Source organism: Rouxiella sp. T17 (assembly GCF_036663475.1).
In the GTDB taxonomy this organism is placed as follows: domain Bacteria; phylum Pseudomonadota; class Gammaproteobacteria; order Enterobacterales; family Enterobacteriaceae; genus Rouxiella.
In genome coordinates this window covers 1-370,392 of the sequence record NZ_JAWUEA010000035.1, presented here as the reverse complement: position 1 = coordinate 370,392, position 370,392 = coordinate 1, and the positions used below count along the sequence as shown (strand labels likewise).

Sequence of the window (370,392 nt, the reverse complement as noted above, 5' to 3'; positions counted from 1 at the left end):
GTGGTGGGCCGTGCGGGATTCGAACCTGCGACCAATTGATTAAAAGTCAACTGCTCTACCAACTGAGCTAACGGCCCTCTGTTTACTGCTTGCTACTTTTACTTCTTAAAATCTTAATGCTAATTAAACAGTGGTGGGTCGTGCGGGATTGACTCGTCCTATGGACTCGCCCTTCGGGCAACGCTATCGCGTTGTCGTCTCGCTCCGCTCGGCTCGAACCTGCTGCAGGTTCTCAACCCTTACGACTTAACACTTTACTTCCAATTAAACAGTGGTGGGTCGTGCGGGATTCGAACCTGCGACCAATTGATTAAAAGTCAACTGCTCTACCAACTGAGCTAACGACCCACTAATCTGCTTAATTTGTTGACCGATTTAAGCTTTAACACTTTGTCTGGGCAACGGCGGCATATATTACTGATTTATCTGAGCAGCGCAACCCTAATTTCGAGATAACTTACTGACTGCTCGTTCTTCATACATTCGAGCCCGAAAAACAGACGATGTGGTCATTTTTCGGGCCTGAATAACGCTTATTTTGCAGATAAACGTTTTTGCGCCAATTTGCCAGATTCACTGTTCGGGTATTGTTTAACCACCTGCTGGAACACGGCTTTTGCTTTTTCGCTCTGGCCTTTTTCCTGCATGATGATCCCGACCTTATACATTGCATCAGGGCTTTTTGGTGACTTCGGATAGTTTTTAACCACGACCGCGTAATAATAGGCCGCATCGTCTTTCTTACCTTTGTTGTAATACAACTGGCCCAACCAATAGTTGGCGTTAGGCAGGTAAGTCGACGTTGGATACTGCTTGATAAAAGCCTGGAAGGCAGATATCGCCTGATCGTACTGTTTTTTCTCCAACGCGAGTGACACAGCCGCGTTGTAGTCAGTATCAGGGTTACCTGTCATCGCCGAGCTGCTGCTTTCAGAAGGCTGAGACGACGCGCCCTCGTCGGAAGCGGCTGCACCGGCCGATGCGCTTGCTGCAGGCGCAGGGGCGCTGCCAGCGCTCTGCATCGAAGCAATCTGCTGCAGGATCTGGTTTTGGCGATCGGTTATCTGTTTCAGCTGATATTGGTTATCTTGAATCTGACCACGAAGATTGGCGATATCGTTTTGATTGTCAGAGACTTGTTGCTGAAGTTGATTTAAAAGCTGGCCTTGACCGTTAGAAATACGTTCAAGAGTGGTAACTCGATCGTCGATCGAGCCTGAGCCGACATTACTGATTGGTGCCGAGGCAGTAGCGACCCAGGGGGCCGCTACGCCAATCAGTAACGACAGACTCAACAGGTGAGTTCTGAAGTTACTGCTCATGCGATTCTCTTAGTATACCAGTACGGCACGACGGTTTTTGGCGTAAGCCGATTCGTCGTGGCCCAGTACAGCTGGCTTCTCTTTACCGTAAGAAACGATAGAGATCTGGTCAGCAGAAACGCCTTTGCCCTGCAGGTACATTTTAACTGCAGTTGCACGACGCTCACCCAAAGCGATGTTGTATTCAGGCGTGCCACGTTCATCGGCGTTACCTTCAACAGTCACTTTGTAAGACGGGTTGCTACGCAGGAATGCAGCGTGTGCATCCAGCATCTGAGCATAGTCGGAAGAAACATCGTATTTATCCAGACCGAAGTAAACGATGTTGTTCTTCTGCAGCTCTTGCATCTGCGCACGCGCTTGCTCTTCTGAAGACATATTGCCGTTTTCAGAACCAGAAGTCATACCAGTGCCAGCGCCGTAACCAGCCTGACCGTTATCTGCGCTCTTGTGTGAAGAACAAGCAGCGATTGCCATTACAGGCACGGCCAGCAGCAGCCCTTTCAGCACTTTGTTAAGTTGCATCTCGTTGATCCTTTTTATAATTTGCCATACATATCTAAACATGCATCACAGGTACGGCGACCAGGCAGGAAATGAGACCTGTCCATCGGTAGCCGGAAGACGCGCTTTGAAACGCCCATCAGTCGAGACCAACTGTAACACCTTGCCCAGTCCCTGTGAGGAGCTGTAAATAATCATGGTGCCGTTCGGCGCGATACTAGGCGTTTCATCCAGGAACGTGTCCGTTAATACTTGAACGGCTCCCGTTTCCAGATCTTGTTTGGCGATGTGCTGACTTCCACTGTTGGAACTCACCATAGCGAGGAATTTCCCATCGGAGCTCACGTCTGAGTCTTGGTTCTGAGAACCTTCCCACGTCAGACGCTGTGGCGCACCGCCATTAATACTTACTTTATACAACTGAGGACGACCGCCCTGATCCGAGGTAAACGCCAGATTCTGGCTGTCTGGATACCATGCTGGTTCAGTGCTGTTGCTACGTCCATCAGTCACCTGGCTGATTTGGCCAGAAGATAAATTCATGACATAGAGGTTCAGGCTGCCTGATTTAGACAGGGCCATCGCCAATTTAGTGCCGTCTGGCGAGAATGCAGGCGCACCGTTGTGACGCGGGAAGTCGGCAATCTGACGCACAGCGCCGTTAGCCAAAGTCTGCACCACCAACGCGGAACGGCCGCTTTCAAAGGTAACGTACGCCAGCTTGCTGCCGTCTGGCGACCAGGCCGGAGACATCAGAGGTTCTGGAGAACGATGTACCACAAACTGGTTGAAACCGTCGTAATCGGCGACGCGCAGTTCATACGGGAATTTACCGCCGTTGGTCTGCACGACATAGGCAATACGGGTACGGAATGCGCCCTTGATGCCGGTCAGTTTCTGGAATACTTCATCACTCGCCGTGTGCGCCGCGTAACGCAGCCACTCTTTGGTGATTTTATACTGGTTCTGCGCCAATACGGTGCCGGTTGCGCCAGAGGTGTCTACCAGCTGGTAGGAAACCATGTAGCTACCGTCGCCTGCAGGCTGAATCTGACCAACAACCACGTCATTGATGCCCAGCGCGCTCCAGGCGGCAGGCGTCACTTCGGCCGCGGTGCCCGGCTGCTGTGGCATACGTGCGTTTTCAATAGGATTGAATTTGCCGCTGTTACGCAAGTCAGCGCCAACAATGTTGCCCAGATCCTGTGGAGGAGTTCCCGGACCTGCCCATTTAAAAGGTACTACTGCAATCGGACGGGCGGAATCAACACCCTGGGTAATCTCGATGCGAACTTCCGCATGCAATACCGACGCCCACATAACCAATAGGCCGAACGCTACTCGAATTGCCTGTTTCATTGTATCTCCCTTATCTGGACTCAGAGCCCGAAAGAAATCTTGCGCCTCGCAGGGCCTCATTACAAGCAGCCGAATAACCGCGCATGAGACTCCCCGATTCCATGTTGGGGATGCACGGTTTACCGCTACTTTTTACTGCCCTGATGCCTGCGAGTCGCGACGCCTGACCGGCCTATTCATTCCGCGATAAACTAGCAGAATTTTAACAAACCAATACACACAAAACTACATAAACACAGCACAAGCCATCGTAAATATCCTAAAGTGAGATATTTTCGGCTGAGGCCCTGAATATCATCACTTTAGTCTGTTCTTACAATAGCTCTAATCAGTTCTTAACGTGGTTTAAAGTCTAACGGTACATTTTTAAACACTTCATACACAGCTTGCGATGGCGGTGCAGGGAATCTCGCCTGACGAGCTGCGGCAATCGCAGCCTGGCAAAGCGCAGGATCGCCCCCTTCAGACTGAATATCCAGCAGTGTACCGTTTGGCGCCATCTTCACCCGTAATGTACAGGTTTTGCCGATGTATGATTGATAATCATAGAAACGACTTTTGATTGCTGCCTGAATTTTACTGCCATAATCGGCAATATCTGCACCAGAAGCTCCTGCCTGCTTGTTCTTGCCCTGCCCTGCCGGCGCACCTGAACCGCCTTTAGGCGCGTTCTTCGACGAGGCAAGTCCACCAAATAAGTCATCGACGTCGGCAGAATCTTTCGCTGCAGCAGCGGCGGCTTTCTTCTTGGCATCGGCGGCAGCTTTGGCAGCAGCAGCTTTCTCGGCGGCCGCTTCTTTGGCTGCGGCGGCTTTCGCTTCGGCAGCCTCTTTGGCAGCGGCTTCTTTCGCAGCCGTAGCTTTAGCCTGTGCTGCTTCTTTAGCGGCCGTTGCCTTGGCTTCGGCGGCTTCTTTGGCAGCAGCGGCTTTAGCATCGGCGGCGGCCTGCTTGGCTTCTTCGGCAGCAGCCTTCTTCTCGGCATCGGCAGCGGCTTTCTTCGCCTCGGCCTGTGCCTGTTTCTTGGCGGCGGTGGCCGCAGCGGCCGTTTCAGCTTCGGCCTGCTTTTTCGCTTCGGCTTCGGCTTTCTTCTGCGCGTCGGCCTGCGCTTTCACCACTTTATCGGCTTCAGCCTTGGCTTTGGCGGCAGCATCGGCGGCCTGCTTTTGCTGCTCCTTCGCGGCGGCAGCTTTCGCATCGGCAGCGGCCTTTTTAGCATCTTCAGCGGCTTCTTTAACTGCTTCGGCAGCCGCTTCTTTTTGCTGCTGGGCAGCCTGCTTTGCGGCTTCGGCGGCGGCCTGTTTCTGCTGTTGAGCCGCTTCTTTCGCGGCTTCGGCAGCGGCTTCTTTCTGCTGCTGAGCGGATTCTTTCGCCGCTTCTGCTGCCTGCTTCTGCTGCTCGGCTTTCTGCTGCTGTGCCTCAAGGCGCTCTTTTTCGAGCTCTTTCAGCTTTTGTTGCTGTTCAGCCTGCTTCTGTTGTAACTCTTCCGCCTGCTGTTCGGATTTTTTCTGTCGCGATTGCTGAGCACGATTGGCATCAGCCTGCTGCTGTTGTTCACGATTATACTGGTCAACGACGGCACCGGAATCTACCATCACGGCCGAAATGTCACTGCCGCCACCGCCGCCGCTCATGGTGGTTTCCTCTTCGAGAGAACTCCAGACCAACAGGGCTATCAAGATGATATGCAGAACGACCGAAACAATAACGGCGCGTTTGAGCTTATCGTTTTGTTCAGTTGCAGTTGCCTTTACCAAAATAGGTTTCCCAACACAGGATTGCTAAAGCCTGGTCGGTACACGTGCTTTTATAACGTACACCCACCAGGTTTAAATTAAATGTCACTTTTCGCCAGGGATCAGATTGGCTGTGTCATCAGACCTACTGATTTCACGCCAGCCTGATGCAGCAAGTTCAATGCCTTGATGATTTCATCGTAAGGCACCTCTTTTGCTCCACCAATCAGGAATACGGTCTTCGGATTGGCCTGAATGCGTTTGGTCGCTTCTGCTACGACCTGCTGCTCCGGCAGTTGTTCCATTCTTTCGTGATCGATGACGATGGTATATTGACCGACGCCAGAGACTTCGACGATAACCGGTGGGTTGTCATCGGTAGAAACGGTTTTAGAGTCTGTCGCGTCAGGCAGGTCAACCTCTACGCTCTGCGTGATGATAGGAGCCGTTGCCATAAAGATAAGCAGCAGCACCAGCAACACGTCGAGCAGTGGAACAATGTTGATCTCAGACTTTAGTTCGCGACGACGACGACCTCGTACTCGAGCCATGCTGTTCTCCCTTAATGACTGCTTTCGCGAGAGAAAGCCTGACGGTGCAGGATAGCCGTGAACTCTTCCATGAAGTTATCGTAATTTTGTTCGAGTTTGTTGACGCGCTGGTTAAGGCGGTTGTAAGCCATAACCGCAGGGATCGCGGCAAACAGGCCGATTGCCGTGGCGATCAGCGCTTCGGCAATACCGGGTGCAACCATCTGCAGGGTCGCCTGCTTGACCGAACCTAAACCAATAAAGGCGTGCATAATCCCCCAGACAGTACCGAACAGGCCGATATACGGGCTGATGGAACCTACGGTGCCGAGGAATGGAATATGCATTTCCAGCGTTTCGAGTTCACGGTTGAAGGAGATACGCATCGCGCGCGACGAGCCTTCAATAACGGATTCGGGGGCGTGGCTGTTTGCGCGATGCAAACGGGCAAACTCTTTGAATCCGGAGTGGAAGATCTGCTCGGCGCCGCTGAGGCTGTCACGGCGGCCCTGGCTTTCCTGATAAAGACGTGAAAGCTCGATTCCGGACCAGAATTTATCTTCAAACGCTTCGGCTTCGCGGGTGGCGGCATTCAGCACTTTGGTGCGCTGGATGATGATTGCCCAGGAAGCAATGGAAAAACAGATCAGGATAAGCATGATCAGCTTAACCAGGATGCTGGCCTTTAAAAATAAATCAAAAATGTTCATGTCAGTCACTGCTTAAACTCCGCGACAATAGACTTAGGAAGCGCTCGTGGCTTCATTTGATGTTGATCGATGCATGCAATAAGAACTTCTGCGCTACACAGAAGATTGCCATGCGAATCTAGAATTCGTTGTGCAAAGGTAAGTGAAGCCCCCCTAATGGCGGTTATTTCGCTCTGGACGTCCAACAGGTCATCAAGACGTGCCGGTGCCAGATAATCAACCGTCATGCGGCGAACAGCAAAAGCGACATGTTCTTCCAGCAACTGGTGCTGATGAAAGTTGCGTTGACGCAACATTTCTGTGCGAGCCCTTTCAAAAAAGGCGACGTAACGGGCGTGGTAGACCACACCGCCTGCATCGGTGTCTTCGTAATAAACACGGACAGGCCATCGGAACAACGAATTACTCACTCTACATCCCGTATTGCAATTTGACGGGCCTACTATACGCAAGAGATTTGGCGTTTGGAATGGGTTGCTACTCTGGAATGAAAATAATTATAAACGGTTTACCCCGATTGAAACGGCAGTGTCAGGGCTTTGTAAAGCTTGTAAAAAAAAGCAGCACATTGACCTGCTCACGTAGCCGAGTCTGTGCGGACCTATTAATGGAGACGGCGTCAGAGTGAGACGCCGTCTTGCAGACTATTTCGCGCCTTTCGCCGCGTTGTTCTCTTCACAATGCTCAAACGCCAGCGCGGTGATAATTCCGAACGAACAGGCCAGCAGAGTTCCGAGGATCCAGGCAAAATACCACATAACGTTACACTCCCCTTCCGTTGAAATTAATAAAGCGAATGCGTGTTGTTTTCGATGAAGTTTTTATCGAGACGACCAAACATTTTGTAATACGCCCAGCTAGTATAAAGCAGCACGATGGGCACGAAGATACAGGCCACGACGGTCATGACTTTTAGGGTCAGTAAACTCGAGGTAGCATCCCACATGGTGAGACTGGCCTCGGGCATCGTGCTGGAAGGCATGACAAACGGGAACATCGTCACGCCAGCAGTCAGGATCACGCAGGCGATAGTCAAGGACGAGGTCAGAAACGCCCACGCCCCTTTATTTAGCCGTGAAAGCAATACGGTAAATAAAGGTAAAATCAGACCCAGTAGCGGAATGGCCCAGAGAATCGGCAGGCGATTAAAGTTGAGCAACCAGGCACCAGCCTGATGCACGACGGTCTTGCGCAATGGATTTGATTCGGCCGCCGTGTTGATGGCCGAGGTAATAACATAACCGTCGATACCTTTTACCAGCCAGATACCGGCAATCAGGAAACACGCCGCCATCACCAGCGCAGAGATTTCCGTCGCCCTGCGGCTGCGCAAATGCAGCTCGCCCGTCGTACGCATTTGCAGATAAGTAGCCCCCTGCGTCAGCAGCATGGTCAGGCTGACAATACCGGCCAGCAGGCCAAACGGGTTAAGCAGCTGCAACAGATTGCCGGTGTAATAAAGGCGCAGATATTCGTCGACGTGGAATGGCACGCCCAGCAGCAGATTGCCGAAGGCGACGCCGAATACCAGCGCTGGCACAAAGCTGCCGACAAAAATGCCCCAGTCCCACATATTGCGCCAGCGCTTGTCGTCGACTTTGGCGCGATAATCGAACCCCAAAGGTCGGAAGAACAGCGCGCACAGCACCAGAATCATGGCGGCATAGAAGCCGGAAAACGCGGCCGCATAAACCATCGGCCAGGCGGCAAACAGCGCGCCACCGGCGGTGATTAGCCACACTTGATTACCGTCCCAGTGCGGCGCGATAGCGTTAATCATCACGCGGCGATCGGTATCCGTTTTGCCAATAATACGCAGCAAGATACCCACGCCCATGTCAAAACCGTCGGTGACTGCGAAGCCGATAAACAGCACGCCAATCAGCACCCACCAGATAAACCTCAACACTTCATAGTCAAACATCACGGGCCCTCCCTCTATTTATGGCTGAATTGGCTGAACGGGTTTAAGAGGCTGAACGGACTGCACAGCGTCGTCGCCGTCAGAACGTTCGAAGTGATAACGACCGGTTTTCAGACTGCTTGGCCCAAGGCGCGCAAACTTGATCATCAAATACATTTCGGCAATCAGGAACAGCGTGTACAGCCCCAAGATGAGCAGCATCGAAGTCAGAACGTCGGCGGCGGTCAGTGAAGAACTTGCCACCGCCGTCGGCAGAATTTCGCCGATAGCCCACGGTTGGCGGCCATACTCGGCCACAAACCAGCCGGCTTCGATGGCTATCCACGGCAGTGGCAGACCATATAAAGCCAGCTTATGCAGCCAGCGGCGTTTGCCGATTTCGCCACGCAACACGGTGAAAAATGACAGGCCGATAATCAGCAGAATAAGGAAGCCGCCCGCGACCATAATGCGGAAAGCAAAGTACAGCGGCAGCACGCGCGGAATAGAGTCTTTCGCGGCCTGCTGAATTTGCGCCTCGCTGGCATCGCTGACTTTGGAGGTATAGCGTTTGAGCAGCATGCCGTACCCGAGATCAACCTTGCTCTTCTCGAAGGCGCTGCGCACTTCTGCACTGCTGTTTCCGGCGCGTAATTCTTCAAGCAGGCCATAGGCTTTCATGCCGTTTCTGATACGCACTTCATGCTGGGTCATCAGCTCTTTCAGGCCGGTAACCTGCTCGTCGGTCGAGCGGGTAGCGATTAGGCCGAGCAGGTACGGGATTTGGATGGAATAGCTGTTTTCCATCTTGTCCTGATTGGGTAACCCGATCAGCGTAAAATTGGCGGGTGCAGGCTGGGTTTCCCATTCGGCTTCGATGGCCGCGAGCTTGGTTTTTTGCACGTCGCCCATTTCATAGCCGGATTCGTCACCGAGCACGATCACGGAAAGCGTGGCGGCAAGGCCGAAGCTGGCGGCAATCGCGAACGAACGTTTGGCAAAGGCGGTATCGCGGCCTCTCAGCAGGTAATAAGAGCTAATCGCGAGGATAAACATCGCGCCTGTGACATACCCTGCCGCCACCGTGTGTACAAATTTGACCTGCGCGACGGGGTTAAATACCAGCTCGGAGAAGCTGGTCATCTCCATGCGCATGGTTTCGTAATTGAATTCGGAGGCGACCGGATTTTGCATCCAGCCGTTGGCGACCAGAATCCATAACGCCGACAGGTTGGAGCCCAGCGCCACCAGCCAGGTAACGGTCATGTGCTGTACTTTGGAGAGGCGATCCCAGCCGAAGAAGAATAGCCCGACCAGCGTCGATTCGAGGAAGAAGGCCATCAGTCCTTCGATGGCGAGCGGCGCGCCAAAGATGTCACCGACATAGTGCGAAAAATAGGACCAGTTGGTGCCGAACTGGAACTCCATGGTCAGGCCCGTCGCTACGCCCAACGCAAAGTTGACGGCAAATAACTTGCCCCAGAACTTGGTCATGTCTTTATAAATTTGTTTGCCGGAAAGCACGTAGACCGTTTCCATAATGGCCAATAAAAACGCCATACCCAGCGTTAATGGCACAAATAGAAAATGGTACATAGCGGTTAAAGCAAACTGTAAACGAGACAGCTCAACGATATCAAACATTTTAGCCCCTAGCTCCTCGGAGGAAGACTCCAAATAGCAACTCACAAACGCATTAACGTTAATGCGTCACTTAACAGCAGTTGTTTAACAACAAATTGCGAACGGTTAATTGTTAATGAAATTCAGTTAACGATATGTTGTCAGCAATCAATAGTTAATCCGCTGTTATCAGTACTTCTTAGATTTAATAGGTAGTGTAGAGAGGTATTTAAAACTTATTAATTAATAGCGTGTTTAATAAGTAATTCGATTTAACGAACGCACTATTTAAAGGAAAACTTTTATTTTTGAAAAATCCAACGTTAAATTTTGCTGACAATAGAATTTAACTACATAAGACAGAATTTAACTACAGACAGCATCGCTCACTTATCATTAAAAGATAAGACTAAAGGTTACAGGTAAAGCCTGTCGCGGGAGGCCTAGCGCTTAACAGTGAGTGTCAATAACAAGCCTCGACAACGATTTTCAAGCGTACTCAAAGGTGCCGTTGGATAGGTGATTGTCAAAGCCCGCTAATGTTACGCCACTCTGCCCCGACAATAAACAGGTGATTTTGTGTACCGCGCTTTATTTTTGGAATGCAGATCAAATCTTCTCATTATTATCAACCCACGCCATTCTTGATTTAGAGCAATTTAATCCTTTCCTGAGTTTATTTCTAGATGATTAAGAAAATATTTAATGAAGCAATCGCCGAGATGTTAATAATAGGTCTTATTGTTTTTAATTATCATCTACTCTGTTAATTTATTGTGCCAATTAAAAAATAAAAAAGGCCAATTAAATAACACCAAAAATATAAGTTTAATTAAATAAAATATGTCATTGATCCAGATCAATAATAACTGGGAATTATAATTAATCTTGAAAACATTGATGAGCTAAATAATGTTAATCAATGAAAACCCAATAAACAGTGGGCTGAGGCAAAAAAAATGCCGCCTCGGAGGCGGCATTTCAGGCTTTCCGTAGGCATTACGCCCTTGGAAAACGGCTTACGTCAGCACACTTACTGTGGCAAGACAGCCTTCACGGCATTGCCGATTTCAGCCAGGCTGCGCACAGTTTTCACGCCTGCGGCTTCGAGAGCTGCAAACTTGTCGTCAGCCGTGCCTTTACCACCGGCAATGATCGCACCGGCGTGGCCCATACGTTTGCCTTTCGGCGCAGTCACGCCCGCAATGTAGCCTACAACCGGCTTGGTCACGTGCTCTTTGATGTAGGCAGCCGCTTCTTCTTCTGCGTTACCGCCAATCTCGCCGATCATCACGATCACTTCAGTCTGTGGATCTTCCTGGAACAGTTTCAGGATATCGATGAAGTTTGAGCCTGGGATCGGGTCGCCGCCGATACCGACACAGCTTGACTGACCATAACCGTAATCAGTGGTCTGCTTAACGGCTTCATAGGTCAGCGTACCAGAACGGGAAACGATACCGACTTTGCCTGGCTTGTGAATGTGACCCGGCATGATGCCGATTTTGCATTCACCCGGCGTGATCACACCCGGACAGTTAGGGCCGATCATGCGTGCGTCACTTTGCTCAAGCTTGGCTTTAACCACCAGCATATCCAGCGTCGGGATGCCTTCGGTGATACAGATAATCAGCTTGATGCCCGCGTCGATCGCTTCAAGAATCGAGTCTTTACAGAAAGGTGCCGGCACGTAAATAACGGAGGCAGTAGCGCCCGTGGTTTCTACGGCTTCGCGCACGGTGTTGAACACCGGCAGGCCCAGATGTTCAGTGCCGCCCTTGCCCGGCGTTACGCCGCCAACCATTTGGGTTCCGTAGGCAATCGCCTGCTCGGAGTGGAAAGTCCCCTGGCTACCGGTGAAGCCCTGGCAGATAACTTTGGTGTTCTTATTGATTAAAATCGACATTATTTACCCTCCACTGCAGCAACAACTTGCTCTGCGCCGTTGGTCAGGCTGGTCGCTGCAATGATGTTCAAGCCGCTGTCTGCCAGTTTTTTGGCACCCAGTTCAGCGTTATTCCCTTCAAGACGCACCACAACCGGCACGCTGACGCCCACTTCAGCCACTGCGCCAATGATGCCGTCGGCAATCAGGTCACAGCGCACGATACCGCCGAAGATGTTAACGAAAACGGCTTTCACCTTGTCGTCGGACAGGATGATTTTGAACGCTTCGGTCACGCGCTCTTTGGTCGCGCCGCCGCCCACATCAAGGAAGTTGGCCGGTTCGCCGCCGTGCAGTTTAACGATGTCCATGGTGCCCATCGCCAGACCCGCGCCGTTAACCATGCAACCGATGTTGCCGTCGAGCGCAACATAGTTCAGTTCCCACTGCGCAGCCTGAGATTCACGCGCATCTTCCTGACTGTGGTCGCGCATTTCGCGCAGTTCAGGCTGACGGAACAGGGCATTGCCGTCGGCACCCAGTTTGCCATCGAGGCAGATCAGGTCGCCTTCTTTGGTCACAACCAGCGGGTTGATTTCAATCAGCGCAAGGTCACGCTCAAGGAAGATGTTCGCCAGGCCCATGAAAATCTTGGTGAATTGTGCAACCTGCTTGCCACTCAGACCCAGTTTGAACGCCAGTTCACGGCCTTGATAAGGCTGTGGACCAGTCAACGGATCAAGGGCAACTTTGTGGATCAGGTGTGGCGTCTCTTCTGCCACTTTCTCGATTTCCACGCCGCCTTCGGTAGAGGCCATAAACACAACGCGACGCGAGCTGCGGTCAACTACCGCACCGAGGTAAAGTTCTTTGTCAATGTCAGTCGCGGCTTCAACCAGAATCTGGTTAACCGGTTGGCCGTGCGCGTCAGTCTGATAGGTCACCAGACGTTTACCCAGCCAGTGTTCAGCAAAAGCACGAATCTCTTCTTTGCTGTGAACCACTTTCACGCCGCCCGCTTTACCGCGACCGCCTGCGTGAACCTGACATTTTACTACCCACGGACCCGCACCGATTTTCGATGCAGCCTCTTCCGCTTCACGCGGGGTGGAACAAGCAAAACCTGAAGGTGCAGGAAGGCCATAGCGCAGAAACAGCTGTTTCGCCTGGTACTCGTGTAGATTCATGATGTTCTATCCATTGATTTCAGAAGTTTGCAGAGCAGACTTTCCTGCCCTGCACTTGTTTTAAATCACGCCTAACCGTTTATTTGGTAGACAAAAAGCACTAGACGTCCAGCAGCAGACGCGTTGGATCTTCCAACAGCTCTTTAATCGTTACCAGGAAACCAACGGACTCACGGCCGTCGATCAAACGGTGGTCGTAGGAGAGCGCCAGATACATCATCGGCTGGATGACAACCTGACCATTTACGGCCATCGGGCGATCTTTAATGGCGTGCATACCCAAAATCGCACTCTGCGGTGGATTAATGATTGGCGTAGACATGAGAGAGCCGAACACGCCGCCGTTGGTGACGGTGAAGTTACCACCGGTCATCTCTTGAACGGTCAGTTTGCCATCGCGACCTTTGATAGCCAGCTCTTTGATTTTCTTCTCAATGTCTGCCATGCCAAGCGTATCAACATCTTGCAGAACCGGGGTGACCAGTCCGCGCGGCGTCGATACGGCAATGCTCACATCGAAATAGTTGTGGTAAACCACGTCGTCGCCGTCGATTGAGGCGTTGACTTCAGGGAAGCGTTTCAGCGCTTCAACCACGGCTTTCAGATAGAAGGACATAAAGCCCAGACGCACGCCGTGACGTTTCTCGAAAGATTCGCCGTACTGCTTGCGCAGATCCATGATGGGCTTCATGTTGATTTCGTTAAACGTCGTCAACATTGCGGTGCTGTTTTTCGCTTCCAGCAGACGCTCGGCGACGCGTTTACGCAGGCGGCTCATCGGCACGCGTTTTTCACTGCGTGAAGCCAGTGATGGCGCTTGTGCCGCAGCAGGCTGTGGCGCCGCTGCCGGAGCAGGTGCGGCCGCAGGCTTATCAGTGTTGCCGCCTTTGGCGATGTGCTGCTCAATGTCTTCACGGGTCAGACGTCCGCCGACACCGCTGCCTTTAATGGCGCTGGCATCGAGAGAATGTTCGGCGATCAGGCGGCGAATGGCCGGGCTGAGCGCGTCGTTGCTTTCGTCGTCGAGTGCCGCAGTGTGGCGATCGGCAGGCGTAGATTCTTTCGCTGAACTCTTCTCCTGGCTAGGTTTGCCAGAGCTGTTGCCCGGACGCAGGCGAGCCAGAATCTGTTTGGAGAGCACGGTTGCGCCCTCTTCTTCCAGAATGCTGTCGAGAATACCGGCTTCGCTTGCCGGCACTTCCAGCACAACTTTGTCGGTTTCGATTTCAACCAGCACTTCATCACGCTCAACGCTATCGCCCGGTTTTTTGTGCCAGGTTGCAACCGTCGCATCCGCAACGGATTCAGGTAGGTCAGGGACCAAAATATCTACGCTACTCATATCAATCCTTAAAATTTATCATCTATACGACTATTGAATATTCAGCGCGTCGTTAACCAGATCTTGCTGCTGCTTCTGGTGAACCGACATATAGCCCACGGCAGGCGAGGCTGACGCCGGACGTCCCGCGTAGCGTAAAGAGGCACCGTAAGGTACAACTTCACGGAAATTGTGCTGACTGCAATACCATGCGCCCTGATTGAGCGGCTCTTCCTGACACCAAACGAAATCCTGCACGTGCGCGTACTGCTCGATCACACCCTGTACCGCCTTGTGCGGGAACGGATAAAGCTGCTCGATACGGATAATCGCCACGTCGGTCTGCTCGTTTTTGCGACGCTGTTCCAGCAGATCATAATAGACCTTACCGGAGCACATCACGACGCGCTTGACGCCTTTAGGGTCCAGTTCGTCGACTTCGCCAATCGCCGGCAGGAAGCTGCCGTTGGCCATTTCATCGAGCGACGAGACCGCCAGCGGATGACGCAGCAGAGATTTTGGTGACATGACAATCAGCGGACGGCGCATACCGCGCAGCGCCTGACGACGGATCATGTGGTAAACCTGCGCTGGCGTTGACGGCACGCAAACCTGCATGTTTTGCTCGGCGCAAAGTTGCAGATAACGCTCGAGGCGCGCGGAGGAGTGCTCCGGACCCTGACCTTCATAGCCGTGCGGCAGCAGCATGACCAGACCACACATGCGGCCCCATTTCTGCTCGCCAGAGCTAATGAACTGGTCGATAACGACCTGCGCGCCGTTGGCGAAGTCGCCGAACTGCGCTTCCCAGATGGTCAGCGTGCGAGGTTCGGCCGTCGCATAACCGTATTCAAATGCCAGCACCGCTTCTTCCGACAACACGGAGTCCCAGACGTTAAACACGCCCTGACTGTTGTGAATGTTGGACAACGGCACATAAACAGAACCGTTTTTCTGGTTGTGGATCACGGCGTGGCGGTGGAAGAAGGTGCCGCGACCGGTATCTTCACCGGACAGGCGGATAGGAATGCCTTCATCAACTAACGTCGCGTAAGCCAGATTTTCGGCGCCGCCCCAGTCAAACATCTTCTTGCCTTCGGCCATGTCGGCACGATCGGCGTAGATTTTTGACACGCGCGACTGCATTTCAATAGCTTCCGGCACGCTGCTCACACGACGCGCCAGCTCTTGCAGGCGTTTCGGCTCAACGGTGGCTGGATAAGCTTCGTCCCATTCGTGGTTCAGATACGGCGACCACGTAAAGGTGTGCATGTCGTTTGGACGCCATTCGGCAACCACGCACTCGCCCGCATCCAGCGCATCGCGATACAGATTCACCATTTCGGTGGCATCTTCCAGACTCGCAACGCCCTGTTCGGTCAGGATGTCAGCATAGAGTTTGCGCGGCGTAGGGTGTTTCTTGATTTTCTGGTACATCAGCGGCTGGGTTGCACTCGGCTCGTCGGCTTCGTTGTGGCCGTGACGGCGATAGCAAACCAGATCGATCATTACATCGCGCTTGAAGGTGTTGCGGAAATCCAGCGCCAGTCGAGTGACGAAAGCCACGGCTTCCGGGTCATCGGCATTCACGTGGAAAATCGGCGCCTGCACCATTTTTGCGATGTCGGTACAGTATTCGGTAGAACGCGCATCTTTCGGGTTCGAAGTGGTGAAACCAACCTGATTGTTGATAACGATACGCACGGTACCGCCCACTTCATAGCCGCGAGCCAGCGACATGTTCAGCGTTTCCTGAACCACGCCTTGTCCGGTGATCGCCGCATCGCCGTGAATGGTGATAGGCAGAACCATGTTGCTGCGTGCTTCATCGAGACGGTCACGACGTGCGCGAACCGAGCCGATCACTACCGGGCTGACGATTTCCAGGTGCGACGGGTTAAACGCCAGCGCCAGGTGAACCATGCCGCCTTCAGTTTCGACGTCGGAAGAGTAACCCATGTGATATTTCACATCACCGGTACCCAGATGCTCTTTATGTTTACCTGAGAATTCGTCAAACAGGTCTTGGGGTTTTTTACCCAGCACGTTGATGAGAACGTTCAAACGACCACGGTGCGCCATGCCCAGCACCACTTCACGCGTGCCGTTTTTACCGGCGTGGCGGATCAGGTCTTTCAACATTGGCACCAGCGCATCGCCACCTTCAAGGGAGAAGCGTTTTGCACCCGGGAATTTAGCACCGAGGTAGCGTTCAAGCCCTTCTGCCGCCGTCAGTTCGCTCAGGAAAGTCTTCTTCTCCTGCTCGCTGAATTTTGGACGACCCACCACGGATTCGATACGCTGCTGGATCCAGCGCTTCTCGTCGGTGTTGGTGATGTGCATGTACTCTGCACCAACTGATCCGCAGTACGTCTGCTTCAGCGCGGCATAAAGTTCGCCCAGCTGCATGGTCTCTTTGCCGATAGCAAACGAGCCCACGTTGAAGGTTTCCTGAAAATCTGCGTCGGACAGGTTGTGGTACGCCGGATCGAGGTCAGCCACGGTTTCGCCACGCCATAATCCCAGCGGGTCGAGGTTGGCATTCTGGTGACCACGGAAACGGAAGGCGTTGATAAGCTGCAACACCTTGACCTGCTTCGCATCGGTTTGCGGATCGCTGATCGCGGAATTATAACGCGAGGCGTCTTTCGCCAGACGGCGGAAGTAGTCGCGGATTTGAGAATGGATTTGTTCCGATTGTCCTTCGGAAGACCGTACTCCGACTGTCGGTAGCTGTTTAAAAATTGAACGCCAGCTATCGTCAACGGAACCAGGATCGGTTAAATAATCTTCATAGAGTTGCTCTATGTAAGACTGGTTCGCGCCCGCCAGATAGGAGGAATCCAGCCAGGCCTTCATTGCGCCGTTCTGCATCGTGATCCCTTAAGCTTTAAAAGCTTTAGTTTTCGCCGTGGTTAATAAAATCACCGTGTCACCTTGATGTTTTTTCACGCCCATCGAGTAAGACGGTTTTCCATACAACAGTTCACCTGATTGACAGGGTTTCTTTCCTGTCGTCCCTTCAAGGAACCTCCAAAAGCAGGCGCGTGCCCGGTATGACTTGAATCAATTAACAGCATGGCGCGATTAATTGATGACTAGCTCATTACCTACAAGTGCATCGGCTTTTGGCGCTTCCCTGTACTGCTCGCTTTGCGTTTTGTTACATAACAAAATTATCACGCTTTAACCGGCAATTTCATCAGGTTATTCAATAAGCTGCGAACTATTTTGTTGCAAAAATGTTACTACCTTTCACCTTAAGACTAGCGGGAACCTGAGTTCCCGCTGATTAATCATTTTTCGCTTAGGCACTGCGTTGAAGCAGCATCGATTTGATGTGCCCAATCGCCTTGGTCGGGTTCAACCCTTTAGGGCATACGCTGACACAGTTCATGATGCTGTGGCAGCGGAATACGCTGAAAGCATCGTCAAGATTATCAAGACGTGATTGCGTTTCTGTGTCACGGCTGTCAATCAGGAAGCGATAAGCAGCAAGCAGACCGGCAGGACCGACGAATTTATCCGGATTCCACCAGAATGACGGGCACGACGTTGAACAGCAGGCGCAGAGAATACACTCGTACAGGCCGTCCAGTTTTTCACGTGCTTCAGGCATTTGCAGGTGCTCGCGCGCCGGCGGATTCTTGCCGTCATTGATCAGGTAAGGCTTGATCTTCTCGTACTGCTTGTAGAATTGGCCCATGTCGACCACGAGGTCACGCACGACAGGCAGGCCCGGCAGCGGACGAATGACAATTTTCTTTTTGCCATTGCGCAGCGCCGAAACCGGCGTAATGCATGCCAGACCGTTTTTGCCGTTCATGTTCAGACCGTCGGAGCCACACACGCCCTCACGGCAGGAGCGACGAAACGCCAGCGTCGGATCTTGCTCTTTCAGCTGGATAAGCGCGTCCAGCAGCATCATGTCACGGCCTTCTTCGGATTCCAGCACATAGTCTTTCATGTATGGAACGTCGTCGACGTCCGGGTTATAGCGATAAATCGAAAATTCGAGTTTCATTTATATGCTCCTGCTCACCGGCCTAGTAGGTACGTGCTTTCGGCGGGAATGCCGCGCGTAGCTTAGGCTGCATGTTCACTTCACGGCGAGTCATGCTTTCAGTTTCCGGTTGGTACAGCGTGTGACATAACCATTGTTCGTCATCGCGATCGGGGAAGTCGAAGCGACTGTGCGCGCCACGGCTTTCGGTGCGATAGTTAGCCGAAACCGCCGTCGAGAATGCCACTTCCATCAGGTTATCCAGCTCAAGACATTCGATACGCTGGGTATTGAATTCGGTGGAGGTGTCGTCCAGACGGGCATTTTTCAGGCGTTCACGGATAAGTTTCAAATCTTCCAGACCCTGTGCCATCGCATCACCTTCGCGGAATACCGAGAAGTTGTTTTGCATGCATCTTTGCAGGTCTTTACGAATTTGCACCGGATCTTCACCATTACGGTTGTTGTTCCAGCGATTCAAACGCTCGAGCGCAGCATCGATGTCAGCCTGCGTTGCGTCGCGGCTTGGGCCCTGCTCCAGCAGAGATTCCTGAAGATGCATTCCCGCTGCACGACCAAACACCACCAGGTCAAGCAGTGAGTTGCCGCCCAGACGGTTGGCGCCGTGAACCGATACGCAGGCGATTTCGCCCACGGCAAACAGGCCCGCGATCACTTCGTCTTCGCCCTGCGCATTCACACGTACGGCCTGACCGGTAACCTTGGTCGGAATGCCGCCCATCATGTAGTGACAGGTTGGAATTACTGGAATCGGTTCTTTAATCGGGTCGGCGTGCGCGAAGGTACGCGACAGTTCGAGGATGCCCGGCAGGCGCGATTCGAGCACTTCTTTACCGAGGTGATCGAGCTTCAGCTTGACGTGCGGGCCCAGCGGACCATCGCAGCCGCGACCTTCACGAATTTCGATCATAATAGAACGCGCGACCACGTCACGACCGGCCAAATCTTTGGCATTCGGTGCATAACGCTCCATGAAGCGTTCGCCGTCTTTATTAAGCAGATAACCACCTTCACCACGGCAGCCTTCTGTGACCAGCACGCCCGCGCCGGCGATGCCGGTTGGGTGGAACTGCCACATTTCCATGTCTTGAACCGGCACGCCTGCACGCAGCGCCATGCCGACACCGTCGCCGGTATTAATGTGCGCATTGGTGGTGGACTGATAAATACGGCCCGCGCCGCCGGTCGCCAACACGGTGGCTTTCGCCTTGAAGTAAACGACTTCGCCGGTCTCGATACAGATTGCGGTACAGCCGACGATAGCGCCGTCCTGATTTTTCACTAAATCCAGTGAATACCATTCGGAGAAAATCGTGGTGCCGTTTTTCAGGTTCTGCTGATAAAGCGTGTGCAGCAACGCGTGACCCGTACGGTCAGCCGCTGCCGCAGTACGTGCCGCCTGCTCGCCGCCGAAGTTTTTCGACTGGCCACCAAACGGACGCTGATAAATTTTGCCGTTATCTAAACGGGAGAAAGGCAGCCCCATGTGCTCGAGCTCCAGAATCGCTTCCGGGCCGGTATTACACATATATTCAATGGCGTCCTGGTCGCCGATGTAATCGGAACCTTTTACGGTGTCGTACATGTGCCATTCCCAGTCATCATCATGGGTATTGCCCAGAGCAACGGTGATACCGCCCTGCGCAGATACCGTATGGGAACGGGTTGGGAAGACTTTTGAAATCAGGGCGCAAGAGAGGCCCATCTGGGTAATCTGTAATGCAGCTCGCATACCGGCGCCACCTGCACCGATAACTACGGCATCAAACTCTCTGACTGGCAGATTCATTTACTACGCTCCCCACACAACTAATGTTCCATAAAGTAGATAAACAATCAGGGCAACCACGATGGCAATCTGGAGCACCAGACGCAGCGCTGAATGTTTTACATAATCCGTTAACACCTGCCACATACCGATCCAGGCGTGAACCAGAATCGACATCAGGGTAAGCAAGGTGAATACTTTAGTGATGGATGAGGCAAAAAAGCCGTGCCAGACTTCGAAGTTTATATCTTGAGCCATAACCACGAAGCCCAGAATATAGAGGATGTACAGGGTGATAACGATAGCTGAAACACGGATCAGCAACCAGTCATGAACGCCATTACGTCCCAGTGCAGAAACATTGTTAACCATTCTATTTTTACCCTACAAAGACGCCAGCCAGTACAGACAACACAACGGTAAGCCCGATGGTAATGTATGCCGACATTTTACCGGCAGCCAAACTCTCTTCGATCACGCCGAAATCCATCAGCAGGTGGCGAATGCCGCCGCAGGTGTGATAGGCGAGCGCAGTGAGTATTCCCCAGAATATGAACTTGACGAAGAAACTGTCCATGATGGCGGCAGCATGGGCAAATCCTTCCGGAGAGGAAAGAGAGATACCAAGCAACCAAAGGAGGATACCAACAGCAACGAAGGTTATTACGCCGGAGACGCGGTGTAAGATGGACGCTATCGCAGTTACGGGAAACTGGATCGTTTGGAGATCCAAGTTGACAGGTCTTTGTTTTTTCACGGTTTCGCTCACACAGCCCTTAGAGCCTGTTCATTAACATCCTGCGGCGGGTACCAACAAGGCAAAATAAGCGATAAAGCCGGTTTACGGAGTACAAATTGACCAAGTACAGGGCAAAAGGGCGTTTGGTGCTTCTTTTAACACATCAGGCCGAGCGCAGTACGTCTTGAATGGCGCTTATTATTTTCCATCCTCCGGCCTGGGCAGAAATCAGACAGCGTTAAGAACCAAGGGCCCTTCACGTCACGCGCTCAAACATCGACATCCACTGTGCTTAAACGGCGCGTTCTATTTAACGCTGGGTGCTCCTACTACAGGGTATCCCGGAGACCTTTCGGAAGTATAGGATGATCACATTCCTATTACAATTCCCCTACAAAATGTTTGGTCACTTTTCTGCGAAACAGTGATTTGCGTCGCATTTTCCATATTATACACAAAATAAATTATCTTGTTTGACACCGCGCTAACATTTCTATTACAAATGGGTCATAATTCGTACCTATGACTTTACTTCAAATCAACACATACACTTCCCTGCGACGCTGACTTGTGCAAAAGTGTAGCACGTGTATGCCCTCATACTTGTCGTAGGTATTGAGCAAAGATATCTGATCAACAACAACAATGAAATACCGCCTGTCCGCCAAAAGCTGTGCAATGTAACAGCAAGACGGCTTTGCCCTACGCTAACTCGCCAGCGCGGTGAAGACCCATATTATAGCGGCGGAGTTTCCACCCTCAGGCAGTACCGGGTTCTGCAACTAGACCAAGGACAGAGTTGTTGGAGATTATTAAAATAAGGCGCTAAGGAGACTGTAAATGGCTGATAAGAAAGCGACACTTACCCTACAGGGTCATGACCCGATCGAACTTGACTTGCTATCCGGCACGTTGGGTCAGGACGAGATTGATATTCGCCCGCTCGGTGCAAAAGGTTTTTTCACCTTTGACCCAGGCTTTACCTCTACCGCATCCTGCGAATCTAAAATCACCTTTATCGATGGCGATGAAGGCGTTCTGCTGCACCGTGGTTTCCCGATTGACCAACTGGCAACAGCATCCAACTACCTTGAAGTCTGTTATCTGCTGCTGCACGGCGAGCCGCCAACGCAGGCGCAGTACGAAGAGTTCAAAACGACGGTAACCCGTCACAGCATGATCCACGAGCAGATCACCCGTCTGTTCCACGGTTTCCGTCGCGACTCACACCCGATGGCCGTACTTTGCGGCGTAACCGGCGCGCTGGCGGCGTTTTATCACGACTCTATCGACGTAGAAAACGAGCGTCACCGTGAAATTGCCGCCTTCCGTCTGCTGTCAAAAATGCCGACCGTTGCAGCAATGTGTTACAAATATTCTATCGGCCAGCCGTTCGTTTATCCGCGCAACGACCTCTCCTATGCCGGTAATTTCCTGCATATGATGTTTGCGACCCCTTGCGAAGAGTACAAAGTTAATCCAGTGCTTGAAAAAGCCATGGACCGTATTCTGATTTTGCATGCCGATCACGAGCAGAACGCGTCGACCTCAACCGTGCGTACTGCGGGCTCTTCGGGTGCCAACCCGTTTGCCTGTATCGCAGCGGGTATCGCTTCACTTTGGGGACCTGCGCACGGCGGCGCCAACGAAGCCTGCCTGAAAATGCTGGAAGAAATCAGCACCGTTGAACATATTCCAGAATTTGTGCGCCGCGCGAAGGACAAAAATGACTCCTTCCGCCTGATGGGCTTTGGTCACCGCGTTTACAAAAACTATGACCCGCGCGCGACCGTCATGCGTGAAACCTGTCACGCCGTGCTCGAAGAGCTGAACATGAAAGATGACCTGCTGGAAGTGGCGATGCAGCTGGAACACATCGCGCTCAACGACCCGTATTTCATCGAGCGTAAACTCTATCCAAACGTCGATTTCTATTCAGGTATCATCTTGAAAGCAATGGGAATTCCGTCGTCAATGTTTACCGTTATCTTCGCGATGGCGCGTACCGTTGGCTGGATTGCCCACTGGAACGAAATGCACGACGACGGCATCAAGATTGCTCGTCCGCGCCAGCTCTATACCGGCTACGCGAAGCGTGATTTCAAGTCAGAGGTTGATGATAAATAATCGCCTTGATTGTTGATTTTTAGCTGTTAATTCGCAGCCAATAAACAGCAATTAATACGAAACATAAAAGGCTCCTGTAACACGATGCGTTAACGTGTTCAGGGGCTTTTTTATGGCCTTTTTAGCTTATCTATCAATGTGTTTTACAAACCCAAGCCATCGATTTTTTTCATCGACCTGCCGCAGTAAATAAGCGATCCTTGCTACTTTGTTTCTCGGGTTCAGCCTCATAATTGGCTGTTATCACCAACCTGGGGAAATAAAAATGGTTCCAATAAATAATAATACGACTGCCACCAAGACAAAATTCGATTTGGCGGCGGTAGAACCAAAAAAATCTAATGATGTTTTTGCAAACTATATGGATGCTTGTCGTGTAGGTCCTTCATCAGGAACGATAAAATCTAATGATCCGCTCGGTGCCACGCAAAAGAACTTAACTGATAAGGCGGGCGTAAAACCTCTCTCGGCGCTCGTTATCACTAATGAGATAAAAACTGCGACCGTGTACTCAGAGTCCTTGTCACCTCAGTCACCTCAGTCACCAGATAGCGGTATTGAGAGCCCACCAACTGCACCCGCTACTGTTAAGGGTCAACCGGCGCAAACGTCAGAAATTGACAGGAAGTTAGTAAAATCTCTCTTAGCCGAATTTATCACCAATTCATTACCCCAAGATAATCCGCCCATCTTAGACAGCTACAAGCATCAGCCCGTTAAAACTCATATCAGTAAATTTGAAGCACTTATAAAAAAAGCGCAAGCAGACGCTGCGTTACTGGAAGCACAAAAAAATAGAAAACCGGGTAGTAAAACTATAGCTAATGCTCCTCCTAAAACGGTTAAGAAACCAGAAGGTTCTGATGAGCGGACGGTTGTAAAAAAAGTTGAACCAGAAATTAAAGTCGAGCAAGGACCTATTATTGATCAAGAAATTAAAACTGAACCAGAACCTATTACTAAACCAGAAATCCAAAAAGAAAAAAAACCTATCGTTAACCCTGATAATAAAGGCTTGGGGGAAATCACTCTTCCTGAAACTGCCGCTAAAGCTGATATTGTTAAAGATACTTTCGATCCTGATCTAAATAAATTAATCGATAATCCCATTTACTCCCCATTTGGCAGTACTAAGGGCGAAAATATTTATGAGACCATAGATACCAGAAACATCGAAACACTCATTAAAGACTTCAATGAACTAGATCCTCATGGAAATGAAGAAGAATGGCATAAACTGGTAGACAGTATGTTTACTATTGCCTGTGGCGGCAGAAAGGCAACCAAAGCTGAAGCTAAACAAGCTGAAGTTTTCCTGTTGGGATTACACAGCAGTGGCAGCACTAGAAAATATGCAGTTTTAGAAAAAATGCTTGTAGAAGAAAAATGTCTGGAGTTATTTGAGCTAGTACAGCAACAAAATAAAACGGTTACCGAAGAAAATAATAACAATCCGCACAATGCGCCTGAAATTCTCTGGAAAACCCCCAATAGCTTTTCAATTATTGCCGGTTTCCAACCACCAAGAGTGGCTGCTGAAGGCGATTGGGATTGGGATCCAGAAACAGAAAATGCCGATACTCCTCGCATCGTAGACAATCGAGTTAATATCGCAAATAGATTAAATGATAATCTTAGCCTTGTTAACTATGTTTATGAAGGTCCCGAAACAATTGGCAGATCTTTATTTACCGCTAATCGGCTTATTAGCGCGTCAGAGCTTGATTCTTTCGCCTACAAAATTAACCAAGGCAACAGTGACATTGAAAACAAACCTTATTTTTATGGAGGTTGGAAACCTAATGTCACCATAGATAAGAACGGACCCGCATTAGACATGGACACTATAAAAATCGGCAACTTCTCCGTGGGAGAAGCAAAAAAAGCCGCCAATTTTTCACCGATTTTATTAAATAATCATTGGTATTTGTTTGGCACGTTTTATGACGGTGATAAGAAACAGGCTATTGTTTTTGATAGTAAATCAAGCTCCCATAAAAAGTTAGAAGAAAAATACTTCAAAAAATTGGCTGTAGAATGTGGCGTGACGGATAAGCCAACCTTTATCGCAGCAAACATGCAAGACAATGCACCCAATGCGTGTGGACTTTTTGTGGCAAAAGCGATGGAGAAATTGAGTCAACACGAAAGCTCAAACTATAAGTCTGCTCTCAACGATTGGGCCAATGACTTTATTAGCCAACCGACTGAATTTCAAGAGGCGTTTAATCGCCAAGGAAGAAAAGAGCTAATGCTTGCGATGAATGAAACAATCCCCCAAGAAGATGCTTAGGTAAAACAAATATTCTTAAAATGTGGGCAACGTTAATATCTAAAGCACATTACCCCTGACAACCCGGACAGTAGAAGAATGGCCGTGTCGAGACGCTGGTTTTTACTATCGTCTCGCCACAGCGTTCGCAGCGTTTTCCGGCGCGGGCGAAAACTTTAAAGCGGAACATCGCGCCGTGATGCACATTTTCGTCCATTGTGCCGCGCATCGCGTATGAGTGACGAGCAATAGAAAGGCAGGCGTCAGCCAACAAATCAAGCTGGGCGTCGTTTAAATCGGCAGGCTTGTGTGAGGGCAGTAATTTTGCCAGCCACAAGATTTCGGCACGCAGATAATTTCCTAAACCGGCCAAAAATGCCTGATCCAGTAACATGCCTCCAAGCTGACGACGGCAAAAACGTGCCGACATCAGGCGCTCTTTTACCTGCCCCGCCGTGAGATTTTTATCCAGCACATCGGGGCCAATACGTTGTAAAAACGGATGCTGATAAACGTCATCAGTGGGCCAAATTTCAATCTCGGAGGCGCTGTACAGCAGAATAGCGCTGTCGCGCGTCGCGAGTTTTACCCGCAGCGAACGTTTGCCGTGATTGATAACATCTTCTGGCGTAAAGACTCGCCACACGCCATAGAGCTGATTATGGGTATAAAGCGTTAAATTATTGGTGAAATGCGTCAGCAACGCTTTGCCGCGCGTTTCAATAGCTTTAACTTTCTCGCCAATCAGGTCCGATTGATAAGGTTGTAAAGTCGGAAAGGCGAACCACACGTCGGTTAATGGCTTGCCTAACACGGCGTGCTCTAACTGGTCCGCCGCCCTGCGAATCTCGGGTCCTTCAGGCATTAATGCGTCGCTCCTTCCGCGATTGTGAGATCTTTTTCTGTATGTAGCGCAATAAAGATAGTCAACTCAAGGACTTCGAGCAAGGTAGCCACTGACATACTGGCACTTCCCGGGTGAAGTGCCGCCTGTTCGGGCAGATATGGAATATGAATAAAACCGCCCTTCTCCACGCGACTATTGCCCTGCTGCATGCGATGAAGCAGGCCATACATCACGTGATTACAGACGTAGGTGCCCGCCGTTTGCGACACCGAGGCCGGAATGCCGGCTTCGCGTAGACCGTTAACCAACGCCTTGATCGGCAATTTAGAAAAATAAGCGGCCGGACCCTGCGCCACAATCGGCTGATCTACAGGCTGCTGACCCGCGTTGTCGGCAATACGCGCGTCGTCGACGTTAATGGCAACCCGTTCAATGCTGAAATCGACGCGGCCACCGGCTTGCCCAACGCAGATAACCATCATCGGATCGATCTCGTCGATAGCCTGATTTAACGCCTCGATAGCCTTGCCAAAAACACAAGGCAGCTGACGGACCACCAGCTTAACGTCTGAAAGCCCGTTATTGTTGACTTCTCTACCCGCCAATTGTTTAACCACTTCCCACGAAGGATTAACGCGTTCGCCGCCGAACGGCTCAAAACCGGTGATTAATACCTGACGCATAACAGCTCCTTGAAAGCAGATAAAACGCAGGTAGATTGTTACCTGCGTGCAGGATGGAATAGCGCTTCACGCTGCTTGATTATTGATGGTACAGATAACGCTTAACCCGCGATTACCTGAATGTTTTTCTCGGCGAACGCTTTGCGCAGGCTGCGCGCAAAGGCCAGCGCGTGCTCGCCGTCGCCGTGCAAACAGACTGAATCGGCCTGAACCGGCACATACACGCCGTCGCGGCTGAGTACCTGCTTATCAATAATCATGCCCAGCGTCTGTTCAAGCGCCAGCGCGTCGGTTTCAATCATTGCATCGGGTTGGCTGCGCGGCACCAGATTGCCGTTACTTTGATAACGACGGTCGGCAAAGACTTCCTGACGCGTTTGCAGGCCAAGACGTTCACCGGCGCGGATAAGTTCGCTGCCCGCCAGCCCAACCAACTTGAGCGATGCATCAACATCACGCACCGCGCGAGCGATGGCGTCGGACAACGCCGCGTCAGTCGCCGCCTGATTGTAAAGCATGCCGTGCGGCTTAACGTGCACCATCTTGCCACCTTCGGCGCGCGTTATCGCCGCCAGCGCGCCGAGCTGATAAACCACCTGCGCATAAACGGTTTCGGGCGGCAGCTGCATCGCCGTGCGGCCAAAGTTTTCGCGATCCGGAAAGCTCGGATGCGCGCCGATCGCCACGCCGTATTGCAGCGCCCAACGCACCGATTGGCGCATGGTTTCTGCATCGCCCGCGTGAAATCCGCAGGCAATATTGGCTGAACTCACCAGTTGGAGCAGCGCTTCATCGTTGCCGCAGCCTTCGCCCAAATCGGCATTTAAATCAACGATCATGCAGCCCCCACTTAATTTGTTCGATAAAACGATTCTGTTCAAAGTTGGCACGCAGCGCCTCTTCGACGCTACATTTCACAAAATGCACGGGCATGCCAAGGCGGATCTGCGCCAGGTTATAGAGATCGGCTTCGATCACTGTAGCAATGCGCGGATAACCGCCGGTGGTCTGCGCGTCGGCCATCAGCACGATCGGCTGCCCGCCGTGCGGCACCTGAACCACGCCCGGCACTAATCCGTGCGACAGCATCTCCCGCTTTGTGTCGCGTTTAAGCTCGTGACCGTGCAGGCGATAACCCATCCGATTACTCTGCGGGCTAAGCTGCCACGCCGTGCGCCAGAACGAATCGCGCGCATCGTCGCTGAATTCGTGATACTCAGGACCCGGTACGGCGCGAATACGGTTGCCGAACAGCAGCTGTTTTACGCCCGTTGATTTGCTCGGCGGATTCGCTGCCTTGCCGGCTTTCAGAATATCGCCCTCTTTTAACGGTCGTCCTTCAAAGCCGCCAAAGCTGGCCTTGATATCCGTGCTGCGCGAGTTCAGCACTTCTGGAACGTCGATTCCGCCCGCCACGGCCAAATAGCTGCGCATGCCGCGCATCGGCGTTTTCAGGGTTAACGTCTGTCCAGCTTTGACCGGATAACACCAGCCGGTCCACACCGATTCGCCGTCGAGCAAGGCGTGACATCCTGCGCCGCTCAGCGCAATCCAGCCTTTTTTAGTAAATTCGACGCTAAATTGCCCCAGCGTTATTTCAATCCCTGCGGCATTTTCTTCATTTCCTACCAGCAGATTGGCGATGCGCAGCGCGGGTGCATCAAACGCGCCAGACTGGCTGACGCCGAGTTGACGATAACCGTCGCGGCCTAAATCCTGCACCGTGGTCAGCATCCCAGCTTTTAATATTTTTAACATACGCCCTCCTTATGCGGCACGAAGCGTACCCGATCGCCAGGACGTAACAGCGTCGGCAAACGACTTTGCGGATCAAACATCGCCTGCGGCGTGTGACCAATTAACTGCCAGCCGCCCGGCGTAATCAGCGGATAAATACCGGTTTGACTGCCGCCGATACCCACCGTGCCCGCCGGAACTGAGAGGCGAGGTTCAGAATGTCGCGGGGTGGACAACACGTCAGGCATGCCGCCGAGATACGGGAAGCCCGGTTGGAAGCCAAGGAAATAGACGATATATTCCGCGCTGCTGTGGCACTCCACCACCTGACGGGCGCTCATGCCGGTGTGACTCGCCACGCCTTCGAGGTCGGGTCCGCCTTTGCCGCCGTAAACCACAGGAATTTCTATCAACCGCGACTCGGGCACCAGCGCCTGACTCTCTTGCCACCATTTTTCGAGAGATTCTACCGCGCTGAGGGCAAAACGCTGCGGATCGCTCAGCAGCACGGTTAAATTATTCATTCCGGGGATCACTTCCTTTACTTCCGGAAAAGTCGCCAGACGTTGGGCAAGGCCCCAGATTTGCTGCTGGCTCGCCAGTTGTACCGGCGGCTCAAGCTCGAGAACGACTGCGCGCTCACCTAACAAGTAACATCGTGCTCGTTGCACCAGATAACTCCTATGCCATAAAAGTCTTGTCCGTTATGAAAGACAAGTACGCGTAAAGTGAAAAAATCAGACAAAGATGAGGATAAAGATAACGTTATTTAAACCGCAGTGACAGACCCTAAATAGCGCGCTTCGGACTTAACCTGTCGATAGCGACCGGCCTAGCTGCTACGCTTACTCCTAAAGACCGCCTGTGTGTCTAATGTTTCCGCGAAACCCTGCGCGCCCGGAAGGCGAGTAAAAACAGGGAATTGCCACAAATAAAAGGGAGAAACAGTGAAAAAGACCTTCGGCGTTTTTTTTCCGCTCTACACCACAACGCTACTGATGCTGCTCGGCTCAGGGCTGCTCACCACCTACGTCTCCCTGCGGCTTAGCGCGATACACGTGAGCGGCGCGATGATCGGCGCAATTATCGCCGCCAACTATATTGGTCTGGTGATCGGCGGCAAAGTCGGCCACTTTTTGATTGCCCGCGTGGGTCACATCCGCGCCTACGTCTCCTGTTCCGGCATCATTACCGCCGCCGTCATTGGTCACGGATTAACGGATATTATTCCCGTTTGGGTGGTGCTGCGGCTGATTATCGGCCTGTGCATGATGTGTCAGTACATGGTGCTCGAAAGTTGGCTTAACGATCAGTCCGACTCCAGCCAGCGCGGCGTAGTATTCGGCTTTTATATGGCCGCCTCTTATCTCGGCATGGCGCTCGGACAAGTGGTGTTGATGCTGCAAACCGACCTCGGCATGAGCACGCTGTTAGTGATTGCGCTGTGCTTCGCCCTCTGTCTGGTGCCGATCGCGTTGACCACCCGCACTAAAGTGGGCCATATGTCACCCGCGCCGATGGAGCTGAAATTCTTTCTCGGCGCGATCCCGAAGGTGCTGGCGATTACGCTGGTGATTGGCATGATTGTCGGCTCGTTTTACGGCATGGCACCGCTCTATTCCAGCCAGCAAGGGCTCTCCACTCAGCAAACCGGCCTGTTTATGGCGTTGGCGATTTTCGCGGGGCTGGTCGCGCAGTTCCCGCTGAGCTGGCTATCGGACCGCTATAATCGCAACCTGCTGATGCGTATTAACGCCGTGCTGCTGGCCATTGCCGCCCTGCCGCTGGCGATTTTCACTCACATCTCTTTCCCCGTGTTACTGGTGGTCGGTTTTACCGTCAGCCTGATGCAATTCACGCTGTATCCGCTGATCGTCGCGCTCGCCAATGACATGATTGAACCCGAGCGGCGGGTGTCGCTGTCGGCCTGTTTACTGATGGCCTTTGGCGTGGGAGCCTGTATCGGGCCGCTGGCGGTTGGCGCGCTGATTGAGCCTCTCGGCGGCAATATTCTCTACGCCTTCTTTGCGCTGTGCGGCGCGGCGATTGTCGGCCTGAGTCGCAGCTCGGCCAAAGAGGAGCAGACGCAAATGGCCGTCGATGCGCCCGTCCCGCACATCGCGATGCCCGACAGCCTCAGCAGTTCGCCGCTCTCTCCAGCACTTAACCCTAATATCGACGAGCAGATGATTCAGGAGCAAATGCCCGCGCCCGACACCGCCGAGCAGCCTGAAGCGGAGCAAGACGTTGAGCTGGACATGAATTCGCAAGGGGCCGATCCCGACGCGGACACCGGCCTGCAACGCGCGTTTATTCTGTTGGAAGACAGCGAGTTACCGCTGCAAGACGAGGAAAAAGTAGAGGAGACTGTGCCACTCAAGGCGGCACAGCAAAATCGATAGCGGTCTAGAAAAGCCCCTCAAAAGGAGGGGAATTTACGCCGGATTATCGATATCAACAAAGGTCACATCCAAGCCGTGCTCTGCGGCGAGCCATTCGCCCAGAGCCTTCACGCCGTAACGTTCGCTGGCGTGATGTCCGGCGGCGAAGAAGTGCAGCCCCATTTCGCGGGCGATGTGAATGGTTTGTTCAGAGACTTCGCCCGTGATAAATGCATCGACGCCAAAATCGGCCGCCTGTTGAATAAAGCCCTGACCGCCGCCCGTACACCAGGCCACGCGGCGGATTTCTTGCGGTCCGCCCTCGGCGCTGTGCAGCACTTTTTTACCCAGCTGCTGCTCAATTCTCTGATGAAACGCTTCGGCAGGCATCGGGTTTGGCAGCTCGCCGTAAGGCACCAGCGGCATGATTTCGCCGAGCACGTTAATGCCTAACAGTTTCGCCAGCTGCGCGTTGTTGCCAAGCTCGGGATGGGCGTCCAGCGGCAGATGATAGCCATAAAGATTGATGTCATTTACTAGCAACGTTTTCAGTCGATTACGCTTCATGCCCCGCACCGCCGCCGGTTCGTTTTTCCAGAAATAACCGTGGTGGACAATAATAGTGTCAGCCTGATGCGCCAAGGCGGCATCCAGCAGTTTCTGGCTGGCCGTCACGCCCGTGACAATGCGTTTAACCTCTGGGCCGCCTTCAACCTGTAGGCCATTCGGGGCGTAATCTTTGAAGGTCTCAACCGCCAGCTTCTGGTCGATCAGCTTTTCCAGCTCAATGTTATTCATCTTGTTTCCTGCGTCATGTCTGTTGCGTACAAATCAAAATTCGAGGCTATCGCCCTGCTGCATAAAGAGAAAGTTTACGCCGAGGTCGTTGCCCTGTTCAAGCTGCTGGCGGATATCGGCCCGAGGATCGGCGCCGGCAGTCAGCGAAGGTTTTATGTGGCTGATCACCACTTTCAGGCCTTTCAGCGATCCTTTCCCGCCCGCATAACCTTCGAGATGGGTTAACTCCTCAAGCAGCAGCGCGGGCGTTAAATGGCCGAATAGCTGATTTTCAGGGGTTTGATTAGTGAAAGAGGTCTCGATAATCAATCCCTTAAGGCGTTTTTGCTTAATCTCTTCGCCCAACGCGCGCCACGCGGCGTCGAGGTGACGAGATTTCTCCAGCCTATCGGCACCCGTATCGCCGAAATAGGCAAAAGTGTCATTATTGCGGCTGACCAGCAGCATTGAGGAACCTATGCCGCCGTGGCTCAGCGGATAAATCACCCCGTCGAGGCCGCTGAGTCCGAGTGAAAAACGCTGCCCGAGTCGCGGCGCATTGAGGCGATAGGTGCCCAGACGCTGGCCGCTGCCGGAATCGCTGAAATTCGGCCACACCTTCCAGTTGAAATAGTATTGACGCAGCGTGTCGATGGTTTCTGCGGAGCCATAAATTGGCTTTTTACTGTCTTGAGGCGAGGCGATAATCAGACCGGCGAGGTGATCGAGATGGCCGTGGCTGATGAAATAGGCGGAAATAAGATTGCGGAATACGGCGCCCTTGGGCGTTAAGGGCGCGCTATTTTCAGAGGTCACTTCGGGAAAACTGCCTTTCTCCAGCGCCTTGCCGATGCCCGGTAAGACAGAGCCTGCGTCGAGGCCCAAATAGCGGCTTTGGTCGTCGCTGCGAATCAGGTAGGAGGTCAAATTACCCTCCTCCACGCCGCCGTTTACCCCGAGTGCTACCACTTTGAATCCGGCGCTGGCGTTAACACTTAGCCCCAATCCGGCCGAAATTATTAGCGCCGCGCGCCAGCCTTTGTTCGTCATCACATCGCTCCTTGGTGTGCTGAGAGTGATTCAGGAATTATCCCTCACTCTCGGCCCGAGCGCGACTTTTGGCCTCTTCAAACGCCGCCAACGTATCCTTGCGCGCTCTGGCGTGGTCGATAATCGGATGAGGATAGTCTAACACGCGCTGCTGTTTTTCTGCCCAGCGATGTGGCTGATGAATATCTTTTTCGGGCACATCGGCCAGCTCGGGGATCCACTTTTTGATAAAGCGCCCCTGCTTGTCGAAACGTTCGCCCTGCGTCGTCGGGTTGAAAATACGGAAATACGGCGCGGAATCGTTGCCCGTCGACGCGCTCCACTGCCAGCCGCCGTTATTGGCCGCCAAGTCACCGTCGAGCAGTTGGGTCATGAAATAGCGCTCGCCGAGATGCCAGTCGATCAGTAGATCCTTTACCAAAAAGCTCGAGGTAATCATCCGTAAACGGTTATGCATCCAGCCTGTAGCATTCATCTGACGCATGGCTGCGTCGACAATCGGATAGCCCGTTTTGCCTTCCTGCCAGGCTTTTAAATCGTCTTCAGATTGTCGCCAGCCCACGCCGCGCGTCCAGTCGATAAAAGGTTGATGCTTGCACAGCGACGGCCAAGCTACCAGCAGGTGACGATAAAATTCACGCCAAATCAGCTCGTTAAGCCAGCCAAAGGCGCTGCCGTCGCGCTTTTCCAACACCTCGGGATTTTCGGTACGCAGGCGGTTGAAGCATTGACGAGGCGACAAAACGCCAATCGCCAGATACGGCGACAGCGAGCTGGTGCCGTCAATCGACGGAAAATCGCGCTGGTCATTATAGTCCTGTACGTTTTCGCGGCAGAAACGGCGCAGCCGATCGCGCGCGGCGTCTTCACCAATCGGAAAATCATCGCCGACTTCTTGTTGAGAAGCGTCGCACTGAGAATAGTTAAACGGCTTAATGCCGTTCGGCTTGCCTTTGTGCGGCTTGTCGCGCTTTTTAGGCGCGGGCAGCGAGCGGCAATCTGATTCGCTCAAACGTTCGATGAAGGCGCGACGAAACGGCGTGTAGACTTTATACATGCTGCCGTCGCCCGTGGTCACCGAACCCGGCGGCAACAGTAAACTGTCGTCAAAACGGCGAATTACCATCTCGTCAGACAACGCTTTATCCACGGCGGCGTCGCGCGCCACCTCATTGATCTCCACCTGATTGTTGTAAAACAGCGCATCCACTTTCTGCTCGCGGGCAAATTTCACCAGCCAGTCGACGCCGTCGGCAAACCAATCACACTGCTGGTAATGCAGCGGAATGCCGCGCTCGTCGAGAGACTTTTTCAGTTCAAGCAGATGCTGATAAATAAAGGTTGCCTGACGCGGTGCCATGTCGTGCTGCTGCCACTGTTTTGGCGTAGCGATAAACACGGCAATCACGCTGGCGTCGGGATCTTCACAGGCGGCCGAGAGCGCGCGGTTATCGGTGACGCGCAAATCGTTGCGAAACCAGACCAGATGGGTGGTCATGACCAACTTTCCTTATAAATCAATGGCCGTAACGCAAACGCAGCGCTTCGGGATAGGGCTCGAAATAGCGCTGCTGCGCCAAATAGGCATCGGGAAATTCGTGCATGTAATGTTTAAGCAGCGTGATGGGCGCGAGCAAAGGTTGCAGCCCCTGACGATAATGGTCGATCAGCTGAGCCAGCTCCTGCCGCTGTCCACTGTTCAGCTGTTTGCGGAAATATCCCTGCACGTGCATCAACACGTTGGTGTGATTACGGCGGGTCGCGCGATTTTTCATCAGGCTCATCAAACGGTTACGGTATTCGATAAAATACTCTTCCAGTGATTCCCACTTGTCCATCGAAGCCACAAAGCGCCCTAACTCGCGATATTCAGGCTGGGAATGTGACAGCAATGAAAGCTTGTAACGGCTGTGAAACGCCATTAACTTGCCGCGAGTTAGCCCAGATTTATGCAGCATTTTTAACTCGTAAAGCGCAAAAACGCGTTCGACAAAATTCTCGCGCAGCAGCGGATCGTTAAGACGGCCGTCCTCTTCTATTGGCAACCAGGGCAGCTGTTTTTGCAGTTCGGCGGTATAAACACCGACACCGATTTTACTGTTATCTTTACTGTTTTCGCGGTAGATGCGCACTCTTTCCATGCCACAACTCGGCGATTTGGCACAGAGAATATAGCCGCAAAGATGCTCGAGCGACGCGACGCGCTGCTCCGAATACTGTTGCATCTTGTCGGTGAAATCGACGGCTTCGTCATTACTGAAGCGCATGCGAACGCCTTCATCGCTGCTGACTAAGCGCAGCGCTGGACGCGGGGTGGGCAAGCCAATCGCCATTTCAGGACAGATGGCTTCAAAACGGACATAAGGGGCGAGCTGCTCGACGGCAAAGGCCAGACGTTTATGACCGCCGTCAAAACGAACTTTTTCTCCCAGCAGGCAGGCGCTGATCCCAATCGGAATGTGTTCACTCATTGGCGACTCCTGAAGTTTCTAATCAAAAACCTTTATCAATGAGTAACTATAGCAATAAAAAAGGTATCTCTCCCTGAAAACTTGTACAAGAATGAATATTTGTACAAGTTAGCGCTGTCGAGTCAAAAAAAACCAGCGAGTTACCTCACTGGTTTAAGTTCAAAGCTGTTAAATGAAAAGGCTTATTTACAACCTAGCGCCTGTTTATTTGTGCGCCATTCACTGCCCGCGACATCAGCTTTCGCGCCAGGTACTACGCCCTTTGATGCCCAAAACGCGTTGTACCAAATCTTGCCCTTATAGCTGACAGCGTGACAATTTTTATCATATTCTTTGGTCGCATCCCATGCAGGGAAGTCGGCGATATTAATAACCTTAACCGCCACGTTCGTTATTGCTTCAGCGCTGATTTTTCTATCCGCATTTGTCACTCGTAATAAAAGACGATAATCGGCGCTTTTTGCCAGAATTGGCGCAATAATTTCGATAGTTGGCCCCTCGCTTTGACCAATAACGGTTAATCCTTGTTGGGTACTCCATTGATAATTAAGTTTTTCCCCGTAAAAATCATCTGCTTTTGCTGTGATAGTGATTGTCTTGCCATTATCAACGGAATAGTTTTTTTCCAAAGTAATGGTTGGCTTCACTTGCTGCTGTTTGTTGTCGACGGTAACCGTCGTTTCAGTAGTATCTTCTGTACCAGCCGCCGCATTGCTAACGGTTAACGCGAAGCGATAATGATGAGTGGCAACCGGCTGGGCAACGGAAAACGCTGCCGTGGCCCGATCCGCATTTTTCAGTGTCACGGTCGGACCCGAAATTTGTACCCATTGATAGGATAATGGCGTGCCGTCTCGACTCTGGCTTTTGCTGCCATCCAGCACAATTTCGCTTTTCCCCTCGGTTACCACAGAATCAGCAGTAATCGCTGTCACGCGATGTTCGCCACCGACCGGCGAATCTTGGGTAAATGGCGCAAAGGTTTTGGTGTAAATCCCGGCGGGCGCGACGTCCGCAGAAAGCATGTTACCCGCAGAACGATCGGTCGTGCCCGGCTTATCGCGAACATACGACCACATGCTGACTAATCCGAGATTATTATCCTTTGCATGCTTAAGCATCATTTCCGCACCGTGCGGGTATAAAATCTCTTGTTCCTGATCGTTACCGCCAATCATGGGTGTAGTACCAAGACGTGCATAAATCTCTTGTTTAGTCAGGCCCTTAAACATATTCAGGCCTTTAACCTGTTCATAAACAGAATCAATGGCCTGGATGTTACACGTGGCCTGAATGCCATCATTTACGCCCTTAGACGGCGGACAAGGCTCATCGCCGTAGTCCATGGTCATGAGATTAATGCCCGACAGTTTTACCCCCTGCTCGTCAGCATCTTGTACAACCTTGACGCCATCGGTCATACCCTGTGGCAGCACGGCCAAGGTGAACCATACGCTGATATCCTTACCTTCTTTCTTCCACTGTTTCTGCAACTGACTCAACACTTTATTACGACGGTGGTAACTTACCGCGTCACTAATACCTTTACCTTCAATATCAAAGTCCACCGCATTGAGATTCAGGTTTTCGACGACATCGGCATAATGCTGTTTGAGCAGATTTTCATCGTCGCAAATGGTCGCCAACATATCGCCATTTGCCCCACCCAAAGAAACCATGACATCGCCACCTTTGGCGCGTAGCGCTTTAATTTTGCTGTATTCCGAATAGTTATTCATTGAATAACCACCGCCCCAATGTGGCACACATTTAGAACCGTCTTGATTAACAATAAAGGCGAGAACAAAATGATTAACCTTATCTTTCTCTGCCATTGATGCCATATCGGGAATATCGGAGGCCATACGGCCAAAGTCGACATAAGGCGCGAATACGTGGGCTGGCCACGGATGTAATGGCTTACCGACTAAATCTTTAACCCCTTTCCACTCTATATAGCCTTCCCAGGGAGAAAGTGTTTCAGGATTACCGTGCAGCGTAATACGTGAAGCAATATAGTTTTTATTTTTATATTTAATTAAAGCGTTTTGTTCGTATTGATGATTCTCTACCAACTCAGGCGACCTATCTAATTGTTCTGCAGTAGGCTCTTTTATTTTACCTAAAATAAACCATACCTTACCGTCATGCCCGGCACTTTGATTTTTGAGATCGGCAGGATTTTCTCCCTTCGATCCCCATGCTGCTTTATAGAATTCATCGCCAATCTTGACTACGTCATCTTTAAAATACTGGGTCTCGATATCCCACGCGCTAGCAGGCTTATAGAGCTTCCAGGCATTGCTCTCCCCCGGCACGAAAGAGTTAGGCACCACCGTGGTTGTTGCGCGATAGTTGATCTGCTTTACGATGACCGTATCGCCTTTCGCGTAAGTGCGAGAACTATTAAACTGGCTTTTTTCCTCTTCGTCTACGGCGACTTCTTTTTTGCAGGTGGTTGGATTGCCGTAAGTTTTAATCTCTTGCGCCGACGCTTTTTTAATTAGACGCCAAGCTTTACCTGAATTAGCATCGCCTGAATGAGTGAGTGGGCAGTCATCAGCGCCAACCCAGTAAGCGTTGCGATAAATATTACCGTTAAACACCACCTCAATCGGGTTTTCACCGGTCGCCGTTTGACCACTCCACGCTTCCAAAGCAAAAGAGGAGGCACTCATGCCGCTTATTCCCAGCGCCAGCAGACCCAGCGTCGTTTTATTAACTTTCATTTAAACTCCAAATTTATTGTTGTAATAGAAACTTGATAAACCCGCGGCGTTTTTTATTTAACACTTCTGCGCTTCGGGTAAATAAATGCTAACAGACGGGTTTATTTGCAGACACGGCAACGTCATTACATTCACAATTAATATAGAAAGTGATTAAGTATGAAATAGGTTAATTAACGTTTCGAGAAAGGGTGATATTAAATGACGAAGATTAAAAGCCGACCTCTAAATCAGGCATAAAAAACGGAGGCTTATTATTTTCCATTTTTATACTTTTTTTACACTCAGCTCGCGCATTTTTTCAGGTTCTTTAGACGCCGCTCTTTACACTCGCTGCTTATCCCACGTGCAGTTCATATTTCCTGTACGGGAAATCCTAGAGAAGAGGTGTTGAGTGATTATCTGCGGCGCAATAATGGTTGTTCTTCTGCTCGGCTATTTAATTTATGCCCTGCTCAACGCGGAGGAATTTTAAATGGCCGCCTCCGCGTTTCTACTGATTGGCAGCTTTATGCTGCTGTTAATGCTGCTTGCCCATCCGCTCGGCCAGTTTATCGCCGCGCTGATTGAGGGAAAAACCGGGCCACGCACAGCGGCCTTCGAGCAACGCATCCTGTGGATGATAGGTGCAGACCGCGCCGAAATGAACTGGAAGCAGTATGCCCTCGCCATTTTCAGCCTTAATCTGCTCGGCATTGTGCTGCTCACCGCGCTGCTGATGGGGCAAGGCCAGCTGCCGTGGAACCCGCAGGGCCTGCCCGGGCTTTCGTGGGATTTAGCCTTTAACACGGCGGTAAGTTTTGTCTCCAACACCAACTGGCAGGCCTACAGCGGCGAAAGCACGCTGAGCTATTTCAGTCAGATGGCTGGATTGACCGTGCAAAACTTTCTCTCGGCGGCCACCGGTATCGCCGTGGCTTTCGCGCTGATCCGCGCCTTCGCTCGCCCCGCCGCCTCGACGCTCGGCAACGCCTGGCAAGACCTGCTGCGCATCACCCTCTATTTACTGCTGCCGATTTCGCTGCTGCTGGCGCTCTACTTTGTCAGTCAGGGCGTGCTGCAAAATCTTGAGCCTTATCAGCACATCACCACGCTCGAAGGAGTCCAGCAAATGTTGCCGATGGGGCCGGTGGCTTCGCAGGAGGCGATTAAAATGCTGGGCACCAACGGCGGTGGTTTCTTTGGCGCCAACTCGGCACATCCGTTCGAAAATCCGACCGCGATGACCAACATGGTGCAGATGCTGGCTATCTTCCTGATCCCGTGCGCGCTGTGCTTCGCCTTTGGTCGGGTGGTTGGCGATAACCGTCAGGGCCACGCGCTGCTGTGGTGTATGTCGCTGATTTTTGTGATTTGCGTGATTGTCGTGATGGCCGCCGAAATTCAGGGTAATCCGCACCTTTCGGCGCTCGGGGCCGCCAGCAATCTGAACATGGAGGGCAAAGAGGCGCGATTCGGCATTCTGGCCTCGAGCCTGTTTAGCGTGGTCACCACGGCGGCCTCCTGCGGCGCGGTTAACGCGATGCTCGACTCCTTCACCGCGCTCGGCGGCATGATCCCGCTGTGGCTGATGCAAATTGGCGAGGTGGTGTTCGGCGGCGTGGGATCCGGACTCTACGGCATCCTGCTGTTTGTGCTGCTGACGGTGTTTATCGCGGGGCTGATGATTGGCCGCACGCCGGAATACCTCGGCAAAAAAATCGACGTTTTTGATATGAAAATGACCGCGCTGGCGATTCTGGTCACGCCGACGCTGGTGCTGCTCGGCACCGCGCTGGCGCTGATTAGCCCAGCCGGACAGGCCGGGATTCTCAACCCCGGCGCACACGGTTTTAGCGAGGTGCTCTACGCCTACTCGTCGGCGGCCAACAACAACGGCAGCGCCTTCGCGGGCCTCAGCGTCAACACGCCTTTCTACAACCTGACGCTCGCCGTCGCCATGTTCTTTGGCCGTTTCGCCGTGATCTTGCCCGTTCTGGCGATCGCCGGTTCGCTGGTGTTGAAGAAACGCCAACCCGCGGGCAACGGCACACTGCCCACTTCAGGGCCGCTGTTTATCGGCCTGCTGATTGGCACAATTTTGCTGGTCGGCGCGCTGACCTTTATTCCGGCGCTGGCGCTGGGTCCGGTGGCAGAACATTTACAGCTGTGGCTGGCGCGTTAAGCCTGCCCATCTCAAAGAACCAAGAGAGATAATAATGAGTCGCAAACAACGTGCCCTATTTGAACCTCGGTTACTGCGCACGGCCATCATCGAGGCGTTCAAAAAGCTGGACCCTCGCGCGCAATGGCGAAATCCGGTGATGTTCGTGGTCTATCTCGGCAGTATTTTGACCTCGCTGATTTGGCTGGCGATCCTGCTCGGAAAAACGCCGGGCAGCGCTGCCTTCACCGGCAGCATCGCGCTGTGGCTGTGGTTTACCGTGCTGTTTGCCAACGTCGCCGAAGCGCTGGCCGAGGGGCGAAGCAAGGCGCAGGCCGAGAGTTTGAAAGGGGTGCAGAAAACCAGCTGGGCCAAAAAAATGCCCGACGCTCGCCACGATAAAACAGAGAGTTTTTATGGATCGAAAACCGAAAAAGTCTCCGCCGACAGCCTGCGCAAAGGCGATATTGTGCTGATTGAAGCTGGCGATACGGTGCCCTGCGACGGCGAAGTGCTGGAAGGCGGCGCGTCGGTAGATGAAAGCGCGATCACCGGCGAGTCCGCGCCCGTCATCCGCGAATCGGGCGGCGATTTTTCATCGGTAACCGGCGGTACGCGCGTGCTTTCCGATTGGCTTATCGTCACCTGTACGGTGAATCCGGGCGAAACCTTCCTCGACCGAATGATCGCGATGGTCGAAGGGGCGAAACGGCGCAAGACGCCTAACGAAGTCGCACTGACGATTTTGCTGGTCGCGCTGACGCTGATTTTCGTGCTCGCCACCGCCACGCTTTACCCGTTTTCACTGTTCAGCGTCGAAGCCAGCCACGGCGGCGAGCCGGTGTCGATAACCGTGCTGGTCGCGCTGCTGGTCTGTCTGATCCCGACCACGATTGGCGGTTTGCTGTCGGCCATCGGCGTTGCGGGAATGAGCCGCATGCTGGAGGCCAACGTGATTGCCACCAGCGGGCGCGCCGTCGAAGCCGCCGGTGATGTCGACGTGTTGCTGCTCGACAAAACCGGCACCATCACGCTCGGCAACCGTCAGGCCGCGCAGTTTCTGCCCGCGCCCGAGGTCAGCGAACGGGATTTAGCCGACGCGGCGCAACTCTCGTCACTGGCCGATGAAACGCCGGAAGGCCGCTCCATCGTGGTGTTAGCCAAACAGCGCTTTAATCTGCGCGAGCGCGATATTGCCTCGCTGAACGCCAGCTTTGTGCCCTTCTCGGCGCAAACGCGGATGAGCGGCGTCAACATTGGCGATCGCTTAATCCGTAAAGGCGCGGTGGACGCCATTCGCCGCCACGTCGAAGCCAATCACGGCCATTTCCCTCTCGCGGTCGACGCGCTGGTCGAAACGGTGGCGCGCAAAGGCGGCACTCCGCTGGTAGTGGCAGAAGGCGCGCGCGTGCTGGGCGTGGTCGAGCTCAAAGACATCGTTAAGGGCGGCATTAAGGAACGGTTTGCCGAGCTGCGCAAGATGGGCATTAAAACGGTGATGATCACCGGCGACAACCGCCTGACCGCCGCCGCGATCGCTGCCGAGGCGGGCGTCGACGATTTTCTCTCCGAAGCCACGCCCGAAGCTAAACTCGCCCTGATTCGCCAATATCAGGCCGAAGGTCGGCTGGTGGCAATGACCGGCGACGGCACCAACGACGCGCCCGCGCTGGCGCAGGCCGACGTGGCGGTCGCGATGAATTCAGGTACGCAGGCGGCGAAAGAGGCCGGAAACATGGTCGATTTAGACTCGAATCCGACCAAGCTGATTGAGGTGGTACACATCGGCAAGCAGATGCTGATGACGCGCGGCTCGCTGACGACCTTTAGCATCGCCAACGACGTCGCGAAATATTTCGCCATCATTCCGGCCGCCTTCGCCGCGACCTATCCGCAACTTAACGCGCTGAACGTGATGCAACTGCACTCGCCGTCGTCGGCGATTATGTCGGCGGTGATTTTCAACGCGCTGGTGATTGTCTTTTTGATCCCGCTGGCATTGCGCGGCGTGAGCTACAAGCCCATGAGCGCGGCGGCGTTGCTGCGTCGTAACCTGTGGATCTACGGGCTGGGCGGCCTGCTGGTGCCTTTCGTCGGCATCAAACTGATCGACCTGCTGCTCACCCTGCTGCATTTGGCGTAACGAAAAAAACCAAGGAATACATTATGAACGTGCTGGCTCGCCACACTTATTTAAGACCCGCATTGACTTTGCTGCTGCTGTTGACGCTGATTACCGGCGTCGGTTATCCGCTGCTGATGACGGGAATTTCGACGCTGATTTTTCGTGCTCAGGCCTCCGGTTCGCTGCTGTTTGTCGACGGTAAACCGGTCGGTTCCACGCTGATCGGTCAGGCTTTTACTCGCGCAGATTATTTCTGGGGCCGCCCTTCCGCCACCTCCGATAGCGCCTATAATGCGATGGCGTCGGCGGGAAGCAATCTGGCGATCACCAATCCAGCGCTGGATAAGGCGATCGCCGCGCGCGTTGCCGCCTTGCGGGGCAGTGATCCTGCTAACCACGCGCCGATCCCTGTCGATCTGCTCACCGCGTCGGGCAGCGGATTGGACCCGCACATTTCCATTGCGGCGGCAAACTGGCAAGTTGCGCGCATCGCCCGCGCGCGAAAATTCACCGCGGAAAAAATCGAGCAGCTGATTAAAGAAAACACTACATCACCGTTGGCAGGTTTTACCGGCCAGCCGGTGGTGAACGTGTTGCAGCTTAATCTGGCGCTCGACCACGCGTCGGGCAGTTAAACAACAAGGCAACCGCATGGTAGATAACGAGATCCAACGGCCCGACCCCGACAGCCTGCTCGCGCAGGTGAATGAGAAACCGCGCGGCCGACTGAAGATTTTCTTCGGTGCCTGCGCGGGCGTCGGGAAAACCTACGCCATGCTGCAAGAGGCGCAAAGGCTGCGCGCCACGGGGCTGAACGTCGCGATCGGCGTGGTCGAAACCCACGGTCGCCTTGAAACCGAAAGTCTGCTGCCCGGTCTCGAACGATTGCCGCCAAAGCGCATTACCCATCGCGGTCGTCAGCTAAGCGAATTTGACCTCGACGCCGCGCTGCAACGCCATCCGGCGCTGATTTTGATGGATGAACTGGCGCACAGCAACGCGATAGGTTCTCGCCATCCAAAACGCTGGCAGGATATCGACGAGCTGCTCGACGCCGGTATCGACGTGTTTACCACCGTCAACGTTCAGCATCTCGAAAGTCTCAACGACGTGGTCAGCGGCGTGACGGGCATTACCATCCGTGAAACCGTGCCCGATCATATTTTTGACCAGGCTGACGAGGTGGTATTGGTCGATCTTCCGCCCGACGACCTGCGTCAGCGGCTTAAAGAGGGCAAAGTTTATCTCGCGGATCAGGCCGAACGCGCCATCGAGCATTTTTTCCGTAAAGGCAATCTTATCGCCCTGCGCGAACTTTCTCTGCGTCGCACCGCCGATCGGGTTGACGAGCAGATGCGCGCCTTTCGTGATACCTCTGGCAGCACGCGAATCTGGCACACGCGCGACGCCATTTTGCTGTGCATCGGCCACGGCGGCAGTAATGAAAAGCTGGTCAGAGTGGCAGCGCGGCTCGCAGCGCGACTGGGCTGCGTCTGGCACGCAGTCTATGTTGAAACACCGCGCCTGCATCGGCTGCCCGAAAACCAGCGTCGACGTATTTTGCAGGCCTTAAAACTGGCGCAGGAGCTCGGCGCAGAAACGGCGACGCTTTCTGACCCGCACGAGGAACAGGCGATTTTACGCTACGCGCGTGAACATTCGCTGGGTAAAATCGTGCTGGGCCGTCGCGCTGCACGCCGTTTTCGCTGGGGTGAAACGCTCGCCGAACGTCTGGCGGAACACGGACCTGAGCTGGATCTCCTGCTGGTGAGTCTGGACGAAACGCCTGTCAATGCGGGCCGCAAAGAGCCGGATGCTCGCGCTTTTAGCGAGCGTTTTAGCCGCCAGATTCGGGGTTGCGGCCTTGCCGTGCTGCTGTGCGCGCTGATCACCTTTGGGTCGCAGTTTCTGCTGCCGTTCTTTGACACCGCCAACCTGATCATGGTTTACCTGCTCGGCGTGGTGATCACGGCGCTGTTTTACGGTCGTTGGCCGTCGGTGCTGGCGGCGGTAATTAATGTTGCCAGTTTTGACCTGTTTCTGGTGCAGCCGCGCGGCTCGTTTGCTGTCACTGACGCGCAGTATTTGCTGACCTTCGGGGTGATGCTGATTGTCGGCGTGCTGATCGGTAATCTGACGGCGGGCGTGCGATATCAGGCAAGAATTGCGCGTCACCGCGAAAAGCGGGCGCAGCAACTTTATGAGATGTCGAAAAGTTTGAGTCAGGCCGTAACGCCCGACGCCGTCGCGCAAACTAGCCGCCATTTTATCTCGGCGACGTTAAACGCCAAGACGGCGGTATTGTTGCCGCAAAAGGAGCTGCATGAGACGCAAAGCCGGCTCGATTTCTCGCAAAACGAGAGTGATAACGGCCAGACGATTGCTGTCGATCCGGCCATCGCGCGCTGGAGTTTTGATAAACAGTCGCCCGCCGGTGCTGGCACAGATACCTTGCCCGGCGTGCCCTATCAGCTTTTGCCGCTGGTCGCCTCGGGCAAAACGCTCGGCCTGCTGGCGGTGGAACCCGCGACGCTGCGCCAACTGCTGGTGCCCGAACAGCAACGCCTGCTGCAAACCTTTACCGTGCTTATCGCCAACGCCCTCGAACGTCTCGAGCTGGCGGCGCGGGCCGAAAGCGCACGGCTTGAAACCGAACGCGAACAGCTGCGTAATTCGCTGCTCGCCGCCCTTTCCCACGATCTGCGCACGCCGCTAACCGTGCTGTTTGGGCAGGCCGAAATCCTGACGCTGGATCTCGCCAGCGAAGGCTCGCCTTTCGCGCCACAGGCCAACCAAATTCGCCAACAGGTGTTAAGCACCACGCGGCTGGTGAATAATCTGCTGGATATGGCGCGCATTCAGTCCGGCGGTTTTAATCTGCGTAAAGAGTGGCAGTCGCTGGAGGAGATTATCGGCAGCGCGCTGCGCATGCTCGAGCCGCTGCTTTCTGGTCATCACATCACCGTCGATTTGCCCTCAGAGTTGCTGCTGGTCAACTGCGACGCCAGCCTGATCGAAAGGGTGTTTATTAATCTGCTGGAAAACGCCGACAAATATGCGGGCAGATCCGCCGATATTCGCCTCAGCGCGCGTGCTCACGGCGATTGGCTCGAGGTTAAGGTGGCCGATAACGGACCCGGAATTGCGGCGGGCGGCGAAAAGCAGATTTTCGAAAAATTCGCGCGCGGAAATAAAGAGTCGGCGATTCCGGGCGTTGGCTTGGGGTTGGCGATTTGTCATGCCATTATAGCGGTGCACGGCGGGAAAATTTTTGCCGAGAACTTGCCGCAGGGCGGCGCGCAGTTCAGCTTCACGCTTCCGCTGGAAAAACCGCCCGCGCTGGAATCCGAAGACGTTTAACGCGTACAGTTTATCAAAGAGATGACCTTGATAATTAAACCAGGAGCACTGTGACCATCCACGTTCTGATTGTCGAAGATGAAAAAGAGATCCGGCGCTTTGTGCGAACCGCGCTGGAGGGGGAAGGTGTTAAGGTTTTTGAAAGCGAAACCCTGCAACGTGGACTGATTGAAGCCGGAACCCGCAAGCCGGATCTGGTGATTCTCGATCTCGGCCTGCCGGACGGTGATGGACTGGATTACATTCGCGACCTGCGCCATTGGAGCAGTATCCCGATTATCGTGCTGTCGGCGCGCACTGACGAGGCGGACAAAATTGCCGCGCTGGATGCCGGTGCGGATGACTTTTTGACTAAACCTTTCGGCGTGGGCGAGCTGCTGGCGCGGGTGCGCGTGTCGCTGCGTCGCCATGCCAGCGGACAACAGGAGAGCCCGCTGGTCAGTTTCGCCGACGTGACGGTCGACCTGATTAATCGGCGCGTTCAACGTGCGGGCGAAGACCTGCACCTCACGCCGATTGAATTTCGCCTGCTGGCCGAACTGCTCGCCAACAGCGGTAAAGTTATCACGCAACGCCAGCTGTTAAGCCACGTGTGGGGCCCAAACTACGTGGAACACAGCCACTATTTGCGTATTTATATGGGGCATTTGCGGCAGAAGCTCGAGCAGGATGCGACACGTCCGCGTCATTTACTGACCGAAACCGGCATCGGCTACCGTTTTATGCCCTGAGCTTTCGGCTCGCCGTTATTCGGCTTTTGGCTCTTGTACTGGCGCTGCTGCCGTGCTGGTATCCGTTGTCTTGGTCGCTGCAGCTTTAATAGAAGAGTTGGCGGCCATTTCAGCGTCGATGGCGGCAAATTCGGCCTCGATAATTTCTACGGCTTTCAACAACGTACCGTTAACGCGGGTCACCTGTTCAGGGCTGAGATCGTCGCGCATAAAATTGCTGCGCAGCACGTGACGCAGGCGATGCATGCTCTCTTTGATGCCTTCGGCAAGGTTTCCAGCGTGTTGCTGACGCTTTTCGCGCTTCGCCAGACGGGCAAAAATCGCGTTTAATACTTCCTGATGTTTTGCCAGCTCTTCCTGTCCCGCGGCGGTCAACTGATAGCTTTTACGCCCTTTATCACCCACCAGCGGTTCCAGCAGTTCCTGTTCTTCGAGCAGCGTCAGGGTCGGATAAATCACGCCCGGGCTTGGCACATACAGGCCTGACGAGGCTTCTTCAATCGCCTTGATCAGCTCATAGCCGTGACTCGGTTTTTTCGCTACCAGAGCCAGCAGCACCAGACGCAGATCGCCGTGTTCGAACAGGCGCTTCATCTTGTCACCACGACCGCCGCCGCGATGCGGACGTCTTTCTCCTCGACCTTCGCCGCGATCCTCGCCTCTTTCGCCCATTGGCGCATGGCGTCCACCGCGATGACGGCCTGCCATAAATTTACCGCCACGTTCTTTTCCGCCGCGATGTTTGCCCCCGTTTTCACTGCCGAAAGCTTCGCTGCCAAAACCGTCTTTATTAAATCTGTCTTTATCAAACATGGTGTCACCTTAAATAGATATATCGAAACGTTTTCGATATATCTAAATTAGATCAACTTTGCGGCGTTGGCAAGATCCATTGTGCATTTAGATATATCTTTTTTCCGCATGAGTGGACGGCAAAAATTGGGCATAAAAAAAGCGCTGTATAAACAGCGCCTTAATTAAGATTTGTGATCAGAGATGTCGATAGCAGCGAATTTACTTGGCGTCGGCCAATACTTTGCTGACGATATCCACGGCTTCTTTTTCGATCTGCTCGCGATGTTCTGCGCCAAGGAAACTTTCACAATAAATTTTGTAAGCCTCTTCGGTGCCGGACGGACGCGCAGCGAACCAGCCGTTTTTGGTCATCACTTTCAAACCGCCAATCGACGCGCCGTTGCCCGGAGCCTTGGTCAGGCGGTCGGTAATCGGGTCGCCCGCCAGCGTGTCGGCTTTGACCTGCTCTGGAGAGAGCTTGGAGAGCGCCGCTTTCTGCGCGTGCGTAGCCGGAGCCTGAATACGGTTGTAGCTCGGCGCGCCGAAACGGGCCGCCAGCTCGTCGTAATGCTGCTGCGGATTCTTGCCGGTGACGGCGGTAATTTCAGCCGCTAACAGGCAAAGAATAATGCCGTCTTTGTCGGTGGACCACGGCGTGCCGTCGAAACGCAGGAATGACGCACCCGCGCTCTCTTCGCCGCCGAAACCGAAGCTGCCGTCGAACAGGCCATCAACGAACCATTTGAAGCCCACCGGCACTTCTACCAGCTTGCGGCCCAAATCTTCAACCACGCGGTCGATCATCGCGCTGGAAACCAGCGTTTTACCGACGGCGACATCAGCCCCCCACTGTGGACGATTCTGGAACAGGTAGTTGATCGCGACCGCCAGATAGTGGTTCGGATTCATCAAACCTGCGGGTGTCACGATGCCGTGGCGATCGTAATCCGGGTCGTTGGCGAAGGCCAAATCAAACTTGTCTTTCAGCGCCAGCAGGCCGCCCATCGCAAACTCGGACGAGCAGTCCATACGGATCACGCCGTCGTGGTCGAGATGCATGAAACGGAAAGTCTGATCGACAGAATCGTTAACCAGCGTCAGGTCGAGCTTGTAATGCTCGGCAATGCGCTGCCAGTAAGCGATACCGGAGCCGCCCAAAGGATCAACGCCGAGTTTCAGGCCGGCTTTCTGAATCGCTGGCATGTCGATGATTTCGCCCAGCGCTTCGATGTAGCCCTGCACCAAATCTTGCTCGTTCAGATGCCCGCTCTGCCAGGCTTTGTCCAGCGACTGACGCTTGACGTCTTTCAGACCGTCGGCAATCAGCACGTTGGCACGCTTTTCAATGACAGAGGTCAAGTCGGTATCAGCCGGACCGCCGTTGGTCGGGTTGTATTTGATCCCGCCATCTTCCGGTGGGTTGTGCGAAGGCGTGATAACGATGCCGTCGGCCAGCGCGCTGCCCTGCTTGTTGTGCGTCAGGATCGCGTGCGAAACCGCTGGCGTCGGCGTGAAGCCGTTGTTTTCCTGCACAATAACGTCAACGCCATTGGCAGTCAGCACTTCCAGCACGGAGATAAATGCCGGTTCAGACAGCGCGTGCGTGTCTTTACCTACATAGCATGGACCCGTGGTCCCCTGCTCTTTGCGCACTTCGGCGATAGCTTGCGCGATAGCCAAAATGTGGGATTCGTTAAAGCTGTGGCGTCCGGCGCTGCCGCGATGTCCAGAAGTGCCGAATTTAACCGCGTGGGCGCTATTGGACGGATCTGGCTGCAATACATAATACTGCGACGTAAGTTGTGCAACGTTAATCAAATCGCTTTGCTGAGCAGGTTGCCCTGCGCGGGGGTTGTTGGCCACTGGCATTTCTCCCTAATGCTGAATTAAAGGGTTCCGCAAACTTTATCAATCAGTTCGACTGGGAACTGCATCAATTGCATGATGTGCTCGATCATGCCGCGTTTACGGTCCGTGTTGGTATTGGTAATGACCCAATAAGGTGTTCCTGGTACGTGCTTTGGCTTGGTGTGGATACCGTTTTGCAGCAACGTTTGCTGGTCGCCGGCAAAATAGGTACGCGTGCGGCCGGTAAGTGATTCGGTCGCTACGGCAAATTCTTTAGGATTGAGCGTATATAACGTGGTGAGGATCAGCATAAAACGGTTAACCGCTTTAGTTTGCTCGGCGTATTCGTCGGAAAGCATTAATTCACGCATGGCGCGGACGCGTTCACGAGGCGTATTGGCTGTGACGACAGGCGGGGTCGCAGAGGCTGCCGCAGGCTTTTCTTCGTGCGCAGCGCTGGCCACAACAGGCGTCGGCTGCACTTCCTGGCCGGCAGTAAATTTCAGCATCCGCCGTAAAATGTCTGATGCACTTTCACCGATATGCTGCGTGTGGCTTGCGATATAGCGGTAAAGCTCTTCATCAACCTCAATCGTTTTCATCTTTATCCAGTACTGTTTTTCTACTTAATTTATTCAAAGGATTATACAAATTAAACTGCGCAAACAAAAAGGCTAATCACCTCAATATTCAAAAAGCAGAATAAACCCTATATCCCACTCGGAAAATCTTCCGTAACTCATGATAACCTAATGAGAATCTTACCTGTAATAAATGTCTGTACGGACTCTGCCATGAAATTACATTATCGACTGCAACCCGCCGAATCGTCTGAAAATCAGACATTACCTGTACTATTAATCCACGGCCTGTTTGGCACGCTGGACAATCTCGGCATTTTGGCACGCGACCTGAAACAACAGCATAGTGTGCTTCAGGTAGATTTGCGTAATCACGGGCTTTCAGCGCGCTCGTCCGTGATGAATTATCAGGCGATGGCCGAAGATCTGCGCGACACGCTCGACGACGCCGGTATCGAAAAAGCGCTGGTGATAGGCCATTCGATGGGCGCTAAAGCCGCGATGGCATTGACCGCCGTGGCGCCAGAGCGCGTCGCCAAGCTGGTGGCGATAGATATGTCGCCCGTGGATTACCAGATTCGCCGTCACGACGAGATTTTTGCCGCGCTCAATGCCGTGACCGAGGCGGGAATTAAAGACCGCGCAGGCGCCACGCAGTTTATGCAGGCCTATCTCTATAAAGGAAAGCGGCTGGAAGATGGCGTCATTCAGTTTCTGCTGAAATCGTTCCAGCAGGGCGAATGGCGTTTTAACGTGTCCGCCTTGCAGGCCGAATATGCCAATATTATTGGTTGGCAAGAGGTGCCCGCCTGGCCGCATCCGGCGCTGTTTATTCGCGGTGAACTCTCGGATTACGTGCAGGATAGCCATCGCGACGCCATTGCACGTCAGTTCCCGCTCGCCCGTGCGCACGTTATTGCCGGAAGCGGACATTGGGTACACGCCGAAAAGCCCGACGCGGTGCTGCGCGCGATTCATCGTTTCATCGACTAAATGGTTTAACGACCCATGCTTTTTTAGCAAAAGTGGCCTGAGCGACGAATATTTACTCTCATGTGCACAAGTCTGTGCATAAAAACGGCGAATCCTAATAACTTAGCTAATATTCAAGGTAGTTAGGCGTTGTGGAGGGATATACGCTAGGGTATGATTGCGCGCTGTAATTTTGCCCCTGCGCCGAGGCCGTTTTTCTCAGGCGTTGGAGGTAAATTGGGTTAGGGTTTGTTAACCCGAAATGTGTAACCATCTCATCTGAAAGGGCTTGCGCCGTTTCCGATGTAACTTCCCTAGTTGTACCGCTACCTATGGCAAAAGAACAACTGGATCGTACGACGCTTGATCTGTTCGCAGACGATCGCCGTCCGGGACGTCCAAAAACAAATCCGCTATCTCGCGATGAACAGCTTCGGATTAACAAGCGTAATCAGCTTCGCCGTGACAAAAACAACGGTTTGCGTCGCGTAGAGCTGAAAATCAATGCCGAAGCTGTCGATGCGCTTAACAAGCTGGCGGAACAGCAAAATATCAGCCGTAGCGAGCTGATTGAACAGATGTTGCTATCTCATCTGAACAATCAGGAAAGCGCGTCTTCGCACGACTGATTCGGGCGGGTAATGCTCGTGATTACCCGCCGTTGCTCTCTTTCTGTTGCTTACCGGTTGGGTTAGTTACCTGAAAGGTAAAGCTGTCCGCCCGAAAAAATCTCGACATTGCCTTTTGACTGCTCTCCTAATTAAAAAACGCGTAACGGAACACACAAAGGCGATAACGCTTTAGCGCGTTGCCCTATAAACTATTGGGCTATGATTTTTAGGTAATAAATTCCAGGCGTCGTTGATTCACGCTGCAAACGAACACATTGACTCACCGAGTCCATTAAAGAACAAGAGGTTAGATAAGCTTATGGCAGTTGTAGGTATCTTCTTTGGTTCCGACACCGGAAACACCGAAAACATCGCAAAAATGATCCAGAAGCAGTTGGGTAAAGATGTGGCTGACATTCAGGACATCGCCAAAAGCAGTAAAGAAGATCTGGAAAAATACGATATTTTGCTGCTCGGCATCCCAACTTGGTACTACGGTGAAGCACAGTGTGACTGGGACGACTTTTTCCCGACGCTGGAAGAGATAGATTTCGAAGGTAAGCTGGTAGCCGTATTCGGCTGTGGCGATCAGGAAGACTACGCGGAATACTTCTGTGACGCGATGGGCACCGTGCGTGACATCATCGAACCTCGCGGCGCGGTGATCGTCGGTCACTGGTCAACCGAAGGTTACGGCTACGAAGCGTCGAAAGGCATGGCGGATGAGACCCATTTCATCGGTTTGGCTATCGACGAAGACCGTCAACCCGAGCTGACCAACGAACGCGTTGACGCCTGGGTTAAGCAAATTTCCGAAGAATTAAGCCTTGCCGAGATTATCGGTTAATCCCACACAAAGGCTAAGGCCCTGAAACGTTGAGGTTATTCGTTAAAGGGCCAAACTATCACTGAAATTAACAATTTAAGAGCTTCAAAATTGTAAATTTCAGCCCGATCAAGGTACACTAACTGTATCTGTTTTATCGTTCTGCCCGCATTGGGTTTAAAACCTTTGGTCTTGCTTTATACCTTCGGGTCTGCTTAAAACCTTTGGATCAGAATGATGGTTATTAACAGCCCACCGTTTTCATTAACGTGATTAGCATAGTGACAGGACTAAATCCGCATGACTGACAACAACACCGCACTGAAGAAAGCCGGCTTAAAAGTCACGCTTCCGCGTCTTAAAATCCTGGAAGTGTTGCAAGCCCCGGCAGGTCACCACGTCAGCGCGGAAGATTTGTACAAAGAACTTATCGACATGGGCGAAGAGATTGGTCTGGCCACGGTTTACCGCGTGCTTAACCAGTTTGACGATGCCGGCATTGTTACCCGCCACAACTTTGAAGGCGGCAAGTCAGTATTTGAACTGACCCAACAGCATCACCATGACCACCTTATCTGCCTCGATTGCGGTCGTGTTATTGAATTCCGCGACGAATATATCGAAGCACGTCAGCGTGAGATTGCCAAACGCCACGGCATTAAATTAACCAACCACAGCCTTTATCTTTACGGTCACTGCGAAGACGGCAACTGTCTGGAAGATGATTCTGTGCACGGCAAAGGCTAATAGCCGGCGCCAGAGCGGTTATGAAGAATAACGGCTTATGAATACAAAATGACCGCTGAAAAGCGGTTTTTTTTTGCCTGCGATCTGTCCTCTCCTTCATAACGGCAAACTTTTGCTTCGCGATAGCCAAAAAAAATGCAGCCCGCAAAGGCTGCATTTTTCATTGGGTAAATCACCAACAGGCATTACACCGCGGGCTTGCTTTCCCAGTTATCACGCAGGCCAACGGTGCGGTTAAACACCAAATGCTCGGCGCTGGAGTAAGTGCTGTCGGCGCAGAAATAACCTTCGCGCTCGAACTGCAGGCTCACACCAATTTCGGCTGAAGCCAGGCTTGGTTCAACGAAGCCTTGGGCAATTACCAGCGACTCTGGGTTGATGGTGGTTAGGAAGTCTTCGGCCTGCGCCGGATTTGCCACGCTGAACAGACGATCGTACAGGCGGAATTCGGCTGGCTTGCCTTCTGTCGCAGAAACCCAGTGGATCACGCCTTTTACCTTGCGGCCATCGGCAGGATCTTTGCTTAGCGTATCAACGTCATAGCTACAGAAGATGGTAGTAACATTGCCTTCTGCGTCTTTTTCGATGCGCTCAGCCTTGATTACGTACGCGTTACGCAGGCGAACTTCTTTGCCCAGCACCAAACGCTTGTACTGCTTGTTGGCTTCTTCGCGGAAATCGGCCTGATCAATAAAGATTTCGGCGGTAAACGGCACGTCGCGCGTCCCCATTTCCGGCTTGCTCGGATGGTTCGGCATCGACACCCACTGCACGGCGTCGCCAGCAAAGTTTTCGATAACGACTTTTACCGGGTTAATCACGGCCATCGCGCGCGGAGCGTTCTCGTTGAGATCGTCACGGATACAAGATTCCAGCGCCGCCATTTCAACGTTGTTATCCTGCTTGGTCACGCCGATACGACGGCAGAACTCGCGGATGGAACCGGCGGTGTAACCACGACGACGCAGGCCTGAAACCGTTGGCATGCGCGGGTCATCCCAGCCTTCAACGATATTCTCGGTCACCAGCAGGTTCAGCTTGCGCTTGGACATGATGGCGTATTCGAGATTCAGACGAGAGAATTCGTACTGACGCGGATGACAAGGAATGGTGATGTTATCCAATACCCAGTCATACAGACGGCGGTTGTCCTGGAACTCCAGCGTACACAGCGAGTGGGTGATCCCTTCCAGCGCATCGGAAATGCAGTGGGTGAAATCGTACATCGGATAGATGCACCACTTGGTGCCGGTCTGGTGGTGATCGGCGAACTTGATGCGATACAGCACCGGGTCACGCATCACGAAGAACGGCGATGCCATGTCGATTTTGGCGCGCAGGCAAGCGGTGCCTTCGGCAAATTCGCCGTTACGCATTTTCTCGAACAGCGCGAGGTTCTCTTCAACCGTACGGTCGCGGAACGGGCTGTTTTTACCCGGCGCGGTCAGGTTGCCACGGTATTCGCGGATTTGATCCGGCGACAGTTCGTCGACATAGGCCAGGCCTTTCTGGATCAGTTCAACCGCGTAGTGATGCAGCTGGTCGAAGTAATCGGAAGAGTAATGAACCTTTCCGCTCCATTCGAAGCCGAGCCACTGCACGTCTTTCTTGATCGACTCGACAAACTCGATGTCTTCTTTAACCGGGTTGGTGTCGTCAAAGCGCAGGTTGCATTGGCCCTGATAGTCTTGTGCGATGCCAAAGTTCAGGCAGATCGATTTTGCGTGGCCAATGTGCAAATAACCATTTGGCTCAGGGGGAAAACGGGTCACTACAGACGCGTGTTTTCCGGATGCCAGATCTTCATCGATAATCTGACGGATAAAATTTGTTGGGCGGGCTTCAGCCTCACTCATTGTTCAATTCCTCTACGCGAACGAAAGCTCGAAAGACTAACCGCATATGTTCATACAAGCTTCGCTTCGACACAACCCTTAAGTGGCAATTTTGAATTTTATAATAAAAAACGGGAAGAGATTGCGCTCTTCCCGTTCTACTTATGGCGAATTAAATAGCGAATAAAAGATTATTTCGACTGGATCTCGAACAGACGCGTTTCGCCCGCGACGACCTTCTCACCGGCCACCAGCGCCAATCCGGAGAAATCTTCCATGTTGCTCACGACAACCGGGCTAATCATTGAGCGCGCGTTGGCGTTCAGATAGTTCAGATCCAGCTCGAGCACAGGTTCGCCTGCGCGTACCGTTGCGCCCTCTTCAACCAGTCGGGTAAAGCCCTGACCGTTAAGCGCGACAGTATCCAAACCGATGTGAACCACCACTTCGGCACCGGCGTCGGTTTCCAGACAGAATGCGTGATTGGTGTTAAAGATTTTAACCACCACGCCATTGGCCGGAGAGACCACGGTTTTGCCGGTCGGACGAATAGCCAGACCTTCACCTACCGCGCCGCTGGCGAAAGCTTCGTCAGGAACCTGATCCAGCGCGACTACGTCACCGGTGATCGGCGAAATCAGCGTTTCGAGCACGGTTTTCGGCGTGTTCGGCACGGCCTGTGGCTTCGCTTCATAAGCTGGCGCAGAGGCAGCGGGCATCGCGGAGGCCGCAACGGCGCCGCCGGTCAGCACGTTGCGCATTGCACCGGCAATGATTTCGGCACGCGTTCCGACGATAACCTGCACGCTCTGCTTGTTAAGACGAATCACGCCCGACGCGCCCAGACGTTTTGCCAGCGCATCGTTGACCAGCGACGAATCTTTCACGTTCAGACGCAGACGGGTGATACAGGCGTCGATGCCGGTCAGGTTTTCCGAGCCACCAATCGCGCCAATATATTGACGTGCCAGCGCCGCCGTTTCATCCGCCTTGTTACCGCCCTTGCGTTCGACATTAACGTCGTAACCGTCGCTTTCATCACCGGCAACGGCCAGCTCGCGACCCGGGGTTAACAGGTTGAATTTCTTGATAGTGAAACGGAACACTACGTAATAGATGAAGAAGAAGACGATGCCCTGTGGAATCAGCATGTACCAGTGTGTTGCCAGCGGGTTACGCGTTGACAGCACCATATCCACCAGACCCGCGCTGAAACCGAAGCCGGCAATCCAGTGCATGCTGGCGGCGATAAATACTGATACGCCGGTCAGCAACGCGTGGATCACATAAAGCACCGGTGCAACGAACATGAAGGAGAATTCCAGCGGTTCGGTGATGCCGGTAAAGAAGGAGGCAAAGGCCGCCGCCAGCATGATACCGCCGACCTTGGCGCGATTTTCAGGACGCGCGCAGTGATAAATCGCCAGCGCAGCGCCCGGCAGGCCAAACATCATGATCGGGAAGAAGCCCGCCTGATAACGGCCGGTAATACCGGGAATGGCTTTACCTGAGGCGATAGATTCCTGACCGCCAAGGAAGTTGGGAATATCGTTGATGCCCGCGACGTCAAACCAGAACACCGAGTTGAGCGCGTGGTGCAAGCCGACCGGAATAAGCAAGCGGTTGAAGAAGGCGTAAATGCCCGCGCCGACCGAGCCGAGGTGTTGAATATGTTCGCCGAAATTAACCAGTCCGTTAAAGATCAACGGCCAGATGTACATCATGATGAAGGCGACACCAATCATCACGAACGAGGTCATAATAGGCACCAGACGACGGCCGCTGAAGAATGACAGCGCCTTCGGCAGCTCGACGTGGCTAAAGCGGTTATACAGCTCTGCAGAAATAATACCGACCAGAATACCGACAAACTGGTTGTTGATTTTGCCAAACGCGGCGGGCACGTTGGCAACCGGGATTTTCTGAATCATCGAAACGGCAGCGGGGGAACACAGCGTGGTCAGCACCAGAAAACCAACGAAACCTGTCAGCGCGGCGGCGCCATCTTTATCTTTTGACATCCCGTACGCCACGCCTATCGCGAAGAGCACGGCCATATTTTCGATAATCGCCGATCCTGACTTGATAAACAGCGCGGCCAGCGCGTTGTCGCCGCCCCAGCCAATCGGGTCAATCCAATACCCTACGCCCATTAAGATCGCGGCGGCGGGTAGTGTGGCAACCGGCACCATCAAGGCGCGGCCTATTTTCTGCAAGTAGCTAAGTATACTCAACTTTTCCCCCTATTCGCCCACTGGCGAATCACCAAAACAGTTTAATTGGAATGTGTTACTGCTTAATGTAAAAACTGCAAGAATCCGGCTTTTCTTTGGCGAAATCCCGCAAAATGCACCGTCTACCGCGCAGTTTAAAAAATTTAATTCGTATCGCAAATTAAAACCCCCTAATTTGTGATTATTATCACCAAAAAGGTGGGTTAACAGGCCATAATACTGGTCATCGACCAAAACTTATTTTATCATCAAAAAAATCTAGGCGGTCTGGTGCCGATCATCGGTGTTAATGGCTCGGCTGTAAAGTCAAAGCGCGCCCATCGCCAGCAAAATTAACTCTTCTGTTGCTTTAAGCAACGGAAAAAATCGACTTATTTTCTCAAAATTCGTTTTTCAAAACTTAAGAGGTGTGTAATGAGACTTATCCCCCTGAATTCTTCTGTCGACGTCGGCAAATGGGCGGCGCGTCATATTGTTCAACGCATCAACGCCTTCAACCCTACTGCCGATCGCCCGTTTGTGTTGGGCCTACCTACCGGCGGCACGCCGATGGAAGCGTATAAGCATCTGGTAGCTATGCATAAAGCAGGCCAAGTCAGCTTTGAAAACGTGGTAACCTTTAATATGGATGAATATGTCGGTTTGCCGCAGGCGCATCCTGAAAGCTATCACACCTTTATGTACAAAAATTTCTTCGACCACGTTGATATTAAAAAAGAAAATATTAATCTGTTGAATGGTAATGCCGCAGACGTCGACGAAGAGTGCCGTCAATACGAGGCGAAAATTAAGTCTTACGGCAAAATAAACTTATTTATGGGCGGTGTCGGTAACGACGGTCACATTGCTTTTAACGAACCGGCTTCTTCTCTGGCATCGCGTACGCGCATTAAAACGCTGACCCACGATACCCGCATCGCCAACTCGCGCTTCTTCGACAACGATGTGTCACAGGTGCCGAAATTTGCCCTGACCGTGGGCGTTGGAACCTTGCTGGACGCCGAAGAAGTGATGATTCTGGTGACCGGCCACGCGAAAGCGCAGGCGCTGGAAGCCGCCGTGGAAGGCAATATCAATCACATGTGGACCATCAGCTGTCTGCAACTGCATGCAAAAGCCGTTGTGGTTTGTGACGAGCCTTCCACCATGGAATTAAAAGTCAAAACGGTTAAATACTTCCGCGAACTCGAAGCGGAAAATATGAAGGGCCTGTGATTTTAGTTCTCTAGCAAATTTTTAGATGGGAGCATTACGGAATGCCAGCTTACATAGATTGCCGCGTATATACGGGTCACGATATTTTGGACAATCACGCCGTGGTCATCGCCGATGGCCTGATTGAGCGCGTTTGTCCGCTGGCAGAACTGCCTGCCGGCATTGAAACGCGCAGCCTGAACGGCGCAATATTGGCCCCCGGCTTTATCGATCTCCAGCTTAACGGCTGTGGCGGCGTGCAGTTCAACGATTCGCTTGAGGCTATCTCGGTCGAAACGCTGGAAATTATGCAGGCGGCCAACGAAAAGTCGGGCTGTACCAGCTATTTGCCGACGCTTATCACCAGCAGTGATGCGTTTATGAAGCACGGCATTGCCGTGATGCGCGAATACTTGAACAAGTATCAACATCAGGCGCTGGGTCTGCATCTCGAAGGGCCTTATCTGAGCATCGAGAAAAAAGGTACGCATAATCCGGCGTTTATCCGTAAACCCGATGCCGAAATGATTGATTTTATCTGCGCCAATGCCGATGTTATCAGCAAGGTGACGCTGGCTCCCGAGCAGGTCGACGCCAAATTTATTCGCCAGCTCAGCGACGCCGGAATCATCGTTTCTGCGGGTCACTCAAACTCCAGCTACGAGCAGGCGCGCGAAGGTTTTGCGGCGGGCATCAGCTTCGCCACGCACCTTTATAACGCCATGCCGCCAATTTCCGGCCGTCAGCCCGGTTTGATGGGCGCGATTTTCGACACCGATGACGTCTATACCGGCATTATCGCCGACGGTCTGCACGTCGCCTGGCCGAGTATTCGCAACGCCAAAAAACTCAAGGGTAATAAGCTGGTTTTGGTTACCGACGCCACCGCGCCTGCCGGTGCAGATATTGATCAGTTCATTTTTGCTGGCAAAACAATATACTATCGCGATGGACTGTGTGTAGACGAAAACGGCACCCTCAGCGGTTCTGCGCTGACTATGATAGAAGCCGTGCAGAACAGCGTCGAACACGTCGGGATCCCGCTGGATGAGGCGTTGCGCATGGCCGCGCTCTACCCGGCTCGCGCTATCGGCGTCGACAAGATGCTCGGCAGCATCGAAGCCGGAAAAGTGGCTAACCTGACCGCGTTTACCCATGACTTTAAAATAACAAAAACGCTCGTCAACGGCGACGAGGTATAAATAGCAGAGAGAGAGTGATGAACACAGGCGGGCAGGCACAAATCGGTAATGTTGATCTGGTTAAACAGTTGAACGGCGCGGCGGTGTATCGCCTGATTGATCAGCAGGGTCCCATTTCAAGAATTCAAATTGCGGAACTCAGCCAGCTTGCTCCCGCCAGTGTCACCAAAATCTCCCGCCAACTGCTGGAACGCGGCCTGATAAAAGAAGTGGATCAGCAGGCCTCGACCGGCGGTCGGCGCGCTATTTCAATTATCACCGAAACCCGTCAGTTTCAAACCGTTGCGGTGCGCCTTGGCCGCAATGACGCAACCATCACGCTTTACGATCTCAGCGCCAAAGCCCTTTCCGAACAGCATTATCCTCTACCCGAACGCACGCAGGAGACGCTGGAAAACGCCCTTGGCCTAGCTATCACCCAATTTATCGAATTAAATCAACGCAAGATTCGCGAGCTGATTGCAATTTCGGTGATTCTGCCCGGCTTGGTCGATCCGTTAAAAGGCGTGGTGCGCTACATGCCGCACATCAGCGTTCACAACTGGCGTTTGGTCGACGTACTCGAAACAAAATTTAACGTCACCTGTTTTGTCGGCCACGATATTCGCAGTCTGGCGCTGGCGGAGCACTATTTCGGTGCAACGCGCGACTGTCAGGACTCCATTTTGGTTCGTTTACATCGCGGCACGGGCGCAGGCATTTTGGTCAACGGCCAGATTTTTCTCGGCAGTAACGGCAACGTGGGTGAAATCGGTCACATTCAGGTTGATCCGCTCGGCGAACGCTGTCACTGCGGCAACTTTGGCTGTCTTGAAACGATTGCTGCCAACTCGGCGATTGAAAATCGGGTGCGTAATCTACTGACGCAGGGCTATCACAGCAAATTGACGGTCGATGATTGCTCGATTGGCGCTATTTGCAAGGCCGCCAATAAAGGCGATCGCCTTGCCTGTGAAGTGATTGAATACGTTGGCCGTCATTTGGGCAAAAGCATCGCCATCGCGATTAACCTGTTTAATCCGCAAAAAGTAGTGATCGCCGGTGAAATTACAGAAGCCGACAAAGTGCTGCTCCCTGCCCTGCAAAGCTGCATCAATGCTCAGGTACTGAAGGATTTCCGCCGTAATTTGCCGATCGTCACCTCAGAATTGAACCATCGCTCGGCAATTGGCGCCTTTGCACTGGTGAAACGCGCGATGCTTAACGGCGTGTTGCTGCAACGCCTACTCGAAACCACCTCCTAAAAATTTACTTTTCTGCCACGGTTTGCTGATTGTTAACTTACTGTGGCAAAAATATGCCCGCGCATGAACCCAAACCTCGTTTTTTTGCCGATCCGCTAATTTTACACCTTTAAAACTGACAATCCGCTAAGAAACGAGAGGGGTCAACCAACTATTTTTCAGACAATCACTAAATCGCTTGCAAAGGTTCGCGCTTTTACGCATTTTCAATATCAGAGACGCAGCGAAGTCGTCAAAAAAGAAGTGCAAAGCGATAACGCTGCTCAACCAAAACTGGTTATGAATAACAACATCACCGCCTGAGAAAAGCCGTTAGGGAGAGTTATATGTGTTCTATATTTGGTGTGCTCGATATCAAGACTGACTCCATCGAGCTGCGCAAAAAGGCGCTAGAGCTGTCACGCTTGATGCGTCACCGTGGTCCAGACTGGTCTGGCGTTTATGCCGGCGACAAAGCGATTCTTTGTCACGAGCGTCTGTCGATTGTTGACGTCAACAACGGCGCGCAGCCTCTGTACAACGAAGCACATACTCATGTTCTGGCAGTTAACGGCGAAATCTACAACCATCAGGCGCTGCGTGCTTCTCTGGGCGAGAGCTATGCTTTCCAGACCGAATCTGACTGCGAAGTGATTCTGGCGCTGTATCAGGAAAAAGGCCCGGCGTTCCTCGACGAACTTTACGGCATGTTCGCCTTTATCCTTTATGACACGGAAAAAGATGCCTACCTGATTGGCCGCGACCACATGGGCATTATCCCGCTGTACATGGGCCATGACGAACACGGCAACCTGTATGTCGCGTCTGAAATGAAATCACTGGTTCCGGTTTGCCGCACCATTAAAGAGTTCCCGGCGGGCAGCTACCTGTGGAGCAAAGACGGCGAAATCGTTGAATATTATCAGCGTGACTGGTTCGAATTCGACAACGTTAAAGATAACGTTACCGATAAGGCCGAGCTGAAAGAAGCGCTGGAAGAGTCGGTAAAAACGCACCTGATGTCAGACGTGCCTTACGGCGTGCTGCTCTCTGGCGGCTTGGACTCTTCTATTATCTCTGCGATCACCAAGAAATTTGCCGGTCGTCGTATTGAAGATAAAGATCAGAGCGAAGCCTGGTGGCCACAGCTGCATTCATTTGCAGTGGGTCTTGAAGGATCCCCTGACTTGAAGGCGGCGCAGCAGGTTGCCGACCATTTAGGCACCGTGCACCACGAAATTCATTTCACCGTGCAGGAAGGCCTCGACGCTATCCGTGACGTTATCTATCACATCGAAACCTATGACGTGACCACGATTCGTGCGTCAACGCCGATGTATTTGATGTCGCGTAAAATCAAGGCGATGGGCATCAAGATGGTGCTGTCTGGCGAAGGTGCCGATGAAGTGTTTGGCGGCTACCTCTACTTCCATAAAGCGCCGAACGAGCAGGAGTTCCACGAAGAAACCGTGCGTAAACTGCTGGCACTGCATATGTATGACTGTGCGCGCGCCAACAAGGCGATGTCGGCGTGGGGCGTTGAAGCACGCGTGCCGTTCCTGGACAAGAAATTCCTCGACGTGGCGATGCGTATCAACCCGAAAGATAAAATGTGTGGCAACGGCAAAATGGAAAAACACGTTCTGCGCGAATGTTTTGAATCCTACCTGCCGCACAGCGTGGCGTGGCGCCAGAAAGAGCAGTTCTCCGACGGCGTGGGTTATAGCTGGATTGACACCTTAAAAGAGGTCGCGGCGCAGCAGGTCACTGACCAACAGCTCGAAACGGCGCATTTCCGTTTCCCGTACAACACGCCAACCTCCAAAGAAGGCTACCTGTACCGCACGATTTTTGAAGAGCTGTTCCCGGTACCAAGCGCAGCAGAATGCGTGCCTGGTGGCCCAACGGTAGCCTGTTCTTCGGCCAAGGCCGTTGAGTGGGACGAATCCTTTAAAAACATGAACGATCCGTCTGGCCGTGCCGTGGGCGTACACGCTTCCGCCTACACGCCAGTTGCCTAATCTTCACGATATAAAACATTATTGCGGGCCTCTCGGGGCCCGTTTTTTTATTCAGAATTCGTTTGAAAATCCACTCTTTTGTTGAATTTATCACCATAGTGGTTATTACCCAGACAAATGCACGCGTTCTACGATTTTTTGGCAAAAAACTTGTTGACGCAAAACGGTCATATACGCATAATGCGCCCCGCAACGCCGATGAAGGTTGAGCAGAAAGAAGACGGCTACGTAGCTCAGTTGGTTAGAGCACATCACTCATAATGATGGGGTCACAGGTTCGAATCCCGTCGTAGCCACCATTCTTTTTCTGTTTGCGGGAGTGGCGAAATTGGTAGACGCACTAGATTTAGGTTCTAGCGCCGCAAGGTGTGCGAGTTCAAGTCTCGCCTCCCGCACCATTTCATCGCGATCTGCACGGATGGGGTATCGCCAAGCGGTAAGGCACTGGTTTTTGATACCAGCATTCCCAGGTTCGAATCCTGGTACCCCAGCCAATTTTTTTCATTGTCCTGTTGTTCCAACAGCACGGTGAAAATAAAACACGATGTGAAAGTAATCTGATGGGGTATCGCCAAGCGGTAAGGCACTGGTTTTTGATACCAGCATTCCCTGGTTCGAATCCAGGTACCCCAGCCACTTTCCTCGTGTTAACTGTTTGAAATCTATTAGTTATCATGAACAAGTAGAGCAAAAACAGCTTGCAATAACGATTTAGATAGTTAAAGATTGGCTACGTAGCTCAGTTGGTTAGAGCACATCACTCATAATGATGGGGTCACAGGTTCGAATCCCGTCGTAGCCACCATTTTACGCTAAATGGTTATGAGCAAAGAGCTTTAAGTAAGAAAGCTGTAAAGTAGAAGTAACACCATTGGGGTGTCGCCAAGCGGTAAGGCTCTGGTTTCTGATACCAGCATACCCAGGTTCGAATCCTGGCACCCCAGCCAATTTTAGAAAAGCTCGCTTCGGCGGGCTTTTTGCTTTTCTGCTATACGCAAATTTATCACCTCATTATTTCCCGTCGCATCCTCCCTTATTAATAATAAAAAATAAAAAAGGCAGTAAAGCCTTTGCCCTACTGCCTTGCCAATCAATTTTGTTTAAAACTACGGGTGGTGGGTAAACAGAAAAACTACAGCCCCAACGCGTACTCCAACGCCTTACTCTTCAGCTTGCCTGCGCGTTGCGCGGCCATCAGCGCCAGATTACGGATAATTTTAATCGGCGGCAGATCGTTGCTAAACGCGGTGTAGAACAGGTCCATGCCGCTCTGCATCATTAAATTATCTACACGACGACGACGCTGATAACGCAGCAGCACGCGCTCGCTGCTCCAGTCCTCGCCTTTCTCACGCGCCTGCGAGATGACGTCGAGCAAGGCCTCTACGTCGCGATAGCCGAGATTCACGCCCTGCCCCGCCAACGGATTAATCGTGTGAGCCGCATCGCCCACCAGCGCCAACCCCGGCGACACGTAGCGCTGCGCGTGACGACGCACCAGCGGGAAAGATCCGGACGACAGCGCCGTCACCTTGCCCAAACGCGCTGGGAAGGCCTGTGTAAGCTCCTGAGTCAGTTGCTTCATATTTAACGTTTGCAGCTGGCGAATGCGCTGAGGGCTGTCATACCACACCAGCGAGGCGTGATTGCCCCACAGCGGCAGAAACGCACGCGGGCCCGACGGAAAAAACTGCTGCCAGGTCACGTCGAGATCTTTCGACTCCGTCTCGACGTTGATCAGCATACAGTTTTGGCGATACTGCCAGCCGTCGATACCAATTCCCGCCTGCTGTCGCACCTGCGAATTTGCCCCGTCGGCGGCCACCACCAGTTTAGCCTCGAGACGCTCGCCGCTCGCCAATTCCAGCGCCCAACCGTCGTCACCGTGCTTTTGCAGCTGTTTAAGCCTGTCGGGGCAAAACAGCGTCAGATTGTCTAACCCCTGCATCTGCTGCCACAGTGAGAGTTGCAACACGTTGTTTTCGAGCATAAAACCGAGTTCCGGCAGGCCGAGCGACTGCGCGTCAAACAGCACTTCCGAGCCCGGCTGCTCCCAGGTTTCAAGACGGCGATACGGCGTATGGCGCATCTGCACGACGTTTTTCCACGCGCCCAGTTTTTCAAGCAGGCGCACCGTCGCACAGCCAATGGCGGAAATGCGCAGATCAATGGCGTCATCGGCGGAATAAGGCGCGGGCGCTTTATTTTCGACTACCGCCACGTCAAAGCCCTGCTGTGCAAAACCGAGTGCGGTCGCCGCGCCGACCATGCCGCCGCCGACCACAATTATCTCAAAAGGCCTGCTTTGTCTCTTGTCCATGCCTGTATCCATCGCTTTCGTTGTTCATCTTTATTTAATGAGGTTTATACACTCCTCGTATTTTGCGAAGTGTACCGGAAATTTGCGCTGCAATCAGGCGTAACAGGCCTTCGCGCACTAGCCACTCAGTTAATGTGGGATTACAATGCTTCTCCTCGTAGGCTGTGTCCCGAGGTTATCGACCAATAATAACTATAGGGGCATTTTGTTTAACGCTTTTTGAGTCATGGCATGTCGATGAAAAAAAAACTGCATATTAAAACCTGGGGCTGTCAGATGAATGAGTATGATTCATCGAAAATGGCCGACCTGCTTAACAGCACACACGGTTTCGAACTGACGGAAAATGCCGAAGAGGCCGACGTGCTGCTGCTCAATACCTGTTCCATTCGGGAAAAAGCGCAGGAAAAAGTCTTCCACCAATTAGGTCGCTGGAAATTACTGAAAAAAGCGAATCCTGACCTGATTATCGGTGTCGGCGGTTGTGTCGCCTCACAGGAAGGCAAGCTGATTCGCCAGCGCGCGCACTACGTCGACATCGTCTTTGGCCCGCAAACGCTGCATCGCCTGCCTGAAATGATCAACCACGTGCGCGGCAGCAAAAGCCCCATCGTTGACGTTAGCTTCCCCGAAATCGAAAAATTCGACCGTTTACCCGAGCCGCGCGCCGATGGCCCGACCGCGTTTGTGTCGATCATGGAAGGATGCAACAAATATTGCAGCTTCTGCGTGGTGCCTTACACCCGTGGCGAAGAAGTCAGCCGCCCGAGCGACGACGTGCTGTTTGAAGTCGCGCAGCTGGCCGCACAGGGCGTACGTGAGGTTAACCTGCTGGGCCAGAACGTGAACGCCTATCGCGGACCCGGCTTTGACGGCGAAATCTGCTCCTTCGCCGAGCTGCTGCGTCTGGTCGCCAGCATCGACGGAATCGACCGCATTCGCTTTACCACCAGCCATCCGATTGAATTTACTGACGATATCATCGACGTTTATAAAGATACGCCCGAGCTGGTGAGCTTCCTGCATCTGCCCATTCAGAGCGGATCCGACCGCGTGCTGACCATGATGAAACGCGCGCACACGGCGCTGGAATACAAATCTACGCTGCGTAAAATCCTCAAGGCGCGGCCCGGCATTACCTTCAGCTCTGACTTTATTATCGGCTTCCCCGGTGAAACAGAAGAAGATTTCGAGCAGACCATGAAACTGATCGTCGACGTTAATATGGATGTCAGCTATAGCTTTATTTACTCGGCGCGTCCGGGTACGCCAGCGGCAGAGATGGTTGACGACGTCAGCGACGACGAGAAAAAGCAGCGTCTATATCGCCTGCAAGAGCGCATCACGCAGCAGGCAACCCGCATCAGCCGCAGCATGATTGGCACCGTGCAGCGCATTCTGGTCGAAGGAACGTCGCGCAAAGACATTATGGAGCTCACGGGCCGCACCGAAAATAACCGCGTTGTGAACTTTGAAGGCACGCCGGACATGATTGGCAAATTCGTCGACGTCGAAATTGTCGACGTGCTGACCAACTCCCTGCGCGGCATTGTCGTGCGCACCGAGGCGCAAATGGATCTGCGTTTACAAGAGTCGCCGCAGCAGATCATCGCCCGCACCCGCAAGGAAAACGAGCTCGGCGTCGGTATCTATCAGCCTTAAGCCTTTCGTTCACTTAATTCTTAAGGGCGCTGCGGCGCCCTGCTTGTTTTTTACGAGACAGGCCGCATATTTATAAAAGGGAAGCATGTCCTGGCGGGAATATTTCGCCAAGGGCATGTATGATTACCTCTATCAGGACGTCGTAGACCTACACTTTCAACATCCATTTTAAACAGGTCCAGCGTGGCCCAGAGGAATAGTTTGAACGTTGTAACACAAGAGATTTTGCTGGAGCCCGAAGATAATCAGCGTTTGCTGAGTCTTTGCGGGCCGTTTGATGACAACATCAAGCAACTGGAGCGCCGGTTGGGCATCGAGATCAATCGTCGTGATAACGCCTTTAAACTGGTCGGCAAGCCCCTGAACGTTGAAGCGGCAGTGAATATTCTGCGCGACCTTTACGTTGATACCGCCCCATTACGTGGCGAAACGCAGGAAGTCGATCCCGAAAAAATCCATTTGGCGATCAAAGAGAGCCGCGTGCTTGAGCAAACGGCGGAAAGCGTGCCCGATTACGGCAAAGCGGTCATTATCAAGACCAAGCGCGGGATGATTAAGCCGCGCACGCCAAATCAGGCGCAGTATATCGCCAACGTGCTCGACCATGACATTACCTTTGGTATCGGACCTGCCGGTACCGGCAAAACCTATCTGGCCGTTGCAGCAGCCGTTGATGCGCTTGAGCGTCAGGAAGTGCGACGCATTCTGCTAACCCGTCCGGCGGTTGAGGCGGGCGAAAAGCTGGGCTTCTTGCCGGGTGACCTGAGCCAGAAGGTTGACCCGTATTTGCGTCCGCTGTATGACGCATTATTTGAAATGCTCGGCTTTGAAAAAGTCGAGAAGCTGATTGAGCGCAACGTGATTGAAGTCGCGCCGCTGGCCTACATGCGTGGCCGTACGCTCAACGACGCCTTTATTATTCTCGACGAGAGCCAAAACACCTCGATTGAGCAGATGAAGATGTTTTTGACCCGTATCGGTTTCAACTCCAAGGCCGTGATCACCGGCGACGTAACGCAAATTGACCTGCCGCGTCATCAGAAATCCGGTCTGCGTCACGCGATTGAAGTGCTGTCGGGCGTAGAAGAGCTGAGCTTTAACTTCTTCCACAGCGAAGACGTGGTGCGCCATCCTGTCGTGGCCCGCATCGTTGTCGCCTATGAGGCGTGGGAAGAAGAAGACCAGAAGCGCCGCGATGAAACGGCCCGTCAGCGCAAACAGGATTCACAGCAGTACGCTGTCCAACCCACCCCTGAACAGAGCAATACATGAGTCATCAGGTTATTTTAGATTTACAGATTGCCAGCGAGAGCAGCGAAGGCTTGCCGACCGAAAACGACTTCCAGCAGTGGCTGGAAGCCGTACTTCCCCAATTTCAGGAAGAGTCGGAAGTGACCATTCGTATCGTCGATGAAGCCGAAAGTCAGGCGTTAAACCTGACTTACCGTGGCAAAGACAAATCCACCAACGTGCTGTCATTCCCGTTCGAAGCACCGCCGGGCATGGAGCTTCCGTTGCTGGGTGATTTGGTGATTTGTCGCCAGGTCGTCGAAAAAGAAGCGCTGGAGCAAAACAAGGCGCTTAATGCGCATTGGGCGCATATGGTTGTTCACGGCAGTCTGCATCTGCTAGGGTATGATCATATCGTTGACGAAGAAGCAGAAGAAATGGAGGCCATCGAGATTGAAATCATGCAATCTTTGGGGCATCCAGACCCTTATTTGCTGCTTGACGACTAGCGCTGCTCGACGAAGCGCCGCAAACGCGTTTTAATAGTGTTGTTTTTAGAAGTACAGTTTTCAAAGGCTCGACTTTAAAAACGCAGTTTCAAGAAAACAGCTTTTCCCTGTCATAACGTTACCGCCACGCCGTAACGTTATGATGTATTTTTCCCTAATATGAGAATCTACAACCCAACGCCATGAGCGATGACCATCCACAAAACAGCGACAGCCCCAGTCCCAAGAAGGGCTTCTTCTCCCTTATGCTCAGCCAGCTTTTTCACGGTGAACCTAAAAACCGTGGCGATCTGCTAGAGCTGATCCGTGATTCCGAACAAAACGACCTGATCGATCCCGATACCCGTGACATGCTGGAAGGCGTGATGGATATCGCCGAGCAGCGCGTGCGCGACATCATGATCCCTCGTTCGCAAATGATTACGCTCAAACGCAATCAGCCTATCGAAGAGTGCCTCGACGTTATTATCGAGTCGGCCCACTCGCGCTTTCCGATAATCAGCGAGGATAAGGACCATATCGAAGGCATTCTGATGGCAAAAGATTTACTGCCCTTTATGCGTTCGGCATCAGAGCCTTTCAGCATCGACAAAGTGCTGAGACCCGTTGTGGTTGTTCCTGAAAGCAAGCGCGTTGACCGCATGCTCAAAGAGTTTCGCTCGCAGCGTTACCACATGGCGATTGTGGTTGACGAATTTGGCGGCGTTTCCGGTCTGGTCACCATCGAAGATATTCTCGAGCTGATTGTTGGCGAAATCGAAGACGAATATGATGACGAAGAAGATCTCGACATCCGCCAGCTCAGCCGTCACACCTACACTATTCGCGCACTGGCACCGATTGAAGACTTCAACGAAGTGTTTGATACCAACTTCAGCGATGACGAAGTCGACACCATCGGCGGTTTGGTGATGCAGTCCTTCGGGCACCTGCCTGCTCGTGGCGAAACCATTGAAATCGACGGTTACTCATTCAAAGTTGCCATGGCCGACAGCCGCCGTATTATTCAGGTTCACGTAAAAATCCCGGACAGCGCGCCGCAACCAAAATTAGAAGAATAATTTAAAACATGGCATCAACATTATTATACCCGCTCGATTTCGCATCACAGCAAGACGGCGAAGGAACGCAATCCCGGAAGATGACCGCTGTAAATCACCGGGTTATTACAGGCAAGTCAACGCGCCAGTGGTGTGCAATATGACGGGTATAGTAAATCGCCAGCGGGTAAGAAGCCTGCTGGCAATACTGTTTGGTGCCTGCGGTACGCTCTCGTTCTCCCCTTACGATTTCTGGCCGGCGGCCATTGTGTCACTGGCTGGCCTGCTGGCGCTGACCCTCGATCGCCGTCCGGGGCAATCCGCCCTGCTCGGCTTCTTCTGGGGAATCGGCCTGTTCGGCAGTGGCGTAAACTGGGTTTATGTCAGTATCGCGACCTTTGGCGGCATGCCCGGCTTTGTCAATATCTTCCTCGTGGCACTGCTTGCGGTTTATTTGTCGCTGTACACCATGCTGTTTGCAGGCCTGCTAGCGAAGCTGTGGCCGAAAACCACCTGGTGGCGTCTTGCCTTGGCGGCACCTGCGCTGTGGCAGGTTACCGAGTTTTTACGCGGCTGGGTGCTGACCGGCTTCCCGTGGCTACAGTTTGGCTACAGCCAGATTAACGGCCCGCTGAAAGGGATAGCTCCTCTCGGCGGCGTTGAAAGTATTACCTTTATTATGATGTCGCTGAGCGGCGTGCTGGTTTACGGCCTGATCAAACGCAAAGCCGTGTCAGTGGTGATTGCCTTGGCGATGCTGCTGTTGCCTTGGCCGCTGCGTCAGGTGCATTGGTTCACGCCGCAGCCCGATAAAACGCTCGACGTGGCGATGGTGCAGGGCAATATTCCGCAGTCGATGAAGTGGGACCCTAAAGCGCTTATCTCCACCTTGCAGGCCTATCTGGACGAAACGCGTCCTTACGTCGGCAAGTCCAAACTAATTATCTGGCCTGAATCTGCAATCCCTGATATCGAAGCCGATCAACAGCAGTTTTTGACCATGCTGGATGACCTCACGCGTTCGCACCACACCAACCTGATTACCGGTATTGTGGATTACAAACGCACGGCAACCGGCACCGAAACGTATAACAGCGTGATTGCGCTGGGCGAGCCCGAGCCTTATCGCTATCCCGATCCGAACCGTTACAACAAATATCACTTGGTGCCGTTCGGCGAATTTGTGCCAATGGAGAACCTGCTGCGTCCGCTCGCGCCGTTCTTCGACCTGCCAATGTCGTCGTTCAGCCGTGGCGCTTATCTTCAGCCGCCGCTGCACGTGGCCGGACTCAATCTGACCACCGCGATTTGCTATGAGATTGTCGAGGGCGAACAGGTGCGAGAGAATTTCCGTCCGGATACCGACCTGCTGCTGACCGTCTCGAACGATGCCTGGTTTGGTCACTCGATTGGCCCGTGGCAGCATTTCCAGATGGCCCGCATGCGCGCGGTCGAACTGGGGCGTCCGCTGTTGCGTAGCACCAATAATGGCGTGACGGCCGCCGTCGATGCTGAAGGTAATATCATCGCCGAGCTGCCACAGTTCACCCGTCAGGTGTTGGAAGTGAAAGTGACGCCAACGCAGGGCATCACGCCTTATGCCCGCATGGGCGCGTGGCCGGTGTGGATGCTGACACTGCTCGCCGCCTTTGCTGCCGTTCTGTTGAGTCGTCGTAAAAGCTAGGTCGTCGTATATGTAACGGTTTTTCCAGAACTGTTCATCATTAGCGGCATAATCAGGGGCACAATCGCGTGCTCCTGATTTTCTTTATCAGATCCTCGGCTTCCGCTTTCCAGCTCGCCTAACCTCGTACACACCATTTATATAGAGTTCTTGAAGATCCTATAAACTGCTGTTCAACAAATTAGCAATTTGCCTAATGGGTACTTTTTCTGAGCGGCAGGTAACACATCATTTTGAATTGAATCGGTAATCTCGTTCCAGGCTTATCTGCCGACGCGTGCTTGTTTAACAATGAGTACGAGTATCACTTAACTCAGGAATCGCCACATTATGATGAGAATCCCGCCATCGATAATGCAGTTAACGAATGTTTCCACCACTTCCCCAACGCCGGTTGCCTATAAATCTCCCCCATTGCCCACACTGGTTGGCGTGACGTCCAATCACGCCGCGCAAATGAACTCCAGCATGCACCCGTCTGCACCTCCGTTACCTGCCTTTCACAACGATCGGCCCGATCATTTCCCGCAAAATCTAGCCTCGCTCACCCCCCTTCCCCTTAGTCAAAATTTTCTACGTCCTTTACCGGCACTACCTACCTCTCCTTCAACGACCCAACCTTTTCGGACGCCCCAACTTTTACAGCCACATAGTGAGCCTCGTTCGGCGCGAATAATTCGGCTCGTTGAGTCACACAGAGACTATCTCGAAGAGGTTAATCAGACTTTGGATCACTATGAAAAAACGGCAGCAGGCTTACTAAAAGGAGAATTAAAACAGCGCGTCGAGGCGTTACGAAGGCAGTTGGTTACCAGCATCCACAGCTCATATAATGCACAGGCCTCACTGACTAAGAGTATAATTTCGATGAGGAAAAAGTTAATTGCCGTCAATGAAATGATTGCTTCAGTCCTGCTTGAAACGCCATTTCCCAGTTATACCGACCCTTCGTCAAAGGTTATGAAACAGGTCGCCGAGAGCATCCATCAACTTACTGCCGTCGATAAAAAAGTATTGCTCAAGTTATACGACCAGAGAAGAGAGCTTAATGACACACTCCAAAAAAAATCGCTTTCTACACGCAAACGCACCCAACTGATTGAAAAAATTGCCATTGCAGGAACTACCATTGAGGCTAATCTAAATAACAAGATCCCTTTCAGGGAGTTCCTGCAAATAATGTCCAGCAATGAGAGCAGACTTTCAAAAAGATATGCCAGCGCATTGGCGCTCTATGGACAAAGTGTTGCCGAACCCTTGCGAGAACTTTTACAAACCAGATTTTACCCCGCAATTCAAACCGCAGAACGGCTGCTGCCCAATGCTGACACGATAAAACTGATTGGACGTAATTTTGAGCAATTAAATCAAGCTTTGAAAACGGCCATAAAATCACAGCAAAGTAAAAATGAAGCTTTTCTTTGCACACTCAATTTTAGCGATGCCAACCGGCGTATGGCTCAGGTCGAAAACAATAGAAAAGCCTTTGCCGATCACCTCACTCTTTCCAACAAAATAATAGAAAGCCAACACAAATATATTCAACGAGAAAACAGCCTATTGCAGCATGTTGCCTGCAATGAAGCCATTACCGAGTCCCGTAATGCTTTAGTAGAAAAAGTTAACGTGAACTTTGTGGTGAACGGTGCCGAATATAGAACGCTTGAAGGCAATAATCAGCGCAAATCAGCCATGACGGGTGCCGTGAGATCTTCTTTCGACATTAAGGTTACACGACGCGAATACCTTGATTATCAGCAAGCTATAGCACAAAACAATACTTCGCGAAAAGAAGAACTGTTACAGAAATGGGCCCGTGACAATGCCGACAAAATTCCCGTGCTGGATGCAAAAGGCGTATATACCAGCCGAGATAGTCACCCCTATCGGGCCCACGTAGAGTGGCACATCAACCATACCGCAGCTTACCCGGGTGAAGAACGCACGTATCGCACAGAGTCCGGCGTTCATGCTTCACTTGCCGACACGCTGGCGACGTTAAAAATCGCAGAATCAATCACCGGCACTTCACCAACCTTGCGTACTATCGAAGCGTCAACGGCGGCCAACGGCGTTTTTCTGGGTTCAGACCTGAATTCTACCAGCGAGGCATAGCGGGCAGGCCGATTAAAATTGCGGCTAATCAATGTGGCTGGCATGCATCTTGCTACATCTTGTTGAAAGATATCTTGTTTATAAACGTAAAGATGCTCTCTGCATCGTTTTGACACATTCTGAGCAATTATTGGTCACCAAATAAGTGCAAGTTAGTGGGTTTGCTTTTATTTGGTGCGCGCTCAGTCTCAAAAAAGAAACATAATGATTTCACATTGTTCACATTACGCTATCTTCTCCAACGAAGGTCGCGACTCACAGGATTGAGTGAATTGTGTTAATCGAGCAGTGCAGCGCGCTGATACAAGATTATTAACCGCCGGATTTATCTTTGATCCTTTACGAAGGATCCCTCACAAGCAAAGGAGTTGGACCATGCAATTGCGCAAACTGGTGTTGTCGGTACTGTTGGCAAGTGTTGCCGCAAGTAGCCTTGCCCATGCCGAAGAATTGACGGGTACCCTGAAAAAAATCAAAGATAACGGCGTGATCGTGGTCGGTCACCGTGAATCTTCCGTGCCTTTCTCTTATTACAATAATCAGCAGAAGCCGGTGGGTTATTCTCAGGATTTCTCCAACGCCATTGTTGAAGCCATCAAGAAAAAGCTGAACGCGCCTGACCTGCAGGTCAAGATGTTGCCTATCACCTCGCAAAACCGTATCCCGCTGCTGCAAAACGGCACCTACGATTTTGAGTGTGGCTCAACCACTAATAACCTCGAGCGCCAGCAACAGGCCGCCTTCTCCGATTCCATTTTCGTTATCGGCACCCGCCTGCTGGTTAAAAAAGGCTCACCGGTTAAAGATTTCGCCGATTTGAAAGGCAAGACCGTGGTAGTGACTTCCGGCACCACCTCTGAAGTGCTGCTGCACAAGCTGAATGATGACAAGAAAATGGAGATGAAAATCATCAGCACCAAAGATCACGGTGACTCGTTCCGCACGCTGGAAACGGGCCGTGCCGCTGCCTTTATGATGGATGACGCCCTGCTGGCCGGCGAACGTGCCAAAGCCAAGAAGCCGGACGATTGGGTCATTTTGGGCACGCCGCAGTCCAAAGAAGCCTACGGCTGTATGCTGCGTAAAGATGACGCCGACTTCAAAAAACTGGTTGATGACACCGTAGTGCAGGCCGAAACCTCCGGTCAGGCCAGCAAATGGTTTGAAACCTGGTTCAAACAGCCTATCCCACCAAAAAATCTGAACATGAACTTTGAACTGTCCGACGACATGAAAGCTCTGTTCAAAGCGCCAAACGATAAAGCGCTGTAAGTGAGTAAAAGACAATAGTCATACCTGAAGCCACTGACGTCGCAGCAAGAGCAGCCAATGCCGCTGCGGCGTCCAGGGCAAAAGGTATGTGATGAGGTCCTGACAGGGCTGTAGGAACTGCGAAAGCAGATTGAATGCGGGGTGGTCGTTCCCCACCCCGCCATTCTTTTTATGATTAAAAATAAGTGTTTCAAGCTCGGCCGCGTTCGTCGTCACTCATAAAGTTATTCAAGAGGTTTTTCTATGTCTTCAGGCTGGAATTGGGGCATTTTTCTCGAGCAGGCTCCCTTCGGGAATACCACTTATCTTGGCTGGATCTGGTCAGGATTTCAGGTCACCGTCGCGCTGTCGCTCTGCGCCTGGGTAATCGCATTTTTCATCGGCTCGATTTTCGGTATTTTACGCACCGTTCCCAATCGCTTCCTTTCCGCACTCGGCACCTGTTACGTGGAGCTATTCCGTAACGTCCCGCTGATTGTGCAATTCTTTATCTGGTATCTGGTGGTCCCCGAGCTGCTGCCCGAAAACATCGGCATGTGGTTCAAGCAGGATCTCGACCCGAACGTGCAGTTCTTTGTCTCTTCGATGGTCTGCCTTGGCCTGTTTACCGCCGCCCGCGTCTGCGAGCAGGTACGCGCCGCGATTCAGTCGCTGCCGCGCGGCCAGCAGGCGGCCGGTTTGGCTGTAGGGCTGACGCTGCCCCAGACTTATCGCTACGTGCTGCTGCCCAATGCCTATCGGGTGATTGTGCCGCCGTTGACCTCGGAGATGCTCAATCTGGTCAAAAACTCGGCCATTGCTTCGACGATCGGGCTGGTGGATATGGCCGCGCAGGCCGGTAAATTGCTGGATTACTCCGCGCACGCCTACGAATCCTTTGCCGCGATTACGCTGGCTTACGTCCTCATCAACGCGGTCATTATGCTGATCATGCAGCAGGTCGAACGCAAGATCCGCCTGCCGGGCAACATGGGGAGTAAATAATTTATGTATGAATTTGACTGGAGCTCGATAGGTCCGAGCCTGCCCTATCTGCTCGACGGCATGATTATCACGCTGAAAATCACCGCCATCGCTATCGTATTTGGCATCCTGTGGGGCACACTGCTGGCGGTAATGCGCCTGTCGTCGTTCAAGCCTATCAGCTGGTTTGCGCGCGTTTACGTTAACCTGTTCCGCGCCGTGCCGCTGGTGATGGTGCTGCTGTGGTTTTATTTGGTGGTGCCGACGTTCCTGCAAAAGGTGCTTGGGCTGTCGCCTAAAACCGACATCCGGCTTATTTCGGCGATGGTCGCGTTCGCGCTGTTCGAAGCGGCCTATTATTCCGAGATTATCCGCGCCGGGATTCAAAGTATTGCGCGCGGACAGTCCTCCGCCGCGCTGGCGCTGGGCATGACCCACTGGCAGTCGATGCAGCTTATCATCCTGCCGCAGGCGTTCCGCGCCATGGTGCCGCTGCTGCTGACGCAGGCCATCGTGCTGTTTCAGGATACCTCGCTGGTTTACGTGCTCAGTCTGGCGGACTTCTTCCGCACCGCCACCAATATTGGCGAACGCGACGGTACGCAGGTCGAGATGATCCTGTTTGCCGGTTTAGTCTATTTTGTTATCAGTCTCTCTGCCTCGCTGCTGGTGAGCTATTTGAAGAAAAGGTCTCATTCATGATTTCACTGAAAAATGTCTCAAAATGGTACGGCCACTTCCAGGTACTGTCTGAATGCAGCACCGAGGTCAAGAAAGGTGAAGTTGTGGTGGTCTGCGGCCCTTCCGGCTCAGGCAAGTCGACGCTTATCAAAACCGTTAACGGATTGGAGCCGATTCAAAAGGGCGAGATTCTGGTTAACGGCACGGCAGTCAACGATAAAAAGACCAATCTGGCCCAGCTACGTGCCAAAGTCGGCATGGTGTTTCAGCACTTCGAGCTGTTCCCGCACCTGTCGATTGTCGAAAATCTGACGCTGGCGCAGGTTAAAGTGTTAAAACGCGACAAGGCGGCGGCCCGTGAAAAAGGGCTAAAACTGCTGGATCGCGTAGGTTTATCGGCGCACGCCCACAAGTTTCCGGGCCAGCTTTCCGGTGGACAACAGCAACGCGTGGCCATCGCTCGCGCATTATGCATGGATCCTATCGCCATGCTGTTTGACGAACCGACTTCCGCGCTCGACCCTGAAATGATCAACGAAGTGCTGGACGTGATGGTTGAACTCGCCAACGAAGGCATGACCATGATGGTCGTGACGCACGAGATGGGATTTGCGCGCAAGGTCGCCAACCGAGTAATCTTTATGGATGAAGGGAAAATTGTTGAAGATCGCAATAAAGACGATTTCTTCAACAATCCCCAATCCGATCGCGCGCGAGATTTCCTTGCGAAGATTCTCCACTAACGGCCCTTCGTACTTGAAGCTGTGTTGCCTTTTTAAATATAAATCCGAAATCTCCAAAGTCATTGGGATTACAGCAAGGCGGCCAGTTTTCGAATCCCCAGGAGCTTACACAAGTAAGTGACTGGGGTGAGAAAACGCCGCCAACGCAGCTGTGGTCACAAGAACGAAGGAGATTTAGGGTTTAAAGGGCCTTCTGGAGAACTCATCGTTGCCGCATTCGGGGCACTTGGTTAAAACTTCAGGCGTATAAACTGCCAGATGGAAATGACATTTCTCGCACACCAAATCGCCTAATCCTACGACTTCGCCGCTGTGATAAATCCCGTGGTGATTCACATCTTTAAAGACTTCTTTCCATTCGAGCTGGGTTTTATCGGTGATGTCCGCCAGTTCGCGCCACAGGCTTTCCTTAATGACGCGCATAAAGACGCTCTCTTCTTCCTCGGGCTCTTCAACGACCGGTTCGGCGACGTGTTGGGTCGCGGCAGGCTGCGTAATGCTCCGGCGGGCAGGCGCGTACTCGCCATAAATTCGCGCGAACTCCTGTAAATCGCGACGCGCTGACCACGTCAATCTGTCGACCTCGACCGGCGAAAGTTTTCCCTCGTTTTGCAAAGTTACACGCGCATCGCTGACCAACAGGTCAATATCGCGCTCGCCGCTGCGCAGACGTTCCGTCAATGACACCATTAACTGGCGATAGTCCTGCTCTACATCATTCATAACTTCTCCTTAAGGCGGCTTAACGCATCAATTTTATTTGAGTGACGCCTTTCATTTTAGTCGTGAATGGATGAGTCAGCCGGACGCGAGGCGCAATTTCCGCTTAGTCCGAAAAAATAATCGGCCGTGAAGCGGGAGAAAAAGCCGCCTCGGCCAAGCTTGGTGTTGTTGCCTTGGGCGCTTATCAGCTATGCTATGCGGATCTGTTTAAAACTTTTGTTATTAACGTATTTGATTAACGAAATAGGGCTACCGACGTAGCTGTTTTTAACTAACATCAACCCAAAGTAGTTTGAGCTGCCCTTCACGCGGCATTTCAAATGCTGAGGGTATTAGGGACCATCGGCCGCCATGCAAGAGCAATACCGTCCAGAAGAGATAGAGTCACAGGTTCAACTTCACTGGCAAGAGAAGCAGACCTTCAAAGTCACCGAACAACCTGGAAAAGAGAAATATTACTGTCTCTCCATGTTGCCTTACCCATCAGGCCGCCTGCACATGGGTCACGTGCGTAACTACACCATCGGTGACGTGATTTCCCGCTACCAGCGCATGCTGGGCAAGAACGTGCTACAGCCAATCGGCTGGGACGCCTTTGGCCTGCCTGCCGAAGGAGCCGCGGTTAAAAACAATACCGCACCGGCGCCGTGGACCTACGAAAACATCGAATACATGAAGAACCAGCTTAAACTGCTGGGCTTCGGCTATGACTGGAGCCGCGAACTCGCGACCTGCCAGCCGGAATATTACCGCTGGGAACAGTGGTTCTTCACCAAGCTGTACGAAAAGGGTCTGGTTTACAAGAAGACCTCCGCGGTTAACTGGTGTCCGCACGACCTGACCGTTCTGGCGAATGAGCAGGTTATCGACGGCTGCTGCTGGCGCTGTGATACCAAAGTTGAACGCAAAGAGATCCCGCAGTGGTTTATCAAAATCACCGCCTACGCCGATCAGCTGCTGAACGATCTGGATACGCTTGAGAGCTGGCCTGAGCAGGTCAAAACCATGCAGCGTAACTGGATTGGCCGTTCGGAAGGCGTCGAGATTACGTTCGACGTCGAGAAAAGCGAAGAGAAGCTGACCGTTTACACCACGCGTCCTGACACCTTTATGGGTGCCACTTACGCGGCGGTGGCGGCGGGTCATCCTCTGTCATTGCAAGCTGCGGCTTCACAGCCTGCGCTGGCTGATTTCATCGACGAATGCCGTAACACCAAGGTTGCCGAAGCAGAAATGGCGACCATGGAGAAGAAAGGCATGCCGACCGGCCTGTTCGCCGTGCATCCTTTGACCGGCAAGCAGATCCCGATTTGGGTCGCCAACTTTGTTTTGATGGAATACGGCACCGGCGCCGTGATGGCCGTTCCGGGCCACGACGCGCGTGACTGGGAATTCGCCACCAAATACAACCTGCCTATCGAAGCCGTTATTCTGAATGCTGACGGCAGCGTGCCTGACGTTCAAGCAGAAGTCATGACCGAAAAAGGCGTGCTGTGCAATTCCGGCGAGTTCGACGGTCTGGATCACGAGCAGGGCTTCAACGCCATCGCCGACAAGCTGGTCAGCATGGGCGTGGGCGAGCGTAAAGTGAACTATCGCCTGCGCGACTGGGGTGTTTCACGCCAGCGCTACTGGGGTGCGCCAATCCCGATGATCACGCTGGAAGACGGTACTGTCATCCCGACGCCAGAAGATCAGCTGCCGGTTATTCTGCCGGAAGACGTGGTCATGGACGGCATCACCAGCCCAATCAAGGCCGATCCCGAGTGGGCAAAAACCACCGTTAACGGCATGCCTGGTCTGCGTGAAACCGACACCTTCGATACCTTCATGGAGTCGTCGTGGTACTACGCGCGTTACACCTGCCCAGACTACGACAAAGGCATGCTGGACCCGGCTGCGGCCAACTACTGGCTGCCGGTTGACCAATATGTTGGCGGTATCGAACACGCCATTATGCACCTGATGTACTTCCGCTTCTTCCACAAACTGATGCGCGATGCGGGTCTGGTTACCTCCGACGAGCCGGCAAAACGCCTGCTGTGTCAGGGCATGGTGCTGGCAGATGCCTTCTATTACCTTAACGAAGGCGGCGCGCGCGTTTGGGTTTCGCCAATCGACGCCACCCTCGAGCGTGACGAGAAAGGCCGTATCGTGAAAGCCACCGACCCTGAAGGTCGCGAGCTGGTGTACGCGGGCATGAGCAAGATGTCCAAGTCCAAAAACAACGGTATCGACCCGCAGGTGATGGTGCAGAAATACGGCGCCGACACCGTGCGTCTGTTTATGATGTTTGCTTCGCCGGCAGAAATGACGCTGGAATGGCAGGAATCGGGCGTTGAAGGGGCTAACCGCTTCCTGAAACGTGTCTGGAAACTGGCCTTCGAGCACAGCTCAAAAGGTGCAGCGCCTGCACTGGACGTGGCTTCGTTGACTGCCGCGCAGAAAGATTTGCGTCGCGATCTGCACAAAACCATCGCCAAAGTCACCGATGACGTTGGCCGTCGTCAGACCTTCAATACCGCTATCGCAGCGATTATGGAGCTGATGAACAAGATGGGCCGCGCGCCGCAGGATACCGATCAAGATCGCGCACTGCTGCAGGAAGCCCTGCTGGCCGTGGTTCGCATGCTTTATCCGTTCACGCCGCACGTCTGCTTCACTCTGTGGCAGCAGCTGGGTGGCGAAGGTGATGTCGATGTCGCGCCTTGGCCGATTGCCGACGAAAGCGCGATGGTTGAAGATTCGAAGCTGGTCGTGGTGCAGGTTAACGGCAAGGTTCGCGCTAAAATCACCGTGGCAGCCGACGCAACGGAAGAGCAGGTTCGCGAATCGGCGGCACGGGAATATCTGGTCGCCAAATATCTGGATGGCGTTACCGTTCGCAAGGTAATCTACGTGCCGGGCAAACTGCTTAATCTGGTAGTGGGCTAAGTCTACGAGGCTTTTTTTGCGAGAAAAACTTTTGGAACAAAATTATATGTTGCCACATCGTATTTTGATGCTGTTGTTAGGCGCTATCGTGCTGGTTACCTCGGGCTGCGGTTTCCACCTTCGCGGCACGACCAACGTTCCTCTTGAGCTGAAAACCATCACGCTCAACAGTTACGACCCGTACGGTCCGCTCACGCGCGAGATCCGCAATCAGCTGAAACTGAGTGCAGTGACCGTAGTGCCAGCGACAACAACCAACAAGAAAAGCCTGCCTGAGCTGCGGATAATTAATTCCACGCAGGGTGAATCGACGGCCTCCATCTTCCAGGATGGTAAAACCGCCGAGTATCAGTTAGCGATGACGGTACGCGCACAGGTTCTGTTACCGGGTAAAGATATTTACCCGATTACGGTAACCGTGTTCCGTTCATTCTTCGATAACCCGCTGGCGGCGTTGGCAAAAGATGCCGAGCAGGACATTATCCAGCAAGAGATGCGCGAGCAGGCTGCTCAACAGCTGATTCGTAAACTTCTGACGGTTCACGCCTCGGAAATTTCGAAGAAAGATGTGGTGAGTGCCAAGACTGAAGTGATCAGTTCTGGTACCCCGCCTGCGGCCAGTATTGCCGATAAATGATCCGTCTTTATCCTGAACAACTTGCTGCGCAGCTCCGCGAGGGGCTGCGCGCTTGTTATCTACTCTGTGGCAATGATCCGCTGCTGTTGCAGGAAAGCCAGGACGCCGTGCGTCAGGCCGGAAATGCCAATGATTTCAACGAACACTTCAGCTTTATTCTTGATGCCCATACCGAATGGGACACTATTTTTAGCAGCTGTCAGGCGCTCAGCCTGTTTGCAACCCGCCAGACCCTGACCCTGCATTTTCCCGAAAACGGCCCCTCTGCGCCGATGGCCGAACAGCTCAAAACGCTGGTCAGCCTGCTGCACGACGATATTTTACTGATTTTGCGCGCCAGCAAACTCACCAAGGCGCAGGAAAACAGCGCGTGGTTTAAGGCAATCAGCGATCGCACGGTGTATGTCACCTGCCAGACGCCGGAGCAAGCGCAGCTGCCGCGCTGGGTGGCTAAACGCGCCAAAAGCCTTTCGCTTACGCTCGACGATCCCGCCAATCAGCTGCTCTGTTACTGCTACGAAGGCAATTTGCTGGCTCTGGCGCAGTCACTGGAGCGGCTGGCGCTGCTTTATCCCGACGGCAAACTGACCCTGCCGCGCGTCGAAGAAGCCGTCAACGATGCCGCGCACTTCACGCCGTATCACTGGCTTGACGCCCTGCTGGCAGGTAAAAGTAAGCGCGCGTGGCACATTTTGCGCCAGCTGCAGCAGGAAGATAGCGAACCGGTGATTTTACTGCGCACGCTTCAGCGCGAACTGTTGATGCTGCTCAATCTGCGCCGCAAGATGGACCACCAGCCACTGAGAACACTTTTTGACCAATATAAGGTGTGGCAGAATCGCCGCCCGCTGGTGACGCAGGCGTTGCAGCGCCTCTCTTTATTGCAGATTAATCAGGCAGTCCAACTGCTGACGCAGATGGAAATTCGTCTGAAACAGGACTATGGTCAATCGGTATGGCCCGAACTGGAAAGCCTGTCCATGCTGTTGTGTGGCAAGCCGCTTCCTCCGAGCTTTATTGACGCAGGAACGCTGTAATGACCTTTTCAACAGGCGATCAACCCGATAAACAGGTGTTTGCAGGCCGTGAGCACGAACTGATGGCGCTGTTTGGCGGCACTTTTGACCCGATTCATTTTGGTCATCTGCGCCCCGTCGAACAGTTAGCCCACGAAATTCAGCTCGAAAAGGTGATTCTGCTGCCCAACAACGTGCCGCCGCATCGCTCTCAGCCAGAAGCGTCTTCGGCCCAGCGTCTCGAGATGGCGCAGCTGGCGGTTGAAGGTAACCCGTTGTTTTCAGTGGATTCTCGCGAGTTGCAACGCGACACGCCCTCCTACACTATCGAGACTCTTGAAACGTTACGTAAAGAACGTGGCAATCAGCAGCCATTGGCGTTTATTATTGGCCAGGATTCATTACTGACGCTCTACAAATGGCACCGCTGGGAGTCGCTCCTCGACGTGTGTCATTTAGTGGTGCTGGGTCGTCCGGGATACGCCCGCACGCTCGACACCCCCGAATTGCAGCGTTGGTACGATGCGCACAAAACAGAAGATGCCGGTCAGCTCAGGCAACGCCCTCACGGCCTTATTTATCAGGCCGATACCCCGCTGCTGGATATCTCTGCAACCGAGATCCGCACGCGTCGCCATGAGGGCCGCGATTGCTCAGATTTACTCCCCTTCTCCGTTGAGCGCTATATCGAATCACACGGCCTGTATGCCGTGAATCCTTTATGTCGTGAATAGATCACGCGCGAACACAACGCGTGTTATACTCCGCCGCTTCATTTTTAAGTTAAGTCAAAACGATTTTTAAGTTCAGACAAAAACAATCCCCAGGGGGAATCTTTGCAAGGTAAAGCGCTCCAAGAATTCGTTATCGACAAAGTCGATGACCTCAAAGCTCAGGACATCGTGGCTATCGATGTGGCTGGTAAATCAAGCATCACTGACTGCATGGTCATCTGTACCGGCACGTCAAGCCGTCACGTGGTCTCTATCGCGGGTCACCTGGTTGAAGAAGCCAAGGCCGCAGGCCTCGACGCTCACGGTATCAAAGGCATTAACGAAGCTGACTGGGTTGTCGTCGACCTGGGTGAAGTTATCGTTCACGTGATGCAGGAAGAAAGCCGCGTGCTGTACGAACTTGAGAAACTTTGGGGTTAATTAGTGAAGCTGCAACTTGTCGCCGTGGGCACAAAAATGCCCGATTGGGTGCAAACTGGCTTCACCGATTATCTTCGCCGTTTCCCAAAAGATATGCCGTTCGAACTGATTGAAGTGCCCGCAGGTAAACGCGGGAAAAACGCCGATATCAAACGCATTCTCGAAAGAGAAGGCGAGCAGATGTTGTCGGTGGTAGGAAAAGGCAATCGCATTGTTACGCTGGATATTCCGGGCACGCCCTGGGAGACGCCACAGTTGGCCCAACAGCTTGAGCGCTGGAAGCAGGACGGCAGAGATGTCAGCTTGCTGATTGGCGGTCCTGAAGGGCTGGCACCAGCATGTAAAGAGGCTGCGGTTCAGAGCTGGTCGCTCTCGCCGCTGACGCTGCCACACCCGCTGGTTCGGGTTCTGGTTGCTGAAAGCCTTTATCGTGCCTGGAGTATTACCACTAATCATCCGTATCACCGCGAGTAAGCGGTTGGTCAATATCAGCAGCACAGTGAACTAAGTAGTGGGATGAAAATAGATCGTAACCCTTTTCGCGACTATACGGCTGAATCAGCCCTGTTTGTGCGCCGTGCACTGGTGGCGTTTTTCGGCATTCTGCTGCTTAGCAGCATACTGGTTTACAATCTATATACCATTCAGGTGGTGCGTTTTCAGGATTATCAGACCCGATCCAACGATAACCGCATCAAGCTGGTGCCCATTGCGCCAAGCCGTGGGATCATCTACGACAGAAACGGCACGCCGCTGGCGCTTAACCGCACCATCTATCAACTCGAGATGATGCCGGAAAAGGTCGACGACGTGCAGGCTACGCTGGCTGCGCTCACGCCTATTGCCCAACTTACGCCTGAAGATCTCGACAACTTCGTCAAAGAACGCAAGCGCGCGCGACGCTTTACCTCCATTCCGATCAAAGTCGGACTGACCGAGGTTCAGGTAGCGCGCTTTGCGGTCAACCAATTCAATTTCCCGGGCGTTGAAGTCAAAGGCTATCAGCGTCGCTATTACCCTTATGGTTCAGCCCTGACCCACGTGATCGGCTATGTTTCAAAAATTAACGATCGCGACGTTGAAAGGCTCGACAAAGACGGTATTCTTGCCAACTACGCCGCTACGCACGACATCGGCAAGCTGGGCATCGAACGCTATTACGAAAGCACGCTGCACGGCAAAACCGGCTATGCCGAGGTCGAAGTCAACAACCGTGGCCGCGTGATCCGCCAACTGCATGAAGAGCCGCCGCAGGCTGGTAAAGACATTACGCTGACCCTCGATTTGCCGTTGCAGACTTACATTGAAGAGCTGCTGAAAGGCAGTCGCGCCGCCGTGGTGGTGACCGACCCGCGCGACGGCAGCATTCGCGCGCTGGTGTCGAATCCGAGCTATGACCCGAACCTGTTTGTCGACGGCATCTCCAGCAAAGAGTACAACACGCTGCTGAATGACCCCGACCGGCCGCTGATTAACCGCGCGACGCAGGGTGTCTATCCGCCTGCCTCGACGGTGAAACCGTATGTTGCCGTATCTTCGTTGACGGCGGGCGTGATTACTCGCAACACCTCGCTGTTTGACCCGGGCTGGTGGCAGCTTCCCGGCTCCGACAAACGCTATCGTGACTGGAAACACTGGGGTCACGGGCGACTTAACGTCACCAAAGCGCTGGAAGAGTCGGCCGACACCTTCTTCTATCAGGTGGCCTATGACATGGGTATCGATCGCATGTCAGAGTGGATGTCCAAATTCGGTTTCGGCCAATATACCGGCATCGATCTCTCGGAAGAGCGCAACGGCAACATGCCGACGCGTGACTGGAAGATGAAACGTTTTAAAAAGCCGTGGTATCAGGGCGACACCATTCCGGTTGGCATCGGCCAGGGTTACTGGACCGCAACGCCGATTCAGAACATGAAGGCGCTGACCACGCTGATTAATGATGGCAACGTGAAAACGCCGCACCTGCTGCTCAGCACGCAGGATGGCCTGACTAAAGTGCCGTATAAACAGCAGGAAGTGGCGCAGATTGGCGATATTCACTCCGGCTATTGGGAGCTGGCGAAAGACGGCATGTTCGGCGTCGCCAACCGCTCCAACGGAACGGCCAGAAAATACTTTATGGATGCGCCTTACAAGGCGGCGGCAAAATCGGGTACCGCGCAGGTTTATGGCCTGAAGGCCAACGAAACCTACAACGCGCACAAGATTGCCGAACATCTGCGTGACCACAAGCTGATGAACGCCTTTGCGCCTTATGACCACCCGACCGTCGCGGTTAACGTGGTGCTCGAAAACGGCGGTATCGGCCCTGCGGTGGGCACCATTACCCGACAGATTCTCGACCATATTTTACTGGGCGACAATAAGACTATATTACCGGCCGAAGCCCCTGCTCCGCCCGGCATCGAAGGTGATTAACCAATAATGACTGAAAGCCAAAAACAAGGGTCGCTGTGGCACAAGATGCACATCGATATTACGCTGCTGCTCATCGTGTTGGCGCTGCTGGTTTATAGCGCGTTCGTGATTTGGAGCGCCAGCGGTCAAGACGTCGGCATGATGGAGCGCAAGCTCGGCCAGATAGCGGGCGGGCTGGTGATTATGCTGGTGATGGCGCAAATACCGCCGCGTGTGTATGAAAGCTGGGCGCCTTATCTCTATATATTTTGCGTGTTCCTGCTGGTGCTGGTTGATGCCTTCGGACAGGTCAGTAAAGGCGCACAGCGCTGGCTCGACCTTGGCGTGGTGCGTTTTCAGCCGTCGGAACTGGCAAAAATTGCCGTGCCGCTGATGGTCGCGCGCTTTATCAATCGCGATATCTGCCCGCCTTCGTTGAAAAACACCGCCATCGCGCTGGTGCTGATTTTTGTGCCGACGCTGCTGGTTGCCGCGCAGCCTGACCTCGGTACCTCAATCCTGATTGCCGCCTCCGGGATTTTCGTGCTGTTCCTGTCCGGCATGAGCTGGAAACTGATCGCCTGCGCCGCTGTGCTGGTCGCCGCCTTTATTCCGATTTTGTGGTTCTTCCTGATGCACGACTATCAGCGAGATCGCGTAATGATGCTGCTCAACCCCGAAAGTGACCCACTTGGCGCGGGTTATCACATTATTCAGTCGAAAATTGCTATCGGCTCCGGCGGTTTCTCCGGCAAGGGATGGCTGCATGGCACCCAGTCACAGCTCGAGTTTCTGCCCGAACGTCACACCGACTTTATCTTCGCCGTATTAGCCGAAGAGCTGGGTCTGGGTGGCGTATTGGTGCTACTCGGTCTTTACTTATGCCTGATTACCCGCGGATTGGTGATTGCCGCCAAGGCGCAAACGACCTTCGGACGCGTGATGTCGGGAGGGTTAATGTTGATATTCTTTGTTTATGTCTTTGTTAACATTGGTATGGTGAGTGGTATAGTCCCTGTGGTAGGCGTTCCTTTACCTCTGGTCAGCTACGGAGGTTCGGCGCTCATCGTGCTGATGGCTGGGTTTGGTATCGTGATGTCGATACATACTCATCGAAAAATGTTATCGAAAAATTTATAGGGGTGAGTGATGCGCAAGCAGTGGTTAGGGATGATTATCGCCGGGCTGTTATTGAGTGCCTGTACAACGCCAGACAATCAACCGCAGCAGGCTGCGCCAGAGCCCGCCTATAACGGGCCGGTGGTCGAGATTGGCGGTGCCGATCCGGTTTACGAGCAGCCAAACGCCAACGCGAATAACGACTACAGCGCCAACGGCAACAGCTACAAGGTTATCCGTGACGCCTCGCGCTTCACCCAAACCGGCACCGCAACGTGGTACGGCACCGAAAGTGGCAGCAACGTCACTGCCAGCGGCGAAGAGTTTGATGCCTCCGCGATGACCGCCGCGCACCCTACTCTGCCTATTCCGAGCTACGTGCGCGTCACCAACCTCGCCAACGGCCGCATGCTGGTGGTGCGTATTAACGATCGCGGTCCGTTTACCTCCGACAAAATTATCGACCTGTCGAAAGCGGCCTTCGATCGTCTGAATCTGACCAACAGTACGCGCGTCAAGCTCGACATTATCAACGTCGCGCCAGACGGCACGCTCTCAGGTCCGGGCACCATTGGTACGACGGTTGCCAAGCAAACTTACGCCCTGCCTTCGCGCCCAAGCCTGGGTGCAAGCGACATGGGCACGCCGATGCAATCGGCACCTCCGGCCATCGGCGCGGCGGTTCGTCCTATCGACAACAGTACGCTTCAAACCCAAAACGATGACGACAACGGGAATGGCGATGCGTCGAGTGCGTCCGCGTCAAACGGTGGCGGCGGCTTCCTGCAAGCTCCGAAACCTCTGCCTTCCGGCGTACTCGAAAGCAGTGAACCGGCCGCCGAAGAAAGCGGCAGCTCGTACAGCACGGCCGCCGTTGCTGCTGCACCGGTCGTCGCAGCACCTGTCGTTGCTCCGCGCGCGGCTCCTGCTCCACGCCAGTCTGCCCCCGTTGCCGGTGGCGGTTACATGGTGCAGGTCGGTGCGTTAAGCAATCCACAAAACGCCGATCTGTGGCAGAAAAGCCTGAGCAAGCGTTTTTCCGTGCCGGGTAAAGTACAAAATAATGGCAGCAACTATCGCGTCCAGTTAGGCCCGTTCAGCAGCCGCCAGCAGGCCACCCAGCTGCAACAGCGCCTCGCCAGCGAAGCCCAGCAGCAGTCGTTCGTGGTACCCGCCTCCTCGATGTAATGGGTCTTTTTTGAAGTTTTTAACTCTAATATCGATACTTGGCACTTCCCCAAAGTCATTGGCGTTGTAGCAAGGTGGCAAGGAAGCGAATGCCGATGAGCCTACATAAGTAGGTGATTCGGCTGAGCTGACGCAGCCAACGCCGTTACAGCGTCAAGGGCGAAGGGGAAGAATAAGTAGGTGATTCGGCTGAGCTGACGCAGCCAACGCCGTTACAGCGTCAAGGACGAAGGGGAGGAATAAGTAGGTGATTCGGCTGAGCTGACGCAGCCAACGCCGCTAGAGCGTCAAGGACGAAGGGGAAGCTGTAAAAATTGGTAAATAGACCAGTGTAATAGTATTCGCAGATGTCTGAATGTGTCTGTTCTGCTATAGTGTGGCACGTTTTTTAATTCACTTTCACGGATGTTGTCGTCTTAATCATGAAACTTGCCTCTCCTACCCGTTTAGCCAAAGGCATTGCACTTGGCACCGTCATTACGTTGAGTTCCGCGTCCGCCGCGTTTGCCGACGATATTAATCTGAAGACAATGATCCCGGGCGTTCCGCAAATTGATGCCGAAGCCTATGTTCTGATGGATTACAACTCCGGCAAAGTATTGGCAGAAATGAACGCCGATACCCGTCGCGACCCTGCCAGCCTGACCAAAATGATGACCAGCTACGTCATCGGCCAGTCGATTAAAGCCGGAAAAATCTCGCCGACCGACATGGTTTCCGTCGGTAAAGACGCGTGGGCAACCGGCAATCCGGTGTTTAAAGGTTCATCGCTGATGTTCCTGAAGCCAGGGGATCGTGTGGCAGTTTCCGAGCTTAATCGCGGCATTATTTTGCAATCGGGTAACGACGCCTGCGTTGCCATGGCTGACTATGTTGCCGGCAGCCAAGACGCCTTCGTTGGCCTAATGAACAATTACGTCAACGCGCTGGGCTTGAAAAACACTCACTTCAATACCGTTCACGGCCTCGACGCAGAAGGGCAATTCAGCTCCGCGCGCGACATGGCGCTGATCGGTCAGGCGCTAATCCGCGACGTGCCGGAAGAGTATGCGACCTACAAAGAGAAAGAGTTCACTTTCAACAATATTCGTCAGATGAACCGTAACGGCCTGCTGTGGGATTCCAGCCTGCAAGTTGATGGCATTAAAACGGGTCACACCAACTCTGCCGGTTATAACCTCGTTGCCTCCGCGACCGAAGGCCAGATGCGCCTGATTTCAGCCGTACTTGGCGGTCACACGCAAAAAGGCCGTGAAACAGAAAGTAAAAAGCTGCTGACCTGGGGCTTCCGCTTCTTCGAAACGGTTGCACCTTTGAAAGCCGGTAAAGAGTTTGCTTCCGAGCCGGTATGGTTCGGCGACAGCGATCGCGTTGAGCTCGGCGTAGACAAAGATGCCTACCTGACGATTCCACGCGGCCGCATGAAAGATCTGAAAGCCAGCTACGTGTTGAATAACACCGAGCTGCACGCACCATTGCAGAAAAATCAGGTAGTTGGCAGCATCAACTTCCAGCTTGATGGCAAAACTATCGACCAGCGTCCTTTAGTCGTCTTGAACGAAGTTAAAGAAGGCGGGTTCTTCAGCCGCATCGTCGATTATATTAAACTGATGTTCCATCATTGGTTTGGCTAAAACGCCGCGTGTAGGGGTTGAAAAAGTGCACGTTGACCCCACATAAAATATATAATTAGCTCCCGCTCAGGCGGGAGTTATAATTTATACAACTATTAGCAGTAACTACGCGGGAGTGCACATGAAAACCAAACTTAACGAACTACTCGAATTCCCCTGCTCATTCACCTACAAGGTAATGGGTCTGGCGCAGCCCGAGTTGGTTGACCAGGTTGTGGAAGTCGTGCAGCGTCACGCGCCTGGCGATTACAACCCGCAGGTCAAACCAAGCAGCAAAGGCAATTACCACTCAGTTTCAATTACCATTACCGCCACGCATATCGATCAGGTCGAAACCCTGTACGACGAGCTAGGTAACATTGAAATCGTGCGTATGGTTCTCTAAAGATAGAGAAAAACAGATCAGCGTAGCCTTGATAAGCTACGCTGATTTTCTTTGTGCCGCCTTCCTCTTTCAATGACGCCCTTTTCTTTCGATGAAGACAATTGCCGTGCAACGAGAAAAACTGCTAGAACGCGTTACCCTACGCCAGCTTGGCCTGCAACCTTACGAACCCGTCTCGCGTGCCATGCACGACTTTACCGACACCCGCACTGCCGAAACGCAAGATGAAATCTGGCTGGTCGAACACCCGAAAGTTTTTACGCAGGGTCAGGCCGGTAAAGCCGAACACGTGCTTTTTCCAGGCGATATTCCGGTCATTCAGAGCGATCGTGGCGGACAGGTGACCTATCACGGGCCCGGCCAGCAAATCATGTACGTGATGGTCGATATTAAACGCAGAAAAATCGGCGTGCGTCAGCTGGTCACCGCGATTGAACAAACCGTGGTGGATACTCTCGCCTCATTCGGCATTGAAGCTTATCCAAAAGCCGATGCGCCCGGCGTTTATGTCGACGGCAAAAAGATTTGCTCGTTAGGCCTGCGCATTCGTAAAGGCTGTTCGCTGCACGGTTTAGCGCTGAACATTGATATGGATCTCGAGCCGTTCCAGCGTATTAATCCTTGTGGTTATGCTGGCCTGCAAATGACCCAGGCGAGCCTCGAGAAACCGGGTATTACCGTCGATCAGGTGATGCCGGTGCTAGTCAAAGCCTTTAACAAACAGCTGGGCTATCATCAGGTAGATTATTCATTCGGATTACCTGAAGCATAATTTTCTAATAAAGACGCTGCCTCGTTAATAAGCGTAATTAATTTATTTGATTACGCTCATCTTTAATCCTCCCCTTAAAAACGCCTACCCTGCTGTTTTCTCTCGTTAAAAATAAAAAGCCAACAAGTTACGTTATTAAAGTAATATCTAAAAGACCATTAATATAAATTGGAAAATTATAACAAAACCAATCTAAGCAAATTCCTAATTTATTTTTTATCTCAACTTTATGATATTGGTAATATTTATCCTTAACGCTGCGTAAAAAACCCGAAATCCTTCGATAAAATAAAAGATAAATGTTGTTTTTGAAGTGACCTTATCTATATTGATAATTCAATAAGATCATCTCTTTCCTCCAATAAAAATAGATTCATCTTTTAGCTAAAAAACTACTGAAAATTTCTCTGTTGCAGGTATTGCTTTAATGACGACGTTTTTTTGATGGCGATAATAAATCGCCCATATAAACTTTACTCGGGAAAATAAAATGAATGCGACCTTCAAAACCGTCTGGAATGCTGCTCGTAGATGTTGGATCGTCGCTTCTGAAATGGCCCGAAATTTTGGTAAAAGATCGCCTATAAAAAAACTGCTCATTATTGGACTGCTCACGGCAGGCGGGGCTGGTATGTCAGCATCCGTTTTTGCCTTGGGCATCACTCATATTGCCGCCGATGGTTATTTAAATATTTCAGGTGGCTTGAGCTCGCCCGCTCTTTCTACCGATGCCGCCGGTGGCTCAGGACCGCTTTCATCGAATACCACTTACGGCATAGGTTTAGGGTCGCTGGCTTATGGTTTTTGGGGCAGTGTTGCAGTGGGCGACATCGCACAAAGCTATGCTCTTCAAGGAACTGCGCTCGGCGTTAACGCCAGAATCGATCCCGGCATTGGGACCATAACCTCCATCGGTCCGTCTTCCAACGCCGTGGCGCTTGGCAGTAATAGCACCATTCGAAGCTCGGTATCCGGCATTGGTGTTGGCTATCTTTCTTCAGTTACCGGATCGGCGCAGGGCGTGGCGATCGGTGAATCGGCTTTGGTCAATAATGCCACCGGCGGCGTGGCAATCGGTAGAAGCGCGACTGTTAATGGTTTTGCCAACTCGATTGCCCTCGGCGCTGGCTCGACGGCTACTGCCGCAAATGTGCTCTCGGTGGGTTCACCTACGCTTCAACGGCGAATCACCAATGTTGCACCCGGAACGCTGGTCGCGGCGGGCACCGACGCCGTAAATGGCGGCCAACTCTTTACGACTAATAATAATCTTACGACCACTAATACTAATCTTGCAGCTACCAATACGAGTCTCGCCAATACCAATACCAGCCTTGCGACGACTAATGCGAATCTCGCCACCACGAATAATAACGTTACGACGGTAACTAATTCTGCTGCAACCAATGCGGCCGGACTGGTGACTACAAACTCCAATCTTGCGACCACCAATAATAATGTTACGGCCGTTACTAACACGGCGGCGACAACCAACACCGCGTTGGGCGTGACCAATACTAATCTCGCGAATACCAATACCAGCCTTGCAACGACTAATACCAATCTTGCCGCCACGAATAATAACGTCACCGCCGTAACCGCAACTGCGGCAGCCAATACGGCAGGTTTAGCGACCACTAATACGAATCTTGCAACGACCAATACCAATCTTGCGAATACCAACACCAGCCTCGCGACCACCAACACCAATCTCGCCGCCGTCACCACTTCGGCAGCAGCCAATACGGCAGGTTTAGCGACCACCAATACGAATCTTGCAACAACTAATACCAATCTCGCGGATACCAATACCAGCCTCGCGACCACCAATAATAATCTTGCGACAACCAACAACAATGTCACTGCCGTAACCGATGCGACCACGACCAATACGGCCGATCTCGTCACCGCCAACACCAATCTTGCTACCGCTAATACGCGTGCGGCACTGGCCGGGAATAATCTTGCTGCCGCGTTGGGCGGCGGCGCAACTTTTGACGCGGTAACCGGCGGCATTAGCGCGCCAAGCTACGTGCTGAACAGCTCGGCGGGCGGGACGTTTAATAATGTCGGGTCCGCCCTCGGCGCGCTGGATACCGGCATCATTAACAATACCTCCAGTATCGCCGCGCTAAACGCAGGTACTGGCGGCTTGGTGCAGCAGGCCGCGCCCACGTCGGACATCACCGTCGGCGCTAATTCCGGCGGTGCCAATGTCTCTCTTGCCGGTTCGACGCCTGCGACCGCGACCCGTAAACTGACTAACGTCACCGCCGGTGATATTGCCAGCGCCACCAGCACCGACGCCGTAAACGGCGGCCAGCTTTTTACCACTAATACTAATCTTGCAACGACTAATACGAACCTTGCGACCACCAACACCAATCTCGCCGCCGTCACCACTTCGGCAGCCACTAACGCAGCCGGTTTGGTAACCACCAATACGAATCTCGCGGATACCAATAATAATCTAGCGACGACAAATACCAATCTCGCGACTACCGACAGTAACGTTACCAATGTAACGGCCGGTCTTGCTACGACCAATACCAATTTGAATACCGCCAATACCCGCGCGGCGGCGGCCAATACCGTCATTGCCAATGCCTTCGGCGGCGGCGCAACTTTTGACGCAGCAACCGGCGGCATTAGCGCGCCAAGCTATGTGTTGAACAGCTCGGCGGGCGGGACGTTCAATAATGTCGGCTCGGCGCTCACCGCGCTGGACACTGGCATCATCAGCAACACCTCCAGCATCGCCGCGCTAAACGCAGGCACCGGCGGGCTGGTTCAGCAGGATCCCGTCTCGCAAAATATCAGTGTCGGCAGCGCAAGCGGCGGCGATCAGGTTTCAGTTGCCGGATCGGGCGGCACGCGAAAATTAGTCGGCGTCACCGGCGGAAACGTGGCGGGCGGCAGCACAGAAGCCATTAACGGCGGCCAGCTGTTTAGCGCCAACAGCAGCATCGCGGCAGCGTTGGGTGGCGGATCGATTCTTAATCCAGACGGCACGTTAACGTCACCCAGCTATTCATTATCCAGCACCGGAAATACCACGCCTTACAGCAATGTCGGCTCGGCATTGATAGCCCTCGATGCTGGGATCAGCGGCGGCACTGTCGGTTTGGTTCAACAATCGACGTCAACCTCCCCTGTCACCGTCGCGGCGTCAAGCGCGGGAAATGAGGTCAATTTCAGCGGCACGGCGGGCACCCGCACCTTGACGGGCGTCAGTAATGGCGCGGTAAATGCCACCAGCACAGAGGCCGTAAATGGCGGCCAGCTCTACATCGTCAACCAGCAGGTGACGCAAAATACCGGTGATATTTCTACCTTGCAGTCAAATATTACCGGCGTGATGACGGGCACCAGCGGCATCGTAACTCAGGCCGCGGCTACCGATAAGGTGCTGGTCGCCAGTAAAACGGGAGGCACAACGGTCGATGTCAGCGGGACTGACGGCACTCGTGTAATAAGCGGCGTAAGTGACGGCATTGCTGACAGCGACGCCGCAACCATCAGACAAATCAGGGCGTTACAAGTCGCACTCCCGACGGCACCAAGCTCCTCAGGCTCAAGTATTGTGGTTAACGGCACGGGGTCGACCACGGCCAGCGGCGCAAATTCGGCGGCGTTTGGCAGCAACGCCTCCGCAACGGGAAGTAACGCGCTTGCGATTGGAAACGACAGCAGCGCATCCGGCAGCGACAGCTCTGCAATAGGCCGAAGCGCCACCGCCTCCGGTGAAAGCAGCACGGCGTTAGGCGTTAATAGTCGCGCAACGGCCACTAATTCGGTGGCATTAGGCGCAAATTCGGTTGCCAGCGAGGCAAATACGGTATCGGTAGGTTCCATAGGCAATGAAAGGCGCATTACCAACGTCGCGCCGGGAATTAATGACACCGATGCTGTTAACGTCGGCCAATTGAATAAAGGCTTATCCGATATTCAAACCTCTAATAACCGATCTTTCCGCCAGCTTGATAAACGTATAGATAATCTGGAAGACAAATTAACCGCAGGCGTGGCGTCGTCAATGGCAATGGCCGGGATCCCGCAAGCCTATCAACCTGATTCCAGCCTGGTCGGCGCGTCTATTTCAGGCTATCAAAATCAGCAGGCGATTGCCGTGGGCGTTTCGGCTATTTCGCCTAACGGATTGTGGATAACCAAGCTTCAGGGCAGCGGAAATACCCAGAGTGATTTTGGGATGTCAGTCGGCATCGGTTATCAGTGGTAATGGCTCCCAAAAAAGCAACATTCGTCATTCACTATCAGGTGGAAATGTGCACACCAAATCATGCGTAATAATTGGCCTTTTACTGGCGACAACGTTATTAACGGGTTGTGAGAAACTCACCTCTCTCCTTCATATTAACGATGTCAAAGTTAATAGCTTACCGTTAATTCAGCAGCAGATTATCTCGCAGGTACCCTTATTCAAAGGCGAACGCGATAAAGCGATTATGGACAACATTTGTGCCTACGTCAGCGGTTATAACAATAAAGATACCTATCAAAACTTCTATATTATTCATAATCTGGACCTTCAAACATTGGCCAAAGGCGATAACGGGTATCGTTTTATCGCTACCGCTGACAAAAATTCGTTGATGACCAGCTGTGCTGCCTATATTGCCTCGACCTTTTTCACACAGCAGGCTTTACTGGGTGATATGCCCGCTGATATCTCTGAAAATCATTTAAAAATCAGGCTAATGAACCTGACGCCTATTGCACTGGCTACCATAAAAGTCCTCGCAGAGATAAGTGCCGAAACACAGGGTAGAAGTTATGCCTCCCTGGAAGAGTTCAAAAAGGTTATTGCCCGACGCTTTAGAGCAGAATCCGAAACGCTAATAGCAAAAACCTTCAACAGTGAATTTTTACTCGCTGATTACGACAGTTCCGGAAGAGAAAACGGCTACTCCTATAGTTTCGACAAGGGTCAGGTCGGGATCTATTTATACGGCGATCAGTGGCTAGGGAACGGAAAAATTATGGGCACGCGATATTTTATCTATCTTAATAGCTCCCAGCTTCCGACTAAATAAATTAGGTCTCAAATATTATAGGGAAGCATTATGTTCAGAGTGACCAATATAAACGTCATAAAAAAGAGACTCTCGACCCTTGTTTACTCTTTGCTGCTGGCTCATTTCGCCCTGCCTGCCCAGGCTATTGTTACAGACAGCGCATTTGATAACCGTCAGCAAGATGATATTGGAAGAATCGCGCTGGATTATCTGCTGACTCATCCAGAGTTTTTTGACACGATTGAAAAAATGCGTCAGAACAAAATTGATGCGGCTGAAGATAAAACCTTGGCGGATCAGATAAAAAACAGGGTGCTCGAACACGTAAAATTAGTATTGAACAGCGGGCGTGCTCCTTATTCAGGTCTACCTCAATCGAAGATTGTCATCGTGCAGTTTTTTGATTATCAGTGCGCCGCCTGCCGCAATAATAGCGCGGTGATTCAGCAGGCTATCGATAATAATATCTCGGCTCGCATTATATTTAGAGACTGGACGCCTAAGGTAACGCGTCAACCTAATTCCAATGCGGAAACGGCTGCGTCCATCGGCTTAACCATTTGGCAGGATAAAGGCGTGAAATCTTATCTGCAATACCGGCAAGGCGCCCTATCAACGGAGTATAACGCGCAAGAGTTTGCTGTTGAGAATATTGTGCAAGGTTTGAAAGCCGCCAGCGCGCCCGTGCCTACTGCGGCAAAAATGGTCGCCGCGCGAAAACTCCTCGTCAACAATGCCAAGCTCGCCAATCAGTTAGGCGTAACCAAATTGCCCCTTCTTATCGTGTTACCCTCCTTTGCGGCGAATCAACAGAACGTTAGCGTGTTGAGCGGCCCGATCACTGAAAAAATGCTTAACGATGCCGTAATGCTCGCCTCTAAATAACCTTATGAATTGTAAGTTAAATTTTTAAATTAATATCTTTTATACAAAAAAATAACAAGATTTCCCTCTTTATCTTCTCTCAGGGGCTGAATGCTGCCGTGCTTCGATGATATAATTTGCGCATAATTTCTAATATTTTTTTAATGAAGCAGCTAGTTCATTGAATATCATTAAAAATCTCGCTTGCGAGAGACGATACTGGAACCTGCACTATTATGAGTAAACCGATTCAAATGGAACGCGGCGTCAAGTACCGCGATGCTGATAAGATGGCGTTGATCCCGGTGAAAACCGTGATGACAGACCGGCAGGAAATGCTTCGCAAGCCGGCCTGGATGAAAATCAAACTTCCTGCCGACTCCTCTCGTATTCAAAATATTAAAGCCGCGCTGCGCAAAAACGGTCTGCACTCTGTTTGTGAAGAAGCGGCCTGCCCTAACCTTTCCGAATGTTTCAACCACGGTACGGCCACCTTTATGATTTTGGGTGCCATCTGTACGCGTCGTTGCCCGTTCTGCGACGTGGCGCACGGTCGCCCTGTCGCGCCTGATGTTAACGAGCCGCAGAAACTGGCCCAAACTATCGCCGATATGGGCCTGCGTTACGTGGTAATTACCTCCGTTGACCGCGATGATTTGCGCGACGGCGGTGCTCAGCACTTTGCCGACTGCATCAGCGCTATCCGCGAGAAAAATCCGACCATCAAGATTGAAACGCTGGTTCCCGACTTCCGTGGACGTATGGATCGCGCGCTCGAAATCCTTAACGACACGCCGCCTGACGTTTTCAACCACAATCTTGAAAACGTGCCGCGCGTTTACCGTCAGGTTCGCCCGGGCGCTAACTATGAATGGTCGCTTAAGCTGCTGGAACGTTTTAAAGAAGCGCATCCAGAAGTGCCGACCAAGTCCGGCCTGATGGTGGGTCTGGGTGAAACCAACGAAGAAATTCTCGACGTTATGCGTGACCTTCGCCGCCACGGCGTGACCATGCTGACGCTGGGCCAATACTTGCAGCCGAGCCGTCACCATTTGCCGGTTCAGCGTTATGTGTCGCCGGAAGAGTTCGAGTTTATGAAAGAAGAAGCGCTGGCGATGGGCTTCACCCACGCGGCCTGTGGTCCTTTCGTCCGCTCCTCCTACCACGCCGACCTGCAAGCCAAAGGTATTGAAGTTAAATAATATCGCGCTTCACAAAAAAAAGCTGCCTTAATAAGCAGCTTTTTTTATTTAACTTTTCTTCAATCAAAAAAATCAAATTTAGTCGTTAACTCTTAATTAATCCTAAGCTTATCTTTTGTGCGTTGCGCATAAGTTTAATTAACTTATTTAGTTAATTTATCTTCGAGTGATATTCTTTCGTACTCACTTCAATTAAAGATGCACTCGCCTATGCGATACAACAGGGTTTTTAAGAGGTTTTCCTTTGCGATATTATTGCTAACACTATTAAGCTTTGCACTGTGGTTTTATCAGAATAGCGTTATTAAACCTAAGGACGATCTGCTTCATAGTTATAAAATAAATGACACTAACAATAACCAGTTAAACGACAAGCTGACACTGTTTATGACAAAAAGCAATCGTGGTGGTGCGACAGTCCCCGGGTTATTCCTTTATTATATTTCTTGCCACGCGCAAAGCGATAGGAAAAATTTAATAGAAAATTTCTCATCGAAAGATCTCGTTATAAAAGGAACAGGAACCATTTCTGCCATCAATATAAATAATAATAAAATCAATATTAACTATCATGGCAAAGCGTTTATGCTTAAAAACAGCGTGCGCGTTCATTGTGGTTCGGAGTTTAGAGATCTACAAATAAACTATCTACGTTAAAAGGGCTGGTCTTGAGTAAAAAACCAATTTTTAGTAAAAGCAAATCTTGGAGAAACAAAAAAGCTGCCTTTATAAGCAGCTTTTTTTCGTTCAGATTCAGCGAGAATGAATCAGTCTTTGTGCTCTACGCGCTGTTCAACCTGCGCATCAGCTTTAGCTACGGGAGCCGGATCGTCATTCATGGCTTTTTTGAAGCCTTTCAACGCAGCGCCGAGGTCGCCGCCCAGTGAACGCAGTTTGCTGGTACCGAACAGCAGCACAATCAGCACGCCGACAACTAACAGTTTAGTGATGCTCAAACCTTCCATAAATACCTTCTTTACACTGATTGCTGATTTAAACAGCTGGAGATAACGTCATCGCGCGTGGCGACCTGAATTGCGTCCCTGTACGGAATATAACCATTGCCGTCATTATGGGCCTGCTACGCCGTGCGTTAAAGCTTTTCTTTGTAAATTGGATTTTTTACAAAGTATCACGACGTACAAATAGTAGGGCGATTATACGCCCGTGATCGGCTTTGAAACAAACCTTGCGTGCTCTCTTTAACGATAATCCAACAGATTGACAACAAAAAGGGACGCGTCGGATGCCTATCGTGTGTCATCCTGACGCGTCCCTTTTGATTCGCTTAATGAGTCGCTTAGTTGGCCGATCAGATAAAGCGGCTCAGGAAGGCCTGGAAACGCGGATGCTGCGGATTCACCAACACCTCCTCCGGCGGACCTTCTTCAATCACATAACCGCCATCCATAAACACCACGCGATCCGCAGCTTCCCGCGCAAAGCCGATTTCATGGGTCACCACAATCATAGTCAGCCCCTGATCGGCAAGGCTGCGCATGGTAGCAAGCACTTCCCCCACCAGCTCGGGGTCGAGAGCCGAGGTCGGCTCATCAAACAGCATCAGCTTAGGTTTGATGGCCAATGCGCGGGCAATCGCCACGCGCTGCTGCTGCCCACCCGAAAGATGGCGCGGATACGCGTCGGCCTTATCACTCAGTCCGACCTTTTCGAGCAGCTCGCGCGCATAGGTTTCCGCCTCGCGACGACTCTGTTTATGCACGCCCATTGGCGCTTCGATAATGTTTTGCAGCACGGTCATGTGCGGATAAAGATTGAACTGCTGAAACACCATGCCGATATCGCGACGCTGGCGCGCAATGCCGCGTTCAGAGAGTTTACGCAGCTGGTCGCCATGCAACTCATAGCCAATCTGTTCGCCACCGACCATAATCGTGCCGCGATCAATATCTTCCAAATGGTTGATACAACGCAAAAAAGTTGATTTTCCCGAGCCTGACGGTCCAAGAATCACCACCACTTCGCTCGGCTTGACGTCAAGATTAATGCCTTTCAGCACTTCATTATCGCCATAGCTTTTATGCACGTCGCGCGCGGTAACCAGCAAATTCTGCTCAGCGGTTTGTGCAATGTTCTGCTTGCTATGGCGCTCGGCTTTTTGCTCAGTCCTTTGCTCAGTAGACAGGCTCTGACTCATAACTCCTCCTTCTGGGCAAGCGTGGGTTGAGCGATAGCGGCTTTCGCTTCGGCACTCGGTTGACGACGTTTTGCGGCTACAGTGCGGCGCGTGCCTTTCGAATAAAAACGTTCGATAGCAGATTGACCGACGTTCAGCACTGAGGTGATCAGCAGATACCAAATCACTGACACCATCAGCATCGGCACCACTTCAAAGGTGCGGTTGTAAATCGTCTGCACCGAATAAAGCAGGTCACCCATGGCGATAACGCTGACCAAAGATGTCGCTTTAATCATGCTAATCAGCTGGTTACCGGTTGGTGGAATAATCGAACGCATCGCCTGAGGAATGATAATTCGACGCAGCGCGCGGCCACGGCTCATCCCAAACGCCTGCGCAGTTTCGGCCTGTCCGTTATCCACCGACAGCAAACCGGCGCGGATAATCTCGGCCATGTAAGCGGCTTCGTTTAATGCCAAACCGGCAATCGCTGCCGTCAACGGCGTGATCAGGTCGTTCGTGTTCCAGGTGGCGAAGGTTGGCCCGACAAAAGGCAAACCCAGCGCCACGGTTGGAAACAGCGTCGACATGTTGTACCAAAACAGCAGCTGAACCAGCAGCGGCGTGCCGCGAAAGAACCAGACATACATGCCCGACAGGCGGCGCAGCAGCATACTTTGCGACAAACGCCCCACCGCCAGCAGCAGGCCAAGCAAGGTGCCGAGCACCATCGACACCACGGTCAGCCCGAGCGTCACGCCCAAACCGTGGATAACCGAGGCTTCGGTAAACCACTGGCCGACCACGTGCCATTCAAAGTTCGGATTACGCGCGACGCTGACGATGACATCAACGGCGATGATCAAGGCGACTATCCAGGCAACCCAACGGCCGTAACTGCGCGGCGCGTGTGCAAACTCGACGTTGCGGCGTGGGTCCTGCGTATAGTTGTCCCTGTTGATTGGTTTAGAACTATACGTGTTATCAGTCATTTAGTTGGTTTCCCCAGATTTACGCCCGGTGCTGGCAGCATGTTGCCTTCAAGATTCCACTTTTTCATAATCAGCGCGTAGGTGCCGTTATCAAACAGTTCCTGCAACGCGGCGAGCAGCACTTTGCCGATAGCTGAATCTTTCGGCACTACCGCGCCCTGGAAGATGTCGTTGAAACCGTTGGATTTTCCGCCGCCTGCCAACGTTAACTGGCCGTTAGACTGCTCGATAAAATAGGTCAGCGGCGCCTGTGACGAGAAGAACGCGTCTGAACGCTTAGAGCGCACGGCCAAAATCGAGGTTGGCTGATCGGTAAACGACTGCACGGTCACCGCCGGTTTGCCGGCCTTCACACACTCTTCCGACTGCTGCTTGATCACTTTTTCAGCCGAACCTGCCGCCATCACGGCGATACGCAGACCACAGGTATCCGCCAGCGACTGAATATTTTTTGGGTTGCCGTTCGGCACCGCGAAGGCGACGTATTCTTTAACGTAATCGATAAAATCGTTTTTCGCCTGACGTTCCGGGTAGTCGCCGATTGGGCCAAAGCCCATCTGATAACGGCCTGAGGAGATGCCGGTCAAAATGCCTGACAATCCGCTCACGGAGGCGTGTTCCATTTTAACATCAAGCAGTTGGCCGATAGCCTTGGTCAAATCGGCACTTGCGCCGTCGATGCCGTTGGTGCCGGTAACGATTTCATAAGGAGGGAAAGATCCGTTATTGACGGAGGTAATCACGCCGGATTTCTGAATATCGGCGGGCAATTGAGCATGCAGCGCCGGATCGGCTTTGAGCACCGGAATAGTCACGTTTTCAGCAGCAAAGGCATTAAGCGAAAGTAATGCAGTGGACAAAACAGCAGCACGACGAAATTGTTTAAGCATCAGCATAATTCCTGTGTAAGTGATTTCTACCCACCCTTTTCATCTTGCAGACGCGCTGGATTTCCGCCTTTCTGCATCCTGAAAACAGGGATAGTGGCATTGTGAATGTTATGAATGTTGTGAATTTTATAACTTGTAGGTTTTATGAATTTGTAATTAACAAACAAGTTTTAGCACCTTCCGTGGTGCGGATGTCCTAAACGCCTTTGATTTTTATCCCGTTATTTCCGGCGCTGAAATAACGGGTCGATAACCGCGTTCCCTGGTGTTGGTTCGCGTTTTACTGCACTGCTTTCATCCGCTGCCGCTTTATGCCGTTAGGTTGACGGAAAATAAGCGGGCGTTAAAAACAGGTGATGCTCACTTAACGCAGCTGCGGCACGCCGAAGCAGCGATTTTCCAATACTGGCAAGGCTTTGCGAGCGTATTCCAGGCGTTCGCGATCGATATCGGCGAAGACCAAAGCCGGTGCTTCGGCGGCGCGGGCAATCGCCACGCCGAGAGGATCGACCACCATGCTGTTACCGATATTACGTTCGCCGCACTCGCCCACCGCCACGATATAGCTGGTATTTTCCAGCGCGCGCGCGGTGACCAGCACTTCCCAATGCATCTCTTTCAACGGACCTTTAACCCAGGCGGCTGGCAGCACCAGCACTTCTGCGCCGTCGAGCACCAAGCGGCGCGCCAACTCAGGGAAGCGCACGTCGTAACAGGTCATCAGGCCGACTTTATAACCGGCGACTTCCACCAACGGCGGGACTTCTGTGCCCGGCGTGACGTTTTTAGACTCTTTATTGGCGAAAGCATCGTACAAATGCAGCTTGCGATACTCAGAGATAATTTCGCCATTACGGATAGAAATCAACACGTTCCATGCACGACCGTCTGGCGCTGGCGTGTGAATGCTCATCATGGTGGTCAGCTGATTGCCCTTGCTGGCGGCAACCAACTGGCTGACAAACGGGCCATCCAGCGGCTGTGCGGCCTTCAGCACCAAGTCGGGATCGGTGATATCGCGCGCCAAAATGCCTTCCGGCAGCACCAGCAAATCGGCACCGGCGTCCAGTGATTTGCTCATCAATGACAAGCAGGTTTCAACGTTCTCTTCCCACTGTTTGGAAACGGCAAACTGGCCTAATGCAACTTTCATATAAAATCCTCTCGCCTGTTGGCAGTGAAAAAGGGGCCTTAGCTGACAGATCGCCCCTTCTTCTCATGAATTAAAAGTTCTGTGATTAACAGCCTTTCTTGAGACGCTTATTTGCTGGCGTAGGCCGGGAAGAGATCCGCAGCCGTCAGGCGCTCGCGAGTAATCTTCTGTACATACAGCTCATTGGCAAAATCGTTGATCATTTTTTCGTTCTTTTCGAAGCCGTTGTCATTCCAGTCCACCGGCAAATCAACCACGGTGCGACGAATGTCGTCGAGCAGCCAAGGCGTGGTGTCGGCGTATTTCACGCGCTTGTCCATCCAGACCTGATAAGACTTGTCGATAATTTCACTCAGCGCGGCCGCAAGCCAAGGATGCTCGGCCGCCACGTCGGCCTTGATGCCCAGAATATGCATGCCCGGCACGTAGCCAACGCGATTGAAATATTCCAGCTCTGACTGGCGGAAATCAGGCTGTAGCTGGCGGAAACCCGAACCTGGTTTAAAGAATCCTTCAGGCATAAACGGGGTGAAAATCGCGTCCAGCCAGCCTTCTTGCAGTAATTCCATCATCGGACGTTCGCCCGGACAGGCTTCGATGCGCCCTTCACGGCCAAAACCGTTCAGTCTGTCGACAATCGGGTGCGCTTCGGTCAGGCGACCGGCATACCAGTAAGCATCGTCGATGCCTACGCCGTCAACGCCGAGCACGGTGCGGGTCCAGGTGTTGCCTGAATCTTGCCAGCCGGTCACGCCAATGCGTTTACCCGCCAGCTCGGAAATTTTGGTCAACGGACTATCTTCACGCGTGATAATGCAGCGCTGACGGAAGCCACGCATCAGGAAATGCGGCACGGCAAACACGTCATTTTCGCCTTTTGCACGGCCCTGAGCATAGCGGCTGAACGAAATCTCGGCGGCGTCGTACTGCTCGCTGGTGCCTAAATCACCGACCAGCGTGCCAATTCGTTCAATCTCGAGATTGAAACCTTCGGGCTTGATATCGCCCAATGCCAACGGCGTAAAATAGTCCCAGTCACGCACGGCCAGCCTGATAGTAATCGCCACGTTCTTCCCCTATGAATGCACACTGCCCGCAAATATGAGCAGCAAATATGCTGAATTTTATTGAGAGAATCTAAAACTGCCTGTCTGAGCGGAGCTGACCACATTTGTATGATGTGATTATTTTATCGCCTCCGTTGACTAAGTTTGATACTAATAGCATAAATTAATATGTACAATAGAATCTTTGTTACTGAACAAAAGGTGATTTGATGGGTGAAAGTTTGAAGGAAAAAACGCTCGATGCCGAATGGTTGGCCGGTCAGGTGCAGGATCGTTCAATGCGCGGCATCGCCATTGAAACGGCGGCCATGATTCGTTCCGGCGTCATCGAGATTGGCACCCATCTTCCGGCCGTGCGTGAGTTGGCCCACTCTTTAGGCGTCAGTCCAGCGACCGTTTCGGCGGCGTGGGGCCAGTTAAGACGACAGAAAGTGATTGCCGGTCGTGGGCGAAACGGCGTTTGGGTCTGTGGTGACACGCTGTCGCCGCGCCCTGCACGTTTCGAGAAGATCGGCAATTTTGGCGACCATATTATCGCCGATATGACCTTAGCCTCTCCCGATCCTGAACTTTTGCCGCGTCTTAATCAGGCGTTATTAAGCAGCGTTGAAGCTGAGAATCTCAACAGTTACCAGCGTGAAGGCATTACCGACGCGCTGCTCAACGCCGTTAAACCGAGCTGGCCTTATGACGCCGATGCGTTTATGGCAGCCGACGGCGGTTTCGACGCCATGAATCTCACCTTGCAAACGCTGATCATGCAGGGTTCGGTGGTGGCGATTGAAGACCCGACCGCCACTCGTCTACTCGATATGCTTGATAACATCGGCGCGCAGGTTATCGCCGTAAAATGCGATGAATTTGGCCCAATGCCCGACTCGCTGCGCATGGCGCTGAACAAAAATCCGGCGGCGTTTATCTTCCAGCCGCGCACCCATTCGCACTGCGGTCACATTATCAGCGCCGAAAGAATGGCGGAAATGGCCGATATTTTGCAATCTTCGCAAACGCTGATTATCGAAGATGACGGCATTGGCGAACTGGCGAGCACGCCGCCGCTGAGTTTGGGCCGCTATCTGCCAAAAAGAACCGTCCACGTGCGCTCCTATTCCAAAGCTTACGGCCCCGATCTGCGCATGGCGGTTATCTCGAGCTCGCATGATTTACTCAAGCAGATCAAGTCGTTCCGTAACTTTGGCGCGGGCTGGTCGAGCCGAATTCTGCAACATGCGCTGGCGTGGCTAATTAGCGATCCGATTACTCAGGAAGGCATTATCGAGGCGCGAAAAGTCTACGCCCGACGTCGTCAGGCGCTGGTCGATGCGCTGGCGGTGCGCGGCATTCATCTGCCTGCGCGCGATGGATTATCCGTGCTGATCCCCGTGCCTTCCGAGCAGTTTGCTCTGGTCACGCTGGCCGCGCGCGGCATTGCCGTATTGCCGGGCGAGCGCAGCCGCATTGGGCCGGGGCAATTTATTCGCGCCAGCACCAGCCTGATGCGTCTTGATCAAGTTGACACCATTGCCGATGCCATTCTCTTGGCAATGGGGTAACATCGTTTTCCTCTGAAGCTCATTGAATGACAGAAAGGTTTTTATGTTCAGCACTTTTTTAGCCGTATTAATTGGCGGCGGCGTGGGCAGCGTCGCGCGCTGGTATATCAGCCTGAAACTTAACCCGACCAGCGCGCTTATCCCGCTCGGCACGCTGGCGGTGAATCTGGCCGGTGCCTTTATTATTGGCTTAGTAATCGCGGTGTTTAATCGCATGACGCAGTGGGATCCCGTGTGGAAAATGCTGCTAACCACCGGATTTTGCGGCGGCATGACCACCTTCTCGACCTTTTCGCTCGAAGTGGTTTATATGTTGCAGGATGGCCGTTTTGGCGCGGCGCTGTTAAACGTTGCGCTTAATCTACTGGGTTCGGTCACGTTGACTATGCTGGGTTTTATGCTGGTGAGCTGGTATAGCGGGCACTAAGTGGGTGTCAATCGATGTTAATGGCTGTGAATCGGCGTTAATCGTTGATTAAAAAACTCGCAAACAAAAGGCTGTTTTGGCGAAAATTTAATATTAACTTAACTTTTCGGGGAAATACTTGTCAGACCCTTAACGTACGATTTAGCGATTACTGAGGCAAGACATGTTCACATTCCCGAAAAACGTTAGCGAATTTGCGACTTCCCTTCTCTGTTTGGCCGTCGTAGCCAGCTTTTTGAACGAGTATCTGATTTAACATCCCAAGAATTTCTCGCGTTAAAGTACAAGATTACGCGGCTGTCAATCGACTGCCGCTCTTTTTGCGCCATTTATAATACAAATATTTACCTTCCCGTCACTATTCCCTATAATTGAGAATGAGCGTTCACATTTCTTTTCTCAAGCCATTCCACTCGATCTGCGGTTAATTTGAGACAAGAAAACCACCCAACTTGTCAGGTGCCTCTATGCATCCCGCTAACCAAACAAAAGACCAACGCGTTTGCGCCCGCCGGGACCAGATCGTCGCCGCTTCACGACTTTGTTTTCGCAAGCACGGATTCCACGGCGCTGGCATGGCGGAAATCGCCAAAATGTCGCAGCTGAGTGTAGGCCAAATTTACCGTTATTTCGTAAACAAAGACGCCATTATTGAAGAGATCGTGCGCCGGATTGTGTTCAAAAAAATCCAAATCATGACGGGCGGCGCCCACAACCTGAAACAGATGGCCAGCAATTTGGCCTATCGGGTCATCGGCGCGCAAAACGTCGATCACAGTCAGTTTGACTGCCCAGAATTAAGCCCCGAGCAGAATGAAATCGACCACGCCTTGATGCTTGAGGTTGCAGCAGAAGCGACGCGCAATCCGGTGGTAGAAAAAATTCTCCGCGATGCCGAAAGCAAGCTGTTCAACGAAGCCAAAGCCATGATGACCCCCTATTATCCCGACATGTCCGAAGCCGACCTGACGGCGCGTCTGGAAATGATGGCGGTGCTGTGCGAAGGAACGGCTTTCCGTCGTCTGACGCACAAGCACGCCGATCCTGAAATACTAAAAACCGTTTACCTCCAACTGTTTAACCGTGTTTTTAACGACTACCATCCTCCCCACACAGCGGAAAATTAATGAACGACCACTTGATTCAAAAACGCCTCGGCTATGCCCTGGTTTTAGGTTCACTGGCTGCACTTGGACCTCTTTGCACCGACCTTTATCTCCCCGCCCTGCCTACGTTGGCCGACGAATTAAATACCAATACAGCCACCAGCCAGCTGAGTTTGACCGCCGGTCTGCTCGGGCTTGGCGCGGGCCAGCTGCTATTCGGCCCCTTGAGCGACCGTTTTGGCCGCATGCGTCCGCTGCTGCTTTCCCTGCTTTTGCTGCTCGCGGCCTCAATCTGGTGTGCGCTGGCAACCTCTATCGATCAGCTGATCGTCGCGCGTCTGTTACAGGGGATTGCGGGAGCTGGCGGTGCGGTACTGAGTCGCGCCGTCGCGCGTGACCTTTATAGTGGCCACGACCTGACCAAATTCTTTGCTTTATTGATGTTGGTCAACGGCTTGGCGCCGATTGTCGCGCCCGTGCTTGGCGGCGGTCTGCTGACCTTCCTGAGCTGGCGCGGCATTTTTGGCGCACTGGCCACCATCTCCGTGCTGCTGTTTATCTTCGCCTCCGCCAAGCTGCACGAAACGCTGCCCGTTGAGCGTCGTTCAACCGGCGGCGCCGTCGCGATGCTGAAATCGCTCGGCATGCTGCTGCGCGAACGCCAGTTCATGGGCCTGTGTCTGACGCAGGGCTTTATCATGGCGGGCATGTTCGCCTATATCGGCGCGTCACCGTTTGTGTTGCAACAGATTTATAACCTCAGTCCGGTGACCTTCAGCCTCTGTTTTGCCATCAATGGCATGGGTCTAGTATTCGCCGCGCAAATATCGACTCGCCTTGCCGTGCTGTGGGGTGAATTGATGATGGTGAAGATTGGCCTGACGATCGCCGCCGTTGCCTCAATCGTGCTGGTGATTGCGGGTGCAATGCACGCGCCGCTGGTTGCGCTGCTGGTGCCGCTGTTCTTCTCGATTATTAATATCGGGATTATCGGGCCAAACGCGGGTTCGCTGGCGATGCAAAGTCAGGGCAGAAATGCGGGCAGCGCCTCGGCTCTGCTGGGCGTGTTTATGTTTGCGCTGGGTGCGACGGCGGTTCCGCTGACGGGCATTGGCGGCACCTCGGCGCTGTCGATGGGGCTGACGATTTGCGGCTGCTTCTTTATTGCGATTCTGATGTTCGTGTTTCTGGCGCGTCCAACCTTCGTTAAAAAAGCCTAAACGCCTGCTTTAAACAGCTCGACATCAAACAGCGCAATGGCTGAATAAATGGCAAAAAAAAACCCGCACCAGCGGGTTTTTTCATAAATCGGCTAAAGTTAGATAGCGGTGACGTTAGCAGCCGATGGGCCTTTGGCACCACTTGTGATTTCGAACTCTACACGCTGGCCTTCAGCAAGGGTTTTAAAACCTTGGCTAGCGATAGCGGAGAAATGAACGAAAACATCTTTGGAGCCATCTTCAGGGGTAATGAAACCAAAACCTTTCGATTCATTGAACCACTTAACGCTACCTTTAATCTTATTAGACATCTACTTACCTTAACGTGATTGGAAGACACAAAAAGTGTGTCACTTACAGTACAGCAATAGATTCAGGTTTTGTCCAGAATCTCGATCGCAATAATCGATAGAGCTCTCACTCTTCGCCTTACTTCTTCCGTTAATGCGAACCCGTGTTAATAGGTTCCTCCGTTAAAAGCTTTCAATAACCCCTTTCAGTAACAAACAAGGTTCAATCACAAACAAGGTTCAATGCCGATTTATTCCTAACGCGACACGCTTAGAAGAAGGAGTCGTCGTCGTCGTTATTATTGTCGCCGCCGAAGAAACTGTCATCGGAATCGTTCAGGAAACCGGAGTAGGTGTTGTCCTGACTGTTGTCATTGCCGGCATTGTTGTCGACTGAATGACTGTCGCTGGCGTTGTTAAACACCGGATTATCCCAGGAATTATCGCCGCTCAGCAGAGGATCGGTAGCCGGATTAAAGTTTTCGGTCACATTATTGTCTTCAACAATGTTAACGATTTCCTGTGGCTGGCTGTGGTGGAACATGCCAGTCAGCATATCCGCCAGCATCACACCGCCCGCTACGCCCGCGGCCGTTTTCAGTGCGCCGCCAATAAAGCCGGAGCCAATCGGAGCAGACGCCGCTGGAGCCTGCTGATAGTTTGGCTGATAACCCGGCTGCTGCTGACCGTTATTATTTTGCGAGGTATTGTTCCACGGATTACTGTTTTGAGTTCCCGGGATCGGGCCGCTGCCGCTATTTTGTTGAGGCTGGCTGTTTTGCTGTGACTGATTATTGCTGCCGCCGCCAAAGAGTCCCGCCAGAAAACCGGTGCTCTGCGGCTTGCTGTTCTGTACCTGATTTTGCAGCTGCGCGTTCTGCTGCTGCAACTCTTGCACCTGCGCATTCAGGCGCTTCAAGGCCGCTTCCTGAATAATCATCGCCTGCGACATATAATAAGGCGCGGAAGGCTGCTTGCTCACGTAAGACTGGATGAGGCGCTCGGCTTCGGCGTCGCGCGGTGCAGTATTGGATTCGGCCTGTTGCAGACGGCTGAAAAGCCCTTCAATCAAACGCTGTTCTTCGGAATGCATAAATCACCTTCTCACTGTATGTTCTGGCATGCGAAAGCATGACCATGTTGACACTCACACTAATACAAATAGTTTCATCTATGAATTAACTGAGTGTCAACAAATGTGACCGGCGTAAAGAACTGTACGCTTACTTCTTCGGCTGCCAGCCAAAGATAAACGGTGCGTCATGCAAGTCTGTGAATTGCTTGATAATCTGATGATAGGTTTGCGCCGGATCCAGCGTCGTAAACTGCTGCGGATAGATAAATTTCGCCAGATATTCCATGCCGACAATGTTGTACGGATGGTTGTAGAACTGATGATAAACGCCGTAAACCCGCCCCTGTTCAACCGCAGGCACTTGCGCGACGCCGGTGCGTGAGGTCAACACTTGGGCTTCCTTATCGACTTCAGCCTGCGACGCGGCGTAGCCAAACGGCATCATGGTAGTCTGGCCTTTGCCGGTGTGTTTTGAGCCAGAGAAAATGTAGACGTCAGGTTTCATGCTGATGACTTTTTCCAGCGAGACTTCGCCAGACGCGCCCGGCAGCAGCGCAGAGCCAATATTTTTAGCACCGACGGCTTCGATAAGCTTGCCCCAACCCGCCTCGCCGTGGGTAAAGCAGCAGGAGTCGGAGCGACCCGCCAGAGGTTCGATAAACACGTTCGGACGCTGTTTGATGCTCGCGATAGCCTGCTGAATCTTCTGATAATGCTGGGTGTAGAATGCGCTGTAAGCTTCGGCATTCTTCTCCTGATTCAACACCTTACCCAGCAGCTCGATGCTTGGCGCAGTATCTTTGGCCGGATCGTCGTTGTAATCGATAAACAGCACCGGCACGTGCAGCGCGTTAAGTTTGTCGATAACGCCAGCCTGTTGAAGAGAGGTTTTGGCACGCAGCTGGGCGATCATCAGGTCTGGTTTTTTGGCAATCACCGTTTCTAAATCAACCTGTCCCTTGTCGCTAAAGCCCATATCCAGAATCTTCGCCGACTCCGGCCATTTGTTTTTTAGCAGATCCCATGTTCCTGCGTCGGTAGTTTTCAGCAGGTTATTCCAGGCCACCACGCGTTTAAACGGATTGCTTTTATCCAGCACCGCGAGCGAAAGCATGTCGCGCCCGTCCTGCACGATGACGCGCTGCGGTTCGCTTTGGAAGGTGATTTTCTGGCCCGAAATATCCGTGACGGTCAGCGGATAAGTGGTCGCAACAGCGGCAAACGAGCTCGCCAGCAAACCCGCCACCGCAAGGGTGCGGGTGGCGTTGTTAAGCAAAATATTGTTCAAAATACCTTTCCATTTAGTCAGTTAACTATCTTGTCGATTATCGATAATAAATTTATTTTTCAGCCAGATAGCTCCATAGAAACTCGCTCACCAGCGCACGTTTGAAAGCACCCTGCGCTTTGTCTGCCGCCGCGCTGTGGCCGCCTTCGGTGTTCTCGTAGAAATAGACGTTTTCAATGCCCAGCTGCTGCATTTTTGCCGCCATTTTGCGCGCGTGGCCGGGGCCAACTCTATCGTCACTGGTGGCCGTGGTAAACAGCACGGGCGGATAGGTTTTTAGCGCGTCAATATTATGATAAGGCGAGAATTTTTGGATATATTCCCACTCTTCGGGCTTCTGCGGGTCGCCATATTCGGCAATCCACGAGGCACCCGCCGATATCTGCGTGTAGCGCTGCATGTCGAGCAGCGGTACTTCACAGACTATCGCGCCAAACAGTTCTGGATAGAGCGTCAGCATGTTGCCTACCAACAGGCCGCCGTTGCTGCCACCCTGCGCGGCAAGGTGCGCTGGAGAGGTAATCTTCCGAGCAATCAAGTCTTTAGCGACGGAAGAAAAATCCTCATAGGCGCGTAAACGCTGCTCTTTTAACGCCGCCTGATGCCAGCGCGGACCGTATTCGCCGCCGCCGCGAATATTGGCGATCACCATCACGCCGCCGCGCTCCAGCCATGACGGACCGGCCACGCCGAGATAATAAGGATCGAGCGAAATCTGGAACCCGCCGTAGCCATAAAGCAGGGTAGGATTAGTGCCGTCGAGCTCGATATCGTTACGCGAAATCACGAAATAAGGCACCCGCGTGCCGTCATCGGAGGTCACAAAGTGCTGCGCCACCTGATAATGCGAGGCCTCAAAATGGCTCGGCGCCTGTTTGAGGATCTCCACCTGTGTGCCCTGCTCAGCCTGATCGCCGTCACCCAGCACGCCGTAATAAAGCGAGGTAGGTTGCAGGAATCCGGTGACGGTCATAAAGAATTCGTTGGTCTCTTCGTCGATGCCCGAAGCGCTGATTTTACTCAGCTCCGGTGCGTCGCCCAGCCCCTGACGGCTCCAATTTCCGACTTGCGGTTTCAGCACTTCAAGCCGATTTACCACGTCATCCATGATGCTGAGGATCAGGTAATCGCGGGTCATCGAATAATTCGACAGCGTAGTGGTCGCCTGCGGCGTAAACAGCGTGGTGAACTGGCGCGTTCCGGCCATAAACTCATTAAAATCAGCGGCAAGCAGAGTACCGGACGGATAAGTTTCACCCGCGACCGTCCATTCGCTGGAGAGGAAAATCAGCAGCCACTGCTTCCAGGTGCCGAAACGGGCGTCCTGCGGAATCGCTACCGGCAGCAACCCCTGTTGCTCATCCAGCAGGAACACTTCGCGATGGTAAAAATCGATAGTTCGCCCCACAAAATTGCGCTCGAAGCCCGGCGTGTTGTCATGCACCATAATCACCGACATGTCGGTTTTTTCAGTGGTGAACTGCGTTTCGGCGCTTTCGATCGGCGTGCCGCGCTGCCAGATTTTGGCAATTCGCGGATATCCAGAGGTGGTCATCGAATCTGGGCCGAGATCGGGCGCGACCAGCACGCGATCGCGATCGATCCAGGTCATGCGGCTTTTAGCGGCCGGTAAATTAAAACCGTCTTCAACGAATGTGCAAGTCGTAAGGTCAAACTCGCGAATAGCCGATGCGTCGCCGCCGTCGGGAGAAAGGTGTAATAATCCGCGATCGTAATCTGGCGTTAAGGTTTGGATGCCGTAATAAACCCAGTCAATGCCCTCTTTCGCGCCCAGCGCGTCAATGTCGAGCACCGATTCCCATTCCGGCGCGTCGCTGCGATAAGAGTCAAAGCTGGTGCGACGCAGCAGGCCGCGCGGATTTTTTTCATCCTGCCAAAAGTTGTAAAAATAGTCGCGGCACTTATAAACCATCGGAATTTGCGTCGGGGAATTAAGGCAGTCGAGCACGTCGCCGCGTATCGCCTCAAAACGATCGCTGTCGGCAAATTCGCGGCGCGTTTGCTGACTTTGCTGGCTGGCCCAATCGACGGCAACCTCGCCCTTGATCTCTTCAAGCCAGATGAAATCGTCGGCAATTTCCTGTGGCTGCGGTTTTTCAATAGACATAAACGTGCTCCTGCGTGTTTAAGCGACAACAATTAAAGCGAAGCATAATTGCTTAATCGACAATAGTTTAGGCGGCCTCTAGCGGGCCACAAGAACGGACCCTTATTGCAACAAAATTCCCTGAATCAGGTTTGCCTTTACGAGGGTAACCGTCGAAATATTTAACGCCTGCATAAAGCCTTCAACCAGCAACAAATTGGTTACGTCGGTAGCGCGATACTCGCCCGTTAATTGAGCATCACTCAGATTAACTTTATCTTTAGCGACCCGCTGGAGATCGGCGATGCTGTACTGATTATTTATCGGTTTAAGCTGATCTTTAATCGAATAACCATGCACGCCTCCAATGCCGATCACCCGCTTATTTTTCGTCGCCTGCATAATTGCCGGATTAACGTGAGTACGTGCATAGAAATTGACGAGACGTAAAATTTCGTCGGCCAGCGGCGCAACTGGATTCGGTGAGTTGACCTGTTTGAGGTCTTTATTCATCAGCACCTCAATAACCAAATCTTTCAGGCTGACGGAGGCCAGTTTTCCCTGATAAATCTCTGCGGTTTCCCTGCCATTATTAAGATTGTAAGTTGTCATCTGCATCGACCCGCCGCCGATATCCCACACCAGCAAATCGGTATCTTTAATCGCGGGATCGTTTAACGCCGCCTTGGCCGAGATAAAGCCCAGCTCGGCTTCCTGCGCCTGTGAAATTACCCGCAGCGAAACGTGGGCCTGCCGATTGAATTGTTTAATCACTTCGGGGCCGTTGGCAGCGGTTCTAAATACCGCCGTTGCGACGCCGGTAATACGGGTCGGATGATATTTACGCGCCTGCTCAACCAGCTGTTTTAATGCTTCGATGCCCTGCTGCTGTATTGCCGGACTCAGCTGATTATTAGCCGACTCGGCCAAATCTTCATTAAAACCGATCGGCTTATCCTGTGAAAACAGCACTTTGCCCAAGGTGTTGGTGCACACGTTGACTTCGCTGACCTGAATTTTAGTGGTGCCCGATCCCATATCTATCCCGGCACGCACTTCATTGCAGCTTTTTGCCCACGTCGAATTGATTGAAGCCATAAACAGCATCGCGACGGCGAGTTTTATCTTATTGTTCATTGATTCCCTGCCCCTGATAAATGCCTGTTTAACTCATCAGCCCTGCGCCGACGTTAATAGACAAGCCTAAAATAGCCAAATTAAAAATAAAGGAGAGCACGGCCTGCAACAGCGTTAATCGTCGCACAGCGGTATTTCCGGTACCGACGTCGGCCGTTTGCGCCGCGACGGCAATGGTGAAGGAAAAATAGGCAAAATCCCAGTATTCGGGTAATTCAATTTTGTCCGGAAACAGTAACACCTTTTTCTTATCGTCATTATTCAGATAATGGGTATGCGCGTAATGCATGGTAAAAGCGGTCGGCAATAGAAACCACGAGACAATAAGCGTAGAGGCCGTCAGCGCAATATGAACCGCCTTGGCAGTCCCGGCGAGCTGTTTGACGGTACCCAGCTCAAGGAAAATTGCCATCATGCTGACCAGGCAGGTAATACAGACCAGCGTCAGCACGGTAGCCGCGCTTTCGTCCTGACCGCGGGCTTTGGAGGCAATATTTTTCGCGGGGGTACTGATCATTTCCCACCATAAAAAAATCAGGTAAAACCACGCCATCACATTCCAGCTAATCAGCAGCCGCTGCGCAATAGATTGCTTGTCGGGTAAGAGGAAATAGCTGACAACGCCGAGAAACAGCGCCACCAGCAGGCGTGGCCGGTTATGGTAATAGTGTTTGAAAGGTGCCAGAAATTTCATTTGTTGCCGTTTTTTAGCAGGTTGGAGTTAGCTTAACTGTAGACGGCAAAAAGTAATGTTGAAGCAGATAAGGTGCGAATGTGGGCAACCGTGCTTGGCTGCCCTATTTTTATGATTAAATGAGGAGATCTTATTTTTCCGAGAGGGAGGGATCGTTCATCTACTAACTGTTAGACGCTTCAATGATACTGTCATCTGAGAGAGCAACATTGCTACTTTCAATGATGCGCTGGCTTTGACTTGTGGTACTTGCTTCCAGACTTGCACTCTTATTTATTTCCTTATTCTTCAAAATTTTTGTGCGAGAAGCTTTAAATTTGACTGTAGGTTCAGGATATTTTATTTCTGATTTTGGTACTTCTGGTGTTTGTAATTTGATACGAAGTAACTGAGCCTCTACCTTTTCTTCTCTCATTTTTTGTTTTCTACTTATCTTTCTTGTCCCCGCAGCATTAATTGCTTCATAGCGAGACTGAAGATGATCAAGACTCGATTCATTATGGCTCAGAATGCCTCTTAAATAAGGCAAAGGATTATCATTAACCCTCTCTACGCTTGAAGTAATAGTTTGTGCAGGAACAATTACCGGCTCGATGACCTTAGGTGAGATATCGTAAGAAATCGTCGCCTGGCTGTCATCAGTTAACATTTCATCTTCAAAAGGAGAAAATGGATTTGACTCATCATTATTAATATAGGCTTGAGGATTTAGTCCTGAATTTTTTTCTAAGGAATAATCACCCTGCTCTAATGCCTCATTAATTTGTCGGTCAATATTCGAATCAATGCTCATAGGCGAAGCCATGCTTTCAGGTGAAGCCATGCTTTCAGGTGAAGCTATATTTTCAGGTGAAGCTATATTTTCAGGAGAAGCAGTGTTTTCAGGAGAGGTGATAGGCGAAGTAATAGGTAAGTAAGGCGCGGATGAAACAGCCTTTTCCCGCACGCCATAATATGACTCTCTCAATTTCGCGCTATTCTCCTGTTCGATTTTACGCCTGACATTACCCTCACCGATTAATGAAAAAATATTGGCAACAGAAGGTCTAACATTATTTCTTAATTCGCCCATTGAGGCATTAACCGCTACGAGCGCGGCGGTGGCAAGTAAATTGGGAGATTGTCGGCGACTAGCATGCTCATAAGCAAGTTGATCGACCCGCCTTTGGTGATCTATGTCAGCCTGATGGAGGTTATCTTTTAGGGCATTACTTTGTGCCGCAAGATGGGCAGCCTTCAATCCAGCTGTTGTTAAGAATAAATCGGCAACCTTAAGACCGTGCTGGCGTTTTTGTGCTGCAATTTGCTTATCTATACTGTCTATTAAACTCGCTTGCGCATTAAACTTTTCCTTTTTCTCAATATACTGAGCATGTGCTTTAGCATCATTTTGCTGTATCCGCTGTATCTGCGCCTCGCTAATTGGGGGCAATTCATTTATTTTTGAAGTATTTCTTGCAATGAGGTTATAGAGATACTGTTGCTGCTCAACCGGATTCTTCTTTCTTTTCTGAAATGGAAGATTTAAGCTTTGCCATAGTGAAGGTCGTTTATCTAAACCTACCTCATGCAAATTTTGCATCGCTGAATAATAAGTGATGCTTGGCTCTTCCAATTGTACATTATAATTTTTATTCGCTAATATTTCACTCGCCTGATGTGTGGTAATTATTGCAAAGGTTTTACCTAGCTTTTCAGCTCGTCCATGAAAATTATTACTGACCGAGTAATCTTGATGACAGGGCGGTCTGCAACGTACTTTTCATTTAAAAATTCATATATTTTAGCTTGAATAAGCTTATCGTAACTTAACTCTCTCAACAGATCGGTACTTTTCAAGCCTGCCGGTAAATGTAGAACCAGAGGCAAGGTATTAACAAATCGCAGGCCAAGCTCATGATTTGAAAAAAGTGTCCGAAAAACATCCTGTTTAGCGCTATAATTTTTCGCTAACGCATATAAAAGCGCATTAGTCGTTTCAAACATCACCACCGCGCCCATTCTTGCTGCCTGCTCACTTAATACGCCAATAACCGCAAAGTGCATAATTCTATTTTCGTCAATCCAATCCACTAACCTTGCCGGATTATTTTCTCTCTCATGACGAAGCTGCGTTAATAATGCTGGCAACCTCTCAGGCTCCGCTGACCAAATTATTTTTTGTATCCGTCCCTTTTTGGCAGCAGGGGCAGAATCTTCCAGAGAAATTGAGCTGACTGAACTGGAAAGCGATCGGTTATCTTCTGGCGTAGCATTAACGCGCGTTATCCGGGTAGTTAATCGTGGATCAACCCAACCAGAAGGCCCTGCAACAGGTTGCGGAGATTGTGGGTTTTGCTGCGAAGCGGGTGAACTTATCGGGGTATTATTCGCATACTCAATAGCAGAAATATCTAGTGCCTGCTGTTGGATATTAAAAGAGAGAGTCGGGACTGGTGCTGCGCTGCTTTTATTTATTTTTTTATTTTTTTGAGTTTGCGAAATAGTACGAAACTTCCCTACTTTTTCACTACATATAACAGAGCAATCCGCAGCATCGAGTTTATAAGTCTGCATTAGTCTATTTCCCCAAGCTTTTAAAGACTCACCTTGCTGTCTTTTCGCTTGTGGCTTTTTAAGTACCTCTTCAACTTTTGATGTCGCGGCTTGAAATTCGGGGTGATCGAGTAATGAGGATCTTGGGGCTTTCGACACGGCTACATAGTCATCACTATTAAAACCCGGCATCTCCCGTCTCAACCGTCTGCCGTATTCAATTTTGGTTTCATTCTCATTGCGAGGGATTTCCGCGAGGAGCTTCATACCGGCGGTGGGTTTTCTTAATTCAGTAATATGAACTAATGTGCTCCTATCAATCTTTGCTGCAAGCGCGAGCTGATCTCTGGGAATATCACTTCCGCCGGGTGCCCGATAAAGTTCAATCGCATAACTTGAACCTCGCTGATTTTCTTTTCGTGGTGTCGCCGCCATGGCTGCGCGGGTTTGTTGAGTGAGTCCATTTTCATCAACAGCTTGTTCTCTCAACGCTGTAAGTTGTGCCCATTTATTAAAAGGCACATTTTGCCGAGGCACGGAGGCGGGTTGCGTAGAAATGTTAGATACCGTTGCGATGGGGGGAATAGCAAGGAGAGTAGGCGGGAGGGTAATTAAATTGCGACTTGGGGAAGAGATAGGATCCCTGGGTAAAATAAATTGATTATTCATACGTCATTCTCGAGGAAGTGTCATTATGATCAACACTCCTTTAGGTGATAAAGGGCAATCACAGTAACGAGAAGATTAAGAATAAACTCTAACTTATCAATCATTTAAATAAATAAAAAAAGGGCCACTCATTAACGAGTAGCCCTTCTTGATAACTTAACTCATCGCAGCCAAAGCCGCCGTTAAGTTAATTATTTTTTAGCGTCATCTGGCAGTGCGTAAGCCACGATGTAGTCACCCAGCTTGGTGCCGAATGAACCGTGACCGCCTGCTGCAATAACCACGTACTGCTTGCCGTTTACTTCATAAGTCATCGGCGTAGCCTGACCGCCCGCTGGCAGACGAGCCTGCCACAGTTGGTCGCCGTTGCTCATGTTGAACGCGCGCAGGTAGTTATCTGCGGTGGCTGCGATGAAGAATACGTTACCCGCGGTTGAGGTTGGCGCACCCAGCATTGGCATCCCCATTTTGAATGGCAATGGCACAGGTGAGCTGTCACGCACGGTACCGATACGTTTTTTCCACACGATATCGTTGGTTTTCAGATCAACACCGGAGATGTAGCCCCAAGATGGCTGCTTACATGGGAAGCCCAGTGGTGACAGGAACGCATTCAGTTCAACGCCGTAAGGCACGCCGTACTGTGGCTGGATACCAGACTCGGTACCGCTACCGCCCGCATCATCTTTTGGCGGCTGCATTGGGTTGCCCGGACCACGTGGCACCAGTTTAGAGGTAAATGGCAGTGCGATCGGGTTGGCAATAGCCACCTGACGATCGGTGTCTACCGAAATACCGCCCCACTCGAACATCCCAAGGTTACCCGGGAATACCAGCGTGCCCTGCTCTGAAGGAGGCGTGAACGTCCCTTCATAACGCAGACGGTGGAACATCACACGACACATCAGCTGGTCGTAGATGGTTGCGCCCCACATGTCCGCGCCGGTCAGCTTGGCGGATGGACGGAAAGTCAGGTCAGAGAATGGCTGAGTCGGAGACGTGTGGTCGCCTTTGGCCGCGCCCTGTGGCACAGGTTTTTCCGGAGCCGGAACAACCAGCTTGCCGTCACGACGATCCAGAACAAAGATATTACCGGTTTTGGTTGGCACATAAATAACCGGAACTTTGTTGCCGTTCTTGTCATTGATGTCCGCCAGCGTTGGCTGAGCCGGTACGTCCATGTCCCACAGGTCGTGGTGCACGGTTTGATAGTTCCACACCAGCTTACCGGTGGTCGCATTCAGCGCCAGCAGGCTGCTCGCATAACGCTCGGACTCTGGCGTACGATTGCCACCCCAGATGTCTGGCGTTTGCACGCCCATCGGCAGGTAAACGATATCCAGATTCGCGTCATAGGCAGCAGGTGCCCATGAGTTTGGCGAGTTAGGCGTATAGTTTTCGCCTTCGCCCGGGATCTTGTTCGGGTCTTTGGCACCTGAATCGAAGGCCCACAGCAGTTTACCGGTGTTCACGTCGAAGCCACGGATAACGCCTGACGGCTCCGTAGTCGAGTAGTTATCGGTAATCGCGCCCGCCATGATGATCACACTTTTGGTGATGATTGGCGGTGAAGTTGGCTCGTAATGACCCGCAACTGGGTAAGGCATGTTGCTTTGCAGGTTCAGCTCGCCGTTGTTGCCGAACTCAGGGCAACGTGCACCTGTTTCAGCATCCAGCGCGAACATACGACCGTCGTTCACTGGCAAGATTACGCGGCGAGAACAGAGGGCCGGAGCCGCACCGTTGGTCGCGTTGCTCTCTGCGGCAGCTGGAGTTTCATAGTAAGAAACGCCACGGCAGGTCACGTGCTGGAAGGTTGGATTCTGCTTCAGCTGTGGATCAAATACCCACTTCTGCTTGCCGGTCGCGGCATCCAGCGCGAACAGTTTCTGGTGTGGCGTACACAGATAAAGGGTGTCGCGGATTTTAATCGGCGTCACTTCATCGGTGATTTCACCCGGATCGTTGGCAGTTTTCACATCGCCAGTCTGGAAGGACCAGGCTTGTTTCAGCTCGCCGACGTTTTTGTCGTTGATCTGCTTCAGAGGCGAGTAACGGGTACCGCCCTGAGTACGGCCATACGCAGGCCAGTCGCCGTCGGCAACGCCTGGGGTAGACTGTACCGGTGCGTTATCCGCAGCAGGCAAGGTGCCATTGATTTCCTGCGGATCGTTGAATACTGAATAAACCAGTACCGCCACGGTGAACAGCAGAGAAACAGCCAGCGCACCGCGTGCGAAGGCGTTCTTGACGCTCATGTGGTTGTAAACGATAGGCAGCAGGATCCACAGACCGAGGAAGAAGGTCACGTCAAGACGCGGCGTCAGCGCCCAGAAGTCGGACCCAACTTCCCACAGGCCCCAAATAGTGGTTGCCAGCAGGTAGACGGCGTACAGCAGCAAGGCTGATGCGCGACGACGATAAAGTAAAAATGCCGTTACCAGCAGCACGACACCGGCGATGATGTAATAGAGGGAGCCCCCCATTGTCGCCAGCCAGATACCGCCGGCCAGTAAATATATTCCGCTCAACGCGGCGAACAAAGCGGTGATTATTACGACGATGCGCGATAACGAAGCTTTAGTTGTCATATGGTTAACCTTACAAGATTTTCATTGTCTTCGATCTCGCCTTCTAAAGGAGATCTTAAAAACATTCGGCGTAATACGGAATGTCCTTCCTCGGGCAAGCCAAACTGTTAACTCTCAAGCCTAATAATATAGCCAGATTTTAACGTTCGCCCTGCACTCGGTTCTTTGAAGGCTCTTTTCCTATTCCCTGGCGAGAGCCTGTGTCTGGTTTTTCAGCCTTGCTGTTTTTCGTAAACAGCAAGGAAACGGCGTAAAAGCGGCTAATCTTTCGGCAATTATTCGAAAGTATAGGTAAGGGTTGCGCCGCCACCCCAATTTCTTCCAGGAGCCGGTTCGAAGTAGCGCCCGTTGCTTTCATTCACGATGACCGAACCGACATAATGGCGGTCGAATAAGTTGTCGACGCGAGTGAACAGATCCAGCGACCAGTTGCTGCGCCAGTTCAAACGATAACCCGCGTTGGCGCTGACAATGGTGTAGGCCGGAGCCTGCGCCGTGTTGTCGTCGTTGGCCTGAATGTCGCTCATGTAGCGAATATCAGTGCCCGCGTGGAAACCTTCCGGCGGCGCCCAACCCAATGAAGCATAGGCAGAATTTCGTGCAATGCCAGGCAGCTTGTTGCCCGCTGGCGTCACGTCGGCCGCGCTGCAGCTCGAGGTGCCGCAAACGTCATTGCGATAGGTGGCGTCGAGCAGTGTCCACGCCATGCGCAGACGCCAGTCGGAGGCAAACTGCTGGTCGAGAGAGAGCTCAAGCCCGCGGCGACGGGTTTTACCGGCGTTCACGTAGCTGGTTCGACCGCCGCTGCTGGTCGCCACGGCCAAATCATTGTCGGTATCGGTTTGGAACACCGCCGCCGTCAGCAATCCGTAGCCAATTCGGGTCTTGCTGCCGAATTCAACCGTGTTGCTGGTCGATGGTTTAAGATTGATATTCAGACCCGACGCGCCATCCGGACGATAAGAGAGCTGGTTGATGGTCGGCGTTTCAAAGCCGCGGCCGGCGGAGGCATAAAGGTTCCACGCAGGCGTTAAGGCGTAGCTTAACGATCCCATCGGCAGCGCTTTGTGATAACGGGTGCTGCCGCTGTCGTCGCCGTTACCCTGCGTGATGTAATAATCTTTGGAGTCGAAGCTGACGGTGCTGTAGCGCACGCCCGCATCCAGCGTCCAGCGCGGCGTCAATTTCCAGCTGGTTTGCAGGTACGGATCGAGATTCCACATCGTGTTCTTTTCATTACGACGCTGATCGCCCTTCACGCCGTATTCGGTATAACCATCAACAACGTTATAGTTCTCAAACCCCTGACGACGTTCGGTCATGGTTTCATAGTCCAGCCCGCCGATTACCGTAAACGGCACCGAGCCAATCTGATCGTTGTGCGTCCAGCGCGTATCGATGCCCTGATAACGACGTTCGAGCACGATAACGCCACCGGAATGCGCCGGATTAAGCTGCGCAGACAGGGGAATCGACTGGTACTGCGTGGTGTGGCGCTCACCTTTATAGGTCATGATCGAGAGCTGATCGTTGTCCGTCATTTCGCGCTGATAGCGCAGCCCGACCTGCGTCTGGTCGATAGATTTGTTGGTATTGTACTGATCCGCGCGCGGTGACTGGCTCGGATTGGCCTTCCATTCTGATTCAGTCAACCCGCCCGGATCGCCTGCATCGACGGAAACGCTGTTAAACATCAGCGTCAGCGTGCTGCGATCGTCAAGACGCACGCCCAGCTTGCCGTTACCCAGATTTTTACGCGCCGAACTGTGGTCACGGAAACCCTGCGTAGTAAAACGAGAGGCAGAAATCTCGTAATTTACATCGCCCGCGTGGGTGCCATCGCCCGTTGCGCCGGAGGCTTTTACGCTGTTACGAAACGAGCCGTAGCTGCCGAAATAGGTGCCGGCCGTCAGCGTGGTCGGTTGTGTTCCGCTTTGCGTTTCGACATTCACTACCCCGCCCGAGGCGTTGCCGTAAAGGGCCGAGAAAGGTCCGCGCAGAACTTCAATTTTATCAACCGAGCTTAAATCGATGTTCGAGGTCTGGCCCTGCCCGTCTGGCATGGTGGCCGGAATGCCGTCGACATAAATACGCACGCCGCTCACGCCGTAGGTTGAGCTACTGCCAAAGCCGCGCACGGATAACTGTAAATCTTGTGAATAGTTCTGACGATTTTGCACCTGCAAACCCGGCACGGCGGTCAGACTTTCAGAAAGGTTAACCTGCGGCTTGCTGTCACGAACGTCGTCACCATTAACGATGCTGACGGCGGCGGGCGTGTCGAGCTCGGAGAGACCGTTGTTCTGCTGTTTAATGATCAGCAGCGTATTGTCCTCGGAGGTGTCGGACTTAACTTTTTTATCCGCAGCAGCGGGTTGCTCGGCAGCCATCGCAAGGCTGGCCGTCAGCGGCTGGAAAAGCGACAGTAATATGAACGTTGAAATTGACGTTTTGTTATTCACGGAAGATTTTCGATTTAATGAGTTAAGCCTGCTTATGCCTCTTCTCTATCATCAACAAAGATGAGAAAGAGCACATAATCCCGAGGAGCCATGTTTTGCAGCGGCATAATATAAAATTAATCTAACGGAGAGTATATACGCAACTTTACAGAATCGATGAATTTTAAAAAATATAGCACGCAGGGTTAACGCTGCTGATTTCAAAGGTTATCGATAAGTAGAAAATATGTAGCCGTGCAAAATTGTAAACGGTTCCACTGATTTAAGATGAAATTTATGCTCAATAAAAAATATATGAAAAATAATTTTCACTCTTATTATAGAACTATTTATTTTACATAAATTACCTTAAAATCAAACGCTTAAATCAAAGCAACCGGTTGCAATAACACTTGGCAACCAATGAACCATTAGGTACATAAAATTGAATTATTGTCGAAAGTTAAATTTTAACGTGGATTTATCTCGGCCCGATTGCCTCAATTATTTTCTCTGAAGTTGGCCTGTAGTGTAACCGCTCACGTCTGATAATGGATGAATAGTAGCCATAATTCCATTTAGGAAGCGTTTACAAACTCGAATAATTCCCTGCTTTTATCACGCTTATTGTTAACGTCATTGGGAATAAGCATCTGAAGGTTACGGGCAATATTTTTGACAATTCCTTCAATATCACCAAATATATTTAATCACTGATAGGAATTAACGATTCATAATTAACTTTAGATAAGTATCGCCGATGAAGTGTGACATAGATCACACTCTTTAAGAGGTCTTTGCATGCCCACGCGACCTTTCCAAATCGTGATCTGCAACGCGCCACTGTGGCGAAATTAACCTAATAAAGGAGACGCATGTCTATTTCCAATCCCTACTTTGATGAGGTTATCGAGGCTCATCGTTTGATCGAACAGTGGCTAGGAGAGGCGAACGCGCCTGATGAAATCATGAAGCAGCTGATTGGCCGATTCAGCGCGCAGTACAGCATGATTAGCCTGGCGGGGAATGCATTGGATTATTTTGCGCTGTGCGCCTTTTTCCGTGCCAATGGCGGCGCGAAAAGCGGTTTGCAGATTGAGGTATTTGATTTGCAAGTGGTCAGCCAATGGGAAACCGGCGCCGTTATCCTTTATAAGGAACGGCAAACGCTCGATGAAAGCGTGACGTTACGTTTTTCAACGATCGTGTTTGAGCGCAACGCGCAGGGAAAAATTCTGTGGCGGCATCTGCACGAGACCAGCACGGTAAGTTAGTGCCGGTCTCATCATCAGAAATTATTACAGGGCGTGGATCATGCGAACAGCTTTCGCCGCTTCTGCGCCTTTCTTGATGAAGTGTTGCAGATAGAAATCGTTAAACTCTTTTTCTGGCTGGAAGTTGTGTGGCGTTAAAGAAACAGAGAACACCGGAACGTCAGTCGCCAGCTGAACCTGCATCAGGCCGGTTACTACTGCCTGCGCGACGAAGTCGTGACGATAAATCCCGCCGTCCACGACCAGAGCAGCACACACGATAGCATCTACGTCGCCACGTTTTGCCAGACGCTGCGCCAACAATGGCATTTCAAATGCACCCGGCACGTCAAACACTTCCAGCGTGTATTCCTGATTGGTGTCGGCCATGTGTTGCTTGAAGCCTACCAGCGTCTGGTTAACGATATCGGCATGCCAGTTAGCCTTGATGAAGGCAATATTCAAAGGGGTGCTCATAAAAACTCCGTTAAAAGGTTTAATAATTTTATTACTACTAACAAAGATAACCGAACTCCATACAGATAACCACCACACCACGTGCGGCCAGCGAAAATTTTGCCCTCTTGCCGCCCTGCGCCACAAAGGGGGAGAACGCCCGTTTGGCAAGTCAGGCGATTCAAGGTGTTTACCTCCGCGTTTTATTATTTAAATCCTAGAGTAAATACCTCGTAATAAAACCACCCTAATAATAAAACTTAAACAGACTATAAGTTTTATATAGAAAAATAAATCAGCAATTAATATCCGGCATATTGATATATTATATAATTAGAATTTAAAAGCCACGCCATCGTTATTGTTAACTTATTATTTAGAGGTTATTTTAATTATTCCGACTTACGGACTTGCTTATTTCCCCTTCAGGAATATGATGATGGCTATTCTTTAGCAGCCCGTCATTACCTTATTATTATTTAATTAATAAAATAACGCCTTTAAGCATCATAGCTCCTTCAGACCTGTAGAGGACCGCCTACGCTCGCGCCAAGCCTCGCAACTTATTATTAATGATATTAAAACATTACGTTACGGAGATAAGCCAATGGCGACCAGTTTTCAGGAAGAAATCCCCAAAGCCCGCGTAAACATTAAACTGGACCTTCACACGGGCGGCATCACTAAAAAAGTGGAGCTGCCATTAAAATTATTAGCCATGGGTGATTATAGTCATGGGCAAGAAAAACGGCCGCTGGCAGAAAGAAGTAAAATTAATATAAATAAAAACAATTTTGACAGCGTGCTCGCAGATTTACATCCCTCGTTGAATATTACGACCATTAATAATCTGGCAGGGGTTAATGTCGAAGATAATATTGCCCTGAATTTTAAATGTATGAAAGATTTTGAGCCGGAACAGGTAGCAAGGCAGATTCCACGGCTTCGTGCGCTGCTGTCAATGCGTAATCTTCTGCGGGATCTCAAATCCAATCTGCTGGATAACGCCACCTTCAGAAAAGAGCTCGAAATCATCCTCAAAGATGAAGCGCTAAGTCAAAACCTGCGCAGTGAGTTGGCCGCGCTGGCGCCTCAACCTCACCTCACGCCATCCGATTCAGAATAACGCGAGACTATGCCGATGCCTGCTCATGAAAGTCGCCAAAACTATCAAAAATCCGTGTTGGAATCCGCCGGTGAAGAGAGCGTTTACGCCTCACTGTTTGAAAAAATAAACCTTACGCCGATCGTTTCGCCTGTCGATCTCAATCTGTTTCAAGACAATCAGGCTCTGGCCGATGTAACCGCCGACGAACGCGTGACCGCCGCCGTTCAGGTGCTGCTTGCCCAGCTTGCCACCTCCGGGGAAAAGGTCGAACGCCTGGATAAAACGCTGCTTGATAGCCATATTGCTCAACTCGATCAACAGCTTGGCAGCCAGCTCGATGACATCATGCATCATCCTGATTTTCAGCGTCTCGAATCCGGTTGGCGTGGGCTGAAGTTTCTTATCGATCGCACCGATTTTCGCCAGAATGTGAAAATCGAGCTGCTTGACGTATCGAAAGAAGACTTACGACAAGACTTTGAAGACTGTCCCGAGGTCATCCAGAGCGGGCTTTATCGGCATACTTATATTCAAGAATATGACATGCCGGGCGGAGAGCCGATTGCTTCGCTTATCTCCAACTACGAGTTTGACGCGAGCCCGCAGGATATCGCGCTGCTGCGCAGCATTTCCAAGGTGTCGGCGGCGGCACACATGCCGTTTATAGGCGCAGTCGGTCCAAAATTCTTTCTCAAAGAAAACATGGAAGAGGTCGCCGCCATCAAGGATATCGGCAACTATTTTGATCGCGCCGAATACATTAAATGGAAAACCTTTCGCGAATCCGATGACTCACGTTACATAGGGCTCACCATGCCGCGCGTCCTCGGACGCCTTCCCTACGGCCCCGATACCGTGCCCGTGCGCAGCTTTAACTATATCGAAGAAGTTAAAGGGCCCGATCACGAGAAGTATTTATGGTCCAATGCCTCTTTCTCGTTTGCCGCCAATCTGGTCAAAAGCTTCATTCAAAACGGCTGGTGCGTGCAGATCCGCGGCCCGCAGGCGGGAGGTGCTGTCACCGACCTGCCTATCCATCTTTACGATCTCGGTACCGGTAATCAGGCAAAAATCCCTTCTGAGGTAATGATCCCTGAAACCCGCGAGTTTGAATTCGCCAATCTTGGGTTTATTCCTCTCTCTTATTATAAAAATCGCGACTACGCCTGCTTTTTCTCGGCGAACTCCACGCAAAAACCGGCGCTGTATGACACCGCCGACGCCTCGGCCAACAGCCGTATCAATGCTCGCCTGCCTTATATCTTTTTACTGTCGCGTATCGCGCACTATCTCAAACTGATTCAGCGCGAAAACATCGGCACGACTAAAGATCGCAGCCTGCTTGAAATAGAGCTCAATAATTGGGTTCGGGCATTGGTAACCGAAATGACCGACCCCGGCGATGACCTTCAGGCGACCCATCCGCTTCGCGACGCGCGGGTCAAGGTTGAAGATATTGAAGACAACCCCGGTTTCTTTCGTGTGCAATTGTTTGCCGTTCCGCATTTTCAGGTCGAAGGCATGGACGTCAGTCTTTCGCTGGTATCACAAATGCCAAAAGCGAAAGCGTAGGCCGGAGACGTCATGAAAATCTTTCGACCACTGTGGATAGACGGGGCGTTTTTAACACCTCAGCAATTTCAGCAGCAGACGCTCTGGCACGACCACAATGCGCTGAGCCTTGCTCAAGCTTCCGTGGGCCAGCCGTGGGGCGTTATCTGTGCCGAATTTGATGAAAGCGCGCTGGCCTATTCGCGGCTCTGTGCCCAAAGGTTAATAGTGAGATTTCCTGACGGCAGCCTTGTCGATACGCACACCACTGACATCCTTCCCGCTGCCCGCGACCTGAGTTCTGTGGTCGAGCTTAACGAAGTCACGATTATGCTCGCGCTCCCTCTCCTGCTCGCTACGGGAGGGAATGTAAAAAGTACCGAATCTGCTGAGAACCCGCGAAGGTTTATTCAGGAATGGGTAAAAGTGCAGGACATCACGGGAGACGAGCAAACCGACATTGCCGTGATGAGGCAGGCGCTTTCTCTGCGCTACGCCCATGAAGAGAATCAGCAGTTTCTGACGCTGCCGGTCGCTAGGCTTATTCGTAATGAAGCGGGTAACTGGATAATAGATAGCGGTTTTATTCCCCCGTTGATGGCGCTTGCAGCCAGCCCAATGCTTTGCGAACAACTGCATCAGCTTAGCTATCGTCTCAAAGCCAAACGCCGTCGTTTGATGGCGTTGCGCCGTGAAAGCAACCAGCGAATGGCGGATTTCGTCGTCGCCGATGTCTCTCTATTTTGGCTACTCAATGCGCTCAACAGCCATGAGCCGGTGATCGACTGCCTGCTGCAACAAACCGCTTTGCATCCTGAACGGCTCTATTGTGAACTTGCCCGCCTCGCCGGTTCGCTGGTCACCTTTTCTCTTGAGCATAATACCGAGGCCATTCCACGCTATCGCCACGATGCGCCTGAGCAAGTATTTCCGCCGTTGCTGGCTTTGCTCGGCACGTTGCTTGAAATCAGCCTGCCCTCACGCGTGATCACGCTGCAACTAGACCACCAGCCGCCTTTTTGGTACGGACAGCTGCATGACGCACGCTTACGCGAAAATGCAGATTTTTACCTTTCCGTTCGATCTTCGCTCAAACCTCATCTGTTGCAGGTGCAGTTTCCGGCGCTGTGCAAAGTCGGCAGTCCCGATGACGTTAATGAGGTGATTAATTCCGCCCTCAACGGCGTGCCCTTAAGCGCATTACATCAGGTTCCGGCGGCAATTCCGATGCGCCTTGAAAACCAGTATTTCGCGCTCGATCTCGGCCATCCGGCTGCCGTATCCATGCTCGCCTCCGGCAGCTGTGCCTTTTACGTACCCGCCTCGCTGGGTGATATCCAACTCGAACTTTTTGCGGTGCTGCGCTCATGAAATCTCTACAGAAATCTAAAACGGGAAAAGCCGTTTTGCTCGACGTCGACATGATGTTTGCCACCAGCTGGCTAGCGGTTAGTCAACTGCGTAACGGCGTTCAAGTCGAAGATGGACGCGCGCTTTATCAAAAAGCCTGCCAACAGATCGACCACGCACGGCAACAGCTCGAAGCCTCATCTGCGTCGCCAGAATCTACTGAACAGATGCTTTATGCCCTGTGCGCACTCTGGGACGAAAGCGTAATGAATCGTGATGTTCAAGACGACGGTTACTACCATTGGCTGAAATCGCCTCTTCAAATCCGCTATTTCAATACGTTGGAAGCCGGTGAAAAGTTATGGGAACGGATCCACACCGAGCTTGACAAAACAGCGCCTGATATTGCCCTGCTCACCTGTTTTCACCGCGTGTTACTGCTCGGTTTTGGTGAGCGATTTAAGGAACAAAGCGCCGATGACAAGGGTCGTCAGTACAAGCAAGAGCTCCTGACCGCGCTCGAGCAGCAGGTTCCGGCGCTCAACGTAGATGAGCAGCTGCCTTTAGTGGTAAGGCGTAGCTCAACAAAAACAACTAAGTGGGAAGTTCGCGCCTGGTGGCTTGGCGCAATCATTTTTCTTGTCTTGATGAGATGGGCACTCGATTCGTCACTACAGAATGATATTCAGGATTGGCTGCCATGACTTTTGAATACATTCCAGCACCTCGCTTATGGAGCAAATGTTTATGGAGCAAATGCTTATGGAACAATTATTTATGGGGAAAGTGCCGCCGGTTTATTAAACAGCCACAAGGGTTACCAGAATCCCCCCACGGTCTAAAAAACGCCGACCTTTCAGTGCTGAAAACTGACGAGCCGCTGATTTTAGTCTGTGGCGACAGCGCGCTATTTTTTGCAGATAAAACGAATCTGCATGTCACACATCGCGGCGGCTATTTAAATACGCCCTCGCCCGAAGACTTCATTGAAACCATTAAATGGATTGCCGCCACAGAACCCTTAAAACTGCGCCACCTGTCTGTGATGTTTTGCGTAGCACCCGAATTTCATGATGACGAAGAGAGGCTTCTCGCCACCCTTTGCCAATGGCGCACCTGCTTTTTTGACACCCATCATCAAATAAATGCGGTTTTGCCTATCATGCTTTGCGTTTGTGTCGATTCACAGTCACAACAGGCGTCATCGGCATGCCCGCCATTTTCCAATACGTGGTTTGTTCACGATGGTTTTGTTAATGGCGGCAAATCAGAAATAAAAGTGTATCGCCCTAAAATTGCGAAAGTTAAATTCTCAGCCTGGCAAAAAGATCAGGGGAACAAGGCAGAGATTTTTGCGCAGACGCTATGGCTAAACCGTTTGTTCGACTGGATGAATAGCGTAGTGATGAGTGAATTGCAGCCGGTGCATTCTGGTTTATCTTTTTCTCCGCTGAGCGCGGTAGTGATTCATTTCGCCTCACTCAATGTCGTAGAAAATAACCTTTGGCAGCGTGCAATCTGCCAAGAAACCACGCTGTATCGCACAGCAACCAATTCTCACTCCGCCGCCCTGCCTTTTCCAGACCTCGTGCTGCCACTTATCGTGCCACGTCGGCGATTCACGCCTAATCAAAAACGCAGTATCAAAATCGCGGGCATGATGACCATGGTTTTAACCATCATGATGCAAATAAGTTCCTGCCATAACAGCGATCTTATTCGAGATTTTACGGATGACATTCGAAAATATGAAAAGCTTGGCCCTGAACCTGTCAAAGCCAAACTCTATGCTCAAAACCAGCTGATTTATAACGAAGAATTGCTCAATCGCTTTCAACGTTACGGCGTTCCATGGCATCTGGATTTCGGACTTTATCAGGGAAGATCACTCTACATGCCCCTGCAACGGGCTATCAATAACTGGACTGCACCTGCTGCCTTCTATAACCCAACGCGGCCAGAACCCTATTCAGACTGCCAGAGAATGTTCCGTTTTCCGAATGTCTCCCTCTTCAAAGCCGGTGAATCGCGTATTAACGCCGAGGCTTTACCTGCGCTGCAAAAGGCGTTGCTCAAAATCAGGTACGAAGGCTGCGGAAAAATCCAGATTACCGGTCATACCGACAGCAGCGGCCATAAGCAGGAGAACCAGCAGCTATCGCTGAAACGCGCAGAAGCTGTCCGTGACTGGATGATAACTAACAGCAATTTTCACCCCGACAGTTTCATTGTGCGAGGCATGGGCGCCAGTCAATCCCTTAAATACAACGACACAGCGGAAGGCCGCGCGACCAATCGTCGTGTCGAAATAGATCTGGTGCGGTAGAGACAACGCTGCCACGCATCAGTTATCCCCTCATCCGGAAATGATGAGGTTTCGCAATCTTAAGGAGAAGTAAATCATGGCAATTCCCGTCTACCTTTGGCTCAAAGACAACAATGGCGTCGACATCAAAGGCTCCGTTGACGTGCAGGGCCGTCAAGGAAGTATTGAAGTCGTGGCGCAGGACCACACGCTTTACATCCCGACCGATAACAACACCGGCAAACTGACCGGCACCCGAATTCATACGCCTTTCGTCTTTACCAAAGAAATCGATGCCTCAAGCGTCTATCTCTACAAGGCCGCAACCACCGGACAAACCCTGAAATCGGCAGAGTTCAAGTGGTACAAAATCGACGATGCCGGTCAGGAACGCGAGTATTTCAACACCCGACTCGAAAACGTCAAGGTGGTGAAAGTCTCGCCGAAAATGCACGACATCAAAGATCAGGCCAAGGAAAAACACAACCATCTGGAATTGGTGGAGCTGCGTTACTCAAAAATAATCTGGAACTTTAAAGACGGCAACGTCGAGCATTCCGACGACTGGAATGAGCGTTCTACCGCCTGATAACAGGTCGACAACAGGCGGCCATTCGCCTGTTGTCATTTAAAACTTTTAACGCGACACGCAAAGCATGACCTCATGGACCTCGGTTTTCGCTACGGAAATGGTCAGGGGCGGTAGCGTAGCCAAAAAGGAATTTCAGCATGGAAAATCAGTCTGCCGTTTTACTTCGTCGACTTAATCCCTACTGCGCACGCGCACTCGAAGCCGCCGCAATTTTATGTCAAACCCGCGCTCACGGTGAAGTCACGCCCGAACACCTGATGCTCAAACTGCTTGAGCAAGGTGAAGGAGATATCACCGTGCTGGCGCGACATTATGAATGGGACCTCGATAGCCTGTGGCAAGACTTACTCGCCCATCTCGATAAACTCCCTCGTATGCTTAGCGTCGCGCCAATTTTATCAAACGATCTGGTCGCGCTTATTCAAAGTGCCTGGTTAAGGGTTGTAGAACAGGAAGAGGTTAAAGGTGTTCGCAGCGTTCAATTACTTGAGGCATTGATCATTGATCCAAAAATGTTGTGTTGCGAAGGAGCATGGCGACTCTTTAGCCTGAGTCCCGCACAGCTCGCCAGACTTAGGCCTTTGCTAGACGCTCAGTCGGAGGAGCGACCGGCATTACAACGACCAGAAAACGCCAGTACTGCGCAGGCTTTTGCCGCCAACACGGCGCAGCAACTTTCATCTCACCTCAACCCGTTACCTCAACAAAATCAGTCGACCAACGAACAATTTACGGCTTTGCTGGACAAATATAGCCAAGACCTGACAGCGAAAGCGCGGGCTGGAGAGATTGACCCCGTATTGGGCCGCGACGACGAGATTAGCCAAATGATCGACATTCTCTCCCGGCGGCGAAAAAATAACCCGCTGCTGGTTGGCGATCCCGGCGTAGGGAAAACGGCGCTGGTTGAGGGGTTGGCATTACGCATTGCCGATGGAAAAGTGCCCGCCAGTTTAGCGGCTGTCACCTTACGCACGCTGGACCTTGGCCTGCTTCAAGCGGGTGCTGGTGTTAAGGGCGAATTTGAGCAGCGTTTGAAAAAAGTGATCGAGGCGGTGCAACAATCCCCTTCGCCCGTGATGCTGTTTATCGACGAAGCCCATACGCTCATTGGTGCTGGCAATCAGCAAGGTGGCAGCGATGCGGCCAATCTGCTCAAGCCCGCATTGGCACGAGGCGAACTGCGCACCATCGCCGCAACAACCTGGTCAGAGTACAAACAGTATTTTGAACGCGATGCGGCACTCGAAAGACGTTTTCAAGTTATCAACGTTGAAGAGCCTGATGATGATAAAGCTTGCCTGATGCTGAGGGGCTTGAAGAGCCGTTATGCCACGCATCACGGCGTGCATATTACCGATGCCGCGATTAGCGCTGCCGTATCTCTTTCACGCCGCTATCTGACAGGCAGACAGTTGCCGGACAAAGCCATTGATCTCCTTGATACCGCCGCGGCTCGCGTTCGCATGAGTCACGACGTGCTGCCCGGACCTCTGGCGAAAATCGACACTGAGCTCAATGCGATAAGGCTGGAGCAGCAGGCACTTCAGCACGATTACACACTGTTGCCGACGACCAATATGTCCCGTCAGCAAACTATTTTATTACGCTGCCAGACTCTTCTGAGCGAACAGCAGGTTCTGCAACAGCAGTATGAAAAAGAGCAAAAGCTGATCGCAGAGATTGTCGAGCAGCGAAAAAATCCGCCAGAAAGCAGCCAGCTTGTCGGGCTGCAACAAGAGCTCGTGGCGTTACAAGGAGAGCATCCCCTGCTCGGGCTTGATGTCGATACACGCGCCGTAGCCACCGTCATCGCCGACTGGACGGGCGTGCCCTTGAGCAGTCTGCTGAAAAGTCAGCAAACGGCATTATTGTCATTAGAGCAGCAGCTTAATCAGCGCGTTATCGGGCAACCTACTGCCCTCGGTCAATTGGTACAGCGAATTCAAGCTGCGCAAACGGGTTTAACCGCCGAGCAGTCGCCATTGGGGGTTTTCCTGCTCGTCGGACCCAGCGGTGTAGGTAAAACCGAAACCGCACTTGCCTTGGCCGACACGCTGTTTATCGGCAATAAATCGCTGATTACGCTTAACATGTCGGAATATCGAGAGGCGCATACGGCCTCGCAGTTAAAAGGTTCGCCACCCGGCTATGTGGGTTATGGACAAGGCGGCGTTTTAACAGAGGCCGTGCGCAAAAAGCCTTACAGCGTCATCCTGCTTGATGAAGTCGAAAAAGCCCATCACGACGTGGTTAACCTCTTTTATCAGGTGTTCGACAAAGGCGTAATGCGCGACGGCGAAGGGCGGGAGATAGATTTTACTAATACCGTAATTCTAATGACTGCCAATTTAGGCAGCGATGCGTTGATGTCTCAACTTGAACAATTTCCTGACACGTCTGAAAGCGAACTGCACGCGCTGCTTTATCCTTTATTAAGCGAACACTTTCAGCCGGCGCTGTTGGCACGTTTTCAAACGCTGATTTTCCGGCCTCTCGACCCCGTTGCGCTCCGCCGTATTGTAGAAATAAAACTCGCCAAAGTAGTGAACCGCCTGCAAAAACACTATGCATTGACCTGCCGGATTGAAGAGAACCTCTACGACTATTTGGTTAGTTCCTGCCTGTTACCCGAAGCGGGCGCACGAAATATCGATAGCCTTCTGGATCAGCAAATTCTTCCGGCGCTGAGTAAACAGCTGCTTGAGCAGATGAACTCTCCTCTACGCGTTTCTTCTTTGACTCTCGGTTTCGATCAAGATGACGGTATAAGCCTGCAATTTTATGAGGATAGCCACTGATGAATGCGGCACTACCTTCCCGAAATCATTACTTTTTAACTTTTGACGAGACGCTTGCTCGCGGCCTCCCGTACTGGCTTGCCGCGACTGTCTGCTCGGGAGGCGCACATGAAACGCAAAATTAATTTTTTGCGCGTCAGTGGCGTAATGGTGCTGCTGTTTACTACGCTCGGCGCGCTCGGATGGATTCTATTGCGCTTTGGAGAGCAAATCGGTCTAGATTCGGCTAATAAAAAACTGTTCGCTGGCCTACTGGTTGCTCTTGTCGGCATTTTATTGAGGCTATTGCCTTCCTTTATCGCCCGACGACATCGTTTTCAAAGCCCTCAACAAGACGGTATTTTTCCTCCAGAAGAGAAACGTTTGTCATCGGCTGGTGCATCTACCTTTGCGATAGCCGATATTCGGGCTCATCTAAGAACGCAATACGGGATTTTCTGGCGTTATAAAATCAAAATCTTGTTGGTGATTGGTGAACCAAGCGATCTTGAATCTGTAGTACCCGCGTTGTGTACCAGGCGCTGGTTAGAGGCCAATAAAACGCTCCTGCTGTGGGGCGACGCTGCCGAGCAAGCGGACCCTGCTTCGTTGCAATCATTGCCATTGCTGCGTCGTCTTCGTCGTCGGCCTTTGGATGGCGTGGTATGGATAAGCAATAGATTCACTTCGCCTGAAAACAGTGCTTTTACGGCAACGGCTCGCCAAGCTCTTCATTTACGTTTCAAGAGATTAGGCTGGCAGCTGCCTTTAATTCTTTGGGAGGTTACGGAGTTAGCGGAAGACCAAAATTCCCGAACGCTGCAATCGATAGGCTGCATGGCTGATAACAAAATGTTTGATTCCTCATTCCAAACCTTGTTGCCACTTTTAGTCAGAGCCGGAACCCAGCAAATAGTGGCAAATCCCTGTCACGATTTTTTGCTGTCATTAGCCTGCAGGCTGCGCGAAGGAGGAATAGAAACATTAAACAAAGGGCGCGAAATTTTGCTGAACGATCGCCTGAAAATATCCGTTGCCGGGATTGTGTTCAGCCCTTCCGTCGCAATTTCAGAAATAAACAACGACAACATTTCGCCTGATTTTTGGCAAAGCAATCCAAACTGGCAGGTGCTAAATGTTGCACTAAAACGTTTATCCGCCACGTCAGCGCCTCGTTGGCTTGGCTTTCAGTGGAAAAAGCTCGCCACCGTTAGCCTCACTGGCGGGCTGATTATCTTTGGCATTGCGTTACCCGTTTCATTTATTGCCAATCGAAATCTGATTCAGAAAACCGCCTTGCCACTGACGAAACCTACGCCGCTTAAGGGCACGTATTCAGAAAGGCTCGCAGCACAGCACGCCTTGCAGCAAACATTGCTTAGCCTGCAAGAGCGTAACGGTTCGGGCGTTGCCTTTTATTATCGCTTTGGGTTAAACCAAAATAACGCGTTGCTAAAGGCTCTTTGGCCTTACTATCATAAAAATAACCAGCTGTTATTGTTGAATAATATTCCAGCCAAGCTTCATCAAGCCTTGTCATCATGGGTTAAAACACCGCAAAGACATGCTGCTTTCACCACTCAAAAGTTTGCGGCCTATCAACAGCTGAAAACTTATTTGATGATGGCACGTCCTGAACAGGTATCGACGACGTTTTTAAAACAGGCGCTGCTCGAAAATCTTGCGCCGCCTCAGGATGCTGACCTTAAGCTTTGGCGCGCCTTGGCACCTTCGCTCATTGATTTTTATGTTGAAAATTTGCCGACTCATCCGCAGTGGCGTATCACTCCAGACCATAAACTCGTGGCAGAAGTGCGCCGAGCTTTGTTACGTCAATATCAACAAGAACGGACAGAAACGGCCCTCTACCAGCAGCTAATGCAGCCGTTAAACAAGATTTATGGTGATTTAACGTTGGCACAGATGACGGGCGATACGGATGCTGGCCAGCTGTTTTTTACCTCTGAAGTGGTGCCGGGCATCTTTACCCGTCAGGCTTGGCAAGAACAGGTTACCGCTGCAATCGAAAAAATTGCCTCTACGTGGGGCAAAGAATTTGACTGGGTTTTAACCGATGACAAACAGGCGCTGATGCCCGAGCTTTCTGCTAAGGCGCTCAAGGCTCGCTTAACACACCGTTATTTCAACGATTTTTCCCGTCGCTGGCTTGATTTCGCTAACAGTATTCGCTGGGAAACGGCTCACAGTCTTGCAGAGGCTGCCGACCAGTTACAACTCATGACGGATAAGCAGCGTTCGCCCGTGTTGGCGTTACTGAATACGATGGCTTATCAAGCACAGACGGCGCAGTCGGTTAAAGATTTTTCAACGCCACTGGCAGAATCGGCGATGAAATTTCTAAAACTTAATAAGCTCTCCTCTAAAATTCCGCCTTTAGAGAGCGAATCTGATACAAATCCCTTCAATGAAGTTTTTGCTCCCATAAAAGTATTGCTCGACGGGAATGCCACGAAAGCTGATGAACAATCGTTGAGCTTATCGGCCTTTGATACGCGTATTAACCGTTTACGGCTGAGATTACAGCAGATTACGTCAGCGGCCGATCCGCAGGCCATGAGTCACGCATTGGCACTGGCCGAACTTCAGGGAAAATCTACTCAATATAACGAGCTTCGTGACTACGGCGGTCTGGTCGCTGCCAGTCTCGGCCAGCAATGGGGTAATTTTGCCCAAACGCTATTTGTAGAACCCGTCGAACAAGCCTGGAAACAGCTTTTAACGCCGACGGCTGCTCACCTTAATGCACAGTGGAAAAACAGCATCGTCGAACCTTGGAACAGCGCTTTTATTGGCCGCTATCCCTTTAGCAACGTCGCCGCTTCTGCGTCTTTGCCCTTACTTTCACAGTATTTACGCGCCAATGGGGGAAGAATTCAGCGCTTTTTCGAGGACAATCTCGGCGGAATTCTGCGCAAGCAAGGAAATCAGTGGATTCCTGATCCTGTTTTTGCACAAAATCTTATTTTTGATCCTGCATTTCTTAAGACGATCAATCAATTAAGCCTGCTTGCCGATGAAGTTTTCGTCAACGGTGATGCAGGTCTGCATTTTGAATTGCGTCCGGGAACAGCGAAAAAGGTCATGCAAACGGATCTGGTACTCGACAGTCAAAATCTTTCTTATTTTAATCAAATACCTGTGTGGCAACGCTTTAGCTGGCCCAGAGATACGCAAGCGCCTGGCGCGATGCTAAGTTGGCTGAGTACGGAAGCCGGAACACGGATTTATGCTGATTATTCGGACGTCTGGGGCCTTATTCGCCTGCTTGAAAAAGCCGAAATTAAAGATTCGATGGGTTCATCCACCCAATTTGCCCTGACATGGCGGGCGCCCGATGGCCTGCTGCTCAACTACACGCTGCGCACCGAGTTTGGTCGTGGCCCGCTTGCTCTACTTTCCCTCAAAAGTTTAGTGATGCCAGATACCATTTTTCAGCTCCAATCTCCTTCATTTTCAGATAATAAAGGAGAGAAAGAATGAGCAATCTACAATCCCTGCTCGCGCACTGTTTTGCAGGCCGTGAAACTTCCGTTATTGCGCTCGCCCAGCAGCAGACCGCGTTGTGGCAAGATTGGCTGCTGCCGCTCTCTTCCAGTCATCCGGTTGGAGATGATCCGGGTTATGACCATGATTTTCAGTCCATGCGTGATGAAGTTAATAAACTTTCAGGCGCAAATACTGACTTGATAGGCGAACTTGCCGAACGGCTGTTAACACTTCGCAGCAAAGATTTGAGAGTTGCTGCCTATTATGTTTGGGGGCGTTTACATCGTGACGGAGAAAAAGGTTTGGCCGAGGGATTAATGCTGATGGCCGGCCTCCTAGAACGTTATGATCACGCCCTGCTACCGCAACGCGCCATCAGTAAAAAAAGTGCCATCGAGTGGTTGGCCGGAAGAAGAATGCTCGACAGTTTGTCGCTTTATCCTGACGTTAACCCAGTAAATTTCGAACGTGTGGTTATGGCGCTCGCGCTTATTAAGCAGGTGACAGATAGCTGGAATCAAGAAGAACGGCCTGATTTATCGGCACTTTATCAGGCAATTGATAGTCGAATTCCAACGGCAAGCAGGGGAGTTCGGCCCCAAAATTCAGAGGGTGAAAACGCGTATTCTGATCTCTCCGCGCCCTCCTCTTTGCATTCGACGTCAGGTTTGAAAAAACCTCATTCAGGCAGAGAGTTGCTTGAGCAGGCCAGAGCAATGGCTGGATATCTGCTGGAGCAACCTCACGGCTGGCTGGCCGCGCATCGATGCATAAAAAGCCTGCGATGGGACACCGTGCATAATCTGCCGCCCGCAAACGCGGAGGGTCATACTCGTCTCAGCCCGCCGCGCACCGAATATTTAGAGCTGTTATCACGTCTGGCTATCAAACAAAGCTGGCGTGAAATTCTCGAAAAAGCCGAAGAGATTTTTTCACAGGGCGCGAATCATTTTTGGCTCGATATACAATTTCACGTCTGTCAGGCGCTGCAACATTGCGGCCCGCCTTATGCGGGATGGGTTAACGTCGTACAGCAAGATCTCTGCCTACTGCTCGAGCGATTACAGAATCTGGAAAAACTCGCTTACGCAGGCGGCATGGCGTTTGCCTCTGAGCAGACTCTAGACTGGATCCACTCGCTGACCGCGAAAAAGCTTGTTCAATGGCAGCCAGCAATTGGCTCGGGCAATAGTCTGCCAGACAGTGACCTGCTGCTTTTACATGACGAGGCGCTGGCAAAAGCCGATGCCGAAGGTCTCGATATCGCCCTACTTTGGCTGCAATGCCAACCCACGATCACCACTTTTCGGCAGCGATGGTTGCTTCGCCTGTTGATGTCCCGCGTCGCAGAAGTACATGGCAACGAGGCGCTGGCGCTGTACCTGCTGCACGCGCTAAACGCCGAGGCGCAGAATTTTAATTTGCCGCAGTGGGAGCCAAACCTCTGTTTTGAAACGCAGGTTCGCGAACTAAGACTGCTCAGACTTAAGGCTCAGCGTAATGGTGCCGACAAGGCTACGCTAAGCCAGAGAATCGACACGCTTCAGGCCGAACTAGTGACCTTGGATCCCGCACGCGCCGCCGCCTTTTGCGAATAATTTTCTAGCTACCAAATCAATGGTTATCAAACAAATGGTTATCAAATAGATGGTCATTATATAAAGGACGAATGATTAATGGACGATCTTACCCTGCGCTATTTTGATGCCGAGATGCGCTATTTGAGAGAGGCGGCAGAGGAATTTGCCGAGGCGCATCCTGACCGTGCGGCAGCATTGAGTATCCATCGCACCCGTCCGCCCGATCCCTACGTTGAAAGGTTGCTGGAAGGTTTTGCTTTTTCGATGGGTAGGTTGCGACAGAAACTTGATGACGATTTGCCCGAGTTAACAGAGGGTTTGGTTAGCCTGATTTGGCCCCAGTATCTGCGCACGATCCCTTCGCTTTCGATAGTTGAAATCGCGCCGAAAATTGCCGGTATGAAAAGAAGCGAGCAGGTTCCCTGCGAATATGAAATCACCTCTCACCCTGTCGGCCCTAAAAAAACGTTGTGCCGTTATCGCACCACGCAGGCATTAACACTGCACCCGTTTACGCTTTCCAACGTGCACATAAGCAGTGAAACGACAGGTCACTCCGTTTTAAAACTTAGCTTTTCCTGCAGCGAGTTAACCGATTGGTCCACCGTCAACCTCAAGAAACTGCGTTTTTATCTCAATGGCGACAGCGGATTATGTTCAGCTTTGCATCTGGCGCTCACCAAAAAATGTCAATCGATGACGTTAAGCTTCACCACGCGACACGGCAAAACGTATGCTCCTCTCTCGTTGGAAGGTTATTTCACGCCCGCCGGATTTGCCGATGAAGACCGACTCTGGCCCAAAGGCGATGCGGCGTTTAGTGGCTACCAGCTATTACTCGAATATTTTACCTTTGCCGAGAAGTTTAATTTTGTAGACCTTATCGGCCTGCAGAGCCTCGTTATTCCTGACGGCGTAATCAATTTTGACCTCGCGATTGCACTGCGGGAGCCTTGGGATGCCCAGCTTCCGCTCTCTAGTCGCAACATTAAACTGCACTGCGTGCCGGTCATCAACCTGTTCAGGATCGAAGCCGATCCTCTCACGATCGGCGGGTTGGACGGCGAACATCTTTTGCGGCCAACGCGACTACAGGATGGGCATACCGAAATCTATTCGGTCGACAGCGTGCGTGGGTCGCGGCGTTTCGATGAGGCCGACTATGTGCCTTTTACCAGTTTTCGCCATCGCGGAGGTATGCAACGAGACAGCGCCCCCGAACGATATTTCCACACTCGCGTCAGGCGGGGCGTTTCGGGTCTGCACGATACCTGGCTAATACTCGGTGGCCGCGCATGGGAAGACGATCGCCTGACGGAACGTGAAACGCTGTCATTACAACTTACCGCCACCAACGGTCAACTGCCGCGAAAAGCGCTGCAAGAGGCCCTGATCGAAGTAGGAGAAAAGAGCCTTGCCGTTGAGGCAAAAATAACCAATTTATGTAAACCCACCTTACCCGCCTACCCTCCCGCCGAGGACCGTTTCCACTGGCGCGTACTCAGTCATTTAGGGTCAAGTTTTCTCAATATGATGGCCTGCGTCGAGGTTCTGCGCGGCACGCTTGCGCTTTATAACTGGCTCGATGATGAGATGACTCATCGCAAACTCGATGCCCTGCTGGAGGTTAAACAGTTTCAGAGCCAACGATTTGAAAAGGGCTTTCTACTGCGCGGCATCGATATTCAAATTACGCTGGATGCCAGCGGTTTCAACGGCGCTGGAGATATTCACCTGTTTGGCGAAATGCTGAACCGCTTTTTCGCCTTATATACCGACATTCATTTATTTAACCAACTTACCCTGATCATTCAGCCCAGCGGACAACGTTTACAATGGAAAGAGAATCCTCTTCATCGCATAAGCAACTGATAAAAAAGCTGATACCTCATGTTCCCTACGCCAATTTTTATCGCTTTTGCCAGCTGCTCGAGCAACGTCGCCCTGACTTACCCGCATTAGGGACGAGCCTTGATCCCAAAAAAGATAGCGTGCGATTCCGCCCTCATCCAAGTATGGGTTTTCCAAATGGAGAAATAAAGTCTATTGAAATAGCTGAAGGATCTGACTGCCAACCAACCATTATCAGGACGACCTTCCTCGGACTTTATGGCGTAACGTCACCTTTGCCGAGTGCATATATTGATGACATCGTTCAAAAACGAGAAGGCTATCAGGCTGTTACCGACTTTTTGGATATTTTTAATCATCGGCTTACGACGCAGTTTTATCGGATTTGGAAAAAACATGCTTATCCGGCAAGTTTCGCAGCCGGTGGCGGTGATTCAACCTCACGCTATTTATTAGGTCTCGTTGGTTTGGGTATGCCGGGAAGCGAAGCCCAAATTGGCACGCCAATCTCGCGCTTTCTCGCCCTGCTCGGCGTGCTGCGTATACCTACTCGCACCGCAGAAGGAATTGGCGCGCTGGTAAAATTGTTGGCACCTAACACTCTTGCCACGCTCTCTCGCCATGATCCATTACGCGTTCTGCTTGAATATCCTTTACGCCTTTCATGCCGTCAGCCCGTGCTTTTAAATAATCATCCGGTATCGGGAAATTATGCCACTGACGTAAATAGCCAAGTGCTATTGACGCTGAGTACCCAAGACCCGACGGAAATACGATCCTGGTTTCCGCAGGGTCAGTTACATCAGGATTTGCTGGCTTTAATGCGCGTATATCTCGGCAGCCGACTGCATGTCCGTTTGCGGCTAAAAATACCTCGATCACAACTTATCAACGCGCAACTTTGCTGTCAGCCGCTGACATATACGGCGCAGCTTGGAAGAACGTCAGTGTTAAAGCGATTAAAAAGAGAAATAAAACATCGGGAAGAGACATTTATTACGATCGGTTTAGGTCGTTATCAGTGTTTGAAAATAAACTCGCAACACAAGGAAGCTGAACATGGCGGCTATTTTTACTAGGTATTTATTATTCATTTCGCTTTGGGGAATGGCCACTTTATTAAGTGGCTGCGGGTTGACACAGAGTATCTCTAATGGCAGTACCGCCCTCGTTAATTCTATAATGTACAAAGAGATAAAGACCCTTAATCTCGATTTTTTAGCTCGCCCCTCCCTAAATAATGACGAGCAAGGACGGCCACATACGGTCGTAATTCGTATTTATCAATTAAGGGATCGCCAAAATTTTGACAGCACTTCTTATGCGTCACTTTTCACCCGTGATACTCAAGTATTAAAAGATGACCTACTTGCACAAAAAGATATTCGACTCAGGCCTGGAGAAAATACGTTGCTCAATATTCCTCTTGAGCCTGATGCTCGCTATATCGCTATTGCCGGCATGTTTCAATCGCCTAATCACAACGCCAATACTTGGCGGCGGGTTCTAAAGCGTGATGCATTGGATGCCGTAAAAGCGCGGCAAATAGAAGTATCAAACCAGCAAATTATTTTACTGCCAACAAAAGGAGCCTAATTCATGGCGTTGTCACTCTATGAAACGCTGCTAGGCAATTTCACGGGTGGGCTGGATTTACACCAAGTCAGCGAAGAGGAGCAAATAATACTTTCGGTGCTCGACAATATGCAGCGCATATTGAATTCTCGGGCAGGCGCGCTCAGCCATTTGCCCGATTATGGTTTACCGGACATGAGTAAGATTTTGCAAGGGATGCCCGGAACGGCACATTTACTTCTCGCGACATTATCGTCGACGTTGCTCAAGTATGAACCTCGCCTGAAAGCCCTAAAGGTTATCCTAATCCCACCCACTCCGACGGGCGTGCTGGAATATGCCATCGATGCTGAATTGGAAACATTTGGTTCAGTACGTTTCGGTACCGCCTTTATGCCGGAAGGACGAATAATCATGCGTCATCTTAAACAACAGAACAAACTCATTGGCTAGTGTTGGCGGAGGACAGCTAATTTTTTTCAAGCTCGGTATTTTGATTACCCAGTTTGACGATAACTATACCCTCGGTAATTCCAATTGAATTCTTTGCGGGCCAAACGGGCATAGTTTTTGAGTAAGCAACCAGCGCATTAATCTTGTCTTCAGGCGGTTGGGCATATTCAGCCAAATTGATCGTTCTTAAATATTCCTGAATACGAAACCTGTTCCATTCAAAGAATGAAAGCCCAAAGGTATCTGAATCTTCTACGCGCCAAGCGTTGTTCGGCGTCATCTTACCAATAAAAAATACCGCGATAGGTTTATCATCAACAGGAACAAACTGTTGACCTATTTGCGTGACTATTTTTGTCGCGACATAGGCATCAGCTTCCCGCGCCATATAATCGCTATAAAACAGCCGACTTGAAAACATGCAGGCGATAAATACCATCACTATCGAAAAATACAGCCCTTGCTCTTTTCTTTTTAGGCCGTAGATCACGAAGGTGATAAGCCCCGCAAAAACGAGCGGCGCTTGTATTAACGATCGTGGTGGAAGATTTGCTCCGAGTAAGATATTAATAGTAAACACTGAAAAAATTGCTAATACCGCAAAGATAAAAATCTCGATCTTCTTCTTTTTCAAGGCGATGATAAAGATAACGAGGAGCGCAGGGATGACTAAGGAAAACAGTTTCATCCCATAAGGGGCAAATTTAAAGGAGGTATATTTCGCTATGCTGCCAACACCAAACTTCAGGCCGTGTATAACGCCCTGCTGCCAACCAATGAATTCTCCAAGATAACTCGACGCCGTCACGTTAAAAATCTTTAGCATGGCAACCAGTACTAGCTTATAAATCACACAGCATATTATTAGGCAGGCAAGCAGGCGAAAAAGCATTTTCAACGCGTAAAGTAAACTGCTTTTATGAGACTTATCGCAGCGAAAATAGTCAAACATCTCTTTCAACAAATATAGCGTGATGGGCGTCATAATCGATGCCTGATAGATAGAGATGGCTAATACATTTATCAGTATAAATAACGCGCTGCACTTAAGCGTTTTTCTTTTCAAAAACTGCATTGAAAAACAGGACAGAAACATGGCAATACCAAAGGTATCGGCCTGATTACTAAATTGAAGTTGAAATGCGGCCTGTGGCAAACCGACTAGCAATAAGCTGTAGATGAGAGATAACGTGAGATCCAAATTCAAATAGCGGCAGATATAAACACTGGATAACGCCAGAAAGGTAATACCCAGCATGATGGTAAAAAAAGGCAACCAGGGTTCAGGTAATATAAAGTAATGGAGCAATGCATGGCCCCATCGGCCTAGAGATAGAGTTTGCTCAAGATTGTCGGCAAATTCCTCATCAGTGGACAACGTAAAATGCGTTATCTCAAAGCCATATACAAAGCAGTAAGCCATCATAGATGTTATGAATATATAAACAGCATAAGTTCTAAGACTAAAATCATATCCCTTCATTAATACCACCCTGAATATCTCATTTACTCTACCGGCAATGATTGTAAGAATACAAAACCTGCCAAACAAAGATAGCCTTAGGTGATATATCAGAATAGGTCGAAGGAAATATATCCCAAGAATATTCTTAACATTTTAAATATAAGATTACTTCGAAAGAAAAAATAACATGAGGGTAATTAGATAAATAAGAAAAATTAAGATGGCGATTGTTATTGCGGAGAATAGTTTTAATTTACGGAAATGAAGGAGATTTTAGGAATTTTTCGAGAGTTGATTCACTCTTAAGCGATTAAGGCACAAATACGACACAAGGGAGAAATCAGGCGGGGTTGCGTATAGCGTAACTCATTGAATCTTAATGGTACGCCCTACAGGGCTCGAACCTGTGACCTACGGCTTAGAAGGCCGTTGCTCTATCCAACTGAGCTAAGGGCGCATTGAACTGCTAATTGGCAGTACAGCGGACTCGGATTATACGGGCCATCGACCTTGAGTCAATGGCTTTCGCGCTTACTGCTCAATGCCTGAGCAGTTTTGGCTGTTTTTCTCGCTAATCACCTCGAAACAGTTGGCTAATTAGATAAATTTCAATAAGAAAACCCATTTTTAAAGCTTGCCCACGCCGAGAATTAAATCCAGCGAGTAAATTTCATCGCATCGCCTTTCTGGTTCCTAAAATGCGTTAACTGACTATTACTTTGGACTTTTCTAGAGTTTATTCATGAAAATAGCGGCTATCTGATGATTATCTGTTCAGCTTATTACGATTCTGAACCTGACAGCAGGCGCAGCTTCTGACAAAATAGGCGAATTCCCCTCCTACTTATTAATTGATGGATTTTTCCCCAGATGGTAGCAAAGATTATTGACGGTAAAACGATTGCGCAGCAGGTCAGAAGCGAAGTCGCTGAAAAAGTTAAGCAACGCCTTGCGCAGGGTAAACGTGCGCCCGGACTGGCCGTTGTGCTGGTCGGTGAGAATCCCGCATCACAAATTTATGTCGCCAGCAAACGCAAAGCCTGTGATGAGGTCGGTTTCCTTTCCCGTTCATACGATTTGCCTGCTACAACCACTGAAGCCGAGCTGCTGGCGGTTATCGATCAGTTAAATAACGACGACGCAATCGATGGCATTCTGGTGCAACTTCCTCTGCCTGCCGGCATCGACAACGTTAAAGTTCTGGAAAATATCCATCCTGACAAAGACGTAGACGGTTTCCATCCTTATAACGTCGGTCGCCTGTGCCAACGCGCACCGAAGCTGCGCCCTTGTACGCCACGCGGCATCATTACGCTGCTGGAGCGTTATGATATTGATACCTTTGGTTTAAACGCAGTGGTCATTGGTGCGTCAAATATCGTTGGCCGTCCAATGAGCATGGAGCTGCTGCTGGCCGGTTGCACGACTACCGTTACACACCGTTTCACCAAAAACCTGCGCCACCACGTCGAAAACGCTGATTTAGTGGTCGTTGCTGTAGGAAAACCGGGCTTTATTCCTGGCGAATGGATCAAACCGGGCGCTATCGTGATTGATGTCGGTATTAACCGTCTGGAAAGTGGTAAAGTAGTCGGCGATGTAGAGTTTGATACTGCATCCGAGCGCGCGTCGTTCATCACGCCGGTTCCAGGTGGCGTAGGCCCGATGACTGTTGCTACACTTATTCAAAATACCTTGCAGGCATGCGAGGAATATCACGATGTGACTTCTCACTAAGACAGGATGGCATGGAAACTTTTTATCTCGAATCTCACCCGCACGTAGAACTCTGCGACCTGCTCAAATTTATGGGCTGGTGTGAGAGCGGTGCAGCAGCGAAAGCGGTGATTGCCGAAGGTCTGGTTAAGGTTAACGGGCAGGTTGAAACCCGCAAGCGTTGCAAAATTGTTGCCGATCAGCAAATCGAATTTGCCAGCAGCAAAATGGTGGTTAAAGCCTCCGAGTAATCAGGCTCACCTGAAATGCTCAATAAAAAACGGCGGTTAAGTCATTAACCGCCGTTTTTTTTATAAGTGACTGGGGTGATTGAAGGCAGTCAACACAGTTGCGGTTCGGAAGAGGCGATTTATAAATCTGCAGATTTCGAGCTGCAACAAGGCGACAACTGAATGAATCCCCAGAAACTTAGATAACTAAGTGACTGGGGTGATTGAAGGCAGTCAACACAGTTGCGGTTTGAAAGACGCGATTTATTTTCTGCGCCAGGTGGTGCCAGAGGCCCCATCTTCCAGAACGATGCCCATTTCATTGAGACGGTCGCGGGCTTTGTCAGCCATTGCCCAATCTTTGCTGGCACGCGCGTCGTTACGCTGCTTAATCAGTGATTCGATTTCTGCGACTTCCCCGTCGTCGGCCTGTGCGCCAGATTGCAGGAACTGCTCTGGATCTTGCGCCAATAAACCTAACACGCCCGCCAGACGGCGCAACTCAGCCGCCAGCCCGTTTGCCGCATCCAGATTTTCACCTTTCAGACGATTAATATCGCGCGCCATATCAAACAGCACGGAGTAAGCTTCTGGCGTATTGAAATCGTCGTCCATCGCGGCGCGAAAACGTGCTTCAAACTCTTCACCGCCCGCTGGTGCGGCGTTGGCGTCTGTTCCGCGCAGCGCGGTATACAGGCGTTCCATTGAGGTTCTCGCGAGTTTCAGGTTCTCTTCGCTATAGTTTAGCTGGCTGCGATAGTGGCCGGACATCAGGAAATAGCGCACGCTTTCGGCGTCGTAATATTTCAGCACGTCACGCACGGTAAAGAAGTTATCCAGCGATTTGGACATTTTTTCGCGGTCGATCATTACCATACCCGAATGCATCCACGTGTTGACGTAAGGGCCGTCGTGGGCGCAACTCGACTGGGCAATTTCGTTTTCGTGATGCGGGAACATCAGGTCAGAGCCACCACCGTGGATGTCAAAATGCGAGCCCAGCTGTTTGCAGTTCATGGCGGAACATTCGATGTGCCAGCCCGGGCGGCCGTTGCCCCACGGGGAATTCCAGCTTGGTTCACCCTCTTTCGACATTTTCCACAGCACGAAATCCATTGAATTTCTTTTTACATCAGCCACTTCAACCCGCGCGCCTGCTTGCAGCTGGTCGAGATCCTGACGGGACAGAATGCCGTAATCGGGGTCGCTTTCAACGGAGAACATCACGTCACCGTTTGAAGCAACATAGGCGTGATCGCGGTCGATTAAACGCTGTACGATGTCGATGATTTCTGCAATGTGATGCGTCGCACGCGGCTCGAGATCGGGCGGCAAGATGCCAAGAGAGTCGAAATCGCCGTGCATTTCAGCAATCATGCGATCGGTCAACTCGACGAAGCTCTCACCGTTTTCCGCAGCACGTTTAATGATTTTGTCATCAATATCGGTAATATTGCGTACATATTTCAGTGAATAGCCTAAAAAGCGCAGGTAGCGGGCAACGACATCAAAAGAGACGAACGTGCGACCGTGTCCGATATGACAGAGGTCGTAAACAGTAATTCCACACACGTACATACCGATTTTACCGGCATGAATTGGTTTAAATTCCTCTTTTTGGCGACTCAGGGTATTAAAAATCTTCAGCATCGAGCTATTCCAATTGTGTTGTGTGAAATTACTAAAAGACAAACGTAGACGGCAGACTTTATTAAAAGCGTGCAATAAACGCTGTTTAGAACATTGGCTTCATAATATAACGAAAAAACCGTCACCGAAACGTTATAAGGCCAGTCTCGGCAAGTTGGTTAACTTTTAATTGTTATAATATAACATTTTATTGAGTAAAGTGTTTTCATTCTGCTTGAAAAAGCCGCGTTAAAAGCAGGGGCTGACGGCTACTTTTGAGTTATGGTATAAGAAAAGGCTATAGTACTGCCTCATTAATGAGTAACACCAACTAAAAGCAGGATGATTATTATGGTCACTTTTCACACCAATCACGGCGACATCGTTATCAACACCTTTGCTGACAAAGCGCCAGTCACCGTTGAAAACTTCCTGAACTATTGCCGTAAGGGTTTCTACGACAACACAATTTTCCACCGTGTGATTAACGGTTTCATGATTCAGGGCGGCGGTTTCGAACCTGGCATGAATCAGAAAACCACTGACGCGCCAATCAAAAACGAAGCGAACAACGGCCTGAAAAACACCCGTGGTACGCTGGCGATGGCACGTACCAACGATCCACATTCAGCGACCGGTCAGTTCTTTATCAACCTGGTTGATAACGATTTCCTGAACCACAGCGGCCAGAACGCGCAGGGCTGGGGCTACTGTGTATTCGCAGAAGTTAGCGAAGGTCTGGACGTAGTAGACAAAATCAAAGCCGTTGCAACCGGCCGTAGCGGTATGCATCAGGACGTTCCAAAAGAAGACGTGATCGTGACAAGCGTTACCGTTAGCGAATAATACACGCAGGAATGACAACGTTTTTTATCGCAGATGTCCATCTTTGCGCACAGGAACCGGCAATTACTGCCGGTTTTCTGCGTTTTTTGCGCGAGGATGCGCCACAGGCCGACGCGCTGTATATTCTTGGCGACCTGTTTGAAGCCTGGATAGGCGACGACGATCCTCAACCGTTACATGCTGAAATTTCTTCTGCTCTCAAGGCGTTACATCAACAGGGCGTGCCCTGCTTTTTCATTCACGGCAATCGCGACTTCCTGTTGGGACGACGTTTCGCTCGTGAGAGCCTGATGACCCTGCTGCCCGAAAAAAAGGTGCTGGAACTTTATGGTCGTCGCATCTTGATTCTGCACGGCGACACGCTCTGCACCGACGATGTCGGTTACCAAAAATTCCGCAAAAAAGTGCATAATAGACTGATTCAACGACTCTTTCTTGCGTTGCCACTCAAGTGGCGTCTGGCCATTGCCGCGCGAATGCGTGCAGACAGCAAAGCTTCGAACAGCCATAAAGACCTGCGCATTATGGATGTGAATCAACAGGCCGTAGTGCAAGAGATGCAATCACACGGCGTCGAATGGATGATTCACGGCCATACCCATCGCCCTGCGATTCATGAAGTTCAGCTCGGCGAAAAGCTCGCACACCGCGCGGTACTTGGAGCCTGGCATGAGGAAGGTTCGATGGTTAAAGTCACCGCCGACGGTATCGAATTGATCTCCTTCCCTTTCTAATTTGCTCCTGCATTTATTCTGACTTGATTCATTGCGGCACTTAACAAGCCCTATCGCCGACGCGGTGGGTTTCTTGTCGCGGATGAGCCAAAGCAGGCGACGCAACCGTTTTCCTCGCCGTTTTGCCGTGCTATTATTTGCGCCCTCTCGGTCAGGTAATTATTTTTTGCACCACCACCTGACAACGCTTGCATAATCACAGGAGCTTTACAGGCATGACATCCAACGTTACCCCGGCAAAAATCGCTATCGTCATGGGGTCTAAAAGTGACTGGGCTACCATGCAGTTCGCTGCAGACGTCCTCACAACGCTGAATATTCCTTTTCATGTCGAGATTGTCTCCGCTCACCGCACGCCGGACAAACTGTTTAGCTTTGCGGAGCAGGCGTCTGAAAACGGTCTGGATGTAATTATTGCCGGTGCCGGTGGCGCAGCCCATCTGCCGGGCATGATCGCAGCGAAAACGCTGGTGCCGGTTCTCGGCGTGCCTGTTCAAAGCGCGGCCCTGAGCGGCGTCGACAGCCTCTATTCTATTGTACAGATGCCGCGCGGAATTCCGGTCGGTACGCTGGCAATCGGTAAAGCCGGCGCGGCAAACGCAGCGCTGCTTGCGGCACAGATTCTTGCCCTCCACGACGCTCGCATCGCGCAGGCGCTGGCCACCTGGCGCAAAGAGCAAACCGATGAAGTGCTGAATAATCCCGATCCGCGGGAGGAAGCATGAAGCCGGTCTGCGTACTCGGAAACGGCCAGCTAGGCCGCATGCTGCGTCAGGCGGGCGAGCCTTTGGGCATTACCGTTTATCCGGTCGGCATTGATGCCGAGCCTGAAGCCGTTCCGTTCCAAAATAGTGTCATTACCGCCGAAATCGAGCGCTGGCCCGAAACCGCGCTGACGCGCGAATTAGCCAGCCACACGGGTTTTGTAAACCGCGATATCTTCCCGCGTCTCGCCGATCGCCTGACGCAAAAACAGCTGCTCGACCAGCTGGGTTTAGCAACTGCTCCTTGGCAGCTGCTGGCCGACGCCTCCGAATGGGCTGACATCTACGCCAATCTGTGCGACTTGGCTATCGTCAAACGTCGCGTCGGCGGTTATGACGGTCGCGGCCAATGGCGTTTCCGTCAGGGCGAAGAAGTGACTCTGCCGGAAGAGTGCTACGGCGAGTGCATCGTTGAGCAAGGCATCAACTTCTCTGGTGAAGTGTCGCTGGTCGGCGCACGTGGTCACGACGGCAAAACGGTGTTCTACCCGTTGACCCACAACCTGCATCAGGACGGCATTCTGCGCACCAGCGTCGCCTTCCCCGAGCCTGACGCCGCACAGCAGCAGCAGGCCGAGTCGATGCTTTCTGCCATCATGAACGAGCTGGGCTACGTTGGCGTGATGGCGATGGAGTGTTTCATCGTCGAAGAGGGCTTGTTGATCAACGAGTTGGCACCACGCGTTCACAATAGCGGCCACTGGACACAAAACGGCGCGTCAATTAGTCAGTTCGAGCTGCACCTGCGCGCTATTCTGAATCTGCCTCTACCAAAGCCGGTGGTAAGCACGCCGTCCGTGATGGTGAATCTGATTGGCACCGCCGTGAATCTCGAGTGGCTGAGCCAGCCGCTGGTGAATCTGCACTGGTATGACAAAGAAGTGCGCGCGGGCCGTAAAGTCGGACATCTCAACCTCAACGATGCTAATCCGTTGCTGCTGAAAGATAATCTACAAGCGTTAGTGCCGATGCTGCCAGCCGAATATGCCAGCGGTATCGAATGGGCACTGGAAAAGCTTTAAATTTCCATTCTCGACACTAAAATCAAGGGCACTTTTCGTGCCCTTTTTTACGTCCTAACTTTTAGGCTTCAGCTTCTATTTTTCCACAATTAACTTTGATAACTGCGGAACAGCGCCTTGCCCTTGAGCAGTCGAATTCCGAGCCAGCCGCCGCACAGTGACAGCAATAGCGCGCTGGTCAACGGCACCGACCACCACAAGATCATGTTAGGTTCCCATGGGAAATCAAAGACTTTGCGTTGAAGCAGCCACAGCGCAGCCTCTGCGCCGACCGCCGCGGCAATACCCGCCACCAGTCCGAGCACGGCAAATTCGCACCATAGCGTACTGCGCAGCAGTTTTTTGCTCGCGCCCAATGTGCGATAAACCACCAATTCCTGCCGACGCTGGCGCATCCCGACCTGAATTTGCGCCAACAACAGTAATCCACCACAAAGAATGACCAGAATCACCATCACTTCAAGCGCGCGGCTGACCTGCTGCAACACATCACCGATTTGCCGCAGGATAGAGCCGACGTCGAGTAGACTCAGGGTCGGGAACTGGCGATTAAGCTCCACCAGCAGTTTACCGTCGCCTTCATAATGGAAGCTGGTCAGCCAACTTTGTGGCTGCGCATCCAGCGCGCCCGGTGGGAAAATAAAGTAAAAGTTTGGCCGCAGGCTATCCCAGTCGACTTTACGCAGGCTGGTCACTTTAGCGCTGAAATCTTGAGTGTCGCCACTGAAGGTTACCGTGTCGCCAAGCTTGATATCCAGCCTCTCGGCAATCCCCGAATCAATCGAAACTTCACCCGCTTTCGGCGGCCCGCTGCCTTCCAGTAATTCATTGTGATCAGGAAGCCCCTGCATCCAGGTCAGATTGAGCTCGCGCTCCAACGCCTCGCGCCCAGAATCGCCAGGATGAATCAGGTCGGTGGCTTCCTGCTGATTAATTTTTGTTAATCTCACACGCACAATCGGATAGAAAGTGTCTGGTGCGACGTTGCGCTGGCGCAGGAAATCGGTGACCTGAGGCACCTGCTCTTTTGTAAGATTAAGCAGGAAATAGTTCGGACTGTCTGGCGGAAGCTGGCGCTGCCATTGATTCAACAAGTCGCCGCGCAGCACCAGTAACAACGCCAGCAACATAAACGACATTGAAAAGGCGGCCAGCTGGCTTAGCGTGACCCAAGGCTGACGCAAAAGGCGATTGATCGCCAAACGCAGGCCTAAATGACTTACCGTCAGGCGGCGCAGCAACAGCAAACTCAACCAACCTATTCCACCCAGTAACAGTGAAAGCACCAAGATTCCGGCCAACAGCGCCCACAATAGAGAGCTGTTACCTACCAGCGCGACCAGTAATCCGACCACAATTAGCGTGATAATGGGCAGGAAATAGCGCAAAGGCCAGACATTGGCGACCACGTCCTGACGCAATACGCGCAACGGCAGCGTAGCGACCAGCTGGCGATAAGGGCGTAATCCGACCAGCAATGAAATGACGATTAATGCCCCCATTGACCATACCCACGGCCATAGCCCGGCCGGAGGAAGTTTGTTGGGTAACACAGGTGCAAGCATTTTCATCAGCAATGCTTCAAAGCCCAAACCAATAATGCTGCCCGCCACCGCCGCCAGCACCAGCACCGCAACCCATTGGCCTACAATCAATTTCTGTAGCGCCTTACGACCAGCACCGAGCGTTTTAAGCACCGCGACCAAATCGTAGCGACTGCGACAGTAGTGATTCATCGACACGGCAACGGCGGCAATCGACAGCATTAATGTTAACAACGCTGACAAGGTCAAAAATTGCTGCGAACGCTGCAGAGAACGGCTAAGCGCGCCGTCGGACTCTTCCATGCCATACCAGCGTTGATCGGGCTTCAACAGGCCTTTAATCGCCTCGCCGTAACGTTCAATATTTTCTGTCGAACCGGCAAACATGTAGCGATAGGTTATGCGGCTACCTGGCTGGATAGCGCCGGTTTTCTGCACGTCGTCGAGATTCATGATAATACGAGGCGCTGTCTGGAAAGGATTAAAGCCGGAGTCGGGCTCTTGATTAATAACGGCGGCAATGCGCAGCGTGGTGTCACCGACGTCGAGAGTATCGCCCACCTTAAGATTAAGCAGTGCCAGCAACCGCGGCGCAACGAGCACCGTGCCCGGCTGCGGCTTGATGCCCGGCGGTTGAGTGTCGAGATTGCCATACAGCGGATAGGCCAAATCGGTGGCTTTTACCGACGCGAGCTGTGGCGTCTCGCCGGCAAACGTCATGGTCATAAACGAAAGTTGTCGACTGACTTTTAGCCCCTGCGACTGGGCATCTTGAATCCACGCCTCGGTAATCGGACGCGCCGATCGCAGCACTCTATCGCCCGCGATAAATTCACGGCTTTGCTCGCTTAAGCCTTTGTCCATTCGATCGCTGATACTGCCCAGCGCCAGCACGCAGGCGACGGCCAGCGTGAGAGAGAGCCAGACAATCAGCAGTGACGGCGATCGCCACTCACGCCAGAACCAACGCCAAATCATGCATCCTCCCACAATTTTCCATCACGCAGCCGCAGACGGCGCTGGCAGCGTGCGGCCAGTTGCTCATCGTGGGTAACCAGAATCAGCGTGGTTTGATTGTCGCGATTAAACGAAAACAGCAGTTCGGCGATGCGTTCACCGGTCTGACGGTCGAGATTACCCGTTGGCTCGTCGGCAAAAAGCAGTTTGGGCTTACCGATAAAGGCACGCGCCAGCGCGACACGCTGCTGTTCGCCGCCCGAAAGCTGAGCCGGAAGATGGTGCAGACGTTCGCCTAAGCCGAGTTGATTCAGCAATTGCACGGCCTGTTCACGACTGCTGGCATCGGTTTCACCGCGTAGCAAGGCAGGAAGTTGAACGTTTTCAAGCGCATTCAATGTAGGAACCAGCATGAAAGACTGAAACACAAAGCCGACGTTTTTGGCTCGCAAGGCCGCTCGCCCCTCTTCATTCAACGAAGAGAGCGGTTTTCCGAGCAGGGTAACCTCGCCGCTGCTGCCGTCATCCAATCCCGCTAAAATACCCAGTAACGTGGATTTCCCCGAACCCGACTCGCCGATCAGCGCAATAGTCTGAGCGGGTTTGACAACCAGCTCAACACCGGACAGGATGGATAGTTCATGTTCCCCTTGACCGACGTGTTTACTAAGATGATGAACTTCAAGTACGTTTTCCGCTGGCATCTTCCCTTCCTTCTGTTGATGGGAATATTAAGTTTCCGCGCCGCTGCTGCTGATACGCTGCTGATTGTTGGCGATAGTTTAAGTGCTGTTTACCGTTTACCGGTGAATAATTCCTGGCCCAGCCTGTTGAATAATCAATGGAAAAAACAGGGCGGCTTGCCGACCGTTGTGAATGCCAGCATCAGTGGCGATACGGCAGCTCAAGGGCTGGCGCGCTTGCCTACCCTGCTGCAACAGCATCATCCACGCTGGGTATTGATTGAACTTGGGGCTAACGATGGCCTGCGCGGTTTTGCGCCGCCCACTATTAGCCAGACGTTGAATCAGATAATCACGTTGGTGAAACAGGCCAAGGCCGAGCCTTTGCTGATGCAGATTCGTCTGCCACCCAACTACGGTAAACGCTATAACGACGCGTTTTATGCCATTTACCCTACCCTGGCGAAACAGGCTGACATTCCGCTGGTGCCCTTTTTTATGGAGCAGGTGGCGATAAAACCGGAGTGGATGCAGGACGATGGCTTACATCCTAATCAGTCGGCGCAAAATTTTATTGCTGACTGGATGTCCGGCAAACTGACGCCGCTCGTGGCTCCTTCTTTGAGTAAACCATAATCTTCAATAATTTGGGGCCTTTAACAGGTAAAGTTATGCAAAAAGCCATATTGATTACCGGTTGCTCCAGCGGAATTGGCTTGGCCGCCGCACACGATTTAAGAAATCGCGGTTATCGCGTGCTCGCCGCCTGCCGCAAAACCCAAGATCTCGACAATCTGCGTAATCTGGGATTCGAAACGGTCGAACTTGATCTCGACGACCGACACAGCGTTGCGCGCTGTGCTACACAGGTTATTGAATTAACTGGCAATCGCCTTTATGCGCTGTTCAATAATGCAGGCTATGGCATTTATGGCCCTCTGCATACGGTGAGTCGCGAACAGTTCGAGCAGCAGTTTTCTACCAACGTTTTTGGCACGCATCAGCTCACCCAGCTGTTACTTCCCGCCATGCTGGCGCACGCCGAAGGGCGTATTATTCAAACCAGCTCGGTAATGGGTCTGGTAACGACGCCGAGCCGCGGAATTTACGCTGCCAGTAAATTTGCGCTTGAAGCGTGGTCGGATACGCTGCGTATGGAGCTGCACGGCACCGGTATTCATGTCAGCCTGATTGAACCGGGTCCGTTACACAGCAATTTCACCCAAAACGTAAAACAGACACAGGCCGACAAACCTATTGTTAATCCTGGGATGGCCGAAAGATTTACGCTTGGTCCCGAAGCCGTTTTACCAAAATTGCGCCATGCTTTAGAAAGTCGTCGGCCAAAATTGCGTTATCCGGTTACCCTGATTGCCCACGGATTAAGCGTTCTGCGTCGCCTATTGCCTGGCCGCCTGCTGGATATTGTCCTGCGCGGCAATAGCTAATGTACCGGTTGAAAGTTACCTCAAATGCCCCCATTAACTTTCTAAACGGAACGGACGAGAGAGAAAAGAATTCATGCTTGCACAACCTTTAACCATCGAGATTAACGAATCGAATTTGCATCAGACGCTGGACCAGTCAATGTCGGTCCCGGTGATGTTTTATTTTTGGTCTGAACGCAGTCAGCATTGCCTGATCCTCGGCCCAATTCTTGACAAACTGGCAGCCGAATACGCCGGTCAATTTGTACTGGCTAAAGTTGACTGTGACGCTCAGCAGGCCATTGCCCAACAGTTTGGGCTGCGCTCAATTCCCGCTGTTTACATGTTCCAGGACGGCCAGCCCGTCGATGGATTCCAGGGTCCTCAGCCGGAAGAAGTGATCCGCGATTTACTGGCAAAAGTGCTGCCAAAAGAAGAAGAGTTAAAATTCGTTCAAGCCAGCGAACTTATGCAAGAGGGTAACGTGCTCGAAGCCTTGCCCCTGCTCAAAGACGCCTGGCAATTGAGCAATCAGCGCAGTGACATTGGTCTTTCATTAGCTGAAGTCCAGATTATGCTAAATCGCAGCGAAGATGCCGAAGCCGTGTTGGCTACCATTCCGTTTCAGGACCGCGATACGCGCTATCAAGGTTTAATTGCCCAAATCGAACTGCTGAAACAGGCGGCCGACACCCCTGAAATCCAGCAGTTGCAACAGCAGATCGCACAAGATCCGCAGAACGTCGACCTTGCCGTTCAGCTCGCCTTGCAGCTGCATCAGGTTGGACGCAACGAAGAGGCGCTTGAATTACTCCTTGGACATCTCAAAAAGGATCTCTCTGCCGGTAACGGCGCAGCGCGCAAAACGTTGATGGATATTCTTGCCGCATTAGGTACCGGCGATGCACTCGCGGCAAAATATCGTCGTCAGCTTTACGCCCTGCTCTACTGATTTGATTTATTGTTTTAATGCATTGTTTTAAAAAGTTTAATCTGGCTTCCTGCACATTTCAGGAAGCCACTTTTACACCCTCATTCCTGTCAATGCACGCTGTTTTCCCTTCTCTCCAAAACAGCGTGCAGTTTTTGCGAGACGCCTCGAGAAACGGCGTATCGCTTGTAAACTATGCTTCAGTAATCCCCCTTTTGACCGTAATTATGCGATGATTTATTCGCCGTGCGTGCTTGCCCACGGCACAGGGAACCGGTTTTACCGAAATTTTCGGGACATCTTATTACAGGAGTTTTAACCATGCTGACATTCATACCCGTTGTAATCGTCCTGGCGATGATCGTGGTTTTTGCCGGGGTGAAAATCGTGCCGCAGGGCTTTCAGTGGACCGTCGAACGTTTTGGTCGCTATACCAAAACGCTGATGCCCGGGCTGAATCTCGTGGTGCCATTTATGGATCGCGTAGGCCGTAAAATCAATATGATGGAGCAGGTGCTTGATATTCCTTCGCAGGAAATAATCTCGCGCGACAACGCCAACGTCGCCATCGACGCCGTCTGTTTTATTCAGGTGATAGATCCCGCTCGCGCCGCCTATGAGGTTAGCAATCTTGAACAGGCGATAGTCAACCTGACGATGACAAATTTTCGAACGGTGCTCGGTTCAATGGAATTGGATGAAATGTTGTCGCAGAGAGATAACATCAATGCCCGACTGCTGCATATCGTGGATGCCGCGACCAGCCCGTGGGGTATAAAAATCACCCGCATTGAGATTCGCGACGTGCGCCCACCGGCGGAGTTGGTTTCGGCAATGAATGCCCAGATGAAAGCCGAGCGAACTAAACGCGCAGACATTCTAGAAGCCGAAGGCGTCCGCCAGTCGGCAATACTGCGCGCCGAGGGTGAAAAGCAGTCACAAATTCTTAAGGCCGAAGGTGAACGTCAGTCCGCCTTCTTGCAGGCTGAAGCGCGCGAACGTAGCGCCGAGGCTGAAGCCAAGGCCACGCAAATGGTCTCTGCGGCTATCGCGGCGGGTGATGTACAGGCTATCAACTATTTTGTGGCGCAGAAATATACTGAAGCGCTCACCAAAATCGGCTCGGCCAATAACAGTAAAGTGATAATGATGCCCTTGGATGCCACCAGTTTGATGGGTTCAATCGGCGGTATTGCCGAACTGCTGAAAGAAACTAAAGGCGGTAAATAACCATGCTTGAGCAGCTGACGGCAAATCCTCATCTATTTTGGCTGTCGCTAGGCGGGCTGCTGTTAGCCGCCGAGTTGCTTGGCGCGAGCGGCTATTTGCTTTGGAGCGGGGTCGCGGCTGCCTTGGTCGGCTTTATTATCTGGTTGGTGCCGCTCTCGTGGGAGTGGCAAGGTATCACTTTCGCCGTACTGACTATCGTTGCAGCACTATTGTGGGCCGCTTGGCTTAGACGTAAGCCCGATGATGTATCCGCCAATGAAAGTTTAAATCAGCGTGGTCGGCAAATGATTGGCCTGCACGGAAACTTGCTTGAACAGCCGCAAAATGGGTTTAGCCGTATTCGTATAGGCGACAGTACCTGGCGAGTGAGTTGCCCCGAAGAGTTAAATATTAATGATGAGGTCATCGTGATCAGCGTGGAAGGAAACACTCTGCGTGTAAATAAAATTAACGATGCCGATAAAGATCCATTAAATTAACGATATCAAACAGGATGAGCTATTTAGCATAGTCCTATATATATTTTGCGTTTATAAGAGTGGCAGCAAAAATCAAGAATTTTCTTGGACGCACTTATAAACGCAAAGGAAAACATGCCCCTCTCATATACTAGTAAAAATAAAAAATCAGAAATATTTAATAATAAGATCGCGGTAAATTTTAAACAGGCTAACATCAACCCATTACCGTTAAATTTCCGCTCTGATCCTTTCTCGCAAGCCATTCTGTTACTTTACATTCAAGGTTCATTGCAAGTGAATCTGAGTAATAATAGGTTAACAGTATGCAACAGTGCTGAAAAACCTAGCTCTAGCACGCATCCTGCAGAACACATAGTAAGTCAGAAAAATATCAACACTTTTTATGAGATTAAAGAAATCCCCTTGCCTGCTCTACCTACGTTTGCGAACCTCAATAAATTTATGATAAATCAAGCTGATAGCACCCTATCAGCTATAGGTTCTTCACTTAGAAAATGGGTCGCCGAAAGCAAATCAAATTCAGCGATGATCAACGGGGTTGGTGCTACCCCTTTAAAGCCAATCAAGACTTATCATCGTTCGATATTAGAGTTTTTTATCAAATACCCAACCTCGGAAACAATAAACAATGACGTTCCCCATTTGGTAAAAGCAGAACCAATAGAAGTCGAAACTGAAGATTTATTAATAGCACCTCTACCTTTAGATCTTAGTGCGGATGCTGTAGCAACGGAAAGTATCATTAAATACTTTGGTGATTCGGAAGAGTGTAGTAAATGTGAGATCATTGCTGATAAGACGATTGAACATGCCTCCAATGTGTATAAAGAAATACTGACAGCCATTGACCATCCAACATTACACATAGACACTTGGCTGGAAAAACAGATTTTTGACATTGTCGTAGTGGAAGGTGGAGATCCCTTGTTGATTAACGGTTCGTTAGCCATTAACACCTTTCTTCCTCCCGAGAGCATAGAAGTGGGGAGAAATCGATTAAGGCAAGTAAATGATTACTCGCTTAAAAAAATCATTACTAAAGAATATCGGCGTGGCCAATACGCCAATATCCTTCTGGATTTTAAATGGCCCCCCTTTATCACTGCCAGCATGACTGATAAGTTTCTCAGCGCTGACATTGAAAACAAATACACCACTGAGCTTGACCATCATTTAAGCTCCAACTCTGTAAGTGAAAACTTAAAACAATATTTTACTATTAACTGGCAAGCTAGAGTCAACGATTATATAACTAACAATGATTTTATATATAATGCCAATGAAATAGAAAATATTAAAGAATATATACGTATGCAGAAGAATCCAAGGGTAGTCTATTGGGACAATCTCCCCGTCGGTAACGTATTTATGATCCCTTCCTATGAGAAAGTCATCACAGAACCTTCCGATGTGCAAATTGAGACTCATGGCATTATATTTTCAACAACAGACAAGCGCGTTTTTAAAGTAACCAGTAATGGTAATGTGGTGAGCGGCGCAAGCCCAGAAGAGCTTAGTTCATTTATAGCAAAACACCTGCCTTATAAAGAACAGGAAACCTTCGAGCCTCTAATTAAAATCTCAGAGGAAATTGGAAAAAACCTGAGATTTACTGTCGATGCTTTCGACACTGTCAGGAATACGCCAAGAATCACATTTAATAGTTGTGGTGATTTAGGTCGTTTACATTACCAATTATTTATCGAGAACTTGAAATCAGATATTGATTACATCTCAAAATCCGATGAGGAACTGCATTGGGACTCGGTTCTCGAAACAATAGATATGATCGGCACAACGATTAGTATTGCAGCAATCCCGCTTACCTTAGGCACTTCATCTCATTTTGCCATTGCCAGACTCACGCACGCGGCTTCAAATTTGATCTTGACCTCAATAACTACCGTGGTACCAAAATTGATTCAAGCGCATTTAGCCGATCGGCCTATAGAAGCCAGAAAACATCTCACCGATGCCATACTTGCTTTATCAAGCGAAGGAATAGGTCTGATTATTGGTAAGACTCTTAAAACCTTACCTACTCTACAATCCATTAGCTATTTAATTCCTAAACCTATCAAAATGAAAATTGAAAGGTTGGTGCAAAAGAAATTAGCCACTAAGTTTAACAATGTTAATCAGTTAAATATCGGCGCCAACGTCGCGTTACCTTTTATCGATCGCTATGCTTCAAAGAACCTGCCACAGCAAACGACTTTACTCATAGAAAATCTGGCTGCTAAAAGAAGAAGTTATGAGGCCATGCTGGTAAAAAAGGCGCGAAAGACATCTAGAAGAAACGAAGAACGCTTTTATTTAATTAGTAAAGAGCAGCTACTTAAAGAGTGGCTACCCAATACTTTCTACAATGTTATTTCTAATCTATGGGGTAAAACCGCTTTAAGCAAGTGGATCAATAATGATGCTAACTTAAACACTGCCGAGTTAGGTAAAAAATTCACACTGACGTTAAATAACAATCTCGAAAATCAGAAACCACTCTATTTCATCGGCACTGATTTGCGCGGAATGACTTTAAATAAAACATTGACCCTTACAGACTTCCAGCATTCCGATAATTTGCTTCAGCAGGGATTGATACAAAGTTATAACGCGTCGCAAATATCCTCTGCGCTTAATCAAGCGGAAGATTGCGCCCATTGGAGTCCAAAACTTGAAACTCTTCGGCATGAGGAGCTTAAACTTATTGCCGATCATGTCCATACTTATATTAATAATTCAGCCCTTGCACCGGAAACAAACCTCCCGCTTTTACTCGACAATTCTCAACGACTCATTGATCGTTTTCATTTAGGCATTATAGGTAAAGACGCCCGCACCCATGATGATTTACATATCCCCCTGATCGTTGTAACGGATAAAGCTGCCGATTCCCGTCAGCAAGGGGCAGAAAAGATAAGCGTCCATTCCGACGTTTTTGCACTAGAAAATATCCGCGCAATAATCTCCCCAGAAGATGTTGTTGAGCAAGTTGCAGCATTATTAAGGCAGCAAACCAACACCAGCCTGCCCTTTTATTCGTTTTCTATTGATAACCAGAAGCAACTTTCACTTTCACCCTTTTGTGTGACAGCAACCACTTAACTTGTCGATGATCGGACAGTAAGCGCCTTCATCACCCGGGCAAGATGCCGCCAGCGTCAGTAATCGCTGGCGCATTTCTTTTAATTCCTCGATGTGTCTTCCAATTTCTTCCGCTTTCTCTAGCGTTCGTGCTTTGACATCGGCACTGTGGCGCTGCGGATTATTGAACAGGGCGACAAGCTCCTGACACTCTTCCAACGTGAAACCGACCTGACGAGCCTGCCGCAGCAAGGTCAGCTCTTCGATCTGTTTTGGGGCGTAACTGCGGTAGCCATTTTCGCTGCGCATGGGTGCAGTAACGAGCCCTTTTTCCTCATAGAACCGGATGGCTTTGCTGGTAAGACCGGTGATTTTTGCTACATCGCTGATATTCATTTCTGGCTCCTTGACCTTCCCCTTGCTGGAAGGTTTATTCTATAACACGAGTAGGAATTGAACAGTCCGCCGCCCTTTATGGGCACAAAATGTCAAGAGGAGAAAAGTATGAGTCATACAACCGTGTTGAATTTGCAGGGCCTTTCCTGCGGTCACTGCGTGGCCTCGACTAAAAAAGCGCTTGAAGCTGTACCGGGCGCACGCGAAGTGGATGTCACCAAAGAACAAGCCGTAATTCATGGCGATGCAAGCAGCGAAGTATTAATTGCCGCTGTGGTGGAGGCCGGTTATCACGCCGAGCTGGTAGAAGACGCCTCCCCAAAGGCTGAGCCGCTGACTCTCTCTGAAGACTCTTTGCCGGAACCTCAGTCAGCGGCCCTTTCCCCTGTTCCGGCAGCCACGCTTTCTTCCTCTGAAAAGACGGAAGAAAGCATTCAGCTTTTATTGAGCGGAATGAGCTGCGCCAGCTGCGTTAACAATGTCCAACGGGCATTGTCTGGCGTGAGCGGCGTCACTCAGGCCAGCGTCAATTTGGCTGAACGCAGCGCGCTCGTTAAGGGCGCGGGCGATGCTCAGGCACTGATAGCCGCCGTTGAAAAAGCCGGTTACGGTGCCGAACTTATTATTGATGAAACGCTGCGTCGCGAGAGACAGCAGCAGACCGCACGCAACAGCATGATTCGCTTTAGCTGGCAGGCAACGCTGGGTCTGGCCGCCGGTATTCCACTGATGGCCTGGGGTCTGTTGGGCGGCGAGATGATGGTCACTGCAAACAATCAAACCGCGTGGCTTATCGTCGGATTACTTACCCTGCTGATTATGATTGTGGCGGGCGGCCATTTCTATCGCAGTGCGTGGAAGAGCCTGCTGCGCGGCAGAGCCAACATGGATACGCTGGTTGCTCTGGGTACCGGCACGGCGTGGATTTATTCAATTCTCGTCACTCTTTGGCCTGCGGCTTTTCCGATGCAGGCTAGACACCTTTATTTTGAAGCCAGCGTGATGATTATCGGCCTGATAAATCTGGGTCACGCGCTGGAGCAACGCGGTCGTCAACGCGCTTCGCAGGCTCTGGAACGTCTGCTGGATCTCACGCCGCCGACCGCGCGCGTGATTACATCACAGGGTGAAAAAAATGTACCGCTGGCTGAGGTTGAGCAAGGCATGCTGCTGCGCCTCACGACGGGCGATCGCGTTCCTGTCGATGGCGAGATTCATCAGGGCGAAGCCTGGTTTGATGAAGCCATGCTCACCGGCGAACCGATTGCCCAACATCGCACGGCGGGTGAGAAAATCAGCGCGGGTACTCAGGTTAAAGATGGCAGCGTACAATTTTATGCCCGCGCGGTCGGCGGTCAGACTCAGCTTTCGCGCATCATAAAATTAGTGCGTGAAGCTCAAAGCAGCAAGCCTGAAATTGGCAAGCTGGCCGACCGGATCTCGGCAGTGTTTGTCCCCACGGTGGTTTTGTTTGCCCTCATCAGTGGTGCTATCTGGTACTTTTTCGGCCCGCAGCCGTCGTTGATGTACACGTTGGTAATAGTCACTACGGTGCTGATTATTGCCTGTCCGTGTGCGCTGGGTTTAGCAACGCCAATGTCGATTACGGCAGGCGTGGGTCGCGCAGCCGAGCTTGGAGTATTAGTTAAAGATGCCGATGCATTACAGAAAGCCAGCACGCTGACGACACTGGTATTCGACAAAACGGGAACGTTAACCGAAGGTAAACCGCAGGTTGCCGAGGTCCAGCTTTTTAACGAGATTAACGAGCAGCAGGCCTTAATCTGGGCCGCGTCACTGGAGCAGGGATCTCATCATCCACTGGCGCAGGCGATTGCAGAAAAAGCGGCAGATTTACCTAAAGAAAATGTTGTCGAGTTTCGTACGTTGGGCGGTTTAGGGGTCAGCGGAAAGATTGCTGATAACACATTATTGCTGGGTAACCGCGCCCTGCTCGAACAGAAGAATATTGATTGCAGTCCGGTGCTTACATTGCTGGAACAGCAAGCCGCGCAGGGTTTTACGCCCGTGCTACTGGCTGCGAATGGCAAGGTCGCTGCATTGTTTTCACTGCGTGATTCGCTGCGTGCAGATAGCGTTCAGGCGCTGAAGCGCTTGCATCGACAGGGTTACAAGCTGGTGATGCTGACCGGCGACAATGAGATTACTGCGAAATCGATAGCCAAACTGGCCGGAATTGATGACGTTATCGCGGGCGTACGTCCCGAAGGAAAAGCTGAAGCTATCAAGGCGTTGCAGGCGCGCGGCGAACAGGTCGGGATGATCGGCGATGGCATTAATGACGCCCCCGCGCTGGCCCAGGCAGAGGTCGGCATAGCGATGGGCGGCGGCAGCGACGTGGCAATTGAAACGGCGGCCATCACGCTGATGCGCTCGAGCCTGCACGGCGTGGCCGATGCGCTGGCGCTGTCAAAAGGCACGTTGAAAAATATGAAGCAGAATCTGCTCGGCGCATTTATTTATAACGTTATTGGTATTCCGATCGCCGCAGGCGTGCTCTTCCCGTTCACTGGCACCTTGCTTAGCCCGATCGTGGCGGGCGCTGCGATGGCGTTATCCTCCATTACGGTAGTCGCCAATGCCAACCGGTTGTTGCGCTTTACGCCGAAAGACATGCCAACAGACGCCGAATCCGTTAAATGATTGATTGGCTAAACGACTTTAGATGATCGTGACAATTGCGGGTTCAATAAATTTACCTTAAGTTTCAATTACCCACGATTCATTACTGATTTTGATTGTTTGAGCTTTTACAGATTTTATCTCTGTTTAAGAAGCTCTCCAAGCGATAGCATGGAGAACAAAAGAACAGGGAGACATCGCATGATACGGGAATTTTTAATCAGAATAGGCCGCCTGATCGGCCTGCTCTCACCGACTCACTACCCTTATCCCGCTCTCGATATCTCTTTAGCGGGCGAGCGCCATTTTCATCTGGTGGGCAGCATTCATATGGGTACGCAAAATATGTCGCCGCTGCCTAAATCGCTGACCCGCAAAATGTCGCAGGCAGACGCACTGATTGTTGAGGCCGATATCAGTAGCAACGAATCTCCTTTCGGTGATGCGAAAGATTTGGCACCGCTGAATGAACGAATAGATTCCGAGCAGTATCAGCACGTTGAACGCCTGTGCAGCGAATTAGGGATTTCCCTTTATTCGCTTTCGGGCCTGCCATGCTGGCAGATTGCTCTTATGCTTCAAGCTACGCAGGCGCAGCGGTTAGGTTTACGGGGAGAATACGGAATTGATTACCAGCTGCTCTCCTGCGCCAAAACGCTGGATAAAAAGGTGGTTGAGCTTGAAGGGGCCGAACAGCAGATAGAATTGCTAAAACAGTTGCCCGAAGGCGGCCGCAGCCTGCTTGATGACACATTGACTCATTGGCATACCAATGCCAGATTATTGCAGACGATGATTAGCTGGTGGCTCGACAGTCGCCCGTCGGCAGGGATTGATCAACTGCCTGCGACGTTTGGCAACGCGCTCTATGACGTACTAATGCATCAGCGAAATCAGCGCTGGAAGCAGCAACTGCAAGCCATGCCTGCCGGAAATTACGTCGTTGCGGTCGGCGCCCTGCATCTTTATGGCGAAGGTAATCTTCCGAGTTTGATGAAAAATAAGCCGTAGTTGTCGAGAGTTGTCGAGACGCAAAATTTCAAAAATCAAAACATCAGGCAAAAAAATGGCCAATATTTCTATTGGCCAGTCAAAGAGGAATTTCATTTTTATTAATTATCGCGGCAGTATGGAGTTCTTGAGGAATCCATACCGGCGCGCGTAGGTTAGCAACGCGATTGACGTCTGGCAACCGACATTCTGATTAAAAATCGCACTAAATGGTTTAATTTCGTACTTTAGTGTTAAGTATCAAAACATTGTGCACCGAGAAATTTTTTTGGCTCATCAAGCCGCGAGCACTAAAAGCGGCTCCGTTTAATGGATAAGCAAATGACGCCTGCCGTAAAGCTTTTAGAAAAAAATAAGATCAGTTTTACTCTTCATTCTTATGAACATATCAGCGATGAAACCCATTTCGGTGACGAAGCGGTTAAAAAGCTGGGTCTGGACGCTGCTCAAGTTTATAAAACGCTGCTGGTTGCCCTAAACGGCGAAGCGAAAAATCTGGCCGTAGCCGTCACGCCAGTCGCGAGGCAACTCGACCTGAAAAAATTCGCCAAGGCGCTTGGGGCCAAGAAGGCTGACATGGCTGACCCTCAGTTAGCACAGCGCGTTACCGGTTATTTGGTTGGCGGTATTAGTCCGCTAGGCCAGAAAAAGTTGTTACCGACCGTTATCGACAGCCCCGCCGAACAGTTTGCGACTATTTTTGTTTCGGGAGGCAAACGTGGACTTGATCTCGAACTTGCCGCTGCCGACCTTTGCCGACTGCTCAATGGCCATTTCGCTGATATCGCCAAACACGATTAACACGACTAACACGCGTCAAAACTTGCTGTTTCTTACAATATTTCTGATACCACAGCACGTTGCAGCGGCAAGAATTTAACGAGTTCTTACCGCTAGCGTCCATTTTAATGGCCGATCGTCTTATCCAGAACGTAAATCTACGTAAAGATGACCCTTAACGGCCTCTATGACTCTTTTTATCTCGAGAGAAAGCAGCGATTTATCAGCCTCTCCCTCGTTAATGTAATACAAATGTACCCTTCATCCATATTTCTCGGCATGTCTCGCATTTATCTCGTTTAGTCGAATATTTTTAACCCAAGACACATTTTTTAACATAAACTGAATTTACTAGCTTTTCGCCGTGCCGTGCATAACGAGAGGGAGTCTTGATGCATAATTCCACCCCATTAATTACGACGATTGTTGGCGGTCTTGTTCTCGCCTTCCTCTTTGGTATGTTGGCCAATCGGCTACGTATTTCTCCTCTTGTTGGCTACCTCGCCGCTGGCGTGTTGGCTGGCCCTTTTACGCCCGGCTTTGTCGCAGATACCTCTCTTGCGCCTGAATTAGCCGAAATCGGCATTATTTTATTAATGTTTGGCGTAGGCCTGCATTTTTCACTTAAAGATTTGTTAGCCGTAAAATCTATCGCCATTCCCGGCGCAATCGCTCAGATAGCGGTCGCGACCATCTTGGGGATCGGCCTGTCAAAGTTGATGGGCTGGGATCTGATTAGCGGTTTGGTGTTTGGTCTTTGTCTATCAACCGCCAGCACCGTCGTGCTGCTGCGCGCCCTCGAAGAACGCCAGTTGATTGACAGCCAGCGCGGACAAATCGCCATCGGCTGGCTAATTGTTGAAGATTTAGCGATGGTGCTTACGCTGGTTCTGTTACCGGCGCTGAGCGGGATGATGGGCAATCAGCACATTAGTATAGGCGACCTGTTTATCGAGCTCGGCATCACGCTCGGAAAAGTCGTCGCCTTTATTATTCTAATGATTGTGGTCGGACGACGATTAGTCCCGTGGATCCTGGCGAAGTCGGCGAGCACCGGCTCACGCGAACTGTTTACGCTGGCGGTGTTGGCGCTGGCGCTCGGCATCGCTTTTGGCGCGGTTGAAGTCTTTGATGCTTCCTTTGCATTGGGCGCATTTTTTGCAGGCATGGTGCTTAACGGCTCCGAGCTTAGCCAGCGCGCCGCGCACGACACGCTTCCCTTGCGCGACGCTTTCGCCGTGCTATTTTTTGTCTCGGTCGGCATGCTGTTTGACCCATTAATTCTTATTCACGAGCCCCTGGCCGTTCTCGCGACGCTGGCGATTATCCTCTTCGGCAAATCCGCTGCGGCTTTTGTCCTGGTTAAGATGTTCCGTCACTCAACGCGCACTGCGCTGACGATTTCCGTCAGTTTGGCGCAAATTGGCGAGTTCGCGTTCATCCTTGCCGGTCTTGGCATTTCTCTCGGCATGCTGTCTGAACACGCGCGCAATCTGGTGCTCGCAGGCTCGATTCTTTCTATCATGCTGAATCCGCTGCTCTTTTCTTTACTGGAAAAGTATCTCGCCAAAACGGAGATTATCGAGGATCAGAGTCTGGAAGAGGTCATAGAAGATGAAGCGCAGATGCCCGTCTCGTTTTGCGATCACGCCATTATCGTCGGCTATGGACGCGTCGGCAGCTTGCTGGGTGGCAAACTGCTGCAACAAGGCATCCCGATGGTCGTTATCGAAAACTCCCGCCCACGCGTCGAAGCGCTGCGCGAACAAGGGATCACCGCCGTCCTCGGCAATGCGGCCAATAGCGAAATAACCAGTCTGGCAGGACTCGACTGCGCAAGATGGCTGCTCTTAACCATCCCCAACGGCTATGAATCTGGCGAAATCATCGCCACCGCGCGCGCCAAACGCCCTACTCTCGAAATCATCGCCCGCGCCCACTACGACGACGAAGTCACTTACATCATGGCGCGCGGAGCCAATAAAGTCGTGATGGGCGAACGCGAAATCGCCAACAACATGCTCGACTCCATCAACATCGGCATGGAAATCCCCCCAAATGCCGAGAGCAACGCGATCTAATTAAAAGCCAACAAAGCTACAGTGCCAAAGATGAAGAGGATCCATCCTCTAAGCCATGGACATCGTAGCGCGGCGGCAAATGAGCAAATCCCGATGAGCTGACACGAGTCAGAGATTCGGGTGCGCGAGTGAAGCCAACAAAGCTACGATGTTCAGGGCGACGAGGATTATTGTTCCCAGTAAGACTCTTCGAGAGAATCTTCCCGTTCGGGAAGACCGCGAGTCAACCTCGGGGAATGCTGGTTAAGCACCTGATAACTCACTCGGTTAGCGTATTTACAGACCTGCGCCAGCGAGGAGTAGGTCAGATAATCGCGGGCGTGCTTGCTCGAATTCGGTACCGACATTTTATGGAAGCCGTTAGCGGCGATGTCATGCAGCAAGGCTGACAGTGCGCCGTCGCCCGCGCCGTTGGTGTTCATGATTTTCTCGGGGCCGCCCATATAAGGCGCGATGTGCGAGAAGATTTTTAGTGGCTGGGCACAGCTTTCACGGCGCATGGCGCGGCTGAATTCGTACTGATTGAATTCGGCAATTGCCCCGGGCAGCAACGGATGATTGGTCGTCCGTTTGAATTCATCTTCGGTATAACTTCCCATGTACAGGCCGCTCGGTCCGGCGGTACACAGCACTAAATCGGTTAATTCCAACGCGGCATTGGTTGCCATCAGCGGATCGCTAAAACCGGTCAACGCGCAGCCTTCGTCTTCGTTCATCGCCAAAATGGTGACATTGTCGCGAATGAAATCGCGCCACGCCTGGGGATCTTCGGCGATGACATACTGCGTGCCAAGGGTTAGTACGACTGGAACCTGATACTTTTTGGCATAGGCGATCGCCTGCATCGTCGCCTCGGGCATTGGGTCACCCGCATCGCCGCGCAGTAGATAAGATGTCAGCACCAGCGCCGACGCGCCCGCAATCACATCTTCGGGAATGCTTTCTGGACGCAGCTGATTCATGTGGCCCGGGCTAATAGCAAAGGTGCGCTCGCCGCTTTCATTTATCAGCGTAAAACAGCGGCCCATCGCGCCATCGACGCCCTGCAGGTAATCGAGATCGGTACGGCTGGAGGTGTTGCACAAATAGCGATACGCGTAGCTGCCAATTTTGATGTTGCTGCACATCACGCCAAGCAGTACCGAGCGATCGTCGGCCAGCACGGAGTAGTTGTGCAGCGTATTGCCAATCGTGCCGCCGGCGAACTGATGAGAAATCAGTGCCTGGCTGGTCAGCTCAAGATAAAGCTGGTCCGCGCGCTCGTCGTCAATCAGGTTCGACTGCCCCGCCACTAAACCGTAGCGCGTGATTACGTCGTCATCTACTTTGGCTTCGATATCCACCAGCGTTTGATCGATGCCGACAATGTACGAGGTGCTGGCATCGGTCTGCGGCAAGGTTTTATTCAGCGTTTCGTTCAACATCGAGTCACGCAGCAACGGATCGCGGGCATTGACAGGGAAATAGTGTTTGGACTTACGTTTACCAGGAAATTTCATTGAGTATGGGCACGAGCTGGGGAAATATCGGGGAATAATATCACACGCTAACAGGTGATTCAGGAGAGTTATCTTTTCTTCGATTTTTTCATCGGCTGGCAACGTTCAGTCGACAAACATTCCTTCTATAAACATTCGGCAGGCAAAATAGCCTGCCGATTGATTTGCGAAACAAGATGATCAGCGCATTAGGCGCGGTTTAAGGCTGGAAGTGCTGGCTCACTAATTGTTCCATCATGTCGATGTGATCGGGACGATCGTTAAGCGCATCAATATATTCAAATTTCTCGCCGCCCGCGTGCAGGAACAGCTCGCGGTTTTCACCGTTAATCTCTTCGATAGTCTCGAGACAGTCGGACGAGAAGCCCGGACAAACGATCTGAATATGTTTGACGCCCTGCGCGGGCAGGCCTTTCATGGTTTCATCGGTGAAAGGCGTCAGCCACGGCTCGCGACCAAAACGCGACTGGAAGGTCAGCATAATTTTGCCCGCAGGCAGTTGCAGCGCGGTGCTCAGCGCCTGCGTTGTCGCCTGACAGCGCTGCTGATAATCATCGCCTTCATTAACAAAACGGTTTGGAATCCCGTGGAATGAAAGTACCAGACGATCCGGCATGCCGTGTTTCTCGAAAGATTCCAGAATGCTGGCTTTCAGCGCGGCAATGTACGCCGGATGTTCGGCATAATCGCGGATAAAACTGATTGAAGGCAGGCGGCGCTGCGCTTTGAGCACGCGCGCTACGCCGTCAAACACGGAGGCGCTCGTCGAACAGGAATATTGCGGATAGAGCGGCAAGACGACCATTTTGGTCACGCCGCGCTCGAGCAAACGGCCAATCGCATCTTCGAGACTCGGCTTGCCGTAGCTCATCGCCAGCTCAACCGGCGTATCCGGGAATCGATCCGCCAGCGCCTTTTGCTGACGCTTGCTGTAGACCATCAGCGGCGAACCTTCGTCCATCCACACGGATTTATAGAGCTTGGAGACGCGCGGCGAACGGAATGGCAAAATCACGCCCTGCAAAATCGGCCACCAAATCAGGCGATTAGTGTCTACGACGCGAATATCACTCAAAAACTCAGCCAGAAAACGTTTCACCGCCGGCGTGGTTGGAGCCTCCGGCGTGCCAAGGTTAACCAGTAACACACCGAATTTCGTCTGCATCATGCTGAATTCCCTAAATAATATTGCTAAATTTTTAACACAGGGCAAATGACCTGTCTGAATGCGCCCTTATTGTAACCAAACTCGGGCAAATCGGAACCGATAACAGTAAATGGGATTAACAATCAATGCGTTTTAGTCGGGGAAATAAAGGAGAGGAGAGACAAACTTTAGGGAGAGGGGAAAAAATAAAAAACAAAGGCGGCCGAAACCGCCCTGCTACGGAGAACCAACGATCGGGATTAACCCAGAATAGTCGCCAGCTCTTCGCGTACTTCGGCGACTTTTTTGGTGCCGTCGATTTTAACGTACTTGGTGTTACCGGCTTCAGCTTCTTTCCCGTAATAGGAAACCAGCGGCTCGGTCAGCTCATGATATTCAACCAGACGTTTACGGACAGTTTCTTCCTGATCGTCTTTACGGGTAGTCAACTCTTCGCCGGTCACGTCGTCTTTACCTTCAACCTGAGGCGGGTTGAATTTAACGTGGTAAACGCGGCCAGACGCAGCGTGTACGCGACGACCCACGATACGGTCAACGATCAGTTCGTCAGGCACGTCGAATTCCAGAACGAAATCAACAGAGATGCCCGCTTCTTTCATTGCATCAGCCTGAGGAATGGTGCGTGGGAAACCATCCAGCAGGAAACCGTTACGGCAATCTTCTTGCGTAATACGTTCTTTTACCAGGGCAATAACCAGCTCGTCGGTGACCAGTTTACCGGCGTCCATAATCTCTTTGGCTTTCTGACCGAGTTCACTTCCGGCCTTAACAGCTGCGCGCAACATATCACCGGTAGAAATTTGCGGAATACCGTATTTCTCCATGATGAATTGAGCCTGAGTACCCTTACCTGCGCCCGGAGCGCCCAGCAGAATGATACGCATTGCGTAAATCCCCTTGCATGTAATTTTTTATTTAAAAGTCGAAAACAGTCAACCATACCACTGCGCGCCCTCTTCCTCAAGAAAGGGGCGCGGCAAGTTGATGATTAAAAGATACTACACGGCAAGGGCTGCGTGTTTTTTAGCCTGCAAGGTTTGTGAGACCACCGCCAGAATAATGATGCACCCGCCAACGATTGCATTAATGGTTGGCGCCTCGTGCAGAAACAGGAAGATCCACAGCGGCGCGAGCGCGGTTTCGAGCAGCAGGAAAAGGCCCGCGTTGGACGGCGGCACAAAGCGGGTCGACAGCGAAATCAGCCCCATGGCGAGAGGAATGATCAGTGCGCCTTCAATAATCAGCCACAGCCACTGATTGGCGTGCAGCGCACCCGCAGCAGCCATTAATCCGCCACCGGCAAACATCGGCACAATCACCGAGGCCAGAATTCCGCCCAGCGAAGGCAGTGCCAGCGTGCCGTTTTCGACGCGCGAAGCAAAGATAAACGCCAGCGCCATACAGACCGCCGTGCCCAAGGCAAAATAGTTGGCACTCGCGTCGGCACCGTTTTGTCGTCCGGCCATCACAATCACCACGCCCAACATGCCGACAATCGCCGCAATCATCAGCGAACGGTCGATTTTAGTGTGGAAGAACAGCCGTGAAATAATCGCCGAAACAAACGGTGTAGAGGAGATAATTACCAGAACGGTAGCGATATTGCCGCGATTGAGCGCGTTGACAAAACAGGCCGACGAGGCGCAGAAAAACAGCACGGACAGCAGGTTTTGACGCGTAATCCAGGGCACGCCCAGAACGGAACGGCTTTTCGGTACCATCAACCAGACGGCAAAGACCACGGCCCACATCAGCAGCCCGCGTAATACCACAATCAGCCACGAATTATCGACCGCCATGAGGCGGATGAAAACCGAATCGGTACTCAGGATAATGCCGCCAAGAATACCGATCAGGTTGCCGTTTACTGCGCTTGTTCTACTCATGTTATGTTCCATAATTTTGAAATATCTTCGAAAACGCTGCCCGTACAGTTGACCGGACGCCCTTTCTGGCCGCGCGTCCAGCGAGACAATCGCAGCGTTTTACTGTGCTCAAAATAGCTGCCGTTAAGCGCTTTGGCTTGCAGGCGCTGCTCCTCGCTAAAATCCGGCACGTGGAAACAGCTGTAAGGCAGACCCGGCTCGCCGATGGACTTTAAACGGGTCCCATCGGGCAGCCAGATATCGATATCTTCCACGCTCGCCACGTTGTACGGCTGCCATCCCGGCGCGTTCATCGTTTCCAGCGCTTTTTCCAACGGCGCGTCTGACACCGTCGAGCCTTCAAACAGGCGCAACTCACTGCGCAACAGCATGGAATAATCTTCCGGACGCACGGCAATCAGCGATAGCCCGACCGCCACCGACGCGTGCTTGTGCAGTGGGGCAAGGAAGATCGAGGCGTGATCGATGAGATCGTCATGCAGGTTGGTGGCAAAACTGTGGGAGGCATCGACCACCACGCGGTTTTGCAACGCATCCAGCCCGTTCAACTCGCCGGAATAGGGATTGACGTGAGTGACAATCTGCACGCCACTGTTCTCTTTCCCTACGCTAATCTCGTGAGGAAAAAGCTGGTCAATGGGCTGATAATGCTGGTGATTTGCCAAGCTCATCGAAATATTCTGCTTGTGGAGCAAATGGGACAGCATCGCCAACCCGACACTGACCGACTGCACCATAAACACGTCATATTGCTCGAGATGGTAAACCTCGGTAAGTTTCTCACGCAGCGCTTCGCGTAAATTGTTCACTTTTTTGTAAAAGTGACCGCCGCCGTGCAACTGCTGTAGCTGGGGTGACAATGCTGAAGGATCCATTAGTCGATTAACTCCTTCTGATAAAGCAAAGGTAAAACGTTGTCGCGAAACACCGATCCGACGCCGACTTCACACGGCGGCTTGCGGTAATTCACCCAGGCGATTTCCGCGATTTCAGAGCTGGCAACGGGCTGACCCACGACCTCAACCTGATAGACATGATTTTCAATCGCTACCGATTCGAACTCGGCGATGCCGTGAAACAGGCCAAAAGGCCTGATTTCAGCAGCTTCAACATTCAGCTCTTCCTTGAGCTCGCGACGCAGGCAGGTCAGATGATCCTCGCCCAGCAGCGGTTTGCCGCCCGGCGAGATGAACACGTCCGTGCCCTCTTTGCGGGTCAGCAACAGCGAACGGTTGCGAATAATGACGGCCAAACACTTGATGATCGTTTTCATCACAGGCTCCTCTGTCAGGCAGCTTCAGCGGCGGAACTGGCAACTTTTCTGGTCAGTGACAGGCTTTCACCCGACAGGAATTTGACAATGTTCAGCGCCAGCGGCGTTTTTTCTCGCAGGTAGGCCAAAATGGTGTCGTCGCTCGGCGTTGAGAAGCTGTCGCCGAAGATGCTGACCCCTTCGAGAGACTTGGTTGAAATTCCCAATTGCAGCAGGCGATATTTCACGTCGTCCTGTGATTGAGCGAATTCATAAATAGGGGAATGATATTTAATGCCGAACTCTTGCATTAAATCGACCAAATACTCTTTGGCGACCAGACGTTGTTCCGGGAATTCCTGTTGGTAATGCGTAATCCCGTCGTTAATTACTTCAATATCATGACGACGACAGAAATCGATAAGGTGAGCATGGATTGCCAGCTTTTCACCGAGTAATACCAGGTTTTTTCTATACTTAAGAATATCGCCTTCAATATTTTCAATGGCGATGCTGCGGAAAGTCCCGCTAATATCTTCAACTGTGTGTTCTACAACTAAATCGCCAAAACGGTTTTTAAGTTCTTCGACGCGATGGGAAAGAATGCCGCGATGAAGGGAACATCCGCTGTTCGCCGAGTAAAGGTGAACCGGTATACCCTGTAACATCAGATAACAGGCTGCCAACGTACTGTCACGACCACCGGTAAACATCACAAGCTGGGTTTTTACGGATTCATTTTTCATGTTGATCCTTATTTTTCATTGGAATAACCGGGTTCAAGGCACTTTGCTTAAGGTGTGTAGGTTGTCCCGTCACGCTCGTTACACCGACTTAATGCGCCTTCCTGGCACCTCGTTTCGGGACAAGGCTGAGACTAAAGGGTTTTTTATGTGTTAGAAAATGATATAAACAGACAGACGACGTGAAATTTTCTAACAAGGTGGCACCATGTCAGACCTTCCTTCTTTACGCGCGCTGCACTATTTTAAGCAGGCCGCGATATTTGAAAGTTTCAGTGCGGCGGCAGAATCCTTAAATGTCACCCACAGTGCAATCAGCCACCAAATAAAGAATTTGGAAGCTTGGCTAGGCACGCCTTTATTTAAGCGAATGAGTGGCAGAGTTTATTTAACGCAGGATGGCGAGATATTAAAGAAATGCTGCGAGCAGGTATTTAGAAATATCGAGGCGACGTGCAAGGAAATAAAGCGTCGCGAAGAGAACAGCCTTATTATTTCCTGCGCGCCGAGCTTTTTGTCGCAGTGGTTAATACCGCGAATCAACCGTTTTTCACAGCGCCATGAAAATATTGCCCTCACCTTTCAGACCCATGTAAACATTGAAAATATTCAGGACGAACGCACCGACATTCTGATCAAAAGCAATGAAACGTCACTGCTGGATGAAATTGAAGCTACGCTCATCACCGTCGATTATATAGGGCCGGTCTGCTCGCCTGACTTTCGTCATCGCTTTACCTATGAAACCGATTTTGCCACTCTGCCGCTGCTGCACGCCGATACTAAAATGAATGCCTGGCAAGAGTGGGCGCGCAAGACAAATACGCGCGGAGATTTTATTGCGGGCAAGCATTTTGATAATTTGACGTTAGCGATTCAGGCCGCAAAAAATGGCTTGGGGATTATTATGACGCCGCAGATTTTGGTGAAGAAAGAAATACAGGAAGGGAGCTTATTGGCACCGCTGGGCTTTGCCGAAGTTGACCGGGCAACCTACATGTTGGTCAAGCGTTCGCGGAGTCAGGAGAAGGAAATTATGCTGTTTCGACGCTGGTTATTAGAAGAGGCTAGCCAAGGTTAATCGACTAGCCTCCAGTTTCACTTAAATAAAAAGTTTACCTTAAGTGACAAGCTTTCGTTAAGTAACAAGCCTTACTTATCTACGTTCGCCCTTATAACTTATAGACGTTCGCCACTGAAAATCAGGCTTGCAGCAGCGTGTTCATGCGGCGGATAAACTGGTTTGGATCTTCCAGCGTACCGCGCTCGGCGAACAGCGCCTGATCGAGCAGCAGCTCAACCCATTCGGCGAACTGATCTTCCTGAGTTTCGTCGGCAGCGCGTTTCACCAGCGCGTGTTCAGGGTTCAGCTCAAAGATGTATTTCACCTCTGGCGCGTCCTGACCCGCTGCGGCAAACAGTTTCGCCATCTGGGTACTCATTTCGTCGGCACCGGTCGTCACGATGGCCGGCGTATCGGTCAGACGATGCGTCAAACGCACTTCCTTCACGCGCTCGCCCAGCAGCGTTTTCACGCGATCAACGAACGGCTCCAGCGCTTTATCGGCATCTTTTTGCTGCTCGTTTTCTTCATCGGACAGCTTGTCGACAGACGCATCGGCCTTGCTGACGGACTGGAAGCTCTTGCCGTCAAACTCGGTCAGATAGCTCATCATCCACTCGTCGATACGATCGGAAAGCAGCAGCACTTCAATGCCTTTCTTGCGGAACAGCTCAAGGTGTGGGCTGTTTTTCGCGGCGGCATAGCTGTCGGCAGTGATGTAGTAAATCTTGTCCTGACCTTCAACCATGTTCGCGACGTACTCTTCCAGCGACAGCGTCTGCTCTGAAGAGTCGTTACGGGTGCTGGCGAAACGCAGCAGTTTGGCGATGGTTTCTTTATTGCTGCTGTCTTCCGCAGGACCTTCTTTCAACACCAGACCAAACTGTTTCCAGAATTGCAGATACTGATCTGCATCATCTTTCGCTAATTTTTCAAGCATTTGCAGCGCACGCTTGCTCAAGGCAGCGCGCAGATTCTGCGTCACGCGGCTGTCTTGCAGAATTTCACGCGAGACGTTCAGCGGCAAATCGTTGGAATCTATCAGACCACGCACAAAGCGCAGATAGTTCGGCATGAACTGCTCGGCTTCGTCCATGATAAACACGCGCTGAACGTAAAGCTTCAGGCCGTGCTTGTGATCGCGGTTCCACATGTCCCACGGCGCCTGCGAAGGGATATACAGCAGGCTGGTATATTCCTGCTTGCCTTCGACGCGGTTGTGGCTCCAGCTCAGCGGATCGCTGAAATCATGGGAAATGTGCTTGTAAAACTCTTTATATTCTTCATCGGTCACGTCAGAACGGCTGCGGGTCCACAGGGCCTGCGCCTTGTTAATCTGCTCCCAGATGACGGTATCGTCTTCTTCGTTGCGCGTTTCAATCTCGACCGGCAACGCGATGTGGTCGGAATATTTGCTGATGATTGAACGCACTCGCCAGTTGTCGAGGAATTCGTCCTGATCTTCGCGCAGGTGCAGCGTAATTTCGGTGCCGCGATCGGCTTTCTCGATGTCGGCCAAGGTGTATTCACCCTCGCCCGCTGACTCCCAGAACACGCCCTCTTCCGCGCCAACGCCCGCCGCACGGGTGCGAACGGTCACTTTGTCGGCCACGATAAAGGCAGAGTAGAAGCCCACGCCGAACTGACCGATCAGCTGACTGTCTTTCGCCTGATCGGAACCTACAGATTGCAGGAAAGCTTTAGTACCTGACTTGGCGATAGTGCCGAGGTTATCGATCACTTCGTCGCGGGTCATGCCGATACCGTTGTCGCTCAGCGTCAGGGTACGTTTTTCTTTATCGAAAGCCACGCGCACGCGCAGTTCCGCGTCGTTTTCATAGAGATCGGGTTTTGACAGCGCGCAGAAGCGCAGCTTGTCGGCCGCATCCGATGCGTTGGAGATAAGCTCACGCAGGAAGATTTCTTTATTCGAATAAAGCGAATGAATCATCAGGTGGAGTAACTGTTTTACTTCAGACTGAAATCCGCGGGTCTCTTGTCCTTTCATACTCATCAAATACCTCAATCAAACCGTTTGAGTGATTAAAAACAGGGCGTCTCAAAACATACGTTTCAAAACAGGCTGAGTGAGAGATGGGGGTCAATGCCGAAGATTCAAGAGGAGCACAAAACGAAATGCAGAAACGAGCGTTATTTGCTTATTTTGACAACAATATTAATGCTTATGAACTTGAACTTGATTTTGAATTTAAAAAACAGCCCGTCTAAGTAATTGAAGTCGCAGCAAGGCGGCAAGCGAGTTCATCCCTAGGAGCTTACGCTGGTAAGTGACTAGGGTGAGCGAACGCAGCCAACGCCGCTGCGGCTTCAAGGACGACGACGGATCGCATTCAAGTTAAAGCTCAGTACTTAAAGATATGACGTCCGGCAAGGGAGTGGGCGAGAGTGGTGCCATCGACCATCTCGAGCTCGCCACCGACAGGCACACCGTGCGCGATTCGGCTGGCAACGACGCCGTATTGCCCGCACATTGCAGCAATATAATTAGCCGTCGCTTCCCCTTCGACCGTCGGATTGGTCGCCAGAATCACCTCTTGAATGCTTTCGCTTTCAAGACGCTGCTCCAGCCTGCCGAGTCCGATGTCATCCGGGCCGATACCGTCGAGAGGCGAAAGGTGCCCCATCAACACGAAGTAACGTCCTGAAAACTGGCCGGTTTGCTCGATAGCGTGGATATCTGCCGGGCTTTCGACCACGCAAATCTGACCGTTTTCCTTGCGGCGTGAATTGCCACAGATGGTGCAGATTTCCTGCTCGGTAAAGGTCCGGCAGTCCGCGCAATGGCCAATTTCGGACATCGCGCGGGTCAACGCCTGCGCCAGCCGCATTCCGCCGCTGCGATCGCGCTGCAGCAGCTGGAATGCCATACGCTGCGCTGATTTCGGGCCAACGCCCGGTAGGCAGCGCAGCGCCTCCATTAATGTTTCAAGGAGTGGGCTGGTTTGCATCAGAATGGCATCTTAAAGCCCGGTGGCAACTGCATGCCGCCAGAAACTGCTGCCATTTTTTCTTTCTGGGTTTCATCGATACGACGAGCCGCATCGTTGAAAGCCGCAGCGATCAGGTCTTCCAGCATATCTTTGTCATCTTCGAACAGGCTCTGATCGATTTCGACGCGACGAACGTTGTGTGCGCCGTTGATAGTGATTTTGACCAGACCTGCGCCAGATTCGCCAGTGACTTCGATCGCTGCGATCTCTTCCTGCGCCTGCTGCATTTTTTCCTGCATTTGCTGGGCCTGTTTCATCAGGTTACCAATGCCGCCTTTTCCAAACATAATCATCTCTCTTTGCGTCGGGCCGCGTATGTGCACCATGCTCCTACTGCGGCGGTTAAATTGGGCGAATACTCTCTTCGTCCAGATCGGCGTCAAAGAATCGACGCAGGGTCTGGATATTAGTATCCGCGATAATCGACTGACGCGCCTGCGCCAGTTTTTCTTCGTAAATCGCCTGTCGCCATTCAAGCGGCGTCAGGATGGCCTGATTGTCGTCTTCGACCACGGTCAGCGTAATTTCTTGCTGATAAAGCGTCGCTAAAGCCTCTGCCAGCGTTTTTTGCGCAGTTGGCGAGTTTAGATGACGCTGCGAAGAACGCAAATGCAGACAAAGCGTCGCTGAATCTGGACGTTCAAGGAAAGCGTTGAGCGCCAACTGCTGCACCAGCTTCGGAATGGTCAACTGATGAATAATCGCGGCCCATTCGTCACGTTCGATAGCTTCTTCAGCCAATCGTGCCGCCAGCTCGGGCGATTTCTCATGCTCAAGCGCGGTACGCAGCGCTTTCGGCGTGGCGACAGGTTCTGGCGCGGCCTCCGGCTCGTTAACTGCTTTCCAGCGATAGGCTTCCTGCTTGAGCGGCTCGGCGGGCGCCTTTTTCTGGGCCATCGCGCCCGTGCGCTCTAATGAACGCTCGGTGACGGAAGCCAGTCGCTCCAGCACCGAATTTGCCGGCTGCGCTTTTCCAGGCGCGGCCGGCTCAGCTTTTTTTGGGGTCGAGTTTCCCTGCTTTCGCAATAATTCGGTTCGCGCCTTCAACAGCTGCGCGGTCGCACTCGACGCGCCGCCCGCCGGGGCGGGACTATTCTGCGCCGGCTCGCCGCGTGGCGGTGGGGCATCGTGAGACGGCGCGATACCCGCCTGCGCATTAACCGGCAGCGTGTTTTCGTACTGTGGAACCTGCGGCGCGCTGTACTGTGGCTGCGATGCACCGTTTTGTGGATCAACGTTTTGTGAAGCAGCGTTTTGTGACGCTACGTTGGCTCCGCGCTCGGCAGCTTGCGGTTGCGCAGCTTTTGGTTCTGCAGCTTTCGGTTCTGCAATAATCACTTTCGGATTAAACGCCAGCGCGCGCAGCAGCGTCATCTCGACGCCCATGCGTTTGTCCGGCGCAAACGGCAGCTCTTTGCGGCCAATCAGCAGCGTTTGATAATAAAGCTGAACGTCAGTGGGCGGCAGCACGCGCGCCAGTTCACGTAAACGCTGCTCGATGGCGGCGTAGTGATTGTCCATGACGGTCGGCAACAGCTGGAGCATGGCGATGCGATGCAGCAGCGCCAACGTTTCGACCAGCAGCGTTTCCCAATCGACCCCGCGCGACGAGGCCTGTTCGACCTGCGCCATCACGGTGGCGCCATCGGCACTGACCAGCGCTTCGAGAATCGCCAGCGGCTGTTCGTCGTCGAGCGTGCCCAGCATTTGCGACACGGTTTCGGTGGTGACCTGACCCTGCCCCATCGCGATAGCCTGATCGGTCAGGCTGAGCGCGTCACGCATACTGCCATCGGCGGCGCGGGCCAGTAGCTGTAAAGCCCGGGCTTCGCTGTCGATTTTTTCGGCCTGCAACACTTTGTCGAGCTGCTTGCGAATCTGTTCGACGTCCAGCGCTTTCAGATGAAATTGCAGACAGCGTGAAAGAATGGTGACCGGCAGCTTTTGAGGATCGGTGGTCGCCAGCAGGAATTTGACGTGCGAAGGCGGCTCTTCAAGCGTTTTCAACAGCGCATTAAAGCTGTGACGCGAGAGCATGTGCACTTCATCGATCAGATAAACCTTGAAGCGGCCACGCGCGGGGGCGTACTGCACGTTGTCGAGCAGTTCGCGGGTATCTTCTACCTTGGTACGCGAGGCGGCGTCGATTTCGATGAGATCGACAAAACGTCCCTGCTCGATTTCACGACAGTTGTCGCACACGCCGCAGGGCGTCGAGGTAATGCCGGTTTCGCAGTTCAGGCCTTTAGCCAACAGGCGGGCAATCGAGGTTTTCCCGACGCCGCGCGTGCCGGAGAAAAGATAGGCGTGATGAATTCGCCCCAGCGACAGGCCGTTGGCCAGTGCCGTCAGAACATGTTCCTGACCCACTACGTCAGTGAAAGTTTGGGGGCGCCACTTACGGGCAAGAACCTGATAGCTCATTAATACCGGAAAAGTCGGGGAGTCTGTGGCGTTATAGTATCACAGCCCCGCCAACACGAGCGAGGGCTGATAAACTCAAACATCTTTTCGTTAAATATGGCGCTTTTAAGGCCCAATAAAAACGAATAATTTCAACGCTATTCGGATCACAGGAAGGCGGTAACTGCGCGTCTCCGGGCGCTGACAGAGGTCAGTGACTGGAGTAAGCAAAGGCAGCCAACGCCCCTGTGGTTCGAAGCGCGAAGAATGATTAGTGGCCCGCGAAGTTAACGAGGCAATAGCATTCAATACCGAGGTTATTGAGGCGCTTTTCACCGCCCAGTTCTGGCAGATTGATGATGAAAGCCGCGTCGGAAACTTCGCCGCCCAGACGACGGATAAGCTTGGCGGTGGCTTCGATGGTGCCGCCGGTGGCCAGCAGATCGTCGATTACCAGCACTTTGTCGCCCGGCTTGATGGCGTCGGTGTGGATTTCGAGCTTGTCGGTGCCGTATTCCAGCACGTACTCTTCAACAATCGTTTCACGCGGCAGTTTGCCCGGCTTGCGCACGGGAACAAAGCCTACGCCCAGCGCCAAGGCAACCGGTGCGCCAAACAGGAATCCACGCGCTTCGGTGCCTACTACTTTGGTCACACCGGCGTCGCGGTATTTTTCTGCCAGCAGGTCGATACTCGCCTGATAAGCCTGAGGATTTTCCAGCATACTGGTGACGTCGCGGAACAAAATGCCCGGCTTTGGATAGTCAGGAATAGTCTGGATACTGTTTTTAATAAACTCAAGCTGCTGTGCAGTAGCGGTCATAACGGTAGCGCTCATAATAAAGTCGATTCATAGCTGAATAGCCCGTAACGACCCAAGCCATGCGCCCTGCTCCGAGAAGTATCGGCTAAGCAGAGAACCACGGCGAACGAGTCTGGCAGGCTAATCAAGAAAAAAGTTAGGGGACGACCAGCGGTCGAGTCGCCCAAATCTATGCAAAGCCACTTCAAAAAGCAACCCACAGCCGGTTATGATCGCCTTTTTTATTGCTCTAGGTCAACCTCTGCTGCGCACCATAACAGGATAAACGGCCAGTAAAGCCTAATAATGAGCGAAATATACGCATTATTGGTGCATAAAGCGGCGGCACAAAATCTCCGGTGATGTCACTTGTTTCTGTGGTCTTTCAGGGTAAGCTTGCCGCCATGTTCCGCAGGTCAATCAGGCGGGGAAAATCAGTCTGGAGAATCTCGGTGAGCACGCACACCTTATTACAGTCGCTGGAACGGCAGATAGAAAATCTGGCGCAGGAAATCGAACCCATCGCTCATGCGCCCGCCCAGCAGGCGCGTTTTGACGTCGCCCTCTTTTCGACCAAAGGCACGCGGCTACGGGAATATCTGGCCGAGGTGCGGGTTAATTTCGCTCAGCTAAAGCAGGTCGTGGCCGAAAATCGATCGGCGCAGGTGGCGTTTGTCGCCGAACGTCTGGTTTCTCAAATTACTGCCTTGCAGCGCGAACTGGCAACGCAAACGTTGCGTTCGGCAGACAAGCAGCGCGAAGTAAAAAGCAGCGATTTTTACGGCAAACTGGTTGAACATCAGCAGTATGAACGTCGATTGATTGCGATGATTGAAGACCGCGAAAGCAAGCTGGGTCGCGTCGAAACCTTCAAAGAGCAGCAGCATATTCAGAAAGAGCTGGCCGCGCTGGAAGGCAGATTGATGCGTTGCCGTCAGGCATTGATAAAAATCGAACGTAGCATCGAGCGTCAGGAGCGCGGTTTTTGACGCTCCTATCACAAAATTTGAAAATTACCGTCGGTTTTTGAAACAAAAACTCTATACTCAGTAACTCGACCACACTTTGCTGGGATTCTTTGTTGACTGCGGGTTAAACAGAGCCGGCTCAAGATTAACTGGAACGCCTATGTCCGTAGAAAATGCACCTCCCGAACTGCAACTGGCCGTCGACCTGATCTACCTGCTGGAATGCAATGAAATCGCCCCAGACGTTGCGTTGGCGGCGCTGGAGATTGTGAAAAGGGACTATCAGGAAAAGATCAAACACCCAACCGGCAGCTTGTCCATAAGCTACCTGTAAAGATTTCCGGCTAGGCGAGGTTTCCCCCGTCTGGCGTGTGCATATTCTGCGACGGTTGGGCGTTTTGCAGCGACTGACTGTCTCGCAAAGGGAAAATCGGCCGTTTGATCTCCTGAATTTCCTTGCCGTCCCTATTATGCAGATACACTTCCAACTGATTGAATGCTAAATCAATATTATTGTCGCGGAACAAACTATCGAGCGCGCGATTTAGCTCATCGACGGTGGCATTCCTGTCGCCCAGTTCGCGCACGTAAAGCCGTAATTCATGCTCCAGCGTGCTGGCTCCAAAGTTGAGGAAGTAAACGGTCGGCCCCGGATCGCTCATCACCCGCGCATTTTCATGCGCCGCCTGCAACAGTAACGCCTTCACCTTTTCCAAATTCGAGCCGTAAGCCACGCCGACTTTAATCACCACGCGCGTGACGGTATCGGAAAGCGACCAGTTAATCAGCCTTTCCGTTACAAACGCTTTATTCGGGATAATCACCTCTTTGCGGTCAAAGTCGGTAATAGTGGTGGCGCGAATGCGAATCTTGCTCACCGATCCGGAATAGGTGCCGATAGTGACGGTATCGCCGATGCGAATCGGCCGTTCGAACAGGATGATCAGACCGGAAACGAAGTTGGCGAAAATTTCCTGCAAGCCAAAGCCCAGCCCGACCGACAGCGCCGCCACCAGCCACTGTAGCTTGTCCCACGACACGCCGAGCGAGCCGAGCGCCGTAATCGCGCCAATCACGGTAATGGTATAAGTCAAAATAGTGGTAATCGCGTAGGATGCGCCCTGCCGCAGCTGAAGCCTTGATAATACAAGCACTTCCAGCAAACCGGGCAGGTTGCGGGTCAGCACATAGGCGACGATAACCGCACCAAAGGCCATCAGGAAATTGCCCAGCGTCACGGTTTGCTGCACTACTTTTCCCGCCACGTTGGCCGAGTAATGCCACATCGAAATGCTGTCGAGATACGAAATCACCGTCAGTAAATCCGACCAGATCAGATAAAACACCACGGCGAAAACGATGAACAGCGCCATCGTGATGAGACGCAACGTCTGTTGGTTAATCTGATCCAGCCCCAGCGGCGTCTCTTCGAGCTGTTCACTGCCGTCCGCGCCGTCTTTGGCATTGTTAATCTGCCGACGCGCCAGCGCACGCCGAAACGCCAGTCGTCGCGCCGCTACGCCCAATCCGCGCAGCGCGGCCAGCGTAGAAATGTTCCAGGCAATTAATAGATAAAGGCTGTCTAGCCAGCGGCTGGAAAGGCGCAGCGTGGTATAGAAATAGCCGCTGACCATTAAACCGATGAAAAATACGGGCGCAAAAGCGATCGCCGTGACCGCCACCAGCCGCACCGTTTGGGTATTTTTTTCACGCCAGCCGTCGCGGAAAATCGGAAACACCAGCACGGAGAGCACGCCGAGCGTCACAAACACCACGATTTGCCCGATGATGTCATCCACCAGCCCCAGCGGCGTTTTCTCTCCGCGCACGGTCCAGAAAATCAGCGGTAGCATGGTCAGCGACAGGCGAATAATCGCGCGGCGATAGTGCGCCGCCGTGGTGGCCGGAATGGCAAAGTGGCGCTCGTGAACACCCTGCGGCGCAAGCGAGTGATAGCAAAAGCCCATCACAAACTGGAACACGGCGAAACGCTGCGCCAGCGTCCAGAGAAAATCGTTTAATTCAATGTCAGAAACGGAGAGCCAATATCCCACGCCGAGCGTCAGCAGCACGCTGGGCAAGGTCAGCAGCATCACCATAAACAGCGCTTCGGGCGTGTGCATTTGGGAATCGCGCTTGAGCTGGCCGACGTCGGCCCCGAGCTTGTCGATGCGCGCCAGAATCGCCTTTCGGCGCAGCAGCAGGACCACAATCGCCAGCAGCAGCGGCAGGTTAATTGGCAAGGATCGCAGCACGCCCGCCTTCAACGACACCAGCGGCATCTTGACGTTGAGCGCCTTGACCTGCGCGTGAATATTTTGCGGCAGCGAGGTGATGAAATCGAAATTCATCGGCTTGTTGCTGTTAACCCAGAAGATTTGCTGGGTCAGCGTGCTGGTCAACGATTCATTAATACTGGTCAACTGCTGCTGGTTGATTTGCAGGTTAATCGCCAGCGCCAGCTGATTGCCCAACTGTTTATTCAGCTGGTCGAGAAGCTCGCGGCGCACGTCGATGATTTGCTCGAGCGCGTCATTGATATCGTCATTAATCGTCTCTTTGCTATTTTTCACCAGCCCCTGAATGTAGTCATCGCCCTGAAAAAGCGCGTCGCGCTGCTGGTTGATGTTGAACTGTTCAAGACGCAAATTGGAGATCTGCGAGCTCATGTCGGTCATCAGGCTGGCGGTCGGCTGGTTGTTTTGCTGCTGCTGATAAAGGATGCGCGACAGCAGCAGGCTGCCTTTGAGCTCGGTAATCTGCTCTTTGAGGTCATGCTCGGATTGCGAAGATCGGTCGAGCCAGTTTTTCACCGTGATGTTCTGTTGCAGCAGTTTGTTGCCATCTTCGGTGGAGGTAATCAGTCGCTGGCTGAGATCGCGGTTGATATCCAGCTCCTGACTGACCAGCGGGTCCTTTTGCAAATCGGTGGTGTCGCCCGGCGTTTGCGCCTCTTTGGCGGTGCGCTCGGACAGCGTCAGGCGTTTGCCGTTGACCACTTCCTGCAACACCTGCGTCACCTGTTCCAGCTGATTAATGTGCGCGTTGGTGTAATCGCGCTGCTTTTGCAGCAAATCTTGCAGCGTGGTGTTGGCTTGCAGGCTGCTTTGCTGCTGGTCGATTTCAGCGTTAAGCAGCGCCTGCTCGGTGGTTAGCATGGTTTGCTGAGAGTTTCTCAAATCCTGCTGATTGGGGTCCATTCCGTTGAGTTCGTTACGGATTTTTTGCAGGCTTTGCGAATAGCTAAACATCGCGTTCTGTACGCGCTCGGGCTGCGTTTGCAGCGTAATAAGCTGCGTGTTGTAGGTCGAGAGATCGTTTTGCGACGCCTGCAAATCGTCGAGCGTTTCATTCAGCCGCGTTTCGAGCTGGCGTAGGGAAAGCGCGCCGAGCTGAGTTTTCAGCGTCGTGTCGTCGATTTTATCCTGTAATTTGCTCAGGCCGTCGGAAGCGGTGCGCAGTTTACCCGGCGCATCGGCCAGCTCCTGACGCAGCTGCGCCTGCTGTTGCTTCACGCGATCCAGCGCGTCGAGCAGTTCCAGCGTGCGATAAAGATCCTGCTGGGTCAGTTTATCGGTAGGCGAAAGCATTTTTTGTCGACTTAGGGCGTCGAGCTGATTCTGCACTTCGTTATGGGTCGGGATATCTGCCGGAGAAGAGGCAAACGCCCGCGGCGCGGCGATCAGGACTAGAAAAATAAGCAGGAAGAGGCGCAGTAAATGCACCAATGGCCGCGCAGAAAGGCGGATGAGATCGGCATTAATGCAGCGAAACTCAACGGATCGGCTAAACATGGTTTACTTCGTTCAATCAGAGGTGCGATAGTTTACCACGGCAATCACTGGCGACCTATCCGTCCGCCCTGCCCAATCACTTCCAAAGTTGTAAATCTTTATCTATGCTTGCCCCTGTTTTTTGAAACACTTAATTACTTTTAAACAAGCTTGGACATAGTCGCAACATCTCGATATAAGTATCAATAAATTGACCGGCCTGATGGTAGAGATCAAAGCTTTCTGGCATAAACAGCCAGTTTTCCATCAATCCGGTAATGTAGGCGCGCAGGATGATCGCCGCCTGGCGGGTTTGCAGGGTTTTCGGCAATTGCGCCTGTTCAATGCAGCGCTGCAAAATGCTTTCAATCTTGCCATAACCCTCCATATACAGCGCCTTACGCGCGTCATGAACGGAACGCATCTCCCCAACAAATTCACATTTGTGAAATATGATTTCCATCAATGAACGGCGTGAAGGATCGGTTACCGTAGCACGAAGCAGGTAAACCAAAATCTCGCGTAATACGCGCAGTGGATCATTCGGGTACTTTGTCTGATACTCAATTTCCAGCCGCTGCACTTGAGATTCACAGTTTTCCCAAACGGCGTTAAAAAGCTCAACTTTGTTCTTAAAATGCCAATAAATAGCGCCACGCGTTACGCCCGCAGCATGGGCGATGTCGGTGAGCGAAGTCGCGGAAACGCCGCGAGCGGAAAACTGGCCGATGGCCGCATCCAGTATTTCCTGTCTGGTTTGCAGCGCCTGCGCTTTGGTTTTTCGTGCCATAGGTTTAGCTTGGGTAGGAGTTTAATTTACATACATTTGTGAATGTATGTAACATAGCATGCACATACTTATAACGCAGCAGTGGAATGTCACAATCAGCATCCATTGAATAATATTTTAAAAATCGGACACTTGAGGTTTATTTATGAACAAAAACAGAGGGCTAACGCCTCTGGCGGTCGTTCTGATGCTAACCGGCGGATTAGCTCTTACAGGATGTAACGATAAAAAAACCGAACAGGGCGCGCCATCAGCCCCTGAAGTGGGCGTCGTCACATTAAAAGCCGAACCATTGAACGTGACTACCGAGCTTCCGGGCCGGACTTCTGCTTTCCGCATCGCCGAAGTTCGTCCTCAGGTCAGCGGGATTATCCTGAAGCGTAATTTCGTCGAAGGCAGCGAAGTTAAAGCCGGCACCTCACTTTATCAAATTGATCCTGCGCCTTATCAGGCCACCTACGACAGTGCAAAAGGCGATTTGGCAAAAGCGCAGGCCAGCGCGCAAATTGCCCGCGTGACGGTTAATCGCTACAAGCCGCTGCTCGGCACCAACTACATCAGTAAACAAGATTACGATACTGCCACTTCTACCGCGCTACAGGCCGATGCCTCTACCGTTGCGGCAAAAGCGGCGGTTGAAACTGCTCGCATTAATCTCGCCTACACCAAAGTTATCGCGCCAATCAGCGGCCGTATCGGCAAATCTTCCGTTACCGAAGGAGCGTTGGTGACCAGCAGTCAAACTGACGCGCTAGCCACCGTGCAGCAGCTTGACCCGATTTACGTTGACGTAACGCAGTCGAGCAACGATTTCCTGCGCCTCAAGCAGGAGTTGGCCGACGGCACGCTGAAACAGCAGGACGGCAAGGCAAAAGCCACGCTGGTTCTGGATAACGGCAAAGCTTACGCGCAGCCGGGCGAGCTGGAGTTCTCCGACGTGACCGTGGATGAAACCACCGGTTCGATCACCCTTCGCGCCGTGTTCCCGAATAAAGATGGCCTGCTGCTGCCGGGCATGTTTGTGCGCGCCCGTCTGGACGAAGGCGTAAACAATAACGCGCTGCTGGTGCCGCAACAGGGAATTACCCGTAACCCGCGCGGCGATGCGACGGCGATGGTGGTCGGCGCTGACAATAAAGTCGAACTTCGTACCGTGACCACGACACAGGCCATTGGCGACAAATGGGTCGTGACGGACGGTCTTAAGGCGGGCGACAAAGTGATTGTTACCGGCCTGCAAAAAGTGAAACCGGGCGTTCAGGTAACAGCGCAAGAAGCTGACCAGAAAGCACCTGCTGCAGAAGCAACGAAGTCTTAAAAGGAGCCGGTAATTCATGGCTAATTTCTTTATTGATCGCCCGATCTTTGCCTGGGTAATCGCCATCATTATTATGTTGGCGGGGGGATTATCAATCCTCAAATTACCTATCGCACAGTATCCGACCGTTGCGCCGCCCGCCATTGAGCTAACGGCAACCTATCCGGGTGCCGATGCGCAAACGGTTCAGGACACGGTCACCCAGGTTATCGAACAGAATATGAACGGTATCGATAATCTGATGTATATGTCCTCCACCAGCGACTCATCGGGTGCGGTACAGATAACGCTGACCTTCTCTTCCGGTGCCGACGCGGATATCGCGCAGGTTCAGGTGCAGAACAAACTCCAGCTGGCGATGCCGCTGTTGCCGCAGGAAGTGCAGCAGCAGGGGATCAAAGTCCAGAAATCGAGCAGCAGCTTCCTGATGGTGGCGGGCTTTGTTTCTGACGGCGACATGACGCAGCAGGATATCGCCGACTACGTGGCTTCAAACGTGCAGGACCCTATCAGCCGTACTTCCGGCGTGGGTGACGTGCAGCTGTTTGGTGCGCAGTACGCGATGCGAATCTGGATGGACCCGAACAAGCTGAACAACTATCAGCTGACGCCGGTCGACGTTATCAGCGCGATTACCGTGCAGAACAATCAGGTGGCAGCAGGTCAGCTTGGCGGTACGCCGCCGGTGCCGGGCCAGCAGCTTAACTCGTCGATTGTGGCGCAAACGCGTCTGAAATCGGCCGACGAGTTCGGGCAAATCATCTTGAAAGTGAATAGCGACGGTTCGCAGGTACGCCTGAAAGACGTGGCGGATATCAAGCTCGGCGGCGAAAGCTATGACGTGATTGCCCGTTATAACGGCCAGCCTGCGGCGGGTCTGGGTATCAAGCTGGCGACCAACGCCAACGCCCTCGACACCTCTTCCGCGGTAAAAGCGGAGTTAGCTAAGCTGCAACCGTTCTTCCCGAGCGGCATGAAAGTGGTTTATCCATACGACACCACGCCGTTCGTGAAAATCTCGATTCAGGAAGTGGTAAAAACGCTGGTCGAGGCGATCGTGCTAGTGTTCCTGGTCATGTATCTGTTCCTGCAAAACTTCCGCGCGACGCTGATTCCGACTATCGCCGTGCCGGTGGTTTTACTGGGTACTTTTGCCATTATCGCCGCATTTGGCTACTCGATTAACACCTTGACGATGTTTGGTATGGTGCTCGCCATCGGCCTGCTGGTCGATGATGCGATCGTGGTGGTCGAAAACGTCGAGCGTGTGATGGCCGAAGAAGGCCTGCCGCCGAAAGAGGCGACCCGCAAATCAATGAGCCAGATCCAGGGCGCACTGGTCGGGATCGCGATGGTGCTGTCGGCGGTATTTATTCCGATGGCCTTCTTTGGCGGCTCGACCGGCGTTATCTATCGCCAGTTCTCGATTACCATTGTTTCCGCGATGGTGCTGTCGGTGCTGGTGGCGTTGATTCTGACGCCCGCGCTGTGTGCCACCATGCTGAAGCCTATCCAGAAAGGCGACCACGGTAAAACCACCGGTTTCTTTGGCTGGTTTAACAAGAAGTTTGAGCAGAGCACCCATCACTATACCGACAGCATCGGCAATATTCTGCGCAGTACTGGCCGTTACTTGCTGATTTACCTGCTGATTGTGATTGGCATGGCGCTGCTGTTTATCCGCCTGCCGACCTCGTTCCTGCCGGAAGAAGATCAGGGCGTGTTCCTGACCATGGCCCAGCTTCCTGCCGGTGCCACGCAGGAGCGCACGCAGAAAGTGCTGGATGAAGTCAGCAACTACTATCTAACCAAAGAGAAAGCCAACGTTAACTCGGTATTTACCGTTAACGGCTTTGGTTTTGCAGGACGCGGCCAGAACACCGGTATCGCCTTCGTCAGCCTGAAAGACTGGTCAGAGCGCAGCGGCGCCGAGAATAAAGTCGCCGGTATTACCGGACGGGCGATGGGCGAGTTCAGCAAAATCAAAGATGCCATGGTCTTTGCCTTTAACTTGCCGGCAATTGTCGAGCTGGGCACCGCCACGGGCTTTGACTTCGAACTTATCGACCAGGCTAACCTCGGCCACGACAAGCTGACGCAGGCGCGTAACCAGCTGCTCGGCATGGTCGCACAGCATTCAGATTTGCTGGCGGGCGTGCGTCCGAACGGGTTGGAAGATACGCCGCAGTACAAGCTGGAAATCGATCAGGAGAAAGCCACGGCGTTGGGCGTGTCGATCTCTGACATCAATACCACGCTGGGTGCCTCGCTGGGCGGAAGCTACGTCAATGACTTTATCGATCGCGGTCGCGTGAAGAAAGTTTACGTACAGGGCGACGCCAAGTTCCGCATGCTGCCAAAAGATATCGAAAACTGGTACGTTCGCGGCAGTTCGGGTCAGATGGTGCCCTTCTCTGCCTTCTCTACGGCAAAATGGGAATATGGTTCGCCACGTCTTGAGCGCTATAACGGTCTGCCGTCGATGGAAATTCTCGGCCAGCCGGTTGAAGGCAAAAGTAGCGGCGAAGCGATGGAAATGATGGAGTCGCTGGCTTCGAAACTGCCGAGCGGTATCGGCTTCGACTGGACCGGCATGTCGTATCAGGAAAGGCTGTCGGGCAACCAGGCACCTGCGCTGTACGCCATCTCGCTGATCGTGGTTTTCCTCTGTCTGGCGGCGTTGTACGAGAGCTGGTCGATTCCGTTCTCGGTTATGCTGGTGGTGCCGCTGGGGGTCGTCGGTGCGCTGATTGCGGCCACCGCGCGCGGGTTGAGCAACGACGTTTACTTCCAGGTGGGGCTGTTGACGACCATCGGGCTGTCGGCGAAGAACGCCATCCTGATTGTCGAATTTGCCAAAGACTTGATGGATAAAGAAGGAAAAGGGCTGATTGAAGCGACGCTCGACGCGGTACGTATGCGTTTGCGTCCGATTCTGATGACCTCGCTGGCCTTTATCCTCGGCGTTATGCCGCTGGTTATCAGCACCGGTGCAGGTTCCGGCGCGCAAAACGCCGTAGGTACGGGCGTAATGGGCGGGATGATCACGGCAACGCTGCTGGCAATCTTCTTCGTCCCGGTATTCTTCGTGGTGGTTCGCCGCCGTTTCGGCAAGAAGAAAGACGAGACGGAACAGAACGCGCCGGTTGAATCGCCGCACCATTAATTCAGCTATCTGCTAAATCTTAAGGCCGCACACGCGGCCTTTTTTATTGCCTGCGCTTTTGAGCTTCCCCCGCTTTCGCCTCCGCCATTTTCATTTCGCCTCTTCTGGCACGTTAAATTTTATATAGTAAAAAGTGCATTTCGGGCTTGAAGCCGCGAACCAACGCGCGCATAATAAATGTTATAGTATAACATTACATTTTAGGATTAATTATGAGAGAGAACATTCATCCCGCCTACCGCACCGTGGTTTTCCATGACACCGGCGTTGACGAATATTTCCGCGTGGGCTCGACGATTAAAACCGATCGCACCATTGAACTGGACGGCCAAACCTTCCCGTACGTCACTCTGGATATCTCTTCCGCGTCGCATCCGTATTACACCGGCAAGCAGAAAGAGTTCTCGAAAGAAGGCAGCACCGCGCGCTTCAACCAGCGTTTCGGCAGCTTCATCGGTAAAAAATAAGTCTCTTTGGAGGGATAAATGCAGGTATTAAGCTCACTGAAATCAGCTAAAAATCGTCATCCTGACTGCCGCATCGTCAAGCGCAAAGGCCGTTTGTACGTGATTTGCAAAAGCAATCCGCGCTTCAAAGCCGTTCAGGGTGGCAAGAAGAAGAAGCGTTAATCCCGCCGTTCGAGCCGGATAGCGGATAAATAAGCTTTTAAGAATTGATAGCCATAAAAAAGCCCCGTTGCTGCCCAACGGGGCTTTGTTGCGTGTGTGATTCGCGTCTAAAACATGCGTTTAAAACATGCGTCTAAAAAGAAGTAGAAACGAGTGCCCTCTCCCCCGCCGAAACGGCAGAGAGGGAAACGCTTATTTCATGCTGGCGACAATCGTCTCCACGTTATGAGTGAAGGCTTTCACATAAGTGGTCGCCGGACCCTGCGGGCCTGACAGCGCCTCTGGATAGAGCTCGCCGCCCGGCTGCGCGCCCGTTGCCGAAGCAATCTGCTTCACTAAACGCGGGTCAGTCTGGTTCTCGATAAAGTAGGTTTTCACCTTCTCGTCTTTAATCTGCTTAATTAATCCTGCTACGCCGCTGGCGCTGGCTTCAGACTCGGTAGAGAAACCGACCGGCGCCATAAACGTCACGTTATATTCTTTGCCGAAATAGCCGAACGCGTCGTGGCTGGTCAAGACTTTGCGTTTGCTCATCGGAATGCCTTTGAACTCCTGCTTGGCCCACACATCAAGCTTTTTCAGCTGCTCGATGTAAGCATTGCCGTGCTGACGGAAATAATCGGCATCTTCAGGATCGGCGGCAATCAGCGCGTTCATCACGTTGGTGGCGTAAATCACGCCGTTTGCCATGCTGTTCCAGGCGTGTGGATCGGTAACGGTTTTGCCATCGTCTTCCATCTTGCGCGAATCTACGCCTTGAGAAGCCACGATGATTTTGCCGTGATAACCAGAGGCGCCGATCAGGCGATCCATCCACCCTTCCATGCCCAAACCACTGACGAAGACCACGTCGGAAGAGGCCAGCGACTTGCTGTCTTTCGGCGCGGGTTCAAAGCTGTGCGGGTCGCCATCGGGTCCGACAAGGCTGGTGACCTTAACGTGATCGCCACCGACTTCCTGCACGATATCGCCGAGGATAGAAAAACTGGCCACGGCATTAACAGTTTTCGCCATCGCTAGCGGGCTCGACAGTAGGGCAGCTACTGACAGAGCAACGGGTAAAAGTTTCATTTCCACTCCTTTTTAGACGTCATCTACACCCATTATTGGGCGCTTTATTTTTTACTACTTAACGACGCGAGGCGGTCAACATGCCGCCGCGCGTTCCAAACAGAACCGAGATAAAGAAAATAACGTTGGCGCTAAGCACGATCGCCGGTCCAGCGGGCAGCGAGGCGTAGTAAGACCAAATCAGCCCAACTACGCTCGACAGCATGCCGATTACCATGGCAATCAACAGTGTATGGGGCAGATCTTTCCCCCAGAAACGGGCACTGGCGGCGGGCAGCATCATCAAACCCACTGACATCAAGGTGCCGAGGATTTGGAAACCGGCGACCAGATTCACTACCACCAGCGCCAAAAAGATGCCCTGAATTACCGCCAGCCATTTTCCGGCGCTCACGCGTAGAAACAGCGCATCAAAAGATTCGATAACCAGCGCGCGATAAATACAGGCAAGAATGATCAACGACGCGCTGCTGATCGAACCGACCATCAGCAAGGCGTGGGAATCGATCGCTAAAATCGAGCCGAACAGCACGTGCAGCAGGTCGACGCTGGACCCTTTAAGAGAAACCAGCGTGACGCCGAGCGCGAGAGATCCGAGATAAAAACCGGCAAAGCTGGCATCTTCTTTAAGCTGGGTGCGACGACTGACCACGCCGGAAAGCATGGCGACCGCCAGACCGGCAATAAATCCGCCCACGCCCATCGCAACCAATGACATGCCCGAAATCAGATACCCGATGGCCGCGCCGGGTAAAACGGCGTGACTCAGCGCGTCGCCGACTAAGCTCATGCGGCGCAGTAAAAGGAAGACGCCCAACGGCGTGGCGCTAATGGAAAGCGCGAGACAGGCGATGAGCGCGCGGCGCATAAAACCAAATTGCACAAAGGGATCGGCTAACAGATGAAACCACATCATTTAATAACTCTCCGCTGCTCGCTGAACTCGTCGGCCAGGATGCAGGCATGATCGCGGTGAGGAAAATGGCACAACACTTCGTCGGCCGTTCCCCAAATATTTTGCTGCGGACTCAGGAACAGTACCTGAGGGAAATGACGGGCCACCATCGCAATGTCGTGCAGCACGGCGATCACCGTTTTCCCCTGCGCATGCCATTGATGGATAACCTTTAACAGCAGCTCGGTGGTCTGGCTGTCGATGCCGGTAAACGGCTCGTCGAGCATAATCAGCGGCGCCTGCTGAATCAGCAAACGGGCAAACAGCGTGCGTTGCAGCTGGCCGCCGGAAAGTTCACCGACCGCAAAATTGCGCATTTCGGTCATGCCTACGGTATCGAGCGCCTCAATAACCTGACGCTCAGACTCACGGCTGATGCCGCCAAACAGCCCGCTTTGCGGCCAGCAGCCCATCGCCACCAAATCAAACACGCTGATCGGAAATTGGCGGTCGAGTTCGACCTGCTGCGGCAAGTACGCGAGCTGGGGACGCTTATTTTTTGCGGCATTGCTCACATAGTCGATAGAACCCGAAATGGCCGGTTGCAGTCCCGCCAGCGTTTTCAGAAAGGTCGATTTACCCGCGCCGTTGGCACCAATGACGGCAGTCAACGAGCCTGCGGTAATTTGGCCGCTCAACGGCATCGCAACGGCTCGGCGTTCGTAGCCGACTTCGAGTCTGGAGATGTTAATCATGGCAGGGAGATGGCCCAATAGATCCCGAGCCACAATATTGCCAATAAAATCAGGGCAATAGCACAGCGGGAAAATGCAGAAAGAGTAAACAGTGTTTTGGTCATAATGAGTTGCTCTGGAGATGTTATAATATAACAACATAAATGACGTCGTTTTTCAAGAAGGCACCAGAACGGCGTTTCCCTCGGCCTGCTCTACGTTCCGCCCTGTGCGCCAGCTCAAACTCCTGTTAAAAATCGCCTATTACTCCAAGAGATAAAAACGTAATCAAGTATGAAATTTCTAAAAAAACACATTAAAAACAGGGTGATATAATTGCTTTGCTAACGTAATTATTTCGAATCCATTGCGTACAAGCCTCAAAAAATATGCAATAATTGGCTCAGTCTGTTTTTTTGCCAAAAGCTCTTAAGAAGAAAGCTCTTATGAAAAAATTGATTCCCTATGATGTCCGAGAGAAAGTGCCAGGCGTTGCGGAACTAAAGCAAATAATAGAATCTAATATTCAGGTGATCGAAGATCCATTAACTGCTGGTTTAGGTTATTATTCGCCAAATGCTCGTTATACACCGGGTTCACTGGTCATCAAATCTGTCGAACAAAAATCTAATCAAACGTATTCAATGAGTTACAGTTATGATTGGACCATCTTTAATGGTTGTCTCGACCTGAATGCGGAAGAAGATTCTAAAGAGACGGTTTCCTTTATCATTAAACCGGATGGATTAGAGTTCGATATAATAGATTTTGATTCTGTCGGCACGGAAAATGAATTGTAAGTTTCAGTAATAGGTTTGCGCAGTTTTCTAAAATTAGATTATATTTAATATTGTAAGACCATTATTAAGTCATGATAAACATCCTCCGACTCTTAATGGCTCCGGCTAACCTTCAGGTTTTACTTCCTGCCCGGTCCAGCCTCCGGCAACCCTTATCGATAATAAATGTAGTTTGGTTTTAACAGGGTATTACTCTTACCCGGCAGTCCCTGGTTAGCTCGGATTTTGTTGTTTACTTAATGTTTTTGTTTACTCACAGAGTGTTATCACACCGAATAACCATTACGGAGGGGATGATATGGATGAGTACTCGCCTAAGCGACATGATATTGCGCAACTGCGGTTCCTCAACGAGAACTTGTATGACGAAGGAATTGCGACCTTGGGAGACAGTCATCACGGCTGGGTCAATGACCCTACCTCGGCTGTCAATTTGCAGCTTAATGACCTGATTGAGCATATTGCCTCTTTCGTCATGAGCTTTAAAATTAAATACCCGGACGAAACAAACCTCAGCGATCTGGTAGAAGAGTATCTCGATGATACCTATACCCTATTCAGCAATTACGGAATAAACGATTCTGATTTACGTCAATGGCAAAAAACCAAGAAACGACTATTCAGAATGTTCTCAGGGGATTATGTTTGTGCTCTGATGAAAACCTAAAGATAATTTAATAAAGTATTACGCTACCGTTGAAAAGGCCATGATGAACAAAATTGATTATTTGATGCGTTTAAGAAAATGCACCACCATTGATACTCTTGAACGCGTTATTGAGAAAAATAAGTACGAGCTTTCTAATGATGAGCTGGAGCTCTTTTACTCTGCTGCCGATCACCGTCTTGCAGAACTGACGATGAACAAGCTGTACGATAAAATCCCTACCTCCGTCTGGAAATTCGTCCGCTAATTTTTTCTGACCATGACCTCGTTGAGTCGATATTTATATCGGCTCAACCCCTATTGTCTATGACAATACTGCTTTTATATAAAGCCGGTTTACGCCTGATTTCATTAATAGATTTATTGCCTTGATTTACTGCCATCCATGCGTGCAGTGAATACCTTGCCCTGCCCATTTTCCATTGCCGCTTCCTTATCGTTTCATCCTCCTTCGCCACTCTCTCCGTCTTCGCCACCCTCTCCGTTATTGCTGTAAATTCGCGCAAAAACTCGAGATAAAATCGCCGTCAGGTTTTTAATAAATTTTCGCAACGACCTTTGGATAGATCTTGGGATAGACGTTTTTAAAGTGATCTTGAGATAGACGTGTGGATAGAGGTTTGGACAGAAATTTGGAAAGTTGCATTGTTGACAGTAGAGTGAGCAGAAGTGTAATCGAGAGTGGCTGCCAAGGTTGCTGCTGAGGTTACTGAATTGCTTGAGGTTACTAAGAGGAGTCTTGAGGTTACTGATGAAGGTAGGGCTGAAATGGTGGAGGCCCTGCCAGCTACATCCCGGCACACACGACACCTGCTATGGCTGCTTCCTTCCGGACCTGACCTAGTTAACAAGTTAGCGTTGCGGGAGAACCAACAGGGCCCCCATTGTCGTTAACGGCTTCAATACTGCGAAGCGGTGGGCATTATTACGGATGAGGTGCACAAAAGCAAGTTAACTGCCGACAACCGTTGTTTTCTTATACAATCATTGGCAGATATTTTTACAAAGGTGCTGGGCATGTCAGAAATCGACAATTTTCGCCAACGGGTGTTTCAAATTCTCGCCGCCATTCCGCAAGGTCAGGTCACGACTTACGGCGATGTCGCGCGCATGGCCGGTTCGCCGCGCGCGGCCAGACAGGTCGGCGGCGTGCTAAAAAAATTGCCCGAAGGCAGCACGTTGCCGTGGCATCGGGTGGTTAATCGTCACGGCGAGATTTCACTGCAAGGGGAAGATTTCAAAAGACAGCGCCAGGCATTGCTGGCAGAAGGCGTTATGTTCAGCGAAGGGCGGATTGATTTGCTCACCTTTGGCTGGAAATTCTAAACGCGGAACCTCGCTCCAGACCTTCCACTCTCCTCCAAAATAAAAAACTCCCCCGCTTCGGCTTTTCCTATTCAAACAGGAAAGAGAAAACGGGGGAGCTTGGCCGACTGATCGCTCAGCTAGCAGTAATCGCTAACTATCAATACATTGGCGTCGGCGTTTGTGCTGGTGCGCCGTTAGGCTGCGACGGAATTCCCGGGGTCATTGGCGCAGCGGCTGGCTGCGTGACGACCGGAACCGAGGTCGCAGGGATCAGCTGCAGATCGGCGCGCGTGCCCTTGGCATCATTAATGACTTCTTTGATGTCTTGGGTAATAAACGCCAGACGACCATTAATAGTCAGCGCCGCACTCAGGATAATGTGAGATTTTGGCTGAATATCCTGCGGATTATAAGGCAGGATAAAGCTGAATGGTGCCTGCTTCCCTTCGGTACGCGCGACTTTCTGGGCAATGACGCGCGATGGCGCATCGGCCATTGAGGCGTCAGACAACGTGACCGTCAGCACCGAATCCGGCGGCAGCGCAACACGCTGAGCAATATTTACCGTACCCGAAACGTTAGGCCCGGTAATTGCAGGCATGCTCGACGGGCTCGCGGACGAGTTAGGGGATTCTGGGGGCGGTGTCGGATGTGTAGCACAACCTGCTAGAGCAAAAGACAGCGCGGTCCCACCTACTATCTGCCAAAGTTTCATAGATCGTACTCCTTTTATTGTCATCTTTTCGGCAACGGTTCTATATGCCAATTTGATTCAAATAGTTAATTTAACCACTCGTACAAATAACTATGGCACATAAATCCGAATTATTCCTGTTGCCGGAAGAAAGCCACTTCTGCCTGCGAGCAGTATCCACTATCTTTTATTGAGAAACGCCCGCCATCACAGCATAGTAGAAAAAACAACGTGACGAGGTCAGCCATGAGTCAGGCACTGGATAATCTTTTAGATTTGCTTAATCTCGAGAAAATTGAAGAAGGACTGTTTCGCGGACAAAGCGAAGATCTCGGCCTGCGTCAGGTCTTTGGCGGTCAGGTTGTCGGTCAGGCGCTGTATGCTGCAAAGCAGATGGTGCCCAGCGATCGCAGCATTCACTCGTTTCACAGCTATTTTCTGCGCCCCGGTGACAGCAGCAAGCCGATTGTCTATGACGTCGAAACACTGCGCGACGGCAACAGTTTCAGCGCGCGACGGGTCAAGGCAGTGCAAGGCGGCAAGCCGATATTTTATATGACCGCCTCCTTTCAGAGCCACGAAGAGGGTTATGAGCATCAAAACAGCATGCCAGAAGTGCCCGCGCCTGAAACGCTGCCTTCCGAGTCAGAGATTGCCAGGAATTTTGCCCATCTGATCCCCGAGAAGTTCAGGGAAAAATTCACCGGCCAGCGTCCTATCGAGATGCGTCCGGTAAAATTTCACAATCCGTTGCAGGGTAAAAAAGATCTCCCCGAGCGGGCAATCTGGATAAAGGCCAACGGCGAAATGCCCGACGATTTGCGTATCCATCAATATCTGCTGGGTTACGCCTCGGATTTCAATTTCCTGCCGACCGCGCTCCAGCCTCACGGCGTCGGTTTTTTGGAGCCGGGAATGCAGGTCGCGACGATCGATCACTCGATGTGGTTCCACCGCCCTTTCCGTCTGGACGAATGGCTGCTGTACAGCATTGAGAGCCCGTCGGCGTCGGGCGCAAGGGGATTTGTCAGAGGCCAGTTTTATACCCGTGAGGGCGTGCTGGTCGCCTCGACGGTGCAGGAAGGCGTGATGCGAAACAGAAAGACCGAGTAACGAGCTAGAAAGCGCGCTTCTATAAAATCTTGCAGAAGCCTGTTATCGCAGGCAAATAGAAAAGGGGACGATAAATTTATCGTCCCCTTTTGCTTACTCATCATTAATCGTTATTTTTATTAAATCGAAACTTTTATCAACGTCCGTTCAGCAGCGGGAAGCTTACTGGTTGTAGGCGTTTTCGCCGTGGCTGTTGACGTCCAGACCTTCGCGCTCCTGCTCTTCCGGAACACGCAGACCCACGACCATGTCAGCAATTTTGTAGGCGATGAACGCGACAACGCTTGACCAGACCAGTGTAACGACTACGCTCAGCAGCTGGATCCAGACCTGATGACCCATGGTCACGCCTTCTGCATAACCCGTGCCGCCCAGCGAGCTGGCGCTGAATACGCCGGTCAGGATACAACCTACGATTCCGCACACGCCGTGAACGCCGAACACGTCACAGGTATCATCCACGTTGAGCCATTTTTTCAGGGTAACAACACCCCACAGGCCAGCAACGCCGCCTACCAGACCGATAATCAATGCACCGCCCACGCCGACTGTACCACAGGCCGGAGTGATGGCAACCAGACCCGCGATGGCACCGGAACAGGCACCCAGCAGAGAAGGTTTACCGCGCACCATCCACTCCACCAGCACCCATGACAGGATTGCGCCTGCGGTTGCCATAACGGTGTTCAGGAATGCCAGCGCAGCAATCGGGCTTGCGGAGCTTGCAGAACCGGCGTTGAAGCCGAACCAGCCAACATACAGAACCGATGCGCCGATGAAGACCATTGGCAGGTTGTGAGGTTTGAACGCCTCTTTGCCAAAGCCTGCACGTTTGCCCAGCAGGTAAGCACCCACCAGACCGGCGCTCGCGGCGTTAATGTGCACCACGGTGCCGCCTGCGAAGTCCAGCGCGCCATCGGCCGCCAGGAAACCGCCTGCCCACACCATGTGTGCGATAGGAATATAAGAGAAGGTCAACCAGATAACGGTGAAGATCAGGACCGCCGAGAAGCGGACACGTTCAGCGATACCGCCAACCACCAGCGCAACCGTAATGGCCGCGAACGAGCATTGGAACGCCACGTGGATCATCTGCGAGAAGGTGCCGGTGACAGACGTCAGGCCAATGCCTTTCAGCATCGCGTTGCTGAAGCCGCCGAAGAAGGCGTTACCTTCGCTGAATGCCAGGCTGTAGCCATAAAGCATCCACAATACGCAAACCAGTGCAAAAGTGACGATGACCTGAGTCAGCATCGACAACACGTTTTTCGAACGCAGCAGGCCGCCGTAAAACAGCGCCACGCCTGGAACAGTCATGAACAACACCAGTGCTGTACAAATCATCATGAAGGCATTATCAGCGCCGTTGGCAACCGGATCGGCCGCCATTGCCAGTGAAGGCAACAAGGCAACGCCAGCCAGCCCCATCATGGATAAAAGTTTTTTCATTATTAATCTACCCCTATTGCTGAACGACCATTTTTCTACCGATCGCTCTTTTATCGATCAGTTTTTATTGATCAGTCTTTTATTGATCAAAGTTATTGTTTTGCTACTCACCACCGATTCTTTTATTACAGAGCTGCTTCGTCGGTTTCGCCGGTACGGATGCGAATAACGCGTTGCAATTCAGCAACGAAAATCTTGCCATCGCCGATTTTGCCGGTATAGGCCGCTTTGCTAATCACATCAACGACTTCGTCTAACTGATCGTCAGCGATAGCGATATCTATTTTTACTTTTGGCAGGAAGTTGACGCTATATTCAGCACCACGATACAACTCCGCATGACCTTTTTGGCGACCAAAACCTTTAACTTCCGTCACGGTCAGCCCTTGAATGCCTACAGCTGACAGCGCTTCACGCACGTCTTCCAGCTTGAAAGGTTTGATCACCACAGTAACCAGCTTCATTTTGCCACTCCTTACATTGAGAGCTTATCGTGATACAACTCACGCCCGATACGGATTGGATAAAGCAAGGGTTGTGCCAAAACTGCTCAATTTAGCCGATTCAGCCTGTTAGCCCCGAATAGCGCCATTTTAGGAATATTCAGAAAAGGTTTGGCAAGGATCCTGCCGGGAACTGATTAATTATTAAGCACCAAAACAGTGCAGAGTGGTCACAAAGAGTGCAGGGTTATCGGAGGGCGCTGAGGGGATGCAAGAAGATGGTGCGAGTGGCCCGAAAACAGTCGAGATTTCGTAGCGGGAACGCGCGCGCCGTATGCCGAAAACTGGCGCGCGGCGCGCGGATTGAGCAAGAAAAACGGGCAGTAAACGTTATTCGGCGGAGGCTAACTCTTCGCCCGCTAATTGCAGCTGATACATCTGATAGTAGCGGCCTTTTTCCTGCAACAGTTGCAGGTGATTACCCTGCTCTACCGCCTGTCCGCGATGCAGCACCAGAATATTGTCGGCATCGACGATGGTCGAAAGCCGGTGCGCGATAACCACCAGCGTCGTCTGCTGGCGAATTGCGCGCAGCGCGCGGGAAATCGCCTGCTCGGTGCCGGAATCGATATTGGCCGTTGCCTCGTCGAGGATCAAAATTTCGGGCGCTTGCACCAGAACGCGCGCCATCGCCAGCAGCTGCTTCTGCCCAACAGAGAGATTATTGCCCTGTTCGCCGAGCCGCGTGTAAATACCTTCGGGCATCGCCTTGACCAACGGCGCCAGTTGCACGGTTTCCAGCGCCAGCCACACCTGCTCTTCGTCGACATCGCGACCCAGCGTGACGTTTGCCAGCACCGATTCGGCCAGAACAACAGGGTCTTGCTGCACCATCGCCACGCCTTTTCGCAGGCAAGAGTGCGACAGCGTGGTCAGCGAGCGGCCATCAATGCGGATATCGCCTTTGTTTAACGGATAATAACCCATCAGCAAATTCGCCAGCGTGCTCTTGCCGCTGCCGGTGTGCCCAACCAGCGCCACAAAGCCGCGCGACGGCACGTGCAGCGAGATATTCTCGAGCACCATTTTGTCCTGACGATAGGCAAAGCTGACGTCATCGAATTCAATTTCGCCGCTGGCCAACGGCGCGGTATCTTCGCCATATTCCTGCTGCGACCTATCCATCAGGTCAAAGATGCGCTCACCGGCGACCACCGCCTGCTGTAAAATCGACTGCTGCGAGGTCAGCGCGATCAGCGGTTCGTTGAGGCGCGAAAGATAGTTGATGAACGCGTAAAGCACCCCGACGCCAATACTGCCCTCTTCGCTGAAACCAAACAGCACCAGCAGGCCACAGAGGATCAGTGATCCGAACAGGCTAAGCAGCGGACGCAGCAGAAAACCCTCGAGTTTCAGCGTTTTCATCCGCGCCATGTAATGCGACTGACTGGCGCGGGTCAGGCGTTCGCCGAAGCGTTTCTGCTGGCGAAACTGCTGCACGACGCCCATGCCGTTGATCACTTCATTAAAGCCGTCGTTGATATCCGCTAAATAACCACGCACCAAACGCACCACCGGCGTGCTGTAAGTTTGATACAGCGCCATCACCACCAGCACCGCCGGGAAGATGCACGAGGCGATCAGCGCCATGCGCCAGTCGAGTAAAAACATCGCCACCAGCATCGCGCCAATCAGGGCAATGCTGCGCAAAACGGTGGAAACGACGGTGACGTAAAGGTCGCGGATCACTTCGGTATCGTTGGTCACGCGAGAAATAAGCTGCCCGACCGGCTGAGTATCGAAGGCGCTCAATGGCTGGCGCAGCGCCGCGTCCATCACATCGGTACGCAGTTGCTGAACCACGCCCACCGCCGCGCGATTAAACAGTAACGCCTGCGAATAGTGCAGGCTGGCGGCCAGAATTTGTAGCACGATAAAAGTCACCGCCAGCAGGCTGACCATGCCGAGCGGCAGATTGCCTTTGGAGACATAATGGTCGATGAAATAGCTGATAAGGATCGGGCCGAGCACCTCGGCGGCGGCGGCGATCCACAGCATAATTACCGCCATCGACAGCGGTCGGCGATAAGATTTGCCGTACACCAGCAGGCGTTTCAAGGTGGGCCACAGTTTGATTTTTTTAGCTGGCGGCGAGTTGGAGAGGACCTGACTCATGGCGATACGGGCTCCTGTTCGGCAGGAACATCATCCAGCGCCGCTTCAAGCTGTTGATAACGATGCATATCACGATACCAACCGGCGTTAGCGGCCAGCGTCTCGTGGCTGCCGCGCTGCGCTACGGTGCCTTTGTTGAACACCAGAATCTCGGCGGCATCGACCAGCGCAGAGAGTCGGTGAGCGCTGATAATCACCGTTTTATTGCTGCCCCAGTCACGCAGGTTTTGCAGAATTTGGTGCTCGGTGCGGCCATCGATGGCGCTGAGGGCGTCGTCGAGGATCAGAATTTCGGCATCAAGCAGCAGCGCGCGAGCAATCGAAATTCGCTGCTTTTGCCCGCCGGAGAGCATCACGCCGCGCTCGCCGACTTCGGTTTCATAGCCTTGCGGCAATCGCAGAATGTCGTCGTGAACGCAGGCCATGATGGCCGCCTGCTCGATTTGTTCGGTCGTCGCATCGGGTCGGCCAAGCGCGATATTTTGCGCGATGGTATCGGAGAACAAAAACGGCGTCTGGCTCACTACGGCGAGTCTGGCGCGCCAGTCATCAAGCACAACGTCACTTAGAGGATGATTCTGGTAGCGAATGCTGCCCTGCGTGACGTCAAACTGCCGCTGAATCAGCGCCAGCAGCGTACTCTTTCCGGAACCGGTCGGCCCGCAAAGTCCGAGCATGTTGCCCGGCGCGAGGCTGAATTTTACATCGTGCAAAGACGGCGCGGCGGTTTGCGGATAGACAAAAGTCTCGATATTCACCTCAAGCGGGCTGCGCTCGGCACAAAGCGGCACGCTGCCATCCACCACGCACGGCGCTTCCTGCAACAGGCTGCGAATGCGACTGTAGGCCGCGCTGCCACGTTCAACAATGTTGAACATCCAGGCTAACGCCAGCATCGGCCAAATCATCAAGCCGAGATACATCACGAAGCTGGTCAGCTGGCCGAGTGTCAGATAGCCGTTGACCACCATCCAGCTGCCGCCGCCGATCGCCAGCAGGTTTGCCATCGCAATCGAGACATAAATAGTCGGATCAAAACGGGCATCGACGCGCGCCACGCGCATGTTTTTGAAGCCGGTATCTTCCGCGACATCGGCAAACTGCGAAGACTGATGATTTTCAAGCCCGAAGGCCTTGATCATGCGGATGCTGGTTAAGCTCTCCTGCGCCTGATCGTTTAATGAGGAAAACGCCGCCTGCGCGACTTTGAAACGCTGGTGCAGCTGGTCACCGTAGCGTTTGATGACCGCCGCCATAATCGGCATCGGCACAAGAGAAAGCAGCGTAAGTTCCCAGCTGATTTGGGTCGCCATCACAATCAAAACCGCCAGCCCCATGACCAGCGAATCCACCAGCGTCAATACGCCCTCGCCCGCGGCAAACACCACGCGGTCAACGTCGTTGGTGGCGCGCGCAATCAAATCGCCCGTGCGATGACGCAAATAAAACGCCGGATGCTGACGACTCAGTTGGCGATAGAAATTTTGACGCAGCTCGACGGCCAGCTGATAAGAGGCCCCAAACAGCAGCACGCGCCAGACGTAGCGCAGCAGATAGACCAGCACGGCCGTGCCCAAAATGAGGCCAAGCCAGCCAAAAAGTTTACTGGAGGGAAGGGTCTTGCTGGTCACGCCGTCAATAATGATCCCGACCAATTTCGGCGGCAACAGTTGCAGAATGGCAATGATGATTAACAGGGCGACGGCTCCCAGATACCTTTGCCATTCACGGCGAAAATACCAGGCCAGTTGGGCGAACAATCTCACGCAGATTTTTCCATGTCTTTTATTGTAGAGAGTCTATTTTTCCATTAAAGAGAGCAGTTGTTACTTTCTTTGATTGTCGAGATCCGTTTTGTTTATCACTAAAGATACGAGCCTAGAATAGCACTGATGAGCCACCCTGCTCATGAAAAATTTTTTACCTAAAGTGGCAAATGGGTGGTCGACTTGATGCGCTCCATCGCGAAGTTTGAGGTCACATCAAGCAGGCCCGGCACGGCGCTCACCAGCTTTTTGTAGAAATTGTCATAGCTTTTCATGTCGGCGACCTGCACTTGCATCAGGTAATCAAACTCACCGGCCATGCGATAAAAAGAGAGCACCTCGGGGAAAGACTCGACCTGCTCGACAAAATTCTGATACCACTGACTGCTGTGCTGCTGAGTTTTAATGCGCACAAACGCGGTCAGGCTGAGGCCAAGCTTGTCGCCATCCAGCAGGGCAACTTTGCCGCGAATAACGCCCTCTTCTTCCAGCCGTTTAATTCTTTTCCAGCAGGGCGTCGAGGTCAGATTTACCGCCTCGGCCAATTCGTTTAACGACAACGTACAGTCTTGCTGCAACATTGAGAGCAGCTTACGGTCAGTTTTATCTATCATTGGGCGCTCCGAGAGAAAATCTTTCTCTAAAACTGCCGTTATCGATGAAAAATAGCAATCCTTTTTCTTGGTGAGCACGGTAATCTACAGCTCTTGGCCCGGCTATGTTAGCTGGCCTGTTTAATGACACTACACACCGGAAACCTCATCATGAACGACTGCTGGGTCAAGAATGCCATCAAAGAGATCGACGCAGATTTTCAGCGTTCAGCCGACACTCATTTAATTCGCCTGACTATCAATGACTTTCCCGGCATTTCGCTGTACCTCAAAGATGAAAGCACCCATCCGACCGGCAGCCTGAAACATCGCCTTGCGCGCTCGCTGTTTCTTTACGGCCTGTGCAACGGCTGGATAAAAGAAAACACGCCGATCATTGAGTCATCTTCGGGCAGTACCGCAATTTCGGAAGCCTACTTTGCGCGCCTGCTCGGCCTGCCGTTTATTGCCGTGATGCCCGCCTGCACGGCGCCGCGCAAGATTCAGCAGATTGAATTTTACGGCGGGCGCTGCCATTTTGTTGAAAATTCCAGCCAGATTTATGCCGCCTCAGAACAGCTGGCGAAAGAGCTGAACGGCCATTATATGGACCAGTTTACCTACGCCGAACGCGCGACCGACTGGCGCGGCAATAACAATATCGCCGAAAGTATTTATCGCCAGATGGCGCTCGAGCCTTCGCCAATCCCGCATTATATCGTGATGAGCGCCGGCACGGGCGGCACCTCGGCCACGCTGGGCCGCTATATTCGCTATCAGGGACATCAAACGGAGTTGGTCGTCGTTGACCCTGAAAATTCGGTGTTTTTTGACAGCTATCAGCAAAATGACAAGGCGATTGTGGCCGAATGCAGCAGCCGGATAGAGGGCATTGGCCGTCCGCGCGTCGAGCCTTCGTTCCTGCCGGGCGTGATTGATCGCATGATGCAGGTGCCTGACGCCGCAAGCGTCGCAACCGTTCACTGGCTCGAAACCATGCTGGGCCGCAAAGTCGGCGGTTCTACCGGCACCAACGTGTGGGGCGCGTTGCAGCTGGCAGAAGAAATGCGCGAAAAAGGAGAAAAAGGGGCCATCGTAACGCTGCTTTGCGACAGCGGTGAACGTTATCAGCACACCTATTTCAACCCGCACTGGGTCGCCGAAAATCTTGGCGACCTGTCGCCGTATCGCGAAAAGCTGCTCGGACTGCGTTAATTATCGAAAGGGGCTGACTTTGTCATTACAGTCAGGCCCGACGCTAAAGCTACAACTCCAGCTACAAATCCAGCTACAAATCCAGCTACAAATCCAGTTACAGCCCTAGCTGTAACTCTTGCTACAGCCCTAGCTGTAACTCTTGCTACAGCCCTAGCTGTAACTCTCGCCGTAAAAATTGCGACACGGCCTGATCTTTGCAGTGTCCAATCACCTCAAGATGGGGAACGTGCTGTTTTAAAACCGGCAGCGCGTTGCCCATGACGATGCCTCGCCCCACGCTTTCGAGCATTTCGCGGTCGTTCATCGCATCGCCAAACGCTAGGCACTCAGCCAGCGGGATCCCGAGCTTTTTCGTGAGCAGCGCCAGCGCACTGCCTTTATTGCTGCCGCCCGGCATAATGTCGAGACAGTCGTGGGCAGAAAAACAGATATCCAGCCGATCGGCAAAATAGTCTTGCAGCAGGGGCAGCAAGATCAGCAGCTCGTCGTGCGGCGCACAGAAACAAATCTTGCTGTTACCGGTGAGTGGAAGCTTTGCCAGCTCGACCAGCTGATAGCGGAATCCGCTGAACTGGTGCGCGTGCAGCAATGCAGGGCTGTCGGTTTCGGTAAACCAGCCATCGTCGCGGAACACGTGCAGGCTGGCCGAGGTGCCCCAATCTTTGCTAATCAGCTCGTGGAAACAGGTTTCGGGAAGGTCGCTGGCGTGCAGTAATGTCCCTTCAAGATTATGCACGCGGGTGCCGTTGCCGGTAATCAGATACCCCGGAATATCGATGTTGGCGAGGACCTGTTTCATCTCGAGATAATGGCGACCCGTAGCAAAAGTCAGCGTGATGCCGCGTTCAGCCAGCTTTCGCAGACTCGCCAGAGTTTCGTCACCTAAATGGTGGTCCGGCATCAGCAGCGTGCCGTCCATATCAAAAGCAGCCAAACGAATAGTCGTGTTAATAGTCACCCTGCTCCTCCTTTGCCCGTTGACGTTCATTGTCCTCTAACGGAACATTTGCGGGATAGGTTGTCAAGAATATTGGCTTTTCGGCCTCTCTGAATAGGATTGATTTTTGCTATTAACCCATGCAAAACGTCAGTAACATACCGCCATCGAACGCTGCTCTGGTCGTGCGATGTAAACAGCATTCGGCATAAACAGGCAGCATCAAAAAATCATAAGGTATTAAAGATGAAAAGAGCCGTTGTGGTCTTTAGTGGCGGACAGGACTCAACCACCTGTCTGGTGCAGGCGCTCACGCAGTACGATGAAGTTCACTGCGTAACGTTTGACTATGGTCAACGCCATCGTGAAGAGATAGAGGTCGCGCAAAAGCTCTCTCTCGAATTAGGTGCCAAGGCGCACAAGGTGCTGGATGTCGGCCTGCTCAACGAGTTAGCCGTCAGCAGCCTGACTCGCGATAATATTCCTGTGCCGCAGTTTGGCGAAACCGCTGAAAACGGCCTGCCGAGCACCTTTGTGCCCGGACGTAATATTTTGTTCCTGACGCTGACGGCGATTTATGCCTATCAGGTTCAGGCTGAAGCCGTGATTACCGGCGTCTGCGAAACCGATTTCTCGGGTTATCCTGACTGTCGCGACGAGTTTGTGAAAGCGCTAAATCACGCCGTCAATCTCGGCATTGCGCGTGAAATTCGTTTTGAAACGCCATTAATGTGGCTCAACAAGGCTGAAACCTGGGCGCTGGCCGATTACTACAACCAACTGCCGCTCATTCGCAACCAAACGCTGACCTGCTATAACGGCATTATTGGCGACGGCTGTGGCGAATGTGCCGCCTGCCACCTGCGCGCCAAAGGTCTGGCGGAATACCAGCAAAATCCTGAAGCTATCAAAGCCAGCCTAAAAGAGAAAACTGCGCTGGCTTAAGCCTCTGATTTAAGCCTTTGATTTACCATCTTATTTAATAAGGTTTATCTAAAATCACCGACATAGCCTACGTCATTCATGTTGCAGCCAACGCAGCTGCGGCGTGAATAACGACGGCTATTCTTTGAGTTGTTGCAGCTTTTCAAGCAATTGGCCATCAAGCGGCAAGGCTTTCTGGGTTTGCAAATCGATGCAAACAAAGGTCAGCAGCGCATCCGAAACCGTTTCTCCCTGACAGCTGATCACCTGCTTGATCACCCCGCTTCGGCCATTAAGCTGCTCGAGCTGGCTGTCGATCAGTAACACATCGCCCAGCACCGCCGGTTTGCGATAGTTGATATTAATGTTGACCACAATAAAGGCGATATTGTTTTTCGCCATCCACTGAAAGCCTTCTTTATTGTCGAGCCATTCCCAGCGCGCGGTTTCGAGAAACTCGAGATAACGGGCGTTATTAACGTGTCGATAAACATCGATATGAAATCCACGAACTTTTAGCGTTGTCTGCATAGTGAGAATCCTGCTGCTGGCCTAAGGCTGAAAAAGGTGACCTTATCGCGCGGCGTGAACCGCGCTTAACTGGTCGGACTTCTTTCAGGTTAGCAGAAGAACGCGGCGAGAAAAGTCCTCCCTTCATCGCCGCGATCCGTATCACAATTTCAAACGCGATTGATTACGTTGAAATAATGCCGGCCCAATGCCCGGCACTTCTTGCAGTTGTTCCAGCTGAGTAAAGGGCCCCATTTCTTCCCGATAGTTGACGATCGTCTGACCTTTCTTAAGGCCGACACCGTTAAGCGCTTTCGAGAGTTCCTCCGCGCTGGCGCTGTTGAGGCTAACTTTTTCCTCCTCGGCTTTGCTCGCCGCGGGCTCTTTTGTCGCCTTCTGGTCGGCTTTTTTCTCTTTGCTCGCACTCTTTTCGATGCTGCTCGAGGTTGCGCTTTTTGTCGCGCTTTCTGTGGCCGCCTGTGCGCCAAATGGCATCACTGCCAGACCTAAAACCATGACTAAACTCTTGATTGATAGATTTTTCATGCTGTAATCCTCCGTGTTGTTGACAGCACGGACAGAGTGAACCAGCGCGACGGGAACTACAAACGGCAGAATTCAGAATTGGAAAAGGCCGCGAAGGCGGCCTTTCGGTGTTGCAGCTTGTTGCAGAAAGGCTCCGGAGAGCCTCGCATTATTGCTGGTTTTGCGCGGCTGAGCCGAGCTTGATTTTCGCCTGCTGACGCAGGTTTGCCAGCAAGGCATCAAAGGTGCTGTTGGACGACGTTTGCTGCAGCTGCTGGTTGAACTGAGCGGCTTCGGCTTCTGGCAGCTTGCCCTGAGTCACGGCGGTCAGCTTGATGATGACGGTATTGCCGTTCTCATCCTGCGAAATGCCGTAGGTCGGTTTGTCAGCCTGCGGCTGCGCCAGTGCATAAACATTTTGCTCGAAATCAGAAGGCTGCGCGGTACGCTGCACTTTCTGCACGTCACCAAAGTTCAAACCTGCGGCTTTCAGCGCATCGTCGCCTTTGCCCTCTTTCAGCGCGGCCAACACTTTCTGTGCGTCAACGCGAGCCTGATCTTCGGCTTTCTGCTGTTTAACACTCTGAGCAACCTGATCTTTCACTTCAGTGAAAGGTTTGACCGACTCTGCTTTGTGCGCGTCGACACGCACGACGAAGGCGCGGTCACCGTCGACGGTAATCACGTCGGAGTTGCTGCCCGGCGCGCCGTCACGACCAATCAGTGAACCATCAAACAGTGACTGAACCACCGGCTTGAAGTTAATCGCGGCCGGAATGTTCTGCTGAGTAAACCAGTCGGTATGAGAAGACTTAATACCGGCGGCCTCTTCGGCAGACGCCAGGCTTTCGTTGTCATTGCTGGCTGCGTCGCTCACTTTCTGTTGCAGCGCGTAATAGGCGTCGAGCGCTTTTTCCTGCTTCAGCTTGTTAACGATGCCGTCATGAACGTCGGCCAGCGGTTTAACCTGCTCAGGCATGATGTCATCAAGGCGCAGAATGAAGAAACCGCTGTCTGATTTAATCACGCCAGACATTTGACCTTTAGTGGTCAGGTTGGCGCTCTTGAACTCAGGCAGTGTGGTTTCAGGTTCCATCCAGCCAAGATCACCGCCCTTCTTGCCGCTCAGGGTGTCGATAGATTTGGTTTTTGCCAGCTCGGCGAAATCGGTACCGCTTTTCAGCTGGGTATCGATAGCGTCGGCAGAGGCCTGATCTTTCGCTACGATCACGCTATAACGACGGCGTTCCGGTTGGCCGAACTCGCTTTTATGCTGGTCGTAGTAAGCCGTGACGTCGGCATCGGTCACCGTGGTTTTGCTCTGCATTGCTGCAGCGTCCATTTCGATGTAGCTGACTTTGATCTGCTCAGGAGCCACGAAGCTGTTTTTGTTGCGATCGTAATAGGCCTGCAGTTCGCTGTCGCTTACTTGCTGTTTGGCAGCCAGCGCGTCGGTGTTGAAGGTGGCGGTGTGAACGTCGCGCTCCTGCAATACCAGTTCGGACATGGATTTGGTTTCAACCGGCAGCACGAAGTCTGATTCGCCGTAGGCCTGCGCCAACTGCTGGCTCACCAGCTGCTGTTTCATCAGCTTGGCAAAGTTATCGGCGGTATAACCCATGCCCTGCAAGGATTGCAGGTACTTGGCGTTATCAAACTGTTTGTTGGTCTGGAATTGCGGCGTCGCCAGAATCGCGTCTTTGATTTGCTGATCGCTAACCGTCACGCCCAATTTTTTGGAGTATTGATCAAGCAGGGTCACGTCGATCAGGTTATTCAGCGACTGCTGGCGCAGCTGCTGCATGTAACCGTCGCTGCCAGCCAGTGCGGCAAACTGGTCGCCCAGCTGCTGTTGCAGGCGGCTACGCTGGTTCTGCACGGCGTCATCGAGCTGAGCACGGCTAATTTCCTGACCGTTTACCTTGGCCGCGTAATCGCTGGTGCCGCCGATGAGGTAGTTGCCCACGCCGGTTAAAACAAATGAGAGAACGATCAGACCAAGAATGATTTTGAGCACGACGTGATTAGCTGCCGCGCGTAAGTTGTCCATCATAGTGAAGCAACACTCCGCTGTATTTGGGGTTTAAAACTTGGGCTGCGTGGACGATGCCGACGATCCCTGTGACACCCTTCAGGGTGCTGCACAATTAACTGCTAACTGCGTGTTTACACTGACACTTCGTTTTAAATGGCGTTCAAAAGAATCACTGTTAACAGGCAATAACCGCACCCGTTGCCTTTTTCTTGCCGACGGGCAGCATAGAAAAAGAAAAAAGCGCATCTCTTCGATGCGCCTCACATATTACCTTACCAACCCTGTGACGTCAGGTTATTGTTAGTAATTATCCGTTTACTGCGTCTTTCAACGATTTACCGGCACGGAAGCCAGGAACCTTGGCAGCCGGAATACTGATTTCTTTACCCGTTTGCGGGTTACGACCGGTGCGAGCTGAACGCTCACGAACCGCGAAGGTACCAAAGCCCACCAGTGCAACGTCTTCTCCAGCTTTCAGAGAATCGGTCACTGATTCAAGCACCGCGTCCAGAACACGTCCAGCGGCCGCTTTAGAAATGTCCGCACCGGCTGCAATTTTGTCGATCAGTTGTGACTTATTCACGTTTTCATCCCCTCTTAGAATTCTATCGTCACGCCGAAAATTTCCCTACGGACGCGACAGCGCAGCTTTTATATCAAGCTTGTCAGGGGTATGCAAGCTACCCAGAACGCATTGCACCCTCCTGACAGGGTTACTAACTTAACGGCACAAAAAAAAGCTGGCAAGTAGGATTTCACTTGCCAGCCTTGGTTCTGCTTATACTTTATGCATCAATCACTATTTGGCTGCAACAGGCAGTGCGCCAAAGGCAGGATTTTGCAGTGCAAGGTTCAGCACGTCGTCGATGCGCTTGACCGGATGGATTTCCAGATCGGCCAACACGTTATCAGGAATTTCTTCGAGATCGCGTTTGTTGTCGTCAGGAATCAGCACCACTTTGATGCCACCGCGGTGTGCGGCCAGCAGCTTCTCTTTCAAGCCGCCGATAGGCAACACTTGACCACGCAAAGTAATCTCGCCGGTCATCGCCACATCGGCGCGAACCGGGTTACCGGTCAGACAGGAGACCAGCGCGGTACACATTGCGATACCGGCACTTGGACCGTCTTTCGGGGTCGCGCCTTCCGGTACGTGAACGTGAATGTCACGCTTCTCGTAGAAGTCTGGGTTGATGCCCAGCTTGTCTGCGCGAGCACGCACCACGGTCAACGCCGCCTGAATCGACTCTTGCATCACTTCACCCAGAGAACCGGTGTAGGTCAGCTTGCCTTTGCCCGGAACGCACGCGGTTTCGATGGTCAGCAGCTCGCCGCCCACTTCGGTCCACGCCAGACCCGTTACCTGACCCACGCGGTTTTCAGTGTCGGCACGGCCGTAATCGACTTTCTGCACGCCAAGGTAATCTTTCAGGTTATCGCCATTAATCACGATGTGCTTCAAGGTCTTGTCGAGCAGCAGCTGTTTAACCGCTTTGCGACACAGCTTGGAAATTTCGCGTTCCAGACTACGTACACCGGCTTCACGGGTGTAAAAACGAATAATGCCGATGATGGCGCTGTCTTCTACCGTCAGCTCGTTTTTCTTCAGTGCGTTACGCTCGATTTGTTTCGGCAGCAGGTGCTGTTTGGCGATGTTCAGCTTTTCGTCTTCGGTATAACCGGAAAGGCGAATCACTTCCATACGGTCAAGCAGCGGCGCTGGAATGTTCATCGAGTTCGACGTTGCAACAAACATCACGTCAGACAAGTCGTAGTCAACTTCCAGATAGTGGTCGTTGAACGCGACGTTCTGTTCGGGATCCAGCACTTCAAGCAGAGCCGAAGCCGGATCGCCACGCATGTCGGAAGACATCTTGTCGATTTCATCGAGCAGGAACAGCGGGTTCTTGACGCCAACTTTGGCCATTTTCTGGATAAGTTTGCCCGGCATTGAACCAATATAGGTACGACGGTGACCACGAATTTCGGCTTCGTCACGCACGCCACCCAGCGCCATACGCACGTATTCACGGCCGGTCGCACGCGCGATCGACTGTCCGAGGGAGGTTTTACCCACGCCCGGAGGCCCTACCAGACAAAGGATAGGTCCCTTGATTTTGCTCACGCGCGTCTGCACGGCGAGGTACTCGAGGATACGGTCTTTCACACGTTCCAGACCAAAGTGATCGGTATCCAGCACCTCTTGCGCCTTGCGCAGATCTTTCTTCACCTTGCTGCGGGCATTCCATGGCACCTGAAGCATCCAGTCGATATAACCACGGACCACGGTGGCTTCGGCGGACATCGGCGACATCATTTTCAGCTTTTGCAGCTCGGCTTCGGTTTTTTCACGCGCATCTTTCGGCATTTTCGCCGCGTCGATTTTGCGTTTCAGCGCTTCGTGTTCGTCAGGCGCATCGTCCATTTCGCCCAGCTCTTTCTGAATGGCTTTCATTTGCTCATTCAGATAGTACTCGCGCTGGCTTTTTTCCATCTGTTTTTTGACGCGATTGCGGATACGCTTCTCAACCTGCAGCAGGTCGATTTCGGATTCCATCATCGCCATCAGGTACTCGAGGCGTTCGGTAATGTCGAACATCTCCAGCACGGACTGTTTGTCGGCCAGTTTCAACGGCATGTGCGCCGCGATAGTGTCAGCCAGTCGCGCAGCGTCTTCAATGCTGTTTAATGAAGTCAGGACTTCCGGCGGGATCTTCTTGTTCAGCTTGATGTAACCTTCAAACTGGTTGATCGCCGTACGGACCAAAACTTCCTGCTCGCGCTCGTCTACCGCAGGGGATTCGAGGTATTCGGCCTGCGCAGCAAAATGCTCACCGCTGTCAGACAAGGTGGTAATGCGCGCGCGCTGTAAACCTTCAACCAGAACTTTGACCGTTCCGTCAGGAAGTTTCAGCATCTGCAAAATAGAGGCTACGGTTCCCACTGAGAATAAATCGTTGATACCAGGCTCATCCGTCGAGGCCTCTTTCTGCGCAACGAGCATGATTTTCTTATCATTGTCCATTGCGGCTTCAAGGCAGCGAATTGATTTCTCCCGGCCAACGAACAGCGGGATAACCATATGCGGATAAACCACCACATCGCGCAGAGGCAATACGGGGATTTCTATGCGTTCGGAACGCTCAGGGTTCATAGAGCTCTCTCTTAGTTTAGCTTCCGCCAGGTTAAGGAAATCTCGTGAAACACGAGTCAGCGGGTTTCAGCAAGTAGTTAACTGAGTATATGGGGATGAATATCCGACATTCAACGACAAGAAAGCGAGGAAAAAAAAATGGGGGAAAAAATCCCCCATTTCTCATCTAAACCGCTGTAAAACTGGCTAATTATTCACCAGAAGCTTGTTGAGCCTCAGGTTTGCCATAAATCATCAGAGGTTCGGATTGCCCCGCAATGACGGACTCGTCAACCACGACTTTGTCCACACTGTCCAGAGATGGCAGATCGTACATCGTATCCAGTAAAGCAGCTTCAACGATAGAACGCAGACCACGAGCACCCGTTTTACGCTCCATCGCCTTTTTCGCGATAGCGGTCAGGGCTTCGTCACGGAACTCAAGCTCGACGCCTTCAAGATTGAACAATGCCTGATACTGTTTGGTCAGCGCATTTTTCGGCTCTTTCAGGATCTGAATCAGGGCTTCTTCGCTCAGCTCGCTCAGCGTTGCAACCACCGGCAGACGGCCAATGAACTCGGGGATCAGACCAAATTTGATCAAATCTTCCGGCTCGGCCTGTGCCAGCAACTGACCTTCCGTTGCTTTTTCAGACTTGCCTTTCACTTCAGCACCAAAACCAATGCCGGTACGGGTGTTCAGACGTTGTCCGATCACTTTATCGAGACCGGCAAAGGCGCCGCCGCAGATAAACAGGATTTTGGACGTATCAACCTGCAGGAACTCCTGCTGAGGATGCTTGCGTCCGCCCTGTGGTGGTACAGCGGCAACAGTACCTTCAATCAGTTTCAACAGAGCCTGCTGCACGCCTTCACCTGACACGTCACGCGTAATTGACGGGTTATCAGATTTACGAGAGATTTTATCAATCTCATCGATGTAGACGATGCCGCGCTGGGCTTTCTGTACGTCGTAATCACACTTCTGCAGCAGCTTCTGAATGATGTTTTCGACGTCTTCACCCACGTAACCGGCTTCGGTCAGCGTAGTGGCGTCGGCCATGGTAAATGGCACATCCAGGAAGCGAGCCAGCGTTTCGGCCAACAGCGTTTTACCGCTACCGGTTGGGCCGATCAGCAAAATGTTGCTCTTGCCAAGTTCGATACCGTTGCTGGTATCACCGTTACGCAAGCGCTTGTAGTGGTTATAAACCGCCACAGCCAGCACTTTTTTCGCCGGTTCCTGGCCGATAACATAGTCATCGAGGTGTTCACGGATTTCGTGTGGAGTCGGCAGCGCGCTGCGTTCGCGATGCGGTGCGACCTCTTTAATCTCTTCGCGAATAATGTCGTTGCATAAATCGACACACTCATCGCAGATATACACTGACGGCCCGGCAATCAGCTTACGTACTTCATGCTGGCTTTTGCCGCAAAAAGAGCAGTACAGCAGCTTTCCTGAACCGTCTTTGCGCTTATCTGTCATCAGTAAACCTCTTCTTTAATCTCAGTCCCGCGGATAAAACACGGCGGTGCGACCATTTAACTCAACAGACAGGTCATTCTCTGACGCATGGCTGATGTCTATGTGACAATTCACTCATATATTGTTGCCGGGGTAAAGCACCGAGCGGCGATTTTCTCGTCGCCGCCCGCACGAAACGTCCGTATGAGTTTAACTATAGACCATCGTGTCAGCAGAAAGCCTACTAGAGTTTGCCGCGATGAGTCATAACCTTGTCAACCAGACCATACTCTACAGCTTCGTCGGCAGACAGGAAACGATCTCGCTCAGTGTCACGCTCTATTTCTTCAAGAGACTTGCCCGTATGATGCGCCATCAGCGTATTCATGCGGTGTTTGACCTTCAGGATCTCACGCGCGTGGATGTCGATGTCCGACGCCTGACCCTGGAAACCGCCCAGCGGCTGGTGGATCATCACGCGGGAGTTTGGCAGCGCAAAACGCTTGCCTTCAGCACCGGCAGTCAGCAGGAACGCGCCCATTGAACAGGCCTGACCCATACAAATCGTGCTGACATCCGGCTTGATGAACTGCATGGTGTCGTAAATTGACATCCCTGCGGTAATAACGCCGCCCGGCGAGTTGATATAAAGGTAGATATCTTTTTCTGGATTTTCAGCTTCCAGGAAAAGCATCTGGGCCACAATCAGGTTAGCCATATGGTCTTCAACCTGACCGGTCAGGAAGATAATGCGTTCCTTTAACAGGCGGGAAAAAATATCGTATGAGCGCTCACCGCGTGAAGTCTGCTCTACAACCATCGGTACTAGAGCCATGTTTGGCGCAAACTGCTCTCTTTCACCACTGTATGACATAACCGTCTCCTAATAGAATGCTCTTTAGCGCGAGTTGAAACCAATTCTACTTGAGATAAGCAATGATGACTATGCTCAAGCGGCCAAGTCGCCACGTACACGGCTGACGGTTGTTATCAGTCAGAAGCTAACAGCAAAGTTACTCTCGTAGCACTAGACAATTGGGGGGGCGATGGGAGAATTCAAGCCCGTTGGCAAATTCTTTTACTCCCCTGATTCATTCAGCAGGTAAATAGCTCAATAAATAAACGAATCACTTACGTGCTCGCTGACATGCTTGCCTATCGGCTTCCTCTATAAATGAATTACCTGACGAAAATAGGGTTATCACTCTGATAAATATAGTGCAAAGTCTACTAAATATAGAGCAGGCAGTTCTTAAAAAACCAGCCTTTAGCCAAAAATGATCAAATAAAAAAGCCCGTAGCGCAAACTACGGGCTTCTTGAACCTGTATCAACGGCTCGCCTCATCGTTAAATGAAACTCACCACTGAAACCCCTGAGGCAATTATGCCGGGGTGTTCTGGTTCATCAGTTCAGTAAAGGTGGTCGGCTTTTCTGTAACTTTAGCTTTGGACAGCAGGGTTTCGACGGCTTGTTCTTCCAGCGCGACGTTACGCATGTTGTTCATCAGCTCTTTGTTTTTGCTGTAGAACTCGATCACTTCAGACGGATCTTCGTAAGCAGAAGCCATCTCTTCGATCAGCGTTTTAACACGCTCTTCGTCAGCTTTCAGTTCGTGCTGGCTGATAACTTCGCCCAGCAGCAGACCGACAACAACGCGTTGCTTAGCCTGCTCTTCGAACAGCTCACGAGGCAGTTCCAGAGCTTGTTTCTCGTTGCCACCAAAACGCTGTGCAGCCTGGCGACGCAGAACGTCGATTTCGCTGTCGATCAGGGCTGCAGGAACGTCGATGTCGTTGGCTTTAACCAGACCGTCGATTGCCTGAGTCTTGATACGGTTACGCACGGCGCCTTTCAGCTCGCGATCCATATTTTTACGCACTTCGGCACGCAGACCTTCAACTGAACCATCAGCCACGCCGAAACGCTTGATGAATTCTTCGGTCAGTTCTGGCAGTTCGCGCTCTTCAACTTTCTTCAGAACGATGTCGAACTTGGCCGCTTTACCTTTCAGGTTTTCTGCGTGGTAATCTTCTGGGAAGTTTACGTCGATAGCGAATTCTTCACCGGCTTTATGACCGACCAGACCTTCTTCGAAGCCTGGGATCATGCGGCCCTGGCCCATCGCCAGAACGAAGTCAGAGGCTTTGCCGCCTTCAAACTCTTCGCCGTCGATAGAACCGGAGAAATCAACGGTAACGCGATCTTCAGCGGTCACGGCTGCGTCGGTTTCTTTCCAGTCAGCCTGCTGCTTGCGCAGGGTTTCCAGCATGGCATCAACGTCAGCTTCGTTAACATCAACAACCGGCTTTTCGACTTCGATGCTTTCCAGATCTTTCAGTTCAACTTCTGGATAAACTTCGAACTCAACGGTGAAGTTGAAATCTTCGCCGTCTTTGTACTCGCCTGGAACGTAGTTTGGTGCGCCAGCCGGGTTAATTTTTTCTTTGATGATGGCATCAACGAAGCTGCGCTGCATCAAATCGCCCAGCACGTCCTGACGAACGCTTGCGCCGTAACGTTGTTCGATGATGTGGTGTGGTACTTTGCCCTTGCGGAAGCCGTCAATACGTACAGATTTAGACGCTTTAGCCAGTTCGCTTTTTACTGCTTTTTCAATGCTTTCAGCAGGAACAGTAATAGCGATACGGCGACCAAGGCCTTGAGTGGTTTCAACAGAAACTTGCATCTTGTTACCTCAAAAAAATCAAAGTGCTCGGTCAACCCCGAACCGGGACGCTTCATGCAGACCTGGCTCAGTATTCGAGGAAGTCCCGAAACCATTCCGGAAAAATAAGACGCAGCATTATAGCGGCGCAACGGCAGGGAGTCGAGGACGGCTGCCGCGAAATAAAAAACCCGGAAAACAAAAACGGCCCGCAGGCCGTTTTGAAATTCGCTTCTACTAATACAGCATCTCGGGGGGAAAGTTCCAGAGATACTCTCTATTAAAGGCGTTTTAGTCACGATTTTGCCGAAAATAGCTAATTTTAGGCTAAAGTTCCTGCACCACGGCACGGTGGAGAGGCCGGAACGGTGTCTTGCAGCCCTTCCCACTCCTTCATCGTGTAAGTGTGCAGGGCCAGCGCGTGAACGCTGCCAGCCAGCTCTGCCGACAGTACGGAATAGATAGAACGGTGGCGGGATAAAAAGCGTTCGCCCACGAATTTATCGCTTACCATCACCACCTTAAAGTGGCTTTCAGAACCCGCAGGCACATTATGGCGATAACTTTCATCTGTTACATCCAGGTGCGTTGGTTCAAACGCTGCGGCCAACTTTGCTTCTATTTGTTCGCGAATCATAGCCATCTCCTTATAAACACGCCTAACAGAGAACTGCGCCCAACTATTTCGCCGTCTTACCTTAAAGAATAGGCTGTTTTCCGTTTTATTCTTACTTTCAAAAAGAAAATCTTACTTATGTGAACAAAAGGGCGGTTTGAAGGGTAAATCGGCGCGTTCTCTCACTATTTTTTCACTTGCCTGCGATAATTTAACACATTCCGCGGTCCAATCTCATGGCACGCTAAACATTCGCAATGCTATGATGCTGCCAATTCTACAATGAAAACACGCGAACTTTTGACTTTGCAAAGACGGATAATTGAAAAAATGACGCTATTCAAAAAAGTTATTTTCCCTGTGCTGGCACTCTTTATGCTCGCAGGCTGTGCGACCAGCAGCAACACACTGAACATTTCTCCAAAGATTGCCCTGCCAACGCAGGATCCCACGCTGATGGGCGTGACAATCAGCATCAACGGCGCGGACCTGCGTCAGGACAAGGCGCTGGCCAAGGTTAATCGCGACGGCCAGCTGGTCTCGCTGACACCTTCCCGCGACCTGCGCTTCCTGCTGCAAGAGTCTCTCGAGAAGCAGATGACGGCGCGCGGCTACATGGTTGGTCCTGACGGTGCCGTCGACCTGCAAATCGTGGTCAATAACCTGTACGCCGATGTTCAGGAAGGTAATCTGCGCTACAACATCACCACCAAGGCAGATATCTCTATCATCGCGACCGCCAAAAATGGCAACAAGCAGGTGAAAAACTACCGCTCAACCTATAACGTTCAGGGTGCATTCACTGCGACCGACGCGAAAATCACCAACGTGGTTAACACCGTGATGGGCGATGTGATTGCCGACATGGCGCAAGACACCAGCGTCAGCGAATTCATCAAGGCCAACTCGCACTGAGTTAGCGAGCGATAACATTGGCTTCTGCCCGGCTCCCGTCGGGCAGAAGCCTCTGAATGTTTTGCCGTTTTGCCCCCTTCTCCCGATTCCCTCCTTTATTATCCGCATTTATCCTTTATGATGCCCCTGCGCCCCCTATTCACCGGCCTTGCAGGAACACGGATGCCATGCTGAAACAGTACTTCACTATCTTCACCCAACGAAATACCGTCATTCTGCTGCTGCTGGGCTTTGCCTCGGGACTGCCGCTGGCGCTGACTTCCGGCACGCTACAGGCGTGGATGACGGTCGAAAATCTCGACCTGAAAACCATCGGCATCTTCTCGCTGGTGGGTCAGGCCTATGTGTTTAAATTCCTCTGGTCGCCGATGATGGACCGCTATACGCCGTCGTTTTTCGGCCGCCGTCGTGGCTGGCTTATCATCACGCAACTGCTGCTGGTGGTGGCAATTTTTGCCATGGGTTACATGGATCCTTCCCGCGATTTATTCTGGCTAGCGGCGCTGGCGGTATTAATTGCCTTTGCCTCTGCGTCGCAAGATATTGTTTTTGATGCTTATAAAACCGACTTGCTCAGCGCGCAGGAAAGGGGCAACGGCGCGGCGGTGTCGGTGCTAGGTTATCGGCTGGCGATGCTGGTGTCGGGCGGATTGGCCCTGTGGCTCGCCGATCGCTATCTTGGCTGGCAACACACTTACTGGCTGATGGCGGCGCTGATGCTGATTGGCGTGGCGGCGACGCTGTTCGCGCCCGAGCCGGAGGTGGAGAGTCCTGCGCCGAAAACGCTGGAACTGGCGGTTATCGCGCCGCTAAAAGATTTCTTTGGCCGTAATAATGCGTGGCTGATCCTGCTGTTAATCGTGATGTACAAACTCGGCGATGCCTTTGCCGGTAGCCTCAGCACCACTTTTTTGATTCGCGGCGTCGGCTTTGACGCGGGCGAAGTCGGATTAGTTAACAAGACCCTCGGCCTGCTGGCGACGATTTTCGGCGCGCTGCTTGGTGGCGTGTTGATGCAGCGTTTGAGCCTGTTCCGCGCGCTGATGCTGTTTGGCCTGCTGCAAGGCGTCTCGAACGCGGGTTACTGGATTCTGGCGGTGACCGATAAACATCTCTACTCGATGGGCACGGCGATCTTTTTCGAAAACCTGTGTGGCGGCATGGGCACGGCGGCTTTTGTCGCGCTGCTGATGGCACTCTGCAACAAGTCGTTTTCAGCCACGCAATTTGCACTGCTGTCGGCGCTGTCTGCCGTGGGTCGCGTTTACGTGGGGCCGATTGCCGGCTGGTTTGTTGAAGCCAACGGCTGGCCGCTGTTTTATCTGTTCTCTATCGTCGCGGCATTGCCGGGTTTACTGCTGCTGCTGTTATGTCGACAGACGCTGGAACAGACGCAGCAATCCGACAGTTTCGAACCGCGTCGTTATTTCGGCTCGGCTTATCGTTGGGCAATAAGATTTTTATTAGTGGGCGCTATTTTGCTCGGCCTGTGGGTGATTATTTTAATTACCGACGGTCTTGACTGGACTCATTTATCGCAGCCCGCGAGCCATATTGTACAGGCTGGCGCATTGCTGGCACTGATCGGCATTGCGCTCGGCAGCGTGCTGGATTTTCTCGCCTTGCGCCGCCAGCCGGTGTTGTAGCGAGAAATGACATTCTGTTAAACACATTAGGGCCAAATCAATCACGTTTTGGCCCTGCTCTTTTCTGGCAGTTCCTTAAATCTCATCTACACTCTTATCTCTGCGGCGACTTTCATCTTAAAGACAGCGCTTCACGGCAGAAAATAAGCTCAATCCTTTATACCTCAGACGGCATTTTGTTGTGCTTTCTGGGGCGTCATTGTTGTATTTTAGTTAATATATTTATTTACCCTGATCTAGATCAAAAATTAATTCAAAGGTAATAAAAAAATATTTCTAATTTACACTTTGTTTCATTGATCGTTTTTATCCTCTTTTTCATTCATTTTATTTTCACTTAATTTCAACATTCTGTTTACATAAATAACACCTCTCTCGATCATTAAAAAAAGGCACTAAATATCCATACTGTTGCTACGTCTTGTTTTTTCACTACATAGTGACCAAAAAAAGTGCAAGGTACTGTTGCCACAAAGAAATTGTCACTTCCCGTAACAGGTGTGACCACGTTAACATAAAGTGTGGGACGTGCATTTACACTGCTTTAAGCGTGTTTACAGTACCGTAACCTTCCCGTAAAATGCCCGCACACATGAAGCGACAATAGAGCCCTGTTATTGAGGTCGTTAGATGAGACTTAAGAAATACAATAAAAGTATTGGGATGTTGTCTATATTTGCATCCACTGTAATGTTAAGTGGCTGCAATACGGCACTAATGGATCCCAAGGGAGCAATTGGACTAGAGCAAAGAACGCTGATATTGACAGCGATCGGTTTAATGCTGATCGTCGTTATACCAGTAATCGTTATGGCTTTTGCTTTTGCATGGAAGTATCGCGCTTCTAATACAGACGCTAAGTACAGTCCAAATTGGTCACACTCCAACAAAGTAGAAGCAGTGGTATGGACTATTCCAATTATCATCATTGCCATTCTGGCAACGATAACCTGGAAAACCACCCATGCGCTTGACCCGTTCAAACCTATCGTAACCGAAGAAAAACCGATGACAGTCGAAGTGGTTTCACTCGATTGGAAATGGTTGTTCATCTATCCAGAGCAGGGTATCGCGACGGTAAATGAGCTGGTTATTCCTAAAGATGTCCCTGTTCAGTTCAAAGTGACGTCCGACACCGTGATGAACTCCTTCTTCATCCCGCAGTTAGGTGGACAGATTTACGCGATGGCCGGTATGCAGACTCAGTTGCACTTGATTGCAAATGAGGCGGGTACCTACAAGGGCATCTCGGCAAACTACAGTGGTCGCGGCTTCTCTGGTATGAAGTTCAACGCTATTGCCACACCTAGCCGTGCCGATTTCGATACGTGGGTTGCTAAAGTCAAGCAAGCACCGAATCAGCTTGCCACGATGGATCAGTTCAAGTCTCTGGCCGCAGACAGTATCGACAACCCAGTCGAATACTTCTCTACCGTTCAGCCTGATTTGTTCAAAAATATCATTGGTCAGTATTCGCACGACATGAATATGCCAGCAGGCCAGACAATGCCTATGCCAGCCGGTACAGACATGAAAGGCATGGATATGGGTGATAAGTCTCACACTGCCGGAGCCGGGGAATAAAAGATGTTCGGAAAACTTACGCTAAGTGACATTCCATTTGACGTTCCAATCGTTATGGTCACTGTTGCCGCAATCATCCTGGGCGGTATCGCTCTGGTTGCAGCAATAACCTATTTCGGGAAATGGAAATACCTGTGGACCGAGTGGATCACCTCGGTTGACCACAAAAAACTGGGTATCATGTACATCATCCTTGCGATTGTCATGCTTATCCGCGGCTTTGCCGATGCCGTAATGATGCGTACCCAACAGGTTATGGCATCCGAGGGCAGTCCCGGCTTCCTGCCACCTCATCACTATGACCAAATCTTTACCGCGCACGGCGTAATCATGATCTTCTTCATGGCGATGCCTTTCGTAATCGGTCTGATGAACGTGGTTGTACCGCTACAAATCGGTGCGCGCGACGTTGCGTTCCCGTTCCTGAACAACATCAGCTTCTGGTTCACCGCCGTTGCTGTGGTACTGATCAACATCTCTCTGGGTATTGGTGAGTTCGCACAGACTGGCTGGCTGGCCTATCCGCCGTTGTCAGGTAAGGTATACAGCCCGGGCGTGGGGGTCGACTACTGGATATGGAGTCTACAGATATCCGGTATCGGGACCTTGCTGACAGGTGTTAACTTCTTCGCGACCATCATGAAGATGCGTGCGCCTGGTATGCCGCTGATGAAAATGCCGGTATTTACCTGGGCTGCACTGTGCACCAACGTCCTGATCATTATCTCGTTCCCGATTTTGACCGTGACCATTGCCCTGCTGACGCTTGACCGTTATATCGGTACCCATTTCTTTACCAACGATATGGGCGGCAACATGATGATGTACATCAACCTGATTTGGGCCTGGGGCCATCCGGAAGTGTATATCCTTATTCTGCCAGTGTTCGGGGTGTTCTCTGAAGTGACCGCAACCTTCTCCAAAAAACGCCTGTTTGGTTACACCTCACTGGTATGGGCAACGATTGCCATCACCGTGCTGGCGTTTGTTGTTTGGCTGCACCACTTCTTTACCATGGGTTCAGGCGCCAACGTCAATGCCTTCTTCGGCATCATGACGATGATCATTTCTATCCCGACTGGGGTTAAAATCTTCAACTGGCTGTTCACCATGTATCAGGGTCGTATCACCCTGAACGCCGCAATGCTGTGGACCATCGGCTTCATCATCACCTTCTCCGTGGGTGGTATGACCGGCGTTCTGCTGGCGGTTCCAGGTGCTGACTTCGTACTGCACAACAGTCTGTTCCTGATTGCCCACTTCCATAACGTTATTATCGGCGGTGTGGTATTTGGTTGCTTCGCAGGTCTGACTTACTGGTTCCCTAAATCTTTCGGCTTCACGCTGAACGAAACCTGGGGCGTGCGTGCGTTCTGGTTCTGGATCATCGGCTTCTTCGTCGCCTTTATGCCGCTGTACGCACTGGGCTTCATGGGTATGACTCGTCGTATCAGCCAGGACATTGACCCGCAGTTCCACACTCTGCTGTGTGTTGCCGCGTTCGGTGCCTTCCTGATTGCCTGTGGTATCGCGTGTATCTTCATCATGTTCTTCGTCTCCGTACGTGACCGTGAGAAGAATCGCGACCTGACCGGTGACCCGTGGGGTGCGCGTACTCTGGAGTGGGCAACCTCTTCTCCTCCTCCGTTCTACAACTTCGCCATCGTGCCACATATCCACGACCGCGATGAGTTCTGGGACATGAAAGAGAAAGGTACCGCTTATGTGAAACCAGAGAAATATGAAGAGATTCATATGCCTAAAAACAGCGGTGCAGGCTTCATCATTGCCGTGTTCAGCCTGGCGTTTGGTTTCGCAGCAATCTGGGACATGTGGTGGTTAGTCATCGTCGGCTTCCTGGGTATCGTTATCACCTGGATCTGGAAAAGCTTCGACGAAGATGTTGATTACTACGTTCCTGTTGCAGAAGTAGAACGTATCGAAAACGAACATTATGAAAATATCAGCAAAGCGGGCGTGAAATATGGCAACTGATTCTCTGAATCCTCATAGCACGGTTGATCCGGAGCATGGGCACCACGACGCGGGTGAGACCAAAGTCTTTGGCTTCTGGATTTACCTGATGAGTGACTGCGTACTGTTTGCAAGCCTGTTTGCAACGTACGCGGTACTGGTACACGGGACCGCTGGTGGTCCCGCTGGTAAAGACATTTTCGAACTTCCGTTCGTACTGGTCGAAACGTTCTGCCTGCTGTTCTCAAGTATTACCTACGGCATGGCGATGCTCGGCATGGAAAAAGGCAACACCGGCTCTGTGAAGGGCTGGTTGTTCGTGACTTTCCTGTTCGGTCTTGGCTTTATCGGCATGGAACTTTATGAGTTCCATCACCTGATTACCGAAGGTTTCGGTCCTGACCGCAGTGGCTTCCTGTCCGCATTCTTTGCGCTGGTTGCGACTCACGGTCTGCACGTTACCTGTGGTCTGATCTGGATTGTTGTAATGATTATCCAGGTTAGCCGTCGCGGTCTGAGTGAAACGAACAAAACGCGTCTGATGTGTCTGAGCCTGTTCTGGCACTTCCTTGACGTGGTTTGGATCTGCGTGTTTACCGTAGTTTATCTGATGGGAGTTCTAGCATGAGTCATTCAGCCACCTCTCACGGCGGGTCAAGCCACGGTAGCCTGAAGTCTTATCTGACCGGCTTCATCTTGTCTATCATCCTGACGGTCATTCCGTTTGCGATGGTGATGAGCGATACAGCGTCACATTCGCTGATCCTGGGCACGGTCATTGCTTCGGCAATCATCCAGATAGTCGTTCACCTGGTGTACTTCCTGCACATGAATACGTCGTCGGAAGCACGTTGGAACCTGATCGCGTTCCTGTTCACCGCTGTGATTATCTTTATCGTCGTTGTGGGCTCACTGTGGATTATGTATAACCTCAACCTCAATATGATGGTCAGTTAAAAGCCGAGCTGCATGTGATGATTAAGAAATACCTGCAAGTAACTAAGCCAGGAATTATTTTCGGTAATTTAATTTCTGTCGTCGGGGGATTCCTCCTTGCTTCGAAAGGAAGCATCGATTTCCCTCTCTTTCTCGCTGCGTTTGTTGGCGTCTCGTTGGTCGTCGCGTCGGGCTGTGTGTTTAACAACTACATAGACCGCGACATTGACAAGGTAATGGAAAGAACGAAGAACCGAGTTCTGGTAAAAGGACTTATACCGCCGAAAACCACCCTGGTTTACGCTACTATCCTGGGTATTTTAGGCTTTGCGTTGCTGTACGTTGGCGCCAACCCGTTGTCTATGTGGTTGGCGGTAATGGGCTTTGTGGTTTATGTCGGGGTTTATAGCCTCTACATGAAACGCAAATCCGTTTACGGCACGCTGATTGGTAGCTTATCCGGCGCAGCGCCGCCGGTTATCGGATACTGTGCCGTCAGCGGCCAGTTCGATACCGGCGCGTTGATCCTGCTACTGATCTTCAGCCTGTGGCAGATGCCGCACTCGTACGCGATTGCCATCTTCCGCTTTAAGGATTATCAGGCAGCGAATATCCCGGTTCTGCCGGTTGTTAAAGGCGTTGCAGTGGCGAAGCATCATATTACGGTCTGGATCCTGGCCTTTATGATTGCCACCCTGATGCTGACTCTCAGCGGTTACGCAGGGTATAAATACCTGATCGTTGCCGCCGCCGTCAGCGTGTGGTGGCTGGGCATGGCACTGCGCGGATACAAAACTGAAAATGACATCGTATGGGCAAGAAAGCTGTTTGTTTTCTCCATCGTTGCCATCACTTCACTGAGTGTCATGATGTCTATCGACTTTAACGCCGCAGCACCGAATAGCCTGCTTACCTACGTTTGGTAAGCGTGCGGTGACTCGACAAATGGCCGGTTATCATACCGGCCATTTTCTTTCGTTAATCGCATAATCCCTTGAATTAATTCAGTATTTTTTTTACCAGCGTTTAGAAATCAGTATTTAACACTTCAGTATTTCAGTGCCCTCTTCCCTCGATTCACGCGCAGCATGACTCTCTTTTTTGTCTTACTTGAGAAAACTGAAATATCTGCTAAACATCCAGCAATTTACCTGCACACAAAAAAGACACTACAATGTCGCTGTTTGTAATTTTGAGGTAGCAATGAAAGATAACCAAATGACCCGGCAGGAAAGTCGGGCGACGTGGGGACTAGGGACAGTATTTTCACTCCGCATGCTCGGCATGTTCATGGTTCTTCCGGTTCTCACCACTTACGGCATGTCCTTGGCCGGAGCCAGTGAGACACTGATCGGCATCGCCATCGGTATTTATGGGCTGGCGCAGGCAATTTTCCAAATTCCTTTCGGACTGCTTTCCGACCGCGTTGGACGCAAGCCGCTTATCGTTTTCGGGCTGCTCATCTTTACGATAGGTAGCGTGGTCGCGGCCAGCACGGATTCTATCTGGGGCATCATTATTGGTCGCGCCCTGCAAGGTTCCGGTGCCATCGCCGCCGCTGTGATGGCGCTGCTTTCCGACCTGACCCGCGAGCAGAACCGCACCAAGGCCATGGCTTTTATCGGCATCAGTTTCGGCATTACCTTTGCCATCGCGATGGTGCTGGGCCCGATTATTACCCACGCTTGGGGCCTGCACGCCCTGTTCTGGGCTATCGCCGCACTGACTATTGTCGGCATTATCATTACCGTCGCCGTGGTCCCCTCCCCTGCCACTCACGTGTTGAATCGCGAGTCGAGCATGGTGAAAGGCAGCTTCGGCAAAGTGCTGACCAACGGCAAACTGCTGAAACTCAACTTTGGCATTCTGTGCCTGCACATTATGCTGATGTCGAGCTTTGTGGTGCTGCCGCGCGTAATGGAAAGCGCAGGCTTCCCGCCGAGCGAACACTGGCGCGTCTATCTGGTGACCATGCTGACCTCCTTTGTGGCGGTTATCCCGGTGATTATCTATGCCGAGAAAAAGCGCCACATGAAGCAGGTCTTCATGGGTTGCGTCGCCGTGCTGCTGCTGGCCGAGCTGGTTCTTTGGTTTGCCGGTCTGCATCTTTGGGCGGTTATCGCGGGTATTCAGATCTTCTTCCTGGCGTTTAACGTCATGGAAGCGATTCTGCCGTCGCTTATCAGCAAAGAGTCTCCGGCGGGCTATAAAGGCACCGCGATGGGACTTTACTCCACCAGCCAGTTTATCGGTGTCGCGATTGGCGGCAGCCTCGGCGGTTATGTGTTTGGTCATGCCGGCGCGGGCGCAGTGTTCCTGGTGTGTGCAGCGTTAGCGGTGATTTGGCTGGCGGTGAGCGCGACCATGTCGGAACCGCCTTATGTCAGCAGCCTGCGTATCACGCTTTCCGAAAACATTGCCAAAGATGCCACGCTCGAAGCGCGCATTAAATCGCAGCCCGGCGTTGCCGATGCGGTAGTGGTGGTTGATGAGTTAAGTGCTTACGTGAAGGTCGATACCAAACTGACCAATCGTCAGGCGCTCGAGACTTTAGTCGCCCAAGCTTGATAAAAGAGTAAAAGTAAAAAGGGAGATCGATTATCGATCTCCCTTTTTTATGGGCGGCACAGTTATCCGCAGCAAACAGTTATCCGCGGCAAACTTATCTGCGGCAAACAGGCAAAGCCAGAATGCGTTAGTCGCGGAAGTTTTTAAACTGGAACGGCTGACCCAAATCGCCACCGCGCACCAGCGCCATCACGGCCTGCAAGTCATCACGCGCCTTACCGGTCACGCGCACTTCGTCGCCCTGAATCTGCGCCTGCACTTTCAGCTTGCTGTCTTTGATCAGCTTAACGATCTTTTTCGCCAGCGCGCTTTCGATACCGGAATGCAGCTTGGCGTCAACGCTGAAGGTTTTACCGCTGTGAACCATCTCTTTCGGGATGTCCAGTGAACCGCCTTCAATGTTGCGCTTCAGCAGCGCGGCGCGCAGGATGTCCAGCAGCTGCTCGACCTGAAAATCGGACACGCTGGCAACCTTGATCGATTCGTCTTTCTCGTTCAATTCAAAGCTGGCTTCAACGTTACGAAAATCCCAACGGTTCGCCAGGTCACGCGTGGCGTTTTCCACGGCGTTGCGAACTTCCTGCATATCAATTTCTGAAACTATATCGAAAGATGGCATTCAAGCTTCTCCCTTAAATGTGATTGTGCGTCTATCTGCGATGGCCTCCATGATACCGCCTTCCATCCGCGTTGCCAAAAACTGCTGGAGTAAACTGTCGCTAATGCTGGTTTTTAACACTATTTAACGCCGAGAAGGCGCAAACCGGCCGTAACCACCGCCGCCACGAGGATCACCACAATCAGCGGACGCCTGCGCCAAGCCAGATAAGCCGCCACGCCCACGCCCAGACAGCGGGCGAATCCGGCAAAATTTTCGCCCTCATAAAAGGTCGAGATCGCCGCGACCGCCAATAATAATGTCGTGGCGGCGTCGGCGAACAGCGCGGTGGCGGCGGGTGACAGCGTTAAGCGGCTGCCCAACTTGTAACCGGCGAAGCGCAGTAAATACGTCCCTGCGGCCAGCAATCCAATGCCCGCGATTATCATCCAGTGGCCGTTCATTTATGCTTTCTCCACACCGCCAACCCCAGTAAAGAGAACAGCACCGGCATGCCCGCAGGCACCCACGGCACGGCGGCCATTGACAGCAGCATGCCGGTAAATGCGCGCCTCATGGTTTGCCTGTGCCTCAACGCGGAAACAATCAGCGCGATGAGGATGGCAGGAAATACCGCGTCCAATCCGATCACCTTGATATCCGGGATAATTTTTCCAAGCGACCCGCCGAGCAGCACGCCCAATGGCCAGCAGATCGCGATACCCAAACCGCAGAACCAATAGGCGGCACGCGCCTCGCGAGGCGTTTTCTGCGACACGCCAAACACCACGCTTTCGTCATTCATAATGTGACAACCCAACAGCGGCTTGAGCACGTTCGCGCCCTTTTCACCCACTAAATCTTTCACCGCCATGCCGAACGGCAGATGACGCGCGTTGACCAGCAAACCCGCCGCCGCCGCCGCAAACGGACTGCCACCGCTGGCGACCACGGTAATAAAGAGAAACTCCGATGCGCCAGCCAGCACGCAGATTGAGAGCGCCATCGGCACCCACAGCGGAAAACCGCCCGCCGTCGCCAACGATCCGTAAGAGACCGCGACAATTCCATCGGCCAGACAGACTAAAATAATTGCCCTGATGACGTCTTTGCGCAGCGGCGAAATCCATGTTGCACGCATATATCTTTCCCATAACGAACAGTTTGGCAGGTATAATGAACAATTCGCCAAAGACTTTCAAGACGAACGATTCGTTCGATATAAAAAACACCGGTAGCTTTTATGACCCAGCCTATTTCGATCATCGCAAAAGCGCTGGTTCGCGAACGTCAGCGGACCGGCCTGTCATTAGCCGAAATTGCCCGTCGCGCGGGCATTGCAAAATCCACTCTGTCGCAGCTGGAAGCCGGAAACGGTAATCCTAGCCTGGAAACGCTTTGGGCACTGTGCGTTGCGCTGGATATTCCTTTCGCGCGTTTGATGGAGCAGCAGATCAACACTTCTCAAGTGATCCGTTTCGGCGAAGGGCCTTCAGTCACCGCCGAGATGGCCAATTACAAGGCGATCCTGCTTGCCACCTGCCCGCCCGGCGCACGACGTGACATCTATTTACTCATCACCCAGCCCGGCGAAGATCGTCATTCCAAGCCTCATAACCCCGGCGCGGTCGAGCATCTTATTGTCACGCAGGGCCGCGCATTAATCGGTCCGACCGACAATCCGATAGAGCTAACGGCAGGCGATTATATTTGCTACCCCGCCGATCAGCCCCACGTATTCCAAGCGCTCGAGCCCGACACCCACGCAATTTTGGTCTCCGAGCAAAACTGATTAATAGACAAACAAAAAGCACCAAAAGTGTGATGCAATCCACAAAAAAAGCTATACTAAGAAGATAAATTTTACATTTACGCAACATTGCTGGCTGTTTGTTTTTTATCTTAAAACCAGCAAACACTGTCCGCGCTCCTATAGATTTCGCGTTGTGGCAAGGCGCCGACTGAGGTAATCCCCAAGAGCAACACAGGTCAGTAACTTGTGTTGCTCTAGAAAGAACACAACTCGTAACGTGCAGATTTCGCGTTGTGGCAAGGCGGCAACCGAGGTAAATCCCCGGGAGCTTACATGAGTAAGTGACTGGGGTTGCCGAGGGCGGCCAACGCAGCCACGGCGTGAAAGATGTGCGTTACCTAGGAGTAGTAATGAAGATTTCAGTATTGGGGGCGGGGGCATTGGGTCAGCTGTGGCTGTCTAGCCTGTACAAGAAAGGCCACGACGTGCAGGGTTGGCTGCGTATTCCCCAGCCGTTCTGCGCCGTCAATGTCATTTCGCCCGACGGCATGGCGTTTAACCGCAATCTTCCCACCAACGATCCTCAGCATCTGGCCGAAAGCGAACTGCTGCTGGTCACGCTCAAGGCGTGGCAGGTGTCGAGCGCGCTGGCTCCGCTGATGCCGCTGCTGCATCCAGATTGCGCTATTTTGCTGCTGCATAACGGCATGGGCACCATCGACGAACTGCCTGCCAATCGGCTGCCGATTCTGCTAGGCGCGACCACCCACGCCGCGCGCCACGAGGGCAACGCGATTGTTCACGTCGCCTCGGGAATTACCCATATCGGGCCGGCAAACTCGCACGGCGCGGCGTCAAGTCACATTGCCGATCGGCTGCACGACGCGCTGCCCGACGTGGCTTGGCACGACAATATTCTGCCTTCGCTTTGGAATAAGCTGGCGGTAAACTGCGTCATTAATCCGCTCACCGCGCTGCATAATTGCACCAACGGCGATTTGCTGGCCTACGCGGATCAGATTGAAAAAATCTGTGCCGAAGTCGCGGAAGTCATGGATTTCGAAGGTTATCAAACGCATAAAGAGTCGTTGTTAAGCTACGTTTATCAGGTCATCGACACTACCTCGGCCAATCACTCTTCAATGCTGCAAGATATCCGCACCCAGCGCCATACCGAAATTGATTACATTACGGGTTACGTGCTGCGCCGAGGACGTAAATACGGGCTTCATCTGCCCGCGAACAATAAATTATTTGAAATGATTAAGAGTAAGGAAAATGATTATGAGCGTTTCGGCACTGGTATGTCTGGCACCTGGCAGTGAGGAACTGGAGGCAGTCACGGCGATAGATTTGCTGGTCCGCGCGGGCGTTGAAGTCACTACCGCGAGCGTGGCGGGCGACGGCAATCTCGAGATTCGCTGTTCGCGCGGCGTAAAAATTCTGGCCGACGTCGCGCTGGTTGATGTCGCCGATCGCGAATTCGATGTCATCGTGTTGCCCGGCGGCGTCAAGGGCGCCGAGTGTTTCCGCGACAGCCCGCTGCTGGTCGAAAAGGTTCGCCACGTCAATGTCACCGGTAAACTGGTGGCCGCGATTTGTGCCGCGCCCGCGCTAGTTTTAGAATTCCACGACCTGTTTCCCGTCGGCAATATGACCGGTTTTCCGAGCCTGAAAGAGAAAATCTCACCGAACAAGTGGATGGAAAAACGCGTCATGTTCGACCCACGCGTTAACCTGCTGACCAGTCAAGGTCCGGGCACGGCCATCGAATTTGCCTTGAAAATGATTGATTTGCTGATAGGCAAAGAGAAAGCGGCGGAAGTGGCCGGTCAGCTGGTGCTTTACCCTGGTATCCATAACTATCAGGATTAATCTCGCCGACGCTCGTAAAAATCGCATCACCCGTCGAAAGTAGCAGTTTTCGGCCATTTCGCTTTGCCATCTTGCGAATGAGCGAAAACGACGAGTCACCCGCCTTTACCAATCATTATCATGCCCTTTTTAGAGAGGGCATTTATGTTATCCCACATCAATCATTCTATGCATCCCGTGCCAGCCGAAGCACCACCGCCGAGCTATTTTGAGTCACTCTCCAACGCCGAAAAAATTTCCGAGCTAACTGAACAAATCGTTCACAAGCTGGGCGAATTAAAAAATACGGCTTATCTGATTGGCAGCAATACCGCTGGCTTCGATGAAAAGCATCGCAAAGTGTTGAAATCGCTCTATACGCTGCGGGCTAATGCCAACACGGCATTTTCTCTCCAACCCGCTTTGAAGCTGATGGACCGCACCAACAGGCTCTGCCTCTCTTCCGCGACCTTCCCGCTGCGTAATCACCCCAATATTAATTTTGATCTGTCAGAACAAAGGCTTAAAGAGTGTATTAACGGTCTGGTTTTTTACGCTCATCAGGTCAAGTTAGCGAATCAACCTACCCATTCGACTTTCTATATAGGCACCTCTCATTCACCATATTTTAGCGAGGCTTAACATGTTCCCTACCCCATACTCCTTGGCCTCATCTCGCAATCCGCAGATCTTCGCTCAACCGCCCAACTATTTTAACTCTGAAATCATCGAGCATAGCCGTGATTTGACCCGTAAAATTATTAATCTTCGCAACGCGTTTATTCTTCTGAACAGTAATTCCCGTGCGCTTGATAGTCAGTGTCTAGGCGCGCGGGATATGCTGAGGGACCTCGAATTTGCCGCCAGTAATAATAATCTTGAGCAAACGATGACGATTGCGCTCAAGCTGGTAAAAAACATCAGCAAAATGTGTGGATTGGCGTTGAGAAGCGACAGCCGATACAACGTTAGCCAACGTTTTCATCATGAAGCCGAAATGCTGTTACGCAGCATGCTGACGAGGATTGATGAACAATTACCGGATAATGGAATTTTGTTCATCCAAGGCAGAAGCCTATAAAGGAAAAGAATCGGGCAAAAGATTTATCAGAGACAAGATTTATCGAGGACAAGGTTTATTGAAGCAAGGCTTATTTCAGATAAAAGAAAAGGGATTACCGAAGCAATCCCTTTTTCTTATCAGCAGGCAACACGGCTAAAGCTTATGGACGATAAACTTTAACGTTTTTGAAGCCTTGCTCGTGCAGATAAAGTGCCTGCAAACGGCTCATCACGCCGCGATCGCAGTACAGCAGGTAGGTTTTACTCTGGTCGAGCGCGCTAAATGCGCCGCCCAGCTTGTAAAACGGCAGCGCGCTAACTTCAACGCCTTCGAGCTGCAACGGGCTCTCTTCCTGCTCGTCGGGCGCGCGGATGTCCAGCACGACGTCGGTGTTGGCAAATTCGGCCACGGTTTCGACTTCTGCAACTTCCTGCTCGCTCTCTTCGGCGATGGTGCGGATGTCCTGATTTTTCGCTTCGGCAATCACTTTTTCCAGAATCGAGAAATCAAACTGCTCTTCTTCCGCTTCAATCTTGGCTTTAATCGCTTTAACCGTCGGGCTTTTCGAAATCACGCCGCAGTACTCCGGCATGGTTTTGGCAAAGTCTTCGGTACCGATTTCGCGCGCCATATCAATGATGTGCTGCTTGTCGTGCGAAATGAGCGGACGCAGAATCAGCGTGTTGGTCGCGTTATCGATCAGGCGCAAATTCGACAGCGTCTGGCTTGAAACCTGGCCCAGCGCTTCGCCGGTGACCAGCGCCTGCACGCCGTAACGTTCGGCAATCGCCGAGGCTGCGCGAACCATCATGCGTTTAAGCACCACGCCCATCTGACCGTCTTCGATTTTCTCGAGAATTTCGCACACTACCGGCTCGAAATCGATGGCAATAAAGCGCACGCGGTGCGAGCTGCCAAAACGATTCCACAGATAGTACGCCACCTGTTTAACGCCGATTTCATGTGCAGAACCTCCCAGATTAAAGAAGCAGTAATGCACGCGGCTGCCGCGACGCATCAGCATGTAGCTCGAAACGCCGGAGTCAAAACCGCCGGAGATCAGTGACATCACGTCTTCCTGCGTGCCAATCGGATAACCGCTCAGCCCCTGATAACGCTTCTTGACCAGCACCAGCTTGTCTTCGTTGATCTCAAGCTTGACGGTCATTTCCGGGTTGGTGAGATTCACCGACGCCGACGCGATATTCTGGTTCAGGCCGCCGCCCACATAGCGCTCGACGTCGCCGGAGCTAAAGCTGTGGGTGCCGCGACGCTTAACGCGCACGCAGAAGGTTTTGCCTTCCAGCTCTTCGCGGTAGGCTTCCAGCGTCTGCTCAAAGATGTCGTGAACATCCTTATAAGGACGATCTTCGACCTCCAGAACGTGATGGATACCGGGAATGCGGCAAAGCAATTCAACAATCTGGTCATGTTTACTTTCGTCTTTGCTACGAACTTCGATATGATCCCAGTGGCGAACAACCGCCAGGGTCTCATCGTGGCTCTTCACAACGTTACGAATGCTGCTTGAAAGTATTTTAATAAAGCGCAAACGGACAGATTGGCTCTTGATGGTGATTTCTGGAAACAATTTAATGATAAACTTCATGGCAATCTTTTATCGGCTGGTGAAAATACTGGGTCGTAAGTATTTGAATAAGGATCTAGAATCAACTATTGGTAAACGCATGATTTACGGGTTTTGCCCTTACCAATAGTTTCTGCGGCGCGGAGTATAGCACTTTACTTGTGTACTTTGCGCGCAAAAGGATGCGATCCACTTGCCGAACCCTGTGTCGTACTGTTGTACGGCTCCCTCGACTTCGATATTGAAAGAGAATTATGCCAAAAAAAGCTGCACCACCTGCCAATTTCGAAACCGCATTGGCTGAACTGGAACAAATCGTCGCTCGCCTTGAGTCAGGAGAACTTCCGCTGGAAGACGCGCTGAATGAGTTTGAACAGGGCGTACAGCTTGCCCGTCAGGGACAACAAAAATTACAGCAAGCTGAACAGCGCGTGCAGATCCTGCTCGACAGCGATCACGATGCTCCTTTGCAACCTTTTACACCGGAAGCCGAGTAATTTCTGATGTCCCTAATTGAACAACCAACCGAAGTCCCGAGCTTCAGTCAGCAGCTTCGCACGCTGCAAAAGCGTGTCGATAACGTGCTTGTGGCCTACATCGACGCGCTGCCTTTTGGCGGTTCGGCGCTGGTCGAGGCCATGCGTCACGGCGCATTGCTCGGCGGAAAGCGCATGCGTCCTTATCTGGTGTATGCCAGCGGCCAGCTGTTTGGCCTGAAACTCGAGAACCTCGATGCGCCCGCAGCGGCAATCGAATGTATTCACGCCTATTCGCTGATCCACGATGATTTGCCGGCGATGGATGATGACGATTTGCGCCGCGGGCAGCCGACCTGTCACGTGAAATTCGGCGAAGCCAACGCGATCCTTGCTGGTGACGCGCTGCAAACGCTGGCGTTTTCGCTTCTGGCCGACGTCGAGATGCCGGATGTCGCGGTTAGCGATCGCCTGTCGATGATCTCCGAACTGGCGCAGGCCAGCGGCGTGGCCGGAATGTGTGCCGGACAGGCGCTTGATCTCGAAGCCGAAGGCAAACAGGTTGATTTGGCCGCGCTGGAACGCATTCATCGTCACAAAACCGGCGCGTTGATTCGCGCTGCCGTGCGCATTGGCGCGCTGGCCGCCGGTGAACGCGGACGCGCCGCGCTGCCGCTGCTCGATCGTTATGCAGAAGCTATCGGCCTCGCGTTTCAGGTTCAGGACGATATCCTGGACGTCATTGGGGATACCCAAACGCTGGGCAAGCGTCAGGGTGCGGATCAGCAGCTTGGTAAAAGCACCTATCCCGCCCTGCTGGGTCTGGAAGGCGCGCAAGCCAAAGCCAAAGACCTTTATCTGGAAGCCGTCGCGGCTCTGGAAGCGCTGGCCACACATTCTTACAACACGGCCCCATTGCTGGCATTAGCCCGCTTTGTTATTGAACGCGATAGCTGATTTCACCCGAACGCTAACGTCGCGAAATTTCCAAAGTAATTGGAAGAGCCTCTTATATGAGTAACCAATGAGTCTTGATATAGCCAAATACCCAACGCTGGCCCTGGCGGAGAATCCCGAAGAACTCCGCTCGCTTCCGAAAGAAAGCCTACCGAAGCTCTGTGACGAGCTGCGTCAGTATCTGTTGGACAGCGTCAGCCAGTCGAGCGGCCACTTTGCCTCCGGTCTCGGCACCGTCGAGCTGACGGTGGCGATGCACTACGTTTACAACACGCCTTTCGACCATCTGGTCTGGGACGTCGGCCATCAGGCCTATCCGCACAAAATTCTGACCGGACGCCGCGACAAGATCTCGACCATTCGCCAGAAAAACGGCGTGCATCCTTTTCCGTGGCGCGGTGAGAGTGAATATGACGTGCTGTCAGTGGGTCACTCTTCAACCTCCATCAGCGCCGGTTTGGGCATGGCCGTGGCCGCAGAACGCGAAGGCAAAGGCCGTCGCACGATTTGCGTGATTGGCGACGGTGCCATCACGGCGGGCATGGCGTTTGAAGCGATGAACCACGCGGGTGATATCAAATCCGATATGCTGGTGGTGCTGAACGACAACGAAATGTCGATTTCCGAAAACGTTGGCGCGCTGAATAATCACCTGGCGCAGCTTTTGTCGGGCAAACTTTATTCTCGCCTGCGCGAAGGCGGCAAAAAAGTGCTGTCTGGCGTTCCGCCGATCAAAGAGCTGATTCGTCGCACCGAAGAGCATTTGAAAGGCATGGTCGTGCCGGGCACGCTGTTTGAAGAGCTGGGCTTTAACTATATCGGGCCGGTTGACGGACACGACGTTGTCGCGCTGACCCAAACGCTGAAAAACATGCGCGGCCTCGCCGGTCCGCAGCTGCTGCACGTGATGACCCGTAAAGGCAAAGGCTACGCGCCGGCCGAAAACGATCCTATCAGCTGGCACGCGGTGCCGAAGTTTGATATCGCCAGCGGCACATTGCCGAAAAGCAAGGAAGGCTTGCCGAGCTATTCGAAAATCTTCGGCGACTGGCTGTGCGAAACTGCCGCCGGTGACAGCAAGCTGATGGCCGTCACGCCCGCGATGCGCGAAGGCTCGGGCATGGTCAAATTCTCCAAAACCTATCCGAAACAGTATTTCGACGTGGCGATCGCCGAGCAGCACGCGGTAACTTTCGCGGCGGGTCTGGCGATTGGCGGCTACAAGCCGGTGGTGGCGATTTACTCTACCTTCCTGCAACGCGGCTACGATCAGGTGATCCACGACGTGGCTATCCAGAATCTGCCGGTGCTGTTTGCCATTGACCGTGGCGGCATCGTCGGTGCCGACGGGCAGACGCATCAGGGCGCGTTCGACCTCTCGTTCCTGCGCTGCATTCCGAACATGATTATCATGACGCCTAGCGATGAAAACGAGTGCCGCCAGATGCTGCACACGGGTTACCATCACCAGCAGGGTCCGGTGGCGGTGCGTTATCCGCGCGGAAACGGCACGGGCGCGACCTGCGAGCCGCTGGCTTCCTTGCCAATCGGCAAAGGCGTGGTGCGTCGTGAAGGCGAAAAAATCGCGATTCTCAACTTCGGTACGCTGCTGCCGGAAGCTAAAATCGCCGCTGAAAAGCTTAACGCGACGCTGGTCGATATGCGCTTCGTTAAGCCGCTGGATAACGAGCTGATTCTCTCGCTGGCCGCCAGTCACGATTCGCTGGTCACCGTTGAAGAGAACGCCATCATGGGCGGTGCGGGCAGCGGCGTGAATGAACTGCTGATGTCCAGGCGCGTTCTGGTGCCGGTGCTGAATATCGGCCTGCCTGACCAGTTTATTCCACAGGGCACGCAGGAAGAAGTCCGCAGTGATTTCGGCCTCGACGGCGCGGGCATCGAACAGCAGATTACCGACTGGCTTGCCTGATAACGTCTGACTCTTTCCCCCTTTTTCTTTAGCAAAAAGGGGGATTTACCTCGGCTTCGCCCTCCTCTTCTCCCCTTCTCGCCGCAGACTGAGCTACAGTTATTCCATCATCTCATTTACTTGCGCCTGTCGCCCATCGCGATGCGCTGATGCTGGAGAAATCATGCAATACACCCATTTTGGAAGCACCGGATTAAAAGTCTCGCGCCTGTGTCTCGGCTGTATGACCTATGGCGAACCTTCACGCGGCAAACACGCCTGGACCTTGCCGGAAGAGAGCAGCCGCCCGCTAATTCAGCAGGCGATTGACGCAGGGATTAACTTCTTCGATACCGCCAACAGCTATTCCGACGGCAGCAGCGAAGAGATCGTCGGTAAAATCCTGCGCGAATCAATGGCCCGCGACCAGTACGTGTTAGCGACCAAAGTCTTTTTTCCGCTGCCGGACTTGAAAGGCGGCCTGTCGCGTGCCTCGATTTTGCAATCCATCGACGACAGCCTGCGCCGTTTGGGGACGGATTACGTCGATCTGCTGCAAATTCACCGTTGGGACTACGACACGCCGATCGAAGAAACCCTTGAAGCGCTTAACGACGTAGTAAAAGCGGGCAAGGCGCGTTTTATTGGCGCCTCGTCGATGCACGCCTCGCAGTTCCGTCAGGCGCTGGATATTCAGCAGCAGCAAGGCTGGGCGAAATTTGTCTCGATGCAGGATCAGTACAATCTGATTCAGCGCGAAGAAGAGAACGAGATGCACCCGCTGTGTCTGGAGCGCGATATCGCCGTGCTGCCGTGGAGTCCGCTGGCCCGTGGGCGTTTGACTCGTCCGTGGGGCGAAACCACGGCGCGATCGGTATCCGATGAGGTGATCCCAACCCTGTACGGCGATACGGATGAAGCGGATGCGAAAATTGCCGAACGCGTAGCGAAAATCGCCGAAGATCACAATGTGCCGCGTGCGCAGATTGCGTTGGCGTGGGTGCTCAATAAACCGGTGGTGACCGCGCCGATTATTGGTGCTTCACGTGCCGGACATCTGGAAGACGCGATCGCCGCGCTGGACATTTCTCTCAGCATCGACGAAATCGCCGAGCTGGAAATGGCCTATCAGCCGCATCAGGCGACGGGCTTTAAATAAGCCTTCAGCTTTCCAGCGAAGGTAAAAATATCACTACAAAAAAGGCGTCGCAGAGAATCTCTACGACGCCTTTTTATGTTCTATCGCTTAACGTTTACAGGAACGTTTCCGGAAACGTTGCGGAAAAGGTTTAGAACAGGCCGACCGGCCAATGATGACCAATCAGATAGATAATCGCCGCCGCAAACACGCCCGCGACCACGTCATCAATCATGATGCCCATTCCGCCCTGCACGTTGCGATCGAACCAGCGAATCGGCCAGGGTTTCCAGATATCCAGAATGCGGAACACCACGAAACCAATCAGCACCCACTGCCAATCGTTGGTCGGAATAGCCATCAGCGTAATCCACATGCCGACAAATTCGTCCCACACGATGCTGCCGTGGTCGTGAACGCGCATGTCTTTGGCGGTCTGACGGCACAAATAGACGCCGATACAGATGCTGAACATCACCACCATCGAATAGACCTGCCACGGCAGGTAAGTCATCAGGATCCAGAACGGGATCGCGGCGACAGAACCGGCGGTGCCCGGGCCGACGGGGAATAATCCGCTGCCGAAGCCGGTCGCCAGCAGGTGCCACGGGTTGCGCAGATTCAGGCGCTTTTTGGCGGCGGCCATGTCGACGGCGTCATTGCCGGTGCGACCTTTGTGGCGCATCGGGCGCTTTTTATCACCCGCATTTCCGCTTACTTGCTTATCTATTGTCACGAGGCAATCTCCTGTGCGAAATGGTCGAATCCCTGCCATTCAAGCTCCACGGTCTCACCGGAGCGTTGATACTTGATGCCTTCTGACAGCGGCATGATTTGCCCCACGCAGGTAAAGCGCACGCCCAAATGCGCCAGCGCCACTTCCAGCGCGCCCCGATTAATTTCGGGCACCGTGAAGCAAAGTTCGTAATCTTCCCCGCCGGTAAGCGCCCACTTCAGCGCCTGCTCTTGCTCGACGTGGGCCAACATCTCGTCAGAGTATGGCATAGCGTCGAGATCCAGACGCGCGCCGCAGTCGCTGGCTTTGAGAATGTGACGCAGGTCGGAGACAAGGCCGTCGGAAATGTCGATGGCCGAACTCGCCAGTTGGCGCAACGCCTGACCTTGCAGCACGCGAGGCGTCGGGCGCAGATGGCGTTTCAGCAGCGCCGCGCAGGCTTTTTCATCGTCAACGTCGAGACGGTCCTGCAAAATCGCCAGCCCCGCCGCGCTGTCGCCTAGCGTACCGGTGACAAAAATCCAGTCGCCGACTTTTGCTCCGCTGCGCAGCAACGCGCGACCGGCCGGGATCAGGCCCTGAATCGTTAGCGTCATGCTTAACGGACCGCGCGTCGTATCGCCGCCAATCAGCTGCATGCCGTAGTAATCAAGCTGCTCGAACAGGCTATCGCTGAAGGCTTCGAGCCAGTCGGTATTCACCTCGGGCAAGGTCAGCGCCAGCGAAACCCACGCGGGATCGGCGCCCATGGCGGCCAAGTCGCTGAGGTTAACGGCTAACGCTTTATAGCCAAGATCGGCAGGTGAAATCGTTTTAAGAAAGTGGATCCCTTCAACGAGGGTGTCGGTACTGACCGCTATTTGCTGTTTATCATTGACGGACAGCAGCGCGCAATCGTCGCCGATGCCGAGCTGTACGTCCTGACGTGCCGTTCTGTAACGGTTGAAATAGCGCGCAATTAAATCAAATTCGCCGCATGCCATAGTAGTAATCCAAATAAAGACGATCTGCGTTTTTTAGAATGCATTAAGGCCGGAAAACCGGCCTTAATGAAACGCGTTCAGTACTGAGGAACCTTACTTCTTGCGAATGTGCGGGCCTGCTTTATCCAGCACACCGTTCACAAACTTGTGGCTATCTTCCGCACCGAAGGTTTTCGCCAGTTCGATAGCTTCGTTGATCGCCACTTTATAAGGGACGTCTTGACGCTTGCTCAGCTCGAACAGAGCCAGACGCAAGATAGCACGTTCAACCTGACCCAATTCTTCGAGCTGACGAGAGAGATACGGAGCCATCAGCGCGTCGAGCTTGTCGGCAGAGGTGGCAACGCCAGACAGCAGCTCACGGAAATAGGTAATGTCGACATCTTTGACATCCTGCTCGGTCAGGAACTGTAATTCAACATCGGCGATGTCGTTTTTAGACAACTGCCAAGAGTAAAGCGCCTGAACGGCACATTCACGGGCGCGGCGACGAGCAGCAGGTTTCACGGAATTCCCCTTAACTAGATTCAGGCCTTGATGGCCTTGATAACATTAATCATTTCAAGCGCGGTCAGAGCGGCTTCCGCTCCTTTATTACCGGCTTTGGTTCCCGCACGTTCGATGGCTTGTTCAATGCTTTCTGTGGTCAGCACACCAAAGGCAACAGGGATTTCACTGTTCATCGCAACGCTGGACAGGCCAGAGCTGCATTCGCCAGCAACGAATTCAAAATGGGCGGTACCCCCACGGATAACGGTGCCCAGCGCGATAACAGCGTCATACTTTTTGCTGTTTGCCAATACGCGCGTCGCGAGAGGCAGTTCATAAGCACCCGGAACCCATACAACGGTGATATTGTCGTCGGCAACCTGGCCGATACGTTTTAAAGCATCAATCGCGCCGGAAAGCAGGCTGTCGTTGATGAAATTGTTAAAACGGGCAATCGCGATAGCAATTTTCGCGTCTGGCGTGGCGACAACACCTTCAATAACGTTCATAGATATTCCTTCGAATGGGTTAAATCGTTATGATTTCTATTAAAAGCTTACTACTTTTCGAATCGACTCAGCCCATGCTTAGCCGCAGGGGGGCGGATTCTATCATATTATTCGCCTGCCTGGACACACGGTTTTGTAAACCTGCGCCGACAGAACCAATTAATAGACCGGCTTGAGGCGTAAACGCAGGTCGGGGCCTATCTGGCGCACGTCGCTGAAGGTAAAATTCGGCGCGTCGGCGAGGCTTGCCAGTCCGGGTAACAAACACAATCCGCGGGCGCTATCGCCTAACAGCTTCGGTGCCATATAGACGATCAGCTCGTCGACCAGACCCGCCTGCAATAACGCGCCCGCCAGCTCGGCTCCGGCTTCGACCCACACGGTATTCACCTGTTTTTTCGCCAGCTGCATCATCAGGATCACTAAATCCACGCGGCCTTGCGCGTTAGCGGGCACTAACAGTTGCTCGGTCGATGACGGCCACGACGCGTCGTCGGCCTGCAAACGCGCCAGCAGTGTCTGGCCGGGCTGTTGAATGAGTTTGTGCTGCGGCGTGACGCGATTTTTGCTGTCGATAATGACGCGCAAAGGCTGGCGCACGCCTTCGCTCGAGGCGGACTCGGTCGACGCAAAATCTGGCGGATAGACGCTTTGCGTATCTTCGTCGAGCTCCGTCCAGCGCACGGTCAACGACGGATCGTCAGCCAATACGGTGGCGCTGGTGGAGAGAATGGCGGAGCTTTCGGCGCGAAAACGCTGCACGTCCTGACGCGCGGCGGCGGAGGTGATCCACTGGCTTTCGCCTGAAGCCATCGCGGTTTTGCCGTCAATCGAGGCGGCCATTTTCAGCTGGATATACGGAAAACCGGTACGCATTCTTTTCAGGAAGCCCAGATTCACCGCCTCGGCCTCTTCCATCATCAGGCCGCTGCTGACATCAACGCCCGCCTGTTTGAGGCGATAAAGCCCACGACCGGCGACGTCGGGATTGGGGTCCTGCATGGCGGCAACCACGCGCGCAACGCCCGCGTTTAGCAGCGCGTCGGCGCAGGGCGGCGTGCGGCCATGATGACTACAGGGTTCGAGCGTGACATAGGCGGTCGCGCCTTTCGCGCGTTCACCGGCCATGCGCAGCGCGTGTACTTCGGCGTGCGGGCCACCGGCCTGAATATGAAAGCCTTCGCCAACAATTTCGCCATCGCGCACGATAACGCAGCCCACGTTGGGATTCGGCGTAGTGGTAAAGCGGCCCTTGCGTGCCAGTTCAAATGCACGCGCCATGTAAAAGTCGTCGCTGGACATAGTCTTCCCTGTCATAGGCTTACCTGTTAAAAAAGCAGGTTGGGTTAATCCTGGAGTCGGGCTATCTCTTCGCCAAACTCGCGAATATCTTCAAAGCTGCGGTACACGGACGCGAAACGAATGTAGGCAACTTTATCGAGCCCTTTCAGTGCATCCATCACCAGATTGCCAATCATCTTGGCCGGAACTTCACGTTCGCCGGTGGCGCGCAACTGAGATTTGATATGACTGATCGCTGTTTCGACGTCGTCGGAGCTGACAGGTCGCTTTTCGAGCGCCCGCAGGAAACCGTTGCGCAGCTTGTCTTCGTTGAACGGTTCGCGAACCTCGTTGCTTTTGATCACTCTCGGCATCACCAGCTCGGCCACTTCAAAAGTGGTAAAACGTTCGCTGCACACTAAACACTGACGGCGGCGGCGTACCTGTGATCCGTCGCCGACCAGACGGGAATCGATGACTTTGGTGTCAACGGCGGCACAAAATGGACAATGCATAGAACTTCCTGCTCGGATATTATCTGGACAACAGTTTACCGCGAACTGACGCGACAACAAAGGCTGTCGCAACGTTGACGCACTATCGTGATAAACTCTGGCACGCATTTACTATGCATTGACCATGCGTTGACCATGCGTTTCCATGAATGCAGGTAAATTAAAGAAAGCCCATAAACAGCAGAAAAGGACCTCGGCCCAATGACTCCCCTCTCTCGTGCCGTTTGCGCGGTTACCGCCCTGTTCACGCTGGCAGGATGCGCAGAGCAAAACCCTGAAGTGCCCGCGCTGACCAAAGAAGTCACGCAGCTGAACAAAAAGCTCGATCGCCTGACTGACCTTGCGGGCGCGCTCGAACGCCAGAGCCTGCTGAATCATCAGTCGACGGCAGGCGTCTATTTGCTGCCGCAGGCCAAAACGGCGGCGCTGCTGAACACCGAATTTGGTCAGCTAAGCGTGGCTATTGATTCGCTCGCGCCCGACAGCAGCGGCACCAACGCCGTGCTGAAAGTGACGGCGACCTCGGGCAAACCGCTGCCAGAGTTCAAAGCCGTGGTGGATTGGGGACAACTCGATCAGGTGACCGGCAAGCCGCTGACCGTCGATATGCAGTCGCAGGTGATTACCGTCACGCCAAGGCTGCTGCCGTCCAGCGAACAGACCGTTGAAGTTCGCCTGAATAACGTGACGATGGATACGCTGGGTTTTGTGCACTTGCATCAGGTCACCGTGCTCAACGCCAATCAGCAATAACGCGTTTTGCCCGACGGCAAATCAGCAAAAAAAGTAGCAAAAAAAAGGCCTCACAGCGAACTGCGAGGCCTTTTTTACGTCTGCTTATCTCTGTTTAGAAGAGCAAGCAGAGACGTTTGAAGATTAAGGCAGAATTGACGGTTGATCCGCCCCTTCCTTCTCGACCTTCTGCTGCAACATATGTTCGCGTTTCATGCCAAGCTTCAGAGCCAGCGCGGACGCCACATAGATTGACGAGATAGTACCGATTGACACGCCGATCAGCATCGTCAACGAGAACCCTGCAAGCAGAGGACCGCCGAAGATGTAGAGCATCAGCACAACCATCAGCGTGGTCGCCGAGGTCATGATGGTGCGGCTCAGCGTCTGGGTCAGGGACACGTTCATGATTTCGTAGGAATTACCGCGACGGATCTTGCGGAAGTTCTCACGGATACGGTCCGATACCACGATACTGTCATTCAGCGAGTAACCGATGACCGACATCAGCGATGCCACGATGGTCAGGTCGACTTCAATCTTGAACAGTGACAGCACGCCCATCGTGATGATGACGTCGTGCGCAAGAGCCAAAACAGCCCCCAGCGCCAGACGCCACTCAAAACGAAAGCCGACGTAGATAAGGATACAGATCAGCGCAATCAGCAGCGCCATGCCGCCCGCCTGCGCCAAATCACTGCCCACGCTCGGGCCGACAAACTCGATACGTTTTACGGTCGCGGTTTTGTCGACATCGGCGTTAATCAGGCTGATCACCTTATTGCCCAGCTCCTGACCGGCAGTGTCGGACGCGGGCGGTAAACGCACCACCACGTCACGGCTGCTGCCAAAGTTCTGTACGATCGGGTCTTGGAAACCGGCCTTCTCCAACGAATCACGCATGTTGTCGAGGTTGGCAGGCTGAGACAGGGTAATCTCGATAACCGTACCGCCGGTGAAGTCCAGACCCCAGTTAAACCCGCGAACGCCCATAATCGCGATAGACGCGATTAACAACAGGCCCGACAAACAGAAGGCCACGTTGTCCCAGCGCATAAAGTCGATGACTTTACGGCCGTAGTTCAGTTGTTCAACAGTATATTCTTGCTGTGCCACAACGCACTCCTCAGATAGACAGCTTTTTAATGCGTTTGCCGCCGTAAAGCATGTTGACGATGGCACGCGTACCGACGATCGATGTGAACATAGAGGTCGCCACACCGATAGCGGTAGTGATAGCGAAGCCCTTAATCGATCCCGTACCGACCGCATACAGAATAATGGCCGTGATCAACGTCGTGACGTTTGCATCGACGATACTGGAGAACGCACCGCTGTAGCCTTCATGGATAGCCTGCTGAACGGAACGTCCGTTACGCAGCTCTTCCTTGATACGCTCGTTAATCAGTACGTTGGCGTCAACCGCCACCGCCAGCGTCAGAACGATACCCGCGATACCCGGCATGGTCAGCGTAGCGCCCGGAAGCAGGGACATAATCCCGACAATCAGCACTAAGTTAACCACCAGCGCGCTGGTCGCAATCACACCAAACTTGCGGTAGAACACCACCATAAACAGGATGGATGCCAACAGGCCAAACAGGCAGGCTTCCAGACCCTGAGTGATGTTTTGCGCACCCATGGTTGGACCAATGGTACGTTCTTCAACAATCTGGATTGGCGCAATCAAGGCACCGGCACGCAGCAGCAGCGAAAGCTGGCGAGCCTGATTCGGATCGTTTACGCCGGTGATGCGGAAGCTGTTACCCAGACGAGACTGAATAGTCGCGACGTTAATAATCTCTTCCTGCTTCGCCAGAATGGCACGTCCGTTGGCATCTTTCTTGCCGCTGTCCTTGTACTCCACAAACAGGGTCGCCATCGGCTTGCCGATGTTGTCCTTGGTGAAGTTGGACATAATGTTACCGCCCGCGCTGTCGAGAGAAATATTAACCTGTGGTTGGTTATATTCGTCCTGGCTCGAGGTTGAGTCGGTGATATGGTCACCGGTCAAAATCACGCGCTTGTACAGTACAACCGGCTGGCCGTCCTGCATCGGTTTGATTTCGCTGTCGCCCGGCACACGTCCGCTGGTTGCCGCAGTGGCATCCACGTTGGTGTTGACCAGACGGAACTCAAGCGTCGCCGTCGCACCCAGAATCTCTTTGGCGCGCGCAGTGTCTTGAATACCCGGCAGTTCAACCACGATACGGTCGGAACCCTGACGCTGCACCAACGGCTCGGCAACGCCCAGCTGGTTCACACGGTTACGCAGAATGTTGATGTTCTGCTGTACCGCGTACTCTTTGGCTTCGCTCAGGCGGTCATCGGTCATGACGATACGCAGGGTATTGTCACCACTGTTGGTGAACACGAGGTCGCGATGGCGAGGAGAAAGGTAGCTTGCAGCTTTGTCGCGGGTCGCGCCGTCACGGAAGGTCAGCTCAACACCGTAGTTGTCATACTTGCGAACCGTGGCATAAGGAATGCTCTGGTCGCGCAGGTCGCTACGCATGTTGTCCATGGTCTGCTCTTGCAGCTTGCCGAGCGCAGTGTCCATGTCGACTTCCATCAGGAAGTGTACGCCGCCGCGCAGGTCGAGGCCCAGTTTCATAGGCTCGCCGCCCAGCATGGTCAGCCAGGTTGGCGTCGCAGGGGCCAGGTTCAGCGCGATAACAAATTTGTCGCCCAGTGCTGCAGACAGCGCATCACGCGCGCGCAGCTGAACGTCGGTATCACGGAATCGTGCAAGGATTGAGCCGTTTTCCAGCGCAATCGACTTGCTGTCGATTTTGTCTTTATTCAGTACATCTCTGACTTGGTCCAGCGTTGCAACACTGGCGTCGGAACCCCGAGCGCCAGTAATTTGAACAGCCGGATCCTCACCATACAGGTTGGGAAGCGCGTAAAGCAGACCGACGATGATCACGGCGATCAGCATCAGATACTTCCACAAAGGATAACGGTTTAACACGGCAGTTCCCTTCGGGAAAATCAAAAATTAAAGCGCCTTCATCGTACCTTTCGGCAGAACGGCAGCCACGAAGTCACGCTTGATCATCACTTCCGTGGTGTCATTCAGCGCGATAACAACGTAACCGGTATCAGCTACTTTGCTTACACGACCGATCAGACCGCCGGTAGTCATCACTTCGTCACCTTTACCGATGGAGTCCATCAGTTTTTTGTGCTCTTTAGAACGCTTTTGCTGCGGACGCAGGATCATGAAATAGAAAATCAGACCAAATACCACCAGCATGATAACCAGAGAGTAAGGACTTCCCTGTGACGGTGCGCCAGTAGCTGCGACGGCATCAGAAATGAAAAGACTCATTTAAATTCCCTCATTGTTGTTATAAAACAAGTTGTTATTAAAACACGTTAAAAGCGCCAATGCCGATACGGCGGGCTGTTATCGTGAAGAAAACGGCCCGCCCGTCGACATCAGAAGTTTACAGGTGGAACTTCTCGGCCCTGACGCGTGTAAAACACTTCCACAAACTGCTCCAGCTCGCCCTTTTCAATCGCGGCGCGCATATCGGCCATCAAGCGCTGATAGAAACGCAGGTTGTGAATAGTATTCAGGCGCGCACCCAGTATTTCGTTGCAACGGTCGAGATGATGCAAGTAGGCACGGCTATAATTGCGACACGTATAGCAATCACAATGCTCATCAAGGGTCGATGTGTCATTTTTATGCTTGGCATTGCGGATTTTCACCACGCCATCGGTCACAAACAGATGGCCGTTACGCGCGTTACGCGTAGGCATAACGCAGTCGAACATGTCTACACCGCGACGAACGCCTTCAACCAGATCTTCGGGTTTGCCGACGCCCATCAGATAGCGAGGTTTATCCTCTGGAATCTGCGGACAGACGTGCTCGAGGATGCGGTGCATGTCCTCTTTTGGCTCGCCGACAGCCAAACCGCCCACAGCGTAACCATCAAAGCCAATATCTACCAGCCCTTTTATCGATACATCTCGTAAATCTTCGTAAACGCCGCCCTGAATAATTCCGAATAAGGCATTGTTATTTTTCAATTCGTCGTGACGATCGCGGCTGCGTCTTGCCCAGCGCAGTGACATTTCCATCGAACGCTTGGCGTAATCCCAATCGGCAGGATATGGCGTACATTCGTCGAAAATCATGACGATGTCGGAGCCGAGGTCGTTTTGAATTTCCATCGACTTTTCAGGGCTTAAGAAGACTTTATCGCCGTTGATAGGATTACGGAAATAAACGCCCTCTTCCTTGATCTTGCGCATCGCCCCCAGACTGAACACCTGGAAACCGCCGGAATCGGTAAGGATCGGGCCTTTCCAGTTCATGAAGTCGTGCAGATCGCCGTGCAGCTTCATGATTTCCTGACCCGGGCGCAGCCACAGGTGGAAGGTGTTGCCGAGCAGGATTTGCGCGCCGGTTTCTGTGACTTCTTCCGGCGTCATGCCTTTTACCGTGCCGTAAGTGCCGACCGGCATAAAGGCTGGCGTTTCGACCACGCCGCGTTCAAAGACCAGACGACCGCGACGTGCGCGGCCATCCGTGGTAGATAATTCGTACTTCATAATGTCTTGATTCTCTCAATAACCGGAAAAACAGTCCGATATTTAGGTGGGTACTGCAACTATTTACCTACAAGGGCTTTTCTCAAACCCCTTGTTTAAAATGACTTACTTACTGACCCACCACTTCCTGGGGCGCCAGCAGGTTACGGTTGATGAACATCGCATCGCCGTAACTAAAGAAACGGTACTGCTTGGCCACGGCCTGCTGATAGGCGTGCATGGTGTTTTTGTAGCCGGCAAAGGCCGAGACCAGCATGATAAGCGTGGACTCTGGCAGGTGGAAATTGGTGATAAGCACGTCGATCACCTGATACTCGTAACCCGGGAAGATAAAGATGCTGGTATCGCCGAAGAACGGCGCGATCAGGGCGTCTTCACTGGCCTTGGCGGCGCTTTCGAGTGAACGAACGGAGGTGGTACCGACGGCGATAACGCGATTGCCGCGCGCTTTGCAGGCCAGCACGGCGTCGACAACGTCTTGCGGCACTTCGGCGTATTCGGCGTGCATCACGTGTTCTTCAATGGTGTCGACGCGCACCGGCTGGAAGGTGCCCGCGCCCACGTGCAGCGTGACGAAGGCAAACTCGATGCCCTTTTCCTTTAACGCGTCCATCAGCGGCTGGTCGAAATGCAGACCGGCGGTTGGCGCCGCAACGGCCCCTAAACGCTCGCTATAAACCGTTTGATAAAGCTCGCGGTCGGCGTCTTCGTCGGGGCGATCGATATAAGGCGGCAGCGGCATGTGGCCGATTTCGTCGAGCAGCGTGAAGACATCTTTATCTTCATTGAATTGCAGCTCGAACAGCGTGTCGTGGCGCGCGACCATGGTCGCCTTGATGTTCTCGGCATCGCCCAGCAGCAGCTCGGCGCCTGGCTTCGGCGCTTTCGAGGCACGCACGTGAGCCAGCACGCGATGCGAATCCAGCACGCGCTCGACCAGCACTTCAATTTTACCGCCGCTGGCCTTGCGACCAAAAACGCGCGCAGGAATAACGCGGGTGTTGTTGAACACCAGCAGATCGCCAGGATTCAGCTTGTCGAGCACGTCAGTGAAAACGCCGTGCGCCAGTTCACCGGTCGGCCCATCCAGAGACAATAAACGACATCCGCTGCGCTGACTCTGCGGATAGCGGGCAATCAGGGACTCGGGAAGTTCGAAGGTAAAATCGGCAACGCGCATAGCTTACATTTCCACTTAAACGAAATAAAAAACAGTGTAAAACCTATCCAAAATAGTTCGTGCAGCAGGAAGGCGGCGAGCGCGTGGATCCCCGGGAGCTTACAGAGGTAAGTGACTGGGTGAGCGAGCGTAGCTAACGCATCTGCGGTACGAAGTATAAAGGATAAAAATTTTATCCAAAATTTAGGCGCGCTTAGTCTAAGTGGAGTGGGTTGCACCTGCAAGCTTTCGCCCGAATTAATAAGATTCTTTGCACAAGCCTGCAGGTATTCTTGATGATAATCAGGGTATACTGCGGGGATGAATTTTCTCGCTCACCTTCATTTGGCCAAATTGGCCGACAGTTCGCTTCTCGGAAACCTGATGGCGGACTTCGTACGCGGCAATCCTGACGGCCTTTATTCTGCCGAGGTTGTCAGCGGTATTCGCATGCATCGCCGCGTCGATGTCATGACCGACACGCTGCCCGAAGTTAAAGTTGCCCGCTCTTTTTTCAGCGCCGATTATCATCGCGTGGCACCGATTACGCTGGATGTGGTCTGGGATCACTTCCTGTCGCGCCACTGGAACGTCATCTGCCCCAGCACGCCCCTGCCCGATTTTATCGAACAGTGTCGCCTGTCGATCGCGCCTCATCTCGACGACACGCCCGAGCGTTTTCGCAATCTCAACGGCTATTTATGGTCGCAACGCTGGATGGAACGCTACGCAGATCTCTCCTTTATAGAGAATGTTTTGCAAGGCATGGCCAATCGCCGACCTAAATTGTCCGCCTTGGCGGGTTCGTTTTCAGACGTTGAACGCAATTATCCACTGCTGGAACGCCAATTTTGGGCCTTCTACCCGTCAATGATGCTGCATGCAAGCAATAAGCAGATCTAGATCACAATTTGATAGTCGAATGCTATCTGATCGATTGGTGCGGCAGGGTTTAAACCCCCTGACAATGCCCTTATACTGACACCGAAATTATTATCCCCTTCATTTACTTATCTACTAGAAAGGAATTGTTATGGTTCTGGTAACTCGTCCGGCCCCAGATTTTACCGCAGCAGCTGTACTTGGCAGCGGCGAAGTTGTTGATAACTTCAACTTCAAAAAACACACTGCGGGCAAAGCGACCGTTGTATTCTTCTGGCCGATGGACTTCACCTTCGTGTGCCCATCAGAGCTGATCGCTTTCGACAACCGTTACGAAGACTTCCAGTCTAAAGGCGTTGAAGTGGTAGGTATTTCCTTCGATTCCGAGTTCGTTCACAACGCATGGCGTAACACCCCTGTCGAGAACGGCGGCATCGGCAAAGTGAAATACGCGATGGTTGCTGACATCAAGCGTGAAATCCAGAAAGCCTACGGCATCGAACACCCTGAAGCGGGCGTTGCGCTGCGTGGTTCTTTCCTGATCGACGATAAAGGCATCGTGCGTCACCAGGTTGTTAACGACCTGCCGCTGGGCCGTAACATCGACGAAATGCTGCGCATGGTTGACGCGCTGCAATTCCACGAAGCGCACGGCGAAGTTTGCCCGGCGCAGTGGGAAAAAGGCAAAAAAGGTATGGACGCATCACCAAACGGCGTGGCTTCTTACCTGTCTGAAAACGCTAAAGGTCTGTAATCGACCCTCGGGCGCGAGCTCAACAGCGTTAACATTAACGGTCAGCTTATGCTGGCCGTTTTTATTGGTACCCGTTCCACACTTTCTCCTCCCTTCCCTGCTCTTCACACTCTGCTGCTTGCCTTTCTCTAAAAAATGTTAAATAACATAGGGGCTTATTGATGTTATTTCGTTTTTTTGGAAATTTTTCCGCACTTAAGACTGACAGGGTACGACAGGAGATCACATGTTTTTAAATCAATGGAAAAAACCGTTAACGGTGCCGCTGACGCTCGCGGCGCTACTGGTGAGCGGCTCGGTTCTTGCCGCCTCGGCCCCGGCGGTCGAAGCCAAAAACGGCATGGTGGTGACGTCGCAGTATCTGGCCTCACAGGTTGGCGTCGACATTCTCAAGAAAGGCGGTAACGCTATCGATGCCGCCGTGGCGGTGGGTTACGCAGAAGCCGTGGTCAATCCGTGCTGCGGTAATATCGGCGGCGGCGGCTTTATGACGGTGCATCTCGCCGACGGCAAAGACACCTTTATCAACTTCCGCGAAATGGCGCCCGCCGCGGCCAGCGCCAACATGTATCTCGACGCGCAGGGCAACATCAAGAAAGGCGCCAGCCTCTACGGTTATCTGGCCGTCGGCGTGCCGGGCACGGTGATGGGTCTCGACCACGCGCAGCGCGAATACGGCAAGCTGAGCCGCGCGCAGGTCATGGCACCGGCAATCAAACTGGCGCGACAGGGCTTTGTGCTGACCCGCGCTGACACCGATATTCTGGATACCAAAACCGCAAAATTCAAAGACGAACCTGAAGTCGCAAAAATCTTCCTGCGCAAGGATGGCACGCCGCTGCAACCGGGCGACAAGCTGATTCAGAGCGATCTCGCCAACACGCTCGAAGCGATTTCAAAACGCGGCCCCGACGCCTTCTATAAAGGCAAAATTCCGGCCGCCGTCGAAGCCGCATCGAAAAAAGGCGGCGGCATTATTACCGCAGCCGATTTCGCCAACTATAAAGTGACCGAAACCGCGCCGGTAACCTGTAGCTATCGCGGCTACAAGTTTGTCTCCGCGCCGCCGCCAAGCTCCGGTGGCGTCACGCTGTGTGAAACGTTGAATATCCTTGAAGGTTACGACCTCAAGAGCATGGGCTTCAACTCGGCGGCCTCCATTCACACCCTCACCGAAGCGATGCGCCACGCCTACATGGACCGCAACACCTTCCTCGGCGATCCGGCGTTTGTGAATAACCCTGTCGATCGCCTGCTGAGCAAAAGCTACGCCGCCGACATTCGCAAAAAAATCGAAGCCGACAAAGCTACGCCGTCGACGCAGGTTGAGCCGGGCATGGAGCCGCACGAGAAGCCGGAAACGACCCACTATTCCATCGTTGATAAAATGGGCAACGCCGTTTCAACCACTTACACCATTAATGGCCTGTTTGGATCGATTGAAATTGCGCCGGGCACGGGTTTCTTCCTTAACGATGAAATGGACGATTTCACCAGCAAAGTCGGTGAGAAAAACATGTACGGTCTGGTGCAGGGCAGCCGTAACGCCATCGCCCCGGGTAAGCGCCCACTATCGTCGATGAGCCCGAGTTTAATCACTAAAGACGGCAAGACCTTTATGGTTCTCGGTTCGCCGGGCGGGTCGCGCATCATCACGATTACGCTGGAAACCGCGCTTAACGTGATTGATTTTGGCATGCCTCCGCAGGAAGCCGTCAACGCGCCGCGCATCCACCACCAGTGGCTGCCGGACGAAGTGTATTACGAGCAGCGCGGCGTGTCGGCCGACAGCCTGAATCTGCTACAGAAAATGGGTTACAAGATGGTCGAGCAAACCCCTTGGGGCGCGGCGGAGCTGATTATGGTGGGCTTGCCGGGTGCGGCGGGCGTGACGCCACAAAGCTCGGGCAATGACGCGGCAGTGTCGGGGAAAGTGCGTGAAGGCTATCTTTACGGGGCCAACGACGTGCGTCGTCCAGCGGGTGCAGCAATCGGTTATTAATTAGCTATTAGCTATTAGCGATTAAGAGAAAGCTGACGAACAGCGTGTGGAAAGTTAAGACGCTGCAAGCATCAGGAGGTAAGCGAGTGCTTACCTCCTTTTTTATTACTCTACTTTTATCTCTGCGGATTAAGGCGTGACGCGAGGAGCGCGACGAGATTTAATCCAGTAGCCCAGCAGCAGCGCCACAACCCAGACGCCGCCCGCGTACAGCGACACGCGAGTATCCGGGAAATAACCAATCAAGCCGATGATAAAGAACAGGAAGATAATCGCGATAACGGAAGTCACGATGCCGCCACGCAGCGGAAACGCCAGCTCGGCAACCTGCTCACGGCTCAGCTGACGACGGAAGGCAATCTGCGAGAAGAGGATCATAATCCACACCCACACGGTGGCGAAGGTCGCCAGCGAGGCGATCACCAGGAAGACGTTTTCCGGCATGATGTAGTTGAGATAGACCGCCACCAGCAGCGCGGCCATCATCACCAGCACGGTGACTACCGGCGTACCGCGACGCGAAACCTTGGCAAACATCTTCGGTGCCTGACCCTGTTGCGCCATGCCGTGCAGCATGCGCCCCACGCCAAACACGTCACTGTTAATCGCCGACAGCGAAGCAGTAATCACCACGAAGTTCAGAATACCGGCCGCGACGGTGATGCCCATGTGCTGGAACGTCAGCACGAACGGACTGCCCTGCGTGCCCACCTGATCCCACGGGAAAATAGACATGATCACAAACAGCGTAGCGACGTAAAACACCAGAATACGCCACGGTACGGAGTTGATCGCTTTCGGAATCGAGGTCTTCGGGTCATCCGCTTCACCGGCAGTAATCCCAATGATTTCAATGCCGCCGTAGGCAAACATCACCAGCTGCAATGAAAGCACGGTGCCCATAATGCCCTGAGCGAAGAAGCCGCCGTGACTCCACAGATTACTGATGCCGGTCGGATGGCCGCCGTTACCAATGCCCCAGATAATGATGCCGAAGCCCGCGACAATCATCACCATAATGGTCAGCACTTTAAAGAACGAGAACCAGAATTCCAGCTCGCCGAATACCTTGACGCTCATCATGTTGATGCCGCCGATAATCAGCACCACGCTGAGCACCCACATCCAGTGCGGCACGTCCGGGAACCAGACGCCCATATAAATGCCGAACGCCGTGACGTCGGCAATGGCGACAATCAGGATTTCAAAACAGTAGGTCCAGCCGGTGATGTAACCCGCCAGCGGCCCAAGATAATCCTGTGCGTAACGCGAGAATGAGCCGCTTTGCGGATTATTGACCGACATCTCGCCCAGCGCGCGCATGATGATAAACGCAATAATCCCGCCGACCAGATACGCCAGCAGCACGCTTGGCCCCGCCATTTTGATAGCATCGGCCGAGCCGTAAAACAGGCCGGTCCCGATGGCGGAACCCAGTGCCATAAAGCGAATGTGACGGGTGCTTAATCCGCGTTTAAGCGTGTTTTGGGGCGTTTCTGCCGACTGATTTTCTAGAGATTGTTGCATTTAAAAATTCCAAATCATAAAGCGCAGTCTAAAAACGGATAACCAGGGCCTCGTTAAACGAGAGATAAAGCCCTTCGCTATCCTCTGCCAACGAAAAAGCCACGGAAACGAGTCCGTGGCCTTAATTGGCGGAAGCTTAATCAATCCCGATGCCGCAACGCGCGGACATCCAGCAAGCGCGCATTACTGATGTGCGGTGACGTTACGCGCGCCGCTCACCTTGTCATACACTACGGCCAGCAGCAGGACGATAGCAGAAGGCGGCAACCAGGCCAGCCCCTGCTCTGCCAGCGGCAGCTGCATCGTCCACGCTGGCAGAATGCTGCCAAAGTCCGCGGTTTTCAGGCCGTCGATAATACCGAAAATCAGGCTCACCAGCATGACCGGCGCGATGATACGGGTCGAATGATTCCACCAGCGAAGGGTGAAACTCAACAGAATCAGCACGATACACGGCGGATAAATGGCGGTCAGCACCGGCACCGAAATCTGAATCAGGTGGCTCAGGCCAAGGTTTGAGACCAGCATTGAGAACAGGCCCAGAATAAATACCAGCGTCTTGTAAGAGAGCGGCAGATACTGCGCGAAGAACTCGGCACAGGCGCAGGTCAGGCCTACCGCCGTCACCATGCAGGCGATGAAGATAAGCGCCGCCAGGAAGAAGCTGCCCACGCCGCCGAAGGTTTGCTGCACGTAAGTATGCAGAATCACCGCGCCGTTTTGCGCCTGAGGAGCCAGCGACGCCGTGTTAACACCCAGTTTGAACAGGCTGAGGTAGACCAGCAGCAGGCCCAGACCCGCAATCAGGCCCGCCCAGATAGTGTAACGAGTCAGCAGCTTGGCTTCTTTTACGCCGCGTGAACGCGCCGCATTAACGATAACAATGCCGAATACCAGCGCGCCCAGCGTATCCATGGTCAGATAACCATTAATAAAACCGTTGGAGAACGGCACAGCTTCATAAGCGGGCGTTGGTGGCAAAGGTTGACCCGCAGGCCACAGCACGGCGGCGATACCCAGCACGGCCAGCGCAAAAATCTTCAGCGGCGCCAGAATATGGCCCACCGTGTCGAGCAAACGGCCCGGATAGAGCGAAATACCGATCACCAGCACGAAGTAAATCAGGCTGTAAACCAGCAGTGGCATGGCGCCATCGCCTGTCAGCGGCGCGATACCAACTTCAAAGGAAACCGTTGCGGTGCGCGGCGTGGCAAACAGCGGACCTACCGCCAGATAGCAAACCGTCGCCAGCAGCAAACCTGCCTTGCGGCCGATTGGCGTGCTGAGTGCATCAATGCCGCCGCCCACGCGAGCCAGCGCAATCACTGTGATCACGGGTAGGCCCACGGCCGTTATCATGAAGCCGAGCGCGGCCCACCAGACGTGGTGACCAGCCTGCAAGCCGACCATCGGCGGGAAAATGATGTTCCCTGCGCCGACGAATAAGGCAAAGGTCATGAAACCTAATGCCAGAATATCTTTGGTTGTTAAACGATGACTCATGATAGATGCCGTGATGCCTGTGCAAATGAATAAAAGTGTCCACTACTGCCCCTGACACCCGACTCAAACTCTGAGGAAATCTCTTGATTCCGGCGGGCGGCAATGGCCCATTCCATCAATCCAGAGAGAGCTGAAAACGCCTGACGAGAGTAAAATTAAGACGTAGTTATGCAGGGGTGATGCCAATGACAGCGGCGCTAAGGTACGCTTTTATAGTGTATGAAGGCAAGTCTTGATCCCAAAAGCAGAGTCTTCAACTGGATTTAAAACCCTGAACAGTAATATACACTGGATATAGACAATAAATCATCACATGATACGTATGATTAATGAGCAACAAATGCCCATTTCGAGCTTTAAAGAAATGAAAAGTGCGCGAAACAACCGGATTAGGGTCATTTCACGCACAATTATTCGGGAGATAATGATCACTTGGGCAACGTTTATTTAGCAATTACGCCCATTTTTATAATCTTTTTTAAATCAAACATCTCGATCCAAGCGCAGAGATTTCGAATTACAGGAAGGCGGCAACTAAGCTCATCCCCAGGAGCTTACATTGGTAAGTGACTGGGGTGGGCGAAGGAAGCCAACGCATCTATGGTTCGAAAGATCCAGCGTCACCGCATCCAAGCGCAGAGATTTCGAATCACAGGAAGGCGGCGACTAAGCTCATCCCCAGGAGCTTACATTGGTAAGTGACTGGGGTGGGCGAAGGAAGCCAACGCATCTGTGGTTCGAAAGATCCAGCGTTACCAAATCTTGGCGGCGAGATCGACGACGAGTTTGAGTTTATCCCACTGTTGCTTTTCGGTGAGACTATTACCCTCTTCCGTTGAAGCAAAACCACACTGCGGGCTGAGGCAGATCTGTTTGATATCCAGATATTCCGTCGCTTCTCTGATACGCGTCTCGACATCTTTTGCCAGCTCAAGATCACCGGTTTTGGTGGTGATCAGGCCGAGAACCGCCTGCTGCTGACCCGGTTTGATGAAACGCAGAGGCTCGAAACCGCCTGAACGTTCGTTGTCATATTCCAGGAAGAAACGGTCGATATTCACGCCGCCAAACAGCACTTCTGCCACCGGCTCGTAGCCACCTTCGGAAATCCAGGTCGAACGGAAGTTACCGCGACAGACGTGCAGGCCGATGATCAGGTCGTCCGGCTTGCCTTCGATCGCCTTATTCAGCACGCGAGCATAGGTTTTTGCCAATCCTTCCGGCGTATCGCCACGGGCGATGATCTGCTTTTTCTGGTCTTCGGAGCACAGATAGGCCCAAACGGTGTCGTCTAGTTGCAGATAACGGCAGCCTGCGGCGTAGAAAGCCTGAATCGCATCACGATAAACCTGCGCCAAGTCATCGAAATAGTCTTCGATGTTTGGATACACGTCTTTTACTGCATCGCGATTGAAACGGAAATGCATCACGCTCGGGCTAGGAATGGTCATTTTCGCCACTGCGTCACCGCTGATGCTTTTCAAAAAGCGGAAATGCTCCACCATCTCGTGCTCGCCAAAGGCAATCTTGTCGACCACTTTGATGCTACGGGATTTCGTCTGCACGCCGTTAAACTGAATACCCTGCTCGGCATCGTAACCTTCTACGCCTTGCAGACCTTCAAAGAAGTCAAAGTGCCACCACGCGCGGCGGAATTCACCGTCAGTGACCACTTGCAAACCGGCTGCACGTTGCAGCTCAACCACGCGGCGAATTTCAGTATCTTCCACGGCGCGCAGCTGTGCAGCATCGATTTCGCCCGCTTTAAACTGCTGGCGAGCCAACTTCAGCGCTTCTGGACGCAGGAAACTGCCGACAACTTCGGCGCGGTAAACAGGATTGGTAACAGACATAATGAACTCCTGGCATAGCCTCGATGGCAGGCATCAAGGCACTAGATGAATAAGGACGCCTCAACTCGGAATAATTAGTTAACAATGTTAATAATTACTGAGAGTGACATTTAGACATCTGGATGTCTAAACGGCTTTAAGGCTATCCTGCCATGAAAGGAGTTCATCACAAAACGAAGAATTTTCATCTTACTTGAAAAAAATTCATGATCGGGCGTCAGAATTTCCCGTAATCAATTTATTAATCTTAACGTCCGACAATTAAACGCGGCGGCAGCGTAAAGGTAAAGCGCGTGCCTTTTCCAAGCTCACTGGAAATATTGAGCTGTGCATGATGATGATTTACCGCGTGTTTTACGATTGCCAAACCTAATCCGCTGCCGCCGGTCTGGCGCGAACGGGCCTTATCGACGCGATAAAAGCGTTCGGTCAGGCGCGGAATATGCTGTGAGGCGATACCGGGGCCGTTGTCGCTAACCTCAAACTGCGCGCCCTGCGGCGTTTGTTGCCAGCGAACGTCAATTTTCGTGCCGGTCGGCGTGTGATTAACCGAGTTATAAACCAGATTCGATACGGCGCTGCGCAGCTGATCGTCATTGCCAAACACCTTGAGCTGCTCATCGACAGTAAAGGTAATCTGGTGGCGGCCATTGCTCAGCGTTTGCACTTCGTGCTCCAACATGCCGAGCATGGCCGGAATATCGACCTTTTCCTGTAGGTCTATGTTAGTAGCCGCTTCGATTCTAGACAGCGTCAGCAGCTGCTTGACCAATCCTTCCATGCGCCGCGTCTGCTCCTGCATGGTGTCCAGCGCCTTGCTGCGGAAAGGCCCTTCCAGCGAATCGTCATCCATCATTTCCAGATAACCCTGCAACACCGTCAGCGGCGTGCGCAGCTCGTGACTGACATTGGCAAAGAAGTTACGCCGTGCGCCTTCGAGCTGGCGCATTTGGGTCACATCACGGGCGACGATCAGCAGTTGCCCTTCGGAATAGGGCATCACGCGGAACTCGACCCAATGACCATTATTAAGCTGGAGAGTCAGCGGACGACTGAAATCCTGGCTTTGGATCCACAGTCGCAGCTCGGGGTAACGCAGCAGGTTAAACAGATGCTGGCCATTATCTTCAGGCCAACGGAAACCGAGAAGCTGTTGCGCCAGTCCGTTACACCAGAAAATATTGCCCTCTTCGGTTGTCAGCACCACGGCGTCAGGCAGCGATTCGGCCCCGCTGCGAAAGCGTTTGATCAGCAGCGCCAGCTCGCGCCTTCTGCGCCGGTTGCGCATCTGCATTTGATTGAGGCCGTAAAACAGCGGTTCCCAGCTCCATAATCCGCTGGGCGGTGTGATACTGCGGTCGAGCCACAGCCAGTGGGAAAGTTTAAGCTGGTTAAAATAGTTCCAGCCTAACGCCGCAACCAGCGACGCCAATAACAGCCACGGCAGGTAGCCGATAAAGATGGCAAGAATGAGTGCCGGACAGCAGAACATAAACAGTTCGCCCGCCAGCCGTTTCCACGACAATCGTTCTAACACACAGTATCTCCGCTGTGAGTGAAGCCTTGTTGTTTAGAATAAAAAGTACGGGGACAAGGCCAGGGTCAAGAATCTAGAAACGGGTGGAGAAACGGTAGCCTGTTCCACGAACCGTCTGAATCATGCGATCGTGACCGCTGCTTTCCAGCGCTTTGCGCAGGCGACGAATGTGCACGTCTACCGTGCGGTCTTCCACGTACACGTTAGTGCCCCAGACATTGTTAAGCAATTGTTCACGGCTGTAAACGCGTTCGGAGTGAGTCATAAAGAAGTGCAGCAGTTTGAATTCGGTCGGGCCCATGTCGAGCGCCAATTCATTGGCCATCACGCGATGTGAAGAGGGATCGAGCAGCAACCCTTTCATATCAATCACCTCTTCCACCGCCATCGGTGAAATACGGCGCATGACGGCTTTAATGCGCGCGACCAGCTCTTTAGGTGAAAACGGCTTGGTAATATAGTCGTCGGCTCCCACTTCCAGCCCGCGTACGCGATCTTCCTCTTCGCCACGCGCGGTCAGCATCATGACCGGAATGTCGCGGGTCAGCGCTTCGCGTTTAAGATGCTTGATAAACTGAATGCCGGAACCGCCGGGTAACATCCAGTCGAGTAAAATTAACTCGGGATAAGGCTCAATCAGGAGATTGACGGCCGAATCGAAATCTTCGGCTTCAACAGGGTGATAACCATTCTGCTCAAGGACAAAACAGACCATTTCACGGATCGGTGCTTCATCTTCCACAACTAATATGCGTCTAGCCATTTTGATAGCCTGCCAATAAGTTAGCGTACTTAATTTTGATTTCGGCGGTCATTATGCGTCAGTTTTGTGACAGATTTATGAATAAAAATCCGCCGTGCAACATTGGCTCGTCACACTGTCATATTTGCCGCAGACGATTGTCGCTGCAACGTTTTTCCAACGACAGCGGCTAGGCAGGCCGTTTATACTTGCCGCCTGTTACCGCTACCGCGAGACCCTCATGCGACTGATACACACCTCCGACTGGCATCTTGGTCAGTACTTTTTTACCAAAAGCCGCGCGCCGGAACATCAGGCCTTTCTCGACTGGCTGGTCTCGCAGGTCGAGATTCATCAGGTTGATGCGGTGATCGTCGCGGGCGATATTTTCGATACCGGTTCGCCGCCGAGCTATGCGCGCGAGCTGTACAACCGTTTTATTGTCAATCTTCAGCGCACCGGCTGTCAGCTGGTGGTGTTGGCCGGTAATCATGATTCCGTCGCTACGCTCAACGAATCGCGCGAGCTGCTTTCCTGCCTGAATACGCAGGTGATCGCGACTGTCGGCGAAGATCTGGCGCGTCAGGTCATTACTTTAAACGATCGACAGGGAAAACCCGGCGCGATCCTCTGCGCGATCCCGTTTTTACGCCCGCGTGACCTGCTGGCGAGCCGGGCCGGAGAGTCCGGTAATGACAAGCAGCTGGCGCTACAGGAAGCCATTACGCAACATTATTCGGCGCTGTATCAGGCGGCCTGCGCACAGCGCGACGCGCTCGGCCTCGCGCTGCCGATTATCGCGACGGGGCATTTGACCACCGTCGGCGTTACCACGTCCGATTCAGTGCGCGACATTTATATCGGCAGCCTCGACGCCTTCCCTGCGCAGGCTTTTCCGCCCGCAGATTACGTGGCGCTTGGCCACATTCATCGCGCGCAGAAGATTGCCAAAACCAGACACATTCGCTACAGCGGCTCGCCTATTCCGCTAAGTTTTGATGAAGCGAGCAATGAAAAAAGTGTTTATCTGCTTGATTTTACAGACGCTACGCTGAATTCAGTCGAACCATTATTCGTGCCGCGCACCCAGCCGATGGAAATTATTCGCGGCACGCTGATCGAAATCGAACAGCAGCTGCTGGCCTACGAACAGCGCGAAAACGGCCCCGTGGTGTGGCTGGATATCGAGGTCGCCACGCAGGATTATCTCAGCGATATTCAGCGCCGCATTCAGCAGCTCACCGATCCGCTGCCGGTCGAGGTGGTGCTGCTTCGGCGCAGTAAAGAGCAAAGAATGCAGGGCCTGTTGCAGCAGGAAAAAGAGACGCTTAAGGAGCTCAGCGTGAGTGAAGTATTTGAACGCCGTCTGGCGCAGGACTCTACGGCCGAAGAAGGCCGTCAGCAAAGGATTCGTACGCTGTTTTCCCAGCTGATTGAAGAGGTTGAACACGACTATTCCGCGGACGAAATCACGTCGGCAGATGGGGTCAAGCCGTGAAAATTCTCTCGCTGCGTTTAAAAAACATTAATTCACTACAGGGCGAATGGAAGATTGATTTCACCGCCGAGCCTTTTGCCAGCAACGGGCTGTTTGCGATTACCGGCGCGACCGGCGCGGGGAAAACCACCCTGCTCGACGCGATTTGTCTGGCGCTGTACCACAAAACGCCACGGCTCGAAGTTTCGCCCACGCAAAACGAGCTGATGACTCGTCACACCTCCGAATCGCTGGCCGAGGTGGAATTTGAGGTCAAAGGTGTCGGCTATCGCGCCTTCTGGAGCCAGCGTCGCGCGGGCAATTCGCCGACCGGCAATTTACAGGCGCCCAAAGTCGAGCTGGCACAAATCGCCGATGGCAAGATTCTGGCTGACAAGGTGCGCGACAAACTGCCCGCCATCGCCGAGCTGACGGGGCTGGATTTTGGCCGTTTTACCAAATCGATGATGCTGTCGCAGGGTCAGTTTGCCGCCTTCCTTAATGCCAAACCTAACGAACGCGCCGATTTGCTCGAAGAGCTGACGGGCACGGAGATTTATGGCCGCCTGTCGGCGCAGGTTTTCGAGCGGCACAAGCAGGCAAGGGTCGATCTCGACCAGCTGCACCAGCGCGCGGCGGGCATCGAACTGCTGAGCGACGAGCAGCGCCAGCGGTTGGAGCAGGAACTCGTCCAGCTTGTGGAGCAGGAGAAAAGCCAGCTTGCCCAGTCGGCGCAGCAGCAACGCGGGTTGAACTGGTTGCAGCAGTGGCACGGCGAACAGCAAAAACATGCGCAATATCAGCAGCAACTCGACGCCGCCGAGCAGCAGGCGCAGCAGGCTTTGCCGCAGCTGCAACAGCTGGCGCGTGCCGAACCCGCCGAAAAACTGCGCCCTTTGTTGAATGAAAGAACGCGTCAGCAGCAGGCGCTGGAGGCGCTTCATGCCCACATCAGCCAGCTGAATGCTCACCAGCAGCAGTTGCAAAACACCCTGACTCCGCTGGCGCAGGCGTTAGAAAGCGCCCTGCAAACGCAGAAAAATCAAGGCGATGTACGGCAGCAGCAGGAAAAACTGATTGAAGAGCAGATCCTGCCGCTGGACCATCGGATCTCGAGCTTGCAGGAAAAGCTCAACGCCGATCGGCAGGATCAAACCAAACGCCAGCAGCAGCATCAACAGCTTGAGCAGAATTTCCACCAGCTGACCGCCGAGCACGCGGCGCTCAGCGAAAAAACGTCGGTTTTCAAGACGCAGGAAAAAGCGCTGTTGGCCGCGCTCGACGCGCAAACGCGTCAGCAAAGCGCGCTAGAGACAGAATCTCCCATCGCAATGCAGCGCCAGCAGCTGGCTAATTTAGTCGAATTACGCCCTGCCCGTTTAAAACTTGCCACTTTATTGCCGCTTTATCAGCAGGTTAACCAGCGCCTTGCCCGCCAGCAGCAGGAATTTATTACCCGACAGAGCGAGCTGGCCGAGTGTGAAACGCGCCTCAACGCCGCGCGCGAACAGTACAAGCAGCAGAAACAGCAGCTGACCGATGTCGAAAAAATTCTGGCGCAGGAGCAGCATATTGTCAGCCTCGAAGCCGAGCGCGCGCGGCTGCAAACCGGCTATGCCTGCCCGCTCTGCGGCTCGACGACGCATCCTTCTATTGAGGAATATCAAGCCGTTAGCGTTTCTGCCACTCAGCAACGGCGCGATAAACTGAAGGAGCAAACGGAGGCGCTGCAAACCACCGGCACCGAGTTGCGCACCCGCACCGAAGCCTTGAAGGAGCAGCAGCAGCGACTGCAACAGGCCATTGAGCAAGACGGCAAACAGCAGGCTGATTATCTCGAACAGTGGCAAACGGCCCGCCCCGCGCTCTCGCCAGACGTCTCCCTGCAACAGGCCGACACGCTGCAACATTGGCTGCACGACAGCGATCGGCAAGAGCAGCAAACTCAGCAGATTGTTGCCCAGCATCACGCCGCCGCGCTTGCCGTGCAACGCGCCAAAGAGGCGCTGTACGCCGCGCAGCAGTCGCAGCAGCAGGTGCAACAGCAAACTATTTTGCTCGACGAACGCCGTGAAACGCTGGAAAAAAGTCTGGCCAACGGCCTGCTTGAGAACGCGGCGCTCGAGCAGCAGCTGGCTGCAAACCATACACTTTTTACCCAGCTTCGCACCCAGCGCGCGGAATTGTTTGGCGACCAGCAGATTACTGCGGTTCGCGAGCAGCTGCGCCAGCAACAGCAGCGCGCCGAGCAACAGCGCGAGCAGGCGGCACAGGCGTTACAGTCGGTTCAGCAGCAGCTCGACCAGCTCGCGGGCCAGCTAGTCAGTTTGAATCAGTCAAAGCAGCAAGGCGAAACGCAGCTCGAGCAGGCCAAAAATCAGTGGTTACAAGCACTTGCCGACAGTGAATTCACTGACGAACAGGCAGTGATCGCGGCGCTGATCGATGACAATCAACGCCTTCAGCTGCAACAGCTGAAAGAAAACCTTCAGCAGCAGCAAACCCGCAGCAAGGCGCTGTTGCTGCAATCCGCCGAACAGCTGGTGCAACATCTTCAAAACCGCCCGGACGGGATCGACGAACAGCATACCGCCATCGCTACGCTGACAGCGGAGCTTACGACGCTCGCTGAGCAGCTGCGCGCGTTGCAGCTGCGTCAGGGCGAATTACGCAGCCAGCTGGAGAGCGATAAACAGCGTCAAAGCGGACAGCAGGCGCTGTTTGCGCAGATTACTCAATCGCAAGAGCAGCACGACGATTGGAGCTATCTCAATCATATCGTCGGCTCGAGCGACGGCGCCAAGTTCCGTCGTTTTGCTCAGGGACTGACGCTGGAGCATCTGGTTTATCTGGCGAATAAACAGATGGATAAGCTGCATGGGCGCTATTTCCTGCAACGCAAAACCAGCGACGCCCTCGAGCTTGAAGTGGTCGATACCTGGCAGGCCGACGCCGTACGCGACACCCGCACGCTGTCGGGCGGCGAAAGTTTTCTGGTCAGTCTGGCGCTGGCCTTGGCGCTGTCCGATTTAGTCAGCGACAAAACCCGTATCGATTCGCTGTTCCTCGACGAAGGTTTTGGCACGCTTGACGCCGACACGCTGGACACCGCGCTGGATGCGCTCGACAGCCTCAACGCCAGCGGCAAGACGATTGGCGTCATCAGCCACGTCGAGGCAATGAAAGACCGAATTCCGGTGCAGATAAAAGTCAGGAAGGTCAACGGATTGGGAATTAGTCGGCTGGATAATAGATTTAAAGTCGAAGGGTAATAAATGAAAACGGCCACGCGATAATCACGTGGCCGTTTCTTTAACAGTGAATTAGGCGCGCGGTTTATTCATTACTGGGAAAGATAGCGCCAACGCCATAATAACCATCAGCACGGTATTACTTTGTATTAATACGGTATCCGCCAGTCCGAGAATAAACAACGGCAGCAAAATAAACAGCGTGCCGTAATTCTGCAACGCGCTTTTATACAGCGAAAAATAAAAGCCCATCACAAAGAACAGCGCTAAAGAAATAAAGCCGAAAATACCCTGAAGGGAGAAGGTATCCATTAAATCATTGTGCAGATGATAAGCCACATTGAATTTGGCAACCGGATTTGCTCTTTCGGAGTGATCAATATAGTTCACCGCACTTTCATAACGGCTGTCGACGCTTTGCCCAATCAGGTTTGACGTGATGCTGTGAGCGCCTGCGCCCCACATGGAGAATCTGGCCCCAATCGAGGTGTCGTTATGCGTGCCGTATTCGGCAATTTCGCTGCCAATTTCCGACAGGCGATTCCAGGTAAAGTAACCCACGGACGCTGCACCAAGAATGATAATTAACGCCAGCACCAGCTGAACCTTCACGCTTACACTGCGGTAATAATAGATGAAGAACACGACATACATAATCGGCGTCAGTAATATTGCCGAGCGCGTTGCCGTCATTAATAACATCACCATGGTGAGCATAAAGACTAATGAGAACAGCAGAATCGAAACGCCGCTGTCCTTAAAACAGGCGCGAACGACAATAATCGTCAGCATTGAATACACTACTACCAGATAAGCTCCCGTGGTGGCGGCATCGGAGGTCCACTGCGCCCGGTGAGTCAGTGGCTCGGGGGTAATATGCCCGTACCAGACCGATATTATCAGGCCGACAAACAGAATGCCGACGCCAAGCTTGAGTATGTTTCGCAGCAATAAAGTACGGAACTGATAAAAATAGAACAGTAAAAAAGCAGCAATCACGAATCGTTTGCCGCCCAACGCATAGTTGCTACGAATATCGTCGTAATGTGTCTGCTTGAAATAGGCACTCCATACTAATCGGCTTATCCCGACAAGCAGCAGCGTAATAAAGAAGCACAGCGCCGGTTTATCGAGTTTGAGCGACCGACGATTCTGATAGAAATAGACGACGGTATAGAATATGGCGACATAACTTGCCAGATAGAACAGTTTCCCCGGATAACCGCGAAGAAACAGGTCCGTTGAGACGGCAAAGATCAGCGCCAAAAAACTCAGGTTATAAGCGAAGACGTTTTTCCTGGATTCAGTAATCAATTTTTAGCTTCCTTTCTTACAGTAACGCAAAAAATAATAGCGAAGGTACCAATGGATACCTTTAAAAAAGGCACGCTGCCTAAAACATAATTTATACATTTTCTTGGCCTGCTGGTCAGTGCCGGGCAATTCATAAGGCTGCGCAGACCACGGTGACTGCTGGTATAACTCGCGATAAAAACGCGTCGCGGCCTGCGTATTCCACTGCTGCCAAGGCTTGTCCGAGCCCGCATAATGCAGAAAAACGGTTTCTTTTTCAGGCAGTAACAGATAATCAGCCGATTTGTGGTCCAGCATCATCAATCTATTGTAGCGGGTTTGCACAAAAGCGACGTTTCCTTCCAGCACGATGTTCAGCGCGTCCTGATCCATATAGCGGAATTCATGCCCTCTTTCGAGTAATAACGTGATGACCTGTTCGCTAATCTGATTTTCACGCCATTGTCGGGTGTCGATAAGCAGCATGCCAGAATTGAAGTAATGGTTATTTTTTAATCCTATCTTTGCAGCTAAAGATTCAGTAACACTTTCGTTGTCCGTGACCACGCTGGCTATCTTATTTAACTGACGAGCCGTGTCGAATAAATCGACAAAAGGATTCAGGCAGATAATATCCGCATCGAGGTAAAGGATCTGCGCATGCTGACGTAAAAAATACGGCGCCAGTAAACGATAATAAATAGCATGGGAAAATAGCGGGGTCGCGGGTAATGTACTGAATAGCGAATCGGTCAGCGTTAAAACGTGGATTACGTGACAGGTATCGGCGAGCAGCGCCGTAATTTCATCCGCATAACCGTGCATGTTTTCAGCCGTGATAATATGAAAGTGTAGGCAATTATCCTGGCTGTTATTTATTACCGACTGAATAGTTAAGAAAGCATGACGAATAAAACGGCCATCAACGCCGAATGTAAGATGATATTCGGGCTTTACATCAACATTCGCGCGCTGTTGATAAATAGTTTCTTCAAAATGGCTCTCTTCGTTAATTGAGAAGCTTAAGAGAGGGTTAATGGTTTTATTAATCATCGGCTTATAAACGCGCTAAATTACAATTTTTCCACATTAGCACGAGCACGATAACAATACGAGCAGACAACCCCCCGGTTTACACCCTGTTCAACCTCTCTGATGACTCGTCTAAATGTACGGCTATAGCAGCGTCGATAAATTAAGATTTTTTTAAATTAGTGCTGCCTTGCCTGCCGCCATTGGCGTGGACTGACGCCAAACCAGCGGCGAAACGCGCGAGAAAAAGCGCTGACTTCGGAATAGCCCATTAACAGCGCCATTTCGGAAATAGGCAGCTGCTGCTGTTGCAAATAATGGGTCGCCAGCTCGCAGCGCACCTTGTCGACCAGCGTGGTGAAGGTCAAATTTTGCTCGCGCAGTCGACGTTGTAAAGAGCTGGCGGACATTGAGAGCTTATCGGCCACCTCTTCCAGTACCGGCTCGCCCAGCGTCAAACTTTGCCGAACCTGAGATCGCGCGCGATCGACCACCGACTGCGGCGACAGGTTATCGGCATTTAAACGACGGATCGCATCCTGCATCACCAGCAGTAAAGTTTGATCCTGCTCGGGCATCGATCGCAGCAGATCCCGTTTGGCAATGATCAACGAGTTAAACGGTTGATCAAAATAGACCGGCGCATCAAAGGCTTTGCAGTGCTCGTGCCACTGTTCGGGACGAGGATGCTCAAAATGCACCTCGCGCGGCGCCCAGTTTTTGCCTAAGCCGTGGCGTAACAAATTCAGGATCATGCCTAGCGTCAGCTCGGCGTCCTGCCTTTTGCACAGAATATTGCCGTGACGCACCTGATAGTCAAAACGGTAATATTCGCCCTTATCCACCAGCCGCGTCAGCGTATTATGTTGATGATAAGGAAAGGCATTAACCACATTTTTCAGCGCGGTTTCGGCGGTTGACGAACAGAGACCAATGTAACCAATCAGGCCTAATGACTGCGGTTTGAACTGCTTGCCGTAATGCAAACCGAAGTTATCACATCCCGATTGTCGCGCCGCCTCTTCCAGCACCTGACAGTAATTGGTTAGCCCAAGACTCAGCGTAGGCCGTTGCAGCAATTCCGGATCAATATGGCAAATCCCCAATACGCGATCGACATCCGCGCCCTTGGTAATTATAAAATCACTGAGTCCACTGGCCGCCGCCGCCAATACGCCGCGATTATTATTCATTTCGGCCTCGCTCGGGCCCGTCAGCATGGTTTGCCGTAATAACTCAGTCTGCATGGTTCACTCCTCCACGTTGCGCTTAGTGAAGCTTTGCAAGTTCCATACCAGCAGAGTCAATATCAGAAAAAAATCATGAAAAAATCAGGTTTCACTCCGTTATTCATCAGACAAAGATGAGGCTCTGGTCTAGACCAGGCAAGAGATTAGGCAGGATTTACAGCATATATGGAGATAACGAGGGAAACATTCGGCTGCACGCTAACCGTGCAACCGAACACGAAAAAACGTACTCAGCTCACCGCTAACGCGCATTCTTGCGTGGCGAGATAAGCTTCACACAATTTTAGGCTGTCAGCCACCCAGCGATCGCCGAGGCTTATCGCCATTTCAGTGGTGGCGTGAGATCCGACCCACGCTAACAGCTGAATGCGACGTTGAATGATCATCGTCGGGATCACTGCCAAATCGGCTTCGCTGAGCGGCAATACCCGCTGATAGCCCACCAGCCAGTGATCGACCCACTCCTGCGCGCGCGGATGATGCTCGACAAAACTGATCGCCGCCGCCGCGTCGTGCATATACCAGCCCATGCCGCAGTCGTCGAAATCGATAACTCGGGTTTCACCTTTATGCAGCAGCAGGTTGGTCAGGCGTAAATCGGCGTGGATCAGCCCGTAGCGGCTGGCCTCTTTGCCGAATTTTTCCAGCACGCGGCTCACGCGATCTAACGTTTGCTCCACCAGCGGCCTCTCTTCTATCCGCAGGCCGGGCGCGTCCTGCCAACGTCCCCAGTGTCCGTGCGGGCCGACCATCGTTTGGTGATCCCACACAATACGCTGAAAACCGGCAGGCTTCTGCCAGCGCTGGCTGTGTAGATGCAGCCGCGCCGTAACCTCGCCTAACTGCGCAAAAGCGCGAGGATCCACCTCCGTCGTCGGCATCTCGCCTTCAATCCATTTAAACAACACCACGTGGCGCTGAGTGTGTTGATCAAGTATCAGCGTTTGCACTCTTTCGCCATTGCGGGCGACCAGCGCGTCGGGCACCTGAATTCCCGCGTCGCGCAGGCCGTCGAGCCACGCCAGCTCGCTTTCGATTTCATGGCGCTGATGATAATCGTCGCGATGCACCCGCAGGGCTAAACGATTGCCGTCGGCCAGTCGCACCATAAAAGTGGCATTTTCGGAACGGCAAATCAGGGAAAGCTCTCCCTGCAAGGCTTCAGGGTAAGTTTGCAGCGCCTGTTCAGCGAGCTGGTGCAGGCTGGCGTTGTCCAGCGTATCAGACTGTTTTGCATTCATCAGGATTCACTCCGGGCAAGTCAATGTGAGGTCGTGCTACCAGAATGAAAGCGGCGCGATTTCTGCGCTTGACCCGAGAGCGCCAATTGTTGACTTCAAAACATTAAAACGAATGGGCAGACGCCAAGTTGACTCTGGCGTACGGGAGTGAGGGCGCTGCGGTCAAGTTTTGTGGTCACGGGCGGTGCATTATCGAGACAACTTCACTCGCCGGTCGACTGGGTCAGCCGGAAAAAATTAGCCGTATCCCGTCAGGAGATAATTTATCATGTTGAAAACCAATGCTTTTGATGCCGCCTCCAGCTCAGACGTCTCCCCTGCCGCGCTGGAAATGATCGAACGCCGTCGCCGTTTACTCGGCCCTGCCTACCAGCTGTTTTATAAAAACCCGGTACATTTGGTGCGCGGCGAAGGTGTGTGGGTGTTCGATGCCGACGGTAAACGCTATCTCGACGTGTACAACAACGTGCCGTCCGTCGGCCACTGTCACCCTCACGTGCTCGAGGCGCTGATTCGTCAGGCATCTACGCTCAACACTCATACCCGCTATCTGCATGATAACGTACTTAATTTTGCCGAAAAACTGGTCTCAACCATGCCACCGGAGCTGAGTCAGGTGATGTTTACCTGTACCGGTAGCGAAGCCAACGATTTGGCGCTGCGCATCGCCGAAGACTTTACCGGCGGCACGGGCGTGATCGTCACCGAATTTAGCTATCACGGCATGACCAAGGCGATCGCGGGACTTTCCGCCTCGATGGGTCCTTACGTAAAAGTTAACGGCGACGCCCGCGTGATCCCTGCGCCGATTCATAATCCCGCCAACCCGGCTGAAGTCGGCAAGAAATTCGCCGCCGACGTACGCGCCGCGCTGGCCGACATGCGCCGTCACGGCATCAAACCGGCCGCGCTGATGATTGACACCTTCTTCACCAGTGACGGCGGCTTCTTTGATCCGGCCGGCTTCCTGAAAGAGGCGATCGATGAAATTCACAAGGCGGGCGCGCTCTATATCGCCGACGAAGTTCAGCCGGGCTATGGCCGTTCGGGCGAGCACATGTGGGGCTTCCAGCGTCACGGCGTGCTGCCGGATATCGTCAGCCTCGGCAAGCCGATGGGCAACGGTCATCCGATGGCGGCAATCACTATCAAGCCGCACATCCTCGAGCGTTTCGGCAGTGAATCGAGCTATTTCAACACCTTCGGTGGCAATACCGTCTCTTCCGCCGTGGGTCTGGCGGTGCTGGAAGTGATCGAACAGGAAAATCTGATCCCGAGCGTAGGTCGTGCTGGCAAGGCGATTCTCGACGGTATCAGCGAGCTGGCGACCCGTTTTCCGGCGATTGGCAGCGTGCGCGGCGCGGGTCTGTTTGTCAGTGTTGATTTCACCACGCCCGAAGGCGAACCGGATTCCGCCACCGCGCTGGCCGTGGTCAATGCGCTGCGTGAAGAAGGCGTGCTGATTGGCGCATCGGGCCCACACGCCAACATTCTGAAGATCCGTCCGCCGCTGGTCTTTACCGCCGAACACAGCCTGATTCTGGTCGAGAGCCTGGAAAAAGTGCTGAGCAAAATGTACTGATTTCCGCCGCCGGATTTGGCAGGCGTGCTGTTCATCTATCTTCAGGAGAGCATTATGACAACACAGCTTAAACCGACGCTGGGCACGGTGCATTTGTGGGCCATCGCCGTCGGTCTGGTCATCTCTGGCGAATATTTTGGCTGGAGCTATGGCTGGGGCGTGGCCGGTACACTCGGCTTTTTGGCGACCACGCTGCTGGTCGCTACCATGTACACCTGTTTTATCTTTAGCTTTACTGAATTAACCACGGCTATTCCGCACGCTGGCGGTCCTTTCGCCTACAGCCGTCGCGCGTTTGGCGAAACCGGCGGCCTGATTGCCGGCATGGCAACGTTAATTGAATTTGTCTTCGCCCCGCCCGCTATCGCGTTGGCGATCGGCGCCTATTTAAACGTGCAGTTTCCGCATTTGAATCCGAAAGTCGCCGCGCTCGGGGCCTACATTCTGTTTATGGGGCTGAATATTCTGGGCGTAAAACTGGCGGCGCTGTTCGAACTGGTGGTTACCGTGCTGGCGGTGCTTGAGCTGCTGGTGTTTATGGGCGTGGTCGCGCCGGGCTTTAGCGTCAGCAATTTCGTGCTTAACGGCTGGTCCGGCGGCAATCATTTCGGCATGAGCGCCGTGTCGGGAATTTTCGCTGCTATTCCGTTTGCTATCTGGTTTTTCCTCGCTATCGAAGGCGCGGCCATGGCCGCCGAAGAGGCCAAGGACCCGAAACGCACGATTCCAAAAGCCTATGTCAGCGGGATTTTAACCCTCGTGGTGCTGGCGATTGGCGTGATGATCATGGCGGGTGGCGCGGGCGACTGGAGCAAGCTGGCGAACATCAACGATCCGCTGCCGCAGGCGATGAAAATGGTGGTCGGTGAGCATTCGAGCTGGATGCACATGCTGGTGTGGATTGGGCTGTTCGGGCTGGTCGCCAGTTTCCACGGCATTATCCTTGGCTATTCGCGTCAGTTTTTTGCGCTGGCTCGCGCGGGTTATCTGCCTGCCGGACTGGCAAAACTGTCGCGTTTTCAGACTCCGCACCGCGCCATTATTCTCGGCGGCCTGATTGGCATTGCTGCAATTTTCAGTGACGGCGTGATCAACCTGCAAGGTATGTCGCTGACCGCCGCGATGATTACCATGGCGGTATTTGGCGCTATTGTGATGTATATCATGAGCATGCTGAGCCTGTTCCGACTGCGTAAAACCGCGCCCGATTTGGTCCGCAGCTTCCGCGCGCCGGGTTATCCGGTGGTGCCAGCTATCGCGCTGTTTCTCGCCGTGGTGTGCCTGATTGCGATGGTGTGGTTCAATCTTGAAATCGCCGGTATTTTCCTGGTGTTTATGCTGGTCGCCTATCTCTATTTCGGCGCGACCAAGGCCCAGCGCAATGCCGCCGCGCCGGACGCGATGCTCTCGGGGGAGTAACAGTCAATCTTTAAACCTTTAAATAACAAAGGCCTGCCGCTATGCTTATTGCATTGGGCAGGCCTTTTTTGATGGCTGACGTTTAAAGATGTCTTAAGTTTAAAGATGACTTATGTTTATAGGGAATTGCGCTCCGCAGGCCACAGCCACGCTGCACCGCGCACGCCGCTCGAATCGCCGTGTTTGGCTTTCAGAATCGGCGTTTCACATTCGCCGCCAAACACCCACTGTTTAATCAGCAACGGCAGCGTTTTATAAAGACGATCGACATTGCTCATGCCGCCGCCAAGCACGATGACGTCGGGGTCGAGAATGTTAATGACGCTAGCCAACGCTTTTGCCAAACGGCGCTCATAACGGCCCAACGCCAGCTCTGCCACCGGATCGTCCTGCTCAACTAATTCCATGATTTCCGAGCCTTTTAGCCGCTGACCCGACAGGCGAAAATAGTCTTCGGCAAAGCCGGTGCCTGAGACAAAAGATTCGATGCAGCCCGCTTTGCCGCAGTAGCACGGCACTTCCTGCTGGAAACGAATTTCGTCTTCGTCCATCCACGGCAGCGGATTATGGCCCCATTCGCCCGCGATGCCGTTTCCACCCGCGTGCGCTTCGCCGTGCAAGGCAATGCCCGAGCCGCAGCCGGTACCGATAATCACCGCGAAGACCGCTTTTTTGCCTTCGCCCGCGCCGTCAGTCGCCTCGGAAACGGCTAAACAGTTGGCGTCATTGGCAATTCTTACCTCGCGATTAAGCAGCAATGACAGGTCTTCATCCAGCTTCTGGCCGTTTAACCACACTGAATTGGCATTTTTTACTTTGCCGGTGAAAGGCGAAAGCGTGCCCGGGATCCCCAGACCAATACTGCCGCGATGCGCCGTATGCTGTTCGGCATCGTGAATAAGTCCTTCAATCGCTTTTAAGGTGCGCTGATAATCATTGCGCGGCGTGTCTACGCGCTTGCGAAACAGTTCGTGACCCTCTTCAGAAAGGGCGATCACTTCTATTTTAGTACCACCGAGATCGATTCCAATACGCACAAGCTTTCTCCATTGCCGGTTATTTTTATCTGTTAAGTCTATAACAATATTCGCGGCTTGCGGGGTGCAGCGCTCCGAAAAGGCTCGTCCTGCACAAGCGCACTTTTCTTAAGGACTGGAGCCGCTCAATTGGGTATCATGCCGCCCTGCTTACCATTTATGTACACGCCGCGAGCGTGACGAGACAGGGATAACATCATGTTATGGTTTAAAAATTTGTTGGTTTATCGCTTAAGCCGTGAAATCTCACTGTCTACCGACGAGATGGAAAAACAGCTCAGCGCCTTCACCTTCACCCCTTGCAGCAGTCAGGATATGTCGAAAACCGGTTGGGTTTCGCCGATGGGTTCGCAAGGCGGCGACGCACTGACTCACGTGAGTAACGGCCAAATTCTGATTTGCGCGCGCACAGAGGCTAAAATTCTGCCCTCTTCCGTGGTGAAGCAGGAGCTGAATGCCAAGATTGATCAGATTGAAGGCGAACAGCACCGCAAACTGAAAAAAACCGAGAAAGATTCGCTGAAAGACGAAGTGCTGCACACGCTGATGCCGCGCGCCTTCAGCCGTTTCAGCCAGACCTTCATGTGGCTGGACACCGTTAATGGTTTAATTATCGTTGACGCCGGAAGTGCCAAAAAGGCCGAAGACATGCTGGCGCTGCTGCGTAAAAGCCTGGGTTCGCTGCCGGTAGTGCCGCTGACGATGGAAAATCCTATCGAGCTGACGCTGACCGAATGGGTGCGCTCCGGCGAAACGCCTGCTGGTTTTGCCTTGCAGGACGAGGCCGAGCTGAAAGCAATTCTGGAAGAAGGCGGCGTGATTCGTTGCAAGAAACAGGCGCTGGTCAGCGACGAGATTGCCAATCACATCGAAAGTGGCAAGCTGGTGACCAAGCTGGCGGTCGACTGGCAGGAGCGTATTCAGGTGGTATTGGCCGACGACGGCAGCATCAAGCGCCTGAAATTCGCCGATATTATTCGTGAACAGAACGATGATATCGATCGCGAAGATTTCGCGGCGCGCTTTGATGCAGATTTCATTCTGATGACGGGTGAACTGGCGGCGTTGATCAAAAATCTGATTGAAGCGTTGGGCGGCGAAGCGCAGCGTTAAGCAAGACGACTTATTTAAAGAAGATTAACGGTTGAAAGAAGATTAACGACCGAAAGAAGCAAGGTTGCACGCGAAGAAGGCGTGCAACCCATTTACCTGAACCTAAAATTATTTAGACAGGTATTTACATAAATAGGAGCTGGATTCAGGCACCTGAAGATTAAACTCGCTGTTACCCGGCACGTAAAACGTCTCACCCGCCGTGAAGGTTTGCCAGCCTTCGGAACCCGGCAGCAGCACGGTCAGTGTTCCGCTGACAACGGTCATCTCTTCCGGCTTGGCGGTCCCAAAGGTGTATTCACCCTTCACCATTACGCCTACGCTCAGTGAGCCGAGACTGTCGCTGTCAAAACCAATCGACTTAACCTTGCCTTCAAAATACTCATTATTTTTCAACATAAAATGGGTCCTTCGCGAGAAATATTCAGTGTTCAGAAACTCCATCTTAGAGTCAGAAGCTAGCCGCTGTCACTGATTATTATTACGCTATTGCCGCTCTCGACAGAGGCTGCGAAACGCATCACATAAGCAAGTCGGCAGCAAGCTTAACCACCAGCGAATTTGAGAGCATTACTGGAACATTGAGATGTTGCTGGATTATATCGGCGTGACTTTGTCGATATCCGATACAATCGAGCAATACCAGCTGTGCACCCTGCTCTTTCAGCGACAGCGCGGCGGCAACAAGTGTCGGCTCATCGGCCTGATACGGGCTGGCGATGGCATAACATGGCGCTTTGGCCAATCCGTTCCACTTGCTGCCCTGATGGGCGATTTGTTCAACCACCGGCACCACGATGCCGATTTGATGCGAACCGACCAGCCCGGCAATCAGCGGCGGAATGATGCGATCCGGCTCCAGCAGCAGCGCTTTTTCGGCTTTCAGATGATGAAACACGCCGGTACATAACAGCAAGATAGTGCTGCAACCCAGGCCTTCAAGCTCATTAATCTTTTGCTGCAACGCCTGCTCGACGCGCGTCGAGGCCAGTCTAACCTGCGTGCCGTCGAGTAGCCGCGACACCAGCACGTCTTCTTGCGGCTCGGGCGCAAAACGGGCGTCGATTTGCTCGTGCGTCAATCCGTCGAGCAGGCCCGCATGAATAACGCGGTCGCGCGGCAGGTGTTGGTCGAGCAGCGGCATAATGTCGGTGCGCGGTGCCTGACCGATGGTCAACGTCGCAAAAGATATCGGCATGTTTTTAATGTCGGCATGGTTTTAATGTCGGCATGTTTTGATCTGGATATAGATTTAATCTCGGCGTTGCAGGTGACTCAGGCTGCCATACAGTGACAACAGCAGCTGATATTCTTCGGCATCGTAGAACTGGCAGGTGCCACGACCGAACTCTTTCGCCACTTCAACGGCAAATTTCACCGTCAGCGCGATGTCCGTTTCATGGCTCGCGCCCGTGCCGCAGCCCGGCACCACAGACTCGGCGGTGATCGCCACGCCAACAACCGGCACGGTGGTCGCGGTAGAAGGCTGAAGAATACTGTTGAGATGATGCACGCCGTTGCCGTAAGGCGTGATGTCCTGCGTGGTAATCGGGAAGGTCACCGCCGGACGGCCGCTGGTCATCTCCATAATGCGCAGCAGGTCTTCGGAGACGCGAAGAATGTAGCCCTCTTTTACCGTCGGCGACAGCGCATATCCTTTATGGTTGATGATGCGATTGCCTTTGGTGGTATCGATCGAGAGGATAGCGTCAACGCCGTCGACCACTTCGTTGGCATTCATGGTGACGTCGTCGATAGGCGAGTCCATGAAATCAACCGGATCGTGCGGGCGGGTCGGCGCGTTCGGGCAAATATGGGTGGTAATAATCACGTCGCCTGCCAGCACGTCACCCTTGCGCTGCATGTCGGCCAGCTTCAACGCGCTGCTGATGGCGGCAATCGCGCCGTCCGCGTCGGAAACTACGCCAATGCGGGTTGGTCGCGCGCCAATGCCGCCGAGTCGACCAATAATGCCGAGCGTTGGCGCGTCGCCGCCGTGAGTTTTACCGGCACTGCCCGGAATCGTAATGTGAACGAAATCCGTCGCGCCCTTTGCGCCGCTTACGCGGTGCGTGGTAGCGGTAACGCATGGATAATCTTCAAATAAATCGACGACGTCCTGTCCGCTGACGTGGGCGTTGTCGATCAACTCGAAGACGGTCAAAGTCTGTAGCAAGCTCATGGCATTTCCTCTGAGACGAGGCGGTTGACGCCCAACGGCGCGACAGCAAAACAACCGCCTCAATCCGACTCTCTTTAAGAGTCGTGTTGTTTAATAACAGAGCTGTCAATGCAGCTCTTGTAGGCCCTGGTGTTGACGCAGTACTTCTGTTGTTTTGAGAACTACTTACCTTTACTGCTGAATATCGAGTTGAAGAAGCTGTACAGCGCGTCACCGGCGATAAACCCGGCGGCGAGAATTTCCATCGGCGTGCGGCCTTTTTCACCCCAGATACGTATGATCAGAATACGCAGCACAATGCCGAGCACCACGGCATAACCGGCCATCACGCTGTTGATCAGTAAACCGGTGGCCAACAAGACGCCGAGCTGACGTTTTGGTCCGCCGATCAGCTGAATAATCGCGCCCGGAATTGCCCACATAAGCAGGCTGAGCGCGATGCCAGGCTGCGCGCCGGCCTGAATGGTTTTGGCATAAACGCGCGCCACCGGCGGGACTAAATCTTGGGCAAAGTAGCCGATGTGGGCAAACCAGACCACGGGGATAGCAATAAGGAAGGCGATTAAGGCGGCAAACAGCTGGATGCGGCGTCCGGCCAGTTCGGCCTCAAGATTTTTGCCGTAACCTCGCAGAATAAAACCGGCCTTTAAATCAAAGCCCATGTCGGCGAAAGCGGGTCCGGTGGCGGCGGTAAAGCCGGTGAGAATGCACAGCGCGACAGGCGGAAAGCCAATCAGAATGCCGACGATAAGCGTAATCAGCGCGACGGCAAAGGCCGGAAACCAGCCAGAGTGCATCGCGGCAATGCCGACAATCAGCTCATGGAAGAAGGCGGCAAAGGCGGCGTAAAAAATAAAGCCTATCAGCATCGTCACCGACATTTCGGTATAAATGCCGCCCGCCAAAGCCAGCACGGCGGCGATAGCAACATAGCCGAACGCGCCTAATCCCAACGCCTTACGAACCTCTGTACCTGACTGGGTAAACGCGGCCTTGGCGTCATTATTTTTGCTGCGAATAACCTGAATCACCTGAAACAGTGAAACCAGCCCCGCGCCGACCATCATGCCATGTGGAATATACAGCGCATTGATATCTATACCTGCAATCGGTTGCGCATAAGCGCGAATCAACAGGCCAATACCAAACATGCCGAGCGCCCAGATATTGCCGATAAACGCCGTGCCGAACGCGGCCATCGGAATTTTAAGCATCGCGCCGCCGAGACCAATGACCACGCCGACCACCAGCAACCACGCCTGACGCCCGCCCTTGTCGCCCGCTTTGATAGCTTCTGCCGCCGCCACGCCCGGAGGCCACGCGTTACTGGCTGGAAACACCTTGGTGTCAAACATTCGGTACAGCAGATAGGCATCGAGCAGCATGGCGACCGACACGCCAATAAACATAGGCAAAATCAGCTGCGGCTGGCCCATAACATAAGGAATGGCTATCGGCATCAGCAGGCTGTTGGCCGCGCCAAAGGTGGCGGAGGAAATAACGGTTTGTGCGAGATTTTGGGTGTGAATAGAACGATAACGTTGAAAGGCTTTCATCGGCACGCGCGCCAGCAACATGGCAAACAGTGCGCCGATAATTGAGGTATTTGGCGTGACGCCGAGAGTAGTAATAAGCTGAACGCCAATAATCGCGCCCAAAATCGAGAGTAAAATCATTACTGCCAGCGTGCCTAACTCTGTTAACGGATTATAACTTCCGTCGGCTACCTTGCTGTCCGTGCCAGTGTTGCCTGTCATAAAATCCCCTGCTGTTGGCGAAAGTGCAATGTTTCCCTGATGTTGGCGCGTTTTCTTATTGGCATGGACTCTTTTTACAAACGAGTTCCTCTGCCTTAGCGCTCTGGTGTTTTTAAAAGGTGTTTAAATTTTTTAATAGAATTTATTTAAAATCGTTCAATTGAAACGTTCATTTCTTACTTTCATTTCTTACTTAAATAAATTAATAACGTAAAGCTTATTATTTTTCAGTGCGTTACCGGTCTATAGCCAGCGATCGTCACCGAGTTTTTCAGCCATCTGTCGTGTGACAGCGACTATTCCTTCGCGAATGCCGGTTGGCAAAGCGTCGCCCTGGTGTGGCGATGGGAATGATAAACACAGTCCCACAGTTTCGTTGCGATGTTTGTTAGCAATGCAGGTCGCCAGCGAGCTGATGCCCTGCAAGGTTTCGTTATTGGCAAACGCCCAGCCTTTTTCACGAATTGCGGCCAGAGAGAGCAGCAGCGCATCGAGCGTTTGCGGAGAATTCGGCGAGTTAACCCGATAACCGTCGCGATACCTTTCTACTACCTGTTCGTCGGTATGTCTTGCTAAAATCGCCCTTCCTATGGCCGTTTCGGCGGCGGGCAGCAGACTTCCCGCGGGCGTCACCACCTGCAAATAGGTGCGGCCCGGGAACATGCGCATCACCATAATCTCGCGGCCCTCAAGCATCGAAATATAGCCGGTGCACTGAGTTTGCTGACTCAGCTGCGCCATCGCAGGCGAACAGGCATCAACCAGCGGCGTAGAAAGATAGTGGCTGGAAACCGCCAGCAGCAGATGTCCAATCTTGTACAGTTTTGAATCAGGGTCACGCTCAAGGAGTCCCTGCGTTTCCATCGTCATCAACAGACGCGAAACGGTGCTTTTAGGCAACCCCAACTGTTCGACAACCTCACTAAAAGAGAGACCGGGATGCCCCTGTCTAATCCCCTTCTGTGCGAAAAGCTTAAGTACGGCAGCAGCGTTTTCTAAAGTCGTCACGGCGTGAGTTCCACTATGCGGAACCGAGTTCCTAGTTAAGATGTTTTAAAAACTAATGCCGATAGTGATCAGCGTCAAGTTGTTTATTTTTTGATAGGGTCAAAAAAGCAGCGAATTATGACTCTTGCCCCCTTTTAGGGAGAAATTTCGTTGTAGTAAAAGTCGCTGGGCAGTGAAAAACACTACTGGAAGGTCGACAAGCAGTCTGATGCTCTGAATTTCAGAGAAACGTTTCGCTGGCGGTTCACAGAGGAATTTTTATAGAAATGCTGGGCTTCAGGAGGGGGAATTTGATAGCGCGTAAAACGGGATGGGCGAGTTGTTAGCTGCCTTAATGTAAAAGAATGCCTGTCTGAATGCTTAATTATGCACTGCCTTAACAAAAGGCAGTGCTCAGCATTTAGTCGGCGTCTTCGTCTTCGTAACGACGTTTTGAATCTTCAGCTTCTTCACGAGTTTCATGTTCACTAATGAGCGTATCGGGCTTTGGATGATCGGCACGCAGTTCATACCAGGTTTCAGTGTGGCCCGGTTGTCCTTTTTCGACGGGAATGATTTGAGCGGTACGCGGATACGGCGGTTTGCTAGGCATAGAGAACTCCTGTAAATAGGGCGTGTTCGTTAAGTATAGACAAGCCAACACATTTACCGGTGTCTGGAGGCTCGGAAGCCTCCTAAAAGATTTACAAAATGTTAACTAGCGGGCGATTTGCAGCGCAAGAGCATCGAGAATATCTTCAACAATGACTGACGGCTGATGGGTGCCGTCGAGGACAAAATGCGCGGCTTCCTGATAAAGCGCCTCGCGTTCGTTAAGCACCTGCGAGATCTCTTCATTGATAGGCTTGCCGGTCAGCGTTGGCCGTTGATCTTCCTGGGGCGCGTCTTCAAGGCGATGCGCCAACGTGCTGGCCGGTGAACGCAGATAAACGACCTGCCCCTGCTCGCGCATGAATTGACGATTTTCTTCAGCCAGAATCGCACCGCCACCGGTTGCAACCACGGTATTGGGGGCGCTGATATTTTGCAAAGCGAGCGTTTCACGACGACGGAAACCTGACCACCCTTCACGAGCGACTATTTCTGCAACGCTAAGTTGAGATGTTTGCAGCAAATAAATATCCGTATCGACAAACTCATAGCCCAACGCTTCTGCGAGAGCCTTGCCGACCGTTGTTTTACCTGCGCCACGAGCGCCGATCATGAAAATGGGTTGCGTCATTACCGCTTTCCTTATGTGCCAGAAACATCTTTAAACCAGAGTGGCATCATACCGATAAAAAATAGATTGGCAATCCCTGTAAACGTTATGTAAAGTTTATGTTACATTAATAACCCTTATATTATAAGGGCTTACATACATATACCAACGCGGGTGGAAAGTTTTTTACTACTCGAATTTTCTTCCAGCTGAAATAGCGTGACAGCATTTTTTCCGATAGGCGACTGTATTGAAAGAGGATAAGTTCGCCGTCGTTTTGCTTAAGTCGCTGCTGCGCACGTTGTAATATTTTCATACTGATGCGCGTCGGAATTGAAAGCAGCGGCAGACAACAGAAAATAGCGTCGAAATCGCCTTCGAGATGCTCAGCGGAGTGTCCCATCACCAGCATGCGCTGATCGTCGATAAGATTAAGCTGGTGAATAAAATTGGGTTGGATTTCAAAAGCCTGTAGCTGGGCGTCGGCACGCATTTTGCCGAGGATCCGCCGGGTAAGCACGCCATCTGCCGCGCCGAATTCAGCTATCTTTAACGACTTGGCCCAATTGACCTGATTTACCATCGCCTGACACAGCCACGGCGAAGACGGTGCCAGCGTACCAAAGGTGCGCGGTGAGGAAATAAAGTTCTGCAAATAAGAGAACTGATTTTTGATGGACTTACGCGTAGCGTTAATTGTCATTCTCGTCGCATTGATAGTGAGTCGTGTGGTATTCAGCATAGTTAAAACCCCCTGGAAAAGTAGACCCCCATCACGCTGAAAAATTCTTAATTAAGAATTAATTACCCCACTTATTTTGCAAAAACTTTTTCGCTGTTTTTCAAAATGAGAAAGGTCTTAATTATTTCTAGTCACGTCATTTTCAGAATGTCGGAAATTAAGTTTTTTACATCATGCCATCTTTTCGTTCTTTAAGGTAAAAGTCATCCTTAAGCGACAAAAATAAGAATAGGTGAAGTCATTGTGATTCAAAAAATGAGATTAAGAGAGGCGAGTAGTTAAGGGAATATAACGGAATTTAATTCGCAGAGGGAGATATTTTCAATGAAAGCAACGTGTTGTTATGTGTTAACAATGTTTATTGAAAAATAATGATTTGCCGCCGAGTGAGACACAGGGGACAGAAGCGCTGGCGTCACTTCTATTTGAGGGTATCCCCACACTCGGCGGCTTTTTCTTGCAGTGAAGATTAACTATAGCTTACTCATGGACTTACTGCTTGCTGCTCCTCACACGCTAATGCCGGAGGCGATTAACGGTAAAGTTCAACGCTGGCGCGCGGCAGGCTTGAATCGCCCGGGGTGCTCACGCCGATAACACGATAATGCGTCGCGCCTTCTTCAGCGGCTTTCTGGTTTACCTGGGCCTTCAGACTCATGTCAGCGGTGTTGTCTGCTCGCACGTCGACGACGCCGAGTGATTGATAGTTATTGCTATTAACTTGAGACTGATTGATTTCAGTCGCGGCCAATGCCGAGAATGACGCGGTAGTAATCACTGCTGCTGCAAATAATGGTAAAAGTTTCATGGGATGCCCCTTCATTGTCATTTAACAATACAGTTATCGACTGTTTTTTCCGGCTTGTTTGTCGACTGCATTTTTTGTTGGCTGCATTCTTTGAAGTTTGCAGAAACAAAAGACGAGGCCAGTAATAGTCGATGATTAATAGGTCAGGATGTTTTCCTTGAATTAATTATCGTTCATTAAATGAAAACGAGTGAGGGAGGAAGGTAAAGATATTTAAGCTTTATGGGAGAAATAAGGAGAGGATGCGAACAAATATTTCAACGATGGGCAAAAATGGGGAAAATGTCATTAAAAAGCACGCTAATGGTGCAAGACGCCAATTTAATAAAGCTGATTCATTAAATTTGAGATAAGTAACGTAATGGGCTTTCAGTAGATTCGCATAAATCGACGCTCGATAGCAATCGCTGTTATGATTCTTTTTAACGTTCTATATTTTAAAAATAATCTAAAAGAGATCCTCTAGGGAGAGTGTGATGGCAGGAAGTAGCCTTTTGGCTTTGATTGATGATATCGCGTCAATTCTTGATGACGTTGCGGCAATGAGTAAAGTGGCCGCCAAAAAGACCGCCAGCGTGCTGGGTGACGATTTGGCACTCAATGCACAGCAGGTTTCAGGCGTTAAAGCCGACCGCGAGCTGCCGATTGTCTGGGCCGTGGCAAAGGGTTCCTTGCTGAACAAAGCGATTTTAGTTCCGCTCGCCCTGCTGATTAGCGCCTTCGCACCTTGGGCGATTACCCCTCTGTTAATGATTGGCGGTGCCTACCTTTGTTATGAAGGCTTTGAAAAAGTCGCGCATAAATTTCTTCCGCACGACAAAGAGGCCGAAGCGCAGGAAAAAGCCAAGCTGAAAGCCGCCAGCCAGTCGCCTGAAGATTTGGCCAAAATGGAGAAGGACAAGGTTAAAGGCGCCGTGCGCACCGACTTTATTCTTTCGGCTGAAATCATCGTTATCTCATTGGGTACTGTCTCCAGCGCGCCGTTTATTGATCAAGTGATGGTGATGGTCGCGATTGCGATCGTCATGACGCTCGGCGTTTACGGGCTGGTCGCGGGCATCGTTAAAATCGACGATGCTGGCCTGTATCTCAGCAAGCTGACCGGCGAAAGCGGCGTCATGAATCTGGTGCGCGGATTTGGTCGCATGATTGTCAACGCCGCGCCGCTGCTGATGAAAACGCTCTCTGTCGTCGGTACGTTCGCCATGTTTTTGGTGGGTGGCAGCATTATTAGCCACGGTCTGCCGTTTATGCACAGCCTGCTCGAAGGGTTCACTGAAGGTCATCAAGGCTGGGTGAATTCGCTGATTACAGGCGCGACCGATTTGGTTACGGGCATTATCGTCGGTGCGCTGGTGCTGTTGGTGGTCACGATTGGCGGTAAGCTGTTTGGTAAAAAGTGATGCCTGATAGCGGGTTAATATTCAAAAAGGCGGGCCTGTTTAGGCCCGCTTTCTATCTAATAGAAAGCCATTTTAAACAGGCCGCCAAGCGATCATCAGTCATCGTTTAGCAACCCGCCGTTAGAACCGCGTTGCCTCAATAAATACGGTATCCGCCTGAAAAGTACCGTCTTGCTGAATCGCAAAATATTGCACCACTTCCTCGGACGAGACTTTTTGCAGCTCGCGAATCGCCGTCACAAAATGAGCTGGCGTGTTGAGTCTGGCAATCCAGCTACTGAATTCCAACGCCAGCTTGCCGTTGTTCAGCGCTGAGGTACGCAAACCCGCCTCGTTGAACATTTGCGCCCATTCGCCCGGCGAGTAATTTTTCACGTGTGAAGTGTCGCGCAACTTTTCGACCACCTGCAAATGAATGTCCAGCACCGGATGGCCCGGCGATGCGACATCCATCATGATGACCTTGCCATGCGGCTTCAAAATACGGCGCACTTCACGCAAGGCCTGACCCACGTCGTGCCAATGATGAGCAGAATAACGGCTGATCACCACATCAACGCTGCCATCGGCAAACGGCAGCGATTCGGCATAACCCTGCTGCGTTTCAATATTATCGAACTCTTTCTCGACGGCCGCCTGCGCGACTACCGCCAGCATTTCTGCCGATAAATCATAGGCAATAACCTTTTTGACCTTCTTCGCCGCCGCAAAACTCGCGTGCCCTGCTCCACAACCCAAATCGACCACCAGCGCGTCTGGATGTGCGGCCAGCAGCGTTGTCAGCTTCTCCAAGTCAGCGCCCTGCGCATGAACCGCGCTGGTTAAATAATTTTTGGCATTCGGGCTGAACTGCTGGCTAACACTTTCGGCGTGGCTGATTTTATTGCTCATTATGCTTCCCTTTTATGATGATTCGCTCAACGTTCAGCCACTCTACCCCTGCTTTTATACGGGTACAATATGACGATTTATACTAGTATCAATGACTCCCTGCCTTATCTTTATTATTAATGAGCCACTCTTTTAGCAGGCATATAACACGATGAAAGCGACGACTCAGACTATCGATCCCTTATCCGGTCCCAAGGCGCTCGGGGCTTTTTTACGTGCTCATCGCGAACGCGTCACGCCAGAAATGGTCGGGCTGCCGCAGTCCGCGCGTCGTCGAACCCAAGGTCTGCGACGCGAAGAGCTGGCGCAAATCAGTGGTATCAGCACCACTTGGTATACCTGGATTGAGCAAGGGCGCGAGGTGTCGATTTCGGCCGCGACGCTGAGCCGTATTGCGCTGGCGCTCAGGCTGCAACCCGCCGAGCGGGACTATTTATTCAGTCTGGCGGGGATTAAAAATCCTGATGAATCGGCTCAGCCACGGCTTCCCGACGAGCATCTGATTCAAAGCGTTGATCAGCTAAATTGTCCGGGTTATCTGCTCGACAGCAGCTGGAATATGCTGGCGTGGAACGCGCAAACCGAGCAGCTTTTCGCGGGATGGCTGGACAACGATCCGCAACCAAACCTTCTGCATTTTATGTTTTTGCATCCGCTGGCGCAGAGCTTGCTCGTCGATTGGGAAGGCCGCGCCAAGCGCATCGTGGCGGAATTTCGTGCTGAAACCAGCCATTACGCACATTCCGACGAGATTCGTCAGCAGGTGCTACATTTACGCGAACAAAGTAGCGTGTTTAATCAGTGGTGGGCGCAACAGGAAGTTTTGGCGCGGGAAGGCGGCGAGCGGCGGTTTGTTCATCCATCGAAAGGGGCGATACGTTATCGCCAGCAAACTTTTATTCCCGCCGGAAGTCGCGAGTTAAAGTTGGTGATGCTCATCGAACTTACTGATTCATAAGCCACTTAACACTATTAATTGCCTATTTGATAATCTCTTGAAGAATGTGTGAGTCTGCATTATTTTCTGGTTAGAGATCTTCGAGTGAAGCGGATTATAAGAGGATGAAAACGATGACGAGCCGCATGATCTATCAGGATGACCATCTGGAAATTCGTGTTCCCACTGAACTGGAAGCGCCGCTGCATTTTGAAGCGATTCAAGCTTCCTATAAAGAGATTGCGCTCTGGGAAAGCTGGTGCAGTTCAGGCTACAGCCTTGAAGATAGCCGCACTTATCTGATTGATTCCTTTATCAAACGCCAGCGCGGGCAAGAGTATCGCTATTGTCTGTACGATCGCCAGAGCGGAAAAATTATCGGCTCGGTGGCGTTAAATCGTATTGTTCCAGAATATAAAACGGCTAATATCGGTTACTGGATCCGCAGCGAGTTTACTGGCCGTTCGCTTGCCGTGACCGCCGTTAACGCCATCGCCCGCTTTGCTTTCAACGAGCTGGGTTTAACCCGCCTCGAAATCGTCGCGATGGAAAAGAACCATCGTAGCCGTAGAGTGGCCGAAAAAGTCGGCGCAGTCGATGAAGGTTTACATCGTAACCGCCTCTATTTACAAGGAAAGCCTAGCGATGCGTGGATCTATTCTTTGATCCCGTCCGACCTGCAAAAGCTTCGCTGAAACACGCTGACTTATCGTCATTGACAACAGGATCAGGAAATAATGAGTTCATCTATCGTTTCGACCGACTGGCTGGCGGCCCATCTTGATGCCGACGGTCTCGTCATTATCGACTGCCGCAAATCAAAGCCTGGCATTACGCCGCCCATTGATTTTAAAGGCAAATACCTTGAGGCGCACATTCCGGGCGCGATCCATATCGAGGTCGATGATATTTCCGATTGCAGCACCGGCCTGCCTCATATGATGCCGAGCGCGGCGGCGTTTGCCCAGTCGATGAGTGAACGCGGCATCCGTAATAACAGCGCGATTATTCTTTACGATGAAGGCGATTTATTCAGCGCGCCGCGCGTCTGGTGGATGCTGACCCGCTTCGGCGCCTCTGACGTGCGTATTCTTGACGGCGGCCTGAATGCCTGGCTGAAAGAGCAGAAACCGACGGAAAGCGGCGAAAATACGCTGCCGCCTTCAACTTTTAATGCCCATCTCGAGCAAGACGTGGTGGTTAATGCGCAGCAGGTTAAAGAGGCGCTCGGTAAAACGCAGATTATCGACGCCCGTTCACTCGGACGTTTCCACGCTGAACAGCCGGAGCCGCGCGCGGGTCTGCACGGCGGACACATTCCGGGCAGCCTCAGCGTGCCTTTTACCGAGCTGACTGAAGACGGAAAAATCAAATCTCCACAGGCGCTGAAAGAGACCTTTTCGCGTTTAGGCGTCGACGTTACGCAGCCGACGATTGCCAGCTGTGGTTCTGGCGTTACGGCCACCGCGCTGCTGTTCGGACTGCATCTGATAGGCGCTGAAGAGGTGAGAATCTATGACGGTTCCTGGGCGGAATGGGGTGACATTAACGAAGACTATCCGATTGAAACGTAGAGTAAATCTGGAATCGCTGACAAGCTTATAGCCAAAAAAAGGCCCGCATCAAGTGCGGGCAGAACAAACTGGTCTATCAGAGAGAGTCTATCTTTATTTTGGGGTAACACTGCCAACTAGTGTAGATCGTCTTGCTGGCAGTGTTGTTATTAAAATGTAATCAAATAATATTTTAATTGTTTAATTTAGCTTTTCAGACTTTGCTGCAACAGCTGGTTAAAAGTTTCAGCCGAGCAAAATCCTTTATTATCAATAGGACAGCCCTCGGCTTGCAGCACGGTACTTTTCATCGGACTCTTTAAGCTATACGTGCTGTTGTTGCGAATTTGTACAGCCGTCGGGTAAACGTACTCGATTTTCATCAAATCTTTGTTGGTCTTTTTATCATGCCAACGCTGGAAAACGACTGCGCCAGCGATAGGCGTACGCTCGTATTGGCCTGACAGAGTGAAATCCTTGATTTTCAATGCCGATAAAAACGCGGCAATGTTTGAATCATGTCCCACCATTAAGGTTACCCGCGCCTTCTGCGCCGCCTGCTGATCCTCGGTTTTGGCGAGATCTTTATCCAGCACGCCAGCCATAAAGTTTAGCGTCGGCCCGCCAGCATTGGTCGCAACTTCACGCGAACTAAACAACGCTTTCTGATCGGCATTCTTAAACGACTCAACCTGCTTCCACTGTTCCGGCGTACTTATTTGGCCCCACGCCACGTCTTTCATCGGCAGGCCTTCATAATATTGCAGCATAAAGGCATCGCTCACGCCCGTGCCCAGCGCCATCGGCCCTGAAATACCGGGTTCTTTGCCCTGCGTCAGTACCAGTTTCGACGGCTGAGAGGTCAGGTCGCAGACTTTATCCTCTTTACAAGTTTTAGAGTTTTTAAAATCCATCACCTTTTCAATCAGCGCGTAATTACCTTTCAGACTCTGATTCAGGCCATCGAGGCCGCCTTTTCCGGCCTGTTGATCTGTCGATTCAATCGCGCCCTGCGAGAATTTTTCGTCGACGGTCGCGGTGATTATTGGGTTAAAGACAGGGTCCATTTTGCCCACCTCAACGCGATTCACCACGGGCAGCTCGCAGCCTGGAAACGCACCGGCAAGGAAATGCTTCGCGGTATCAATGGTGCGCGGCAGGCTATTGGCGTAGGTAAACACCTCCTGCGGCTGCGGGCAACCTTTGGCAGACAGCAGATTATTTTTGGCTAACCACAGGCGATAATAGTGCCCGACGTGCTCCTCAACCTTTCCCCCTTTTGGTGTTAACAGCCCGCCTTCCGTGCTCCATGTCGGCCAAGTACGCGTCGTGGCGTTACCTAATGCGTTGTTATAGTTGGCTAAAGGCGCTCGAATACTGTGACGACTAAAGATCAGCACCTGCTGGAGTTCTAGCTGACTTTCTGCGGCCATCGACGGCAAAGAAGTCAGGGCAGCGGCGGCAATCGTGGCGGATAACAGATATAAACCTGGTGCAGAGCGGGAAGAACGTTTCACGTGACTCTCCTGTGCAGAGGAAATTGGGGCTTGATTTAGCCTCTTGAGTTATAGCGGGTTCCATTCATGAAACACAAGGTATTAAAAACAAACGGTTAAAGAACGAATAAAACAGACAGACGCCAGCATAAGCGATAGAGGAACAACTAACGGCGATCTGGCTCACAGCCTTGATCGCCAAGTAAATTTAGTGCGCACCGCTAGGGATTTCATCTTATTGCAGTCGTTTTGCGAGCAGGCTCGAGTGGAATCTACCCGCTCGAATAATGAGCGAAAAGTAATATAAAAAAATCATCCTGACGCCTACTTTAGCCGCTATCCGGCCACTCATTTGGCATCAGAGAAATAACAGCATGATCATTTCAAAGCAAAATATGCTCACCGTAATGTGTTTGTTTCATCGCGCGGTCAGCATTCTGGCAGGGCCCGTTTCCTATGTCGGCGAGCAGTTAATGAAGGTAGGAAACAGCCGCCAACGGCCTCACTCACTGGACGCGCCGAGCCTGATACACGACAAACTTGGCCGCTATCAGCGAACTATCCAGCAGGCGCTAAGCCAATACGCCGACAATGAACCCATTTTTCGAACGCTGGAGAAAAGTCGTGAAAGGTATCGTGTTCAGCGGAGCTGCATAAAAGCTGTAATTGGTGACCTTAATTCACTGAGCGAGGTTATCAGGCCACAAATAGAGGAGAACGATGTTTGTGGGCAAATGAACGAATTAAATACCTTGGCCGAACAAAAACTCGGCGTAACGCTAAAGGCGATTTCGCCCTCAAACTGTCTAAAATTCTGTGATGACACGCAGCGCCAGCTCAATGAAAATAAAGATATTTTGGCATTTAGTAATAACTATCTTGAGTTTCAAAAAGAGGTCATGGAGAGAAACCAGCCGACGCAAGCCAATTTAACGCCCTATCGCGAAGTGATTGACGTTAAGCAGCAGGCTGTAAGGCAAACGCTGCACCATATCCAGCAGTTGGACCAGGAGTGTAATTCGGTGCTCGATAATGAAGGCCGAAACATTGCCAGCTCGCGCGAGCTTAAACAAAACTTTGACCGCGATTGCCTGCCCCATTTTAGGGGTGACATTCACTACCCTACGTTTCCGACCACGCCGGATATCGCCTACGACGGCGTGAGTCGCCATCGTGCAAACCTGATCAACACCTGCCGAGAGATGCTGGTCGAACACATTGAGCTGGCGCAGACGGAAATTTGGCAAAAAAAATCCACAGGCCAAGGCGCTGTGGATTTTCAGGATTTGCGTGGTCAACGCTAATGTAAAGGCTTATGTAAAAGCTAATTAACCAAGCTGTTTACGCGCGTTGCGGAACATGCGCATCCACGGGCTGTCTTCGCCCCAGTTTTCTGGGTGCCACGAGTTGCTGACGGTACGGAATACGCGCTCTGGGTGCGGCATCATCACGGTGACGCGACCAGAGAGGTTAGTTACCGCGGTGATACCGTTCGGAGAGCCGTTCGGGTTCGCCGGATAGTTCTCGGTAACTTTACCGTTGTTATCAACAAAGCGCAGTGCGACCAGATTCGCGTGCTCAAGCTGAGACAAATGCACGGCATCACGCACTTCAACGTGGCCTTCACCATGTGACACGGCGATTGGCATATGCGAACCGGCCATGCCTTGAAGCAGCAGCGACGGGCTGGCAGTGACTTCAACCAGACTGAAACGCGCTTCAAAGCGATCGGACAGGTTGCGCACGAAACGCGGCCAATGCTCGGCACCTGGAATCAGCTCTTTCAGGTTAGACATCATCTGACAGCCGTTACATACGCCGAGCGCCAAGGTCTGTGGACGATGGAAGAACTCTTCGAATTCGTCACGTACGCGCTCGTTGAACAGCACAGACTTGGCCCAGCCTTCACCGGCGCCCAGCACGTCGCCATAAGAGAAGCCACCACACGCCACCAGCGTATGGAACTCTTGCAGGTCACGACGGCCCGCCAGCAGGTCGCTCATGTGAACGTCTACGGCATCGAAGCCGGCGCGATGGAAAGCGGCCGCCATTTCGACGTGGGAGTTAACGCCCTGCTCGCGCAGTACGGCAACTTTCGGACGCGCACCGGTCGCAATGTAAGGCGCTGCTACGTCTTCTTGTGGGGCGAAGGTCAGATTGACGTTTAGACCTGGGTCATTATTGTCTTTCTTGGCTTCGTGCTCCTGATCGGCGCACTCAGGGTTGTCGCGCAGACGCTGCATCTGCCAGGTGGTTTCGGCCCACCAGGTACGCAACGTGCTGCGGCTTTCGCTGAACACCGGCTTGTCGCCAGAGGTGATAACGAAACGATCGCCCTGCTCGACGCTGCCCAGAACGTGGGTGCAATCGCCCAAGCCGTGCTGTGCCAGAATTTGCTCTACCTCGGCGCGTTGCTCGTTACGGACCTGAATCACGGCGCCCAGCTCTTCATTAAACAGCGCGGCCAGTGCAGAATCGCCCAGCGCTTTAATGTCGGCGGTAATGCCGCAGTGACCGGCAAAGGCCATTTCAGCTAATGTAACCAGCAGGCCGCCGTCTGAACGGTCGTGGTAGGCCAGCAGTTTCTGCTCGGAGACCAGTTTTTGCATGGCGTTGAAGAAGCCTGCCAGCTGCTCGGCGCTACGCACGTCGGCAGGTTTGTCGCCCAGTTGACGATAAACCTGTGCCAGTGCGGTCGCACCCAGCGCGTTGTGGCCGTTGCCCAAGTCAATCAGCAGCAGCGAGGTGTCACCCTTGTCAGTGCGCAGCTCAGGTGTCACGGTGTGGCGGACATCTTCAACACGCGCAAAGGCCGTGATAACCAGCGACAGTGGAGAGGTCATCTCGCGCTGTTCGGTGCCTTCCTGCCAACGCGTTTTCATTGACATGGAGTCTTTGCCGACCGGAATAGTGATACCCAGCGCCGGACACAGCTCTTCGCCCACGGCTTTAACGGCCGCGTACAGGCCTGCATCTTCGCCCGGGTGACCCGCAGCGGACATCCAGTTTGCAGAGAGTTTTACGCGTTTGAGGCTGCCGATTTCGGTCGCCGCAATGTTAGTTAATGCTTCACCCACGGCCAGACGACCAGAAGCCGCGAAGTCGAGCAATGCCACTGGCGCACGTTCGCCCAGAGACATCGCTTCGCCGTGATAGCTGTCGAGACTGGCGGTGGTTACCGCGCAGTCAGCAACAGGGATCTGCCACGGACCGACCATCTGATCGCGTGCGACCATGCCGGTTACCGAACGGTCGCCGATGGTAATAAGGAAGGTTTTCTCGGCCACGGCAGGCAGATGCAGAATACGGTTAACCGCTTCGGCAATCTGAATGTTTTCGCCATTAAGCGCATCGCCAGCAGCTTTCAGAGTCTGCACGTCGCGAGTCATTTTCGGCGTTTTGCCGAGTAGCACGTCGAGCGGCATGTCGATTGGCTGGTTGTCGAAATGACTGTCTTCCAGCGTCAGGTGCATCTCTTCGGTGGCTTCACCGATAACGGCGTAAGGCGCGCGCTCGCGTTTACAGATAGCGTCGAACTGCTCCAGCTGGGCTGGCGCAACGGCCATTACGTAACGTTCCTGCGACTCGTTACACCAGACTTCGAGCGGGCTCATGCCCGGTTCGTCGTTAAGAATATCGCGCAGCTGGAAGCGGCCACCGCGTTCGCCGTCGCTTACCAGCTCAGGCATGGCGTTGGACAAGCCGCCCGCGCCCACGTCGTGGATAAACAGAATCGGGTTCGCTTCGCCCAGCTGCCAGCAGCGGTCGATAACTTCCTGACAACGACGTTCCATTTCTGGGTTGTCACGCTGTACGGAGGCGAAATCGAGGTCGGCATCAGACTGACCCGAAGCCATTGAAGAGGCTGCGCCGCCGCCCAAACCGATGTTCATGGCAGGGCCACCCAGCACGATCAGTTTCGCGCCCACGGTGATTTCACCCTTTTGAACGTGATCGGCACGGATGTTACCAATACCGCCCGCCAGCATAATTGGCTTATGATAGCCGCGCAGTTCTGGGCCATTATGGCTGTTGACCTGCTCTTCATAGGTACGGAAGTAGCCTAGAAGTGCCGGACGGCCGAATTCGTTGTTAAATGCCGCGCCGCCGAGAGGGCCGTCGGTCATGATTTCCAGCGCGGTAACGATGCGATCAGGCTTGCCGAAATCTTCTTCCCAAGGCTGCTCGAAACCAGGAATACGCAGGTTGGAAACCGAGAAGCCAACCAGGCCCGCTTTCGGTTTAGCGCCGCGTCCGGTTGCGCCTTCGTCACGGATTTCGCCACCGGAACCGGTCGCGGCACCCGGCCACGGAGAAATCGCAGTTGGATGGTTGTGCGTTTCGACCTTCATCAGGATGTGTGCGTCTTCCTGATTAAAATCGTACAGGCCCGTTTCCGCATTTGCGTAGAAACGGCCAACTTTTGAGCCTTCCATGACGGCCGCGTTGTCTTTGTAGGCAGACAGTACGTGATCCGGCGTTTGCTCAAAAGTGTTCTTGATCATTTTGAACAGCGATTTTGGCTGTACTTCGCCATCGATAACCCAGTCGGCGTTAAAGATTTTATGGCGGCAGTGTTCGGAGTTAGCCTGCGCGAACATGTACAGCTCGATGTCGGTCGGATTACGGCCCAAATTGGTAAAGGCATTAACCAGATAGTCGATTTCGTCTTCGGCCAGTGCCAGACCCAGCTTGATGTTGGCCTGTTCTAGCGCCACACGGCCTTCGCCGAGCAGGTCGACGTGCTGAACAGGTGCCGGCTCGTGCTGGGCAAACAGTTTTTCGGCATCGGACAGTTCGCTGAAGACGGTTTCCATCATGCGATCGTGCAGCAGTGCGCCTAGCGTCTGCCACTGTTCTTCGGTCAGTTGTGGCGCCTGGACATAGAAGGCCAGACCGCGCTCGAGACGCAGTACCTGCGCCAGACCGCAGTTATGCGCGATATCGGTGGCTTTCGAAGACCACGGCGAAATCGTGCCCGGGCGAGGTGTTACCAGAATCAGACGGCCAACAGGAGCGTGTTCGGCGAGAGAAGGACCATATTTGAGCAGGCGTTGTAACTTGGTTTGTTCATCCGCAGTCAGCGGAGCGCTGACGTCGGCGAAGTGGACGAATTCTGCGTAGACGTCGTCTACCGGAAGCTTGGCTTCCTGAAAACGGGAAAGCAGTTTATTAATGCGAAAAGCCGACAAAGCGGGCGAACCACGCAGTATTTCCATAATCAAATATCTCTCGTCTTCGAAGCAACTGACCGTAGGTGCTTCATTGGGCGCAACAGGGGGAAAACGCCGGCTATTATAGAGAATCCTCGAGCGCGACGAAACCGTTTGCGCAGGGAATATTAATAATACCTTTAACCTCACAGTTTACAGGGGTTATTTGGAATAAAGTTGCAGATTGTCGTTTTGTTGAGCAAAATGCGTCGGCACCAGGATGTAGACCCCTTTTTTAGCACTGTTTTATCTTATTAAAAGAATAGCGCCGCAGAGAGATAACTATTTGAAGCGCATAAAAATTACCTATTTTGTTGTAGGCCTTATAACCCTGCTTCTGGCACTCGCGCTTTGGCCGAGTATTCCATGGCAACGTGGGTCCGGGGACCAGCTGCAAAACATACTTTCCCGTGGAGAATTGCGCGTCAGTACGCTCGACTCTTCGCAGACCTATTTTAATGGCAATACCGGTGACCGGGGATTTGATTATGAATTAGCCAGCCGCTTCGCCGATTACCTTGGCGTCAAGCTGGTGTTATCACCACATAAAGACATCGAAAGTCTTTTTAACGATCTCAAAAGTAATAAAGCCGACATGCTGGCTTCGGGGCTTATCTATAATCCCGAGCGTTTAAAGTCGTTTCGTACCGGCCCGGAGTACTACACCGTCTCCCAGCAGGTTCTTTATCGACAAGGCTCGGTGCGCCCAAAATCCTTTGCCGATCTCAGCAATAATCTGGTGGTTTCTGCTGGCGCGGCGCATATCACTACGCTGGAAGAAGCCAAAAAGAGCTTTCCCGACCTCGATTGGGGCGTCACACACCGATACTCGCCCGCCGAGCTGATGCAGCAGGTAGCGCAGGGAAAACTCAAATATACGCTGGGCGATTCCGTGACCGTGGCCTTGTTACAGCGTGTCTATCCACGTCTTGCGGTTGCGTTTGATGCAACCGAAGACGAGCCGGTAACCTGGTATTTCAATAAGAAAGAGGACGACGATAGCCTTTACGCGGCCATGCTCGACTTTTACAGCCAAATTTCAGAAGACGGAACGCTGGAGCGGCTGGAAGAGAAGTATCTCGGCCACGTGGGAGAATTCGATTTTGTCGATACGCGTGCCTTCCTTAATAGCATTGATGCCAAGCTCAATAGTTTGCAGCCGTTATTCGAAAAATATGCCGATAAAATAGACTGGCGCCTGCTGGCGGCTATCTCCTATCAGGAATCCCACTGGGATCCGAGTGCCACCTCGCCGACCGGTGTGCGCGGCATGATGATGCTGACTCGCGCGACCGCGCAGGGTCTTGGCGTGGCTAATCGGCTCGATACAGAAGAGAGTATTCGCGGCGGCGCCCTGTATTTAAACAAGATAATCAATACCTTGCCGACTTCAATTGCCGACGACGACAAAATCTGGTTTGCGCTGGCGGCGTATAATATGGGCTACGGACACATGCTCGACGCCCGCGCGATGACGGCGGCGCAGAAAGGGAATCCTGACAGCTGGGTCGATGTGAAACAGCGTCTGCCGATGCTCAATCAAAAACGCTATTACAGTAAGACGACTTACGGCTACGCGCGCGGCACGCAGGCGTTTAACTACGTCGAGAATATTCGTAAATACCAGATAAGTCTCGTCGGCTACCTGCTGGAGAAAGAGAAACAGAAAGCCGCCGCAGCCCTGTTACAGACGCAGATGGCGGCGGGATATCCGGCAGTCAATGTTCAGGAGTTGGCAGGCGCGGGCAGTTAAAAGCTGCTCGCGCGGGTCGGAGAATAACGTTCGCTAATCAGATGATAACGTTGGCTAATCTAATGAAAAGTCCGCTAATCAGATGATGAGTTTCGTTATCTGAAGATGATCGTTATTCGGAGGATAAATCGCTGGCGGCGTCGCGCTGTGCCTTGCGTAGCGCTTTTTGCTGGCTTCGGCGCATTTTGAAAAATTCGCTTAGCTGGCTGGAACACGCCTCGGCCAGCACGCCAGAAGAGATATCAATCTGGTGATTCATTCCTGGATGACGCAGCACGTCGAGCAGCGAACCTGCCGCGCCCGTTTTCAAATCGGCCGCGCCGTAAACCAGGCGGCGAATGCGGCTGTGAACCATCGCGCCCGCGCACATTACACAGGGTTCAAGCGTGACGTAAAGCACGGCATCCAGCAGTCGATAATTTTTTACCACTACACCGCCCTGCCGCAGCGCCATAATTTCGGCGTGCGCCGTAGGATCATGATGACCTATCGAACGGTTCCAACCTTCGCCAATCACTTTATTATCAAGCACTAATACTGCGCCTACCGGCACTTCACCCGCATCCTGCGCCTTTACCGCCAGCGCCATGGCATGCTGCATCCAGTATTGATCGCTGTGTTGCTCAGTCACGTAAACCTCACCCTCTCCAAAACGGCGGCTATCATACACTGCCCGCACCGGCAGACACAGTATAGCTACCGTTTTAGTTCACAAAGGAGAGGCGAGCTTTTGCAGGAGCAGCTTTACTAGGCGCAGCATTTATTCCAGCTGTTGAAGTTCGCCCTGCTTGCTAACGCGAAAACGGTGCTCGCAGAAGAATAACAGTGGGTTGTCCTGCTTGCTGTCGCTGTAGCCGCTGTAAAGCTTGAGTGGCGAACCGATGCGTTGTTCGAGTTGAGACACTTTTTCTTCTCCGAGACAGCGCATTGCCAACACCCAACCACCGCGTCGACGCGCAATTCGGCTGCCGACCAGCTTGACGTGAGGAAGAAACGGCGAGGCGTTATAAACCTGCTGGACAAGGTTTTCGGGGGAGCCCGTGATCAGCCAAACGTCGGCGTCGCCGTGCTCGAGATAATCCCGCAGGCGCATTTGTACCACCGGAAAAGCCACCACTTTTTGGCGGAACCAATTAACGAAGCTCAGCTCAAGCGCTTTTAATCGCGCCTCGCTATGCCCGAAAGTGATGGACCAGAGCAGCAGACTCATCGGCCAGCGCTCGGCGCGCCCGCACAACGCCAGCCCAATCCCGATAACAGGCAGCAGCGGGATCACTAACAGCAGGTTTTGCGGCATTCTCCACAGCAGAAAACGCATAAAAGTGCCGAACATGTCCTGCTGATGCAAGGTGCCGTCCAGGTCAAAAAACACCACCCGTCGATCCGTCTTCGCGCTCAATCCGTTACCCCCGGGATAGTTTAACCCCATAATTTAGCGAACATTATTTATTGAATCTTCAATCCGCTCGGCCAATAACAGATTTCAGGCCGGCGGCGGCTTTGACGATAAAGTGACTTTTCAAAGCTTAACAGATCGTTATTAAACAAAGTGTAGCTTAGTCGATCAGCGCGGCGCGAAGAAAACCATTATGCTGGATCAATCGCGCCTTGGCCTGATCGGCGGAGATCTGCGCCAGCAGCATCAGGATCGCGGGCTTGACCTCAAACGCGGTCTGCTGCAAGGCAGATTCCGCATCGGCGCGCGCGGCTCCCGTCGCTTCAATCACAATTCGACAGGCGCGATCGACCAGCTTGACGTTGGTCGCTTTCACATCGACCATCAAATTTTGGTAAACCTTGCCGAATTTTACCATCGCGCCAGTGGAAATCATGTTGAGCACCAACTTTTGCGCTGTGCCCGATTTCAAGCGCGTCGAACCGGTTAAGGCTTCAGGGCCCACGACGGGCGAAATCGCGACCTGCGCCTCATTGGCGATAGGCGACGCCGGATTACAGGAGATGGCCACCGTCGCGCATCCCAACGCGCGCGCATAACGCAGCGCGCCAATGACATAAGGCGTGCGGCCAGAGGCAGCCAGCCCGACCACGGTATCGTCGGCGGTAAGATTTAACGCTTTTAAATCTTCCTCTCCTAGCTCAGCGCTGTCTTCCGCGCCCTCCACCGCCTTCAACAACGCGCCGGCCCCGCCGGCAATTAGCCCAATTACCATGCCGTGCGGCACGCCGAAAGTTGGCGGACACTCAGAGGCGTCAAGCACGCCCAAACGCCCACTGGTGCCCGCCCCCAAATAAATCAGCCGCCCATTGGCACGAAAAGAGGCCGCCGCCAAGTCCACCGCCTGCGCAATCTCGGGCAATACCGCCTTAATCGCCAGCGGCACCTTGGCATCTTCATTATTAAAGCAGGTGACCATTTCCAGCGTCGACATTTCATCCAGATGAGTGGTGTCAGGATTTCGGGTTTCAGATACCAAAGCGCCTAAGTTCATGGGGTCCTCGTGAATATTTAATTCGAAGTTTATTTCTCATATTTGAATAGATTATTCAGCATTGCGAGTTTTTTTTGCTAGCTTAGAGAGAAAGCCACAGGAAACTTGCCACAGGGAACAGGATTATGAGCACGATGATACGTATTCGCCAGATGTACCCACAGCTGGCCGAAAATGACCGAAAGCTGGCCGATTTCCTGCTGGCTCATCCCGAGCAGGCGCGTCATTTAAGCTCGCAGAAGTTGGCGGAACTGGCGGGCGTCAGTCAGTCCGGCGTAGTGAAATTTGCGCAAAAGCTGGGTTATAAAGGCTTCCCGGCTCTGAAATTGGCATTGAGCGAGGCGCTTTCGACGCCACAAAACGACCCCGCGATTACTGTTCACAACCGAATACTCAGCACTGACAGCCTGTTAACGGTAGGCGAAAAGCTCATTGCCGAGAAGCAGGCGGCACTGCGGGCAACGCTTGACGTTAATAGCGAACAGCGTTTGCAGCAGGCGCTGTTTATGCTGACCCACGCACGTAAAATCGTGCTGACCGGCATGGGCGCGTCCGGGCTGGTTGCCCGAGATTTTGCCTATAAGCTGCTGAAAATTGGAATTACAGCGATTGTCGAGTCAGACACTCACGTCTTACTTTCGACAGTACAGGCGTTCGGCGAACAGGATCTCTTGTTGGCTATTTCATTTAGCGGCGAGCGACGAGAAATCAATCTGGCGGCCGAGGTGGCGCGCAAGGCGGGAGCCAAAACGCTGGCATTAACCAGCTTTTCACCCAATTCGCTGCAACAGCAGGCCGATCACTGCCTGTATACGCTAGCGGAATTGCCGGTCACCCGCGGCGCAGCTATTTCGGCCAGCACCGCGCAGTCTTCCCTTACCGACATTCTTTTCATGGCCCTTATTCAGCAAGATACCGAAAAAGCGCCGGAAAGAATTAAGCACAGTGAAGCCCTCGTTAAAAAAATCAGTTAATCATCAGGTGAATTAAGGAATTATCAGGAAAATATCAGAAATAAATAAGGAAAAGTCGGCTTCCGTTTATCAAGATAAAAATATGCCCTGATATAATCTGCGTCTTAAATAAATATTTTGCATTTATAAATTTATTAAATAAGGCGCAAAAATGAAATATCGCTCCGATATTGATGGGCTGCGAGCAATCGCAGTTTTATTTGTTTTACTTTTCCATGCGGGATTTAATTATTTTTCATCGGGGTTTATCGGCGTAGACATTTTCTTTGTTATTTCAGGATATTTAATTACTTCAATCATTAACAGTTCAGTTATCGACGGGACCTTTTCAGTGGCCGATTTTTATCGTCGTCGCCTCTGGAGGCTGCAACCTGCATTTCTTGGCGTATTCGTTTTCACAGCTATAATCGCGGTCGTATTTTACTTACCCAACGATTTCGTTGCCTATATGACCAGCAGCAAATATGCCGCCTCATTCATGTCGAACATCTATTTAGCCCGCAATGCGGTGCAATATGCTGCCGCTGACACGACGAGTCTACTGCTGCTGCACACTTGGTCTCTTTCGATTGAATGGCAATGGTATTTATTCCTGCCTCCTGGTTTATTATTGATTCATCGCTATGTACCAAAAAAATTCATTGGATTCCTTACGCTTTCGCTTACTCTTCTGGCGCTGAGTATTTCTTTATATCTTGGGGAAAAATATCCAGGTAGAAGTTACTACTTCCTAAGCTGTCGTATTTTTGAACTAATGGCAGGCAGTTGTTTAGTCGCTTTCGACTATAAAAAAATCAATATCAATAAACGCCTGCTGTCGCTGCTCGGCCTGATATCATTGATCACGCTTTTTTATTGCGCAACCCGTCCGACAGTCGTTTATGGTTATCCTGATTTCCACAGTGTTATTGTTTCATTGGCCGTGGTCACGCTTATTATCGTCGGCTCTTCAGGGAAAGGGATCACGACACGGATCCTCTCTTGTCCAGCATTAGTCTTTGTCGGCACGCTTTCTTACTCTCTGTACCTATGGCACTGGCCAATCTTTGCCACGGCCCATTATTTTAATATTAAGGAAGGCGCGCTTTATCTTGCAGTCTGTTTTATGCTTACCGGCATTGCAGCCTATTTGTCTTATATTTTTATCGAAAAACCTTTTAGGGTTAAGAAGACGGGATTAATAAAATCGTTACTATATTTAGTGTTGATTCCGATTAGCATTTCAATGTCACTCAACTATTTCGTCAAAAAGGAGGCTGGGTTCGCCGAGCGTTTCGGCAAACACTATGCATTAGTGGTAACCACAGGAAAAGAGCCTAATGCAGAATTGAGCGGACGTTGTTACGAAGCTCCACCCAATGCTGATATCAATAAGTGTATCATGGGTGAAACGCAGTCTAAAAAACGGGCGTTTTTACTAGGCGATTCTCATGCCGGACATTTTCTGAATTTTTTTGATGTTCTAGGTAAAGATGCTCATCTGGCTATCACTATTCAAAGTCGTGGCGCCTGTCTTTCTCTTCCCAACTTTTACCAATGGCATAAAGCAGATAATTACGGCAGCATTAATATGTCGTGTCATGAAGAAAGCACAAAGTATTATAATAAAATAGAACATGATAAATTTGATTACGTTATTATCGCCCAAAAATGGGATAGTTATGAAACGGTAGTTGCCACAAATAAGGCAGAAGAGATTCATTCCATTGAGTGGTCAAGAAATCAAATCTCTTTAGCATTAAACAACGCTATCGACATTATTATAAAGTCGGGTGCAACGCCTGTCATAATGAAACAAATCCCCACTGTAACGGAAGGTGCTAACAATTGTTTTAGCCAGCATATCAAGTTTAGAAGACCCTATGTTGCCGATAGCTGTCATATGACTATTTCACAATCTGAAAAAAACGACTGGTCTGCCACCCTGTTTAATCAGTTAAAAAACAAATATCCCACCCTCATTTTTATAGACCCACGAGATGCATTATGTACTGGCAACCGATGTATAGAAGAATTCGATGGTATACCCGTCTATAGGGATGACAATCATATTAATAATTACGCTTCGCTAAAATTGGGTCAGCTGTATTTGAAATTAAAAGGCAATCCGTTAAAAAAGGAAGCTGATTAAAAACGTTGTCAGCAATATTCAGACTCGCTGAATTTGATCCACATCAGCTTTCTATAAGGTATCTGCGTGGGGCGAAAAAGGCTTGTTATAATGCCCGCCCCTCTTTTCTTGTGTTGAGAAACCCATGGCGCTACTGATTACTTCAAAATGCATTAATTGCGATATGTGCGAGCCGGAGTGCCCGAATCAGGCGATTGCGCTGGGGGAAAGTATTTATCAAATCGACAGCGAGCGCTGTACGGAGTGTATTGGGCATTACGAAGCCCCAACCTGTCAGGAAGTATGCCCGATCGACAATACTGTCATTTTTGACCCACAGCTCCGCGAAAGTAGCGAGCAGCTGTGGGTCAAATATGTGGCCTTACATCTTACTGCCCTGCTGTAGGCGACTGAAAAACATCACCTTGCAGCGTTAGTGGGCAGCGTGTCGTTCTAAACTTGAAGTTTTAACCTCTAGTTTTCAATGATGACCGTAGCGCAGGCGTAATGACGTTCATCCGCCAAGGTCACATGTACCGATTTTACGCCAAACTCGGCGGCCATTTCAGCCGCCCGGGCGTGAAAAATCAGGTTCGGCTTGCCGAGCGGATCATTGACCACTTCAAACTGTTCAAACGCCAGACCATTACGAATACCCGTGCCAAGCGCCTTGGCAGCGGCTTCTTTCACCGCAAATCGCTTAGCCAGAAAACGCACCGGCTGCTGATGGTTGAGATAAAGCTGCCATTCGTTGGCGCTTAAAATACGCTTTGCCAGCCTGTCACCGCTGCGCTCAACTACCGCCTCAATGCGGACAATCTCAACGATATCAGTGCCTAAACCAAGGATAGCCATTAGCGACGCGCTTCTCGCATCAGCGCTTTCATTTCGCTGACCGCGCCAGCCAAGCCATCAAACACGGCCTGACCAATGATCGAATGGCCGATGTTCAACTCGTGCATCTCTGGCAGCGCGGCGATCGGCTGCACGTTTTTATAGGTCAAGCCGTGGCCGGCGTTCACTTTTAACCCTTTTGAAGCCGCGTAAGTAGCCGCGTGTTTAATACGCTGGAACTCGGCCTCACGATGAATGCCTTCCGGCGCTTCAGCATAGGCGCCCGTGTGGATTTCGATATAAGGCGCGCCCACAGAGACGGCCGCATCGATTTGGCGCATATCAGGGTCGATAAACAGTGACACCAGAATACCGGCCTGTGACAGACGTTCACACGCGACGGTCATTTTGTCTTTTTGCCCGGCAACGTCCAACCCGCCTTCGGTAGTGACTTCTTCACGCTTTTCAGGCACTAAGCAGCAAAAATGCGGCTTGATGTCGCAGGCAATGCCAACCATTTCGTCGGTGACTGCCATTTCGAGATTCATACGCGTTTGAATGGTTTCACGCAGGATACGCACGTCGCGGTCGGTAATGTGGCGACGGTCTTCGCGCAGGTGAACGGTAATACCGTCGGCTCCGGCCTGCTCGGCAACAAACGCGGCCTGAACAGGATCAGGATACGCCGTACCGCGCGCGTTTCTCAGTGTAGCGATGTGGTCAATATTGACGCCCAACAGTAACTCGGCCATGAAACACTCCTAATTTGTGAGACCCAAACGGGTTCCGACGCAGCAGAATTCAGCAACAATTAAGTAAAGAATTAAGTAAATAGAAGGGGCAGTTTATCACGCTAATGCGCGCGCAGACAAAATCAGTCGGCAGGATTTTCAGTCGGCGGCGTCGGTTTTTTCATGACGAATTGACGAAACAGCTCTCTGCTTTTCAACGGCTTACCGCCGAGATAGGGTTTCAAGGCCATGCGAGTGAATCGTTTGGCGGCGCGTAACGTGTTGGCGTCGGGAAATTCGCGGCTGTCTAATGCCATCAAATCACGGCCGGTAAAGGTCAAATTATCAATGACAAGGCTGGCAATAAAGCCTTTTTCTTCACGATAACGATAGGTCATGTCTTCGCTGACCTCTTCGCCGCTCCCTGCACAATGCAGAAAATCTACGCCATAGCCGAGATTATTCAGCAGAGCCAGCTCGAACTGACGCAGCGCGTATTCAGGGGTTACCGTGGCGGCAGCCAGATTTTGCAAACAGTGGAGGTAATCGAAAAAAAGTGCGGAGTAGTTGGCTTCTTGTTCGAGCACGCGGGATACCAGCTCGTTAACGTAAAGGCCGCTGTAAAGCATGGTGCCGGAAAGAGGCAGCGCCAGTGAAACAGCTTCGGCGTTGCGCAACGTTTTGACTTCGCCTCGCCCGCTCCAGCGAATGAGAAGAGGCGTGAAAGGCTGTAAACAGCCTTTCAGATTTGAACGGCGGCCACGCGCACCTTTTGCCAGTATGCGTACCCGCCCTTGCCCTTCAGTGAACATGTCCAGCATCAGGCTGGTTTCACTGTAAGGCCGCCCATGCAAGACAAAAGCGCGTTGCCAGCCTTCCATCGGCGCGGACCTTATAAGTCGTCTACATAACCCAGACTGCGCAGCGCACGTTCGTCGTCTGCCCAACCGGATTTAACCTTAACCCACAGCTCAAGGTGTACTTTCGCTTCGAACATGTTTTCCATGTCGTGGCGCGCCTCGATGCCGATAGTCTTGATTTTCGAGCCTTTATTACCGATAACCATCTTCTTCTGGCCTTCACGTTCAACCAGAATCAGACCGTTGATATCGTAACCGCCGCGCTCGTTCGTCACGAAACGCTCGATTTCAACGGTAACGGAATACGGCAGCTCTTCGCCCAGGAAACGCATCAGCTTTTCACGGATGATCTCTGACGCCATAAAGCGCTGAGAGCGATCGGTGATGTAATCTTCCGGGAAGTGGTGAACCGCTTCCGGCAGACGCTTGCGCACCAGCGAGGCGATTGTGTCGACGTTAGTGCCTTTTTCGGCGGAGATCGGCACGATATCAACAAAGTTCATCTGCTCGCTCAGGAACTGCAAGTGTGGCAGCAGCTTGGCTTTGTCAGTCACGTTGTCGATTTTGTTGATGGCCAGCAGCACCGGACTTTTGAGGTCACGCAGCTTGTTGACAACCATTTCGTCATCCGGCGTCCAGTGGGTGCCTTCAACCACGAAGATAACCAGCTCGACGTCGCCGATTGAACTGCTTGCAGCACGGTTCATCAGGCGGTTAATCGCGCGTTTTTCTTCAATGTGAAGCCCAGGGGTATCGACGTAGATAGCCTGGAATGGACCTTCGGTATGAATACCCATGATCCGGTGACGGGTGGTTTGCGGTTTGCGCGAGGTGATGGAGATCTTCTGCCCCAGCAACTCGTTCAGCAAGGTCGATTTACCGACGTTTGGACGGCCAACGATTGCTACAAAACCACAGTAATTCTTTTCTTCGCTCATTCAAGCTCCAGCTGTATCAGCGCTTGTTCCGCTGCCGCCTGCTCGGCTTTACGGCGGCTTGATCCGGTTCCTACAACCGGTTGACTCAAGCCACTGACCTGGCAGTGGATGGTAAACTCCTGATCGTGCGCTTCACCGCGAACCTGCACGACCAGATAAGAAGGCAACGGCAGATGACGACCTTGCAAAAACTCCTGTAAACGGGTTTTCGGGTCTTTCTGCTTATCACCGGGACTGATTTCATCGAGACGACTCATGTACCATTCGAGGATCAGTCTTTCGACGGTCTGAATATCGCTATCCAGGAACACGCCGCCAATGAGTGCCTCCACCGTATCCGCGAGAATAGACTCACGGCGGAAACCACCACTTTTCAATTCGCCGGGGCCTAAACGCAAACATTCGCCGAGGTCGAATTCACGCGCCATTTCAGCCAGTGTATTACCGCGGACCAGGGTGGCACGCATCCGGCTCATATCGCCCTCGTCAACACGAGGAAAACGATGGTACAGCGCATTTGCTATAACAAAGCTGAGAATCGAGTCGCCTAGAAACTCTAATCGCTCATTGTGCTTGCTGCTGGCGCTGCGGTGAGTCAGTGCCTGCAATAAAAGCTCCTGCTGTTGAAAAGTGTAGCCCAGCTTTCGCTGAAGCCTGTTTATTACGATGGGATTCATGAGTTACCAATAGATCAAGAATGCGTCAAAAACTTCAGCATACGGAACAGGCCTGCTTCGCCAAAAGCCGATCCAAAGCTGTTTCGTTTGCAGTGGTTCCCGTTATTATTATTAGGGTAACCCACTTTTATCGCTCGAAGGGATATTCTACAACGAGTGGAAAGATAATGCTGGGATAATATGCCCGTCCAGCAACGGACGGGCATAACATTATTAATGAATTCCACCAATACGGCTTAAACGTATACCCGTTGGCCATTGACCTTCTTGCTTCTCAAAGCTCATCCAGATACCTGAAGCTCTGCCGACCAGATCTTTCTCTGGCACAAAGCCCCAATAACGGCTGTCGGCGCTGTTATCGCGGTTGTCGCCCATCATGAAATAATGACCGGCTGGCACAACCCAGGTACCCAGCGGTTGACCAGGTTGCTGATAATAAGCCCCTAGCTGGTCGCGCGCGCCGGGAACGGTGAGAATATTATGGGTAACGTCGCCCAGCGTTTCTTTACGTTCGAGTAAACGAACGCCGTCCTGTGGCACGGGTGCCGAAGGATCCGTTTCAAAGAAACCGCTGCTGGCTTCACTGCCTGAAGCCTGACCAAATGTCTGCACGAAATGGCTGGCGTCATTCGCGGTATAAGTAATTGCCAACGCTTTATCGCACGCCTGACCATTATTACACGCGGGTTGAACCGTCACTTCTTTGCTCATCGGATCGTAACTAATACGGTCACCCGGCAAGCCAACCAGACGCTTGATATAATCCAGCTGAGGATTAAGCGGATATTTAAATACCACCACGTCCCCACGCTTCGGCTCACCGGTAGAGATAAGCTTGGTCTGGGTAATCGGATCTTTCAATCCGTAAGCGTATTTTTCGACCACAATAAAGTCGCCGATAAGCAGCGTTGGCATCATCGATCCTGATGGGATCTGGAAGGGTTCGTAAATAAAGGAACGAACCACAAATACCACCAGCAGCACCGGAAATACGGAAGCACACGTTTCTACCCAGCCCGGCTGTTTTGCAGCCTTGCTCAGAGTAGGCTCGTCAACCGCACCCGCCGTTTCGACTTTCAGACGCGCGATTTTTTCCCGACGCGCAGGCGCCAGTTTAAAACGATCAAGACACCAGATTATCCCTGTAACCAGCGTGGCAACCGCCAGAATCAGGGCAAACATGTTAGCCATTCCTACTCCTCGACAAACTTATTCAAAGACTACTTGTCTTTACCTACGTGCAGAATCGCCAGGAATGCTTCCTGTGGCAGCTCGACGTTACCGACCTGCTTCATGCGTTTCTTGCCGTCTTTCTGTTTCTGCAAGAGTTTCTTCTTACGGCTCACGTCGCCGCCATAGCATTTGGCCAAGACGTTTTTACGCAGCTGCTTCACTGTCGCACGGGCAATCACGTGGTTGCCGATAGCCGCCTGAATGGCGATATCAAATTGCTGACGCGGGATCAGCTCTTTCATTTTCTCGACCAGATCACGACCACGATACTGTGAGTTGTCGCGGTGAGTGATCAATGCCAGAGCATCGACGCGCTCGCTGTTGATTAGAACATCAACACGCACCATGTCAGAAGTCTGGAATCGTTTGAAATTGTAATCGAGTGACGCATAGCCGCGCGAGGTGGACTTCAGTCGGTCAAAGAAGTCGAGCACCACTTCTGCCATCGGAATTTCGTAGGTCAGCGCAACCTGGTTACCGTGGTAAACCATGTTGGTCTGCACGCCGCGCTTCTCGATACACAGGGTGATCACGCTGCCCAGATATTCCTGAGGCATCAGCATGTGACACTCGGCAATCGGCTCGCGCAGCTCTTCGATATTGTTCAGCGCCGGCAGCTTGGACGGGCTATCAACGTAGACGGTTTCGCCTGCGGTGGTAATAACTTCATACACAACCGTGGGTGCCGTGGTGATCAGCTCAAGGTCGTACTCGCGCTCGAGACGTTCCTGAATGATTTCCATGTGCAGCAGACCCAGGAAGCCACAGCGGAAGCCGAAGCCCAGCGCGGTAGAACTTTCTGGCTCATAAAACAGCGAGGCGTCGTTGAGGCTCAGCTTGCCCAGCGCGTCACGGAAGTTTTCGTAATCGTCGGAGCTTATCGGGAACAGGCCCGCATAAACCTGCGGCTTCACTTTTTTGAAGCCTGGCAGCGCCTTGTCGGCCGGATTACGGGCCAGAGTCAGCGTATCGCCCACCGGCGCGCCGAGGATGTCTTTAATCGCACACACCAACCAGCCAACTTCGCCGCAGTGCAGCGCGTCTTTATCGACACGTTTCGGGGTGAAAATCCCGAGGCGATCGGCGTTGTACACCTGACCGGTGCTCATTACCTTGATTTTGTCGCCCTTGCGCATGGTGCCGTTTTTAATACGCACCAAGGAGACCACGCCCAGATAGTTATCGAACCAGGAGTCGATGATCAGAGCTTGCAGCGGCGCATCAGGGTCGCCTTCCGGTGCTGGAATGTCACGCACCAGACGTTCGAGGATATCAGGCACGCCCACGCCGGTTTTCGCGGAGCAGCGCACGGCGTCGGTAGCATCGATGCCGACAATGTCTTCGATTTCCTGCGACACGCGATCGGGATCGGCGGCGGGCAGGTCAATCTTGTTCAGAACCGGTACAACCTCGAGATCCATTTCCATCGCGGTGTAGCAGTTGGCCAGCGTCTGGGCTTCTACGCCCTGACCGGCGTCGACCACCAGCAGCGCGCCTTCGCAGGCGGCCAGCGAACGGGAAACTTCATAGGAGAAGTCAACGTGTCCGGGGGTGTCGATGAAATTGAGGTGATAGGTTTCGCCATCAAGCGCTTTGTAATCCAGCGTGACGCTCTGAGCCTTGATGGTAATGCCGCGCTCACGTTCGAGATCCATGGAATCCAGAACCTGAGCAGCCATTTCACGATCAGACAATCCACCGCAGATTTGGATAATACGGTCAGAGAGTGTCGACTTACCGTGGTCAATGTGGGCAATAATGGAGAAGTTTCTTATGTTCTTCATTTATAGATGATTTTCTCTAATTGATAGCGCTTGAAGCTTTTTCATGGACGCAGCGTCGGGTTACACAGCAAAACGACCCATACAAATATGGGCGCATCTTACACTGTATGCGGGTTACACGAAAGGATGCGATAACTTTAGGCGGCAAGGCACCGCTAAAAAGGGACCGACAAAATAATATTAATTTGAATTATTAGCTTAGCGAAAGAGCGACTCCGAACGTCCTGAAAGGTTCAGGCAGTTTAGGAAAATGCTCATTTACCGAGCGAAGATTATAACGTTAACTGACTGTTATAAAAATAAATTTGCTCTATCACGTCCTGTTTAATCGTTAGATACCTTTAACTATCAACACATTTGCGGTTCGCACATTTCTCGTCAATCAGTCACAAGGTTAATGTCATGATCAATGAAGGTCGGCTGCTTAGCCGGCATGGTTTTGCAAAAGCAAACTCGTGGATCACCATGGTGCTGGCTACTCTTTTGATGGTAGCGGGCGCGGTGCAGCTGGTGTTTTTGCTCACATTGGGAAAATCGGCCTATTTCGGCCAGCACGTTATCCTGATGTCGACCATCTTCAGTATCTCACTGGGCATTATTCTTATTATTTTGCGTCAATTCATCAAACCTCGGCAGATATTTCAGCTGTATGAAAATGGCGTGCTGGTGATTTCCAAACCCGATAACAAAAATAAGTTTATTCCGTTTGAGACCATCGATGACATTTACCGTTATCGCACCGGGAAATATACCCGCAAGATTTTAAACACCATGGCATTTCGCGAAAGCGCCGATCGTCCCTGGTACAAAATTACGCCAAATATTGCGCATGCCGATCGGCTGATTGAAGTGATTAAAAATGCCCAGTTAGTGATTTGTGGCCCGCAGGCGCTGAATACGCTGGCGCAGGATGGATCGGTAGGATTCAGCTATCTGACTGAAAGCAAAAGCAAGATCAGGAACTTTCTGCGCGGCAATTTCTTGCTGATGAACGAACGGAAACTGCGACTTTCGGCGCTATCGCTGGATTCCGATGATGGCCACCATATTTCTATCGAAGAAGTGCAATTTATCAGCGGCGGCAGTAATAGCCAGATGATTAAATTGCTCGACAGGCACGGTCGCGCGCTGTTCTGCGTGCCTTATACTTCGCTGTTCAGTGCCGATCTTTTTATCGCGCTGATTGAGCACATGATCCAGAATCGAATTCCGGTTCGCAGCTAGTTTATAGCTGACAATCCATAAGCATAGGCCATAAAAAAGCGCCTGATGATTAAATCATCAGGCGCTTTTTCTTATAGATTTATCAGGACGTGAAATTATTCTATTTCGGACTGGAAGCGAAACGCGTTGGGTGGCAGGCCAACCTGCAAAATCACTGGCTGATAGGCTTCTTTATCGGCGACCTTGGCAGCGAAAAAACGTGCGACTAAAAAGCCGATTCCGCCGCCCGCTACTGCGCCAATGAGCGCGTAAACATCGGCCTTCAATAACCACTGCAACATGCCGCCGCCAAAAATTACGCCAAACAGTGGGATCATGTAAACCAGCAGCGCCGATCGCAACAGGCTGCCTTCCATAATACCGAGTTCGACTTTTTGGCCGGGCTCAAGCTGCTCCGCACTGTGAACCTGCAATTTATGCTCGGTTTGCGGGCCAAGCTCGTTAAGTACGCGCGAGCCACAACCTGAACGCGAATGACAGCTGCTGCAACCCGCCTGCGTTTCGCAACGCAGCTCTGCAACCCCGTTTTGCCACGAAATCACCGTAGCCCATTCTTTCATCATTGTCGTGACCCTGCCCTTTAACCTGATTTGCTGACTGACTATTGTCCGCCGAAGACCCTTTATTGTCCAGAAAAGAGCTTACTGCCCGAAAACGATGCTATCTGAAATGCGTTTCGCGGTGGAAGGTGGCAACTCGCCCACCACGGTTATCTCATTGCCGTTGCGCACTTCAGTTTGTACGGTTCTACGACCCTGACGCACGATTTGATCCGCAGACGCCGTATTATTCGTGGTGTTTACATTGATCGAGAAGCTGAACAGGCCGTCGCTATACAAACGAGATTCAATATTTACCGGCAGATTAGGCAGCTGGCGCTTGCTGCGCGACACTTCTTTCATGCCGTCGGGTAACCATTTTGGACTCCAGCTAAACTGCGCCTTGCTGGAATCTGGAATGCTCAATACCGGCGGTAAATTGGCTTTTTCGATGCCGTTGAACGCTTCTTCTACGGCGGGATCGACCGTGACTGAAATCACGCGGAACTGTTCGAGGGTTTCACCGTCTCTGTCGAGTAAATCAACGCGCAGCGGCAGTTTGTCTTGCTCGTCAATCCAGACAATATAGCTGAAACGTGAGCCGTCACGAGAGACCACGCGGATCACTTCACAGTTGCGATCGACCGCACGGGCTCTTCCTACGGCGATAAAGTCGTAGTATTTGGCCAGATTAGTGATGTCACTGAACACTAGCTCGGGCAGCGAATCGACAATGTGATCGCCTGCTAGCGTAAAGGGTTGCAGTCCGGTTTCAAAATAGCTGATGTCATTGCCGCGCTGGACAACTTCACGGCGCGGGCCGTCCATCAGCAGTAAATCACCAAACTGTGACGTCTGCTTTTTAGCGTGACGGTAACGATAGGAATCTATGCCCTGCTTCGTGATGCCGATAAAGGACAGTTCATAGTTCAATGATTGACTAGCAGCGCTCATCTGTTGCAATAACGCCTCGGGAGCGGGTGAAGGCTCGGCCGAGGCGGTATGAGTTGCGAGCAAACTGCATGTCAGTAGGGAAACAGCGTACCAAATTTGCTTCATTACTGCGTTTGCGTTCCTAAAGACTGGTTACCCGGGACCTGAATAGCGGCCTGCTGCGGCGTGCTTGAGTCCAGCTGAAGCTGATCGGCGTGCAATCTGCGCTGTAACTCATAGTCCTGCAAAATAGCATTCACGCGTTTGCGTTGATCCTGCATATTTTGTGAACCGCTCGCGGTGCTGCCTTCATTTGGCACGCCGAAACTCACAGGGCTCGCCTTGCCCATCATCGGCAGCGTGTTGAACGCTGGCGTTTCTGGAGACGCGCCCGTGACATCGGACTGACCATAATGCTGCACACCCACAATGACGGCGAGTGATACACAGGCTGCCACGCCAACTTGGGTAATTTGGCTCGCCCAAGGGCGAACTTTATGCCAGAACGGCATTTTTTCCCAGGTTTGCGGCAACGGTTGAGACTCTTTAGTCGCGCCCGGAACAAGTTTGGCAGGTTCATTAGCCAAAGCAGCCGCGACTCTGTCTGCGATATCCAGATGTACAACAGTCCCCATGTCTCCGCGCATGGAGTCGCGGATCAAGTGATAACTCTGCCAACTTTCCTGAAGCTTTTTGTCACTTGAAAGCGAACTTAACAGTTCGGAATCAAGGGCTTCACCATCCATCAGAGCCGAAAGCTTTTCTTTCTGCATGCCAAGGTACCCTTTAAGTGTCCGCTATCGCTAACGCTGAATCAGCGGTTGAACCTTATTATCTATAGCTTCTCGAGCACGGAAGATACGGGATCTGACCGTGCCCACCGGGCAATCCATGATGGCGGCTATCTCTTCGTAGCTCAAGCCATCCAGCTCCCGGAGGGTAATTGCCATTCGCAAGTCCTCGGGAAGCGCTTCAATAGTCCGAAACACAATCTGCCGCAACTCCTCTGACAACATTAAGTTCTCAGGGTTCGAAATTTCTTTCAGTGCGCCGCCATTTTCGAAGTTTTCGGCTTCGTTGGCGTCGACATCGCTGGACGGAGGGCGTCGACCCTGCGCAACGAGATAATTCTTGGCCGTGTTGACGGCAATTCGATACAGCCAAGTGTAGAAAGCGCTATCGCCACGGAAAGATTCCAGTGCCCGATAGGCCTTTATAAAGGATTCCTGAACCACATCAGGGACATCGCCCTGTGGAACGTAGCGGGAAACAAGGCTCGCCACTTTATGCTGGTAACGAACAACCAGTAAATTGAACGATTTCTGATCACCCTTCTGGACCCGCTCGACCAGAACCTGATCTGCTAACTGCTCGCTCATTCGAGGTAATCTCTCCCCAAAGCCATCTCCGCGCTATAAATCGTACTGCCAGCTTTCATATTATTTTCCTGAGCAAGTACTGCTTGGAGTTTAAACAGAATGTTAAGTTCCATAAAACACAAAGTTTTTAAACTGTTGGTTGTGCTCGTGGCTTTTGCCTATCCAGTTAGGCTAACATGAATTTCCCTCTTCTTCCGCAAACATCATACGTTATGCAACCCACATCAGACTTTGTTAGCGATGTATTGATAATTGGAAGTGGCGCCGCGGGCCTTTCATTGGCTTTACGCCTCGCAGACCACTGTAACGTCACCATTCTCAGCAAAGGGCCACTTAACGAAGGCTCTACTTTCTATGCGCAAGGCGGCATTGCAGCCGTGTTCGATGAAACTGACAGCATTGGGTCGCACGTTGATGACACGCTGATTGCCGGCGCGGGCCTATGTGACAAAGAGGCCGTCGAATTCATTGCCAGCAATGCCAAACATTGCGTGCAGTGGCTAATCAATCAGGGCGTGCTGTTTGATACCGAAACCGGCGACAGCGCCGAAGAGCGTTATCATCTTACGCGTGAAGGCGGCCACAGCCATCGGCGTATTCTGCATACTGCTGATGCAACAGGTAAAGAAGTAGAAACCACGCTGGTAGGGAAAGCAAGGTCTCACCCCAATATTAGCGTAAAAGAGCGATTTAACGCGGTCGATTTGATTACCTCCAGCAAGCTGGGCCTGCCGGGTACGCAACGCGTGGTGGGCGCTTACGTCTGGAATCGCGATATTGAACAGGTCGAAACGTTCCGCGCCAAGGCCGTGGTGCTGGCGACAGGCGGCGCAGCCAAAGTTTATCAATATACAACTAACCCCGATGTCGCTTCAGGCGACGGTATCGCCATGGCGTGGCGCGCAGGCTGTCGGGTCGCCAATCTGGAATTCAATCAGTTTCATCCGACCTGTCTCTTTCATCCGCAGGCGCGCAATTTTTTGCTGACCGAAGCGCTGCGCGGAGAAGGTGCCTATCTCAAACGTCCTGACGGCACGCGCTTTATGCCCGATTTCGACGAGCGCGGCGAACTGGCTCCGCGCGACGTGGTGGCTCGCGCCATCGACCACGAGATGAAACGTCTTGGCGCGGACTGCATGTATCTGGATATCAGCCATCGTCCGGCGGAGTTTATCAAACACCATTTCCCGATGATTGATGAGAAACTGATGTCACTGGGCATCGATTTAACCCGCGAGCCGATCCCGATTGTCCCTGCCGCACATTATACCTGTGGCGGCGTGATGGTCGATCAGCACGGCAGAACCGATCTCGACGGGCTTTATGCCATCGGCGAAGTCAGCTATACCGGGCTGCACGGCGCGAATCGGCTGGCGTCTAACTCGCTGCTTGAGTGTCTGGTTTATGGCTGGTCTGCCGCGGAAGATATTCTTACCCGCCTGCCGCTGACCAAAATGCCGAAAGCCCTGCCCGCGTGGGATGAAAGCAAGGTCGATGATTCGGACGAGAAAGTGGTTATCCAGCACAACTGGCACGAGCTGCGGCTGTTTATGTGGGATTACGTTGGCATTGTGCGCACCAGCAAACGCCTCGAGCGCGCGCTGCGTCGCATCAATACGTTGCAGCTGGAAATCGACGAATATTATGCCCATTTCCGTATCTCGAACAATCTGCTGGAGCTGAGAAATCTGGTGCAGGTCGCGGAGCTGATTGTTCGCAGCGCGATGGCAAGAAAGGAAAGTCGCGGATTGCACTTTACCCTCGACTATCCTTCACTGCTCGACGAGCCTCAGCCCACTATTCTGCAACCCTGATATCAGCAAAAATCAGTAATTCACATAAAAATCAGTAATTAATCCCTTGAACTCCGCCGAGTAAACGTTGAGCTGCTCGCGGAGTGCCAAGGTCTGAAATTCAGGTTCAACCGGATGTTTAGCCAACGCCAGCAGCATGCGATTTAACGGCTTTTCAGGCCGGTCGCGGATATCCATTCGAGAATGGGTGTTCCATCCCTGCTGCTGCGCCATTTGCTCGAAAGCCAAACCTATCGTGTAGGGTAACACCACGCAAAATAGCCCGTCGGCGGCCAATAATTTGCCCGCGCAGTCGAGCAGAGCCTGATGGCTCAGGGTTTCAGTGTAACGCGCCGCGTTTCGCGCCTCATCGCGACAGGCTACCGCCGACTCAAAATAAGGCGGATTACTGACGATCAGCTCATAGCGATGGGTCGCACGCGCGGCGAAATCATTAATATCCTGCGAAAAAATGCTCAGCCTGTTGGCCCACGGCGATTCGGCAAAATTCTCTTCTGCCTGAGACGCGGCTGAAATTTCCAGCTCGACGGCATCGACGTTAATCGCAACGGAAGAATGTTGCGAACGCTGCGCCAGCATTAATGCCACCAGCCCGGTGCCGGTGCCAATATCCAGAATGCGCGAAATCTGCGGATGGAGCGGAGACCACGCGCCGAGCAGCACGCCATCGGTGCCAACTTTCATGGCGCAGCGATCGTGCGCCACAAAAAATTGCTTAAAAGTAAACCCGTTACGTCGTATTGGCTTGTTGTCGACAGCTTCTGTCACTACGCTTTCCTGTGATATTGACCCGAGATTAAAGGTGCTAATGGCATAATGCGCTAAGCATAAGACAAAGCCATTCGGAGTAAAAGCGACCCTTTACGCTTAAATAGGTGAAGATCGCGGCCAACACGTCTATAATCGGCGCCCCAAGTAGAGGTAGACCATGACTGTAACGAATTTTTCCGAACTCGAACTCGATGAACGCCTGATCGAAGCACTGACCGATAAAGGCTATAGCCGCCCTACTGCTATTCAGGCAGAGGCCATTCCGCCCGCGATGGACGGACGCGATGTGTTGGGTTCGGCGCCTACCGGCACCGGCAAGACCGCAGCATTTCTGTTGCCAGCGCTGCAACACCTGCTGGACTTTCCGCGTAAAAAGTCTGGTCCACCGCGCGTTTTAATTTTGACCCCAACTCGTGAACTGGCGATGCAAGTTGCAGACCAGGCGCGCGAACTGGCTGCGCACACTGATTTAGACATCGCCACTATCACCGGCGGTGTGGCTTATATGAACCACGCCGAAGTGTTCAGCGAGAATCAGGATATCGTTGTCGCGACCACCGGCCGTTTGCTTCAGTATATTAAAGAAGAAAACTTCGACTGCCGCGCAATCGAAACGCTGATCCTCGATGAAGCCGACCGCATGCTCGACATGGGCTTCGCGCAGGATATCGAAACGATTTCCGCCGAAGCGCGCTGGCGCAAGCAGACGTTGCTGTTCTCCGCCACCCTCGAAGGCGAAGCGATTCGCGAGTTTGCCGAACGCATTCTGACCGAGCCGGTAGAGATTGAAGCCGATCCTTCTCGTCGCGAGCGCAAGAAAATCCAGCAGTGGTACTATCGCGCCGATGATTTGAAGCATAAAACCGCGCTGCTGTGCCATCTGTTGAAGCAGGAAGACGTGACCAAGTCCGTGGTCTTCGTACGTAAACGCGAGCGTGTTCACGAGCTGGTCGCCCTGCTGCGTGAAGCCGGTATCAACTCTTGCTACCTTGAAGGCGAGATGGTTCAGGTCAAGCGTACCGAAGCCGTTAAACGCATGGTTGAAGATCGCGTAAACGTGCTGGTCGCGACCGATATCGCCGCGCGCGGTTTGGATATCAACGACATCAGCCACGTGTTCAACTTCGACATTCCGCTGACTGCCGACACCTATCTGCACCGAATTGGCCGTACGGGCCGTGCGGGTCGCAAAGGTACTGCGATTTCACTGGTTGAAGCGCATGACCATCTGTTGCTGGGTAAAATCGAACGTTACCTCGATCAACCGCTGAAATCCCGCGTGATCGACGAGCTGCGTCCGACCACCAAGGCACCAAGCGCGAAAACGACCGGCAAGCCGTCGAAGAAAGTGCTGGCCAAGCGTAAAGAGAAGCAAAAGCAGGAAAGCGAGAAGTCCAAGGTTAAGGTTAAAGTTCGCCATCGTGATGCTAAAAACGTGGGCAAACGCCGTAAACCCAATACTGAAGCCAGCTGATTCTTTGTTGCGCCGATGATTAACGAAAACCCTGCCCCGCGGCGGGGTTTTTTGTTTTAACAAACAAGGTTTTCTGCTTTAACAAAAAAGAATCCCGATCACCGGATGATAATCGGGACGCGCGACAAGAGCGCTAACACCAATGGAATATCACTACATCCTCTACACCCAGCAAAGATAAATAACTGCTCCTCGCAACGCTATGATAGAGATATGATTTATTCCTGAAATTAACCTGAGGGAAACCTGAGCAATACCTGAAAATTGTCGGAGCAATATCTGAAGATCGCGTCTCATAGCGGTATCACTGCCAAGCCTGAAAAGGTAAGCTACGCTCATTACTCAAGGCAGTATTTTTATACCTTTAAGGAGAGCGCCTATGGCAGCCCCGCTCACCTGGCATGATGTTATTGGTCAGGAAAAACAGCAGAGTTATTTTGTCGATACGTTGAAATTCGTCGCCAACGAGCGCGCGGAGGGAAAAACCATTTACCCGCCGCAGGAAGACGTGTTTAACGCCTTTCGTTCAACGGAATTTTCGCAGGTAAAAGTCGTTATTCTCGGACAAGACCCTTATCACGGCCCGAATCAGGCTCACGGACTCTCTTTTTCGGTCAGGCCGGGCATTCCTGCGCCGCCTTCGCTGGTCAACATCTATAAAGAGTTGACGACCGACATCCCAGGTTTTGTGCGGCCGAATCACGGCTACCTTCAAAGCTGGGCCGATCAGGGCGTTCTATTGCTTAATACCGTATTAACCGTCGAAGCCGGTAAGGCGCATTCTCACGCCAAGCTGGGCTGGGAAACCTTTACCGATAAAGTAATTGAAAACCTCAACGCGCACCGTGAAGGCGTGGTATTTATGCTTTGGGGATCGCACGCGCAGAAGAAAGGCAGCATTATTGATACCGCACGTCATCACGTGTTGAAGGCGCCGCACCCCTCTCCGCTGTCGGCGCATCGCGGTTTTCTGGGTTGTCAGCATTTTTCTACGGCAAATCAGCTGCTCGAAGAGCAGGGATTATCGCCTATTGACTGGATGCCAAAACTGCCGGAATAATTTTGTTTCCGAACAGGTTGAGCATTTCGGAAAGCTGAAAAGCAGATAGCAAAAAGGCACCCGACAGGTGCCTTTTGAATTCCCGGAAGGGAAAATTACGCTTTGGCTTTAGAAACGGCAACCATGGCTGGACGCAACAGGCGACCATTCAGGGTATAACCTTTCTGCATCACCATGATCACGTGGTTTGGCGCCAGCTCTTCAGATTCCATCAGGGTCATCGCCTGATGCAGTTCCGGATTGAAAGGCACGTGAACGTCGCCTACCACTTCCAGACCGAATTTGTTTACCGCGCTCAGCAGCGATTTCAGCGTCAGGTCAACGCCTTCAATCAGCGTGGTCAGTTCGCCGTTGGATTTATCGGCCAGGTCCAGAGCGCGCTCTAGATTGTCGATGACAGGCAGCAGCTCGCCAGCGAATTTTTCGAGGGCAAACTTGTGGGCTTTCTCGATATCCAGCTCGGTGCGACGACGAAGGTTCTCGACTTCCGCCTTGGCACGCAGCAGGCTGTCACGCTCGCGCTGCTGGACTTCTTTTAATTGGGCTTCAAGCTCGGCAATACGTGCATCGCGCGGGTCAACGACGTCAGCCGTCTCGGTTTCCGCTTCCACATGCAGCTCTTGTTCCTGATTCAATTCATCCGAGGCTTGCTCGTTAGGCGTCTTATGTTCTTTACTACTCATGAATATCTCCGCGTTTTAGCTTTAATCTTGCTAGTTGGCTTATTATGGGGATCAAAACTGGGGATTCAAGGCCTGTTATCTCATTTACAGGTCATACTCCAGGTGTCACACATGCGGTTTCGAGGATAACCAAAGCAATGAATAAAAATTTTGAGTGTATTGGGATAGTTGGTCATCCCCGCCATCCTTCCGCTCTGGCTACCCATGAAATGCTTTATCACTGGCTGATTTCCAAAGGGCATCAGGTCATAGTCGATACTCAGGTCGCCGAGGAGCTGGGGCTGAAAGACGCGCAGACCGGCACGCTGGCAGAAATCGGCAAGCTGGCCGACCTCGCCGTTGTCGTGGGCGGCGACGGAAATATGCTGGGCGCGGCGCGCGTGCTGGCGCGCTATGACATTAAAGTGATCGGCATTAACCGCGGTAATTTGGGATTCCTGACCGATTTGGATCCCGATAATGCTTTGCAGCAGCTCGACGACGTATTAAAGGGTGAATATATCAGCGAACAGCGATTTTTGCTGGAAGCGCTGGTGCGCAGCGGCGAAAAACAGTGTCGAATTAGCACGGCCATCAACGAGGTGGTGCTGCATCCGGGCAAAGTCGCTCACATGATTGAATTTGAAGTGTATATCGACGATCGTTTTGCCTTTTCGCAGCGTTCGGACGGGCTGATTATTTCGACGCCAACCGGCTCGACGGCCTACTCGCTTTCGGGCGGCGGACCTATCCTGACGCCGACGCTGGACGCCATTGCACTGGTGCCGATGTTCCCGCATACGCTCTCGGCGCGGCCATTGGTTATTAACAGCAGCAGCACGATTTGCCTGCGTTTTTCGCACATGAGTACGGATCTTGAAATCAGTTGCGACAGCCAGATTGCCCTGCCGATTCAGCAGGGAGAAGAGGTGATTATTCGGCGCAGCGATTATTATCTCAACCTGATCCACCCTAAAGATTACAGCTATTTCAACACGTTAAGCACAAAACTCGGCTGGTCCAAAAAATTATTCTGATTTTTTCGTAAAATCAGGGACTCAGGGGGTTTACTGTATATAAAACCAGTTTATACTGTATGAAATTACAGGTCTGTTGTTATGTACAGGAAGGTGATCATGCTAGCGCAATTAACCATTAATAACTTTGCGATTGTTCGCGAGTTGGAAATTGATTTTCATGCGGGTATGACGGCAATAACCGGTGAAACCGGGGCAGGTAAATCTATCGCTATCGACGCGCTGGGTCTGTGTTTGGGCAGCCGCGCCGATGGCAATGCTGTCCGACTGGGCACTAACCGAGCCGATGTCTGTGCGCGTTTTACGTTATCAGATACACCTTCTGCAAAACAGTGGCTTATCGACAATCAGCTCGATGAAGGTCAAGACTGTCTTCTGCGTCGAACCATCAGCACCGACGGTCGTTCACGCGGCTTCATAAACGGTACGCCCGTGCCGCTGTCACAGCTGCGTGAGCTGGGCCATCACCTGATTCAGATCCACGGCCAGCATGCGCATCAGATGCTGGTTAAACCTGAACACCAGAAACACCTGCTCGACGCCTATGCCGCGCAGTCTTTCCTGCTCTCGCAAATGCGCAGTGCCTATCAAAATTGGCACCACAGCTGCCGTATGCTGGCGCAGTTCCAGCAGCAGGTCACCGAGCGCGAATCTCGCCGCCAGCTGCTGCAATATCAGCTGAAAGAGCTCAACGAATTTGCGCCTGTACAGGGTGAATACGAGCAAATTGATGAAGAATACAAGCTGCTGGCTAACAGCGGACAGCTGCTTTCTCTGAGCCAGAGTGCTTTGTATCTTCTCAGCGACGGCGACGATCAAAACATCAGCAGCCTGCTGTATACCGCCAAGAATAAGCTGACCGAACTGGCCGAGCTTGATCCCAAAATGAATGACCTCATCGTCATGCTTGATGACGCGTCCATTCAGATCAGCGAAGCCAGCGACGAGCTGCGTCACTACAGTGAACGCCTCGAGATGGATCCAAACCGCTTGTTTGAACTCGAGCAGCGTCTGTCGCGTCAGATGGCGCTTGCCCGCAAACATCACGTCTCTGCCGAAGAGCTGCCAGAGTTACATCGTCATCTGCTCGATGAGCAGAACGCGCTGGACCAGCAGGAGAGCAATCAGGCTGAACTGAGCGAAGCTGTAACGTTGCATCATCAGCAGGCGCTCGACGTGGCCAATGCCCTGCACCAGCAGCGTCAGCACTTTGCCGATGAGCTAACCGATCTCATCACTAAAAGTATGCAAACACTCTCAATGCCTCACGGGAAATTTAAAATTCAGGTACAGTTTTCCCCCGACCATCTGAGTGCCGAAGGCGCTGACCGTATTGAGTTCCAAGTGACGACTAACCCGGGTCAGCCGCTGCAAGCGCTGGCTAAAGTGGCGTCCGGCGGTGAGCTTTCCCGTATTGCCTTGGCGATTCAGGTAATCACTGCACAGAAAATGGAAACTCCTGCGCTGATTTTCGATGAAGTGGATGTCGGTATCAGTGGCCCAACGGCGGCAATTGTCGGTAAACTACTGCGCCAGTTAGGTGAATCGACTCAGGTTATGTGTGTTACTCACTTACCTCAGGTTGCCGGCTGTGGTCATCAGCACTATTTTGTCAGCAAAGAGACTGATGGCGAAGTCACAGAAACTCAGATGAGTCGACTGGATAAAAAAGCACGTTTGCAGGAGCTGGCGCGTCTGTTGGGTGGAAGTGAAGTCACACGGAATACCCTTGCCAATGCAAAAGAGTTGTTAGCGGCGTAAAAACCTCAACTTTTTTACATTCCAGCGGTCATACTGGTGCCCTGCAAAGGTTTCAAACTGATGAAAGGTCTATTATCATCGGCATCTTATGCCCTAAAGGAATGTAAAGACTATGCGCTGTAAAACGCTAACTGCCGTCGCTGGAGCTCTTTTGATGCTGACTGCCGGTTGTTCCACCGTGGAAAAGATCGTTTATCGTCCTGATATTAATCAGGGAAACTATCTGGCCCCTGCTGACGTACAAAAGATTCATACCGGAATGACCAAGCAACAGGTTGCTTATATTCTGGGCACGCCAATGATGGATGACCCATTTGGCAACAACACCTGGTTCTACGTATTCCGTCAGCAACCGAGTCACGAAAATGTGACTCAGCAGACGCTTACGTTGAACTTTAACGAAGCTGGCGTGTTAACCAACGTTAACAACAAGCCAAAGCTGACTGACTAAAAGCCCGAAATTTAGTGCTGGCCTTCAATAATTTGTCAGCACGCTATTTAGGACGAGTCAGGGTAAAAAAATAAGGCGCTCTAAGCGCCTTATTTTTTTGACTGTTCAGCTCGGATTCTTCGTAGCTCTTTCGGATCTGCAATCAGCGGCCGATAAATTTCCACTCTGTCACCGTCGGAAACTTCATCACTTAGCTTAACAGGCCGACTGTAAATGCCGACTTTGTTAATCTTCAAATCAATCTCACGGCGCATCTCCAGCAATCCAGAAGCCTGAATTGCCTGCTCGACGCTGCTTCCTTTCGGGAGACGCACGGTTTTCAAATACTGACGTTCGGGCAAGGCGTAAACCACCTCAACGGCAACATCAGACATTGTAAACCTCTTTGGCGCGCTTGGTAAAAGCCTGCACCATGCTTCCTGCCAACTCTTTGAAAATTTTACCAAAAGCCAGTTCGATCAGCATATTGGTAAATTCAAAATCAAGGCTAAGCTCAACCTTGCAGGCATCAGGACTGAGTGGCGTGAACTGCCATCCGCCCATTAGCTTACGGAAAGGACCATCGACTAATTGCATGTCGATGCTTTGGTTACTGGTTAACGTATTCTTGGTGGTAAAGGTTTTACTGATCCCGGCTTTGGCAACGTCTACGGCCGCCGTCATCGTGTTATCAGTTTTATCCAAAACGCGGCTTCCGGTACAACCAGGAAGAAATTGCGGATAAGCATCCACGTCATTTACCAGCGTATACATTTGTTCCACGCTAAAGGGTACGAGCGCAGAGCGGCTAATATGAGGCATATCATTTTCCAGGTGTCATAAAACATACAGATCATACCATTTATCGCGCCACGGGCAAAAAAGTCGACGCAGATAAAGCACAAGCTGTGAAAAACAGCACCGCGAAACCCTCAGGGGATTTCATTCGGCAATGCTTACAGTATAATAAGTATCACTATGACAAAGAAAAAAGCACATAAACCCGGTTCCGCAACGATTGCAATGAACAAACGCGCTCGCCATGAATATTTCATCGAAGATGAAATTGAAGCGGGTATTTCTTTGCAAGGTTGGGAAGTAAAATCACTGCGTGCTGGCAAAGCCAACATTGCCGATAGCTACGTAACCTTCAGAGACGGGGAAGCTTTCCTGTTTGGTGCGACCATCACACCCCTGACCGTTGCGTCAAGCCATGTTGTCTGCGAGCCAATGCGCACCCGTAAACTCCTCATGAACAGACGCGAGCTCGATAAGCTGTTTGGCAAGGTAAACCGCGATGGCTACACGGTAGTTGCTCTCTCCATGTATTGGAAAAATGCCTGGACCAAAGTCAAAATCGGTCTAGCGAAAGGTAAGCAGGATCACGACAAGCGCGATACTGCTAAAAATCGTGAGTGGGCTGTCGATAAAGCTCGCATAATGAAAAACGCCAAACGTTAAGTCTCTGGCTTATCGGTATAAAGTTCTGATATACTGAACACAGTTCTTTGGGGCTGATTCTGGATTCGACGGGATTTGCGAAACCCAAGGTGCATGCCGAGGTGCGGAGGCCTCGTAAAAAACCGCAAAAAAAATAATTGCAAACGACTCGCAATTCGAATCTGCTGCTTTAGCAGCTTAATCAGTCTAATACACTGAAGGTTCCCTCTCTCCCTAGCCTCCGCTCTTAGGACCGGGATCAAGAGAGGTCAAACCCAAAAGAGCTCGCGTGGACATCCTGCCTGGGGTGAAAGCGTTAAAACCAATCAGGCTAGTTTGTTAGTGGCGTGTCCGTCCGCAGCTAACCGGTGAATGTGATGACTGGACTAAGCATGTAGTGCCAACGGCGTAGTAATTTCGGACGGGGGTTCAAATCCCCCCAGCTCCACCAAATAAGTACTCCGGTTATTACCAGATAAGTCCGGAGAAGTACGAAGAGCCCGCAACCCACAAGGTCTGCGGGCTTTTTTGTGTCCGTAGATTTCATTAATTTAAAAAACTCCCCCATCCCTTCCTCTATACAATGTTTATTGTTCCAACTTTAGGTGTCTGCAGACCTGCCAACAGAACCTCCCAGGTAGGCATGGTCAGCAAGGCATTTGAGTATTTGAAAGGTCAGCGTGAATATCGCGATAGTAAAAATGGCCGTCAACTGACGGACAGGGAAAAATTGATGTCAATCTGGCTGCAAAATTATGCCACGACCTTAAGAGCTAAATTGAAGAGTATCAGGCTTGAAGTACCCGTAGACTGGGCTCAACTTCAATTAAGACCTGATGAGATTTGGGGCGGCGAAGCAGCCGCAAATTTACTCATTGAAGGCTATCCGATTCCTGAAGAACTCCAGCTTCTCATACACACATCCCTGAATGAACGTGCCAAAGAGTTGAGCGTGAAGGTCAATAGTCAGGGAAAACTATGGATTACCCGTGCCTTTTGGGGAGTTGCCTTAAAATTGAATCATACTGGCGAAGCCATGTTATGCATTGCTGGACTTATCGCCAGCGGTGATGACCGCAACATAGAAACGGCAAGGATGATTAATGACAAATATCTTAATCTTAAAGAAGGCTCTATTAGCAGATATTGAAAGCTGCGACAAAGAGCGATTAATAGCTACTATAACAAGCCAGCACAGGGCAGACACTCATGAAGAGACAGAAAAATTTATGGATAATTTCTGGGCTAGTGTTTTTAACAAAAATCAAAATACGTTCACTTACCTATTGAGTAATATCAGTTACATTAAGCGTAAATTTAACTAATAATGAGTAGAGTAACTCACATTAGATAGTATATTATAGTTAATGAGCAAAGTACGTTACATTATAATAATTAAAATCGATTAAATACACGAACTTGTAATTAGAATATTCTTAAGCTATTAAATAAATTATAGAAATGTGATAAGTATTACTCATTAATAGTTAGGTAATTTCAAAGAATGCTGTTCAAGCCTAATCAAGTCTACAGAAAAGACACTTTTCAGTGTCTTTTCTGTAGACTTAGGAGCTGTGCTTACTATGAAACCTTCAGAAAAAATCACCAGTTCTGCAAAAGAAACGATAAAAATGCTCCGTGAGCATAATGATGCAGCTCAAAATAAAATAAAAATCTCGGCTGATGCGTTAGATAATAATATTCAAGTTAAGTTGGAAAAAACCAATACACTTCGAAGAGCATCCAAAACAAAAAAACCGATGAGTGCATTTGAGCGCGATGATGCTAGGCACAAAATCATGAAGTTACTGTTAATGGGTGAAATGACCCAAGGGCAAGCTCTTAAAGCACTCAGGGTCGATTTACTTGGATTGAAACAGGAAAAATATTGCAGTCTGGTTTCTGTATCAAGAAAAACGTTATCAGACATTGAGAACGATCGCGGAAATTATACCTCTGACATCATCAACAAGGTGTTCAAACCTTTTGGCCTTAAAGTTGGACTAGTGCCCATTTCACGGCATACCTTGAATCAGATACTGAGTGAATAAACAGAATCTTTTTGCCGATTAAGCTTCATTAAATCGGATCAAGCATATTCCCTGTCCTTCCAAGCCCTTTATTTATTTCTATTAAACCTACACCCCAATATTTTCCTGCAAACATGCGTCACATCAAATTCTTGTCCTAAATACTTATTCTCGGATTGTAACCAAGACGCTTCATCATTAGCGTGATGACTTATATAACCAATCAAATCAATAAGATAGATTGTTTATATAACTCCATCCTCTATTATAGGTAAAACAAATATGTCGCAGAATAATAAGCAGTCTTCGAAAAGTATTACGGTGCTCGCGGCCAAGGTTCTTAACGATCCTAAAGCTTCTGCTTTAGAGAAAAGTTTAGCCGGCTCCGTGTTGTCACAGTTTGGTACTCACAACCAAACTGGAGCAGAATTACAAACGTTGGCGTCGGCAGCGCTGAAAAATCCGAGTTCAAGTGAAACCATTAGAAGGTTGGCAGGTTCTGTGGTGTCGCAGTCGACGACCGATCGCTGATTTACCCCTTCAGGCCGAGATACTTCTCGGCTTTTTTCCAGACAAAGTCGCCCTGCATTTCCCCGTAAGCCCTATATTTGGCCTGTTCAGCCCCTGCAAACTGAAGCATTACACTGTTTTTATCGGGCTAGTTCTGTTACCCCTTTCACTCAGGTATTCTCGTTAATAACTTATAAAGATGGTACGTATCTTGCTCCGACAGTCCGTTATTTTACTCTGAGGAATAGTTGATGAAAAAAAGCGCGTTGATCACTCTGCTGGCTCTGGCTTCGTTTAGTTCTTTTGCGAATGCCGATTCGGTCCTGCGCTTCGGTGTTGACCCTACTTTCGCCCCTTTTGAAACCAAAGCGCCAGACGGCAGCCTTGCGGGCTTTGACATCGATTTAGGTAACGCGATTTGTCAGGAATTAAAGGTTAAATGTCAGTGGGTCGAGACCGCGTTCGACAGCATTATTCCTGCTCTTGATGCCAAAAAATTCGATGCGGTATTGTCCGCCATGTCCGTGACGCCAAAACGTCAGGCGCAGGTCGATTTTTCCGATACGCTCTACCATATTCCAAGCGTTCTGATCGCCAAAAAAGGCAGTAACATCTTGCCGACGCCAGAATCTTTGCAGGGTAAATCAATCGGTGTTGCTCAGGGCACGATTCAGGAAGCCTACGCGCAGGCGTTGTGGCAGAGCAAAGGCGTGAACGTGGTCTCTTATCAGAATCAGGATCTGGTTAATCAGGATCTTGAATCTGGCCGTGTCGATGCCACGCTGACCAACGCCGCCGCCGCACAGACGGGCTTCCTCGACACTGCTGCGGGCAAAGGTTTTGCCTTTAGCGGCGAGATGCTGACCGACCCAAAATACCTGGGCGCCGGCACTGCGATTGGCCTGCGTAAGGGCGATAAAGAGCATCAGGAAATGATTAACAAGGCGCTGGTGGCTATCCATCAAAACGGCACTTTCGAGAAGATTGAGAAGAAATACTTCAGCTTCGAAGTCTACAATAAAAAGCCGCAGGCATAATAAATAACACCGTTTATTCAAGGAGATAAGGATGCTTCAAGGTTACGAACGGCTACCGGATTTTAGCCAGCAACGTCAACGTTTTCTGACAGCCGCTCAGGAGGCCGGGGCGCGCGTGACCGAGTATCCTCATCCTCTGAAAGGTCCAAAAGGTGAAGATCTGGCGACCGACGTAGCGATCTTGGGCGATCCCCTTGCGCCACGGCTGCTGGTCGTGGTCTCGGGAACCCACGGCGTCGAAGGCTATTATGGTTCTCAGTGCCAGATTGACTGGTTGAAAGTGAATCACGCCAACGTGTTGCCAGCCGATACTGCCGTGGTGATGATCCATCTGATCAATCCTTGGGGCACCGCGCATCTGCGTCGCGTCAATGAAGACAACATGGATCTTAACCGGAACTTTGTCGACTTCAGCAAGGCGCTGCCGAATAACGCACTTTATGAAAACCTGCATGATATTTATTTGAGCAAAGATTTGAACGGGCCAGAACGCGCCGCGGCGGATGATTTGTTAGAAAAACATTCTGAAACAGCGGGTTGGAGCGAAGTGAAGAAGATTGTCGAGGCGGGGCAATACGCGCATGCCGACGGGATTTTCTTCGGTGGCCAGCAGCCAAGCTGGTCGAATCGCACGCTGCTTACCATTATCAAAACTCATCTGGCGCATGCCAAAGCCGCCATCAGTTTTGACTTGCACACGGGCGCGGGCGCGTATGGTCACCCGATGCTAATGGCGATTGCTCAACAGGCTTATCCGGCCTTGCAGCAGGCGCGAGAAGTGTTTGGTCCGTGGCTTTACGTGTTGATTACTGGCAAGAATATTGGCAGTAACACCGGCGTGACGGCGACGGCCACCGGCTATCTGTCACAGTTTATGCTGGATAATCTGCCCGATACGCAGCTCCTCCAACTGGTTATCGAATGCGGGACCTATGACGGCGAAACCATGCATCATCTGGTGCGCGACGATCATTGGCTGCATCTTTACGGAGACCCTTTGAGCGCGCAGGGTAAAAAGGTGAAAGGCGAGTTATTTGAGGGTTTTTATCCGCAGGATAAAGACTGGCAGCAGTTGGTTCACCTGCGAACTCAGCAGATTTTCAGTCGTGGCTTTAGCGCGTTGGCACTTCTGTAGCATTACGTAAATCGTTAGCTGTACGAACATCGTTAAAACCATCGCCCGTCTACTGTAACCTATTGGACGGGCGATGTTTTTTCTACAGTCTTTTACAGTTAAACGCGGCCGTAAAAGGTCATTCTGGCGGTTTCCGACAGCGCAATATTCGGCTGTGAATTATAGGCCAGCACCACCAGCATACGGGTGACATCCCCTTCTGTCGGCGTTACGCGGTGAATCGCATTACGCCCACGGAACAGCACTAAATCGCCCGCTTCGATAGCCAATTTCTTTGGCTCAAGCTCTTTATCGAGCAGTTTCTCAACGCCCGAAAAATTCATCTCGCCGCTGTCGGCATCACGCAAATTCTCAACGTATTCAAAGACACCGCCCGCCTCAGGTTTTTGAATAAGCAGGGTTATGGCAAACGAAGAGTTGTCGAAATGCCAGCCCAGCTCCTGCCCTTCCCCCGCGTAATGCAAATTAATGGAAGAGAGTTTGTCGGCATACGGATAAAGCTGCTGTTCGCCTAAGACTTCGCAGAGGAAAGCCTGAAATTCAGGCGCATCATAAAGCGCGCGTAAAGGTGATTGCTGAGGGATTTGATCGTCGGTGATGCAGCCTTTTGACGAGACAATTTGTCGATTACGTGGATGCGTCGCAGGCAGGCCGTCGTCGGGCTTCAGTAAATAGACGTTGTGACGACTTTGCGTGTAATACGCCAAATGCTGATTTTCATCGCCTTCCTGTTTAATCACCGCCAGCGCAGCCGGGCTTAGAAAGTTGTGCAAAACCAAAGCCCCTTTCTCGTCCAGCGTCTGCTTACATTGCGCCAAATATTGATCGTCGGTAATCGGGTTGCGAGAGAGATTTATCAGGGTGTCGAGTGCTTGCATCATAATCCTCAGGGAAATATCAGGAAAATATCAGATAAAAATCAGGGAAAAATCAGTTGCTTTCACTTTAATCAATGTTGCTCAAACGAGGAAGCGCGCAATCGACAAAATGAGATAAATTTTCAGCCATGTTGGCGGTTGCGGCAAAGTGATTCTTCTGCTGATATAAACGACACCTTGGTAACTTTTACCCAGACACGTTTACTAGCCCGACACATTCACTCAGGGAACCTCAGATGACTACCCTTAATCATTTTGGCCAACCTATTGGCGACGAACTTCCCGGCTGGCAACCGCGGCCCCAGCCCGAGCGGATTGATTTAACAGGAAATTACTGCAAGCTTGAGCCATTAAACGTTGAGAAACACAGTGAATCGCTGTTTAATGCCTGGCACAGCATTGATGACGATCGCGACTGGACCTATTTTTCTATCGATCGCCCCGCGACGCAGCAGGCTTGCGATGCGTACATCAACGAAATCTCCAGCAAAAAAGATCCGCTCTATTTCGCCGTAATCGACCTGAAGACTCAGCGCGCCATCGGTGGCGTGTCGCTGATGCGTATCGATGCCGCTAACGGCGTGGCTGAAATTGGCTGGGTTAACTGGTCGCCGCTGATGAAGCGCTCACGGTTTGGAACCGAGGCGATTTACCTGCTGATCAGCTATCTGTTTGATGAGTTGGGTTATCGTCGCTGTGAATGGAAATGTAATAGCCTTAACGATGCGTCAAATATTGCCGCTAAACGCTTTGGTTTTACCTTCGAGGGCACGTTCCGTCAGGCGCTGATCACCAAGGGGCATAATCGCGATACTTGCTGGTATTCGATGCTCGACGGCGAATGGCTGCCGATTAAGGCCGCTTTTCGCCGCTGGCTTAATGAAGATAATTTTACGCTGGGCGGCCTGCAAAAACACAAGCTCGAGAGCTTTATGCCTACGGACAGCGCTGACTAAGTAATAAAATCGGTTAAACGGATTTAGGCGCGGCGCCCTGCCGCTCCTGCTCCAGGAGCCGTTTTTTACGATCTACGCCCCAGCGATAACCCGAGAGCTCACCGCTGCTTTTCACTACGCGATGACACGGGATAGCCACGGCCAGCAAGTTTGCGGCGCAGGCTCCCGCCACGGCGCGCACGGCTTTTGGCGAACCGATTTTAGCCGCCACGGCGGCATAGCTGAGCGTTTCACCTAGCGGAATGGCGCGTAAAGCCTGCCAGACGCGCTGCTGAAAAGCGGTGCCGCGAATGTCGAGCGGCAGCGCCAATTCAGCCCGATCGCCATCGACGAACCCGACGATCGCCGCGATCCGCCCCTCAAAATCAGGATCACCGCCGAGCAGCTGCGCGTGTGTAAACGTTTTTTGCAGGTTTTCGACCAGCGCCTGCGGATCGTCCCCGAGCAAAATTGCGCAGATGCCGCGCGGGCTTTCGGCCACCAGAATATCGCCGAGCGAACAGCGTCCGACGGCAAACCACACCTCAACACCCTTTCCACCCGCGCGATAATCACTCGGCGTCATGCCCAAACGCGCCGTGGATGAGCCATAAAAGTGGCCATTCGAGCCATATCCCGCCTCAAGAATTGCCGAGGTCACGGAAAGAGGCTGCGCCAGATTTTCGCGTACGCGCTGCTGCCTTTTTGCCATCGCGTAGGCGCGCGGCGTCAGGCCGGTAAATGTTTTGAACAGGCGATGAAAATGATAGGCGCTGAGTCCGACCTGAAAGGCAAGCTGCTCTAAAGTCGGCGTTTTATCGCTATTTTCAAGCAGTCGACAGGCTTGTGCGATCTGCTGCGCGTGCTGCTGATGCAGAGAAATTCGCCCCTGCCGACAACGTTTACAGGGCCGATATCCGCGCTGTTCAGCCTCTTCGCCAAGGGTAAAAAACTCGACGTTTTCGCGATTTGGCTGGCGCGACGGGCAAGAAGGCGCGCAATAAATGCCGGTGGTTTTAACGGCATAAAAAAATTGCCCGTCAGCGGTGGCATCGCGCTGTGTAATAGCCTGCCAGCGACGTTCTTCTGAAGAGAAGTGTTCGTCATCGCTAACATGTAGGTCAGTAGAAAAGGCGGTCTCTTTCTCATGCTGTTTCATGGGCTGTCCCACTCAACGAAGGTTGAGATTTATCGAAGGTTGGAAGCTACCTTAAGACTTTCGACACATGTTAACACTCCGCCGCTTGCTTTTTCATTCCGCACTTTTCATTCCACACACTCTTTGCCTACATTCCTAATGCCATTCTTACTGCGCCCATTATTGCGCCCGATAAATCATTCGAGAGCCTGAATTTCGTCACATCAAATATTCTTAATCTCGGACTGCATCACCCTTAAATTATCGCGTCATCGACTATGCTTAAAACACCTTATTCTGCGAGCAACGGATATGACTCTTGATCTTATTGGTGTAGGTATTGGCCCTTTTAACCTTAGCCTGGCAGCGATGGCGAAGGATTGCGGGCAGATTCAAAGCGCTTTTTTCGATGGGCACACAGAGTTTGGCTGGCACCCGGGAATGTTACTGCCCACCGCCACGATGCAGACCTATGTCTTGCAGGATCTGGTCACCACGGTTTCTCCCCGCAGCGAATTTTCTTTCATTAACTATCTGGTCGAGCGCAAAAAAATTTACCGTTTTCTGGCGACCGAGCAATTAATTATCAGCCGTGACGAGTTCTCGGATTATCTGCTGTGGGCCTGCGGCAAAATGTCCAATCTGCATTTTTCACATCAGGTTGAAAAAATTGATTTTGACGATCGGCAGCACTGTTTTCGAGTGCAAACGGCGAAAGGTGAATATCAGGCGCGCAATATTTGTCTGGGAACCGGCCACGCGCCGTGGATCCCGGAAACGGCGCGCGCGGCGATTGGGAAAAACTGTTTCCATGCCGCCGAAATCGAATTGCTGAATACCGATTTCACGGGCAAAAGAGTGATGATTGTTGGCGGCGGACAAAGCGGCGCAGATATCGTGCTAAATACGCTCGACGGCCACTGGGGCAAACCCGCGCACCTGAGCTGGCTGTCGCGGCGACCTAACTTCCAGCCGCTGGATGAATCTATTTTTACCAACGAATACTTCACGCCGGAATACGTTAACTATTTTTATACGCTTCCCGACGAAGTGCGGCAGGAAGAGATTAAAACGCAGAAACTCCCTTCCGACGGCATCAGTTATCACACGCTGGAAAAGATTTATCACCATTTGTATCACCGTTTCGACGTGTTGCAGGAGCCGAGAAACGTCTCGCTGCTGCCACACAGAACGCTTAAAGGCGTGACGCGTACAGCCGACGATCGTTTTACACTCCTTGCCCAGCACGGGATGAGCCAATGCGAGGAACATTTCGAGGCGGATATCGTTATTCTGGCGACGGGTTATCGTCCGGGGCTGCCGGATTATCTCGGCCCGTTGCTCGACAGAATTCCCTACGACGGGGAAAAACATCTGCCGCTCGGGCCGAATTTCAATCTGCGTTGGGACGGACCGGAAAGCAATCGTATTTACGCGGTCAACGCGGGGATCCACAGTCACGGCAGCGCCGAAGGTCAGCTGACGCTCACCGCCTGGCGCTCGGCAAAAATCGTTAATCACCTGCTCGGCAAATCGCATTACGACATCAGCCCGAGCCAATCGCTGGTGCAATGGTGGCCGGGCGCGTGACGACTTTTACAACATGATGACTTTTATAACGTGATGACTTTTATAACGTGATGACTTTTAATACATCATGACTTTTACAACATGAAAGAGTGTTAAAGCGCGAGCGTTCCGTCGATGAGGGTGCAGGTTTCGCCGCCAATCCACGGATGCCCGTCTTCATAATGCACAAACACACGGCCATCGCGCTGGCGGCAGGTGCCTTGACGCACGCGATAATGCTGCGGCGTTTGGCCGCCGTCAGGGAAATATTGCATCGCCAGCACGCGAGCCAGACAGGCGTTGGCGCTGCCGGTAACCGGATCTTCCACCAGTTGCGATTGCTCGACTAATAGCGCGCGCACCTCGTAATCGAAATCCTGACCGGAAAAATGCGGGCCGTAGAGCGCGATGCCCGTCACGCCCGCCTGCTTTTGCAGCGCGGCAAGCGCGGCGGAATCAACATTTACCTGCAAACATTCTTCGGCGGTAGTCATTCTCACCACCAGCCAGCGAATCCCCATATTCACGACAAACGCTTCGCTGCCCGTTTCATACGGCGTAACGTTGAGGGTCGCGTTTAGTAAAGGAATGCAGGCCGCTTCCAGCGCGTGAATTTCGGCAGGTGGCGCGCAGAACGCCAAACCACCCTCTTGCAAAATATTCACCGGCACTAAACCTACGCCGCACTCTTGAATCAGCTGCCCGGCGGTTTTGGGCGTCAGGCCAGATTCGAGTAAAGCGTGCGCGGTGCCCAATGTCGGATGACCCGCGAATGGCAGCTCCGTATCGGGAGTAAAAATACGCACGTGATAGTCGGCGGTAGGGTCCTGCGGCGGCAATACAAAGGTGGTTTCAGAAAGATTGGTCCAGCGAGCGATCGCCTGCATCTGCTCGTCATCCAGCCCTTCGGCATCAAGAATAACCGCCAGCGGATTGCCTTTCAGCGCCTGCGCGGTAAAGACATCCACCTGTTTAAAACGACGTTTGGCTGACATAGCGCCCTCTTTTTGGAAAGTAAGTGATTAAAGTTTGCTGTTTAAGTTTAGCCTGCAAGCTTTGGCAAACTTCATCATTGATGGGGAATTTAAGTTTATTTGCACTTTATGAAGCTAGCATTTTCAATCGCTAATTGCAGTTGATTAAGCCCTGCAACCCTATAAACTCTTTGCCATTACGCATTTGGGCCGGAGGCCGGATTCAAGAATGATATGGATTATGATTGCTGCACTGGTGGTGGTTTTTGTGGTGGGCTACTGGTTTATGACGGCCGACACCCGCAAGGCCAATGATTCGCTGGCTAGCCTGTTGAAAATCAAGCCGGTCTACATCGATTCGATGCTGCTGGAGATGGGAAAACGCCAAAGCGCGATGTTTATTCGCTCGATTAGCAGCGGCTATGCCGAAGAAATCCGCAAAGCGGCCTACATCGTGTTTATCTATCACACTTTTATAAAAGACGCTTCCGACGGGAATATCGCCCACTGGCGCAACGTGTTGGTCCGCGCGCATCTTGATCCGGTATTAACGAGCGAGCACGCCGAGCTGACGCTGTTCTACTTTGCCGAGCTGGATATCGAACCTTTTGAACTTGCGCAGTTCCGTCGCAGTTACAACGAAACCTTCAATCAGCTGCATCTGGTTTGATAAAAAGTCTGTTCTGATAAAAATGCGATTGGGTAGAAAAGACGATAAACATGAGCGTTATAAGAAATATAAATCGAAACAAGAATGCCTTTTTAAGAAACATCAAAAAAGCGCTGCTGATTTCCTTTCTAAAAACTCGGCGTTTTAGGCCGCTTTTTGACCCCGCCGCCGTTCGTAATGTTCTGTTGCTACGTCTTGATGACAAAATTGGCGATATGGTGGTCACGACGTTTACTGCACAACGATTGGCGCAACAGGGTTATCAGGTCTCGGTATTGACCGGCCCGCTTTGCAGCACGATGCTCGAAAAATGCCGCTATTTAGATAAAGTTTTTTTGTATAAAAACCGCATGTCGCTGAAGGAATTACACGCGCAACGGTTTGATGTTGTCATTGATTTTGATGACGTGCAAGATTTGGAACGCCTCAAGCTGGCGTGGGATCTCAAGGCTGGATATAACATCGGTTTCAACAAGTCGGGCCTGAATATCTATAATCTTCCCATCGATTTTCTTAACGATGAGCAGCACATTACCGAACGGCACAAGCAGGTTTTGCGCCTGTTTAATATCGAACCGGAGTGCGCGAAATATCATCTGGGCGAATGCGAGATTGAACACCAAAAAGTGGTGCAGACGCTTGAATACGTTGCTGAAGATATGGTTGTGGCTATCAATCCCTTTTCAGGCGCGCAGGACAAAGATTTTTCTGCTGCGCAGGTCATTGAGCTGATTTCGTTTATTCATGATATCAATCCGAGCAGTAAAGTGGTGATGATTGGGCCGACAAAAAAGGTCGAATCATTTAGCACTCACGGCGCTTATGTGGTGGCAGACAGCACGATTAATACGGCGATCGAGACGGTGAGAATCGCAGATTTGATCATCAGCACGGATACGTCGATTGTACATATCGCCAACGCGCTGAATCGCCAGCTGGTGGCGATTTACAATAAAAGAAAGCTGAAAGATACCGGCCTGCCCGGCTATAAAATCTGGGCACCCAACTATATTGGCGCCACGCAGATTGTTATCGATGAGGCGAACGTCTGTGACTATTCGCTGAGCCAGGCGTTCCCGATAATTGGAAACTTGCTGAAAAAAGCACAGTGATGGGGCAAGCAGAGCTAGGCGGCCCTTTCTATTTTGTCGTTAACAACGAGATGTCGTAAAAGACCTTCTGGGTGGTCATTAACGAACGCGTGGCCATTAACGAAAGCATAGAAAGGGCAAACCGTTTATCTGAATACGTTATCCAGATAGTTACTTAACAGCTGGCGAGAGCTGAAACCGTGGCAGATCCCGTAATAGGTCGCCGTTTCACTCTCTAAATCGAGGGGAAACTGGGTGTAAACGTCGCTGCTACGAAACGACGCGGTCGGATCGGCAAAACGTTCGCTGCGCTCTTTCATGGCGGGATGAATCACTAACGCCGTGCGCCCAAAACGCGCCTCGCGATTAACATAAACGTAGTGCTCGCCACGGCGATAACCGTAAGCTTTATCGTCAATAAAATCGCGTTCAAATCCTGATGTTTCTAAAACTCTTGCCACTTCGTCGGGCCGTAAATACATGGGTTGTCCTCACTCTCAAAACCGCAAAGCGACCTTACCGCAATAAATCTGCCAAACAATGCATTTACGTCGAAATCAGGGCTATTTAGGATTTATCTAAGCTTTTCCCGACACGATATCCTCTTAACACAGGACTCGTACGGGAAAGCCGTCGTTACTGAGGCTGTTTCGCCCTCTTTTCGATACGCAGCATTTTGATGGTAATCATCATTGCCAGCAGCACCATAAACGAGGCCGCTAAATAGATAGACGGCGTGCCGAAATGCGAAATCACAATCCCCGCGACGGGTCCGGTAATGCCAAGGCCCAAATCCAGAAATGCGGAGTAAGTCCCGAGCGCCGTGCCCTGATTCTGCTGCGGCACCTGTTTCACCGCCTCGACGCCCAGCGCCGGGAAGATAAGCGAGAAGCCAGAGCCGGTAAGGAACGCGCCAATCTCAACGCTAAACGGGCTAATCCCCTGCCAGATGATCAGCAGGCCGATAATCTCGATGACAAACGACACAATAGATACCCGCAGGCCGCCAAAACGGGCGATATTGCTGCCGAAAATCAGTCGCATGCCGACAAAGCCGAGGCTAAATAGAGTCAGGGTAAACGCCGCGCCTTCCCAGCCTTTATCCGCGTAATAGAGCGTGATGAAGGTGGCGATAACGCCGAAGCCAATGGTACCGAAACCCAGCCCTAAGCCATGCATCCAAATCTTGCCGACCACGGCGCGGAAGGCGATACGTTTACCCGTAACGACGGTAATCGCCTGCTTCGAACTTGCCAGAGCAATCGCTAACGCCGCTATCAACAGTATAGTCAGTGATAAGCCAACCAGCCCAAAATGCCCGTTGATAAACACGCCGAGAGGCGCACCGGCAGCCATCGCGCCATAAGTGGCGACGCCGTTCCACGAAATAACGCGCCCGGTGTGGATAGGATTAGTTGCGCCGATGCCCCACAAAATAGTGCCGGTGGCGGCAAAGCTCTCGCCGACGCCCAAAAATATGCGGCCAATGCACAGGAACACCAAACTGAGCACGGGTGAACCGGTACTCATCCAGGCAAGAATATAAAAGAGTCCACTTAACCCACAGCAGGCGAGACCGAAGATGACGACCTTTTTGGGTCCGATATTATCGGCAAAACGCCCGGCGTGCGGACGGCTGGCAAGCGTCGCGAAATACTGCACGCTGATAATCAAACCCGCCAGCACGGAGTTAAAACCGAGGGTGTTATGGACGAATCCGGGCAACACCGCGAGCGGCAAACCGATGCTTAAATAGCAGACAAAAGTAAAAATCACGATCGACAGTATGCGTTTATTCAACTGTAAATTCGTTTGAATCGTTGTGGATGACATGACTAGCCTGGATGGTGGTATGAAGTGTGAGGAATACCAAGCATAAACAGGTTTGGCGGCCCTGCAAATGAAAAAACGTTTTAAAAATGTCATCAATTGTCACACCGCCTCCACTTTTGCGGACAATTCCGAGCGGCGTAATCTAAAGCCGCGCCACGACTGGAGAAAATAACACTGGCAGTTGCGGGAAATGGCTGATTTTACTCTTCTATTTGTGCAATTAATCGCCGATCGCCGGTAATTTCGTTCACAGCAGAAATTATTGCGCTATGCTTTTAACAGGTCGCGAAACAAGCGAAATAGAACTGTTAAACAAGGAGAATTCAATGTTTAAGAAAACAGACAAAATCGAACGCAATGCTGACGAAGACATCTCGCTGCTGGCCGATACTTTGGATGAAGTGCTGAAATCCGGTAACTCAAAATCCAAGGAAGAGATTGAAAAGATCAAAGACAAAGCGCAAGGCGTCTTGCGTGATGCCCGCTCCCGCTTCAGCGGCAACACTAATCTAACCCAGCACGCTCGCGATGCTGCCTGTCAGGCCACTAACTATGTGAAAGATAATCCGTGGCACGGTGTGGGTGTCGGCGCTGCTATCGGTGTCGTGATCGGCGTGTTGTTGGGTCGTAAATAGAATAGTTGGGTCGTAAATAATCGACTCACGTTTCTGATAGCGTTTCTAATAGATAGAGACACTAGAGACAGAAACACACGAGTAAATAGCGATAAAAAAGACCACTTTTCAGTAGTTAGTTGAGTAAGAATTTAGATCAATAACGCCTCGTTATTTGAAAAATCGCCTTGATGCGGCCCACGCTGCTTCGGGGCGTTTTTTTATTCCGCCACAAAAACTGACTCTTTTTTACACAAAGTCATCTTTACAAAAAAAACTTTTCTTAACTTGAATTTTGCTAAGCCTGATTCCATGCGGCTTGTCGGCCTATTTTTTATAATTATGAGCCTATCATATAAAAAGCCTATATCTAGGCGGGTTGATATCTCTGAACACAACATCTAGTATTTTAGTGTTCGGCGCGACATAGTCCGCCAGCACGAATCTTACGCCTTATCTGCTGCACATCTGCCCTGCGACAGGCAGAATATAAGCCGTAAACACTAAAGTCCTCTTACCCTAAAGGTAAATGCGAATCATGAGCATAATCATTTACAGCAAACCAGACTGCGTCCAATGTAACGCGACCTACCGCGCCCTGGACAAACATGGCATTGACTATCAAGTGATCGATTTGACGCAAGACGCGCAAGCTCTGGGCCACGTCCGTTCGCTGGGCTATCAGCAAGTTCCGGTCATCGTTGCAGGCGACGATCACTGGTCAGGCTTCCGTCCTGACAAAATCACCGCCCTGCGCCAAATGCAGGAAGTCCACTAAGGCCCGCTATGAGCTGCCTGGTGTATTTTTCGAGTAAGTCGGAAAACACCCATCGCTTTGTCGGCAAGCTTGGCTTGCCGGCCATCAGAATCCCGATTTCACCCACGCGTGAGAAACTCCGCGTCGATGAACCCTACATTCTGGTGGTGCCTAGCTACGGCGGAGGCACGACGGTTGGCGCCGTCCCGCGACAGGTTATCCACTTCCTCAACGACGAACACAATCGAAACCTCATCCGCGGCGTAATCGCCGCTGGCAACACTAATTTCGGCGCAGCGTACTGTATTGCCGGTGAAATTGTCGCGAAAAAGTGTCAGGTTCCTTACCTGTATCGCTTTGAACTGCTCGGCACACCGGAAGACGTTGAGTCGGTAAAAAAGGGAGTAACTGAATTTTGGCAGCGACAGAATTAGCAATCACCGATCCCGGTGTCGGCACGCCGGACTATCATGCGTTAAACGCGATGTTAAATCTGTTCGATGCCGAAGGAAAAATTCAGTTTGATAAAGACAAGCTGGCCGCGCGCCAGTACTTTCTTCAACACGTAAATCAGAACACGGTGTTTTTCCATAACCTTTCGGAAAAGCTGCGTTATCTGGTGGAAGAAGGCTATTACGACGCCGTGGTGCTGGATCAGTACGCGTTTGAAGATATCAAACGTCTCTTCAAGCAGGCCTACGCCAAAAAATTCCGCTTCCAGACCTTTTTGGGCGCGTTCAAGTATTACACCAGCTACACGCTGAAAACCTTCGACGGCAAACGCTATCTCGAACGTTATGAAGATCGCGTCTGCATGGTCGCGCTCACGCTGGCGCAGGGCGACATCAAGCTCGCCGGTCACATGGTCGACGAAATCATCAGCGGCCGTTTCCAGCCTGCGACACCGACGTTTCTGAACTGCGGTAAAAAACAGCGCGGCGAACTGGTGTCGTGCTTCCTGCTGCGTATCGAAGACAACATGGAGTCGATTGGCCGTTCGGTAAACTCCGCGCTGCAACTGTCGAAACGCGGCGGCGGCGTGGCCTTTATGCTGACCAACATTCGTGAAGTCGGCGCGCCTATCAAGCGCATTGAAAACCAGTCATCGGGCGTGATCCCGATTATGAAAATGCTGGAAGACGCCTTCTCCTACGCCAATCAGCTGGGTGCGCGTCAGGGCGCGGGCGCGGTTTATCTGAATGCTCACCATCCGGATATTCTGCGTTTCCTCGATACCAAGCGCGAAAACGCCGACGAAAAAATCCGTATCAAAACGCTGTCGCTCGGTGTGGTGATCCCGGATATCACTTTCGAGCTGGCGAAAAACAACGAAGATATGTACCTGTTCTCGCCGTATCACATCGAAAAAGTGTACGGCAAGCCGATGTCTGAAATCAGCATCACCGAGAAGTATCGCGAGATGGTGAATGACAAGCGCATTCATAAAACCAAAATCAACGCGCGCGAATTCTTCCAGGTGCTGGCCGAGATTCAGTTTGAATCAGGCTATCCGTACATGATGTTCGAAGATACCGTTAACCGCGCCAACCCGATCAAGGGCCGCATTAACATGAGCAACCTGTGCTCCGAGATTTTGCAGGTTAACTCCGCCACGATTTATGGCGAAGATCTCTCTTATAAAGAGATTGGCAAGGATATCTCCTGCAACCTCGGCTCGCTGAATATTGCCGCCGCGATGGATTCGCCGGACTTTGGCCTCTCGGTCGAGATGGCTATTCGCGCGCTGACCTCCGTGTCGGACATGAGCAACATTCGCTCCGTGCCGTCCGTCGAACAGGGTAATCACGATTCCCACGCCATCGGTTTGGGTCAGATGAACCTGCACGGTTATCTGGCGCGTGAACGTATTTATTACGGCTCGCCGGAAGCGCTAGATTTCACCAATCTTTATTTCTACAGCGTGGCCTATCACGCTGTACGCGCCTCTAACCTGCTCGCCATTGAACGCCAGCAGACGTTTAAAGGCTTTGAAGATTCGGCCTACGCCAGCGGTGCGTATTTTGACAAGTATTTGCAGGACATCTGGCACCCGAAAACCGAGCGCGCGCGCGAGCTGTTCGCCGACGCGGGTATCACGATCCCGGGCGTTGCCGAATGGGCCGCGCTGAAAGAGTCGGTGATGGCGCACGGCCTGTACAATCAGAATTTGCAGGCGGTTCCGCCAACGGGTTCTATTTCGTACATCAATAATTCGACTTCCAGTATTCACCCGATTGTCTCGCGCGTAGAAATCCGCAAAGAGGGCAAAATCGGTCGCGTTTACTATCCGGCGGCCTTTATGACCAACGACAATCTGGATTACTACCAGGATGCCTACGAAATCGGCCCGGAAAAAATTATTGATACCTATGCCGAAGCCACGCAGCACGTCGATCAGGGCCTGTCGCTGACGCTGTTCTTCCGCGATACCGCCACCACCCGCGACATCAACAAAGCGCAGATTTACGCGTGGCGCAAAGGCATCAAGACTATCTATTACATCCGTCTGCGCCAGATGGCGCTGGAAGGCACTGAAGTACAGGGCTGTGTGTCGTGCACGCTGTAACTGAAAAAATTTAAAGGAAATCACATGAGTTCGGTCAAACAGCTGCTGCCGGTCCAGCCGATCAGCAAGGCTATCAACTGGAACAAGATTCAGGACGATAAAGATCTCGAGGTGTGGAACCGTCTGACCTCCAACTTCTGGCTGCCGGAAAAGGTGCCGTTGTCGAATGATATTCCGTCCTGGGCGACGCTCAGCGCCAAGGAAAAACAGCTGACAATTCGGGTGTTTACCGGCCTGACGCTGCTTGATACGGTGCAAAATATCATTGGCGCGCCGACGCTGATGAAAGACGCCGTTACGCCGCACGAAGAGGCGGTGTACTCGAATATCTGCTTCATGGAGGCGGTTCACGCGCGCTCTTACAGCTCGATTTTCTCGACGCTGTGCGCAACGTCGGACGTTGACGAAGCCTATCGCTGGAGCGAGGAGAACGTCGCGCTGCAAAACAAGGCGGCGATCGTGCTTTCTTACTACAACGGTGAAGATCCGCTGATGAAGAAAGTCGCCAGCGTGTTCCTGGAATCTTTCCTTTTCTATTCAGGATTTTACCTGCCGATGTACTGGTCGAGCCGCGCCAAGCTGACCAACACCGCCGACCTGATCCGCCTGATCATTCGTGATGAAGCGGTACACGGTTACTACATTGGCTACAAATTCCAGCAGGCGTTGAAGAAAGAGAGTGAAGAGCGCCAGCGTCAGATTAAAGATCAAACCTTTGATCTGATTCAGGATCTGTATGACAACGAAGTTCGCTACACCGAAGAGCTGTATGACGGCGTCGGCTGGAGCGAAGATGTGAAGAAATTCCTGCACTACAACGCCAACAAGGCGCTGATGAATCTGGGCTACGAGCCACTCTTCCCGGCGAGCATGGCAGACGTGAATCCGGCCATTCTGTCGGCATTGTCGCCTAACGCCGATGAAAACCACGACTTCTTCTCGGGTTCAGGCTCTTCTTACGTCATTGGTAAAGCTGTTAATACCGAAGACGAAGACTGGGATTTCTAAGCGTTTCTTAAACGCTGGCATCAATAAACTGGCATTCATAAAAAGCCCGCCGCGCTGTTTGTTCAGCCCGGCGGGTTTTTTGTTTCTTCATTTTATTACTTACAAACACAAGTACTTATAGAGATAGGCAGATCAGGAGAAGAATTTCGCCAGCACCAGTAGGCCAATCGACACGTTGATCGCCCCGCCAATTCGCGTCGCGATTTGCGCAAAAGGCATTAACGTCATGCGATTACCAGAAGTCAGAATCGCTACGTCGCCCGTGCCGCCCTGCCCGCTCTGACAACAGGAGACGATCGCCACGTCGATGGGATGCATGCCAATCTTTTTGCCGACCACAAAACCCGTGCCGACCAGCGCGCTCACCGTCGAGACGATCACCAGCAGATTTTGCAGCGTGAAGGCGTCTACCAGCTCCTGCCACGGCGTAATCGCCACACCGACGGCAAACAGAATCGGGTAGGTCACCGCCGTGCGGAAAAATTTATAGACCGCCATCGAGCCGTGCTGAATGCTCGGTGAGACGCCGTGCGCCAGCTTGACCGCCACCGCCGCAAACAGCATGCCGACAGGCGCGGGCAGGCCGATCAGCCTTTGTCCGAGCATCCCAACCATATAAAGGAGGATTGCCAGCAGCGCGCCACAGGCCAGAGCATTAACGCCCGGCATGCCTTCGAATTCGTCATTACCGTTGGTGATCGCGCCCTTCTTGCTGGGCATCAGCGAGCCTTCGCCGGTCAGGTGCGGATAACGTTTGCCCAGCTGATTTAGAATCCCTGCCAGCACAATCGCCGTCAGCCCGCCCAACATCACAATCGGCAGGATCTTGCCGAGCGCCACGCCCTGCTCCATATGCAGAATCGCCGCGTAACCCATCGACAGCGGGATCGCGCCTTCACCCACGCCGCCGGCCATGATAGGCAGGATAAGGAAGAAGAAAATCTGGAACGGCGGCAGGCCGAGCGCCATTCCGACCGCCATACCCACCAGCATGCCAACGATTTCGCCACACAGCATCGGAATGAAAATACGCAGGAAACCCTGAATCAGCGCCTGACGGTTCATGCTCATAATGCTGCCGACAATAATGCAGCAGATATAAAGGTAGAGAATGTTGGTCGACTTGTAGAATTTGGTGGTGGACTCAACGACTACGTCGGGCAGCAGGCCGTAATGCACCATCGCCGACGGAATAAAGGTGGCGCAGATGGCGGCCGCGCCGAGTTTGCCGAGCAGCGGCAGGCGTTTGCCAAATTCGCCGCAGGCAAAGCCGAAGAAGGCGAGCGTAGCGACCATGACCACAATGTCGCTGGGCAATTTGCCGCTCAGGCAGTCCAGCAGAATCAGAACGCCCGCCAATACAAAGAACGGCAGCGGAATAATGCCGACTTTATAGTTGTCCAGCACGTGCCACCAGCGATCGCGTCTTGCCGTCGCGGCGGCCATTTGGCGGGCGGCGGCGTGCTCTTTTGCTTTCGCCTCTGTTTCTTTTACGACAATGTAAGAATCATCAGTGGTGCTCATCGATTCGTCCTCTTTCTTGTTAGCTGTTCGTTTGAACTGAAAACAGGATAGGAATCGTCGCCCTGCGCCACTGTGACGGCTTTCAAATTAAACCCACAGTGTTAAAGGTTGTAATGGTTTTTATGGAGTTAATGTTAATAATCGTATAATTATTAGCGGTTTTTTAGTAAAAATGGCCATAACCCCTCTAACAGTCAGGTCAGGCGATGCGAGCCAAGCTCAGTTTTCAGATAAAATTATTCCTCTATCTGGTGGCGTTTTCCTGCCTGCTGCTGGTGGTGCTGGGCGCCTTTGTTTTTCATATTGTCGATAATCAGATGCATCACGATCTGGGCAATCGCGCCAAGGTGCAGGCCAGCGAAATCGCCCTGATTCCGGGATTGAGTCAAAAGGTGATCGCACACGACAACGCCGCCATCGCGCGCCTGATTGCCCCGCTGAGCCAGCGCAGCGACGCCAGTTATATCGTGATCGGCGACAGTCACGAGATTCATCTTTATCACTCGAGCCAGCCGCAAACTATTAATCAGCCGATGGTCGGCGGCGACAACGACGAGGTGCTGGCGGGCAAGACGATCATTTCGGTGCGTCAGGGCGGGCTGGGCGTGTCGCTGCGCAGCAAGGCGCCAATTTATGACGATAATGGGCGCGTGGTCGGCATCGTTTCGGTCGGCTATCTGACCTCCTATATTGCCGATATTACCTTTTCCCAGCTGGCGCAGGCGCTGCTGTTCGGCGTGCTGCTGCTGTTAGCGCTGTTTGGCTTCTCGTGGCTGTTCAGCAAGAATCTTAAAAAGCAGATGTTCTGGCTGGAGCCGCGCGAAATCACCCTGCTGGTGCGCCAGCAAAAAGCCCTGATGGAGGCGGTGTATGAAGGGGTGATCGCCATCGACGAGCATCTACATATCCTCACGATTAATCGCGCGGCGCGGGAGTTGTTGGCCCTGACTCAGCCGGAAGCCCAGCTGGTGGGTCGGCGAATTGATGCGGTGATCGAGACCTCAACTGACTTTTTTATCGCGCCGAAAGAGCCGAGCGAGCGGCACGACGAAATCGCGCTGTTTAACGGGCGGCAGGTGATTGTTAATCGCGTGCCGATTGAGCTGCCCGAGCCCGCGCTGCACGGCTGGATTTTCAGCTTCCGCGATAAAAATGACATTAATACCTTAAGCAGCCAGCTGAGTCAGGTAACGCGCTACGCCGATAATCTGCGTATTTTGCGTCACGAGCAGCTCAACTGGACCGCCACGCTGGCCGGGCTGCTACAGATGCAACGTTATGACGAGGCGCTGGATTATGTGCAGGCGCAGTCGAAAGAGGCGCAGGCCATTCTGGACTTTATTTCACAGCGTTTTCAATCGCCTGAGCTTTGCGGCCTGCTGCTGGGCAAGTTCGCCAGCGCGCGGGAAAAAGGCATCGAGCTACAGTTTGATCCGGCGTGCGAACTTGGCGCGTTGCCCGCCGCGCTGAGTGAAAACGAGCTGATGTCGATCGTTGGAAATTTAATCGATAACGCGATAGAGGCGACGTTAAAAGTTGATGCGCCGCACGCGCCGGTCGAACTCTATTTGACCCGCAGCGGCGACCAGCTGATTATTGAGGTCGCCGATCGCGGTGCCGGTATTGATGCCGACATTCGGCCTCGGCTGTTTGAGCAGGGCGTCAGCAGCAAGCCTGTCAGCCACTCTGCGCGCACCGGCAGCGAACATGGAATCGGCCTTTACGTGGTCGCCAGTTATGTCCGTCAGGCGCAGGGAATGATTGAAATCGCGGACAATCTTCCCAGCGGCAGCGTTTTTTCGGTCTTCATTCCGTATAACGCCATTGCGCATAAAAAGAAATGAGACACTTTATGAAGAGTTTGCCATGAGCCATTACAGTTCCCTGGACGTGTTGATCGTCGAGGATGAAAGCCATCTCGCCGTGTTGCATCGCGAATTTATCGAGCAGAATTTTAACCTGCGGGTCGTGGGCATTGCGCCGACGCTGGCGCAGGCCAAAAAGTTGCTCGAACAGTATCAGCCTCGGCTCGTGTTGCTCGACAATTTTTTGCCCGACGGACAGGGCATCGAGCTGATCAATTCCTCGCTGCTCAAGCGCCTCGACTGTAGCGTGATTTTTATCACCGCCGCCAGCGACATGACCACCTGCAGTCAGGCGATGCGGGCGGGCGCGTTTGACTACATTATCAAGCCGGTTTCTTTCCACCGTTTACAGAGTTCGCTGACGCGCTTTTTGCAGCTGACGCAAACGCTGCGGCAGGTGAAAACGCTCGACCAGCAGAGTCTCGACAAGCTGTTTAATCTGCCGGGCAGCGAACAGCCGCAGGCCCCGCTGGCAAAGGGCATCGAGCCGAATACGCTGGAACTGGTGCGGCAGGTTTTCACCCGCGATCCCGCCCGTAACTGGTCGGTGGATCAGGTGGTGGAACAGGTCGGGATTAGCAAAACCACGGGCCGCCGTTATTTGGAATACTGCGTCGAAACGGGCTTCATTTGCGTCGAGATGCTTTACGGAAATATCGGCCATCCGCGACGTCTGTACCGCATGGCAAATTCGTCGCAGCATTCTGATGAATTAGGCACAAATTAGCGGCGTATTTCCGCCGCTGAATTATCGTTTTCGAACCCTATTTTCGTGGCTATCTCGACCGTATTCACGCCTGTATTCCCCTCTATTATTCTCGCCCTATTTCCGCCCTATTCCATCCATTCAAATATAATCAATTCGCGAACGACGTCATGAAAATTGAAAATAGCGAATTTTCTTATATCACGAATATTTACAGCGAAAAAAACCGCCTCGCAACATCGAGATAAAACCCAATAAAAACAGATAAATAAACTGTAAATATTGTTTCTATTTTCCTTGGGAAATTAGCCCTACCAGTAACGAGCAATAGAAATATATTACAAAATTTAATTGTCGCTTCCTGCATGCAAATATCCCTTAAGCTACAAGGCCTGAGAGCGAAAATTTGACTTAATAATGGGAAGCCTCCTAATTATTGGGCAAATTTGGTGAGACTTGTCTCAGATTCTAGCTGTGGTAGGGTATAGGCCGTTCGATATTCCGTTAACAGGAAATTTCTATAACATTCATCCAAATAACAGTATGTAAAATACGACCAAGGAAACGAAAAATTGCATGGCAATTAAAATCGAAGTTAAGAACTTATATAAAGTCTTCGGCGAGCATCCCCAGCGAGCCTTTAAATTGATTGATGCAGGCAAGGGAAAAGAGGAAATATTCGAGAAAACGGGTCTGTCACTTGGTGTCAAGAACGCCAGTCTGGCCATTGAAGAAGGCGAGATTTTTGTCATCATGGGGCTTTCCGGTTCCGGAAAATCCACCATGGTACGCCTTCTCAATCGTCTGATAGAACCAACCCGTGGCGAAGTGCTGATTGACGGCGAAGATATTGCCAAAATTTCCGACGCCAAGCTGCGTCAGGTGCGCAGAAGCAAAATCAGCATGGTGTTCCAGTCCTTTGCCCTGATGCCTCACCTCACCGTGCTCGCCAATACCGGCTTCGGCATGGAACTGGCGGGCGTGCCAACGGCGGAACGTAACGAGAAAGCGCTCGACGCGCTGCGTCAGGTCGGGCTCGAGAATTATGCTCACTCCTACCCCGACGAACTCTCCGGCGGGATGCGTCAGCGCGTGGGTCTTGCCCGTGCGATGGCCAATAATCCCGACATTCTGCTGATGGATGAAGCCTTCTCCGCGCTTGATCCCCTCATCCGCACCGAAATGCAGGACGAGCTGGTAAGACTGCAGTCAAAACATCAGCGCACCATTGTTTTCATCTCTCACGATTTGGATGAAGCCATGAGTATCGGCGATCGCATCGCCATTATGCAGGGCGGCGAGGTGATTCAGGTCGGCACGCCGGAAGAGATTCTGAATAATCCGGCCAACGATTATGTGCGCACCTTCTTCCGCGGCGTGGATATCAGTCAGGTATTCAGCGCGAAAGATATCGCCCGTCGTCGTCCGGTCACGCTTATCCGTAAAACCCCCGGTTTTGGTCCTCGCGCCGCGCTCAAGCTGCTCGAAGATGAAGATCGCGAATATGGTTATGTCCTTGAACGTGGTCAGAAATTTATCGGCGTCGTCTCGTCGGATTCTCTGAAACGCGCACTCAAAGACAATCTTCCACTCGACAGCGCCCTGCTGGAATTACCGGCACCGGTACCGGCCGACATGCCGCTCAGCGAACTGATTTCGCTGGTCGCCGCAGCGCCTTGCGCCGTACCCGTGGTGTGTGAAGAGAACAACTATATCGGCATTATTTCCAAGGCCATGCTGCTTCAGGCGTTGGATAAAGAAGGGGCAACAGAATGAGTCTATCAGTAGAAAATAGTTTGAGTGATCCGCAGACTTTTGATCCACAGGTCATTGATTCACAAGTCATTCAGCACGCACAGGCCGCGCAGGCCGCCGATGCGGCCAGTGATCCTTGGGGTGCAGGCAGCGCCGACGCAACGCAGGCGCCAACGACAACCGATGCCGCCAGCGATCCGTGGAGCGCCGATAACAGTGGCGCGACGACCAGCGGCAGCGATGCGGCCACCAGCACGCCCGACGCCGCCCATCACGCCGCCGCGTCGAGCAGCGACAGCTGGCTCAACGTTGCGCCCGAGCAGCATCAGCATTTCAATATTCTCGACCCTTTCCACAACACGCTTATCCCGCTCGATCGTTGGGTTACGGTCGGTATCGACTGGCTGGTTGCGCATTTTCGTCCGGTATTTCAGGGCATCCGCGTGCCGGTTGATTTCGTGCTTAGCGGTTTTCAGCACGGCCTCGAAGCCCTGCCCGCGCCGCTGGCCATCATCATTTTCGCACTGATCGCCTGGCAGATGGCGGGCGTTGGCATGGGCGTCACCACGCTGGTGTCGCTGGTGATTATTGGCGCCATCGGTGCCTGGTCGCAGGCGATGGTCACGCTGGCACTGGTGCTGACGTCGCTGTTCTTCTGCGTGCTCATCGGCCTCCCCTTGGGGATTTGGCTGGCGCGCAGCAAGGGCGCGGCCAAGATTATCCGTCCGCTGCTCGATGCAATGCAGACCACGCCGGCGTTTGTTTATCTAGTGCCGATCGTCATGCTGTTTGGTATCGGTAACGTGCCGGGCGTGGTGGTCACCATTATCTTTGCCCTGCCGCCGATTGTGCGTTTGACGATCCTCGGGATCAATCAGGTGCCTGAAGATCTGATTGAAGCGGCCGAATCGTTTGGATCCAGCCCGAGCCAGATGCTGTTTAAAGTTCAGCTGCCGCTGGCGATGCCGACCATTATGGCGGGTATTAACCAGACGTTGATGCTGGCGCTGTCGATGGTCGTGATTGCCTCGATGATCGCCGTTGGCGGTTTGGGTCAGATGGTGCTGCGTGGCATTGGTCGTCTCGACATGGGTCTCGCCTCTATCGGCGGTGTGGGGATCGTGATTTTGGCGATTATCCTCGACCGTCTGACGCAGGCATTAGGCCGCGACCGCCGCAGTAAAGGCGTGCATCGCTGGTACACGCACGGCCCAATCGGCCTGCTCACCAAGCCTTTTGTTAAAAAAGCCTGAGGATGACCGCGATGAATAAAATCATGAATTTACGCAACGGCGGCCTGCTGGCGCTGACGTTAAGCGCGCTGACCGGCGCGCAGGCGATGGCGGCCGATTTGCCTGGCAAAGGCGTAGTGGTCAAGCCGCTGCAAAGCACGCTGGCGGAAGAGTCTTTCCAGACTGAGCTGGTGAACCGCGCGCTGCAAACGCTGGGTTACGACGTGCAGTCGACCAGCGAGGTGGATTACAACGTGGCTTACACCACGATTGCCAGCGGCGACGGCACCTATCTGGCGGTAAATTGGGATCCCCTGCAAACCGACATGTTTAACGCCGCCGGTGGCACTGACAAATTCTATCGTCAGGGCACCTTTATCAGCGGCGCGGCGCAGGGTTATGTGATCGACAAGAAAACCGCCGACAAATATCACATCCACGACCTGTCGCAGCTGAAAGATCCCAAGCTTGCGAAACTGTTCGACGCCAACGGCGACGGCAAGGCCGACATGGTCGGTTGCGAACCGGGCTGGGGCTGCGCGCAGGTGATCGACGCGCAAATCAAAGCCTACGGTTTAGGCAACACGGTGCAGCAGAATTCCGGCAACTATGCGGCGATCATGGCCGACACGCTTTCGCGTTATCACGCGGGCAAGCCGGTGCTTTACTACACCTGGACGCCTTACTGGGTCAGCAACGTGCTGAAACCGGGCAAAGACGTTCTCTGGCTGACCGTACCGTTCTCGGCCAATGCCGGCTCGCAGAAAGATCTCGATACCACGCTGAAAGATGGCAAAAACTACGGCTTCCCGGTGAATAACGAGCACATTGTGGCGAACAAAAAGTGGGCCGCTGACAATCCGGCTGCCGCCAAACTGTTCGCCATCATGAAGCTGCCGCTGGCCGATGTTAATGCGCAAAACCTCAGCATGCACAACGGCAAAGCTTCAGCCGAAGATATTCAGGCGCAGGTCAGTGGCTGGATCAAGGCGCATCAGGCGACCTTCGACGGCTGGATTGCTACCGCCACCGCCGCGGCTAAAAAATAATAATTAAGGATAATAATGATGAAACATTCGATTCTGGCACTGGCTGCCCTTTCTACCTTTGGCGTAAGTTCCGTTTATGCGGCTGATTTGCCGGGCAAAGGCGTAACCGTCACCCCGATTCAAAGCACCATCAGCGAAGAGGCGTTTCAGACTATTTTGGTCGACAAGGCGCTGGAGAAGCTGGGCTACACCGTTCAGCCGATTCGTGAAGTCGATTATAACGTCGGCTACACCACGATTGCAGAAGGCGATGGCACCTTTATGGCCGCCAACTGGGCGCCGCTGCACGACGACATGTACAACGCCGCCGGTGGCAGCAAAACGTTTTATCGTCAGGGCACCTATGTCAACGGCGCGGCGCAGGGTTATTTGATCGACAAGAAAACCGCCCAGCAGTATCACATCACCAACATCGAGCAGTTGAAAGATCCAAAAATCGCCAAGCTGTTTGATACCAATAACGACGGCAAGGCCGATCTTACTGGCTGTGCGCCGGGTTGGGGTTGTGAAACGGTGATTAACGCGCAGGTCAAAGCCTATGGTCTGAGCGACACCGTGCAGCATAATCAGGGCAACTATTCAGCCATGATCGCCGACACAATGACCCGTTATAAAGAAGGCAAGCCGATTCTCTATTACACCTGGACGCCTTACTGGGTCAGCAACGTGCTGGTGCCGGGCAAAGATACCGTCTGGCTGCAAGTGCCGTTCTCCGTGGTGCCTGGTGATGACAAAGGCGACACCAAGCTGCCGAACGGAAGAAATTACGGCTTCCCGGTGAACACCATGCACATCGTGGCGAACCTGAAATGGGCGCAGGCCAATCCGGCGGCGGCCAAGCTGTTTGCCATCATGAAACTGCCGCTGGCGGACATTAATGCCCAGAATAACGCGATGCACGCGGGTCAAAGTTCTGAAGCAGATATCGACGCGCAGACCAACGGCTGGATCAAGGCGCATCAGGCGACCTTCGACGGCTGGATCAACGAGGCCGCGGCGGCAGCCAAGTAAGCTCACCAAGCGTACTCAAAACTGGCTGACAAAAAGCACGACAAGGCTCGGAGGAAACTTCGGGCCTTTTTCTTCTCTTCATCCCTCTCGTTTCCCGCCTTATAACGGAAGGATTGCTTTAGGTGATAATTATCAATTGGTTTATTAGTTTTAACTAAAGGATACTATTGGGCGGAAATTGCAGCACAATTTTAATCAAACGAAACGAATCTTCTTTTAATCAAATAAATCGAATCCTATGACAACCTCACCTCACGCCTCTACAACAAAAACTCAGTCGGTCTTGAGTCCGGGCCTTATCGTGCTGATGGCCGTCGCCACCGGTTTGGCGGCCGCCAGTAATTATTATGCTCAGCCGCTGCTGGAAACCATCGCCCGCGCCTTTCATCTGTCGGTCAATCAGGCCGGATTTATCGTGACCACCGCGCAGCTCGGCTATGCCATGGGGCTGCTGTTTCTGGTGCCGCTCGGCGATATGTTTGAACGTCGCACCCTGATTGTGGTGATGACCCTACTCGCGGCGGCCGGATTGCTGATTACCGCCAATTCGACCTCGATTACCATGATGCTGGTCGGCACCGCGCTCACCGGACTCTTTTCTGTCGTGGCGCAGGTGCTGGTGCCGCTGGCCGCCACGCTGGCCGAACCGGCTCGTCGCGGGAAAATCGTCGGCATGATCATGTCGGGACTGCTGCTGGGAATTCTGCTGGCGCGTACTGTCGCCGGATTGCTGGCTTCGCTGGGCGGTTGGCGCACGGTTTACTGGGTCGCCAGCGTGCTGATGGTGATCATGGCCGTCGTGCTGTGGCGCAAGCTGCCGCAGCATAAACAGCAAACGCACCTTAACTATGCGCAGCTGATGAAGTCTATTTTCACCCTCTTCTTCTTCACCCCGGTTTTACGCACCCGCGCGCTGATTGGCATGTTTATTTTTGCCAACTTTTCGGCGCTGTGGACCTCGATGGCGTTCCTGCTGGCGGGTCCGAATTACGGCTATTCGGAAGGCGTGATCGGCCTGTTTGGGCTGGTCGGCGCGGCGGGCGCGCTGGCGGCAACCCGTGCCGGACATCTGGCGGATAAAGGTAAAGCCAAGCTGACCACCACGTGGGGCCTGATTTTACTGCTGCTGTCGTGGATTGCGGTGGCCTACGGCGCGCACGCCATTCTTTCGCTGGTGGTCGGCATTATCGTGCTCGACCTCTGCGTGCAGGGCGTCCACATCACCAACCAAAGCGTGATTTACAAATCGATGCCCGAAGCGCGAAATCGCCTGACCGCAGGCTACATGACCAGCTATTTTATCGGCGGCGCCATGGGTTCACTGGTTTCGGCCTCGGCGTTTCAAATGGCCGGCTGGTACGGCGTCTGTGCCGCAGGTGCTATCTTCTGCATCATCAATCTGCTGATTTGGCTGCTGGGCCACAAACATAAGATTGGCTAATTTAAACCAATGAAGGCGTGATAATCACGCCTCTGATTAGCAGGCATATAATTAAGGGTGAAATTTTTTTGAACCAAAGGGTATAAAGACTACTAACAGTCTGATATTATTTTTTGCATAAACTATACGCTAACGAAACATATTGATTTTATTTAGCAATAAACTTCTTATGCACAGCAAAATAGCCTTTGAATATGCTTCAGCACCTGCTGCGTCGCCCTTCGCAGCACGTGACTTCGATAGCCTGCCGAATTTCTTCGGTCACTTTTCTCCCGCTTTTACCTTTAGGTCAAGCGCGATAAAACTCGCGTTTTCCTTACCCCTGCGCCGTTTGTCTCTACTTTTCTGCGCAATCGTTTGTCCAGCCCGGATTTTACTCCCAAGCGGGTCAATACCCTCTTGTTTGGCAAACGAAAAATGACTTTTACACAGCCGTTTTAAGACCACACGAATAGCTAACTATTTACGGGCTTATGACATTGATATTATTAATTACACTGGTTACTATCTCAAATGTAACTAATGAGGTTTCTTACGATGGAAAGTTCATTCGCACCTATTGAACACATGTTGAATTTTCGTGCTAAAAAGCAGAAAGATTTCCCGTATCAGGAGATTCTGCTAACCCGTTTGTGCATGCACATGCACAGCAAACTGCTTGAAAATAGAAACAAAATGCTCAAGGCACAGGGAATTAACGAAACGCTGTTTATGGCGCTGATTACCCTGGATGCGCGGGAAACACACAGCATTCAACCTTCTGAACTGAGTGCGGCGTTAGGCTCATCTCGTACTAACGCGACCCGTATTGCCGACGAGCTGGAAAAGCGCGGATGGATTGAACGACGTGAGAGCGACAACGACCGTCGCTGCCTGCATTTGCACCTGACGGCAGACGGCGAAGCCTTTATTCAGAAACTGTTGCCACCTCAGCATAAGAGTTTGCATTTCCTTTGGTCCACGCTCGAACTCGAAGAACAGCAGCAGCTCGAAGCCTTAACGCGCAAGCTGTTGACGCGTCTCGATCAAATGGATGCAGGCTCGATTTCCTAACCGAGTACTTGTTCAGGTAATTAATCCATGTCCCTCCCAGTCAGCTGGAGATGTACTCCGCTGTTCGTCGTGATGTTGCTGGCGGGTTGCGCCTCCAGCAATAATATTGCGCCGCAGTCCAAATTATTGGACCACCAGCAGCTTGGGCTGACGTCGCAAAAAGTCAGCTCGCTCGCCATCAGCCCACAGTGGTGGCGCGGTTTGCAAGACCCGCAGCTCGATAATCTGATGACGCAAACCCTGCAAAATTCGCCTTCATTGCGACAGGCAGCGGCGCGCGTGCGTGAAGCGCAAAGCGTGGCGGGTGAAGCCAATGCGGCCAACGGTCCCTATCTCGACTTGAATGCATCAAGCAATCGACAGAAAATCTCGCAGAACACCTATCAGCCGTTTCTTGGCGGCTATCCCGCAACGCCACTGTATGAAACCACCAATAATCTGGGTCTGAATCTCAGCTACGAATTTGACTGGTGGGGAAAATACCGCAATCAGGTGAATGCCGCGAACGCGCAGGTCGATTCCGCACGTGCCGAGCAGACACAGGCGGCGCTGTCGCTCTCTAGCTCCGTGGTCGCTACGTATTACCAGCTGCAGGCCAACTTTGCGGTTCAAAAAGTGTTGCAGCAGGAAGTGGATAACAACCAGCGTTTAGCCGATTTGCGTAAAGCGCAGTATCAGGCGGGCGTGTACGGCGTTGATATTCCTCAGCAAACGCAGGCGCAGGCCGACAGTGCCAAGCAGCAGATTATTGAGTTGCAGGCGCAGATTGATCAGCAGAAACATCAGCTGGCCGCGCTGGCGGGCAGAGGGGCTGACGCGATGAATTCGCTGCACGCCGTTGCGCTGCCCGGCGACGATTTGCTGGCACCGAAAGGCGCACTGACTCTCGACGTGCTGGGAAAACGCCCCGATATCGTGGCGCAGCGCGAGCTGGTCGAATCCTATTCTCAGCGCATCGCCGCCGCGAAAAAAGAGTTCTACCCAAGTCTGTCGATCAGCGCGTTTGCAGGGCTTAGCACCACTAATTACGGCAATACCAGCCCGAATTTGCTCGAAGCGGCCAGTCAGGCCTGGAATATTGCCCCTGCCATCTCCCTGCCGATTTTCCACGCGGGCGCGTTACGCAGCAAGCTGGGCGAAGAGTCGGCGCTGTATGACCAGTCCGTCGAATCCTATAACCAGACGCTGTTAACCGCGATTCAACAAACCGCCGATGCCCTGACCTTGCAGAAAAGCTCGGCCGCGCAGCTGCAACAGTCGCAATCTGCCGAAAAATCCTTGCAGGAAGTCTATCGCGTCGCCAATGCGCGCTATTCCGCAGGCACGATTGGCCGCGACCAGCTGCTGACCAGTCAGGCGGCATTATTGCAGCAACAGCAGGCGGCGCTGACCGCGGCCAGCAATGTGTTGCAGGCAAAAATCGGTTTAATTCGGGCGTTGGGCGGCGGTTATCAGGCCCCAACGGCGGACTCAAAAGCATAATAACAAGACCCAGCGTGGAGAAAATCATGAGCGCAAACGCGGAAGTTCAACCAGCGGAGGTTCAACAGCCGACCCCGCCACCTGTCAGCAAGAAAAAGCGATCGCGCAAAGTCGCGTTGCTCATTCTGACGGGCGTTTTTATCATTATCGGCATTGCCTATCTGATCTACTGGTTCCTGGTGCTGCGTCATTTTCAGGAAACCGATGACGCCTACGTGGCGGGCAATCAGGTACAGGTTATGGCGCAGGTTTCGGGCAGCGTCACCGACGTTAATTTCGACAGCACCGATTTCGTCAAAAAGGGCGATACGCTGGTGGTGCTGGACCCAACCGATGCCGAGCAGGCGTTCGAAAGGTCCAAAACCGCGCTGGCAAACAGCGTGCGTCAAACGCATCAGATGGTGATTAACAGCAAGCAGTATCAGGCCAACGTGGCGCTGCGTCAGACTCAGCTGAATCAGGTGCAGGCGGATCTCAAACGCCGCGTCATTCTCGGCAAAGTCGATGCTATCGGCCGTGAAGATTTGCAACACGCCCACGACGCCGTCGACAGCGCCAAGGCCCAGCTCGACGTGGCGGTCCAGCAGTTAAACGCCAATCAGGCAATGGTGCTGAATACGCCGGTGGCCCAGCAGCCGCAGGTATTGCAGGCCGCCGCGCAGGTGCGTGATGCCTGGCTTTCGCTGCAACGAACCAAAATCGTCAGCCCGGTCGATGGCTATGTTTCCCGTCGCAGCGTGCAGGTGGGTCAGCAGATCAATCCGGCCACGGCGCTGATGGCCGTCGTGCCTGCCGATCACGTCTGGGTCGATGCCAACTTTAAAGAAACCCAGCTGGCGAATATGCGTATCGGCCAGTCGGCGACCGTGGTCAGCGATATTTACGGCGACGACATCGTCTATCACGGCAAAGTCGTGGGCATGGACATGGGCACCGGCGGCGCGTTCTCGCTGCTGCCTGCGCAAAACGCCACGGGTAACTGGATCAAGGTGGTGCAGCGTCTTCCAGTCCGTATCGAGCTGGATAACAACGAAGTGAGACAGCATCCGCTGCGGATTGGCCTGTCGACGCTGGTTAAAGTCGACACTCAAAATCTCGACGGACTGATTCTCGCCGATAAGGTGCGCACCGAGCCGCTGTATCAGAGCTCGGCGCTGACGCTGAATCTGGCCCCGGTTGATGCCATTATCAACGAGGTTATTCACGCCAATGCGGGCTAAGTGCTTCGGAGGCCATCGTGGCTGATAGAAAACCGCTAACGGGCGCGCCGCTGGCCTGGATGACGGTGGCGCTGGCGATGGCTACCTTTATGCAGGTGCTGGATTCGACCATCGCCAACGTGGCTATTCCAACGATTGCCGGTAATCTCGGCGCCTCGAACTCGCAGGGCACCTGGGTTATTACTTCGTTCGGGGTCGCCAACGCCATCTCGATTCCGATCACCGGCTGGCTGGCAAAACGTATCGGCGAAGTGCGGCTGTTTCTCTGGGCGACGGGGCTATTTGCCCTCGCCTCGTGGCTGTGCGGCATCTCCAACAGTCTGGAAATGCTGATTTTCTTCCGCGTGATTCAGGGATTGGTGGCGGGTCCGCTAATTCCGCTGTCGCAGAGTTTGCTGCTCAACAACTATCCCCCCGCCAAGCGAAGTACCGCGCTGGCGCTGTGGTCGATGACGGTGATCGTCGCGCCGATTTGCGGTCCGATTCTGGGCGGCTATATCAGCGACAACTATCACTGGGGCTGGATCTTCTTTATCAACATTCCTATCGGCATTGCCGTGGTGTTGCTGACGTTGAGAACGCTGAAGGGGCGTGAAACCGAGACGCAAATCCGGCCAATCGACAGTGTTGGGCTGGTGCTGCTGGTGCTGGGTATCGGCTGTTTGCAGGTCATGCTCGACCGAGGAAAGGAGCTGGACTGGTTTAACTCGCCGGAGATAATCATCCTGACCATTGTCGCGGTGGTGGCGCTGGCGTTCCTGATTGTCTGGGAGCTGACCGACGACAACCCGATTGTCGATCTCTCGCTGTTTAAATCGCGTAACTTCACCATCGGCACGCTGTGTATCAGCCTCGCCTACATGCTCTACTTCGGCTCGATCGTGCTATTGCCGCAGTTATTGCAGGAGGTATTTGGCTATACGGCAACCTGGGCGGGGCTGGCGTCGGCACCGGTCGGGATCCTGCCGGTGTTGATGTCGCCGATTATCGGCCGCTTTGCCCACCGTCTCGATATGCGCTGGCTGGTTACATTCAGCTTCATTATGTATGCGGTGTGTTTCTACTGGCGTGCTTATACGTTCGAGCCGGGAATGGACTTTGGCGCCTCGGCGTGGCCGCAGTTTATTCAGGGTTTCGCGGTCGGCTGCTTCTTTATGCCGCTGATAACGATAATTTTATCCGGCTTACCGCCTTCGCGCATGGCGGCGGCTTCCAGCTTGTCGAACTTTACCCGAACGCTGGCGGGCTCGATCGGTACCTCGATCACCACCACCATGTGGAGCAACCGCGAATCGCTGCACCACGCGCACCTGACGGAAAGCGTTACGCCGTTTAATCCGGCGGCGCAGCAGGCCTATTCCCAACTTGAAGGCATGGGAATGAGCCACCAGCAGGCGTCGGGGTATATCGCAAGACAGATTACCAATCAGGGGCTGATCCTTTCCGCCAATGAAGTATTCTGGGCCGCCGGAGGAGTGTTCCTTCTACTGCTGATTCTGGTGTGGTTCGCCCGCGCGCCGTTCACGGCAGGCGGCGACGGCGGTGGCGCGCACTGATTCTTTAACGCAGAAACTGCATATAGCAGAAAAAAAACGGACGCTATTACGCGTCCGTTTTTTATTTTTCTTTCTAAAAGTTTATCTAAAAACTTTCTAGAATCAGGCGGGGATTAGCCCTGATTCTGACGCCACCAGTCGGCCAGCAGAATGCCGGTCGCGACGGAGACGTTAAGGCTTTCAACCTTGCCGGTACCGCCGATGGAGACGTTGAGGTCACCCTGCTGCCACGCGCTGTCAGACAGACCTGCGCCCTCTTCACCCAGCACCAGCACCATTTTGGCAGGCAGTTCAGCCTTGCCGAGCGCGGTCCCTTTGTGGCTTGAGGTGGTCACGATGGTGTAACCGGCCTTGCGGAAGTTATCCAGCACTTCAATAAAGTTATCGGCGATGATCGCTTTAATGTGCTCGGCGCCACCTTCTGCGGTACGCACGGCAGCACCGGATTCCAGCTGCGCGGGATCTTGTACCAGCATGCCTTTGATACCAAAGTGCGCACAGGTACGCATGATACCGCCGAGGTTGTGCGGGTTACCGACGTTTTCAAGCGCCAGTACACAGTCTTTGGCCGGTGCGGTTTGCAGATAGGTTTCTGCATCCAGACCCTGACGTTTCTTGATCAAGAAACAGACGCCGCCGTGGTGTTCGGTGCCAGACGCTTTTGCCAGCTCATCGTCTTCTACGACGTGATAGGCTTTGCGGTTAGCTGCCATCCAGCGCAGCGCTTCGCGGAAACGCGGCGTGACTGACTGTACAAACCAGGCGCGAACGATTGAGTCCGGACGGCTGGCAAACAGCGCCTGACAGGCGTTCTCGCCGTAAACGCGGGTCTCTTCCTGACGCTGGCGACGCAGCTGCTCAGGGTCGATAAAGCTTTTACCGCTGATACCACCGTGATCCGGCGCTGATTCGTCATCAGGCGCGCGGGAAACGGTTTTCCACGGCGAAGCATTTTCCCAAGGGGAAGAGGATCCAGCTCCTTCAGCTTCACGGTTTGGACGGCCTGCTGGTCGGCTCGGACGTGAGTCACCGCGACGCGCATCCGGACCGCGCGCTTCACCACGGGAATCGCTACCGCGACGTTCGTTGTTGCGACCTTCAAAGGGACGGGAACCCGGGCGAGCTTTATCACCTGGACGTCCTTTATTGTTGGAAGGACGTTTATCTTTATTTCGGTTATCGCCGTCGTCGTCACTGCGGACGTACATCACTTTGACTTTGCCGTTCTTACCACTGAATGAATCGTTCATTTTTCTCTCCACCTACGCGCTGGGCGCGAAGATTACCTGATGTCTGCGAGGTAAGCCACCTGCTTTGGTCCAAAAGCCTAAAACTGTCATGTTTAGCAAGTCCAAGACTCGATGCCAAAAGCCTAGCGCTGTTATTTCTAAAAGCCTAAAACTGTAATTTCTAAAAGCCTAAAGCTATCGTATTCATTGGATAAACCGCATTGTTCAAATTGGCGGCAAATACCATAATTGCTCGTATATCTTCGTATCTTAGCCACCGGCGCAGGTTTCTGGTGACGGGATACGGTCTGAAATGCAGAGGCTAAACTATGAATACGATTTGCTCATCATGCCAGGCGACCAACCGCTTGCCTGACGACCGTATTGACGATGGCGCCAAGTGTGGCCGCTGTGGTCAACCCCTGTTTCAGGGCGAAGTGGTCCATGCAACCGCGGCAACGCTCGATAAATATTTGCAGGACGATCTGCCGGTCGTCATCGATTTTTGGGCCCCGTGGTGCGGGCCGTGCGTTAACTTCGCGCCGATTTTTGAAGATGTCGCGGGCGAGCGCGCCGGTAAGGTCCGTTTTATCAAGATCAATACCGAAGCCGAACCCGAGCTGAGTGCGCGGTACCGCATTCGCAGCATCCCGACCATTATGGTGTTTAACCAAGGTAAAATGGTCGACCAGCTGAGCGGTGCGATGCCAAAAGCGCCGTTTAACGAATGGCTTAATGAATCATTGTAACGCATAACCGGCTCTACGGCCCCTTCAATGTCCGAGGGGCCGTTTCATTTCCTTTCTCACTCGTTTCGTTATCCTCATTTTTCCCTGCCTGAAAAGCTCACTATCGGTGCGGCGCGCATCCGATTACAATAGCCCGCTTTATCGTTCAGGACCTTGTGTTCAGGTCTTACCGTTCAGGACCTACCGTTCAGGAATAGCCATGCCGGACAATGCCGTACTGCGTTTGCGCACCCAGCGCCTCGCAAAATCCACTCGCCCCTATCTGGCACGAGGTTCCCGCGTGATCCGCTGTCAGGGCTGTTTGCTGCCGAAACGCAACTGTCTGTGCAGCCACATTTCGCCCCAGCCAGCCACCAGCCGATTCTGTCTAGTGATGTTCGATACCGAGCCGCTCAAGCCGAGCAATACCGGCAGGCTGATTGCCGACGTTTTGCCGGAAACGCAGGCGTTTATGTGGTCGCGTACCGACGTTGACCCCGCATTGCTGGCCGCCATCGCCGATCCGACGCGTCAGGCTTACGTGGTATTTCCGGGATCTTTTGTCCAGCCGCCGCGCGAGGTGTTTACTTCGCTGCCGCCAGAGAGCAAGCCGCCGCTGTTTATCATGCTCGACGGCACCTGGAATGAGGCGCGCAAAATGTTTCGCAAAAGCCCTTATCTCGACGGCCTGCCCGTTTTCTCGCTCGATGTGAGTGCCAAATCAAGTTACGTGCTGCGAGAATCACCGCGCGCCGATCAGCATTGCACGGTCGAAGTGGCGGCGGCGCTGCTCGAAAAAGCGGGCGATGTGGCGGCGTCGGAAAGCCTGTCGGCGTTGTTCGAACGTTTCAGAACGCTCTATTTAGCCGGAAAACCTCATCATCCGGTGCATCAACTCACAGCAATCTCCGACGAAAGCCTCTAGAATCCTGTTAGGGTAATCAACAGGAGGCAGGATGAGCCAGCGTGGGTTAGAAGCTTTATTACGTCCAAAATCAATTGCTGTTGTCGGCGCGTCGGATAAACCCGGGCGCGCCGGTTATTTAATGATGCGTAATTTATTGGCCGGTGGATTCAAGGGACCGGTGCTGCCGGTTACCCCCGCCTGGCGCGCAGTCTGCGGCGTGCTGGCTTATCGGGATGTCGCCAGCCTGCCGATGACGCCCGATTTGGCGGTCATCTGCACCCGCGCCGATCGCAATTTGCCGCTGCTCGAGCAGCTTGGCGAGCTGGGCTGCAAAACCGTCATCGTCCTCTCTTCGCATAAAGAACAGTTTGCCGAACTCAAAAGCACGGCGCAGCGTTACGCCATGCGCCTACTCGGCCCGAACAGTCTAGGCATTCTTGCGCCGTGGCTGGGGCTGAATGCCAGCTTCTCGCCGGTGCCGATTCTGCCGGGCAAGCTGGCGTTTATCTCGCAGTCGGCCGCCGTCGCCAACACGATTCTGGACTGGGCGCAGCAGCGTTCGGTCGGATTCTCCTACTTTATTTCACTCGGCGACAGTCTGGATATCGACGTCGACGATCTGCTCGATTTTCTGGCCCGCGACAGCAAGACCAGCGCCATTCTGCTCTACGTCGAGCACGTCAGCGATGCCCGCCGTTTTCTCTCTGCTTCGCGATCTGCCTCGCGCAATAAGCCTATTTTGGTGATCAAAAGCGGACGCAGCGCGCAGGCACAGACATTGTTAAACAGTCCGTTGAGCCTCGATGCCGCCTATGACGCCGCCATTCAGCGCGCCGGATTGCTTCGCGTACAGGATACCCACGAGCTGTTCTCGGCAGTTGAAACGCTGAGCCACATGCGTCCGCTGCGAGGTGAGCGCTTACTTATCCTCAGTAATGGCGCGGCACCGGCGGCGATGGCGCTTGACCAGCTGTTGAGCCGTCACGGCAAGCTCGCACAATTGGGTGAAGAGCTGACGCAGCGTCTGCGCCAACAGCTGCCGGAAGGCATTACGGTCGGTAATCCACTGGATTTGCACGATGACGCCAGCCCCGGGCTTTATAAGTCAGTGCTTACTACGCTGCTAGATAGCCACGATTATGACGCGCTGTTAATTATTCACGCGCCTAGTGCCGCCTCGCCGGGCACGATAACCGCCGAGAAGATGATTGAAGCTATCAGCCAACATCCGCGTGGAAAACGGGTCACGCTGCTGACTAACTGGTGCGGCGAGTTCTCGTCTATCGACGCGCGCAGGCTGTTTACCGAAGCGGGTCTGCCGACTTATCGCACCCCCGAAGGCGCGGTGACAGCGTTTATGCACATGGTGGAATATCGCCGCAACCAGAAACAGCTCAAAGAGACGCCTTCCTTGCCGCTCGATCTGAATAAAAATACTGACGGCGCGCATCGGCTGATCGATCAAGCCTTGCGCGACGGCACCACAAGGCTCGATACCCACGAGGTGCGGGCAATCTTTAAAGATTATGGCATGTCGGTGTTGCCTACCTGGATTGCCGGCGACAGTCGCGAAGCCGTAGAAATCGCGGGGCGCGTCGGTTATCCGGTGGCGCTCAAGCTGCGCTCGCCCGACATCGATCACAACTCAGAGGTGCAGGGCGTGATGCTTTATTTGCGTACCCCGAGTGAAGTGAGTCAGGCCGCCGACGCTATTTTCGACCGCGCCAAACGCGCCTTCCCGCAGGCGACCATCAACGGGCTGCTGGTGCAAACCATGGCAAACCGGCCGGGCGCGCAGGAGCTGCGCATCGTGGTGCAATATGATGAGGTCTTTGGTCCGCTGATTATGCTGGGTGAAGGCGGCATTGAGTGGCGTCCGGAGCAGCACGCCGTGGTGGCGCTGCCGCCGTTAAATATGGCGTTGGCAGGTTATCTGGTGCAACAAGGGCTGAAAAGCGGCAAGATTCGCGAACGTAACGCGCTGAGGCCACTGGATATTCCGGCCCTGAGTCGTCTGCTGGTGCAGGTTTCCAACCTGATTATTGACTGCCCGCAAATCAGCGAGCTGACGATTCATCCGCTGCTGGCCTCGGGTAGCGAGCTGACGCTGCTCGACGTGTCGCTCGAACTGACGCCAGACAGTGACGAGCTTCAGTCACGGCTCGCTATTCGCCCTTATCCGCAGCGGCTTGAAGAACGAGTGACGCTAAAAGATGGCTCGCCCTGCCTGTTCCGCCCTATTCTTCCTGAAGACGAGCCGCTGTTGAAAGCCTTTATTCAGAAGGTCACCAAGGAAGATTTGTACTATCGCTACTTCAGTGAGATCAACGAATTTACCCATGAAGATTTGGCGAACATGACGCAAATCGACTACGATCGAGAAATGGCTTTCGTGGCGGTTCGCGGGCAAACCCATGAAATCGAAATCATTGGCGTGACGCGCGCTATCTCGGATCCTGACAATATCGACGCCGAGTTTTCCGTGCTGGTGCGTTCGGATTTGAAAGGCTTAGGGCTTGGCGGCAGGCTGTTGTCGAAGATGATTGCCTACACGCGCGAGCACGGCATTCAGCGATTAGCGGGAATTACCATGCCAAATAATCGCGGCATGCTGGCGTTGGCGCGCAAGCTGGGATTTGTGGTCGACGTTCAGTTATCGGAAGGGATCGTGAGTTTGTCGCTTGCGCTTCAAGATGATTCAAACGCGGCAACATCCCGAGAATAAGACCTTTTTATGTCTGGATTTTTACAGTTTTCAGGGTAGACGTTACAGTTTTAGGACAGCCTTGCAGGCAAAACTTGCGCACATCGGGAGAGACTAATGGTATTATCGACCGATTGTGCGGTTTGTTTTGAATTGTTATACCGCAATCGCCATTCATTATAGAGAGAAGAAGCGCACTGTGATGTTGTCTAAATTTAAACGAAACAAACATCAACAACATCTTGCTCAACTGCCTAAACTCCCCCAATCGGTTGATGCTGTTCAGACTCTGTACAGCGCCACAGATTTCCGTACGACGCTGCTTGAGGTCATTGCCAACGCCACCCAACGGATCTATCTGGTCGCTCTGTATCTGGAGAACGATGACGGCGGGCGAGATGTGCTGTCGGCCCTTTATGAAGCCAAACGTCAGCGTCCGGAGCTGGATGTCTGCGTGCTGGTTGACTGGCATCGCGCGCAGCGTGGCCGTATCGGCGCGGCGGCGGCCAATACCAATGCCGACTGGTACTGTAAAATGGCCAGCGATAATCCTGACGTTAGCGTGCCGGTCTACGGCGTGCCGGTTAATACCCGTGAAGCGCTGGGCGTCTTGCACCTCAAAGGTTACATTGTTGACGAGCGCGTAATCTACTCCGGCGCGAGCCTTAACGATGTCTATCTGCATCGTCACGACAAATACCGTTTTGACCGCTATCACCTGCTGAACAACGCCAAATTGGCAGATACGATGGTCAACTATATTCACAAATCGTTGCTCAATGCGCCGGCGGTGCAACGACTTGATCGCGAAGATCGTCCAAAAAGTCCCGAGATCAAAAATGAAACCCGACAGTTCCGCCAGACGCTGCGTGACTCGGGCTACCATTTCAAGGATTCAGCTTCCGAAAACGAACTGGCGGTAACGCCGATGGTGGGTTTGGGTAAGCAAAACGATCTTAACCGCACGATTTATCATTTGATGGCCAGCACCGACGAGAAACTCACGCTTTGCACGCCTTACTTTAATATGCCTGCCCTGCTGGCGCGCAATATTATGGGTCTGCTGCGTCGTGGCAAACAGGTAGAAATTATTGTCGGCGATAAGACGGCTAACGATTTTTATATCCCTCAGGATCAGCCGTTTAAAATTATCGGCGCGCTGCCTTATCTCTATGAAATTAACCTGCGCCGCTTTCTGAGCCGTTTGCAGCGTTATATCGACAGCGGACAACTTATTGCCCGCCTGTGGAAAGACGGTGAAAACAGCTATCACCTGAAAGGGATCTGGGTGGACGATCGTTGGCAGCTAATTACGGGTAATAACCTGAACCCGCGCGCCTGGCGTCTCGATCTGGAGAATGCGATTCTTATCCACGATCCTAATAAAGAGATGCAGAGCCAAAGACAGCAAGAGCTGGATAATATCCGTGAGCACACCCATATCGTGTCGCATTATATGGAGCTCGAAAGCATTCCGAATTATCCGGTCAAAGTGCGTAAGCTTATTCGCCGCCTGCGACGTATTCGTATCGATCGACTTATCAGCCGTATTCTGTAATCGCGCAAGGCCCGGACAATTATGCTCCGGGCTTTTTTTTGGCTTATCTCAAGGGAATATCCAGCCATGCGAAGACTCTTGCCTCTTACCTTGATTCCACTTTTGATTTGCAGCGGCTGCACCCATTGGGCAAACGACAGCTGGACCGGAAAAGATAAAGCCGAGCACTTTGCCGCTTCAGCAGTTTTGGCCGCGGCAGGCACGGCCTACGCCAATAATCAGGGGCGAAACGAGGCACAGAGCCGATCGTTTGGCTTACTGTTTTCTGTAGGCTTAGGGGCGGGGAAAGAGTTTTACGACAGTCGTGAAGCCGGTAGCGGATGGAGCTGGAAAGATTTTAGCTGGGATATTGCAGGCGCAGCGACCGGATATAGCGCCTATCAGCTAATTCATAAACAGTAATTGATTTGCTGTCATTCATAATAAAAAGGGCCCCAGAAGAGGCCCTTTTTTTATAATGAGATACAACAGGATATAACGGGTTTTAAAGTTTAGAGCCTAAAGTCTAAAGTCTAAAGGCGGATCTCTTTGCCTCTGGCGTGCAGCTTAATCGAGACTATAAAGGCTATCAGGCTCATACCAGAAACGTACCAGAAGAAGACCTCTTCAATATTCCACGATTTAAAACTTAGCGCGACATATTCGGCCGATCCGCCAAATACTGCGTTAGCTACTGCGTAAGAAAGGCCTACACCCAACGCTCTCACTTCTGCCGGGAACATTTCGGCTTTCAATAATCCGCTTATCGAGGTGTAGAAAGTCACAATGGCCAATGCAATAACGATGAGCGCGAAGGCTAAATAAGGGCTCGTCACGCTTTGCAGCGTATACAGAATAGGGATAGTCAGCAGCGTCGCGAAGCCGGAGAATATCAGCATCGAATTTCTACGCCCTATTTTGTCTGACAGCGCGCCGACAAGCGGCTGCAATAACATAAAGACGAACAGTGCAATCGTCATTATTCCGCTGGCGGTTTTCGCATCCATCCCCGCCGTATTCACCAGATATTTTTGCATATACGTGGTGAAGGTATAAAAGCTTAATGAACCGCCCGCTGTGAATCCAAGGACCATAAGGAAGGCTTTCTTGTGTTTCCACAAACCTTTCAGGCTTCCGGCATCTTTATGGTTTCGCGTCTCCTTGTTAGAAGTTTCATTTAACGAACGACGCAGGAATAGCGCAACCACGGCAAGCGCCGCGCCCAAGGCAAACGGAATGCGCCAGCCCCAGGCACGCAGCTCATCACCGGTGAGAAGCTGTTGCAGGCAAACCAGCACCAACAAGGCTAAAAGCTGACCGCCGATTAGGGTAACGTACTGGAAAGAAGCGAAAAATCCGCGGCGTCCTTCAATCGCAACTTCACTCATATAAGTCGCGCTGGTGCCATATTCGCCGCCTACGGACAATCCCTGGAACAATCGCGCCAGCAGTAATAACGCCGGAGCCCAGCTACCAATCGCCTCATAGGTTGGTAAACAGGCGATCACTAATGAGCCCGCACACATCATGCAAACGGAGATAAGCATGGAGTTTTTACGGCCGTGTTTATCGGCAATATAGCCAAATAACCAGCCACCGATTGGCCGCATGAAGAATCCGGCGGCGAATACGCCCGCTGTTTGCAGCAGCTGTGTGGTGCTGTTACCACTTGGAAAGAACGAGGCAGCGAAGTAAATCGAGCAAAATGAATAGACATAAAAGTCGAACCACTCAACGAGGTTACCTGAGGAAGCCCCCACGATGGCAAATATCCGGCTTTTTTTGTCTTGATCCGCCACGTTCTGTGGCGCTGGACGAGAAGTTTCTGTCATTTTTATTATCTCCTGCTTTGCGCAGTTTAGGTCATTTCTTATGATTTTTTATGCAATATGCATCCTAAGTTAAGCAGGAAAAGGGGGGATAAAGCGAGGTTTTTTGCTTATTTATGGCTTTAAAAGGATGTTTTGCGAGCAATACTGAACTGTTTAATTGTTCTCTGCGCAGCAAAAAAGGCCCCGGTCGTCAGACGGGGGCCTTTTTTGGTTTTTGATAGGTTTTTTTTGCCAGAATATAGACGAGAAAAAGCCCTAATCTTTCGATTAGGGCTGTTCCTTGATTTGATGCCTGGCAGTTCCCTACTCTCGCATGG

319 protein-coding genes, 9 tRNA genes, 3 other RNA genes, 1 pseudogene and 1 other annotated feature are annotated in these 370,392 nt (G+C 52.1%); of the genes and pseudogenes, 174 read left to right on the top strand and 158 right to left on the bottom strand.

Annotated features, from left to right (window positions below; genetic code table 11):
- Position 1: 1 nt before the first annotated feature.
- From SC206_RS15105 to sdhC, 21 genes are all read right to left on the bottom strand, one after another.
- Positions 2–77, bottom strand: a tRNA-Lys gene (locus SC206_RS15105).
- A 54-nt stretch (positions 78–131) separates the two neighbouring features.
- Positions 132–257, bottom strand: a non-coding RNA gene (locus tag SC206_RS15100) — RtT sRNA.
- A gap of 15 nt (positions 258–272) precedes the next feature.
- Positions 273–348 (bottom strand) — tRNA-Lys (locus SC206_RS15095).
- 185 nt (positions 349–533) lie between these two features.
- Positions 534–1,322, bottom strand: coding sequence for a cell division protein CpoB (gene cpoB / locus SC206_RS15090; protein ID WP_332738232.1), 789 nt, complete (start codon positions 1,320–1,322; stop codon positions 534–536).
- A 9-nt stretch (positions 1,323–1,331) separates the two neighbouring features.
- Entirely contained in the window at positions 1,332–1,847 is a 516-nt protein-coding gene (gene pal, locus SC206_RS15085) for a peptidoglycan-associated lipoprotein Pal (RefSeq protein ID WP_045046212.1), read from the bottom strand.
- A gap of 45 nt (positions 1,848–1,892) precedes the next feature.
- Positions 1,893–3,185 carry a Tol-Pal system beta propeller repeat protein TolB gene (gene tolB / locus SC206_RS15080; RefSeq protein WP_332738231.1) on the bottom strand — a complete coding sequence of 431 codons (1,293 nt, stop codon included), beginning with the start codon at positions 3,183–3,185 and terminating at the stop codon, positions 1,893–1,895.
- Positions 3,186–3,520: 335 nt separating this feature from the next.
- Positions 3,521–4,939 (bottom strand): cell envelope integrity protein TolA, encoded by a 1,419-nt coding sequence (gene tolA / locus SC206_RS15075; protein WP_332738230.1) that lies wholly within the window; start codon positions 4,937–4,939, stop codon positions 3,521–3,523.
- A 101-nt stretch (positions 4,940–5,040) separates the two neighbouring features.
- Positions 5,041–5,469 carry a colicin uptake protein TolR gene (gene tolR, locus SC206_RS15070; protein WP_332738229.1) on the bottom strand — a complete coding sequence of 143 codons (429 nt, stop codon included), beginning with the start codon at positions 5,467–5,469 and terminating at the stop codon, positions 5,041–5,043.
- Positions 5,470–5,480: 11 nt separating this feature from the next.
- Positions 5,481–6,167: a Tol-Pal system protein TolQ gene (gene tolQ / locus SC206_RS15065; RefSeq protein ID WP_045046208.1), complete on the bottom strand. Its 687-nt coding sequence runs from the start codon at positions 6,165–6,167 to the stop codon at positions 5,481–5,483.
- Entirely contained in the window at positions 6,164–6,568 is a 405-nt protein-coding gene (gene ybgC, locus SC206_RS15060; protein WP_045046207.1) for a tol-pal system-associated acyl-CoA thioesterase, read from the bottom strand. The genes tolQ and ybgC overlap by 4 nt, the downstream gene beginning before the upstream one ends.
- A 234-nt stretch (positions 6,569–6,802) precedes the next feature.
- Positions 6,803–6,916: a cytochrome bd-I oxidase subunit CydX gene (gene cydX, locus SC206_RS15055; protein ID WP_332738228.1), complete on the bottom strand. Its 114-nt coding sequence runs from the start codon at positions 6,914–6,916 to the stop codon at positions 6,803–6,805.
- A 26-nt stretch (positions 6,917–6,942) separates the two neighbouring features.
- Positions 6,943–8,082 carry a cytochrome d ubiquinol oxidase subunit II gene (gene cydB / locus SC206_RS15050; protein WP_332738227.1) on the bottom strand — a complete coding sequence of 380 codons (1,140 nt, stop codon included), beginning with the start codon at positions 8,080–8,082 and terminating at the stop codon, positions 6,943–6,945.
- 18 nt (positions 8,083–8,100) lie between these two features.
- Positions 8,101–9,705, bottom strand: a complete 1,605-nt coding sequence (gene cydA, locus SC206_RS15045) for a cytochrome ubiquinol oxidase subunit I (protein WP_332738226.1) — start codon at positions 9,703–9,705, stop codon at positions 8,101–8,103.
- 1,012 nt (positions 9,706–10,717) lie between these two features.
- Positions 10,718–11,590 carry a succinate--CoA ligase subunit alpha gene (sucD, locus tag SC206_RS15040; protein ID WP_332738225.1) on the bottom strand — a complete coding sequence of 291 codons (873 nt, stop codon included), beginning with the start codon at positions 11,588–11,590 and terminating at the stop codon, positions 10,718–10,720.
- Positions 11,590–12,756, bottom strand: a complete 1,167-nt coding sequence (sucC, locus tag SC206_RS15035) for an ADP-forming succinate--CoA ligase subunit beta (RefSeq protein WP_332738224.1) — start codon at positions 12,754–12,756, stop codon at positions 11,590–11,592. Before sucC ends, sucD begins: the two co-directional genes overlap by 1 nt.
- 100 nt (positions 12,757–12,856) lie before the next feature.
- On the bottom strand, positions 12,857–14,098 hold the full coding sequence (gene odhB, locus SC206_RS15030; protein ID WP_332738223.1) for a 2-oxoglutarate dehydrogenase complex dihydrolipoyllysine-residue succinyltransferase: 1,242 nt from the start codon (positions 14,096–14,098) through the stop codon (positions 12,857–12,859).
- 30 nt (positions 14,099–14,128) lie between these two features.
- Positions 14,129–16,951, bottom strand: coding sequence for a 2-oxoglutarate dehydrogenase E1 component (gene sucA / locus SC206_RS15025; RefSeq protein ID WP_332738222.1), 2,823 nt, complete (start codon positions 16,949–16,951; stop codon positions 14,129–14,131).
- 433 nt (positions 16,952–17,384) lie between these two features.
- Positions 17,385–18,101, bottom strand: a complete 717-nt coding sequence (locus SC206_RS15020) for a succinate dehydrogenase iron-sulfur subunit (protein ID WP_332738221.1) — start codon at positions 18,099–18,101, stop codon at positions 17,385–17,387.
- Between the two features lie 22 nt (positions 18,102–18,123).
- Positions 18,124–19,890, bottom strand: coding sequence for a succinate dehydrogenase flavoprotein subunit (sdhA, locus tag SC206_RS15015; RefSeq protein ID WP_332738220.1), 1,767 nt, complete (start codon positions 19,888–19,890; stop codon positions 18,124–18,126).
- Positions 19,891–19,893: 3 nt separating this feature from the next.
- Positions 19,894–20,241, bottom strand: a complete 348-nt coding sequence (gene sdhD, locus SC206_RS15010) for a succinate dehydrogenase membrane anchor subunit (protein WP_332738219.1) — start codon at positions 20,239–20,241, stop codon at positions 19,894–19,896.
- A 7-nt stretch (positions 20,242–20,248) separates the two neighbouring features.
- The gene (gene sdhC, locus SC206_RS15005) at positions 20,249–20,638 is read right to left on the bottom strand and encodes a succinate dehydrogenase cytochrome b556 subunit (protein ID WP_332738218.1); all 390 of its coding nucleotides are present in this window, start codon (positions 20,636–20,638) and stop codon (positions 20,249–20,251) included.
- Between the two features lie 810 nt (positions 20,639–21,448).
- Here sdhC and SC206_RS15000 point away from each other — a divergent pair.
- Entirely contained in the window at positions 21,449–22,735 is a 1,287-nt protein-coding gene (locus SC206_RS15000) for a citrate synthase (protein WP_332738217.1), read from the top strand.
- Between the two features lie 265 nt (positions 22,736–23,000).
- Positions 23,001–25,028, top strand: a complete 2,028-nt coding sequence (locus SC206_RS14995) for a hypothetical protein (RefSeq protein ID WP_332738216.1) — start codon at positions 23,001–23,003, stop codon at positions 25,026–25,028.
- 49 nt (positions 25,029–25,077) lie between these two features.
- Here the strand turns inward: SC206_RS14995 and nei are convergent, their stop codons facing one another.
- The 5 genes from nei to pxpB all read right to left on the bottom strand — a co-directional run bounded on the left by nei (position 25,078) and on the right by pxpB (position 28,945).
- Positions 25,078–25,872 carry an endonuclease VIII gene (gene nei, locus SC206_RS14990; protein ID WP_332738215.1) on the bottom strand — a complete coding sequence of 265 codons (795 nt, stop codon included), beginning with the start codon at positions 25,870–25,872 and terminating at the stop codon, positions 25,078–25,080.
- On the bottom strand, positions 25,872–26,537 hold the full coding sequence (pcp, locus tag SC206_RS14985; protein WP_332738214.1) for a pyroglutamyl-peptidase I: 666 nt from the start codon (positions 26,535–26,537) through the stop codon (positions 25,872–25,874). The genes nei and pcp overlap by 1 nt, the downstream gene beginning before the upstream one ends.
- Before the next feature lie 101 nt (positions 26,538–26,638).
- Positions 26,639–27,376: a 5-oxoprolinase subunit PxpA gene (gene pxpA / locus SC206_RS14980; protein ID WP_332738213.1), complete on the bottom strand. Its 738-nt coding sequence runs from the start codon at positions 27,374–27,376 to the stop codon at positions 26,639–26,641.
- Entirely contained in the window at positions 27,366–28,295 is a 930-nt protein-coding gene (gene pxpC, locus SC206_RS14975) for a 5-oxoprolinase subunit PxpC (protein ID WP_332738212.1), read from the bottom strand. The genes pxpA and pxpC overlap by 11 nt, the downstream gene beginning before the upstream one ends.
- A complete protein-coding gene (gene pxpB, locus SC206_RS14970; protein ID WP_332738211.1) occupies positions 28,289–28,945 on the bottom strand; it encodes a 5-oxoprolinase subunit PxpB in 657 nt (218 codons plus the stop codon). Before pxpB ends, pxpC begins: the two co-directional genes overlap by 7 nt.
- Positions 28,946–29,221: 276 nt before the next feature.
- Between pxpB and SC206_RS14965 the strand changes: the two genes are divergently transcribed.
- Complete coding sequence (locus tag SC206_RS14965) at positions 29,222–30,676, top strand: MFS transporter (protein ID WP_332738210.1); 1,455 nt, start codon at positions 29,222–29,224, stop codon at positions 30,674–30,676.
- A gap of 33 nt (positions 30,677–30,709) precedes the next feature.
- Here SC206_RS14965 and SC206_RS14960 read toward each other — a convergent pair whose 3' ends face one another.
- The 5 genes from SC206_RS14960 to SC206_RS14940 all read right to left on the bottom strand — a co-directional run bounded on the left by SC206_RS14960 (position 30,710) and on the right by SC206_RS14940 (position 37,682).
- Positions 30,710–31,453 (bottom strand): type 2 GTP cyclohydrolase I, encoded by a 744-nt coding sequence (locus SC206_RS14960; protein WP_332738209.1) that lies wholly within the window; start codon positions 31,451–31,453, stop codon positions 30,710–30,712.
- A gap of 33 nt (positions 31,454–31,486) precedes the next feature.
- The gene (locus SC206_RS14955) at positions 31,487–32,482 is read right to left on the bottom strand and encodes an MBL fold metallo-hydrolase (protein WP_332738269.1); all 996 of its coding nucleotides are present in this window, start codon (positions 32,480–32,482) and stop codon (positions 31,487–31,489) included.
- Between the two features lie 37 nt (positions 32,483–32,519).
- Positions 32,520–33,980 (bottom strand): deoxyribodipyrimidine photo-lyase, encoded by a 1,461-nt coding sequence (phrB, locus tag SC206_RS14950; RefSeq protein WP_332738208.1) that lies wholly within the window; start codon positions 33,978–33,980, stop codon positions 32,520–32,522.
- Positions 33,981–33,999: 19 nt separating this feature from the next.
- Complete coding sequence (locus SC206_RS14945; RefSeq protein ID WP_332738207.1) at positions 34,000–34,953, bottom strand: YbgA family protein; 954 nt, start codon at positions 34,951–34,953, stop codon at positions 34,000–34,002.
- Between the two features lie 182 nt (positions 34,954–35,135).
- Entirely contained in the window at positions 35,136–37,682 is a 2,547-nt protein-coding gene (locus tag SC206_RS14940; RefSeq protein WP_332738206.1) for a chitinase, read from the bottom strand.
- A gap of 394 nt (positions 37,683–38,076) precedes the next feature.
- Between SC206_RS14940 and kdpF the strand changes: the two genes are divergently transcribed.
- From kdpF to kdpE, 6 genes are read left to right on the top strand one after another with little or no spacing between them, the layout of a single operon-like run.
- Positions 38,077–38,157: a K(+)-transporting ATPase subunit F gene (gene kdpF / locus SC206_RS14935; protein WP_332738267.1), complete on the top strand. Its 81-nt coding sequence runs from the start codon at positions 38,077–38,079 to the stop codon at positions 38,155–38,157.
- Entirely contained in the window at positions 38,158–39,846 is a 1,689-nt protein-coding gene (kdpA, locus tag SC206_RS14930; RefSeq protein ID WP_332738205.1) for a potassium-transporting ATPase subunit KdpA, read from the top strand. It begins immediately after the preceding gene.
- 34 nt (positions 39,847–39,880) lie between these two features.
- Positions 39,881–41,968, top strand: coding sequence for a potassium-transporting ATPase subunit KdpB (gene kdpB / locus SC206_RS14925; protein ID WP_332738204.1), 2,088 nt, complete (start codon positions 39,881–39,883; stop codon positions 41,966–41,968).
- Between the two features lie 23 nt (positions 41,969–41,991).
- Entirely contained in the window at positions 41,992–42,585 is a 594-nt protein-coding gene (gene kdpC, locus SC206_RS14920) for a potassium-transporting ATPase subunit KdpC (protein WP_332738203.1), read from the top strand.
- Positions 42,586–42,601: 16 nt separating this feature from the next.
- A complete protein-coding gene (kdpD, locus tag SC206_RS14915) occupies positions 42,602–45,310 on the top strand; it encodes a two-component system sensor histidine kinase KdpD (RefSeq protein ID WP_332738202.1) in 2,709 nt (902 codons plus the stop codon).
- A gap of 50 nt (positions 45,311–45,360) precedes the next feature.
- Complete coding sequence (kdpE, locus tag SC206_RS14910) at positions 45,361–46,041, top strand: two-component system response regulator KdpE (RefSeq protein WP_332738201.1); 681 nt, start codon at positions 45,361–45,363, stop codon at positions 46,039–46,041.
- Positions 46,042–46,056: 15 nt separating this feature from the next.
- Here kdpE and SC206_RS14905 read toward each other — a convergent pair whose 3' ends face one another.
- From SC206_RS14905 to seqA, 3 genes are all read right to left on the bottom strand, one after another.
- A complete protein-coding gene (locus SC206_RS14905; RefSeq protein ID WP_442976094.1) occupies positions 46,057–46,854 on the bottom strand; it encodes a PadR family transcriptional regulator in 798 nt (265 codons plus the stop codon).
- A 201-nt stretch (positions 46,855–47,055) separates the two neighbouring features.
- Complete coding sequence (gene pgm / locus SC206_RS14900) at positions 47,056–48,699, bottom strand: phosphoglucomutase (alpha-D-glucose-1,6-bisphosphate-dependent) (protein WP_332738200.1); 1,644 nt, start codon at positions 48,697–48,699, stop codon at positions 47,056–47,058.
- A 23-nt stretch (positions 48,700–48,722) separates the two neighbouring features.
- Positions 48,723–49,286: a replication initiation negative regulator SeqA gene (seqA, locus tag SC206_RS14895; RefSeq protein WP_332738199.1), complete on the bottom strand. Its 564-nt coding sequence runs from the start codon at positions 49,284–49,286 to the stop codon at positions 48,723–48,725.
- Positions 49,287–49,478: 192 nt separating this feature from the next.
- Between seqA and ybfF the strand changes: the two genes are divergently transcribed.
- The 4 genes from ybfF (at position 49,479) to fur (ending at position 52,421) form a co-directional block, all read left to right on the top strand.
- Positions 49,479–50,258 carry an esterase gene (ybfF, locus tag SC206_RS14890; protein WP_332738198.1) on the top strand — a complete coding sequence of 260 codons (780 nt, stop codon included), beginning with the start codon at positions 49,479–49,481 and terminating at the stop codon, positions 50,256–50,258.
- A gap of 311 nt (positions 50,259–50,569) precedes the next feature.
- Positions 50,570–50,866: a LexA regulated protein gene (gene ybfE / locus SC206_RS14885; RefSeq protein WP_332738197.1), complete on the top strand. Its 297-nt coding sequence runs from the start codon at positions 50,570–50,572 to the stop codon at positions 50,864–50,866.
- A 301-nt stretch (positions 50,867–51,167) separates the two neighbouring features.
- Positions 51,168–51,695 (top strand): flavodoxin FldA, encoded by a 528-nt coding sequence (gene fldA, locus SC206_RS14880; protein ID WP_332738196.1) that lies wholly within the window; start codon positions 51,168–51,170, stop codon positions 51,693–51,695.
- A 279-nt stretch (positions 51,696–51,974) separates the two neighbouring features.
- Positions 51,975–52,421, top strand: coding sequence for a ferric iron uptake transcriptional regulator (gene fur, locus SC206_RS14875; protein WP_332738195.1), 447 nt, complete (start codon positions 51,975–51,977; stop codon positions 52,419–52,421).
- A 185-nt stretch (positions 52,422–52,606) separates the two neighbouring features.
- On the opposite strand, the gene glnS is transcribed toward fur, so the two are convergent.
- Positions 52,607–54,277 (bottom strand): glutamine--tRNA ligase, encoded by a 1,671-nt coding sequence (gene glnS, locus SC206_RS14870; protein WP_332738194.1) that lies wholly within the window; start codon positions 54,275–54,277, stop codon positions 52,607–52,609.
- A 170-nt stretch (positions 54,278–54,447) separates the two neighbouring features.
- Entirely contained in the window at positions 54,448–56,490 is a 2,043-nt protein-coding gene (gene nagE / locus SC206_RS14865; protein WP_332738193.1) for an N-acetylglucosamine-specific PTS transporter subunit IIBC, read from the bottom strand.
- Between the two features lie 414 nt (positions 56,491–56,904).
- On the opposite strand from nagE, the gene nagB reads away from it, so the two are divergent.
- The 10 genes from nagB to SC206_RS14815 all read left to right on the top strand — a co-directional run bounded on the left by nagB (position 56,905) and on the right by SC206_RS14815 (position 63,077).
- Positions 56,905–57,705 carry a glucosamine-6-phosphate deaminase gene (gene nagB, locus SC206_RS14860; RefSeq protein WP_332738192.1) on the top strand — a complete coding sequence of 267 codons (801 nt, stop codon included), beginning with the start codon at positions 56,905–56,907 and terminating at the stop codon, positions 57,703–57,705.
- Positions 57,706–57,746: 41 nt separating this feature from the next.
- Positions 57,747–58,886 (top strand): N-acetylglucosamine-6-phosphate deacetylase, encoded by a 1,140-nt coding sequence (nagA, locus tag SC206_RS14855; protein WP_332738191.1) that lies wholly within the window; start codon positions 57,747–57,749, stop codon positions 58,884–58,886.
- 17 nt (positions 58,887–58,903) lie between these two features.
- Complete coding sequence (gene nagC / locus SC206_RS14850) at positions 58,904–60,130, top strand: DNA-binding transcriptional regulator NagC (protein WP_332738190.1); 1,227 nt, start codon at positions 58,904–58,906, stop codon at positions 60,128–60,130.
- A gap of 326 nt (positions 60,131–60,456) precedes the next feature.
- A complete protein-coding gene (gene asnB, locus SC206_RS14845) occupies positions 60,457–62,130 on the top strand; it encodes an asparagine synthase B (RefSeq protein ID WP_332738189.1) in 1,674 nt (557 codons plus the stop codon).
- Between the two features lie 222 nt (positions 62,131–62,352).
- Positions 62,353–62,429 (top strand) — tRNA-Met (locus tag SC206_RS14840).
- Between the two features lie 14 nt (positions 62,430–62,443).
- Positions 62,444–62,528 (top strand) — tRNA-Leu (locus tag SC206_RS14835).
- Positions 62,529–62,549: 21 nt separating this feature from the next.
- A tRNA-Gln gene (locus SC206_RS14830) sits at positions 62,550–62,624 on the top strand.
- A 67-nt stretch (positions 62,625–62,691) separates the two neighbouring features.
- Positions 62,692–62,766: transfer RNA gene (locus SC206_RS14825), tRNA-Gln, on the top strand.
- Positions 62,767–62,858: 92 nt separating this feature from the next.
- A tRNA-Met gene (locus SC206_RS14820) sits at positions 62,859–62,935 on the top strand.
- A gap of 67 nt (positions 62,936–63,002) precedes the next feature.
- Positions 63,003–63,077, top strand: a tRNA-Gln gene (locus SC206_RS14815).
- Positions 63,078–63,262: 185 nt separating this feature from the next.
- On the opposite strand, the gene ubiF is transcribed toward SC206_RS14815, so the two are convergent.
- A complete protein-coding gene (ubiF, locus tag SC206_RS14810; protein ID WP_332738188.1) occupies positions 63,263–64,450 on the bottom strand; it encodes a 3-demethoxyubiquinol 3-hydroxylase in 1,188 nt (395 codons plus the stop codon).
- Between the two features lie 237 nt (positions 64,451–64,687).
- On the opposite strand from ubiF, the gene miaB reads away from it, so the two are divergent.
- The 10 genes from miaB to SC206_RS14760 all read left to right on the top strand — a co-directional run bounded on the left by miaB (position 64,688) and on the right by SC206_RS14760 (position 76,349).
- The gene (gene miaB, locus SC206_RS14805) at positions 64,688–66,112 is read left to right on the top strand and encodes a tRNA (N6-isopentenyl adenosine(37)-C2)-methylthiotransferase MiaB (RefSeq protein WP_332738187.1); all 1,425 of its coding nucleotides are present in this window, start codon (positions 64,688–64,690) and stop codon (positions 66,110–66,112) included.
- Positions 66,113–66,295: 183 nt separating this feature from the next.
- A complete protein-coding gene (locus SC206_RS14800) occupies positions 66,296–67,384 on the top strand; it encodes a PhoH family protein (protein WP_332738186.1) in 1,089 nt (362 codons plus the stop codon).
- Positions 67,381–67,851 carry an rRNA maturation RNase YbeY gene (gene ybeY / locus SC206_RS14795; protein WP_332738185.1) on the top strand — a complete coding sequence of 157 codons (471 nt, stop codon included), beginning with the start codon at positions 67,381–67,383 and terminating at the stop codon, positions 67,849–67,851. The genes SC206_RS14800 and ybeY overlap by 4 nt, the downstream gene beginning before the upstream one ends.
- Positions 67,852–68,033: 182 nt before the next feature.
- Positions 68,034–68,912, top strand: a complete 879-nt coding sequence (gene corC / locus SC206_RS14790) for a CNNM family magnesium/cobalt transport protein CorC (protein WP_332738184.1) — start codon at positions 68,034–68,036, stop codon at positions 68,910–68,912.
- Positions 68,913–69,051: 139 nt separating this feature from the next.
- Positions 69,052–70,575 (top strand): apolipoprotein N-acyltransferase, encoded by a 1,524-nt coding sequence (lnt, locus tag SC206_RS14785; RefSeq protein ID WP_332738183.1) that lies wholly within the window; start codon positions 69,052–69,054, stop codon positions 70,573–70,575.
- Between the two features lie 726 nt (positions 70,576–71,301).
- Entirely contained in the window at positions 71,302–72,690 is a 1,389-nt protein-coding gene (locus tag SC206_RS14780; RefSeq protein ID WP_332738182.1) for a hypothetical protein, read from the top strand.
- Positions 72,691–73,065: 375 nt separating this feature from the next.
- Positions 73,066–73,962 (top strand): amino acid ABC transporter substrate-binding protein, encoded by an 897-nt coding sequence (locus SC206_RS14775; protein ID WP_332738181.1) that lies wholly within the window; start codon positions 73,066–73,068, stop codon positions 73,960–73,962.
- 243 nt (positions 73,963–74,205) lie between these two features.
- Entirely contained in the window at positions 74,206–74,946 is a 741-nt protein-coding gene (locus SC206_RS14770) for an amino acid ABC transporter permease (protein ID WP_332738180.1), read from the top strand.
- Positions 74,947–74,949: 3 nt separating this feature from the next.
- A complete protein-coding gene (gltK, locus tag SC206_RS14765) occupies positions 74,950–75,627 on the top strand; it encodes a glutamate/aspartate ABC transporter permease GltK (RefSeq protein WP_332738179.1) in 678 nt (225 codons plus the stop codon).
- The gene (locus SC206_RS14760) at positions 75,624–76,349 is read left to right on the top strand and encodes an amino acid ABC transporter ATP-binding protein (RefSeq protein ID WP_332738178.1); all 726 of its coding nucleotides are present in this window, start codon (positions 75,624–75,626) and stop codon (positions 76,347–76,349) included. The genes gltK and SC206_RS14760 overlap by 4 nt, the downstream gene beginning before the upstream one ends.
- Before the next feature lie 174 nt (positions 76,350–76,523).
- Here SC206_RS14760 and SC206_RS14755 read toward each other — a convergent pair whose 3' ends face one another.
- On the bottom strand, positions 76,524–77,072 hold the full coding sequence (locus tag SC206_RS14755; RefSeq protein ID WP_332738177.1) for a zinc ribbon-containing protein: 549 nt from the start codon (positions 77,070–77,072) through the stop codon (positions 76,524–76,526).
- A gap of 351 nt (positions 77,073–77,423) precedes the next feature.
- Here SC206_RS14755 and leuS point away from each other — a divergent pair, with 351 nt between their 5' ends.
- The 18 genes and pseudogenes from leuS (at position 77,424) to SC206_RS14670 (ending at position 98,070) form a co-directional block, all read left to right on the top strand.
- The gene (gene leuS / locus SC206_RS14750; RefSeq protein WP_332738176.1) at positions 77,424–80,006 is read left to right on the top strand and encodes a leucine--tRNA ligase; all 2,583 of its coding nucleotides are present in this window, start codon (positions 77,424–77,426) and stop codon (positions 80,004–80,006) included.
- A 49-nt stretch (positions 80,007–80,055) separates the two neighbouring features.
- Positions 80,056–80,643 carry an LPS assembly lipoprotein LptE gene (lptE, locus tag SC206_RS14745; RefSeq protein WP_332738263.1) on the top strand — a complete coding sequence of 196 codons (588 nt, stop codon included), beginning with the start codon at positions 80,056–80,058 and terminating at the stop codon, positions 80,641–80,643.
- Positions 80,640–81,680, top strand: a complete 1,041-nt coding sequence (gene holA, locus SC206_RS14740; protein WP_332738175.1) for a DNA polymerase III subunit delta — start codon at positions 80,640–80,642, stop codon at positions 81,678–81,680. Before lptE ends, holA begins: the two co-directional genes overlap by 4 nt.
- Positions 81,680–82,393, top strand: coding sequence for a nicotinate-nucleotide adenylyltransferase (gene nadD, locus SC206_RS14735; RefSeq protein ID WP_332738174.1), 714 nt, complete (start codon positions 81,680–81,682; stop codon positions 82,391–82,393). The genes holA and nadD overlap by 1 nt, the downstream gene beginning before the upstream one ends.
- A gap of 102 nt (positions 82,394–82,495) precedes the next feature.
- On the top strand, positions 82,496–82,813 hold the full coding sequence (rsfS, locus tag SC206_RS14730) for a ribosome silencing factor (protein WP_332738173.1): 318 nt from the start codon (positions 82,496–82,498) through the stop codon (positions 82,811–82,813).
- Positions 82,814–82,816: 3 nt separating this feature from the next.
- Complete coding sequence (rlmH, locus tag SC206_RS14725) at positions 82,817–83,287, top strand: 23S rRNA (pseudouridine(1915)-N(3))-methyltransferase RlmH (RefSeq protein ID WP_332738172.1); 471 nt, start codon at positions 82,817–82,819, stop codon at positions 83,285–83,287.
- A 42-nt stretch (positions 83,288–83,329) separates the two neighbouring features.
- Positions 83,330–85,234, top strand: a complete 1,905-nt coding sequence (gene mrdA, locus SC206_RS14720) for a peptidoglycan DD-transpeptidase MrdA (RefSeq protein WP_332738171.1) — start codon at positions 83,330–83,332, stop codon at positions 85,232–85,234.
- A 6-nt stretch (positions 85,235–85,240) separates the two neighbouring features.
- Positions 85,241–86,353 carry a peptidoglycan glycosyltransferase MrdB gene (mrdB, locus tag SC206_RS14715; protein WP_332738170.1) on the top strand — a complete coding sequence of 371 codons (1,113 nt, stop codon included), beginning with the start codon at positions 85,241–85,243 and terminating at the stop codon, positions 86,351–86,353.
- A 9-nt stretch (positions 86,354–86,362) separates the two neighbouring features.
- Positions 86,363–87,520 carry an endolytic peptidoglycan transglycosylase RlpA gene (gene rlpA, locus SC206_RS14710; RefSeq protein ID WP_332738169.1) on the top strand — a complete coding sequence of 386 codons (1,158 nt, stop codon included), beginning with the start codon at positions 86,363–86,365 and terminating at the stop codon, positions 87,518–87,520.
- 422 nt (positions 87,521–87,942) lie between these two features.
- Positions 87,943–89,154, top strand: a complete 1,212-nt coding sequence (gene dacA, locus SC206_RS14705) for a D-alanyl-D-alanine carboxypeptidase DacA (RefSeq protein WP_332738168.1) — start codon at positions 87,943–87,945, stop codon at positions 89,152–89,154.
- A gap of 121 nt (positions 89,155–89,275) precedes the next feature.
- Positions 89,276–89,539 carry a DUF493 family protein YbeD gene (gene ybeD, locus SC206_RS14700; RefSeq protein WP_009636895.1) on the top strand — a complete coding sequence of 88 codons (264 nt, stop codon included), beginning with the start codon at positions 89,276–89,278 and terminating at the stop codon, positions 89,537–89,539.
- A 91-nt stretch (positions 89,540–89,630) separates the two neighbouring features.
- Positions 89,631–90,311 (top strand): lipoyl(octanoyl) transferase LipB, encoded by a 681-nt coding sequence (lipB, locus tag SC206_RS14695; protein WP_332738167.1) that lies wholly within the window; start codon positions 89,631–89,633, stop codon positions 90,309–90,311.
- Between the two features lie 490 nt (positions 90,312–90,801).
- Positions 90,802–90,927: pseudogene (locus SC206_RS22085) on the top strand (ESPR domain-containing protein); the annotation flags it as partial.
- Between the two features lie 15 nt (positions 90,928–90,942).
- A complete protein-coding gene (locus SC206_RS14690; RefSeq protein WP_332738166.1) occupies positions 90,943–94,551 on the top strand; it encodes a YadA family autotransporter adhesin in 3,609 nt (1,202 codons plus the stop codon).
- 46 nt (positions 94,552–94,597) lie between these two features.
- On the top strand, positions 94,598–95,365 hold the full coding sequence (locus SC206_RS14685) for a hypothetical protein (RefSeq protein WP_332738165.1): 768 nt from the start codon (positions 94,598–94,600) through the stop codon (positions 95,363–95,365).
- A gap of 30 nt (positions 95,366–95,395) precedes the next feature.
- Positions 95,396–96,232 carry a thioredoxin domain-containing protein gene (locus SC206_RS14680; protein ID WP_332738164.1) on the top strand — a complete coding sequence of 279 codons (837 nt, stop codon included), beginning with the start codon at positions 95,396–95,398 and terminating at the stop codon, positions 96,230–96,232.
- A 215-nt stretch (positions 96,233–96,447) separates the two neighbouring features.
- Complete coding sequence (lipA, locus tag SC206_RS14675) at positions 96,448–97,413, top strand: lipoyl synthase (RefSeq protein WP_332738163.1); 966 nt, start codon at positions 96,448–96,450, stop codon at positions 97,411–97,413.
- Positions 97,414–97,800: 387 nt separating this feature from the next.
- On the top strand, positions 97,801–98,070 hold the full coding sequence (locus SC206_RS14670) for a hypothetical protein (RefSeq protein WP_332738162.1): 270 nt from the start codon (positions 97,801–97,803) through the stop codon (positions 98,068–98,070).
- A gap of 110 nt (positions 98,071–98,180) precedes the next feature.
- Here the strand turns inward: SC206_RS14670 and tatA are convergent, their stop codons facing one another.
- The 6 genes from tatA to SC206_RS14640 all read right to left on the bottom strand — a co-directional run bounded on the left by tatA (position 98,181) and on the right by SC206_RS14640 (position 103,655).
- Positions 98,181–98,378 (bottom strand): Sec-independent protein translocase subunit TatA, encoded by a 198-nt coding sequence (tatA, locus tag SC206_RS14665; protein ID WP_332738161.1) that lies wholly within the window; start codon positions 98,376–98,378, stop codon positions 98,181–98,183.
- Between the two features lie 347 nt (positions 98,379–98,725).
- Complete coding sequence (locus SC206_RS14660; protein WP_332738160.1) at positions 98,726–99,571, bottom strand: amino acid ABC transporter ATP-binding protein; 846 nt, start codon at positions 99,569–99,571, stop codon at positions 98,726–98,728.
- Positions 99,568–100,545, bottom strand: coding sequence for an amino acid ABC transporter permease (locus SC206_RS14655; protein WP_332738159.1), 978 nt, complete (start codon positions 100,543–100,545; stop codon positions 99,568–99,570). The genes SC206_RS14660 and SC206_RS14655 overlap by 4 nt, the downstream gene beginning before the upstream one ends.
- Positions 100,542–101,438 (bottom strand): ABC transporter substrate-binding protein, encoded by an 897-nt coding sequence (locus tag SC206_RS14650; RefSeq protein WP_332738261.1) that lies wholly within the window; start codon positions 101,436–101,438, stop codon positions 100,542–100,544. The genes SC206_RS14655 and SC206_RS14650 overlap by 4 nt, the downstream gene beginning before the upstream one ends.
- Before the next feature lie 361 nt (positions 101,439–101,799).
- Positions 101,800–102,588, bottom strand: coding sequence for a deaminated glutathione amidase (locus tag SC206_RS14645; protein WP_332738158.1), 789 nt, complete (start codon positions 102,586–102,588; stop codon positions 101,800–101,802).
- A gap of 107 nt (positions 102,589–102,695) precedes the next feature.
- Complete coding sequence (locus tag SC206_RS14640) at positions 102,696–103,655, bottom strand: nitrate ABC transporter substrate-binding protein (RefSeq protein WP_332738157.1); 960 nt, start codon at positions 103,653–103,655, stop codon at positions 102,696–102,698.
- A gap of 209 nt (positions 103,656–103,864) precedes the next feature.
- Between SC206_RS14640 and SC206_RS14635 the strand changes: the two genes are divergently transcribed.
- From SC206_RS14635 to SC206_RS14620, 4 genes are all read left to right on the top strand, one after another.
- Positions 103,865–105,208, top strand: coding sequence for an aminotransferase class I/II-fold pyridoxal phosphate-dependent enzyme (locus SC206_RS14635; RefSeq protein WP_332738156.1), 1,344 nt, complete (start codon positions 103,865–103,867; stop codon positions 105,206–105,208).
- 43 nt (positions 105,209–105,251) lie between these two features.
- On the top strand, positions 105,252–105,635 hold the full coding sequence (gene crcB / locus SC206_RS14630) for a fluoride efflux transporter CrcB (RefSeq protein WP_332738155.1): 384 nt from the start codon (positions 105,252–105,254) through the stop codon (positions 105,633–105,635).
- A 467-nt stretch (positions 105,636–106,102) separates the two neighbouring features.
- Positions 106,103–106,762 (top strand): TetR/AcrR family transcriptional regulator, encoded by a 660-nt coding sequence (locus SC206_RS14625; RefSeq protein ID WP_332738154.1) that lies wholly within the window; start codon positions 106,103–106,105, stop codon positions 106,760–106,762.
- A complete protein-coding gene (locus tag SC206_RS14620; protein ID WP_332738153.1) occupies positions 106,762–107,961 on the top strand; it encodes a multidrug effflux MFS transporter in 1,200 nt (399 codons plus the stop codon). The genes SC206_RS14625 and SC206_RS14620 overlap by 1 nt, the downstream gene beginning before the upstream one ends.
- A 98-nt stretch (positions 107,962–108,059) precedes the next feature.
- On the opposite strand, the gene cspE is transcribed toward SC206_RS14620, so the two are convergent.
- The 10 genes from cspE to pqqU all read right to left on the bottom strand — a co-directional run bounded on the left by cspE (position 108,060) and on the right by pqqU (position 122,737).
- Positions 108,060–108,272: a transcription antiterminator/RNA stability regulator CspE gene (gene cspE / locus SC206_RS14615; protein ID WP_332738152.1), complete on the bottom strand. Its 213-nt coding sequence runs from the start codon at positions 108,270–108,272 to the stop codon at positions 108,060–108,062.
- A 250-nt stretch (positions 108,273–108,522) separates the two neighbouring features.
- Positions 108,523–109,344 (bottom strand): DUF2076 domain-containing protein, encoded by an 822-nt coding sequence (locus SC206_RS14610; protein ID WP_332738151.1) that lies wholly within the window; start codon positions 109,342–109,344, stop codon positions 108,523–108,525.
- A 130-nt stretch (positions 109,345–109,474) separates the two neighbouring features.
- Positions 109,475–110,602, bottom strand: coding sequence for an ABC transporter substrate-binding protein (locus SC206_RS14605; RefSeq protein ID WP_332738259.1), 1,128 nt, complete (start codon positions 110,600–110,602; stop codon positions 109,475–109,477).
- A gap of 64 nt (positions 110,603–110,666) precedes the next feature.
- Complete coding sequence (locus SC206_RS14600) at positions 110,667–112,742, bottom strand: prolyl oligopeptidase family serine peptidase (RefSeq protein WP_332738150.1); 2,076 nt, start codon at positions 112,740–112,742, stop codon at positions 110,667–110,669.
- 102 nt (positions 112,743–112,844) lie between these two features.
- Positions 112,845–113,858 (bottom strand): Ppx/GppA phosphatase family protein, encoded by a 1,014-nt coding sequence (locus SC206_RS14595; RefSeq protein WP_332738149.1) that lies wholly within the window; start codon positions 113,856–113,858, stop codon positions 112,845–112,847.
- A 28-nt stretch (positions 113,859–113,886) separates the two neighbouring features.
- Positions 113,887–114,552 (bottom strand): DUF1345 domain-containing protein, encoded by a 666-nt coding sequence (locus SC206_RS14590; RefSeq protein WP_332738148.1) that lies wholly within the window; start codon positions 114,550–114,552, stop codon positions 113,887–113,889.
- A 163-nt stretch (positions 114,553–114,715) separates the two neighbouring features.
- Complete coding sequence (locus SC206_RS14585; RefSeq protein WP_332738147.1) at positions 114,716–116,167, bottom strand: hypothetical protein; 1,452 nt, start codon at positions 116,165–116,167, stop codon at positions 114,716–114,718.
- Between the two features lie 71 nt (positions 116,168–116,238).
- Positions 116,239–117,756: a hypothetical protein gene (locus SC206_RS14580; RefSeq protein ID WP_332738146.1), complete on the bottom strand. Its 1,518-nt coding sequence runs from the start codon at positions 117,754–117,756 to the stop codon at positions 116,239–116,241.
- Positions 117,757–117,947: 191 nt separating this feature from the next.
- Positions 117,948–120,347 (bottom strand): glucose/quinate/shikimate family membrane-bound PQQ-dependent dehydrogenase, encoded by a 2,400-nt coding sequence (locus tag SC206_RS14575; RefSeq protein ID WP_332738145.1) that lies wholly within the window; start codon positions 120,345–120,347, stop codon positions 117,948–117,950.
- A gap of 275 nt (positions 120,348–120,622) precedes the next feature.
- Positions 120,623–122,737, bottom strand: a complete 2,115-nt coding sequence (gene pqqU, locus SC206_RS14570; protein WP_442976095.1) for a TonB-dependent receptor PqqU — start codon at positions 122,735–122,737, stop codon at positions 120,623–120,625.
- 926 nt (positions 122,738–123,663) lie between these two features.
- Between pqqU and SC206_RS14565 the strand changes: the two genes are divergently transcribed.
- Complete coding sequence (locus tag SC206_RS14565) at positions 123,664–124,062, top strand: DUF4440 domain-containing protein (RefSeq protein WP_332738143.1); 399 nt, start codon at positions 123,664–123,666, stop codon at positions 124,060–124,062.
- Positions 124,063–124,086: 24 nt separating this feature from the next.
- Here the strand turns inward: SC206_RS14565 and SC206_RS14560 are convergent, their stop codons facing one another.
- Complete coding sequence (locus tag SC206_RS14560) at positions 124,087–124,518, bottom strand: 6,7-dimethyl-8-ribityllumazine synthase (RefSeq protein ID WP_332738142.1); 432 nt, start codon at positions 124,516–124,518, stop codon at positions 124,087–124,089.
- A 586-nt stretch (positions 124,519–125,104) separates the two neighbouring features.
- Between SC206_RS14560 and tssB the strand changes: the two genes are divergently transcribed.
- From tssB to tssE, 13 genes are all read left to right on the top strand, one after another.
- Positions 125,105–125,623, top strand: coding sequence for a type VI secretion system contractile sheath small subunit (gene tssB / locus SC206_RS14555; RefSeq protein ID WP_332738141.1), 519 nt, complete (start codon positions 125,105–125,107; stop codon positions 125,621–125,623).
- A 15-nt stretch (positions 125,624–125,638) separates the two neighbouring features.
- Entirely contained in the window at positions 125,639–127,177 is a 1,539-nt protein-coding gene (tssC, locus tag SC206_RS14550) for a type VI secretion system contractile sheath large subunit (RefSeq protein WP_332738140.1), read from the top strand.
- A gap of 12 nt (positions 127,178–127,189) precedes the next feature.
- Positions 127,190–128,527 carry a type VI secretion system baseplate subunit TssK gene (gene tssK / locus SC206_RS14545; RefSeq protein WP_332738139.1) on the top strand — a complete coding sequence of 446 codons (1,338 nt, stop codon included), beginning with the start codon at positions 127,190–127,192 and terminating at the stop codon, positions 128,525–128,527.
- Positions 128,524–129,210, top strand: coding sequence for a type VI secretion system protein TssL, short form (gene tssL, locus SC206_RS14540; RefSeq protein WP_332738138.1), 687 nt, complete (start codon positions 128,524–128,526; stop codon positions 129,208–129,210). The genes tssK and tssL overlap by 4 nt, the downstream gene beginning before the upstream one ends.
- On the top strand, positions 129,207–130,832 hold the full coding sequence (locus tag SC206_RS14535; RefSeq protein ID WP_332738137.1) for an OmpA family protein: 1,626 nt from the start codon (positions 129,207–129,209) through the stop codon (positions 130,830–130,832). The genes tssL and SC206_RS14535 overlap by 4 nt, the downstream gene beginning before the upstream one ends.
- 76 nt (positions 130,833–130,908) lie before the next feature.
- On the top strand, positions 130,909–131,400 hold the full coding sequence (locus SC206_RS14530; protein WP_332738136.1) for an Hcp family type VI secretion system effector: 492 nt from the start codon (positions 130,909–130,911) through the stop codon (positions 131,398–131,400).
- A 140-nt stretch (positions 131,401–131,540) separates the two neighbouring features.
- Positions 131,541–134,204, top strand: a complete 2,664-nt coding sequence (gene tssH, locus SC206_RS14525; protein ID WP_332738135.1) for a type VI secretion system ATPase TssH — start codon at positions 131,541–131,543, stop codon at positions 134,202–134,204.
- Positions 134,205–134,312: 108 nt separating this feature from the next.
- Entirely contained in the window at positions 134,313–137,684 is a 3,372-nt protein-coding gene (locus SC206_RS14520) for an ImcF-related family protein (protein ID WP_332738134.1), read from the top strand.
- Entirely contained in the window at positions 137,681–139,288 is a 1,608-nt protein-coding gene (gene tssA / locus SC206_RS14515; RefSeq protein ID WP_332738133.1) for a type VI secretion system protein TssA, read from the top strand. Before SC206_RS14520 ends, tssA begins: the two co-directional genes overlap by 4 nt.
- A gap of 78 nt (positions 139,289–139,366) precedes the next feature.
- Complete coding sequence (tssF, locus tag SC206_RS14510) at positions 139,367–141,142, top strand: type VI secretion system baseplate subunit TssF (RefSeq protein WP_332738132.1); 1,776 nt, start codon at positions 139,367–139,369, stop codon at positions 141,140–141,142.
- Positions 141,106–142,200, top strand: coding sequence for a type VI secretion system baseplate subunit TssG (tssG, locus tag SC206_RS14505; protein ID WP_332738131.1), 1,095 nt, complete (start codon positions 141,106–141,108; stop codon positions 142,198–142,200). Before tssF ends, tssG begins: the two co-directional genes overlap by 37 nt.
- The gene (gene tssJ / locus SC206_RS14500; RefSeq protein WP_332738130.1) at positions 142,181–142,717 is read left to right on the top strand and encodes a type VI secretion system lipoprotein TssJ; all 537 of its coding nucleotides are present in this window, start codon (positions 142,181–142,183) and stop codon (positions 142,715–142,717) included. Before tssG ends, tssJ begins: the two co-directional genes overlap by 20 nt.
- A 3-nt stretch (positions 142,718–142,720) precedes the next feature.
- Positions 142,721–143,149 (top strand): type VI secretion system baseplate subunit TssE, encoded by a 429-nt coding sequence (gene tssE / locus SC206_RS14495; protein WP_332738129.1) that lies wholly within the window; start codon positions 142,721–142,723, stop codon positions 143,147–143,149.
- A 16-nt stretch (positions 143,150–143,165) separates the two neighbouring features.
- On the opposite strand, the gene SC206_RS14490 is transcribed toward tssE, so the two are convergent.
- Both SC206_RS14490 and SC206_RS14485 read right to left on the bottom strand, forming a co-directional pair.
- Positions 143,166–144,632: a glucosyltransferase domain-containing protein gene (locus SC206_RS14490; protein ID WP_332738128.1), complete on the bottom strand. Its 1,467-nt coding sequence runs from the start codon at positions 144,630–144,632 to the stop codon at positions 143,166–143,168.
- 362 nt (positions 144,633–144,994) lie between these two features.
- Positions 144,995–145,071, bottom strand: a tRNA-Arg gene (locus tag SC206_RS14485).
- Positions 145,072–145,484: 413 nt separating this feature from the next.
- Between SC206_RS14485 and folD the strand changes: the two genes are divergently transcribed.
- Together folD and ybcJ are read left to right on the top strand one after the other, a co-directional pair.
- Positions 145,485–146,351 carry a bifunctional methylenetetrahydrofolate dehydrogenase/methenyltetrahydrofolate cyclohydrolase FolD gene (gene folD / locus SC206_RS14480; RefSeq protein WP_332738127.1) on the top strand — a complete coding sequence of 289 codons (867 nt, stop codon included), beginning with the start codon at positions 145,485–145,487 and terminating at the stop codon, positions 146,349–146,351.
- 11 nt (positions 146,352–146,362) lie between these two features.
- On the top strand, positions 146,363–146,581 hold the full coding sequence (gene ybcJ, locus SC206_RS14475) for a ribosome-associated protein YbcJ (protein WP_045046121.1): 219 nt from the start codon (positions 146,363–146,365) through the stop codon (positions 146,579–146,581).
- Positions 146,582–146,824: 243 nt separating this feature from the next.
- Here ybcJ and cysS read toward each other — a convergent pair whose 3' ends face one another.
- The gene (gene cysS, locus SC206_RS14470; protein ID WP_332738126.1) at positions 146,825–148,210 is read right to left on the bottom strand and encodes a cysteine--tRNA ligase; all 1,386 of its coding nucleotides are present in this window, start codon (positions 148,208–148,210) and stop codon (positions 146,825–146,827) included.
- Between the two features lie 330 nt (positions 148,211–148,540).
- On the opposite strand from cysS, the gene ppiB reads away from it, so the two are divergent.
- The 4 genes from ppiB to purK all read left to right on the top strand — a co-directional run bounded on the left by ppiB (position 148,541) and on the right by purK (position 151,555).
- Positions 148,541–149,035, top strand: coding sequence for a peptidylprolyl isomerase B (ppiB, locus tag SC206_RS14465; protein ID WP_332738125.1), 495 nt, complete (start codon positions 148,541–148,543; stop codon positions 149,033–149,035).
- A gap of 11 nt (positions 149,036–149,046) precedes the next feature.
- Positions 149,047–149,769: a UDP-2,3-diacylglucosamine diphosphatase gene (gene lpxH / locus SC206_RS14460; RefSeq protein ID WP_332738124.1), complete on the top strand. Its 723-nt coding sequence runs from the start codon at positions 149,047–149,049 to the stop codon at positions 149,767–149,769.
- A gap of 215 nt (positions 149,770–149,984) precedes the next feature.
- The gene (purE, locus tag SC206_RS14455; RefSeq protein ID WP_332738123.1) at positions 149,985–150,494 is read left to right on the top strand and encodes a 5-(carboxyamino)imidazole ribonucleotide mutase; all 510 of its coding nucleotides are present in this window, start codon (positions 149,985–149,987) and stop codon (positions 150,492–150,494) included.
- Complete coding sequence (gene purK, locus SC206_RS14450; protein WP_332738122.1) at positions 150,491–151,555, top strand: 5-(carboxyamino)imidazole ribonucleotide synthase; 1,065 nt, start codon at positions 150,491–150,493, stop codon at positions 151,553–151,555. The genes purE and purK overlap by 4 nt, the downstream gene beginning before the upstream one ends.
- An 89-nt stretch (positions 151,556–151,644) precedes the next feature.
- Here the strand turns inward: purK and ybbP are convergent, their stop codons facing one another.
- The gene (gene ybbP / locus SC206_RS14445; protein WP_332738121.1) at positions 151,645–154,077 is read right to left on the bottom strand and encodes a putative ABC transporter permease subunit YbbP; all 2,433 of its coding nucleotides are present in this window, start codon (positions 154,075–154,077) and stop codon (positions 151,645–151,647) included.
- A complete protein-coding gene (gene ybbA / locus SC206_RS14440) occupies positions 154,074–154,760 on the bottom strand; it encodes a putative ABC transporter ATP-binding protein YbbA (protein ID WP_332738120.1) in 687 nt (228 codons plus the stop codon). The genes ybbP and ybbA overlap by 4 nt, the downstream gene beginning before the upstream one ends.
- Here ybbA and tesA point away from each other — a divergent pair.
- From tesA to SC206_RS14410, 6 genes are all read left to right on the top strand, one after another.
- A complete protein-coding gene (gene tesA, locus SC206_RS14435) occupies positions 154,731–155,375 on the top strand; it encodes a multifunctional acyl-CoA thioesterase I/protease I/lysophospholipase L1 (RefSeq protein WP_332738257.1) in 645 nt (214 codons plus the stop codon). The genes ybbA and tesA overlap by 30 nt on opposite strands.
- Positions 155,376–155,410: 35 nt before the next feature.
- Complete coding sequence (locus SC206_RS14430) at positions 155,411–156,187, top strand: SDR family oxidoreductase (protein ID WP_332738119.1); 777 nt, start codon at positions 155,411–155,413, stop codon at positions 156,185–156,187.
- A 73-nt stretch (positions 156,188–156,260) separates the two neighbouring features.
- Positions 156,261–157,118 (top strand): co-chaperone YbbN, encoded by an 858-nt coding sequence (locus SC206_RS14425; RefSeq protein WP_332738118.1) that lies wholly within the window; start codon positions 156,261–156,263, stop codon positions 157,116–157,118.
- 300 nt (positions 157,119–157,418) lie between these two features.
- Positions 157,419–158,327, top strand: coding sequence for an SPFH domain-containing protein (locus SC206_RS14420; RefSeq protein WP_332738117.1), 909 nt, complete (start codon positions 157,419–157,421; stop codon positions 158,325–158,327).
- 2 nt (positions 158,328–158,329) lie between these two features.
- Positions 158,330–158,806, top strand: a complete 477-nt coding sequence (locus tag SC206_RS14415; RefSeq protein ID WP_332738116.1) for an NfeD family protein — start codon at positions 158,330–158,332, stop codon at positions 158,804–158,806.
- Positions 158,807–158,890: 84 nt separating this feature from the next.
- Positions 158,891–161,914 carry a hypothetical protein gene (locus tag SC206_RS14410; protein WP_332738115.1) on the top strand — a complete coding sequence of 1,008 codons (3,024 nt, stop codon included), beginning with the start codon at positions 158,891–158,893 and terminating at the stop codon, positions 161,912–161,914.
- Here SC206_RS14410 and cueR read toward each other — a convergent pair.
- Positions 161,885–162,289 carry a Cu(I)-responsive transcriptional regulator gene (gene cueR / locus SC206_RS14405; protein ID WP_332738114.1) on the bottom strand — a complete coding sequence of 135 codons (405 nt, stop codon included), beginning with the start codon at positions 162,287–162,289 and terminating at the stop codon, positions 161,885–161,887. The genes SC206_RS14410 and cueR overlap by 30 nt on opposite strands.
- A 108-nt stretch (positions 162,290–162,397) precedes the next feature.
- Here cueR and copA point away from each other — a divergent pair, with 108 nt between their 5' ends.
- The 4 genes from copA (at position 162,398) to ybaL (ending at position 168,804) form a co-directional block, all read left to right on the top strand.
- Complete coding sequence (gene copA / locus SC206_RS14400) at positions 162,398–164,953, top strand: copper-exporting P-type ATPase CopA (protein WP_332738113.1); 2,556 nt, start codon at positions 162,398–162,400, stop codon at positions 164,951–164,953.
- Positions 164,954–165,133: 180 nt separating this feature from the next.
- Positions 165,134–165,943 (top strand): TraB/GumN family protein, encoded by an 810-nt coding sequence (locus SC206_RS14395; protein ID WP_332738112.1) that lies wholly within the window; start codon positions 165,134–165,136, stop codon positions 165,941–165,943.
- A gap of 321 nt (positions 165,944–166,264) precedes the next feature.
- Positions 166,265–166,744: a Cys-tRNA(Pro)/Cys-tRNA(Cys) deacylase YbaK gene (ybaK, locus tag SC206_RS14390; protein ID WP_332738111.1), complete on the top strand. Its 480-nt coding sequence runs from the start codon at positions 166,265–166,267 to the stop codon at positions 166,742–166,744.
- Between the two features lie 371 nt (positions 166,745–167,115).
- Entirely contained in the window at positions 167,116–168,804 is a 1,689-nt protein-coding gene (ybaL, locus tag SC206_RS14385) for a YbaL family putative K(+) efflux transporter (protein WP_332738110.1), read from the top strand.
- A 167-nt stretch (positions 168,805–168,971) separates the two neighbouring features.
- On the opposite strand, the gene SC206_RS14380 is transcribed toward ybaL, so the two are convergent.
- The 7 genes from SC206_RS14380 to SC206_RS14350 form a co-directional block, all read right to left on the bottom strand.
- Positions 168,972–170,303 carry an inosine/guanosine kinase gene (locus SC206_RS14380; protein ID WP_332738109.1) on the bottom strand — a complete coding sequence of 444 codons (1,332 nt, stop codon included), beginning with the start codon at positions 170,301–170,303 and terminating at the stop codon, positions 168,972–168,974.
- A gap of 199 nt (positions 170,304–170,502) precedes the next feature.
- Positions 170,503–171,471 carry a ferrochelatase gene (hemH, locus tag SC206_RS14375; RefSeq protein WP_332738108.1) on the bottom strand — a complete coding sequence of 323 codons (969 nt, stop codon included), beginning with the start codon at positions 171,469–171,471 and terminating at the stop codon, positions 170,503–170,505.
- 239 nt (positions 171,472–171,710) lie between these two features.
- Complete coding sequence (gene adk, locus SC206_RS14370) at positions 171,711–172,355, bottom strand: adenylate kinase (RefSeq protein WP_332738107.1); 645 nt, start codon at positions 172,353–172,355, stop codon at positions 171,711–171,713.
- Between the two features lie 114 nt (positions 172,356–172,469).
- A complete protein-coding gene (locus SC206_RS14365) occupies positions 172,470–173,357 on the bottom strand; it encodes a DMT family transporter (protein ID WP_332738106.1) in 888 nt (295 codons plus the stop codon).
- Positions 173,354–174,232 (bottom strand): DUF6024 family protein, encoded by an 879-nt coding sequence (locus SC206_RS14360; RefSeq protein WP_332738105.1) that lies wholly within the window; start codon positions 174,230–174,232, stop codon positions 173,354–173,356. The genes SC206_RS14365 and SC206_RS14360 overlap by 4 nt, the downstream gene beginning before the upstream one ends.
- Entirely contained in the window at positions 174,232–174,630 is a 399-nt protein-coding gene (locus SC206_RS14355; RefSeq protein ID WP_332738104.1) for an NUDIX hydrolase, read from the bottom strand. The genes SC206_RS14360 and SC206_RS14355 overlap by 1 nt, the downstream gene beginning before the upstream one ends.
- Positions 174,631–174,644: 14 nt before the next feature.
- The gene (locus tag SC206_RS14350; RefSeq protein ID WP_332738103.1) at positions 174,645–175,355 is read right to left on the bottom strand and encodes a hypothetical protein; all 711 of its coding nucleotides are present in this window, start codon (positions 175,353–175,355) and stop codon (positions 174,645–174,647) included.
- Between the two features lie 205 nt (positions 175,356–175,560).
- Here SC206_RS14350 and SC206_RS14345 point away from each other — a divergent pair, with 205 nt between their 5' ends.
- Positions 175,561–176,433: a LysR substrate-binding domain-containing protein gene (locus SC206_RS14345; protein ID WP_332738102.1), complete on the top strand. Its 873-nt coding sequence runs from the start codon at positions 175,561–175,563 to the stop codon at positions 176,431–176,433.
- Between the two features lie 121 nt (positions 176,434–176,554).
- Here SC206_RS14345 and htpG read toward each other — a convergent pair whose 3' ends face one another.
- Positions 176,555–178,423: a molecular chaperone HtpG gene (htpG, locus tag SC206_RS14340; protein ID WP_332738101.1), complete on the bottom strand. Its 1,869-nt coding sequence runs from the start codon at positions 178,421–178,423 to the stop codon at positions 176,555–176,557.
- Positions 178,424–178,509: 86 nt separating this feature from the next.
- Here htpG and SC206_RS14335 point away from each other — a divergent pair, with 86 nt between their 5' ends.
- Positions 178,510–178,644, top strand: a complete 135-nt coding sequence (locus SC206_RS14335) for a hypothetical protein (RefSeq protein ID WP_332738100.1) — start codon at positions 178,510–178,512, stop codon at positions 178,642–178,644.
- Positions 178,645–178,778: 134 nt separating this feature from the next.
- Here SC206_RS14335 and recR read toward each other — a convergent pair whose 3' ends face one another.
- From recR to apt, 4 genes are all read right to left on the bottom strand, one after another.
- The gene (gene recR / locus SC206_RS14330) at positions 178,779–179,384 is read right to left on the bottom strand and encodes a recombination mediator RecR (RefSeq protein ID WP_332738099.1); all 606 of its coding nucleotides are present in this window, start codon (positions 179,382–179,384) and stop codon (positions 178,779–178,781) included.
- The gene (locus SC206_RS14325) at positions 179,384–179,713 is read right to left on the bottom strand and encodes a YbaB/EbfC family nucleoid-associated protein (RefSeq protein ID WP_045046091.1); all 330 of its coding nucleotides are present in this window, start codon (positions 179,711–179,713) and stop codon (positions 179,384–179,386) included. Before SC206_RS14325 ends, recR begins: the two co-directional genes overlap by 1 nt.
- 55 nt (positions 179,714–179,768) lie before the next feature.
- Positions 179,769–181,850, bottom strand: a complete 2,082-nt coding sequence (dnaX, locus tag SC206_RS14320) for a DNA polymerase III subunit gamma/tau (RefSeq protein WP_332738098.1) — start codon at positions 181,848–181,850, stop codon at positions 179,769–179,771.
- Positions 180,381–180,445, bottom strand: a sequence feature (DnaX frameshifting element). It overlaps the preceding gene by 65 nt.
- Before the next feature lie 250 nt (positions 181,851–182,100).
- Positions 182,101–182,652, bottom strand: a complete 552-nt coding sequence (apt, locus tag SC206_RS14315) for an adenine phosphoribosyltransferase (RefSeq protein WP_332738255.1) — start codon at positions 182,650–182,652, stop codon at positions 182,101–182,103.
- Between the two features lie 431 nt (positions 182,653–183,083).
- Here apt and priC point away from each other — a divergent pair, with 431 nt between their 5' ends.
- Complete coding sequence (gene priC, locus SC206_RS14310; protein ID WP_332738097.1) at positions 183,084–183,620, top strand: primosomal replication protein; 537 nt, start codon at positions 183,084–183,086, stop codon at positions 183,618–183,620.
- Positions 183,621–183,759: 139 nt separating this feature from the next.
- Positions 183,760–183,933 (top strand): pleiotropic regulatory protein RsmS, encoded by a 174-nt coding sequence (rsmS, locus tag SC206_RS14305; RefSeq protein ID WP_332738096.1) that lies wholly within the window; start codon positions 183,760–183,762, stop codon positions 183,931–183,933.
- A gap of 10 nt (positions 183,934–183,943) precedes the next feature.
- Here the strand turns inward: rsmS and mscK are convergent, their stop codons facing one another.
- Positions 183,944–187,393: a mechanosensitive channel MscK gene (mscK, locus tag SC206_RS14300; protein ID WP_332738095.1), complete on the bottom strand. Its 3,450-nt coding sequence runs from the start codon at positions 187,391–187,393 to the stop codon at positions 183,944–183,946.
- Positions 187,394–187,523: 130 nt separating this feature from the next.
- Positions 187,524–188,162 carry a multidrug efflux transporter transcriptional repressor AcrR gene (gene acrR / locus SC206_RS14295; RefSeq protein ID WP_332738094.1) on the bottom strand — a complete coding sequence of 213 codons (639 nt, stop codon included), beginning with the start codon at positions 188,160–188,162 and terminating at the stop codon, positions 187,524–187,526.
- Positions 188,163–188,307: 145 nt separating this feature from the next.
- Between acrR and SC206_RS14290 the strand changes: the two genes are divergently transcribed.
- The 4 genes from SC206_RS14290 (at position 188,308) to ykgO (ending at position 193,275) form a co-directional block, all read left to right on the top strand.
- Positions 188,308–189,480, top strand: coding sequence for an efflux RND transporter periplasmic adaptor subunit (locus SC206_RS14290; protein WP_332738093.1), 1,173 nt, complete (start codon positions 188,308–188,310; stop codon positions 189,478–189,480).
- 16 nt (positions 189,481–189,496) lie between these two features.
- Positions 189,497–192,646 (top strand): multidrug efflux RND transporter permease subunit AcrB, encoded by a 3,150-nt coding sequence (gene acrB, locus SC206_RS14285; protein WP_332738092.1) that lies wholly within the window; start codon positions 189,497–189,499, stop codon positions 192,644–192,646.
- Between the two features lie 212 nt (positions 192,647–192,858).
- The gene (locus SC206_RS14280) at positions 192,859–193,113 is read left to right on the top strand and encodes a type B 50S ribosomal protein L31 (protein WP_332738091.1); all 255 of its coding nucleotides are present in this window, start codon (positions 192,859–192,861) and stop codon (positions 193,111–193,113) included.
- 18 nt (positions 193,114–193,131) lie between these two features.
- Positions 193,132–193,275 (top strand): type B 50S ribosomal protein L36, encoded by a 144-nt coding sequence (ykgO, locus tag SC206_RS14275; RefSeq protein WP_045046082.1) that lies wholly within the window; start codon positions 193,132–193,134, stop codon positions 193,273–193,275.
- Positions 193,276–193,467: 192 nt separating this feature from the next.
- Here ykgO and SC206_RS14270 read toward each other — a convergent pair whose 3' ends face one another.
- The 3 genes from SC206_RS14270 to SC206_RS14260 are packed head-to-tail and all read right to left on the bottom strand — an operon-like array spanning position 193,468 to position 195,996.
- Complete coding sequence (locus SC206_RS14270) at positions 193,468–194,346, bottom strand: metal ABC transporter substrate-binding protein (protein WP_332738090.1); 879 nt, start codon at positions 194,344–194,346, stop codon at positions 193,468–193,470.
- 58 nt (positions 194,347–194,404) lie between these two features.
- Positions 194,405–195,262: a metal ABC transporter permease gene (locus SC206_RS14265; protein WP_332738089.1), complete on the bottom strand. Its 858-nt coding sequence runs from the start codon at positions 195,260–195,262 to the stop codon at positions 194,405–194,407.
- The gene (locus SC206_RS14260; RefSeq protein ID WP_332738088.1) at positions 195,259–195,996 is read right to left on the bottom strand and encodes a metal ABC transporter ATP-binding protein; all 738 of its coding nucleotides are present in this window, start codon (positions 195,994–195,996) and stop codon (positions 195,259–195,261) included. Before SC206_RS14260 ends, SC206_RS14265 begins: the two co-directional genes overlap by 4 nt.
- 425 nt (positions 195,997–196,421) lie before the next feature.
- On the opposite strand from SC206_RS14260, the gene SC206_RS14255 reads away from it, so the two are divergent.
- From SC206_RS14255 to SC206_RS14245, 3 genes are all read left to right on the top strand, one after another.
- Positions 196,422–196,775 (top strand): hypothetical protein, encoded by a 354-nt coding sequence (locus tag SC206_RS14255; protein ID WP_332738087.1) that lies wholly within the window; start codon positions 196,422–196,424, stop codon positions 196,773–196,775.
- A gap of 298 nt (positions 196,776–197,073) precedes the next feature.
- Positions 197,074–197,442 (top strand): Hha toxicity modulator TomB, encoded by a 369-nt coding sequence (gene tomB, locus SC206_RS14250; protein ID WP_045046077.1) that lies wholly within the window; start codon positions 197,074–197,076, stop codon positions 197,440–197,442.
- A 43-nt stretch (positions 197,443–197,485) separates the two neighbouring features.
- Complete coding sequence (locus SC206_RS14245) at positions 197,486–197,689, top strand: HHA domain-containing protein (RefSeq protein WP_026110585.1); 204 nt, start codon at positions 197,486–197,488, stop codon at positions 197,687–197,689.
- Positions 197,690–198,220: 531 nt separating this feature from the next.
- Here SC206_RS14245 and ffs read toward each other — a convergent pair.
- An RNA gene (ffs, locus tag SC206_RS14240) (signal recognition particle sRNA small type) lies at positions 198,221–198,317 on the bottom strand.
- A gap of 142 nt (positions 198,318–198,459) precedes the next feature.
- Between ffs and SC206_RS14235 the strand changes: the two genes are divergently transcribed.
- Positions 198,460–198,768 (top strand): MGMT family protein, encoded by a 309-nt coding sequence (locus SC206_RS14235; protein WP_332738086.1) that lies wholly within the window; start codon positions 198,460–198,462, stop codon positions 198,766–198,768.
- A gap of 139 nt (positions 198,769–198,907) precedes the next feature.
- Here SC206_RS14235 and SC206_RS14230 read toward each other — a convergent pair whose 3' ends face one another.
- Positions 198,908–199,465 (bottom strand): YbaY family lipoprotein, encoded by a 558-nt coding sequence (locus SC206_RS14230; protein WP_332738085.1) that lies wholly within the window; start codon positions 199,463–199,465, stop codon positions 198,908–198,910.
- A gap of 225 nt (positions 199,466–199,690) precedes the next feature.
- Here SC206_RS14230 and tesB point away from each other — a divergent pair, with 225 nt between their 5' ends.
- Positions 199,691–200,557, top strand: a complete 867-nt coding sequence (gene tesB, locus SC206_RS14225) for an acyl-CoA thioesterase II (RefSeq protein WP_332738084.1) — start codon at positions 199,691–199,693, stop codon at positions 200,555–200,557.
- A gap of 162 nt (positions 200,558–200,719) precedes the next feature.
- On the opposite strand, the gene amtB is transcribed toward tesB, so the two are convergent.
- The 5 genes from amtB to SC206_RS14200 all read right to left on the bottom strand — a co-directional run bounded on the left by amtB (position 200,720) and on the right by SC206_RS14200 (position 207,004).
- Positions 200,720–202,006, bottom strand: coding sequence for an ammonium transporter AmtB (amtB, locus tag SC206_RS14220; RefSeq protein WP_332738083.1), 1,287 nt, complete (start codon positions 202,004–202,006; stop codon positions 200,720–200,722).
- A gap of 125 nt (positions 202,007–202,131) precedes the next feature.
- The gene (gene glnK, locus SC206_RS14215; RefSeq protein WP_045046072.1) at positions 202,132–202,470 is read right to left on the bottom strand and encodes a P-II family nitrogen regulator; all 339 of its coding nucleotides are present in this window, start codon (positions 202,468–202,470) and stop codon (positions 202,132–202,134) included.
- 369 nt (positions 202,471–202,839) lie between these two features.
- On the bottom strand, positions 202,840–204,624 hold the full coding sequence (locus SC206_RS14210; protein WP_332738082.1) for a SmdB family multidrug efflux ABC transporter permease/ATP-binding protein: 1,785 nt from the start codon (positions 204,622–204,624) through the stop codon (positions 202,840–202,842).
- Entirely contained in the window at positions 204,621–206,390 is a 1,770-nt protein-coding gene (locus SC206_RS14205; protein WP_332738081.1) for a SmdA family multidrug ABC transporter permease/ATP-binding protein, read from the bottom strand. Before SC206_RS14205 ends, SC206_RS14210 begins: the two co-directional genes overlap by 4 nt.
- 158 nt (positions 206,391–206,548) lie before the next feature.
- Positions 206,549–207,004, bottom strand: a complete 456-nt coding sequence (locus SC206_RS14200; RefSeq protein WP_332738080.1) for an Lrp/AsnC family transcriptional regulator — start codon at positions 207,002–207,004, stop codon at positions 206,549–206,551.
- 150 nt (positions 207,005–207,154) lie between these two features.
- Here SC206_RS14200 and SC206_RS14195 point away from each other — a divergent pair, with 150 nt between their 5' ends.
- The gene (locus tag SC206_RS14195; RefSeq protein WP_332738079.1) at positions 207,155–208,198 is read left to right on the top strand and encodes a PLP-dependent cysteine synthase family protein; all 1,044 of its coding nucleotides are present in this window, start codon (positions 207,155–207,157) and stop codon (positions 208,196–208,198) included.
- Between the two features lie 145 nt (positions 208,199–208,343).
- Here SC206_RS14195 and cof read toward each other — a convergent pair whose 3' ends face one another.
- Positions 208,344–209,153: an HMP-PP phosphatase gene (gene cof, locus SC206_RS14190; RefSeq protein WP_332738249.1), complete on the bottom strand. Its 810-nt coding sequence runs from the start codon at positions 209,151–209,153 to the stop codon at positions 208,344–208,346.
- A 231-nt stretch (positions 209,154–209,384) separates the two neighbouring features.
- Here cof and queC point away from each other — a divergent pair, with 231 nt between their 5' ends.
- The gene (queC, locus tag SC206_RS14185; protein WP_332738078.1) at positions 209,385–210,083 is read left to right on the top strand and encodes a 7-cyano-7-deazaguanine synthase QueC; all 699 of its coding nucleotides are present in this window, start codon (positions 209,385–209,387) and stop codon (positions 210,081–210,083) included.
- A gap of 117 nt (positions 210,084–210,200) precedes the next feature.
- Here queC and SC206_RS14180 read toward each other — a convergent pair whose 3' ends face one another.
- The 9 genes from SC206_RS14180 to bolA form a co-directional block, all read right to left on the bottom strand.
- Positions 210,201–210,593, bottom strand: a complete 393-nt coding sequence (locus SC206_RS14180) for a thioesterase family protein (protein ID WP_332738077.1) — start codon at positions 210,591–210,593, stop codon at positions 210,201–210,203.
- A gap of 141 nt (positions 210,594–210,734) precedes the next feature.
- Positions 210,735–211,118, bottom strand: a complete 384-nt coding sequence (locus tag SC206_RS14175; protein WP_332738076.1) for a ComEA family DNA-binding protein — start codon at positions 211,116–211,118, stop codon at positions 210,735–210,737.
- 148 nt (positions 211,119–211,266) lie between these two features.
- A complete protein-coding gene (ppiD, locus tag SC206_RS14170) occupies positions 211,267–213,150 on the bottom strand; it encodes a peptidylprolyl isomerase (protein WP_332738075.1) in 1,884 nt (627 codons plus the stop codon).
- A gap of 289 nt (positions 213,151–213,439) precedes the next feature.
- On the bottom strand, positions 213,440–213,715 hold the full coding sequence (gene hupB, locus SC206_RS14165; RefSeq protein ID WP_332738074.1) for a nucleoid-associated protein HU-beta: 276 nt from the start codon (positions 213,713–213,715) through the stop codon (positions 213,440–213,442).
- A 216-nt stretch (positions 213,716–213,931) separates the two neighbouring features.
- A complete protein-coding gene (lon, locus tag SC206_RS14160) occupies positions 213,932–216,286 on the bottom strand; it encodes an endopeptidase La (RefSeq protein WP_332738073.1) in 2,355 nt (784 codons plus the stop codon).
- Between the two features lie 190 nt (positions 216,287–216,476).
- Positions 216,477–217,751 carry an ATP-dependent protease ATP-binding subunit ClpX gene (gene clpX, locus SC206_RS14155; protein WP_045046060.1) on the bottom strand — a complete coding sequence of 425 codons (1,275 nt, stop codon included), beginning with the start codon at positions 217,749–217,751 and terminating at the stop codon, positions 216,477–216,479.
- 223 nt (positions 217,752–217,974) lie between these two features.
- Positions 217,975–218,604, bottom strand: coding sequence for an ATP-dependent Clp endopeptidase proteolytic subunit ClpP (gene clpP, locus SC206_RS14150; protein ID WP_332738072.1), 630 nt, complete (start codon positions 218,602–218,604; stop codon positions 217,975–217,977).
- Between the two features lie 509 nt (positions 218,605–219,113).
- Positions 219,114–220,418, bottom strand: coding sequence for a trigger factor (gene tig / locus SC206_RS14145; protein WP_332738071.1), 1,305 nt, complete (start codon positions 220,416–220,418; stop codon positions 219,114–219,116).
- 301 nt (positions 220,419–220,719) lie between these two features.
- Entirely contained in the window at positions 220,720–221,034 is a 315-nt protein-coding gene (gene bolA / locus SC206_RS14140; RefSeq protein WP_332738070.1) for a transcriptional regulator BolA, read from the bottom strand.
- A gap of 309 nt (positions 221,035–221,343) precedes the next feature.
- Here bolA and SC206_RS14135 point away from each other — a divergent pair, with 309 nt between their 5' ends.
- The 8 genes from SC206_RS14135 (at position 221,344) to SC206_RS14100 (ending at position 230,636) form a co-directional block, all read left to right on the top strand.
- Positions 221,344–221,928, top strand: coding sequence for a lipoprotein (locus SC206_RS14135; RefSeq protein WP_332738069.1), 585 nt, complete (start codon positions 221,344–221,346; stop codon positions 221,926–221,928).
- A gap of 167 nt (positions 221,929–222,095) precedes the next feature.
- Positions 222,096–223,574, top strand: coding sequence for a muropeptide MFS transporter AmpG (gene ampG, locus SC206_RS14130; RefSeq protein WP_332738068.1), 1,479 nt, complete (start codon positions 222,096–222,098; stop codon positions 223,572–223,574).
- 630 nt (positions 223,575–224,204) lie between these two features.
- The gene (cyoA, locus tag SC206_RS14125) at positions 224,205–225,158 is read left to right on the top strand and encodes a cytochrome o ubiquinol oxidase subunit II (protein ID WP_332738067.1); all 954 of its coding nucleotides are present in this window, start codon (positions 224,205–224,207) and stop codon (positions 225,156–225,158) included.
- A 3-nt stretch (positions 225,159–225,161) separates the two neighbouring features.
- The gene (cyoB, locus tag SC206_RS14120) at positions 225,162–227,153 is read left to right on the top strand and encodes a cytochrome o ubiquinol oxidase subunit I (RefSeq protein ID WP_332738066.1); all 1,992 of its coding nucleotides are present in this window, start codon (positions 225,162–225,164) and stop codon (positions 227,151–227,153) included.
- Positions 227,143–227,760, top strand: coding sequence for a cytochrome o ubiquinol oxidase subunit III (locus tag SC206_RS14115; RefSeq protein WP_332738065.1), 618 nt, complete (start codon positions 227,143–227,145; stop codon positions 227,758–227,760). Before cyoB ends, SC206_RS14115 begins: the two co-directional genes overlap by 11 nt.
- The gene (locus tag SC206_RS14110) at positions 227,757–228,089 is read left to right on the top strand and encodes a cytochrome o ubiquinol oxidase subunit IV (RefSeq protein ID WP_332738064.1); all 333 of its coding nucleotides are present in this window, start codon (positions 227,757–227,759) and stop codon (positions 228,087–228,089) included. Before SC206_RS14115 ends, SC206_RS14110 begins: the two co-directional genes overlap by 4 nt.
- Before the next feature lie 17 nt (positions 228,090–228,106).
- Complete coding sequence (gene cyoE, locus SC206_RS14105; protein WP_332738063.1) at positions 228,107–228,994, top strand: heme o synthase; 888 nt, start codon at positions 228,107–228,109, stop codon at positions 228,992–228,994.
- A gap of 211 nt (positions 228,995–229,205) precedes the next feature.
- Entirely contained in the window at positions 229,206–230,636 is a 1,431-nt protein-coding gene (locus SC206_RS14100; RefSeq protein ID WP_332738247.1) for an MFS transporter, read from the top strand.
- A 127-nt stretch (positions 230,637–230,763) separates the two neighbouring features.
- Here SC206_RS14100 and SC206_RS14095 read toward each other — a convergent pair whose 3' ends face one another.
- From SC206_RS14095 to SC206_RS14085, 3 genes are all read right to left on the bottom strand, one after another.
- Complete coding sequence (locus tag SC206_RS14095) at positions 230,764–231,255, bottom strand: YajQ family cyclic di-GMP-binding protein (RefSeq protein WP_332738062.1); 492 nt, start codon at positions 231,253–231,255, stop codon at positions 230,764–230,766.
- Between the two features lie 119 nt (positions 231,256–231,374).
- The gene (locus SC206_RS14090; protein ID WP_332738061.1) at positions 231,375–231,698 is read right to left on the bottom strand and encodes an AzlD domain-containing protein; all 324 of its coding nucleotides are present in this window, start codon (positions 231,696–231,698) and stop codon (positions 231,375–231,377) included.
- A complete protein-coding gene (locus tag SC206_RS14085) occupies positions 231,695–232,375 on the bottom strand; it encodes an AzlC family ABC transporter permease (protein ID WP_332738060.1) in 681 nt (226 codons plus the stop codon). The genes SC206_RS14090 and SC206_RS14085 overlap by 4 nt, the downstream gene beginning before the upstream one ends.
- A gap of 102 nt (positions 232,376–232,477) precedes the next feature.
- On the opposite strand from SC206_RS14085, the gene SC206_RS14080 reads away from it, so the two are divergent.
- From SC206_RS14080 to SC206_RS14060, 5 genes are all read left to right on the top strand, one after another.
- Positions 232,478–233,026 (top strand): helix-turn-helix domain-containing protein, encoded by a 549-nt coding sequence (locus SC206_RS14080; RefSeq protein ID WP_332738059.1) that lies wholly within the window; start codon positions 232,478–232,480, stop codon positions 233,024–233,026.
- A gap of 371 nt (positions 233,027–233,397) precedes the next feature.
- Positions 233,398–234,312, top strand: coding sequence for a 2-dehydropantoate 2-reductase (gene panE, locus SC206_RS14075; protein ID WP_332738058.1), 915 nt, complete (start codon positions 233,398–233,400; stop codon positions 234,310–234,312).
- Positions 234,272–234,862, top strand: a complete 591-nt coding sequence (gene yajL / locus SC206_RS14070; RefSeq protein ID WP_332738057.1) for a protein deglycase YajL — start codon at positions 234,272–234,274, stop codon at positions 234,860–234,862. Before panE ends, yajL begins: the two co-directional genes overlap by 41 nt.
- Before the next feature lie 144 nt (positions 234,863–235,006).
- Positions 235,007–235,483, top strand: coding sequence for a hypothetical protein (locus SC206_RS14065; protein ID WP_332738056.1), 477 nt, complete (start codon positions 235,007–235,009; stop codon positions 235,481–235,483).
- A 1-nt stretch (position 235,484) separates the two neighbouring features.
- Positions 235,485–235,922 carry a hypothetical protein gene (locus tag SC206_RS14060; RefSeq protein WP_332738055.1) on the top strand — a complete coding sequence of 146 codons (438 nt, stop codon included), beginning with the start codon at positions 235,485–235,487 and terminating at the stop codon, positions 235,920–235,922.
- Between the two features lie 142 nt (positions 235,923–236,064).
- Here the strand turns inward: SC206_RS14060 and thiI are convergent, their stop codons facing one another.
- Positions 236,065–237,513, bottom strand: coding sequence for a tRNA uracil 4-sulfurtransferase ThiI (gene thiI, locus SC206_RS14055; protein ID WP_332738054.1), 1,449 nt, complete (start codon positions 237,511–237,513; stop codon positions 236,065–236,067).
- A 233-nt stretch (positions 237,514–237,746) separates the two neighbouring features.
- On the opposite strand from thiI, the gene xseB reads away from it, so the two are divergent.
- From xseB to SC206_RS14035, 4 genes are all read left to right on the top strand, one after another.
- Positions 237,747–237,989: an exodeoxyribonuclease VII small subunit gene (xseB, locus tag SC206_RS14050; protein WP_332738053.1), complete on the top strand. Its 243-nt coding sequence runs from the start codon at positions 237,747–237,749 to the stop codon at positions 237,987–237,989.
- A gap of 6 nt (positions 237,990–237,995) precedes the next feature.
- Complete coding sequence (gene ispA / locus SC206_RS14045; protein WP_332738052.1) at positions 237,996–238,925, top strand: (2E,6E)-farnesyl diphosphate synthase; 930 nt, start codon at positions 237,996–237,998, stop codon at positions 238,923–238,925.
- Positions 238,926–238,992: 67 nt separating this feature from the next.
- Positions 238,993–240,855 (top strand): 1-deoxy-D-xylulose-5-phosphate synthase, encoded by a 1,863-nt coding sequence (gene dxs / locus SC206_RS14040; RefSeq protein WP_332738051.1) that lies wholly within the window; start codon positions 238,993–238,995, stop codon positions 240,853–240,855.
- Positions 240,856–241,018: 163 nt separating this feature from the next.
- Positions 241,019–241,993, top strand: coding sequence for an aldo/keto reductase (locus SC206_RS14035; protein WP_332738050.1), 975 nt, complete (start codon positions 241,019–241,021; stop codon positions 241,991–241,993).
- A 130-nt stretch (positions 241,994–242,123) separates the two neighbouring features.
- Here SC206_RS14035 and pgpA read toward each other — a convergent pair whose 3' ends face one another.
- From pgpA to nrdR, 6 genes are all read right to left on the bottom strand, one after another.
- Positions 242,124–242,618 carry a phosphatidylglycerophosphatase A gene (pgpA, locus tag SC206_RS14030; RefSeq protein ID WP_332738245.1) on the bottom strand — a complete coding sequence of 165 codons (495 nt, stop codon included), beginning with the start codon at positions 242,616–242,618 and terminating at the stop codon, positions 242,124–242,126.
- A gap of 86 nt (positions 242,619–242,704) precedes the next feature.
- Positions 242,705–243,691, bottom strand: a complete 987-nt coding sequence (gene thiL, locus SC206_RS14025; RefSeq protein ID WP_332738049.1) for a thiamine-phosphate kinase — start codon at positions 243,689–243,691, stop codon at positions 242,705–242,707.
- A gap of 93 nt (positions 243,692–243,784) precedes the next feature.
- Complete coding sequence (gene nusB / locus SC206_RS14020; RefSeq protein WP_009638657.1) at positions 243,785–244,198, bottom strand: transcription antitermination factor NusB; 414 nt, start codon at positions 244,196–244,198, stop codon at positions 243,785–243,787.
- A 20-nt stretch (positions 244,199–244,218) separates the two neighbouring features.
- A complete protein-coding gene (gene ribH, locus SC206_RS14015) occupies positions 244,219–244,689 on the bottom strand; it encodes a 6,7-dimethyl-8-ribityllumazine synthase (protein ID WP_332738048.1) in 471 nt (156 codons plus the stop codon).
- Positions 244,690–244,848: 159 nt separating this feature from the next.
- Entirely contained in the window at positions 244,849–245,991 is a 1,143-nt protein-coding gene (ribD, locus tag SC206_RS14010; RefSeq protein ID WP_332738243.1) for a bifunctional diaminohydroxyphosphoribosylaminopyrimidine deaminase/5-amino-6-(5-phosphoribosylamino)uracil reductase RibD, read from the bottom strand.
- Between the two features lie 44 nt (positions 245,992–246,035).
- On the bottom strand, positions 246,036–246,485 hold the full coding sequence (nrdR, locus tag SC206_RS14005; RefSeq protein WP_045046032.1) for a transcriptional regulator NrdR: 450 nt from the start codon (positions 246,483–246,485) through the stop codon (positions 246,036–246,038).
- Positions 246,486–246,686: 201 nt separating this feature from the next.
- Between nrdR and SC206_RS14000 the strand changes: the two genes are divergently transcribed.
- A complete protein-coding gene (locus tag SC206_RS14000; protein WP_332738047.1) occupies positions 246,687–247,238 on the top strand; it encodes a DUF3251 domain-containing protein in 552 nt (183 codons plus the stop codon).
- A gap of 123 nt (positions 247,239–247,361) precedes the next feature.
- Here the strand turns inward: SC206_RS14000 and secF are convergent, their stop codons facing one another.
- The 5 genes from secF to queA form a co-directional block, all read right to left on the bottom strand.
- Entirely contained in the window at positions 247,362–248,273 is a 912-nt protein-coding gene (gene secF / locus SC206_RS13995; protein ID WP_332738241.1) for a protein translocase subunit SecF, read from the bottom strand.
- Positions 248,274–248,343: 70 nt separating this feature from the next.
- Positions 248,344–250,191, bottom strand: coding sequence for a protein translocase subunit SecD (gene secD, locus SC206_RS13990; RefSeq protein WP_332738046.1), 1,848 nt, complete (start codon positions 250,189–250,191; stop codon positions 248,344–248,346).
- 27 nt (positions 250,192–250,218) lie between these two features.
- Positions 250,219–250,551: a preprotein translocase subunit YajC gene (yajC, locus tag SC206_RS13985; RefSeq protein ID WP_045046030.1), complete on the bottom strand. Its 333-nt coding sequence runs from the start codon at positions 250,549–250,551 to the stop codon at positions 250,219–250,221.
- A 110-nt stretch (positions 250,552–250,661) separates the two neighbouring features.
- Positions 250,662–251,786: a tRNA guanosine(34) transglycosylase Tgt gene (gene tgt, locus SC206_RS13980; protein ID WP_332738045.1), complete on the bottom strand. Its 1,125-nt coding sequence runs from the start codon at positions 251,784–251,786 to the stop codon at positions 250,662–250,664.
- A gap of 109 nt (positions 251,787–251,895) precedes the next feature.
- A complete protein-coding gene (queA, locus tag SC206_RS13975) occupies positions 251,896–252,966 on the bottom strand; it encodes a tRNA preQ1(34) S-adenosylmethionine ribosyltransferase-isomerase QueA (protein ID WP_332738044.1) in 1,071 nt (356 codons plus the stop codon).
- A 300-nt stretch (positions 252,967–253,266) separates the two neighbouring features.
- Between queA and SC206_RS13970 the strand changes: the two genes are divergently transcribed.
- From SC206_RS13970 to ggt, 3 genes are all read left to right on the top strand, one after another.
- Positions 253,267–253,848 carry an ACP phosphodiesterase gene (locus SC206_RS13970; protein WP_332738043.1) on the top strand — a complete coding sequence of 194 codons (582 nt, stop codon included), beginning with the start codon at positions 253,267–253,269 and terminating at the stop codon, positions 253,846–253,848.
- A gap of 130 nt (positions 253,849–253,978) precedes the next feature.
- The gene (locus SC206_RS13965; protein ID WP_045046026.1) at positions 253,979–254,581 is read left to right on the top strand and encodes a peroxiredoxin C; all 603 of its coding nucleotides are present in this window, start codon (positions 253,979–253,981) and stop codon (positions 254,579–254,581) included.
- Between the two features lie 226 nt (positions 254,582–254,807).
- Positions 254,808–256,583, top strand: coding sequence for a gamma-glutamyltransferase (gene ggt / locus SC206_RS13960; RefSeq protein WP_332738042.1), 1,776 nt, complete (start codon positions 254,808–254,810; stop codon positions 256,581–256,583).
- Positions 256,584–256,712: 129 nt separating this feature from the next.
- On the opposite strand, the gene proY is transcribed toward ggt, so the two are convergent.
- From proY to phoB, 5 genes are all read right to left on the bottom strand, one after another.
- Positions 256,713–258,110: a proline-specific permease ProY gene (gene proY / locus SC206_RS13955; protein ID WP_332738041.1), complete on the bottom strand. Its 1,398-nt coding sequence runs from the start codon at positions 258,108–258,110 to the stop codon at positions 256,713–256,715.
- Positions 258,111–258,293: 183 nt separating this feature from the next.
- Positions 258,294–259,613, bottom strand: a complete 1,320-nt coding sequence (gene brnQ, locus SC206_RS13950) for a branched-chain amino acid transport system II carrier protein (RefSeq protein ID WP_332738040.1) — start codon at positions 259,611–259,613, stop codon at positions 258,294–258,296.
- Between the two features lie 752 nt (positions 259,614–260,365).
- Positions 260,366–261,466, bottom strand: a complete 1,101-nt coding sequence (locus SC206_RS13945) for a cobalamin-independent methionine synthase II family protein (protein ID WP_332738039.1) — start codon at positions 261,464–261,466, stop codon at positions 260,366–260,368.
- 247 nt (positions 261,467–261,713) lie between these two features.
- Positions 261,714–263,003, bottom strand: a complete 1,290-nt coding sequence (gene phoR / locus SC206_RS13940; RefSeq protein ID WP_332738038.1) for a phosphate regulon sensor histidine kinase PhoR — start codon at positions 263,001–263,003, stop codon at positions 261,714–261,716.
- A gap of 73 nt (positions 263,004–263,076) precedes the next feature.
- Positions 263,077–263,766 (bottom strand): phosphate response regulator transcription factor PhoB, encoded by a 690-nt coding sequence (gene phoB / locus SC206_RS13935; protein WP_332738037.1) that lies wholly within the window; start codon positions 263,764–263,766, stop codon positions 263,077–263,079.
- A 220-nt stretch (positions 263,767–263,986) separates the two neighbouring features.
- Between phoB and sbcD the strand changes: the two genes are divergently transcribed.
- A complete protein-coding gene (gene sbcD / locus SC206_RS13930) occupies positions 263,987–265,243 on the top strand; it encodes an exonuclease subunit SbcD (protein ID WP_332738036.1) in 1,257 nt (418 codons plus the stop codon).
- A complete protein-coding gene (gene sbcC / locus SC206_RS13925; protein ID WP_332738035.1) occupies positions 265,240–268,494 on the top strand; it encodes an exonuclease subunit SbcC in 3,255 nt (1,084 codons plus the stop codon). The genes sbcD and sbcC overlap by 4 nt, the downstream gene beginning before the upstream one ends.
- 51 nt (positions 268,495–268,545) lie before the next feature.
- On the opposite strand, the gene SC206_RS13920 is transcribed toward sbcC, so the two are convergent.
- From SC206_RS13920 to SC206_RS13905, 4 genes are all read right to left on the bottom strand, one after another.
- A complete protein-coding gene (locus tag SC206_RS13920; protein WP_332738034.1) occupies positions 268,546–269,787 on the bottom strand; it encodes an O-antigen ligase family protein in 1,242 nt (413 codons plus the stop codon).
- A gap of 3 nt (positions 269,788–269,790) precedes the next feature.
- The gene (locus SC206_RS13915) at positions 269,791–270,819 is read right to left on the bottom strand and encodes a glycosyltransferase family 8 protein (protein ID WP_332738033.1); all 1,029 of its coding nucleotides are present in this window, start codon (positions 270,817–270,819) and stop codon (positions 269,791–269,793) included.
- A 158-nt stretch (positions 270,820–270,977) separates the two neighbouring features.
- Positions 270,978–272,018, bottom strand: a complete 1,041-nt coding sequence (qhpR, locus tag SC206_RS13910) for an AraC-like transcriptional regulator QhpR (protein WP_332738239.1) — start codon at positions 272,016–272,018, stop codon at positions 270,978–270,980.
- A gap of 260 nt (positions 272,019–272,278) precedes the next feature.
- Positions 272,279–273,289 carry a phosphotransferase enzyme family protein gene (locus tag SC206_RS13905; RefSeq protein ID WP_332738032.1) on the bottom strand — a complete coding sequence of 337 codons (1,011 nt, stop codon included), beginning with the start codon at positions 273,287–273,289 and terminating at the stop codon, positions 272,279–272,281.
- Positions 273,290–273,557: 268 nt separating this feature from the next.
- On the opposite strand from SC206_RS13905, the gene SC206_RS13900 reads away from it, so the two are divergent.
- A complete protein-coding gene (locus SC206_RS13900) occupies positions 273,558–274,871 on the top strand; it encodes an aspartate aminotransferase family protein (protein WP_332738031.1) in 1,314 nt (437 codons plus the stop codon).
- 54 nt (positions 274,872–274,925) lie between these two features.
- Positions 274,926–276,290 (top strand): ethanolamine permease, encoded by a 1,365-nt coding sequence (gene eat, locus SC206_RS13895; protein ID WP_332738030.1) that lies wholly within the window; start codon positions 274,926–274,928, stop codon positions 276,288–276,290.
- 116 nt (positions 276,291–276,406) lie between these two features.
- On the opposite strand, the gene mak is transcribed toward eat, so the two are convergent.
- Positions 276,407–277,327, bottom strand: a complete 921-nt coding sequence (gene mak / locus SC206_RS13890) for a fructokinase (protein WP_332738029.1) — start codon at positions 277,325–277,327, stop codon at positions 276,407–276,409.
- 198 nt (positions 277,328–277,525) lie between these two features.
- Between mak and rdgC the strand changes: the two genes are divergently transcribed.
- Entirely contained in the window at positions 277,526–278,440 is a 915-nt protein-coding gene (gene rdgC / locus SC206_RS13885; RefSeq protein ID WP_332738028.1) for a recombination-associated protein RdgC, read from the top strand.
- Between the two features lie 108 nt (positions 278,441–278,548).
- Here the strand turns inward: rdgC and ppnP are convergent, their stop codons facing one another.
- From ppnP to SC206_RS13840, 9 genes are all read right to left on the bottom strand, one after another.
- A complete protein-coding gene (gene ppnP, locus SC206_RS13880; RefSeq protein ID WP_332738027.1) occupies positions 278,549–278,839 on the bottom strand; it encodes a pyrimidine/purine nucleoside phosphorylase in 291 nt (96 codons plus the stop codon).
- A gap of 121 nt (positions 278,840–278,960) precedes the next feature.
- Positions 278,961–279,638 carry an AroM family protein gene (locus SC206_RS13875; protein WP_332738026.1) on the bottom strand — a complete coding sequence of 226 codons (678 nt, stop codon included), beginning with the start codon at positions 279,636–279,638 and terminating at the stop codon, positions 278,961–278,963.
- 54 nt (positions 279,639–279,692) lie between these two features.
- Positions 279,693–280,622 carry a DUF1177 domain-containing protein gene (locus tag SC206_RS13870; protein ID WP_332738025.1) on the bottom strand — a complete coding sequence of 310 codons (930 nt, stop codon included), beginning with the start codon at positions 280,620–280,622 and terminating at the stop codon, positions 279,693–279,695.
- A 161-nt stretch (positions 280,623–280,783) separates the two neighbouring features.
- Positions 280,784–282,379: an OPT/YSL family transporter gene (locus SC206_RS13865; RefSeq protein WP_442976093.1), complete on the bottom strand. Its 1,596-nt coding sequence runs from the start codon at positions 282,377–282,379 to the stop codon at positions 280,784–280,786.
- 243 nt (positions 282,380–282,622) lie between these two features.
- Positions 282,623–283,387, bottom strand: coding sequence for an IclR family transcriptional regulator (locus SC206_RS13860; RefSeq protein WP_332738024.1), 765 nt, complete (start codon positions 283,385–283,387; stop codon positions 282,623–282,625).
- Between the two features lie 400 nt (positions 283,388–283,787).
- On the bottom strand, positions 283,788–283,979 hold the full coding sequence (locus tag SC206_RS13855; RefSeq protein ID WP_332738023.1) for a YaiA family protein: 192 nt from the start codon (positions 283,977–283,979) through the stop codon (positions 283,788–283,790).
- A gap of 105 nt (positions 283,980–284,084) precedes the next feature.
- Positions 284,085–284,609, bottom strand: a complete 525-nt coding sequence (gene aroL, locus SC206_RS13850) for a shikimate kinase AroL (RefSeq protein WP_332738022.1) — start codon at positions 284,607–284,609, stop codon at positions 284,085–284,087.
- Positions 284,610–284,730: 121 nt separating this feature from the next.
- Positions 284,731–285,291 carry a class I SAM-dependent methyltransferase gene (locus SC206_RS13845; protein WP_332738236.1) on the bottom strand — a complete coding sequence of 187 codons (561 nt, stop codon included), beginning with the start codon at positions 285,289–285,291 and terminating at the stop codon, positions 284,731–284,733.
- A gap of 571 nt (positions 285,292–285,862) precedes the next feature.
- Positions 285,863–286,138 (bottom strand): DUF1471 domain-containing protein, encoded by a 276-nt coding sequence (locus SC206_RS13840; protein WP_332738021.1) that lies wholly within the window; start codon positions 286,136–286,138, stop codon positions 285,863–285,865.
- Positions 286,139–286,614: 476 nt separating this feature from the next.
- Here SC206_RS13840 and SC206_RS13835 point away from each other — a divergent pair, with 476 nt between their 5' ends.
- A complete protein-coding gene (locus tag SC206_RS13835) occupies positions 286,615–287,541 on the top strand; it encodes a DUF808 domain-containing protein (protein ID WP_332738020.1) in 927 nt (308 codons plus the stop codon).
- Positions 287,542–287,661: 120 nt separating this feature from the next.
- On the opposite strand, the gene SC206_RS13830 is transcribed toward SC206_RS13835, so the two are convergent.
- Positions 287,662–288,432 (bottom strand): class I SAM-dependent methyltransferase, encoded by a 771-nt coding sequence (locus SC206_RS13830; protein ID WP_332738019.1) that lies wholly within the window; start codon positions 288,430–288,432, stop codon positions 287,662–287,664.
- 151 nt (positions 288,433–288,583) lie between these two features.
- On the opposite strand from SC206_RS13830, the gene SC206_RS13825 reads away from it, so the two are divergent.
- The 3 genes from SC206_RS13825 (at position 288,584) to sseA (ending at position 290,943) form a co-directional block, all read left to right on the top strand.
- On the top strand, positions 288,584–289,390 hold the full coding sequence (locus SC206_RS13825) for a helix-turn-helix transcriptional regulator (RefSeq protein WP_332738018.1): 807 nt from the start codon (positions 288,584–288,586) through the stop codon (positions 289,388–289,390).
- 113 nt (positions 289,391–289,503) lie between these two features.
- On the top strand, positions 289,504–290,064 hold the full coding sequence (locus tag SC206_RS13820) for a GNAT family N-acetyltransferase (protein WP_332738017.1): 561 nt from the start codon (positions 289,504–289,506) through the stop codon (positions 290,062–290,064).
- A 42-nt stretch (positions 290,065–290,106) separates the two neighbouring features.
- Positions 290,107–290,943 (top strand): 3-mercaptopyruvate sulfurtransferase, encoded by an 837-nt coding sequence (sseA, locus tag SC206_RS13815; RefSeq protein WP_332738016.1) that lies wholly within the window; start codon positions 290,107–290,109, stop codon positions 290,941–290,943.
- A 185-nt stretch (positions 290,944–291,128) separates the two neighbouring features.
- On the opposite strand, the gene agp is transcribed toward sseA, so the two are convergent.
- On the bottom strand, positions 291,129–292,439 hold the full coding sequence (gene agp, locus SC206_RS13810; RefSeq protein WP_442976092.1) for a bifunctional glucose-1-phosphatase/inositol phosphatase: 1,311 nt from the start codon (positions 292,437–292,439) through the stop codon (positions 291,129–291,131).
- A 353-nt stretch (positions 292,440–292,792) separates the two neighbouring features.
- On the opposite strand from agp, the gene SC206_RS13805 reads away from it, so the two are divergent.
- Positions 292,793–293,722 carry a hypothetical protein gene (locus SC206_RS13805; protein WP_332738015.1) on the top strand — a complete coding sequence of 310 codons (930 nt, stop codon included), beginning with the start codon at positions 292,793–292,795 and terminating at the stop codon, positions 293,720–293,722.
- A 24-nt stretch (positions 293,723–293,746) separates the two neighbouring features.
- Here SC206_RS13805 and purL read toward each other — a convergent pair whose 3' ends face one another.
- Positions 293,747–297,637: a phosphoribosylformylglycinamidine synthase gene (purL, locus tag SC206_RS13800; RefSeq protein WP_332738014.1), complete on the bottom strand. Its 3,891-nt coding sequence runs from the start codon at positions 297,635–297,637 to the stop codon at positions 293,747–293,749.
- 280 nt (positions 297,638–297,917) lie between these two features.
- Between purL and mltF the strand changes: the two genes are divergently transcribed.
- Positions 297,918–299,384, top strand: a complete 1,467-nt coding sequence (mltF, locus tag SC206_RS13795; RefSeq protein ID WP_332738013.1) for a membrane-bound lytic murein transglycosylase MltF — start codon at positions 297,918–297,920, stop codon at positions 299,382–299,384.
- A gap of 112 nt (positions 299,385–299,496) precedes the next feature.
- Here the strand turns inward: mltF and tadA are convergent, their stop codons facing one another.
- From tadA to murQ, 3 genes are all read right to left on the bottom strand, one after another.
- Positions 299,497–300,054, bottom strand: coding sequence for a tRNA adenosine(34) deaminase TadA (gene tadA, locus SC206_RS13790; protein WP_332738012.1), 558 nt, complete (start codon positions 300,052–300,054; stop codon positions 299,497–299,499).
- A gap of 90 nt (positions 300,055–300,144) precedes the next feature.
- Positions 300,145–300,813 carry a phosphatidylglycerophosphatase C gene (yfhb, locus tag SC206_RS13785; protein WP_332738011.1) on the bottom strand — a complete coding sequence of 223 codons (669 nt, stop codon included), beginning with the start codon at positions 300,811–300,813 and terminating at the stop codon, positions 300,145–300,147.
- A 127-nt stretch (positions 300,814–300,940) separates the two neighbouring features.
- The gene (murQ, locus tag SC206_RS13780; RefSeq protein ID WP_332738010.1) at positions 300,941–301,834 is read right to left on the bottom strand and encodes an N-acetylmuramic acid 6-phosphate etherase; all 894 of its coding nucleotides are present in this window, start codon (positions 301,832–301,834) and stop codon (positions 300,941–300,943) included.
- A 125-nt stretch (positions 301,835–301,959) separates the two neighbouring features.
- On the opposite strand from murQ, the gene SC206_RS13775 reads away from it, so the two are divergent.
- The 3 genes from SC206_RS13775 (at position 301,960) to SC206_RS13765 (ending at position 305,324) form a co-directional block, all read left to right on the top strand.
- Positions 301,960–302,808, top strand: a complete 849-nt coding sequence (locus SC206_RS13775; protein WP_332738009.1) for a MurR/RpiR family transcriptional regulator — start codon at positions 301,960–301,962, stop codon at positions 302,806–302,808.
- 151 nt (positions 302,809–302,959) lie between these two features.
- The gene (locus SC206_RS13770; RefSeq protein ID WP_332738008.1) at positions 302,960–304,939 is read left to right on the top strand and encodes an acyltransferase family protein; all 1,980 of its coding nucleotides are present in this window, start codon (positions 302,960–302,962) and stop codon (positions 304,937–304,939) included.
- A gap of 124 nt (positions 304,940–305,063) precedes the next feature.
- Positions 305,064–305,324, top strand: coding sequence for a YfhL family 4Fe-4S dicluster ferredoxin (locus SC206_RS13765; protein WP_332738007.1), 261 nt, complete (start codon positions 305,064–305,066; stop codon positions 305,322–305,324).
- Positions 305,325–305,392: 68 nt separating this feature from the next.
- Here SC206_RS13765 and acpS read toward each other — a convergent pair whose 3' ends face one another.
- The 7 genes from acpS to lepA all read right to left on the bottom strand — a co-directional run bounded on the left by acpS (position 305,393) and on the right by lepA (position 311,975).
- Entirely contained in the window at positions 305,393–305,773 is a 381-nt protein-coding gene (gene acpS / locus SC206_RS13760; RefSeq protein WP_332738006.1) for a holo-ACP synthase, read from the bottom strand.
- Entirely contained in the window at positions 305,773–306,504 is a 732-nt protein-coding gene (pdxJ, locus tag SC206_RS13755) for a pyridoxine 5'-phosphate synthase (protein ID WP_332738005.1), read from the bottom strand. The genes acpS and pdxJ overlap by 1 nt, the downstream gene beginning before the upstream one ends.
- 122 nt (positions 306,505–306,626) lie before the next feature.
- Positions 306,627–307,364: a DNA repair protein RecO gene (recO, locus tag SC206_RS13750; RefSeq protein WP_332738004.1), complete on the bottom strand. Its 738-nt coding sequence runs from the start codon at positions 307,362–307,364 to the stop codon at positions 306,627–306,629.
- Positions 307,365–307,375: 11 nt separating this feature from the next.
- Positions 307,376–308,281 (bottom strand): GTPase Era, encoded by a 906-nt coding sequence (gene era / locus SC206_RS13745; RefSeq protein ID WP_332738003.1) that lies wholly within the window; start codon positions 308,279–308,281, stop codon positions 307,376–307,378.
- Positions 308,278–308,958, bottom strand: a complete 681-nt coding sequence (gene rnc, locus SC206_RS13740; RefSeq protein WP_045045983.1) for a ribonuclease III — start codon at positions 308,956–308,958, stop codon at positions 308,278–308,280. The genes era and rnc overlap by 4 nt, the downstream gene beginning before the upstream one ends.
- A 213-nt stretch (positions 308,959–309,171) precedes the next feature.
- A complete protein-coding gene (gene lepB, locus SC206_RS13735) occupies positions 309,172–310,149 on the bottom strand; it encodes a signal peptidase I (RefSeq protein WP_332738002.1) in 978 nt (325 codons plus the stop codon).
- 29 nt (positions 310,150–310,178) lie between these two features.
- Entirely contained in the window at positions 310,179–311,975 is a 1,797-nt protein-coding gene (gene lepA / locus SC206_RS13730; RefSeq protein ID WP_332738001.1) for a translation elongation factor 4, read from the bottom strand.
- A gap of 402 nt (positions 311,976–312,377) precedes the next feature.
- On the opposite strand from lepA, the gene SC206_RS13725 reads away from it, so the two are divergent.
- Positions 312,378–313,199 carry a DUF6585 family protein gene (locus SC206_RS13725; RefSeq protein WP_332738000.1) on the top strand — a complete coding sequence of 274 codons (822 nt, stop codon included), beginning with the start codon at positions 312,378–312,380 and terminating at the stop codon, positions 313,197–313,199.
- 95 nt (positions 313,200–313,294) lie between these two features.
- Here the strand turns inward: SC206_RS13725 and rseC are convergent, their stop codons facing one another.
- The 4 genes from rseC to rpoE all read right to left on the bottom strand — a co-directional run bounded on the left by rseC (position 313,295) and on the right by rpoE (position 316,050).
- A complete protein-coding gene (gene rseC / locus SC206_RS13720) occupies positions 313,295–313,762 on the bottom strand; it encodes a SoxR-reducing system protein RseC (protein ID WP_332737999.1) in 468 nt (155 codons plus the stop codon).
- 78 nt (positions 313,763–313,840) lie between these two features.
- Entirely contained in the window at positions 313,841–314,797 is a 957-nt protein-coding gene (gene rseB, locus SC206_RS13715; protein WP_332737998.1) for a sigma-E factor regulatory protein RseB, read from the bottom strand.
- Complete coding sequence (rseA, locus tag SC206_RS13710) at positions 314,797–315,444, bottom strand: anti-sigma-E factor RseA (RefSeq protein ID WP_332737997.1); 648 nt, start codon at positions 315,442–315,444, stop codon at positions 314,797–314,799. Before rseA ends, rseB begins: the two co-directional genes overlap by 1 nt.
- Positions 315,445–315,474: 30 nt before the next feature.
- Positions 315,475–316,050, bottom strand: a complete 576-nt coding sequence (gene rpoE, locus SC206_RS13705) for an RNA polymerase sigma factor RpoE (RefSeq protein WP_045045976.1) — start codon at positions 316,048–316,050, stop codon at positions 315,475–315,477.
- Between the two features lie 212 nt (positions 316,051–316,262).
- Between rpoE and nadB the strand changes: the two genes are divergently transcribed.
- The gene (gene nadB / locus SC206_RS13700; protein WP_332737996.1) at positions 316,263–317,864 is read left to right on the top strand and encodes an L-aspartate oxidase; all 1,602 of its coding nucleotides are present in this window, start codon (positions 316,263–316,265) and stop codon (positions 317,862–317,864) included.
- Positions 317,865–317,876: 12 nt separating this feature from the next.
- On the opposite strand, the gene trmN is transcribed toward nadB, so the two are convergent.
- On the bottom strand, positions 317,877–318,632 hold the full coding sequence (trmN, locus tag SC206_RS13695; RefSeq protein ID WP_332737995.1) for a tRNA(1)(Val) (adenine(37)-N(6))-methyltransferase TrmN: 756 nt from the start codon (positions 318,630–318,632) through the stop codon (positions 317,877–317,879).
- Positions 318,633–318,792: 160 nt separating this feature from the next.
- Here trmN and srmB point away from each other — a divergent pair, with 160 nt between their 5' ends.
- Together srmB and ung are read left to right on the top strand one after the other, a co-directional pair.
- Entirely contained in the window at positions 318,793–320,109 is a 1,317-nt protein-coding gene (srmB, locus tag SC206_RS13690; RefSeq protein WP_332737994.1) for an ATP-dependent RNA helicase SrmB, read from the top strand.
- Between the two features lie 379 nt (positions 320,110–320,488).
- Entirely contained in the window at positions 320,489–321,169 is a 681-nt protein-coding gene (gene ung, locus SC206_RS13685) for a uracil-DNA glycosylase (RefSeq protein ID WP_332737993.1), read from the top strand.
- Between the two features lie 95 nt (positions 321,170–321,264).
- Here ung and grpE read toward each other — a convergent pair whose 3' ends face one another.
- Positions 321,265–321,852 carry a nucleotide exchange factor GrpE gene (grpE, locus tag SC206_RS13680; RefSeq protein ID WP_332737992.1) on the bottom strand — a complete coding sequence of 196 codons (588 nt, stop codon included), beginning with the start codon at positions 321,850–321,852 and terminating at the stop codon, positions 321,265–321,267.
- Positions 321,853–321,989: 137 nt separating this feature from the next.
- Here grpE and nadK point away from each other — a divergent pair, with 137 nt between their 5' ends.
- The 3 genes from nadK to bamE all read left to right on the top strand — a co-directional run bounded on the left by nadK (position 321,990) and on the right by bamE (position 325,080).
- Positions 321,990–322,868, top strand: coding sequence for an NAD(+) kinase (gene nadK, locus SC206_RS13675; RefSeq protein ID WP_332737991.1), 879 nt, complete (start codon positions 321,990–321,992; stop codon positions 322,866–322,868).
- A gap of 99 nt (positions 322,869–322,967) precedes the next feature.
- Positions 322,968–324,629, top strand: a complete 1,662-nt coding sequence (gene recN / locus SC206_RS13670) for a DNA repair protein RecN (protein ID WP_332737990.1) — start codon at positions 322,968–322,970, stop codon at positions 324,627–324,629.
- A 112-nt stretch (positions 324,630–324,741) separates the two neighbouring features.
- Positions 324,742–325,080 (top strand): outer membrane protein assembly factor BamE, encoded by a 339-nt coding sequence (gene bamE / locus SC206_RS13665; RefSeq protein ID WP_332737989.1) that lies wholly within the window; start codon positions 324,742–324,744, stop codon positions 325,078–325,080.
- Between the two features lie 89 nt (positions 325,081–325,169).
- On the opposite strand, the gene SC206_RS13660 is transcribed toward bamE, so the two are convergent.
- Complete coding sequence (locus tag SC206_RS13660; RefSeq protein ID WP_332737988.1) at positions 325,170–325,454, bottom strand: RnfH family protein; 285 nt, start codon at positions 325,452–325,454, stop codon at positions 325,170–325,172.
- A complete protein-coding gene (locus SC206_RS13655) occupies positions 325,447–325,881 on the bottom strand; it encodes a type II toxin-antitoxin system RatA family toxin (protein WP_332737987.1) in 435 nt (144 codons plus the stop codon). The genes SC206_RS13660 and SC206_RS13655 overlap by 8 nt, the downstream gene beginning before the upstream one ends.
- Positions 325,882–326,037: 156 nt before the next feature.
- On the opposite strand from SC206_RS13655, the gene smpB reads away from it, so the two are divergent.
- From smpB to SC206_RS13620, 7 genes are all read left to right on the top strand, one after another.
- Positions 326,038–326,520, top strand: coding sequence for an SsrA-binding protein SmpB (smpB, locus tag SC206_RS13650; protein WP_045045965.1), 483 nt, complete (start codon positions 326,038–326,040; stop codon positions 326,518–326,520).
- Positions 326,521–326,569: 49 nt separating this feature from the next.
- Positions 326,570–326,950, top strand: a transfer-messenger RNA (tmRNA) gene (gene ssrA, locus SC206_RS13645).
- Positions 326,951–327,142: 192 nt separating this feature from the next.
- Positions 327,143–327,649: a type IV toxin-antitoxin system AbiEi family antitoxin gene (locus SC206_RS13640; RefSeq protein ID WP_332737986.1), complete on the top strand. Its 507-nt coding sequence runs from the start codon at positions 327,143–327,145 to the stop codon at positions 327,647–327,649.
- A 433-nt stretch (positions 327,650–328,082) separates the two neighbouring features.
- Positions 328,083–328,550 carry a helix-turn-helix transcriptional regulator gene (locus SC206_RS13635; protein WP_332737985.1) on the top strand — a complete coding sequence of 156 codons (468 nt, stop codon included), beginning with the start codon at positions 328,083–328,085 and terminating at the stop codon, positions 328,548–328,550.
- A 261-nt stretch (positions 328,551–328,811) separates the two neighbouring features.
- Complete coding sequence (locus SC206_RS13630; RefSeq protein WP_332737984.1) at positions 328,812–329,060, top strand: hypothetical protein; 249 nt, start codon at positions 328,812–328,814, stop codon at positions 329,058–329,060.
- Between the two features lie 230 nt (positions 329,061–329,290).
- Positions 329,291–330,076, top strand: coding sequence for an ABC transporter substrate-binding protein (locus tag SC206_RS13625; protein WP_332737983.1), 786 nt, complete (start codon positions 329,291–329,293; stop codon positions 330,074–330,076).
- A 31-nt stretch (positions 330,077–330,107) separates the two neighbouring features.
- Complete coding sequence (locus SC206_RS13620) at positions 330,108–331,211, top strand: DUF2817 domain-containing protein (RefSeq protein ID WP_332737982.1); 1,104 nt, start codon at positions 330,108–330,110, stop codon at positions 331,209–331,211.
- Positions 331,212–331,309: 98 nt separating this feature from the next.
- Here the strand turns inward: SC206_RS13620 and SC206_RS13615 are convergent, their stop codons facing one another.
- Positions 331,310–332,089: a 2OG-Fe(II) oxygenase gene (locus tag SC206_RS13615; RefSeq protein WP_332738234.1), complete on the bottom strand. Its 780-nt coding sequence runs from the start codon at positions 332,087–332,089 to the stop codon at positions 331,310–331,312.
- Between the two features lie 236 nt (positions 332,090–332,325).
- On the opposite strand from SC206_RS13615, the gene SC206_RS13610 reads away from it, so the two are divergent.
- The gene (locus SC206_RS13610) at positions 332,326–333,045 is read left to right on the top strand and encodes a GNAT family N-acetyltransferase (RefSeq protein WP_332737981.1); all 720 of its coding nucleotides are present in this window, start codon (positions 332,326–332,328) and stop codon (positions 333,043–333,045) included.
- 13 nt (positions 333,046–333,058) lie between these two features.
- Here the strand turns inward: SC206_RS13610 and ada are convergent, their stop codons facing one another.
- Positions 333,059–334,183, bottom strand: a complete 1,125-nt coding sequence (gene ada / locus SC206_RS13605; RefSeq protein WP_332737980.1) for a bifunctional DNA-binding transcriptional regulator/O6-methylguanine-DNA methyltransferase Ada — start codon at positions 334,181–334,183, stop codon at positions 333,059–333,061.
- A 291-nt stretch (positions 334,184–334,474) separates the two neighbouring features.
- Between ada and SC206_RS13600 the strand changes: the two genes are divergently transcribed.
- A complete protein-coding gene (locus SC206_RS13600) occupies positions 334,475–335,752 on the top strand; it encodes a lysine N(6)-hydroxylase/L-ornithine N(5)-oxygenase family protein (protein ID WP_332737979.1) in 1,278 nt (425 codons plus the stop codon).
- Positions 335,753–335,844: 92 nt separating this feature from the next.
- On the opposite strand, the gene SC206_RS13595 is transcribed toward SC206_RS13600, so the two are convergent.
- Complete coding sequence (locus SC206_RS13595) at positions 335,845–336,726, bottom strand: PhzF family phenazine biosynthesis protein (RefSeq protein ID WP_332737978.1); 882 nt, start codon at positions 336,724–336,726, stop codon at positions 335,845–335,847.
- A 208-nt stretch (positions 336,727–336,934) separates the two neighbouring features.
- On the opposite strand from SC206_RS13595, the gene SC206_RS13590 reads away from it, so the two are divergent.
- On the top strand, positions 336,935–337,375 hold the full coding sequence (locus SC206_RS13590) for a DUF1198 domain-containing protein (RefSeq protein ID WP_332737977.1): 441 nt from the start codon (positions 336,935–336,937) through the stop codon (positions 337,373–337,375).
- A 50-nt stretch (positions 337,376–337,425) separates the two neighbouring features.
- The gene (locus tag SC206_RS13585) at positions 337,426–338,487 is read left to right on the top strand and encodes a glycosyltransferase family 9 protein (protein ID WP_332737976.1); all 1,062 of its coding nucleotides are present in this window, start codon (positions 337,426–337,428) and stop codon (positions 338,485–338,487) included.
- Between the two features lie 125 nt (positions 338,488–338,612).
- Here the strand turns inward: SC206_RS13585 and SC206_RS13580 are convergent, their stop codons facing one another.
- Both SC206_RS13580 and SC206_RS13575 read right to left on the bottom strand, forming a co-directional pair.
- Positions 338,613–338,948, bottom strand: a complete 336-nt coding sequence (locus tag SC206_RS13580; RefSeq protein WP_332737975.1) for a DUF2002 family protein — start codon at positions 338,946–338,948, stop codon at positions 338,613–338,615.
- Positions 338,949–339,102: 154 nt separating this feature from the next.
- Complete coding sequence (locus tag SC206_RS13575) at positions 339,103–340,299, bottom strand: MFS transporter (protein ID WP_332737974.1); 1,197 nt, start codon at positions 340,297–340,299, stop codon at positions 339,103–339,105.
- Between the two features lie 326 nt (positions 340,300–340,625).
- Here SC206_RS13575 and SC206_RS13570 point away from each other — a divergent pair, with 326 nt between their 5' ends.
- The 5 genes from SC206_RS13570 to nrdF all read left to right on the top strand — a co-directional run bounded on the left by SC206_RS13570 (position 340,626) and on the right by nrdF (position 345,244).
- Positions 340,626–340,934, top strand: coding sequence for a DUF883 family protein (locus SC206_RS13570; RefSeq protein ID WP_332737973.1), 309 nt, complete (start codon positions 340,626–340,628; stop codon positions 340,932–340,934).
- 517 nt (positions 340,935–341,451) lie between these two features.
- Positions 341,452–341,691: a glutaredoxin-like protein NrdH gene (nrdH, locus tag SC206_RS13565; RefSeq protein WP_045045942.1), complete on the top strand. Its 240-nt coding sequence runs from the start codon at positions 341,452–341,454 to the stop codon at positions 341,689–341,691.
- Between the two features lie 8 nt (positions 341,692–341,699).
- Positions 341,700–342,104, top strand: a complete 405-nt coding sequence (gene nrdI, locus SC206_RS13560) for a class Ib ribonucleoside-diphosphate reductase assembly flavoprotein NrdI (protein WP_332737972.1) — start codon at positions 341,700–341,702, stop codon at positions 342,102–342,104.
- Entirely contained in the window at positions 342,086–344,236 is a 2,151-nt protein-coding gene (gene nrdE, locus SC206_RS13555) for a class 1b ribonucleoside-diphosphate reductase subunit alpha (RefSeq protein WP_332737971.1), read from the top strand. The genes nrdI and nrdE overlap by 19 nt, the downstream gene beginning before the upstream one ends.
- Before the next feature lie 24 nt (positions 344,237–344,260).
- Entirely contained in the window at positions 344,261–345,244 is a 984-nt protein-coding gene (gene nrdF / locus SC206_RS13550; protein WP_332737970.1) for a class 1b ribonucleoside-diphosphate reductase subunit beta, read from the top strand.
- A gap of 132 nt (positions 345,245–345,376) precedes the next feature.
- On the opposite strand, the gene SC206_RS13545 is transcribed toward nrdF, so the two are convergent.
- The gene (locus SC206_RS13545) at positions 345,377–346,768 is read right to left on the bottom strand and encodes a 2-hydroxycarboxylate transporter family protein (RefSeq protein ID WP_332737969.1); all 1,392 of its coding nucleotides are present in this window, start codon (positions 346,766–346,768) and stop codon (positions 345,377–345,379) included.
- Between the two features lie 206 nt (positions 346,769–346,974).
- On the opposite strand from SC206_RS13545, the gene SC206_RS13540 reads away from it, so the two are divergent.
- The 11 genes from SC206_RS13540 (at position 346,975) to emrB (ending at position 361,138) form a co-directional block, all read left to right on the top strand.
- Positions 346,975–348,612 carry a sensor histidine kinase gene (locus SC206_RS13540; RefSeq protein WP_332737968.1) on the top strand — a complete coding sequence of 546 codons (1,638 nt, stop codon included), beginning with the start codon at positions 346,975–346,977 and terminating at the stop codon, positions 348,610–348,612.
- A gap of 22 nt (positions 348,613–348,634) precedes the next feature.
- Positions 348,635–349,360 (top strand): response regulator, encoded by a 726-nt coding sequence (locus SC206_RS13535; RefSeq protein ID WP_332737967.1) that lies wholly within the window; start codon positions 348,635–348,637, stop codon positions 349,358–349,360.
- Positions 349,361–349,915: 555 nt separating this feature from the next.
- Complete coding sequence (proV, locus tag SC206_RS13530) at positions 349,916–351,115, top strand: glycine betaine/L-proline ABC transporter ATP-binding protein ProV (protein WP_332737966.1); 1,200 nt, start codon at positions 349,916–349,918, stop codon at positions 351,113–351,115.
- On the top strand, positions 351,112–352,347 hold the full coding sequence (proW, locus tag SC206_RS13525) for a glycine betaine/L-proline ABC transporter permease ProW (RefSeq protein WP_332737965.1): 1,236 nt from the start codon (positions 351,112–351,114) through the stop codon (positions 352,345–352,347). Before proV ends, proW begins: the two co-directional genes overlap by 4 nt.
- 11 nt (positions 352,348–352,358) lie before the next feature.
- Positions 352,359–353,375 carry a glycine betaine/L-proline ABC transporter substrate-binding protein ProX gene (gene proX / locus SC206_RS13520; RefSeq protein ID WP_332737964.1) on the top strand — a complete coding sequence of 339 codons (1,017 nt, stop codon included), beginning with the start codon at positions 352,359–352,361 and terminating at the stop codon, positions 353,373–353,375.
- A gap of 15 nt (positions 353,376–353,390) precedes the next feature.
- Complete coding sequence (proX, locus tag SC206_RS13515; RefSeq protein WP_442976091.1) at positions 353,391–354,386, top strand: glycine betaine/L-proline ABC transporter substrate-binding protein ProX; 996 nt, start codon at positions 353,391–353,393, stop codon at positions 354,384–354,386.
- Positions 354,387–354,624: 238 nt separating this feature from the next.
- Positions 354,625–355,827: an MFS transporter gene (locus SC206_RS13510; protein ID WP_332737963.1), complete on the top strand. Its 1,203-nt coding sequence runs from the start codon at positions 354,625–354,627 to the stop codon at positions 355,825–355,827.
- Between the two features lie 537 nt (positions 355,828–356,364).
- Entirely contained in the window at positions 356,365–356,880 is a 516-nt protein-coding gene (mprA, locus tag SC206_RS13505) for a transcriptional repressor MprA (RefSeq protein ID WP_332737962.1), read from the top strand.
- Positions 356,881–356,907: 27 nt separating this feature from the next.
- On the top strand, positions 356,908–358,362 hold the full coding sequence (locus SC206_RS13500) for an efflux transporter outer membrane subunit (protein WP_332737961.1): 1,455 nt from the start codon (positions 356,908–356,910) through the stop codon (positions 358,360–358,362).
- Between the two features lie 26 nt (positions 358,363–358,388).
- Positions 358,389–359,582, top strand: coding sequence for a multidrug efflux MFS transporter periplasmic adaptor subunit EmrA (gene emrA / locus SC206_RS13495; RefSeq protein WP_332737960.1), 1,194 nt, complete (start codon positions 358,389–358,391; stop codon positions 359,580–359,582).
- A gap of 17 nt (positions 359,583–359,599) precedes the next feature.
- Positions 359,600–361,138: a multidrug efflux MFS transporter permease subunit EmrB gene (gene emrB, locus SC206_RS13490; RefSeq protein WP_332737959.1), complete on the top strand. Its 1,539-nt coding sequence runs from the start codon at positions 359,600–359,602 to the stop codon at positions 361,136–361,138.
- Positions 361,139–361,251: 113 nt separating this feature from the next.
- Here emrB and SC206_RS13485 read toward each other — a convergent pair whose 3' ends face one another.
- Positions 361,252–362,388 carry a tRNA/rRNA methyltransferase gene (locus SC206_RS13485; RefSeq protein ID WP_332737958.1) on the bottom strand — a complete coding sequence of 379 codons (1,137 nt, stop codon included), beginning with the start codon at positions 362,386–362,388 and terminating at the stop codon, positions 361,252–361,254.
- A 308-nt stretch (positions 362,389–362,696) separates the two neighbouring features.
- On the opposite strand from SC206_RS13485, the gene trxC reads away from it, so the two are divergent.
- The 5 genes from trxC to SC206_RS13460 all read left to right on the top strand — a co-directional run bounded on the left by trxC (position 362,697) and on the right by SC206_RS13460 (position 368,666).
- Positions 362,697–363,116: a thioredoxin TrxC gene (gene trxC, locus SC206_RS13480; RefSeq protein ID WP_332737957.1), complete on the top strand. Its 420-nt coding sequence runs from the start codon at positions 362,697–362,699 to the stop codon at positions 363,114–363,116.
- Between the two features lie 199 nt (positions 363,117–363,315).
- Positions 363,316–364,020, top strand: coding sequence for a tRNA-uridine aminocarboxypropyltransferase (locus SC206_RS13475; RefSeq protein ID WP_332737956.1), 705 nt, complete (start codon positions 363,316–363,318; stop codon positions 364,018–364,020).
- 31 nt (positions 364,021–364,051) lie between these two features.
- Positions 364,052–366,727, top strand: a complete 2,676-nt coding sequence (locus tag SC206_RS13470) for a bifunctional acetate--CoA ligase family protein/GNAT family N-acetyltransferase (protein ID WP_332737955.1) — start codon at positions 364,052–364,054, stop codon at positions 366,725–366,727.
- Positions 366,728–366,908: 181 nt separating this feature from the next.
- Positions 366,909–368,264: a CDP-diacylglycerol--serine O-phosphatidyltransferase gene (gene pssA, locus SC206_RS13465; RefSeq protein WP_332737954.1), complete on the top strand. Its 1,356-nt coding sequence runs from the start codon at positions 366,909–366,911 to the stop codon at positions 368,262–368,264.
- Between the two features lie 66 nt (positions 368,265–368,330).
- Positions 368,331–368,666, top strand: a complete 336-nt coding sequence (locus tag SC206_RS13460) for a YfiM family lipoprotein (protein ID WP_332737953.1) — start codon at positions 368,331–368,333, stop codon at positions 368,664–368,666.
- A 110-nt stretch (positions 368,667–368,776) separates the two neighbouring features.
- Here the strand turns inward: SC206_RS13460 and SC206_RS13455 are convergent, their stop codons facing one another.
- Positions 368,777–370,075: an MFS family transporter gene (locus SC206_RS13455; protein WP_332737952.1), complete on the bottom strand. Its 1,299-nt coding sequence runs from the start codon at positions 370,073–370,075 to the stop codon at positions 368,777–368,779.
- Positions 370,076–370,392: the final 317 nt, after the last annotated feature.

Coding starts and splice junctions, on each gene's coding strand:
- dacA (WP_332738168.1), top strand. CDS start 87,943: ATGAAACTTGCCTCTCCTACCCGTTTAGCCAAAGGCATTGCACTTGGC.
- SC206_RS14415 (WP_332738116.1), top strand. CDS start 158,330: ATGCTTGAGCAGCTGACGGCAAATCCTCATCTATTTTGGCTGTCGCTA.
- SC206_RS14270 (WP_332738090.1), bottom strand. CDS start 194,346: ATGAAACTTTTACCCGTTGCTCTGTCAGTAGCTGCCCTACTGTCGAGC.
- SC206_RS14580 (WP_332738146.1), bottom strand. CDS start 117,756: ATGAATAATCAATTTATTTTACCCAGGGATCCTATCTCTTCCCCAAGT.
- SC206_RS14655 (WP_332738159.1), bottom strand. CDS start 100,545: ATGACTGATAACACGTATAGTTCTAAACCAATCAACAGGGACAACTAT.
- gltK (WP_332738179.1), top strand. CDS start 74,950: ATGTATGAATTTGACTGGAGCTCGATAGGTCCGAGCCTGCCCTATCTG.
- era (WP_332738003.1), bottom strand. CDS start 308,281: ATGAGCGAAGAAAAGAATTACTGTGGTTTTGTAGCAATCGTTGGCCGT.
- ada (WP_332737980.1), bottom strand. CDS start 334,183: ATGAAACAGCATGAGAAAGAGACCGCCTTTTCTACTGACCTACATGTT.
- SC206_RS14255 (WP_332738087.1), top strand. CDS start 196,422: ATGAAAAAATTGATTCCCTATGATGTCCGAGAGAAAGTGCCAGGCGTT.
- nrdR (WP_045046032.1), bottom strand. CDS start 246,485: ATGCATTGTCCATTTTGTGCCGCCGTTGACACCAAAGTCATCGATTCC.
- phrB (WP_332738208.1), bottom strand. CDS start 33,980: ATGACCACCCATCTGGTCTGGTTTCGCAACGATTTGCGCGTCACCGAT.
- SC206_RS13630 (WP_332737984.1), top strand. CDS start 328,812: ATGTCGCAGAATAATAAGCAGTCTTCGAAAAGTATTACGGTGCTCGCG.
- SC206_RS14065 (WP_332738056.1), top strand. CDS start 235,007: ATGTTATCCCACATCAATCATTCTATGCATCCCGTGCCAGCCGAAGCA.
- yajL (WP_332738057.1), top strand. CDS start 234,272: ATGAGCGTTTCGGCACTGGTATGTCTGGCACCTGGCAGTGAGGAACTG.
- SC206_RS13840 (WP_332738021.1), bottom strand. CDS start 286,138: ATGAAACTTTTACCATTATTTGCAGCAGCAGTGATTACTACCGCGTCA.
- acrR (WP_332738094.1), bottom strand. CDS start 188,162: ATGGCACGAAAAACCAAAGCGCAGGCGCTGCAAACCAGACAGGAAATA.
- SC206_RS13865 (WP_442976093.1), bottom strand. CDS start 282,379: ATGACAGGCAACACTGGCACGGACAGCAAGGTAGCCGACGGAAGTTAT.
- tssH (WP_332738135.1), top strand. CDS start 131,541: ATGGAAAATCAGTCTGCCGTTTTACTTCGTCGACTTAATCCCTACTGC.
- SC206_RS13585 (WP_332737976.1), top strand. CDS start 337,426: ATGAGCGTTATAAGAAATATAAATCGAAACAAGAATGCCTTTTTAAGA.
- SC206_RS13965 (WP_045046026.1), top strand. CDS start 253,979: ATGGTTCTGGTAACTCGTCCGGCCCCAGATTTTACCGCAGCAGCTGTA.
- pdxJ (WP_332738005.1), bottom strand. CDS start 306,504: ATGGCCGAGTTACTGTTGGGCGTCAATATTGACCACATCGCTACACTG.
- tgt (WP_332738045.1), bottom strand. CDS start 251,786: ATGAAGTACGAATTATCTACCACGGATGGCCGCGCACGTCGCGGTCGT.
- rdgC (WP_332738028.1), top strand. CDS start 277,526: ATGTTATGGTTTAAAAATTTGTTGGTTTATCGCTTAAGCCGTGAAATC.
- adk (WP_332738107.1), bottom strand. CDS start 172,355: ATGCGTATCATTCTGCTGGGCGCTCCGGGCGCAGGTAAGGGTACTCAG.
- ybeD (WP_009636895.1), top strand. CDS start 89,276: ATGAAAACCAAACTTAACGAACTACTCGAATTCCCCTGCTCATTCACC.
- proY (WP_332738041.1), bottom strand. CDS start 258,110: ATGCAACAATCTCTAGAAAATCAGTCGGCAGAAACGCCCCAAAACACG.
- ung (WP_332737993.1), top strand. CDS start 320,489: ATGGCAGCCCCGCTCACCTGGCATGATGTTATTGGTCAGGAAAAACAG.
- ybcJ (WP_045046121.1), top strand. CDS start 146,363: ATGGAAACTTTTTATCTCGAATCTCACCCGCACGTAGAACTCTGCGAC.
- pqqU (WP_442976095.1), bottom strand. CDS start 122,737: ATGGCTGCCGAGCAACCCGCTGCTGCGGATAAAAAAGTTAAGTCCGAC.
- lnt (WP_332738183.1), top strand. CDS start 69,052: ATGACGGGTATAGTAAATCGCCAGCGGGTAAGAAGCCTGCTGGCAATA.
- SC206_RS13915 (WP_332738033.1), bottom strand. CDS start 270,819: ATGATTAATAAAACCATTAACCCTCTCTTAAGCTTCTCAATTAACGAA.
- mscK (WP_332738095.1), bottom strand. CDS start 187,393: ATGTTTAGCCGATCCGTTGAGTTTCGCTGCATTAATGCCGATCTCATC.
- nrdH (WP_045045942.1), top strand. CDS start 341,452: ATGAGCATAATCATTTACAGCAAACCAGACTGCGTCCAATGTAACGCG.
- SC206_RS13460 (WP_332737953.1), top strand. CDS start 368,331: ATGCGAAGACTCTTGCCTCTTACCTTGATTCCACTTTTGATTTGCAGC.
- apt (WP_332738255.1), bottom strand. CDS start 182,652: ATGACCGCTACTGCACAGCAGCTTGAGTTTATTAAAAACAGTATCCAG.
- SC206_RS14365 (WP_332738106.1), bottom strand. CDS start 173,357: ATGAGTAGAACAAGCGCAGTAAACGGCAACCTGATCGGTATTCTTGGC.
- ybaL (WP_332738110.1), top strand. CDS start 167,116: ATGCATAATTCCACCCCATTAATTACGACGATTGTTGGCGGTCTTGTT.
- proV (WP_332737966.1), top strand. CDS start 349,916: ATGGCAATTAAAATCGAAGTTAAGAACTTATATAAAGTCTTCGGCGAG.
- SC206_RS14175 (WP_332738076.1), bottom strand. CDS start 211,118: ATGAAAAATCTATCAATCAAGAGTTTAGTCATGGTTTTAGGTCTGGCA.
- SC206_RS14940 (WP_332738206.1), bottom strand. CDS start 37,682: ATGAAAGTTAATAAAACGACGCTGGGTCTGCTGGCGCTGGGAATAAGC.
- SC206_RS14690 (WP_332738166.1), top strand. CDS start 90,943: ATGTCAGCATCCGTTTTTGCCTTGGGCATCACTCATATTGCCGCCGAT.
- cysS (WP_332738126.1), bottom strand. CDS start 148,210: ATGCTGAAGATTTTTAATACCCTGAGTCGCCAAAAAGAGGAATTTAAA.
- clpX (WP_045046060.1), bottom strand. CDS start 217,751: ATGACAGATAAGCGCAAAGACGGTTCAGGAAAGCTGCTGTACTGCTCT.
- SC206_RS15000 (WP_332738217.1), top strand. CDS start 21,449: ATGGCTGATAAGAAAGCGACACTTACCCTACAGGGTCATGACCCGATC.
- emrA (WP_332737960.1), top strand. CDS start 358,389: ATGAGCGCAAACGCGGAAGTTCAACCAGCGGAGGTTCAACAGCCGACC.
- cyoB (WP_332738066.1), top strand. CDS start 225,162: ATGTTCGGAAAACTTACGCTAAGTGACATTCCATTTGACGTTCCAATC.
- proW (WP_332737965.1), top strand. CDS start 351,112: ATGAGTCTATCAGTAGAAAATAGTTTGAGTGATCCGCAGACTTTTGAT.
- seqA (WP_332738199.1), bottom strand. CDS start 49,286: ATGAAAACGATTGAGGTTGATGAAGAGCTTTACCGCTATATCGCAAGC.
- ybfE (WP_332738197.1), top strand. CDS start 50,570: ATGGCAAAAGAACAACTGGATCGTACGACGCTTGATCTGTTCGCAGAC.
- tig (WP_332738071.1), bottom strand. CDS start 220,418: ATGCAAGTTTCTGTTGAAACCACTCAAGGCCTTGGTCGCCGTATCGCT.
- SC206_RS14775 (WP_332738181.1), top strand. CDS start 73,066: ATGCAATTGCGCAAACTGGTGTTGTCGGTACTGTTGGCAAGTGTTGCC.
- SC206_RS13870 (WP_332738025.1), bottom strand. CDS start 280,622: ATGAGCTTGCTACAGACTTTGACCGTCTTCGAGTTGATCGACAACGCC.
- SC206_RS13805 (WP_332738015.1), top strand. CDS start 292,793: ATGATCATTTCAAAGCAAAATATGCTCACCGTAATGTGTTTGTTTCAT.
- SC206_RS13660 (WP_332737988.1), bottom strand. CDS start 325,454: ATGTCTGATGTTGCCGTTGAGGTGGTTTACGCCTTGCCCGAACGTCAG.
- SC206_RS14425 (WP_332738118.1), top strand. CDS start 156,261: ATGCTTGCACAACCTTTAACCATCGAGATTAACGAATCGAATTTGCAT.
- SC206_RS13820 (WP_332738017.1), top strand. CDS start 289,504: ATGACGAGCCGCATGATCTATCAGGATGACCATCTGGAAATTCGTGTT.
- SC206_RS13470 (WP_332737955.1), top strand. CDS start 364,052: ATGAGCCAGCGTGGGTTAGAAGCTTTATTACGTCCAAAATCAATTGCT.
- sucC (WP_332738224.1), bottom strand. CDS start 12,756: ATGAATCTACACGAGTACCAGGCGAAACAGCTGTTTCTGCGCTATGGC.
- nagB (WP_332738192.1), top strand. CDS start 56,905: ATGAGACTTATCCCCCTGAATTCTTCTGTCGACGTCGGCAAATGGGCG.
- tssF (WP_332738132.1), top strand. CDS start 139,367: ATGGACGATCTTACCCTGCGCTATTTTGATGCCGAGATGCGCTATTTG.
- SC206_RS14395 (WP_332738112.1), top strand. CDS start 165,134: ATGATACGGGAATTTTTAATCAGAATAGGCCGCCTGATCGGCCTGCTC.
- phoB (WP_332738037.1), bottom strand. CDS start 263,766: ATGGCTAGACGCATATTAGTTGTGGAAGATGAAGCACCGATCCGTGAA.
- SC206_RS13635 (WP_332737985.1), top strand. CDS start 328,083: ATGAAACCTTCAGAAAAAATCACCAGTTCTGCAAAAGAAACGATAAAA.
- ykgO (WP_045046082.1), top strand. CDS start 193,132: ATGCAGGTATTAAGCTCACTGAAATCAGCTAAAAATCGTCATCCTGAC.
- qhpR (WP_332738239.1), bottom strand. CDS start 272,018: ATGCTGACGGGCCCGAGCGAGGCCGAAATGAATAATAATCGCGGCGTA.
- purL (WP_332738014.1), bottom strand. CDS start 297,637: ATGGAAATACTGCGTGGTTCGCCCGCTTTGTCGGCTTTTCGCATTAAT.
- dnaX (WP_332738098.1), bottom strand. CDS start 181,850: ATGAGCTATCAGGTTCTTGCCCGTAAGTGGCGCCCCCAAACTTTCACT.
- kdpB (WP_332738204.1), top strand. CDS start 39,881: ATGAGTCGCAAACAACGTGCCCTATTTGAACCTCGGTTACTGCGCACG.
- SC206_RS14080 (WP_332738059.1), top strand. CDS start 232,478: ATGACCCAGCCTATTTCGATCATCGCAAAAGCGCTGGTTCGCGAACGT.
- SC206_RS14595 (WP_332738149.1), bottom strand. CDS start 113,858: ATGAACAATAAGATAAAACTCGCCGTCGCGATGCTGTTTATGGCTTCA.
- SC206_RS14260 (WP_332738088.1), bottom strand. CDS start 195,996: ATGATTAACATCTCCAGACTCGAAGTCGGCTACGAACGCCGAGCCGTT.
- ppnP (WP_332738027.1), bottom strand. CDS start 278,839: ATGTTGAAAAATAATGAGTATTTTGAAGGCAAGGTTAAGTCGATTGGT.
- SC206_RS14960 (WP_332738209.1), bottom strand. CDS start 31,453: ATGAATAACATTGAGCTGGAAAAGCTGATCGACCAGAAGCTGGCGGTT.
- SC206_RS14995 (WP_332738216.1), top strand. CDS start 23,001: ATGGTTCCAATAAATAATAATACGACTGCCACCAAGACAAAATTCGAT.
- rseB (WP_332737998.1), bottom strand. CDS start 314,797: ATGAAGCAAATTTGGTACGCTGTTTCCCTACTGACATGCAGTTTGCTC.
- tolR (WP_332738229.1), bottom strand. CDS start 5,469: ATGGCTCGAGTACGAGGTCGTCGTCGTCGCGAACTAAAGTCTGAGATC.
- acrB (WP_332738092.1), top strand. CDS start 189,497: ATGGCTAATTTCTTTATTGATCGCCCGATCTTTGCCTGGGTAATCGCC.
- SC206_RS13655 (WP_332737987.1), bottom strand. CDS start 325,881: ATGCCTCATATTAGCCGCTCTGCGCTCGTACCCTTTAGCGTGGAACAA.
- SC206_RS13625 (WP_332737983.1), top strand. CDS start 329,291: ATGAAAAAAAGCGCGTTGATCACTCTGCTGGCTCTGGCTTCGTTTAGT.
- SC206_RS14000 (WP_332738047.1), top strand. CDS start 246,687: ATGACTCCCCTCTCTCGTGCCGTTTGCGCGGTTACCGCCCTGTTCACG.
- SC206_RS13540 (WP_332737968.1), top strand. CDS start 346,975: ATGCGAGCCAAGCTCAGTTTTCAGATAAAATTATTCCTCTATCTGGTG.
- SC206_RS13535 (WP_332737967.1), top strand. CDS start 348,635: ATGAGCCATTACAGTTCCCTGGACGTGTTGATCGTCGAGGATGAAAGC.
- copA (WP_332738113.1), top strand. CDS start 162,398: ATGAGTCATACAACCGTGTTGAATTTGCAGGGCCTTTCCTGCGGTCAC.
- pssA (WP_332737954.1), top strand. CDS start 366,909: ATGTTGTCTAAATTTAAACGAAACAAACATCAACAACATCTTGCTCAA.
- lipA (WP_332738163.1), top strand. CDS start 96,448: ATGAGTAAACCGATTCAAATGGAACGCGGCGTCAAGTACCGCGATGCT.
- SC206_RS14625 (WP_332738154.1), top strand. CDS start 106,103: ATGCATCCCGCTAACCAAACAAAAGACCAACGCGTTTGCGCCCGCCGG.
- SC206_RS13580 (WP_332737975.1), bottom strand. CDS start 338,948: ATGTATTTACGGCCCGACGAAGTGGCAAGAGTTTTAGAAACATCAGGA.
- ampG (WP_332738068.1), top strand. CDS start 222,096: ATGCTGAAACAGTACTTCACTATCTTCACCCAACGAAATACCGTCATT.
- SC206_RS14180 (WP_332738077.1), bottom strand. CDS start 210,593: ATGCAGACAACGCTAAAAGTTCGTGGATTTCATATCGATGTTTATCGA.
- SC206_RS14380 (WP_332738109.1), bottom strand. CDS start 170,303: ATGAAATTTCCTGGTAAACGTAAGTCCAAACACTATTTCCCTGTCAAT.
- holA (WP_332738175.1), top strand. CDS start 80,640: ATGATCCGTCTTTATCCTGAACAACTTGCTGCGCAGCTCCGCGAGGGG.
- SC206_RS14420 (WP_332738117.1), top strand. CDS start 157,419: ATGCTGACATTCATACCCGTTGTAATCGTCCTGGCGATGATCGTGGTT.
- ribD (WP_332738243.1), bottom strand. CDS start 245,991: ATGTCCAGCGACGACTTTTACATGGCGCGTGCATTTGAACTGGCACGC.
- SC206_RS13610 (WP_332737981.1), top strand. CDS start 332,326: ATGACTACCCTTAATCATTTTGGCCAACCTATTGGCGACGAACTTCCC.
- SC206_RS13545 (WP_332737969.1), bottom strand. CDS start 346,768: ATGAGCACCACTGATGATTCTTACATTGTCGTAAAAGAAACAGAGGCG.
- miaB (WP_332738187.1), top strand. CDS start 64,688: ATGAAAAAAAAACTGCATATTAAAACCTGGGGCTGTCAGATGAATGAG.
- SC206_RS14600 (WP_332738150.1), bottom strand. CDS start 112,742: ATGTCTATTGAAAAACCGCAGCCACAGGAAATTGCCGACGATTTCATC.
- eat (WP_332738030.1), top strand. CDS start 274,926: ATGACAACACAGCTTAAACCGACGCTGGGCACGGTGCATTTGTGGGCC.
- SC206_RS14770 (WP_332738180.1), top strand. CDS start 74,206: ATGTCTTCAGGCTGGAATTGGGGCATTTTTCTCGAGCAGGCTCCCTTC.
- ppiD (WP_332738075.1), bottom strand. CDS start 213,150: ATGATGGACAACTTACGCGCGGCAGCTAATCACGTCGTGCTCAAAATC.
- cydB (WP_332738227.1), bottom strand. CDS start 8,082: ATGTTTGACTATGAAGTGTTGAGGTTTATCTGGTGGGTGCTGATTGGC.
- SC206_RS14680 (WP_332738164.1), top strand. CDS start 95,396: ATGTTCAGAGTGACCAATATAAACGTCATAAAAAAGAGACTCTCGACC.
- SC206_RS13615 (WP_332738234.1), bottom strand. CDS start 332,089: ATGCAAGCACTCGACACCCTGATAAATCTCTCTCGCAACCCGATTACC.
- SC206_RS13825 (WP_332738018.1), top strand. CDS start 288,584: ATGAAAGCGACGACTCAGACTATCGATCCCTTATCCGGTCCCAAGGCG.
- tesA (WP_332738257.1), top strand. CDS start 154,731: ATGAACTTCAAGTACGTTTTCCGCTGGCATCTTCCCTTCCTTCTGTTG.
- SC206_RS14620 (WP_332738153.1), top strand. CDS start 106,762: ATGAACGACCACTTGATTCAAAAACGCCTCGGCTATGCCCTGGTTTTA.
- SC206_RS14530 (WP_332738136.1), top strand. CDS start 130,909: ATGGCAATTCCCGTCTACCTTTGGCTCAAAGACAACAATGGCGTCGAC.
- SC206_RS13640 (WP_332737986.1), top strand. CDS start 327,143: ATGGTCAGCAAGGCATTTGAGTATTTGAAAGGTCAGCGTGAATATCGC.
- bamE (WP_332737989.1), top strand. CDS start 324,742: ATGCGCTGTAAAACGCTAACTGCCGTCGCTGGAGCTCTTTTGATGCTG.
- SC206_RS13455 (WP_332737952.1), bottom strand. CDS start 370,075: ATGACAGAAACTTCTCGTCCAGCGCCACAGAACGTGGCGGATCAAGAC.
- SC206_RS14520 (WP_332738134.1), top strand. CDS start 134,313: ATGAAACGCAAAATTAATTTTTTGCGCGTCAGTGGCGTAATGGTGCTG.
- ybeY (WP_332738185.1), top strand. CDS start 67,381: ATGAGTCATCAGGTTATTTTAGATTTACAGATTGCCAGCGAGAGCAGC.
- SC206_RS14200 (WP_332738080.1), bottom strand. CDS start 207,004: ATGATAGATAAAACTGACCGTAAGCTGCTCTCAATGTTGCAGCAAGAC.
- murQ (WP_332738010.1), bottom strand. CDS start 301,834: ATGAACTTAGGCGCTTTGGTATCTGAAACCCGAAATCCTGACACCACT.
- secF (WP_332738241.1), bottom strand. CDS start 248,273: ATGCGCTGGGACAACGTGGCCTTCTGTTTGTCGGGCCTGTTGTTAATC.
- crcB (WP_332738155.1), top strand. CDS start 105,252: ATGTTCAGCACTTTTTTAGCCGTATTAATTGGCGGCGGCGTGGGCAGC.
- cpoB (WP_332738232.1), bottom strand. CDS start 1,322: ATGAGCAGTAACTTCAGAACTCACCTGTTGAGTCTGTCGTTACTGATT.
- queC (WP_332738078.1), top strand. CDS start 209,385: ATGAAAAGAGCCGTTGTGGTCTTTAGTGGCGGACAGGACTCAACCACC.
- SC206_RS14760 (WP_332738178.1), top strand. CDS start 75,624: ATGATTTCACTGAAAAATGTCTCAAAATGGTACGGCCACTTCCAGGTA.
- lepB (WP_332738002.1), bottom strand. CDS start 310,149: ATGGCTAACATGTTTGCCCTGATTCTGGCGGTTGCCACGCTGGTTACA.
- SC206_RS14575 (WP_332738145.1), bottom strand. CDS start 120,347: ATGACAACTAAAGCTTCGTTATCGCGCATCGTCGTAATAATCACCGCT.
- yajC (WP_045046030.1), bottom strand. CDS start 250,551: ATGAGTCTTTTCATTTCTGATGCCGTCGCAGCTACTGGCGCACCGTCA.
- srmB (WP_332737994.1), top strand. CDS start 318,793: ATGACTGTAACGAATTTTTCCGAACTCGAACTCGATGAACGCCTGATC.
- odhB (WP_332738223.1), bottom strand. CDS start 14,098: ATGAGTAGCGTAGATATTTTGGTCCCTGACCTACCTGAATCCGTTGCG.
- SC206_RS14535 (WP_332738137.1), top strand. CDS start 129,207: ATGACTTTTGAATACATTCCAGCACCTCGCTTATGGAGCAAATGTTTA.
- SC206_RS14635 (WP_332738156.1), top strand. CDS start 103,865: ATGGGTGAAAGTTTGAAGGAAAAAACGCTCGATGCCGAATGGTTGGCC.
- nrdI (WP_332737972.1), top strand. CDS start 341,700: ATGAGCTGCCTGGTGTATTTTTCGAGTAAGTCGGAAAACACCCATCGC.
- SC206_RS13575 (WP_332737974.1), bottom strand. CDS start 340,299: ATGTCATCCACAACGATTCAAACGAATTTACAGTTGAATAAACGCATA.
- yfhb (WP_332738011.1), bottom strand. CDS start 300,813: ATGGGGTTAAACTATCCCGGGGGTAACGGATTGAGCGCGAAGACGGAT.
- SC206_RS14060 (WP_332738055.1), top strand. CDS start 235,485: ATGTTCCCTACCCCATACTCCTTGGCCTCATCTCGCAATCCGCAGATC.
- ispA (WP_332738052.1), top strand. CDS start 237,996: ATGTCCCTAATTGAACAACCAACCGAAGTCCCGAGCTTCAGTCAGCAG.
- nagA (WP_332738191.1), top strand. CDS start 57,747: ATGCCAGCTTACATAGATTGCCGCGTATATACGGGTCACGATATTTTG.
- hemH (WP_332738108.1), bottom strand. CDS start 171,471: ATGATGCAGACGAAATTCGGTGTGTTACTGGTTAACCTTGGCACGCCG.
- sdhA (WP_332738220.1), bottom strand. CDS start 19,890: ATGAATCTGCCAGTCAGAGAGTTTGATGCCGTAGTTATCGGTGCAGGT.
- fur (WP_332738195.1), top strand. CDS start 51,975: ATGACTGACAACAACACCGCACTGAAGAAAGCCGGCTTAAAAGTCACG.
- sbcD (WP_332738036.1), top strand. CDS start 263,987: ATGCGACTGATACACACCTCCGACTGGCATCTTGGTCAGTACTTTTTT.
- SC206_RS14955 (WP_332738269.1), bottom strand. CDS start 32,482: ATGACGAACAAAGGCTGGCGCGCGGCGCTAATAATTTCGGCCGGATTG.
- brnQ (WP_332738040.1), bottom strand. CDS start 259,613: ATGAGTCATCGTTTAACAACCAAAGATATTCTGGCATTAGGTTTCATG.
- proX (WP_332737964.1), top strand. CDS start 352,359: ATGAATAAAATCATGAATTTACGCAACGGCGGCCTGCTGGCGCTGACG.
- SC206_RS14335 (WP_332738100.1), top strand. CDS start 178,510: ATGGGGGTCAATGCCGAAGATTCAAGAGGAGCACAAAACGAAATGCAG.
- rseC (WP_332737999.1), bottom strand. CDS start 313,762: ATGATGAAAGAATGGGCTACGGTGATTTCGTGGCAAAACGGGGTTGCA.
- SC206_RS14645 (WP_332738158.1), bottom strand. CDS start 102,588: ATGAAAGTTGCATTAGGCCAGTTTGCCGTTTCCAAACAGTGGGAAGAG.
- SC206_RS13595 (WP_332737978.1), bottom strand. CDS start 336,726: ATGTCAGCCAAACGTCGTTTTAAACAGGTGGATGTCTTTACCGCGCAG.
- acpS (WP_332738006.1), bottom strand. CDS start 305,773: ATGGCTATCCTTGGTTTAGGCACTGATATCGTTGAGATTGTCCGCATT.
- SC206_RS14350 (WP_332738103.1), bottom strand. CDS start 175,355: ATGAAAAATGAATCCGTAAAAACCCAGCTTGTGATGTTTACCGGTGGT.
- rnc (WP_045045983.1), bottom strand. CDS start 308,958: ATGAATCCCATCGTAATAAACAGGCTTCAGCGAAAGCTGGGCTACACT.
- SC206_RS14610 (WP_332738151.1), bottom strand. CDS start 109,344: ATGCATTCCGAAGAACAGCGTTTGATTGAAGGGCTTTTCAGCCGTCTG.
- cueR (WP_332738114.1), bottom strand. CDS start 162,289: ATGAATATCAGCGATGTAGCAAAAATCACCGGTCTTACCAGCAAAGCC.
- SC206_RS13485 (WP_332737958.1), bottom strand. CDS start 362,388: ATGAACGATTCATTCAGTGGTAAGAACGGCAAAGTCAAAGTGATGTAC.
- SC206_RS14590 (WP_332738148.1), bottom strand. CDS start 114,552: ATGAAATTTCTGGCACCTTTCAAACACTATTACCATAACCGGCCACGC.
- thiI (WP_332738054.1), bottom strand. CDS start 237,513: ATGAAGTTTATCATTAAATTGTTTCCAGAAATCACCATCAAGAGCCAA.
- SC206_RS13855 (WP_332738023.1), bottom strand. CDS start 283,979: ATGCCTAGCAAACCGCCGTATCCGCGTACCGCTCAAATCATTCCCGTC.
- SC206_RS13970 (WP_332738043.1), top strand. CDS start 253,267: ATGAATTTTCTCGCTCACCTTCATTTGGCCAAATTGGCCGACAGTTCG.
- tomB (WP_045046077.1), top strand. CDS start 197,074: ATGGATGAGTACTCGCCTAAGCGACATGATATTGCGCAACTGCGGTTC.
- tesB (WP_332738084.1), top strand. CDS start 199,691: ATGAGTCAGGCACTGGATAATCTTTTAGATTTGCTTAATCTCGAGAAA.
- SC206_RS14265 (WP_332738089.1), bottom strand. CDS start 195,262: ATGATGTGGTTTCATCTGTTAGCCGATCCCTTTGTGCAATTTGGTTTT.
- rsmS (WP_332738096.1), top strand. CDS start 183,760: ATGTCCGTAGAAAATGCACCTCCCGAACTGCAACTGGCCGTCGACCTG.
- SC206_RS14490 (WP_332738128.1), bottom strand. CDS start 144,632: ATGAAGGGATATGATTTTAGTCTTAGAACTTATGCTGTTTATATATTC.
- rseA (WP_332737997.1), bottom strand. CDS start 315,444: ATGCAGAAAGAAAAGCTTTCGGCTCTGATGGATGGTGAAGCCCTTGAT.
- proX (WP_442976091.1), top strand. CDS start 353,391: ATGATGAAACATTCGATTCTGGCACTGGCTGCCCTTTCTACCTTTGGC.
- tssK (WP_332738139.1), top strand. CDS start 127,190: ATGAAAATCTTTCGACCACTGTGGATAGACGGGGCGTTTTTAACACCT.
- cspE (WP_332738152.1), bottom strand. CDS start 108,272: ATGTCTAATAAGATTAAAGGTAGCGTTAAGTGGTTCAATGAATCGAAA.
- SC206_RS14110 (WP_332738064.1), top strand. CDS start 227,757: ATGAGTCATTCAGCCACCTCTCACGGCGGGTCAAGCCACGGTAGCCTG.
- SC206_RS14035 (WP_332738050.1), top strand. CDS start 241,019: ATGCAATACACCCATTTTGGAAGCACCGGATTAAAAGTCTCGCGCCTG.
- tssL (WP_332738138.1), top strand. CDS start 128,524: ATGAAATCTCTACAGAAATCTAAAACGGGAAAAGCCGTTTTGCTCGAC.
- SC206_RS14360 (WP_332738105.1), bottom strand. CDS start 174,232: ATGGATCCTTCAGCATTGTCACCCCAGCTACAGCAGTTGCACGGCGGC.
- pgpA (WP_332738245.1), bottom strand. CDS start 242,618: ATGGCCGCCGCCAAAAAGCGCCTGAATCTGCGCAACCCGTGGCACCTG.
- SC206_RS14210 (WP_332738082.1), bottom strand. CDS start 204,624: ATGAGTCAGGTCCTCTCCAACTCGCCGCCAGCTAAAAAAATCAAACTG.
- SC206_RS14345 (WP_332738102.1), top strand. CDS start 175,561: ATGTCAGACCTTCCTTCTTTACGCGCGCTGCACTATTTTAAGCAGGCC.
- tssA (WP_332738133.1), top strand. CDS start 137,681: ATGAGCAATCTACAATCCCTGCTCGCGCACTGTTTTGCAGGCCGTGAA.
- SC206_RS13765 (WP_332738007.1), top strand. CDS start 305,064: ATGGCGCTACTGATTACTTCAAAATGCATTAATTGCGATATGTGCGAG.
- asnB (WP_332738189.1), top strand. CDS start 60,457: ATGTGTTCTATATTTGGTGTGCTCGATATCAAGACTGACTCCATCGAG.
- ybbA (WP_332738120.1), bottom strand. CDS start 154,760: ATGCCAGCGGAAAACGTACTTGAAGTTCATCATCTTAGTAAACACGTC.
- glnS (WP_332738194.1), bottom strand. CDS start 54,277: ATGAGTGAGGCTGAAGCCCGCCCAACAAATTTTATCCGTCAGATTATC.
- thiL (WP_332738049.1), bottom strand. CDS start 243,691: ATGGCATGCGGCGAATTTGATTTAATTGCGCGCTATTTCAACCGTTAC.
- ybbP (WP_332738121.1), bottom strand. CDS start 154,077: ATGATTTGGCGTTGGTTCTGGCGTGAGTGGCGATCGCCGTCACTGCTG.
- bolA (WP_332738070.1), bottom strand. CDS start 221,034: ATGATTCGCGAACAAATAGAAGCAAAGTTGGCCGCAGCGTTTGAACCA.
- mrdB (WP_332738170.1), top strand. CDS start 85,241: ATGACTGAAAGCCAAAAACAAGGGTCGCTGTGGCACAAGATGCACATC.
- sdhD (WP_332738219.1), bottom strand. CDS start 20,241: ATGGTTAACAATGTTTCTGCACTGGGACGTAATGGCGTTCATGACTGG.
- smpB (WP_045045965.1), top strand. CDS start 326,038: ATGACAAAGAAAAAAGCACATAAACCCGGTTCCGCAACGATTGCAATG.
- ybfF (WP_332738198.1), top strand. CDS start 49,479: ATGAAATTACATTATCGACTGCAACCCGCCGAATCGTCTGAAAATCAG.
- SC206_RS13620 (WP_332737982.1), top strand. CDS start 330,108: ATGCTTCAAGGTTACGAACGGCTACCGGATTTTAGCCAGCAACGTCAA.
- leuS (WP_332738176.1), top strand. CDS start 77,424: ATGCAAGAGCAATACCGTCCAGAAGAGATAGAGTCACAGGTTCAACTT.
- nagC (WP_332738190.1), top strand. CDS start 58,904: ATGAACACAGGCGGGCAGGCACAAATCGGTAATGTTGATCTGGTTAAA.
- sucA (WP_332738222.1), bottom strand. CDS start 16,951: ATGCAGAACGGCGCAATGAAGGCCTGGCTGGATTCCTCCTATCTGGCG.
- fldA (WP_332738196.1), top strand. CDS start 51,168: ATGGCAGTTGTAGGTATCTTCTTTGGTTCCGACACCGGAAACACCGAA.
- rlpA (WP_332738169.1), top strand. CDS start 86,363: ATGCGCAAGCAGTGGTTAGGGATGATTATCGCCGGGCTGTTATTGAGT.
- tolB (WP_332738231.1), bottom strand. CDS start 3,185: ATGAAACAGGCAATTCGAGTAGCGTTCGGCCTATTGGTTATGTGGGCG.
- SC206_RS14280 (WP_332738091.1), top strand. CDS start 192,859: ATGAGAGAGAACATTCATCCCGCCTACCGCACCGTGGTTTTCCATGAC.
- SC206_RS13570 (WP_332737973.1), top strand. CDS start 340,626: ATGTTTAAGAAAACAGACAAAATCGAACGCAATGCTGACGAAGACATC.
- aroL (WP_332738022.1), bottom strand. CDS start 284,609: ATGACGCAACCCATTTTCATGATCGGCGCTCGTGGCGCAGGTAAAACA.
- SC206_RS14235 (WP_332738086.1), top strand. CDS start 198,460: ATGTCAGAAATCGACAATTTTCGCCAACGGGTGTTTCAAATTCTCGCC.
- recO (WP_332738004.1), bottom strand. CDS start 307,364: ATGGAAGGCTGGCAACGCGCTTTTGTCTTGCATGGGCGGCCTTACAGT.
- tssE (WP_332738129.1), top strand. CDS start 142,721: ATGGCGTTGTCACTCTATGAAACGCTGCTAGGCAATTTCACGGGTGGG.
- SC206_RS13905 (WP_332738032.1), bottom strand. CDS start 273,289: ATGAATGCAAAACAGTCTGATACGCTGGACAACGCCAGCCTGCACCAG.
- SC206_RS14430 (WP_332738119.1), top strand. CDS start 155,411: ATGCAAAAAGCCATATTGATTACCGGTTGCTCCAGCGGAATTGGCTTG.
- recR (WP_332738099.1), bottom strand. CDS start 179,384: ATGCAAACCAGCCCACTCCTTGAAACATTAATGGAGGCGCTGCGCTGC.
- SC206_RS14945 (WP_332738207.1), bottom strand. CDS start 34,953: ATGAGTGAACACATTCCGATTGGGATCAGCGCCTGCCTGCTGGGAGAA.
- purK (WP_332738122.1), top strand. CDS start 150,491: ATGAAGCCGGTCTGCGTACTCGGAAACGGCCAGCTAGGCCGCATGCTG.
- kdpC (WP_332738203.1), top strand. CDS start 41,992: ATGAACGTGCTGGCTCGCCACACTTATTTAAGACCCGCATTGACTTTG.
- rpoE (WP_045045976.1), bottom strand. CDS start 316,050: ATGAGCGAGCAGTTAGCAGATCAGGTTCTGGTCGAGCGGGTCCAGAAG.
- SC206_RS14325 (WP_045046091.1), bottom strand. CDS start 179,713: ATGTTTGGAAAAGGCGGCATTGGTAACCTGATGAAACAGGCCCAGCAA.
- SC206_RS14230 (WP_332738085.1), bottom strand. CDS start 199,465: ATGAAACTTTGGCAGATAGTAGGTGGGACCGCGCTGTCTTTTGCTCTA.
- mprA (WP_332737962.1), top strand. CDS start 356,365: ATGGAAAGTTCATTCGCACCTATTGAACACATGTTGAATTTTCGTGCT.
- SC206_RS14755 (WP_332738177.1), bottom strand. CDS start 77,072: ATGAATGATGTAGAGCAGGACTATCGCCAGTTAATGGTGTCATTGACG.
- panE (WP_332738058.1), top strand. CDS start 233,398: ATGAAGATTTCAGTATTGGGGGCGGGGGCATTGGGTCAGCTGTGGCTG.
- SC206_RS13500 (WP_332737961.1), top strand. CDS start 356,908: ATGTCCCTCCCAGTCAGCTGGAGATGTACTCCGCTGTTCGTCGTGATG.
- SC206_RS13600 (WP_332737979.1), top strand. CDS start 334,475: ATGACTCTTGATCTTATTGGTGTAGGTATTGGCCCTTTTAACCTTAGC.
- grpE (WP_332737992.1), bottom strand. CDS start 321,852: ATGAGTAGTAAAGAACATAAGACGCCTAACGAGCAAGCCTCGGATGAA.
- ybaK (WP_332738111.1), top strand. CDS start 166,265: ATGACGCCTGCCGTAAAGCTTTTAGAAAAAAATAAGATCAGTTTTACT.
- SC206_RS13775 (WP_332738009.1), top strand. CDS start 301,960: ATGAGCACGATGATACGTATTCGCCAGATGTACCCACAGCTGGCCGAA.
- SC206_RS13835 (WP_332738020.1), top strand. CDS start 286,615: ATGGCAGGAAGTAGCCTTTTGGCTTTGATTGATGATATCGCGTCAATT.
- SC206_RS13900 (WP_332738031.1), top strand. CDS start 273,558: ATGTTGAAAACCAATGCTTTTGATGCCGCCTCCAGCTCAGACGTCTCC.
- SC206_RS14195 (WP_332738079.1), top strand. CDS start 207,155: ATGAACGACTGCTGGGTCAAGAATGCCATCAAAGAGATCGACGCAGAT.
- recN (WP_332737990.1), top strand. CDS start 322,968: ATGCTAGCGCAATTAACCATTAATAACTTTGCGATTGTTCGCGAGTTG.
- lpxH (WP_332738124.1), top strand. CDS start 149,047: ATGACAACGTTTTTTATCGCAGATGTCCATCTTTGCGCACAGGAACCG.
- SC206_RS13830 (WP_332738019.1), bottom strand. CDS start 288,432: ATGAGCAATAAAATCAGCCACGCCGAAAGTGTTAGCCAGCAGTTCAGC.
- SC206_RS13510 (WP_332737963.1), top strand. CDS start 354,625: ATGACAACCTCACCTCACGCCTCTACAACAAAAACTCAGTCGGTCTTG.
- ppiB (WP_332738125.1), top strand. CDS start 148,541: ATGGTCACTTTTCACACCAATCACGGCGACATCGTTATCAACACCTTT.
- sseA (WP_332738016.1), top strand. CDS start 290,107: ATGAGTTCATCTATCGTTTCGACCGACTGGCTGGCGGCCCATCTTGAT.
- SC206_RS14560 (WP_332738142.1), bottom strand. CDS start 124,518: ATGAGCACCCCTTTGAATATTGCCTTCATCAAGGCTAACTGGCATGCC.
- clpP (WP_332738072.1), bottom strand. CDS start 218,604: ATGTCATACAGTGGTGAAAGAGAGCAGTTTGCGCCAAACATGGCTCTA.
- SC206_RS14115 (WP_332738065.1), top strand. CDS start 227,143: ATGGCAACTGATTCTCTGAATCCTCATAGCACGGTTGATCCGGAGCAT.
- nadB (WP_332737996.1), top strand. CDS start 316,263: ATGCAACCCACATCAGACTTTGTTAGCGATGTATTGATAATTGGAAGT.
- SC206_RS13845 (WP_332738236.1), bottom strand. CDS start 285,291: ATGACAATTAACGCTACGCGTAAGTCCATCAAAAATCAGTTCTCTTAT.
- SC206_RS14245 (WP_026110585.1), top strand. CDS start 197,486: ATGAACAAAATTGATTATTTGATGCGTTTAAGAAAATGCACCACCATT.
- trxC (WP_332737957.1), top strand. CDS start 362,697: ATGAATACGATTTGCTCATCATGCCAGGCGACCAACCGCTTGCCTGAC.
- SC206_RS14565 (WP_332738143.1), top strand. CDS start 123,664: ATGTCTATTTCCAATCCCTACTTTGATGAGGTTATCGAGGCTCATCGT.
- SC206_RS14355 (WP_332738104.1), bottom strand. CDS start 174,630: ATGAAAACGATCATCAAGTGTTTGGCCGTCATTATTCGCAACCGTTCG.
- lipB (WP_332738167.1), top strand. CDS start 89,631: ATGAAGACAATTGCCGTGCAACGAGAAAAACTGCTAGAACGCGTTACC.
- lepA (WP_332738001.1), bottom strand. CDS start 311,975: ATGAAGAACATAAGAAACTTCTCCATTATTGCCCACATTGACCACGGT.
- SC206_RS14085 (WP_332738060.1), bottom strand. CDS start 232,375: ATGCGTGCAACATGGATTTCGCCGCTGCGCAAAGACGTCATCAGGGCA.
- amtB (WP_332738083.1), bottom strand. CDS start 202,006: ATGAAAAAACTTTTATCCATGATGGGGCTGGCTGGCGTTGCCTTGTTG.
- SC206_RS14090 (WP_332738061.1), bottom strand. CDS start 231,698: ATGAACGGCCACTGGATGATAATCGCGGGCATTGGATTGCTGGCCGCA.
- pal (WP_045046212.1), bottom strand. CDS start 1,847: ATGCAACTTAACAAAGTGCTGAAAGGGCTGCTGCTGGCCGTGCCTGTA.
- cydA (WP_332738226.1), bottom strand. CDS start 9,705: ATGTTTGATATCGTTGAGCTGTCTCGTTTACAGTTTGCTTTAACCGCT.
- SC206_RS13590 (WP_332737977.1), top strand. CDS start 336,935: ATGATATGGATTATGATTGCTGCACTGGTGGTGGTTTTTGTGGTGGGC.
- kdpA (WP_332738205.1), top strand. CDS start 38,158: ATGGCCGCCTCCGCGTTTCTACTGATTGGCAGCTTTATGCTGCTGTTA.
- ubiF (WP_332738188.1), bottom strand. CDS start 64,450: ATGGACAAGAGACAAAGCAGGCCTTTTGAGATAATTGTGGTCGGCGGC.
- tssJ (WP_332738130.1), top strand. CDS start 142,181: ATGGCGGCTATTTTTACTAGGTATTTATTATTCATTTCGCTTTGGGGA.
- ribH (WP_332738048.1), bottom strand. CDS start 244,689: ATGAACGTTATTGAAGGTGTTGTCGCCACGCCAGACGCGAAAATTGCT.
- SC206_RS14290 (WP_332738093.1), top strand. CDS start 188,308: ATGAACAAAAACAGAGGGCTAACGCCTCTGGCGGTCGTTCTGATGCTA.
- SC206_RS14660 (WP_332738160.1), bottom strand. CDS start 99,571: ATGAGTCAGAGCCTGTCTACTGAGCAAAGGACTGAGCAAAAAGCCGAG.
- queA (WP_332738044.1), bottom strand. CDS start 252,966: ATGCGCGTTGCCGATTTTACCTTCGAACTTCCCGAGTCCCTGATTGCC.
- corC (WP_332738184.1), top strand. CDS start 68,034: ATGAGCGATGACCATCCACAAAACAGCGACAGCCCCAGTCCCAAGAAG.
- purE (WP_332738123.1), top strand. CDS start 149,985: ATGACATCCAACGTTACCCCGGCAAAAATCGCTATCGTCATGGGGTCT.
- SC206_RS13945 (WP_332738039.1), bottom strand. CDS start 261,466: ATGTCTGTTACCAATCCTGTTTACCGCGCCGAAGTTGTCGGCAGTTTC.
- folD (WP_332738127.1), top strand. CDS start 145,485: ATGGTAGCAAAGATTATTGACGGTAAAACGATTGCGCAGCAGGTCAGA.
- SC206_RS14095 (WP_332738062.1), bottom strand. CDS start 231,255: ATGCCATCTTTCGATATAGTTTCAGAAATTGATATGCAGGAAGTTCGC.
- SC206_RS15020 (WP_332738221.1), bottom strand. CDS start 18,101: ATGAAACTCGAATTTTCGATTTATCGCTATAACCCGGACGTCGACGAC.
- tssC (WP_332738140.1), top strand. CDS start 125,639: ATGCCTGCTCATGAAAGTCGCCAAAACTATCAAAAATCCGTGTTGGAA.
- lon (WP_332738073.1), bottom strand. CDS start 216,286: ATGAACCCTGAGCGTTCCGAACGCATAGAAATCCCCGTATTGCCTCTG.
- pcp (WP_332738214.1), bottom strand. CDS start 26,537: ATGCGTCAGGTATTAATCACCGGTTTTGAGCCGTTCGGCGGCGAACGC.
- sucD (WP_332738225.1), bottom strand. CDS start 11,590: ATGTCGATTTTAATCAATAAGAACACCAAAGTTATCTGCCAGGGCTTC.
- tssG (WP_332738131.1), top strand. CDS start 141,106: ATGGAAAGAGAATCCTCTTCATCGCATAAGCAACTGATAAAAAAGCTG.
- htpG (WP_332738101.1), bottom strand. CDS start 178,423: ATGAAAGGACAAGAGACCCGCGGATTTCAGTCTGAAGTAAAACAGTTA.
- glnK (WP_045046072.1), bottom strand. CDS start 202,470: ATGAAGCTGGTTACTGTGGTGATCAAACCTTTCAAGCTGGAAGACGTG.
- SC206_RS13770 (WP_332738008.1), top strand. CDS start 302,960: ATGAAATATCGCTCCGATATTGATGGGCTGCGAGCAATCGCAGTTTTA.
- nadD (WP_332738174.1), top strand. CDS start 81,680: ATGACCTTTTCAACAGGCGATCAACCCGATAAACAGGTGTTTGCAGGC.
- xseB (WP_332738053.1), top strand. CDS start 237,747: ATGCCAAAAAAAGCTGCACCACCTGCCAATTTCGAAACCGCATTGGCT.
- nei (WP_332738215.1), bottom strand. CDS start 25,872: ATGCCTGAAGGACCCGAGATTCGCAGGGCGGCGGACCAGTTAGAGCAC.
- nadK (WP_332737991.1), top strand. CDS start 321,990: ATGAATAAAAATTTTGAGTGTATTGGGATAGTTGGTCATCCCCGCCAT.
- pxpC (WP_332738212.1), bottom strand. CDS start 28,295: ATGTTAAAAATATTAAAAGCTGGGATGCTGACCACGGTGCAGGATTTA.
- tssB (WP_332738141.1), top strand. CDS start 125,105: ATGGCGACCAGTTTTCAGGAAGAAATCCCCAAAGCCCGCGTAAACATT.
- kdpD (WP_332738202.1), top strand. CDS start 42,602: ATGGTAGATAACGAGATCCAACGGCCCGACCCCGACAGCCTGCTCGCG.
- SC206_RS14905 (WP_442976094.1), bottom strand. CDS start 46,854: ATGTTTGATAAAGACAGATTTAATAAAGACGGTTTTGGCAGCGAAGCT.
- cyoA (WP_332738067.1), top strand. CDS start 224,205: ATGAGACTTAAGAAATACAATAAAAGTATTGGGATGTTGTCTATATTT.
- SC206_RS13875 (WP_332738026.1), bottom strand. CDS start 279,638: ATGCCGATATCTTTTGCGACGTTGACCATCGGTCAGGCACCGCGCACC.
- nrdF (WP_332737970.1), top strand. CDS start 344,261: ATGAGTTCGGTCAAACAGCTGCTGCCGGTCCAGCCGATCAGCAAGGCT.
- SC206_RS14670 (WP_332738162.1), top strand. CDS start 97,801: ATGACAAAAAGCAATCGTGGTGGTGCGACAGTCCCCGGGTTATTCCTT.
- cyoE (WP_332738063.1), top strand. CDS start 228,107: ATGATTAAGAAATACCTGCAAGTAACTAAGCCAGGAATTATTTTCGGT.
- mrdA (WP_332738171.1), top strand. CDS start 83,330: ATGAAAATAGATCGTAACCCTTTTCGCGACTATACGGCTGAATCAGCC.
- ggt (WP_332738042.1), top strand. CDS start 254,808: ATGTTTTTAAATCAATGGAAAAAACCGTTAACGGTGCCGCTGACGCTC.
- pxpA (WP_332738213.1), bottom strand. CDS start 27,376: ATGATCGTTGATTTAAATGCCGATTTGGGCGAAGGCTGCGGCAACGAT.
- tatA (WP_332738161.1), bottom strand. CDS start 98,378: ATGGAAGGTTTGAGCATCACTAAACTGTTAGTTGTCGGCGTGCTGATT.
- SC206_RS14135 (WP_332738069.1), top strand. CDS start 221,344: ATGACGCTATTCAAAAAAGTTATTTTCCCTGTGCTGGCACTCTTTATG.
- SC206_RS13475 (WP_332737956.1), top strand. CDS start 363,316: ATGCCGGACAATGCCGTACTGCGTTTGCGCACCCAGCGCCTCGCAAAA.
- dxs (WP_332738051.1), top strand. CDS start 238,993: ATGAGTCTTGATATAGCCAAATACCCAACGCTGGCCCTGGCGGAGAAT.
- cydX (WP_332738228.1), bottom strand. CDS start 6,916: ATGTGGTATTTTGCCTGGATCCTCGGAACTCTGCTGGCCTGTTCGTTC.
- SC206_RS13725 (WP_332738000.1), top strand. CDS start 312,378: ATGATCAATGAAGGTCGGCTGCTTAGCCGGCATGGTTTTGCAAAAGCA.